We start from the raw sequence: 381,555 nt of genomic DNA, 5'->3' as shown, positions 1-381,555 counted from the left end.
TATCATCCCCATCGACCCGCGGCAGACGGACTACGAGAATACCCTGAACTACGCCTACGACGACCACCACATGCGTACCCTGCGTGTGCAGCGGCTGGTCGGTGGCGAATCGATTTCCACCAGCCCGCAGCCGCGCACCGTGCGCAGCCTCTCGCGCATCCGCGTGCTGAGCGACGACGGCGTCACCGTGACCGTGCGGGCCGCACAGAACCTGCGCGAGTTTCGCAAGGAAAGCCTCAAGCACTACACCGCCGACCTGACCTACACCCTGGTACGCCGCGAGGGGGGCTTCCAGCTCCAGCGCAAGGTCATCAGCCTGATCAACAGCGACGATACCCTTGCCGGTATCGGCTACATCCTGTGAGGAGCCTGTCATGAACCAAGTTGCATTGGTAACCGGGGCCGGCCAGGGGCTGGGCCAGCGCTTCTGCGCCAGGCTGCTGGCCGCAGGCTTTGACGTGGTGGTCTCGGACCGTGACCTGGCCCAGGCCCAGGCCTGCGCCGAGCGCCTGCAAGGCGCATCGCAGGGAGGGGGTGGGCGGGTGCTGGCGTTGAGGTTGGACGTTGGCAGCAAGGCCGATTTCGAGCAGGCGCTGGCTCAGGTGCTGGAGCACTTCGGCGCCCTGCACGTAGTGGTCAACAACGCCGCCGTGACCAAGACCACGCCACTGATGCAGATCAGCCCCGAGGAATTCGATGCCGTGGTGGGTCTCAACCTGCGCAGCGTGTTCCTCGGCTGCCAGGTGCTCGGCGCCCACCTGGCCGAGGCCGGTTACGGGCGGATCATCAACATGGCTTCGCTGGCCGGGCAGAACGGCGGCACCGCGACCGGTGCGCATTACGCCGCGAGCAAGGGCGCCATCGTTACCCTGACCAAGATCTTTGCCAAGGAATTCGCGACCCGCGGCGTCACCGTCAATGCCATTGCCCCAGGGCCGATCGACTCGCCGGCGGTGCATGCCGCGGTGCCCGCACAGCGGATGCAGGGCCTGTTGGCCAACATCCCGGTGCAGCGCCTGGGCGATGCCGATTTTCTTGGCGATCTGATCGTGCAACTGGCGCGGCCTGAGGCCTACTTCACGACCGGGGCGACCTGGGACGTGAATGGCGGCCTGTTCATGCGTTGAATTTATCCAGGACACCGGTCATGAATGAAGAACTGTTGAATGTAGTGGTGCGCAAGCGCGAGATCCAGGGCGCCGACGTGGTCGTGCTCGATCTGGGACGCGCCGATGGGGCGGCGCTGCCAGCCTTCGAGGCGGGGGCGCACGTGGATATCCATGTCGCCCCCGGCCTGGTGCGGCAGTATTCGCTGTGCAGCGACCCGGCCGATGCCTCGGTGTATCGCCTGGGAATACTGAAAGACCCGGCCTCGCGTGGTGGCTCGGTGGGGGTGCACGAGGCTCTGGTGGAAGGGCGCCAGGTACAGATCAGCGCGCCGCGCAACCTGTTCCCGTTGGCGGCCGATGCCCGCCGTTCGCTGCTGCTCGGCGGTGGCATCGGCATCACCCCGATGATCGCCATGGCCCATGCCTTGTACCAGCAGGGTGCCGATTTCGAGTTGCATTACTGCGGGCGTTCGCGCAGCCGCAGCGCCTTCCTCCAGGCGTTGGCCAGCGCGCCGTTCGCCGCCCGGGTGTTCACCCATTTTGACGACGAAGACACCGCCCAGCGCCTGAACCTGACGGATGTGCTGGGGGCCGGTACGCCGGGCACGCACCTGTACACCTGCGGGCCTTCGGGGTTCATGGACTGGGTGATTGCAGGCGCCCGGCAGCAGGGGTACGCCGAGGACCACATCCACAAGGAGTACTTCCAGGTCGAGGTCGACGCCAGTGGCGCAGGCTTCGAGGTGGTCGCCGCGCGCAGCAACAAGACCGTCCAGGTCGCTGAGGGGCAGAGCATCCTGGAGGCCTTGGCGCAGGTGGGCATCAAGATCGACATCTCGTGCGAGCAGGGGGTGTGCGGGACGTGCATGTGCGAGGTGCTCGAAGGTGAACCGGACCACCGCGACGTGTACCTGACCGATGAAGAAAAAGCCGCGAACGACCAGATCCTGGTGTGCTGCTCGCGGGCCAAGAGCAACAAGCTGGTGCTGGATATCTGAGGAGCACGACCATGGTAGACGTAACCCAATTCCGCAACGCAATGGCGATGCTCGGTGGCGCCGTATCGGTCATCACCACCGATGGCCCCGCCGGTCGCTTCGGCTTTACCGCATCAGCGGTATGCAGCGTGACCGACGCACCGCCGACCTTGCTGGTGTGCATGAATCGCTCGTCGTATTCCAACGAGCAGTTCAAGGCCAACGGCGCCTTGTGCGTGAACGTGCTGGCCGGTACCCACCAGGACCTGTCCGGGGCCTTTGCCAATCGCAACCTGAGCATGGAAGAGCGTTTTGCAACCACCCCCTGGACGGTGCTGGAAAGCGGTGCGCCGGTGATGCAGGAGGCGTTGGTGAACTTCGATTGCCGGATTGCCCAGGTGCATGAGGTGGGTTCGCACAGCATCTTCTATTGCGAGATCCAGCAGATCCGCCATGGGGGGGCCGACGATGGGCTGGTGTATTTCAACCGCGCCTATCATCGGGTGTGCGAGGCCTCCAAGGCCTGCTGAGGGTCAGCGCCCACGGCGTCGTGACACGCGCGCCTCGATGTTCTTGCGGCCGATCAGCAGCGGCGGTTTTTCCACCACCGGCGCGTCCGCCAGCCACTTGTACATCACCAGGCAGTCCACCAGCCCGAGGCGGGCGTGGCGGTAAGCCTTGGGCAAGCGGCCGACTGTGTCGAAGCCGAGCTTGTGCCAGAGCGCCACGGCCACGTCGTTGCTCGCCACTACCGAATTGAACTGCAGCGCCAGGAAACCTTCCTGGCGTGCCAGTTTCTGCGAGTGTTCGCACATCACCCGGGCCACGCCACGCCCACGGGCGGCCTCGCTGACCATGTACCCGCAGTTGCCCACATGGGCGCCTGGACCGGCGGCATTGGCCTTGAGGTAGTAGGCGCCGAGCAGTTCGCCGTTCTCTTCGGCCACCCAGGTGTGCGCGGGGAGCTCCAGCCACAGCTGGCGTGCCTGTTCGAAGGTGATGGCCGGGTCGTAGGCGTAGGTTTCGCGGGCCTGGACGATGGCCTGAAAGGTGGGCCAGAAGCGCTCGAAATCGGCGGGCGTCATGGGGCGGATGTGGATCATGGCGGTTCCTGCTAGGGCTAGGCCGCCAAGTCTGGGTGGCGCAGCGCCGTCGCGCAAGGGCGGCGACGCTGCCTTGGCTCAGCCGTTGGCCTTGCCGACTGCATCCAGGGCACGGGCCGAGTAGACCAGCGCGGCACCGGCATTCATCGCCACAGCCACACCCAGGGCCTCGGCGATCTCTTCACGGGTGGCACCTTGTTTGACCGCCTGCTGCGAATGCACGGCAATGCAGCCGTCGCAGCGAGTGGTCACCGCCACGGCCAGAGAGATCAGTTCGCGGGTCTTGGCGTCCAGGTGGTGGGTCTTGGCGCCGGCACCGCTGGCGGTCATGTAACCGGCAACGGTGTCGGGAGACAACTGCTTGAGATCGCCGATGCCGGCCATCAACTGCTTACGGTAGGCGTCCCAGTCCATCATGCTCATCGTCTTCACCTTGGGGAGGTTGCGAGTGGAGCTTAGAGGCTAGTCGATGTTGTGGGCGCCTGTGCGCGGCGCCTCAGATATAGATGAACAGCAGGATCACAGCCGCCACTACCAGCCATTTCTCCAGGTAGTAACGCATGCGGTTGCGCTTTTTCAGTGCCTTGCCACGTTCGCGGATCTTGTAGATGCGGGTGAACAGGCGGTTGATGCCGCCGGTCTTGTCGTTGGCATTGTTCGGCGCCGCGGCGGCCGCCATGACATTGCGGCTGAACCAGCGGTTGAATGCGGTGGCCCAGCGGTACTTGAGCGGGCGTTCGATGTCGCAGAACAGAATGATGCGGTTGTGCTCGGTGGTGTTGGCCGCATAGTGGATATAGGTTTCGTCGAACACCACCGCTTCCCCGTCACGCCAGGCGTACTTCTCGCCATCCACATCGATGTAGCAGCCATCGTCGTTGGGCGTATCCAGGCCCAGGTGGTAGCGGTAGGAGCCGGCGTACGGGTCCCGGTGGCGCACCAGCTTGGCCCCTGGCGGCAAGGTGGCGAACATGGCCGCCTTGACCGAGCCGATGCCCTGCAGCAGCTCGGTGGTGCGCGGGCACAGGTTCATCGCCGACGGGTGGCTTTCGCCGTACCACTTCAGGTAGAAGCGCTTCCAGCCGGTCTTGAAGAACGAGTTGAAGCCCACATCGTCATAATTGTCGGACTTCTTGATCTCGCCCACATGCAGCAACTGCTGGGCCTCCTCGCGGATCTCCTGCCAGTGATCCTTCAAGGGCTGCAATTCAGGGAAGGCCTCGACGGGCAGGTACGGCTTGGCCGGATGCTTGGAGAACAGGTACAGGAAACTGTTCACCGGGGCCAGGAAGCTGGAATGGTCACCCAGCTGACGGGTCAGCTTGTGACGTACGCGACCGCGCAGGTGAACATAGGCGATCGAGAGGGCGAATATCAGTACGAGTGCAATTTTCATGGACGATTACTTGTCGAAAAAATGGCCATGCGCCATGGCATAAGCCCGCCAGCATAAACAATCATGGGGGTAGTTTGTACATATTGTTACGTGAATGCATGGCGACTTAGGTGCAATGCCCTACAGTCTGCGCAAACGTTTTAGGTCAAGGAGTACTCATGGCTCAGGACATACGCCCCAGTGGCGCACCTTTCAAGCGGCTGTTCTTCGCCTTGCCAATCGCCGAGGGGCAGCGTCGCGACATCGCCCAGTGGCGGCGCAGCCTGGCGCTGCGCAGCGGCAAACCGGTCCCCCGCGAAAACTTTCACCTGACGCTGCTGTTTCTCGGGGATGTGGACGCGGCACAGATTGCAGCGGTCTGCGCCACGGTAGACAACCTCGTTCTCCCTGAAGCGCCGCTGCGTCTGCTGCTCGATCAGCTGAAGGTGTGGCAACGCGCCAATGTGCTGGTGCTCGAGCCGCAGGAAACGCCAGTGGCACTGCGTCAGTTGGTCTACGGGCTGCAGCAGGCGCTACTGCCCTTGGGCGTCGCCGAGCAGGCGCGGGAGTACCGCCCGCACCTAACCCTGTCACGGGACTACCGCGGCCAGCCGCCTGAGGCCACGGTGGCGCCAGACTTCTTCATGGTCGCCCGGCACTTTACCTTGTACGAGTCGCGCAAAGGCCGCTACTGGCCACTGGCGCAATGGCCGTTGACGGCGTGACGGCGCTCAAAACTGTGGCGTGTACTTGACCGTGAACAAGACGTTGCGTGGTTCGCCGTAGTTGTTGCTGCCATTGAGCTGGTTGAAGCCCGCTACCCAGTACTTCTTGTCGAACAGGTTGTTGCCATTGACCGCCAGGTTTACCTCAGGCGTCAGCTGATAGGCCAGGCGCGCGCTCCACACGGTATAGCCGGGGACGGTATAGGTACGCTCGTAGCCCAGCGTGTGGCTCTGGGTGGTAAAACCAAGGCCGGTGCTCCAGCGCTGGCCGTCCAGCGGCAAGGTGTAATCGGCCCAGGCCCGCAGCATGTGCTTGGGTGTCCACTGGCTGAACACGCGGCCTTCTTCCTCCGGGTCGTCGAGGAATTTGGTGGTGTTGTAGGTGTAGCCGGCAAACAGCTGCAGGCCGCTGAGCACCTCGCCGCTGATCTCAGCCTCGATACCCTGGCTACGCACCTTGCCGGCTGCGGTAGAGCAGTACCAGTCATCACAGGCGAAGCCCGAGGCCACGTCAGTGACCGCGCGGTTTTCCTGGTCGTAGCGGAACACCGCCAGCGAGGCGTTGACCCGGCCGTCGAACAGTTCTCCCTTCACGCCCGTTTCGTAGTTGCTGCCGATCACGGGCTTGAGCGGCACGTTGTTGACGGCCCGTTCGGTCTGCGGCACGAACACATCGGTGTAGCTGGCGTACCAGGCCCACTCGCGGGTCAGGTCATAGACGAAACCGGCGTAGGGGGTGACTTCGCCCGACTCGGTCATGCGGCTGGTGGGGTAGCGGGTACCAGGGTCGGTGCGGCTGTTGAAGTCGATCGAGTCCCAGCTGTAGTCGAACCAGCTGACCCGTGAGCCGACGATCAGGGTCAGGTCGGCGGTCGGTTTGACCCGCCAGACGCCATACAGGCCTTTCTGGCGTATGTCATAGCCGGCCTTGTTGGACCGCGCGCGCGCACCGTCGAACAGGCTGTCACGGCTGGGCTCCGGGCGGTTGTGGTCGATGTCGAAAATGTTGTCGGCGGAAACGTCGAAGTTGCGCCAGTAGGCGTCGTCCGAGGTCAGTTTGGAATAGTTGCCGCCCAGGGTGATTTCATGGGCCAGCGGCCCGGTGTCGAAGTGGCCCACCAGGTTCATGTCCAGGCCCAGCTTGGTGTTGTGAAAATCGGTGATCCAGTCGGCGTAGGTAATCCCGCTGCCGTCAGGTGCCACGCCGTTGCCGGTGGATTGCACGCGCTGGTGCGTGGAGGTGTTGGTTTCGTCCATGCGCACGGCGGCGGCCTTGAACGCCCAGCCATCGTTGAAGCGGTGCTCGAGGTCCAGGTAGTACGTGGTCACGTCAGTCTCGGCGCGGCTCCAGCGAGCGCCGGTGAAGGTCGAACGGGGCAGGTCGATGGGTTTGCCGTCAGCGTAGCGGGGTATGCCACGCAGCATCGGCCGCGACTGCTGGCGGTTGTAGCTGATGCCGGCACCGACAGTGGTGGCGTCGTTCAGGTCGATGTCCAGCGCACCATACAGGGAGTGGGACTTGGCCCATTGGTAATCGATGAAACTGTCGCTTTGGTCCTCATCCGCGACTAGCCGGCCGCGCACGCGACCGTCAGCGGTCAGTGGGCCACCGGCGTCCAATTGCAGGCCATAGTGATCCCAGCTGCCGGCCTTGCCGGTGACGGTGACCGTGGGTGCGGCCTGGCCGCGCTTGCGCACCAGGTTGATCGCACCCCCCGGGCTGCCGGTGCCTTGCAGCAGGCCGGAGGCGCCGCGCAGCACCTCGACGCGGTCGAAGAACACCAGGTCCTGGGTCGCCCAGTTGCCCAGCGAGTAGTTGTTGCGGGGTATGGGGACACCGTCGTACTGCCAGTCATCGATCTGGAAGCCGCGCGAGGTCACCACCATCCCTGGGCCAATGCCCTGAGCGCCAACGATGCCGGTGGTGTGGTTGAGCGCGTCCTGCAGGTCGGTGATGCCTTGATCGTCCAGCTGTTTGCGGGTGATCACGGTGATCGACTGGGGAATTTCCTTGAGGCTGTGTGTGCCTTTGCCCAAGGTCACTGCCCGGGCTGCATACGCGCCGCTGCCTTCGCTGGTGGGGTCCAGGTAATTGTCGATGATGGTGGTGCTGCTCAGCTCCAGTGCATCGCCCACCTGGTTGGCCGGAGTCACACTGAAATGCCCGCTGCTGGTGATTCGCAACTGCAGGCCGCTGCCGACCAACGCCGTTTGCATGGCTTGCTCGGCGCTCATCTGGCCGACCACGGCCGGTGCCTGCTTGTCGCGTACCAGGGCCGGCTCCAGGGCGATGATGGTGCCGCTCTGACTGGCAATGCGGTTGAGCGTGGTGGCAAGGCTCGCAGCCGGCAGGTCGAACGACAGGGTGTACGCATGAGCGCTGAAGCTGGTCAGGGCAGCGACCAGGGGCAGGGCGCGGGGCCAGAGGTTGTGCACGGAAATCTCCCGATTTGTAGTGGCTTGTCAGGAGATAGGTGCAACGAGAAATGAAAACCGGACACGGCTGAGAATGATTTTCATGATTTTTTTTGCCCTGCCTGTGCAGGCCCGATCAAGGTCAGCCACCGGCCATACTGCCGGATGTTGATCGGCAGGCTCTCGGCCAGGGCTATCAGTGCTTCCTGCGGCTGATCGAGAGGGAACACCCCTTGTACCCGCAGGTTGCGTACGGCGGGGGCCAAACGTACATAGCCGCGCTGGTAGGGGCGCAAGGCATCGACCACTACGTGCAGGGGCTCGTCCAGCACTTCCAGGCGGCCGTGCAGCCAGGCGGCGCGTTGTTCTTGCGCTTCGGACAGCGGCTCGATGATGTGGCTGTGCAGCAACGCCGCCTGGCCTTGCTGCAGGTCTAGCCAGCGGCCATCGGGCAGGCTGGCGCGGACACTGTGCTCCAGCACCACCACGCGGGTGGCATCACCCTCCTGGCTCACCAGAAAGCGCGTGCCCAAGGCCTGGACCTGCCCCTGCGCCGTGCGCACGCGCAACGGGCGCTGCGGGTCGGCAGCGACCTGGATCAGCAACTCGCCCTGGCGCAACACCAGCAGACGTTGCGTGGTATCGAAGCGCAGGTTCACGGCACTGGCGCTGTTGAGGCTCAGGCGGCTGCCGTCGGCCAGGGTGAAGCTGCGCCGTTCACCGCTATCGGTGTGCAGGTCGGCCAGCCAATTCTGGGTGGTGTCGCTGCGCCAGCCAGCCCACAAGGCACCTCCGAGCAAACCGACACTGGCCAGGGAGGCCAGCACTTCCCGGCGTGAAAGGGTGGGCTGGAGCAGCACCTGGCGCGCTTCGGCCGCCTGCCCAGGGGCGCGTTGTTCCAGCGCACGCAAAGGGGCGAACGGCTGACCTATGCGACGTTGCAGGCGCTCCCAGGCCTGCTGGTGGGTGGGGTCCTGTTGCAACCACTGGGCCAGGCGCTGCAACAACGCGTCATCGGGTGTGCCTGCCTGGAGTGCCACCATCCAGTCGAGGGCCTGTTCGCTGACCGGGTCGAGGCTGGCGTTGCTCATGGCTGCAACTCGCTCAGGTAGCACTGGCGCAATGCCTGCTTCATGTAGCGGCTGACGGTGCGTTCGCTGATCTGCAGCTTGCTGGCGATATCGACATAGCTCAGGCCATCGAGCTGGCTATACAGGAAGGTGGCCTTGACGATGGCAGGCAGGCCGTCCAGCACCTGGTCGATGGTTACCAGGGCTTCAATCAGCAGCAGTTGCTCCTCGGCCGAGGGGGCTACGGGTTCTGGCAACTGCGCCAGGCGCTCCAGGTAGGCCTGCTCCAGTTGGCGGCGGCGATGGCGATCGAAGATCAGCCGGCGCGCAATGGTCGAGAGATAGGCGCGCGGTTGCTGGATGCTGTCGGGGTCGACGCGCGCGCCGAGCATCTGGCAGAACGCTTCGGCGGCCGTGTCTTCGGCGTCAGCGCGGTTGCGCAGGCGCTTGTGGATGTGTTGGAGCAGCCAGCGATGATGGTCGCTGAAGAAAAAGCCCAGCTTGCGGGTCGATGTGCTGTCCAACGCCTGGCATCCAGTTGTGAGTGTGAATCGTTCTCAATGGTAGCTGGGTCGATGGACGCCCCGCAACGGCGGCGTTGAAGCAGTGGCCTCACAGCTCAGGCCGGCAGGCTCTGATAGGGCAGCTCCTCCCCAGGGCTTCGGGCGAACTCGCGCTTGTACTCGCGGCTGAATTGCGAGGTGCTCTGGTAACCCACCCGATGCGCGACCTGCGCCACGCCAAAGCCTTCGCTGATCAGCATCTGTTGCGCCTTGAGCAGGCGCAGGCGCTTGAGGTACTGCATCGGCGCCATGTCGGTGCAGCGTTTGAAATGCTCGTGGAAGGTCGACACACTCATGTTCGCCCGTGCGGCCAGGGCTTCGACACTCAGCGGCTCGGTGTAGTGCTCACGCAGATGGGCGAGGGCGGCGGCAATACGGGCGAAGTGCCCTTGCTGTTCCACCAACGCCCGCAACACGCCCGCCTGCGGCCCGCGCAGCGCGGTATACAGCACTTCCCGCACCCGCGCCGGCCCCAGTACTTTGGCATCCAACGGGTCCTGCAGGCACTGCAGCAAGCGTTCGACACTGGCACGCATGGGGGCATCGAGTACAGCGGAGGTCATCGATTGGGGCGTTTGCGCCTGCACCGCCGGGTCGGGAGCCAGGTCCATGCTCTGTACCAGCTCACTGAGCACGGCACGGTCGATGTCGACTGCCACGCCCAACAGCGGCGCCTCGGGGGTGGCGAAGGTTTCGCACATGAACGGCACCGAGAGCGCCTGCACCAGGTAATGCCCCGCACCGTATTCCAGGGTACGAGGGCCCATGCGTGCAAGTTTGCTGCCTTGGGCAAGGATCATCAGGCTCGGCTCGTAGATCTGCGGGCTGCTGGCCACATACTGGGCCCAGCTCAATACATGCACCTGGGGCAGGTGGGTGGGCACGAAGCCCGGGCGTGTGGCCAGGCTGCGAATCAGTGCGCAGAGCGGGGCGTTGGCGTCGACGTGGCGGGTCAGGTGCATGATGAACCAAGGCAGAGAATCAGACAGTTGCATCATCGCAGATTGACGGTCTAGCGCCAGATGGGACACGGAAGGTTCGGAGAATCAGGCATGCATGCCGGAGAATTTGCCGTGGGCAGGGACGGCACAGGCGCGCAAAATGCGCCGCCTGAATCGTTTCACTTGCCCATGAGGTCCTGCATGTATACCGCTATCGGTTACGCCGCCCAAACCCCGACCAGCCCCCTGGCCCCCATGACGTTCGAGCGCCGCAGCCCGCGCCCGGACGATGTCGCTATCGAAATCCTCTACTGTGGCGTGTGCCACTCCGACATCCACCAGGCCCGCAATGAATGGGGCATTGCGGTGTACCCGCTGATGCCAGGCCACGAGATCATTGGCCGGGTCACGGCGGTGGGTGCCCAGGTCACTGCGCACAAGGTCGGCGATTTGGTGGGTGTTGGCTGCATGGTCGATTCCTGCCGCCATTGCGAGGCCTGCGCCAAGGACCTGGAGCAGTACTGCCTGGAAGGCCCAACCATGACCTATGCGACCCCAGACCGGGTCGACGGCAGCAATACCATGGGTGGCTACTCCAGCAGCATCGTCGTCAACGATCACTTCGTGGTACGCATCCCGGCTGGCATGGACCTGCCTAGCGCGGCGCCGATTCTCTGTGCCGGCATCACCACCTATTCGCCGCTCAAGCACCATGGCGTTGGCCCCGGCCACAAGATAGGCATCCTCGGCATGGGTGGCCTGGGCCACATGGGGATCAAGCTGGCCAAGGCCCTTGGCGCCGAAGTAACGCTGTTCACCCGGTCCCAGGCCAAGGCCGAGGAGGCCCGCCGCCAGGGTGCCGACCATGTCATCGTGTCCACCGACGCTGAGCAGATGCGCGCCGCCGCTGGCCGTTTCGACTTCCTGCTCGACACCATCCCGGTGCAGCACGACCTGAACCCTTACCTGGAAACGCTCAAGTTCGATGGCGTGCATATCCTGGTGGGCCTGATCGAGCCGATCGACCCGGCGGTACATGCAGCCCACCTGGTGACCAAACGCCGGGTGCTGGCCGGCTCGCTGATCGGTGGCATCGCCGAAACCCAGGAAGTGCTGGACTTCTGCGCCGAGCACAACATCCGTTGCGACATCGAGATGCTGGATATCCGCAATATCAACCAGGCTTATGAGCGCATGATCGCCGGTGACGTGAAGTACCGGTTCGTGATCGACATGGCTACCTTGCAGGGTTGACCCCTGCCGGCACCGGCTCCCAGGTTTGTGGGAGCCGGCTTGCCGACCACAGGGCCGGTGCCGTCAATCACCAGAGCAATGGTTTTTCCCACCCCTTCCAGAACAACCAGCGGCGGACCTCGCCATGCTCCCCGGTACCGATCTGCCATTCAGGCCGCCCACTGCCCAGGGCAATGACCGAAATGAAGCCGGCGTGGCTGGCCGCAACCAGTGTGCGGCCGTCCTCGCTGATGTCCATGGCGCTGATGGTCGAGCCCAGGTAGTGCTGCCAATGCGCCTTTCCATCCTCGCCAAACGCACGCAAGTAGCCATAGGCATCGCCTACGATGTACTCGCCATGGCCGGCCACCCCCGCATAGACCCGTGCGCCATCCTGCAGCAGCGGTGTGCGCGGGTCTTCGCTGTAGTAATCGGTGTCCAGCCCCGGCAGGTCGGCAACGCGCACCCCAACAGTGCCGCCGTTGTAGAAGTGGCAGGCGTTGACGATCAACTGGTCGCCGCTGCGGTTGAACAGGGCGAAATGCGGATATTCACCGCCCGGGCCGATCTCGGCCACCTGCTCCAGTTGCGCGTCCAGCACCAGGTGTCGGCTGCTTTGCTCGCCGAGTACGATCAGTTGCCCATCCGGCGACACCGCCCCATGCTCCATGGCCAGCCCCAGCGCGATATCGTCCGGGTCGGTGCCGTCGGCCAGTGCTTCAAGGACTTGCGCCTGGCGTGGCAGCAGGCGGGTAGCTCCCTCTGCTGCCAGCAGGAAAATCCCCTCGGCGCTGACCAGCAGTACCCGCTGGCCGTCTGGCAGCGGCACCAGCGCCGTGGGCGTCGGCGGCAGGTCGAACGGCTCGAACGGGTAACCCGCAGGCAAACCCTCCAGCCCGGTTGGCCAGGGCAGGCGGGCGACGTGCGGCCCGCCCCAGCCATCGGTGACACGCACACCCTCGGCATTGGCCAGGGCGAAATAACGCCGCTGCGGGCAGCGTCCGAAATGATCGGTGCCGATCACCGGCGTTACCCCGTGCTCGCCAATACGCACCACCTGGCCTTTTTCATGGGGCATGCCGATGCGCGCCAACAGGCTGCCGTCGTCGAGCAACAGGAGGCTGCAGATGCCTTGCCCATGCTCATCGAGCAAGGGCACCAGTGGCAGGTGCGCAGGTGGCCAGGCCTGGCGAAAGGCCTGGCGCTGCTGTTCATCGACACCGGGTTGGTTGATCGCCTGCAGGGCAGCCTGCCAGGCATCGAGCAGGTGGTCGGTGGCAATGGGCTGTGGTTCTTCGCGTTCGTCCCAGCCGTTTACGGCGCCTTGCGCGACGTAGCGGTTGATGGCCTGGGCGTAGGCGGTGACCGCCTGCTGCCATTGCTGCTGGGCATGTTGCTTGTCCATGGGCGGATCGGGCTCCTTGTTCCGCTTGCAGTTCACACAGAGCGCGCATGGTACCCCCAATGCGCCCCCGGTTGTGAGGCCCGGTATTGACGCGTACCATGCCGGCATTCCTTCCAATAACAAACCCGTGCCTCAGCGCGGCCGATACTTGGCCCCTGACGCGCGTGTTTTCGCCTTGCCTGCGGAGAATAGACTTCCACCCATGAACGGACCCATTCCCACCAACCTGCCACCGGCCACCGGTGGTGGCAGCTGGCTGAGCGTGATCGCACTGGCCCTGGCGGCCTTCATCTTCAACACCACCGAGTTTGTGCCGGTGGCGTTGCTCAGCGACATCGGCCGCAGTTTCGACATGACCACCGCGCAGGTCGGCCTGATGCTGACCATCTACGCCTGGGTCGTGGCGCTGGCCTCGCTGCCGATGATGCTGCTCACACGCAACATCGAGCGGCGGCGCCTGCTGCTGTTCGTGTTCCTGGTGTTCATCGTCAGCCACGTATTGTCGTGGTTGTCGCAGAGCTTTGCCATGTTGCTGGTGAGCCGTATCGGCATCGCCCTGGCGCACGCCGTGTTCTGGGCTATCACCGCTTCCCTGGCGGTGCGCGTGGCGCCGCAGGGCCAACAGGCCAAGGCGCTGGGCCTGCTGGCGACCGGTACTACCCTGGCGATGGTGCTGGGCATCCCCCTGGGCCGCGTGGTGGGCGAGGCGCTGGGGTGGCGCATCACCTTCCTGAGCATTGCCGGGGTGGCGCTGGCCACCATGCTCTGCCTGATAAAGTCGCTGCCGCTGCTGCCGAGCCAGAACTCCGGCTCCCTGCGCAGCCTGCCGATCCTGTTCAAGCGTCCGGCGCTGGTAATCACCTATGTGCTGGTGACGTTGGTGATCACGGCGCAGTTCACCGCCTACAGCTACATCGAGCCGTTTGCCCTGCATGTGGCGCAGATCGGCGGCGAGCGCACCACGCTGCTGTTGTTGCTGTTCGGTGGCGCCGGGGTGTTCGGCTCGCTGCTGTTCAGCCGCTACAGCGACCGTTTCCCGCATGGCTTCCTGGTCGGTGCGATTGGTCTGCTGGCGGCGTGCCTGTTGCTGCTGTTGCCGTCGTCGGGCAACTTCTATCTATTAGCCGGGCTGAGCATGTGCTGGGGGATCGCGATCCTGAGCTTCAGCCTCTCGCTGCAGTCCAAGACCTTGAAGCTGGCATCCGATGCCACGGACGTGGCCATGGCACTGTTCTCGGGGATCTACAACATCGGCATTGGTGGCGGGGCGTTGCTGGGCAGTATCGTCAGCAGCCAGATGGGCGTGGCCGACATCGGCCTGGTGGGCGGCAGTGTGGCAGTGGTCGGGCTGCTGCTGGCGGTCGCCAGTACCCGGCGCTTTCGTGAGGCCCTGAGTAACTGATTGACCTACCGGCAGCCAGCACCGCTTTCAACCCAGCAACGCTGCCCAGGCCGAGACCAGCAACAGCGCCGCCAACCCCCGGTTGAACCACAGCAACCGGCCCGGCGCCTGCAACCAGCGGGCACTGCCTACGCCCAGCAGTGCCCAGGCGGTCATGCTGGGCAGGGCAACCAGCAGAAACACCAGCGCCAACTGCCAAATCGGCAGCGTCGGCGCGGCGAATACGCCGACCACTGCAACCGCCATCAGCCAGACCTTCGGGTTGACCACCTGCAATGAGGCAGCGCTCCAGGCCCCAAAGGCCTTGCCCGATTGCGCCGCTAATGGCTCGCCTGCACTGCGTAACATGCGCCACCCCAGCCAGCTCAACCACAGCACCCCGGCCCAGCTCATCAGTTGCTGGGCCAGTGGGTGACGCAGCAGCAGCTCGCCCAGCCCCAACCCCACCAGCAGCACGATCGCAGCCGCCGCCCCGCAGCCCGCCAGGATCGGCGCCACGCTCGCCCGTAGCCCCTGACGTGCGCCATGGGCGAGGATCAGCAGGTTGGTCGGCCCGGGGCTGATGCTGGCGACCAGGGAGAAAAGCATGAAGGGCAATAACGCGTGGGACATGATGAACGACTCCGATTGATCAGAGCGTCATGCTCGGCCATTGCGGCGCCTCAGTCTGGAAGGTTTGAGCAGCGTCGGCGGTAATCGGCTGGGGTCAGTTGGTAGGCACGGCGGAACCAGCGCCCGAGGTGGCTCTGGTCGGCAAAGCCCAGGGCCATGGCCACCTCGGTGGGTGTCTGGCCGTTGGCGAGCAGGCGCCGCGCACGGGCCAGGCGCAACTGGATGAGGTAGGCATGCGGCGCCAGGCCAAAGGCGGCCTTGAAGGCGCGGGTCAGGCGGAAGCGGTCGACGCCGCAGGTCCGCGCAAGGTCGTCCAGGCCAATGTCCTGGTCCAGGTGCGCATGCAGGTAGTCCCGTGCCCGCTGCGCCGTCAGCGGCAGGCGCGGGTCAGGGTTGAGGCGCTTGCGCCAGTGCAGGTGGCGGGTGAGGCTGGCGAGCAACGCGTCCAGGGCGGTCTGACGGACAATACGCAGTTCCAGGCCATGCACCGCCTGGAAGGCGAGGGTGGTAGCGCGGGCCAGGTGGGCATCGTGACACAGGGTGTCGGCGAAACTCGGCAGGCTGCCGCTGGGGGCGTGTTCGAACAGCACCCGCAGTTCGGCCTCCAGCCAGTGAGGTTCCAGGTACAGGGTCGAATAGGTAAACCCCTCGTCCGTTGGCGCATGGCCGTCGTGAATATCGCCAGGCTCAAGCAGGAACACCTGCCCTGGCGTGCTGCAGTGGCGCGTGCGCCGGCAATTGAATTGCTGCACACCTTGTTCGGTGACGCCGACCAGGAAGCTGTCGTGCCAATGGGGGTCGTAGGCATGCCCGACGAAATGCGCGCGGACCGACTCGATGCCGGTGTCGGCGTCTTGCTTGAGGTCGATCCAGTTGCTCATGGCGGCGGCGCTGTCGAGGGGAGGCCGTTCACCTTAACCCACAACCGAGTACGGGTTTAGAACAATTGTGCGCCGGCGGTCATTGCGGTTGCAGCGCTGCGAAGCGGTCGCGCAACCACAGGTGCAGCTGTGAAACGGCAGGCGACAGCTGCTTGCGATGGGGGCACACCAGGGTCACCGGGGTGTGCTCGCCAGGTTGCTCGGGCAGCAGCACTTCCAGTTCGCCGGCGGCGATGTTGGCGCTTACATCCAGCCACGACTTGTAGGCGATGCCATCGCCCAGTAACGCCCAACGCCGAACCACGTCGGCATCGTCGCTGAACAGCGGCCCACTGACCTGCACGGTACGGTTGCCCAGCCGCCACTTGTCGTAGATGCGCCCCAGTTGCAGGTACAGCAGGCAACTGTGCTGCTGCAGGTCTTCAACGCTCGTGGGCCGGCCATGTTTGGCCAGGTAGGCGGGCGAAGCCACCAGCACCCGGCGATTCCACGGTGCCAGTGGCAGGGCGATGTAGTTGGCCTCTTCGTTGCGGCCGTAGCGTATGGCTACGTCCACCGGGTCGCGGAACAGGTCGGCCACCTGGTCGGAAAGCAGCAGGCGCAGGGTCAGGTCCGGGTGCTCACGGCGAAAATCGCTCAGCCACGGCAACAGGATGTTGCGGCCCAAGTCCGAAGGCGCCGACACCTGCAGCATGCCGCGCAGGGTGCTGTGCGCACCGTGCAGGTTATCGCGGCCTTGGCGCAGGCTTTCGAGCACGTTGAGCGCAGTGGGCAGGTACAGCTCGCCCTCGGCGGTCAGGCGCAGGCTGCGTGTGGTGCGGGCGAACAGGCGCACATCGAGGTCGCGCTCCAGGCGCTTGATTGCGGCAGCGACCTGGCCCGGCAGTAGGTCGGCTTCGTGGGCCGCGGCGGTAAAGCTACCCAATGCGCTGCTGCGCACGAACAGTTCGAGGTCGGTAATGCGGAGCATTTTCACTCCAGGGGTGAAAGTGTTGCTGCATTCTGCCGGTTTTTCCGAGTTACCGGAAAGATAATATGCGCGGTAAATCCCGTTCCGCTTATTGGAGTTGCTACATGGATACCGTCTCCCTGGCCAAGCGCCGCTACACCACCAAAGCCTACGACGGCGCGCGCAAGATCCCGCAGGCCACTGTCGACGCCTTGCTCGAACAGCTGCGCCACAGCCCGTCCTCGGTCAACTCGCAGCCGTGGCACTTCGTCGTTGCCGACACCGCCGAGGGCAAGGCGCGCCTGGCCAAGAGCACGACCGAAGGTTATGCCTACAACTCGCCGAAGATCCTCGACGCTTCCCATGTCATCGTGTTCTGCACCCGCACGGATATGACCGAGGCGCACCTGGACACCCTGCTGGACCAGGAGGCCGCCGACGGTCGGTTCCGTGATGATCAGGCCCGGGCCGCGCAGAACCAGAGCCGCCGGCACTACGCGAACCTGCACCGCTTCGACCACAAAGACCTGCAGCACTGGATGGAAAAGCAGACCTACCTGGCCCTGGGGACCGCCTTGCTCGGCGCCGCCGCCCATGGTCTGGATGCCACGCCGATCGAAGGCTTCGACAGCAAGATCATGGACGCCGAACTGGGCTTGCGCGAACAGGGGTACACCAGCGTGGTAGTGCTGAGCCTGGGTTACCGCAGCGAGGCAGACTTCAATGCCGGGCTGAGCAAGTCACGGCTGCCGGCGTCCAAGGTATTCACCTTCCTCTGAGAGCCGCCTGGCCATTACCGGCACGAGGCCAACGCGCAAGGCTGAACGTGACTGCTGTGGCAGCGGGCGTGTGCCGCGATCAGGCTGTGCGATGGGCCGCGTTCAAGTGCGCAGGCGTTGTGCGATAAGCGCCTCCAGCTTGCCCTGGTCTACCGCAAAGCCGCGAATACCCTCGGCCAGTTTCTCGGTTGCCATGGCGTCCTGATTCATCTGCCAGCGGAAATCACGTTCACTCAGTGGCGGTGGCGGCGCCTGGTGTTCGGCTGGCGTGGTGAGGGCAGCCTTCAGGCTGCCCTCGGTCACAGCCAGCGCCTCCAGTAACGCTGGGCTGATCGTCAGCCGATCGCAACCGGCCAACGCAATGATTTCACCCACGTTGCGAAAGCTTGCCCCCATCACTGAGGTCCTATAGCGATGCCGCCGCATAAAACCATAACTGGCTGCAACCAATTGAACCCCAGGCTCCGCCGCTGGCGTGTACTCGGTATCCGGGCAAGCGCGGCGATGCCAGTCCAGTACCCGGCCAACAAAGGGTGAGATCAGGTACACGGCCGCCTCCGCGCAAGCGCGTGCCTGGGCCAGGCTGAAAATCAGGGTCAGGTTGCACTGGATGCCCTCACGCTCCAACGTACTGGCCGCACGAATGCCCTCCCAGGTAGCAGCGAGCTTCATGAGGACGCGTTCACGTGGGACACCCGCGGCCTCATACAACCCGACCAGGCGCCTGGCCTTGCCCAGGCTCGCCTGTTTATCGAAGGACAGGCGGGCATCGACTTCGCTCGATACCCTGCCGGGTATGTGCTGTAGCAGGTTGCAGCCCAAGGCGACGATCAGGCGGTCGGATATGTCTGCTACCGCTTCCACCAGTGGCACGCCGGCGGCTTTCGTCAGGGCGCATAGGTCATCGAGCAAGGCGTCGTATTGCCCCGACGCAATGGCCTGGAACACCAGGGTGGGGTTGGTGGTTGCATCGTGGGGGGCGAAGCGGCGAATGGCGCGAAAATCGCCGGTGTCGGCGACGACTGTACTGTACTGCCCCAACTGGCTGAGCAACGTCGGCATGGTGGTATTCCTTGGTCGTTATCGGCGGGCCAGGGGCTGGGCAGGGCGTGCTGTCGCGCAACGTTGCCTGGTCTGGTCTGCCAGGCCGTGCATAGTGGGGCTCAAGGCGGGATAGGCCGCGCAGTAATGCGCAAACATCTGGTCATAAACGGCTTTGTTAGCGGGGTTGGGGTCGGCCCGTCGACGCAGGGTGCGCCAGTTGCAGATTGCTTCGATATCCTCGATGGCACCGATTGCCAGTGCCGCGAGCATGGCGCCACCCAGCGGTGCTTCGACCTGTTGTTCGATGGTGAGCACGGCGTAGCCCGTGACATCTGCGATGATCTGCATCCACAAGTCCGACGCCGTGCCGCCCCCGACCACGATCAGTTGCGGGTCAAGCTGCAGGCCTGCGCCACTGGCCATTTGCATGTTGTGGCGCAAGGCAAACGCCAGCCCCTCGAGCAGCGCGCGATACAGGTGAGCCTTGTGATGGAACAGCGACAGACCTATATAGGCTCCCGACGCTTTGGCATCCCAGATTGGGCTGCGCTCGCCCATCAGGTAGGGCAGGAACAACAGTCCGTCTGCACCGGCGGGCGTCTTTGCCGCCTCCCGTTCCATCAACTGATGCACCTCCACGCCAGTCGACAGGGCAGCTGCTTGCTTTTCCTGCTTACAGAACTGCTCACGGAACCAACTGACGGCTGCACCGGCAGTAATGGCACCGCCAAAACTGTAAGTGTTCGCGCCAGCGTCGTAGACGTAAGGCATGTTGATCAGCCCTGGGCTGGCGTCCTTGCACGCTTTGATAAACCCCCAGCACATGCTGGTGCCCAGCATTGCTACGTGGTTGCCCGGAGCAATGACGCCAGCGGACAGCGTTGCCATCGCCGCATCGACCCCACCTGCCACCACCGCCGTGCCAGGCAGCAGCCCTAGCCGCTGCGCTGCAGCCGGCAGCAGGCTGCCAATGACTTCTCCGGGCGTGACCAGGCGTTGCGGCATCATGTTGGGGTCGATGCCCAGTGCATCGAGCAATGCCGGCGACCAGGCGCGCCTGGCCAGGTCATAGATGCCGCCGATATTGCCCGCTGAGCTGTGGTCCACCGCCAATTCACCGGTCAGGTGGTATTGCACGTAGCTATTTGGCGGCAACAGATAGCGTGCCCTGGCCCAGACCTCAGGTGCGTTGCGCTTGATCCAGAGCATCTTGGTATAGCCGTAGTAGCTATCGATGCCGTTGCCGGTGACGCGCTGCAACTGTTCGACATCCAGATGCTCACGCACCCATTCGGCCTCGGCGATGGCGCGGCGGTCCATCCAGATCAGGCAGGGGTGCAGCGGCTTGATATCAGCGTCTACCGGGATTCCCGATCCACCGTAGAGGCTGCTGATGCAGATGGCCTTGATGCTGGCTGCCGGCACCTGGCTGCGGCGCACGCTGCTGGCGACTGTTTCATAGACTGCTTCCAGCCATACATCCGGCCATTGCTGCGCCCACAGTGGCCGGGGTTGTTCGACCTGATAGCTGGCAGAGGCCTGAGCGACCATGTCTGCGTCGGTAGACACCAGGAGCGCTTTGGTGCTTTGCGTGCCGATGTCGACTCCAATCACGTAATCCATTTTCACCCCTTCTTATTATTGGCTTGGCGTGTAATGCAGACGTCGACATAGGTATGCCGCCCGCTCCATGACGCCGCCATATGGTGGTTGCCCGTCCTTGGCAGATGAATGTTAACGTCAACATTTAAAAACGCTAGCACAGCGTTGTTGGCTTCACAATACGCAGGCGAGTTTGTGGCCTGGCGCAGAATCAGTGAGAATCGACGGGCAGCCGCTGACGACAGTACCCGCAGACCAGCCAGCATCGAGCGTCCATGAACAGACTAGGCAAAGCCACCATTACCGACATCGCGAAACGCGTGAACATGACGACCGTCACCGTCTCGCGGGCGCTCAACCAGCCGGAGAAGGTCAAGAAAGAGACGCTGGAACAAATCCTCAAGGTGGCCAAGGAGCTCAACTATGTGCCCAATGCCTTTGCCCGTAATCTGAAGAATCGTGAAAGCCGGCTGGTGGGCCTGGTGACGGCAAGCCTGGAAAACCCGTTCTACGGAGAAATCATCAAGGCGATTACGCGCCAGGCCAAGACACGCGGCTATACCTTGATGCTGTTCGATACCGATGGCTCGCCGGAGCTGGAGGCGCGTGCAATCGATACGCTGCTCAGCTATCAGGTAGCCGGCCTGATGCTGTCGGTCATCAGCGACGATGACCAGTACCAGCCGAGCTACCTGGCCAAGCTGGAAATGGCGGCTATCCCGGTGGTGCAGATCGACCGCCAGCTGTCTGGGGCACCGTTCGCCGGGGTGTACCTGGACAACGAGCACAGTGGCTATCAGGGGGCGCGCGCCTTGCTTGCACAAGGCCTGCGCCGGGTCTTGGTGGTGGCAGGGCCACAGCGCTCGAGTATTTCCCTGGCGCGGCTGGCAGGCATCCGGCGGGCACTGGAGCAGTGGCCTGAGCCGACGGTGGTGGAAGTCGTGCATGGGGACTACACCCAGGCACCGGCACGGGATGCGGTGCGTAACTACCTGCAAAGCGGCAAGTGGCCCGAGGTGATCTTTGGCCTGAACGCCCTCATGACCCTCGGTGCTTTGCAGGCCATGCGCGAGCTTGGCCTGAGCCGCAATGACATCGCGCTGTTCAGCATCGACCAGGTGCGCTACGCCGAGCTTTTTGGCGAGCCTATCCCATGCATCAGCCACAGCGGCACCCAATTGGGCATAGGGGCGATCAACCTGCTGCTCGGGCAGATAGACGACCCTTCGCAGCCTGTTGAAGACAAAGTCATAGAAGGGCGGCTCCTGCTCTGATCCCCCGGCAGGTTATACATACTTGGTTAAAAATGTAGACGTTGACATTTTGGTCGGTGAGGTTTCAGATGGGCCGGCAGAGCGATGTGAACGTCTACATAATAATAATCAAGCGCCCCTGATCGTTCAGGGGTGGGAGGTGGCGAATGGCAATGCAACTCGAAGGTAAAGTGGCAGCAGTCACCGGCGCTGCGTCGGGGATAGGCCTGGCATCGGCCACGGCAATGGTGGCGGCAGGCGCCAGGGTGGTCATGGTTGATCGGGATGAAGCCGCCTTGGTCAGCGCCTGTGAGCGCCTGGGGCCAGCGGCCATGCCGCTGGTGATCGATCTGCTGGTCCCCGAATCCTGTGCGATGCTGCTGCCAAGCGTGCTGGCCAAGGCCGGCCAACTCGACATTCTGTATGCCAATGCCGGTTGCTATGTGGGTGGCGATCTGGTTGACGGGGATGTGGCCGCCATCGACCGAATGCTGAACCTCAATGTCAATGCCGTGATCAAGAACGTGCATGACGTGCTGCCGTACATGATCGACCGGGGTGAGGGCGATATTCTGGTAACGGGCTCGGTGGCGGGGCACTTCCCGGTGCCTTGGGAGCCGGTTTACTCGGCCTCCAAGTGGGCGATCAACTGTTTTGTGCAGACGGTGCGGCGGCAGGTCAAGGTACACGGTATCCGTGTCGGTGCAGTGTCGCCTGGCCCTGTGAGCAGTGCGCTGCTGGCCGATTGGCCGGAAGAGAACCTGAAGAAGGCAAAGGCGAGCGGCAGCTTGATCGAGCCATCCGACATAGCCGATGCGGTCATGTACATGCTCACACGCCCGCGCAATGTGACGATCCGGGACATGATCGTGTTGCCTTCGGCATTTGATATGTAGCAACAGGTAACCGCTGCACGCGTTGGCTCGCCCGGACACTGCTGCAGCGGACGCTGCGCCGCTAAGTGCAGCCCATCATTCACACATGGGCTGCATGGACGATAGTCAGAAGCCCACGCCCGCTCTTGGTTCGGTCCGCCGTGCTGCTAACCACGAGCCAGGGGTTACCACAAGGCGGCTGAGGCCGCTGCGACCGAGCGCCTGAATACCTCGATCGCCTTGTCCACCTCCGCCTCGCTGGTAAACCGCCCGATACTGACGCGCACGCTTTTGCGTGCCCGCTGTTCATCCAGCCCCAGCGCTAGCAACACATGTGAGGCTGCGTTGCTGGCCGAGTTGCATGCCGAGGTGGTCGACAATGCCAGCTCACCGGCCAATGCCATGCTGTTGAACCCCGCGGCCTCGATGCACAGGTTCAAGGTATGCGGGACACGCTGGCGGGCACAGCCATTGAGCGTGACCCCAGGCAGTGCCAGCAACCCTTCGCGCAACCGCTTGGCAAGCTGTTCGATCCGTTGGTCCTCGCTGTCGCCAGGCTGGCCTGCCAGGGCGAAGGCAGTGCCCATGCCAACGATCTGGTGAGTGGGCAAGGTGCCCGAGCGCAGCCCGCGTTCATGGCCGCCACCGTGAATCTGCGCACGCATCCGATCACGGGCGCGGGGGCCGACGTACAACGCGCCGATACCCTTGGGCCCATAGACCTTGTGCGCCGAGAACGACATCAGGTCGACCGCCTGGGCCTGCAGGTCGATGTCCACTTTGCCTACGGCCTGCGCGGCATCGACATGCAACAGGGCGCCATGGGCACGCAGGCGCTCGCCTATGGCGGCGAAATCAGTGAGGGTGCCCAGTTCGTTGTTGACTGCCATCAGCGACACCAGGCGGGTATCGGCACGCAATGCTGCCTGCACATCGTAGGGCTGGATCAGGCCCGCGGCGTCCGGCGCCAGGCGCGTGACCGCCCAGCCTTGGCGCTCCAGTTCGCCGACGGTATCGAGCACGGCCTTGTGCTCCAACTGGCTGGTGATCAGGTGCCCCGGTTGCTCAAAACCCTGGGCGATGCCCTTGAGTGCAAGGTTGTTGGACTCAGTGGCCCCGGAGGTCCAAACCAGCTCATCGGCGCTGGCTCCGACCCGCGCGGCCACCTGCTCGCGGGCTTGCTCGACGGCTTCGCGGGCGGCCTGGCCGTAGGCATGGCCACTGGACGCGGGGTTACCAAAGTTCACTTGGCGGCCGAGGCAGGTGAGCATGGTTTCGATGACCCGGTCGTCGACCGGAGTGGTGGCGGCGTAGTCGAAGTAGAGTGGGGCACTAGGCATAGCGGCGGGTCCGTTGCTGTCACCGTGGAGTCGGCGATCGTTGCAGCAAGCGTAATCGCCGGGGGAAAAAAACGTTTGCCTTTTTATTCATGTTACGGCCCCGCTGTCAGAAAAATATTCTCCATAAGCAGGTTGCCGTAGAATTTTTAACGCGCCTGCGTGCTCAGGCCGGTGCCGCGGTTCGCTCTTCCTCCGCCACCACCCGCTCGCACAGCTCGATGATCTGCTCGCGCATCCAGCGGTTGGCCGGGTCCTGATCGGTGCTTTCATGCCAGTACAGGTGCGTTTCCAGCGGCGCAATGTCCACCGGCAGCGGCTGGTAGCGCAACTGATGACGGCGGGCAAAGCGTTCCGGCACGGTCATCGCCATGTCGGTCTGCTGCAGTACCTGCGACGCCATCAGGTAATGCTGCGAGCGCAGGGCGACCTTGCGTTGCACGCCCATCTTGCCCAGCGCCAGGTCGACATAGCCCAGGCCATTACGGCGGCTGGAGATATGGATGTGGGTCATGCCCAGGTAACTGTCGAGGGTCAATTTGCTGTCCGCCAGCGGATGGCCCTGGCGCAGGGCGCAGACGTAACGGTCCTGCATCAGCTTGACGTGGCGCACCTGCGGGTCGGTGTTCAGCGGCGCATCGACGGCAAAGTCCAGGCGCCCGGCGGCCAGTTCCTTGGTGGTTTCCCGGCGTTTGCACAGGAAGCTCTCGATCAGTACCGCCGGGGCCAGACGGCGCAGGCGCTGGAACAGCGGCGGCAGGATCACCGCCTCGGTGAGGTCGGTCATGCTGATGCGAAAGGTCTTGTTGGCCTGCTGCGGGTTGAAGATGCGGCTTTCCTGTACCGAGGTACGCAGCAGCGCCAGGGCGTTGCGTACCGGGCCAATGATGTTCTGCGCCATGGGTGTGGGCACCATGCCCTGCGCGGTGCGCACGAACAACGGGTCGTTGAAGGTTTCGCGCAACCGTGACAGCGCGTTGGACACCGCCGGCTGGGTAATGCCGACGATCTGCCCGGCGCGGGTCAGGTTGGCTTCGGTGTAGATCGCATCAAAGACGATGAACAGGTTGAGGTCGACCTTACTGAGGTTCATGGACGCCGCTCTTTGTTGGAATTATGGCCCGATCATATATCGGTTATGAATGTTTATACACGCAGAAAATAGACTAGGTAGATTGAGGGTGGCTGCTCTAGGCTCTGCCCATGTACTTCGAACCGTGAAGGTAGCCCTGATGGATTTCGCCTATTCGCCCAAGGTCCAGGCACTGCGTGAACGTGTTGCAGCGTTCATGGACGCCCATGTTTACCCCGCCGAGCCGGTATTCGAGCGCCAGGTCGCGGAGGGTGACCGCTGGCAGCCCACTGCAATCATGGAGGAACTCAAGGCCAAGGCCCGCGCCGAAGGGTTATGGAACCTGTTTTTGCCCGAGTCGGAGTACGGTGCCGGCCTGAGCAACCTGGAATACGCGCCGCTGGCCGAGATCATGGGGCGTTCGCTGCTGGGCCCGGAGCCATTCAACTGTTCGGCACCGGACACCGGCAACATGGAAGTGCTGGTGCGCTATGGCAGCGAGGCGCAGAAGCGCCAGTGGCTCGAGCCGCTGCTGCGGGGCGAGATCCGCTCGGCATTCGCCATGACCGAACCGGACGTAGCCTCTTCGGACGCCACCAACATGGCCGCCACGGCTATCCGTGACGGTGACGAATGGGTAATCAACGGCCGCAAGTGGTGGACTTCCGGTGCCTGCGACCCGCGTTGCAAGGTGATGATCTTCATGGGCCTGTCCAACCCAGAAGGCCCGCGCCACCAGCAGCACTCGATGGTGCTGGTGCCGACCGATGCCCCCGGGGTGAAGATTGTCCGGCCGTTGCCGGTATTCGGCTACGACGATGCTCCCCATGGCCACGCTGAAGTGCTGTTTGAAAACGTGCGGGTGCCCTACGACAACGTGGTCCTGGGCGAGGGCCGCGGCTTCGAGATCGCCCAGGGGCGCCTGGGCCCTGGCCGTATCCACCACTGCATGCGGTCGGTAGGCATGGCCGAACGTGCCCTGGAGCTGATGTGCAAACGCTCGGTCGAGCGTACCGCGTTCGGTCGTCCGCTGGCGCGGCTGGGCGGCAACGTCGACAAGATCGCTGACTCGCGCATGGAAATCGACATGGCCCGTCTGCTCACCCTGAAGGCGGCGTACATGATGGACACCGTTGGCAACAAGGTGGCGCGCAGTGAGATTGCGCAGATCAAGGTGGTGGCGCCGAACGTGGCCTTGAAGGTTATCGACCGTGCGATCCAGATTCATGGCGGTGCAGGGGTGAGCGCAGACTTCCCCCTGGCGTACATGTATGCCATGCAGCGCACCCTGCGCCTGGCCGATGGGCCGGATGAGGTGCACCGCGCGGCAATTGGCAAGTATGAGATCGGCAAGTATGTGCCAGCGCAGCTGTTGCGCGGCGAGCGGTGAGGCGTGGCTCGCCACGTCTGGGCAGCACCGGTTCACTTGAGCACGAGGGGCCGCAAAGCGGCCCCCCCTGTCGGGCCTCAGCGTGATGCAGTACTGGCGGTATCGGTGATAACCCCTACGTCGTCACCCGCAACGAAGTTCGGCGGCAGTGCCTGATTCAACAGGTAGTCGCCGATGACCCTGGCCTTGTAGAGGTGAGGGTTGTGCGAGGACAGGGCGCGCGCGTTCCGCCAATGGCGGTCCAGGCCGCCTTTGGCATCGATGGCGGAAGCGCCAAGGGTATCGAACAGTTCTGTGGCCGCATTGAGCACCAGTGGGATCAAGGTGACTTGTGCAGACGAAATGGCCAGGTCTGCCTTGACATAGGCTTCGTCAGTAGCCGGGGAATGCTCCCCTTGCGTATTCCAGACCTGCCAAGCGTCCTGAAGTACCTGGGCGGCGCCCAGCACGATCGAGCGCGCCGAGGCAGCGGCGGCGCCAATCTTGCCCACTTGCATTTGGATAATCGGATCGTGCCGGGGCAGGCCGCCGGGCCCTGTGTAGTACACCCTTTTTCGCGTCGCGACCTGCTGCGTGACATCGTGGGTGATCGCGCTGGCGACGCCCGCGAGGGTTGCTAGGTGCACCAACTGTGCGAAACCGCTGCCAGCCCTCGTGGTCTTTTTGATGGGGGCGGAAATTTCCTCGGCATGCACCACGACGTCCTCGAACATCGACGATCCGGTCGCGGTCAGGCGCTGCCCGAAGCCATCCCAGTCATCCACCAGCGTGACGCCTTTTCTGTCTGCAGGAACGGTCACGATCACACGATTGTCGTGTTCGTCGGCGGCGACCACTGGGATCCACTGTGAGTAAAGGCTACCGGTGCCGTAGGCCTTCTTGCCATTGAGCCGGAAGGTGCCGTCCGCATGCGGTAATACCCGGGTGCGAACTTCCCCGATCGGCGTGCCTGGTGGCTCGGTTGTCGCGTTTCCAAACAGCTCGCCACGTGCAACCCGGTCAATCCACACTTTCTGTTTGTGCCGCTCATCACCGATCACGATACGCTCGACACGCGAAAAATGAAGCCTGAGTGATTGAGGGATATTCGAGTCGGCCGATGCCAACGCAATCAACAGGTCAAACAGTTGGACCATGGACGCACCGTATCCGCCGAGCTCGACGGGCACCCGCAGGGCACCGAAACGTGCCTCCCTCAGCCAGCCAATCTGTTCGAACAGCAATGTCCGGTTGCGTTCTCGCGACGAGGCGTCGGTTCGTATCCTGTCAAAGATGGGCGTGAATATCGTTAGCAGCTCGTTGGTGTCGTATGCAGGTCTAGTAGCGGTCATTGAAGGCATCCTTGAATGGCGTTGTTGAATGTGACGGTGCTTCTGCAAGCAATGCGGGGCCGTCGTGGGCACCTTGAAGTGCCCACGCCAAGCCAAGTGGGGCGAATCAGTTACGGTGATTGAGTGCGTTGGACAGCCGGTTGCCGATGCCTTGGATAATGCTCACCATGACAATCAGAATGAGGATGACGCTGACCATGACAGTCGTGTCGAATCGTTGATAGCCGTAACGTATGGCCAGGTCTCCAAGCCCGCCACCCCCGACCACACCGGCCATGGCCGACATGCCCGTTACCGACACCAGGGTCACGGTGAATCCACCGATGATTGCGGGTAGGCCCTCGGGCAAGAGCACATGCCATACGATCTGCCAGCTTCGTGCGCCCATGGCCTGTGCTGCTTCGATCAGGCCGGGGTCTATCTCCCGCAGGCCCACTTCGGCAATGCGGGCAAAATACGGCGTGGCCGCCACGGTAATGGGTACCACGGCGGCCCACAGGCCTAGCGATGTGCCGACCAGCAGGCGCGTCACTGGAATGAGCGCGACGAGCAGAATGATGAACGGTGTGGAGCGCAACGCGTTGACGGTCCAGCCGACGATCCGGTGCAGGCCCGGTGCCTCGCACAGGCCGCCACGTCCGGTGACGATCAGCAACAAGGCGATCGGCAGCCCGAACAGCAGTGTCAGCAGCCCGGCCACAGCGACCATCTGGAAGGTTTCCCAGGCGGCGCTGAGCAACAGCTCGACGAGCGCATCAAACGTCAGTTGTAACATGGCCAAGGACCTCGACATCAACGGTGTAGGGGAGCGCGCTTAGCCGCTGCTCAATGTCTGCGAGGGTGTTGCCTCGCGAGGGGGCGCAGACCAGTAGCCGCCCAAAGGTGTGGGCGTTGATCCGATCCACCGCACTGTCCAGCAACTTGACCGGCCCGTTGATCACCTGCAGCACCGCCTGCAGGTCCGGCGCGCTGATATGGCAGGGGCGCAGCGTTGCGCGTATCACCAAGGTACCTTCACCTGCCGGGTAGCCGGGCTGGAGGTGCGCGACCAAGTCGTCAGGAATGGCGTGGTCAAGTTGCCCGAGCAGCGATTTCGTCACCCCGTGCTGGGGGCTGCCAAAGACCCTCCAGACTTCGCCAGACTCGACGATTTCGCCACGATCGAGCACGGCAACGCGATCACAGACCTCGCGGATAACGGCCATCTCATGGGTGATAAGCACCACGGTGATGCCGTTGCGCCGGTTGATCTCGCGCAGCAGTTGAAGAATTGAACGGGTGTTTTCCGGGTCCAGCGCCGACGTTGCTTCGTCGCAAAGAAGGATCTGTGGGTCATGGACCAGTGCGCGGGCAATGCCCACTCTCTGCTTTTGTCCACCCGACAGTTGCGCCGGATACGCGTCGCGCTTTTCCGACAACCCAACCAGCGCCAGCAGTTCAGTTACCTTGGCGTCGATGCGAGCTTTGGGTACGCCCGCCATGATCAGCGGCAACGCGACGTTGTGCGCAACGGTTTTTGCCGACATCAAGTTGAAATGCTGAAAGATCATTCCAATGCCGCGCCGCAGTTGCACCAGGCCTTCGCCTGCGAGGTCGTGGGTGGGCGCGCCATTGACGGTGATGTTGCCGTGTGTGGGCTTTTCCAGCAGATTGATCAGCCGGATAAGCGTGGACTTGCCGGCGCCGCTGCGCCCGATAAAGCCGAAAACCTCACCCTGTTTGATCGAGAGGTTGATGTTCACCAGGGCATCCACTTCACCCGCCGGGGTCGCGTAGCGTTTGCTGATGTCAACGAACGTCATGCTGTCTGCTGACAGCGCGTCGGTGTGAGTGGCGCGCGCGCTGTCGGCGTACTGCGGCAGTGAGCGGGTCGATGACACGTCGGCCGCGGCTGTCAGGCTTTGTGCAGGGTTGCTCGCCATCACACATCACCTTCAGGTGCATGACGGAACTGCCTTCCGTAATGGCGGGGCGAAAGATGCGCGGCATTGGGGCCGAACAATTTCTCGCGTAGCGTGCCTTGGGCATAATCGGTTTTGAAGGCGCCGCGTTGCTGCAACTCTGGCACTACCAGGTCGACGAAATCCTCATAGCTTTCCGGCGTCACGACACGCATGAGGTTGAACCCGTCAATGCCGGTTTGTTGGGCAAACGCGATCAGTTGTTCGGCTACCTGGCTGCCTGAGCCGACGATGGGCGTATTGCGCGAACCCAACTTCATCTGCGCCAGCAGTCGCCGCACGGTCCACGGGGCGCCGGGGTTGTAGCGGGTGATGGCGTCCAGTGAGGCGACCATCGCCTGGGTGTTCTGCAGTGTGATTGGCTCATCCAGCGCATAGCGTGAAAGGTCCGCGCCAATCGACGCACTGAAATGCGTCAGGCCGCCTGCCGCGCTGGCGTAGTGTTCGTACTCGCGCAGTTTTTCCTGGGCAGCCGCCTCGGTTTTGTCCACGACCACCACCACGCCCACGAAGACCTTGATATCGTCGGCGGCTCGTCCGTTGGCCACCGCTCGCTTGCGTAGATCGTCAACGATGCTCTTGGTCACTTCGACGTTCTGGTTGTTCGACGACATGAAGATGCACTCTGCATGGCGCGCGGCGAAGTCGCGGCCACGCGCTGAGGTGCCTGCCTGGAACAGCACCGGCGTGCGCTGGGGCGATGGTTCGCACAGATGGATGGCATCGAGCTGGTAGAACGGGCCGTCATGTTTGACGCGGTGAACCTTGCTGGGGTCGGTAAAGCGCCCGGTGTGGCGGTTGCGCTCCACAGCATCGTCTTGCCAACTGCCTTCCCAAAGCTTGTAGACAAGGTCCAGGTAGTCATCGGCCATGTCGTAGCGGTTGTCATGGCGGATCTGTTCGGTCAGGCCCATCGCGCGCGCGGCGCTGTCCAGGTAGCCCGTGACGATGTTCCAGCCGACGCGACCGTTGGTTAAATGGTCCAGCGTGGAAAAGCGCCTGGCCAGCAAGTAGGGCTTTTCATACGTCAGGTTTGCCGTAACGTTAAAGCTCAGGTGCCGGGTGGCGTAGGCCATTGCCGAAAGGGGAATGATCGGGTCGTTGATCGGCACCTGTACCGCCTCGCGCAGCGCAGCCTCCGGCGACCCGCCCCAGACATCGTTGGTGCCTATGACATCGGCCAGGAACAGCCCGTCGAACTTGCCGCGCTCAAGCGTTTTTGCCAGGTTGACCCAATAATCCAGGTTCGCATAGTTTGGCGATTGGTCACGCGGGTGCGTCCACATGCCATGGGAAATGTGGCCAACGCTGTTCATGTTGAACGCGTTGAGCAGTAATTTTTTATCTGATTGCATTACCTACTCCAGCGGTTGTAAGCCCGTGGCTGCGAACCCTGATGGGTTTGATCCGGTAGTTGCCGCGCAGCCACTGAACTTCGCAATGGCACTTACCAGGCAAAACCCACTTGCCCGTTGTACAGGTCGGTCAATATCTTTTTCACTTCGGGCGCGGTGTCGTAGATATTGATGAACTCGGCGATACGTGGGTCGCGGGCGTGGTCAGCACGCGCAACCCAATGGATGGCGTAGAGGTTGTCAGGCTTCTCGAACACCAGCGCATCGGCCGGGTCCTTGCCCGCCAGTTTGATGAACGAGGCGAAGGTCAGGCCGACATCGACATCCGGCAGCGAGCGGACCACCTGCTGGGCCTCGACTTGAATGAATTGAAGCTGCTTGGGGTTTTCCACCACGTCCTGCAAGGTGGCGCCATAGCTGGCGCCAGGCTTGAGTTTGACCAGGCCCAGGGACTGCAAGAACAGCAGGGCGCGGCCGGTGTTGACAGGGTCGTTGGCGAACGAGATTTTCGCGCCGTCTTTCAGGTCATCGAGTGATTTAAGTTTTTCTGTGTAGACGCCCAGCCAACTGATATAGCCCGGTGCAACGGCGGAGAACTTCCAGCCATTGGCTTTTTGCGCATTCTCAAGAAACGGAACGTGTTGGAAGTAGTTGACATCGACGTCACCGTTGTTCAGGGCGCTGTTGGGCGTTACCCAATCAGTGAATTCATACAGTTTGACGTGCAGGCCCTTCGTTTCTGCAACTTGCGCAGCGTATCGAACCGCTTCGTTTGCCGGGCTCGCGGCCAGGCCAATTTTCAACGTTTGTTCTTCAGCGACGGTGAATCCGCTTATTGTCAGAGCGCCAATACTGGTAGCCAAGGCAAGCCTGCCCAGGGTGCGACGAGTCATCATGTTGAAAGTCCTTGGGTAATAAAGGGTCGGTTGTAAGCTCACAGGAAGTGGCTCAGTCGCAAACGTGCGGTGGACGATGGGGTACTTAATGAGTGGCCAAGGCCGGCCAATGGAATTGAACCGTTTCATCCTGGGAAATGGCATGGCCCAGGTTCCGCTCCCAAGTCAGGTAATCGCGGAAAATCCGCTCACGGTCTACCTTGGCGCGCATCGTCGAGCCCCAGTCGTCGTCGAAGGGCGTTATCAACTGTTGCGGCTGGATATCCGTCTCCAGGGCAAGGCCTGCCTGGCGCCAGGCCTCGGTACCGCCCTTGAGTGCGTAGGCGTCGATCCCAAAGGCTTGGGTCAATTGCGCTGCGGCATAGGCCGCATTGACTCCGTCGGGGGAGGTGAACAGGATCGGCCCCGGCGGCTGGGTTTGCAGCCAGGCCGGCAGCGAAGGTCGCAACGCGAATTTCGCACCGGGAAGATGCCCCTGTTCGTAGTTCAGGCTGGGCCCGACATCCACCACGCACAAGCGGTCGAAGCGCGCGTGTACCTCCTGCGCAGTCAACCACCGGACCTGCTCCGGCACGGCCACGGTGTTTGCCCCGCTGACCTGTTCGAAATTGCCCTGATCCATTGCCAGTACATGAATCTCGGCGTCGTTGAAATGGGAGAGCCAGTAGGCGCTGACCGCTGCGCGCTTCAGGTGGGGGTCATCAACAAGCACGATCCTGGCATTGCGCACTGGAACCTGGGTGTCATAGGTCATCAGCAATTGGCCACCCGGTGCAGACACGGCCTGTGCAAGGTGCCCAGCGAGGTAGGATGCCTCGGGGCGGACGTCGAAAACATAGAGTGTTCTGACGTCTTGCTCCTGCAGCAGCTGACGGTAGTGGTTGTGATCAATCACACTCAGGGCGTGGCGTTGCAGGATGCTTTCAGCGTGGCGCCGCAACACCAGGTCCGATGCGACATCCCCCGGGGCTGGCAAATGGGGGTCTCCAGGCCCGGTGGGCACACCCTGAAGGAATGAAGCCATGATTCCGTCTTCCAGGAAGGCAACGTTTGGCTGGTTGCCAAGGTGGGCGAGGGTGGTGGTGGCGACGATCCCACGGGTGCGACTGAAGCAACTGATGACATAAAGATGCGCCGCATCAACCCGGTTCAGGTCGTAAAGTGCCAGTTCCACACCGGGCACATTACAGGCGCCGGTAACGGTGAGTTTTCGATATTCCTGTTCGGGCCGGCAATCAATGAGGGTTGTTGGCTGGCCATTGTTCAGGCGAGCTTGAAGTTGTTGCACCGTTATCGTCGGTGTTGCGTAATGGGCGTGCGCCAGGTCGGCAAAGGTCTTGACCCATGTGTTGTAACCCGTACCCAGCGCATATCCATGGGCTTTCCAGGCGTTAATGCCACCTTCCAGAATGCGCAAGTCTGTGTAGGACAGTGCATTCAATACTTCCCACGCCCGCTCGGCTTCACCCGCTGAAGTGCCAGCTTGATCAATGATGACAATCGGCACTGTTTTGCGCGGCAGGGTATGAAAAAGTTGAAGCTCCAGGCTGCTCAACGCAACATGAGACGATACGTTGATGTGGCCTTCGGCGTAGAACTTGGCTTCGCGGACATCAAGGGCTGCGATTTCGCTGTTCTGTACTAATGCATGATGAAGGTCGTTTGCCGAAAGTGTTTTGATTGCCTGTGCCCGCGCCATTGTCTATCGCCCAGAAGTTGTACTGATCGGCGAACATTTTTATCGGCAATGCTGCGGGTCTAGCAACTCGAATAATCTGTTCTCAGGGATCGGATTTTCTGTTGGGCACGCCCCTGCTGCTTATTCTTTTCAGGAATAAAAATATTACATAACAGCATTTCTATAGCATATGCCCGGTACTTATAATCACGGCTGATTGGTGTGCCTGCACCCCTGCCAGAGGGCCTCTGCGTGGGGTTGCCCACTCGAACGAACGGCAAGACAACTGGCGGCAAGAGGGATTGTTCCTGTGCCCATGACATGAGGGGACCGCCATGGCGTTTAACTACTCACTCAAACAACTTCGATACCTTGTCACGACCGTGGAGTGCGGAAGCATTTCTGAGGCATCTCGCCGGCTTAATATTTCAAATCCCGCCATCTCATCGGCAATCAAGGACCTCGAAAGTCGGTTCGACCTGCAGATTTTTGTCCGTCATAAATCAAACGGGTTGATGCTCACGCCCGCCGGCTCACATTTTTTTGAGCGGGCCGTTAGCTTGCTTCGGGATGCGCGCGCGTTTGAACAACAGGTGAATGGCGACAGTGAAAGAATCAGCGGCGAAATTGTACTGGCGTGTTACGAGCCTATTGCTTCTTCCTATATGCCAGAACTGTTGAGCTCGTTTGAAAACCGCTTTCCCTCGGTGCGAGTCTCTCTTCATATCGTTAACCAGAACAAGATAGTGGAAGGGCTGAGGTCTGGTGCTTTCGACCTGGCCTTGACCTACTCGGCGGGTTTAAGGGACACACATAAATCTATAGCGCTTCTGCCGGACCTGTACCCGCGTGCGGTGTTGCCCGCGGATCATGCGCTGGCTAACCGCGAAATGCTGTCGTTGTCGATGATCGCAAAAGAACCGCTGGTGTTGTTGGATATCTGGCCGAGCAACCAATATTTTATCGGGCAGTTCGAGGTGGCCGGCTTGCGGCCCAATATCGCTTACAAAGTGCCATCGATGGAGCTGGTGACCGCCTTTGTCGGGCAGGGGCTGGGGGTGTCGATCCTGGTGACCTTGCCCGAACAGATACAGACACCCAACGGCAAGAGGGTCGTCACGCTGCCGCTGGATGGCGCATTGCTTCCGTCGAGCACGGTGGTGGCGTGGAACCGGGATAAAGACCTTACCCGCCTGACCAGTGAGTTTGTGAACCACTGCAAGCAAGAGATCAAACTACCGAAGCACATACGGCCGTTTACCCCCGAACAGGTTTTACACTGAACCGACCGTAGTGTTTACCGGCTGTGCATCGGCCTCAATCACCAAGGGGGGCCTTGGGCCTGTCATCCGTCACTTGCTCGCCGCGCGTCTTGAGCAGCGAGATCACCACCCCACCCAGCAACAGCCCGAACGTCACCCCCAGCGAGAGCAGTGCCGGCACCTTGCCCACCATGCCGTGGTAGAAGATCTTGCAACCGATGAAGATCAACACCAGCGCCAGTGCGTACTTGAGGTAGACAAACCGGTGCATCAGCGCTGACAGGGCGAAGTACAGCGAACGCAGGCCCAGAATGGCGAAGATGTTCGAGGTGTAGACGATGAACGGGTCCTGGGTGATGGCGAATATCGCCGGCACGCTGTCGACGGCAAATACCAAGTCGGCCAGCTCGATCAACACCAGCGCCAGAAATAGCGGCGTGGCATAGCGCAGTGCCTTGGTCTGCCCGGGCGGAGTAAGGCGCACGAAAAAGTGTGAGCCATGGATTTGCTCGGTCACGCGCATGTGCCGCCTGACGAACTTCAGCACCGGGTTATTGGCCAGGTCAGGGTGGCTGTCTTCTTTCGACAAGGCCATCTTCACCCCGGTGAACAGCAGAAAAGCGCCGAAGAGGTACAGGACCCATTCGAAGTTCTGCACCAACGTCGCACCCACGCCGATCATGATCGCCCGCAGGAACACCACTCCCAGGATGCCCCAGAACAGCACCCGATGCTGGTAGCGGCGGGGGATGGCGAAGAAGCCGAAGATCATCGCCATGACGAATACGTTGTCCATCGACAACGATTGTTCCACCAGGAACCCGGTGTAGAACTCCAGCGCCGACTGCGCGCCCAGTTCGTACCAGACCCACACGCCAAAGAGCACGCCCACGCTGAAGTAGCCTGAATACAACAGCAGGCTCTCGCGCATTTCGATTTCACGGTCCTGGCGGTGCAGGACACCCAGGTCGAGCACCAGCAAACCAATGACGATGGCCATGAACACCAGCCACAACCAGGTGCTGGTGCCCAGGAATGGGGTAACGAGGAACGTGTGCAGAGCTGTCATGAGCCCCTCCTTGATTGTCGACGTTGCATGGCAACAGTGATCCGACATGGCGGCGCAAGCCGTCAGAGGGGCCCGGTATCACATGGGCTTGAGCCTAGACCCATTTCCCGGTGGTGCCGAATGGCGTGCTGTTACAAATGTTTGCCTGTTGCAGGCTGGCCTCACTGCACCCATTGCGCCCAGTCCGCCAGCGCCCGGGCCCGTTGTAGCAGCTCGGCAGTGGGCGCTTCGCTGGCCACCGCCAGGCGCAGGCGGCCCAGTGCTCTTCCTTGTATGCGCTCGATCGAACCCTGCACCAGTTGCACCTGCGAGCCCAGTGCGCCGGCGAGCTTTCCAAGCTCGGGTTCCAGGCCTTTCACCCCGGTGAAATGCAGTTCCAGGTACGCTTGGGCAGCGGCGGGCGCTCTGGTTTGCAGGGGCCGTTCATGGCTGGCCAGGAGCAACTGGCTGACAGCGTGCTGCGGGGCACCGAACACTTGCCACACTTCGCCCTGTTCGACGACGCTGCCGCGCTCCAGCACAGCGACGCGGTCACACAGATCACGGATCACTTCCATTTCGTGGGTGATGAGCACGATGGTCAGCCCCAGCCGCTGATTGATATCGCGCAGCAGGGCAAGGATGGCGCGGGTACTTTCCGGGTCGAGCGCCGAGGTAGCCTCGTCGCACAGCAGGATCTGCGGCTGCAGCACCAGCGCGCGGGCGATCCCAACCCGTTGCTTCTGGCCGCCGGACAGCTGCGCCGGGTAGGCATTGGCGCGGTCTGCCAGCCCGACCAATTGCAGCAGCTCCTTCGTCTGGCGTGCGCGCGCGGGTGCGGGCACGCCAGCCATCAGCATCGGCAGTTCGATATTTTCCGCAACGGTGCGGCTGGCCAGCAGGTTGAAATGCTGGAAAATCATTGCGACCTTGCGCCTGAGCTGGCGAAGCCCGGCGGTGCCGAGCGCGGCGATGTCCTGGCCATCGATCAGCACTTGGCCGGCACTTGGGGTTTCCAGCCGGTTGATCAGCCGCAGCAGCGAAGACTTGCCTGCACCACTGCGGCCGATGATGCCGAAAACCTCGCCTTGACGGATGTGCAGGTCGATCCCCTCCAGCGCCGTTATATCGCCGTAACGCTTGTGGATGCCGCGCAAGTGCAATTGCGCGGCGGCGGCCTGGACTTCGTGCGGGAAACGGGTCATGGGTAGGGTTCTCGCTGGTCAGAAGCCAGGGGCAATCTGCCCTTTGTATCGGGTCAGGATGAAGTTGCGGACCTCTGGCGAGTTCAGTGCCTTGGCCAGTTTCTGGATGCCTGGGTCCTGCAGGTTGTCCGGGCGCGCCACCAGGTACTCGACGTACAGGTCTTTGCCTTTTTCCACGATCAGCGCACTGCTGGTGTCGATGCCAGCCTCAAGGGCGTAGTTGGCGAAGACGAAGGCCAGGTCTACCTGTTTCACCGAACGTGCCAGCATGGCGCCTTCGAGCTCGCGAATCTTCAGGTGGTGAGGATTGGCAGTAATGTCGCGCTGGGTCGACTGCGGGTTGCCCGGTTCCTTGAGCGTGATCAGCCCGTTTTCGGCCAACAGCACCAGGGCTCGGCCGGTGTTGACCGGGTCGTTGGGAATGGCCACGCTGGCGCCGTCGGGCAGCTCGGCGAGGGTCTTGTACTTGGCCGAGTAGGCACCGAAGGGCTCGATGTGCACGCCGACCACCGGTACCAGGTCGGTGTGGCGCGTCTTGTTGAAGTCATCGAGGAACGGGCGGTACTGGTAGTAGTTGGCGTCCAGGTTCTTCTGCGCCAATTGCAGGTTGGGCTGGATGAAGTCGTTGAACACCTTGATGTCGAGGTCGACACCTTCCTTGGCCAGGGTGGGTTTTACGAACGCGAGGATCTCGGCGTGCGGTACCGGGGTGGCGCCGACCACCAGGTGTTCGGCCGCCTGCGCGGTGAAGCTGTTGGCGGCAAGCAGGGTCGCAAGGGCTGCAAGGGTTTTTTTCATGGGTTTGTTCCTGATGAAGCAGTCGTAGGTGGAGTCAGCGTCGGGTGAAGTGCCGTACCAGGCGGTCGCCACCCATCTGCAGCGCCTGTACCAGCACGATCAGCAGCAGCACGGTGACGACCATCACGTCGGTCTGGAAGCGTTGATAGCCAAAGCGAATCGCCAGGTCGCCCAGGCCGCCACCGCCGATCACGCCCGCCATGGCGGTGTAATCCACCAGCACGATGGCGGTGACGGTGATCGCTGCGAGCAGCCCGGTGCGGGCTTCGGGCAGCAGGGTGTACCAGATGATCTGGCGGATACTGCCGCCCATCGCCTGGCTGGCCTCGATCAGGCCACGGTCGACCTCCCGCAGGGCGGTTTCCACCAGGCGTGCGAAGAACGGTGTGCAGCCCACCACCAGCGGTGGAATGGTGCCTCGCACGCCCAGCGAGGTGCCGGCAATGACCGTCGTGAGCGGGATCAGCACGATCAGCAGGATGATGAACGGCAGCGAGCGCAGCACGTTCACCAGCACCGAGAGCAGGCGGTACAGCGGGGCATTGGCCAGCAGTTGGCGTTGCCCGGTAAGGTACAGCAGCACCCCCAGGGGCAGGCCGAACAGCACCGTGAAGCCCAGTGCGGCACCGAGCATGCTCAACGTGTCGATGCACGCCTGGAGAATCTCCGGCCAGTCCAGGTTCGCCAGCAGCCCGTTCATCGCCGTGCCTCCTGGCGCAACGCTGCCACCGGGTGTGGCGCGCCCAGGCGGTCGCCCTGGCCGAACAGTTTGTTGCGCAGGGTGCCCTCGGCATAGTTACGCTTGAACAGGCCACGGGCCTGCAGCTCCGGCACCAGCAGGTCGACAACCGCGGTGAAGGTTTCAGGCGCGACCACGCTGGCCAGGTTGAAGCCATCGACGTCGGTTTCCTCGACCCATTGCTGCAACTGGTCTGCCACGGTCCTGGCCGAACCGACCAACACCGGCCCGTCACCACCGATGGCGCAGTAGTCAGCGATTTCGGCGGCGGTCCAGGTGCGCGTGGGGTCGGCTTTGGTGAAGGCCTCGACGGCCGACTGGATCGCCTCGCTGGGCACCTCGCGAAGGACCTGGTCCGGCGCCAAGGTGGCGAAATCGATGCCGGTCCAGCCCGACATCAGGGCCAATGCGCCCGTGGCGCTGGCGTACTCGCGATACTCGCGCAGCAAGGCCAGAGCCGCGGCGTCGGTGTCGGCGACGATCACTGTCAGTTGTTCGAACACCAGGACGCTGTCGGCGGCGCGGCCTGCCGCTACCACCGCAGCGCGCAGGTCGGCCACCTGTTTTTTCAGCACGGCTTTGCTCGGCGCTGCGACGAAAACGCATTCGGCGTTGGCAGCAGCGAAGGCGCGGCCACGGCTCGAGGCGCCGGCCTGGTAAATCACCGGCGTGCGCTGCGGTGACGGCTCGCTGAGGTGGAACCCGGGAACCTTGAAGTAGGTGCCTTCGTGTTCGATGCCATGCACCTTGCGCGGGTCGGCATAGACGCCGCTTGCCCGGTCGGCGCGCACCGCGTCGTCTTCCCAGCTGGTTTCCCAGAGCTTGTAGCAGACCTGCAGGTATTCCTCGGCCAGGGCATAGCGCTGGTCGTGGGTCAATTGGTCATGCTGGCCCAGGTTGCGTGCGCCGCTGGCCAGGTAGGAGGTAACGATGTTCCAGCCCGCGCGGCCTTGGGTCAGGTGATCGAGCGTGCTCATGCGCCGGGCAAACGGAAACGGGTGCTCGAACGACACCGAGGCGGTTACCCCGAAACCCAGGTGCCGGGTGGCGGCCGCCATGGCCGGCACCAATTGCAGCGGGTCGTTGACCGGCACCTGGGCTGCGTTGCTCAAGGCCGCGTCGGGGCTGGCGCCATACACGTCGTATACACCCAGCACATCGGCGATGAACAGCCCGTCGATGCAGCCGCGCTCCAGCGTGCGCGCCAGGTCGGTCCAGTAGTGGATATCGGTGTAGCGCGTAGCCTGGTCGCGCGGGTGGCGCCACAGGCCGGGCGCCAGGTGGCCGACGGTATTCATGGCAAAGGCGTTCAGGCGAATCTGCTTGGTCATGGCGGGGGCCTCAGTTCCAGTCATGACGCGCCGGCTTGATGCCGTTCAGCGCCCAGTTGCCGACCAGGTGGTACTTCCAGCGCACAGGGTCGTGCAGGGTATGCACGCGGGCATTGCGCCAGTGGCGGTCAAAATTGTGCCGAGTCAGCGACGAGCGCGTGCCGCCCAGCTCGAACAGGCGGTTGCTGGCTTCGATGGCCGCCTCGGTGGTCAGCACCTTGGCCTTGGCCACGGCCAGCGAGGCGGCGGCGACGTTGTCTTCGTCCGGTGCCGAGCGGGCGGCGTCCAGTACCCAGCCGGCCCGTTCCAGCAAAGCCTCGGCGGCCTCCTGGCGAATGTCCAGGGAGCCGACCTGGATGATGGTCAGCGGGTCATCGCTGGCCCGCTCGACCTTGGCGTCGATCCATGGCCGGGCATGCTCGCGCACGAAGGCGATGGTGTCGTCCAGCGCCGCCCGGCCGATGCCGGCATCGATCGCCGCGGTGGTCAGCTGGGCGAAAGGTCCGGCCAGGGTCGGTTGCTCGTAGGATCGGTAGCTGGGGAACAGGTTGAACGCTGGCACCCGCAAGCCATCCAGCAGCACGGTGCCACTGGAGGTGGTGCGCTGGCCCATGCTGCTCCAATCGTCCACGACCACCAGGCCCGGAGTACCGCGTTGGACGAACGCCAGGTGGGCACGGTCCTGTTCATCCAGGGCCAGTACGCCGATCCAGTGGGCGTACAACGACCCTGTGCAATAGCCTTTACGGCCATCGATGCGATACCCCTCACCCTCGGCGACCAACCGGGTACTGATGTGTTGCACGGTCTTGCCGCCGGTTTCGGACAGGGCGTTGGCGAAGCGGTTGCCCTTCAAGGCCAGGTCGAAGAAAAACTGCTTCTGCGCGTCGCTGCCCTGCAGGCGAATGTCTTCGAGCAGGCAGTAATGGTTCTGCGGGATCTGGCCCAGCGACGGGTCGGCAGCGGAGACGATGGCGATCACTTGCGCCAAGGTGGCATAGGACACTTCGGCGCCGCCGTGGGCGCGTGGCACGGTGATGCCCCACAGGCCACTGTTGGAGTAGGCATCGACGACATCGGCGGGGACTTCACGGCGGCGGTCACGTTCGGCGGCCCCTTCGCGCAGCAGGGCGGCGACCTGGTGCGCGACCTCGAGGGCTTCCTGGTCATTGGCGATGACGTGAGCGTCGGGTTGGCGGATGTCGTAAGCGGCAGAGAGGGTTTCAGTCGGCATGTTGACCTCGGAGACTGGATGGTTGAATCCATGTCTGCAGGGGCCATGCCAGAATCAAACGCCTTTGAAATCAGGCGATTGGCGCACAAAGCCGGGGTTTACCTGTTGCGCCGGGTGCCTAACTGTTGGGTGGCTGTGGCCAGGGCAACAGTTGCCCCTGCAACAGCCTGAAGCGTGTACCGCATCAATACACCCACACCTCCACCCGGCGGTTGCGCAGGCGACCTTGTTCCAGGTCATTCCCGGCCACTGGCAACTCATCGCCCAGGCCGGTCACCTCCAGCACCTCGACGCCATCGCGTGCCAACTCACGGCGTACCGCCTGGGCCCGCAGGCGCGAGAGCAGGGCGGCGCGGCCGGGTGTTTCCTTGGGGTCGCCAAAGCCGACCAGTACCGCCTTGCTGCGCAGCTTGCCGGCCTGGCGCAAGTACTCGGCCACACGCCGGACGTCGCGCAGGGCCTTAGTGTCGAGCTTGGCACTGCCTTCCTGGAAGCGGAAGTTGACGCTCAGGCGTTGCGCCTGCTGGGCCAGGCTGCGATAGCGCGGCGGCATGTCGGCCTGCGCCGCCACTGCCTGGGCGTTGACTTGTTGTGAGACGAAGCCCTGCGCGGCGACGATCGCCTGGCCAGCCGAGCTCTGGGCGAATTCCGCCAGGGCCTTGGCCTGGGGTTTGGCGTTGGCGGGCAAATAGAGGTACAGGCGCCGGGAGAGCGGGTAATCCTCACTGGCGACCAGCGGGCGGTCCGGTAGCATGGCGGGGGCGTCGCCTTCGGCCACCGCCAGCACCTTGGCCCCATGCACCGCTGCCAGGCTGCTGAAGCCGATGGCCTGGCGATCGTTGCAGACCCGCTCGGCCAGTTCGTCGCTGGATTCGAAACGCTGCGCCTGGGGTGTCAGTTGGCTTTGATGGGGCTCCAGCACCAGCGCCTTGAAGGTCTCGAACGTTCCAGAGCGGTCATCGCGGGCATACAGGTGGATCGCCCCACCAGGCACCCCGAGCTCTTCCCAGCGCTGGACCTGCCCGGCGAAGACCTGGGCCAGCTGCTGGGTGGTCAGTTGCGGTAGCGGGTTGTCGGGGTGGACGATCACCGCCACGCCATCCAGGCCGATGACCTGCTCGGCACTGGCCGCACGCAGGTCGCCAAGCGCCTTGAGCTGTTGAGCCTCGGCGTCGCTGATAGGGCGCGAGGCAGCGGCCAGGTCGGCCTCGCCATGGGCCAGGGCGGTGAAACCCGTGCTCGAGCCATGGGCCGCAATGTTGACACGCAACGGTTGGCCTTGGGCGCTGCGGGCGATGATCACGGTTTCGTTGGCTTGCGCACCTGGCAACTGCTCGATGTGCGTTGCCTGTAGCGCCCGCAACTGCCCCTGGACCAATGCTGGCAGCAGTGCCGAGCCGATGGTGTTGGAGCCTTGCACACGCAGGTGCCAGGGCTCGGCCAGGGCCGTCAGCGGTAGCAGGGGAAGCAGCATTAGCAGCAGGCGAAGCATGCCGGGCAACCTTTGGCATAGAGTTGCCCGGCAGATTACGACGGTCGCGTGACCAACATGTGACAGCCTGCGGGGCTTGGCCCGGTCGAGCGCACGGCCGGGCAGGGCACACCTCGATCAGCGCTCGGGAACTGGCAGCGGCGCCTCGCTGTGCCAGGTGCCTACCGGCCGGCTGAACAGGTTTTCCGTCTGGAAGTGCGCCATGCGCCAGCGTTGTCCTTCCCGCGCGAAGCCAACCGTCAGCCGCGCAGCGTTGAGGTGCGAGGCGCCATCGGCAAAGGTGCTGGTCTGCAGCATCACCCAGCGTCCCTGCGCCTGGTCACCCGCTACCTCGATGACCTCACTGGTCAGGAAGTGCACGTTCAAGGCGAAGTGTGCCGGGGTCTTCATGTAAGTGCTGAACATCCCCCGGATCGCCTCGCGCCCACGGTAGCCGCCGAAACTGGCAGCGTACTTGGCGCCTTTGCCTTCCCACAGGGCATCTTGGGTGAACAGCTCAGCCAGTTCCTCAAGGGGTGTACTGGCATCAAGTTGGTCGCACAGTTCCATGTAGCGGTTGATGCAAACGCGAATGGCTTGCTGGCTCTCGAAATAATCCAGGCGTTTGTGCAGTGCGCGAAGGTCGCTCATGGCCAGCCTCAGTGGGTCGAATACAGGTTGAGCAACAACCGCTCGGCCACCGCCAGCAGCTTCTCGTCGGCACCTTTGGCCGCCACCAGTTGCAAGCCAACCGGCAACCCGGCCTCGCTGCCCAGCGGAATGCTCAGTGCCGGGTGGCCCGAGAGGTTGAATGGCCGCACCAGTGAGGTCATGCCCAGCACCGCGCGGGTGTCGGCAGCCTCTTCCAGGCGCAGCGGGAAGTCGGGCATGGTGGGCAACGCCAGCACATCGAAGCTGGCAAGTGCCTGGTCGACTTCCTCGGTAAAGCGCTGGCGTACCGCTTCGGCCTGCGCCAGTGCGCTGTCACTCGTCTGGCCCGCCGCAGCCAGGCGCCCGGCAATATCGGCACCGACCTTGCCGGTTTCCAGCAGGTGGCCGCAGCCCTCGAAGGTCTCACGGTTGATGACCACCATACCGGCGTCGTAAGCCGCGCCAAAGTGCTTGAGCTCGACATTGCCCAGCGACAGGCCACTTGCCGTCAGTGCGCCGTGCACCGCTTTGTGAATCGCCGCTTCGGCGGTCACCCGCAATACGCCGATGCGCGCCTTGGCCGGTACCTGGGCGGGGACGAAGGTGGGGTCGATCATGGTCATCGCCCGTACCAGCATCGGCAGGCTCGCGGCGAATGGGCCAACGCAGTCGAGGCTGGTGCGCGCCGGCATCACGCCTTTACGGCTGACGCGGCCAAAGGTGGGCTTGAAGCCGAACACGCCGCAGCAGCACGCCGGGATCCGCACCGAGCCGCCGGTGTCGGTACCCAGGCTGAAATCGGCCAGGCCCGCAGCCACTGCCGCCGCCGAGCCGCTGGACGAGCCGCCGGGGATGCGCCCCGCAAAGCGCGGGTTGGCCGCGGTGCCGGTGTAGTGGTTGATGCCGGTGGTGCCAAACGCCAGCTCATGCAGGCTGACCTTGCCGGTCAGCCGTGCGCCGTTGGCCAGCAACTGGTTGACCACATCGGCATGGCGTTCGGCCAAGGGCGCCTGTTCCAACGCATGGCTGGAGGCGCGGGTTGCGGTACCGGCGACATCGATGGTGTCCTTGACCACGACTCGGGGGCCGTCGCCGCCCAGGTCGAGGGTTTCAACTATGATTGTCATTGTTATGCAGCCTTTTTCAGGGAGGGATGCCAGGCCGTGGCCCAGGCGTTAACATGCGTAACTATTACGTGAAATGTCAACTGAATATTCCAGCAGTTATGCGCTGCTTTTGCCCCCCTTCAACCTATCGCCCTGGTAGCCAAATTCGTGCAAACGTCTATGATGGCGCGACTATTTCCGCACAAGTAGTGAATCGATGAGCAACTCGAAGAACAAAGGCCACAGCCACCACGACCCCGCCAGCGATGAATTTCGCAAGGAAGATTTCCCTTTCTACTGGCTGGCCCGTGTGCATGGCCGCTACACCCAGAACATGGAACGTTTGCTCAAGAAGGTCGACCTCGATGTGCCGCGCTGGCGCGTGTTGTGGATCCTCAACGAGAACGGTGAATCGAGCATTTCCGAGATTTCCACCCACGCCATCGCCAAGCTGTCGACCATCACCAAGATCGTCTACCGCATGAAGGACGACGGCCTGGTCGAGACGTCGCCTAGCCCGGAAGACGGACGCGTGACCCAGGTACGTATCACCGAGGTAGGCCTGCAGAACATCGAGCGCATGCAGGACGTGACCCGTGACCTGTTCCAGCGCAGCTTCAAGGGCTTGACCGAGGCCCAGGTGCAGCGGCTCAACCGCATGCTGGAGGTGGTGTTCCACAACCTGGAAACACCCTGACGGCCAGGAGGCGCCGTGCGCCCCTGCGCACGGCGCCTCAGAAGGTGCTGACGAACACCACTTGGCTGTACAGGTTGTTGTTGTCATTGCCCAATTGGGTGCCGCCTTGCTCGGCACTGCGGTGCGGCTGGTACAGCCCCACCAGGGGCACGATCATCAGGTGTTCGTTGATCGTCCATTCGGCATACAGGTCCAGTTCCCGCCCATCCACGTTGCCCAGGCCACGGTCAAGGGTGTCGAACTTGAACAACAGAGCCCCCACGGTGAGCGACGCTGCCGGGCTGACACTCAGGCCGACCTTCTGCACCCGCGCATTGCTGTTGAACGGGCCGGCATAGTTGCCCGCCACCTCACCCTGGAACCAGGTGCCCAGGCCTCGACCCAGCCCGTAGAACAGGGTGTCGTACTGCTCGGAGAAGCGGCTGTAGCGGTAGCTGACGTTCGGCTGCCAGGGTAGGTCGGCAAAGGTCCAGCCGGCTTCCAGGTACCAGGCGTTCTCGTCGGCGCTGTGGGGCTTGTTCTGCTTGGCGTACTCACCGGACAGGAACAGGTTGTCCACTCCTGCATTGCCTTGGGCGCGCACGCTGTAGGTCTTCATGCCGTCGCGCTCCAACTGTTGGGGCGAGGCGTACTGCGCGTCGACGTGGGTCGTGCCGATGTAGGTCAGGCCCACCGTGCCGGCATCGGCGACGTGCTCGAGGGTCGCTACGTGCATTTCGGTGTTGGCCTGGGCGCGGTTGTCCGACTGCAGCCACATCAGGTCGCCGCGCCAACCCTGTTTGCCGCCCAGGCGCAGTACGGCGGTCTTGTCGAAGCTTTTGCGCGCTGCCAGGTAGTAGGCGCCACCGCGGTTGAACTGGCCATCGGCCAAGCCATGGCCGACGTTCAGCGAGTCACCCTGGATCAGGAAGCCGTCACCGACCGCGACCATCTGTTTGCCGAACGACAGGTCGATGCCGTCCTCTCCCAGCAGCGGCACCTGGTTGCCGGACTTCCAGCCCAGGTAGGCATCTTCGATCTTGCTGGTGCGTTCGCTGCCATCGCTGAACCCTGCTGCGTCGCCATCGCCCCAGGTCGCCGAGCTGAGCAGGGCAAAAGCACCATACACAGTACCGTTGTTCCCCAGGCGCTGGTCGGCGCTCAGGCCGTATTTCACATAGCCCTCGCGCCATGACGCAGCGCCTGGACGGTCGCGGGCCACGGCGTAGCGTTCTTCACTGTGGAACGCCCCGAACACCGCCTCGACAGTGGCGTTGAGATGGCGTTCGGTATCGCTGTACAGCTCCAGGGCGGGCGCCTGCAACGAGACCCCGGCGAGGATCGCGGCCAGGCTGAGGCGAAACGGGCGGTGCGGCATGGTCTGGCTTCCTTTTTTATGGGTTTGGCAGAGGTTCTGAAGACCTGCCAACGATCATGCAGCAAGCCCGAGCGCCAGTTTTTGCCCTGGCTGCCAGTTGCCTTTGGCGTTGTGCCAAAACACAAATGGCCCCGTTGCGGGGCCTGGGCAGAGGAGGGCGGGTTTACTTCAGGCCGGCCAGGAAGCAGGTCACTGCCTGGCGCTCGGCGGCATCCGGCAGTCCGGCATAGGGCATGTAGGTGCCCGGCACGGCGGCTTGCGGCTGTGCGATGAAGGCGTTGATGCTTTGCGCGGTCCAGGCTGCCTGGTGCGCTTTCATCGCTTGCGAGTAATTGGCGCCCGGCACCGTCCCGGGGGTACGGCCCAGTACGTCATGAAGGTTGGGGCCCATCATCTGTGGGCCGTTCTTTTGCGCCGAGTGGCACGCCGCGCAGTCGCGGGCGAATACCTGTTCGCCTTGGTGGGCTTGCGGGGCTGCGCATTCCTCGGCCAGTGCCAGAGGGCTGGCCAGAGCGGCGAGCAGGAAGGGAATTGCGAACTTGCTGGGGACGACGGTTGGCATCACGCACGGTTCCTGAAGGCTTGTGGGCGTTTCCTCGGATTGTGCGCCAACCCGCGCCGGCACGTTTTGTTGTGCCTGACAGGCTATTTACTGGGCTTGTCAGTGGCTGCCTGGACGGGCTTCATCGCCGACCCGTGCAGCCTGCCGATCAGTTGGCGTGGCGCTTGCGATACTCGCCCGGGGTCATGCCAAAGCGGGCCTTGAAGGCGGTGCTGAAGTAGCTCGAATCGGAAAAGCCCCAGGCATAACCGAGCGACGACACCTTCTGGTCCATGGCGGGATTGCGCAGGCTTTCGGCGCAGAAGTCGAGGCGGCGGTTGCGAATGTACTGGGCGATGACCAGGTCGTGCTTGGCGAAGATGCGGTACAGGCTGCGCATCGAGATACCGACTTCACGGGCGATGAGTTCGGGGCTCAGGCCCTCACAGGCAATGTTCCGGTCGATCAGCGCCAGGGCCTTGCGGAACATGCGTTCGTGGCTGCCGGGCACTGCGTCCTGGCTGATGGCCGGGCGCAGCAGGGCGATCAGCGCATCGAGCACCGCCTGGCTCTCACTGTTGGCCATGCGCTGGTTGCGACCGGCTTCGAGCATCAACTGGCGGGCCATGCTGGCCAATGGCGTACCCGCCTCGATGCGCCTGGCGCAGGCCACGCCTACCCCGCGGGTGCCACTTTGCACCTGGGCGCGCGGCAGGATCAGCGACAACTGGCGAGAGCGCTGGTGAAAGTGCATGTCCAGCGGGGCGCTGGCATCGATCAAGGTCAGATCGCCGGCCTGCAACTCGATGCGCGCCTCCTGGTGCTCGATGCGCGAAGTGCCCGCCAGCTGCAGCACGGCATAGTAGTTGTCGGCTCCGCTGGCGCGGATTTCCCGCGGGCCCCGAAACAGGTTGACCTGGGTCATGTCGACGATGCTCATGGAGATCTGGCCCGCCTGGCACTTTTCCAGTTGGCCGACGAAGCCTGGGTCGAGTTTGCGGCCGTTGAACTGGCCGCAGGCTTCGTTGACCTGGCTGAGCCAAGCCTGGAAGTGGTCGTCGCAAATACGGCTTGCAGGGGTCATGGGTGCCTCGCACGGTGGGCGTTGATTGGATCGCTTGGGCGAACTCTCGGTCTACAGGCTATGCATTACTATTCACTTGAATATTCAAGCAAAAAGTGGGCCTGGAGATCGCCGTGGTACCCGTGCGTGTGGGGTAATACCTTGATATTCATGGGTTTAAACAGATGGCATGGGCCAGGCTGCGTGGGCGAGGGCACACCGAGGGTCAGGCAGCGCTGCTTCGAAATGTAGCGTTTTGCAACGCAAGTGTTCCCGGTCGGGGCAGGCTGCCAGGGGGCTCAGGTGCGCGGAACCTGCCTGGGTACGGCGCCCCCGGCATACTGTGGCTTCAGATGCCCTTGCTCGTCCAGCAGGTAGGCATCCATCACTTCGCGCACCACTGGCCCGGCCACCCGGCCACCGGCTTCGCCGTTCTCGATCATCACCGCCACCACCACGCTGGGGTGGTCAGCCGGGGCGAAGCCGACGAACAGGGCATTGTCCCGATGGCGCTCGAGGGTTTTGTTGCGGTTGTAGCGCTCGCCCTGCTTGATCGCCACCACCTGCGCCGTGCCGCTCTTGCCGGCGATGCGGTACTGGGCACCCGCGGCGGCGGCGCGGGCAATGCCGCGCGGGTCGTGCATGACCATCTGCATGCCCTGGCTGACCTGGTCCCAGGCGTGCTTGTCATGCAGCACGATGTCTGGCATCGGGTTCGGGTCCACCGGCGTTTCGTCGCCCACGGTCATGGCCAGGTGCGGGCGGTGCCAGGCGCCCTTGCTGGCCAGCAGGCTGGTGGCCTGGGCCAGTTGCAGCGGTGTGACCTGCATGTAGCCCTGGCCGATGCCGAGGATCAGCGTTTCGCCGGGGAACCAGGCTTGGCGGCGGGTGGCGCGTTTCCACTGGGCTGACGGCATCAGCCCGGCAGCCTCTTCGTTCATGTCCAGCGATACCTTCTGGCCCAGGCCGAACTCGGCCATGTAGTCGTGCAGGCGATCGATGCCCAGCTTGTGCGCCAGGTCGTAGAAGTAGGTGTCGTTGGAACGCATGATGGCGGTGTACATGTCCACCCAGCCATCGCCACTGCGGTTCCAGTTGCGGTATTTGTGGTCGTAGTTGGGCAGCTCGTAGTAACCGGGGTCGAAGACCCTGCTGCCCGGGGTGATGACGCCACTGTCCAGGCCGGCGATGGCCACTTCCGGCTTCACCGTCGAGCCTGGCGCATACAGCCCGCGCAATACGCGGTTGAACAGTGGCCGGTCGATCGAGTCGCGCAGGGCAGCGTACTGCTTGAAGCTGATGCCCTTGACGAACAGGTTGGGGTCGAAGCTGGGGTTGCTGACCATCGCCAGCACATCGCCGTTGGCCGGGTCCAGTACCACCACCGCACCCCGGCGGTCACCCAGCGCCTTCTCGGCGGCCAGTTGCAGGTGCGCGTCAAGGCTCAGAACGATGTCCTTGCCGGGGACCGGGGCCTGGTGGTTGAGCACGCGCATCACTCGGCCCTGGGCGTTGGTCTCGACCTCCTCGTAGCCCACATGGCCGTGCAGCTGGCTTTCGTAGAAGTGTTCGATACCGGTCTTGCCGATCGATTGGGTGCCGCGGTACTCGGTACTGTCGAGGGCCTTGGCTTCTTTTTCGTTGATGCGCCCGACATAACCGACCGAATGGGCGAAGTGCTCGGCCAGGGGGTATTCGCGGATGAACTGCGGCTCGACGTCCAGGCCGGGCAGGCGGAACTGGTTGACCGCGACCAGCGCGATCTGCTCTTCGGTCAGGCCCACCATCAGGGTCACGGGCTCGAACGGTTTGCGGCCCCGGCGCAAGTCCTTGTCGAACTGCCTACGGTCGTCTTCGCCCAGGCTCAGGATCTGCGCCAGGGTATCGAGTACCTTGGCCGAGTCGCCGGCGCGTTCGCGGGTCATGGTCAGGTCGAAGCTGGGCTTGTTGTCGGCCAGCACCACGCCATTGCGGTCGTAGATCAGCCCGCGCTCGGGGGCGATGGGCAGCACGTGTACGCGGTTGTTTTCCGATACTGCACTCTGCTGGTCGTGCTGCAGGACCTGCAACACATACAGCCGACCGACCAGGACTGTCACCAGGCAGAAGACCAGGGCTGCGCAGGCCAGGAGCCGGCGGTTGACCAGGTGCTTTTCCTTTTCGTGGTCCTTCAGAGGGATCGGTTGGGGCATGGGCAGTGGTGTATCGGCTGAACGCGAAACCTGTGGGAGCTGACTTGCCAGCGATTGCGCCAGGCCAGCCAACATGGATGCAGACGAGTGCTACGCACTCGAATCGCTGGCAAGCCAGCTCCCACAAGTATGCGGGGCGGCGATGCTACGCGTGCGGGCGCCTGCCCTCAAGGCATGCAGCACTGCGCGAGGGTGGGTGCTCGGCGCTTGCCCCCGCGATCAGGGCGCTCACAGCCAAGATGAAGATTTGTTCATGCGCTTTCAAATCGCCGTCCGTCGCCGGGCGCCCGCCCGCTTCAATGCCCGACCAGTTCGTTCAACAGGCGCTGCTTGTAATCATGCAGCAAGGTGCTGTCACGCTCGCGCGGGTGCGGCAGCTCGATGCGCAGGTCTTCGCGAATCCGCCCTGGGTGGGCATCCATCACAATCACCCGGTCGCCCAGGTACAGCGCTTCCTCGATGTCGTGGGTGACCATGATCACGGTGCAGCGCTCCTGCAGCCAGATACGCTGCAACTCCTGCTGTAGCCGCACCCGCGTGAGCGCGTCGAGCGCGCCAAGCGGCTCATCGAGCAGCAGCACCTTGGGTTTGTTGACCAACGCCCGGGCGATGGCCGCGCGCTGGGCCATGCCGCCGGAGAGCTGGTGCGGGTAGGCGGTTTCGAACCCGCCCAGGCCCACCAACGCGATATGGTCTGCCACCAGGCGAGCCTTGTGCGCAGCCGGCATGTCGTGGTTCTTCAACGCCAGGGCAATGTTCTGCTGCAGGGTCATCCACGGGAACAGGCGGTGGTCCTGGAACACGATGCCGCGCTCCAGGCCTGGGCCGCGCACCGGCTGGCGGTCGAGCAGAATCTGCCCTTGGTAGTCCTGATCGAGGCCGACGATCAGCCGCAGCAGGGTCGACTTACCGCAGCCGCTGGCGCCAAGAATGCTGACAAATTCACCTGGGCGTATGTCCAGGTCGATGTTTTCCAGTACCGGCACCGGCTTGCCCTTGAGCGGGTACTGCTTGCGCAGTCCGCGGACAGTCAATGCGCCGGTTTCGGCGCTGGTGTGAAGCGAGTGGGCGAGGGCGTTCATGGTCGAGGCTCTTGAGAATTCGGACATCAGTGAGTCGGGCGCCAGCGCAGCAAGCGCCGGGCGAGGCGGGTGCAGAGCCAGGACATCAGGTAACCGCACAGGCCGATGCAAAGCACGCAGACCACGATCACCTCCATGCGTGCAGCGGCCTCGGCGTTCATCATCAGGCTGCCCAGGCCGGCACCGGAGGACAGGAACAGCTCGCTGCCCACCGAGGTCACCCAGGCGAAGGCCAAGGCTTGCAGTACGCCCGCGGCGATGCCGGGCAACGCGGCAGGCAACAGGATCAGGCGTAGCTGCTGCCAGCGGCCCAGCATCAGCACCCGCGCAGTTTCACGGTGGCGGCCCTCGACCTGGCGCAGGCTTTCGAAGGTGTTGAGCACCATCGGGTACAGCGCTGCCAGGCTGACGATCAGCAACTTGGCGCTTTCGCCGTTGCCCAACCACAGCGCGATCAAGGGTATCCAGCCCAGCATCGGCACTTGCCGCAAGGCATGGAACAACGGAGCGATCAGGCGGTTGGCAGTCGGCGACAGGGCCATGAAGGCGCCCAGGCCGACGCCTGCGACCATGCCAATGGCCAGGCCCGTGCAGGTGCGTACCAGGCTTGCCCAGAGGTTGACCAGCAGTTCGCCGCTGGCCAACAGTTCAGCCAACGCCGAACCCACCTGGGTCAAGGGTACGAACGCGTAGGCGCCGGCGGCGTCCTGGCGCGAGGCATACTCCCAGGCGCCGAGCAGCAACAGGGGCAGCAACAGTCCACGCAGGTGATTGAGTTTCATCAGCAGCTCCTCAGCGGCTTTGCCAGGCGGTAAAACGTCGCTCGACACGACGCAGGCCGTAATCCAGGGTGAACCCGATCACGCCGGTGACCACCACGCCGACCATCACCACGTCGATACGCAGCATCTGCCGGCCCATTTCGATCATCTGCCCCAGGCCGCTGTCGGCGGCGAGCAGCTCACAGGCCACCAGCACCACCCAGGCGCGGGTCAGGGCGATTCGTACCCCGGTGACGATGGCGGGCAACGCTGCGGGCAGGGCAATGCGGCTCACCAGCGTGGGCCAGCGCAGGCGGTACACGGCGGCTACCTCGAAATGGCTGCGCGGTATGGCGCGCACCCCCTCGCAGGTGGCCAGTGCCACCGGGAAGAACGCTGTCTTGGCGACGATCACGACCTTGAACGCCTCATCCACACCGAACAGCAGGACGAACATAGGGATCAGCGCAATGCTGGGGATCTGCCGCAGGGTGTGGAACAGCGGTGCGCAGTAAGCCTCCACGGTTTTCGACAAGGCCAGCGCGGCGCCGAAGGCCAGGCCGCCCAGCGCTCCAAGGCTAAAGCCCAAGGCCAGCCGCGACAGGCTACCGGCCAAGTGTTCCTGTAACTCGCCGCTGGCCAGCAGTTCGGTGAAGCTGAGCCAGACTTCTTGCGGGGGCACCAGCACATTGCTCGGGAACAGGCCGGCGCTGGCCACCAGCGCCCAGACGGCGAGCAGGACCACGGGCGAAATCAGCCAGGTGAGGAAGCAGAGCAAGCGCATGATGGGCCTTGGGATAACGGAAGTTGCCCAAGGCGTCGCAAGAGCTGTGCCAGGCCGTGACAGCCTTGAAACACGGGGTGCGGGAAACCAGTGCTGCTGGAGCAGCATGCAACTGTTGCTCCAGCAGCAGGCGGTCAGCAACGCCGCGCTGCAGTAATGCAGGGCCTTGGGTCAGAAGTCGTAACTCACGCTGGTGTAGTAGAACGCCCCCTGCGCGCCCTCGGGGCTGGTGATGGAGTACTTCGGCACGCCATAGAGCTGCGCGCCCTTGAGCTTGTCCGGGTGGCTGTCGAACAGATTGATCGCACCGGCCGACAAGGTCAGGCCCAGGTCGAAGCGGTACGACAGGTCCAGGTCGGTCACCCACTGCGGGCTGAAGGTCTGGTCCAGCGTCGGGTTGGCGGCGTTGCGGTTCTTCCATTCGCCATAACGCCGCTGGGCCACGGTGAGGCTCCAGCCGTCATACAGCCAATTGGCGCTGAGGGTCAGTTTGTCTTTGGGCGTGCCGTCTTCGATCAGCCCTTGGGTATTGCGGCCGATGATCTGGTTGCCTGGGATACCCCCCACGTCGTCCAGGCCGGTGATACGGGTGTTGTTGCGCGCATAGCCGCCGTTGAGGTCCAGGCGGCCCCAGCGGCCCAGCTCGAGCTGATAGTGGCCTGCCAGCTCGACGCCATCGGTACGGGTGTCGGCGATGTTGGTGTAGAACGCCGCACTCTGGATGTTGGCGTATGGGGTGCCGGCGAAAATGGGCGTGACCACCGACGAGGGCAGTTGATCGGACAGGGTGATGCGGTTGTCGATGTCGATGCGGTAGGCATCGAGAGTCAGCGAGGCATTGGGCAGCGGACGCCAGACCAGGCCCACAGAGAAGTTGGTCGACTCTTCGGGCTTGAGCGACTTGCCGCCTAACAGCGCCGCTTCTGGGCTGTCGGCACGCAGGGTGCGCTGCTGCACCTCGACCCAGTTGCCGCTGCCTGGCGGCTGTTCGACCACCTGCACACTGAACGACGACAGCCCGCTCTGCACCAGCGAGGGCGCGCGGTAGCCGGTGCTGGCGCTGGCCCGGGCGGCAATTTCGGGGGTGAAGTCGTAGCGCAGCGACAGCTTGCCGTTGGTGGTGTCGCCAAAGTCCGAATAGTGCTCGCTGCGCACCGCTACACCGGCCTGGAATTTTTCGGTGATCTGCGCTTCGACATCGAGGTACGCCCCGATCACGCGGCGGTCGAGCGACACGGCATCGACTTGGGTGATGCCTGAGTAGTAACCCGGTAAGCGCCGGCCAGTCACCGGGTCGAGGGTGTTGAACAGCGGCCCGTTGGACCAGCCCGCTGCATCCCCAGCGCTCAGGTCGTAGTTCTCCTGGCGCCAGGCGAGCCCTGCAGAGACGGTCAGCGGTTTGAACAGCCAGTCATTGGCGAAGTCGCGGGTCCAGTCCAGGGTCAGGTTGGTCTGGTCGGCTTCGCGGCGGCCGGTGTAGATGGTCGACGGGCTGGCGTTGCCCCAGCTGGGGTTGATGGCATCGCGATCAGTGGAGTCGAGCCGGTCGTTGCCGTAGTTCAGTGCCAGGTCGAAGTTGCCCAGGGCCTCGTTCTCCCAGCGCAGGCCACCGGTGACGGCAAAATCCTCCAGGCCATAGCGGGTCACCGGCAGGCGGCCATCGGGGTAGCGCGCCAGGGCCACGCTGCCGTAGTTGTTGCGCAGGGTGGTGGGTGGGTCGAAGAAGTTCTCGGCATCGGTGTTCTTGTGGGCGTAGGTGGCAAAGCCATAGGCACTCAGGCCGTCGGTCAGGCCCATCTCGGCATTGGCGGTGAAGTTGTACTGGTCCGAGACATTGCCTGAGCCCCAACGCCAGTTGCGGTAGCGGTTGTTCTGCTCGCGTGGGGTATTGATGCTGGTGGAGCCTGGGTAGAAGAGGCGGTTGTCATCACGGGTATCGCTGGCCGGGTCCTGGCTGCCGGCATCGAAGGCCAGGGTGAGGAAACCGTCGTTGGGCAGGGCAAAGCCCTTCCAGCCGCTGAGCTTGCGCTGCAGGCCGTCGCCTTTGTCGTAGCCGCCGAAGCGGTAGCCGGCGTTGCCCCCTTCGTCGCGCTCCTTGAGAACGATGTTGATCACCCCGGCGATGGCGTCCGAGCCGTACTGGGCAGCGGCGCCATCGCGCAGGATCTCCACCCGTTCGATGGCCGACAACGGGATCAGGCTGAGGTCCACTGCGGCTGCGCCGCGGGCGTTGACCAGGCCTTGGCGGGTGACGTTGGCGCTGGTGTGGCGACGCTTGCCGTTGACCAGCACCAGCACCTGGTCGGAGGCCAGGCCACGCAGGGAGGCGCCCTGGGCAATGGAGCCAGCGAAGGCGCCCTGGGGCGATTGCGGGAAGCTGAACGATGGGGACAGCGCCGTGAGGGCGCCCGACAGATCGCTGGCACCGGTTTCCTGCAGTTTCTCGCCGCTCAGCACGTCGACCGGCGCGGCGCTTTGCAAGGCGGTGACGTCACTGCGGTGGGTACCGACCACGACCACGGTATCGAGGCGGTCGTTGGCCGGGGCGGCGAAGGCGGGCATGGCAAGGCTGCCGATAGCCAGGGCGATGGCGCTGGCCAAGGGGGTGTGGTGGGGCATAGAGGTTCCTGCTGAAGGTGGGGTGGCGGTGCGGGTCCATCGGCAAGCCGGCTCCCACAGAGCCGGTGCCAGGGCCCGAAATGGACCTAGAAGCGGCTGGTGACACTCAGGCCGACCGTGCGGGGGTCGCCATAGGTGATCACGTACTGCCCGGCGGTGCCGTTGGGCCGGCCGTGCACCTGGTAGCGACGGTCGGTGAGGTTGTTGACGAAGCCGGTCACGCTGAGCTTGTCGTTGGCGCTGAACCAGGTCAGGCGTGTGTTGGCCAGGGTGTAGTGGGGCTGGGTGAGGGTGGCGTCAGCGCTGCTCTGGCGGTCGGCGAGGAAGTACTCCTTGTCGCGGAAGCTCACGTCGCCCCCTGCCACCAGCTTGCCGCCGATATCCAGCGGGATGGTGTAGTCGGCGCCCAGCGATACCACGTTGCGCGGCGAGCGCACGAAGCTGTTGCCGCTGTAATCACCCGTGACTGCCCCCGTGGTGGGGTTGGTGTTCTTGAAGTCGGTGTACTCGGTATCCAGGAACGACACCGCCGCACGCAGGTGCAGGCGTTCGGTCGGCTGGCCCTCGATTTCCAGCTCGGCACCTTTGACCTTGCCTTTGGCGCCGTTGGTCAGCGCCGTGGTCAGCACGCCGTTGTTGACCGTCAGCAGGTTCACCTGGATATCGGAGTAGTCGTAGTAGAAGACGTTGGCATTGACCGTCAGGCGGCGGTCGAACCACTCCGACTTAAGGCCCAGTTCGTAAGCGTCCAGTTCTTCCGGATCGACCGTGGTCAACTGCGCCAGGCTGGTCGAAAGGCCAGTGTTGAAACCGCCGGAGCGGAAACCGTGGGCGTAGCGGAAGAACACCCGCAGGTTGTCGTTGATGCGGTACTCAGGTGTCAGGTCGTAGGTCCAGGCTTCCCAGGTCTTGTCTTCCTGGCGATTGCCGTTGGTGCCAACCCCTGCCAGCGGGATCAGCGGGCCGTTGGCAGTGGCGCGGGTCAGTTGCGTCAGGTCCAGGTCAATGTCCTTTTTCTCCTGGGTCCAGCGCAGGCCGCCGGTGACGCTGAAGGCATCGGTGAAGTCGTAGGTCAGGTTGCCGAACAGCGCATAGCTGTCGGTGCGGTGGTCATAACCCATGTCGCGAAATGCGGTGGTGCCCACCTGGTTCGAACCCGTGCCGTTGGGTGTAGGGCCTGGGGTCACGATGCGCTGGGCGGCGCTGTCGAGGTCTTCATGGAAGTAGTGAGCACCCACCAACCAATGCAGTGGGCGGTCCTGCGCAGAGGCCAGGCGCAGCTCCTGGGACCACTGGCGGTAGCTGTTGTCGGTGATCGCCGCGCCGTTGACCTCGTAGGGGGTGTAGTCGGCGTCGGTGGTGGAGCGGTTGCGGATGTAGTCGTAGGCGCTGATGGAGGTCAGGGTGTAGTCGCCCAGGTACCAGTTGAAGGTCAGCGAAGCACCGTCGTGGTCGAGGCGGTAGTCTTCGTTGACGTTCAGCGCGATGTCGCGGCCGTGGGGGCGTTCGTAGCCGACGTTGTAGTAGCGCCCGACCGGCAGCGAGCCATTGCTGCCATCGCCTTTGAACTGGCGGCTGTGCAGCTTCAGCAGGGCGTCCAGGTCGGGGTTGAGCTGGGCGAGGAACTGCAGGCGGATGGCCTTCTTGTTCACGTCACCATAGGTGTGGCCGTCGTAGTCGTTGTGCTGGAAGCCGTCGCGTTCCTCGGAGTACAACGACACGCGCCCGGCCAGCTTGTCATCGACCAGGGCGCCACCGACGGCGCCGGTGACGATGCGCTCGTTCTTGCTGCCCAAACCGATGGTGCCGTAGCCGTCGGTGTCGAAGGTCGGTTTCTTGGAAATCACATTCACCGCACCGGCCGTGGTGTTCTTGCCGTAAAGGGTGCCCTGTGGCCCGCGCAGGATCTCGATGCGCTCCAGGTCGAACAGCGGCCCGCCACCGGCGATCGGTGCGTTGAGGTAGACGTCATCGGCGTAGATGCCCACCGGGTACACCGTCGCCGCGCCGGTGTCACCGGTGCCCAGGCCGCGGATGTACCAGCGTGGGCGGCCATCACCGTCGGGGTTCTTGGCAGCGGCGTTGGGGACGAAGGTGGTGATGTCACCCATCGAGCGCACGCCGTCGGCGGTGATGCTGGTGCCTTTGATTGCCGACACCGCGACCGGCACTTCCTGCAAGGTCTGCTCGCGATGCTGGGCAGTGACCGTGACGGTTTCCAGGGCCGGTTCGCTCTTGTTGTCTGCGCTGGCGGCGATGGCCTGGCTACCGGTGCCGGCCAGCAGCAGCGCGAGGCTGACGTGACGGGCCAGTGGATGGAGCTGGTGCATGGTGGATCTCCCCGTGTGTAAAGCGTTGTTGGGGAGGGCTAGAGCAGGGACTGTGCCATGTTGGTAACTAATTGATTTATAAGGATTAGTCAGGTGGTGGCGAGGCCGATTGCAGGCAGGGCAGCAGCGGGGTGCTTGGCGGGTGCTGCTGGGGCAGCAGGTGCTGGCCAGGCAGCAGTCTGTGGTCCAGAGGGTGGGGGGCGCCCAGCGCCCCCTCGGTTACACGGCCAACCGTGAAGTCGAACCGATCACACTCTCCAGCACCCTGAAATCGATCCATTCCCGCACATCGAAGCGACGCGGTATGAACGCCCAGCGGAACAGGAACTCGGTAAAGTCCTGCAGCGCCTCGATCGAGCGGCTGTCCAGCGTGGTACGCAGGCGCCTGTGCGCGTCGTCGCCGTAGGCCGCTGCCACCCAGTATTCACTGGTGTTCAGTTCACGGGCGAGAAAGCGCCGGGTTTCCTCAGGGTTGGCCCACGCCCACTGTTCGGTGCGCAGCACGGTGTCGACCAACGTGCGGCTGGCATCGAAGTGCTCCTCCAGCAGGTGACTGTCGACGGTCAAGGTCCTCGGGGTGCCATTGTTGCTGCGGATCAGCGGGTCCGGGTGGCTGCCGGTGTCGACCACGACGCGCAGGCCGAACTCGTGGGCCAGGTGAACGGCGTGGGCGCCCTTGAGGAAGATCGCGTCGATATCGCCGCGCAGCAGGCCGATCAACTCGTTGTTGCGGCGGCTGAAACGGCTGGTGCCCAGGCTCACTTCGGCGCCATACAGGTGTTGCTTGGCGTCGTCGCTGTAGGTACCGCCGTAGGGGTAGTCGACCAGCTCCACATCGGCCACGGCCAGGCCTTCGAGTTTCAGCGCGTTCTCAAGCCCTCGCAGGGCCTGGGCACGGGTGAAATCGATCTGGACGTTGGCCCATTTCGGCAGGCCGAAGCGGCGGTTCTTGAGGTCCTTGATGCTGCGCACACCGCTTTCTTCGGTGGTCAGGATCAACTGCACCTCGTCGCTCCACGACAGCCCCAGCACACGGGTGTCGACGCCGCTGGCATAGGCCCAGATCGCCGGGATGTTGCCGCCATGGCGCACGGAGTTCTGCAGGTGATGATCGTAATGGGCTTCGCGCACCTCCCGTTCGCTGGACTCGCGCAGCGACTGGATGTTGGTGCCGAACGGCGCAAACGCCTCGGCCAGCCGCCCCGACTGCACGGCTATACCAAGGCCGGTGGGCACGGGGCTGTGGGTGTACCAGAGAGTTTCCAAAGGCTTGCTCATGGGGTAACGGGCTTCCTGTCCATGGGGGTGGGGGCCTGCAGGTGTTGCAGTGGCCGGCGATCGATCCACTCGCGCACATCGAACCGGGCCGGGATGAAGCGCCAGCGCTTGAGAAACTCGACAAAGTCCTGCAACGCGTCGATGGCCTGGTCGTCCAGCCCGGTGCTCAGGCGCAGGTGCGCATCGTTGCCATAGGCGACGCTGACCCAATACTCGCTGCTATTGGTTTCGCGGGCCAGGTAACGGCGGGTTTCGTCAGGGTGCTGGTGAGCCCAGCGCTCGGCGCGTAAGACCGCGCCAAGCAGGGTGCGGGCCACCTGCGGATGGGCTTGCAGCAAATGCTCATCGACCGCCAGGGTGCGCGGCGTGCCGTTGTTGCTGCGGATCAGCGGGTCGGGGTGGCTGCCCGTGTCGATCACCGTGTGCAGGGCGAAGGCGTGGGCCAGTTGTACGGCGCTGGCCCCCTTGAGGAAGATCGCGTCGACTTCGCCACGCAGCAAGGCCGCCAGCTCCAGGTTGCGGCCTTCGCTCTGGCTGGCGGAGACCGGCGTGCCGGCCACGTTGCGCACGGGACGATCGCTGAAGGTGCCCGTGTAGCGGTAATTGACCAGCTCGACATCGCCGACCTGCAGCCCGGCGAGTTTCAGTGCGTTTTCCAGGCCGCGCAGGGCCTGGGCGCGGGTGAAGTCAATTTGCGCCGATGCCCAGTCAGGCAGGCCGAAGCGGCGGCCCTTGAGGTCTTTGACAGTGTGGATGCCGCTGTCCGGGCGGGTCAGGATCAGTTGCGCTTCGTCGGCCCACGACAGGCCGATCACCCGGGTTTCACGGCCCTGGGCGCGGGCCCAGATCGCCGGGATGCTGCCGCCGTGGCGCACCGAGTTGCGCAGGCTGTGGTCGAAGTGCGATTCGCGCACGGCCTGTTGGTCGGCTTCGCGCACCGATTGCACCTGGGTGCCCAGGTGGGCCAGGTCTTCCTGCAGCCAGCCTTGTTGTACCGCGATGCCCAGGCCTGTCGGCACTGGGCAGCGGGTATACCAGAGGGTATCCAGAGGTTCGCTCATGTTCATGCTCCGAAACGTTGTCAGGCGCTGGCCTGCAGAGGGTGGCTTGCGCTGCGTGGGTGAACCAGCGGCAGCACCTCCTGGCCGATGCGCAGGGCTTCTTCCAGGTGTGGGTTGCCGGCCAGGATGAAGGTGCTGAAGCCGGCGTCGCGGTATTCGGCCAGGCGCTCGGCGATGTTCTGGTGGCTGCCTACCAGGCCTACGGTGGGGCCGGGCTTGGCCTTGGCGAAACCGGCCCAGAGGTTGCGTGCCAGGACCAGTTCGTCAAACCCCTGCAAATGCTGGTGGTAGGCTGCCTGGCGTGCGCCACCCACCGAATCGGAGCCGCTCACGAAGCCTTTGGCCGCGGTGCTGGCCTTGCCTTCCAGGCGTTCGAACTGCTGGCGCAGCTCGCGCCAGGCCTGCTCTTCGGTCTCGCGGGCGAACAGGTCGACGCGTAGCCCGAAGCGCACGCTGCGGCCCTGCTTGTCGGCCAGTTCCCGAACCCGCTCGATGTGGGGCTTGAGCTTGTCGATCGGCTCGGCCCAGTTCAGGTAGACGTCCGCGTGGCGCGCGGCCACTTCCAGCGCGGCATCGGAGAAACCGGAGAAGTACACACCCGGTTTGCGTTCCTGTTGCAGGCCAGCTGGCAGGCTGCCGTTTTCCAGGCGGTAGACGTCACCTTCGTAGGAGAATCTGTCGTGCTCCCACAGGCCCTGGATAACGTCGAGAAACTCGCCGGTGCGCTGGTAGCGCAGGTCATGCTCGAGAAAATCGCCATGGGCGCGCTGGCTGGCCGGGTTGCCGCCGGTGATGATGTTCCAGTCCAGCCTGCCGCCGCTGAGGTTCTGCAGGATGGCAGCCTGTTGCGCGGCATAGGCGGGCAAGGTCCAAGTGGCCTGGAAGGCGATCAGAAAGCGTAGGCGCCGGGTCTCCCGCGCCAGGGCGGCGGCGGCGATCCAGGGCTCGGGGCCGGTGGGCAGCAGGGCGCCCTCGAAACCGGCGAGTTCCGCGGCCTTGGCCACCTGGGCGATGTAGTCGATGTAGGTGAAGCCGTCGCGCTCACCGTTGGGCAGGCGGCCGGGGGCGATATTGCCGGGGCGGTGCTGTGGGTTGCCCCGGTTGTGGCGGTCGGTGGACAACTGCGGGCCATCGGTGCCCAGCGGCAGTCGCCAGAAAAATTCGGTGGTCATGGAGGCTCCTGAAGGGGAGGTTGAGCGGATGGGGAGCGTGGTGCAACGGCTGTGCCATGCCCGGCCGAGGGCCTGTGCAGCGGGGGTTGGCGGGGCAGGGGGAGGGCCAGGTGCTGCTGTGGCAGCAATCGAGAAGCAATGGATGCTGGGAGAGCAGCATGAACAGGGCCTCTTCGCGGCACAGGCCGGCGAAGAGGCCGGTGAGGTCAGGCTTCGGTCAAATCGGGCAAGCGCTCGCCCGCACTGCGCAGGTAAGCTGCATACAGCGCGGCATACGCCCCGCCCCTGTCCATCAACTGCGCATGTGGCCCTTGTTCCACCACCCGCCCATGCCGGACCACGGCTATCCGGTCGGCATCGCGGATAGTCGCCAGGCGATGGGCGATGATGATCGCTGTACGGCCCTGGCACAGCCGGCGCAGGGCGCGCTGGATACGCCGCTCCGTGTGCACGTCCACCGCCGAGGTGGCTTCGTCCAGCACCAGGACCGCAGGGTCTGCCAGGTAGGCGCGTACCAGGCACACCAGTTGCCGCTGGCCGTGGCTCAGGTGAGTGCCCAGCGGGCCGACTTCGCTGTGGTAACCCTGGGGCAGGCGTTCGAGCACCTCGTCGGCGCCCAGCTCGCGCGCTGCGGCCACCAGCCGGGCATCGTCGGCCCCCGGGGCGGCCAGGCGCAGGTTGTCGAGAATGCTGCCACTGAACAGCACATTGTCTTGCAACACCACCCCCACATTGCGCCGCAGGTCGTGCTGGGCCAGCTCGCGCAGGTCGATGCCGTCCAGCTTCACGGCGCCGCTTTGCACCTCATAAAAACGCGTTAGCAGCTGCACCAGGGTGCTTTTACCATGGCCCGACGGCCCAACGATGGCGACCACCTCGCCTGCGTGAAGGTGCAGGTCGAGGCCGTCGATCACTGGCCGCGCAGCGTTGGCGGTGTAGGCAAAGCCGACGTGTTCGAAGTCCACCTTGCCTTGTGCCCGGGCAAGCGGCTGCGGGGTGTGCGGGTCGAGTACCTGCGGGCGGGTATCGAGCAGCAGGAAGATCCGCTGCGCCGAGGCGCTGCCGGTGGCATACCGTTCGAACAGGTCGGACAGCTCTTGCAACGGCCCTAGGAACAGGAACACGTAGAACAGGCTCTCGGCGACCTGGCCGACACTGACCTTGCCTTGCGCCAAGCCGTAGCCCCCCACCAGCAACAGCACGGCCATGCCAGCAGTGCTCAGTAATGCCGTGAACGGTGCAAACCAGCCCGCGCGCAGGCTGCCGCGTACCAGTGCCTGGTTGAAGTCTTCCAGCAGGCCGCGGTAGCGCGCCTGGTTCTTCTGCTCGTGGCCGCACTGCTGGATCAGCCGCACGCCGCTGACGCTCTCGACCAGGTGTGCGGTAAAGCGGCTGCGGTGTTCGGCGACCTTGGCCCAGTTGCGTTGTGACACCCGTTTGAAGCGCCAGGTGGCCACCGCCAGCAACGGCACGGTGGCGGCCAGGCTGTAGAAAAAGCTTGGCTCGATGCGCCACAGCATCAGCGCCGCCAGGCCACAGCGCAGCAGGGCACCGAGCAGTTCCGGCGGGCCTTGGACCAGCAGTGGCTCAAGGCTGTCCACATCGCGGTCGGCACGGGAGATGATGCGCCCGGCGCGGGTCTGGTCGAAATAGCTCACTGACAGCGCCTGGACGTGGGCGAACACTGTGATCCGCAATTCGTTGAGCACACGAATCGCGGCCCCCCCGGCGATCCACTGCGACACCCCGGCAAGTAAAAAGCGCCCCAGCCAGCTGGCCGCCAGGCCCACGCCGAGCCACAGCACCAGACGCTCATCCAGCAGCCAGTGGCCAGCACTGGCCACCAGGCCATTGTCCAGCAACTCGCGGACGAACCAGGGCCGCAAGAATACGGTGAAGACCAGCAGCAGCTCGATACCGATCACCGCCAGGATCTGCCCGCGAATCGGTCGCAGCAGCGGCAGCAGGCGATGGAACATGCTCCGGTCCAGGGTCAGGCGCGCCAGGCGCTGCTCTACGTCGATATCGCTGGGGGCCGTGTGGCGTGCTTCACTCATGGTCGATCCCCAGCAGGTCACGGTAAGTGGGGTTGTTCGCGCTCAACTCGGCATGGCTGCCGCTGGCGCTGATGCGGCCGTTTTCCAGGACCAGTACACGGTCAGCCAGCAGCAGGGTGGACAGGCGGCTGGTAATCAGCAGCAGGGTCGGGCCCTGCCCCGGTTTGCCACGCAGGCGCCGCATGTTGTCCAGCACCCGTTGCTCAGCCAGGGCGTCCAGGGCGCTGGTGGCGTCGTCCAGGCAGAGAATGTCCGGTGCCCCGAGCAGCGCTCGCGCCAGACACAGGCGCTGGCGTTGGCCACCTGACAGGGTCACGCCGCGGTCACCCAACGGCGTGTCCAGGCCATGGGGCAGGCGTTCGAGCACATCTTCGGCGGCGGCCAGGCGCAGGCCTTCGTGCAACTGCGCAGCGCTGGCGTCCGGCGCGGCGAGGCGCAGGTTGGCGGCCAGGCTGTCGGAGAACAGAAAACTTTCCTGCGGCACAACCTGCACCCGCCGGCGCAGCTCGGCCAGGTCGAGGTCGCGTACATCGTGCCAACCGCTGTGGTCGCTGCCCACCAGTACGGCGCCGTGCTGTACGTCGGCCAGGCGCGGCAGCAAGCTGGCCAGCAGGCTCTTGCCGGTGCCAGTGGCACCGACCAGCGCCACCACCTCGCCAGGCTGCAAGGTCAGCGAGCAGTCACTCAGGATGGCGCGGCCGCCGTCAGGTGCGCTGACACCCACCTGGTGCAGCTTAAGCCCCAGAGGCCCTGCCGGCAGCGTGGCCAGGCCGCCGACGATCGCCGGGCGCTCGTCCAGCAGTTGCCAGATGCGCTCGGCACTGGCGCGGGCGTCGGCGAAGGTCTGCATGACCCGGCCGATGCCTTCTATGCGAAACACCAGGGTGGTGGCCACCAGCAACGAAGTGACCAGTTCGCCGACCCCCAGCCCCCCGGCAGCCACGCGATGGGCGCCGTAGACGAGGATCCACACGTGCCCCAGCGCGACGACCGCCTGCGGCAGTGGAATCCGCGAGCTCGCGTAGGCCAGGGCGGCGCGGGCATGGCCAGTGAATACACCGACCTGCTGGGCGAACCGGGCGATGCGCTGGCGTTCCAGGCCGAACGCCTTGATCACCCGCACGCCGCCGATGCCTTCGGCCAGGTCCTGGCTGACCTGGTCGTAGGCGGCGCCGACCGCGCGGTCGAGGGCCACCAGGCGGTCGGTCTGCACGACGAACAGCCACACCCCGGCGCCTGTCAGCAGCAGCGGCACCAGGCCCAGCAGCGGGTCGTACCAGCACAGCAGGCCCACGGCGGCCATGACCACAAGGGGTGTTTCAATGATCTGCCGCCAGAAGGTGATCAGCGCGTCGCGGACCTTGTCGGCGTCCCGGGTGGTGCGGGTCACCAGCTCGCCCATGCCGTGACGCCAGTGGTAGCCCAGGTGCAGGCGCTGGACCTGGGTCAGGATGCGCTCGCGCAGGCGCGTGAGCAGGGCCTGGCTGAGCACCAGCGACAGCACGGCGGCGGCGTATTGCAACGCCCCCCTGGCAAAGGCGATGGCCAGCAACAGCCACAGCCAGTGCCAGGCCACGGACGCGTCCAGGCCACCTTCGGGCAGTCGCACCACGGCGCGGCCGGCGCTGACATCGTTGACGGCGTGACCGATCAGCCATTGTTGCCAGACCAGGCCCAGGTTGCCGGCAATGTACAAGGTGGTGACGAGGGCGAAGCGCCAGGGCATTTCCCGGTAGATGGCCAGGGCGCGTAGAAGCGGATGGTTCATGTAGAGACTCGAAACCGGGACCGCGACGCGGCCCCACATGGGCGTTAACGGCGCGTGGCGCCCTGGGTTTCCTTGGCATTGAGTACTGCGGTGTACTCGCCTGGGTCGGCGCCATTGAGGTAGTAGTTGCCGACGTTGTGCAGGCGCCAGCGGATCGGGTCGTGGGTCGTGTGCACGCGGGCATTGCGCCAGAAGCGGTCCAGGTTCCACTTGCTCAACGACGCACTGGCCCCCAGCAGCGAGAACAGGTCGCTGGAAATTTTCAGCGATGCCGCGTCGGAGTGCGCACGGGCGGTGGCCACCGAGAGGATCAGTTCATCCTGCAGGGCTTTGTTCTCGGGGTCGCGTTCATGGTCGTCGAACACCCGTGCGGCCTCGCGCAGCACCGACTCGGCGCCGCGCAGAGCCACGGCGTATTCGCCGACCTGGCGAATGACGTGGGGCTCGTCGCTCGCCCGCTCCACGCCGCTTTCTACCCAGGCCCGCGCATGCTCGCGCAGGTAGTCGACGCCTGCCTGCAACGCACCGGCGGCGATGCCGGTGTCGATGGCGGCGTGGAGGATCTGCGGGAAAGTCAGGCCGGTGCGTTTCATCGGGCCGCTGCGGCGCGACAGGTAGCGTTCATCGAGGACGATGTCGTCGAAGTTGACCGTGCCGCTCACCGAGTTCTGTTGGCCAAAGGCCTGCCAGTCGTCCACCAGGGTCAGCCCCGGGGTATCGCGGTGCAGCAGCACGCCGACGCCGCCGTCCTCGCTGGCCGCGGTCAGCGAGATCCAGTCCGCCAGGTAGGCACCTGTGGAGTAGAACTTGCTGCCGTTGAGCACCAGCGAGCCATCGGCGCGGCGCTCGACTCGGGTCTTGAGGGCGAACTTGTTCTTGCCGCCGACTTCGGCCAGGGCATTGCCCAAGCGTTTGCCGGCCAGCACGTCGGCGACCAGGCGGTCGCGAACATCATCGGCGTAGCCGGTGAAAATGCCCCGCAGCATGACGTTGTGAATCTGCAACAACTGGCCCACCCCGCCGTCGGCGGTGGAGATCAGCCGCACGGTTTCAACGAGGGTCTGCACCGAGGCGCCCAGGCCGCCGAACTGGGCCGGCACGCCGATGGCGGTCAGGCCGCTGCGCGACAACAGCTCAGCCTGACGGCGTGGAAGCTGGCCATTGTTGCCTGGGTCGGCGGCGAGCTCGGCGATCTGCGCTGCAACTTCGCGGGCGGCCGCGATGGCTTCGGCTTCGCTGGTCAGGCGGTGGATGGGGTTGGGTTCGATGGCGCTCATGGGGCTGTCTCGCAATTGTCTTCAAGGGCCAGTGCGCCGGTTTGGCGGACAAACCCGCTGACAGGTGCGTCAGCCGTCTGAGGGACGGCAGCACTCCTGAGGCAGCGGGCTTGCCCGCCAATGGCGACACCGCGGTCAGTCACCCTTGAGCAAGTTCTTTGCCATTCCCCGCAATGCCCCATTCCCACAGGGCTTGGCCCGAGAGCCTGCTGCCCCAGCAACACCTGTCGTCACGCGCCTTGCTGCTGTGGCAGCAGTGGGCCCGCAATCTTGCTCCCAGCCCAGCAACCGCCTTTGGGCAGCATCTGCAGACCCCAGGTAAATCAAGCCTTCCAGCGGTTGGCACGCACACTGCAACAGGGCCTACACGACGCCCAAGGAGCCACCCCATGACCCTCGCTACCCCCGTGCCCAACGCCAACGACACACCCACCCTGGACCGCATCTGGTTCACCCGCTGCCCAGTCCCGACCGCCTCGGGCATTGCCTACAAGCTTGGCTGGCTGGACGAAGAATTTGCTGGCGATGGTCTGCCGGTCTCGACCCTCCAGGAAGCCCGCCAACTGGGCCATCACCATTACGATCACCAACTGCCAGGGCTGTTTCGCGAAGGGGGCAACGTTCCCGCCCTGGCCGCACGGGCGGCAGGTTCGCCGAGCCGGCTGATCGGCCTGACCTGGATCGAAGAATGGCAAACCATCCTGGTTCGCCCCGATTCGAACATTCGCAGCGCCGCCGACCTGCGCGGCAAGCGCCTTGCCCTGCCGGCCTGGGGTGACAGCCGCCCAGGCAGCATCGCCAGGGCCATGAGCCTGCACGGCTACAAAGGCGCGCTGGCCTCGGCCGACCTGCACCTGGACGATGTGCAACTGGTGGAGGTGGCGCTGCTCGACCAGGCCGGGGCCACCACCCCGCAATTGGGGCTGCAACGCCTGTGGTCAGGCCTTGAGTACCTGGCCCGCGGCGAGGTGGATGCCGTCTACGTCAAAGGCGCGGCCGCTGCCGATGCGGCACGGCGCCTGGGCCTGGTGGTCGGGGTCGACCTTGACCTGCTGGCGGACCCACGGCATCGCATCAACAACGGCACGCCCCGGCCAATCACCGTGCACCAGAGCCTGCTCGACAACCATTTCGACCTGGTGGTGCGCTTCCTCGCGCAAACCTTGCGTGCCGCCGAGTGGGCGGCCGGTAACCGCGCTGGGCTCAACAGCTTCCTCGAAGACGAAACCCGTGCCGGCAGCCAGGGCGTGGCCGAAGCCTACCGGGGGGACTTCCATACCACCCTGGCGCCTGACCTGTCCGCTCAGCGCCTGGCGTTTTTGAGCACGCAAAAGGACTTCCTCTACCTGCACGGCTTCCTCGAAGGCGATTTCGACATTGCCGACTGGGTCGACCCACGCCCCCTGCAAGCTGCCCATCAACTGCTGGCCCAGCGCCGCGCCTGACTTCGCATCGTCACCAGGAGAACCGACATGACCGTATTGATCAACGAACGCCCCATCACCGCCGAGCTGCAAACCTTCATCGACCAAGTGCTGGCCGAGGCCGAGGCGGCGTTCACCGTCTTTCGTGAAACCAACACCATCACCGCCAATGGCACGGTGGGCTTCATCGAGCGTGTGCCTGGCGAGGAACTGCTGGTGTCGGTGAACTACGGCGGCCCCTGGAACCACCGCAAGCCGTTGCAGGCCACCGTCACCGACTTTGCCGGCAACGTGCTGGTGGGCAAGGGCAAAGGCGGCTTGGGCCGTTACACCAAGTTGTTCCAGACCCACGCCGACATCACCACCGTGTCCCACGTGCACAGCCCGTACCTGGGCGCCTGGGCGCAGACGCATCGCACCTTGCCGTTCCACTACGTGCCGGTGCAGCGCTACCAGCTGGCGCGCGAACTGCCGGTGTACATCGACCGGCGTCAGGCGGAGGTGGACTTCATTCTGGACAAGATTGCCGAAAACCCGTTCAACCTGGCGATTCTCGAAGCCAATGGCGGTTCTACCGTGTGGGGCAAGCAGGGCCTGCGCGCCACGGCCGAATTCATCCTGTTGCTGGAGGAGGGGGCTCAGATCCAGTTGCTCGCCGATGCCCTTGGCGGTTCGCGGCCCTATGGCCCAGGTGTACTCACCCAGCAATGGAAGATGAGCGGGCTGTACGAACGTGCGTCCGAACTGGGCCTGGTGCCCGGTATCGACCGGCGTAGCTGATTCGCATGCTGGGGCTGCGTAGCAGCCCCACAGGCCAACCTCTCATCGAAGCAAGGACCACGCACATGGCGGTAAAGATCCTCTGGTACCTCACCACCCCCGACGGCCCCTATCCCTGGGAACCCGAAGGGCGCTGGAAAACCGATTTCCAGCACCTCAAGCAACTGGCCGTGGCTGCGGATCGCCTGGGTTACTACGGTTCGCTGCTTGGCTCCAGCCCCAACGAAAGCCTGGCAGTCTCTGCCGCGCTGATTGACGCCACCACGCGCCTGCGCTTGCTGGTGGCCCAGCACCCCGGCGAGGTGTCGCCAGCGGTACTGGCCAAGTGGGCTTTGACCTTCGACCAGTTTTCCAACGGGCGCCTGCTGTTCAATGTGGTCAACGGCAATGATGCCGGTCTGGCGACCCTCGGCGTGCACTACCCGCACGATGAACGGTATGACTTCAGCCTCGAGTACTGGCGCGCCTTCCAGGGCTTCTACGCAGGTGAAACCGGCGGCTACGACGGCCGCTACGTCAAACTCTCACCGCGCGTACCGGCGGCGGCCAGCCATCCGCTGGGCGGCTGGCACCCACCGCGGCAGAAGCCTGGCATCCCGCTGTGGGGGGCAGGCACCTCGGCGCCGGGCGTGGCCCATTCGGTGCAGTTGCTCGACGTGTACCTGAGCTTTGCCGATACCCCACAAAAGCTCGGTGACAAGTTCCGCCGGGTGGCCGCCGAGGCGGCGAAGATCGGCCGCGAGCTGACCTACGGCACGCGCCTGCAGGTGATCGTGCGCGAAACTGAAGAGGAGGCCTGGGCCCACGCCGAGCGCCTGCTGCAGCGCACCTCGCTGGCCACTGCACGGGCCGCCATCGAGCGACAGCTACCGGCGGGTCAGACCCTGGACAGCTACGTCAGTGAGGACCCTCGCATCCAGCGCAACCTTGACAGCATCCGCGCCGGGCGCCTGCCCACCGCCCGTGAGCTGGAGATTTACCCCAACGTCTGGCTTGGCCCGAGCCTGTTCGGTTTCAACATCCTCGGCCCGGCCGCCGGTACCTATCTGGTGGGCAGCGCTCAACAGGTCGCCGAGCGCCTGCGTGAGTACGAAGCCCAGGGTACGTCGGCGTTCATCCTCTCGGGTTTTCCGCTGATCGACGAAGCGCACCGGGTGGCCGATCTGCTGTTCCCGTTGCTGGAGCTCGATCACGGTTTCGACGTGCCGCAACTCGGTGCTGCAGTCAAGCCGGCCGTGGCCGAGCCGGTGTAAGGAGAGGGTGATGAGCGAGCTGTTTTCGCGCCGGGTGTTTCTCGGCAACAGCCTGGCGGTCGGGGGCGGCTTGCTGCTCGGTGGCGGGCTGCTCAGCGGCTGTGACGCCGGTGCGCCTGCGACGGCGTCACAGCCGCTGTCCAACACGCCGGTGCGCGGTGGCCGCCTGCGGGTGGGCATCATCGACGGTGACCAGGCCGGCAACCTTGATGCGCACAAGCCTGTGGGCGGCGGCATCATCCGGGGCTGGGCGTTGTACGCCAAGTTCTGGGAGTGGAACCCCGACGTCAGCACGCGCCTGGCGCTGGCCGAGTTCGCCGAGCCGAACGCCGATGCCAGTGCCTGGACCATCCGCATCAAGCCGGGCCTGGAGTTTCACCATGGCAAGTCCATCACCGCCGACGACATGCTGTTCTCCATCCTGCGCCTGACCGACCCGCAGTTGGCATCGCCCTTCGCCGGGCTGGTCGGGGCAATCGACCGCCAGGCCTTGCGCAAGCTGGACGCGCGTACCATCGAGGTCCGTTTCAGGCAGGGGCAGAGCTTCTATCCGCTGGATGAAACGCTGATCAGCTTCGGCGGTATCGTGCCTACCGATTACCACCCGTTGACCAACCCGGTCGGCGCGGGCCCTTACCGACTGAAAAGCTTCCTGCCCGGCCAGCGTTCGCTCTACACCCGCTTTGAAAACTACTACAAAGCCAACCAGCCCTACGCCGACGAGCTGGAAATCATCGAATTCAAGGATCAGGTTTCGCGCGCCGCCGCCCTGCGCGCCGGGCAGATCGACGTGGCCAGCGGTGTGCAGGCCGAACACAGTGCCTTGCTCAAGGCCGACCCGCGCCTGCGCCTGTATGCCTCGCCGACCACCTCGTTCACGGGGTTCAACCTGAACCTGGCCAAGGCTCCGTTCCAAGACCCACGCGTGCGCCAGGCGTTTCGCCTGCTGGCCGACCGCCAGGAGCTGGTAACCCGGGGGCTCAATGGCTTTGGCCGGGTCGCCAACGACCTCTATGCGCCCCACGACCCAACCTTCAACCACGCCATCGCCCAGCGTCCCTATGACCTCGATCAGGCCCGCTCGCTGTTGCGCCAGGCGGGGCAGGACGATTTGCGCGTGGTGTTGACCACCACGCCTGGCCCAGGGGTGAACGCGGCACTGGTGTTCGCCCAGCAGGCGCAAAAGGCAGGGGTGCAGGTCAAGGTCAACCAGGTCGATGGCTCCGTGTTCAACGGCCCGCAGCGCGAGCAATGGCAATTGTCCCCCGGCTCGACCCCAGCCCGTGGTTTTCTCGCCTCGGGGCTGCACAACGACGCCCCCCAGGCCATCTACAACCGCAGCAATTTCCATGACCCGCGCTTCACCGAGCTGTTCCGCCAGGCCCTCGCTCAGCCCGACCTGGAGCGGCGCAAGGCCTTGGTGCATGAAGCGCAGGTCATTCAGCACGCGCGCGGTGGGTTGTTGATCTGGGGTTTTTCGGACGTGCTGGATGCTGCGTCTGCCAAGGTCGGCGGGCTCGCCCCGGAACAGACCACTTTCGCCTCCTGGCGCTTTGACGAGCTGTGGTTGAACCATGCCTGACCGTAATGACCGCTCCCCCCGTACCCCCGCCTGGCTGGCCTGGTTCATCGGCCGTCTGGGCTATGGCCTGTTGACGGCCTGGGTGATCAGCCTGGTGGTGTTCATCGCCACCCAGGCGCTGCCCTCGGACCCGGCGCGGGTCATTCTCGGCCCGGACGCGCCCCTGGAAAGCATCCTGACCCTGCAACGGCAACTGGGGCTCGACCAGCCGATCCTGGTGCAGTACCTGCGCTGGCTCGGCGCCTTGCTCAAGGGTGATCTGGGCATTTCGCTGGACTCGCAAGTGCCGGTGGCGCAGCTGTTGTTCGGCAGGCTGGGCCATACGCTGGCCTTGCTCGCCGGGGTGCTGGCGCTGGTGGTGCCGTTGGCCCTGGTGCTGGGGGTGAGCCTGGCGTTGCGGCGTGACCGGCCGCTGGACCGCTGGGGGCTCTCGGTGTTGATCCTGTTCAAGGCGACCCCGGGTTTTCTGTTGGCCATTGGCCTGGTGCTGCTGTTTTCCATGCCCGGCATGGGCTGGTTGCCGGCGGTGTCGATCCTCGATCCGCAACAGCCCTTGTGGCGGCAACTGCCGTTTCTGGTGCTGCCAGTGATTGCTCTGAGCTTGTCAGCATTGCCGTACCTGACGCGGATGGTGCGCGCTTCGATGATCGAGGCGCTGGAATCCGACTATGTCATCGCCGCCCGCCTGCGCGGCATCCCCGAGCGGCGTATCGTCTGGCGCCATACCTTGCCCAATGCGCTGACCCCGGCGATCCAGGGCGTGGCCCTGACCCTGCGCACGCTGGTCGGTGGCGCGCTGCTGGCCGAAGTGATCTTCAGCTACCCGGGCATCGGCACGGCCCTGAACGCGGCGATCCAGATGCGCGACTTGCCGATGATCCAGGGTGTGGTGCTGGTCATTACCCTGGCCGTAGTGCTGATCAACCTGCTGGCCGATCTGCTGACCGTTCTGCTCACGCCCAAACTGCGCACCGCCCGCCGGGTGCGGATGATCCGACGCAACCGGCGCGGTATCCGCCCCTGGTGGCGGCGCGTGCGCAGCACACCTGCCCAGGAGGCCAACCATGATTGACGCACGCTGGTGGGCCGACCCGCAGGTGCGGCGGGGCACTGTGATCACCGTCCTGGTGGCTTTGCTGGCCTTACTCGGCCCTGCGCTGGCGCCACACGCACCCACTGCCATGGTCGGCCCGGTGTATGGCGGGCCCAGTGCCGACGCACCGCTTGGGCATGACTTCCTGGGGCACGACTTGCTCTCGCGGCTGCTCAGCGGTGGCCTGTCGGTGTTGTGGATGTCGCTGGCGGCGGCTTCCATCGCCTTGCTGGTGGGCAGCGGCCTCGGTTTGCTGGCGGGCTTCTCGCGCCGACGCCTGGACCAGGCGATCAGCTGGGCGGCGGATGTTTCGCTGGCCTTTCCGGACCTTATCCTGGTGCTGCTGATCGTGTCGATGCTTGGCCGCGCGCCATGGCTGATCGTGCTGACCGTGGCCATTGCCTTTACCCCGGGCGTGGTGCGCCTGGCACGGGGCGCCGCGGTGGCGGTGGCCGGGCAGGAGTTCGTCGAGGCGGCGCAGATGATGGGCTACCCGCGCTGGCGGATTCTGCTCAACGAGATCCTGCCGAATATCCTCACGCCGCTGCTGGTGCACTTTGGCAACATGCTGACCTGGGCGGTGGGCATGCTCTCGGGCTTGAGCTTCCTGGGCTATGGCGTGGCGCCACCGGCGGCCGACTGGGGCCTGATGATCAACGAGAACCAGGCCGGGCTGTTGGTACAACCCTGGGCAGTGCTGGCACCGGCGCTGCTGATCGCGGTATTTGCCTATGGCACCAATATCCTGGCCGAAGGTATCGGCCGGGTCAGTGCCAGGATTGGGGAGAAACAGCCGTGACGACCGCGTTGAGAATAGATACCGAGGTGCTGAGGGTCAGCGACCTGCGTGTGGAGCTGGCGTCGCAGGTGGATGTGCTGGCCAACGTTTCGTTCAGCCTGGCAGCAGGGGAGATCGTCGGGCTGGTGGGGGAGTCCGGTTCGGGCAAGACCACCTTGGCCACCGCCTTGCTGCGTCATGCCCGGCAGGGCGCAAGGATCGTCGGCGGGCACATCGCGGTGGCCGGGCAAGCTGTGCTCGACCTGCAGGGTGAGGCCCTGCGCCAGGCCCGTGGCGGGTTGATCGGCTACGTCGCCCAGGACCCGGCCACCGCCTTGAACCCCGCGTTGCGCATCGGTGCGCTGCTGCGCGAGACCGTGTTGGCGCATCATCCGGGTCTTGCCCGCAGCGTGGTGCGCCAGCGCGTAGGGGCAACCTTGCTCGACGTTGGCTTGCCCGATGACGAGGCGTTTGTGCAGCGTTTCCCGCACCAGTTGTCTGGTGGGCAGCAGCAACGGGTGATGCTGGCGCTGGCGTTTGTGCTGCGGCCCAGGTTGATCGTGCTGGATGAGCCCACCACGGCGCTTGACGTCACCACCCAGGCGCATGTGCTGGACACCTTGAAGCGTCTGTGCCGCAGCCATGGCGTGGCGGCCCTGTACGTGACCCATGACCTGGCTGTGGTCCGCGACTTGGTGGACCGAGTGATGGTCATGTACGCCGGGCGGCTGGTGGAAATCGCCGGGCGCGACGCTCTCTTCCAGGCACCGGCCCACCCCTATACCCGCGCGCTGCTCTCGGCCATTCCCGATGTCGGCCGGCGCCAGCCGCTGCAGGCGATTGCCGGGCATGCACCGGCGCCGGGCCAGCGCCCGCCAGGGTGTGCGTTCGCGCCCCGGTGTAGCAGGCGCCGTGCCGAGTGTGTGGTCATCGAGCCAGCCTTGCTTGACCATGCCCATCACCAACAGGTTGCCTGCCTGCTGCCGTATCGCGAGGCGATGACCGTGGGCGAAAACCCTGGGGCGGCCCCGGCGCTGCACAGCCAGGCGCGTTTGCTGGAGGTGCAGGGCCTGGACGTCGCCTATGACCGGCAGGTGCTTTTCGATGTTTCATTCGCCCTGAGGCAGGGTGAATGCCTGGCGCTGGTAGGCGAGTCCGGCTCGGGCAAGACCAGCCTGGCCCGGGCGATTGCCGGGCTTGGCGAGAACCTTCAGGGGCAGTTGCGCTACGCGGGCGAGCCGTTGCCCTTTGCTGCGCGGCAGCGCGATGCAAGGCTGCGCCACCAGATACAGTATGTGTTTCAGAACCCGTACCGGGCGCTGAACCCACGCCAGACCATCGCGCAAACCTTGAGCGCACCCCTGGCGCATTTCTTTGGCATACGCGGCGCCGAGGCACGTGGCCGGGTCGAGGCGGTGCTGCAGCGTGTGTCGCTGCCGGCGCGGGTTGCCGACCTGTATCCCAATAGCCTGTCGGGCGGCGAGCGGCAGCGGGTGGCGATTGCTCGAGCGTTGATTTGCGAACCGCGCCTGCTGGTGTGCGATGAGATCACGTCGGCGCTGGATGTCTCGGTGCAGGCGTCGATCCTGGCGTTGTTGCGACGCTTGCAGGAACAGGGCCTGACGCTGCTGTTCGTGACCCATGACTTGGGTGTGGTACGGGCTATTGCTGACCGCGTGCTGGTGTTGCGCCAGGGCAAGGTGGTGGAGCAGGGGACCGCTGAGCAGGTACTGGGCCAGCCGGTCGATCCCTATACCCGGACCTTGGTAGAGCATTCGCCCAGGCTGAACCTGTAGTGCGCTTGGCGTCCTCATCGCCAGCGAACCGGTGATGAGGACGGTGCAGGCGCAACGGCGAGGTCACCCAGCAATTCGGGCCTGACGGCGCCGGATTTCCTCACGTACGGCCGGTATCACCCAGCGCCCATAGTCCACCGTGTCATACAGTGGGTCATAGCCTCGGTTGAGGAAAGTGGTCACCCCCAGGTCGACATAATCGAGCAACGCCTGGGCCACCGTTTCCGGGGTGCCTACCAGTGCCGTGGTGTCACCGTAGGCGCCTACCGCCGTTGCCGTGGGCATCCACAGCGCACGGTCATGCCGATCGGCGCGGGCGGCTGCGGCGAGCAGGCGTTCAGAACCGGTGCCCTTGATGCGCTTGTGCCAGGGGCTGTCCACCGCGTACTGGGGGTTGGCCTTGATTTGCGCAAGAATCTGTTCGGCACGCTGCCAGGCCAGCTCTTCGGTGGCCCCCAGGATCAGCCGCACCGACAGGCTGACCCGCGGTGGCGCCACGCCAGCGGCGCTGGCGGCGGCCTTGAGCTTGGCTATCTGTTCGGCCACCCCCTTCAGCGGCTCACCCCACAAGGCATACAGGTCGGCGTGCTTGACGGCGATCTGGTAGGCGATGTCGGAAGAGCCACCGAAGGAGATCGGGATGTGTGGCTGTTGCAAGGGTTTTACCGGTGAGAATGCACCTTTGACGTTGAAGTAGCGGCCCTGGAAGTCGAACGGCTCCTCGGCTGTCCAGGTGCGCCGGACGATCTCCAGGTACTCGTCGGTGCGGCGGTAGCGCTCGGTCTTGTCCAGCAGGGTATCGCCCTCCTGTGGCTCGGCGCTGATCCCGGTGATCGCGTGCAGGCGGATACGCCCGCCGCCGGTGGTGTGGTCGAGGGTAGCGAAGGCCCGCGCCGCCACCGTGGGCGCGGTCAGGGCGGGGCGGTGGGCAATCATGAAGCCCAGGCGCTCGGTGTGCGCGGCGGCATACGCGGCAATCTGCAGGCTGTCGGCGCTGCCGGGACCACTGGCGATCAGTACCCGGTCGAACCCGGCGTGCTCATGGGCGCGGGCATGGTGGCGGATGAACGGCAGGTCGAAGTCGGGCGTGCGCACGCCGCGGGTCTCGGACCATTGACGGGGGAAGATCATACCGACGAATTCAATGGGCATTGGCGGAGCCTTTCAGGTGAGGGTCAGGGTCAGAACTGATAATCGACCTGTGCCAGCAGGGTGCGGCCAGGCATCGGTTGCAGGAAGGTATTGGTCGAACCGGCCAGGCCACTGACGAAGTTCAGCTCGTCGGTGACGTTGAGCATGCGCAGGGTGGCCCCCCACTGGGGCTGGCGGTAATACACGGCGAGGTCGAGGTTGTATTCGTCCGGCACCTTCACCGTCTTGCTCAGGTTCAGGTACCAGCTGCTGGTCCACCAACCGGACAGCGCCACACCGAAGCCTGAGTCGAAGCGGTAGTCGACATAGCCGCCGGCGTTGTATTCGGGAATCTGCACGGCATCGAACTTGCCAGAAGGGCGCTGATTGAGGCTGTTGTTGTCGCCAAACACGGTGCCGTTGTCGGGGATGAAGCCGGCCGAGGCGAATCCGGCCTGGCTGGTGAACTCGTTGTAGGCGCTGATACGGCTGAGGTTGAGGCCGCCGCGCAGGTGGTCATCCTGATAGCGCAACGTTGCCTCCCAGCCTTTGACGATCAGCCGGGCGATAGAGTTGTTGCTGTCTGGGGCCTGGTCGCGGGCTTGTCGGTAGGCGGCCAAGGTGAGGAACAGCTGGTCGGGCACCGCCTCGACTTTCAGGCCCACTTCATGCAGCACGCTCAGGCTCTCGAAGGCCAGGGGGTTGAGCTGGTTGGCGCCGGCGCCGCTGCCCCAGCCCAGGCCGTTGGTGAAGAATCCGGTGTTGACCGCCAACGAGCGGTCGAAGGTGTAGTACAGGGTGCTGTTTTCGGTGGGTTTGACGTAGGGGCTGACCTGCACCGAAAAAAGCCGGTAGTTGTTGGCATCCTTGCGCGGGTTGCCGCCGGCAAGGACGAAGGGGTTCTCGATGCGGGCGTCGATCCAGCTGCGGCTGGCGCCGACGTTCAGGCCAAACCGTTCACCCAGGCGCAGGTTGTGCTGGCTGAACAGGGTCTTGGTGGTCCAGGTGCTGTCGGCGGTGTAGGGGGCCACCGATTCGGCATACAGGCCGTGGCCTGCCGGGTACATGGCCGGCAGGTTGAGCCAGCCGTAATAGCTGGAAAACTGCGGCACGCCCGGCTGCCCGATCCAGGCCGCATTGCCGCCGGCCGGGTTGCGCCCGGCCAGGCCCAGCAGGTCGCCGGGGTTCTTCAGGCTGGGGTCGAGCGTGAGGTCGTAGGCGTTGATGGTGGAGCCGAAGTTGTTGTTGGCGGCGATCGACTCGTTGGACTCGCGGCGGTAGATGAGGCCGGTATTGCTGTCATCGACCAACGTCAGGTTGCCCAATTGCCATTGGCCGCGGGCGCGGAACTCGAAGCGGTTGTCGAAGATGTCGTCCTTGCCCTGCACCTGGAAGGCGCCCACCGCGTCGGTGGTGTCGGTGGAATGCTGGTAGAAGGTGCTGTTGGCCAGGGTGATCGACGGGGTCAGCTCGCCTTCGACCCGCAGTTGCGTGGTAAAGCGCCGGGAGCGGTTCTGGTCCTCGGCACGCTGCCCGGTCTGCGACGACAGTGAGGTCAGGCCATTGCCTGCCAGCGAAGGGTCATAGACCCAGCCACGCAGGCTGCCGGGGCTGGCCTGGGTGTTGGGTGAAGAGCCCTGGAAGCTGCCGTTGACCACCGGGTACTGGCCCTGGGCATTGCGCTGGCGCTGTACCCAGCCCAGTACCTGGGCGTCGGCGGCGCCGGAGGACAGTACCGGCGACCATAACGTGTTGCCGTTCTGGATGATCGGTGTGGCACGCCCGGCGTAGTACTTGCCATGGTCGACCAGGTCCTGGCTGGCACGGTTCCAGCCGTGGGTGATGTTGTAGTCGTAGTAGTTGTCGTAGGCGGCGTTCCAGTCCACCCGCAGGTTGTCGTTGCGCCAGGCCAGGGCGCCGTAGAACGCGTCGAAGTTGTTTTCGACGTTGTCGTAGAAGTCTTGCTGGCGCTGGCGGGTGATGCTGACCCGGTAGGCCAGGCTGTCGCTGAGCGGGCCGGTGTTGTCGACGCTGAACTTGGTGGCATCGCGCGACTGGCCATCGGGGATCCAACTGCCGATTTCACCGCTGAGCTGGGTACGAAAGCGGTTGAAGTCGGGCTTCTTGCTCAGGTAGTTGACGTAGCCGCCGCTGCCGCTGACCGAGCCATAGCTGACCGAGGAGGGGCCGGCGACGATGTCGGCGCCTTCGTAGGCGTTGAAGTTGGCCGGGTGACGGACCCCATAAGCGCGCTGGCCGTCCTGGAACACCTCGGTGTTCTGCCCACGCATCTGCGGGGCGATGCCGGCGTTCTGGCCACCGCCACGGGTAATGCCAGGCGCGTACTTGACCAGGTCGTCGGCGCTGCGGATTGGGTCGCGGGCCAGCTGCTCGGCGTTGATCTGGGTGACCGAGCGTGGGGTGTCGAGCACCTTCGCTTCGAGGCCGCCATAGATCGAGGCGGGTGGCCGCGTGGGCAGGGCGTCGTCATCGACCTGCTTGGCCTGCACGGTCACTGTCTGCAGTTGAGTGTCCTGGGCGTGAGCCAGGGGTGTGCTGGCCGCCAGGATGGCCAGTGCCAGTGCGCTAGGCTTGAATTTCGGGTGCAGCAAGGCAACGGGGAGCATGGGGGCTGGGCCTCGTTCGATTCAGGGAAATGGGAACAGCGAGGGCGCAGCCGCGCCTGCGGTTGGTGTCGATTTAGGGGGTTGTCTGTACCGGCCCTGGCGCCCGCCCGGCTTTAGGGCGGGAACAGCCAGTAGACCGTCTGTAGATCAACTCCTGAGCCACAGGCGCTCGAACCTCCAGGTACTGAACAGCGACTGCTCCGCCTGCGCCCCGCCGACCCGGGTGCTGACGCTGTCGAGCAAATCGGCGTAACCCCAGATCAGCATGCCGCCGCGGTCGTACTGGATACGCTGCGCGCGGTGGACCAGCGCCGTGCGCTTGGCCAGGTCCGGCTGGGCCATGGCAGCGAGGAATGCTTCGCTGAACTCGGGGTCGTGGAAGTGGGTCTTGTTGGCCACGGCGAACGGCGCATCGGTATGGATGGCGCTGGCCAGAAAAGGCGCGCCGATGCTGCCGCCGGTGCTCAGTGTCCAGTCGTCGCGCTGCGGACCCTGGAAGGTCGCCAGGTCCACCTGACGCACTGTGATCGTGACGCCAATGCGCCGCGCCTGTTCGGCCAGCACCAATGCGGAGGCAAGCCCCGGCCCAGGCGTGGTCACCAGTTCCACCTGCAGGCCTTCCTGGCCTGCCTCCTTGAGCAACTGCGCAGCCCGTTGCGGGTCGTGCGGGCGTGGGCCCAGGCTGTGATCGAAGGTTGGATCGAACGGCGCATACAGGTCGTTGGCGACCCGGCCCTGGCCATTGAGCGCCCGGCGCACCAGCTCCTCGCGATCGGCCAGCAGGCGAAACGCCTGGCGAACCCGCGGGTCGTCGAACGGCGCCTTGGCGGTGTTCATGTCGAACGACAGCCAGTTGCCGCTCACCGATTTGAGCAACTGCAGGCGCGGGTCGGCCTGGAGCACCTGCAGATGTTCGGTGGACATCACGTTGGCCATGTCGATCTGCCCGGCGCGCAAGGCTGCCAGGCGCCCGGTCTGGTCCTTGAAGTCGATGATCTCCAGTTCATCGGCATACGGCTTGCCGGCTTTGTAGTAGTTGTCGAAACGGGTGAACAGCGAGCGCTGGCCGGGGGTAAAACTCTTGAGCTTGTAGGGCCCGGCGCCGACTGGGTTGGTCACCGGGTGGTAGTCCACTGGCACGATGCCGCCGAAGTTGACCCAGGTTTCGGGCAGCGGCAAGTAGCTGCGGCCATCGCGAAAGCCCAGCCGTACAGTGCGTTCATCGAGCTTGACCAGGTTGTCGCGGTCCACCCAGTGCAGCAGCGCGGCATACGGCGAGGCCAGCTGCGGGTCGGTGAGGCGCCGGATGGAGAAGATCAGGTCGTCGGCATCGATGGTCTTGCCGTGGTGGAATTCCAACCCCGGCTTGAGCCGCAGGGTCCAGCCGCTGGCATCGGCGTTGGGTTCGGCGAACTCGGCCAGCGCCAGGCGCGGTTGCATCTGCTCGTCCCACTCCCACAGCTTGCTGTACAGCGCAAAGCCTCGCACGATGCCGCTGCCGACCGGTTTGTGGGCGTCCAGGTTACCGCTCTGGTTGCCATCGATGATGCCCAGGCGCAGCCGCCCGCCCTGGCGCGGCTGGTCGGCAACTGCGCTGCCAGGGCTGTCGCTGGGGCCGCAGCCGGCCAGCAGCCCGCCGGCCAGCACCCCGGCGTGGCCGAGGAAGCTGCGCCGGCTCAATGGGTAACCGTCCCTGGCCATGGGCTCAGCCTCCGTTGCTGGCGTGCAGTTGCACGGGGGAAACGGCCGCCCGGGCGAGGGCGGCGCGTTCGCTGCGAAAGTGCGGCAGAATGTGCTCGCCGATGCGGTAGGCTTCCTCCAGGTGCGGGTAACCGGCGAGGAAGAACAGGTCGATGCCGATGGCGTGGTATTCACGGATGCGCGCCACCACGTTGCTGTAACTGCCGACCAGCGCGCAGCCTGGCGGGATGCCGATATAGCCGAAACCGGTCCACACATTGGGATGGATGAAGAAGTCGTCGAACGATTGCGCGTCGTCCTGGTCGCTGTAGCCATGCTCGTAGCTCAGTTTGCGCGCCGTGCGCAGGCCGGCATGCGCGACGCGCGCCTTGACCGTGCCTTTGGCCACGCCTTCGTCGAAGAAGCGTTTAGCCTCGGCCCGTGCGGCGTCTTCGCTCTCGCGGGCAATCACATCGATGGACAGGCCGAAGCGGATATCGGTGCGCCCCCATTTCAGCGCACGGGCGCGGATGTCGGCGATCAATGCGGCGATCTCATCCGGGTGTTCGGCGCGCATCAGGTAGAAGTCGGCATGCTTGGCGGCGAACTCGCGTGCCGCCACCGATGAGCCGGCAGTGCAGATCAGCGGCAGCTCGGCCTTTTTCAGCGGGCCCCGTAGGCCGCCGCCCTCGGCACTGTAGTAAGTGCCCTGGTAATGGAACTGCTCGTTGTGCCAGTAGCCGCGCACCACGTCCATGAACTCTGTGGCGCGGGCATAGCGCTGGTCATGGTCTTCGAAATCACCGACCTGGCGCTGGATGGCGTCGGAGCCGCCGTTGATGATGTTCCACACCAGGCGGTTGCCGGTGGCGCGCTGGTACGTCGCGGCCTGTTGCACCGCCACCCAGGGCGTGTAGTGATAGGGCTGGAACGCGGTGACGAACTTCAGCGTGCGGGTTTCCCGGGCAAGCAGCGAGCAGACCGTCCAGGGCTCCTCGCCGCTGGGCGCGTTGACCATCAATGCACCGCCGAAACCGTTGATTTCCGCCGCCCGGGCGATCTGCCCGAGGTAGTCGATATAAGTGAAGTGATCGCCGACAGCGAAGCCTGACACCGCACCGGTGCTTGGGCCGCCGGCGTGCCAGTCGCCGCGGTTGCGCGGGTCGCCGGGCAGGAACTGGGTTTCGCCATGCAGCGGCAGACGGGTGAAGAATTCGATACTCATGGCCTGGGTTCCTTACTGGACGGTTGGGCTGCAGTTGGGCGTGACCGGCAGGCCGTTTATTACCTGGCGGGCGAAGGGGATCGAGTCCTTCAGCGAGGCATTGACCGTTTCGCTGTGGCCAAGGCCCTTGTAGAGGTGGCCCTGGACCACCGAGCCGGCCTTGCAGGCGTCCTGCATCAGCGCGACCTGGGTGGCGGCGGCAGGCGTCTTGTCCTCAGCCCCGGTGCCAATGAAGATCGGTTGTGCCAGCTTGAGCGTGGGGTACGAGACCTGGGCCAGCCAGGGCTTGAGCTTGTCGCCCTGGTAGTCCTTCTTGGCGTTGGCCGGGGTGAGGCCAGTACCGACCACGTCGCTGACCAGCGACGACAGGCAGGTCGTGCGGGCCTGCTCGAACAGCGGCAGGGCCTTGTCGGTATAGAAGTCGCGGGGGTCGATGCTGGGGTCGTACTGTTGTGCGGCGAGCAGGGTGTAGAAGCCGTAGGCCAGCGCCGGGTCGACCTTGTTCGGGTCCTGCTCACCGACGTTCTTCGACCCCACGGTATAGATCACGCCGGTGCCGATGCTGCCCTTGACGCCGAGGTCGGGGGCATAGGTGGCAGCATAGGCACCGGCGGCGAAGGCGCCGGCACCGCCCTGGGACTGACCGATGATCAGCACTTTGTCGGCCAGCCCCGGCACACCTGCAACCACAGCCTTGGCGGCGTCGAGGATGCCGTAGGCCGCCATGCGGTTGTTCAGCAGCGGGTGGCCACCGGGCACGCCCAGGCCCTGGTAGTCCGTGGCGACGATGGCATAGCCCTCCTCAAGCCAGCGGTTGAGGTACTGCACATCGCGGTAGGAGCGGCCGGCCCAGGACGGTGCGCAGATGTCTGCCACGCCCACGGTGCCGTGGCCCCAGCTGGCGACCGGCCAGCCACCGGCAGGCGCCTTGCCCTTGGGTATGAACAGTGCCCCGGACACCACGATTGGCGTCTTGCCGTCGATACCGTCCAGGGAGGTGTAGAGGATGCGCTGGGCACTGGCTGCGTTCGGCAGGCTCAGCGCCTGCTCCAGCGGTTCGCTGCGCAGCAGCTTGCCAGGCGTTGCAGGGATGGCCTTGGACCAGGTGTAGAAGCTCGACACACGGCCGTCGCCTTGTTGCGGGTCCGGCTTGGGGCAAAGGTGTCGGCGGCCATCGCGCCGATGGAAAAGGCCAGGGCGCTAAGGCTGAAGGCGAGAGAAGCAGGCAGTTTCATGGGGAATACTCTTAAGGTTGTTGGCTGAGTTGGGCGTCCAGCGACGGCCAGTAATGAGTGAGTTGCAAGTCGACCAGCGCCTGGCGGGTGAAGCCGGTGGCCAGGTCGTTGCTGATGTCGTAGGGCGCGCGAATCAGGCGGTTGTCCAGGGCGTACTGGCCCAGGGCGTCGTAGTGGGCCTTGAGCTGGGCGTCGCTCTTGGGAGCCCAGCGGGTCTTCCAGGCGATCGGGTCGTCCTGGTCGTCACGGCGCAGGACGCTTTCGCTGACACCGGCACGGGAGGACAGCGCGTAATAGCCATCGCGGTTCTGCTCCTGGGAGATCCACCAGGCGGCACGAACCCAGGCCGTGGCCACCAGTTGCGTGAGCTGCGGGTACTGTTCGACGAACGTGTCGGTGCCCCACAGGTCCGAAACCAGTCGCCAGTCGTTGGCGCCCTGCTTGGTGGACCAGAGAATGCGTGCCACGCCTTTGTCTTGCAGGGCGTAGGCCTCGTTGAGCAGCACTGCCGCATCGACCTTGCCGGCCGCTACGGCCGCTGCGCCCACTTGCGGGTTGAGGTTGGCGATCTTGAAGTCGGCGAGCTTCAGCCCTTGGCTTGCAAGGTAATTGCTGAAGGCAAATTCCCATGGGCGACCGCGGTGCAGCGCCAGGCGCTTGCCTTTGAGGTCCTGGATGCTGTGCACGGAGGCGCCGGCGGGTACCACCAAGTAGATGTTGTTGCCGCTGCCACCGGGCACGATCAGCTTGCCCGGCACGTGGCCGGCCCCGGCGATGACCGAGGGCAAATCGCCGCGTACGGCGAAGTCGAGGCTGTTGTTGCTGAAGCCTTCGTTGATCTGCGGCCCGGCGCCGGCATGGGGCAGGGCGGTCCATTGCAGTTTCACACCGCGGGCCGCCAGTTGTTGCTCCAGCCAGCCGTCCTCAATCACGCGGCCGGGAATGCCGCCGAACACCGGCGCCCCGCCCTGGGTAAAGGCGACGATGGCAATGCGTACTGCGGCCGGTGAATCGGCGGCCAGTGCGCTCAGGCTCAGGAACAGGCCGCCCAGCAGGGCAAGGCCGTGACGCCAGGGTTTGATCATGTGCAGCTCCAGGCAGGGGTTCAACAGGCCCAGGCCGCATGTTTGAGCGCCCCAGGCATTTGCAGGGCCTGGAGCGAAATACATGCCATGTCGCGCAAATAAGGCTGTAGCCCTTGTGTGGCGAGGCTTGCAGTAGGGCGGGCGGTGCGATGGCGGGACGCTGGGTTGCTGATCGGCAGGCAAGGCACTGCTGCTCGATTGCTGCTCTGGCAGCAACCCGGTGTTGAAAATTCGAATAGTTCTGAATGGAATATTCAAATACTAATTAATACGTTTTTGATCTAATTTGTTTCATGCACTATGAGGGCGCGCTTCAACTGCCAGGAAAGCCCCCATGTCGCTGATCACCCATCCCAATGCCCGCGAGCTGACCAAGTCGGTGCGTGCCACCGTGCTTGTGTTCAAGGACCCACGCTCCCAGGAACTGCTCAGCCGCATCGAGCGCCTGGCGCCAAGCGAAGCCAACACCCTGATCATCGGTGAGACCGGTACCGGCAAGGAGCTGGTGGCCCGTCATATCCACCACCTGAGCCGCCGGGGGCGCGAGCCGTTCGTTGCGGTCAACTGCGGCGCGTTCGCCGAAACCCTGGTCGAGAGCGAGCTGTTCGGCCATGAGAAAGGCGCGTTCACCGGTGCCACCTCGAACAAGGCTGGCTGGTTCGAAGCGGCCAACGGCGGCACCTTGTTCCTCGATGAGATCGGCGACCTGCCACTGAACATGCAGGTCAAGCTGCTGCGGGTGTTGCAGGAGCGCGAAGTGGTGCGGCTAGGCTCGCGCACGCCGATCCCGATCAATGTGCGCCTGGTGGCGGCGACCAACGTGAACCTGGCCGATGCGGTGGTGGCCGGGCATTTTCGCGAAGACCTGTTCTACCGCCTGCACGTCGCGACCATTCGCCTGCCGCCGCTGCGCGAGCGGCCTGGCGACATTCTGCCGCTGGCGGAGTTCTTCATCGAGGAGCACTGCCGTCGCCTGGGCTATGACCGCGCATCACTGAGCCTTGAGGCGGAACGCAAGCTGCTGGCGCACAGCTGGCCGGGCAACATCCGCGGGCTGGAAAACGCCATCCACCATGCCCTGCTGGTGTGCCGGCAGCAGGTGGTGGCACCGGGCGATCTGCACCTGGTGGACATGCGCCCGCAAGCGCTACCCCAGGCGGCGGCCGTGCCCGCCGGGCTGCCTGCGGCGAGCGCCGTGCCGCCCAGCCTGCAAAGCGCGCTGCACGCCCTGTTCGAGCAGAACATCGCCAACCTCTACGAGCACATCGAGGAAACGGTGTTTCGTGAGGCCTACCGCTATTGCCACGGGAACCAGCTGCAGACCGGGCGCCTGTTGAACATCAGCCGCAACATCGTGCGGGCGCGGCTGGAGAAGATTGGCGAGCTCAGCAAAGCCTGATGGGGCCAATACAGGCATGAAGCCTGGAAATTGACTAGTCTTGCCTGCCATGTAGCTGTCTTCTTGATGGACTCATTGGTGAATGCAGGCATTTGCGCTGCCATGTGCTGCTCGCATGGGCCGGGGTGCCTGCCAGGACTGGATATGGCCCAGGCGGATGACTTGATCATTTGCGAATACTGCGACGCGGTGTACCAGCGTGCGCCTTTGCAACGGCACCAAAGCGCGCTGTGCCTGCGCTGTGGCGGCGTGCTGTACCGGCACAACCCGCTGAATGTGCAGCAGCGCCTGGCGCTGTGCTTGACTGGGGGCGTGCTGCTGGTGTTCGCCAATGCCTACCCAGTGATGACCATCAGCATGGGGGGCTTGAGCAATTCGGCCACCTTGTGGGATTCGGTGATGATCCTCAGCCACGGCAGCATCACCTTCATCGCCCTGGTGCTGGCGCTGGCAATCATTTTCGCGCCGGTGCTGCAGATAACCCTGTTGTGCTGGGTGCTCTGTTTTGCGCTCAAGGGGCGCCGCGCACCGGGCTTTGCCAGCTGCATGCGCGCGCTGGAAGGCCTGCGCCCGTGGAGCATGCTTGAGGTGTGCCTGCTGGGTGCGATGGTGGCGGTGATCAAGTTGGCGGGGTTGCTCGATGTGATTCCCGGCATAGGGCTGGTTGCCCTGGCGGCCCTGAGCCTGCTGCTGATCTTCATCGCCGGTCGTGATATCCGTGACCTGTGGGTGCAGGTATGAGCGCGCCGGCGCTGGCCGAGGCGCTGCACCTGTGCCTGTGTCATGGGTGTGGCCAGGCCTGCAAGCTGCATGCGGGCATTCAGCAGTGCGGGCGTTGCGGCGCACCGTTGCACCGGCGCAAGGCCAACCCCATTGCCCGGGGCTGGGCCTTCCTGATCGCGGCATTGATTTTCTACGTGCCAGCCAATGCGTTGCCGGTGATGCGCACCGAGATGCTCGGGCAGGGCAGTGACAGCACCATCGTGGGCGGGGTACTGGAGTTCTGGGAAGCCGGTGCCTGGGACATTGCCCTGATCATCTTCATCGCCAGCATCGGCGTACCGGCAATCAAGTTCGTTTCCCTGGGGCTGTTGCTGTTCACCGCCCAGCGGCGCAGTCAATGGGCGCGTCGCCAGCGCTCGAAGCTGTTTCGTTTCGTCGAGCTGATTGGCTACTGGTCGATGCTCGACGTCATGGTGGTGGCGCTGGTAGCTGCATTGGTGCAATTGCGTGGCCTGGGCACCATCGAACCGCGGCCGGGTATTCTGTTCTTCGGCCTGGTGGTGGTGCTGACCATGCTGGCTGCCATGAGCTTCGACCCACGCCTGATCTGGGACGACCACCCACACGACAGGGAGCACGGTGATGGCGCTGGAAACTGAGAGGGACGCCGAGCCCGGCCAGGCGCAAGTGCGCACGCGGCGCTTGAACGTGTCACTGGTGTGGATCGTGCCGGTCCTGGCGCTGCTGGTAGGGGCCTCGCTGGTGGTGCGCAACTGGATGGAACAGGGGCCGGTGATCTCGATCTCGTTTCGCACCGGTGAGGGCCTGGTGGCACACAAGACCCAAGTGCGCTACCGCAGCGTAGTGATTGGCGAGGTCAGCTCGGTGGAGCTGGCCCCCGATCGCAAGGGCGTAGTGGCCAAGGTCGAGCTGTCGAAGGAGGCGGAATCGTTCGCCACCGAAGGTGCGCGCTTCTGGGTGGTGCGCCCGCGAATTGGCGCGGGGGGCGTATCGGGGATCGATACCCTGCTGTCAGGGAGCTTTATTGGCGCCGATGCTGGCGAGTCGAAAGCCCCCGAGAAACACTTCACCGGCCTCGAATCGCCGCCGCCCATCACCTACGGCGAGAAGGGCAAGCGCTTCGTGCTCCGCGCCAGCGACCTGGGGTCGCTGGATATCGGCTCGTCGCTCTATTACCGCAGGATCCCGGTGGGCGAAGTGGTGTCCTATGCCCTGCAAGAGGACGGCCGTGGGGTGGACATCGATGTCTTCGTGCAGTCGCCCTACGACGCGTTCGTCACGCTCGATACGCGGTTCTGGAATGCCAGTGGCATCGACATGCAGATCGGCGCCAACGGCTTGAAGGTCGAGACTCAGTCGTTTTCCTCGATCCTGATGGGGGGCCTGGCCTTCGGTACGCCCGACTACGCCGCCACCGCCGCGCCTGCGGCCGACCAGCAGGCGTTCGAACTGTTCGCCGACCGCGACACGGCCCTCGCACCGCCCTCTGGCAAGGCCCAGTACCTGCGCCTGCGTTTCGACCAGTCGATGCGCGGGCTGTCGGTGGGCGCGCCGGTGGAGTTCAAGGGGGTGGAGTTCGGCCGGGTGACGTCGATCACGCTGGACTACGACCCGAAAAAGCAAATATTCCCGGTGGTGGTCGATGCGGCCGTTTACCCCCAGCGGTTGGGCCCGGTGCACCAGAAAATGCTCAAGGTGTTCAACCATACCGAGGGTGACACCGCCGGGGCCCGGCGATTGATCGGTACCTTCGTCGAGCATGGCCTGCGTGCCCAGGCCCGCAGTGGCAACCTGATCACCGGGCAGATGTTCATCTCCCTGGACTTTTATCCGGACGTGCCGAAGGTCGCCTTCGACAGGGGCGCCGACCCCATCGTCATCCCTACCGTGCCCGGCAGCCTGGAAAAACTGCAAGAGCAACTGCAGGGTGTGCTCGATCGCATCGCCAAGCTGCCGCTGGAGAGCATTGCCAGTAACCTGGACGGCACCTTGCGCGAGCTGCGCCGTACCGTCAAGCGCGTCGATGGGCAGACCCTGCCGGGGGTCACCCGCACCTTGGACGAGCTGCAGAAAACCCTGCGCACAGCCAATTCGGCGATCGCCGACGACTCGCCGCAACGCGAAAAACTGGGCGACACGCTGCAGGAACTGGAGCGCATGTCACGTTCGCTGCGCGACTTGGCGGATTACCTCGGCCGCCACCCCGAATCGATCATCCGTGGCCGGCCGAAGGCGGCAGGCGCGGACGATGTGAAACCCTGACCACGCCCAAGGAGAGAGCCGATGCGCACGCTGCCAACCCTGTTGCTGGCCCTGCTGGTGGTGCTGACCGCGGGCTGCAGCAGTGCGCCCAACAACTACCACACCTTGGTCGCAGCGCAGCCGAGCCGTGCAACGGGGGAAAGGTTCCAGGTCGAGCGCGTCAGCCTGCCGCCCCAGGTGGACCGCCCGCAACTGGTGATACGCCAGGGCGCAAGCAGCCTGGTAATCCTTGAAACCGAATGGTGGGGCGCCAACCTGGTGGATGAGTTTCGCAGCGCCCTGCAAGACCAGCTGGGCGGGCCGGTAGGCGGCTTGCCGCGGGCTGTGTTGCGCGTGGATGTGCAGCGTTTCGACACCGTGCCTGGCCAGTACGCGCTGCTGGATGCGGTATGGCGGCTCAAGCGCCAGGGCCAGGACGAACTGACCTGCCGGACCTCGGTGCAGACCCCGGCGCAGAACAGCATCGCCAGCCTCGTCGACGCCCAGCAGGTCAACCTGCAGAAGCTGGCCAGCGCCGTGCGGGCCAGCGCAGCGGGGTGCCCGGGGCCGTGAGCCGAGCGGGCGTCTGTTGGAGAAAGGGCAGGTTATCCGCTAGAATGCCCGCGGGTGCTAGCTGCATGATGCAGTGATGCAGGTTAAATAACTACGCAGGTCGGGCCGCCATGCGGGAGTGCTTGCGCCCATGCAAAAACATGTAATGCCCCGTGCCCAGCGAATCGCCCAACGCGCGTTGGCCAACTTTCAGCGTTTTCTGCACATCGAGGCCGTCAGTGGCATCGTGCTGCTGATCGCTGCCGTGGCCGCGCTGATCTGGGCCAACTCGCCAGCCGCCCACAGCTACGACGCCCTCTGGCATACACCGGTGACCCTGGGTGTCGGTTCCCTGGTGTTCTCCCAGTCCCTGCATTTTTGGATCAACGATGGCCTGATGACCATCTTCTTCCTGGTGGTGGGGATGGAAATCCGTCGCGAGATTCATGAAGGTGCGCTGTCCAGCCTGCGTCAGGCCACGCTGCCCATGGCGGCGGCCGTTGGCGGTGTGGCTGTACCGGCGCTGATCTACCTGGCGTTCAGCCATGCACCTGCCGAGCAGCAAGGCTGGGCAGTGCCCACGGCCACCGACATCGCCTTTGCGGTGGGTGTGCTGGCCTTGCTGGGCAAGTCGATCCCTTCGAATGTGCGGGTATTCCTGCTGGCCCTGGCGATCATCGATGACATCATCGCCGTGCTGATCATCGCCTTCTTCTACTCAGGTGGCCTTGATTACAGCGGCTTTGGCGTGGCCGCCATCGGCCTGCTGCTGGTGGTCGGCATGCAGAAGGTCGGCATTGGTTCGGCCTATGCCTATGTCATTCCAGGCGCCATCACCTGGGTGGGGATGTTGATGACCGGCGCCCACCCGACCTTGGCCGGTGTGATTCTCGGCCTCATGACACCGGTCAGGGCCATGCCGTTGGGCGAGCGCCCACTGGATGCCGTCAACCGATTCACCAACGAGCTGCTTGGCCACGCGAAAGCCCCACAGGCCGATGCCGGCGACCTGTTGAGCCCGTTGAAGCACCTGCGCCTGGCGCAGCGTGAAATGGTACCGCCGGTCATTCGCGTGCAGGGCAGCCTGCACCCGTGGGTGGCCTACGTGATCATGCCGGTGTTTGCCCTGGCCAACGCCGGCGTGGGGCTCTCGGGTGTCGACCTGAGTGCCGACGGCTCGTTCTGGGTAATGGTTGCTGTGGCCGTGGCGCTGATCGCCGGCAAGCCGCTGGGCATCATCACGGTCAGCTGGCTGATGGTGCGCCTGGGCTGGTGCGCATTGCCGGCAGGGGTGACCTGGCGCGGTATCACCCTGATCGGCCTGTTGGCGGGTATCGGCTTCACCATGTCGATCTTCATCGCCAACCTGGCCTTCGCTGACCCAGGCGCCTTGGGCGCCGCCAAGCTTGGCGTGTTGTCGGGGTCTGTGACCGCAGCGGTGCTTGGCCTGGCATGGGGCACCTGGAGCCTGCGCAAGGCCGCCAGCGCCGCGCGGGTGGAAGCGGGCTGATCCCCTGGAGGTTGCAGCGGTGGTAGAAAAGCGACGCTTGTGCGTCGCTTTTTTCGTTCAGTGCACCTGCTCGGGGCGCTTCCTGCGCGGCGTCGCGGTCTCTGGATGGTCATCATCGGCCTCCAGGATCGGCACCTCGTTACCGTCGCAGTCGAACAATTTGCCATCGCGGAAGAAATCACCTTCGTTGAGCCCGGCGATGTCGCGGTAGCGCAGGGTGCGTTCACTGGCGGCGACGAACACCGACTGCTGGTCGGAATTGCCGGCCCGCAGGTGGTTGAACAGCAGGTTGAGCAAGATGGCCATGATCGCTGCCGAGCTGATACCCGAGTGGAAAATGGTCTCGACCCAGGTCGGGAAGTGGTGATAGAAGCCCGGTGCCGCGATCGGGATCATGCCGAAGCCGATCGAGGTGGCGACGATGATCAGGTTCATGTTGTTGCGGTAGTCCACCTGCGCCAGGGTGCGGATGCCGCTGGCCGCGACGGTGCCGAACAGCACCACGCCGGCACCCCCGAGCACGGCGGTAGGCACTGCGGCAATCAGCCGGCCCATCACCGGCAGCAGCCCGAGCGTTACCAGGATCAACCCTGTGCTGGCGACCACATAACGGCTTTTCACGCCGGTTACGGCGACCAGCCCTACGTTCTGCGCAAAGGCGCTCTGGGTAAAGGAGCCGAACAACGGCGCCAGGACGCTGGAGATCATGTCCGCCCGCAGGCCGTTGCCCAGGCGTTTGGCGTCCACCTTGGTGCCGATGATCTCGCCTACGGCAAGGATGTCGGCGGAGGTTTCGACCATGGTCACGATGATCACGATCAGCATCGAGATGATCGCCGCGACCTGGAACTGCGGTGCGCCCAGCGGCAGGACTTGCGGCAGCGCAACCAGTGGGCCATCGAGCACGCGGGAGAAATCAGTCATGCCGAACGCCGTCGCCACCAAGGTGCCGATGACCATCGCCAGGAGGATCGACAACCGCGAAATGCTGGCGCTGCCCAACTTGCTGAGCAACAGCACGGTGGCCAGGGTGAACGCCGCCAGGGCGATGTTCGACGTGCTGCCGAAGTCGGCGGCCTGGCTGTTGCCGCCCATGGCCCAGCGCGCGGTAACCGGCATCAGCGTCAAGCCGATGGTGGTGATGACGATGCCCGTTACCAGCGGTGGGAAAAACTGGATGATGCGCGAGAATAACGGCGTGATCAGCAGCCCGATCAACGACGCTGTGATTACCGCACCGAACACCACAGACAGGCCGACCGAGCCGTTACTGCCGATGATCGCGAGCATGGTCGCCAAGCCGGCGAAGGACACCCCTTGAACCAACGGCAGCTGGCAGCCGAAGAAGGGGATGCCCAGCGTCTGCAGCAAGGTCGCCAGGCCGCCGGCGAACAGTGAGGCGGCGATCAGCAGGCCGATGTCTGCCGCAGCGATGCCGGCTGCCTGGCCGAGGATCAGCGGTACGGCGACGATGCCGCCATACATGGTCAGCACATGCTGCAGCCCATAGGCCAGGTTGGCGCTGGCGCCGAGGTTCTCGTCTTCCGGACGAGGTGTAGCGGGAGAAGTCATGGTGGATAGCTCGCTTTTGTTTTTGTAATGCGTCTAGCAGCACGGTTTCAGTCGCGGTTGTGGAACGGTATGTACACAATTGGCTGCGGGCCGTTGCGCCCGTGGTGGCGCGCACCGGCCCGCACCGGTCACTCGCCGGTAACCAGTTGCCGAGCCAGGCGGTTGTGGCGCTCCAGCACCACGGGCAGGTCAACCGTGGTGATGCGGCCACCTCTGACCACCACGCGGCCGTTGATCACGCTGGTGTCGACGTGGGTCGGGGTACAGAACACCAGGGCAGCGAGTGGGTCGTGCAGGGCGCCGGCATAGGCCACATGGCCGAGGTCGAAGGCCACCAGGTCGGCGACCATGCCCGGGGCCAGGGCACCGATGTCATTGCGGTTGAGTACCTTGGCACCGCCGAGGGTGGCGATTTCCAGCGCCTCGCGCGCGGTCATCGCATCAGGGCCGAAGCCGACCCGCTGCAGCAGCAGGGCCTGGCGCACTTCACCGATCATGCTGGCGCCATCGTTGGACGCCGAACCGTCGACCCCCAGGCCCACCGGTACACCGTGGTCGCGCATCTTGCGCACCGGCGCGATGCCCGAGGCCAGGCGCATGTTCGAGCAGGGGCAGTGGGCCACACCGGTCCCGGTCCGGGCGAACAGCTCGATGCCGTGCTGGTCAAGTTGCACGCAGTGGGCGTGCCAGACGTCGTGGCCGACCCAGCCCAGGTCCTCGGCGTACTCGGCCGGGGTCATGCCGAATTTTTCGCGGCTGTAGGCGATGTCATTGACGTTTTCGGCCAGGTGGGTGTGCAACGACACCCCGTAGCTGCGAGCCAGGACTGCGGCCTCGCGCATCAGGTCACGGCTGACCGAGAAGGGCGAGCAGGGCGCGACGACCACACGCAGCATCGAGCCATGGCTGGCGTCGTGGTAATCCTCGATCAGGCGCTGCGACTCCTTGAGGATCGCGCTTTCCGTTTCCACCACCGAGTCCGGCGGCAAGCCACCCTGGCTGCGCCCCACGCTCATGCTGCCGCGGGCGGCATGGAAGCGCATCCCGATTTGCGCGGCGGCATGGATGCTGTCGTCGAGCTTGCAGCCGTTGGGGTAGATGTACAGGTGGTCACTGGAGGTGGTACAGCCCGACAGCATCAGCTCGGCCATTGCCGTCTGGGTCGACACGGCGATCATGTCAGGGGTCAGCCGGGCCCAGATCGGGTACAGGTTGGTGAGCCAGTTGAACAGCTCGCCGTCCTGCGCGGCCGGCACCACGCGGGTGAGGCTCTGGTACATGTGGTGGTGGGTGTTGACCAGGCCTGGAATGACCACTTTCCCGGTCATGTCCAGTACCTCGTCGGCCTGTTGTGGCAGTTCGTCGCTGGGGCCGACCTGCTTGATCAGGTTGTCCTCGATGTACACGCCACCGCGTTTGATCTCGCGGCGTTCGCCGTCCATCGTCACCAGCAGTTCGGCGTTTTTTATCAGCAAAGTCTTGGGCATTGGTGTTCCTTTCCCGTGATGGGACGGGTTGCAATTCGTCTGTGCAGACGCCCGGTTTTCGATTTGGAGCCAAACCCTGGAAACCAGGCGCTGTGTGTAAACACGGCGTGGGCAGCCGGGCCGGTCAGAGCCGCCGAGCGCGCGGCGGCGCCGAAGCACACAAGCTCGGTGCAAGGCGGCGGTGGGTGAGGCAGGAGAATGGGGCAACGGCGAATGCGGCGATTGGCGCACGGTGCTCAAAGGGGGCGAGCAGGTTGGGGAAGTGCATGGCTTGTGCCTGTCGCTATACGCAACGGCGATTACCGTTGTCGTAGGCGCGGCATAATGTAAACAGAATTACCTTGTTTTGTATACGATGAATCTGAAGCAAGCTCAGCGGCGCGCCGAACCTCTCAAAGGGCACGCCGCTGGGGGTCAGAAACCTTCCAGCACGATCTTGCCCTTGGCTTTCCCGCTTTCGATCACGGCGTGGGCGCGCTTGAGGTTTGCGGCATTGATGGTGCCGAAGTGCTCACCCAGGGTGGTCTTGAGCACGCCGTCGTCCACCAGCGCGGCGACCCGTTCCAGCAGGCGGTGCTGTTCGATCATGTCCTCGGTCTTGTACAGCGAACGGGTGAACATCAGCTCCCAGTGCAGCGACAACGATTTGCGCTTGAGCGGCATCACATCCAGCTGCGCCGGGTCATCGATCAGGGCCAGTTGCCCTTGGGGGCGAAGCACCTCGACGATCTGCGGCAGGTAGGTGTCGGTGTGGGTCAGGCTGATGACATGGTCGACTGTGTCCAGCTGCAGCGCCTGCAACTGCGGTGCCAGCAAGGCGCTGTGATCGATCACATGATGGGCGCCGAGTTCGCGCACCCAGGCTTGGGTTTCTGACCGCGACGCTGTGCCGATCACCGTCAGCTGGGTAAGCTGGCGAGCCAACTGGACCAGAATGGAACCCACGCCACCGCCCGCGCCAATGACCAGCAGGCGCTGCCCTTTCCCACCGCCTTCCTCCACACCCAGCCGGTCGAACAGCAGTTCCCAGGCGGTGATCGAGGTCAGGGGCAGGGCAGCAGCGCTGGCGTTGTCCAGCGTGCGCGGCTTGTGCCCAACGATGCGCTCATCGACCAGGTGGAACTCGCTGTAGCTGCCCGGGCGATCGATAGCCCCGGCGTAGAACACTTCATCACCCGGCTGGAACAACGCCACTTCACTGCCGACCTGGCGCACGACACCGACCGTGTCCCAGCCCAGCACCTGGGGCTGGCCAGCGCTGCTGCGTGCGCGCACCTTGGTATCGACCGGGTTGACGGCGATGGCGTGCACTTCGACCAACAGGTCGCGGGCACCGGGCTTCGGTTGCGGCACGTCCACTTCGTACAGGGCCTTCGGGTCGTCGATTGGCAAGCCGGGTTGCTCGAATACAATGGCTTTCATGGGGCTAGATCCTTTACACAGCAGGGATGTTGTCAGCCTAATCGCCTTGGTCTATCGCAAAAACAGGGGAATCAGAGAAAGACTTTCAGTATTGGAGTGAAAATTGGCCGGCGGCCTTCCCTGGCAACGGTGGCTGTTCACTTACCGTTGTAGCGCGGTGCCAACTGGTTGTTGGAAAGCTGGCCGATCAAGGCCTGGCGGCTCGCTTCGTAGGTATTGAACGCTTGCAGGTCATGCAAGGAGGGGATGGAAATCAGCACACGCTCATCGAAGTCTTGGAGCGCTCCGTCAACCAAGTCCGTGGCCGACATCACGATCGCCGGGTCGAGGTTTTCCACCGGCAGGCCACCGATCTGCCAGAAGTCCGTGGCGGTCGCACCGGGCAGAACCGCCTGCACCTGGATGCCCAACCCGGCCAACTCCTTGTGCAGCGACTGGCTGAACGCAGTGACGTAGGCCTTGCTGGCGCCATACACGCCATTGAGCAGCTCGGGCGCCAGGCTGACAACGGAAGAAATGTTGATCACCGCGCCCTGTTGCCGGGCGACAAACCCAGGTACCGCCGCGTAGGTCAGGCGGGTGAGGGCAGTGATGTTGAGGCCGATCATCTGGGCCATGCGCTCGACATCGCTGTCCAACAGCGGGGTGTGGGTGCCGATACCGGCATTGTTCACCAACAAGGTGATGCTGGCATCTTCGCGCAGTTTGCGCTCCACGCGGGCCAGGTCCTGGGCATGGCTCAGGTCGGCAGGGAACACTTCGACGTGTTGCTGGGTGTCGTTGGTGATGCGAGTGGCAAGTGCGTTGAGGCGGTCGCGGTTGCGAGCGACTAACACCAGATCATAACCGCGGCGTGCCAGGGCTTGGGCATAGACCGAACCGATGCCGGTGGATGCGCCGGTGATCAGCGCGGTGCCTGTGTGAGTCTGTGTCATGGTCAAGCTCCGTTGTTGGGGTTGAAGCCATGATGCCGGGCATTGCGAATGTCTTGAATGACGCATAAGGTAGTGTTTCAGGACATTTGAAATGGGAGCCCAGGCATGCACCGAGTCGGTTATCTGATCCCCGAGGGTTTCCAGATCATGTCGCTGGCGACCCAGACCGTTTTCGAGCTCGCCAACATTGCCGCTGGCGCAGGGGTATACCGGGTCGAGAACTATTCCTTGCACGGTGGGCCGGTGCGTTCCTCCCTAGGGATGCACATCGAGACGTTGCCGCTCACCGCTGCTGGCCTTGCCGATACCTGGATGGTGGCCGGCACGCTCACGCCGCTGACGCCACCCAGCGATGAGGTGCTGCACCAGGTGCGCGGCTTCGTCGACAGTGCCCGGCGTACCGCCGGGCTTTGCACCGGCACCTTCGTGCTGGCCCAGGCCGGGGTCCTGGACAACCGCCGCGCAACCACGCACTGGGCGTATGCCAAGGCGATGCAGCAGGCGCACCCCAGGGTGGTGGTGGAAGAAGACCGCATCTTCATCGTCGACGGACCGGTATGGACCTCGGCAGGCATGACCGCAGCGTTGGACATGGCCCTGGGCATGCTCGAAACGGACTTGGGTGTGGAGCTTGCCCGTTCGGTCGCGCACAAGATGGTCATGCATCAGCGGCGCTCCGGTGGGCAGTCGCAGCATTCGGAGTTGTTGGCCCTGGCGCCGAAGTCCGACCGGATCCAACGCGCCTTGGATTACGCCCGCAGGCACCTGAACCGGCCGCTGAGCGTCGAAGAACTGGCCCAGGTCGTGCACCTGAGCCCACGACAGTTCGCTCGGGTGTTCACCGCCGAAACCGGGCAGTCGCCTGCCAGGGCCGTGGAAAGCCTGCGCCTGGAAGCGGCCCGCCTGATGATCGAGCAGAGCCGTCACAGCCTGGATACCGTGGCCAGAGAAACCGGCTTCAGAGACCGTCGGCATATGCGCGAGGTGTTCATGCGGGGCTTTGGCGTGCCGCCGCAAGCGGTGCGCCGGGATGCCCGCCGCGTGGTATAGCCCGGGCCGGGGCAGGTCAGTTGGTCCGATATAAAACCTACCGCGGTGGACAAGGCGCACACTCTAGGAGCTCAGGACTTCTGGGCATTGAGAGGTGCGTATGACCACTGGCAAGAGCTTCACAGAGATCGAGCCCCCAGTCGCCAAACCGGGTGAGGACGAAGACTGGCCAACCGGGGAAGACGATAGCGAGGAAGACCAACGCCCCCAGGCAGAAGACCGCGACGATCATGTAGACGACACACTGAGCAGAGAGAGCGAACGTGGCTCTGGCCACCCCGACCCGTCGCGGGCGTCTGAGGCGGAGCGGTACAGCTATCAGCCCTGGCAGAAAATGCGGCCATAAGGCGTTGGCGTCAACGTTTCGGGGCTGCCCCGGCAGCCCCCTCGCAGGGTTCAGGAACGGGCAGGGCGCGCCGGCGGCAAGTAGGGCAGCAGGCGCTCGGTTTCTTTCTTGACCACCGCATAGCATTCGCAACTGAGCTGTTCCAGGTGGGCCCTGTCCAATACCTTGATGTGGCCGCGGCTGTACTCGATCACCCCCAATCGCTGCAGTTTGCCGGCGGCATCGGTCACACCCTCACGGCGCACGCCGAGCATGTTGGCGATCAGTTCCTGGGTCATGCGCAGCTGGTCGCCAGGCAGGCGATCCAGTGACAGCAGCAGCCAGCGACACAGTTGCTGGTCGATGGAATGGTGCCGGTTGCACACTGCGGTCTGCGCCATCTGGGTGATCAGCGCCTGGGTGTAGCGCAGCATCAGCATCATCAGCTCGCCATGGCGGTTGAACTCATCCTTCAGGGCTTGGGTGGGCAGGCGATAGGCGTGCCCGGCGCTTTGCACGATCGCACGGCTGGGTGTGCTTTCGCCGCCCATGAACACCGCAATGCCCACCAGCCCTTCATTGCCCACCACCGAGATTTCCGCCGAGGCGCCATTCTCCATCACATACAGCAATGAGACGATCGCATCGGTCGGGAAATAGACATGGCGCAGGGTGTCACCCGACTCGTAGATCGCCTCGCCCAAGGCCAGGCTCACCCGTTCCAGGTCCGCCTCCAGGCGGCTGAGCGTTTGCGCCGACAAGGCCGCCAGCAAGTGATTCTGTTGGAGTTTGCTGGCAGGTTGCATGCTCGGGACCCGGAAGGCAGCGGTTGTCGCAACAAGCGTAGACCAGCAGGCGGTTCAGTCCATGGGCAAGGGGGAGGGCTGGCATTGGGCAATTACCCGGTGCAGTGTGCCGTCATCCGTCAATGGCAGTGTGGGCTGGGTAAGCAGATGGCCGTCCAGTGTCAGGGTCAGCGCGGTGTCGGCGCTGTTATGCACTTCGATGCGGTACGGGGTGTTACCAAAACGGTAATGCACGGTATAGCCCGACCAGCCCCTGGGCAGCAGCGGCTGGATACGCAGGGTGTCACCACTGCGGTGCAGGCCCAGCAGGCTTTCGATGATCAACCGGTACATCCAGCCTGCCGAACCGGTGTACCAGCTCCAGCCACCCCGGCCTGCATGGGGTGCCACCGCATAGACGTCGGCGGCCATGACGTATGGCTCGACCTTGTAGGTGTCGATCAGCGCGCTGCACCCTTGGCGCACCGGGTTGATCATGCGCAGCAGCGCCCAGGCCTTTTCGGCGTCCCCCAGCTGGGCGTAGGCTATGCCAGCCCAGATTGCCGCGTGGGTATATTGCCCGCCGTTCTCGCGTACGCCGGGCAGGTACCCCTTGATGTAGCCGGGGTCGAGGCTGCCCTGGTCGAATGGCGGCTCGAGCAGCTTGACGATGCCGATATCGCGGCGCACCAGGTACTGGTCCAGCGCGGCCATCGCAGTACGCGCACGTTCCGGCGAAGCAACCCCGGACAGCACCGCCCAGCTCTGCGCCAGGGAGTCGATGCGGCACTCCTGGTTGCTCGCCGATCCCAGCAGTTGCCCATCATCGAACCAGGCGCGACGGTACCAGCCGCCGTCCCAGGCATGCTGCTCAAGGTGTTCGGCCAGGGCGCCAGCCTGGCGCGTGCACTGTACGGCGAAAGCGCCGTCGCCGTGGCGCAGGGCAACGCTGGCAAATGCGCGTAACACCTCGTGGCCGAAGAAGCCCAGCCATACGCTTTCGCCGCGGCCCTGTTCACCGACCCGGTTCATGCCGTTGTTCCAGTCACCGCTGCCCATCAAGGGCAGGCCGTGCTCGCCGCATTGCAGGGCATGGCCCAGCGCGCGCCGGCAATGCTGGTACAAGGTCTCGACCAACGGGGAATGGGCGGGCAAGTCGTAATAGGACTCTTCACCGGCATTGAGCGCACGGCCCTCGAGGTAGCCTGCGGGTTCGTCCAGCACGCTGTAGTCACCAGTGATCGCCACATAACGGCTGGTGGCCAGCGGCAGCCATAGCAGGTCGTCCGAGCAGCGGGTGCGTACGCCGCGCAGCAGAGGGGGGTGCCACCAGTGCTGCACGTCACCCTCGGGATACTGGTGGGCGGCACAGGTCAGCAGGTGCTGGCGTACCAGCGCCGGCGCGGCGTGGACCATCGCCATGCTGTCCTGCAATTGGTCCCGATAGCCGATGGCCCCCCCGGACTGGTAGAAGCCGCTGCGCGCGAGGAATCGGCAGGCCATCACCTGGTACAGCAACCAGCCGTTGGCCAGCACATCCAGCGCCGGTTCAGGGGTTTCGATCTGCACCGTGTCCAGGGTCTTGCGCCAGTAGGCGCGCACTTTGTCGAACTCTTCCATGGCCACGCGCAGCCCGCGGTAGTGCTGCACGCAGCGGCTGGCGGCCTTGGCGCCCTGTTCGGCGCCGAGGCGGAACACCACCTCGCCCCGTTCGCCAGGCTGCAGCAGCAGGCTGACCTGCAGCGCTGCGCAGGGGTCGAGCCCCGCGCCGGTACGCCCGGACAGGCGCGCCTGGCGCAACCCGGCCGGCGCCTGGCAGGTGCCGTTGCGGCCGAGGAACTCGCTGCGGTCACAGGTGATGCCCTGCACCGGCAAGTCGCAGTCGACAAAGGCCACATACCCGGAAAACTCCAGGCTGTAGCTGTTGCGGGCAAACAGCGCGCCGCTGACCGGGTCAGTCTCGCTGACCACGTGCATGGCCGCCTTGCTGCGCAGGTCGCCCAGCACCCACTCGACGAAGCAGGTCACACTCAACCGGCGCGCACGGGCCGAACGGTTGTGCAGCTTGAGCCGGTTGAACTTGACCGGTGCATCCAACGCCACATGTACCCACAATTCGCTGCACAGCTCGTCCTCGGCATACTCGAACACGCTGTAGCCGAACCCATGACGTGTGCGGTAGCGGCCGGGGCCGGGGCATGGCTGCGGGGTCGGCGACCAGTACTGCCCGCTGTCCTCGTCACGCAGGTAAAAGGCCTCGCCGCTGGGGTCGATGACCGGGTCGTTATGCCAGGGCGTCAAACGGTACTCGTGGGCGTTTTCGTGCCAGGTATAGGCACTGCCGGTTTCGGACACCACGCTGCCGAACCGTGCATTGGCCAGGATGTTGACCCAGGGCGCCGGTGGTGGTTTGCCAGGGGTATGGCCAATGATGTACTCGCGGCCATCGGCGCTGAACCCGCCATACGGGTTGGCAAGCCTCAGGGCAGGTGGTGCCGTCACCGCTGGGTTGTCGGCTTGCACCCGCGCCATCGCTGGCGTGGGCTCGAAGGCCGCCGGCGAGGCTGGCGGGCGGCGATGATGCAACTGCTCGGCCAGGGTACCGCGGCTGTCGCTGAGCACAAGGCGGGCCACGGAAAGGGTCAGGCAACGGTCTTCTTCGCACAGCTGCTGCGCAGGGCGCACGAAGATGCCGCCGGGGCGATCGAGCAGGGCGGCTTCGCTGCCGGAGGTGACGATACCCATGATCAGCTCCTGCAACTGCTGGCGGTAACCGGCCTGGTCTTCGTTCCAGATCACCAGGTCGAGCACCAGGCCTTTCTGCCGCCAGTAGGCATGGGCCAGCACCAGTTGCTTGACCAGCTGGATGTTGGCCGGGTCACCGATCTGCACCAGCACGATGGGCAAGTCCCCAGACAGGCCCTGGCCCCACAGGCCGGACTGGCTGCGGCGGTTGCTGGCCAGCAGGTTGGCGCTGGCACGCAGGGCGGCGTTGGGGTAGATGACCGAGGCGGCCATCTGCTCGAACAGCCGGGCATCACTGAGCGAGCCGTTGAGCTGGCGCAACAGCACCTGGCTGTGCGGCCAGGCCAGGTCGAACACACGGTCGGCCAAGTGCCGGTCGCGGTATTTGGCGATCAGTTGCAGGCACGCTTCGCGGCTGTCGGCCACGCCGCTGACCAGGTCAACCGTGGCGGTCTGGCCCGGCGCCAGGACGATGCGGCAGCGGATCGCCACGATCGGGTCGAGTACCGCCCCGGCGGTGCCGGACAGCGCTTCGGTTTCCCGGTCCAGCGCTGCCGGGGCCGCCAGGGTGCGGTTGCGCCCGATGAAGCGGGCCCGGTCGGTTTCATAGGAGATGGCCTCGATATCGGCGCCATGCACCGCCAGTACATGGCACATCCAAGGCACGGCATCCTGCAGCGAGCGGGGTCGGCGGGTGCAGAGGATGGCTTGCAGCGGGCGGATCAGCTCGGTCTGCACGAACAGCTTGCTGAATGCCGGGTGCAGCGCATCGCTCAGGGCCGGTGCCAGGACCACTTCGGCGTAGCTGGTCAGCTCCAGAGTGCGCTGCTCCTCGCCATGGTGGGTGAGGTGCAGGCGCCGCAGTTCGATGTCGTCCTCGGGGGACACGGCTATTTCGCTATGGCAGTCAAAGCCACGCTCGCGCACGCGAAACTCGGCTCGGCCATCGCTGAAGATCGCTTCCTGGTGTTGGCTGCGGTGCCGGGTGGGTTGATAGGTCGTGGACCAGTACGCACCGCTGGCGACGTCGCGCAGGTAGCAGAAGTTGCCCAGCTCGTCGTGCGTGGGGTCTTCGCGCCAGCGGGTGACGGCCAAGTCGTTGCGCTGGCTGTAGCCGCTGCCAACGTGGTTGAGCATGACGTGGTAGCGGCCATTGGAGAGCAGTTGCACGGCGGGGTGGCGGCGGTTGGGTTCGCTGAACACGCGCAGCCGTGTTTCCCCTGCGCGACCGGTGCCCTCCAGGGCCGGCGCCTGCAGGGTGTGCAGATACGGTGCAGCGGTTTTCGGCACACGTTCCTGGAGCAGCAGCATGCTGGCCTGGAACTGCGGGTCCGAGGCGAAGCGCCGTTGCATGGGCTTGTCCAGCAGCAAGGCGGTGAGGGCCAGAAAGCTCATGCCCTGGTGGTGCGCCATGAACGAGCGGATTACCACCTTGTGCTGCCCAGGTGGGAGCCGAGCTTCGCTGTAATCCACGGCCTCATACAGCCCATAGCGCCCAGCCAGCCCGAGGCGGGCGAGGCGCTGCAAGTTGTGGCAGGCTGCGTTCGGCGCCACCAGCAAGGCGAGTGTGCTGGCGTAAGGGGCTACCACGCGCTCCTCGCCCAGACCGCGCTTGAGGCCCAGGCCGGGCACGCCAAAGGCGCGGTACTGGTAGTTGAAGTGGGTGTCCAGCGCGTTGTATGCCGATTCGGAGACGCCCCAGGGGATACCCAGCAGGTTGCCGTGCTCGATCTGCCGGTTGACCGCGGCCTGGCAGGTCTGGTCAAGCAAGGTGCCTTCGTAGCTGGGCATGACCAGCAGGGGCATCAGGTACTCGAACATCGATCCGGACCAGGACAGCAGCACCGGCACACCGGCATTGCTGGTCAGCAGCCGGCCCAGGGCGAACCAGCTGGCCTGGGGCACCTGGCCTTGGGCGATGACCACGAAATTGGTCAGGCGCATCTCTGAGGCCAGCAAGTCGTAGAACGACGTGTCCAGGCGGTGTTCATCGACGTTGTAGCCGATGGCGAACAGGTCGCGTTGGCTGTCGTAGAGGAAGGTGAAGTCCATGCTGGCCAAGGCTGCAAGGCGCAATGCCAGGCTCTGCGCCTGGGCGATGCGCTGGCAGGCCAGGGCGCGTACGGCAGTGACTGCTGCGCGTTCGGCCGGTGGCCACTGGCCGGGCTGCAGCTGTGCCAGTTGTCGCCAGCTTGACGCTGCCGGTACTGCCACCTCACTGTCCGGCGGCAGTTGCAACCCTTGCAGCTCGCTGCCCAGGTCCTCGCACTGGCCTCGCAGCGCATGCAGCCAGAACAGGCAATCGTCGCCCTGTAAGGCGTCGGCGGGTTCAGGTGCGCACTGGTCGATCAAGTCCTGCAACCGTTCGGCAAGCACTGTGAGCAACCGGGGCAGCGGCTGGTCGGGGTGCTCATGGGCTTGCAGCACCTGTTGCTGCAGGGCTTGGACATCGCGACTATCGCGCCCTGCGTTGGTAAACGCTTCGCGCAGGATATCAAAGGTGTCCAGCAGACCCTGGGTCAGCCGGTGGGCCGGCACAGGCACATCGGCCAACGCCAGCAGCCCTGGCCTGAGTGTGAGTAGCAGGGCGGCCAGGTTGCCGCTGTCCACCGCAGACACGTACAGCGGTGGCAGCGGTTTGAGTGCCTGGGTGTCGTACCAGTTGTAGAAGTGGCCCTTGTAGCGCTCCAGGTGATCCAGGGTGTCGAACATCCGCGCCAGGCGCTCAAGCAGTCGACCGCTCGACAGGTAGCCGAAATCATAGGCCGCCAGGTGTGCGAGCACGGCCATACCGATATTGGTTGGCGAGGTGCGGTGCGCGATATTGGCGAACGGCGGCTCCTGCAGGTTGTCCGGGGGCAGCCAGTTGTCGGCGGGCCCGACATGGTGGTCGAAAAACGCCCAGTTGCGCCGGGCCAGCCTGTGCAGAAAGCGCAAATCCTCCGGTAGCGGTGTGAACCCACTGCCAGCGCGCGGGCTGCTGAGCCACCACGCCAGCGCCGGGCCGAGCAGCCAGAGGATGAGGATCGGCGCGGCCACCAGCAGCGCAGCCGGGCGCATCAGCAGCAGGGCCGCCAGGCTGAGGGCCAGGGCCGGTTGTATCCATTGCTCGGTATACACTGCCTGAAGAGTATCGGCGCTGGTCCGTTCCTCGGCTTGTGAGGGGTTCCACTGCAACAGCCGGCGTTTGCTTACGGCCAGGCGCCACAGGGTCCTGGCGATGGCATCCAGGCTGTAGCGGGTCTCGAACGGCAACCAGGCCAGTGACAGCCCGGCCCGCAAGAAGTAGATGCCCGAGGTGCGCAGTGAAGCCCTCAGGTGTTCGCCCAGGGCGACCTCGGCCGTCTTGTGCAGCAATTGCAGCAGCGTGTCGAGCAGCGGTCGGGCCAACAACAGCCCCAGCAAAGCGAGGGTCCAGTAAGGCGCCGAGGCGCTGGCCAGCCAGCCCCACAACAGGGTGCACAGCAGCGCTGCCGGCTCCAGGCTGCGGCGCAGGTTGTCGAAGATTTTCCAGCGCGACAGCGCGCTCAGCGGGCTATGGGTATCGCCCTGCGGAGGCCTCCCAAGGCGCGGCACAAGCCACGGCAGCAGTTGCCAGTCACCGCGTATCCAGCGGTGACGGCGCTTGGCGTCGGCGCTGTAGCGTGCCGGGTACCCTTCGAACAGTTGCACGTCGCTGAGCAGGCCGGAGTGGGCGTAGCAGCCTTCGATCAGGTCATGGCTGAGCACCCGGTTATCGGCAAAGCGGCCATCCAGTGCGCGCTCGAACGCGTCCACTGCGTAGATGCCTTTGCCAATGAACGACCCGCTGAGGAACAGGTCCTGATAGACGTCGGAAACGGCCTGTGTGTAGGGATCGATACCCGCATCGCTGGTGAACAGGCGGGCGTAGGCCGAGCGTGTGCCCGTGGGTAGGCTGATGCCAACCCGCGGCTGCAGGATCGCGTAGCCTGAGCGGATCCGGCCGGTATGTGCGTCGAAGCGTGCCCGGTTCAGCGGATGCTGCAAGGTGCCGACGAATTTTTGCGCCACATCGCGTGGCAACTGGGTATCGGTGTCCAAGGTAATCACATAGCGCACGCGGCCCAGCTTGCGCAGGTCGCCGACGATCCGCAGGAAACACTCGGCACCGCGCCCGCGCAGCAAGGCATTGAGCTCGGCAAGCTTGCCGCGCTTGCGTTCGCGGCCCATCCAGCATCGCTCGGTGGCGTTCCACACGCGGGGGCGATGCAACATAAAGAAGCGTTCGCAGTCGGCGCTTGGATACTTGGCGTTCAAGGCGCGGATGCCATCGCTGGCGAGGTCGAGCAGGGGGATGTCTTCGGCGCAGGTTTGTTGCGCCGCATCGACGAAGTCACTCAGCAGGGCGAAGTGCAGGTGCGCATCCTGATTGGCCAGAAAGCGCACCTCAAGCCCTTCGACCAGCGCCTCCACATCGCTGCGGGTGCTCAGCATGCAGGGCACCACGACCAAGGTTCTGGCGCTGGCAGGTATCCCGGCGGCGTAGTCCAGGCGTGGCAGGAACGACGGTTGCACGGTCAGGGTTACCAGCCAGTTCACCAGGCCAATGGCCAGGCGGCTGGTGGTCAGTACCACCGGCAGGGCCATCAGGGCCAGGACCCACATCGCCCAGCCTTCGGCGGCCATGCCGGCGATGAAGCCCCAGGCCAGCACGCACGACAGCAGCGCAGAAGGCACCAGGTAGAACGCCAGTGGGGCATGGTGCAACAGACGCTGCCAGCGCTCGGCAAGGCTGACCCGTGCCGCCAGTTGCTTTTCGAGCAGGTGCAGGCCGCTACCTGTCAGGTAAAAGCCGACGTGCCGGGCTTGCTCGTCGGTCCCGGCACCTGCGGCTTGGGCAAGCTGAACTGCCTGGCGTGCCACCTGTTCTTCGCTGAATGCGCTGTGCCTCGCCAGGCGTTCGACGATGTGGCGGTAATGGTCGCGGCTGGCGAAGTCCATGGCCGGGTACACCGCTGCCGGGTCCTGGGCCAGTTCGTGCTCGACATGGCTCAGGTGCTCGACGAACAGCCGCCAGTCAATGCTCGACAGCAGGCGCAGACTGCCGATGCTGTTGCTGATGGACACCTGGTCGATCGCCTGTTGCTGCGCATCGAGCTGCACATTGCGCTCGATGCTCAGTGCCGACTCGCTGAGCATCTGCTCGATCCAGGCCAGCGGCTGAGTCAGGGTGGTGCTGTGGCCTTGCAGGCGCCTGGCCAGCTCAGCCACGAACGCTGCGTTCATGGGCGGTTCGGAGCGGGCCATGTCGGCCACCACCAGTACCACGCTCTTGGCATCGTGCTCGGCGGTTTCGATGAGGGTATCGGCCCAGCCATTGGCCAGGTCGCGGTCTGCCCAGTTGGCCATCACCCGGGCCGCCACCCGGCGCAGGTTCTCGATCAGCGCCAGGCGTAGCATGATCGGTATCGCCCAGAGCTCGCCGAGGGTGAGCGTGGCGGTTTGCTGATAGGCTTCGACCAGCTGGCTCAGGCTTTTGGCGTCGACCCGGCCATCACCGTGGCAGATAGTTTCCAGCGCGATATCGTAAACCCGTGGCAGGCCACTGGACGCACCGGTGTCCAGCCGTGGCAGTTGCAGGCTGTAGCCTGTGGGCAAATGGCGCTTGGCGATGCGGATATGCGACTCGACCAAATAGAAGTTGTCGAGCAGCCATTGCGCGGCAGGCAGCGCCGGGCGCGAGCCGGGCAGGGCACCGGCGAGGGCGGCGCAACTGGTGCTGAGCATGCGTTCGTTATCGGCCAGCCGCTCAAGCAGCGAATCGTCGGCCGGCAGCTGGCTCAGACGGTGCTGGCTGGCCAACCAACTGCCGTGATCGGCCAGTTGTTCGGCGCTGTAGAGCTCTGAGCGCAGCAGGCTTTCGTAGGTGAACGCGTGCCGCGGTGCAGGCCAACGCTGAGCCAGGCGCTGAACGAAGGCAAGGGTGCGATGCCAGGGATTGTCCATGGTGTGCTGGGGTACCGTGAGCGGGCCGGTCAGACCCTCAGTCTGGGCGGCTGGCCCAGGATGGGTCTGTGCGCTAGCGAACAAAGGCGTGATTCGCTACCGCGCCTTTCACGTCAGCCTCAGCCGCTTACAGCAGGATGTAGTCGCTGTATTGCCGGATACCGCGGTGGCTGCCCTCGACCAGGTGTACGTAGCGGCCCGCGATCAGGTCGACCGGCAGGCAGTCGTCGATATCCAGTACCGCATCGGTGTGGGGCTTGAGCCAATCGGCCAACAGGTGCTGCTTGCCCAGGCGCTTGGCCTCGGCTTTGTCCTTGGCGACCACCAGGCGGTAATGGTGCGCTTCGCCGAAGCGCTGTGGCTCGTAACCCCCCAGGTTGATGAAAAACAGGCGTTGGGCAGTGGGGCCTGGGGCCAGGTGGCTGAGTTCGACGCGGTAGTGGTCGACGCCGTCTACAGCCAGCCAGGAATCGATATGCAACCCGGCGCGGCTGCCGAACCAGGCTTCGCGCAGTTGCGGGTAAGCCTGCTCCAGCGAAGGGGCCTCGACGAACACGACATCGTGCACTTCGATACTCGCCCTGGGGTGCCGACCACCCAGCATTACAACGTACAGCATCTTCGCTCCTTGGTTCGATGTGCGGGCCTGCTCAGGCTACCCGCTGCACCTAGGGTATCAAGCCCGCCGCTAGCGCTGCAGGTTTTGGCCCTGTGCGGGGTCGCTCGCTGGCGCGGGCGGGCAATCGGCTTGACGCTCGCACTGGCTACCCATGGCCCGGTATTCCTTCCTGAGTTCACGTATCTGGCGGTTGTCCAACGCTTCTAGGTCAAGCACGGACTGCTCTGCGGATTGGGTCGCACGGATCAGCTCATCGAGTTTTACATGGATGATGTCGTTGTCCCGGTTCTGCGTGTTCTGAATCAGAAAAACCATCAGGAACGTAATGATCGTCGTCGTGGTGTTGATGATCAGCTGCCAGGTGTCGTTGTAGTGAAACCATGGCCCGGATATCGCCCACAAACCGATCAGCACCACTGCGACGAGGAACGTGCTGGGTTTGCCGGCCTGATTGGCCAGCCATTGGCAGAATTTTGCGAATTTCACGGTGTGCCTCCCTATGGACCTGAAAGGTCAGACCACAGCGAAGGCCGGACATCTTTTTTACATTCACCTGCTTAGCCACCCAAAGCCAGCCGGGGCTGGCTTCGGGTGGGGTGGCAGTTCAAAGGATGGGCTTGCCACCGGTAACGGCATAGCGCGAACCGGAGATGTAACTGGCTTCATCGGAGCCGAGCAAGACGTAGATCGGCGCGACCTCGACCGGTTGCCCCGGTCGCCCGAGCGGGTAGTTGGAACCGAAGTGCTTCACCGCTTCATCGGGCATGGTGGCCGGGATCAACGGTGTCCAGATGGGGCCGGGTGCCACGCTGTTGACCCGTATGCCGGTTTTGCCCAGCAATTGGGCCAGACCGGCCGTGAAATTGGCAATGGCGCCTTTGGTCGTCGCATAGGCCAACAGCTTGGGCGATGGGTCATCGGAGTTGACCGAACTGGTGTTGATGATCGAACTGCCTTTGGGCATCGAAGGCAGCGCCCGCTGGCAGATGCGGAACATGGCGGTGATGTTGACATTGAAGGTCATTACCCACTCGTCATCGTCGATTTCATCAAATGTCTCGTGGGACATCTTAAACGCCGCGTTGTTGACCAGGATGTCGATGCGCCCGAACTGCGCCACCGTCTTGTCGACGATGTCGTAGCAGTGCTGCTTGTGCGCCAGGTCACCGGGCAGCAACAGGCACTGGCGGCCAGCGGCCTCGACCCAGCGTGCGGTTTCCTGGGCGTCGTCGTGCTCATCCAGGTAGGCAATGGCAACGTCTGCACCTTCGCGTGCATAGGCGATGGCCACAGCCCGCCCGATGCCGCTGTCGGCGCCGGTGATCAAGGCGATCTTGCCTTCAAGGCGACCGTGGCCGGTGTAGCTTTGTTCACCGCAATCCGGGTACGGCTCCATCTTGCGTTGCGAACCTGGAACGCTTTGCGGCTGAGTGGGGAATGGCGGGGTAGGGTAGTCACGCATGGTTGAATGCTCCTGCAGTGGGGAAGGTCATGGCTGTTCGGGTGCAAGGTCTAATTGCGCCGGCGTCGCGTGCTGGCGAAGGCGAAGCCTGCAAGGATGCCTACCAGGGCGGCGCCCACCAGGAGCGGCGTCCTGTCTTTGGGGGGCTGCCAATCCCCGGTCACGCTGCGCTGACCGCTGGGCGGTTCGAACAGGTTGCCGGAGGAGATCGCGGCGCTGGGGCTTCGGCGCAGGCCCAGGCGGGTCAGCCAGCCCGACAGGTGAGGCAGCCCAGGAATGAGGTAACTGGCCAGATGGGCAATGCGTGCGGTGGCGCCCACGGTGGTATGAGCACGGGGTGAAATCGCGCAGGCCACCATCGCTTTGGCGACCCGCTCTGGGTCGTAGATCGGCCCCGGCGGCGTCAGGGCATGGCCAGTGTAGTTACCGCCATCCCTGAACCCAGGCGTGTCCATCACGGCGGGGTAGATGTCGCAGACGTGGATGTCGGGGAATTCGGTCAGCTCCCCCCTGAGAGCCTCGGTAAGGCCGCGCAAGCCGAACTTGCTCGCCGAGTAGGCCGCTGCATAGGGTTGCGCCACCCAGCTGCCCAGGGACAGGGTGTTGATCAGCACGCCGCTGCCTTGTGCCTTGAAGTAGGGCATGGCGACGTATGCGCCGCGCAGGTAACCGACCAAGTCCGTCTGGATAACCTGCTCATGCGCCTGCAGGGGCGTTTCCTCGAACGCGCCCACCGCGCCTACGCCTGCGTTGTTGATCCAGATATCAATACGGCCGTGGCCGAACGCTGCCGCACGCGCTGCCAACGCTTCGACCTGATCGCTACTGGAGACATCGGTTTTAACGGCGACAGCGTCTGTACCGCAGTCGGTGCACTCATCCAGCACCTCGAACAACGCCTCTTCGTCCCGTGAAGCCAGCACCAGACGTGCACCTTTGCAGGCAAAGGCATGGGCTGCGGCGCGGCCTATGCCACTGGAAGCGCCGGTGATCACCACCACTTTGCCGCGTAATGGGCCTTTGATGGGCGTTGCCGGGCCGACGACGGGGAGCGGGCCCTCTTCGCTGTGCGTGGGGAGTGTGTCCAAGGGGGGCAGCGCAGCGCTGGCCTCCAGGCGGGCGAGCTCAAGCACCGTGCCATCCACCAGGGTCAGGGTCAGCCCCTCGATGGTACCGGCCAGCCGGTCGGCAAACACCGGTTCGCCCTCGGCATCGAGGCTGTCATAGATGAACCGGGTGCCTTCCAGCCAGCCCACGGCGGTCAACAGCTCCGGGCCAAGGAAATACTTGCCGTCCAGGAAGAATCCTGGGAACTGATGGGCCCGCTCGACGTTTTCCACGCGGTAACGCTCGCCGGGTTTCATGCCTGTTGCTTGATCGATCATGGTTCAAGCCTCTGTGTGCTGATGTCTTTGGCCCTGGCCTTTGCCATGGGCCATGGCCTGTCTGCCGGGTTTCACACGTGGTCCGTGCCCAGGGTGCCGGGGGCAGCGCCTGGCACAAGAATGACCTTGCGGCAGTTGTCCTCTTTTTGATCGAACAGCTTGTAGCCCAGGGCGGCCTCTTCCAGTGCCAGGCGATGGGTAACGATCAGTTCGGGCTGAAGGCGGCCTGCCTCGATATGCTCCAGCAGTTCGGGCAGGTACTTCTGGACATGGGTCTGGCCCATCTTGAAGGTCAGGCCCTTGTCGAAGGCATCACCGAACATGAACCCATGAATGAAACCGGCATACACCCCAGGCACGCTAACCACGCCCCCGCGGCGTACTGCGGCAATGCTCTGGCGCAAGGCCTTGCCACTGCTGCCTTCGATTTTCAGCGCGGTCATGACCGTTTCGGCGGCGCTGCCTTTGGCTTCGAAGCCGACGGCGTCGATTACCGCGTCCACCCCACGCATGCCGGGTGTCTGGCGAATGATGCTGTCGGCAGGGTCGTCATCGCGCTCGAAATTGATAGGGATAACGCCGTAGGCGTCGCGTGCGTAGGCCAGGCGGTAGTCGTTGTCGTCGACCATGAAAACGGTCTGGGCGCCAAGCATCCGTGCACAGGCGGCACTGAGCAGGCCCACGGGCCCTGCGCCATAGATGGCCACCGACGAGCCTTGGCCAACCTCGGCATTGATCACGGCTTGCCAGGCGGTGGGCAGGATGTCGGACAGAAACAGCACCTTGTCGTCAGCCAGGGTGGTCGGCACCTTGAAGGGGCCGACATTGGCTTTGGGTACCCTCACATAATCGGCCTGGCCACCGGGGATGCCGCCGTACAGATGGCTGTAGCCGAACAACGCGGCGCCAGGCGGGATTCCTTTCTTGTTGATGATCGAGCCGCGCCCGGTGTTGGTGGTTTCGCAGGCAGCGAACAGCGCGTGCTGGCAGAAGAAACAGCTGCCGCAGGCAATCACGAAGGGGATCACGACCCGGTCACCGACCTGCAGGTCGGTGACCGCGCTGCCGGTTTCTTCCACGATGCCCATGAATTCATGACCGAAGATATCGCCCGCTTCCGTTTGCGGGATCTTGCCCCGGTACAAATGCAGGTCCGAACCGCAAATGGCGGTGGCAGTTACCTTGAGGATGATGTCATCCGCTTGTTCGATGCGGGGATCGGCGACGGTATCTACCCTGACGTCGTTTGCTCCGTGGTAAGTCAATGCGCGCATGGGACCAACTCCTGCAGGCTGGGTTTTTTGGTGGTCTATGCAGGGGAAGCCGGCAGACGGGCCAAAGTTCATTGCAACTGGCCAAGTGGGCTCAATCACGGCTGCGGGCGTGGGGAAAATATTCACCAGGTTGCCCACACCCGGCGCTCGCGTGGCCTAGAGTTAGCGGGACGTGATATGGCGCAATGCAATTATTTGCCAACGGTCACAACTATTCACACCGGCAGCTGTCAGTTTTGCGAGCCGGTACATTCATTGGGGTACCGGCCACGTATTTTCAGGAGCGAATGTCACATGGCAGCACTGCAGAACAGCACGTTGGAAGCGATTGTCGGCAATCAGGCCCAGTTGCTGGGAGACTGGCTTGCTGCACTTGAAGCCAATGGCGCGACACGCAACATCCGGGAACAGGAGCTGCGCCAGGAAACACGGGAGTTTCTGCAATTGGTGGTTGATGGCCTGCGCAGTGAAAGTGGCGGCGACATTGCCACCGAAGGCTGGGAGCAGACCCGTCGCTTCCTGGAAAAGCTCTCTGCCAGCCGTGCCCAAATCGGCCAGGAGTCGCACCAGACCGCCTATTTCATCTTTGCCCTCAAAGGCCCGTTGTTCACGCTGTTGCAGGCTCATTACCGTGAACAACCGGCGCTGCTTGCCGAGCAGCTCTGGGAAATTTCTTCACTGTTCGATGCCTTCGGCCTGCATACCATCCGCACCTACCAGAAAAACCGCGAGGCGGTGATCAAGCGTCAGCAGGAAGAGCTGCTGGAGCTGTCCACGCCGGTGGTCAAGCTGTGGGAGGGGGTGCTGGCGTTGCCCCTGATCGGCACCCTCGACTCCCAGCGCAGCCAGACGGTGATGGAGTCGCTGTTGCAGCGCATCGTCGACACCGGGTCGGAAATCGCCATCATCGACATCACGGGTGTGCCTACGGTCGACACCCTGGTGGCCCAACACCTGCTCAAGACAGTCACCGCCATCCGCCTGATGGGCGCCGACTGCATCATCAGTGGCGTGCGCCCGCAGATCGCGCAGACCATCGTGCACCTGGGCCTGGACCTGGGCACATTGACAACCAAGTCCAACCTGGCCGATGCCCTGAAGCTGGCGCTGTCGCGCCTGGGCACTGCCCTTGGCGAGCGGGTGTGAAGCATGGAGCGTATTCCCATCCTGCAAATGGGCGAGTTCCTGCTGGTGACTATCCAGGTGGACATGCATGACCAGTTGGCCCTGCGCCTGCAGGACGACCTGACCGACCGTATCGACCAGACCTCCGCCCGTGGCGTGCTGATCGATATCTCGGCGCTGGACATGGTCGATTCGTTCATCGGCCGCATGATTGCCAGTATCTCGGGCTTGTCGCGGATCATGGACGCCGAAACGGTACTGGTTGGCATGCAGCCGGCGGTGGCGATCACCTTGGTCGAGCTCGGCCTGACCCTGCCTGGGGTCAGTACCGCATTGAACGTCGATCGCGGCATGAACCTGCTGCGTCAGCGGGTAGGGCGCACATGAGCATTCGCCAGAGCGGCAGCCAACCGGTGCGTATCGAACAGGACGTGGTACTGGCTCGCCAGTTGACCCGCAAACTTGCCACCGAGTGCGGCATGCGCTTGGTCGACCTGACCAAACTGGTGACGGCCGTGAGCGAACTGGCGCGCAACACGGTGGTGTATGGCGGGGGCGGCGACATGGACTGGCAGGTCCTCGAAGAGACCGGGCGGGTTGGCCTGCGCCTGGTGTTTCGCGACGAAGGGCCGGGTATTGCCGACGTCAAGCTGGCCCTCACCGACGGCTGGACCTCAGGCGGTGGTTTGGGCCTGGGGCTGACGGGTGCCAGGCGCCTGGTCGATGAGTTCGAACTGGACACCGCTCCCGGGCAAGGTACCCGGGTAACGATCACCCGATGGACATGAACCTTGTCGCTAGCCTGACCCAGGTTCTGCGCATTGATGATTCCAGCCAGGTGGGCCATGCCCGGCGGGTGGTACAGAAACTGGCCGAACAGCACGGTTTCGACGCTGCCGATGCCGGACGGGCGGCCATTGTTGCCACTGAGCTGGCCACTAATGTGCTCAAGCATGCCGAGCACGGTGAACTGCACCTGCGGGCGCTCGTCCATGGCGCCCAGCAGGGCATCGAGTTGCTGGCGGTGGATCGTGCACAAGGCTTCGATGTGCACAGTTGCCTGGTCGACGGCTATTCCACCGGTGGCACCCAGGGCATTGGCCTGGGGGCGGTCAGCCGCTTGGCGCAGGTGTTCGACGTGCATGCCGACGCACGCGGCGCCGTGGTGCTGGCGCGCCTGTACAAACATGGCGACAGCGCTCGGGATGTGCGGGTCGGGGTGAGCCAGCATTCGCTGCACGACGACCCCGCCTGTGGCGACACCTGGCACGTAACCCTCGGCGACCAGCGCCTCAGTGCCCTGGTGATCGATGGCCTGGGCCATGGGGTGGAAGCCGTGCGGGCCGCCAAAGCCGGGGCGCAGGCGTTCGCCGAAAGCCCTTTCAGTGCGCCCGAGCACCTGCTGGTTGCCCTGCACCACGCCATGGGCGGCACCCGGGGCGGCGCCGCCGCCATCGCTCAGTACGAGGGCGCCGGCGACCGCCTGGCGTTCATCGGCATCGGCAATATCGGCGCGGCCCTGGTCGGTGGCGATCGGTCACGAGGCCTGGCCTCGCATCCGGGCATCGTTGGCGGCCAATACCGCAAAGGCCAGGTGTTCGACTACGCTCACGTGAAGGGAAATCTGTTGATCATGTTCAGCGACGGCCTGCAGTCCCGTTGGAACCTTCAAGCTTATCCTGGCCTTGCGCGCCGCCACCCGGCAGTCGTTGCCGCCGTGTTGCACCGCGACTTCTGCCGCGGGCGGGACGATGTGACGGTGCTGGTCATCGACCTGGAGACTGTGCATGGCTGAGCCATCGCTCGACAATGGCGCCGAACAGGCCGCCTGCGTGGCACGCCTGCAGGCCGAGAACCAGGCCCTGCGTGCCGAACTGGAAGAAACCAACCAGGGTGTGCTGGCGCTTTATGCGGAGCTGGACATCCAGGCCGAACAATTACGCCAGGCGTCGGACCTCAAAAGCCGCTTCCTTTCCTATATGAGCCACGAGTTCCGTACGCCGCTGGGCTCGATCCTGAGCATCACCAGCCTGCTCGCCGACGAGGTGGATGGGCCGTTGAGCAAGGAGCAGCAGTTGCAGGTGGCGTTCGTCAGCAGCGCCACCCGCGAGCTCAGCGACATGGTCGACGACCTGCTCGACCTGGCCAAGATCGAAGCGGGACGGATCACCATCTCGCCCGCCTGGTTCGACATGCTCGACCTGTTCGCTGCCCTGCGCGGGATGTTCCGGCCGATCGTCGACACGGGGGCGGTGGACCTTATTTTCGAAGAACCCCAGGGCTTGCCGCAGCTGTATACCGATGACAAGAAGCTGGCGCAGATCCTGCGCAACTTCATCTCCAATGCGCTGAAGTTCACCACCCGGGGCGAGGTGCGGGTGTCGGCAAAATTGCATGGCAGCGACCAGATACGGTTTGCCGTGAGTGACACGGGCATCGGCATTGCCCCAGAGCTGCTGGAGGGGTTGTTCGAAGACTTTACCCAAGTGGATTCGCCGCTGCAGAAACGCCTGCGTGGCACGGGGCTGGGGCTGTCGCTGTGCAAGCGCTTTGCGGCGCTGCTGGGAGGGGAAGTGGGTGTAGACAGCGCGCCTGGGGTGGGCTCGTCGTTCTTCGTGATCATCCCCCTGGCGCTGGCCCAGGAGAGCGCAGATGAACCCTGACATCCGCCTGCTGATCGTCGACGACAACGCCGCGACGCGCTATGCGCTGCGTCGGCGCCTGGCGCTGCACGATTACCAGGTGCTGGAGGCAGGCACCGGTGGCGAGGGCCTGGCGCTGATTGGCAGCGAGCAGATCGATGCGTTGATACTGGATGTCAACCTGCCCGACATGAGCGGGTTCGACATCGTCCGGTTGCTGCGCGCCGACCCGGCCACGGCGCTGTTGCCAGTGATCCATGTCTCGGCGGCCTCGATCCAGACCGGCGATATCATCACCGGCCTGGATGCTGGGGCCGATGCCTACCTGGTACACCCCGTAGACCCGGATGTGCTGGTGGCGACGTTGCGCACGCTGCTGCGGGTGCGCGACACCGAACGCGCGCTGCGCGACAGCGAGGCGAGTTTCCGCGAGATTTTCACCAACGTTTCTGCCCCCATCGCGGTGCTGGATGCCGGGCTCAAGGTGCATGAGTGCAACCAGGCGTTCTATGCGCTGATTCAGGACAACCGCAACCCGCACGCGCTGCAGGAATGCTTTGCCGAGGGGCAACACAGTGCCCTGGCCACCTTGCGCGAGCACTTGGCTGGCGGCCAGCGCTGGCGCGGCAACCTGGCGATGACGGTAGAAGGCTTGCCCAGAGACACCGAATGGCAACTGTCGCCCCATCGCGTGCCGGGGCTGTGCCTGGTGTTTGTCGAGGATGTCACTGAGCACCGCCATCGCGAGCGCTCGCATCTGGCGCGCCTGGACGACGCCAACACTCAGCTGGCCCAGGAAATGGCGCAGCGGGCGCAGACTGAGGCGCAATTGCTGCAACTGCAGAAGATGGATGCCCTCGGCAGCCTCACCGGGGGCATTGCCCACGACTTCAACAACCTGTTGACCGGCATCATCACCAGCCTGGAGCTGATCCGCAAACGGGTGGCGCAAAACCGCCTGGAAAAGGTGCCGTGCTATGCCGACGCGGCGCTCAGCTCGGCGATGAGCGCCGCGTCGTTGACCCATCGACTGTTGGCCTTTGCTCGCCAGCAGCCGCTGGATACCCGCCCGGTGGACATCAACGAGCGGGTGCGGTCCCTGGAAGAGCTGATCACCCGCACCATCGGCGAGCGCATTGCCTTGAAGCTGGAGCTTTCCAGCCAGCCCGCGGTGGCGTTGGTCGACCCGATCCAGCTGGAGAGCGCGGTGCTCAACCTGGTGATCAATGCCCGCGATGCGTTGCCTAAGGGTGGGCACATCTGGGTGAACACCGGGGCGACGTGGTCCCATGCCGACCCGAACCTGCAGGACGGCCCTTATGTGGCAGTGACGGTGCGCGACGATGGCAGTGGTATCGAGCCGGCGTTGCTGGAAAAGGTGTTCGACCCGTTCTTTACCACCAAACCGGTGGGGCAGGGCACGGGGCTCGGTTTGTCGACCATCTACGGCTTTGCCCGCCAGTCCGGCGGGCACGTGGCGATTCGCAGCGCACTGGGGCTGGGCACCGAGGTAACGTTGATGCTGCCGGCCAGCAATCACCAAGTGCCCCGCGAGGAACGCCGACCAAAGCCCGAAGAGCAGGGTAGCGGCGAGCATGTGCTGGTGGTCGAGGACATGGCCTCGGTGCGCCTGTCGGTGGCCGAAGTGCTGGCCGATGCGGGCTATCGTTGCACCCTGGCCGAAACCATTGAGCAGGCGTTGGATCATTTACGCGAAGACACCGGCATTGCGCTGTTGCTGACCGATGTCGGGCTGCCCGGCATCAGTGGCCGGGAGCTGGCCGACATGGCGCGTATCTATCGGCCAGGCCTGCCCGTGCTGTTCATGACCGGTTACGCCGAGCCAGCGCTGGACCGCCAGGCGTTTCTGGGCACGGGAATGGACATTCTGATCAAGCCGTTCCAGATCGGCGAGTTGCTGGAAAAGGTACGGCGGACCCTGGGTTTGCTGGCTGCAGGCTGAGCCTGTGGGTCCGACGCAGCCGGGTCCATAGCAATATCTCCTACGCCAGGCGGCTAACTGTCCAGTGTCCCTTCCTTGCGGGGCGCTGGGTGGGTGAGAAGCTTCTTTGCGCTGGCCAGGTGGTTGGGAAGCTGGTCACTGAGCGCCCAAATCTCGAGTATCTTGGCGTACTCGAAGGCATGTAGCGGGTCGGCCTGAAGCCAGTGCTCGAACGCGGCATGGTCTTGTGCGGTGCATTCGTCGTCGTGCAGACGCAGGCACCACGTCGCGGCTTCGGTGATGACGGTGTCGCTTGGCTGTGCGGGCGGGGGTGGTTTCATTTTCAGCTACCTGTGTGACTCGCAAGCCACACTAAGGAAGCGTTTGGCAAAAAAACGTTAAAAAAACATCATCAATTTCAACATCCTGCCATTACCACGCTGCCGGTGTCGGGGTGCTGGCGCCGGTCGTGGCCTGCACCCCGGCGATATGCCGCCCGGCCACATAGCCAAAGGTCAGCGCGGGACCAAGGTTGATGCCGCCGGAGGGGTACCAGCCGCCGAACACGCTGGCCATGTCGGTCCCTGCCGCATACAGGCCCCTGATGGGCTGCCCATCGGCGTCCAGCACCCGTGCGTGGCCATCGGTGCGCAGGCCGGCGAACGTGCCGAAGCACCCCGCCTGAACCTTCACCGCATAGAACGGCCCATGCTCGATTGGCGCGACGCAGGGGTTGGGCCCCTGGTGCAGCGGATCACCCTGTTTGCGCGCGAACGGTGTGGATCCGCGGCCGAATGCCGGGTCCTGGCCATGACGGGCATGGCTGTTGAACTCGGCCACCGTGGCGCGCAAGCCGGCCGGGTCGATACCGCAGGCCTGGGCAAGTTGTTCGATGCTGGCGCCGCGCTTGAGGTATCCGCTGCGCAGGTGCGGCCATACCGGCAGCGGGGCCGGGCGGGCATAGCCAAGGCCATAGCGGCGCAGAAAACGGTGGTCGCAGACCAGCCACGAACAGGCGTGTTCGCCCGCCGGTACGGCCTCGAGCATCGCCGCCACGTAGTCGTAGTAACCCTGGGCTTCGTTGACGAAGCGCTTACCGGTGGGCAGGACGCCGATGATGCCCGGCTTGCCGCGTTCGATGATGTGCGGGAAATGGCCGATGCTGCCGTCACGGTGTCGCACCTTGGACACCGGCGCCCACGCCACCGCTGACTTCAGGTCGGTTGCGACGACACCGCCAGCGGCCTCGCCAAGGCGCAAGCCATCGCCGGAGCACGATGTCGGGGGCAGGGCGAGAAGGTCCTCGGCGGCGGTGCCGCCGGCAAGCAGTTGCTGGCGCCGCACAGCGTCGTGGGGGAAGCCGCCTGCAGCGAGCACTACGGCGTTGGCACGAACCGTCAATTCACCCTGCGCGGTGCCGACCACCGCCCCGCGCACTTCACCGCCTTCGAGCAGCAGGCGCTTGGCCGGGGCTGATTCGATCAGGCGTACACCAAGGTCTTCGGCTGATTTGGCCAGGCGTGCCACCAGCGCCACGCCGTTGACCAGGTGCATGGCCCGGCCATGGCGGGCCAGGTGATACAAATGGCGACCGAGGCGCTTGCACACCTGCCCGAACGCGCGCGGCGAACGGGTCATGTTGAGAAAGGCAGCCAGGTCGGCTCCGGCCATGATTGGCATGCCCATGAACGAAGTTTCGCGCAGCGTCCTGCGCAGGCGCGGCAACAGTGCGCCCACTTCGCGGGCATCATAGGGGGCGGCGATCACCTGATGCCCACCCGTGGCAGCGCCGGGGGTGTCGCCGTGCATGTCGGGGATGGCATTGCCATCGACGAACTTCAATGCCGTGTGGTTCTCGAAAAACGCGACCATGTGCGGGCAGGCTTCGAGGAAGGCATTCACCCGTTCAGCGTTGTAGTGTTCACCCAGTTCATGACGCAGGTAGGTGCGCGGTTGCTCGATGCTTTCCTCGAAGCCGGCGCGGCGCGCCAGCGGGTTGCGCCGCCAGACCCAGGCGCGCCTGCGCGACACTGGGGTCAAGGTGCTCGACCTGGAAATCCTGCGCCTCACGCCGGGCACCCGGGTAGCGGATTTCGAGCCCATTTTGTCTGTCGGTGCCGAGTTGGGCGGGACTGAACTGCTGGTTGCCGGCAATGACCCAGACGAAGCGCGTGTCACGGCCCGCTTCGCCGAACTGTGCGACCTGGCGGCGGGTTATGGCATCTACCCGCACCTGGAGCTCATGCCCTGGACCGACGTGCGCGACCTGCGCCAGGCCATGCGCATCGTCGCTAATGCTGACCGGGCGAACGGCTGCGTGTTGGTGGATGCATTCCATTTCAACCGGTCGGCGTCATCGCTCGAAGACCTGGCGCGGCTGGCGCCGCAGCGCATGCGTTACGCCCAGCTCTGCGACGTGGCCGGGCCAGTGCCGGCCGACCTGGACGAAATCCTGCGCCAGGCCCGCAACGAGCGGCGTTTCCCGGGGGAGGGCGATGCGGACCTGGTCGGGCTGTTGCGTGCGCTGCCAAAGGCTGTGCCGTTGAGCCCGACTCGACAATTACTGGAGCAGGGGGTGAGTGGCGAAGCGCGAGCGCGCATGGCGCCGCACAAAGCCCGAGCCGTGCTGGCACGCACATCGCTGCTCGATTAGGACGTTCCAGCCGTTTCGATCTGGCGCGGCGCCATGAAATACAGCCAGATCAACCCCAGGAAATACATCAGCGGGATCAGGGTAAATAACACGGCATAGTTGTTGTGGGTGAGGGTCAGCACGCTGCCGACGATCTGTGTCATGAACATCCCGCCGACGGCTGCGCACAAGCTGCCAAAGCCGAACACTGTGCTCACCAGGTGCTTGGGCGTGTAGTCCATGACCAAGCTCCAGATGTTGGCTGTCCAGGCCTGGTGCGCGCCCACTGCCACGGCGATGGCCAGCACGGCCATCCACAAGCCACTGGCGTGGGCGGCAAAGACCACGCTCAGGATGGTGCAGGCGAAGATCAGCATCGAAATCAGCCGGGCGCGAGTCGCCCGCACGCCCCGGCCGATCAGCCAGGACGACAGGATGCCGCCGCCGATGCTGCCGAAGTCTGCGGTGAGCCAGATCAGGATCAGCGGTATGCCCATCTGCGTGACGCTGATACCGAGATTGTACTGCTGGTTGAGAAACGGCGGCAGCCAATACAGGTAGAACCAGAACACCGGCGCTGTGATCGCGTACGCCACGGCGAACGCCCAGGTGCCACGCTGACGCAGGATGCGCCTGAACGGCAGCGGCGAGGCGTGTGGTTCTACCTCCTGCTGGATGTAGTCAAGCTCACGCGGGGCCACGCGCGGATGGTCCTCTGGATTAAAGTAGTAAAGGCCCCACAGCACCACCCAGACCAGCCCCAGGCTACCCATGGCGATGAATGCCGCCTGCCAGCCCCAGGCTGCCAGGATCAGCGGCAGCAGGGCCGGGGTGACCATCGCGCCGACATTGGTGCCGGCGTTGAACAGGCCAGTGGCGATGGCTCGTTCGCCAGCCGGGAACCACAGGCGCGTAGTCTTCACGCATGCCGGATAGTTGGCTGCCTCGGTCAGGCCGAGGATGAAGCGGCAGACCATGAGCCCTGCCGCCGAGGTGGCCAGGCCATGGGCACCGGTGGCAAGGCTCCACAGCAGCACCGCAACGAAGAACGCGTGTTTCACGCCGACCTTGTCGATCAGCCTGCCCTGCAACAGGAAACCTATCGCATAGCCCACCTGGAACCAGAAGTTGATGTCGGCATAGTCCATGGCCGTCCAGCCCATGTCCTTGGCGAGCACCGGCTGCATGATGCCGAGGGCGGCGCGGTCGATGTAGTTCAGGGTAGTGGCGAAGAACACCAGGGCGAGCATGCCCCAACGGGTCTTGCCGACGGCCAAGGCGTGGCGAACCTTGTCACCGACGCAGCCGTGGGCTGTAAGGGGGGTGGCAGTATCAAACTTGGAAGGGGTCATGGGGACATCATTTTTTGAATGTGTTGTGAGCGGCAGCACTGCGTCGCGGTTTTGCCTGGGGCAGGGCATGCTCGCCGACCCGTCAATGGTGCGCAGTCTGGGAGTGACCGTCAATTCGCGTACCGGGCAACTGTTCGATAACCGCACGGAGTCATGCCGGTCATCGTTTTTCCGCTGGGTTGCCCTGGCGTGGAGCCGATCAGCGTGGGGCGACGGGCCACCTGTCTTTCGCCCGTACAGTTGTGTAGATTGGTTGAAGTGCCTGACTCCTATCACCTGGTGAGCAGCAAATACCCATGCAACAGTCCCCTCCAGACGAAACCATTCGTGCAGCGCTGCAGAAGTCCCATGCGCGCCTGCGCAAGCAACATGAACTGGTAGTCGAGTTTGGTGTGATGTCGCTCAAGGCATCCGACCTCGATGAGTTGCTCGACCAGGCGTGTGCAACCGTCGCAACGGGCATGCGAACCCGCTTTGCCAAGGTGCTCATGCCCATTGCCCAGAGTGACGAATTGTTGCTTTCCCACGGTGTGGGGTGGGACGCGGCCGACATCGGCAGCGCACGGATAGGGGGCGATGAAGCCAGCCCGGCGGGCTATGCCATGGCCACCTACCGGCCCGTGCTGTCCAACCATTTAGGCCTGGAACAACGTTTTCGTACCCCTTCGCTGCTCAAGAAGTACGGCATCGAGCGGGCGATAAACGTGCCTATTCGTGGTATTTCGGCGCCGTTCGGCGTGCTTGAGGCCGATAGCGGCAACGGCGACGATTTCATCGAAAGCGACCTGGTGTTCATGGAGGGCATCTCCAACGTCATTTCCATGGCGGTGGAGCGGTTGGCTGCGGGGGCGCAAACCCTGCGCCCAGACCCCTATTCGGAAAGCGTGCTCAATGCGAGCCCCGACTGCGTGAAGATCCTGTCAGCAGGCGGCGCAATCGAGTTCATGAACGAAGCTGGCCTAGGCCTGATGCAAATCGGTGACCTGGCTCAGGTCAAAGGCCGGGTGTGGTCACAGTTGTGGCCCGAGGCGTCCCAGGGCGTGGTGGATGCCGCCCTGGCCAAGGTGGGCAGCGGTGAAGCGACGCGTTTCGAGGCACTATGCCCCACCCTGCAGGGCGAACCGAAATGGTGGGATGTCACGGTCGCGCCCATCCTTGGCGGCCAGGGTACAGTGGACAAGATCATCGCTGTGTCCAGGGACATCACCGAGCGGCATCACTACGAAGCCCAGTTGTTGTCGTTGATCGATGCCCAGCACACCCGGCTCACCGAAAGCGACTTTCACCTGGAAGAGATCCATCACCGCGTCAAGAACAGCCTGCACCTGGTCAACACCCTGCTTTTGCTCCAGGCAAACCTTGCCGCCGATGAAGCGGTCAAGCTGCAGCTACAGACCGCCGCCGGGCGCGTGGTGACCATTGCCAGCGTCCATGAGCGGCTTTACCAGAATGCGGAAACACAGGCGGTCCGCGCCGGCGACTACCTGGCTGCGCTGTTGGGCGACCTTGGCAAATCGATTGCCGACCGGCAGATTCTGCTGCAGGCCGACACGTTCGTGCTGCCGCCCGAGCGGATGGCACCGCTTGGCCTGGTGATCTCCGAACTGATCACCAATGCGCTCAAGTATGGCAAAGGCACCATCGGCGTGAGCGTGAAGGACGCTGGCGACCATGCCTTGATCACCGTTACCGACGAGGGTGACGGCTTCCCCGCGTCGTACCCCAAACCCACCGGCACAGGCTTGGGCATGCGCCTGGTGAAGAGCTATTCGGGTTACGGTACTGCGGCGATCAGCGTTGATCGCCGTGAAAAGAGCACGATCAACGTGCGCTTCAGGTTGTGAGGCCACCCGTCACTTCGCACCTGCCAACCTCGCCCCGGTAACCCTTGCACAAGCCATTGGTGCCCAGGGCAGGGGTTACCGATCATTCTGACTGAACTCCACGCGCGCGCCCTGCGTCCCCCGAATGAAGGCACACAACCCGGCACTTGCCGGCTCTTCATCAGCGAGGGACACGACCATGGAACGCGATCAAGGCTCGGCATCGCCGCCGGGCAGCACCCAGGACCACTTGCACGCCATAACCGACGAAGCAGGTGCCCTGCTAAACGAAGCAAAAGTTCAAGGCGCCGAGCAGTACGAGCATTACCGCGACACGGCAGCCGATCAGCTCGACTCCTTGCAGGAAGGCGCCCGCTCGGCAGCGTCGGCGTTGGAGGGCAAGGACACGCTGGGGCTTTCCCAATACCTGACCCAGGCGGCCGAATGTGTGGGCAGCTTTGCCGAGCAGATCCGCCACGAAAGCGCAGAAGACCTGCTGCATCGCGGTTCGCGCCTGGCGCGGGACAACCCTGGGTTGTTCCTGGCGGGCAGCGTGGCGATCGGCTTCGCCTTGTCGCGCTTTCTGCGTGCCAGCGCCAGTTCCACGGCAGGGGCATCCACTGCACCGCCTGCTTATGGTGCCAGTGAGCCCTACCACAGCAGCGCGCCCCAGCCAGACCGTGCCAGCGATGTCTCCACCCACAAGCCCTATACCCCGGTCGACCCGGTCGGCATGGGCGCTGGCGCGCCGGTAAGCGGCGGCCCACTGGAGCGTGACCCGCTCAAAGGAGGTGAATGATGAACAAGGACCCTTTGCAGGTGAGCCCTGGGTTGCACACGCCAGCGGATGACCCGGTCGGTGTAGGTGGCCTGCTGCGCCAGTTGATGCGCGAAGTGCCCGAGCTGTTCAGCAAGGAACTGGCCTTGGCCAAGGCCGAGCTGCAACACAACCTCAACACCTTGAAGGCAGGTACCGCGGCGGTAGCCGCCGGCGCCATCGTGCTGCTGGCGGGCTTGATCATCCTGTTGATGGCGGGGGTGTATGCCCTGGCGTTGGTCGTTGCGCCGTGGCTGGCGGCGCTGATCGTGGGCGTGGTCACGATGATTATCGGTTTCATCATGCTGCAGTCGGGCAAAAAGCAGTTCGAGCCTTCGCAGCTGACCCCTGATCGCACGCTGCATGCCATGCAGCAGGACAAGGATGCGTTGAAGAGGAAACTGCCATGAGTACCTCCTTTGAACACGATACGCACAAAGACCCCGACCTGCTCGAGCAGGAGATCAACGCCAAGCGCGAGCACATCAGCGACCTGGTCGATGCCTTGGAGCAGCGCCTGAGCCCGGGCCAGTTGATGGACCAGTTGCTGGCCTACGGCAAAGGCAATGGCGGGGAGTTCTTCCACAATCTGGGCACCACCTTGAAGAACAACCCGGTGCCCACGGCGCTGACAGTGCTCGGCCTGGCGTGGTTGGGTGTCAACCAGAATCGGCCGTTCAACCCAGGCCCCGCCCATACCGGGCCAGGGCTGGGTGAAAAGCTCGGTGAAGCGGTCGACAGCGTGAAAGGCGCTTTTGCCCACGCCGGCGAAGCACTGCACGGCGCCGGCGACAGCATGCGCGGCAAGGCCCATGACTTACGTGACCGTGCCAGTGACCTGGGCCAGGGCGCGCGGGCGTCGGTGCAAGGTTCTGCCGACAGCCTGCGCGACGCTGCCCATCAGGTCGGTGATCAGGCCACGGCGCTCAAAGGGCAGTTTGATCATTTGCTCAAGGAGCAACCCTTGGTGCTGGCGGCGCTGGGTATCGCCTTGGGCGCAGCGTTGGGCGCCGCCTTGCCCGGTACACGTAAGGAGGACGCGTTGATGGGGGCCAGCAGTGACCGGTTGACCGATACCTTGAAGGCCAAGGGCGAGCAAGCCAAGGAGGCGGTCAAGGAAAAGGTCCGGGAATCGACTGCCAAAGAGGTGCCGGCCGGGGCCCACAGGGCAGGGGATACCGACCTGTCTTCGGGCTTGGGCTTCCCTTCCTGAGCTTTGCGGCCTCCACAGGCTCTGGCCGACCTGTGGAGGCTGTTGGGCAGGCATCAACGGGTAGGACGCGCTCGGCCGGTTTCGTAACGGGCCAGCAACGGTTGCACACTCAACCCGTGTACCAGCACGCTCAGCGCCACCACCGACAGGGTGAGGTTGGTGCAGGTCAAGGCAACGGCAGGCAGCAGGTCGTGGTTGAGGGCGTAGAGCAGGTAGTACAGGCTGCCGATCCCGCGGATCCCGAACCAACCCAGCAAACCGCGCTGTGGGAGGTCCAACAGGCTACCCCACGGTATCAGCAACGTGCCCAAGGGACGAATCAGCATGAACAGCACCCCGGCCACGATCAGCGCTCGCCAGTCCCAGTGTTCGATCAATACCACACCGAGCAAGGTCACCAGGAACACCTCCATCGCCCGCTCCACCAGGCCGCCGAACGCCAGCATGTCGCCCAGCATGATGCCCGCCGCGACCTGGCTGTCTTCCAAAGCATCCAGGTCGCCCTTTACCGCATGTTCAGGCGCGACATGCTGGTGGCCGACCACTGGCTGCACCAGGTGCTCGGCCGGTTCATGCGGGTCGGGGCTGGTGTGCACTTCGGCCTGGCGCAAGCCAAGGCCTGCTGCGAACACGGCGAGAAAACCGTAGCCTTGGATCAGCTCGGCGACCACATACGCCAGGGCAATCAGGGCCAGTGTCAGGTAATCGTTAGGTGACACGGTGCTGTCGTCGTTCTGAATGCGCAGGTACAGGGTCAGGTGGCCCAACCCGCGCCCCATCCAGTAGCCACACAGCAGCCCCGCAGGCACGGCCCACAGCACATCCTGCAGCAGCCAGGGGCCGAGCCACTGGCCGCCTGCCTCCCCCTGTACAAGCAGCAGGCCGAGAATGACGAAGGGGAAGGCCACGCCATCGTTGAGCCCAGCCTCACCGGAAAGGCCAAAGCGGACCCGGTCATAGTCCTGTGCGTCGTTGACCTGCACCAAGGTGGCCAGCACGGGGTCGGTTGGGGCAAGAATGGCGCCGATCAATACCGAAACGCCCCAGCCCAGGTGCAAGCCGAAATGCAGCAGCAGGCTGACACCCGCAATGCACAGCAGCATCAGCGGCCCGGCCAGGCAAAAGGCGACGCGCCAACTGCGGCTGCTCAGCGGCAGCCGTAGCTTCAGGCCGCTGACGAACAGCGAGAACAATACGGCGACTTCGGTGAGGTGTTCCATCCAGCGGCTGGACTGGCCAAGGTCCAGCTGCAGCAGACCCAACCCAGCAGGGCCAAGGGCAATGCCCAAGCCCAGGCACATCACGGAGGTGGTGACCGGTATCCAGCGCAGGTAAGAGGAGGTGAGCGCCAGCAGCAGCAACACGGCCCCTAGCATGGCGACCCAGACAATGAAGCTCATGTGCGCAATGCCTCCACAGAATCTGGGCCAGGGCCATGATGCTGTGACTGCAGGCACGCGGTGCGCGTTCGGCGTGTAAGGCCAAGCACCGCAAATAAACTGCCGGGCCATCAGCCCGGCAGCCGTATGGCTCAGCTCGGCCAGCAGGACTGGCGGATGATGCTGCAGAAATTGCCCGGGCGGAACGCCGGTTCCTTGTCGGCAATCACATCCGCCTTGACGTTGCCAAAGGTGGTTTGAGGCTTGTGACGAATACCCTCGTAAAACGCCTGGATGATCGCCTCCTTGAAGTGATCGCCGCGTGGGTGCGCCTGGACGACCGCATCGCGGTCGGCAATGCTCAGGCCTTCGTGGTGCAGGCCCAGTACGTCCGTTTCAACGCCGGCGGTGACCAGCGCGATCAACGGGTGCATGTGCTCGGGAATGCCAGGGGTGGTGTGCAGGGCGATGGCTGTCCATACGCGTTCGATATCGCGCTCGTCGATACCGTGACCCTGCAAAAAGTCGCGGGCGACATTGGCGCCATCGACCTCGAAGCGGCAGCAGGCGCTGCTGTGCTGATGGGTCAGGCCCATGTCGTGGAACATGCAGCCGGCGTATAGCAGTTCGCTGTCGAAGTTGAGCCCGCGGCGCCGGCCGGCCAGCGCCGCAAAATAAAAGACCCTGCTCGAATGATGGAACAGCAACGGCGTGGCGGTATCGCGAACCCGCTCGGTGATTTCCCGCGCCATGCGGCTGTCGGGTACTTGAATACCAGCAAGGGTAGCCATGATTGAGACCTCAGTGGGGAATGACGTGGTCAGTCTGCGGCCCTGAGGCTGTGTCCTCAATTGACTTGTTGCGTCAAATACTGCCATTGTCAGCGTGATCCGGCCTTGCGCCGGACCCCTCTGCTTGCCTGCACCCCGGAGCTTTCATGCCGCCTGCACCACGTACCCTCGCCATCCTCGCCCTGCCGGGTGTCCAACTGCTCGATGCCTGCGGGCCGCTGGATGTGTTCGCCGAAGCCAATCGGCAAGCAGGTCATGAAGCCTACCGCTTGCGTCTGCTGGCTTGTGAGCCTGGCCCGCTGGTCAGCTCTTCCGGCACTCGCCTGGTGCCCGATGGCTGGATAGGGGAAGCGCTAGAGGCTTTCGACACCTTGCTGGTGGCCGGTACGCCACAAGCGGCCGACCTCTACCTGCGCCCCGGCATCCTGGAGTGGCTGCGGATACGGGCGGGGGCGTGCCGCCGTTACGGCTCGGTGTGCACTGGCGCCTTTGCCCTGGCGGCCGCCGGCTTGCTCGATGGCCGCCGCGTGACTACCCACTGGGCCGTTGCCGCGCCGCTGGCGGCACGCTATCCCCACGTGCAGGTAGAGGCCGACGCTATCCAAGTGCATGACGGTAACCTGCGCACCGCCGCAGGCGTCACTGCCGGCCTGGACTTGGCCCTGGCGCTGGTAGAGGAGGACCTGGGGCCTGCCATTGCCCAGCAGGTGGCCAGCCAGTTGGTGATGTACTTCAAACGCCCAGGTGGCCAGTTGCAATTCAGCCGGCAGGGCGCGACGTCGCCTGTCGGGCGTTCGGCGCTGCAGTCATTGCAGCGCTACATTGCCGCCAACCCGGCACTGGACCACACCATTGCGCAGCTGGCATCGCGCATGGGGTTGAGCCCGCGCCATTTTGCCCGGGTGTTTCAACAGGATGTAGGCATGACCCCGGCTGCCTGGGTGGAACTGGCGCGGGTCAATGCGGCGCGTGCGCTGCTCGAGGGCGGGCGGGACGCCCCCAAGCAGGTGGCGGCGCTGTGCGGGTTCGCCAATGCCGATACGTTGCGCCGCACATTCGTTCGCCATGTCGGCGTGACCCCGGCGGAGTACCGCAGGCGCCATGCGCCTTCACGCTGAAGGCACCGTCACTTTCGCCCAGGCAGCACAGCGCCGAGCACCTGTTTTGCAGCTTGTACGATGATCCCAGCCTCGTCGGGATCGCCCTTGAGCAACGTGCCGGCAAACGCCTTCGCCTGCTCCAGGGTGATGTGCGGCGGCAGTGGCGGCACGTTGGGGTCGGTCTTGAATTCGATCAGCACCGGGCAGTCGGCGGCCAGCGCCTGTTCCCATGCACTGGCGACGTTCTCCTCGCGGTCGACGAAGATACCCTTGAGCCCGATGGAGATGGCGAACAGGTGGTAGGGCACGTCAGGGATCGACTGTGAGGCCTCGAACTTGGGGTCACCTTCCATGACCCGCTGTTCCCAGGTGACCTGGTTTAGGTCCTCGTTGTTGAACACCGCGCAGATCCATTTCGGGTTTTCCCACTGCTGCCAGTACTTGGCCACGGTAATCAGCTCGGCCAGGTTGTTCATCTGCATCGCACCATCGCCCACCAGGGCGACCACTGTGCGCTGTGGGTGGGCGAACTTAGCCGCAATGGCGTAGGGCACCGCGGCGCCCATGCAGGCCAGGCCGCCAGACAGCGAGCATTGCATGCCTTGGCGGATCTGCAGGTCGCGTGCATACCAGTTGGCGCAGGAGCCGGAATCACTGGTGACGATGGCGGCGTCAGGCAGACGCGGGGACAGCTCGTACACCACACGCTGCGGGTTGATCGGGTCGGCCTTGGCCATGGCGCGTTTTGCCACGGTCTTGTCCCAGCGCGCGCGCCAACCCTCGACCTTCTTGCGCCAGCGCCGTTCGGTCTTGTGTTCGAGCAGGGGGAGCAACTCACGCAGGGTTTCAGCGGCGTCGCCGACCAGGTTGACCTCCATCGGGTAGCGTAGGCTGAGCATGTCTGCCTGCAGGTCGATCTGCACGCCACGGGCCTGGCCTTCCTTGGGCAGGAATTCGGCATAGGGGAAGCCGGAGCCGATCATCAGCAAAGTGTCGCATTCAGTCATCAACTGGTAGCTGGGCTCGGTGCCCAGCAGGCCGATCGAGCCCGTGACCCAGGGCAGCTCATCGGGCAGGACTGCCTTGCCCAGCAGGGCCTTGGCCACCCCTGCGCCGAGTTTTTCGGCAATGGCGAACACTTCCTCTGACGCTTGCAAGGCGCCGGCACCGACGAGAATGGCGACCTTGCGCCCGGCGTTGAGCACCTCGGCGGCGCGCTGCAAATCGCCGTCATACGGCACCACTTTTGGCTTGCTGTAGCCAATGCCCGAATGCAGGGTGCCGTGGGCCCGTGGCGGTTCGTTGTAGGGCAGGTCCTGCAGGTCGTTGGGAAGAATGACCGCCGTCACTCGGCGCTCGCCGACGGCCGTGCGCACGGCGCGGTCGAGCAGGTGACGCACCTGCGAGGGGGTGGAAGCCTGTTGGACGAAGGCACCGGCCACGTCCTTGAACATCGAAACCAGGTCCAGTTCCTGCTGATAGTGCCCGCCGAGCGCACCGCGTGCCTGCTGGCCAACGATGGCCAGCACTGGCATGTGGTCCATGCGCGCATCGTAGAGGCCGGTGAGCAGGTGGGAAGCACCGGGCCCGGAGGTGGCGATGCACACGCCCAGTTCGCCGGTGAACTTGGCATGGGCGCTGGCCATGAACGCGGCCATTTCTTCGTGCCGGGCCTGGATGAACTCAATCTTGCCGTTGGCCCGGCTCAGTGCGCCGAACACACCATTGATGCCATCGCCTGGGTAGCCATAGATGCGGCGCACGCCCCATTGGTACAAGCGCTCAACCAGAAAGTCGCCTACCGTGCCTGTCATTGTCGTCTCCCTGTCAGTCGTAGTTAGGGTCTGGACTGAGTGCCGGCGCGGAAAGTTTCAACCGTGTGCGCCCTGGTCGGCTGGCTGGAACCTGGCAACCGTCCATGCCTGAAAGCTGAACCCTGGTCGCCGTGCCGACTCCATGGTTAAACGCTGGCACCGAAGGGGGTGCGACATGAGGGTTTTCGACGCGTCCTTGACGTTGCCGGAACAGGAACGGCTGCAGGGGCTGGCGGCGTGGTATCGCCTGCTCGAAGACAGGCTGCTGCGCATGGAGTGCCCGGATGACTACCACGCCGAGCTGGCGCGCAGGGCCGATGAGATGGATCGGCTGGGCCTGATCAGTTTCCGCGAGTGGCGCCACTTGCGCGTCGAAGCCCATCGCGCCTACCTGGACGCGGTTGCCGGGCGGGATTACCCGTGCAGTGTGCCGAGTCAGGCCAGCTGGATGTAGACCGCGTAGATGCCCAGCAACATCCAGAACACCAGGAAGATCCATGGCGTGCGCAGGGAGAACAGCAGCGATTTGCGGTGCCCGGCGCGGGAGGTTTCAGCTTCACAGAACAGTGGCGACTCATCATACGCCAGGCCCATTAGCGGCTCGCTACGCAGCAGGTGGCTCTGCTTCAACTGCCAATGGTCAATGACCGTGTAGGCGGCGTGGATGCCCGGCCAGGCATTCAGCGAACTCAGCACCCCGAGCAAGGCCAGGAACGCTGGCACTATCAGCGTGAACATTTCGCCCCAACCCTGGTTGGTGTTGTTCATCGAGGACACGAAGGCGATGACCAGGAACGACTGCGCCGCCAAGTACGCGTCGGTACGGTTGGCAAGGATACTGGTTTCGTACTGGATCTCCCGACGATAGAAGTCCAGCCGCTCCTTCGGCGAGCCGAACATCCTGACATTGTGCTCGTCGATTTCGTGTTCGGGTGTGCTCGGTGTGATGATTCGGGGCATTCGACAGCTCCTGCAAATTCGCAACAACCAGGCCCGCGTGTCGAGCCTCATGGTTAGGGAAGCCTGAACCCCGTGCAAAGTTCAGCGCCGGTTTCCAAGACGGGATGTACGGCATTAAGGCCCTGCCGCCGCGATGGAACGCCGTACCCCGCCGGCACTCATAGCAACAAATGGGCTAACGGCAGGAGCGCTGCAATGATCCATCTCGGCTGTGCCGGCTGGAGCTTGTCCAGCCACGAGGTGCACGCATTTCCCGGTAGCGGCAGTCACCTGCAGCGCTACGCCGCGCAGTTGAACGCGGTTGAGATCAACAGCTCGTTCTACCGCCCGCACCGGCCGCAAACCTATGCCCGCTGGGCTGCATCGGTGCCCGAAGGCTTCCGCTTTAGCGTCAAGCTACCCAAGGCCATTACCCACGAGCTGCGCCTGCAAGGTTGCGAAGCATTGCTGGATACCTTTCTCGGCCAGTGCGGCCAACTGCAAGGCCACCTCGGGTGCCTGTTGGTGCAGTTGCCGCCGTCATTGGCGTTCGACCGTGAGGTGGCGCAACGCTTTTTTGCCAGCGTACGGCAACGCTATACCGGCGCGTTGGCGGTGGAGCCCCGGCATGCATCGTGGCAGGCGGCGCAGCCGATGCTGGTGCAAATGCAGGTGGCCCAGGTTGCCGCCAGCCCACCACGCTTGGCCATCGATGCTCAGCCAGGAGGTTGGCCGGGATTGGTGTATTGGCGCCTGCATGGGGTGCCGCGGACCTATGCCAGTGCCTATTCAGCGGCGTTTGTGCAGCAAATGGCAGTGCTGCTCACCGCCAGCGCCGCGCAGGGTGTGCCAACCTGGTGCATCTTTGACAACACGGCGTCCGGTGCCGCCTTGGGCAATGCCTTGGCGACACTGGCGTGCCTGAACGCAGCGGGGTGACATTGTGAGCACCGTGGGAGGCGTTGCGCGCCACCCAGGGCGCGCACGTGTTGGTCAAGCGGCGCGCTGGTCGCCCTTGTGCATCTTCTTGTGCGCCAGCATGGCTTGCCCCATCTGTTCGAGCTCTTCTTTGCCCAGCAGTCTCTTCGCGGTCGGGAACAGTTCGCCTTCCTCTTCTTCGATATGGTGCTCGAGCAACTCTTTCATGACCTTGACGCGCCCGGCGAACTCAAGCGTACCGGCCTCTGTGTGCAGCAGGTCAGGCAATACCAGCGAATCGACGGTGCGGTGCTCTTCCTTGGCCTCGTAATACATCTTCGCTTCTTCCTTGCCTCCCGCCTGTTTGATGGCCGGGTAGAGGATTTCTTCCTCCAACGCGGTGTGCACCTGCAACTCCTGTTCGATGCGCTGCAGCAGCTCGGTGCGTCGTTTCACTGCGCGCTCGGTGGTGGCGGACAGTTCTTCCAGCAGTTTCTTCACCAGCTTGTGGTCTTGAATTAGCAGATCGATAGCATTCATGGAACACCTCATCGCGGTGGTTGGAACTGGGCTTGCCTGGGGTTGAGTCGACGGCCTGGGCAAGGGTTCAACACGGGTGATGGCTGGTACGGGCTACAGCACCTTGTCGAGCGTTATTGGAAACTCCCTGACCCGCTTGCCCGTCGCATGGTAGATGGCATTGGCCACGGCGGCTGCCACCCCGACGATGCCGATTTCGCCAACGCCCTTGGAGCCCAGGTCGTTGACGATATCGTCGGGTTCGTCGACGAAGATCACCTCGATATCGGCAATGTCCGCCTGCACCGGTATGTGGTACTCCGCCAGGTTATGGTTGAGGAAACGGCCCAGCCGATGATCGGTCTGCGTCTGTTCGTGCAGTGCCATGCCAAGGCCCCAGACCACGCCTCCAAGGATCTGACTGCGGGCGGTTTTCGGGTTGACCACACGTCCCGCCGCCACCGCGCTGACCACCCGGGTAACCTTGATCGTGCCCAGGTCTTCATCGACCTGCACTTCGACGAACACCGCCGAATGGGTCGCGGTGGAGAAGGGCGCACGCCTGGCACCCGGTTCTGCATCGATCTGCACGTCGAACGCCCCTTCACTGGCCTGGGCGACGATGTCGGCGATGGCGAAGCGGTGCTCGCCAGCGTGCAGGTAACCGTCGCCGAACGCGATGTCCTGTGCCGCTGTTGCGCCGATCTCGGGGTAGCGCTGACGGGCAAACGCCAGTACTTTCGTGCGCAGCACCAGGCAGGCCTGACGGACCGCAGAGCCTACCGAGGACACAGTGAACGAACCACCCTGCAGGGGCGCGGTCGGCAGGGACGAGTCGCCCAGCACGAAGGTCACGTCCTGCGGCGTCACCCCGGCAGCGTCGGCGGCAATCTGGGTCATGACGGTGTAGGTCCCGGTCCCTATGTCGGTCGTGGCGCTGCTGACGGTCACATGACCCTGCTGATCGATGCTGGCCTTGGCGCTGGCCTTCATCTGCATCGCTTCCCAGACGCCGCCCGCCATGCCCCAGCCAACCAGTTGCCTGCCTTTGCGCAGGCTGCGTGGCGCAGGGTCACGGCTGTTCCAGCCGAAACGCGCGGCACCCTGGTCGTAACAAGCCAACAGTTCCTTGCTGGAGTAGGGTTTGCCTTCGTTGCCATTGCTGGCGGCGAAATTGCGCCGGCGCAATTGCAGGGGGTCGATGTTCGCCGCGATGGCCAATTCGTCCATGGCGCACTCAAGGGCAATCACGCCGGAGGCGGCCCCCGGTGCGCGCATGTCCAACGGGGTATACACGTCCAGCGCTGCCAGCCGATAGCTCAATGCAACGTTGTCGCACTGGTACAGCATGCCGCTCCACTCCACCAGGTGCTCGGTGAAATCCTCGAAACGTGAGGTCTGGCCGATGGCGTCGTGTGCAATGGCCAGCAGCCGGCCATCTGCAGCTGCGCCCAGGCGCAGCCGTTGCTGGGTGCGGGGCCGGTAGCCAAAGGTGAACATCTGCTGGCGGGTCAGGGTGAGGCGCACCGAGCGTTGCAGGTGCAATGCCGCCATGACCGCCAGCGGCAACTGGTACTGCGGGCGCAAGCCCGAGCCGAAGGCGCCGCCGACAAAGGCTGCCAGTACCCGGATTTTGTCCTTGGGCAAGCCAAATACCTTGTGCAGGTAGTCCTGACAGTTCTGCGTACCCTGAGTTTTGTCATGAATCTCCAGGGTACCGTCCACCTTGTAGAACACCGTCGAGGCATGGGGCTCCATCGGGTTGTGATGCTCATTGGGCGTTGTATACGTCGCATCGACCGTGACTGGCGCATTGGCGAACTGCCCCGCGAAGTCGCCACGCGGTTCAGGCGTCTGCGCAGGCGCCGGATAGGCCTGTTCCAGCACGGCAAGCAGGTCGGTCTGGTGGGGCTGCGTGTGGTATTCGATGTGGATCAGCGAGCCGGCGTACCGTGCCAGCTCCAGGCTTTCGGCGACCACCAGCGCCAAGGGCTGGCCGCTGTACAGGACACGGTCATTGAACAAGGGGCGAAAGGGCGCGCCTTCTGCGGAGTCGGCGTCGCTGTAGTCGTCGTCATAACTGGAAATCCGCGGGCGATGGTTGTGGTCCAGCACACAGACCACACCGGGCACCTGCAGCGCCCGGGTGCTGTCGATGCGCAGCACACGACCGCACGCAACGGTGCTCGATACGACGCTGGCGTAAAGCAAACCGTCCTGTGGGTACTCGCCGGCGTATCGCGCTGTACCGGTAACCTTCGCTACACCGTCCACACGGTCGAGCGGTGTGCCGACAACGGGGTTGATCTGGCTCATGGTGTCGTCCTTGCGGGGCGGGTGCCGAACGCGGCGTCACTCAGGGCGCGCACGATGGCTCGACGGCCGAGGGTTACCTTGAAAGCGTTTTGGCTCAGGGGCTGCGCCCCTTTCAGCATGTGTTCAGCCACCCGCGCGAACAGCTCATGGGCTACCTTCTGGCCTTTCAAGGTCAATTCCACGGCCGGGTCACGCCAGGGTTTGTGCGCGACACCGCCCAGTGCCAGACGAGCGTCGACGATCAGGTCGCCCTCTAGCTTCAAGGCCGCCGCCACCGAGACCAAGGCGAAGGCGTAGGAAGCACGGTCGCGAATCTTCAGGTAGCAGTAATGCTGGGCGAATTCAGGCGGCGGCAATTCGATGGCGGTGATCAGTTCATCAGTTGCCAGCTGGTTGTCGCGCTCCGGTGTGTCGTAGGGAAGGCGATGGAAGTCGGCGAAGGGGATACACCGTTTACCCGCCCGACCCTGCACGTGGACCACCGCCTCCAACGCCGCCAAGGCAATGCACATGTCCGAAGGGTGGGTTGCAACGCAGCTGTCGCTGGCGCCGAGAATGGCGTGAATGCGATTCAGGCCTGCGCGGGCAGGGCACCCGCTGCCTGGTTCGCGCTTGTTGCAGGGCACCCCGGTGTCATAGAAGTAGTAGCAGCGAGTGCGCTGCAGCAGGTTGCCGCCGGTGCTGGCCATGTTCCTCAACTGCGGTGACGCCCCCGCCAGGATCGCCTGGGACAGCAGCGGGTAACCCTGTTCGATCAGCGGGTGCCAGGCCAGGTCGGCATTGCTCACCAGTGCGCCAATCAGTAGCCCGCCGTTGGGCGTTTGCTCCACAGTGTTCAACCCAAGCCCGGTGATATCGATCAGGCGCTCGGGCCGTACGATGTTCTCTTTCATCAAATCGACCAAGTTGGTGCCCCCGGCGATGAAACGCGAAGCCGGATCTGCCAGGTTTACCGCGTCAGTGATTGATGCAGGTTTGTGATAGCTGAAGGGGGTCATGTGCGCGGTCCTCGTTCGGCATCGATCTGGGCGCGCGTCAGGGGCAGGGCTTCTTCCACTGCGGCAAGAATGTTGCTGTACGCACCGCAGCGGCACAGGTTACCGCTCATCAGCTCGCGAATGGCTTGTGGGCAGTCGGCGCGGCCTTCACGCGCCAGTCCGACTGCCGAACAGAGCTGCCCGGGGGTGCAGTAGCCACACTGGAACGCGTCGTGGGTAATGAAGGCGCGCTGCATGGGATGCAGTTCGTCGCCGTTGGCCAGCCCTTCGACCGTGACCAGCGCGGCACCGTCGCACATCACGGCCAGTGTCAGGCAGGCGTTGATGCGCTTGCCGTCGCGCAGCACCGTGCAGGCACCGCATTGGCCATGATCGCAGCCTTTCTTGGTGCCGATCAGGTCCAGTTGGTCACGCAACAGGTCGAGCAAGGTGGTCCAGGGGTGGACCTGAACCGACCTGTTCTGGCCGTTGAGTGTCAGGCGTATGGCATGCGCTTCGTGGCCCTTGAGGGAATGTGCGCTCATGGGAGGTCCTCACGGTTAGGGTACGCGCAGTGGGCTGCGTCTTTGTTCTCCGACGTGAGCCTTGCTTGAAACGTTCAGCGTTTCTGCTGACGCCGGGGACAAGTGGCTGCCAAGGCTCAGCATGCGGGGTATTGGCCCAATCGGATCAAACTTTCCGGCGCCGCCAGGTTCTTCTGAAAGACAGGCAATCACGCAAGGAGAACACCATGAAGCACCCTGACCCTAAGCCCGCAGACAAGGTCCCGCGGCCGATTTCGTCGGAGCAGGCCCAGCAAGGCGAAGCTTCGCCAGACCCGGTACTGGAGCGGCCAGACCCGGACACCGAGGCCGTGGACAAGGTAATCACTCCCACCTCGATCAAGGAGCAGGAAGCACAAGCGCGCAAGATCGAACGCACGCTTGCCGATGTAGAACAGAAAGCCCGCCGCTGAAGCAAGCCCGGGCTTCGCTGCGGCTACCGCCCGGGCTCCATCGAAGTGTTCTTCTTCCAACCGCGCAGGTTCATGGCGCACAGGCAGATCTGCAGGATGATCAAGGCCCAGGCCTGGGCCTGCCAGCCCCAGACCGACCACAGCAGGTTGCTGGCGATGAAGCAGCAGAAACCTACTTTGCGCCGGCCGGGGCGGCTTGAGCCGATGCACCATGCCGCCAGGACGGTCAAGGCCATGGCGGGCCATTCAAGCAACTTGATCCAGTACTCCATCAAACATGCCCCGTGGGTTGGTGTTCAGACGTGGGACTTGGAGGGGGCGGTGAGGGTTCAGTCTGCACGGGCTGCCCGCAGCGGCCAGGCATGCCTCGCGTGCCCAGGCCGTCGCGGTTTAAACCCTCATGCAGGATGGGCGGTAACCTCCTACCGCACGTAGGTGGAACGGCGTGATTGTTCCTTCTTGGCATACGTAGAGCGCAGGGCAGGTGCCCCCTACAGTACCGGCACTGCGCCGCTGTCTGTCTGCGGACGACAACACAAGACGCGACCGTGCCGATGATCGAGAAGGTTTCGCTCCATGACCCAGAACACTCCTATCCCCTTTGACTTGAACGTCTTGCTCAGTCTGCGCGAGAAGCTGGCAGCGCAGACCAGCGCCGAGATCAGGTTCGACGCAGCGTCGCGCGCGCTTTACGCTTGCGAGGCTTCGAACTATCGGCAATTGCCGATCGGCGTGGTGATACCCAGGACGCTCGAGGACATCGTCACCACCGTCAACCTGTGCCAGGCGGCGGGCCTGCCGATCCTGCCCCGCGGGGCCGGGACATCCATGTGCGGGCAGGCGGTGAACGCTGCCGTGGTGATCGATGCCTCCAAATACCTGCATGCGATCGGCCACATCGATGTCGAACGCCGTATTGCGCGGGTAGAGCCCGGGGTCATCTGCGACCAGCTCAAGGATGAAGCGGCCAAGGTTGGCCTGACCTTCGGCCCGGACCCGGCCACCCATAGCCGCTGCACCCTGGGTGGAATGATCGGCAACAACTCATGTGGCGCCCACTCGGTCATGGCCGGCAAAACTGTGGAGAACGTCGAGCGGCTTGAGGTGCTGACCTACGATGGCGAGCGCTTCTGGGTTGGCCCCACGGATGACGCGGCGCTGCAGGAGCACCTGCAGGCCGGTGGCCGGCGGGCGGAGATCGTCCAGGCCTTGAAGGACCTGGTCGACCGCCATGAAGACGAGATCCGCCGGGGTTTCCCCAAGCTCAAACGTCGCGTATCAGGGTACAACCTCGACCAGTTGCTGCCGGAAAACGGCTTTAACATCGCTCGGGCGCTGGTGGGGGTGGAGGGAACCTGTGTCACTATCCTGCAGGCCGAGACGCTGTTGGTGAAGAACCCCACGCACCGGGTACTGGTTGTGCTGGGCTATGAGGAAATCTACTACGCCGCCGACTCGGTGCCACAGTTGCTGCCGCTGGGCCCGATTGCCATGGAGGGGTTGGACGATGGCATCATCGGCGGGCTCAAGGCACGCGGCATGAAGCTTGCCGATATCGCGCAGCTGCCGGCAGGCAACGCCTGGCTGATGATCGAATTCGGTGCGCTGTCCACCGAGGAGGCCACCGCACTGGCGCAGCGGGCCGTGGCCATCGCGCCGCAATTGCCGGGGCGGCCGAGTGCACGGCTGGTGACAGACAAAGGCCTGATGAACCGCATCTGGACCATTCGTGAAACCGGCGCTTCGGCGACCTCGCTGGGCCTGGACCCCAACGAACCGGACCCGGTGGTGGGCTGGGAAGACGCGGCGGTCGAGCCGGAACACCTGGGCAAGTACCTTCGCGAGTTCAAGCAACTGGTCGCGCGTTACGGCTACAAGACCAACCTCTACGGGCATTTCGGAGATGGTTGCATTCACTCACGGATCACCTTCGACCTGAAGTCCGACAGCGGTGTACGCAATTGGCGCGCCTTTCTCGAGGAGGCTGCGCACCTGGTGGTGCGCTATGGCGGCTCGCTGTCGGGCGAGCATGGCGACGGCCAGGCCAAGGGGGAGTACCTGCCCATCATGTATTCCCAGGCGATCATGCAGGCCTTTGCCGAGTTCAAGGCCATCTGGGACCCGCTTAACCGCATGAACCCAGGCAAGTTGATCCACGCGATGCCTGTCGATGCCAACCTGCGCATGGGGCCTGGCTACAGTCGTCCAGCGGTGCAGAGCGCCTTCACCTACGATGCCCGCCTGGGCAGCCAGGGGCTGGCACGCGAGGCGGAGCGCTGCATCGGCATGGGCAAGTGCCGTTCGTTGGACGGAGGCACCATGTGCCCAAGCTTTCGCGCCACCCGCGAAGAAAAGTACTCGACCCGTGGTCGCGCCCGGCTGTTCTTCGAGCTGCTCAAGGGGGAGGTCATCGAGGACGGTTGGCAGAACGAGCAGGTCAAGGATTCGCTGGACCTGTGCCTGAGTTGCAAAGGGTGCAAGACCGACTGCCCGACCAACGTGAACATCGCGCGCTACAAGACCGAGTTTCTCAGCCGCTATTACGCCGATAAACGCCGCCCGGTGATGGATGCCATGATCGGCCGCATCGGCGAGTGGCTGCCCCATGCCACCAAGCTGTCGCCAGTGCTCAACTACGCCATGGGCAACCCGTTGGTCCGCACCGCGGGCGCCTGGTTCGGCCTGGCCAGGCACGCCCGGTTCCCGAAGATTGCCTCGCAGAGTTTCCGCGCCGGCACCACCGCCAAACGCTTGCTCAAGGAAAGCGACCGCCACAGTGGGCGTGAGGTGCTGTTGTGGGTGGACAGCTTCAACAACGGGTTCACGCCCAAGGTGCTCGAAGCCGGTGTGCAGGTGCTGGAGCTGTTAGGCTTGCGCGTGAAACTGATGAAGCGCCACGTTTGCTGCGGCCGCCCGTATTACGATGTGGGGATGGTCGACCAAGCCAAGGCCAACCTGACGCAAATCCTCGAGCAGCTTGCGCCGGTGTTGGAAGAGGGTATGCCGGTGCTGGTGCTCGAGCCCAGTTGCCTCTCGGTGTTCCGCGATGAGATGCCAGGGCTGTTCCCGCACGACCCGCGGGCCAAGCAGCTGGAAAAATCCATCATGACCCTCAGCGAGTTCATCCGCAGCCGCGGCCTGCAACTGCCGGCGATCAACGAGGATGTGCGCATCCACGGCCATTGCCACCAGAAAGCCTGTGGCGGGATGGCGGCAGAACAGGGCGTGCTGGAGAAGCTTGGCGGCAAAGGGCAGGTGATTCAGGCCGGTTGCTGCGGGGTGGCAGGCGCCTATGCCTATCACAGCAAGACCGCGCCCATTGCCAAGGTCATTGGCGAGCAGGCGTTCAAGCCGTGCATCGACCAGATTCCGCAGGAGGCTGCGGTGGTGGCGGACGGGTTCAGCTGCCGTGGGCAGATCCGCAACGTCAGCGGGCGTGAACCCCTGCACCTGGCTGAGTACCTGGCAAAAATACTCGGGTAGGCTGCAGCAGGCGGCATACACGCATCGGCCACGGGCTGCTAATGTCGCGCGTGGCCTGGCCGTTCGCTGCCGGTGGTTCGCCAACACAGCAAGGAAACTCGACAATGAAACTCGACGCCGCGATCCAACACACGGTGCTGCGCGAAGCCACCGTGGTGGCCGGAGCAGACGCCATGGCGCGCGAAATCACCTGGGTGCATATCGTCGACCACCCCGAGATCACCAACTGGCTCAAACCCGGTGAGCTGCTGCTGACCACCGGCTACAACTGGCCGGTTGCGGATGACGAGTGCCGTGAGATGGTACGCCGGCTGAGCGACATCGGGTTGGCAGGGGTGGTGTTGGCGGTGCCGCATTTTCGTGAGCACTTCACCCAGGCGGCCATCGATGAAGCCAACCGCTGCAATTTGCCGTTGCTCGAGCTGCCCTGGGAGATCCAGTTCAGCGAGATCATGCACGACGTGCTGGCGCGGATCATCAACATCCAGGCTGAAATCATCCGCCGTTCGGACCTCATCCATCGCACGCTCACCGAAGCCGCGCTGGAAGTGAACAACCTCCAGGGGCTGGCCAAGGCGCTGCATGCAGCCCTGGACAAGCCTGCCACGGTGGTGTCCAGTGACGGCACCGTGCTGGGCAGCTCGCTGGCCGCCGCCAGTGAGGACCAGGAGCGGGCGCTGATCCGCCGCATCATTGCCCAGCAGAGCCTGGCGGCGTTCTTCGGCGCCAACACGGCTGTTACCCTGGACGCCGGGCATGGCTGGGGCTGCGCCCGCCTGGGAGGGGCGATCAGATTGCGCGGTGAAGTGGCTGCGGTGATCTGGCTGGACAGCGACAGCGACCCCTTCGAGGAACTCGACGCGCGTGCGCTGGAGCATGCGCTGGTGATCGCGGCGCTGCACCTGAGCTATCAGCGCCAACTTTCTGACCAGGAGACACGTCTGGGCTACGCCTTTGTGGCCGGCCTGCTGGAGGGCAAGTTTTCGGCGACGCCCAGCGCCATCGAGCGCGCCCAGGCATCGGGTTGGAGTGAAAACCGGGCGTACCGGGTCTGCCTGGTGCTGCTCAACGAACCCATTCCCTTGTCCATCGAGGGCTTCAATCGCCGCTCGAAAATGACGGACCGCCTGGCGGTGACCATGCAGGGGCTGGATGTCGCACCGCTGATCTCGGTATCGCTCAACCAGATCAGCTTCCTGTTGCCGGCCGAAGTAGCGCCGGAGGCCGTCTGGAAGGTGATCCGTACCGAAGGGGGGGCGCTTGCCGTGAGCCGGGTCCATCGGGGCGTGACCGGTATGGCCCAAGGCGCCGAAGATGTCTCGGCGCTGCTTGGCCTGCTGCGCCCTGGCAAGTTGCATGACTTCGACGAGGTGCTGTTCCCCAGGGCATTGATGGGTGATGCAGATGCCCGCCGCTTGCTATTGGAGCGCATGATCGAGCCGCTTGAGCATCCCAAACGGGGTAACGCGTTGACCGAAACCGCCCTGTGCCTGGCGGGTGAAGGCTTTCAACTGCTCAATACCGCCAAGGCACTGGACATTCACATCAGCACCTTGCGCTACCGCGTCGAGCGTATCGAGCACTTGCTCGGGATCTCCCTGGATAACCCACAGGACCGCTTCAAGCTACAAGTGGCGGCGCAGTTGTACCGGTTGGTCTCGGAGGCGTTCTGACCGTGTGAGCGCCGCAGCATGGCCGCTGCCCCTGAGCCCGCCTGGCAATGATGCCACGCGGGCTTTTCTGTGTGCGGTCCGGTGGTGTGCGGTTCCTACTTTTCGTGGGAAACACCTGCAATTTCATCCTGTGCCGGGTGCGTATCTGCACAGGGAGGCGCTGGCTAGCATTCGCCCACTGACACAAAAAGGTGAATGCCATGTCCTCTCAACAAAAACTGCCCGTCTCAGCCCGCACGCAGCATGTCTCCAACGGCATCGCGGTCGCCCATCCGATCACAGTGAGCCGCGCTGCCGGCGCTTATCTCTGGGACGATCAAGGCAAGAAGTACTTGGATTTCGTGGGCGGGATCGGTGTGCTGAACGTCGGCCACAACCATCCGCGGGTGGTCGAGGCGGTGCGCAAGCAATTGGATACCTTCTCGCACATCTGCTTCCAGGTGGCGGCCTATGACCAGTACATCGACCTGGCCGCCAAGCTCAACCACCTGGTTGGCGGCCAAGAGCACTACAAGTCGGTGTTCCTGACCACGGGGGCCGAAGCAGTGGAGAACGCGATCAAGATCGCGCGCGCCCACACCAACCGCCCGGCTGTGATTGCCTTTCGCGGTGGCTTCCATGGTCGCACCCTGATGGGCATGAGCCTGACCGGCATGAGCCAGCCCTATCGCCAGAACTTCGGCCCACTGGCGCCGGATGTCTACCACGCGCCGTACCCCAACGAATACCGCGGCGTTACCACTGAAAAGGCCCTGGCGGCCTTGCAGGAAGTGTTCGACACCCAGGTCGCTGCCGACCGCGTGGCGGCGATCATCATCGAACCTGTGCAGGGCGACGGCGGCTTCATCGCGGCGCCGGTGGACTTCATGCGCGCGCTGCGCAAGAAGACCGAAGAGCTTGGCATCGTGCTGATCTGCGATGAAATCCAGACCGGTTTCGGCCGCACCGGCAAGCTGTTCGGCTTCCAGCACGCGGGCATTCAGCCCGATCTGGTGACCGTTGCCAAGAGCCTGGCCGGCGGGTTGCCGATCTCCGGTGTGGTAGGGCGTGCGGCGATCATGGATGCGCCGTTGCCCGGCGGCCTGGGCGGCACCTACGGCGGTAACCCGCTGGGCTGCGCCGCAGCGCTGGAGGTGATCAAGATCTTCGAGTCGGAAAACCTCACCGAGCGCAGCCAGGCGATTGGTGAACAACTGCTCAAGGGCTTCAAGGCACTGGAAGGACGTTTCAACAGCATTGGCCATGTGCGCGCCATCGGCGCCATGGCGGCGGTTGAGTTCGTGACCGACAGGGCCAGCAAGGCGCCGGATGCCGCCCTGGCTCAGCGTGTCATCGATGCAGCCCGTGAAGAAGGCCTGCTGGTGATCAAGTGCGGTGTGTACCGCAACGTCGTGCGCTTCATTTGCCCGCTGGTGATCTCCGAGCACGACGTGGCAGAGGCGCTGGGCATGTTCGAGCGCGCCCTGGCGGCCGCCAAGGCCTGACCTGTGTTACGCGCTGTTCCTTTGAAGCCTGTTGATGGAGCAAGATCCGTGAATACCCCTGCAGAACACGTCAAAGCCTGGCAGTTGGCATCACTGCCAGCCGGCACCGCCGACCGCAAGACCTATGAAGTCATCAACCCCGCCAGCCAGCAGCCCTGCGCCACCGTGCCCGACTGCACCGCAGCCGATGCCAGGCAACTGGCCGATGCCTCGGTCGAGGCGTTCGACGCCTGGAAGCAGACCACGGCGTTCCACCGTAGCCAATTGCTGCGCAAGTGGTTCGAGCGCATGGTCGCGGGCGCCGAGGAAATCGCTCAGGCGATTTCCACCGAGATGGGTAAACCCGTCAAGGAGGCCGTAGGGGAGGTGATGTATGCCGCCGGTTTTGCCGAATGGTATGCCGAGGAAGCCAAGCGTCTGTATGGCGAGACCTTCGCCAGTCAGTTCGAAAACAAGCGTCTGTACGCCACCCGTCAGCCTGTGGGGCCGGTATACGCCGTCACGCCGTGGAACTTCCCAGCGGCGATGATCACCCGCAAAGTCGCCCCGGCACTGGCGGCCGGTTGCACGGTAATCGTCAAACCGGCCGAGCAATCGCCGCTGACGGCGTTGTTGCTGGAGCAATACTGGCGCGAAGTCGGCGGCCCTGCGGGCACCTTCCAGGTGATTACCTCCAGCAACCCGTCTGCGATTTCTGGGGTGTTCTTCCAGGATCGGCGCATTCGCAAGCTGACCTTCACTGGCAGTACCGAGGTCGGCGTGCTGCTGTATCGCCAGTCGGCTGAAACCATGAAACGGGTATCGCTGGAGCTGGGCGGCCACGCGCCGTTCATCGTTTTTGCCGACGCCGATATTGCCCGGGCGGCCGACGAAATCATGGCCTGCAAGTTCCGCAACGCCGGGCAGACCTGCGTGTGCACCAACCGGATCTACGTGCACACATCGGTCAGCGCGCAGCTGCTCGATGCCTTGGCCACCCGTATCGCGGCGCTGCGAGTCGGTGACCCTGCGGCCGCCGATACGCAGATCGGGCCGCTGGTGGACGCCCAGGGCCTGCAGAAGGTGCGCGAGCATGTCGAGGACGCCGTGGGCCGCGGGGCGAAAGTGGTCGTGGGAGGACAGCCGCTCGGCGGCCTGTACTACCAGCCCACCCTGCTGTGCGACGTGGCGCCGGGCATGCGGATTCTGGAAGAGGAAACGTTCGGTCCAGTGGCGCCTGTCCTGACGTTCGACACCCTCGATGAGGTAGTGGCTGCAGCCAACGATACGCCGTTCGGCCTGGCCGCTTACCTGTGGACCCGTGACCTGGACACTGCTCACCGCGTTTCCGAGCGCCTGGACTACGGCATTGTCGGCATCAACGACGGCGCGCCGTCCACCCCCCAGGCGCCGTTCGGTGGCGTGAAGATGAGCGGCCTGGGCCGCGAAGGGGGCGTGTGGGGCATTCAGGAGTACCTGGATACCAAATTCGTCTCGGTCGCCCTGGCACCTCGCTGACAGGGTTGGCCAAGGGCCGGTCGCCGTCTGGCGACCGGCCCTTGGCCTGAGCCTCAGTAAAATCCCAACCACTATAAAAACAAAGGTACTGAAGATGGACGCGCGTGTAGTTGCCGAGAAATCGCAGCCTGAAAGCCATCTCAAAGCCGGGTTGAAATCCCGGCATCTGACCATGATGTCGATCGCCGGGGTGATCGGCGGCTCGTTGTTCGTCGGCTCCGGAAGCGTGATTCACAGTGCAGGCCCCGCAGCGGTGCTGGCATTTCTCACCGGCGGCATCCTCATGATGCTGATCATGCGGATGCTTGGCGAGATGGCCACCGCGTCACCGGACACCGGCTCCTTTTCCACCTATGCCGATCGCGCCATTGGCCGCTGGGCAGGGTTTACCATCGGATGGCTGTATTGGGGATACTGGGTCGCACTGATGGCCTGGGAAGCCTATGTAGCGGGCAAGATCCTCAACGGCTGGTTCCCCGCCGTCAGCGTCAATGCGTTCGTGCTCGGGACCACGTTGCTGCTGATCAGCATCAACTTTTTCAATGTGAAGAACTACGGTGAGTTCGAGTTCTGGTTCGCCCTGATCAAGGTCATCGCCATCGTCTGCTTCCTCACCGTGAGTTGTCTGGCTGTGCTGAACATCTGGCAGGTAGGGGAGGTCAGTGGCATCAGCAACCTCACGGCCCACGGTTTCGTACCCAATGGCATTGAGCCGGTGGTGGGCGCCATGCTCGGGGTGATGTTCGCCTTCCTTGGCGCAGAAATCGCGACCATTGCCGCCTCCGAATCGAAGAACCCCTCCCAGCAGATCATCAAGACCACTAAATCGGTGGTGTGGCGGGTGGGCCTGTTCTACGTCGGCTCGATCTTCCTGATCGTCTGCCTGGTGCCCTGGAACGACCCGATGCTGGGCCAGTCCGGTTACGGCTCGTACCGCCGTACCCTGGAGCTGCTGGGCGTGCCGGGGGCCGAGTGGCTGATGAATTTCGTCGTGCTCACCTCGGTCAGCAGTTGCCTGATTTCCGCCCACTACACCGCGTCGCGCATGTTGTTCTCACTGGCCAGCCGCGGTGATGCCCCGGCGTGCTTCAAGCTGACCAAGGCCGACAGCGGCGTACCGGTGTACGCGATCATCGGTTCCTGCGTGGTGGCAGTGGTCATGGCGCTGATCAACTTCAGCGACACCCTGCGGCCTCGGGACGTGCTGGATACCTTGATGAACATGACCGGCACCATTGCACTGCTGGTGTACCTGGTCATTGCCTGCTCACAGCTCAAGATGCGCCGCAAGCTGGAAGCCAGTGGACGCGATATCCCGTTGAAGATGTGGCTGTACCCCTGGCTGACCTGGGCCGTGATCGTGTTCATCGTGGTTTGCCTGGGGGCGATGTCGTTCATGCCGGACTATCAGGTGCTGGTGATTTCCACCGGTGGCGCAGGGGTGTGCCTGGCGCTGCTCGGGGTGTTCCACCAGATGCGTTGCAGCCGGCGCGCCCAGCGAATGTCCGGCACGGTGGGTGTGGGTACACGCGGTTGATGAGCCAAGACACTGGAGAATTAAAATGAAAGCGTTTCACTCCCCCGATAGCCTGTTACATGCTCCGGCTACCTACTTTCGGCGTGGCAAGGCCATTGCCCACCTGGAGCAACCGGCGCGTTATGACCTGTTGCTGGCCGCTGCCCGCCATGCCGGTCATGACATCGATCTGGCCTCAGCCTTCGGCGTCGAGCCGATCCTGCGGGTTCATTCGGGCCGCTACCTGAACTTTCTCAAGGCAGCCTGGGACCGGCGAGCGGAGATCGAGCCTGGGCTAGAGCACATCCTGCCGTCGCATTTCAAACGCCCGGAAATGCAGCACTACCCGACGCACATCATCGGCCAGGTCGGCTTCCACATGGCCGATCTGTCGACGCCCATCCACGCCCAGACCTACCAGGCGGTGATGGCCAGCGCCGATGTGGCGTTGAGCGCCGCCCGGCATGCCGCCAGCCATGGCCATGCTTATGGCCTGTGCCGGCCGCCGGGGCACCACGCTTCGGTGGAAAGTGCCGGGGGCTTCTGCTTCGTCAACAATACCGCGGTCGCCGCGGCCTACCTGGGTGACACGCTCAAGTGCCGGGTGGGGGTCATCGATATCGATGTACACCACGGTAACGGCACCCAGCACGTGTTCTACGACCGCGATGACGTGGTGACGGTCTCCATCCATGCCGACCCGTCGAATTTCATGCCGTACTACGCCGGCTACGGCGATGAAACCGGGCAGCACCGCGGCCTGGGTTACAACCTCAACCTGCCTTTGCCCCATGGCTCCGGTGATGAGGTTTACCTGGCCGCCATCGAACATGCGCTGGAATTCTGCCAACGGCTGGGGGTGGAAGCTCTGGTCGTCGCCCTCGGCCTGGATGCGTCCGAAGAAGACCCCAACGGTGCCTTGGCCGTTACCACCCAGGGCTTCCGTGAAGCTGGCAAGCGGCTAGGCGGCACCTGCTGGCCAACGGCATTGGTGCAGGAGGGCGGTTACCTGAGCGAGATCCTCGGCGAAAACCTCAGGGCCGTCCTGGATGGCTTCGATTCGGCACGCGGCCTATAAGCGGGAGCACAGTGATTTGAACAGGATTGATATCGTCGTTGCACCCGGCCCCTGGGCCGCCGAACCCTGGCGTCACGCTTTTGAAGCCCGCAGCGCAGGGCGCAAGGTCCACCTCTGGCCCCAGGATGGCGAGGTTGTGGCTTCGGACAACTATGTCATTTGCGCCTGGAAGGCCGACACGCAGGTTTTTCAGCAACCCAACCGGCCCAGGGCGGTGTTCTCGATGGGCGCGGGTGTGGATCACCTTGCTTGCCTGGCGGGCCAGGCAGCCATTCCGATCGGACGCATCCGCGACCCCGACCTGACCATGCGCATGGTCGAGTACGTCACCTTCGCCGTGCTCTACCTGCATCGCCAGATTGCCCACTATCGCCGCGAGCAGGCAGCGGCCCGCTGGACACCGGTCGTGCAGGCGGCTGCCAGCGACGTGCGTGTTGGCATCCTGGGTGCCGGTGTGCTGGGCAAGGCGTGCGGGCTGCACTTGCAGCAGCTGGGCTTTCAGGTGGCGGGCTGGGCGCGAACCTCCACGGATGTCGGCTTCAACGTGTTCAACGCCAGGGCAGGGCTTATCGAGTTGCTCCAGCAGACCGACATACTGGTCAACCTGCTGCCCAATACCCGGGAAACCCACGGCGTCATCGACCGGCAGGTGTTCGAAAGCCTGAGCCGTTGCGGCAAGCCCGGTGCGCCTGCGTTCATCAACGCCGGGCGCGGGGAAGCGGTGGTGCACAGTGACCTGCTGGCTGCCCTGGGGGACGGCACCTTGTCCGGCGCGGTGCTCGATGTGTTCGGGGTAGAACCGTTGCCGGCGGATGACCCGCTGTGGTCGATGCCCAATGTCCTGCTCACCCCCCATGTCGCCGCAGATTCCGAACCCGATGTGGTGGTCGGGCAGATCCTGCAGGACGTGGCCCGGCTCGAGGCCGGGCAGGCGCTCGAACACCCGGTCGATCTGGGCCGGGGCTACTGAGCGCGAACGCTGAACACGCACAACAAAAACAACAGGTGTTGCAGCTGCGGGCGGGTGCGCCGATGACCCTGTCGCGATGCCCGCCCATTTCCTCCGAGCTGCCGCGACGTGTCATACATCGAGCTGGAGAATACCGAACATGAACAAGCCATTCGAACCTGTACTGCAGGGCGCCGTACTGAGGAAAATCTTCTGGCGGCTGGTGCCGCTGATGGTATTGATGTACTTCGTAAGCTCCCTGGATAGGGCCAACATCGGCTATGCCGCACTGACCATGAACGCCGACCTGGGCCTGACCGTTGCCCAGTTCGGCTTTGCCACCAGCATCTTCTACCTGGGCTACATTCTCTTTGAAACCCCCGCCAACATTATCCTGCACAGAATCGGCGCCAGGCTGTGGATCTCGATCATCCTGCTGGCTTGGGGTGCCATGTCTTCCCTCACCTCGCTGGTGCCTGACAAGGACTGGCTGTACGTCACCCGGTTTTTTCTCGGCGTGGCCGAGTCTGGCCTGTTTCCTGGCATGGTGCTGTACCTGACGCTGTGGTTGCCCAGCCGTAACCGGGTCTGGGTCATGTCTCTGTTCATCACGGCCATGCCGCTGGCGGCGGTGATTGGGGCGCCGATCTCCACTGCATTGATGACCCACACCTCGGTTTTCGGGCTCGAAGGCTGGCGCTCGATGCTGTTTCTGGAGGGCTTGCCTGCGATCGCCCTGGCGTTCATCGTGTTCCGCTTTCTGCCCGATTCACCTGCCACAGCCCAATGGATGAGCGCCCAGGACGTGGCGGCGGTCGAGAAGGTGCTGCAGGTCGAAGCGCAGGGGCGGGACCAGAGTATTGCGCACGGCAGTATTCGCGCTGCGTTGCAGAGCTGGCGGGTGTGGGCCCTGGGGTTCGTCTACTTCGCCATCAACACCGCCATCGTCATCCTGCTGTATTTCCTTCCGCTGGTGATCAAGTCCTTCGAGCAGGCCTTCCAGACCCAGTACACGGTGTTCGAGATAGGCAAGATTACCGCCGTGCCCTTCGGCTTCGCCACGGTGAGCATGCTGCTATGGGCGCGGTTCACCGGCAGGACGGGTGTGGCCGCCTGGCATATCGCGCTGCCGCTGGTGGTGTGCGCGGTGGCTATCGGCGTGGCGATGTCGCTGCCGTCACCCGTACAGATCATGGTGGCGTTCGCGGTCGGATGCGCGGCCTGCTTTTCGTCGATGGCACCGTTCTGGCAGCTTCCCAGTCGTCTGCTGTCGGGCAAGGCGGCCGCGGCAGGCATCGGCCTGATCGCAGCCCTGGGTGCCTCGGCAGGCTTTGTGCTGCCGTACTTGATCGGCTGGGTGAAGGACCGCAGCGGTTCATTCGAACCGGCTTTCCTCTGCATCGGCATAATAATGCTCATCGGCGCTGGCGTGGTGATGCTGCTTGAAAAGCGTCCGCCCAGCAAACCGGTTGTACCGGTGGGGGTGAAACTGTGATATCGCGCAAACAAGTTCGCTCACTCCGATTGAGGGTGGCTCTCTAATGAATTGACACTCGATGGTGGGGAGTTTTATATATTCTCTCTTTATTAAGAAACCGCACGGCGCCCTGTAGGTCTTGCAGTTTTACTGCATAAATAAAGCAATAGTGAAGGAGTCCTGCGTGGCTGAACTCGATCGGATAGATGTGCGGATTTTGAACGCCGTGCAGGTCAACAACCGACTGACGTCGGAGGAAATCGGTGAGCTAGCAGGGCTCTCCCCGACAGCCTGTCAGCGGCGGCTCAAGCGGCTTCGCGCTGAAGGCGTGATCGAAGGGGATGTGTCGATCGTGGCGCCCAAGGAGGTAGGCAGGCACGTGACCATGCTGGTCTCGGTGACGCTGGAGCGAGAGCGTGCGGATATCATCGATCGGTTCAAGCAGTCGATTCGTAATACGCCTGAAGTGATGAGCGGTTTTTATATTACCGGTGATGCGGATTTCGTCCTGGTGGTGACGTCCAGGAACATGGAGGATTATGAGAACTTCACACGCCGCTTCTTCTATGAAAACTGTGATATTAAAAGTTTCAAGACGATGGTGGTAATGGATCGCGTCAAAGCGGGCTTCACCCTTCCGATCGAAGAAGTGTGAATGCGGCGGGGTGCAGTGCCCTGGTCGGCCCCATGGCCACCTGGGCACTGCACCTTTGACGAACGGCGCTCAGAACAGGTTGATCGGGTATTCAGTAATTACCCGCACCTCGTCAATCTGGCCGCCCCGCGCCGAGCTTCGGTAGCTGGCCTGGCGAATTCTGAACGACAGGTCCTTGGCCACGCCGGCCTGCACGACATAGCGCGCTTCGACGTCGCGTTCCCACGCCTTGCCATTCAGATCGCCGCCGGTACCATTTTTGAAGTCGGTACCTTTTACATAGCGGGTCATGAAGCTCAGGCCCGGCACGCCGTAACCTGCCATGTTCAGGTCATAGCGAGCTTGCCAGGACTTTTCGTTCTCATAGTCGAAGTCCGAATACTGCACCGAGTTGGCAAAGTTGTAGACCGCATTGCCATCGGGGCCATACACATAGTCGCCGCGCCCGGATACCTTCTGGTAGGCCAGGGTGATGGCATGGGTACCCACGCTCCAGGTTCCGCCCAGGCTCCAGATGCGGTTGTCCAGGTCGCCACTGCGGGCCTGGCCGATGCTCTGGGTGTCGTAGGCATTGAAGTCGAGCTTCAGTGACTGGCCAGGGCTCAGCGGTAGCAGGTAGCGCGTGTTCACGTAGTACTTGCGAAAGTGTTCTGCGGTCTTGGCGTAGTACAGGCTGCTGGAGAGCCGGTCGCTGAAGCTGTACACGCCGCCCAGGTAGTCCACGGTTGTCATGCGCCCGCTGTCACGGGAAGACTGGTTGCGGTTGGTCAGCCCGGTAAAGTGGCCCGCGTCGAGTTGCAGGCGCCCGAACGCTTTGCTGGTGAGCGAAAACCCGTCGACGGTTTCCGCCAGCAGGCGGCTGTCGGAGGTGGCCAGTACCGGTAGCGACATCACCTGTGTGCCGTACTTGAGCACACTGTTGGACGCCCGAACCTTCAGCGCTGCACCGGCCTTGGCCATGTCCTGCTTGGCGCCATGGCTGTTCTGTTCAAGCAGGCCGGTGCCGCCGCCCGTGCGGCCATTGCCGGTGTCGAGCCTGAATGCGTATTGGCCGATCACGTCGATGCCGATGCCGACGGTGCCTTGGGTGAACCCCGACTGCAGGGTGCCGATGAACCCCTGCGCCCATTCCTCGCCGTAATTCTGCTTCGCGCCGCTGGCGCGGTTGTCACGCTGCATGTACATGTTGCGGGCCTTGACCGACAACGTGCTGCCTTCGAGGAAACCTGTCGCTTCGGACTGCTCGCTGGCGTGCAGCAGTGGGCTTGCGGATGACGCCAGTAACAGTGCGCTCACACCCAGTTTACGCGTGCTCATTTCATACTCCGTTTGGTTGTTTTAATTGCGCGGCAGAGTGATGTAAATCGTTGGCCAGGCCTTTTTCTTGGCGTGCACGCACCCTGTCCGCGCCGGTGCAGGGCAGAGTGGGTACGTAGGTTGGCCTTTGCCTTGAGGGGTTGTTGCAGGTTTGCGATAACGCGCCAGCAACTGCCGGAACACGCGTTCCGGCAGCGGGATTGCCTGGCTTGGCCTAGCGCTCGATCTGGCGGTTCCAGCGTGCGTTCCATTCCGGGCGCACGGCATTGACCTGATCCCAGTCAATGGTCACGGCCGTCTGCAGGTAAGTCTGCATGGCTTCGACCTGGCCGCGGGTTTTGTCGCTGGTCGGTGTGTTGGGGTTGGATGGGATCTGGTCGCCCAGCTCCAGGGCAGGTGACTGGGCTTCAGGGCTGAGCAGAAACTCGGCGAGCTTCTGTGCCAGTTCCGGCTGGTCGTTGTTGGCAACCACGCACTCGGCCTGGTTGAGCACCACAGCGCCTTCCTTGGGCGCAGCGTACTCCACTGGAATGCCTTTGAGTTTCAGCGCCGTTACCTGGGTCGGCGTGAGCGGGAACAGCGCGGCTTCGTCGGTCTGCACCATTTCCGACAGCTTGGCCGAATTGGGAATGTACTCCAGCACGTTGGGGCCAACGCTTTTCGGCCAGGCGCTGAAGCCTGGGTTGACGTTGGCTTCGGTGCCGCCATGCAGGCGGTTGAACATTAGAAAACCATGCAGGCCGAAGGTCGAGGACGACATCGACTGGAACACCACCTTGTCCTTGAAGCGCGGGTCGCTGAGGTCGCCCCAGGAGGTCGGGGCCGCCCAGCCTTTTTCCTTGAACATCCGGCTGTTGTACGCAAGCCCGGTGACGCCCAGGCTGACCGCAGCGGCTTTGTCCTTGATCAGGGCTTTTTCCGGCAACTGGGCGAGCATTGGATTGGGCTTGAGGGTGCTGCACAGGCCCATGCCGATGGCGCGGTACATGATGCCATCATCGAGCACCATCACATGAATCGATGGCTTTTTCGGCGTGGCTTGCACCTTGGCGAGAATGTCGGCGGAGGTCCCCGGAACGATCACCACTTTTACCCCGTTGGGCTTCTCGAACTTGGGCAGGATGTTGTCGGTGAACAGCCGCTCCATGGTGCCGCCATTCATGCCCAGGTACAGCGTGGGCTCGGCCGCAGCAGGCAAGCTGGCGAACAGGCCGGGCAGGGTGCAGAACAAGGCGAGCAAACGTTGCTTGTGGGTCATGACAGGTTTTCCTTATGGGGGTGGGAACACTGGAAACGCTTGATGGAAAAAGCCGCCAGGCAGATGCTGGGCGCGCCTGACAGAATGCATTGGGCCAGCGCTTCGCCTGCGGCGGGGCCAATCTGGAAGCCGGCACCGGCGAAGCCGAAGCCATGCAGCAGGCCGGGTTGGCTTAGGCTGGGGCCGAGCACCGGTTCGTCGTCGGGCAGGTAGCCTTCGGTGCCGCTCCAGGTGCGGATGGCCTGGGCGCCGGCCAAGGCCGGGTACAGCTCGGTGGCATTGCGCAGAATTTCGAGCACCGCGGCCTGGCCCGGGCGCGCTGTAGTGGGGGTCAGGGCAAAACCGCGGCCACCGCCCAGCACACAATTGCCGCGCGCAACCTGGCGGGCATAGATGCCGCCGCCTTCGACCCCGGTACTGGCGGTCATGAACAGCGGCAATGGCTCGGTCACCAGCATGGCCGGGTGGGCCGCGGTGAGGGGCACCGGCTCACCAAAGCGCTCGGCCAGTTGCGCCGACCAGGCGCCGGCGCAGTTGAGCAGCCAGGGTGCCTTGAAGCTCAGGCCGTTGCTGCAATGAACGCTGAAGCGTTGGCCGTCGTGGCTGACCTCGACCACGTTGCATTGCTCATGCACCTGAGCGCCGCTGGCCCGGGCCGCCTGGGCAAAGGCGGGTGACACCAGGCGCGGGTTGGCGTGGCCGTCTTCGGGGCAGTACGAAGCGCCCACGGCAATATCGCCCACCCACGGGAAGCGCTGGCGCAGCTCAGGGCGCTCAAGCAGTTGCAACTTCAGGTCAAAACCCTGGGTGCGCTGGGCGTAGGCCCTCAGTGCCGCAAAGTCGGCTTCGCTGCGCGCAAGCTTCAGGTGGCCGCTGCGCACATACTCGCCGTCGATGCCAATCCACTCGCGCAATTGCCCCCAGAGGGTGTGGGCACGCGCCGACAGCGGCAGTTGGGCCAGCGATCGGCCCTGGCGGCGAACCCCACCATAATTCACGCCGCTGGAATGCGAGCCGCAGAAGTCGCGCTCGATCAGCGCCACCTGCTGCCCGCCCCGGGCCAGGGTCAATGCGGCGCTGCTGCCAACGATGCCACCGCCGACGACAATGGCGTCCACTTCAATGGGCTTCATGGCTTGATCTCCAGGCCAAAGGGCAGGGGCTTGACCGGGGCCTGGCCACGCAAACGGCCGACCTGATCCAGCGGGCGGCCACTTTCGCAGGCAATCAGTTCGGCCGCGGCGGCGCCGCACACGCGGCCCTGGCAACGGCCCATGCCGACCCGGCACATGGCCTTGACCCGATTGATTTCCCAGTGACCGGCGCGCACCGTGTCACGGATTTCGCCGGCGGTGATTTGCTCGCAGCGGCACACGGTGAGGGAGTCCGGAGTCTGCCTGGCCCACTGCTGGGGGAAGGGAAACGCTTGCTCCAGACCCCGGCGAAAGTGCTGCAGGGTGGCCAGGCGACGTTGCAGGTGGCGCTGACGCCGCAGGTCGATGGGCTTGCCCAGGTCGGCCAGCAGCGTCAGCGCGGCAAGCTCCCCGGCCATCTCGGCGCCATCGGCACCGAGAATGCCGGCGCCGTCACCGGCCAGGTACACGCCGTCGCTGCTGGCCCGCCCCTGGGCGTCACGGACCGGTAGCCACGCACGGTTGAGGGCGTTCCAGGCGAATTGGCAACCGAGCAGGTCGGCCAGTTGCGTTTCACTGCGCAGGGCGTGGGCGAACGCCACGGCGTCGCACGCCAGTTGCTGCGCGCGGCCACCCTGGGACCAGCGCACGGCGCTGGCCCGCTGCGTGCCCTCAATGCCCAGCAGGGTCACACCTTGATGCACCGGTATGCCCTTGAGGGCCAGCCAGGCACGGTAGTACAGGCCCTTGGCGAAGGTTGCCGGTTGCAGCAGCAGGTATGGCAAGGCGCGGGCCTGGGCACTGAACGGCGAGGTGTCGAGCACTGCGGCAACGGTGGCACCGGCCTTGGCGTACTGGTAAGCCACCAAGTAGAGCAGCGGACCACTGCCGGCCAGCACCACCCGTTCGCCGATGGCGCAGCCCTGGAACTTCAGGGCGATCTGCGCAGCGCCTAGGGTATAGACCCCCGGCAGCGTCCAGCCGGGAATCGGCAACACGCGGTCGGTGGCACCGGTGGCGATGATTACCCGGTCAAACGCCAGGCGGTCGGCCACCTGGCCCTGGTGCAGGGTGTCGAGCACGGGGTGCTCGGCGTTCCACACGAGGGTCTCGGGGCGGTAGTCGAGCTTCCCGTGCAACTGTTCAAGGGCCGTGTGCAGCGCCTGGGCCTTGGCGGCCTCGAAGCCATAAAGGGTCTTGGCGCTGCGGCGAAAGTGAGCCGGTTGCTGGCGGTAGATCTGGCCACCGCCGCGACTGGCTTCGTCGAGCAGCACCGGGCGTACGCCATGGGCGACCAAGGTCTGTGCGGCGCGGATGCCGGCAGGGCCGGCGCCGATGATGACGATTTCACTCATGCTTGGCGCCCCGGATCACGGGTCACGCACTGGCCCGGCTCGAGAAAGGTCGAGCAGGCCCGCACCCGGCGGCCATCCTCCAGGCGTACCCAGCAGTCCTGGCAGGCGCCCATCAGGCAAAAACCCGCGCGCGGTTCGGCGTTGAAGTCGCTGCCCCGCAAGTGGTCGGCATTGGTCAGGATGGCGGTCAGCAAGGTATCGCCGTTCATGCCCTGGGCGGGTTGGCCGTCGAGCATGAACGGCAACGGCTCGCGGTCGTGTTCGGCCACGCGTTTGAACAAAGGCATGCAGGAACTCCGTGTCATTGCTTGCCCACCAGTACCCGGTCCAAGCCATACACGCGGTCCAGCGCGATCATGGTCAGGGCGGTGATGGCGATCACCAGTGCCGAAACGGCTGCCATCATCGGGTCGATGGATTCGGTGGCGTAGACGTACATGCGCACCGGTAGGGTCTGGGTGGCTGGCGAGGTGATGAAGATCGACAGGGTCACTTCGTCAAAGCTGTTGATGAACGCCAGCAGCCAGCCGCCTGCCACTCCCGGCAGAATCATTGGCAGGGTGACCTTGCAGAACAGTGTGACGCGCCCGGCGCCCAGGCTCTGGGCGGCATGCTCGGCGCTGCGATCGATGCCAATGGCGGCGGCGAGCACCAGGCGCAGGACATAGGGGGTGATCACCACCGTGTGGGCGAACACCAGCCAGGCGAAGCTGCCGTTGACCCCCAGCAGGGCAAACAGCCGCAGCATGGCCACGCCCAGCACCAGGTGGGGAATGATGATCGGTGACAGCAGCAGGCCATTGAGAAAGCCCTGACCCGGGAAGCTGTAGCGGGTCATGGCCAGGCCCGCCGGCACGGCGATCAGGGTCGCCAGCGTGGCCGCCAGGGCCGCGAGCTGCAGGCTGTTGTAGAACGCTTTGATGAAGTCGGCACGCTCGAACACTGCCGTGAACCAGCGCAGCGAGAAGCCGCTGGTCGGCAGGCTCAGGGTGTTTTCCGGGGTGAAGGCCACCAGACACACCACCACCAGCGGGGCGAGCATGAACAGGACCACCAAAGCATGAAAGGACAGGGCCAAAGGGCCGTTGCGGGTCATGGGCTCAGACTCCAAGTGTGCGTTTGTAGCGGCGTTCGACCAGCCGGTTCCAGCTGAGCATCACCAGCAGGTTGATCAACAGCAGGGCAATGGCGATGGCAGCGCCCATCGGCCAGTTCAGTTCGGCCAGGTATTGGTCGTAGATCATGGTGGCGACCATCTTCAGGCGACGCCCGCCCAGCAGGCCGGGAATGGCGAAGGAACTGGCCGCCAGGCCGAACACGATCAGGGTGCCCGACAACACGCCGGGCATGATCTGTGGCAGCACGATGCGGCGGAACACCGTCCACTGGCTGGCGCCAAGCGACAAGGCTGCCTGTTCGGCCGCCGGGTCGAGCTTTTGCAGGGAGGTCCAGACCGGAATGATCATGAACGGCAGCATCACGTGGACCAAGCCGATGACGACCGCAAACGGTGTGTACAGCAGCTTGACGGGTTGCCCGCCCAAGGCCGTGATGGCCTGGTTGATCAGCCCGTCGGCCCCCAGCAGCAGGCTCCAGCCGAATGCGCGGACCACCACGGAAATCAGCAGCGGGGTGAGTACCACGATCAGGAAGATCGACCGCCAGGGCGCGGCCATGCGGCACAGCACCATGGCCTCCGGGATGCCGATCAGTACGCACAGCAGGGTGACCAGGGCGCTGATCCAGAAGGTGCGCAAGAAGATCTCGTAGTAATAGGTGTCGGTCACCAGGCTCAGGTAATGGCTGAGGGTGTACTCGCCGGCCTGGATGCCGGTGGTGTAGTCGAACACGTTGAACGACAGCAGCAAGGTCAGCCCAAGCGGCATCACCAGCAAGGCCAGGAACAGTAGCAGGGCAGGGCTGCTCAGGCCGTAGCCCCAGGCGCTGCTGCGCAGTTTTGCATCACTCATGCTGCAACCTCGCCAGCATCCAGCACGCGGACCAGCGCATCGTTCCAGTCAAGGCTGACCTGTGTGCCTTCTGCCAGCGGTGAGCTGCCGTCGTTTGCCCGCACCACGGCCAGGTTGCCCAAGGCGGTATCGACCCGATACAGCCACTGGCTGCCGAGGAAGTAACGGCAGCTGATGCGGCCGTCGAGCTTGCCGCTGCCAGCCGCGCCGAAGGTGATCTTCTCGGGGCGCAGGCTCAAGCTCAGCGGGCCTTGAGCGGCCACCTGGGGTTGCCCGCCAGGGCCTGGCACGCCGCGCAGGCGGTTGGCCTTGCCGACGAAATCGGAAATGAACGGCGTGCCGGGGTGTTCGTAGAGGTTGTACGGGTTATCGACCTGGGTGATGCGTCCTGCCTCCATCACCACCACGCGGTCGCTGATCGACAAGGCCTCGGCCTGATCGTGGGTGACCATCAGCGTGGTGATGCCGACTTCGTTCTGGATACGGCAGATCTCGAACTGCATTTCTTCACGCAGGTGCGCATCGAGGTTGGACAGCGGTTCGTCGAGCAGCAGCACGGGCGGCTCGATCACCAGGGCGCGGGCCAGGGCGACGCGCTGGCGTTGGCCGCCGGACAGCTCACGGGGGTAACGCTCGGCGTGCTTGTCCAGACGCACCAGCGCCAGTGTCTGATCGACGCGCCGGGCGATCTCGGCATTGGCGACCTTGCGCATGCGCAGGCCAAAGGCAACGTTGTCGCGCACGGTCATGTGGGGGAACAGCGCGTAGCTCTGGAACACCACACCCAACCCGCGGCTGGCCGGCTTGGCATGGGTGATGTCGCGGCCGTCGAGCACGATGCGCCCGCTGGTGACCTCGACGAAGCCAGCAATCATTTGCAGGGTGGTGGTCTTGCCACAGCCGGAGGGGCCGAGCAGAGAGACGAACTCGCCTTTTTCGATGGCCAGTGACGAACTGGCCACTGCCTCCATCGCGCCATAGCGCTTGCAAAGCTTGTCGATCAACAGAAAGGTCATGGCTGTGCTCCATCGCAAACGGAACCGGGGTGAACCGGAAGTTTCAGGGTGGGCAGAGCGCCAGCGGCGAAAAGCAATGCTAATCGGACGGTGGCGCTCGCTTCTGTGGCGGCGGCCGATGTTGTGATATCGCCCTATGGACCGGAGAGTAGGGCAAAGCTTAGGATGGCGACAAAGGGTAATTTCACTGAGTGACTGATATTTTAAAATTATTCCACTGAATGAAATTTGAGCGGGTATTGCGAAAAATGGATTCCGATAATCGAAATGACGCTGTGAAGGAAGTCGGTGTCAGTGCAGTGTCCCGGTTGTTCGCCGTGCTCCGGGCGCTGGGCGAGTGTGGTGGCGAGGGCGAAAAAGTCAGCCAGCTGGCGCAACGGGTCGGCCTGGCCCAACCAACCACTCACCGGCTGCTGCGCAGCCTGATTGACGAGGGCATGGTCGACCAGTGTGCGACCAGCAAGCGTTATCGCCTGAGCCTGGATTTCTTTGCCCTGGCCGCCAAGGCCGGGCAGGCCGGCAATTTGCGAGATGTGGTGCGCCCCAGCCTGCTGCGCCTGTCGGCGTCGCTGGGGGACTCGCTGTTCCTCCTGGCCCGTTCGGGCTTCGACGCTGTGTGCCTGGACCGCAGTGAGGGGCCTTATCCGATCCGCACCTTCACCGGAGACATCGGGGGCCGTGTGGCTTTGGGGGTGGGGCAGGGCAGCCTGGCCATCCTGGCGTTCCTGCCGGAAGAAGAGCGTGACGAGGTGATCCGTTACAACCTGCCACGGCTCAAGGATTTTCATCACTACGATGAAGTGATGCTGCGCGCCGAAATCGACAACGTGCGCAGCCTTGGCTACGCCGGGCGCAATACCGGCGTGCTGGACGGCATGGCAGGCCTGGCGGTGCCGATCCTCGACCGCAACGGCCACGCAGTGGCCGCGCTGAGCGTGGCAACCATCAGCGATCGCCTAGGCCCCAACCGGATGCCGACCGTGGTGGCGCTGCTCAAGCGTGAAGCGGCGGCCATTGGTGAGCGGGTCAACCCGTTCGACCCGGTTTTGCGCCGGCCGTCGCACGTGTTTGGCTAAGCGGCGTGACCGCTGGACGCAAGGTGGTGTGCCGGGCCCCTCGGGGTTGAAGTGGGGCCGATCAGAATATCTTCGAAGAACGCCCCGACCGGCTCGGTGGGATGACACAGCTGAATCTCCAGCACCCAGACCATCTCGCTCGGCACGATTTCAAGTTCGGCCAGCTTGTCCTGCCCGAACAGGGCATGGGGGAAGTCGGCGATGCGATGCCCGGCCAGGTTGCGCTCAAGGCACCAGCCTTTGGCCAGGGCGCTGCGCTCGGCGACGTCATACAGCTCACGGCCCGTCAGCCCCGTGTACCAGGCTTGACGCGTCTCGTCGAACACCTCGTGCAGCGCCTTGACGCAGGCGTGATACAGCGGGTGCTCGCCGAACACGAAGGTGTCGCCATAATCGCCTTCGTAGCCATCCCACACCGGCCCCAGGTCGACCACGGCAATGTCGGTGGCGCGCAGTCTGCGCTGCAGGTCGATGCCTTGGCGGGGGGTACGCACCGTGTCGTCACCGAAGCGAATGTAGGTCGGATGCCAGGTGTGCGATGCGCCCATCGCCTGCAACGTCTGGTCGGCGAGCTGCAAGGCTTGGGCAGTGCTCATGCCGACCTTGAGTTGGCTCGCGATGGCGGCCAGGGCCCGGACGGACTGTTCGCGGGCTGCGAGCATGCCGTCGAGCGAATAGCGCGGGCCGACTTTTTCCAGCAGCGGGTCCAGCGTTTGGCAGGGCGAAGCAACGGGCTGCCGAGTACCGCTGGAAACGAACGCCTCGGCGACAAAGCGGTGGGGCTGCACGCCGGCTGCCAGGCACAGGTCGCGGGCCTGGCTGATCATGGCGCTGTTGCCGCAGGCGTAGACGTGGGCCTCTGCCCAAGGGTGGGCGTGCGCCAGTGCCACCTGCTGCACGCGTGCGTGCGCCGACAGCACCCGGTGCCAGCGAAACCGTGGAGTGGCATGGCTGGTCTGGTCGAGAAACGCTGCGTCGTAGAAGTCGCCAAGGGTCGCGCCGCCCCAATACAGGGTGATCTCGGCATCGCGCGCCAGCGCCGTCAACAGTAACGGCTTGATGCCGGCATAGCCGGTGCCGGTGGCGAGCAGCACAACGGGCTGTTGGTCCTCGTGCTGCCAGGTGCAGGCACCCACCGGCCCTTCGAGGTCGACCGGGTCGCCCACTTGCAGCGTCGGCAGGATGCCCTCGGAAAACAGGCCGCCGACGACTTTGCGAATATGAAACACCAGCCGCCCCTGGTCCTGGGTCGGCAGGTTGGCGATGGAGAAACAGCGGCTGTCGCCGTCGCCGAGGCGGAACCTGACGTACTGGCCAGGGCGCACCACGAGGGGCTGCGGTGCCTGCACCACCAGTTCGATGATATCGACGCTCAGGGCGCGCTTGCTTAGCACATGGGCGGTGATGCCCAGCGTCGGCGTGTCCAGCGACCAGCCTGGGATTTCCAGGCGCATGTCGCTGCAGGCGTGGTTCTGGCACAGCAGCAGTTCGTTGGCCGCGAGGGGGTAGGAGGGCGCCGGGGTGTCTGCAGTGCGCTGCTTTGCCCGATACTGCCCCGACAGGACCTTGACCTTGCAGGAGCCGCAGGCGCCGCGGCGGCACGAGAACGGCACCGGCAGGTCACTGGCGAGCATTGCATCGAGCAGCAGTTCATCCGTGGCCTCGAAGGCCTTGCCGGCGGGCGATAACTCAATGACATGGCGTTTTTGCATACACACCTCAGGGAGCTGGATTCAGGCTCGGGAGGTGTGATTGTTGCGGTAGACTAGGACCACAAGAACCTCCAGTTCTGGATAATTCACATGGTCCAGCTTCGCAAATGGCGGCCGTTGCTCAAGCTCGACGAAGCCCAGCCGCAGGCTTCGTACAGAAAGATCGTCGAAGGCTTGGTCACCGCGATCACCGAGGGCCGTCTGCGCCCTGGGACGCTGTTGCCCGGCACGCGGGAAATGGCGCAGCTGCTCGATGTCAATCGCAAGACGGTGATCCTCGCCTACGAGGAGGCTGTGACCAAAGGCTGGCTGGAAAGCGTGCAACGCCGCGGCACGTTCGTCAGCACCCAGCTGGCCACCGGCGCGGTCGCAGCCCGCAGTGCACTGCCGTCATTTGCCCTGGCGTTGTCACAGGCACCTGCCGTCGCGTATTTCACGGCGAGCGAGCAAGCTGTTGAACTGCAACATCAGCCAGGCGCGCTGTTTTTCGATAACGGTGCCTGCGACCATCGCCTGCTGCCCCAGGCCGTGCTGCATCGCTACTACCGCAATGCCCTGCGCAACAGCTTCACCACCAACACCGTGCGCCATGGCTGCGACGGCAGCAGCCAGTACCTGCGCAGCGCACTGGCAGACATGTTGCGCCATAACCGCAGCCTCAATGTGGGCGCAGAGCATATCTGCCTGACCCAAGGCGTGCAGATGTCGCTGTACCTGACGGCCAGCGTCTTGCTCAAGCCCGGTGATGTGGTGCTGGTCGAACGCTTGAGCTACCCCCCGGCGTGGGAGATTTTCCGTCAACTGGGCGCTCGGTTGGTGACTGTGGACCTGGATGAGGAAGGTTGCCGGGTCGATCAGATTGCCCCGTTGTGCCGACAGCACAACGTTCGCATGATGTACCTCACCCCCCATCACCAGTTCCCCACCACGGTGAGCCTGCATGCCGGGCGCAGGCAGCAGTTGCTGGAGTTGGCGAGGGTGCATGATTTCTGCGTGATCGAGGAAGATTACGACCACGAGTATCACTTTTCCGGGCGCCCCTACCTGCCCTTGGCCAGTGACCGGTCGCAACGGCATGTGATCTATATCGGCTCGCTGTCCAAGTCCTTGGGCAGTACCTTCCGGTGCAGCTTCATCGTGGCGCCGCCGAACGTGATCGAAGTGCTGGAGCGGACGGCGGTCCTGACGCTTGGGCAAGGCGATGCGGTGATGCAGCGCATGCTGGCCGACCTGATCAACGATGGCGAGTTGAAGAAGCACTTGCGTCGGGTTTCCACGGAGTACCGCCGGCGCCGGCAAACCTTGCTGGACTGCCTGCACGAGGCTTTTGGCACCCTTGTATCCGTGCAGGAGCCCGAAGGAGGGCTGGCGTTGTGGGTGAAATTTGCCGACTCGATCGACGTCGACCAGTTGGCGGCCAAAGCGCTGGAACTGGACTTGGTGGTGCGCGGTGGGCGCCTGTTTTCGCCGGACGGGCACCCTGAGAACGCCTTGCGGCTGGGCTTCGCGTCGCTGGATACGGACGAAATACGCCGCGCCACCCAGCGCCTGGCCCAAGCGGCCCGTGCCATCGCCCGGCAGGGTTGAGGCGGTGCCGGCGTTATCCCGTGGAGGGAGGCGCCACCGGTTCTACTCCATGGTCTCAACCACTCCCTGGTCTTCACCCAGGAACCCACCACTTTGATGCTGCCACAGCCGCGCATAGGTGCCGTTTTTCGCCAGCAGTTCGGCGTGGGTACCTTGTTCGATGATGCGTCCGTCATCCATGACGATCAGCCGATCCATCGCCGCGATGGTGGACAGCCGGTGAGCAATGGCGATGACGGTCTTGCCCTGCATCATCTCATTGAGGCTTTCCTGGATGGCCACCTCAACTTCCGAATCCAGCGCGCTGGTGGCCTCGTCCAACAACAGGATTGGTGCGTTCTTGAGCATGACCCGGGCGATGGCAATGCGCTGGCGTTGGCCGCCGGAAAGCTTGATACCGCGTTCACCGACCAAGGTGTCATAGCCGCTGTGGCCTTGCCGGTCGCTGAGCTGGCTGATGAAACCATCGGCCTGGGCGTTGGCCGCAGCGCGGTGGATTTGCGCCTCGGTTGCCTCAGGGCGGCCGTATGCGATGTTGTCGCGAATGGAACGGTGCAGCAGGGAGGTGTCCTGGGTGACCATGCCGATGGCGCTGCGCAGGCTGTCTTGCGTCACGTGGGCAATGTTCTGGCCGTCGATGCGTATTTCACCGCTGTCGACATCGTAGAACCGCAACAGCAAGTTGATCAGCGTGGACTTGCCGGCACCGGAACGGCCTACCAGCCCCACTTTTTCGCCGGCGCGGATGGTCAGGCTCAGGCCATCGAGCACCTGGCGTTCACCGTTGTAGTTAAAGCTCACGTTGTCGAAAGCCACCGCGCCGCCGGCGGTCTTCAGCACGCCCGCGTTCGGCACGTCCTGCACCTTGGGGCCACGGGTGAGCGTGGCCATGCCGTCCTGGACGGTGCCGATGTTCTCGAACAGCGACGTCATCTGCCACATGATCCAGTGCGACATGCCGTTGATGCGCAAGGCCATGGCGGTAATCGCCGCCACGGCACCGGTGCCGACTTCGCCCTGGTGCCACAGCCACAGGGCGTAGCCACCGGCGCCAAGGATCAGACCGACCACCAGCGCCTGGTTGACGATCTCGAACTGGCTGACCAGGCGCATCTGGCGCAAGCCGGTGAGTTTGAAGTCCTCCATTGCCGCCCGTGCAAAGTGCGCTTCGCGTTTGGAGTGCGAGAACAGCTTTACGGTGGTGATGTTGGTGTAGGCGTCGGAAATGCGCCCGGTCATCGATGAGCGCGCGTGTGCCTGTTCCTGCCCTACCTGGCCCAGGCGCGGCACAAAGTACAGCATGGCCAGCCCGAACAACGCGACCCAGGCAATGAAGGGCAGCATCAGCTTGAGGTCGAAGCCACCGGCCAGCGCGATGATGGCGATGAAGTAGACCCCGATGCCGGGGGCAATTTCGATGACAGTGAACAGCACTTCGCGTACCGCAAGCGCCGTTTGCATCACCTTGGTGGTGACCCTGCCGGAAAACTCGTCGGAGAAGAACGACAAGCTTTGCCGCAGCATCAGGCGATGAAAGTCCCAGCGCAGCCGCAGCGGCAGATTGATCGCCAGTACCTGGTGCTGGACCATCGTGCGCAGGGCGACCAGCCCGATGCTGGTGAGCAGTACGATACCGATGCCCCACAGCACGCGGCTTTCCTGCCCCGTGGCGTCGCCGCCGGCCTGCCAGGTGGAGAGCAGGTCCACCACCTGCCCCAGGAAGGAGAACAACCAGGCTTCATAAACCGACACACCGGCACTGAGCAGCGCAAGGGCCAGGATGTAACCACGGGCACCGCGTGTGCAGGCCCACAGGAAACGCAGCAGGCCAACGGGTGGCGGTGGTGCCTCGTCGGGCGGGAACGGGTCGAGGCGTTGTTCAAAGGCACGAAGCATTGTGGTCTCCGAAAGGGGGCAACTTTCGTTTGCGGGCAATTGGGGGGGCGATGGTCAGGTTTAGGCCGCGGCTGCACGATAGCCGTTCAATCAGATTCAGGGCGGCCACAGCGCATGGCGGGGCAATCCTGTTGTTGTGCGAATAGCGTAGAACCCTGCGTGGCGGCACCAGGAGGCGCTGGTAGGTGCATTTCGCTGAGCGCCATACCGCCAACGATACAGCGATTGGCTCGTGAAAGCCCTTGATGCTGGAATTGCAGACGCAACTTGGCCAGGCGCCTGCGGTTGATGCGCTACAAGTAATGCTGGCGCCTGGTGAGGCGTGGCGTCTTCAACTTCGACGAGTGCGCATATCGCGGTGCAAAGGCATCGATGATATCGGTGTCCTGGTCGATCAGCGTGTTGAGGTCGAACACGAAGGTTTGGTAGCGGTGGGTGTTCATCGTGCAGGGGCCCGGAGACGGCAATCAATGCCTGCGCGCCTATCGAGGGGCGCAGGCGCACAAGGGGCGTCAGGTCAGCTCTACGGTGCCTGGGCCACGATAGCGTTGCACCTTGGCCTTCAGGGTCTTCTTGTAACTCAGCGCATAGACGGCTGTCAGCCATAGGAACCACAGCGGCATGACTGACAGTGCCAGCAAGGTGTCTGGTTGCAAGGTCATGACCCAGACCGTGAAGCCGAAGAACACCAGGCAGCACACGGACGCGACGATGCCGAAGGGCATCTTGTATCTGGACGCTGCATGCAGGTCAGGACGGCGCTTGCGGTAGATCAGGTAGGCAACCAACATCAGCGACCAGATGAAAATCAGCAGTACTGCAGCGACGGTCGATACCAGCGTGAAGACTTTCATCACCTGGGGAATGACGATCAGCAGGCTGATGCCGGCACCAATGCAACCGCAGGAGAACCACAGGCTGACCCCCGGCACCCTGGATTTCGTGGTTACGCCGAAACGGCCGGGTGCCTGCTTCTGGCCGGCCAGGCCAAAGAGTGTGCGGCTGGTGCAGAACACCGCGCTGTTTGAGGCAGAGATGGCAGAACTGGTAAGCACCAGGTTCATCAGCGCTGCAGCGATCGGCAAACCGGAGACGATGAACAGCTGAACGAACGGGCTGTTGTCTGGCGAAATTTCCTTCCAGGAACACACGCCGATAATGCAGGCAATCGACAGCACGTAGAACACCATTACCCGCAGGGGCACTGAGTTGATTGCTTTGGGCAAGGTCTTTTCGGGGTTTTCGGCTTCGCCTGCGGTAGTGCCGATCATCTCGATGCCGGCAAATGAAAAGAGTGCGATCTGGAAGCCGGCATAGAAGCCCACCAGGCCGTTTGGCAAGAAGGCATCGGGGTCGAAGAGATGACCGAGAGAGGCGGTAACACCGTTGGGCATGACGTGATGGGTTGCGATCAGGGTGATGCCGCCGACGATGATGAAGATGATCGCCACAACCTTGATCAGGGTGAACCAGAATTCCATTTCACCGAATACCTTGACGGTGATCAGGTTGAGGGCCAGCAGGGAGAACAGTAGCGCGAGGGCTGGAATCCAGGCCGGGAGGTGCGGATACCAGTACTGAAGATAGGCACCGATGACCAGAAAGTCGATCACCCCTGCGACGATGTAAGTCAGCCAATACGACCAGCCGATAAAAAAACCAGCCCAGGGGCCGATGTAGTCGGAGCAGAAGTCCGCGAAGGTCTTGTAGTTCAGGTTGGAAAGCAACAATTCGCCCATGGCACGCATGACGAAAAACAGCACGATACCGATGAGTAGATAGGTCAGGATGATCGAGGTACCGGACATGCTGATCGTCTTGCCGGCACCCATGAACAGGCCTGACCCGATAGCGCCACCAAAGCCAAGGAACTGAATATGTCTGCTCGAGAGCCCGCGATCGAGGTTGGAGGACGAGGTTGCTGGGGGAAGATGAGGCTGGGCATTGCTAATCTTTTTAGTGTTATTCATTAGCGTTTCCATCGTTTTTTTGAAGTGTTGCCTGCCAGCGGTTGGGCATGCTGGCGCCTGGCGCCCAATTGGGAACGTGTACGGCGCAAGTCAGGGGAAGGAGGGGCTCTGTACACCTGCTAGATCGTGAACGCGAGGGCAAGTGCAGGGCCCTTGCCAGGCGAGGGCCTTGCGCTGCGTGATGAAAAGGCCGGTGGTTCAGCACAGGCCTTTCATTGGCATGCTTCAGTGGACGCGGATCAGAGCTTCAGCTCATCGAGCACGCTGAGTACAGCCTTGTGCGCGATGTCGATGATCTGGTCGACTTCAGCACGGGTGGTGACCAGTGGTGGGGCGAAGCCCAGGATCTCGCCGTGTGGCATCGCACGTGCGATCAGGCCCCGATCGCGTGCAGCTTTTGAAACGCGCGCGCCGACTTTCAGCCCAGGGTCCAAGCGTTTTTTGGTGGCAGGGTCTGCGACGAATTCGATGGCTGCCATCAGGCCAACCCCGCGTACTTCGCCCACGATAGGCAGCGAGCCGAAGGTTTCCTGCATGGACTTCTGGAAGTATTCGCCAACGTTGCTCACATGGCCTGGGATATCCTCTCGCTCGACGATATCCAGCACAGCATTGGCCGCTGCCACGCCGATCGGGTGCCCCGAGTAGGTGTAGCCGTGGGAGAAGGCCCCCACCTTGTCTGCACCTTCTTCCATGACTTTGTAGACCTTCTCGCCAACGATAGAGGCGGAAAGCGGTGCATACGCCGAGGTCAGGCCCTTGGCGACCGTGATCAAATCGGGCTCGATACCGTACTTGTCGCAACCGAACATTGCACCGGTACGGCCGAAGCCGGTGATGACCTCGTCGGCGATCAGCAGGATGTCGTACTTTTTCAGAATCGGCTGAATCGCTGCCCAGTAACCGGCAGGGGGAGGGGTGATACCGCCAGTGCCCAATACCGGCTCAGCAATGAACGCACCGATGGTGTCCGGGCCTTCGCGCAGGATCAGCGCCTCCAGTTCAAGAGCGCGGCGTTCGGAGAACTGCTGCTGCGACTCGCCTGGTTCAGCACCCCAGTAGTGATGCGGCGCACCGGTGCGCAGAATGCCGGAAACGGGCAGGTCCATGTAGTCGTGATAGAACGACATGCCAGTCATCGAGCCTGCCACCACTGAGCAGCCGTGGTAGCCGCGATCACGGGAAATGATCTTCTTCTTTTTCGGCAACCCGCGCAGGTTGTTGTAGTACCAGACCAGCTTGGCCTGGGTTTCATTGGCATCGGAGCCCGACAGGCCGTAGAAGACCTTGCTCATCCTGCCCGGCGCCATCTTCACCAGGCGGTCAGACAGGCGCGCCAGTTCGTCGGTCGTGTGCGCCGCGTAGGTGTGGTAATAAGCCAGCTTGTGCGCCTGGCGGGCGATGGCCTCAGCCACTTCAGTACGGCCGTAGCCGATGTTGGTGCAGTACAGGCCGGCAAAACCGTCGATGTACTCGCGGCCGGTGGCATCCGTGATGCGGATGCCCTTGCCCGTTTCAATGATGGTCGGATCACCGATCTTGCCGGTGGCAAAATCCTTCAGGTGGGTGAACGGATGCAGCACGGCGCCCCGGTCCTGGGCAGCGATGAGGGCAATATCTTGTGTGTTCATTGTTGTTCTCCAGTGATTAAAGGCCGCCAACGCAGACGTACTTGAGCTCCATGTACTCTGCCAGGCCATGTTTCGAACCTTCCCGGCCCAGGCCGGATTGTTTCCAGCCACCGAAGGGAATCGGCGCGCCGGTAAATTTCGGGGTGTTGAGCGCGACCATGCCGTATTCCAGCCGGTCGCACACACGCACGGCGCGCTTCAGATCATTTGTGTAAACATAAGCAGCCAGACCGTACTCAGTTTTATTAGCTCGCTGGATAACGTCCTCTTCATCGTCGAAAGGCAGGATCGCTGCCACCGGGCCAAAGGTTTCTTCGAACGCGATATCCATTTCATCGGTGACGTCAGCCAGCACGGTTGGCAGGACAAAGTTGCTGCCCAGGTTGTTGTCGAGGCCGCCACACATCAGGCGCGCGCCCAGCGAAACAGCATTGCCGATGTGATCACGGCATTTGTTGGCTACCGTGACACGCGTCATCGGGCCGATATCCACGCCATCGTCCAGGCCGTGGCCCACGCGCAGTTGTTGGGTCAAGCGCGTGAATTGGGCGACGAAGCTGTCGTACAGGCTGCGGTGCACATAGATACGGTTGGCTGCCAGGCAGTCCTGGCCGGAGGTGGCGAACTTGGCACCGATGCAGCCTTGTGCGGCCTCTTTGACATGGGCGTCGGCAAAGACGATGAAGGGGGCGTGGCCACCGAGCTCCAGCGAGACTTTTTTCACGGTGTCCGCTGACTGGCGCAGCAGGATGCGGCCGACTTCGGTGGACCCGGTAAAGCTGAATGCCCTGACCTCTGTGCGCTCCAGCAAACGCTTGGAGAGCTTCGCAGCATCGCCGGTAACAACCTGGAATACACCTGCTGGGAAGCCTGCCTCTTCGGCCAGTTTGGCCAGTGCCAACGCTGAGAGCGGCGTTTCAGGGGCTGGCTTGATGATCATCGGGCAGCCGGCAGCCAACGCGGCTCCGGCTTTGCGGGTGATCATCGCGCTTGGAAAGTTCCAGGGGGTGACTGCAGCGGTTACCCCGATGGGCTGCAATTTGCTGGTGAGCTGGCTGCCTGGGAGGTGGCTGGGAATCGACTCTCCATAGCAGCGCTCGGCCTCGGCAGCAAACCATTCCAGGAAGTTGGCGCCATAGTCGATTTCACCCAGGGACTGCGCGTAAGGCTTGCCTTGTTCAGCGGTCATGAGCGTTGCTAGGTCCTCACGATGTTCCCGGGTCAGCGCTGCCCACTTGCGCAGGAGGGCGCCACGCTGCGCAGGGAGCAGGGCACGCCAGCTGATGAAGGCTGCGTTGGCCGACTCCACGGCGCGGTCGATCCATTGCTCGTCACAATGAGCGACCTGAGCGATGACTTCGTCGGTAGCGGGGTCTGTAACGGCCAAACGTCCTTCGCCATTTACCCATTGCCCATCGATGTAGGCCCGGGTTTCGAGTAGATCAGGGCGGCGCAGCTTCTTCAGAGCTGCCGTGGCGCGGTTGTTCATGTTGTTTGCCTCAGCGAAGGATTGCGGTGTTTGCTTGCAGGACAATTCTATGAAGCGCACGTGGGCGGGATACGGCGTTAAACACCAGGTCAGCGCATTCAAGCTGCAATGATCCTCGCGCCGTGCCGGATTGCTGCGTGAACGGGAACGATGACGCAGGAGGCCTGTTTTCGGTGCGGTGGCAGGCTTTTGGAGGGGGGACGTGACGCGGGGCCACAATGTGGCCCCGCACGGTGATCAGCCGGCGACAGAGGGTTGTAATACCTTGCCGAGGAACGACTTCACCTTGGGGTTGCTGCAGGTGCCGAAGAAGTCTTTTGGAGGCAGGTCTTCTTCGATCTTGCCTTGGCTGAAGAAGATGATCCGGTCGGCAACCTCACTGGCAAACCCCATCTCGTGAGTGACGATCAGCATGGTCATACCGCTGGCCGCCAGGGTCTTCATGACATCCAGCACTTCGCTGACCATTTCCGGGTCCAGTGCCGAAGTCGGCTCATCGAACAGCAGGATGCGTGGCTCCATAGCCAGCGCGCGGGCGATCGCCACCCGTTGCTGTTGGCCGCCGGAAAGCATGGATGGGTGCTTGTGGGCATGGTCGCCCATGCCCACCCGCTTGAGCAGTTTCTCGGCGTTCTGTTGCGCCTGGGCCTTGCTCAGGCCTTTGACCTTGCGCGGTGCCAGGCAGATGTTTTCCAGCACGGTCATGTGCGGGAACAGGTTGAAGCTTTGGAAGACCATGCCGACTTCGCGGCGCAGCGTTGCAAGGTTCGCAGGTTTGTCGATCACTTCGATGCCGTCGATCACGATCGTGCCCTGCTCATGGCGCTCCAGCCTGTTCAGCAACCGCAGGAACGTCGACTTGCCAGACCCGGACGCACCCAGAATCGCCACCACTTCTCCGGGTTTGAATTCAACGCTCACACCTTTGAGAACGTTGGCTGCACCATAACTTTTGCAGACCCTGTCTACCCTGATCAGTGCCTGTTGTGTGCTGTTGGTCGACATGGTCATTTCCTCTCGAAGCTCAGGTGCTGTTCAAGGGCGTTGGTGACTTGCGTCATGCTGGTGGTGAGGATCAGGTAGATGGCGGCGGACGTCAGCAAAACCGGCACTGGCTCGAACGTTGCCGACTGGATTCGGCTGGCGGCATTGGAGAGTTCGACCACACCGATGGCATAGGCCAGGGAGGAGTCCTTGAGCAGGGAGACGCCGTTATTCACCAGCGGCGGCAGGCTGATGCGCAGCGCCTGGGGGAACACCACCGAAAAGAACAGGGTGGTTTTCGACAGGCCCAGGGCGTCGGCCGCCTCGATCTGGCCTTTGGGCACCGAGAGCAGGCCCGAGCGAATGGCTTCGGCGTTGTAGGCGCCAACGTTGAACGCCAGGGCAATGGTCGCGGAGGTGAAATCACTGAACTCCAATGAGGGCAGCAGTACAGGCAGGGCGAAGAAGGTGAACAGAATCTGCAGCAGCAGAGGCGTGCCGCGAGCGACCCAGATGTAGGCTGAGCACAACCATCTGAGGGGCGCAATCGACGAGGCCTTTCCCAGCGCGGCCAAGGTGCCGATCACCACGCCCAGTATGCCGGCAAGGAGCGTCAGCTGCACCGTCACCAATGCGGCCTGCGCGATCTGCGACGCATTGGAACCGATGGGTTCAGGCGCGTGTTCGAGGATGAGCCCCATGCCAAACACAAAAGCCACGGTCAGGCAGATGGCAACGGCGGTTTTGATTAGGGGGGCGTTCAGTGTGGGGCGGGGAGTACTGCGGGGTATCGGCTTGACACTGGAAGTCATGATGCACCTCTGACAAGCGCTTGAAGGAGCGCTTTGAACGAATTGAGCGGTCAAACATGAAGACTGCCAGCCCTCAGGAGGCAGGCGATGTGCAACTGATGTCTTCGCCAAACCATTTTTTCGAGATGGCATCGTAGGTGCCATCACTTCGCATCTCAGCGAGGACGCTGTTGTATTTGGCCAGCAATAGGCTGTTGTTCTTGTTCACTGCAGTCGCGCTTTTCTCCTCAAAAAGCATGTCGCCAATGTAGAGCTGCTTGCCGCTCTCGCCGAGTTTGTGCTGCGCGGTCCTGGCCACGAACTTGTCGCTCACCCACGCGTCCGATCGCCCGGACAGCATCGCGTTGCGGGCGTCATTGTCAGAGGAGATGTTGCGGATCTGCTTGATGCCCGGGACCTTCTGCACCGCCGCGAAATAGGTCGAGCCGGTCTGCACTGAAACAGTCTTGCCGGCCAGGTCGTCCTTGTGTCTGATTTTGGGGGTGGTCGCCACGATGACCGCGCCGGTGCAGAAATTGGGCTGGGTGAAATTCACGACCTTGGCGCGTTCGCTGGTCGCGGCCAGCGCCGCGATCACAATGTCCCAGCGGTCCTGGGTCAGCCCTGCGAGGAGCGTGTCGAAAGCGATGGGTTTCCATTCGGGAACAAGCTTGAGGCGCTTGGCGACTTCGTTCCCGAGGTCTACTTCAAAGCCGACCAACTGACCGTCTTCAAAGTACTGGAAGGGTGGAAAGGTACCGTCGGTACCGATAATGATCTTGCCACTTCTCTCGATTTCATCGAGGGGGCGAGCGTGTACCAGGGTAGTCGCCGTCGCTGCGAACACTGCGAGCATGCCGAACATTGCCATTCGCATCATGTATCTCCAGGTAAAATTATTGTTAGGCAGAGATAGAAGAGGTGCTGCATTTTCGTGTGGTGCGCCCCACGGTCGTTCTTGCGACGAATCCGTGTCAAAAGTGGCGGGGCGTGAAGCTAGTATCCGTATATTGCCGAGCGTTAGCGTGCGTTGATCGCGTGGCAAATGCGGGATAACTGCAATTGGAAGGTGGGAGGCGCAGGATCGCGACGGGGGAGGGTTGTACTGTGCCAGGGGGGCTGTGGCGGCCTCGACACGCAGAGGTCGAAGGCCGGCACAGCATCAGCCGGGGTTAAACGACGACGCCGAGCACTGCGAGGGTGTCGCCGCATTGAACCAGGCCGGGGAAATGGCGGCAGGCCAGCAGCCCGTCACGTTTGGCCAGGTACTCGACGGGAGGGGCTCCTGTGCGGGTAGCGTCATAGACCCGCGCCACCACGTCACCTGCACGGACCGAATCGCCCAGGTTGAAGCAGAGCTCGATCAGGCCAGCATGTTCGCTGGTGATGAAGCAGTCGCCATCGGGCATGTCCAGCATGATGCACGCCTCACCAGGCCCCAGTTCACCAGCAGTCACACCTGCGTGAATAAGGAAGTTCCTGACACCGCGCTCGGCGATCTCGATGGTGGTCGCAGTGCTTGAGCCGCCTCCGCCCAGCTCAGTGGTCACAAAGACCTTGCCGGCCTCTTCGGCTGCCGTATCGAACATGCCCACGCTGTCGATCTCCAGCATCATCATGCTGAAGGGGGCGGCAAAGGCCCGCATGGCCTGTTCGGCACGGTGTTGTTGAGCTTTGTCGGCAAGGATGTGCACCGCAGAAAACGGGACGAAGTCCAGGGTCTTGCCACCCGAGTGGATGTCCAGGACATAATCGGCCATTGGCAGGATGAAGCGCTGAATGTAATCGGCGATCTTCTGCGTCACGGTGCCGTCGGGCTTGCCCGGGAACGTGCGGTTGAGGTTGCCGTGGTCAATGGGTGAAGTACGCGTGCCGGCCTTGAACGCAGGGTAATTCATGAACGGGATGATGATGACCCGCCCCTGAACGTCTTCGGCGTTTAGCGTGGAAGCGAGTTTGGTGAGCGCAACCGGGCCTTCGTATTCATCACCATGATTGCCGCCGGTCAGCAGCACGGTGGGCCCTGAACCCTGTTTGACCACGGTCACCGGGATCATGATCGACCCCCAGGCAGAATCGTCCCGCGAGTAGGGCAACTTCAAGAAGCCGTGTTGAACGCCGTCGCGCTCGAAGTCGACGGTAGGCTTGATCGGGCTTGGTTTCATGGCGTTTCCTGGATAGCAATGTCGGGGCAGTGCCAAGCGGCCTGCACAGGCGAATTTGCGCAGGCCGGTTGGGGCGGGTCAGGCTTTCACGTGGATCTGCCGTGGCAAGGTCGAGAGGGTGTCGCAGCCCTTGTCGGTGATCACGATCGTTTCGCTGAGTTCGATGCCCCAGCCATCCATCCACATGCTGATCATGGTATGCACCACGTGCCCAGGTGTGAGCACGGTCTGGTCGCCTTGGCGGAACGAGATCGTGTGCTCACCCCAATCCGGCGAGAAGCCCAGACCGACGGAATAGCCAATACGGGACGTCTTGGTGATGCCGTAACGGCCGATCACATCCTGCCATGCAGCCGCCACGTCGTGCCCCAATGCGCCAGGGCGGGCGGCATCCAGTACGGCGTCCATGCCTTCGAGCAGGGCCTGTTCAACGTCGGCAACGTTCTGTGGCTTGTTGCCCAGTTGCAGGGTGCGCGCCAGGCAGGCGGTGTAATGGCGGCAAGCACCGGCGAGCTCGATCGCCACTGTCTCGCCGGGTTGGTATTTGCGGTCGCTCCACATGATGTGCGGCGCTGCGGCTTTTTCCCCGGCCAGGATGATCGGCGGAATCCCCGGGAAGTCACCGGCGAAATCGGGAGAACCACCCACTTGCACTGCCTGGATTTTCCCTACGGCATCACACTCACGTACACCCGGCGCGATGACCTCGAATGCGCATTCGACTGCCGCCTGGGCGAGCTTGGCGCCATTGCGCAGGTAGCTCAGCTCAGTGGGTGATTTGATGGCGCGAATCCATGAGACCAGCAGGCTGGCGTCGGTAAAGCGCGCCCCCGGCAGACCTGCAATAAGGCGTTGATGGGTTTTTGCGGTGTAATAGTAGGCGTCCAGCTCAACGCCGATGTGCGCCTTGCCCCACCCCTTTTCCTTGAGGTAACCCGCAATCCAGTCGATGGGGTGGCGGTCTGGCATCTGGATATAGGTTTCCGGATACCCCACGACTTGCTCCGGCGACATCCACACAGTCAGGCGCCCACCGGCGACATCGATGGAACGGCCTACCCAGATCGGTTCACCTTCCATTGGCACGATGACCACCTGAGGGGCGTAGAACGACCAGCCATCGTAGGCAGTCAGGTAGTGCTGGTTGGCTACATCGCTGATGAGCAGAAGATCCAGGCCCTGGCGTTGCATCTGTTGCCTGACCTGAAACAAACGCGTGGCGTACTCGTCTTTGCTGAAGGGAAGGGTGATCATCCCGTACTCCTGCTTGCAGTAATGCCCGACACAGTATTGTGGTTATGCAACCTGCACGGGAAGTTGAGTAAATATGATTTTTCATAACGCCCGGAGGGGCGCTAGTTATTCAAGAAAGCTGGCGAGTGAGCGATACGGTTGTCACCCCAGCCCAGGAAGTTTAAACATCCCACGTGCCGTTAAATTGCATTACTACCGGGTAGAGGCGCAGGTTTCCTGCAAAAAAAGCACACTGTTCGAAGGCGACCTGCGCGGTAGTGTTTTGCAGGCTCTGCGCGCAGGAGAGCCCAGGTGACAAGGGTTACTTGCAGCGAACATCCTCATTGAACCATTTTCTGGAAATGGCCTCGTAGGTGCCGTCCTTGAGCATGTCGTCCAGTACCTGGTTGTAGCGGGCGGCGAGGGCTGTGTTGTCTTTCTTCATCGCTGTTGCCACGCGTTCGCTGAACAGCAGGTCACCGATATAAACGGGGCGAATCGCGCCCGCCGATGCTGCGGCTTTTTGCTGCATCATCAATGCAACGAATTTGTCTGTCACCCAGGCGTCGACTTTTCCTGAGAGCAGTGCATTACGTGCATTGTCGGAAGACATGTTGCGCACTTGCACCCCGGGTACGTTCTGCAGTGCCATGAAGTAAGTCGATCCGGTCTGGACTGAAACTTTCTTGCCATTCAGATCCTGGGCTGTCTTGACCTCGGGCCTGGTCGAAACGATCGCGCCGCCGGTGCAGTAATGAGGGGCGGTGAACAGCACAGCCTTGGCGCGCTCGTCGGTAATCCCGAACGAGGCCGTTACCATGTCCCAGCGGTCTTGTGCGAGGCCGGTAAGCAGAGAGTCGAACTCCATAGGTTTCCACTCAGGTTTCAACTTCAGGCGTGTAGCGATCTCGTTGCCGATATCCACTTCAAAACCAACAAAGTGCCCATCTTCAAAATAGGTGAACGGTTTGAAGTTGCCATAGGTGCCAATGATCAGTTGCCCGCTCTTTTCGATCTCTGCCAGGGGGCGGGCCTGGGTGTTGGAAAATAGGGTCATTGCCATCAGTGCAATGCAGCCAGCCAGAAGGCGTCTGGTCATGCTTGTATCTCCAGATAATTGTTATTGGCAGAAAAGGACATGCAGGGCCGACGACACGCCGGTTTGATGGCGTGCGTGGCCCAGCCCATCGTACTGCCGCGGTCAGTGGGATAACGCGCACATTGCTGCACTGCCTTGCTCGTTTTCAGCGGTTTTTCCGCGTTTGTGCAGGAAAACGCTCTGCCTGATGCCTGGCAATCGTGGACGCTCACACTGACGTGCTGGCCCCAGTGCTGCCGCGTTGTTGAACGAAGCGCTCGATCAACCATTGCGCGGCAGGGCCGGGCGGGAGATCCGTGCGGTAGATCACGTCGAAGGCGTACGCTGCGCTTTGGTATTCAGGAATGTTCAATTGAACGAGGCGGCCGCTTTGCAGGTCTTCCTGGACCATCGGAGCCGGCATGTTTCCCCAGCCGATGCCTTCTCGCAGCAACATATGTTTGGCGCCCAGGTCCGCCAGCCGCCAGGTGCGATTACTGAGCACAGCGAAATCCTTGTCTTGGGTCAGGCGCGAGCGATCAGACAGCACCAGTTGAATGTGTTCACGCCCGGCACCTGGAACATTGGCGTCGCTTGACGCCAGCGGATGATTGGGCGCCGCTACCGGAATCAACTCGACGCTGCCGATGGCAATTCTTTCGATCCCGTTGATGCCCTCATGCAATGGGCCGCTTACGCCGATGATCGCGCCGCGGTTGATCACGCGATCGGTGACAGCCCCGAGCGCTTCCATGTGCAGGTGAAGGGAAACCGTGGGGAATGCCTCGCGAAAGGATTTGAGTGCGTCCACAACCCGCTCGGCCGGAAGCATGACATCCAGTACAACATGCACTTCAGCCTCGAGCCCCTGCAGCAACCCTTTGACCTTGGCTCGCAGGCCGTCAATACCGTTGGCGATGGTTCTGGCTTCGGCCAGTACGGTACGCCCCGCATCCGTAAGCTGCGGTTTACGCGTTGTGTGGCGGTCGAATAACGACACGCCGAGCTGCATTTCCAGGTTGGTGATGGAATAGCTGATGACAGAGGTGGCGCGATGAAGTTTTCTGGCGGCGGCTGCAAAACTACCGACTTCCACGACCGTCAGAAACACGCGCAGTTGGTCGAGTGTCGGTGTTCCAGGATCTGAAAGCATTGTACGTCCTCAAGCGTCGGGGGGAGCCAGGATAGCTTGCCGATTTAATCGAACATAATGTTCTAAATTAACCCGCTATTCAGATTAGCTGACGAGGCGCACCATTTCGTCACCACAGCGGTTCAGGTCGAACCGCTTACCTGTGAAGGAAAAGCCGCATGTCAGCCTCTCAAAGCATCACTCATTCGGATCACATCGAGCACCATCGTGGCGACGTGACTCAAGCCACGGCCGCGTTGGCCGGCCGTCTGTTGCTCAGCGCCATCTTCATTCTCTCGGGCGTTTCGAAACTGGCCGCGCCCGCCATGATGGTCGGTTACATCAGCGCTGTCGGGCTTCCGCTTCCCCAGGTGGCGCTGGTGGTGGCGATCATTGTTGAAGTGGGGGGTGGCCTGGCGCTGATCGCGGGTTATCGCGCCCGAATCGTCGCTGCAGGGCTGGCGCTGTTCAGCGTGGTCACCGCACTGGCGTTCCACCATGCGCTGGGTGATCAGAACCAGTTCATCCACTTCTTCAAGAACCTTGCGATGGCCGGTGGCCTCTTGCAGGTTGTGGCCTTCGGTGCCGGTCGGTTCAGCCTCGACGCTCGCCGTCGTTGATACGCTCAGGAGCATCATCATGACTGTCCAACAACCTATGCGTGCTACACACGAACCTGTGACCCACCGCGCAATCAGCTACCGCACTACCGGCAGCGGGCACGGCCCGATCGTCCGGCTGATGAGCCCTTCGGACCTGGGGCATCTGGTCAAGCCATTTGTGTTCCTTGACCTGTTCGAAGGTGAGAGTTCCTTCATTCACGGTATGCCTATGCATCCGCATTCAGGGATCGCCACCATCACTGTGATTACCGAAGGTAACTTGCGCTTCGAGGTGCCTGAAGCAGGCACGGGGACGCTTGATTATGGCGGTGTTGAGTGGATGCGGGCGGGCGGCGGGGTCTGGCACGGGAAAGAGATGTCCGTAGGCACTTCGAAGCGTATCCAAGGCTTTCAGCTTTGGATTGCGCTCCCACCGGCACTGGAAAACGCGAGTGTCGATAGTCAGTACCTCGAGGCGGACAGGGTGCCTGAAGTGGGACCGGCGCGGGTGATTCTTGGGTCTTACCAAGGTGTGCAAAGCCCGGTACGCGCACCGGCGGGAGTGAATTACCTGTTGGTTACACTGCAGGGCGGTGAGTCCTGGACCTATGTCCCGCCCGAGGGGCAGGAGACTTTGTGGCTCAGTGTCAGCCGGGGCCAGCTCGCCACACCTGGCCTGGTCATGGCGGGCGAAATGGCCGTCTTCGAACAGGGCAGTGGGGCTGTGACGCTGACGGCGATGCATGGCGACACGGTATTCGTGATGGGTTCAGCAGCGCCCCATCCCCATGACTTGGTACTGGGAAACTACTCGGTGCACACCACTGCGCAGGCCTTGCGGGCCGGAGAAGCAAAAATTGCTGAAATCGGTGCTCGGTTGCGTGACCACCTGGAACACGCAAGCGCGCCCGTCACCGTGCCCGTCTTTCGGTAACCCAAGCTGTTGTCGGGCCTTCCCCTAGACGGCGATTAGCTGTGTAGCGGACCCAATAACGCTAACCGGCCTTCTCCGTCAGGCGCGCTCACCGCGTAGCCAGCGCTGGTGATAGTGCGCCAGGCGCGACAGCCCATAGAGCGCTCCTTGGCGCATGATGTCTGCACGGCCACCGAAGAACCGTTGGCTGCGGGTAAACACCGCCAAGGGTTCGCCGGCAAATGCCCAGGCGAAGCACAGCGTGCCGGGTGCGATACCCTCCTGCGGTTCGGGCCCCGTGATGCCCGTACTGGCAATAGCGACGCTGGCGTCGCTGTCCTTCAATGCACCCAATGCCATCTCCCAGGCGACCGCCTCGCTGGTCAGCCCGTAGCGTTCGATGGTTTGCGGACTGACCCCTAGCAGCCGTTTCTTGGCGCTGGGGGAATACACCACATAGCCGCTCTCCAGTACTTCACCGGTGCCCGGCAATGCCGCCAGCAGGGCGACCATCGCGCCGGCTGTGCAGGATTCGGCGGTGGTGAGTACCAACTTGTGCGACTTGAGGTAATCAAGTGTCTCGAGCACGGGATCCGTAGCCATTGCGCAATCCTCGCAGACGGTGTTGCGGTGGACGTGCTGACTGCGGCGTTGGTTCATTGCCAACGGCGTCCGCTCATCATGGCCGAGTAAACCTGCCTGAACTTTGCCAGGTGCGATGGCTTCACTCTAGTAGGGGCTGTGATGTTCGCCAAGGCGGCGCGGCCTGTTCACGGCAAAGAGGAGAGGCGCTCATGACCGAGCCTGTGACGTATTTCTGGATCGCCGTAGCGGTGGTCATTCTTCTGGTCGACCTGTGGGCCATCGTCAGCGTATCCCGCAGCGACAAGGCTGAGGCAACGAAGGTGATGTGGGCGCTGTTGCTGTTGGCGCTGCCCATCGTCGGCCTGGCGATCTGGGGTGTCTTTGGGCCGCGTGGCATCAAACGCGGCACGGGGCCATCATCACCTGAACACAGCAAGGGATAGGAGCGGGCATGTCTACATCAGAGAAGGACAAGGCAGTGGAACAGGCCAAGACTACGGGTGAGCAGGAACGGGACAACGATGCCCGGCGCCCGGATGGCTCAACCGGTACCACGCAGGATTCGACGGCGCAGAAAACCGCGCGTGGAGAGGGCAAGCGCAAGCATTGAGTCGGATTGGGCCGCATATTGCCGGGCTCGGTGATACGTGATCACTAGCAGTCAAGATGTTCCGACAGCGCTCGCTATTTATTAGAGGCTATCCGGGTCGCCGAAGGACATTTTGCTATGGCTCAACGGCGGTATTTCCAGTTGGGCCGAAATGTACCCTCAGAAATACCCCTCAGTACCCCCCAGTACGATTCGTGAGTCGAGAGTGGTGATTTCTGACACCTCTCGCCGGGGCACCCGTCGGACCTCAGAGTATCTCCGTGGCGAGATGGTTGGAAGAAGGGCAATGCTGCGTGTTTATGGAGTCGATCGAGATAACGCTCGGCTATCGACCGAGGCTGTGTGCACCCGTGCTTGCTATCCGTTTGGCCAGGTACGCAGCGCCGGAAAGCCGGACCAGCTCTGCAAACGCTTTTGCTGGTTGCCGGCTGTAAGGGGGGCGACGCCGAGTAACCTAAGTCAGCGATTTACAGTGGACACGTGGTCCCCGTCAGAACTTCTTCACCGTCACTCCGATGTTGCGTATGGTTTAGATCTTTTCTCCCTTGCATCAAACAATTCGCCATCTGACGCCACGCGGTGTGCCCAGCATGATGTTCCGTGGTCTTGCCCAGCAACAATTTTGGCGGTAACCGCTTCACTTGACTACTACGCGTGAAGATGCAAAGTGGAGTGAAAGCCGGTAGCTCATGCAGCTTTGTGGTCATCAATGACGTTGGGCAAAGCAGCAATAGATCCCCGAATGCAAACATCTGGAACGCCCAGACCTGCACCTTGCCATCGGAGCGAAGATGACTTTGCCATTGGATCGGATCCACATCAGCCAGTGTCACTGCGTCGTCAAGGACGAAACGGGTTGAGTAGTGTTGGCGCATGTCCAAGCTTTCCGCAACCGCGTAAGTGATGCTCGACACCGCCCCCGGTGCCGTGACTAAAAAAACGAGAAAAACAATAAATGTAGCTATGGTAACTGTTACGGATTTTTTGTAAATGTTGCCCCTGACGATGAAATATAAAAATGCCGGTATCAAAGTTATTAATAGTGTGAATAGCGAAAAGCTAGCCATGAAGTGAGCCGCTTGCTTAGTGTTGCTGCCCACATATGTATTAAGTATTAGAAGAATTGAAAGCAGGCTAACCCAAACCGACAACACCAAAACGAATCCGGTGAATACAATTAGTCCGTAATGCGCGCTCCGGCGTCGACTCGGAGCGGCATGCGCAACAAGGCGTCGAAACGGCTTGGAGAGATACAGCGCTCCGTAGGCCAGTAGGGTTGCAACCGATATGCTACCAAAAGCGAGTAACGGCCCGACATGCTCATGTTGGTAGAAACCTAACCAAATCAATACTGCGTAGCCTACAGTTTGAGGAATCAACAGTCGCAGTGCGACGCTCCGAATATGCCAGCGCACTTTGGTGAACAGCGACACGGCCGTTCCATAGAACCATGAAGATCCCATGAGTACGAGCATTTGAGTGAACATCAGTGCGGTGACCATGATCACCCAAACAGCCAAGGACGCCTTGGCATCCAGTGAAGCCATGAACAGGTCGGGCCTCCCAATGGCACGGCCATAAATGTACAGACTGAGGCTTCCGATGAAAGTGCCCAAGAATACCAGGGTGACGGTAAAAGGCGTCCAATGTATGAGGACGCGTTTTACATTTCGTTTGAAGACCTTGTCGAAGGTTGGATTGGTATTTGCTCCCGTGGCCATCTGTTCTCCATATATGGGATTTGGTGAATTTAGAATAGCGATTCGCATCGATATGTTCGGATTTGTGCGTCCAGCCATTGGCGTTCAGGGTGCACTGATATTGAATTTAGCTGCCTGAACAACGACGTGGTGAGCTATGGATTCTTGTTGTTGGTGATTCTCCGGCTGTGCAATAACCTAATTGCTATCGATGAGTACGGCAGGGAGTAGACGTCCGGCTACGAAAGGGAGTCGTAGGGCCTTTAACTACCCAGGCCAGGCCAAGCGCTTGCTAAGTTCCCGTGATGGGAAACAAATACCTATAGAACTAGCTAAGCAGCTTCTGAATGCCAGACAATACTGCGCGATTGATTTTATTTAGCTTGAAAGCCGAGGGCGGCTAAGCGAGTCATATGTTGCCAGGCTGCTTCAAATGGCAGGCTGATCATAGCAATGAATGTGATCAGCATTGCTGCCAGACCAAGGAGTATTGCCACTACAAGCAGCCACGATGGGATATAGAAGTGCAATGTGAGAAAGCCGGCTGTCATCATGGGATAATCAGTTCGTTGCTGGACGGACACTAGCTTTAACCTGAAGCGACTTATGGAATCTTGATACCTAACGCATTCAGCGATGGTGTATCCATCCGGCCATTCACTGTCAGCCCACTGTCCATCTGAAAGGCCATCAACGCACCACGTGTCGCCTTGCCCATAACCCCATCAATCCTGCCTTGGTAATACTGGCGCACCATCAGCGCGGTCTGCACACGGGTGACCAGGTTGCTTTTCTGCTCATTGGTCGCGCGGCTCTTTGAAGTGCTCGAACTTGTCCCGCTGGTAGTGCCAGACGACTGATAAAGGCTGTTGCTGCTTGATGTGCTACTCGAAGCACTCGGCGCGCTGTAGCTTCGGGTACTGGTAGCGGGTGGGCTGTAGTAGCGAGGTGCGCTATAGCCACCCGAGCCGCTGTAGTGAGAACTGTGCGAGCTGTGGGACCGGTGTGAACTGTGCGAGCGATGTGCCGCATAGATGTTGACGGTGTCTGGCGCATTGAGCGTATCGGCAAATACTGGGGGCTGTAACTTGTCGTTGGGTTGCCAGTTCGCATCGGCGAGCGACAGATGGCCCGCCTGTGCCAGGGTGGTACCTGCCATTGGCAGCAAGCTGATCCCACTGATCAGGACTTTCCAGCGGTCGAGCAATTTCACTGTGCACTCCTTGCATAGGCGCTATAGGCCTCGGTCGATAGTAGTTTTACGCCGCGGCTCTGCCAGCGGTCGGTGTGGGATTTGAAGAAGCCAGAGCAATGTTTGACGGCAGCGCATTGCTGGCAGGTATCGATGAACAGGTTCTTCCAGTCCGAGATGCTCTGGCGGGTGAAACGCGAGAGGTGGGCGGGGATCAGGCACAGGGGCAAGTTGTAGATCGAAACCGGCACTCCGCGGTTGAACAGGAAATACACGGCCTGGCTCAACGACTCCTGATAGTCCAGCGGGTCAATCCACAGTTCTTCGTAGTTCTTCCTGGCCAGGCCGGTACTTTCGATACCCATCAGCGCAACATGCCGCACGAAGGGCAGGTTTCTGAATACATAGTGGGCGAGCTCTGGCAAGCGTGGTGTGGTCAGACGATTGAGCACAACGCGAATTTCGATGATCTGGTTAGCGCGCGCCAGGTTGTAAAGACCTTGCAGGGTTTCGCTGAACGCGCCTGGAGCCTGCACCACATGGTCATGGTCTTCGGCATTGTCGGCATACAGCGGGATGCCCCAGCTCAACTGAGGGTGGGCGATGGCAGAGAGCGCTGCGATCCAGCTCGGGTTCTGGAACAGACGCCCGTTGCTGAGCACATGAATTGATTTCTGCGGCAAAACGGCTTTGCACTTGGCCAGGATTTCGAGCAGGCCGTCGCGATAAAGCGTTGGTTCTCCGCCGCTGATTCCCAGATTTTCCTCGCCCGGGTCCATTAGGTCGATCAGCCGTAGGTTCTCCTCGATGTGCCAACGATCATCGAGATCTTTGGGCGGCTGCGAGCACATCAGACAGAGGCTGTTGCAACGATCGGTCATGAACAGCAGGTTGCTGTCTGAGCCTCGTCGATAAAGCACACGCACCAAAGCGTTGCCTGGTGTAATGGCAATGACATCGCCGGGCTGCACGACACCCGCATCTTTGGGGGAGTGCAGGTGTGGCCGCGCGCTGTCGAAGTCGCCGATCAATGGCTCCGGGATCAGGAAGCCACCGACTGGTAATGAGAGCAGATGCGGGCTCTGTAGCCGTTCTTCGTTTGGCAGCCAAAGCAGCAGGTCATCGAACTCAGCGCTTCCGGCACAAACAGCCAGGCCTTGTTCGATGAACTCATCCAGAGTGATGACCTTTAGCAGTTTCGGCTCATTCAGGTGATAGATTTCGAAGTGAGTATCTTTGCGCAGCATCGCCATCAGCCCCGTAACCCGGGAACCGGACATCGTTGTAAGAGCGCCTGTTCAACCAAGACAGCAGCACCCTCTGCACGTTGTCGTCGCCATCGCAAAGCAGGCCGAAAAGATGCTTCAGCAGCCCCATGTTCTTCTTGCAGAAGCTGCTGAACACTCGGTGTCCGATTGGGTCAGCTTGGCGGGCATAGTGTTCGATGGGGTCAGCGCCACAGTACGGGACAAGTGCGCAGTCGGAGCAGCCCGGCAGCGCTTCTGCTACACCACTGGCGAGCAACGCATTCATGACGGGCGATGCGAGTAATTCAGACAAGGGTTGCTGCACGGTGCCGAGCTTCAAGCCGTCTTCACCCATCTCCAGCAACATTCGGGCTTCGTCCGAGGGATAGACGTAACCGTCATAGTTGTAAACCAGCGCCGCAGTGCCTGCGCCAGCAGGGGAGCGCAGGTCTACATAGCCAGAGGAGAAGGGTGTCAGGATATTCTTCAGCAACAGGCTTGTATAACTCTCTGAGAGGTATACGCCCTGTTGGTTGATATGCAGTAAATAGGCCAGTGCCTTCTTGTAGAAGGCCAGGTATCGCTCAATAGGATAATCAAGTCGATGGGCACTCTTGGTGGCAAACCCATAAGGGCTCAGAGGCCGAAGCGAAATGCTGGAGAAGCCCTGGCTAACATACTCATCGATGATCGCTTCAGGTTGTCCGAGGCTTCTTGAAGTCAGCGTGGTCAACGCGGAAACTGCATCATGACCAAGGCGCTCACGGACCCACTGGATGCCTTTTACAGTGCGTTCGTAGGAGTCTCGTGACGGGGTAGGGCGGTTGGCATTGTGCAAGGACGCCGGCCCATCGAGCGAGGTCGAAAACTGGATGCGATTTTGTTCTGCGAAGTCGAGTATTTCCTCCGTCAGGTGGTGCAGCGTGGTGGTGATGACGAACTGGATATCCCGTTGTTCGACCACGTTCCGTTCAACGACCCATTCGACAATCTGGCGGACGCGCTCGAAGGCTAGAAGCGGCTCGCCACCCTGAAACTCCACCGTCAGGGCGGGAGCGTTCGATTCGAACAGGCGATCGACCGCCGCCTGTGCATCCGTTTCCGACAGATCGTGGTCGGATCCTCCCAGAGGGGCCCGCGACACCTGGCAGTACTGACAGGTGTGGTTGCAGCGCAATGTAACCACGAACAAGTGCAGTGCAGGGCCCTGGAAGAGGAAGTCCTTGCGGCTGCGATATTGCGCGGCCATTTCCGGGAATGGGTCGTGGCGGCCTGGTTCATAGATGAAGTGGCGGGCCAGCAGGTCCTTGTAAAAAGGCGTACTTGCTTGAACGTCGAAGTAACTGAGGGCTCGTAATTGCGCGTCGTTCACGTGCATGTACTCACCTGTATCGGAGGTGAGCAGGATGTCACGGTCATGTCCCGTGTTCATGCGCATGAATCGAAAAGGCAGCAAGCGGTAGTGCTTGGCGTCTGTCGCAATCAGTGTCACTGGGAAATCCCACATCTAGCGAGCGCGGCTCGGGCCAGGATTTCACGTAACCCTGCTGTTTCGCGGTTGATATGGTCGCGTAGGGCGAAGTCGTTCAGGTGCTGGAGGATCAGTGAGTGAGCCTGCTCCGGGGAAAGCGTTAACCTTGCTTCAGCGGGGTGGGCCGTGAGGCTAATTTGATTGGCTTCAATACCGATATGGATTGCCACGGTGTCGGCCAGTGAATAAGCGGCGCGTTGCACCACGCTGAGCGGGTAGGCTGCGCTGTCGAGTTTCAGCGTGACAGGCCATGTCATCGGAACCGGTCCTTCAAGTCCGTTGGGAGCGTGTGGATTTTGCCGGTTATCGAGGCATTATGCCATCATATTTTTTGCACACATTTGTCCAGCGTGGTGGGTGGTGTGCTCACTACGGCTCGGCCATTGATACGGGGCAGGGCCGAGTGTTCATATCTCCCTCAATCCACGCATCTTCATCAATAGCCAGCTTGGCCTCAGGCTGGGGGCATCCTTTTCAAACCATCCAAAACATGCCCTCAGATGTGCCCCCACTGTAGCAATCCACTGGAAGTGAATGGAGCTCGATAGTTTGTGGAAAGGCAGTAGGAATAAGATAAACAGCCTGCCCGGCGTCGCCTAAAGACTCTCAGGGTCGCCGAAGAACATCTGTATCCGCGACCGTAACCACCGCTCCGCCGGATCGTTGTCCTGGGCGCCGCGCCAGGCCATGTGCAGTTCGAAACTGCGCACCGGTATCGGCAGGTCTTCGGCGCGCAACCCGCCGGCGGCCGTCAGCGAATCGGCGGTGTAGTCCGGGACCGTGGCGACGATGTCGGTGCCCGCCAGCAAGCTGCCCAGCCCGTTGAACTGCGGCACGGCCAGCACCACATGCCGCTTGCGGCCGATTTCTTCCAGGGCTTCGTCGATGAACCCTGAAAGGTCGCCGGCGAACGACACCAGTGCATGTGGCCGTGCACAGAAGTCGTCGAGGGTAATGCTACCGGGCACACTGTCGGCGCGCAGCAATTTGGGCATGCTGCGGCGCAGCACCTTGCGTTTGGCGTTGGCGGGCAGTTCGCTGGTATAGCTCACCCCCACCGAGATCTCGCCCGAAGCCAGCAGGGTCGGCATCAGCAGGTAATTGACGCGGCGTACCACCAGCACGATGCCGGGCGCTTCGGCACGGATGCGCTTGAGCAGTTGCGGCAGCAGGGCGAACTCGGCGTCGTCCGACAGGCCGATGCGGAACACCGCGTTGCTGGTGGCCGGGTCGAACTCAGCGGCGCGGCTGACCGCAGTGGAGATCGAGTCCAGCGCCGGGGAGAGCAGGGCGAAGATCTCATGCGCGCGCGCGGAGGGTTCCATGCTGCGGCCAGTGCGCACGAACAATGGGTCATCAAAGAGGTTGCGCAGGCGTGACAGGGCGGCGCTGATCGCCGGCTGGCCGAGAAACAGCTTCTCGGCGGCACGGGTCACGCTACGCTCGTGCATCAGGGTTTCGAACACGATCAGTAGGTTGAGGTCTACACGACGCAGGTCGTTTCGATTCATCGGTGCGCTTCGCCTAAAGTGGGGCAGGGGTGAATCTTAAGGCCAAAGGCTGTTACCCTGCACCGATTTCCGGGGGCCAATGCATAGGAATGTGAGGTGCCCAATCGATGACAAGCATGTCGACTATTAATAGCCACTGATGGTCTAACGGCAAAAGCCCGGATAAAGTCCGTGGTAATACGAGATTCACAAAGGCGAGGTATGCGATGTCCCGCATGATCCGTTTCCACAAGTTCGGCGCTGCCGACGTGCTCCGTTGCGAGGAGCAGGCCGAACCGTCACCTGCTGTCGGCGAAGTGCAGATTCGCGTCGAAGCGATCGGCGTGAGCTGGTACGACGTGCTTTGGCGGCAGAACCTGGCTCCATCCCAGGCCCGCCTGCCGGCAGGGATCGGCCATGAAATGGCCGGTGTGGTGACTGCAGTCGGCGACGGTGTCGACGACATCGCGGTGGGCGACCGGGTGGCGAGCTTCCCGGCCACCAGCGCCAATGATCACCCGGTGTACGGTGACGTGATCGTTTTGCCACGCACCGCGATTACCCGCTACCCAGCTGTCCTTACGCCGATCGAAGCCAGCGTGCACTACACGCCGTTGCTCATCGCCTATTTCGCCTACGTCGACCTGGCCCGGGCCAAGGCGGGGCAGACCGCACTGGTTACCGACGCCAGCCACTGTGCCGGGCCTGCGTTCGTGCAATTGGGCAAGGCCCTTGGGCTGAAAGTGTTCGCCGCCACCAAGGCGCCGGAGCAGCGCGAGTACCTGCTGGGCCTGGGGGCCGACAAGGTGATCGTCACCGAAGAGCAGGACTTGCTCATGCAGATCGGCAAGTACACGGACGGGCGCGGCGTGGACATGGTGCTCGACGGCCTGGGTGGGCCGCAGATGTCGCTGCTTGGCGATGTGCTCGCCCCACGTGGCAGCCTGGTGCTCTATGGCCTGCAAGGTGGCAACCAAACGCCTTTCCCGGCCTGTGCGGCGTTCCAGAAGAACATCCAGTTCTATGTGCACTGTATCGGCAACTTCACCGGTAAACCGGAGCTGGGCATCAGCCAGGACCAGGTTGCCCTGCAACGTGCCCTGCGCGATATCAACCAGTTTACCGCCGACCAGTTGCTGACACCGCAGATCATCAAGGTCTATCCGTTCGACCAAGTGGTGCAAGCCCACCGTTACATGGATGAATGCCCGTGCGGCGGCCGGGTGGTGCTGGATATGGCGCAAGGCTGAAAACGTTTGAACGACGAATGACCCGGGCAGAAGCCCGGGTTTTTTTGTGCGTCGATTAAGAATATTCCTACGTCGTTTTAATACATTTCCCGCGCGGTTAACACTTGTCAGACGGGTTTGGTTTAACTTTCTGAAACTATTTCCGCTTTGAGTTGAAGCGATGGGGGCGCATTTTAAGTTGCAGCGCTGCTGAATGGTTTTTTTACCTGAATCTGTATCTTTTAATCGTTCGGTAACGCTTGATAATGGCGTAATGATAGTTGGCGCAGGGAGCGTGCGATGGAGAGGCTTGAGCCTAGTGGTATGCGATTAAGGGCACCGGGCGGTACCCGACAGAAACGTTTTTTTTCAATGAACCGGCGGCAGTGATCAACCACTTCAGTGTTTCCCGTAATTTCTGGGAAGTTTCTTAATATTACTTTTCTGCATTTCTGATCGGACTGACGCATGGGTGCAGTGAATGACTGAAGTTGTGAGGTGACGCGTGAGTATTGTTCACGATCAGGCGATGCACTACATCTACCAACAGGTGCTAGAGCGCTTGTTGAGCCATATGTCCCAGGCGCAGCGTGCGTCCTTGCAGTTGCTGATCCAGCGCTTGTTGGTGGCCGCCGGAGGGCCTGAGTACATCGGGACCTTCCGGCTGCTGGTGATGCAGGGTGGCGATCGTCGCAGCGCCCGCTTGCTGGCGATTCTGCGTGCTGCCCAGTTGAGCATTGCGTTGCGCGCGCCGGTCACGTTTCAGCTACGTGTCGTGGTGATCTGCGTGCCGGGCGTCAGCAGTGCACTGATCGAGCATCACGAACAGAGTTTCAACGCCTTGTTCATGCATGATGATGTGCGGGTGCAGTTGCAGACGCTCGAAGCAGGGGTGATAACGCCTTTCAGCCGGCCGGCCGCCGTGGCAGCCGAACACTGGAACCTGTCGCGGGATGCGATGCTGCTGTTCGGCCATCTGGTTGATGCGCGACCGGAGGCCGTGCTGGGTAGCCGCGTGCAGTTGGAGCTGGCTGCGGCCTTGCGCCTGGCGCTGGAGGGCCAGCCGTGGGCCGATGCGCTGGTCACAGCCATGCCTTTGCGCCAGCGGCGGCGCTACCTGGCCTGGGCGCGACGGGGCCTGCGTCTTGCAGGAGACGCGGGCTCGGCCACTTTGCATCATTGCATGGCGACCCTGGCCGACCGATTGGGGCAGTTGCATGCTGTCGCCGGCTCCCCCCTTGATGAGCCGGGCACGTTAGGGTGCGAGCCGCTTGCGCAGGTCCCGTTGAGAGTCATAGCCCTGGACGACCTGCTGCCGCAGCTGTTGGGCGACGGTGAGCTGGACCAGATGATGGGCTGCTTCGAACCCTCCCGGGAAACCCTACCCTTGGCAGCATTGCTCGACCCCTTGGCCCTGGCCCAGTTGCATGAGCTGCGCGCGCAGTGCAGCAAGCAGGCAACGCCCAGGCAAACCTTGCACTTGGTTTGCCACAAAGGCGTCAGCATGCAGCACAGCCCGCAGCAGGTCCGATTCGCCAACGCCTATGGCATCAACCCGATTCAACTGACCTGCATGCTGCACAGCCCATTTGCCGACCAGGGCAAAGGCCTGGAGCTTTTCCTGCAGTGTTGCCATCGGGACATGCTGGTGGCATTGCCGTATCTTCATCGCGCTTTGCAAGGCAAACCATGCCCCGAAGCTGTCAAGGACTGGCTGGTCAGTACCAGTGGCCTGACACTTGTGCAGTTGCGCGCGATCTATGCCGGGCGGCTACACCGGAGCGCCCGGCGCCTGCTGGCCAACCTGGCCAGGCGCGATGTGCACCTGGCATGGCTGGCGCCTGCGCCTGAGACGGGAGCGCTCGCTTGCAAGGGGCACGCGGATGGGGCGTGAGTTCGCCTATCAGACGGTGTATCACTATCTGCAAGCATTGATCGACGAAGCAGAACGGGGAGGGCAGACGCGTTTGCCTTCATTGCGGGCCTTGTCCCGGCGCCTGCGTGTGTCACTGGCCACCGTGCAGGCTGCCTATGGCCTGCTGGAGCATGAAGGCCGTGTATTGTCGGTACCCAAGTCGGGCTATTTCGTGCAGGCCCGTGGGGCTGCACCACCCCTGGGTGATCGAATGATGTCGGCACAGCTCTTGATTGAACGCACGCTATTTGCCCATGAGCGGCGCCTTGCGCGTCAGCGTAAAAACCTGGCGCCTGCGCCGCAGAGCATGGTGGGTACGCGCCTGCGTAATGCCCTGGCAGAGCGTTATACGCGCTCGTCGCGCCAAACGTGGCGGGCCGAGGACGTGCACCTGGGGCACGACGTGCAGGCGTTGCTGGAAACGCTATTCGCGGCATTGGCGCTGCAAGGCTGCACAGTGCTGGTGGCCTCGCCGTGCTGTTGGCGGTTGCTGGGGGTATTGCAGCGTCTGGGCATGCAGGTACAGGAGCTACCGTTGAACACTCAAGGGGTCCCGGACCTTGGCAGCCTGGCGAGGATGCTCCGGCAAACGTCGGTGCGCATGATGATCATGCCGTCTTGCCTCGGCCTGCCCCTGGGGCGGCTGATGACGGCAGAGGACCAACAGCAGATTGCCGAAGTGTTGGCCGGCTACCCCGTGTGGCTGCTGGAAAACGACCTGGACAGCGAACGCTGTTTCAGCACGCCCCCCGCTTCGCGTTTGCGTGACTGGGTTGACCCGGGCAGGCTGCTCGTGCTCGGTTCGCTGGAGGCGGCGGTGGGTGCCGAAGCGCCCTACGCTTATGTGCTGAGCAGGCACACTGCATTGGCCGAAGCGTTCGCCTTGCGTGCCTTTCACCTCCCACCCTTGCGCCAGCAAGCATTGGCACAGATGTTCGCCAAGGGAGAAATCGACGCACAATTGTGCCGGCTGCGCGTGCTGCTGCAGCGGCGCATGGAGCTGTTTTGTCAGCAGCTTGCAACGCGCCTGGGCAGGCAGGTGGACTTTGCCATGCCCGACGGCGGCCAGGTTGTATGGGTGCGCCTGCAACAGCCCGTCCAGGTGGATCGCCTGCTCGCGGTGGAGGGCGAAACAGCCCTGCAGGTTCTGACGGGCGCCCGCTTCAGCTTGCAAGGACATTTCCAACAGTATCTGGCCCTCACCTGGGCGGGAGGCCAGGCAGACGAAATGGATAAGGCGTTGTCCAAGTTGGCGAATGCACTGAGTTCCGGTATTTGATGGCGCGGTGCAAAGATGCGCTTGCAAGGTGAAGCAATGCTTCAGACCCAACGTGGAGTGCTAGCCGTTTCACTGTACTGCTCGAACCTTTCGCTCAGCTTTCGAAAGCGGCACTTTGGTTAGAATTTCATGTTGATTGTCGACATTCTTTTTTTGGTGCATGAGCGCCTGGATTGCGCTGAACTCGATCAGAAAATATATGTAATTTGTAATTTCCTGATTTAAAAAAGATTTTTAGACTTTCATCGCCCGCCATGATGCCGCTTCACCGTCGTGCTCTTGCACAACGGCAAAGTCCCTGCCCAGAATGTGTCGACAATCATAATGCTGGAAAGCGTGAGGGAACGGGTATGAGGTTTCTAATGCACGGCTTCTGCCTGGTCGCTTGTTCGTTGTTGGCGCCCTATGAGTACGCGCATTCCGCGACACCGGAGTGCATTGTGCCTGGCTCACCGGGGGGCGGAGGCGACTTGACATGCCAGCTGATAAAAAGCGCCTTGGCCGAGGCAAAGGTATTCAACGAGCCGATGCAGGTCAGCTACATGCCGGGTGGGGTTGGGGCGGTGACCTACAACACGATCGTCGTTCAACGGCCGGCAGAGCCTGACACACTGATTGCGTGGTCGAGCGGGTCACTACTCAACATCGCCCAGGGGAAATTTGGTCGCTTCGATGAAAGTGCGGTGCGCTGGGTTGCCGCCGTGGGTAAAAGTTACGGTGCTATTGCCGTAAGAAGCGATTCCCCTTACCAGAACCTAGATGACCTGGTCAAAGCACTGAAAAAACAACCTCGGCGTGTGCTGTTCGGCTCTGGCGGAACTGCAGGGGGACAGGATTGGGTACAGGCAGCCCTTATCGCCAAAGCCGCGGGCATTGATATTGCTGAATTACGCTACATTGCTCTGGAGAGCGGGGGTGAAAGTGCTACGGCCTTACTGGGTGGTTACACCGAAGTGAGCAGCACCGATGTATTTGAGTCCATGCCCTATGTACGCCGAGGTCAGATGAGGCTGCTTGCCGTTCTTGCCGAACAGCGGCTTGACGGTGAACTCAAGGACATTCCTACCGCGAAGGAGCAGGGCTACGATATCGTCTGCCCAGTTGTCAGAGGCTATTACCTGGGCCCCAACGTCAGTGATGAGGACTATGCACGGTGGAAAACGCTGTTTGACCAGCAACTGGCCTCGGATCAATTTGCCCGGCTGCGTGCCGAGCGTAGGCTGCTGCCCTTTGCGCTGACGGGTGACGAACTGCAGGCCTATGTGCAACAGCAAGTCAAGCACTACAAGGCGTTGATCAAGGACCTGAGAAAGGAGTGACCGGGCAGGTAGCCAGTGATTGGCTTATCATGGCCGCTTTGTTCATCTCCAGGAGCCCAGGCATGAGCACCGCGCATTTGCGTCAACCCGTCTCCCAGGACGCCCAACGTTGCTACCAGATCGAAATCGGTGCCTACGAGGGGGATGAGGCTGCAACCCTTGAAAAGATCGCCACGCGCATCGCCCAGTACCCCGAGGGTTTTCTGATTCTGGAGGTCGACGGCGAGGTGATCGGGTTCATCAACAGCGGTTGTGCCCATGAGGTGGTGATGGCCGATGAAGCGTTCAAGGAACTGGTAGGCCATGACCCGGCCGCCGAGAACGTTGTGATCATGTCGGTAGTGGTAGACCCGGCCCATCAGGGCAAGGGCTACTCAACGCTGTTGATGAATGCCTTTGTCGAGCGCATGAAGGCGCTGGGCAAGAAAACCATCCACCTGATGTGCAAGGAACAGCATGTCGCGCTGTACCGAAAAATGGGCTACCAGTATGTGAAGCCTTCGCCCTCGGACCACGGCGGTATGGCCTGGCATGAAATGATTCTGACGCTCTGAGCGGTTTACGACGCGTGGCGCTTGCCAGTGGTCGTTGGCTGTATGTATAAACAGTGTCTAATTTCTACGCCCGACTTGTCTTGTGATCGCCCATTCCGTCGATGACCCGCTGTACTACCTGCATAACTTTCGGCAGGTCCTGCTGTGGGTCGAACAACGCTACGCCGACCTGCTGGATACGCAGGAGCTTGCCTTCATCCATGCGTTTGCAGCGCTTGCCCAACCGGCCCAGGCGTTGATGGTGCGCATGGTGATGCGTAAGGGTGAGCTGTTTCGCAGCGACCGCCTCGACTATGCCGAAATCGGCGATACCTACCGCGCATTGCAGCCTCTGCAAGCGCTGGGCTGGGTGCGTGAGCCCGCTCAGTTGAGCCTGGAGCAGTTGTTTGCCTTGCTGCGCAAGGACGAGCTGGCCGGGTGTTTCGCCGAGCAACTGAGCTGCCCTCGTTTAGCCAAGGGCGAGCTGTTCAAGCAACTTCAGGCGCTGGCGCCGGCCCCCAGGCCGTTATCCGAGTGGTTTGCCGAGGCCCCAGTGCAAATCGTAGAGTGGTGCCTGCAGCCGTTATGCGACCGTATCCGCTTGTTGTTCTTTGGCAACCTGTACCAGGACTGGTCGGAGTTCGTCCTTGCCGACCTTGGCCTGCTGCGCTTCGAGCAGGTGCCGTTCAGCCCTGGCTCACGGGCCCTGCAGCAGCGCATCGAGGTCGACCTGGCCATGGCGTTGCATCAGTGTACCGAGCGTCTGGAACGGGGTGAGCCACCGGTGTCGATCCTGGACGCGCTGGCGGGGTGGCGCAGCGACAACCCCTGGCTGGCCCGCCGTCATGCGCGCCTGCTGTTCGCCCTGGGGCAGCAATGCGAGCGCTCGGGCGAATGGGAACTGGCGCTTGAGGTGTATGCCCAGAGCAGCCATGCGCAAGCCCGTATTCGCCGGGTGCGTGTGCTTGAGCGCAGCGAACGCTGGGCAGAGGCCCATACCCTGGCCCTGCACCTGGCTGAAACCCCTGCCAATGCCTTGGAAGTGCAGGCCTTGCAGCGCATGTTACCGCGCCTGGCCCGCAAGCTGGGCGGGCCGGTACAGCGGCGGCGGCGTGCCGCTGTGCCTGAACTGATCGAGCTGCAACTGCCACGTGAGCAGGCTGCGCTGGGTGTGGAAGAGGCGGTTCGGCAACACCTGGCGCAGGCGGGAGGGCAGGTCCACTACGTGGAGAATACGCTGTTCAACAGCCTGTTCGGCCTGTTGTGCTGGGACGCGATTTTCGCCCCGGTTCCCGGCGCATTCTTCAACCCCTTCCAGGCGGCGCCCCAGGACCTGCACGACAGCGATTTCCAGTTGCGCCGCGCTGCGCAGTTCGATGCCTGCCTGGGTCGGCTCGACGACGGCAGCCATCGCCAGGCAATACTCGACTGCTATGCGGCCAAGCATGGCCTGCAATCGCCCTTCGTGTTTTGGCCGATGCTCAGCGAGGCCCTGCTTGCCCAAGCTCTGGCGTGCCTGCCGCCTGCACACCTCAAGCAGTGCTTCCTGCGCCTGTTGCAGGACATTCGCAACAACCGCGCAGGCATGCCGGACCTGGTTCAGTTCTGGCCGGAGCAGGGCCAGTACCGCATGGTCGAGGTCAAGGGGCCGGGTGATCGGTTGCAAGACAACCAGTTGCGTTGGCTGGCCATCTGCGCCGAGCATGGCTTGCCCGTAGCGGTGTGCCATGTGCGCTGGGACGAAACCGCGTGAGCTACCGGGTGGCGGTGCGCGCGCTCTGCGAGTTCAGCGCCAAGGCCGGTGACCTGGACCTGCGCTTTACGCCGTCGCCCACAGCGCAGGAGGGCATAGCAGGCCATCGCCGCGTCGTGGCGCGGCGTGCCGCTGGGTACGAGGCCGAGGTCGCCCTCGAAGGCCACTATCCGGGCCTGCTGGTGCGTGGGCGCGCCGATGGTTATGACCCTGCCGCCAATCGGCTGGAAGAGATCAAGACCCACCGTGGCGACCTCGCGCGCCAGCCGGCCAACCACCGCCAGTTGCATTGGGCCCAGGCCAAGGTCTACGCCTGGCTGATGTGCCAGGCGCGACAGTTGCCGGCCATCGAGGTGGCGCTGGTGTACCTGGATGTGGACAACGACAGCCAGACGCTGATCAGCCAACACTACGACGCCAGCGAGCTGCACGCTTTCTTCGAAACCCAGTGCCAACGCTTTGTGGCCTGGGCCCAGGCCCAGGAACGGCGCCTGGCCGAGCGAAACCGTGGGCTGCAGACACTGGGCTTTCCCTACCCGCAGTTTCGTCAAGGCCAGCGGCAACTGGCAGAAACCTTGTACAAAGCCGTGAGCACCGGGCGCTGCCTGATGGCCCAGGCCAGCACGGGAATTGGCAAGACCCTGGGCACGTTGTTCCCGCTGCTTAAAGCCATGGTGCCGCAACAACTCGACAAGTTGTTCTTCCTCACGGCCAAAACCCCAGGCCGGGCACTGGCCCTGGATGCGCTGCGCCAGATCACCGAGGCCGAGCCACAGCCGGCCTTGCGCACCTTGGAACTGATTGCGCGGGACAAGGCCTGTGAACACCCGGACAAGGCCTGCCATGGCGAAGCCTGCCCCTTGGCACAGGGCTTCTACGACCGCTTGCCCGCTGCGCGCGAAGCGGCTGCGCAATTGCCACTGCTGGACCGCGCCACGCTGCGCGACGTGGCCTTGGCGCATCAGGTCTGCCCGTACTACCTCGGCCAGGAAATGGCCCGCTGGGTGGATGTACTGGTGGCCGACTACAACTATTACTTCGACGCCCACGCCCTGCTGTTCGGCCTGACCCAGGCGAACCAGTGGCGGGTTGCAGTGCTGGTGGACGAAGCGCACAACCTGGTGGAGCGTGGCCGTGGCATGTACAGCGCCAGCCTCGATCAGGGCCAACTGCTGGCGCTGCGCCAGAGCAAGCCGACAGGGTTGGTCAGCGCGCTGGATCGGTTGAACCGCCAGTGGAATGCCCTGTACAAGGAGCAGCGAGGGCCTTACCAGGCCAGTGAACTGTTGCCGGGTACCTTTTTGCGGACGTTGCAGCACTGCATCGGGCTCATCCAGGAGCGCCTGAACGAAGCGCCTGCACAGGTGGATGGGCAGGTGTTGCAGTTCTTCTACCAGGCGTTGCAGTTCAGCCGGGTGGCCGAGCTGTTCGACGACCATTTCCTGTTCGATGTGAGCGTGCGCGAGGGGCCCCGCAAACGGCGCCTGGCCAACCTGTGCCTGCGCAACGTCACCCCGGCGCGCTTGCTTGGCCCGCGCATGCAGGCCGCACGCAGCGTAACGCTGTTTTCCGCTACGCTGAGCCCGCGGCATTTCTATACCGACCTGCTTGGTATGCCGGCAGATACAGCCTGGCTCGACGTGGCGGCGCCGTTTCGCGCCGAGCAGCTCGAGGTGCGCATCGCCAGCGACGTCTCGACCCGCTATCGCGAGCGCCAGGCGTCGCTGACACCTATCGTTGCGCTGATCGCCGAACAGTACCAGCGCCAGCCTGGCAACTACCTGGCGTTCTTCAGTAGCTTCGAGTACCTGCAGCAGGTGGCAGGTCTTTTGGCCGAGCGCCATCCTGATGTGCCGCTGTGGGCCCAGGCACCGGGGATGGACGAAGAGGCCCGCCAGGCATTTCTTGCGCGCTTCGTGGCGCACGGGCAGGGCGTAGGGTTTGCCGTGCTCGGCGGCGCCTTTGGCGAGGGGGTCGATTTGCCAGGCTCGCGTCTGATCGGCGCGTTCGTCGCCACCCTCGGGCTGCCCCAGGTCAACCCGGTCAACGAACAGTTCAAGCAGCGCCTGGGGCGACAGTTTGGCGCTGGTTTCGACTACGCCTACCTGTACCCCGGCGTACGCAAAGTGATCCAGGCGGCGGGGCGGGTCATTCGTGGCGACCATGACCGGGGTGTGCTGGTACTGATCGACGAACGCTTCGCCGATCCACGGGTGCAGCAGATGTTTCCCACCTGGTGGCGGACGGCTGGCGGATAATCCTTGGCAGGGTCATCGCGTCGCTTTGCAACTCCCAGTACACTGCGTGTTCCAACACCCACATTCGTTGAACTCGAGGTTTTTGCATGACGCTCAGTCCTTTGGCAGGCAAGCCGGCTCCGGCCAGCGTGCTGGTCGATATTCCCCGCCTGCTCACCGCTTACTATACCGGCCGCCCAGACGCCGCCGTGGCGGCCCAGCGCGTGGCCTTCGGCACTTCGGGGCACCGGGGCAGCTCGTTCGACCTGAGCTTCAACGAAGACCATGTGCTGGCGATTACCCAAGCCATTTGCCTGTACCGCCAGGAGAAGGGCATCGACGGCCCGCTGTTCGTGGGGGCCGACACCCACGCGCTGTCCACGCCGGCTGCGGCCAGCGCACTGGAAGTACTGGCTGCCAACGGCGTGCAGGTAATGCTGTCCAAGGACGATGAGTACACGCCGACTCCGGCAGTGTCCCACGCCATCCTGTGCTACAACCGCGGCCGTGAAAACGGCCTGGCTGACGGCATCGTCATCACCCCGTCGCACAACCCGCCGCAGAGCGGTGGTTTCAAGTACAACCCACCCAATGGCGGCCCGGCAGACAGCGACGTGACCAAGTGGGTCGAGGCCAAGGCCAACGAGCTGCTGGCTGCAGACCTTGCTGGCGTCAAGCGCATGCCCCACGCGCAAGCGTTGCAGGCGCCCACCACGCACCGCCACGACTACATCCGCCACTACGTCGCTGACTTGGAAAATGTCATCGACTTCGACGTCATCCGCAGCGCCAACCTGCGCCTGGGTGTCGATCCGCTGGGCGGTGCCGGTGTGCGCTATTGGTCGGCAATCGCCGAGCACTACAAACTCAACCTGGAGGTGGTCAACACCGAGGTCGACCCGACCTTCCGGTTCATGACCGTCGACTGGGATGGCCAGATCCGCATGGACCCTTCCTCGCCCTATGCCATGCAGGGCCTGATTGGCCTGCGGGAGCGTTTCGACGTGGCCTTTGCCTGCGACCCGGACCATGACCGCCACGGCATCGTCACCGCCGATGGCTTGCTGCAACCGAACAACTACCTGGCGGTGGCCATCGACTACCTGTACCGCCACCGCCCGCACTGGCGCAGTGATGCTGCCGTGGGCAAGACCGTGGTGTCCAGCGGCCTGATCGACCGTGTCACCGAGCGTCTGGGCCGCACATTGTATGAAGTGCCGGTGGGCTTCAAGTACTTTGCCCAGGGCCTGTTCGACGGCTCGCTGGGCTTTGGCGGTGAAGAGAGCGCGGGGGCTTCTTTCTTGCGCAAGGACGGCTCGGTCTGGGCCACCGACAAGGACGGCCTGATCCCGGCGTTGCTGGCTGCCGAAATGACCGCCCGTACCGGCCGCAACCCGAGCCAGGCCTATGCCGACCTCACCGCGGCACTGGGCAAGCCATTCGCGACGCGGGTCGAAGCCAAGGCTGATCCACGGCAGAAGGCGTTGTTGAGCAAGCTGGCGCCGGAGCAAGTCAAGTCGACCGAACTGGCCGGCGAGCCCATCGTCCAGATCCTGAGCCACGCGCCGGGTAATGGCCAGGCCATCGGCGGGCTGAAGGTAATGACCGCCAATGGCTGGTTTGCCGCGCGGCCCTCGGGCACCGAGGACATCTACAAGATCTATGCCGAGAGCTTCATCGATGAAGCGCACCTGCAGCGCCTGGTGGCGGAAGCGCAAGTGTTGGTGGATGCCGCAATTGCCTGATTGATCAGTGGACCGGGGCTGCACGGCAGCCCCAGGACACTCATGCCACATCGACCAGCACGATCTCGCTGTCTTCGATGGCGGTTACCCGCAGTACCTCTTCCTGCTCGATCGCTACACCGTCCCGGCCTTTGGCCCGCAAACCGTTGACCTCCACCAGCCCCTTGGCCGGCACCAGATAACCCCGGCGCCCGGCATCGAAGCGGTACTCAGCCGTTTCACCCGCCTTCAAGGTAGCTGCCACCAGGCGCGCATCGGTGCGGATCTGCAAGCTCTGCTCATCACCCGCCCGGCCACTGGCCAGGGTCACGAAGCCTTCGCCGCGTTCACCGTTGGGGAAAGGGCGCGAGCCCCACGACGGTGCATCGCCAACCCGCTCCGGCACGATCCAGATCTGGAAAATGCGCGTGTCGATTGCCTCCAGGTTGTATTCGCTGTGCACGATGCCGCTGCCGGCACTCATCACCTGCACATCACCTGCTTCGGTACGGCCCTTGTTGCCCAGGCTGTCCTGGTGGGTGATGGCGCCTTCACGCACATAGGTGATGATTTCCATGTCGCGGTGCGGGTGCGGCGCAAAACCGCTGCCGGCGGCGATCAGGTCATCGTTCCATACCCGCAGGTTGCCCCAATGCATACGCGCAGGGTCGTGGTACTCGGCAAAGGAGAAATGGTGGTGGGCGTCGAGCCAGCCGTGATTGGCATGGCCAAGGCTTTCGAAGGGTCGCAGTTGCAGCATGGTCGTGCTCCTTGAATCAGTGGAATGGCACCATGATGCGGCAAAGAAACATCGAAAATAAGCGTAAATATCGGCTTATTATGATCGGTTAAATCGATTTAATAATGGGAAGTGAATTATGCGATTCATCGCCTAATCTGCTGATCTGCAAGCATTCGCTGGCCATTTTTTGTCGATGCGGCGAACATGGCCGCTGATTCGATTTTCAACGGAGTAACCGTGGCCCACGAGCAACCCCAGGCCCCCGCCGACCTGACCCCGCCTGCCCAGTTACCCTGGTTTCGCCGCCTGGCGGCGCGCCTGCTGGGCAGAGGCTTGACTCATCTGCAGGCGCAGCACCGCGACTCCTGGTTCCTTGGCCATGCCACGGGCCAGCGTAGCGGCCATGCCGATGGCCTGCGCGAAGGCTTTGAACGGGGGCGGGTTGAAGGTTATGAAGCGGGGCGCCAAGTGCTGGTGATTCGCGACGCACGCCCCGACAGTACCGCCGTGCCTGGCCAGGACGACAGGCTGTTCGATGATTGGCGTCTGCCGCTCAGCGCCGAGCTGAAAAAGCGCTTCAAGGCGGACGTCGCCCAGCGCCTTCCTGCCCAGGCCCAACCCAGCCCGGCACAGTGGAAGCTGATTTTCAGCGACACGCCTTCGACCTGCGTGGTGGCGGGCGCAGGGGCGGGCAAGTCCACCTCGCTGGTGCTGCGTATCCTGCTGCTGCGTCATTATCTGGGCTACGAGCTGGATGCGATGACCGTGGTCACCTTCACCCGGGAGTCACGCAAGGACTTCATCAAGCGCCTGGTGCAGGTCTTCGCGCTGTGGCAACTCGACCTGCAACCGGCTCGCGCCCGCGAGCTGGTGCGTACCTTCCATTCGCGCATCCTACCGCTGGTGCGCAGCTTGCCGGGCTTTGCCCAGGTACGTGCGTTCGAGAACCTGGGTAACGAGATGCCGGCTGGCCGCGAAGCGGACACTGAAAGCAACCCGTTCGACCTGCGCCTGAACGACGCCCAGCGCCAGCACCTCAATCTCTGCTACAGCGGGTTGCTGGCCGACAACCCTCGCTTTGCCGAAATCGTCGCGCTTCTGCGCCGCGAAGCCCTGCAGCTCAAACCTCTGGATCCGGACCATCCTGACGTGCAGAAGCGTGTGCAGGTGACGCAACTGGCGGCTCAGCGTGACGAAGAACTGTGCGATGTGATCGAAGACTTGTGGTTCGCGGCTGGCGCGTGGCCAATCAAGGGGATCGAGCCCTGCCGTGAAACGCTGGAGATCCGTGGCAGCCGCTTCCATGTGCATGGTCGGCTGGAAGGTCTGGGTGCGTGGGTGGTGCTCGGCTTTGACCCTTCGGAAAGTGCGCAGTACCAACGCCCAGGCGCCAAACTGGCGGTACGCGCCGAATGGGCCGTCAAGCGCACGTTGTTGCAGGCGTTCTGCGACAAGCCGGTGATCTGGCTCGATAACTACGGCATGGCGCGGCGCCTGGCGGCGTCGCTGGCAGGGGATGCGGTGGCCGGCCCCGGCTTCGAATACAAGGTCAAAGGGGAGCTTGCCCCGGCACCGCTGCTCGACGCCTTCGTCGGCGCCGCCAACTTCATCGAGAACCTTGGCCTGGACGTGAACCGCGCCGTGGCGGCGATGAGCTTCCCGTCGGGTGACAGCGACGCCCTGTTCTTCGAGGCGCTGGCCTTGTACTGGAAAGCGCTGGAGGCGCACCTGTTGGCCCAGTCGCCGCCGGTGATGAGCTACAACCGCATGTTCGCCCTGTTCGGCGAGAACAACCCAGAAAACCTGCAACTGCTGCCTGATCCGTTGCTGCGACCGCTGGCCCACCTGATGATCGATGAGTTCCAGGACGTCTCGCCGCAGATCGTCAGTTGGCTGCGCGCCAGCCTGGCCGAGATTCGCCGGCGTGGGCCGACCATGCACACCGGGCGCAACGCCCAGCATTCGTCGCTGCTGTGCGTGGGCGACGATTGGCAATCGATCTATGGTTGGCGGGGCAGTTCGCCAACGTATTTCATGGAGTTCACCAAGGCGTTCCCGTCACCGGCCAATACCCGAGTCATGCTGGTCGACAACTACCGCTGCCAGCAACAGGTGATCGATGCCGCCGAGCACCTGGTCAAGGGTGCACCGGCGATTGCCGGCAAGAAGGCCCGCGCGGCAGGCCCCGCGGCCGAGTTGCCCGGCGTGCCGGTCAAGGTGTTCGACCGCGATGAAGCGGCCCTGGGCCAGACCCTGGTCGAGCATTACCAGCGTGGTGAGTCGGTGATGATGCTGTACCGCAAGAGCAGCGACAAGGCGCTGATGGATGAGCACCTGCGGCCTGTGTTGCTGGCCGAGGCGCAGTTGCCTGCAGAGCAGCGGCGCCTGCGCCAGCTGACCTACCACAGCGCCAAAGGCCTGCAGGCCGATGCCGTGTTCATGTTGGGTGATTGCCATTACGTGACCAGTTCCCCGTACAAGAACCAGGTCTATCGCCTGGCCGGCCTGGGTCGTGCCGGCGATGCGCAGCCGTTCGACACGGCACAGAAAGAAGAGGTGCAACGCCTGGCCTACGTGGCCGTGACTCGGGCCGTGAGCCACTGCTACTGGCATGTGGAGGCCGCCAACGGCGAGGCGGCAGCCGCGCCACGGGCTTCCAGCCAGGTGGATGGCCGGCAGGCCTTCTTCGAGGACCAGCGAGGGCAGTGACCGCAGGGCGATGGTGGCAGAAGGCCGTTGCCCGGGTCGGTCTCGTGCATGCGTGGGTCGGTGCGAGGCCAGCAGGGCACGGCCTGCTGGGCGATGGTGTACTGCAGGCATGGCGCCAGGCTTCAGCCAGGGAGAACTTCGATGCGCTCGCAGTGCAGTCCCAAGGATCATCTGCTTGACCTAGACGGTGTTGAAATAGCGATACGTACCTGGGGGCCGGAAGACGGCATCCCGGTGTTGGCGTTGCACGGTTGGCTCGACAATGCAGCGTCGTTCGACCGCTTGGGGCCGCTGCTCGACGGCTGCTTCGTGGTCGCCCCGGACCTGGTAGGCCACGGGAGCTCCGAGCACCGTCGCCAGGACAGCGGCTACTACCTCTGGGAGCATGCCGAAGACATGCTCGCGGTAGCCGAAAGCCTGGGGCTGGCGCGGTTTCACGTGCTGGCCCATGGCATGGGCAGCGGCATTGCCTCGCTGCTGGCTGCCATGACCAGTGGTATCGCCAGCATGATTTTTCTCGACGGCATGGGGGCACCGTTCACCGTGGCCGAAGATGACCGGGTGCAGCACCTGGCCCGCGCCTATCGGCTCAAGCGCATGGTCCGGCGCAGCCAACTGCAAGGGTTTGCCGAGCCCGAAAGCAGCCGCTTCGACAACCTCGAAACCGCGCTGGAACAGCGCCGCAAGCGCCTGGATGGCGAGCTTTCGGGTGCCGCTGCGCGGCTGTTGGCCCTGCGCGACCTGCTGCCCCTGGAGGAAGGCTACTGCTGGCGGCATGACCCGCGCCTGGTATTGCCCGAGCCCATGCCCTTGACCGAACGCGAGGCATGCGAGCTGCTGAGCGAAATCCACTGCCCGCTGTACCTGATGTTCGGCAGGCAGGGGGCCTATGCAGCCGGGGGCTTCGGGCTGCGCGAGGCGGCTTTGCCCAGCCACGCGCGGGTGTCCTGGCACCCCGGGGGGCATCACTTTCACCTGGAGGCACCGGATCGGGCACTGGTCGATCAAGTGCTGCGCATTCTCGCCCGCCACGAGAACGGCCTGCAGCTGCGTTCGGTAAACGAATAGCGGGGGTGGTCAGCCTGTCGGCGGGTGGGCTATGGTGGTGAACGCCCTCAGGGTAACGGCCTCAAGGAGCACAGGCATGCGACCGTTCGCCATCAAGCACATCGACCACCTGGTCCTGCGGGTCAGCGACCTGCAGCGCAGCGTGGCGTTCTACCGCGACCTGTTGGGCTGCACGGTCAGTAGAACGCGCGAGGACCTGGGCATGGTCCATCTGGCGACGGGCACGGCAATGATCGACCTGGTGACCCTTGAGGGGCCACTGGGGCGCCCGGGTGGCGCTGCGCCTGGGGCTGAAGGGCGTAACCTGCATCACTTCTGCCTGCGCATCGAGCCCTTCGATGAGCAGGTGCTGACGGCCTACCTGCAAGGGGCAGGCGTGAGCGTGGAGCCTGCCGAAAAACGGTATGGCGCCGAGGGCGAGGGGCTTTCGCTGTATTGCTACGACCCTGATGGCAACCAGGTCGAACTCAAGGGGCCGGTGGCTGCTGCGCCGGTGCCGTGAGGGTTTTTGCGGGGCACCGTGCTGGCAGGTGGATATCTGCGCAAAGCCGATTATGCTTCAAATACCTTGCTGCGATCCGAGGCGGCCCGTCTCGTCGTGCTTCGCGCAACCAATGCAAGCCCTAGGGCCTGGGGTGCGACGGTGAAGTGGGTGTGAGGTACTCCGGCCTGCGAAAACGACAAGACGGAGGCAACCCATGGCGGTTCTCGACAGCGCATCCACGGGCAGTAGCGCGCCCCAACGGGGCATCACCAAGGAGGAGCGCAAGGTCATCTTTGCTTCCTCCCTGGGCACCGTGTTCGAATGGTATGACTTTTACCTCTACGGGTCGCTGGCGGCGATCATCGCCAAGCATTTCTTTGCCGGCGTCAATGACACCACCGCGTTCATCTTTGCCCTGCTGGCCTTTGCGGCGGGCTTTGCCGTAAGGCCATTCGGTGCCATCGTGTTCGGCCGCCTGGGCGACATGATCGGGCGCAAGCACACCTTTCTGATCACGATCGTCATCATGGGCCTGTCCACGGCGCTGGTGGGGCTGCTGCCCAGCTACACAACGATTGGCGTGGCGGCGCCGGTCATTCTGATCACCCTGCGCCTGCTGCAGGGGCTGGCCCTGGGTGGTGAATACGGCGGCGCGGCGACCTACGTGGCCGAGCACGCGCCGAAAGGGCGGCGAGGCTTTTTCACCGCCTGGATCCAGACCACCGCGACACTGGGGCTGTTCCTGTCGCTGCTGGTGATCCTGGCCTGCCGGACGGCAATGGGTACCGAGGCGTTCGAGGCCTGGGGCTGGCGCATTCCATTCCTGCTGTCGATCCTGTTGCTGGCAATCTCGGTGTACATCCGCATGCAACTCAACGAATCGCCGGTGTTCATGAGGATGAAGGCGGAGGGCAAGTCTTCCAAAGCGCCATTGACCGAGTCGTTCGCCCGCTGGGAAAACCTCAAGGTGGTGATCATGTCGTTGCTTGGCGGCACCGCCGGCCAGGCGGTGGTGTGGTACACCGGGCAGTTCTATGCGCTGTTCTTCCTGTTGCAGACACTGAAGATCGACCCGCAGACGGCCAACCTGCTGATTGCCGGCTCGCTGCTGATCGGCACGCCGTTCTTCATCATCTTCGGCAGCCTGTCCGACCGCATCGGGCGCAAGAAGATCATCATGGCCGGCTGCATCATTGCCGCGCTGACCTACTTCCCGATCTTCAAGGCGCTGACCGAGTACGGCAACCCTGACGTGTTCGTCGCCCAGGAGCAGAACCCGGTCGTGGTGGTGGCCGACCCTGGCCAGTGCGCCTTCCAGTTCGACCCGGTGGGCAAGGCCAAATTCACCAGCTCCTGTGATATCGCCAAGAGCCTGCTGGCCAAGCGGGCGATCCCGTACGAGAACGAAAAGGCCGCACCTGGCACGTTGACCCAGATCCGTATCGGCGAGCGGGTGCTGCCAAGCTTTGACGGCAGCAGCCTGCCGGCAGCGGACTTCAAGGTCCAGAACGATGCCTTTACCGCGACCTTAGGCGGCGCCTTGAAGGAGGCCGGCTACCCCGAGAAGGCCGACCCGGCGAAAATCCACTACCCGATGGTGCTGTTGCTACTGACCATCCTGGTGATCTACGTGACCATGGTCTACGGGCCGATCGCCGCCTGGCTGGTTGAGCTGTTCCCCGCCCGCATCCGTTACACCTCGATGTCGTTGCCGTATCACATCGGCAATGGGTGGTTCGGCGGCTTCCTGCCGACCGTGGCGTTTGCCATGGTGGCGGCGACCGGGGATATCTACTATGGGTTGTGGTACCCGATCGTGATTGCACTGATGACGGCAGTGTTGGGCATCTGCTTCCTGCCCGAGACCAAGGACCGGGATATCACCTGAGCCCGAGGCCGGCAGTACCGGCATGAGCGCCGGTACTGCCAGGACGATCAGTCGAAGTACCCACGCAGGGTGAACGGGTAGCTGATATCCACTTCGCTGGCCTCACCTCGGCTCCAGCGCCTGGTCAGTACGAACTCGAACGCTGGCTCGTACAACCCGTCGCGCACCAATGCGCCGGCCAATACCTCGACGTCATACCAGCCGTTGTCCAGCTCGATGATGGGCCGCCCTGGCACCTGGTAGCGGGCCAGCAGGTCGCCCAGCGTCTTGTTGGTGAAGTGCTGCAGGATGCGCCAGGTATAGAGCATGACTGCACCATGCTCGACCTGCAGCACATAGCCGCTGCGCCGGTGCTTGAGGCGGCTGCCTGGCTCGAGCAAGGCCGGCGGATGGCCATCGAGGGTGAAGAGGATGTGATAGGGCAGGTTGTCGACCCCGGCCAAGGGAATAACGATGCCCTCACGCACTGCCTGGTCGCCGATGTCGGTGCGGGTAAATGCGCTAGCCAAGTCGTCAGGCAACTGGTGGTCATGCTTGAAGCGATCAAGCAACTGGATGTCGCCGACCAGGAAATAGTCGATCAGGTCGTTGAGCACTTCGCTGAATTCGTGGCGCATTGGTTTTCCTTGTTGTAGCGCACGGGGAACAGCAGCCAATGTAGCGAATGCATACCTGGCCTGCCACAGGTCTTGCTCAATGCTTCTGGGCGAGCTGGATCAGGTTGCCGCAGGTATCGTCGAACACCGCGATGGTGGCTGGCCCGATGTCGGTGGGCGGCTTGGTGAAGGTTACCCCGGCCTTGCACAGCCGCGTGTATTCAGCGTGAATGTCGCGCACGCCGAAAGACGTCACCGCAATGCCGTCCTGCTTAAGGGCTGCCTTGTAGGTCTTGGCCGCGGGGTGCGCATCGGGTTCCAGTATCAGTTGCACACCGTTGGGGTCGTTGGGCGAGGTGAGGGTGAGCCAGCGATGCTGGCCCAAGGGGATATCGTCCTTGGGCTCGAAGCCGAGCACGTAATGGTAGAAAGCCAGGGCCTTGGCCTGGTCGTCGACGAGGATGCTGGTGACAACGATCTTCATAGGCGCACACCGTTCCTGCGGGTCGTTAGTGTTCAGTAAAGACGCTCTGGCCCTGATTCACCAGCTGGCTACGCCTGTGGCCCAGGCATTGCGGGGGCGCGAGGGGTGAACTTCATCGGCGCCTGAGCGGGCCGCGCAAAAATATGCTCAAGCCTTAGGCAAATCCTTTATCACCCGGCAGCCTGCATGTGCGGCGCCAAGGTAAAGTGGCAGGATAATTCCAAAGGCGTCTGACTGGCGCCAGAGAGGTGCCTGTGGCTTCCTATACCTTGCGACAACTCAAGTACTTCGTCACCACCGTCGAGGCCGGCAGCGTTGCCGAGGCCTCGCGGCAGCTGTACATCGCCCAGCCGTCGATCTCCACGGCGATCAAGAGCCTGGAGGAGAGCTTCGGTGTGCAGCTGTTCATTCGCCACCATGCCCAGGGCGTGTCGCTGACCCCCAGCGGCAAGCGTTTCTACGCCAAGACCAAGTCGCTGTTGCAGATGGCCCACGAGTTCGAGCAGAACGCACTGGCCGACAACGACACCGTCGCCGGGCAGATCGACATCGGGTGCTTCGAGACAGTGGCACCGCTGTACCTGCCACGCCTGATCGCCGGTTTTCGCGAGCGCTACCCAGGGGTGGACATTCGCCTGCGCGACGGGGAACAGCAGGACCTGATCCAGGGCTTGACGGCCGGTACGTTCGACCTGGCGTTTCTGTACGACCACGACCTTGACGGTACCATCGAAGCCGAACCCTTGATGCCGCCGCAGAAGCCCTATGTATTGCTCCCGGAAAAGCATCGCTTCGCTGGCCAGGCGCAGGTGTCGCTGCGTGATCTGTGCCCGGAGCCGATGATCCTGCTGGACGTCGCGCCCAGCCGCACGTACTTCGTCAGCCTGTTCAACGAGATGGGGCTGACGCCGAACATTGTCTTCAGTTCGCCGTCGATCGAGATGGTGCGCGGGATGGTGGGCCAGGGCTTTGGCTTTTCGCTGCTGGTGACCCGGCCGCATTCGGAGTGCACGTATGACGGGCAGCGGCTGGTGACGGTGGACATCGCCGAACCGGTGGCATTGTCGGGGCTGGCGGCGGCGCGGCTCAAGCGGGTGCAACTGACCAAGCCGGCGCAGTTGTTCGTGGACTTTTGCCGGGAAGAGTTGGCCAGGCTATGAATCGATTGGGGCCGCATGTGCGGCCCCAGTTCGTTTCACTGAATCACTGCTGATCCGGGACTACTGCAATCACGTCGATTTCCATCAGCCACTCGGGCTGAGCCAGGCCTGCCACCACCAGGCCGGTGGAGATCGGGTAGACACCCTTGAGCCACTTGCCCACTTCCTTGTACACCGGTTCACGGAAGCGAGGGTCAGTGATGTAGGTGGTGGTCTTGACGATGTGCGACAGGTCGGAGCCGGCCTCTTCAAGCAGTTGCTTGACGTTCTTCATCGCTTGCTCGGCCTGCGCCCTTGGGTCGCCCAGGCCAACCAGGCGGCCCTCGAAGTCAGTCCCGACCTGGCCGCGCACGTAAATGGTGTTGCCGGCACGCACCGCCTGGCACAGGTCGTTGTCCAGGGTCTGGTTAGGGTAGGTTTCCTTGGTGTTGAACATGCGGATGCGGGTATGAGTAGGCATCAGTGGGCTCCGAGGGTGCTGACGTTGCTGATCGAGTGGGCTTGCTGCTCATCCGCTTCGCGCTGTTCGCGATCGCGGTAAGCCAGGTAGGTGCGCTGGGTGGCGATGTGGCCGGCGACGTGTTTGGCGTCGTGCCATACCCCCCAGATGAACGACGAACCACGGCGCGACAACCAGGGCAGGCCGAGGAAGTAAACGCCCGGTTCACGGGATACGCCGCGCTGGTGCTGGGGTTTGCCGTTGGCGTCGAAGGTGTCGACCTGCAGCCAGCTGAAGTCCACGCCGTAGCCAGTGGCCCAGATGATGCTGGTCACGCCTGCCTGGGCCAAGTCCAGTTGGCGCAGCGGGTTGCTGACACACGCCGGGTCCGGCAGGCGCTTGCGTGCCTCGGGCTCTTGCGGCAGGTCCAGGCCGTTGCGTTCGATGTAGGCATCGGCCGCATCGAGCAGGGCCAGGTAGTTTTCATCGCCACGCTGGATGTTTTCGGCCAGGTTGTCCTGGAAGCGTGCCACGCCGTTTTCGAATGACTGGGTCAGGCCGACCAGGGTCATGCCCTGGTGGGCGAGGGCGCGGAAGTCCACGGTGTGGCCACCACGGGCACCACTGACGGCGATGGTCACGTGTTCCCGCCCGGGCTTGGCAATTTCCGCGTCCCATTCGCCCAGCACGCCCAGCCACCAGCAGAAGTCACGGTTGCGATAGACACGTGGCGGGCGGTCATGGGCGCCGACCGAGAGGTAAACCTGACGGCCGGCGCGCATCAGTTCTTCGGCGATCTGCACGCCCGACGAGCCGGCACCGACCACCAGCACGGCGCCTTCGGGCAACTGCTCGGGGTTGTAGTAGGCCGCCGAGTGGATCTGGTGCAGGTGGGCGTCTTTGGGCGCGATGGCCGGGATCACCGGGCGCTGGAACGGGCCGGTGGCGGCGACCACACGGTTGGCGCGGATCACGCCTTCGTTGGTTTCGATGGTGAAGCCTGGGCGGTCGGCGTTGCGCACCACGCGCTTCACTTCGATGCCCGTGCGCACCGGCAAGTTGTACTTGCGTACGTACTGCTCGAAGTAGTCGGCAACCTGGTCCTTGCCGGCGAAGGCGTCGGCGTCGAGGTTGAATTCCAGGCCTGGGAAGCGGTCATGCCAGACCGGGCCGTTGGCAACCAGCGAGTCCCAGCGGCCCGTGCGCCAGGCTTCAGCGATACGTTTGCGTTCCAGTACCAGGTGCGGTACCCCGAGCTTGCTCAGGTGTTCGCTCATGGCCACGCCGGCCTGGCCGGCGCCGACGACGAGGGTGTCGATTTCGATGTTGTTCAGTGTCATGTCCGAGCCCTTGTTCAGGCGGTTTTTGTCAGGTCGGTTTGGAGGACCGCCGTTACCTGGGGCCAGACTAGGGATGCACCGGAAATCGCGAAATTAGTATTTAACTAGTACTTGCCGATAAAACGGCGAAGGCCCTGTGATCAAAGGCTTGCGGCGTAATGTGGGGGCGGTTCGGGAGGATTTTCAGGGGCGCGTCGCGGCCTTAGTTTTTTCCTGCTCAAGGCACAGGAAAAAGGTGGTTTCGCGCACTAAAGGGTTCTGTCCAGAATGCCAGCAACCGTACAGAACAACAGGAACCTCCCCATGACCTTCTCCATCATCGGTCGCTGCCAGGAAACCGGCCAGGTCGGTATCGCCATCAGCTCCTCGAGCATCGCTGTGGGCGCTCGCTGTCCGTGGGTACGTGCAGGCGTCGGCGCCGTGTCCACCCAGAACATCACCTTGCCCGCCCTCGGGCCACAGATCCTCGATGCCCTGGAGCAGGGCCAGATGCCACCTGCCGCGGCGCTGGACCGGGTGCTCAGTGCCAATGGCTGGAGCGAGTACCGCCAGGTCACGGTGATCGACAGCAACGGCCAGGTGGCGCTGTTTACCGGCAAGGAGGCACTGGGCGTGCATAACGCGGTGGCCGGCGAACAGTGCGCGGCAGCGGGCAACCTGCTGTCCTCGGTGCAGGTAATCGAGGCCATGGTGCACGCCTTCGAGCAGTCGGGTGGGCACCTGGCCGACCGCTTGCTGGCCGCCATGCACGCGGCGATGGCAGCAGGCGGTGAGGCGGGGCCGGTGCACTCGGCGGCGCTGAAGATCGCTGGCGAGCTGACCTGGCCACTGGTGGACCTGCGCGTGGACTGGGCCGACGAAGACCCGATCGGCGTACTCGATGGCTTGTGGCAGGCATATCGCCCGCAGATGCAGGATTACGTCACCCGCGCCCTGGACCCCACCACGGCGCCCAGCTATGGGGTGCCGGGGGATGAGTGAGTTCAGCAGCCGCGACGTGCTGGCGCAACTGATCGGGTTTGCCACGGTCAGCCGCGACTCCAACCTGCAACTGATCGGCTTCATTCGTGATTACCTGGCCGGGCTGGGCGTGGACTGCGAGCTGTTCCATAACCCAGAAGGCACCAAGGCGAATCTGTTCGCCACCATCGGGCCGTCAGGTATGGGCGGCGTGGTGCTCTCCGGGCACACCGACGTGGTGCCGGTGGACGGCCAGGCCTGGACGGTCCCACCCTTTGCCCTGAGTGAGCGTGACGGGCGTCTGTATGGCCGTGGCACGGCGGACATGAAGGGGTTCATCGCCTCCGTGCTGGCGGCCGTACCGGCGTTTCTAGCGCAGCCGTTGCGGATCCCGGTGCACTTGGCGTTTTCCTATGACGAAGAGGTCGGCTGCCTGGGCGTGCGCTCGATGCTGGCGGCGCTCGAGCAGCGCCCGCACAAGCCACGTTTGTGCCTGATTGGCGAGCCCACAGAGCTCAAGCCGGTACTGGGCCACAAGGGTAAGTTGGCGATGCGCTGCGAGGTGCACGGCGCGGCTTGCCACTCGGCGTATGCGCCGTATGGGGTCAATGCCATTGAGTATGCCGCCCGGCTGATCGGCAAGTTGGGCGAGATCGGTGATGCCCTGGCCTTGCCTGAACGCCATGACGAGCGCTTCGACCCGCCGTTCTCCACCGTGCAGACGGGGGTGATCAAGGGCGGCAGGGCGTTGAACATTGTGCCCGAGGAGTGTGCGTTCGACTTCGAGGTGCGGGCGTTACCAGGCTTCGAGGCGCAGTCGGTGGCCGATCAGTTGCAGGCCTATGCCGAAGCCGAGTTGCTGCCCCGCATGCGCAAGGTCAACGCCGCCAGTGCGATTCGCCTGCAGCCCCTGAGCGCCTACCCTGGGTTGGCCACGCCGGCCGACAGCGAGGCTGCACGTCTGGTGGCCTTGCTCAGTGGTTCGAATGCGTTCGGCACCGTAGCGTTTGGTACCGAAGGCGGGTTGTTCGATCAGGCGGGTATTCCCACCGTGGTCTGTGGGCCTGGGAGCATGGAGCAGGGCCATAAGCCGGATGAATTCGTCAGTGTCGAGCAGTTGCAGGGGTGTGACGCGATGCTATTGCGGCTGGTGGATTACCTGCGGCAAGGTTGATTGCGTTGGCTGCGTCGCGGGGCAAACCGCCCCCGCGAACGGGCCGCCAGGCGGCCCTCAAGCTTAGAAGGTCGCCTTGACCTGCAGCCCCACCACCAGCGCGTTGTCGATGGCCTTCCCGGAGAATGCGCCCGGCTCGATGATGTACTGCACATCTGGGCGCAGGTTCAGCCAGGGCGTGGCCTGGTAGCCATAGCTCAGCTCGATCAACTGCTCGGCGCTGTCGATATCCGGGAACGGCTGCCCGGCATCGAAGGCTGCGTCTTCCAGCACGTCGCGGCTGCGCGGGTTCGCCACGGCGCGGCCATAGCCCAGCGCCACGGTATCGCGAGGGCGGCCTTCGAACGGTTTGTACAGCACCACGCCGGCACCGTACCACTTGGTGAAAGGCGAGGCTGCCTTGCTCGACGCTGAGTACTGACCGAACGCATGCAGGCTGCGCCCCGGCGAGCGTTCATCGGCCCATACCGCCTGGTCGATCAGCAGGTAATGGCCGCCACGGCCAGACACCTCCTTGTCGCTGCCGATGCGTTTCACGTCGGAGCTGTCGTAGTAGTAGCCCAGCTTGTATTCGCCCGGCAGTTCACCTTGCAGCTTGTACACCAGCTCCACGGGCACAACGGTCCCGGTGGTGTGCTTGGGCCCCAGGTGCCAGGCGCGGCTTGAATTGCCGTTGCTCGACGGGTCGACGTTGAACGCTGCCACGCGTAGCTGCCAGGACGGTGACAGGTCGTACTTCACGCGGGCACCCAGGTGAGCGTTGGGGTAATTGGTCCAGCCACTGCCCCCGGACATGTTCAGTGGGTGGCCACAGAAGCCGGCGTTCATGAAGTTGCACAGGATGCCGCTGTCCAGGCCGCCGAGGTCGTTGCCCATGGCCATGTAGCCGATCTTGACGTTGAGCGCTGGGGTAAACAGTGTGCGCTCGTAGCTCAGCTCGGTCAGGCGGGTGTACAGGCCGCCGTAGTTTTCCTGGATGGGCAGGCGGTTGCCCACCAGGTCTTCCGAGGCGCTGTTGCCGCGGCGGTCGTTGAGGGTGAGCTGGACTTTGCCACCGTTGTTTAGGCCGTACAGCTTCGACAGATCGAACTGCACACCCAGCTTGAGGTTCTGCGAGTAGCGGGCCGAGCGGTGCAGGCCACCGTGGGCGTTGTAGGCGGTTTCACCGCTGTAGTCGCCGGTGAACTTGATGCCGTCGTCTTCGAGCTGGTGGCGCAGGCCACCCCAGTCGCCGGTCAGGGTGCTGCGGGACATGAGGTCGCCATCGGCCAGGGCAGTGGTACTGGCCAGGACGAGGAACAGGGCAGTGGGTGTGTAGCGCATTGCGAGGGCTTTCCTGGTAAATCTGGGTGTTTGGGGGCGGTGCAATCACCGGCCAGGCCCGCGCCCACAGCGGGTGCAGCCTGTCCAAGCGCTGCATGACCTGTGAGTGCGGGCCAGCCCGCGTAAAGAACGGCTCGGTTCAGGGCAGGGCGTAGGAAATCACGTAGTCGCCACGGTCTGTCGACTGGCGGGCACCGCCCGCGGTGATTACCACGTACTGCTTGCCGGTCTTGGGTGAAACGTAGGTCATTGGGCCGCCCTGGCTACCCACCGGCAGGCGGGCCTTCCAGACCTCGTTGCCGTTGCTGCTGTCGTAGGCGCGCAGATAGAAGTCCTGGGTGCCGGCGATGAAGACCAGGCCGCCCTGGGTCGACAAGGTACCGCCAAGGGTCGGCAGGCCGATCTTGATTGGCAGGTGCATGCGGATGCCAAGGGGGCCGGTGTCTTCGACGGTGCCGACCGGTACCTGCCAGGCCACCTGACGGGTCTTCATGTCGATGGCGGTCAGGGTGCCGAACGGTGGCGCCTGGCACGGGATGCCGGCGACCGACAGGAAGCGGTTCTTGTTCACCGCGTATGGCGTGCCCTTGAGCGGGACGGCGCCCATACCGGTGTTCAGCGCTTCACCACCGGAGGCTGCCTGGCCCTGGTTCTGCGAAGGGATCATTTGAATCCACAGGCCCAGGCGCATGTCGTTGACGAAGATGAAACCGTGTACCGGGTCGGTAGACAGGCTGCCCCAGTTCATGCCGCCCAGCGAGCCCGGGAAGCTCAGCGACAGGTCGGTGCCCGGCGCGGTGTACAGGCCGTCGTAGCGCATCTTCTTGAAGTCGATACGGCACAGCAGTTGGTCGTATGGGGTTGCGCCCCACATGTCCGACTCGGTCAGGGTCTGCGCGCCAATCTGTGGCATACCGACCGATTTCGGCTGGGTTGGGGCATACGGCTCGTTGGGGATGTTGCTTGGCTTGACCGGTACTTCGTCGACCTGGGTCAGCGGTTTGCCGGTAGCACGGTCGAGGACGTAGATCTGCCCGGCCTTGGTGCCGATCACTACCGCAGGTACTGTCTTGCCGTCATCCTTGGTGAAGTCGATCAGGCTTGGTTGCATCGGCAGGTCGAAGTCCCAGAGGTCGTTGTGCACGGTCTGAAACACCCACTTCTCGTTACCGGTAGTGGCGTCCAGGGCCAGGACGGAAGCGCCGTAAGTGTGGTCGAGCGTGTTGCGTTCAACGCCATAGATGTCCGTGGACGACGAGCCCATCGGCAGGAATACGGTGTTCATCGCCGGGTCGTAGGACATGGGTGCCCAGCTGTTCGGGGTACTGCGCACATAGGTACTGCCGTCGGCTGGCGCATTTCGGTCTTGTGGGTTGCCTGGGTCGAAGGCCCAGCGCATGGCCCCGGTGATCACGTCGAAACCACGGATCACACCCCCTGGCATGTCGGTCTGGACGTTGTCGGCGACACGGCCGCCGACCACCACGGTGGTACCGGCCATCAGCGGCGCGGAGGACAACTGGTAGTAGGAGTCCGGTACATCACCCAGGCCGGCCATGAGGTCGACCTGGCCATTGTTGCCGAAGCCCTGGCAAAACTCGCCCGTGTCGGCATCAACTGCGATCAGGCGGCCATCGATGGTGTTGGTCAGCAGGCGACGCTGGCAATTGGCGCCGGCCGGTACGCTGCCGACGGTGATCGGGGAGCTGTTGGGCTGGGTGGGCTGGGCGATCGGCGCGGTTGCGTCGAAGTAAGCCATGCCACGGCAACGCTGCCAGACTTTGGACTGGGCGTTGATCGGGTTTTTCCACAGTTCCTTGCCGGTGTCGGCATCGAGGGCGATCAGGTTGTTATGCGGGGTGCAGATGAACACCTTGTTGCCGACCTGCAGGGGTGTCAGCTGGTCTTCGGCGCCATTGCCATCGCTGAGCGCCACGTCACCGGTGTGGTAGGTCCAGGCGACCTTGAGCTTGTCGACGTTGGTGCGGTTGATCTGGTCCAGGGCCGCAAAGCGGCTGCCACCTTCAGTGTTGCCGTAGTGAGCCCAGTCCTTCTGCTCCTTGCCGGGTTCCACCGGGGTCATGCCTGGGCCTTTACCGGTCGGCGCGACACTGGGGTGGGCGACGAACATGTTGCCGGCGGCGATGGCCAGTACCACGGCCAGTACGCCGGCGATGCCATAGGCGCCGCGGCCTGTGCTGGCGCCATTGGCACGCGTCAGCAGCGGGTACACCAGCGCTACCACCATGCCGATTGCACCGAACATGAACAAGCGCGAGAACAGCGGCCAGAACACCAGCCCCGCATCGATCAGTGCCCAGATGGCGGTGCCGACCAGGAAGGCTGCATACAACCACGCGCCGGCCCGCTTGCGACGAGCAATCAAGACGCCGGCGATGGCCATGGCCAGTCCGCCGATCAGGAAGTACCAGGAACCGCCCAGGCCAGCCAGCTTGACGCCGCCAGCAGCCAGGAGGAGGCCGAGCAGGGCGACGATCACGCCCAAGCCGACCAGGATGAAGTGTGTGGCACGCGAGGTGCGTGGTATTTCGTTCATGCCAGGGATCTCAGCAGGTGGAATGCGTGCAGTTTAAGCCCTTAGCAAGCTAATTAACAAGTTAGTACATAATTTTGTGGGGCCGATTGTCGCAGGGTTGAACTTGCCAGAATGTCGCTAAAAGCCTAGAACATGCAGGCAAAGGCGCGGGTATTAAAAGCATTTTCCCGGTTGGCACCTAGCGCGTTAGACATTTGTCTTATAGCTGCCGTGAGCTGCTGTCCCCTGGGTTCGCTGCGTGGCTGAGCGCGCTAGCGCCCCAGCGGCAACGCTATGCCAATAACAGCGAACAGGCTCCCGCAGCACCGGTTGAAACCTTTGCCGCCCTTGGCGAGCCACGGCCGTATACGAAATGCCAGGCGCGCCAGCAGGTATTCCACCACGAACTCGACACTGGCAAAGGTGGCCGCCATGATCACGAACTGGATGAACAGCCCGCGCTGCGGATCGATGAATTGCGGCAGGAATGCGCCATAGAACAGCAGCACCTTGGGGTTGGCCATGGCCGACAGCAGGCCCTGGCGAAACAGGCCGGCATTGCTCAGGCGCGCAGCCCCTGCGGGGACGTCCAGGTGCAGCGCCGGGCTGCGCCACAGCTGCACCCCCAGCCAGACCAGGTAAGCCCCGCCTACCCATTTGAGTATGCTGAGCAGCGATGCCGAGGCCTGTAGCAAGGCCGTGAGGCCAAACATGGCCAGCGCGATCAGTGCGCTGAAGCCGAATACTCCGCCGACGATCGTGAACAGCGTGCGGCGTGCGCCATACACTGCGCCATGGGTCAGGGCCAGCAGGCTGTTCGGGCCTGGCGTGAGGGACAGGCCAATGCTCGCCAGCAGATAGATGAGCCAGGTATTCAGCGCCATGGTGCAAACCTTGGTTTTTCGAAGTGGCCAGTCTAAGGGACAGCAGCCATAGTGCAGGGTATGTTATGGACATCCAATGGTGCTTTTTGGACATTTCCATGCCTCCCGATATCCGCCTGCTGATCATGCCTTTGCCCGATTTCGCTTTACTGCCCTTTGGCGCTTTCCTCGACAAGCTGCGTTTCAGTGCTGACGACGAAGATTACAGCCGCCAGCGCTACTGCAGTTGGACCCTGGGCGGCCTGGCCGGCGAGCCCGTTGTGTCCAGCAGCGGTGCCGTGATCCAGGTCCAGGCCATCGGCGAACCGTCATTGGCCGATTACGACTACCTGGTGTTGTTCGGCGGCCGTAATGCCGAAGCCACCGCAGCCTTGGCGCCCCGTTACCAGCGGCTGCTCAGGCGCGCGGCCAGGGCAGGGGTGAAACTGGTGGGCATCGACAACGCCGCCTTTCTGCTGGCGGCGTGCGGTCTGCTCGACGGCCACCCGGTGGTGGTGCACTGGCGTCACGAGGCCGAGTTTCGCGCGTCCTTTCCACACCTGCAGGTGCTCCGCGAGCAGTTGTATTGCATCGATGGTGCCCGTATCACCTGCGCCGGCGGCACGGCTGCCATCGACCTTGCGGTAGAGCTGCTGTCACACGCTTGCGGGCGGGCCCGCGCGCTCAAGGGCCTGGCCGACATGCTGGTGGACGAGTCGCGCGACAGCCGCCATGCCTTGCGTTCGCTGGAGGCCGGGCCAGGGCAGGGGCGCCAGGTGCAGCGTGCCTTGGCGCTGATGCGTCACCATTTGGGCACAGCGCTCACCCTCGAGCAGTTGGCAGCACAACTGGGCATCAGCCGGCGTCAACTGGACCGCCAGTTCCAGGGCAGCCATGGCATGAGCGCCAAAGCCTGGTGGTTGGAAATGCGCCTGCAGCAGGCGCGCTGGCGCTTGCGCAACTCCAGCCACAGCCTGGCGCAGATTGCCGACGAGGTGGGGTTGGTGGACGCGAGTCATCTGGGTAAGTGCGTGCGCCGGCGTTATGGGTGCACGGCGCTGCAGTTGCGGGCGGGGTTCAGCGACAGCTGACCCTGCCTGCCAGGAGGCGACCCCACTTCAAGGGACCTGTTTACTGTGGCGTCCCGAACAACCCCGTCCAGTAGATACCTGCATCGCTCTTGGGGTCCACGGCATAGGCCGCGCCCATCTCACGAAAGTCCGGGTTCATCAGCGTGGCGCAATGCCCTGGGCTGGCCAGCCAGCCGTCCACCACCTTCTGTGCCGTGTCGCGCCCGGCTGCAATGTTTTCGCCAATCTGCTGGTACAGGTAGCCGGCCAGCTCGGCCCGGTCCCCCGGGGTACGTCCGTCGCGGTCGATATGGTCAAAGAAGTTCTGGTTGGCCATGGCCCGCGTATGGTTGGCTGCCACGCCCGCCAGGGCAGTGCTCCAGCTCAGTGCAGGGGCCGCAGCGAAGGGCTGGCCGCCGCATTGGCGCGGCGCCTTGCGCGCGGTGTTGATTGCCTGCAGGACTTTTTGCCCCTCGGCCTGCCAATCGCCCAAGCGCCCACTGAGCAATGGCCGGGCAAGCACGATACGCCAGTCGCGGCCCTCCTGGCTGACACCGATGTCGACGAATTGCGGGTCGAGCACCACCTGGCAGAAGCTCTCTTCTATGGCATGCATGGCGGCGCTGGCATCGCGCGGGCCCGACAGGCTGATGGCCTGGACATTGACCATGGGGTAGGCGGCGCGGGTCATGGCTTGCTGCAGGTCGCGGGTACCTTCCGGCGACAGCGCCAGCCGGGTGTCGCTGTTGAGCGGTGGCAGTTCCAGCGATGCCTCGCCGCCGCAGGGCTGGGCCTTGCTGCGGTAGGCATTGATCGACTCGATCAGCTGCGCCTCTTCGCCGGTGGCAGCCAGGCTCCCGGTCGAGATGACCAGACCCAGCGACAAGGCGGCAACGGATGACAGGACGCGCATGTGGATCTCCCTGTGACTGGCAGCGTCTTGGTATGCGCTGCTCATCCTACACAAGCCCAAGGCTTTTGGCCCGGTATCGTGCAAAGCAAAATAAACGCCGGCAATGGGTTGCAAGCGGCAAAAGAGGGAGTAGACCACGGGTCAACGGGAAAGTGCGATGGCGTGCCCGGGACAGCCAGCCAGCGGCGGCTCGGCCGCAGCCCGTCGCGGATCGCACAAGGCTTCAGCGGGCCAGGGCCGGGTTTGGCTTGTAGAACAGAAAGTGCCGGGTCTCGGCCGTCTTGCGGTAGGCCTTGGCCCACTGTGGGTGAACGTTGCGGTCATGGAAGTAGAGCGCACCACCGGTGGTGTCCTTGAGCTGCTGGTTGAGTGCCCGGCGCGCGATCTCCTTGGCGATATCGTAACGCTGCGCTTCCTCGACCTGGTCCGGACGCCCGTCACACCACCAGGAAAACTGGCAGGATTTGCTTTCCACACCCTGCTTCACCACCCCGCAGATGGTATCGGGGAAACCGTCGTGGCCCAGCCGGTTGATCACCACACTGGCCACCGCGCTCATGTCCTTGTCATCGGCGCCCTTGGCCTCCCAATAGATGGTACGGGCCAGGCAGGTGATACTGTCGTCCATCGGAGCCTGGCCGGCCGGATCCACAGCCTTCACCTCGCCGGGGGTCAATGTTTCGGTTTTCTTGGGCGGTGGCGCGTCATCGACCACCTTTTCCTCCAGCGCTTGCGCCTTGTCTTCGGCAACTGCGGCCTTGGCGCTGTCGGCAGCATTCAAAGGGCCTGCAAGCAGGGCCGAGGTCAGGCCGATCACCATCCACGTCAGGCGCATGGTCAGGGTTCCGAAGGGTGGGCTGCTTCACAGTCTAGCCAAGCGCCATCAATTCAGCGAAAGCATTAACACCAAGGGTAAGGTGACCGCTGCGGCCACTGTCTGCAGGGCGATGATGGTGGCCATCAGCGGTGCGTTGCCGCCCATCTGCCGAGCCATGACGTAGGATGAAGACGCCGTCGGCAACGCCTGGAACAGCACGGCCACCACCGCAGCCTGGCCCCCCAGGCCGAGCAGGCGGCACAGGCCCCAGGTGGTCAGGGGCATGACCACGAACTTGAACGCAGAAGCCGCCAGCAGCGGCTTGACCTGTTGGCCGAGGCGGGCGCCACCCAGGGCCGCGCCTACGCACAGCAGGCCCAGGGGTAGCGCGGCCTGGCCCAGCGCTTTCACCGTCGGTTCCAGGCCAGCGGGCAGGCCCAGCCCGGTCAGCCGCAGCAGCAGCCCGCCTGCGCAACCGACGATCAACGGGTTGGCGAAAATGGCCCGTAACACGGTGGCTGGGGAGCTGTGACGCGCACTGAAGCGGGCGAACACCAGCACGCAGAGCAGGTTCACCAGCGGCACGATGGCAGCGTTGGCCACCGCCGCCAGGGCGATGCCGGCACTGCCGTAGATACCTGCCGCCAGGGTGGCGCCGATGTAGTTGTTGAACCGCACCCCGCCCTGGAAGACTGAGGTGAAGTCGGCACCATCATGGTTCACGGCCCCTTGGTAGAGCACCAGCAGCAGGGCGCCAAGCACCGTCGAGAGCATCAACACGCCGACCATGCCCAGCACCGGTACGCCGTCGAGGTTGGCGGTGGCCAGCCCGTGAAGGAATAGCGAAGGCAGCAGCACGTAGTAGCTCAGGCGTTCGGCGCCTGGCCAGAAACTGTCAGCGAGAAAGCCGCGCACGCGCAGCAAGGTGCCCAGGGCGATCAGCAGGATGATGGGCACCAGGGTCGTCAGCAGGAGGTGGAGCATGGGGGCGGTCCGTCGGCGGGTACGGGCACAGGTTAGCGTGGCGGACTGATGGCTAAAAACGTTGTTTTCTTCAGTGACTGTTGAGAAAAAATGCACGCTCATCTCGCCCTACGCGGGGCGTCACGCCTCCATCGCCGTTTTCAGTACCGCACTCAAATGCCGGCGCTGGCTTTTTTCATGCTCCAGCAGCACCACCCGGCGTTTGAGCTGCGGTTCACCGAACGGCAAGCACGTGGCCGCTGGCAGCCGCTGCAGGTCTTCGTCGGACATCGGGATGATCGCCACCCCCAGGCCCATGACCGCCATGCGTGCCAGGGCTTCCTGGCTGTCCAGTTCCATCTGCTCGCTCACTTGCAAATGCTGGCGACGCAGCTCCTGTTCGATTTGCCGCCCCGCCCATGCCCGTTTGTCAAAGCGCAGGAACGGTTGGCTGGCCAGCAGCTGTGGCAGGCTCTGGCCCGCTAGCTCGGGGCTGGCGATGGCCCAGAAGCGGTCCTCGAACAGGGGGGTGTAGTCCAGGCTCTGCGGATAAGGGCTCACCGGTTCGGTGGTGATCGCCGCATCCAGGTCGCCGTCTTCGATGCGCCGCGCCAACTCTGCTGACATGCCCGAAGCCACGCTGATGTGCAACTCAGGATGGTGGGCCTTGATCCACACCAGGGCCCTGGGCAGGCGGCGGGCCAGTACCGTATGGATGGCCCCCAGGCGCAAGCGGCCGCGCAGCCTTGGGCCGCTGGCCAAAGCATCGGCCAGTTCGTCGTAGGCGGCCAGGATGGTTTCGGCGCGTGCCACCGCCAGTTGGCCGGCTTCGGTCAGCACCACCTGGCGGCGGCTGCGGTCGAACAACGCTACCTGCAGCTCGTCCTCCAGCGTCTTTATGTGCAGGCTTACCGCCGAGGGGGTGAGGCTGAGCAAGTCGGCGGCACGGGCGAAGGTGCCGTGGCGGGCGATGGTCACGAGGGTGCGCAGGGCTTTGAGGGACACGCGAACGGGCTCCAGAGGCAAGTGTTTCATTCTGTGGCCGGATGGAATGCCTGGCAACCTGTGCAGTCCCACCTGTTAGCGGGTACGACACTCACTCAACCCAAGCCATGGAGTCACACTATGAAAGCAGTGGTTTTCAGCGCATTGCTGGCCTCAGCGGGCCTTGCACAAGCCGCGCAGACGGTAGAGCTCAAGCTGGCCGGGCCGGACGGCCCCGGCAAGTCGATCGGTACCATCAGCATCGAGCAGAACACCTACGGCACGCTGCTCACCCCGGACCTCAAGGACCTGCCGCCCGGCGTGCATGGCTTCCACCTGCACCAGAACCCATCCTGCGGGCCAGCCGAGGAAAACGGTAAGCCGGTACCGGCAGGTGCCGCCGGTGGCCACTGGGACCCTGGCTCGAGCAACGCGCACAAAGGCCCCTATGACGACAGCGGCCATCGGGGTGACCTGCCGGCGCTGTATGTCGGCGCTGACGGCAAGGCCACCTATCCGGTGCTGGCGCCGCGGTTGAAGGCTGCGGACTTCACCGGGCATGCGCTGATGGTGCATGCCGGTGGTGACAACCACAGCGACCACCCTGAGAAGCTCGGTGGCGGTGGCGCACGTGTGGCCTGCGGGGTGGTGCAGTAGCCCAGCGCCGTGGTGAGCACATGCTCAGCCAAGCTGTAGCGTCACGGCTGTCGCTCTGCTACGGCCCTCAGCGTTCGCAGCGTCACCAAAGGGGCATCCACCACAAAGCGGTTGGCCAACCACCCAGGCACATCGCCGGCCGGGTCGGCCTCCAGTTGGTAGGTCACTTCGGTCATACGAGCACCCAGTGGTTTCATGATCCATTCGCCACTGAGGTGCTGCACGCGGATCAACCCTGGCGTTTCGGGCAGTTTTTTTGGTTCAGCGCTCAGGTGCCGTACCAGGGTGCCATCGTCCAACCGTTCGGTAGTGACCTTGAGGATGATGTCCCGCGGCAGGGTTGGCCACGGCAGATTAGTGGTCAAGTACACCCAGGTGCTGTCACCGTCGACCTCCAGCAGGCGCATCTGGTCGCAGGCATACAGCCATTTACAGGCCACGCGCAGATTCTCCTGCATATCGATGAGGGTGTTCACACTGGCCTTGATGGTGCTGACACCCCGGAACTGTTGATAAGGAGAGTCGGCGACCCCGCGCAGGTACACCCGGATGCCTTCACGGTCGTAGGCCAGGTTCCAGTCATCGGCGGCCTGTGCGCAGGTGCACAGCAGCAGGGCGGCAAGCAGGAAGCTACGGTTCATGGCGCGCACTGCGTGGTGGGTAGGGCCTTGAGTATGTGCGCCAAACACAAAGCCCGCCAGTTGGCGGGCTTTGGTGCATCAACCAGAACTCAACGCTGTGGGTTGAGCGTCAGGTGCACGTGGCGGTTCACATCCTTGTACAAAAGGTAGCTGAACTTGCCTGGGCCGCCGGCATAGCAGGCTTGCGGGCAGAAGGCGCGCAGCCACATGAAGTCGCCGGCTTCCACTTCGACCCAGTCCTGGTTCAGGCGGTAGACCGCCTTGCCTTCCAGTACGTACAGGCCGTGTTCCATGACGTGGGTTTCGGCAAACGGAATCACGCCGCCAGGCTGGAAGGTCACGATGTTGACGTGCATGTCGTGACGCATGTCGGCCATGTCGACGAAGCGCGTGGTGACCCAGCGGCCTTCGGTGCCCGGCATCTCGATGACGGTGGCATTGTCCCGATGGGTGACGAAGGACTCCGGAGCATCCAGGCCATCAACCTTCTGGTAGTGCTTGCGCAACCAGTGGAAGGTGGTATTGGCCTTGCTGTGGTTGCGCAGGCTCCATTCAGCGCCTGGGGCAATGAACGCGTAGCCACCCTGGCTCAGGGTGTGGTGCTTGCCTTCCAGGGTGATGTCGAGTTCGCCTTCGACGACGAACACTACCGCTTCAGCGTTGGGGTCCAGTTCTGGGCGCTCGCTGCCGCCTTCCGGGGCCACTTCAACGATGTACTGGGAGAAGGTTTCGGCAAAGCCGGTCAGCGGGCGGGCGATGACCCACATGCGCATCTTGTCCCAGAACGGCAGGTGGCTGGTGACGATGTCACGCATCACGCCTTTGGGGATTACGGCATAGGCTTCGGTGAACATGGCACGGTCAGTCAGCAGCTCGGTTTGAGCCGGGTGCCCACCGTGGGGGGCGAAGTAGGAGTGATTCGACATGAACGGTCTCGACTTGTTGTTCTCTCCCCATGCCTTGGACCACACCGGCCGGTGCGTGCAGGGGATGCACGGACAGCATAGGGGCCAGTCCGCGGCATCCACAAATTAAATGTTGAAATACCCGGTATTTGCTTACTGAATGCTAACCTGGCGCCCGGCGTGGTCGTCGGGCAAGCGATCGCCCTGGCCAAACAGCTTGTGGCGCAGGGTGCCCTCGGTGTAGCCCAGCGGGTAGCGGCCGCGGCGTTGCAACTCCGGTACCAGCAGCTCAACCACATTGGCCAGGTCATCCGGTTGCACCGCATAGGTGAGGTTGAAACCGTCGATCCCGGTCTGATCGAGCCAGTGCTCCAACTGATCTGCGATTTCACTGGGGTTACCCACCAGCACCGGGCCACGCCCGCCAAGGCCGATGAACTCGGCGGCTTCGCGCACTGTCCAGCGCCGGTTGGGGTCGGCGGCGGTGAAGGCGGCCAACGCGGCGCGGCCAGCATCGTTTTCCACGTACTCGATGTGGGTGTCCGGGTCGAGGCCAGCGAAGTCGATCCCCGTCCAGCCCGAGAGCAGGGCGAGGGCGGCATCCAGGTCCACATGGCGACGGTAATCGGCAAAACGCGCCTGGGCCTCTTCGGTGGTGGACGCGACGATCAGCAGGGCCTGGGCGTAGATCAGCACGTCATCACTGCCGCGCCCGGCCACCTCGCTGGCCTGACGAATGCCGTCGGCGTAGCGGCGCAGCACCGTCGGTGTTGGCCCGCTGATGAACACACATTCGGCATGCCGGGCGGCAAACTGCTGGCCGCGCGCCGAGGCGCCGGCCTGGAACAGTACCGGGGTGCGCTGCGGTGAGGGTTGGCACAGGTGCATGCCGGGTACCTGGAAGTGCTCGCCGGCGTGGCCAATGGCATGCACTTTCGAGGGTTCGATGTAGCGGCCGGTGTCCCGTTCGAGCAGCACGGCATCGTCGTCCCAGCTTTTTTCCCACAGTTTGTACAGCACCTGCAGGTATTCCTCAGCCAGGTCGTAGCGCTGGTCGTGCCCCAGTTGACGGGCCAGGCCCAGGTTGCGCGCGGCGCTGTCCAGGTAGCCGGTAACGATGTTCCAGCCTACCCGGCCGTTGCTCAGGTGGTCGAGCGTGGACATGCGCCGGGCGAAGGGGTAGGGGTGTTCGTAGGTCAGCGAGAAGGTCACGCCAAAGCCTAGATGCTCGGTGACGCCGGCCATGGCCGGCACCAGCAGCAGCGGGTCATTGACCGGCACCTGCACGCCGCCGCGCAGGGCGGCATCGGGCCCACCCTGGTAGACGTCATAGATGCCCAGCACATCGGCGATGAACAGCGCGTCGAACAGGCCGCGCTCGAGCAGACGCGCAAGGTCGGTCCAGTAATCCAGGCGGTTGAAGGCCACGCTGGTGTTGCGCGGGTGACGCCACAGCCCAGGCGACTGGTGGCTCGCGGCGTTCATGCTGAAGGCGTTGAAACGGATGTGGCGGGGCATCACGTCATCTCCGTTCAAGGCAGCACGGAAGCCGGGTAAACCGCATCGGCCACCTGCAGCTTATGCGGGATCAAGCCCAGGCCCTGGAAGGTGTCAGCCAGTTTCTGCTGCTCCGCGACGATCTGCGGGGTGATGGCCACGGCGTTGTAGTTGCGCCGTTCGCTGGCCACTTCCAGCACATTGGCGTTGATGCCCAGTTGCGGTGCCAGCAGTGCTGCCACTTCAGCGGGCTTGGCGTTGGCCCACTGGCTGACCTTGCCCAGCTCGGCGAAGAAGGTCTTGAGCACGTCTCTGTGCTGGTCGGCGAAGCTGGCGGTAGACAGGTAGAAGGTGCGGTTGTTGGACAGGCCGCTGCCATCGCGCAGGTTCTTCAGGCCAGGTTGGCTTTCTGCGGCGGCAAGGAACGGGTCCCACAGGGTCGCGGCCTGCACGCTGCCCGACTGCAGGGCGGCCACCGCATCGGCGGCGTTGTTCACGTAGGCGGGGGTGATGTCCTGGTAGGTCAGGCCGGCTTGTTCGAGGGCTACGGCCAACAGGTACTGGGCGTTCCAGCCACGGCCCGTCGCCACGCGCTTGCCTTTGAGGTCCTGTACGCCGGCGAGGTGATCCTGTTCACGGACCACCAGGCCGATGCCACGCGGGTAGGGCTGTTCGGCGGCAAGGTACACCACCGGTTTGCCGGCTGCCTGGGCGAAGACCGACGGCGCGTCGGCGGCATGGCCCAAGTCGATGGCGCCGGTACTCAGTGCTTCGAGCAGTTGTGGGCCGGCGGCGAATTCATACCAGCTGACTTTCACCCCTTGGGGGGCCAGGGCCTTTTCCAGAGCACCGCTGCTCTTGAGGATATTGATGCTGTTGAATTTCTGGTAACCGATCCGCAGGGTATTTGCCTCATCGGCAATGGCGTTGGACCAGGGCAGCAGGGCGCTGGCGACGGTTGCCAGCAGGCCGCCGACCAGCAGGCGGCGCAAGGGAGAGAAGGCACGGGCGGGCATGGGAGCGATCCTTGAACAGGGGGATAAACGGTGCCCCCAGCGTAAGGAGACTGCGTTTGGCTTTCAATTTTTTAATTCCATTTGGTTAGATTGTTTTGTTCTTTTTATATCATTTTGTGATTTTTACGGGGCAATCCAATGCAGTGGATTTACCTGTGCTGGCCGGCTTTTACGCGAGGAACAACGCCGATTGACATTTTTTTCACATTGCCTTGCTAGGATCGCTCGCATTCTCGAGGAGCCAGTCTTTCATGCCCATTTTGCGCCAGCGCGGCACCCGTATCGCCCTGACCACCACTGCCGCACTACTCAGCGCTACCTTGGGCTTTTTCGCCTGGCAGAGTTTTTATCCCGTCCAGGCCAGCGATGGCTGGGCGGTCGAGGTGCTGCACCGGGATGTGGCCAAGGCCGCGTCGCTGCTACCCCAGGCTGATGGCAGCCTGTTGGTCAGCCGCGAACTGGATGATGGCCGTGGCAGCATCCTCAAGATCACTGCCTCGGGGGACCGTGTGGTACTGATCGACAAGCTGTCCAAGCCCGACGGTATGGTCGCGGCCCAGGGCGGCTGGGTGTTCAGCCAGGAGGGCGGGCTGGCACCGGTCAGCCTGTCCCGCGATGGCCAGGTGTCGCACCTGTTCGACGGCGATAGCGTGCAGGGGCTCTGGAACGATGGTGATTACCTGTACGCCATCGAAGACCGCAAGGGCAATGGCCGGCTGATGCGTTACCAGTGGACCAGCGGCCGGCTTGAAGTGCTGCGCTCGGGCCTGACCGAAACCGAGGGGCTGGCGCGTTGCACGGATGGTCGCCTGCTGTACACCGAGAAGCGCACCGGCAAGGTGCGTGCGCTGGCTGACGACGGTAATGACCCGGTGGTAGTGGAAGGCCTGCGCAACCCGACGTTCCTGATGTGTGATCAGCGTGGCCTGTGGATCAGCGAAGACAATACCCACCGCGCCCGCCTGCTGCGCGTCGATGCCGATGGCTCGCAGCACACTGTGCTGACCTTCCTCAAGGCGCCGCAGTCGATCGTGCCCGACGGCAAGGGCGGTTACCTGTTGGCCGAAGGTGGCCGCAACCGTGTGCTGCAACTGACCCCGCCGCCAGAGCAGCACACAGCGCAGCGCTAGCCGGGCAGGCGGCGCTTGCGCCCCGATTACCGACGCTGATTGCCCGGGTCGCGCCTATGCGGGCTGCCAGGCCAGAAGGTTGGCGCAAGTAAACGGTTTATTCCGCCACCAGCAGCAACGACTGCGGCACCGCCTGCTGCGGATGTTGTGGCTCTTGCAGGCTCACCAGCCTGAAGCCGGCCATGTCCAGCGCATTGAACCAACTGGCCAAGGTGCGGAAGTACCACGGCATCGGCTGCCACTGCCCGGTAAACCCGGCGAACGACTCCTCGCGCCAGCCATCCTGGTAGTCCCCATCGGCCACGCTCCAGGGGTGCAGGGTCTGGATCACCAGTGCGCCGCCGGGCACCAGCAGAGCCTTCATGGCCGCCAGCAGCGCAATGATGTCCTGCTGCAGCAAGGCAAAGTTGGCGCAGATCAGGTCATAGCCCGTACCGATGTCCACTACGCCCGTGGCCAATTGCTCATAGCTGGCCTGGTACACGTGCGCCGAGCCTGCGGCCCGCGCGGCTTCGACCAACGCGGCATCGCCATCCACGCCGTGGGCGTCGATGCCCCGGTCAGCCAGCATCCGCAGCAGCCAACCCTCGCCACACCCCAGGTCCAGCACCCGATCAGGCTGGCGGCCAAGCACGGCCAACAGGATTGCCTGGTTGGTGACCTGCTGACGGCTTTCGATGGCTCCGCCGCGAACAGCATCGATCCAGGCCTGCGCGTTGTATTGCCAGCTTTGCAGCAAGGCAGCTTCGCGGCTTGCCATCGCACCCTCCAGCGCAGTGGGAAAGCTCAAGCATAGGCATCCACGGGCAGGTTGTCTCTGGCCTGGTGCAATGTCGGTTGCAGGGCTGGCCGGCCATAGAACAGCAGGGCGGTGGTCCAGGTCGTCAACCAGACGAAAATCCCGGCCCAGAAGGTATGAGACATGTAGTGCCAGCCCTGGAGCACTCGGGTAGTGCCGAAGACAAAACCGATCAGCAGGATGGCCACCAGCAGCTTGCGAGCGTGCGGCCAGCGGTGGCGCAAGGCTACGAAGTACAGGGCGAGCAAGGTGAAGCCGCTGGAAGCGTGACCGCCTGGCCAGCAGCGGCCGTCACCGGCCTTGCTCAGCCAGGTGAAGTTTTCATACCACTCCATGCGCAACTGGTTGCCACCGTACAGTGTGGTTTCAACCGGGCAGTACACGCTGGTGTGGCTTTTCAGGTAGTGGATCACGGTGGTGCTCAGGGCGAAGGCGACCACGATGAACAGCAAGTCGCGGCGGTGCCGATGCGTCAAGCGCAACAACGGGCTGAGCCTGGCTTTGTGCAGTAGCCGGGTAATCCCTGCCTCGGGACGGGCGGCCAGGCGTGGCCACACAAACGACAGTAACGTGCCGATCACCGCCAGCTCACCGGTCCAGTCCGGCAGGATGCGCGGCCACTTGTGGGTCAGTGTCTCGAACCACTGCACATGCAACAGCGGGAATCGGCCGGTGGCCGGGTCGAGCAGCAGGTTGCTGATCCAGCGATCCAGCTCGGTGAGGTCGAACAGCAGGAACACCATGACCGCCAGCAGCAGGGGCAGCAGCAGGTTGTTGACGTAAAACGTGGTCCGTGAAGGGCCTGGCATGGTTATTCCCCAGTACGGCTGACAAGTTTGCGCCATTGATTGGCATTCAGTTGCCCGAGTATTCGGGGATGCCCCGTTGGGCCTTTGGCGACGAACAGCGCACTGGCATAGCCGCTGTCGCGCTCGCCACCCGGTACGTCCAGTTGCCGCTCGAACTGGTCGATGCAACCACTGTGGGTCACCAGCACCAGGTTGTGGCCAGCGCGCTTGTGCGCCAATGCGGCATCGGCGAAAGTGCCGTCGCACCTCATCAGCCAGTCTTGCGTCTCGACAGCCCTGCCGAAGACGTACGACGCGGTCTGCCGGGTGCGAACTTCCGGGCTGCTGAGGATATCGGCCGCGTCCAACCCCAGGTCACGGATGCCATCGCCCACGCCCGCGGCTGCCTGGCTGCCTTCCAGGGTGATGCCGGCGGGGTCGTTCAGGCAGGGGTGACTGGAGCGGTCGCAGCGCTCGGCATGGCGCACCAGCACTATTACTTCGCCTTTGGCCCAGGCGGAATAGACACCGCTGGCCTGCATGCGCTGCACCGTGCCCAGGTTTGCCACCTGGGTGCCAGAGGCATGCCAGAGGCCGAATGCCAGCAGCGCCAGCAGCACGCCCAGCAGCAAGGGCCTGGGTAGGCGCCGGCGCCAGGCACGCACAGGGCGCGGGTGAACGTGAATGACATGTTCCAGCATGCGGCCACTCCAAGGCTGAGCGGGTAAGGCCGAAAAGGTCGGCCCCCCGAAACTGGCGGCACCTTAGCGTTGTGGTTGTGGCGCTGGAGTGAAGCGGATGTGAAAAAAGTCTGGGCGGGCACAGCCGCAGGGCCGGGCGAGATCACGCCCGGCCAGGGCTGTATTAGCGGTGATCGCCTTGCAGCGCATCGCGCAATTGGCCGAGGCTGTCGATTTCGAGCGCCTGGGCGCTGTAGCACAGGCCAATGCGCCGGCGCAGGTCCAGTTGCGGCAAGGCTTGCATGCGCACCCCAGGGTGTTCTGCGGCCAGTGACTGAGGCACGATCGCGGTGCCCATCTGTGCGGCGACCATGGCCAGCGCCAGGGCAAAGGTTTCGGCCTCGCCCGCTGGCGCATCGCCTGCACTGCCGTAGAGCGGCAGCAGGCGCTGGTGGCTGCCATGGCTGGGGCAGGTGATCCAGCGTGTTTCCTCAACCCGCGGGTCACCTGCAGCAAAGGGCAGGGCGAGGACGAACGGGTCGCTGTGCAGCGGCAGGAACAGCTCGTCCTCGCACCGTTGGTCTTCGCTGGCCAGCCTGGCCACCCCCAGGCACCCGGTGGCCAGGTGCAGACGGATCGCCGGCTGGATCGCCGCCGCCGCCAGCACGACCTTTCTGATCACCGACGCCCCGACGTCATGCTCGACGCCAATCTGCAGGGGCTCGCGTACGCGGTCGTGTTTGAAGCGAGTCACCAAACGCGCCGCGTCCGCGACCATGCGCTGGGCTTCGGGGTACAGCGTGCGGGCATCGTCGGTCACCTCGACGCCCCGGGCCTTGCGCACGAACAAGGTGGTGCCGAGCGCTTCTTCAAGCGCCTTGATACTGCCTGAAAGCGCAGGTTGGCTCAGGTGGATCGAGCGGGCGGCAGCGGTGATGTTGCGCTCCTCGAATACCGCGATGAAGGCCCTGAGTTGACGATGATCCATTGACTTACCCATAAGTTGTACCGATGGCAGCCAAAAGAATATCCCATTTTTCGCCGTGACAGCGGGCTTCTATAATCGCTTTGCTGCTTAACCATAGGCCTTTTGAATCACAGGACCCTCGCAATGACAAGCACTCATAAACCGCTGGTAGTCATCACCGGAGCCAGCTCTGGCATTGGCCTGGCGACCGCCAAACTGCTGTCCCAGCGCGGGCATGCTCTGCTTCTGCTGTCCCGCCGCCTGGAGAAGATGGTGCAACTCGGCCTGCCGAACACCCTGGCGCTGGCCGTCGATATCACCGACCGTGAGGCACTGGTTGCGGCGGTGGCCCAGGCCGAAGAACGCTTCGGCCCGGTGGATGCGATCATCAACAACGCTGGCGTGATGCTGCTGGGCAGTATCGCCACCCAGGACCCAAGCCAGTGGGACCGCATGCTCGACGTCAACGTCCGTGGCCTGCTCAATGGGATTTTTGCCGTGACCAGCGGCATGGTCGAGCGCAAGCACGGCACCATCATCAACGTAGGCTCGGTGGCCGGGCGCAAGACCTTCCCCAACCACGTCGTGTACGTCGGCACCAAGTTCGCTGTCACCGGGCTTTCCGAAAACCTGCGCCAGGAGCTGTCGCCGAGCAATGTGCGGGTGATCACCATCGAGCCGGGCGCTGTCGACACCGAACTGCTGAGCCACACCACCGACTATGCCATCAAGGAGGGTTACAACGACTGGAAGCAGGAGATGGGCGGAGTGCTTGCTGCCGAGACCATTGCTGAAGTGATTGGCTTCGCCTATGCCCAGCCACAATCGGTTTGCGTCCGTGAAATCGTGGTGTGCGCGACCCGCCAGGAGCAATGAGGGGCAGGGTAGCGCGCAGGGCCAGGCTTGCCTGATACCTGGCTCGACGCTTCGCGCATGAACACTCCGGTCGGGTGTTCATGCGCGCCGTGAAACGTGATATGCAGCGATTCTGTCCGGCGTGCGCTATCATCCGCGCCCGCAACCGGAGCAGCCCATGGCCAAAGACATCGACAACCCCTGCGTTTCGCTGTGCCAGCTCAACAGCGAGCTGTGCGTGAGCTGTGGCCGCACCCGGGAAGAAATCCGCAAGTGGCGCGGTATGAAGCGCCCGGAAAAGATGGCTACCGTGCAACGCGCGGCCACCCGGATGAAGGCAATCGTCAAGAAGAACGCCAAGCGCCAGGGCGGCGATTGAGCCATGGCACCCTCCCTAATCCTGCCCACCAGGTGAACCAATGAATCGTCGCAAGAAAATCAAGCAGTTGCTGCAGGCACACGCCAAAAAGGCCAGCGCCAAGCTGGCACCTAAAAGCAAGCCCAAGTACATCTGCAAAGCCGACCGGTTGAAGCTGGCTGCCGAGGCTGCTGCTGAGCCAAGCGCTTCTTGCGAGCACTAAAGGAAGGCCCACCCGCTGCCACGGTGTAAGATGCCGGCTCCGTATTGCTCACGAGCCTGTCACATGGATCCGCACTCGCTGCTTGCCTGATGGATGGCGCACAGGCCGGTGGCGGCAAGCCCACTGCGCTGAAGCTGTACAAGTCGGCATTTCTCACGGCTGTCACCAACCCCAAGGCCACAATGTTCTTCACTGCGCTATTTCCGCAGTTCATCGACCAGAGTGCCGCGCTGCTACCGCAGTTCCTGACCCTTACCGGGATCTTCGTGGCCTTGTCGCTGACGTCCCTGAGCCTTTACGCGGCCGCCGCCGCTCGGGCCAAAGGTGTGTTGACCCGGCCTGCGCTGGCGCGCTGGGTGAGCCGGTTGGTGGGCACCACCTTCATCGGCTTTGGCGCAGCGATTCTGGCCATGCGCCGTCAGACGAGTTGAGCCGTGTGGGCGCCCCTGCCTAGGCTGGCAGGGGCGCCCACATCAACGTTTTACGGTTTGCCGATATTCACGATCCGCGCCGTGCTCCCGTCCATGCGGAAGTCGAAACTGACGTGGTCGCCTGGTTGCAAGCCTTGCAGCTGTGCCGGGGTCGCTTGAAAGCCCATGGTCATCGCCGGCCACTGCAGCGCGGCGACCGGCCCATGGGCCAAGGTCACCTTGCCGCTCTGTTCATCCAGTGCCTTGATCGTTCCTTCGGCGTGCGCGCTGGGGGCGGCCTGGTGGGTGGGCATGTTCATGCCCTCCATGGCCATGTCAGCCATGCTGTCCTGGGCTTGCGCGCCTGTGGCAAGGGTGAGAAGCATGGCTGCGCTGAGGTAGAGGTGTCTCATTGGGTTTCTCCAGTCTTGGGGTCATGGGGTGCTGCAAGATCGCGGCGCCGGGTTAGCCAGTACGCTGCGGGAATCACGAACAGAGAGAGCAGGGGCGCGGTGAGCATGCCGCCCACCATCGGCACGGCGATGCGGCTCATCACCTCGCTGCCGGTACCGCTGCTCCAAAGAATCGGCAATAGCCCCGCGACGATGACCGTCACGGTCATCGCCTTGGGCCGGATACGTTGCACTGCACCCTCGCGAATCGCCGCCAGCAAGGCTGCTGGCGTGCGTTCGCCGCTGCGCTGGCGGTCGTCCCAGGCGTTATTGAGGTAGAGCAGCATGATCACACCGAACTCCGCTGCCACCCCGGCCAGGGCGATGAAGCCGACGCCGGTGGCGACCGACAGGTTGAAACCCGCCAGGTACAGCAGCCACACCGCGCCAGTGAGGGCGAACGGTAACGTGGCCATGATCAGCAGCGCCTCGCCCAGGCGGCCGAACGCCAGGTACAGCAGCACGAAGATGATTGCCAGGGTTGCCGGGACCACCCACGCCAACCGTGCGTTGGCCCGCTCCAGGTACTCGAATTGCCCGGAGTAGCTCAGGCTCATGCCTGGGGCAAGTTTCACCTGGTGCTCCACTGCCTGGCGCAAATCGGCCACCACTGACGACAGGTCGCGCCCGCGCACGTCAATGTAAACCCAGCCGGAAGGGCGGGCGTTCTCGCTCTTGAGCATCGGTGGGCCTTGGGTGATGCGTACCTGGGCCACGGTGCCAAGGGTGATCTGGCTGCCTTGCGCGGTATAGATCGGCAGTTGGCGCAGGGCCTCGGCCGAATCGCGCCATTCGCGCGGGTAGCGCACGTTGATCGGGTAGCGCGCCAGGCCTTCCACCGTTTCGCCGACGGTTTCGCCGCCAATGGCGCCGGCGACGATGGCCTGCACGTCGGCGATGTTGAGGCCATAGCGCGCCGCTGCCTGGCGGTCGATGTCGAGGTCGACATAACGGCCCCCGGTCAAGCGCTCGGCCAGCGCCGAAGTTACACCGGGCACACCCTTGGCCGCCTGCTCGATCGCCAGCGTGACACGGTCGATCTGTGCCAGGTCACTGCCGGCAACCTTGACCCCGATCGGGCTCTTGATGCCGGTGGCGAGCATGTCGATACGGTTGCGGATGGGCGGGATCCAGATATTGGTCAGGCCCGGCACGCGCACGGTACGGTCGAGCAGCTCGATCAGTTTTTCGCTGGTCATGCCCGGGCGCCACTGCGCCTTCGGTTTGAGCCGCACCGTGGTCTCGAACATCTCCAGCGGCGCGGGGTCGGTAGCCGAGTCGGCGCGGCCGGCCTTGCCGAACACGCTGGCGACCTCGGGTACGGTACGGATCAGCCGGTCGGTGCGCTGCAACAGCTCCGAAGCCTTTTGCACCGACAGCCCAGGCAGCGCCGAGGGCATGTACAGCAGGTCACCTTCGTCCAGCGGTGGCAGGAATTCCCCGCCTAGCTGGCTCAGTGGCCACAGGCTACTGAGCAAGATCGCCAGCGCACCCAGCAGCGTCACCCACGGGTGGCGCAACACGGCGTCCAGGGCCGGCCGATACAGCCGAATCAGTCCACGGTTGAGCGGGTTGCGTTGCTCAGACGGTAGCGGCCCGCGAATCCAGTAGCCCATCAGTACCGGCACTAGCGTGACGGCAAGCCCTGCCGCACCGGCCATGGCGTAGGTCTTGGTGAACGCCAGCGGGGCGAACAGCCGCCCTTCCTGGGCCTGCAGGGTGAACACCGGGACGAACGACAGGGTAATGATCATCAGGCTGAAGAACAGTGCAGGCCCCACCTCGACCGCCGCTTCGGTCATGACCTGCCAGTGTTGTTCACCCTTCAGCACCTTGCCCGGGTTGCGCGCGTGCCAGGCCTCCACGCGCTTGTGGGCGTTCTCGATCATCACCACGGCGGCATCGACCATGGCCCCAATGGCGATGGCGATGCCGCCCAGCGACATGATATTGGCGTTGATGCCCTGGTGGCGCATGACAATCAGCGCAACCAATACCCCCACCGGCAGCGAGACGATCGCCACCAGCGACGAGCGCAGGTGCCAGAGAAACGCCAGGCACACCAGCGCGACCACGATGAACTCCTCGATCAGCTTGTGGCTGAGGTTGGTCACGGCGCGGTCGATCAATTGGCTGCGGTCATAGGTGGTCACCAGGTCGACCCCGGCAGGCAGGCTTTTTTTCAGGGTGTCGAGCTTGTCCTTGACGCGGGCGATGGCCTCTCGTGCGTTTTTGCCGTTGCGCAGGATCACCACGCCGCCCACGGCTTCACCTTCGCCATCCAGCTCACCGATACCCTGGCGCGCCGCTGGCCCGAGCTGCACAGTGGCCACATCGCCCAGCGTTACCGGTGCGCCATTGCTGGCCATGCGCAGGGGGATGGCGCGGAAATCGTCCAAGGTCTTCAGGTAGCCCGACGCCCGTACCATGAACTGTGCCTCGGCCTGCTCCAGCACACCGCCGCCGGTTTCCTGATTGGCCTGGCCGATGGCCTGCGACACGTCGCGCTGGGTGATCCCGAAGCTGGCCATGCGCAGGGGGTCGAGTACCACCTGATACGCCTTGACCATGCCACCGATGCTCGCTACCTCGGCCACATCCGGCAGTGTCTTGAGCTCGAAGCGCAGGAACCAGTCCTGCAGGCTGCGCAACTGTGCCAGGTCATGCCCGCCAGTGCGGTCGACCAGGGCGTACTGGTAGACCCAGCCCACCCCGGTGGCATCCGGGCCGAGCACCGGTCGGGCCGACGCCGGCAAGCGTGACTGCGCCTGGCTCAGGTACTCCAATACCCGTGAACGTGCCCAATAGGGGTCGGTGCCGTCTTCGAACAACACATAGACGAAGCTGTCACCATAGGCGGAGAAACCGCGTACGGTCTTGGCGCCCGGTACCGAGAGCATGGTGGTGGTCAGCGGGTAGGTGACCTGGTTTTCGACGATCTGGGGTGCCTGCCCCGGGTAGGCGGTGCGAATGATCACCTGCACATCCGACAGGTCGGGTAGTGCGTCGATGGGCAGGCTGCGCAGAGCGAACACGCCCCACGCTACCAGGAACAGGGTGGCAAGCAGCACCAGGATGCGGTTGCCCACCGACCAGCGAATCAGTTTGGCAATCATGGCTGGCCCTCTGCGGCGGTGGTCGCCTCTATGCCCCTGAGGCTGGCTTCGGAGTCGATCAGGAACTGCGCCGACGCCACGACGCGCTGGCCTGCCTGCAGCCCTTGCACAATGGCGACCTTGCCGCCGCTCTCCTGGCCCACAACGACCTCCACCGGGCGGAAGCGACCTTGCGCTTCGGCCAGCATCACCAGGTCACGCTTGCCGGTGCGGATAACGGCTTCGGCGGGTAGCAGCAGGCTGGCGTCGGCGTTGTCCGCCGGGTGCAAGGTGACCTGTGCGCTCATCCCTGGGCGCAGTCGGCCCTCACGGTTGGGCAGCTCGATGCGCAGGCGCAGGGTGCGGCTTTGCAGGTCGGCATCGGCGAGCAGGGCGGTCAGCGTTCCCGACACCGTCTCACCGGCAAACGCCGGGAGTCGTGCTTGCACCTGTTGCCCCTCGCGCAGCCCTTGGGCTTGGGCTTCCGGCACGGCAGCTTCGAGCCAGACAGCCGCCACGCCGTTGATCCGTGCCAGCGTCATGCCTGGCGTCACGGTCATGCCCGGGCGTACCTCGAGCGCCTGGATCACGCCGGCGCTCGGTGCCACCAGCGTAATCAGATTCTGCACCCTGCCGCTGCGGCCTACCTGGTCTATCAAGCTGGCAGGCATGCCCGCCAACACCAGGCGCTGGCGCGCTGCCGCTAGCAGTTGTGCATCGCCCGTATGCCGTAGCGCCAGATACTCTTCCTGCAGCCCTGCCCATTCCGGCGCCAGCACATCGGCCAGCGGGGCGCCCTTGGCCACCCGGTCCCCTGTGGCGCGCCCGTAGGTGCGCTCGACAAAACCTCCGGTACGCGCCTGCAGCACGCTGAAATCGCGCTCGTCAAAGGTCAACGCGCCGCTCACCTGTAATGAACGCTCGAGTTTGCCCTGGGTCACGGTCGCCAAGCGTACGCCCAGGTTCTGCTGCACGCCGGGTGCGATTTGTACCGCAGGCTGTGCTTGTTCAGTACTGCCATCGGCGTATTTGGGCACCAGTTGCATGTCCATGAACGGTGACTTGCCTGGGGCCGGGAAGTGTTGCTGCGGGAACATCGGGTCATACCAGTACAGCGCTTTCTGGGCACCTGTGTCCGGCGTTGGCTCGGTGTGGGGCTGCGGCGCCAGCCAGTAGCCAGCGCCAGCGCCCACGGCCAGTGCCAGCGCCGTGATCAGCCCGATCGTGGTCTGTTTCATGCCCGCACCTCGCCGTAAACGAAGTGCAAGCGGGCTGCCGTTGCTGCCAATTGCCCTTGTAGGTCGATATCCTTCAGCCGGGCTTGCACCCGCTGTTGCCGCATGGCGATTAAGTCACTGAGCGTCGACTTACCGGCACGGTAGTCGGCGAGCGCCAGGCGCACGCGGTCTTCTGCCAACGGCAGCAGGGTCTGGTGGCTGCGAGAAACGGCGCGCTGCAGACGCTGGTACTCCGCCAGGTCCGTTGCCAGCTGTGCGCCATGCTCACGCAGCGCCGCTTCCTGCTCGTCTTCGAGCTGCCGCACTTGGGCACGCCGCGCGGCGATCATGGGGTCTTGTCGTGAGCCGGTGAACAGGGGCAACTGGAAACTGAACTGCACACTGACCATGTTGCTGAACGCCGGCCCACGACGCTGGTAGTCCACCTGCCAGCCCCAGTCCGACTTCTTCTCGGCCAGCGCCTGTTCGACCTGCGCCTGCGCTTCTCTGGTCATGGCCCCGTACGCCACCAACTGCGGATGCTCATGCAGCGTATGCACATACTTCCCTGCATCCACCGACCATTGCGGAAAGGCGGAGGCCTGTGCATCGGCTGCCTGCCCGGTCCAGCGCTGCAGCGCTGCCCGGGCTTGGGCCTGCTGGCTCAGCAGTTGGTCCTTCTGTTCATCCAGTTGCGCAGCTTCCTGGCGGGGGGCAAGGGCATCGGCTGACGTTCCGCCACCGCCGGCGAGCCGGGCCTTTATTGCGGACGCTAACAACCGGTTTTCGCCATAGAGCGCGTCGAATGCCTGAAGTTTTCGTTGCACGGTGTAGGCCGCGATCCAGGCTTGTGCCGTGGCTGCCCGTACGTTGAGGCCCTCCAGAACGGCTTCGGCGTCTGCGCGTTCTGCTGCTGCTTGTGCGGTGTGCACGCGAGCCTCGCGCTTGTCATGGTTGGGCACCTCCTGGGCGAGCCCGACCACCTGCATGGTCATGAAATCGCGGTTGCTGCTCCAGCGATCGCTGCCCTCCACGGGCAGGTTCTGTACGCCGAGGTTAAGCCGTGGATCGGGCAGTTCGCCTGCGGGCACAACCGCGCTGCGCGCCGCCGACAGTTGCTCCTGGCGAGCCTGAAGGGAAGGGGCGTTGCGCTCGGCCAGTTGCAGCGCCTCGTCCAGGGAAAGCGAAGCTGCCTGCGCCGGCAATAGCGGCAGCAGGGTCAGCAGGGCGGCCACAAGCGGCCGCCCGGGTTTGAAACCCTGAGGGGTCATGAAGAGGATTCCTCGAAAAAACCAGCGCACAGGCGCATGCCATCGCCTGGCCGCAGGGGCAGGGCGATGAAGTGAGGTTCAGGCGGGAATCAGGTGCGGGGAGGGCGCCAACGGTCCGGCGGTGCCCGAGACAGCAGGCTGTGGGCGTAGGTGTCCGAGGGACGGGGCGTGACGAAAGCCAATACCGGGTTGCCGGGGCTGACTTGCAAGGTGCTGGCGGTCTTGCATTCCTGGCCCGGTTTGCAGGCCTTGGTGTGGTGATGGGAGGAGGACTTGCCCGAGTCCTCGTCCTGGCAGCAGTCGTGTTGCATGCCTGCCATCATGGCCATGCCCTGGGCCTGCATCGGGCACGGTTCGATGGGTGAGTCGACCCCCGCCATCCCGCTCAGGGGAAGCGCAATAGCCAGCAGCAATACCGTGAACAGGCGCAAGAGGCGGATCATGCGGGCAAGTCTAAGGGAATTTGGTTAGCTCAGCATTAACAAAACCGGCCTGCCTGGCGCTGCGCGAGCTGTAGGGCGGCCTCAGATGGCGCCTTGATTGACCCGGTCGGACAATTGCTCGGCGCTTTCCTTGCGTTCTGAATAGCGGTCCACCAGGACGTCCTTGCGATCGCGCAACAGCAGCGTGAACTTCACCAGCTCTTCCATGACATCGACCACCCGGTCATAGTAGGCCGAGGGTTTCATGCGGCCGGCCTCATCGAATTCCAGGTAGGCCTTGGGCACGGAAGACTGGTTGGGGATAGTGAACATCCGCATCCAGCGGCCGAGCACGCGCAACTGGTTGACCACATTGAACGATTGCGAGCCACCGCACACCTGCATCACCGCCAAGGTTTTGCCTTGGGTAGGGCGAACGGCGCCGAGGGCCAGCGGTATCCAGTCGAGTTGCGCCTTGAACACCGCAGACATTGCGCCGTGGCGCTCGGGTGAACACCAGACCTGTCCTTCCGACCACTCGACCAGGTCGCGTAGCGCCTGGACTTTGGGGTGCTCCACAGGCACATCGTCGGGCAGGGGCAGGCCGGAGGGGTCGAATACGCGGGTTTCGGCACCGAAGTGTTCAAGCAGACGGGCGGCTTCCTCCACCAGCAGGCGGCTGAACGAACGCTCGCGCGTCGAGCCATACAGCAGCAGGATGCGTGGCTTATGGCTGCTGCCGCCGGTAAGGGGGGAGGCCTGCGTGAACAGGGACAGGTCGAGGTTGGGCAATTGCTCGTGCATGGGAATATTCCTGTTCAGAGTGAGCCGATGCGGTCCACCTCGTGCTTGAGGTGCGCGCGGTCGAGTTTGTCGAACGCCAGCGCGAAGAATGCGGTGCAGCGTGCTTCGATGCGTTGCAGCGTGGCGACGAACGCTTCGTTGATCCGCACCTCGTCACCGACGACCTCGGACGGGTCGGCAAGGCCCCAGTGCGCTTTCAGCGCCGGGCCGAAATACACCGGGCAGGCTTCACCGGCTGCTTTGTCGCAGACAGTGATGACCAGGTCTGGCGGGTTGTGGGCGAAGGCTTCGTTCCCTTTGCTGCTCAAGCCCTCGATGGCAATTCCCGCCTGCTGCAAGGTGGTGAGGCTGCGCGGCAACACCTGGCCCTTGGGAAAGCTGCCAGCACTGACCGCTTCGAAGCCTGCCGGTGCCAGGTGGTTGAACATGGCCTCCGACAGGATGCTGCGGCAACTGTTGGCCGTGCACATGAACAGGACTCGCATCGATAACTCCTGCCGCCATTGAGCGGCTTCAAAGGCTCAGGCGCAGTGCCAGAGCACAAAGGGTGATCAGCAGAACGGGCAGGGTCAGCAGGCTGCCAACCTTGAAGTAGTAACCCCAGGTGATGCGCAGGCCCTTGCGCGTCAGTACGTGTAACCACAACAACGTCGCCAGGCTGCCGATGGGCGTGAGTTTCGGGCCCAGGTCGCAGCCAATGACGTTTGCATAGATCATGGCCTCCCGCACCAGGCCCTCGGCTGCGCTTGCCTGGATCGACAACGCACCGAGCAGTACGCTGGGCATGTTGTTCATTACCGACGACAGAAAGGCCGAGAGCAGGCCGGTGCCGATGGCGGCGCCCCACACGCCCTGCGCAGCCAACGGGTCGAGCACACGGGTGAGCAGGTCTGTCAGGCCGGCATTTTTCAGGCCGTAAACCACCAGGTACATGCCCAGGGAAAAGACCACCACGTGCCAGGGCGCCTCGCGCAGCACACGGCGCGTGGAAATCCGATGGCCTCGGGCAGCCACGGTAAACAGCAGCACTGCGCAGGCTGCTGCCACCGCGCTGATCGGAACACCCAGTGGCTCCAGCGCGAACAGGCCCAGCAGCAGCGCCAACAGTGTCCATCCTCCAGCCCTGAACGTTGCGTGGTCGCGGATGACCGTCTGCGGTTGGGGCAACGCTTCGAGCGCATAGTGCCTAGGCAGGTCGCGTCGGAAGAACAGGAACAGCACCAGCAAGGTGGCGGCAACGCTGGCAAGGTTTACCGGCACCATCACCGATGCATACTCGGCAAAGCCAATTTTGAAGTAATCGGTGGAAACGATGTTGACCAAGTTCGACACAACCAGTGGCAAGCTGGCCGTGTCGGCGATGAACCCTGCGCCCATCACGAACGCCAAGGTGGCCGCTGGCGAAAAACGCAGTGCGATCAGCATCGACATGACGATGGGCGTGAGGATCAATGCGGCGCCATCGTTGGCGAACAGGGCGCAAACCGCCGCACCCAGAAGCACGCAGAACGCGTAGAGGCGATAACCGCAGCCATTGGCCCAGCGGGCGACGTGCAGCGCAGCCCATTCGAAGAAGCCGGCCTCATCGAGCAGCAAGCTGATGACGATGATTGCGATGAAGGTAGCCGTGGCGTTCCAGACGATCGCCCAGACTGTCGCAATATCGGAGAAGGAGACCACGCCTATGGCCAGTGCGATGATCGCCCCCAGCGCCGCGCTCCAGCCGACGCCAAGACCTTTCGGTTGCCAGATGACCAGCGTGAGCGTGAAAACAAAGACAGCAAGGGCAGGCAGCATACGGGGCTCGCTCGATCAGTTCAGCAGCAGGTGGTTTCTCGGACCGGGCGCCCGTCCATGTTGCGCAAGCGTGCGCAGTCCTGCTGCAGCCATTGGGCATTGGCCTTCAACGTCACCTGGAGGATTTCGCCCACCCAGGCCGGCAGTGCCGGGTTGAGGCGGTAATAGACCCACTGGCCCTGGCGCCGATCCAGCAGCAACCCGCTGGTGCGCAGTTGGGCCAGGTGTCGGCTGATTTTTGGCTGGCTGTCATCCAGCGCGCACATCAGTTCACAGACACACAGCTCGCCTTGGCTGGCGATCAGCAACGCGGCACGGGTGCGTGTTTCGTCTGCCAGGCTCTTGAACACTTCAGGAGGGGTGATCATGGGGGTGCCTCTACATATGAATATGCATATATACGCATATCCATATTTATAACGCAACCCATGCTGTGTGCGCCTAGCGCTATGCTAACCTCCAGCCACACCCCTGCAGGCCAGCTGCCATGCCCTTTGCCGACAATCTGCTCGCGTTCACCCTTGCCGCCACGTTATTGACCATTACCCCTGGCCTCGATACCGCCCTGATCCTCAGAACCTGCACTGTGGAAGGGCGTCGGCAAGGGTTGCGCGCCGCATTGGGGATCAACGCCGGTTGCCTGCTCTGGGGCGCTGCAGTGGCCTTCGGGCTTGGGGCGTTGATTGCGGTGTCGGCGCTGGCCTACGACGTGCTCAAGTACTGTGGCGCTGTCTATCTGGCATGGCTTGGCGCGAACATGCTGGTGCGGCCCCGGCAGGCGCTGGGGCCGGCGGCGAACGTTAGCCGGGCAGAGGCCAACTGGTTTTTCAAAGGCATGATGGGCAACCTGCTGAACCCCAAGGTGGGGATTTTCTACGTCTCTTTCCTGCCGCAGTTCATTCCGCCGGGCCAACCTCTGGTGGCCTGGACATTTGCCCTGGTGGGCATCCACGTGGTGTTGGGCCTGGCCTGGGCCATGCTGCTGATCGGCGCCACGCAGTCGCTGGCAGGTGTGCTGCGCCGTGGGCCGGTCATCCAGTGGATGGACCGCGCGACAGGGTTGGTCTTCGTGTTGTTCGCTGCGCGCCTGGCATTGAGCAGGCGCTGAAAGACCCGGCCAGTGGCCAAGGCAAAGGCGTAAAAAACCTGCTTGAACGGCGGCGGGTTCAACTAACATGGGCCGCGCCATGCAGGGCGTGCCAGACGCGCCAGGCCCCCCTAAAACCTGTGATGCGCCTTATATTCCCATGACTGCCTTCTACCTCAAGTTTCTTATCACCCCCACGCTGATGCTGGTCATCTCGCTGGCTTCCAAACGCTGGGGCAGCAAAATCGGTGGCTTGCTTTCCGGGCTGCCAGTCACCTCGGCGCTGGTCATGCTCTTCCTCAGCCTCGAGCAAGGCCCAGGCTTTGCCTTGCAGGCAGTGCCTGGCGCGTTGGCGGGGTTGGCCGCCGTGCAGGCCACCTACCTGTTCTACTTTCTGGTGACCCGACGCGTTGGTGCATTTGCCGGCTGCCTCATGGCCCTGGCGGTTTACGCGGCAACAGCGTTCGTGATCAGCCGGCTGGCCTGGGTGGCACTGTCGGTCGCTGTGACCCTGCTATTGCTCACCGTGATCATCGTGGTGACTTCGCCCAAGGCGCAGGGCAGCGCCGCGAACATTGTGCCCTTGCCGCGTTGGGTGATCCCGATGCGCATGCTGACGGCAACGCTTCTGCTCCTGGCGATTACAGCCAGTGCCCAGTGGCTGGGGCCAGTGGCCAGTGGCTTGCTGGCTCCGATCCCGGTGATTGCCTGGCCACTGGCGGTGTTCGCCCATGTTCAGGGTGGGCATCAGGAACTGGGGGCGATCGTGCGCGGCAATGCGATCGGGGCGGTGGGGGTGCTCGGTTTCTACCTGGCGGTGAAAGCTTCGATCGTGGCATTGGGCACCGTACCGGCGATCGCGGCCGCCGTGGTGCTGGCCGTGGTGGCAACCTTTGCATTGGCGCGGGTGCTGGACAGGCGCTGAGTTACGCTAGGCCGTACACACACCCTCCTGCGTGGCGGCTTCCTGCCGCCTCGTCACCGCGCGAAAGCTTGCGCCCCTTCTTCGCACGCCTCAGTGCCACCCAGGGTTCCCGCACATTTTCCTTTGTTTCCCCCACCAAGCGGATTGCTTTGTGTTGGAAAATTCGCGATGATTTGTTAACTGATGGTTTTCGGTAAACCAGCAGTTAACAAATAACAATCAACAAGAGGATGTGCCGTGGACGCCATCGTGAAGCTGCCTGCCGATTTCTGTCAGAACCTGGACGAGGCCTACACACTGCCTGCGTCGTATTACACCCGCAGCGCGGTGTTCGACGTGGAAAGGGAAGCGATTTTCGCCAAGGCCTGGATCTGCGTTGCCCACCGAAGCGAAGTGGCCCAGAGCAATGCGTACATCACCCGGGAAATCACGGGTGAGAGCATCATCGTGGTGCGAGGGCGCGATGACGTGTTGCGGGCGTTCTACAACGTCTGCCCCCACCGCGGCCATCAACTGTTGAGTGGCAGCGGCAAAGCCAAGAATGTGATCACCTGCCCCTACCACGCCTGGGCGTTCAAGCTCGACGGGGAACTGGCGCACGCGCGCAATTGCGAAAACGTGGTGAATTTCGATAAGGAAAACGCCAGTTTGGTGCAACTGCGTGTGGAGGAATACGCAGGCTTCATCTTCATCAACATGGACCCGCAAGCGGACTGCGTCGAGGCGCAGTTGCCAGGCCTTGAAGCCAGCATGCGTGAAGCGTGCCCGGTGATTGACGACCTGCACCTGGCGGCGCGCTTCGTCAGCCACACCAGCGCCAACTGGAAATCCATCGTCGACAATTATCAGGAGTGCTACCACTGCGCACCTGCACACCCCGGCTTCTCCGACTCGGTCGATGTGAGCCAGTATGGCCACACGCTGCATGGCAACTGGACCTTGCAGTTCGGCAAGGCCAAGTCGTCCGAGCGCTCGTTCAAGTTCGACGAGGCCAGCGGCGGGGCCAAGTACGCGGGCTACTGGGTATGGCCTTGCAGCATGTTCAACATGCCGCCAGGCGGCAACTTCATGACCGTGATCTACGAGTTTCCGGTGGACGCCAACACTACGCTCCAGCACTACGACATCTATTTCCTGAACAAGGACATCACCCCCGAGCAACACGCCCTGATCGAGTGGTACCGGGATGTGTTCCGCCCCGAAGACCTGCGCCTTGTGTAAAGCGTGCAACTGGGGCTGAAGTCCCGTGGCTATCGCGGGCAAGGCCGGATCATGACCGACCGCGGCCGTACCGGCTTGAGCGAGCACGGCATTGCCCATTTCCACCAACTGATTGCCCGCAGCCTGCAGGATGAGGTGAGTGATGGCCAATAAATACGAGTTTCTGCCTGTCACCGTCGTCGGTGTCGAGCAGGCTACCCCGCTGATCAAACGGTTCACCCTGGCCCGCGAGGACGGTGAACCGTTGCCGGCATTTACCGGGGGCAGCCACATTCTGGTGCAGATGCAGGGCGAGGACGGCCGTCAGTACAGCAACGCGTATTCGTTGATGAGCGACCCGTTCGACACACGCCACTACCAGATTGGCGTGCGCCTGGAGGAGCAGTCCAAGGGCGGCTCGGCATTCATGCATCAGCAGGTGCAGGTCGGGTCCCGGCTGATGATTTCCCACCCCAACAATTTGTTCGCACTGGATGCCGCGGCGCAGCGGCATGTGTTGATTGCCGGCGGGATCGGTATCACACCGTTCCTGTCGCAACTCTACGAGTTGCAGGCCCAGGGCGCGGCGTATGAGCTGCATTATGCCTTTAGGGCCCCCGAGCACGGCGCCTTCCAGGACACACTGCGCCAGGAGGCCTTCGCTGCCCACACCCGGTTTTACATCGACAGCGCGGGCACTTCGCTGGACCTCAATGCACTGCTCGGTGGCCTGCAGGATGGCGCTCACGCTTATGTGTGCGGCCCACGGCCCCTGATCGATGCGGTTATCGCCAGTGCCCAGGCGCTGGGGATTGCGCCGGAACGGGTACATTGGGAGCAGTTTTCCAGTGCCGCGCCCGAGGGCGGAGCCTTCACCGTGACCCTGGCAAAATCCGGTCGTCAGCTGGTGGTGGAGGAGGGTATGAGCATCCTCCAGGCGATTGAAAATGCCCAGGCGGCCACGGTCGAATGCCTGTGCCGGGAAGGGGTGTGTGGTACCTGTGAAACGTTCATTCTTGAGGGTGAAGCCGACCACCGGGACCAGTATTACAGCGAAGAGGAAAAAGCGGCGCAAAAGAGCCTGCTGATCTGCGTTTCCCGCGCCAAAGGGAGCGCCCTGGTATTGGACCTCTGACACGCGAATTGGCACACAAGCCATCTGGTGGGGCGTTTCGGTTGACGCTCTGCTGCCGTGAAAAGCCAGCATTTGCTGGCTTTTTTATTGAATAAAAATTCAGTAAGAGCAATATTTCTATTGAATGAATTTTCATTAGTGGCTAGCATCACCTCAGCCTGAAAAACAATAAACGAGGTGATGCAGTGCTCCACTCCCAAGGCCAGGCCTATTGGCTTGATAAACGTGAAACCTTACAGATCGAGGGGCGAGCGTTTATCGACGGCGCTTACGTCGACGCCGCCAACGGTGCTACGTTCGGTTCATACAGCCCAATTGATGGCCGGCCACTGGCCGCCGTTGCGCAGTGTGCAAGTGCCGATGTAGACCGGGCGGTGCAGGCTGCTCGAGAGGCTTTTGCAGCGGGTGTCTGGTCGGGCCTCTCCGCCCAGGCGCGCAAGGCCATACTGCTGCGGTGGGCTGAGCTGCTTGAAGCCCATTCCCAGGAACTGGCGTTGCTTGAGTCGCTGGACAGTGGCAAGCCGATCGGCGACACCACGGCAGGTGACCTGCCAGGTACCGTCTACTGTCTGCGCTGGTTTGCTGAACTGATCGACAAGGTGCACGGTGAAGTGCCGGCCACCGACCCTGCCTTTTTTGGCACCGTTACCCATCAGGCCCTGGGCGTTGTCGCCGCCGTCGTGCCGTGGAACTACCCCTTGTTGATGGCTGCCTGGAAGTTTGCCCCCGCCTTGGCGACTGGCAACAGCGTGGTGCTCAAACCGTCCGAAAAGTCGCCACTGACCGCCTTGCGTATCGCGGGCCTGGCCTTGCAGGCGGGCATCCCTGCCGGCGTGTTCAATGTGATCCCGGGTGATGGCGAGACTGGCCGTGCGCTGAGCCTGCACCCTGAGGTCGACTGCATCGCCTTTACCGGGTCCGGCAAAGTAGGGCGCGAGATCGCCAAGAACGCCGCCGCTTCCAACCTCAAGCGCGTCTGGCTGGAGCTGGGCGGCAAGTCGGCCAACATCGTCATGGCAGACTGCCCGGACATCGCGCAGGCCGCCCGCTCGGCTGCCGCGGCCATCTTTCTCAACATGGGCCAGGTGTGCAGCGCGGGTTCACGCCTGCTGGTACAGCGCCCGATTGCCGACGCCCTGATCGAGCAGTTGCTGGAGGTAACCCGAGGTTATCGACCCGGCCACCCGCTGGACCCTGCCACGGTGAACGGCGCCATTATCGATGCCGCGCAATTCGAGCGCGTCTGCAGTTATATCGACCTGGGCAAGCAGCAGGCGCAACTGCTGTGCGGCGGCCAACCCGCCACGGTGGTCCCGGGCGGGTTCTACCTGGAGCCCACCATCTTCCTGGCCGAGGATGCGAATGTGCGTATCGCCAATGAAGAGATCTTCGGCCCGGTGCTGGTGATCGTGCCGTTCGACACCCTGGACGAAGCCATCGCGATCGCCAACCAGACCGAATACGGCCTGGCCGCCGCTGTGTGGTCCAGCGACATCGGCACCGTTCACCGTGCCACCCGCCAACTGCGTGCCGGGACGGTCTGGGTCAATTGCTACGACGAGCTGGTGGACATGAACTTCCCCTTCGGTGGCTACAAGGAGTCCGGCAACGGTCGGGACAACTCCGCCCATGCACTGAGCAAGTACACCGAGTTGAAATCAACCATTATTCGTTGCAATTGAGGTGGCCCCTGTGGAAAACACGCTTTCAGCCTTGAACCCCCAACAGTGGACTGTGCCACTGCCCATTGAATACGGCCCGGGCGCGCGCGCCAAGTTGGTCGAACTGTGCCGGCGTTTCAACATCCAGCGGCCATTCATCGTTACCGACCAAGGCTCGCTCAACCTGCCATTCGTGGCAGAACTGCAGCAAAACCTGAACGCCGCCGGTTTGGCCTGTGGGTTGTTCGGTGGCATCGAACCCAACCCCACCGACACCTCGGTGCTCGAAGGGGCCCAAGCGTATCGCGCCTGGGAAGCCGATGGCGTGATCGCCCTGGGCGGCGGCAGCGGGCTGGACGGCGCCAAGGCGATTGCCCTGATCGCTCGCCAGCAACGCTGCAACGTGTGGGCATTCGACTTCGACAAACCTGTGCCTGCAGGTTTCGTGGCGGCCGACTTCCCGCCGGTGATCAGCATCCCGACCACTGCGGGCACAGGTGCCGAAACCGAAAGCACCGCCATGGTGACCGACACCCGCCGTGGCATCAAAGGTTGCGTCTGGCACCCTCACGCCCGTCCCGCAGCGGTCATTCTCGACCCTGAACTGACCCAGAGCCTGCCGGCCAACCTGACTGCCTGGACCGGCTTCGATGCGATCATCCATGCCCTGGAAGCGTACTTCGTGCCCAGCTTCAACCCGCTGAGCGATGGCGCGGCGCTACAAGCGCTGGACCTGCTGTGGAACGCCATCGACACCGCCGTGCATGACGGCCGCAACCTCGAGGCCCGTGGCAAGATGCTGATCGGCTCGTGCCTGGCTGGCGTAGCCTTCCTCAAGGGGCTGGGGTTGGTGCATGCGCTGAGCCACATGGTCGGCGCCACCTACAACACCCACCATGGCCTGACCAACGCGATCATCCTGCCGGTGGTCTTGCGCTTCAATCAGCAGGCCATCAGCGCGCGCCTGAAGCCTGTGTCGCAAGCGCTGGACCTGCCTGACAGCGGTTTCGAAACCTTCTATGCCGCCATATGCCAGAAGCTCGATAGCCTCGACATTCCCAAATCCCTTTCGGCCCTGGGCGTACAGCACGTGGACGTGCCAGTCATCGCGCGCAAAGCCTTGGCAGACCCGGCGCGCGCCACTAACCCCTGCGACAGCTCGCTTGAACAACTGGAGGCCTTGCTCACTCAAGCCATCGACCGTGCCCGTGATTGACCGTTGATCCCTCTGCCTTTGCAACGTGCTACCTAAACCAATAAAAAAAGGTGCAATGACCATGTCATCTCCCCGTGACTCCGCGTCCAAAGGGCGCATCAATCTTGAAACCCGCTCCATCGACTACGTGCCGCTGGCTGAGCGGCATGGCAAGGCTTGGCACCTGTGGCCAATCTGGTTCTGTGGTGAGGCGCACCTGACCACCCTGGCGGTCGGTATCATCGGTGTCGGCATGGGCGCCAACCTGTTCTGGTCCGCCGTCGCGATCTTTCTGGGCTGTGCATTCGGCACGTTGTTCATGGCCGGGCATTCCACCCAGGGGCCGCAAATGGGGCTGCCGCAGCTGATCCAGTCCAGGCCCCAGTTCGGCTACCTCGGCGCCTTGCTGGTGTACGTCGTTGCCATCGCCACCTACGTCGGTTACAACGCGTTCAACCAGGTATTGGTGGGGCAGACCCTGCATGAACTGTTCAACGCGCCTGAAAGCGGCTCGGCGATCGCATTCTCCCTGCTTGCGATCATCATGGCCATCGCTGGCTACAATACCTTCCACAAGGTTCAGCGGGTGCTGGCGTTCGTGTTGATCGGGGTGATGCTGGTGTTCACCGTCGGGCTGTTCATGTTCGTCAAGCTGCCGGCTGACCAGTTGACGGTGTCCGGGTTCAAGGCCACGCCGTTCCTTGCGCAGTTCTTCGTGGCAGCGGCCTATCAGCTGAGCTGGGCGATCTATGTCTCCGACTACTCGCGCTACCTGCCGCCCAATGTCAGCGTGCGCTCCTCGTTCTGGTGGACCTACCTGGGCGCCATGATCGGCGGTGTGTGGATGATGCTGATCGGCGCGTTGGCGGCCGCCATGAGCCCAGGGCAAAATCTCGCCAAGGGGCTGGTGATGCTGGGTAATCTGCTGTTCAGTGGCTTTGGTGAGGTGCTGTTGATCCTGGCGGTGCTCAGCTTGCTGACCAGCGCGGCGCAGAACTTCTATGGTGCGTCGATTACCCTGCTGAGTATTGCCGACACGATCAAGAGCCAGACCTCTACCTTGCTCAAGCGGGTAGTGGCCATGCTGATCGTCGGCGGTACCGCCATCTTGATCGCCATGACCGCCTCGGACAACTTCGTCAAGGACTTCGGCGACTTCCTGGCGATCCTCCTGTACCTGTTCACACCGTGGACGGCCATCAACCTGGTCGACTTCTACAAGGTCCGCCACGGTCAGTTTTCCATCAAGGAGATCTTCAAACCCAACGGCATCTATGGCAAATGGAACCTGCGCGGCATAGGGGCATACTTCGCAGGCTTCGTGGCCATGCTGCCGTTCTCCAACACCGGGCTTTATACCGGCTACGTCGCCCAGCAACTGGACGGCGCCGATATCAGCATGGTCGTCGGCCTGATTGTTTCGGCGCTGGTCTATGGCTGGCTGTGCCGCTCGCAGGATATCCAGGCGGAACTGACCCAAGTGCCGCTGCTGGACCGCGGCCTGGAGAACGGGGTGTGAAGAGAGTAGTGCGCTGTATGTCGATAAGTTGCTAAATTGGCCGCTCTTCATGGATTGTTCGAGCGGTTAGATGAGTGATGACAGTTTTGCGTTTCGCCTCAAGGAGCTTCTGGAGCTTCGCAAGCTGACACTGCAAAGCGTTGCCGACACCCTTGGGGTGTCGCGCACCGCCGTGCACAAGTGGACGCGCGGAGGCGAAATCGATTTCGAGCTGCTGCGCAAACTGGCCACGCTGTTGGGGGTCAACTGGATCTGGTTGCGTTATGGCGAACAGGCCCAGCAGGAAGCGCAGGGCCAGGCGCCGCAAGCACTGCCCATGACCGATGTGCGGCGCAAACACACCGCGCAGATCATGGAGAGCGAGGCCCGCATGAAGCTGGCCCAGGAAAATGCTCGCATCGTGACCTGGGAGTGGAACCTGCTCACCGACGAGGTGACCTACTCCAGCAACGTCGAGAGCGTCTACGGCTGGCCCGTCAAGCACAATGAAGACTTCTGGAGCCACATCCCGCCGCAGGACGTGACGCCGCTGCAAGCGGTGTTCGATGAGTCGATCCGCACCGGCCAACCCTGTGACACCGATTTCCGCATGCAGACCCGCACCGGTGAAATCCGCTGGATCTCGTCGCGGGCGACGCCGTTGCTCGATGACCAGGGCAGGGCGCTGAAAATGATCGGCATCAGTATGGACACCACCGCTCGCAAAATCGCCGAACAAACACTGCGCGAGAGCGAAGAGCGGTTGCGGGCGGTCTTCGAACTGGCCAATGACGCCATGGCCTTCGTCGACCTGGAAGGCCGTTGGTTGATGGTTAACGACGCCTTCACCCGGCTTACCGGCCAGGGTATCGAGCAATTGGCGAGCACCCCTCTGCACACCCTGTTCGACGACGGCCCTCAGCTGTTGAGCGCTATCCTCCAGGCGCCGCAGGGCATCGTCGAGCACCGGGTCAGCCTGCCTCGCCCAGAGGCGCCGCCACTCGCTGCGGTGCTCAAGGCCAAGCTGTACCGCGAACAGGGCGCTGGCAAACCGTCCCAGCTGGTGCTGGTGTTGACCGCCCTCTGAATGCCCCTTCACCTGCTTTCGAGAATGGATGTATGAATAGCGACGCTCACCCGCCTGAAACCAAGAAACGTCGGACGCGTATCGACCCCGAGGCGCGGCGCAAGGCGATCGTCGAGGCGACCATGCGCTGCATCACGCGCTATGGCCATGCCGGCAGCACGGTAGAGCGGATTTGCGCAGAAGCCGGCATTTCGGTTGGCCTGATCGGGCATCACTTCTCCGGCAAGGATGAACTGATGCTCTCGACGTATCAGGAGCTCACCAACCAACTGCGCGAAGAAACCCGCAAGTTCATCGAGACCAAGGGCGGCTCGGCCGAAGACCGGCTGTTGGCGATCATCCGTTCCTCCTTTCGCGGCAAGATCTTCAACGAATTCATCCTCACCACCTGGCTGGGCTTCTGGGGCGCGGCGGTGTCGTCCGACGAGCTGCGGGCGCTGAACAAAAAGCTCTACAGCGATTACCGCAAGGAAGTGGAGGGGGTGTTCAAGGAAATCGCCGCCGAGCGCGCCGTGGTGATCGATGCCAAGGCGGCGGCCTTGACCATCACTGCCCTGATCGACGGCTTCTGGCTGGAGTGGGCCTTGGACCATAAGGCCTTCAGCGCGAAAAAGGCAGAAAAGTGCTGCATCATGACCGCGCAGATGTTCCTGCAAACCGCCACGGCGTGACCCGCGACCGGCGCACGCATTCGCCATCGCTGAGCTGCCCCCCGAAAAGGCGCCGATCAGGGTATAGCGCGACGGTTTGGCAATCAGCCTATGCCAGGCGCTGTGCCAGCGACTTGAACAGCGCCGCGTACAGCCGCTCGACCTCGGGCAAGGCTCGCGCCCGCAGGCACCCATGGACCAGCCCCTGGCCCGGGAAGTAATCCACCGGCACGCCAGCGTGGCGCAGCCGTTGGGCGTAGTGCAGGCCGTCATCGCGCAGCGGGTCGAACTCGGCGACGCCGATGAACGCCGGAGCCAGGCCGGCAAGCGGGTCGGCATACAGCGGCAGGGCCAGTGGATCGCGCTGCTGGGCGGGTTGAGGCAGATAGGCGTCCAGGCACGCCAGCAGGTCCTGAGTGGACAGCAGCGGGGCATCGGCGCAGTCGCGCCGTGAAGCGGTGGTGTCGTTGCCCAGGGCCGGGTAGATCAACGCCTGTACCCGTGGCTGTGCCTCGCCAGCATCGCGCAATGCCAGGCACAGCGCTGCAGCCAGGTTACCACCGGCGCTGTCGCCCACCACCGCCAGGCGTGTGCGGTCGATGGGTGTGCCTAACGCCCCGTCGCGCACTGCACGCCAGGCGGCCAGGCTGTCCTGCAGCGCCGCGGGGAAGGGGTGTTCCGGCGCGAGGCGATAATCCACCGCCACCACCAGCAGGCCCAAGTGCGCGGCCAGCTCGGCGCAGAAGAAACGGTGCGAATCCAACCCTCCGAGCATCCAGCCGCCGCCGTGCAGGAACAGCACCGCGGGCCAGCCGCTGGCCGGTGCTGAGCGGGCAGGATAGAACAGGCGCAGTGGCGTGAGCCCGGCCAGGGCCAGATCCCGGACCTCAAGCGCTGGTGGGCATGCCGGGGTGAACGCTGCCGCCATGCGCGCGTAGGCCGCACGCTGCGCATCCAGGGACGGGTCGGCCGTACTGAACGCGCGGGTGTGTTCGATGAAGGCTGCCATGCCGGCAGACAGTGGATAGGTGACCATGGCTTCGGGGTTCACGTTGGTTTCCTGGCTGCTGGCATCTGAATGCCCTGCGCGGCGGGCCACGCAGGAAGGGGGGCAGTGCGTCACTTTAGGGCCAGCTGCGCGGCATCGGCCGGCTGGCCGTCGAAGCGGGTCACCCCGGCGAGCCAGGCGCTGACCTGCTCGGGGTGGGCCTTGAGCCACGCTCGTGCGGCGTCCAGCGGCGGCTTGCGCTCGAGGATCGGCGCCATCACCTGGCTCACTTGCAGGCTGTTGAACCGCAGATTGTGCAACAGCGTGGCGACATTTGTGCACTGCTGCTGGTAGCCGGCAGCGGTCATGATGGAAACCGTGGCGGCACCTTCGTCCGGGCCGAACACGCCGTCGCTGCCAGAGAGGTACTTCATGTCGATCTGCAGGTTCATCGGGTGAGGCTTCCAGCCAGCGAATACCACCCACTGCTCGCGCTTGATGGCGCGCTTCACCGCGGTGAGCATGCCTGCCTCGCTGGACTCCACCGCCTGGAAGCCCTGCAGGCCGAACGTGTTGTCGGCAATCATCTGCGCGGTGATGCGATTGGCGCCGCTGCCCGGCTCGATCAGGTAGATCCGGTTGTTGAGCTTGTCGCGAAAGCGGGCAATGTCGGCGAAGGTTTTCAAGCCGCCCTCATAGGCGTAGGCGGGCACCGCGTAGGTAGACTGCGCATCCCCCAAGGTCGCGGGGCTGATGACCTCGATCTGCTGTTTGTCCAGGTAGGGCTGGGCCACGGCCTGCATGGTCGGTTGCCAGTAGCCAAGGAACACATCGAGGCGCTTCTCGGCCATGCCGGCGAGGATGATCTGCTGTGAGGCGCTGGTCTGCTTGACCTTGTAGCCCAACCCGTCCAGCAGGGCTTGTGCCACCGCGCTGCTGGCGACCACGTCGGTCCAGTTCACCGCGCCCATGCGTACTGTCTGACAGGCTGCCGGCTCTGCGGCCCAGGTGCCGCTGGCGAAGGTGAGCAGCGCGGCACACGCGGCCGTTGTGATCGATAGCTTCATGACTTATTCCCTCGAGGCCTTCATGGCAATGGTTATCGTTGTTGTGTCATGGCCGCCGTGGCGGTGGCTGGTGCTCACGTTACGCAAAGCCTGCAAGCAAAATCCGCACCCTGGCGACCTGCACTAGCACGCTGTCGACATGGTTGTGATCGGGAGGTGCTGCGCGGTGCTCGCGGGCATCCCACGCATACCGAGCGGTTGACGCCGCGGCATTTTGATGGTCATCTGCGCCCCTGTTTCAGGTGTCCCTTGCCGCCGAGCAAGGGGTGAAACGGGAAGCCGGTTCGTCATCGATCGATGATCAGTCCGGCGCTGCCCCCGCAACGGTATGCGAGCGAAGCATCCGAAAGACCACTGTGCCACGGCATGGGAAGGTGGATGCCTCATGACCCTCGCGAGCCCGGAGACCGGCCTGACGCATTGTTTGTCACACCCGCGGTGGGCGGGCGCAGGCTGGTTTTCGTCGGTGAATGCGCCTGCGATGAGCCTATGCGTTGTTCCCTCCGGGATTCTTTCATTCCTGTTCAAGTGGAACGACATGTCCCGTTACTCGCTGTTCAATACGCTGCTGCGTGCCCCCTGGCGCCCTGGAAATGAGCCGCATGGCCAGCCTTAGCATCGAGGGCCTGGATTGGGTGCTCCATGAGCGGGGTCGTGAGCCGCGGCGGCTCCTGCAAGGCGTTGACCTGCAGGTGAGCAGAGGCGAGTTCGTCGGCCTGATAGGCCCGAACGGCAGTGGCAAGACCAGCCTGCTGCGCTGCGCCTACCGCGCCAATGCCCCGGCTGCAGGGCGGGTCAGCCTGGGCCCTGATGATCTCTGGCAACGCAACGCGCGCTGGTGCGCACAACGTATCGCGGTGGTCCTTCAGGAGTTTCCCGACGAGTTCGGCTTGAGTGTTGGCGACGTGGTTGCCATGGGGCGCACGCCCCACAAGGGCCTGTTCGATGGCGACAGCGCCGAAGATGCCCGGCAGGTGGTGCAGGCGCTTGCGCAAGTCGGCTTGGGCGAACACCACGAGCGCACCTTTGCCACGCTGTCCGGGGGTGAGAAGCAGCGTGTTCTATTGGCCCGCGCGCTGGTGCAGGCGCCTGAGCTGCTGATCCTCGATGAGCCCACCAATCACCTTGACCCACGCTACCAGCTGGCGTTGCTCCAGCACCTGAGGAGCCTGGGCCTGAGTATTCTGGCCAGCTTTCATGACCTGAACCTGGCGGCAGCCTTTTGTGACCGGCTGTACGTCATCGAGGCGGGGCGCATCGTCGCCAGTGGTACGCCACAGCAGGTACTAACCAGCAGCCTGCTCAAGCAGGTATTTGGCGTCGAGGCGCTGGTCGATCCACATCCGCTGCATCCCTATCCACGCATTACCTGGATCACCCGGCCATGAGTTTTCGTACCCTGATCGGTCTGTTGGCAGTCGTGTGGGCGTTGCCCGCGATGCCCAGTGACTACCCCTTGAGCGTGCGCAGCTGCGAGCGCGACGTGTCGTTCAGCAAGCCCCCGCAGCGGGTAGTGGTGCACGACGTCAACATGACGGCCATGTTGCTGCACCTGGGTCTGCGCGATCGCATCGCCGGTTATACCGGCTTCACCCGCAACAAGCACCGTGACCTGTGGATCGACCAGGCACTGGACGGTGTACCGCAACTGGCGCGTCGGTCTGCCTCTGTCGAAACGTTGCTGGCGGCCGATGCCGACTTGTTCTTCGCCGGCTGGAACTACGGCATGCACGTTGGCGGCCCGGTCACGCCCGCTGCGCTGGCGCCGTTCGGCATCCCGGTGTATGAACTGAGCGAGTCCTGTTCATGGGTCATGGCTCAGCAACGTGCCAGCCTCGATGATGTTTACCGCGACCTGGGCAACCTTGGGCGGATCTTTTCCGTGACGTCCCGCGCCGACACGCTGATTGCCCGGATGCGTAGCCGTATCGCTGAGGTCCAGCGAAGGGTGGCGCAGGTGCAGGCCCGGCCCCGGGTGTTTCTCTATGACAGTGGCGAAGACCGGCCAACCACGTCTGGGCGGCTGGGCATGCCCCAGGCCCTGATCGACGCCGCGGGTGGCCGTAACGTGATGGATGATGTCGGCGCCAGCTGGACCCAGGTGAACTGGGAAAGCGTGGTGGAACGCGACCCAGAAGTGATTCTGATCGTCGACTATGGCCCGCGCAGTTGGCAGGAAAAACGTGATTTCCTGCTGCATCAGCCCGCGCTGCAAGACGTGCCAGCGATTCGCGACCAGCGCTTCATAGTGCTGAGCTACCTGCAGGTCACACCTTCCGTCGAAAATGCCCAGGCGATCGAAAAACTCGCCGGGGCGCTGCACCCCCCGCTGTTCCAGGGCGCGGCGCGGTGATCGGCGTGCGCACTGCCACCGGGTATCGGTGGCTCATCGTTCTGCTGGCTTTCGGGTTGCTGGCGTCCTGCATCATCGCCCTGGCTTTCGGCCCGGCATCGGTGCCGCTGGCCAGCGTGGCAGGGATCGTTGGCCAGCAATTGGGCTTTGCCGTACCGGGTGAGTGGACCACCAGCCAGGCACACATTGTCTGGCTGATACGCGCACCGCGCGTGGTGCTCGGTGCATTGGTGGGCGCCGGGCTTGCCTTGGTGGGCACCGCGTTGCAGGCCGTCACGCGCAATCCACTGGCCGACCCGCATCTGCTGGGTGTCAGCTCCGGAGCGGCGTTGGGCGCGGTGCTGGTGATGCTGTACCTGGGCGAGTTCATCGGTGTGTTCAGCCTGCCGCTGGCGGCATTTGTGGGGGCGGCGGGCAGCATGGTGCTGGTGATCCTGGTGGCTCGACGCAATGGCCGCCTGGAAAGCGACCGCTTGCTGCTGGCAGGGGTCGCGGTTTCGTTCGTGCTGATGGCCCTGGTGAACCTGCTGCTGTACACCGGCGATCAGCATGCCAGCGCGTCGGTGCTGTTCTGGATGTTGGGCGGGCTGGGTTCGGCACGTTGGCCGGTAATCTGGCTGCCGGCGCTGTGCGTGCTGCTGGGGCTGATCGCCCTGCAGATGATGGGGCGTGGGCTCAATGCACTGATGAGCGGTGAACAGACAGCTGTAAGCCTGGGCTTCAGTGGCCGGCGCTTGCGCCTGCAGGTGTTCATCTGTACCTCGCTGCTGACCGGTGTGCTGGTGTCGCTCTCAGGTGCCATTGGTTTCGTCGGCCTGATGGTGCCGCACATGGCACGTGCCCTGGTCGGTGCGCAGAACCGGCGGCTGCTCCCTGTGAGCGCGTTGTTGGGTGCGGTCTTCCTGGTCTGGGTGGATGTGGCAGCCCGCACCTTGATCGCACCCGAAGACCTGCCGATCGGTATCGCAACGGCAGCGTTGGGTGGGGTGTTCTTCATCTTGCTGCTCAAACGCTAACCGCCAGGGCGGCTGACCGCTCGCTGCGCGCGCGCCGATGAACAACGATGCCTCGTTGTCGCTGATGTATCACTCTGTATCGAGACGCATGCCTGGCTGATTTGCTTACAAATGCCTCTGCCGCTTGATACGCCCCGGATACATGCCTAAGGCCAAATGAGCCAGCCCGAACGAACAGCCCATCAGCCTGTTGTTCGGGCACTTTCGCCCTTGAGGCATGACCGTGCGGCCCGGCCGCACACCTGATCTGGAGAAGCACCATGACCCGTATCGCGACCCCCAACAAGACCCGCCTTGGCCTGCTGAGCATTGCCCTGATCGGTGGTATCAACCTGGCCTCCTCGGCGTTTGCGGTCGAAGCAATGCCTCAGGGCTACCAGCTCGCGGCGGCCGAAAAGGCCGGTGAAGGTAAATGTGGCGAGGGCAAGTGCGGTGGTAGTGGCGCCAAGGCCAAAGCCACCCAGGCCGAAGGCAAGTGCGGGGAAGGCAAGTGTGGCGACGCCTCGTTCGCCCGCACCGACACCGATCACGATGGCCGCGTCTCCCGTGCCGAGCTGTTGGCCGTGGCGCCGGGGGCCAATGCCGAGTTCGATGCCATCGATACCAACCACGATGGCTACCTGTCCGAAGCTGAGGTGTACCAGTACCGCAAGCACCAGTTCGAGGCCAACGGCAATCCGTTCCCGGCCGACCTGTACAGCAAGCTGAGCCAGGCCAAGAACTGATCCGCGCACGCATCCTCCCCGCGCCGCAGGCCGGGGAGGGCACTTGGCTTCCTGGAGCACACCCATGAGCACGCCCCAACTCCTCCAAGGTGCCGGCCTCGGCCTGCGCCGCGCCTTGCTGCCTGCGTTACTGACCCTGGACGCGGGTGCTGTGGACTTTCTTGAATGCGCACCTGACAACTGGATCGGTGTCGGCGGCAGCTACGGCCAGGGCCTGGCACGCCTGGCCGAACGTTTTCCGCTGGCGTGCCACGGCCTCTCGCTGTCGCTTGGCGGTCCGGCACCGCTGGACCACGCCTTCCTGCGGCAAATCCGCGGTTTCCTTGACCGTTACCACGTGCCGCTGTTCAGCGAACACCTGAGCTACTGCGCCGATGACGGCCATCTTTATGACCTGATTCCCATGCCCTTCACCGACGAAGCCGTGCGCCACATCGCAGGGCGTATTGGCGAGGTACAGGACGCCCTGGGGCGGCGCATCGCCGTGGAAAACATTTCCTACTACGCCTCGCCCTACCAGGCGATGAGCGAAATCGATTTCCTGCGGGCAGTCCTTGACGAGGCCGACTGCGACCTGTTGCTGGACATCAACAACGTGATCGTCAATGCCTGCAATCACCGGTACGACCCTGTCGATTTTCTCGCCCAGGTGCCAGCCCAGCGGGTGGTGTGCCTGCACGTGGCTGGGCATTACGACGAAGCGCCGGACCTTAAGATCGATACCCACGGCGCCAGCGTGCAGGCCGATGTCTGGCACCTGCTGGCCGCCGCCTACGCGCAGCTGGGCGCGTTACCGACCGTGCTCGAACGCGACTTCAATCTGCCGCCGCTGCCAGAGTTGCTCACCGAAGTGAGCTACATCCGTGACCTGCAACGTGGCCCACAGGCACGGGAGGCGCGCCATGGCTGATACCTTGCGCAAGCAGCAGTTGTGCATGGCTCGCTACATTCGCGACCCCCTGGCCAATCCGCCGCCACCCGGCATCGAAGCGCGGCGCCTGGCGGTGTACCGGCAGTTGTTCTTCGGCAACGTACAGTCGCTGTTGGCCGGCAACTTCCCGGTGCTGCAGGCTACCCTGCCGACCGCGCAGTGGCAGGCGCTCATCGAAGGGTTCTACGCCAACCATCGTTGCCATACGCCGCTGTTCACCGAGGTGGCCGGCGAGCTGGTCGAGTACCTGCAAAACCTTGCCGAGCTGCCTGGGTGGGTCGCTGAACTTGCCCATTATGAATGGATCGAGACGGCATTATTGCTCAGCGACGCCACCGAGCCAGGGCATGACCCCGAGGGCGATCTGCTCGAGGGCGTGCCGTTGCTGTCCAACCTTGCCGCGCCACTGGCCTACGCCTGGCCGGTCGATCAAATTGGCCCAGGGTTCCCGGCACTGCAGGAACCGGATGCACCGACACTGCTGTTGGCCCACCGCGACGCCGACCACACGGTGCAGTTTTCGCGCCTGGCGCCTTTGGCCCATGCATTGCTGCAATCGCTGCACGCGCAGCGACTGACGGGGCGCCAACACCTGGCGTTGCTGGCGGAGATGACCGGTGGCCAAGAGGCTGCGGTCCAGTCCCATGGCCTGGCGTTGCTGCGCAGGCTCAAAGGCCAAGGTCTCGTGCTAGGTACCTTGGCAACGACTCAGTGAGCCGCAGTACAGCCCCTGCATCAGGCCTCAGCACAAAGCTGCGCGGTTGAACAGGAAACCTTGTGACGGGGCCGGCCGCTCGTCGGCAACCTTGGCCCTCGACCAGCAACATTGGCGCGGGCCGGCGGCGTGCACTAGCGTTGATTTAATTCAGCCCGTGGCGTTGTCGCGCTGGATTAGCGGGATTCAAACGTTAGTCACACACCGACGCTGCGAGTTGACCACTACTATGGCGGATCTGCGACCGGACCCCACCCAGGGCTTGGAATACCGCGCCGAACGCGCGATTTTCAGTGCCTTTGTGCAACAGGCGGAGCGCACGCCTGAGGCGCCCGCCATCATTGGCGAAGCGCTAACCTGCAGTTATTGGCAACTGGAGCAGATCAGCCAAGGCATTGCCACGCTGCTGCTGGCCAGCGGGTGTTGCGGCTCGGATCGCGTAGTGATTGTCGCAAGCCGCTGCCCGAGCCTGGTCTATGCCATGCTCGGTGCCTTGCGTGCCGGGTTGGCGTTCACCGTGGCCGACGCTGCCTACCCCGCAGCACGGGTTGCACAGATTGTTCAGACCATGACGCCTGCCTTTGTCCTGCTGTGCGGCGACAGTCAGCACCTGCCTGAGCGGGACCTTTTGCGCCCGACAACAGGGGTAACGGATGAGTCGCCACAGGTAGTACGAGTGCCGCCAGCACCCGACCAGGCGCTGCGGCAATTCCCCTGCAGGCCTGCAGCCCTACCTGCCGTTGACCCCGGCCAGCCGGCCTATATCACCTTCACCTCCGGCAGCACCGGGGTGCCCAAGGGCGTCGTCACTCATCACGCGCCGCTGGTGCATTTCATCGAGTGGCACGTGCAGCGTCACGGGTTTACCCGGGACGATTGTTTTTCGTTACTGTCCGGCTTGGGACACGACCCCGTTTACCGGGATGTGTTCACGCCGCTGTCGATTGGCGCCAAGGTTGTCTGCCCGCCGCAATCGACCCTGCTCGACCCGGCGCGCCTGGCGGCTTGGATACACGGCCATGGCATCACCGCGATGCACCTCACGCCGCCTCTGGGCAAGCTGGTGGCAGCCGGCGCGGCCAGCAAGGCGCGTGTGTTCGAGCGGCTGCGTTATCTGTTCTGGGGGGGCGATGCGCTCAGCCCTGTGCTGTTCGAGCAGATACGTAGGGCAGCCCCCAATGCGACCCAGGTGAATTTCTACGGCACCACGGAAACCCCTCAGGCAATGGCCTTCCACCAGTTGGACGGGCCGCTGGAGCAAGGCAGAGCTCCGCTGGGCAAGGGCATCGACGGCGCCCAATTGCTGGTGGTCAATGGCGCCCAGCAGTTGGCGGGCGAGGGCGAGGCCGGGGAAATCCTGATTCGCAGCCCCTACCTGTCAATGGGTTACTGGGGGGATACCGCGCTCACGGCTGAAAAGTTCGTGATCAACCCGTTTACCGGCGCTCTGGGCGATCTCTGCTACCGCAGCGGCGACCTTGGCGTTTATCTGGCGGATGGCAGTGTGGCCTTCCTGGGGCGCGCTGATGCACAGGTAAAGATCCGCGGGCATCGCATCGAGCTGGCTGAGGTTGAGGGGGCGGTCGCTGGCCAGCCGCAGGTAGAGCAATGCGTGGTGGTGGCCAACCATGACAACGCAGTGCCACGGCTGGTGGCGTATTGCGTGACGGCATCGCCCGTGTCCCCCGCGCTGCTGCGTGAGGCAATTGCAGCGCAGTTACCGGAGTACATGGTGCCGGCGCTGTTTGTCTTCCTCGACGCGCTCCCGCTCACGCCCAATGGCAAGATCGACAAGCGAGCGTTGCCGCCCCCCTTCGACCACGGGATGCTGTCGGCCGACGATACCGACCTGGCCCTGACACCTCAGGCTCAGCAACTGGTTGAGGCGTGGGCGCAGATTCTGCAAGTGCCGCACATCGATACCCGCCTGACCTTCGTAGAGCTGGGTGGGGACTCACTGACGTTCGTCCAGGCCTCGATGGTACTGCAAGCGCTGCTTGGCCAATTGCCGCAGCGTTGGGAAGCCACGCCGGTGAGGGAGCTGGCCGAACTGGCCAGCCGACCCAAGGAGGCAAGGCAAACGCTGCGCGCCATGGAGGTGCCGGTGTTCCTGCGCATGGTCGCTATCCTGGTGATCGTGATGGGGCATCTTGGCCTGTATCCGCAAGGCATGATCGTGGGTGAAACGACGGCGCTGTTCCTGGTGTCCGGCATGGGCCTGGCCAGGTTTCAGGTCAATGCCATCGTTGAGCGCGGTGATGCGCGCTCGCTGTTCAAGTCCATCGCCGGTATCGCCGTGCCGACGCTGTTGTATACCTTGCTGGTGCAATCGCTGTTCGACAGGGTCCACTGGCAATCGCTGCTGCTGGTTTCCAACTGGTTTCCTGCCAGCGTCGTCGGCCACTTCAATTACTGGTATATCGAAGTGCTGCTGCAGATGGTCCTGATCATCGGCCTTGTGTTGTCGATCAAACGCATCCGCCTGATGATCATGGCCGAGCCGTTCCGGTGCCTGCTGCTGGCGGCCTGCGCACTGTTGGTGGCGGATGTGCTGCTGGGCCTGTGGGTGTTCGATGCCACGGCTCTGTTCAACCGGGTGCCACAGCATTACCTGGCGACCATGGTGCTTGGCATGGCGATGCACTACGCCGATACGACCGGTCGCAAATGGGCTGCCACCGGGGTGGCGGTGCTGGTGGTTGGGGAGATCGAAGCGGTAACCATTGCCGGTTACGGCTGGCACGCATGGTTCAGCGCGGTGCATATCGACATGGCGCTGCCGGCTGTGTGGGCACTGATCTGGCTCAGGTCGGTGCCTATGCCTGGCCTGGTGGCCAAGGGCGGCGCGGTCATCGCGTCCTCGACCCTGTACATCTACCTGACCCACTTCCAGTTTCAGTCACTGGCCCGGCGGGTCAGTGACCAACCGGTGGTTGCAGTCGCCTTTGCCATCATTGGCGGGGTGGCGGTGGCCTACGGTTGGAACACGCTGGTGCGGTGGGCCCTGGCACGCAGGAAGCGCCCGCTGCAAACCCTCGAGCGGGTTGCCTGAACGACGTGGCTGGCTAGCGGCTTGTCGGTGCCAGGCCATTGAGCAGCAAGCGTACCGAGGTTGCCGTTGCAGCCTGGTAGTCGATGCCCTGCTCAGCGCCGCTGGTGGCATAGCAACCCCTGTTGATGCAGGACTGGGCGATTGCCCACACCGACGGCAACACATGGTCTGGATTGACCGGTGCCAATTGCCCATTACTGATCCATTGGCGGATGCAGGCGGTGTTCTCCCGTGCCTGGCTGGCCCAGCGTTCCAGAAAGTCCCCGGGGATGCGACGGCCACCTTCCTTGAGTTCTTGCAGCAGCACTTTCGACGCGAAGGGGCGGCCCTCGAACAGGCCGATCATCGAGGTGACAGTGCGGCTGAGCGCCTCCAGCGGTTGGTCGTCACCCTGAAAGGGCGCGCAGGCTTGTAGGTAGCGGGGGGCAATGTCCTCCAGCACCTTGATGTAGATATTGGCCTTGGATTTGAAATAGTAGAGGACGTTGGACCTGGGCAGGCTTGCCAGGGCTGCGATGACCGACAGTTTGGTCGCAGCGTACCCTTGCTGGGCAAATGCCTCGCTGGCGGCGTTGAGGATGATCGTGCGGACGGGGTCGGCCAGCGGCTGGGTGGGTGCCTTTGGCGTTTCTCGTGGTAGGTCGAACGGCATGATGTACACGGCAGAACCCCTGAGACGGGTGGCGCGAAATATACAAAACTATACAACGATACGGTGCCGTGGTTGTACAAAAGCGTTCAGTGGGTCAAGCGAGCACTGGGGTAGCGGCGGCGGGCGTATTGATGGCGGTGCGTCACCTGAGCGAGATGCGCTTCAGCCCCCTTGGCGGTCGCCTGGCCGACCGCTTTGGCGCGCTGTGCATGTTGGTGGTGCTGCCGCGCTCACCTTGGCGCTCACTGCCCTGGGCTGCGGTTGGGCAAGGCGCGGCGCAGATCAGCGCCGGTAGTCGTGGTGATTGGCCTCATAGCGGTGGTGCAGGGCGCGGTCATGGTGGCGTTGCCAATCGCGGCGGCGCTCGGCTTCTCGCCACGCCTGCTCTCTGCGCCACTGCTCACGGCGCCAGTTTTCCCGGCGCCAGTCGTCTCGCCGGTCATGCCAGCGGCCGTCGTGCCGGTAACGATCGTCATGGGCGAGTAGCGTGCCAGGTTGCTGCGCCGCCCCGCGAGCCAGGTTTGGCCAAGGGGTGGCTGCGACTTTGTCTGGGGCCTGCAGCGCGCTCAGTTCACTGGCGTGAACAGGCGGTGAAGCCTTCATCTGTGTTGCCGATGCCGAGCCCATTGCCGCAAACGCGAACAGGCCAAGGAGCACTATCCGGGGGACAGGGATGTTCATGAGCGAAGACAACCTCTGATAGACAATTGGACGTTGGGCCACGGGCAGCGGGTAATGCGTGGGTGGCGATTGCCACGCGCCAGGGGCCTGTTCACATAGACCCGTAATCAGGAAAAAGTTCTAGAAAACCGTAACTTGTGGCGCCAGTGGTACAGCGCTGGCTGTTGGCCCGATGCAGCCATTGACCGCCAGGAGCGATATACTCCGTGCCTTTGCGCACGCCTGGAGACCTTCATGCGGCAGGTTCTGCTTATCGTCGATGTTCAGTCCACCTTCAGCCCGCCCGAGTGGCTTGTCGATGGTATACGCGCATTGTCCGCGACGATCCCTACCATTGCCTCGGTCGAACTGCACGATGAGCAGGTAACCCCGTTTGCGCGTCAGCTCGGCTGGCACCCCGCGGCGGAGGACGAAAGCCTGGTGGAAGCCGACAAGGTCTTCATCAAGCATGGCTACGGGCAGACCGGTGAAACCCTCGACTACATCCGTCAGTTGGGCGTGGAACGGGTACTGGTCTGCGGGCTGCAGACCGAAACCTGTGTGCTTGCCGCTGGGTTCGCCTTGTTCGATGCAGGCCTTTCACCGACGTTGATTACCGACTTGACGGTGGGCTCGTCGCTGGATAGGTCGGGGAAGCTGGGCATTGCGCTATGGCAGCATCACTTTGGCAGCGTCACCACCAAGGCCGAAGTGCTGGACGGGCTCAACCACTGAATCTGAAAGGGGGCGTGCCTTGCGCTCGTCCCCCTGTTGTGGCTTTTAGCGCCCCAGCATCACCGACTTCAACCGTGCCTGTGCCTGCTGCACGGTCTGGGCCTGGGTGTTGAGGTCGGCCAGCAAGGCATTCAGTTCAGCCTGGACCTTCGGGTCCGTCACCTTCACGATCGGCCCATTGATCTGGATCTGCGCCTTGTGCTGGTTCACGTAGTCGGCCACCTTCAGGCTGCTGTCGAGCGTGCCGTTGATCTGCGGCAGCACTTGCAGGAAGGTATCGGCCGGCACACTGACGGTGCGATCGTAGGCCTTGTCGTAGACGACCTTGAGGTCCTGCGGCTGTTTGAGCTGGGCATGGGCGCTGTCGGCCTTGGCCTTCTGGTCCTGGAGCTGGGTACCCATGTCGTTCAGGCCTGCCTGGACCGCCTTGAGGTCATCACGGCGCGCCGTCACATCCCCCAAAGAACGCACTGCGCCTTTCTGCAGCAGGCTGCCCAGGGGTTGCACTGCGGCATCCATGGCACCGTTGAAGTCGGTGATGACCGCATAATGCTCGCTGTAGGGGCCGAATTGCTTCGTTTCGTCCGCGCTGAGCTTGGGCACGTGAACCCCAGGCTTGTCGACGATGCGGGTTTGCAGGAACTCGCTGAAGGCGGCGCGTTGTTTAGGTTCGTTGTCACCGCAGGCGGCCAGGGCGAGGGGCAGGGCGAGGGCAAGCAGCCAGCGGGGCTGGAACGAGACGTTCATGTCGATTTATCTCCTGAGGGTAAGCGTGCAGACCACCAGGCCGTGACCGCCGGATGGCGGCCAAAGCATAGGGTTTTCCAGCGGGGTATCCAACCCTTGGCTAGCCGAACTGTGATGGTTGCACGGCTGCCTGCCGCGTTTGCCCCAGAAAATCAGATGACCCGCGCACTGTGCAACGCTTGCAGTGCTTCTGCGCGCAGGCGCGCCAGCCGATCATCGCGCCGTTCGCGTGGGTAACCCAGGCCCACCTGCAACTCACGGCAAACCGTACCAGGGCGGTTGCCGATCACCAGTACCCGGTCACTCAGGTACAGCGCCTCGTCCACATCGTGAGTCACCACGAGCAGGGCAATGCCATGCCGTCGCGCCAGCTCCAGCAGCAGGTCCTGCAACTTGAACCGGGTAAAGGCATCCACCGCACTGAACGGCTCATCCAGCAACAGCAACTGCGGTTGGCCAAACAACCCACGCGCGATGGCAACCCGCTGGGCCATGCCGCCCGACAAGGCCTTGGGCAGTGCATCGGCGAACCCGGTCAGGCCCACTTCTTCGATCAGCGCGGCCACCCGCGCGCGGTCGTAGCCCTTGTCCTCGCTGAAGCCGATGTTGTCGGCCACGCTCAACCAGGGCATCAGCCTGGGCTCCTGGAACACAAAACCGACCTGCTCCGGGCGCCGGTGCAAGCGGCCGGTAAAGCCCTGGTCCAGTTGCGCCACCAGGCGCAGCAAGGTGCTCTTGCCGCATCCGCTGGGGCCGAGCAGGCTGACGATTTCTCCGGGTTGCAACTGCAGCGCGATGTTGCCGAGCACCGGCGTATCGCCGAACGACTTGCTTTCAACCTGCAGGTCGAGCAGCGGGTCAACCAGCGGGGCAGGAGGGTGAATATGCAGCGGTTGGTTCATGGTTCAGCCCCTCGGGTCCGTGCCGTCGAATGTATCGCGCCACGCCAGCCAGCGTTTCTCCAGCCCGGCCAGCAGCCCGTCGCTGAGCTTGCCAAGCAGTGCCAGCACGATGATTGCTGCCAGCACCAAGTCTGGCCTGGATGTTTCGCGTCCGTCGCTGAGCAAGTAGCCAAGCCCGCGCGTGGCCGCGATCAGCTCGGCGGCGACCAGGAACATCCAGCTCAGGCTCAATGCGCTGCGCAGCCCGGTGAACACCCCGGGGATGGCCGCCGGCAGCAGCACGCGTCGGGCCAGGCGCAGCGGGCCAAAGCCGTACATGCGCGCGACCTCGACCAGCTTGCGGTCGATGTTGCGGATTGCTGCCACCCCATTGAGGTACACCGGGAAGAACGCACCGATGGCGATCAGCGTGACCTTGGAGGTTTCGCCTATACCCAGCCACAGCAGCAGCAACGGCACCCAGGCCAGGCTGGGGATCGCCCGCAGGCTCGCGAACGTCGGTTCGAGCCAGGCTTCGGCTTCGCGGCTCAAACCCACCCAGGCAGCGAAAAGCAAGCCGAGCACCGCGCCGATGGCAAACCCTGCAAGCACCCGCGAGAGGCTGGCGCCGATGTGTTTCCACAAGGCGCCGTCAGCCAGTTGCAACAAGGTTTGCGCCACTTCGCTAGGGGCGGGCATCTGGTAGGAGGGGATCCAGCCCAGGCGTACCACGGCTTCGAGCAGCAGGATGAGGCCCAGTGGCAGCGCCAGGCCCTTGAGCCGTCGCGGCCATTGCCGCTGCTGGCCAGGGCTTGCGGCCAGCAGGTTACTGTGGGTGTTCATCACTCGATGCTGGCCTTGCCGAAGGATGGATCGATCAACTGGTCGATCACTTGGTTGACGTCGACCCCGCGCTTGACCAGTTCCTCCGAGACCAGGATAGGGGCCGCAGCCTTGGAAGCAGTGACATCCTGGGCATTCAGTTGTGGCGCGGAAAGGTCGGTGCGCGACAGCTGCAGCTCGGCCACATCCAGCGGCAGCTTGGATTCGTCAGCCAGCAACTTGGCAAACGCCTCGGGGTGGGCGACGGCCCAGTGGCGTGCCTGCTCGTAGGCCTTGATCACTGTGGCGATGGTCTCTGGGTGCTGTTTGGCAAAGGCCTCGGTCACGCTGACGACACCGAAGCTGTTGAAGTCCTTGTTGCGATACAGCAGCCGCGAGCCGGCCTGCAGTTCGCTGGCGGCCATGTGCGGGTCCAGGCCGGCCCAGGCGTCGACGTCGCCTTTCTCCAGTGCGGTCCGGCCGTCCGGGTGTTGCAGGTGCAGCAATTCCACGTCGTCTTTTTTCAGGCCGGCCTTTTCCAGGGCACGCAAGGTGAACAGATAAGGGTCGGTGCCTTTGGTGGCGGCGATCTTCTTGCCCTTGAGGTCCTCGAGGGTTTTGAGCGGCGAGTCCTTGGCCACTACCAGTGCGGTCCATTCGGCGCGGCTATAGACGTACACCGACTTGATCGGGCTGCCGTTGGCGCGGGCTAGCACCGCCGAGAGGCTGGCAGAGGAGCCGAAGTCGACGCCGCCGCTGTTGAGGTACTCGAGCGAACGGTTGCTGCCCTGGCTGAATACCCAGCTGACCTTGGAGTCGGGCAGGGCTTTTTCTAGCCAGCCAAAGTGCTTGAGCACCAGGCTAACGGGTGAGTAGTAGGCGTAGTCCAGGCGCACTTCCTTGGGCGCGGTTTCGGCCTGGGCGGCCGGGTTCAGGCAAAGGGCAACCAGGCCGGCGGCGGCCAAGGTCTTGAGGCTACGGGGAAAGGCGAGGGCCAGGTCGGTCAGGCGCATTGCAGGTTCCAGTCGAATGAAGGTATGCACATTCGATTGCAGGGGGCATGCCAGATGGCCATACCCCCCGTGCTTGGGGGCTTCGCGGCTCAGGGCCGATGCGCAGGATGTGTGGCTGGCCACAGTCTGTTGATTCGCTGTTGCCCTGCCAACAGTCACCATCAGGCATGGGCTGACCGCAGCGGCACCTCCCGCAACAACCAGGACAACCCGAAGGCTACGCAGGTTACCCCCGCAGCCAGCAGAAACACCCCATGCATTGCCCCGGAGAACGCTGCAAGGTAGGCCTGCTGCATGGGCGCTGCCAACGCATGCACGGCGGTTGGCGACAGGCTGGCAGCACCACCGGCATGGGCGGCGAAATCGCCTGGTAGCCCCTTCAGTAACGCGTGGGAAAACACGGCGCCGAACACCGATACGCCAACCGAGCCACCAATGGAGCGGAACAATGTGGCCCCAGAGGTGGCTACGCCCATATGGCGCCGTTCGACGCTGTTCTGCACGGCCAGGATCAGGACCTGCATCACCATGCCCAACCCCGCGCCGAGCAATCCCATGTACAGGTTCATCTGCCACATCGGCGTGTCCAGGTCGAGCCGGCTCAGCAGGCCCAGGGCAATGACCTGCAACAGCGTGCCGGCGATCGGGAACACGCGGTAACGCCCCCAGCGGCTGATCAGCCGCCCGGTGATGGCCGACACCACCAGCAGGCCGCCCATCAACGGCAGCATCTGCAGGCCGGCGCTGGTGGGCGATGCGTTCTTGACCACCTGCATGTACAACGGCAGGAAGGTGACCGAACCGAACAGCGAAACCCCAACGATCAGGCCGATCAGCCCGGCAAGCACGAAGGTGCGGTGGCGGAACAGGTGCAGGGGCATGATCGGCTCGGGCGCACGGCGTTGTTCGAACACGAAGCCCGCCAGGCCGATCACTGTGAACAGCAGCAAACACAGGATGTCGAGCGAGGCCCACGGCAGCAAGCTACCGCCCAAACTGGTGACCAGCACCAGTGAGCCCAGGGTCACGGTGAGGTAGAAGGCGCCGATGTAGTCGACCACGTGTTTTACCGGGGCTACGTGCGGGCGGAACACACTGCCGATCACCACCACCGCCAGCAGGCCCAGCGGCAGGTTGATGAAGAAGATCCAGTGCCAGGACAGGTGTTCGACCAGAAACCCACCGATCAGCGGCCCAACCACCGTGGCCAGGCCGAACACACCGCCGAACAGGCCCTGGTAGCGACCGCGCTCGGCGGGGGGGATGACGTCGCCGATAGCAGCCATGGCCACCACCATCAGCCCGCCACCGCCCAGGCCTTGCAAGGTGCGGAAGAGGATCAGCTGGGTCATGTCCTGGGCCACCCCGCACAGTGCAGAGCCCAGCAGGAACAAGGCAATGGCGATCTGCAACACCCGTTTTCGGCCATACAGGTCACCGAACTTGCCGTACAGCGGTACCACCACGGTCGAAGCCAGCAAATAGGCCGTGACTACCCAGGACAACCAGCGCAGGCCACCGAGGTCGCTGACGATGGTCGGCAACGCCGTAGAGACGATGGTCTGGTCGAGCGCAGCGAGGAACATGACCAGCATCAAAGCGCCCAACAGCAGGGGGATGGAGGTTTGCGGTGGTGCTTCGGCGGCTGCGCCGGGGGTGTCGATGGACGTTTGCAGGGCGCTGCCTTGCACTGGAGAGTGGCGTTTGAGCACGGTCATTGGCCATTGCCCTGGGCAAAATGGCGCCCGGTTTCTTGCAGACCGGCCAGCGCAAAGCGGTACAGGTGGCCCGCTACTTCCTCCGCCGGCATACCAAGAATCTCGTGCAGCGCACCAGATGAGCCGCGTGGGCCAATCAGCAGCATGGCCCACGGTGCCGTGACGCACAGGATGCAGCGAGTCAGCGCCGGTTGCTCCGGCGCAATTGCCGTGATCTCGCTGAACAGGTTTTTTAGCAATGCCAACTTCAGCGGTGCCCCGGCCTGCAAGTGCGCTTGGCCGTGCGGGCTGGGGGCGAGGAGCTCGGCTGCCAGCACCCGGAGGTGCCAGTTGTCACGCACCTGCGATGCCTTGCACACCACCAGTTCGACCAAAGCACGAAGCTTCTCGGTTGCAGGTTGATCGCCGAGGGCGATCCGCTGCAGGTCGGAAATGTCCAGAAAACGCCGCCGTGCTTCGTCGAGCACCGCCAGATACAGGCCGTTGCGGCTGCCGAAGTGGTAGTTGATCGAGGCCAGGTCCACCTCTGCTTTGGCAGCGACGGCCTTGTTGCTGGCTTCGGCATAACCCAGCGCGGCGAACAGCTCGCCGGCAGCCTGGAGGATGCGAATGCGGGTGGCTGCGCCATCCTTGCGTGGCTCGCGTGGGGCCGTGGCCATGGTTGCACTCCTGAAGGTATTGGATGGGCAGAGCGTGATCGGCTTTTATCCTAAATTCAATTTAAATTTAATTTAGGTGACAGACGCGTTGAACCATACCGTCAGGTCGGCTGTTGTACCCGGATGGCGCAGGCCACTAGGGGGAGAGGCCATACCTATGTTATACAAGTCTATTACCGACACCGCCGCCGCCCATTGTGAAACGGAGATTCGAAGATGACCGCCACCGACCGTCTGAGCCTGCTTCAGTATGAGCACCTGGGCCTGGACGATGTTGCCGCTGCTGAATTCAAGGTGGCCCTGGACGAGCTGCGCAAGCTGAGCCTGGAAGACCGCTACGAGCATCCCGCAGCCTTGCATCTGGGCGATATCGCTGATGCTGTGAACCGCCAGGAAATGGCTGAGGTCAAGAGCTGGGGCATTGGCTTCCTGCAGGGGCTGATCTGTGCCAAGGCGTTGCCCAAAGAGCAGGTGGAGGCGATGCGCAGTGTATTCCAGGCGGCGGCTGAGCGGGCCTTGGGGCGTATGCCCAAGTGATCCGCGTGCCCCAGGCACCGAGGGTTCCAGATGGTCGAGCGCTGTTCAGGCCGGGCCTTGCTCCTGTCGTTTTGTCTGTTTCTGCTGCCCCAGGCCGCGCTGGCGCAGGAGGTGTGTCGTCAATTGACGGCCACTGGTAATCCGGAATATCCCCCGTACCTGTGGCGCGATCCGCAGAACCCCCAACAACTGATCGGCGCCAATGCCGACTTGCTCAAGCACCTTGGCCAGGCCCTGGGGCTGCAGGTGAATGTGGTGTACGGCGGGCCATGGTCGCGGGCTCAGGAGCAGGTGCGTACTGGCCGTATCGACATACTGGCCGGCTACTTCCTGACCGAGGCCCGTGCGCAACGGATGGATTTCGTCAGTCCGCCATTCCTGATGACCCCAAGCGTTGTCTGGGTGCGCCAGGACGCAGCCTTCACCTATCGCACCTGGGCTGACCTGCAGGGGCATAACGGCGGAACGCTGGTCAACAACAGCTACGGCCAGCAGTTCGACGACTACGCCAGGGGCAACCTCAAACTCGAAGCCGTGCCAAGCGCCAGGCAGGCCTTCGAAAAGCTGCTGCACAAGCGTAACGATTACGTGATTTACGAGCAGTACCCCGGCATGGCACTGGCGCGCACATTGGGCGTGGACACGCAATTGAGAAGCCTGGAGCCGCCGGTCTCCAGCGAGGGGCTGTACCTGGCGTTGTCCCACGCCTCGCCGTGCAACCAACCCAAGCTGCGTGAGCAGTTGGCGCAAAAAATGAAGGAAATCGTCGCCGGCCCGCTTCCAGCGCGGTTGCTGGCGCAGAACCTGGAGCGTTGGCATCGGCAGCAGGCCGGCGTGCAACCCTGAGACCATGGGTGGATTGGCCTAGCGCATATGCAGGATGATCGGGCTGCTGCTGGCCGGGTCGGTGTGCTCGCGCAGCTTGCCCACCGCCCGCGCATCCACGGCACCGCCCTGATTGCCCCAGGTGCTGCGCACGAAGCTCAGCACGTCGGCAATGTCCTGGTCAGACAGCTGCTCGCGAAACGCCGGCATGCGGTAGGCATCCGGTAGTCCGGCGGCAACGATCCGCTGCGAACCATTGAGGGTGATGTTGATCGCCGACGCGTCTTCCTTTGCCAGCGCTGAGGTGGCGCCGGCCAGGGGCGGCATCCATTCAGCCTGGCCCTTGCCGTCCAGGCCATGGCACGTGGCACAGCGGGTCACATAGGTATGGCCGCCGGAACTGCCCAGGTGTTCGTCGGCAGATACCGCTTGGTACTGCCACGGTGCGCCGTCGCGCTGTGGTTCACCAGGCAGTGTTTTCAGGTAGCGGGCAATCGCGGCCAGGTCGTCATCGTTCATGAACTGCGTGGAGTTGTTGAACGCTTCGGTCATCGAGCCATAGACCACCGCGTGTGGGTTACGCCCGTGTTTGAGAAATTGCACGATCTCGCCCTCGCTCCAGCGTCCCAGGCCGGTGTTGGGGTCGTCACGCAGGCTGGGGGCGTACCAGCCATCGAGCAGTGCGCCGGCGAGGAAGGGTTTGCCGCTTTCGTCCAGCGCCTTTTCATTGAACGCCAGGCCGCGTGGGGTGTGGCAGCTGCCGCAGTGGCCCGGGCCTTGGACAATGTAGGCCCCGCGGTTCCAGAGTGCGTCCTGCCCGGCCTTGGCGAGATAGGGCGTGGGAACGGTGAACAGGCCATTCCACAACGCGATAGGCCAGCGCAGGTTCAATGGCCAGGGGATGTCGCTGGGAATGTTGGCCTGTTGCGCAGGCTGGACGCCTTTCATGAAGAAGGCATACAGCGCCCGCACATCGTCATCGCTGAGTTTGGCATACGAAGGGTAGGGCATGGCCGGGTACAACCGCCTGCCTCCCGGCGCAACGCCATGCCGTACGGCACGGTCGAAATCCGCCAGGCTGTAGGCGCCGATACCGGTTGCCGGGTCGGGCGTCACGTTGGTGGCGTGGATCGCACCCAGCGGTGTGGCCATTTCCAACCCACCGGCGAAGGGCTTGCCATCGGGCAGGCTGTGGCAGGCGATGCAGTCGCCGAGGCGGGCGACATACTCGCCGCGGCTGACCAGCGCCGGGTCGAAGCTGGCCTGCTCAGCCTCGAAAGGCGAAGCGGGTTGGCGAGTGACGTACCAGGCCAGCAGGCCTGCGGTGATCAGGCACGCCAGCGCCAGCCAGCCTGCGGTTCTTGCCAAGCGTCGGTGGGTCATGGGGCGGTCCTTGTCCGGTCAGCTGAAGGTATGACGGCTCATCGGCAGGCTGCGGATGCGCTGGCCTGTAAGCTGCGCCACGGCGTTGGCCACTGCGGGCGCTACCGCAGGCAAAGGGGGTTCGCCGATGCCGCCCATCTTCGCCCCGCTTTCGACAATGCGCACATGCACCCGGGCCATGCGCGACGCCGGTAGGATCGGGTACAGGTCGTAATTGCGCGCACGTGGCTTACCCTCGAGGTACACGGCTTCCTCAACCAGCGTCTGGGACAGGCCGAGGGCCACGGCGCCATTGACCTGGGCTTCGATGATCGCCGGGTTGACGATGCTGCCGGGGTCGATCGCCTCCCAGATGTCGTGCACCTTCACTTGGCCTTGTTCAATCGACACCTCGGCGATCACTGCCGCTTCCGAGCCAAAGGGCGAGGCCATGGCCACGCCGCGTGCCCGTGTGCTGCCATCTTCGGCGGTGAACGGCCCGCGTTTCCAACCGCCGGACAGTTCGCCCACCGCCTGCAGCAGGGTGGTCAGGCGCGGGTTGTCGCGCAACAGGTGCAGGCGCAGTTCGAAGGGGTCCTTGCCGCCCTTGTCGGCCAGTTCGTCGAGAAACGCTTCGTAGAAAAAGTCGTTCAGTGAATTGCCCACCGAGCGCCAGTAACCCAGCATGGCCGGGCCTTTGACATAAATCTGCGCGATGCGCTTGTTGGCGATGGCGTAGGCCTTGCCCGATAGCCCTTCGAGCGCCGTCGGGTCATTTTTTTCGCCCTGCTTGCCCGCCAGGGCTTCCGTTGGGCCTTCGGTGGCGCTCACCGCCTCGATGGCCACGGGCAGCCCCTCGGCATCGAGCCCGGCGCGAAACTTGACCACGGCGACGGGCCGCAATACGTCACGCAGAAACTCTTCTTCGCGGCTCCAGATCAGCTTCACCGGGCGGCCGACGGCCTTGGCCAGCAAGATGGCCTGCGGGTAGGGGTTGGCCGAGTCATAAAGGAAGTGGCGGCCAAAGAAACCGCCCAATAGCGGCGAGTGCAAGGTGATTTGAGCAGGTGCAAGGCCGGTGCGTTTGGCGATGTCGTCGCGGAACATGTCGGGGGCCTGGTTGGGCAGCCACACTTCCAGCGAACCATCGGGGTTGAAACGTGCCAGCGCGGACGGCGGCTCCAGTTGGGCATGGTTGAGGTATTGGTTGTGGTACGTGGCCTGGACCGTGGTGGTGGCACTGGCCAGCGCGTTGGCGACATCTCCTTCGTTCTCCTCGTCACGGGCCGGTCCCTGTTGCGCGGCCAAGTGTTCGCGCCACGCGTCACTGGAGAAGTCCGCAGGCATGGGCCGGACCTTGCTGTCGGCGGCAGGCTCCCGCCAGTCTACCTGGATAGCCTCGACTGCACGCTTGGCGTGCCACCAGCGTTCGGCTACCACTGCTACCGCGCCCGGTAGCTGATGCACTGAGTGCACACCGTTCATGGCCTGGACCTGCGCCTCGTTGCGCAGGCTGCCCACCGTCATGCCCAGGCGGGGCGCGTGCTGGACGGCGGCATGGAGCATGCCGTCAACCTTGATGTCGATGGTGTACAGCGCCTTGCCGGTGGACTTGTCGTAGGCATCGAGGCGCCGTACCGGTTTGCCGATCCAGCGGAACTGGCTGGGGTCACGCAGTTTCACGCGGGTCGGGTCTGGCACGGGCAGGTCCATGGCGCGTTCGGCCAGTGCTCCATAGGGCAACGCGCGGCCTGAGGCAGCATGCACGACTTTGCCTGGTTCGCTGCTCAGCTCGCTGAGGGGTACGCCGAGCTGCTCGGCCGCCGCTTGCAGCAACATGGCCCGGGCCAGAGCGCCGAGACGCCGCATGGTCGGGTAGCTCATGCGTACCGACATGCTGCCCCCGGTGATGCGCAGGCCGTTTTCCATCACCACGTAGGCTTCGCCAGGTGGTGCGCTATCGACCAGAAATGTCGCTGGGTCCGCATCGAGCTCCTCGCCGACGATCTGCGCCATGGCGGTGTAGGTGCCTTGACCCCCTTCCATGAACGGGCACAGCAGGCGCACCGTGCCGTCCGGGCGTATTTCCAGGAAGGCGGGCACCTGGGTGCCGCGCTCCGCTGTGGTTGCCGTAGCCGCGTGCACGCGGCTGGCGCCCAGCGGCAGCCCGAAGCCGAGCACCAGCGCGCCGGCTGTGGCACCGACGAGAAAGCGCCGCCGCGACAGGTTGACCATTTCACCCGGCGGCAGGCTGAGCACCTGCGTGGGCACCTCGACAGGCGTATTCATCAGGCGTTCTCCCCTTGAGCCAGCGCGTGAACGGCCGCATGAATGGCGTTGTAGGTGCCACAGCGGCACAGGTTGACCATCGCCGCATCGATCTGCGCATCGCTGGGGGAGGGGGTGTGTTTGAGTAACGCGGTGGCGGCCATCACCTGACCAGACTGGCAGTAGCCACACTGCGCCACCTGGTGCTCGACCCAGGCGGCGACCACGCGCTTGCCCACCGTATCGGCCTCGATGGCTTCGATGGTGGTCACTTCACGGCCAACCACGCCCGCCACCGGCGTGACGCAGGCGCGCACCACACTGCCGTCCACCAGCACCGAACAGGCGCCGCACTGGGCCAGGCCGCAGCCGTACTTGGTACCGGTAAGGCCCAGGTCATCGCGGATTACCCACAGCAATGGCGTGTCGGCGTCCGCCTCGACCTGGTACGTCGTTTGGTTGATGCGAAGTTCCATGGCTCACCTGCTGATCGTCGGTTGTGGTCGTTTTGTCGTCATGCAGGGAATGCGTCGTTCCCAATTCAGAAAAGCTAGCACAGGGCGATGACCGTCGGTCCGTCAGGCCCTGTGGCCTCGGAGGATCAGGCAAGCAATCCGCTGGAATGCGCAACTCACCGTGGTTCGCGCCAGTCCACGAAGGCAAACAGGACTTCCAGGGCAAAAAACCGGATAATGCCGGCCAATTTCGTTTTGCACGCTTAAATCACGGTGTTCCCGCATGGAAATCAAGGTCAACTTTCTCGACAACCTTCGTCTTGAAGCCAAATTCGACGACTTCACGGTGATCGCCGACCAGCCGATCCGCTACAAGGGCGATGGCTCGGCCCCGGGGCCGTTCGACTATTTCCTTGCCTCGTCGGCACTGTGCGCCGCCTATTTCGTCAAGCTGTACTGCCAGACGCGGGATATCCCCACCGAGAACATCCGCCTGTCGCAGAACAACATTGTCGACCCCGAGAACCGTTACAACCAGATCTTCAAGATCCAGGTCGAGCTGCCTGAAGACATCTCCGAGAAAGACCGCCAGGGCATTCTGCGTTCCATCGACCGTTGCACGGTCAAGAAGGTGGTGCAGACCGGGCCCGAGTTCATCATCGAAGAGGTCGACAACCTCGATGCCGATGCCCAGGGCCTGTTGATGCCGGTGGCCGACACCACCACCTATATCCCGGGCAAGGACCTGCCGCTGGAGCAGACCATCGCCAACATGTCCGGCATCCTCGCTGGCCTGGGCATGAAGATCGAGATCGCCTCGTGGCGCAACATCGTGCCTAACGTGTGGTCGCTGCACGTGCGCGATGCGCAGTCGCCGATGTGCTTCACCAATGGCAAGGGCTCGACCAAGGAGGCCGCGCTGGCCTCCGCGCTGGGGGAGTTCATCGAGCGCCTGAACTGCAACTTCTTCTACAACGACCAGTTCTGGGGCGAGGACATCGCCAACGCGCCGTTCGTGCATTACCCGAACGAGCAATGGTTCAAGCCAGGCCCGCAGGATGCGCTGCCCGCCGAAATCCTCGACCAATACTGCCTGCAGATCTACAACCCCGATGGTGAGCTGCGTGGCTCGCACCTGTATGACACCAACTCGGGCAATACCGCACGGGGCATCTGTTCGTTGCCATTTGTGCGCCAGTCGGACCAGCAGGTGGTGTATTTCCCGTCAAACCTGATCGAAAACCTGTTCCTCAGCAACGGCATGAGCGCCGGTAACACCCTGGCTGAGGCGCAAGTACAGTGCCTGTCGGAAATCTTCGAGCGGGCGGTCAAACGTGAAATTCTCGAAGGTGAACTGTGCCTGCCGGATGTGCCACAGCAGGTGCTGGCCAAGTACCCGGGCATCGTCGCCGGTATTCAGGGCCTGGAAGAGCAGGGCTTTCCGGTGCTGGTCAAGGATGCTTCGCTGGGTGGCGAGTTCCCGGTGATGTGTGTGACCTTGATGAACCCGCGCACCGGCGGCGTGTTCGCCTCGTTCGGCGCGCACCCAAGTTTTGAGGTCGCGTTGGAGCGCAGCCTCACCGAACTGCTGCAGGGCCGCAGCTTCGAGGGCCTCAACGACCTTCCGCAGCCTACCTTCGAGAGCCATGCGCTGACCGAACCGAACAACTTCGTCGAGCACTTCATCGACTCCAGCGGTGTGGTGTCGTGGCGCTTCTTCAGCGCCAAGGCCGATTTCGAGTTCGTCGAATGGGACTTCTCCGGCCATGGCGATGACTCCAACAGTCAGGAAGCCGCAACGCTGTTCGGCATTCTTGAGGGCCTGGGTAAAGAGGCGTACATGGCCGTGTACGACAATCTCGGTGCCACCGCTTGCCGCATCCTGGTGCCGGGGTACTCGGAGATCTACCCTGTCGAGGACCTGATCTGGGACAACACCAACCGCGCGCTGATGTTCCGCGCCGACATCCTCAACCTGCACAGCCTCGACAACCGGGCATTGCGGGCGCTGCTCAAGCGCCTGGACAACTGCGAGGTGGACGACTACACCACCATCACCACGCTGATCGGTGTGGAGTTCGACGACAATACGGTGTGGGGACAGTTGACCATCCTTGAGCTGAAGCTGCTGATCTGCCTCGCGCTGCGCCGTTTCGAGGATGCCAAGGAGTGGGTCGAAGCGTTCCTGCAGTTCAATGACAACACCGTCGAACGCGGTTTGTTCTATCAGGCGCTGAATGTGGTGCTGGAAGTGGTGCTGGACGATGAGCTGGAGATGCAAGACTACGAGGCCAACTTCCGGCGCATGTTCGGCAACCCGCGCATGGATGCGGTGCTCGGTTCGGTAGACGGTACGGTGCGCTTCCACGGCCTGACGCCAACCAGCATGAAGCTCGAAGGCTTGGACCGCCACCTGCGCCTGGTCGAGAGCTACAAGAAACTGCACGCTGCACGCGCCAAGGCGGTGTGACGGTTGCCAAGGGGCGCCTGGCGCCCCTTGGAGGGCGCACGATGTGGGGCGCTGTAGCCGCTAGTTCTTGCACTTGGCCATGACCACCTGGCAGGTGTTGGGTGTGCCTCCCGACCTGCCCGCATAACGGATGCAATTGTTCATCGATTTCTGCCGGGCGATGCTCAGCGTATTGCCCCAGGCCAGTCCACCTTCCCCCAGGCTGGGCACCGCTTTGGCGAAGCAGTTCGAGCCGGCTGCCGCCGCGTAGTAGCGCGTCTGGCTGTGCCTGTTCGAACACCCGGCAGTCAGCGCGAGGGTAACGGCCAGCAGGGCATGCGCGGCCCACAGCGTGTACGGTCGTGCGGTATGAGCACTCATGCCCTGGGTTCCTTGCCTGGTTGAAGCGTTCGATGGTTAATGCTTTCAGGATATGTCAAACAAGCCAAACGGTGAACTTATCGGACACCGAAGCGATCCTTTGCTAGGCGCACACCGCGCAAGCCTGACGGACCGGGCCTTCGTGCCAATCCCTCAGCCATGGGTCACTGAATGATAAGGGAGGCACCGTGACCGCTACCGACCCCATCCTCTACCGACGCACGCCCAGCCCGCTGCATGCGATCCTGCTGGCCGGCACGGTACCGCTGTTTCTCGGCGCCTTGCTGAGTGACATTGCCTACTTCAAGAGTTACCAGATCCAGTGGAGCAACTTCGCCGCCTGGCTGATCGCCGGTGGCTTGTTGTTCTGCGGGCTTGCATTACTGTTTGCACTGGTGAACCTGATCCGCGCCGAGCGCAAGGGCGGGCGGCCGACGTTGTACTTTCTGCTGTTGCTGGTGACGTGGGTGCTGGGGCTGGTCAACGCCTTCGAGCACGCCAAGGACGCCTGGGCCGTGATGCCCGCAGGCCTGGTGCTGTCTGTGATCGTGACGATACTGGCCTGTGTGGCGGCATGGCTCGGCATGAGCAATCTGCGTTCGGGAGGTGCAGCATGAAGCCTTTGCATGCCTTGTCAGCATTGAGCGTGGCGCTGCTGTTGAGTGCCTGTGGCGGTGACGGTGAAGCCACCCAGTCGCTGGGGCCTGACCCGAAACTGCCGACCCCCGAGCGTGGTCTGCTACCCAGCATGAAGATCGCCCAGCCTGCCCAGTGGGGCCAGCAGACCCCGAACGTGCCCGAAGGCTATCGGGTTACCGCGATTGCCACTGACCTGAAGATCCCCCGTCAGAGCCTGGTATTGCCCAACGGTGACATCCTTGTGGCCGAAGGCCGTGGTGGCAGCGCTGCCCAGCTCAAGCCCAAGGACGTCATCGCCAGCCAGATCAAGGCCAAGGGCAACACCCAGGTCAAGGGCGGGAACCGTTTGACCCTGCTGCGCGATGCCGATGGCGACGGCACCTATGAGCTGCAGACGGTGTTCGCCGAAAACCTCAACGCCCCCTACGGCCTGGCCTTTGCCGATGGCAAGCTGTACGTGGCCAACCAGGATGCCCTGGTGCGTTTCGACTATCAGGACGGCCAGACCAAGGCGGACGGCCCGCCGACCAAGGTCACCGACCTGCCAGGCGAAATCAACCACCACTGGACCAAGGCGCTGACCATCAGCCCCGATGGTCGCTACCTGTACGTTGGCATCGGCTCCAACAGCAACATCACCGAGCGCGGCATGGAGGCGGAACTCGATCGCGCCAGGGTGTGGCAGGTGGACGCGGCCACCGGTGCGCACAAACCCTACGCCACCGGCCTGCGCAACCCGACTGCGCTTGCCATCCAGCCGGACACCGGGCAATTGTGGGCCGTGGTCAACGAACGTGACGAGCTGGGCCCGGACCTGGTGCCGGACTACCTCACGTCGGTTCGTGAAGGGGCCTTCTACGGCTGGCCCTTCAGTTACTGGGGACAGAACGTCGATGAGCGGGTGAAACCGCAAAACCCCGACAAGGTAGCGGCTGCCATCAAGCCTGATTACAGCCTCGGTTCCCATGTCGCCGCGCTGGGCGTCGCTTTTTCCCTGCCGGCCATGGGCGAGCGCTTCGCCGAGGGCGTGTTCGTAGGCGAACACGGCAGTTGGAACCGGCCGAACCCTGTGGGTTACAAGGTTATCTTCGTCCCGTTCAGCAACGGCAAGCCGGCAGGCGAGCCCATCGACTTCGCCACCGGCTTTCGCGGCGACGATGGCAAGACCCGCGGCCGGCCAGTGGGTGTCACGGTAGACCCCCGCGGCGCCTTGATCATTGCCGATGACCTGGCCAATACCGTGTGGCGGGTCACGCGCAATCAGTAAGTCCAGCTATGGTGTAGGAGCGGCGCGCGAACCGTTCGCGCGCCAATCCGGTCTTGATAACAGGGAAGCAGGCCTATATGAATGTTCTTAGCACACTCGCTCGTGCCGTAGCTCTTGCCACGCTGGTGGGTACCGCCAGCTTCACGGTACAGGCTGCCGACATACCCATCGCCAGCGAAGCGCTGGAAAGCCATGTGACGACAGAGGTCACCGCCATTGATCTGGCGAGTCGCCAGGTAACGGTGAAAGGGCCGCATGACAAGGACGTGACCTTCCAGTTCACGGAAAAGGCCAAGGCGCTGCCCAACCTCAAGGTGGGTGACCAAGTCGATATCTATGTGACCCGTGCGGTGGCCTATGTGCTTAACACCGACGTAGGTGGCGCCCCTAAGGCCACCGAGGAGTCGGGCACTATTCGCGCTACCCAGAACAACCCCAACCCTGGGGGCGAGGCCTTCCGCCAGGTCAAGGTCACGTCGCAGATCAAGAAGATCGACCTCAATACCCACGAGGTAAGCCTGCTGCCGCCAGAAGGCAAGCTGCAGGTGGTCAAGGTCGAGGACCCTGAACTGCAGGCACGCATGAAGAACCTCAAGGTCGACCAGACGGTCGATGCGATCTTCACTGAAGTGCTGCGGGTAGAAACGTCGCGCTAATCGTGCGGGCTTTCGCGGTGGCCACCCTCGGTTTGAACCCATTAGGGCGGACTGCACCGCGAAAGGCCGATCGCACGCATCATCCATGCCACGAATAAGTAGGGTGCACCGGTTCGATTTCCATCAAGCGTGTCGATTGTCGATCATGTGCCCATCCTGTCCTTCGATGAGTGCATTCATGGTCAACAAAGCCCTGCTTATTGCCTTCCTTCCTCTTCTGCTCGCCCTATTCGCGGGTATCGTGCTGCCCTATCAGGCCGCCAGCAACGCAGCCGTAGGCCGCGCCCTGGGGCACTGGCTATGGGGGGCGTTCACCTCGCTTACCGTTAGCTCAGTGGTGGTCATTGCCGCACTGCTGATCCTGCGGGTGCCGATGCCAGACCTGGGCAAGGCCCTGCAAGGGCCCTGGTGGCTGTGGATCGGCGGTGTGTTGGGCGCACTCTATGTGGCCGCAGCGGCGGCGCTGACGCCCAAGCTGGGGGCGGCGGGCTTTCTGGTGCTGGTGGTGGCAGGGCAGATCCTGACCTCGGTGGTCGTTGACCATTTCGGCTTGCTAGGCGTTACCAGCAAACCGGTGAGCCTGCCTCGGGTCGCAGGGGTGATCCTGATTCTGGTCGGGGTGTTCCTGGTCCAGGGCTCCTGGGCGGCCGACACGTCCAGCACTGCGTCGAGTATCGTCAAGCCGCCCGAAGGCTGATCAATTGCCCGGCTGGCTGCACGCCCACACGGCTTCACGGAGCCAACGGTGGCCGGGGTCACTGTTCTTTCTGGCGTGCCACGCCTGGTGATAGGCCAGGGCAGGGATCGCCAAGGGAGGGGCGAACTGACGCAATGCCTTGTGTGGCTGCATCGGGCCTACGGCGCGCCTGGCCACGGTGAGGATCAGGTCAGTGCCCTCCAGTACGTCAACGGCAGCGCTCCAGTGCGGCAGTGCCAGGGCTATGCGCCGGCGCAACCCCTGCGCGGCCAGCGCGCGCTCGATCTCGTCATGGGCATCCGGGCGCATGGCCATGAGCACGTGAGGGCGTGCCAGCCAGTCGTCCAGGGCAAGGCCGCCGGTGGCGGGCAGCACACGGCGGTCGGCAACACTGATGAAACTGTCCTCGAAGAGGGTTTGCGCGCAGATGTCGTGGGGCAGCTCAGGGAAGATACCCAACGCCAGGTCCAGTTCTCCGTCCAGCAACTGCGCCAGCATGGTCTCGCGGCTGGCCTGGCTGATGGCCAGGTCGATGCCAGGGGCCACCTGACGCAGGTGGCGCACCAGGGGCGGCAGGATGATGCGCGAAGCGTAGTCGGATAACGAGAGCCGGAAACGGCGCTGGGTCTGGGTCGGCTCAAACCGCGGAGCGGCCAGCAGGCCGTTGAGGCTGCCCAATGCATCGTGCAGCGGCTTGACCAGGGCCTGGGCGCGGGCCGTGAGGGCCATCTGGCCGTTGTGGCGAACCAGCAGCGGGTCATCGAAATGCCTGCGCAGCTGCGCCAGGGCGTGGCTGACCGCTGGCTGGCTGCGGTGCAAACGGACGGCGGCACGGGTCACGTGCTGCTCGCTCAATAGCGCGTGCAGGGCAAGCAGCAGGTTGAGGTCAATCTTGCGCAATTCATCCATGGGGCGAATGGTCGGGTGGGCTGACGAAGGGTTGTATCAGCCTAACAGATGCGCCGGGCTTTTCGCGGGCAGCATTGATCAACCTCCGGCGCTATAATCGCCGCCCGTTTTAACTGTAATCCGAGCATTCCAATGGGTCTCTCCACCATCGCCACACCCGAACCGCGCCGCCTCGGCGCGCCCCTCATTGCCTTGGCCCTGTTGCTGGCCGGCGCCTGGTTCCTCAACCTGAACGCCGGCTTCAAGCAGGTGCTGCTGCTGATCGTCGGTGCCGCCATGGGCTTGACGCTTTATCACGCTGCCTTTGGCTTCACCTCCGCGTGGCGCGTGTTCATCAACGAACGGCGCGGCGCAGGCCTGCGTGCCCAGATGGTCATGCTGACATTGGCCGTGCTGCTGTTCTTCCCGGCCTTGTCGGCCGGAACCCTGTTCGGCAACCCGGTCACCGGGCTGGTGGCGCCGGCCGGTGTGTCCGTGGTCTTCGGAGCCTTCATCTTCGGCATCGGCATGCAGTTGGGCGGTGGTTGCGCTTCGGGCACTTTGTTCACGGTGGGCGGCGGCAACGCCCGGATGCTGGTGACCCTGCTGTTCTTCATCATCGGTTCGGTCACCGCCACGCACCATGCCGACTGGTGGTTCGCATTGCCGTCCTTCCCGGCTACCTCGATCGTCCAGGCGTGGGGTGTCGGTCCGGCGCTGCTGGCAAGCGTGGCGCTGTTCGGGCTGATCGCCTGGGTGACTGTGCTGCTGGAAAAGCGCCGCCATGGTGCCCTGCAAGCCCCGGCAAGCAGTGACCACCACGGCCTGCGCCGTTTCCTGCGTGGCCCATGGCCGCTGTTGTGGGGCGCCATTGCCCTGGCCCTGCTGAACTACGCTACGCTGGCCCTGGCTGGGCGCCCTTGGGGCATCACTTCTGCCTTTGCCTTGTGGGGGGCCAAGACCCTTTCCAGCGTTGGCGTGGACGTGGGCAGCTGGGTGTTCTGGCAGGCACCGGCCAACGCCAAGGCCCTGGCCGCGCCACTGTGGCAGGACATCACCACGGTGATGGACCTTGGCATCGTGCTTGGCGCGCTGCTGGCAGCAGGCCTGGCCGGTCGCTTTGCACCAAGCCTGAAGATTCCGCTGCCGTCGCTGATTGCCGCCATCATCGGCGGGCTGCTGCTGGGCTACGGCTCGCGTCTGGCTTATGGCTGCAACATCGGCGCCTACTTCAGCGGCATTGCCTCGGGTAGCGTGCATGGCTGGCTGTGGCTCGTTGCGGCCTATGCCGGCAATGTGATCGGCGTGCGCCTACGCCCCCTGTTCTTTGCTGGCGAGCGCCAGCCTGTGGCGCTTACCGGTTGCTGACAGAGGGTTCAGCTGGGTGCAGAAATTATCTGCACCCGTTCGATGCCGCCCGCAGTGCACGAAAGCACGCTTTCGTAAAACTAAAATGTAAAAACCATGAAAATCAGTGGTTTAAGATCAGAATCTAAATATTTTCTGAAGTATTAAGTCCAGAAGGTGAGCACGAGGCGACCTATTGAAGGTGGCCCCGCTGCTGAGCTCAAATTTGCTGAATCCACATTAGATCTAGTTGCTAACCTACTGATAAACAACAGTTAACGCTTTGCAATTGCGTGTTGTACACACTGCTCATAATAGGTCTGCTTAATCGCAGCCGGTTGCAGCCGCGAGCGGCTGTTGTAAGTCTGTTCGGTGATGCCGAAGGCGGTCATGCGCATCCACGGCTTGGCGAACCTGCGTACCTGCAACTTCTTGCGGGTGGCGTACAGCGTCACCCCGGACAGCTTTGCCTGCTGAGCTTCGGCGGCAATTTGCGAACCCCATCCACACACCGTGCGATCGTTCTGGCTCAACGCTCTGGCCTGAGCGCCGAAGGCTGTCGTGGCCAGCAGGCAGCCGGCCACCGTTGCTAGAAATACTCGCATGTTGCTGTCCTAAGCATTTGACGGAAAAAGAAGTTTGCCTTCGCTTCAAATGCTTGGGGGCCAGCATTTTGAATTCAGGTGGTGGCGATGCGCAGGCTATTTGCCAGTGCCGGGGGCAGGCTAATACCGCTGCCCTATCGCTTGGGTGAAGGGGAAAACGATCGCGGAGACAGGCACAAGCCCGCCGCCCGCGTCCACGGGAAATGTTCTGGGACCAGCAGAGGGTGACCGAGGAAGCGGGGGCGACCTTGCGCCGCCCCGCGATCAAAACTGACGAAGCTGGGGTCAGGCGGCCTGTTGGCGCTTGATCTGGGACTTGCGCACCTGGGCGCGGCAGGCATCGCCGAAGGCCTGGAAGATCTTGATCGAATCAGGGTTCTTCGCCGCCTGCCATTCTGGGTGCCACTGCACCGCAAACAGGAAAGGCGAGATGCTTGGGGCGTGAATCGCTTCGACCAGGCCATCTTCGGCGTGGGCGATCGGTTCGATGCCGGCACCGAGGTTGCGCAGGCCCTGGCCATGCAGCGAGTTGACGCGGATCTGATCAGTGCCGAGGGTTTCGCGCAGCCAGCTGCCCGGCTTGATCTTGACGCTATGCACCTGGGCGTATTGCACCTCGACCGGATCTTCCGGGTTTTCCCGGTGGTCGTTGAAGCCAGGCTCGGCGTAGACCTTCTGGTAGATGTCGCCGCCCAGGGCCACGTTGATTTCCTGCATCCCGCGGCAGATGCCGAAGATCGGCAGGCCACGCTTGAGCGCTGCCTTCACCAGCGGGATGTCGAACAGGTCGCGGTTGACGTCCTGGCCTTTGCCGGGGGTCTGGTTTTCCTGGCCATACAGGCTTGGCTCGATGTTGCTGCCGGCACCGGTCAGGTACACGCCGTCGGCCATGTCCAGATAGGTCTCGAGGTCTTCGGTGCCGCAGCACGTGGGTACCAGAACCGGGACGCAATCGGCGAAGTCGACCAGCGGGGTGATGTATTTGTGGGTCATGACCTGATAGTCATGGCCTTTGCGCTCTTGGCTGCCCATGGTCATCAGGACGACGGGTTTGCGCAGGGAAGGTTGCTTGTTGCCAATGTTGCTGTTGGACATATGTCACCTTATGACAGGTTCGACCTGTCGTTGTTGTGCAGGTGCACGGCCCGGGGCCTGATGTGCTACCTGAAGTCCCGAGCACTGCCGGCTCGTCAGAGGCGACGATTCCGGTCGGGACTTGTAGATAGCTTGCCAGAGCCGTTCGATATGTCAAACGGCCGAAGGGGGCGTCGGAAGGGGATTTGCGCCAGAATTTGGGGTGTCAAACCCTTGCGAGCCTGAGGCGGCAAGGGTTTGGCGGGCGGGCAGGTCAATTATATTTAACGATGCAGTTGGATCATTGCAGCGCTGCAATGAAGGGACCTTGCGCCTGCGGCCTTCAATGAAGGATCTGAGCCAGGAAGCCCTTGGCCCGCGCGGTACGCGGCTGATTGAAGAACACCCCTGGCGGGCTGTCCTCGATGATCTGCCCAGCTTCCAGGAACAGCACCCGCTCTGCCACCTGCCGTGCGAAGCCCATCTCGTGGGTGACGCAGAGCATGGTCATGCCTGTGCCTGCCAGTTGCACCAGCACATCCAGCACTTCAGCGACCATTTCCGGGTCGAGCGCCGAGGTCGGCTCATCGAACAGCATGATCCGCGGCTTCATGCACAGCGCCCGGGCGATCGCCACGCGTTGCTGCTGGCCACCGGAGAGCTGGCTGGGGTACTTGTGCGCCTGGCTTTCGATGCCGACCTTGTTCAGGTACATCCGCGCCCGCTCCTCGGCATCCTTGCGCGTCAGGCCGCGCACGCTGGTGGGTGCGAGCAGGCAGTTGTCGAGCACGCTCATGTGCGGGAACAGGTTGAAATGCTGGAACACCATGCCGATTTCGCTGCGCACCTGGGTGGCCTGTCGGCTGTTGGCCGCCAGGTCGATGCCGGCTACCTGGATGCTGCCCTGTTGCGCGATTTCCAGGCGGTTGATGCACCGAATCAGAGTGGATTTGCCGGAACCGGACGGGCCGCACAGGACAATGCGCTCGCCTTCGCGCACCTGCAGGTCGATGTCGCGCAGCACATGGAAGGCGCCATAGTGCTTGTTCAGGCCCTCGATGCGGATCAGCACCGGGCGCGGGTCGGTCTCAGGGGCAAGGCTGGCAACGCTCAGGGGGGCGGTCATGTTGTTGTTCTCCCGCGTGGTTTCAGTCGAAACGTGCCGCGCTGTAGGGCGCAGGGTCAGTGAAGGGGGGCTCGCCAGTGAGCAGTTCCGCCAGCAGGCGACCGCTGACCGGGCCGAGGGTCAGGCCGTGGTGCGCGTGGCCGAAGTTGAACCACAGGCCCTTGTGCCGAGGCGCCGGGCCAATTACCGGGCGCATGTCTGGCAGGCAGGGGCGTTGGCCCAGCCAGGGGCTGTCATCCAGGCGTTGGCCCAACGCGGGGAACAGCTTGCGTGCCAGTGCTTCACAGCGCTTGAGCTGGATTTCGTTGCCCGGCGCGTGGCTGTCGGCAAACTCGATGCCCGTCGTCAGGCGCACGCCCCGGGCCATGGGCGCCAGCACGTAGCCGCCCTGGGTGTCGCAGATCGCGTGCTGTAACTGCGCGCCCTCACGGGTGCTGTAATGCATGTGGTAGCCACGCTTGATGCCCAGCGGAATGCGGTAGCCCAGGCGCTCATAAAGGTCAGCCGATTGCGGGCCAAGGCACGCCACCACTTCATCGGCCGTAACAGGACCACGCTGGCTGTCGACCTGCCATTGGCCGCCGGCCTGGCGCAGGCTGCGCGCATCGCCATGCAGGAACTGCCCACCGCGCTGGACGAACAGCGCTGCGTAGCCGCGGGTGAGGGCACCGGGGTTGTTCACGGTTTTCGGGTCAAGCCAGTGAATGCCGCCGACCACGGCGCTGTCGAGCTGATGCTCACGGGCCTGCAACTGGCCACGCTTGAGGATTTCGTACTGCAGGCCATAGCGGGCCAGGTGCTTGAGTTCAGCCTTGGCCTGTTCGAACAGCGCCGGGTCCCGGTAGACCTCGATCCAGCCTTTGGCCTGTACCAACCCTTCAAGGCCGGCCGCCGCGACGAAGGCATCATGCTCTTCAACGCAGCGCTGCACCAGTGGCAGCATGTCGGCGGCAGCGCCGGCCAGGCGCCCGGGCGCCGATTGGCGCCAGTAACGCAGCAGCCAAGGCGCCGCTCTAGGTAGATGCAGCAGGCTGTAGCGCACATCCGGTTGGCGATTCAGGCCATAACGCAGCAGTGCACCGAACCGGCGAGGGAAGGCGTAGGGAATCACGCTGGAGCGCTCGATCAGCCCGGCATTGCCATGGCTGGTGCCGCTGCCGGGGTCGTCGCGGTCAAGCAGGATGACCTGCCGCCCGCGCGCCTGCAGGTGCAGCGCGGTGCTGACGCCGACGATGCCGGCACCAAGAACAAGGGTCTGGCAATGCATGACAATATCCTTCGGTCAGTTCAAATGGCGGCCCAGGCGGGCCTCCAGGCGTTTGAGCAGGCGCCGTACCAGTTCGACGATCAGCAGGTAGAGCACTGCAGCCCACAGGTAGATCTGGAAGTCGAAGCTGCGCGAAAAGGCCAGCTTGGTCACACCCATCAGGTCGTAGAGGGTTACCAGCGAGGCGATGGCGCTGGCCTTGATCATCAGGATCAGTTCATTGCCCAACGGGCCGATAGCCACCAACAAGGACTGGGGCAGGATCACCTTGAAGAAGGTGGTCGAGCGCTTCAGGTTCAGCGCCTGTGCCGCTTCGTGCTGCCCTGGCGCGACGGCCATCAGGCTGCCGCGGAAAATCTCGGCCTGGTAGGCAGCAGTGTTCAAGGTGAAGGCCAGCAAGGTGCAGAACCAGGCTTCGCGGAAGAACCACCACAGGCCCACGTCCTGCCAGAAACCCTTGAGCGAGCCCAGGCCGTAATAAAGCAGGAACAGCTGCGCCAGCAAGGGCGACCCGCGAAAGAAGTAGATATAGCCGGCGGCCAGGCGCTGCAGCAGCAGGTTGCGGGACATGCGCGCCAGCGCCAGCAAAAGGCCTAACACGGCGCCCAGGCTGAAGGAAATCACCACCAGCTTGGCCGTCACCAGCAGGCCATCGATGAAGCGCGGACCGTAGCGTTCCAGCAGGTCCAGGTCCAGTACCATGCCCAACAGCTGTTCGGCGCTCATGCGCGTGCTCCTTGCAGGTGACGGTTGCTACGCCGTTCGATATAGGCAAACACCCGCCCCGACACCGCGGAGAACAGCAGGTAACCCACGCAGGCGACGCCATAGAAGAACATCGGCTCCTTGGTCACGCTGACGGCCAGGTTGGTCTGGCGCATCAGGTCGACCAGCGAAATGGTCGACACCAGGGAGGTGTCCTTGAGCAACGACAACCAGTTGTTCGAAAGCCCCGGCAAGGCAATGCGCGTCAGTTGAGGCAGCACCACCTTGAAGAACGCCGTGCGTTGGCTCAGGCCCAGGGCCGAGCAGGCTTCCAATTGCCCTTTGGGCAAGGTCTTGAAGGCCGCCAGCCAGATCTCGCTGGAGAACGCGGCGAACACCAGGCTGAAGGCGATCATGGCGGCGAGGAAGGTGTTGATCAGAAACTCGCCTTGATAGCCCAATGCGGCGAGCAGCTTCTGCGCGGCGATCTGGCAGCCGTAGTAGATGATCAACAGAGTCAGCAGTTCGGGCAGGCCGCGGAACACGGTGGAGAAGGTGGTTGCCCAGGCCCGCGGCAGACGCTTGCGCGAACGCGCTGCCAGGGCGACCAGCAGGCCAAGCGGCAGGCCGATGGGCAGGCAGGCGAGTGCCAGGGAGAGGGTCACCAGGGCGCCGGCCAGCAGGGCCTGGCCCCAGCCGCCGCTGGCAAAGGACAGCAAGGACAATTGATCGAGCATGACGTACCCCTTGTGCAGACGGGTCTGGCCCGGTCGCCCGCAAGCCGGCTCACACAGGTTGCTCACTGAACCTGAGCAGTGGCTGTACCTGTGAGGCCGGCGTGCCGGCGATTGAGCCGCAAGTCAGTTGTAGATGTCGAAGGCGAAGTACTTGCTGGCGATCTTCTGGTAGGTGCCGTTGGCGACGATCTCGGCCAGGGCAGTGTTCAGCCGCTGACGCAGTGCGTCGTCGTCCTTGCGTACGGCAATGGCGGCATCGGCCTTGGTCCCGGCCACATCACCCAGTACCTTGCAGCAGTCCTGGCCGTTCTTGTCCATCCACTCGTGCAGCGGGAACTTGTCGGCGATCACCCCGTCCAGGCGACCGGCGGCAAGGTCGGCGTTGGCTTCGTCCATGGTCGGGTACAGCTTCACGTCGGCACCTGCCTTGGCGTAGACGTCCTCGGCGTAGATGGCCTGAGTCGAGGACGACTGGGCGCCCACGGTGTAGCCCTTGAAGGTGCTCTGGGCATCGCTGATCTTGCTGTCCTTGGCCACGGCGACGGTCAGCGGCGTGCGGTAATAGTGGTCGGTGAAGGCGATCTTCTTGCGCCGTTCCTCGGTGTCGATCATCGAGGCGACCACCGCATCGTACTTGCGCGCCATCAGCGCCGGGATGATGCCTTCCCAGTCCTGGGCGACCAGGGTGCACTCGACCTTCATCTGCTCGCACAGGGCGTGGGTGATGTCGATGTCAAACCCGTGCAACTGGTTCTTGGCGTCGACGTAGTTGAAGGGCGGATAGGCCCCCTCGGTGGCGAAGCGCAGGGTTTCGCCGTTGGCCGCACCGGCCAGCAGCAGCGCACATGCACCCACCATAGCCATGGTCTTGTTCATCTTGCACCTCTTGCACTCTTGCTATTGTTGTTTGCCCGCCGTGTAGCCGACGAACTCGTTATGTAGAGCGGCAGTCGCTTCCAAGCGTTTTTCAACATCAGGCCCGAGTTTCTTGCAGACCTCGTTGACCATCAGGTGCACCCACGACAGCATTGCCGAGGTGGATTCCCAGAACAGATTGAATTCGGTGGGGATGCGGAACACCTCGTCGGCATTGGCATCGGCCCAGTCACAGAAGGTGTCGGTCACCAGCGTGACCGGGATGCCCGCCTGGCGCGCCTTATGGCACAGCAGCAGGGCATGACGGGAATAGCGGCGCGCCTCGAAGACCACCAGGGCACTGTGTTCCGGGCGGCCGAGCAGCACTTCGCCGAAGTGCCCGGCGCTGCCGTCCACCGCCTGCACGCCATCGCGCAGGTAGTGCAGCAGGTGGGCCATGCACTGGGCGATGCCGCGCTCGGTCTGAAAGCCGGCGATGAACACCCGTGGCCGCTCTGCCAAGCGCTGTGCCGTGCGGTGCCAGGCCTCGCTGTGGCTGTACTCATGCACCCGCACCAGCGCGGCGATCTCCAGCTCCAGGCTGCCAGCGCGGGTGCGGTCGTCGTGCTGCTGGCGGTATTCCTGCAGGCGATCCCCCACCAGCCATGGGCCATCGCCGAGGTCGTTCTGCAGGTCTTGCTTGAGTGCCTTGAGATGGGCATAACCCAGGGAGCGGCAGAAACGCCCGACACTGGATTCGCTGACGCCCAGTTTGGCGGCGATACTGGCCGAGGTCTGGAACGGCAGTTCGTGCAGGTTGGCGAGCATGTAGCTGGCGATCTTGCGGCCCGAAGCAGCGGCCCCTTGCAGGCTGTTTTCCAGGCGTTGCTTGATCGGCTGGCTCATGGTGCTGTTCCAAGTGAGGCGTGTTCTAGAAAATGGCTGTTTTCTGTCATCAAGTCAATATTTGACAGATAGCTGTCATTTGCAGGACAGTTTTTGTCATTGCCAACGCTGTTGCCATTCCAATTCCAAGAAAGGAGCTTCAGATGTCTGCACCTTCCAACCGTCCGGCCATGCGCATGCCTTTTGCCGAGCTGCAGGGTCTTTTGCAAACGGTTTTCCAGCGTCATGGCTGCAGCGAGGCGGTGGCCCGCGTGCTGGCTCACAACTGCGCCAGCGCCCAGCGCGATGGTGCCCACAGCCACGGCGTGTTCCGCGTTCCGGGTTATGTCTCGACCCTGGCCAGTGGCTGGGTAAATGGCCGCGCCATACCCCAGGTCACCGATGTGGCGCCCGCGTTTGTGCGCGTAGACGCCGGCGGTGGCTTTGCCCAGCCGGCCTTGGCGGCGGCGCGTGCATTGCTGGTCGAAAAGGCGCGCAGTGCCGGCATCGCGGTGCTGGCGATCCACAACTCGCACCATTTCGCCGCGTTGTGGCCTGATGTCGAGCCATTTGCCGATGAAGGCCTGGTGGCACTGAGCGTGGTCAACAGCATGACCTGTGTGGTGCCCCATGGTGCGCGCAAGCCGTTGTTCGGCACCAACCCGATCGCCTTCGCCGCGCCGTGTGCCGGACATGCCCCGATCGTGTTCGACATGGCCACCAGCGCCATGGCCCATGGTGACGTGCAGATCGCCGCCCGCGCCAGCCAGCGGTTGCCTGACGGCATGGGGGTAGGGGCCGATGGCCAGCCAACCAATGACCCTCAGGCGATCCTCGACGGCGGGGCGTTGTTGCCGTTCGGCGGGCACAAGGGCTCTGCGCTGTCGATGATGGTGGAGTTGCTGGCAGCGGCGTTGACAGGGGGGCACTTCTCCTGGGAGTTCGACTGGTCGAACCACCCAGGCGCCAAGACCCCGTGGACCGGGCAGTTGATCATCGTGATCGACCCGAGCAAGGCCGAAGGCGAGCGTTTTGCCTTGCGCAGCCGCGCGCTGGTCGAGCAGATGCAGGCCGTGGGCCTGTCACGGATGCCGGGTGAGCGACGTTATCGCGAGCGGGCAGTGGCCGAGCGGGACGGGGTGGCACTGACCGATCAGGAGTTGCAGGAGCTCGAGGCGCTGGCTGTCTGAACGGCGAGCCCTATAGTGCGCCACCGCGCAGGGCGTCATGCAGGCGTGCATAGACACCCTTGCACATTTGGTGATGTGCTTCGGTGCGACTCCGGGTATCCTCAGGGCAGCCTTTCCGAACTGTCCTGATCCAAGGAGCTGCACGCTGTGTTCAAACATGTCGATGCCTATGCCGGCGACCCGATCCTCTCGTTGATGGAAACCTTCAAGGCCGATCCGCGCGCTGACAAGGTCAACCTGAGTATCGGCCTGTACTACGATGAGGCCGGCGTGGTGCCACAGCTGGCGGCGGTGGATGCGGTGGAGAATCGCATCGCCGGCCAGGCCCACGAGGCCTCGCTGTACCTGCCGATGGAAGGCCTGGCCAGTTACCGCCAGGCGATCCAGGCACTGCTGTTCGGTGCCGACCACCCGGCCGTGACCGGCAAGCGCGTGGCAACCGTGCAGACCGTCGGCGGCTCCGGCGCGCTCAAGGTAGGTGCTGACTTCCTCAAGCGCTACTTCCCGCAGTCCGAAGTCTGGGTAAGCAACCCGACCTGGGACAACCACCGCGCCATCTTCGAGGGTGCCGGGTTCAAGGTGCACAGCTACCCGTACTTCGACCAGGCCAGCCGTGGCGTGGACTTCGACGGCATGCTCGCCGCCCTGCAGGTACTCCCGGCCCACAGTGTGGTGCTGCTGCACCCGTGCTGCCACAACCCTACCGGTGCCGACCTGACTCAGGATCAGTGGCAACACGTGGTGGAGGTGGTCAAGGCGCGCCAGCTGATCCCGTTCCTCGACATCGCCTATCAAGGTTTTGGCGAAGGGTTGGTGGAAGATGCCTACGCCATCCGCGAAATGGCCCGTGCCGGCGTGCCGTGCCTGGTCAGCAACTCCTTCTCGAAGATCTTCTCGCTGTATGGCGAGCGGGTAGGGGGCCTGTCGGTGGTCTGTGACGACGAAACCACCACCCAGAGCGTACTGGGCCAGCTCAAGGCGACCGTGCGCCGCAACTATTCAAGCCCGCCCAACTTCGGCGCACAACTGGTGGCCGGCGTGCTTGGCGATGAGGCCCTGAGCGCGCAGTGGGCGGCTGAAGTGGAGGTGATGCGCAAGCGTATCCTCGACATGCGCCAGGCGTTGGTCGATGCGCTGGCGGTTCTGCTGCCAGGCCAGGACTTCCAGTTCTTCCTGCGCCAGCGTGGGATGTTCAGCTACACCGGTTTCAGCGTCGAGCAGGTCCGTCGCCTGCGTGACGAGTTTGGTGTGTACCTGATCGACAGCGGCCGGGTGTGCATGTCCGGCCTGCGTCCGGCCAACCTGCAACGGGTTGCCGAGGCATTCGCGGCCGTTCAGAAGTAATCCCGCACGGGGCCGCCTTGCGGCCCTTTCGCCGGCCAGCCGGCTTCTACAGTTACAGCGCAGGGCTTGAATTGTGCGCGGTCGCTGTAGGCGCTGGCGTGCCCGCGATGGGTTGCACAGCAGCCCCAAGGTGCAACCCTCCTAGTAAAGGCCAGTGCAACCGTCCCTCGGACGGGGCTTCGCAACCGCCCACTTTCAGTGCACAATCGCGCCCCTCTTTTTGGTTGGGTTGCGCGAAGCGTCTGTTTCGCCATTCCCAGCCCTGTTGCAGTCTTGCGAGTGGAGCTACACCCGGAATGAATGAGCAGGCCCCAAGCGTCGAACGGCGCTATGAAGAATCGAGCCCGGCAGCCCTGGGCCGCTGGTCGCGTCAAGACACCACCTGGATGCTGGGTCTGTTTGGCACCGCCATCGGCGCAGGGACCTTGTTCCTGCCAATCAACGCTGGCCTGGGCGGTTTCTGGCCGCTGTTGATCCTCGCCGCGCTGGCGTTTCCGATGACCTACTACGCCCACCGCGGCCTGACCCGATTTGTCCTCTCCGGGCGCAATGGCGGCGACATCACCGAAGTGGTCGAAGAGCACTTCGGTATCAAGGCCGGCGCACTGATCACGGTGCTGTACTTCTTCGCCATCTTCCCGATCCTGCTTATCTACAGTGTGGCCCTGACCAACACCGTCAGCAGCTTCATGGAACACCAGCTGCACATGGCCCCGCCACCACGGGTCATCCTGTCGTTCGTGCTCATCCTCGGCCTGCTGGCGATCGTGCGCTGCGGCGAACAGGCCACGGTGAAGGTCATGAGCCTGCTGGTCTACCCGTTCATCGTCGCCCTGGCGCTGCTGGGCCTGTACCTGGTACCGCACTGGACCGGCGGTATCCTCGACAGCGCCAACCAGCTGCCGTCGGGTTCGGCGTTCCTGCACACGGTATGGCTGGCGATCCCGGTGATGGTGTTCTCGTTCAACCATTCGCCGATCATTTCGGCCTTTGCCGTTGACCAGAAGCGCCGTTACGGCGAACACGCCGACGAGCGCAGCGGGCAGATCCTGGCCCGTGCCCACCTGCTGATGGTGGCCATGGTGCTGTTCTTCGTGTTCAGCTGCGTGCTGACCCTCGACAGCACACAGCTGGCCGAAGCCAAGGCACAGAACCTGTCGATCCTGTCGTACCTGGCCAACCACTTCAGCAACCCAACGATCGCCTTCGCCGCGCCGTTGATTGCCTTCATCGCCATCGCCAAGTCGTTCCTGGGCCACTACATCGGTGCCAGCGAAGGCCTCAAGGGCATCATCGCCAAGACGGGTGCGCGCCCGGGTGCCAAGGCGCTGGACCGTATGGTTGCCGCGCTGATGCTGGTGGTGTGCTGGATCGTCGCCACCCTCAACCCAAGCATCCTCGGCATGATCGAATCGCTCGGCGGGCCGATCATCGCCGTGCTGCTGTTCCTCATGCCGATGTATGCCATCCGCCGCGTGCCGTCGATGCGCAAGTACAGCGGCGCGCTGTCCAACGTGTTCGTCGTGGTGGTCGGCCTGGTCGCGCTGGCGTCTGTGGTGTACGGCCTGGTGGGCTGATGTTGCGCTGGCGGTAAGACGTGTCCGGGTCGGCTGTCGCCACCCGGGCATTTTTTTGTCCACAAGAAGTGTCCGGCAATCGAACAATTTCACGTTACCCCATAGGCACCCGCCCGCCTTCATGCTTAACTCAGGGTCCTTTTCAAACCCCATACAAGGATTTCGTCCATGGCTCAAGTGACTCTCAAAGGCAACCCGGTTCAGGTCAAAGGCGAACTGCCAAAAGCCGGTGCCCAGGCACCTGCCTTTTCCCTGGTCGGCGAAGGCCTGGCCGACAAGTCGCTGAAGGACTTCGCCGGCAAGCGCAAGGTGCTGAACATCTTCCCGAGCGTCGACACCCCGACCTGCGCCACCTCCGTGCGCAAGTTCAACGCCCAGGCCAACGATGTGGCCAACACCGTGGTGCTGTGCATCTCCGCTGACCTGCCATTCGCCCAAGCGCGCTTCTGCGGTGCCGAAGGCCTGGAAAACGTGAAGAACCTCTCGACCCTGCGCGGCCGTGAATTCCTCGAGAACTATGGCGTCGCCATCGCCGACGGCCCTCTGGCCGGCCTGGCCGCCCGCGCCGTAGTGGTACTGGACGAAAACGACAACGTGCTGCACAGCGAGCTAGTGGGCGAAATCGCTGAAGAGCCGAACTATGAGGCAGCGCTGGCTGTCCTGAAGTAAGGTTGCCGTGAGGGCAGGGCGGTTCAGTGCCGGCCGCGCGGCCTCCCGCCTATCACGCAATACCCTGTAACGGCCCGGAACCCTTTCCGGGCCGTTTTCATTTAAAGTTCAACCTGTTGACAACGTCAGGCAAAGGTAAACCTCTGGTAAAGGGCCTTTGCTAAAACGGTGCCAGTGCTTATCGTTCACCCTCCCCAAGTCGTCACTCCGAACAAGGTTCGTTCAACCCATGCAAGCTTCTGTCTCCCGATCCCCCCGTCGCTGGCTCGTCGGCCTGCTGATCCTGCTGCTGGTGGCCCTGCTGGCCTGGTGGCTGTGGCCCGCCGCAACGCCTGCCCATAAAGAGGCAGGCGGGGGGCGCCCGGGTAAAGGGATGGGCATGGGCGGGCGCCCGGGCTTCGGTGGGTCTACCGACCCGGTGCCGGTGCGGGTCGAGCCGGTGCGGGTGGGCGACTTCCCGCTTTATTACAAGGCCCTGGGCACTGTGACTGCGACCAACACGGTCAATGTGCGCAGCCGGGTGGCCGGTGAGCTGGTGAAGATCCACTTCAAGGAAGGCCAGCAGGTCAAAGCCGGCGACTTGTTGGCCGAAATCGACCCGCGCACCTATCGCATTGCCTTGCAGCAGGCCGAAGGCACCCTGGCGCAGAACCAGGCGCAATTGAAAAACGCCCAGGTCGACCTGGCTCGCTATAAAGGCTTGTACGCCGAAGACAGTATCGCCAAGCAGACCCTCGATACGGCCGAAGCCCAGGTGGCTCAGTTCCAGGGGCTGGTGAAGACCAATCAGGCCCAGGTCAACGATGCGCGCCTGAACCTCGATTTCACCCAGATCCGCTCGCCGATCAGCGGGCGTGTGGGCCTGCGCCAGCTCGACCTGGGCAACCTGGTGGCGGCCAATGACACCACTGCGCTGGTGGTCATCACCCAGACCGAGCCGATCAACGTCGCCTTCACCCTGCCGGAAACTGAGCTCAGCACCGTGCTCGAACGCTACCGCAGCGGCGCCATTCTGCCGGTTGAGGCCTGGGACCGCAGCGATAGCAAGCTGCAGTCGACTGGCGTGCTCGGCAGCATCGACAACCAGATCGACACCACCACCGGCACCCTGAAGTTCAAGGGCCGCTTCGAGAACAAGGACCTGGCCCTGTTCCCCAACCAGTTCGTCAACGTGCGCCTGTTGGCCGACACCCTCAAGCAGGTGGTCATGGCCCCGGCGGCAGCGATCCAGTTCGGCAACGATGGCACCTTTGCCTATGTGGTCAACGCCGAGAACACCGTCAACATCCGCACGCTCAAGGTGGGTGCCAGCGACGGTGAGAACAGTGTGATTCTGGAAGGCCTCAAGGCAGGCGACCGCCTGGTGCTCGAAGGCACCGACCGCCTGCGCGAGGGCACCAAGGTGGAGGTCGTTGAAGACAGCTCGCAAGTGCCGACCACGCCCGGCCAGCACCTGCAGGGCCAGGAGGCCAAGGGCTCGGCCCAGGCCGGTGAAGCGGCAGGTAAGGCGGGCGCATGAACCTGTCACGCCTGTTCATTCTTCGCCCGGTCGCCACCACGCTGAGCATGCTGGCCATCGTCCTGGCCGGCCTGATCGCCTATAAGTTGCTGCCGGTCTCGGCACTACCACAGGTCGACTACCCGACCATCCGGGTCATGACCTTGTACCCGGGCGCCAGCCCTCAGGTCATGACCAGCGCGGTCACCGCGCCGCTGGAGCGCCAGTTCGGGCAAATGCCTGGCCTCACCCAGATGGCCTCGACCAGTTCCGGGGGGGCCTCGGTACTGACCTTGCGCTTTAGCCTGGACATGAACATGGATGTGGCCGAGCAACAGGTGCAGGCTGCGATCAATGCGGCCAGTAATCTGCTGCCCAGCGACCTTCCGGCACCCCCGGTGTACAACAAGGTCAACCCGGCAGACACACCGGTGCTGACCCTGGCCATCTCGTCCAAGACCATGCCGTTGCCCAAACTCAACGACCTGGTGGACACCCGCGTGGCGCAGAAGCTTGCCCAGATCAGCGGTGTAGGTATGGTCAGCATTGCCGGCGGCCAGCGCCAGGCCGTGCGGATCAAGGTCAACGTCGATGCACTGGCCGCCAACGGCCTCAACCTTGACGATGTGCGCACCCTTATCGGCGCCTCCAACGTCAACCAGCCCAAGGGCAACTTCGATGGCCCGACCCGTGTGTCGATGCTCGACGCCAACGACCAGCTGCGTTCCCCCGAGGAGTACGCCAACCTTATCCTGGCCTACAACAACGGTGCACCGCTGCGCCTGAAGGACGTCGCCGAAATCGTCGATGGAGCAGAGAATGAACGCCTGGCAGCCTGGGCCAACCAGAACCAGGCGGTGCTGCTGAACATCCAGCGCCAGCCGGGAGCCAACGTCATCGAGGTGGTCGACCGTATCAAGGAGTTGCTGCCGTCGATCACCGACAACCTGCCGGCTGGGCTCGACGTGTCGGTGCTCACCGACCGTACCCAGACCATCCGCGCTGCAGTCAAGGACGTGCAGCACGAGTTGCTGATCGCCATCGCCCTGGTAGTGATGGTCACGTTCGTCTTCCTGCGCCGCTTCAGCGCCACCATCATTCCCTCGATTGCCGTACCGCTGTCCTTGGTCGGTACCTTCGGTGTGATGTACCTGGCCGGTTTTTCGATCAACAACCTGACCCTCATGGCGCTGACCATCGCCACCGGTTTCGTGGTCGATGATGCCATCGTCATGCTGGAGAACATCTCGCGGCATATCGAGGAAGGCGAGACACCCCTGCAAGCCGCGCTCAAGGGTGCGCGGCAGATCGGCTTCACCCTGATATCGCTGACGTTCTCGCTGATTGCCGTGTTGATTCCGCTGCTGTTCATGGCCGATGTGGTCGGCCGGCTGTTCCGTGAGTTTGCCATCACCCTGGCGGTGGCTATCCTGATTTCGCTGGTGGTTTCGCTGACCCTGACGCCGATGATGTGCGCGCGCCTGCTTAAGCGCGAACCCAAGGAAGAAGAACAGGGCCGGTTCTACCGGGCCAGTGGCGCCTGGATCGACTGGTTGATCGAACACTACGGCCGTGGCCTGCAGTGGGTGCTCAAGCATCAGCTGTTGACGCTGCTGGTGGCGGTGGCCAGCCTGGCACTGACCGTGATCCTGTACATGATGGTGCCCAAAGGCTTCTTCCCGGTGCAGGACACCGGGGTGATCCAGGGGATTTCCGAGGCGCCGCAATCGACCTCGTTCGCCGCCATGAGCGAACGTCAGCAGGCCCTGAGCAAGGTGATTCTGCAGGACCCGGCGGTGCAGAGCCTGTCTTCCTACATCGGCGTGGACGGTGACAACGCCACGCTGAACAGTGGCCGCCTGCTGATCAACCTCAAACCCCACGGCGAGCGCGACGTCACCGCCGGTGAAGTGATCAGCCGGTTGCAACCGCAGCTGGACAAGCTGGTCGGTATCCGGCTGTTCATGCAGCCGGTACAGGACCTGAGCATCGAGGACCGGGTCAGCCGCACTCAGTACCAGTTCAGCCTGTCGTCGCCCGACGCCGACATGCTCGCGCAGTGGAGCGGCAAGCTGGTGCACGCGCTGCAGCAGCGCCCCGAGTTGCAAGATGTGGCCAGCGACCTGCAGGACAAAGGCCTGCAGGTGTACCTGGTGATCGACCGGGACATGGCCAGCCGCCTGGGCATCAACGTCGCGCAGATCACCAACGCCCTGTACGACGCCTTCGGCCAACGGCAGATCTCGACTATCTATACCCAGGCCAGCCAATACCGCGTGGTGCTGCAGTCGCGCGATGCGTCGAGCATCGGCCCGCAGGCGCTGGAGTCGATCCATGTCAAGGCCAGCGACGGCGGCCAGGTACGCCTGTCGGCACTGGCACGGATCGAGCAGCGCCAGGCGCAGCTGGCGATTTCGCACATTGGCCAGTTCCCGGCGGTGATGATGTCGTTCAACCTGGCCCATGGCGCCTCACTGGGCGAGGCGGTCCAGGTGATCGAGCAGGTGCAGCAGCAGATCGGCATGCCGATCGGTGTGCAGACCAAGTTCCAGGGTGCCGCCGAAGCCTTCCAGGCATCGCTGTCGAGCACCTTGCTGCTGATTCTGGCCGCTGTGGTGACCATGTACATCGTGCTGGGCGTGCTGTACGAAAGCTACATTCACCCGGTGACCATCCTCTCGACCTTGCCGTCGGCTGCGGTCGGCGCCTTGCTGGCGCTGATACTCAGTGGCAACGACCTGGGCATGATCGCCATCATCGGCATCATCCTGTTGATCGGTATCGTCAAAAAGAACGCGATCATGATGATCGACTTCGCCCTCGAGGCTGAGCGTCACCAGGGCATGACCCCGCAGGATGCCATCTACCAGGCGGCGCTGTTGCGCTTCAGGCCGATTCTGATGACCACCCTGGCGGCCTTGTTCGGTGCCGTGCCGCTGATGCTGGCCACCGGTTCGGGCGCCGAGCTGCGCCAGCCGCTGGGCCTGGTGATGGTCGGCGGACTGCTGGTCAGCCAGGTGCTGACCTTGTTCACCACCCCCGTCATCTACTTGTACTTCGACCGCCTGGCACGCCGCTGGCGCCCGGCCCCCGATACCCAGAAGGCCCAGGCATGAACCTGTCCGGCCCGTTCATTCGCCGGCCGGTGGCGACCATGCTGCTGAGCCTTGCGATCATATTGCTCGGCGGCGTCAGCTTCGGCCTGTTGCCGGTGGCACCCCTGCCGCAGATGGACTTCCCGGTGATCGTGGTGCAGGCCAACCTTGCGGGGGCCAGCCCCGAGGTCATGGCCTCCACGGTGGCTACACCCCTGGAGCGCAAGCTCGGCACCATCGCCGGTGTCACCACGCTGACCAGCAGTTCCAACCAGGGTTCGACCCGGGTAATCATCGGGTTCGAGCAGGGGCGCGACATCGATGGCGCGGCGCGTGAGGTGCAGGCAGCCATTAATGCCACCCGCAACCTGCTGCCCAGTGGCATGCGCAGTATGCCCACCTACAAGAAGATCAACCCGGCGCAGGCGCCGATCATGGTGCTGTCGCTGACCTCTGACGTGCTGCAGAAGGGCCAGCTGTACGATCTGGCCGACACCATTCTGTCGCAGAGCCTGGCCCAGGTGAGTGGCGTAGGCGAGGTGCAGATCGGCGGCAGCTCGCTGCCGGCCGTGCGTATTGCCGTCGAGCCACAACTGTTGAACCAGTACAGCCTGTCGCTGGACGACGTGCGCACGGCGGTAGCCAACGCCAACCAGCGTCGGCCCATGGGCTTCGTCGAGGACAGCGAACGCAGCTGGCAGGTACGCGCCAACGACCAGCTGGAAAAGGCCAAGGACTACGAGCCGATCGTTATCCGCCAGCAAGACGGCACCATTCTGCGCCTGGGAGACGTGGCGACCATCACCGACGGCGTCGAGAACCGCTACAACAGCGGCTTTTTCAACGACCAGAGTGCCGTGCTGCTGGTGGTCAATCGCCAGACCGGCGCCAACATCATCGAGACGGTCGACCAGATCCACGCGCAGTTGCCGGCGTTGCAGTCGCTGCTGCCAGCCAGCGTCCAGCTGAACGTCGCCATGGACCGCTCACCGGTGATCAAGGCCACCCTCAAGGAGGCCGAGCACACCCTGCTGATCGCCGTGGTGCTGGTGATCCTGGTGGTCTACCTGTTCCTGGGCAGCTTGCGCGCCTCGTTGATCCCGAGCCTGGCAGTGCCCGTGTCCCTGGTGGGCACCTTCGCGGTGATGTACCTGTGCGGGTTTTCCCTGAACAATCTGTCGCTGATGGCGCTGATCCTCGCCACCGGCCTGGTGGTGGACGATGCCATCGTGGTGCTGGAGAACATCTCCCGGCACATCGAGGACGGCCAGCCACCGATGCGCGCAGCGTTTCTCGGCGCCAAGGAAGTCGGCTTCACCTTGCTGTCGATGAACGTTTCGCTGGTGGCCGTGTTCGTTTCGATCCTGTTCATGGGCGGCATCGTGCGCAACCTGTTCCAGGAGTTCTCGATCACCCTGGCGGCGGCGATCATCGTTTCGCTGGTGGTATCGCTGACCCTCACGCCGATGCTCTGCGCCCGCTGGCTCAAGCCGCACCGCGCCGAGCCTACCCGGCTGCAGCGCTGGAGCGACAGGGTGCACAAACGCATGGTGGATGGCTATGACCGCAGCCTGGGCTGGGTCTTGCGCCACAGGCGGTTGACCTTGATCAGCCTGCTGGCAACCATCGGCATCAACATCGCCCTATACGTGGTGGTACCCAAAACGCTGATCCCCCAGCAGGACACGGGCCAGCTGATGGGCTTTATCCGCGGTGACGACGGCCTGTCGTTCAGCGTGATGCAGCCGAAAATGGAGATCTACCGCCGCGCCTTGCTGGCCGACCCGGCCGTGCAGAGCGTTGCTGGCTTCATCGGCGGTAACAGCGGCACCAACAATGCCATGGTCCTGGTGCGCCTGAAGCCGATCAGCGAGCGCAAGCTCGACGCACAGAAGGTCATCGAGCGGCTGCGCAAAGAAATGCCCAAAGTGCCTGGCGGGCGGCTGTACCTGATGGCCGACCAGGACCTGCAACTGGGCGGTGGCGGCCGTGACCAGACCTCCTCGCAATACCTGTACACCTTGCAGAGCGGCGACCTCGCAGCCCTGCGAGAATGGTTCCCCAAGGTGGTGGCCGCAGTGCGTGCGCTGCCTGAGCTCACGGCCATCGACGCCCGCGACGGCTCCGGCACCCAGCAGGTGACCCTGGTGGTCGACCGTGACCAGGCCAAGCGCCTGGGCATCGACATGGACATGGTCACCACGGTGCTCAACAACGCCTACAGCCAACGGCAGATCTCGACGATCTACGACAGCCTCAACCAATACCAGGTGGTACTGGAGATCAACCCCAAATACGCCTGGGACCCGAGTACCCTGGAGCAGGTGCAAGTGATCACCAGCGACGGTGCGCGCGTGCCGCTGTCGACCATCGCCCACTACGAGAACAGCCTGGCCAACGACCGCGTCAGCCACGAGGGCCAGTTCGCCTCCGAAGACATCGCCTTCGATGTTGCCGAAGGCTACAGCCCTGACCAGGCCATGGCCGCAGTGGAGCGGGCAGTGGCCAAGCTCGGCCTGCCTGAGGAAGTGATCGCCAAGCTCGGCGGTACCGCCGACGCCTTTGCCAAGACCCAGCAAGGCCAGCCATTCATGATCCTCGGCGCGCTGGTGCTGGTTTACCTGGTGCTGGGCATTCTGTACGAAAGCTACATCCACCCGCTGACCATCCTTTCGACCTTGCCCTCGGCGGGGGTCGGTGCCTTGCTGGCGCTGTACGTCACCGGCGGCGAGTTCAGCCTGACCTCGCTGCTGGGGCTGTTCCTGTTGATCGGCGTGGTGAAGAAAAACGCCATCCTGATGATCGACCTGGCCCTGCAACTGGAGCGCCACCAGGGCATGACGCCGGAAGAGTCGATCCGCCGGGCTTGCCTGCTGAGGCTGCGGCCGATCCTGATGACCACCCTGGCGGCCATCCTCGGTGCCTTGCCGTTGCTGCTCAGTCGCGCCGAGGGTGCAGAAATGCGCCAGCCGCTGGGTTTGACCATCATCGGCGGGCTGGTCTTCAGCCAAGTCCTGACCCTTTATACGACGCCGGTGGTGTACCTGTACCTGGACCGCTTGCGTCACCGATTCAACCATTGGCGCGGCGTGCGCACCGATGCCGCTCTGGAAACTCCGCTATGAACTTTGCCCAGACTCCACTCCACCGTGCCCTGCAACTGCTGACCCGTGGCCGCGGTTCGCGCCTGGTTGGCGCCGGGCTGTGTGTGGCGCTGCTCAGTGCCTGTACCCTGAGCCCGGACTACCATCGTCCTGAACTGAGCACACCTGCGCAGTACAAGCAGGCCGAAGGCTGGACCCAGGCCAACCCGTCCGATGCCATCACTCGGGGTGCCTGGTGGGAAGTCTATGGTGATGCCGGGCTTAACGCGCTGGTTGAGGAACTCAACCGCAGCAACCAGACTGTGGCGCAGTCCGAAGCCCAGTACCGCCAGGCCCAGGCGCTGGTGCGCAGCAGCCGTGCTTCGCTGTTCCCCAGCCTCGATTTGAGCGCCAGCAAGAACCGTTCGGCGCAAGGCACCGGCAGCTCCAGCTCGAGCCTGTCCAACAACAGCAGCGGTATCCGCAACACCTACAACGCGCAGCTCGGCGTGAGTTGGGAAATCGACCTGTGGGGCAAGCTGCGCGAGGCCATGAATGCCAATGAGGCCAGTGCCCAGGCCAGTTTTGCCGACCTGGCCGCGATCCGCCTCAGCCAGCAGTCCGAATTGGTGCAGAACTACCTGCAGTTGCGCGTGATCGATGAGCAGAAGCGCCTGCTGGAAGCCACCGTCGCGGCCTATGAGCGCTCGTTGCGGATGAACCAGAACCAGTACCGCGCTGGTGTGGCCGGTCCCGATGCCGTGGCCCAGGCCCGTACCCAGCTCAAAAGCACCCAGGCCGATCTGATCGACCTGATCTGGCAGCGTGCCCAGTTCGAGAACGCCATTGCTGTGCTGCTGGGCAAGGCGCCTGCGCAATTTTCGCTGGCAGACAGCAAGACCATTCCCGCCTTGCCGCAGGTACCGGTCACGCTGCCGTCGCAATTGCTGGAACGGCGCCCGGACATCGCTTCGGCAGAACGTAATGTCATGGCTGCCAACGCGAACATCGGTGTGGCACGTGCCGCCTACTTCCCGGACTTGAGCCTGAGCATGAATGGCGGCTATTCCAGCAGCAGTTTCAGCAACTGGATCGAGCTGCCCAACCGCTACTGGTCGGTCGGCCCCCAATTGGCCCTGACCCTGTTCGATGCCGGCAAGCGCAGCGCCGAGGTGGACCGCACTGTCGCGGTCTATGACCAGACGGTGGCGCAGTACCGCCAGACTGTGCTCGATGGCTTCAAGGAGGTAGAGAACTACCTCGTTCAGCTCAAGGTGTATGCCGATGAGGCGGTGGTGCGCCAGGAAGCCCTGGATGCCGCCCGCGAATCGTTGCGCCTGACCGAGAACCAGTACCGTGCAGGGCTGATCGGCTATCTGGATGTGGTCAATGTGCAGACCACGGCGCTGAGCAACGAGCGCAGTGCGCTGAACCTGCTGCAGGGGCGGTTGGTGGCGAGCGTGCAACTGATCGCCGCGCTGGGCGGCGGTTGGGATGCAGAGCAGGCATTTTCCCAAGAAGGTCGTTGACCAAAGGTGAGGGCATGGGCGGTCTCCTCTGGGGGCTGTCTGTTCGCAAAATCCCGTGCGTTTCGCCAACGCTTGAGTACAATCGTCAGCTTTTCGCGGGCCCCCTGTCCCGACGCTGGAACTTCCAATGCTGACCGGTAGTTACTCCTCTTCGCTGGTGTTGATTTCACTGTGCGTGGCCATTCTTGCCTCCTATACCGCCCTTGACCTGTCCGGCCGCATTGCCACGGCCAAGGGCCGGGCCGTCTACCTCTGGATGGGCGGGGGGGCATTGGCGATGGGGATAGGGGTGTGGTCGATGCACTTCATCGGCATGCTCGCCTTCAGCCTGCCGGTGGATCTGGGCTACGACATTGGCCTCACCGCATTTTCATTACTTATCGCCATACTGTCGTCAGGGTTCGCCCTATGGTTGGTGAGTCAGCCACGCCTGCCGCTGTTGCAGCTGGCCTTTGGCGCGCTGGTCATGGGCGCCGGTATCGCCTGCATGCACTACACCGGCATGGCGGCGCTGCGCATGCTCCCGGGGATCGATTACGACCCGGGACTGTTCGGGGCGTCGCTGGCCATCGCCGTGGGTGCATCGGCGGCCGCCTTGTGGATCGCCTTCCGCCTGCGCCAGCACACGCCCTATGTCCGGCAGATCCGTGGCATGGCGGCGGTGCTGATGGGGCTTGCCATCGTCGGCATGCACTATACCGGCATGGCCGCGGCGAACTTCCCTGAGGGCAGCTTCTGCGGTGCCCTGGCGGGTGGCTTGCGAGGCGAGGGCCTGGTCTATCTGGTGCTCATCACCACCTTGGCGGTACTCGCGGTGGCGTTGCTGACGTCGGTGCTGGACGCTCGCCTGGAGGCCCGCACTGCGGAACTGGCCCGTTCGCTTACCCTGGCCAACCAAGAGCTGACCCAGCTGGCTTTGCATGACACCTTGACAGGGTTGCCGAACCGCACGCTGCTGTCCGACCGCATCGAGCAGGCGATTGGCAAGGTGGCAGAGCAGGGCGGTTGTTTTGCGCTGATGTTCATCGATCTGGATGGTTTCAAACCGGTCAATGACGCGTTTGGTCACCATGTCGGCGATCTGCTGCTCAAGGCGGTAGCTGCACGTTTGCGTGGCCACCTGCACAGTCAGGACACCCTGGCACGCATTGGCGGCGACGAGTTCGTATTGCTGGTGGAACTGCAGGAGCCGGACGACGCCATGGATGTGGCCGTCAAGCAGGTCAACCTGGTGTCGCGGGCGTTCCGCGTGGCCGAGCATGACCTGCAATTGACTGCGAGCCTGGGTATTGTCCTGTACCCCGGTAACGGCCAGGACCAGCAGGAGTTGCTACGCAACGCCGATGCCGCCATGTACCACGCCAAAAGCGGCGGCAAGAACGGCTACAGTTTCTTCGATGTCTCGATGAACAGTAACGCCCGCCAGCAGCTGCAACTGCTGCAAGACCTGCGCATGGCCCTTGAACAGCGCCAGTTCCGCTTGCACTACCAACCCAAGTTCGACGCCCAGGCGTGCCAGCCGATCGGCGCCGAGGCGTTGCTGCGCTGGGAGCACCCACAGCATGGCCTGCTGTTGCCGGATCGTTTCATAGGCTTGGCGGAGAAGACCGGCCTGATCATCCCGATTGGTGAGTGGGTACTGGACGAAGCCTGCCGGCAGATGCGTCAGTGGCTGGACCAAGGGCACCTGCAATGGCGTATGGCGGTCAACCTGTCTGCCATTCAGTTCTGTCACGCCGGCCTCGTCGACAGTGTTGCCCGCGCATTGCACGATAGCGGCTTGCCGGCGAACCACCTGACCTTGGAAATCACCGAAACCACGGCGATGCATGATGCCGATGCCAGCCTGACGGTATTGCAGCGTTTGTCCGACATGGGGGTGGACCTGTCGATCGACGATTTCGGGACTGGTTATTCCAGCTTGATGTACCTCAAGCGCTTGCCCGCCAATGAACTGAAGATCGACCGCGGCTTCGTGCGTGACCTTGAGCATGACAGCGACGATGCCGCAATCGTCTCGGCGATTGTCGCGCTGGGTCAGGCCTTGGGGCTGCGTATCGTGGCCGAAGGGGTGGAAACCGACCGCCAGCAGGATTTTCTGACCCGCTTGGGCTGCGATTCGCTGCAAGGCTATTTACTCGGCCAGCCGGTGCCAGCCGAGCAGTTCATGGGGACATTGCAGGCGTTGCACGCCGGTGCCGACGCGTTGGCTTAACCGGCGTCACGCAGGACGAAGGCGGGCAGAAAGGCATCCATCTCAGCCTCGACAGCCTCGATGATGCGTTCGACATCCGCCGCCGCCATGATGGAGGTGCACGGGATACCGGCAATGGCCAGCAAGGTCTCGCCCGTGGCCCTGTCGAACAGGCGGGCAATCATGCTGCGCGGCGCATCCATGCTGGCTTCGAAGCCCAGCGGGTGGAAGTGCCAGCGCATCACCTGGCAGGCGTTGGGGAACGTCATCTTGTTCATGCCAGCCTCCTTGTCCATGCCTGGACGCGGTGATTGGTTGGCCGCGAGCACGGCCGCCGGGAAACTAACCATAGCACCTGGCTGGGCAGCGCTGCGGTGAAAACCAGACCGATGTACTGATGCATGACGCCGTTCACACATCGCTCTTGGACGCCGTTTGGCAGCAAATGGCGTGGCAAACGTTTTCTCTGCACAGCGGCAGTAATCCTGATGCTCGGCTCTGCTATTTTTAACCCCGGTTTGACGCACGACATTTTCGGACGAGCGGCGCGTGCTAGCCGAGCAGGCCGGCGGCGATATTGATGGTGAACCCGATAATCGCTGTATTGAAGATGAACCCGATCAGTGAATGGGCCAGCACCACCCGGCGCATGCCTCGGCCTGCGACGCCAACGTCGGATGTTTGCACGGCAACGCTGATGGTGAACGAGAAGTAATGGAAGTCCCAGTAATCGGGGTTGCGTTCGCCGTCGGCGAAGCGCAGCACAGGTTCGCGCCCGTTGCTGGTATAGAACAGCCGAGCGTAGTGCAGGCTGAAGATGCAGCCGATCAGCAACCAGGAGCCCGCCACTGTCAAACCGGTGTAAAGGTAGTGCAGCGCCAGGGCGTTGCCCTGCAGGCCAAGGCTGGACACCAGTTGCAGCGTCACCGCCGCAAGGCTGGCAACAGCGGCAATGCTGACGGTGAACAGCACCAGGCCGGCGTTTTCGTCCTCCACCTGGGCAACGTTACGAACCCGGTCGGGCGTCGCCCGGCACGTCAGCCATAGCACCAGCACCAGGTACAGCCACACCCCCAGGTTCCAGCCGGCCAGGATATGCTGGATGATGTCGGCAGCCGGGATCAGCCAGGCGCCGCTGATGCCGACCAGCGCGGCGATGCTCAGGCGGGGATGGGTACGCGTCAGACAGTGAAGGGCCATGGAGTCTCATCGACAGGGAGTCATGGCTACCACGATAGCCTATGGGATAACATTTCGGCTCATGCCCGTGTCAAATCCCTTGAAAAATCAAGGTAATGGCATTGTTCGCTTCACGCCTGGAGGCTATCGCTCGCGCCAGGCTTCGCTACAGGATTCACGTTTTGTCCGACCTTTCACAAAATCCGCTGTTGCAGTACCTGGCACGGCTGGCCCCCTCCAGCCAGCAGACCATGCGCTATATCCTTCAGGACGCCGCCGACCGGCTTGGTTTCGTCGATTGCAACCTGGTCGACGTGCCATGGCATCGGCTGGAGCCGGGTCAGGTGATTGCCCTGGTAGCGGCCCTGCGCGCCGACGGCTACGCCCCCAACAGTTCATCACTTTATGTGAACGCTGTACGCGGGGTAATGAACGAAGCCTGGCGCCAAGGCCTCATCGGCCACGAGCAGTTGCTGCGTATCCGGGAAGTCAAACCGGCAACGGGCAGCCGCCTGCCGCCTGGGCGCAACCTGCGCCGCAGCCTGATCCGTGAATTGATGGACGTGTGCGCTGCTGACCCACGTCCCCAGGGCGTACGTGATGCGGCGATCATCGCCTTGCTGTACGGCACGGGCATGCGCAAGTCAGAGTCAGTGGACATAGACCTTGACCAGGTAGACTTCGAAGCACGCTGCCTTCAAGTGCTGGGCAAGGGCAACCGGCAGTTGATCAAGTACGCCCCGGCCTGGGCTTTTGAAAAGCTTCAGGCCTGGTTGGACCTGCGTCGCGAGGCCTTGCCTGAGGGCGCATCGGACGATCCGTTCCTGTTCAACCGCATCCGCCGGGGCAACCACATCACCCGCGCGCGCATCACCAAGCATGCGATTTACTACATCGCACGCCAACGGGGGGCACAAGTCGGGGTGAAGATCATGCCCCATGATTTCCGCCGGGCATTCATCACCCGGGTAATCGAGGAGCATGACCTGTCGATTGCGCAGAAGCTGGCCCACCATGCCAATATCCAGACCACTGCCAGTTATGACCGGCGGGATGACAACGAACGGCGGCGCGCGGTGGACCGGTTCGATTACTAGCCAGTGCCGCTGGCCCCTGGCGTGTCGAGTTTGGGGCGCTAGGGCGCCTTGATGCCTATTGGCTGCGGCCGCCCTCGGCAGCCCCCGACCCTGCGCTGCCTTCCGAGCCACTGCCATCCATCCCGGGCAGGTCGCGGTTGTCATTCTGCCGGGCGGGTGGACTCTCCGGGTCGTTACCCTGGATCCGTGGGTCAGTATCCCGAGGCATAGGCTTTTCGATTGGGTTGAGCGTGCTGTCGACCCCCGGCTGAGGAGCCGGATTGTGTGGGTCGTCGGGGTAGGTCGGGCCGGTGCCGACCGCCAGGGCCAGCGGCGAAGCAAGCAGGGCGGCGAGCAGCAGGGTTGATCGAATCATGGGGCAGTCTCCTTTGCGAGGTAGGGCGGTATTACTGTTCGGCCCTACCCGCAACGACAAGGTGCCATTACCCCGATCAGCGGTCACACCACCATCGACAGCAACATGATGAAGAGGATGCCGACCACTGAAAGAATGGTCTCCATCATGCTCCAGGTCTTGAAGGTTTCAGCCACGGTCATGTTGAAGTACTGCTTCACCAGCCAGAAGCCAGCATCGTTCACGTGGGACAGAATCAGTGACCCGGCGCCGGTGGCCAGCACCAGCAATTCGCGGTTGACCCCGGGTACCAAGTCGATTACCGGGGCGACAATGCCAGCGCCGGTAATGGTCGCCACTGTCGCCGAGCCCGTGGCGATGCGGATCACCGCCGCCACCAGCCAGGCGAGCATGATGGGCGAGATCTCCGCCTGCACTGCCATCTGCCCGATCACGTTGCCGACCCCGGTATCTACCAGCATCTGCTTGAAGCCGCCCCCCGCGCCGACAATCAGCACGATGGCTGCCGTCGGTGCCAGGCTCTGATCAAGCATTTTCATGATCTGCTGGCGGTTGAAGCCCCGCGCCGAGCCGAAGGTATAGAACGCCAGCAGCAAGGCGGCGAGCAGGGCCGTGATGGGGTGCCCGATCAGGTCCATCCACTGACGAATGATGTGCTCGGCCGGCAGCACTACGTCAGCAAAGGTCTTGAGCAGCATCAACGCCACCGGTAGCAGCACGGTGACCAGCGTGATGGTGAAGCTGGGCAGGTTGCTTTGGTCGGATTCCTTGGCAATCTGGTCCATCAGCGCCTGCGAGGGGTTGCCGGGGATGTAGCGGGCAATGAAGTTGCCGTACAGCGGCCCGGCGATGATTGCCGTAGGCAGCGCAATTAGCAGGCCGTAAAAGATGGTTTTGCCGATGTCGGCGTGGAAAATGCCAATCGCCAGCAAAGGCCCAGGATGCGGTGGCACCAGCCCATGCACCACAGACAGCCCGGCCAGCAGCGGGATGCCGATCTTGATCAGGGAAACGCCCGAACGTCGAGCGACAATGAATACCAGCGGTATCAGCAGCACAAAGCCAATTTCGAAGAACAGCGGGATGCCAACCAGGAAGGCGGCGAACATCATGGCCCAGTGCACGTTCTTCTTGCCAAAGGCGCGGATCAAGGTTTGCGCGATCTGATCGGCGCCGCCGGAGTCGGCCATCAGCTTGCCGAGCATGGTACCCAGCGCGAGGACGATGCCGACAAAGCCCAGCACGCCACCGAACCCGTCCTGGAACGACTTCATGACCTTGGCCACCGGCATGCCGGAGGTCAGGCCGAGGAAGCCCGCCGCCAGGGTTAGGGCGACGAAGGGGTGAACTTTGAAATGGGTGATCAGCAGGATCAGCCCGACGATGGTTACCAGAGCGTCGAGCAGCAGGTAGGTATCTGTAGCCAGTCCGAACATGGTGTGTATGCCTCGGTCTTATCGTTGTTTTTGGCGTTGCTTAAATTGAACTTTTGCCGCCATCAGGCGTCGAGGTAGCGCTATCTTTGGTGAGCCGGAAGGACCGCCAGGTTCAGGCAGTCCGCGCCAGGGTCCGCTCACCGCGTGGCTTTAGCCAGGCATCGACCTTCTCGGCCAAGGCGGTTATCGGCAGGGTGGCGTCAAGAGGGAGCGTCAAGGGCTCACCGTGGGGTGGCTCCAGGGCCGCGAACTGGCTGTCGATCAAGCTGGCCGGCATGAAATGGCCTGGGCGGGCGAGCACGCGTTTTTCCGCTTCGGCGGGGGTCAGCTCCAGAAACACGAAGGCCAGCCCCGGCATCGCTTCGCGCAGCGTGTCGCGGTAGCGGCGTTTGAGCGCAGAACAGGTGAGGATCGGGCGCTCGCCGGCATTGACGGTGGCTTGCAGTTCCTCGCCCAGACGCACCAGCCAGCCCGCACGGTCGGTGTCGTCCAGTGGGATGCCGGCGCTCATCTTGCGGATGTTTTCGGCAGGGTGGAACGCGTCGCCTTCAATCAGACGACCACCGCTGCGGGCGGCAATGGCGGAGCCGACGCAGCTTTTGCCGCAACCAGCCACGCCCATCACCACGATGGCGGACAGCGAAGAATTCATCAGTACCTCCTGCGGGGTGAGATAGCGCTGTCTCGTGCTGAACGAAACGCCATCTGCCCGGTGTTATTGATCTTATCGTTAAGCAGTATGGACGCATGGCAGGGAGCATGGGGTAGCCGCTACCAAAGATTACATTGCCTGCGTCCTGAGACAGCGCTACCTTAGTGGCCGTTCACATCCCTTGGCAAGTAGTAAAATTACAACATTCATGTCCCGCTCAGGCTCTCGTACTACCGGTCGTCCCACTCTGGCGGAAGTCGCCAGGTTATCCGGGGTTTCCCCGATTACTGCTTCGCGCGCCCTGCGTGGTGTCAGCACTGTTGCCCCGGCGCTGGTGGAAAAGGTCATTGCCGCAGCGGCGAGCCTGGGTTACGTCGCCAACCCGGCGGCGCGGGCGCTGGCGTCTGCACGCAGCCAGTCGGTCGTGGTGCTGATCCCGTCGTTGTCCAACCAGCTGTTCATCGACACCCTGGAGGCTATCCACGAAGTGATGCGCCCACGCGGGCTCGAGGTGTTGATCGGCAACTATCACTATGACAACGACGAAGAAGAAAACCTGATTCGCAACTATCTGGCCTACCAGCCGTGCGGCATGCTGCTGACCGGCTTCGATCGCAGCGACGCCGCACGGCAGATGCTGGTGGCCAGCGGTGTTCCTTGTGTGCACATGATGGAGCTGGGCGGCGAGGCGGGGGCGCTGTCGGTTGGCTTTTCCCAGCAGCAGGCCGGACGTGCTGCTGCCAGGCATCTGATCGAGCGGGGCCGGCGACGCCTGGCGTTCATCGCGGCGCAACTCGACCCACGGGTCATGCAGCGAGCAGAGGGTTTCCGCCAGACGCTGGCCGAGGCCGGCCTGGCTGCCAACGAGCTGGAGGTATTGGCACCGCAACCATCGTCAATCGCGCTGGGCAGTGAACTGTTCACCCGCTTGCTGGCGCAGGCGCCGGATGTGGACGGTATCTTCTTCTGTAACGACGACCTTGCCCAAGGGGCTGTGTTACAAGCCCTGCGTCAAGGCATTGAAGTGCCTCGCCGGGTGGCCATGGTCGGTTTCAATGATTTGCCCGCCTCGGCGCACATGGTCCCGCGGCTTACCTCGATTCGCACGCCCAGGGCTGCCGTTGGGCGAGGCGCGGCACTGGCCTTGCTGGCGTTGCTCGACGGCAAGCGTGTAGCCACCGAGCAGCAGGACCTGGGCTTTGAACTGGTGGTGCGAGAGAGTTCCTGATCGCCGAGCAATAGCAATGTGCTTGCATGCCGAGAACGCCGATCTATGCTCAGGAAACCCCGCGCATAAAGGACCCAGGCGCCATGTTCGACTTCCACCGCAAGTCAGATTTGATCGAGATTCAACGCACTCGCCAAGCCTTGGCCGACGCGCAAGCCAAGCTGGCCGCGATCAGCCGTTCCATGGCAATGATCGAGTTCTCACCTGACGGTACCATTCTCGACGCCAACGCCCATTTCTGTCAGGCGATGGGCTACAGCGTCGAAGAATTGCGCGGAAAGCACCATCGGCTGTTTTGCGACCCGGCCTACAGCAAAAGCGCCGAGTACCATGAGCTATGGCTCGAATTGGGGCAGGGCAAGGCCATCAGCGGCACGTTCGAACGGGTCGACAAGGCAGGCCGCGAAGTGTGGCTGGAGGCCAGCTACATGCCAGTGCTCGATGAGCACCTGCAGGTCACCAGTGTGATCAAGGTGGCTGCCGATATCAGCCAGCGCGTAAAGGATGAGCATGAAAGCAAGAGCTTGCTCACCGCCATCGGCCGCTCCATGGCAGTCGTCGAATTCAGCCCAGAGGGGCGGGTGATCAAAGCCAACCAGAACTTTCTGACCACCATGGGCTGTTTTGCCATGCACACGAGCGAGAATCGGCTGGCTACCGTGAGTTCTGGGCTTCGCTGAACCGGGGCGAGTATCACGCTCACCGTTTCGAACGGGTCAACAAGCACGGCCAGACGGTGTACCTCGAGGCCTCCTACAACCCGATCTTCGATAACAAAGGCCGGTTGTACAAGGTGGTCAAGTTCGCCAGTGATATCACTGCCCAGGTCAGTACTCAGCAAAGCGCTGCCGAAGCGGCTCATGCCAGCTCGGTACAGACCGATGCCTGTGCGCGCAAAGGTACCGAAGTGGTGCAGCAGACCGTTCAGGTGATCGAGCAGATTTCCCAGGAACTCAACGACGCGGCGCGTAGCATCGACGCGGTCAGCAAACAGTCGGACGTGATCGGGCAGATTGTGCTGACCATTCGCGGCATCGCTGACCAGACCAACCTGCTAGCCCTCAATGCCGCCATCGAGGCAGCCCGCGCGGGTGAGCATGGTCGCGGCTTTGCCGTGGTCGCCGACGAGGTGCGCAACCTGGCTGCGCGCACCAGCAAGGCAACGCTGGAGATCGTTGATGTGGTGCGGCAGAACCACGACCTTTCGCTTACCGCGGTGGCCAGCATGCAGTCGAGCCTGTCGCGGACCGGGCGAGGGGTTGCCTTGGCCAACGAAGCCGGTACGGTGATCATGGAGATCCAGCAGGGGTCACGGCACGTGGTCGATGCCATCAGCCAGATCAACTCGACGCTTCAATTGCACTGAGGGCTTCGGCCAGCTCGCGCAGCAAGGTTCGTAGGCTGGTTTCGAGCTGCTGGCGTAGGGCGTCGGTGGGTATCCCCTGGGCGTGGGCCTGTTCAATGGCTTCGCAATCGCGCACCACGCCGCGCACCCTGAGCATCTTGGCGCCACCTTTGATACGGTGCACGATGGGGCGCAGGTCGTTGCCTTCCGGGGTGGCGCCGAGCGCGCACAGAGCAGCAAGGTCTTCACTGGCACTTTGCGCAAGTTGCTCAAGCAGGCGTCGAGCCAATTGCTCGTCGTCCTGGGTCAGGTGACGGAGTTCGTTCAGGTTGAAACCGCTGGCCCTGGCGGCCGGTGCGCTGGGGTCAGCGCCTGCTTGTGGCAGGTGTGCTTTGAGGGCGTTCAGGCCGATCGGCTTGAACAGGCAATCATCCATACCGCTGGCCAGGCAACGCTCGCGTTCCTCGGCCTGGGCGTTGGCGGTGACACCGAGGATTCGGCAGCCGGGCAACCCGCGTTCGCGCTCCAGTTGGCGAATTCTGCGGGTCAGTTCGTGACCGTCCATGACCGGCATGCTGCAATCGGTAATCACCAGGTCGAACGCCGCATTCTGCCAGCAGGCCAGTGCAACTTCGCCATTTTTCGCCAGGGTGGTGCGATGGCCCAGGGTCGTGAGCTGTTTTTCCAGCAGCAGCAGGTTGGCGGGGTAGTCATCGACCACCAGAATGTCCAGCGGGCCGCGTTCGCCTACTTGGGCAGGTGCGTGGTGTTCATCGGGCGCGGGTGCTTCGCAGACCGATAGCAGCAATTGCACCTGCACCTTGGTGCCGATGCCCTGAACGCTTTGCAGGGTCACGGTGCCGCCCATCAGTTCGGCCAGCGTACGGCTGATCACCAGGCCCAGGCCGGCGCCCTGGCGCGCCCGCGGGCCTTCGGCTTGAACGAAGGCGTTGAACAACCGAGCCTGGTCGGCCGCGGCAATGCCAACGCCTGTATCCCGGACGCACAGCGCGACCTGCACCTGGTTGCCAGCGTTGGCTGGGGTAAGCATCAGGCTCGTATGTACCTCCCCTCGCTCGGTGAACTTGATGGCATTACTCAGCAGGTTGGAGAGGATTTGCTTGATGCGCAGCGGGTCGGCCAGCACCCAGGCTGAGCCGTTGGGCAGCTCGCTTTGCAGGTGCAGGCCCTTGGTCCTCGCGTTGCCCTCGAACACTCGCACCGTGCCGCGCACCAGCTCGACCAGGTCGGTGGCGACAGGTTGCAGGGTCATGTGCCCGGATTCGACCCGTGAAATATCGAGAATGTCGCCAATCAGGCCAAGCAGGCCAATGGCCGAATCGTAGGCGGTATGCAGGGTGAGGGGGTCACAGCGGCCGGCACGGCTGTCTTCCAGGGCCAATTCGAGCAGACCGATCACCGCATTCATGGGCGTGCGGATCTCGTGGCTCATGGTGGCCAGGAACGTACTCTTGGTCTGGCTGGCGAGCTCGGCGTCGTCTTTGGCCTGGCGCAGCTGTTCGAGCAGGCCACGGCTGAGGGCCAACTGCACCTGCAGCGCGCGCTGTGCCTCGGTACGTTGATGGATGAGCTTGCGCAGGTAACTGTTCCAGAACACCACACCCGCCAACAGCAGGGCAGACAACAGCAGCACCTGCAACACCAGCGTGCGGTAGTTTCGCCAGGGGCTGTCGCTGACCAATGAGCTGGTGCGCCAGCGATTGATCAACTGATCCAGCTCTTCCGGGGGGATGCTCAGCAGCGCCTTGTCCAGGATGGCCTGCAACTGCGGCTCGCCGGGGGTAACGGCGAAAGCCGCGATGGCTTGTTCATCGCCGAGCACACGGGCGATGCGCAATCGATCCTTGAATACGTGGCTGATGTAGTACGACGCGTTGATGTGGCTGCTGTACGCGACTTCTGCGTCGCCATTGGCCACCGCTTCCATCAAGCCCAGCGGATTGTTCACCTCGACGATCTGTGCATCCGGGTATCGCCCCTGCACATCTTCGCGCAGGTGCGAGCCATGCAGCAGGGCGATGCGCTGGCCAGGTAGGCTGCGGGTCAGCAGCGGCCAGGCAGGCTGGTTGCGGGTTACCAATACTCTGGGGCTGACCAGGTAGGGCCGGGTGTAGCGCAGATGTGTGGCGCGCTCGCTGCCGTAGCCCAAGGCACCGATCATCTGCGCCTCGCCACGTGCCACCTGTTCGACCATGGTTTGCACGCTGTCGCGCTCGATGAACCGGAACTGTAACCCGGTACGCAAACTGATCTGCTTGAGCAGGTCGACGGTAATACCACTTATGCGGTGCTGGGCGTCATTGAAGGTGAGCGGGGCCAGCGCCGTGTCCACCAGCACCGTGACGTTCGGATGGCGAGCTATCCACGCCTGCTCCTCATCGGTAAGGGCCGACAGCCGGCGCTCGAGCAACAAGCTGGTGTTGCCGCTGGTCCAGCGGCGCAGAATAGTCAGCCGCTCGCTTTCGGTGATCCTGCCCAGCGCGGCATTCACCAGACGGTGCAAGCGTACATTGTCATTGGCCATGGCGAAGGAGAAGCTGCCTGCAGGCCCTTGGCAGAAATGGTCGATCTTCAACGTACCCTGGAAGCTCTTACCGATCAGAAAGTCGGTACTGATGGCATCGCCCAGGTAGGCATCGGCCTCACCCATTTCGACTGCGGCCAGGCCGGTCAGGGTGGAGCGGTAGAGGCTCAGTTGTGCCTTGGGGTAAAGCGAGCGCGCGGACTCACCCGGCAGGTAGTGATCGACCATCGCCAGGCGCAGGCCGGCAAGGTCGGCGTCGTTTTTCAGTGTCCGTCCTTCGCGGGTGACAATGACGGGCAGATCATCAGCATAGGGAAGGCTGAGGCTGATGTGGGCATCGGCCGCCTCGAAGCCGTTGGAGCTACCCAGCAAGTCGATCTTGCCTTCACGCAGGGCTGTAATCGCTTCCTGGCGGCTGGAAAAGCGCCTGACCTCAATCGGTATGCCCAGCTGCTCGGCAATCAGCCCCGCATAATCGGCGCTGAGGCCTTCGTAGTCGGCCAGGCTGACATTGATCTCGAAGGGCGGGTAATCGGGACGCGAGCTGCCCAGTAGCAACACGTTGCGCTGCTGTAGCCATTGCCGGTCTTCAGGGGCCAGTTGCATGGGTTGCGCCGCGCTGGCGGCGCGGGCCAGCAGGTGCCGTGGCTCGCTGTCGGCAAGCGCGGCGAGCGAGCTGCAGGCCAGGGCCATGACCAGGAGCACGGCTACCGGCACGCGTGTGATCATGGCTAAACGTTCAATTGACGTTGTTGCGCTTGGCCAGATCAACCATTTCCACCAATGACTCAGTCTTGAGTTTATCCATGATGCGGCCACGGTATGTGCTGATGGTTTTGGCGCTAAGGTTCATGCACGCGCCGATGTTCTTGTTGTTTTCGCCGCGGGCCAGACGCCTCAGCACTTCCATCTCTCGATTGGACAGGCTTTCCAGGCGCTTGGGTTCGCTGTCGAGGGTATTGCTGTTGACCGACATCTGGGGAAAGGTGGAATACCCCTTGACCAGCGCCTTCAACGCAAAGATCAGGGCTTCATGATCTTCGTCCTTGGTCACGAAGGCACCGATGCCAGCATCCAGGCAGCGACGCACGTACAAGTCTGTAGCCTGCCCGGTGAGCACCATGATTTTCGGTGCCGGCTCCAGCAACTGCAGGCGCTTGATGACCTCCATGCCATCCAGGCCTGGCAGGCCGATATCCAGTACGACCACATCAGGCCGCAGTTTGGAGGCGACTTGCGTCACTTCGCTGCCATCACCGAGTTCGCCAACGACCTGAAAGCGCTCACGCTCGAGAAGCAGGCGCAGGGAAAGCCGAACGATGGGGTGATCGTCGACGATCAGCACAGTTGTCATGAAGCTAGCTCCTGTCGGAATGGGGTCAGTTTCCTGCGGTTAAACAGGAAATGGCTGTAAGGGCGTCTGCAGGGCAGCACGATACGTCCATTCCGGTCACTTGATAATGGCGAGTATAGATCTGTAGAACAAGTACGGCGGATTTGTTGAAAAGTCCTACAAAATTCCCGAAATCAGGCATAGGTCGGCCATTTTCGACGCGGCTTAGGTAGCGCCAGGCCCACCCCGGCAGGGCGGGCCAGTCGGCCTGCGGCTTCTGCCGGTCTGGCAGTGTTCAGTCCGCTGGCCGATAAAGGTGAGCATGGCCAGCGCGGTACAGGGCCGAGTTTGCGAATGGGGCGTCGCCCAGTACATGGCCCACGAGGATCAGCGCGGTGCGCCGGAAATCCTTGGTGGCGACGCGCTCGACGATATCGCCCAAGGTGCCGCGCACCCAGTCCTGGTCTGGCCAGGTGGCGCGATGAACCACGGCGATCGGGCAGTCACGACCGTAATGGACAAGCAACTCATCGACAATGCGCGCCAGGTGCTTGACCCCGAGGTGAATGGCCAATGTGGCGCCATGCCGGGCCAGGTCGCCCAGTTGCTCGCCCGCCGGCATGGGCGAGCTGTCGCCGTAACGGGTGAGGATGACCGTTTGTGCCACCTGCGGAAGTGTCAGCTCACAGCCGAGCAGCGCGGCGCTGGCGGCAGTGGCGGTAACCCCAGGGATGATCTGATAATCGATGGCCAGTTCGCGCAGGTGGCGGATCTGTTCGCCGATAGCGCCATACAGGCTAGGGTCACCACTGTGGACGCGGGCAACATCCTGGCCTTTTTCATGAGCCGCACGCATGGCGGCGATGATCTGTTCCAGGTGCAGTTCGGCACTGTTGATGACCGTCTCGGCCTGATGGCCTTCAAGCACCGCGGCAGGCACGAGGGACCCGGCATAGATGATCACCGGGCATTGGCGGATCAGGCGCTGGCCCTTGACCGTGATCAGTTCGGGGTCGCCGGGGCCGGCCCCGATGAAGTAGACCGTCATGGGAAATCCTTGCAGGTAAATAGAGGTAGCGATTATCCGCCGCAGGCGAGGGCGAGGGTAGCGGCGCCGAGCGATTGGCGCGGTACCAGCAGCATGGCGGTGCCGTGCGCGTGGTAGGCCATGGCCAATGCGGCGCTTTCGGCAACGCCCCAGCAACCTGTGTGGGCGTAGGCCACGGCAGAACGGTGACTGAGCATAGGCTCGAAGGTTTGCAACCGGCTGGGCTCGAATGCCACAAGCGGCAGATCGTGGAGCTTGGCCAGTTGCTGCAGGCCAGGCTCATCGGCTTTCAAGGCAATGCTGGCAATGCCACGCAAGGCACTGAGCGGTAAACCCTGCTGATTCAAAACCTGGCGCAGCACTGTGTCGAGGACCTCCAGCGGGCAGCCGCGTCGGCATCCGAAGCCGGCGTATAGCGCCGGCTGGGTGCATTCGCTGGCCATCAGGCCTGGCTGGAGCGGCGATACAGCCAGGCGCTGAGCAAGCCCAGGGCCAGCCAGAAAGCCGCGTTGGTGACCCATGAAGCGATCTTGAACTGGGTTTCCAGTGCCTCGGGAGCCAGGCTTTGGTGAACGTCTGGCTGTGGCGCGCCGATCACATGGGGCACGACCAGCAGAACCGCACCGAGTACCTTGAACAACCAATGCCGGGCGAACACCAACAGTGCCAGGCCGAGCGCAGTCGCGGCAGCGGTACCGATCCACCAGCTCTGTCGCTGGCCGAGGTCAGCGGCGGCGGTGCCTGGCAACTCCGGCGGCAGGCCAAGGGTGGGCGCGAGGCAAAACACGGCAAAACCGGCCAGGCCCCAGAGAGCGCCGGTGGTGACGCGGTTGGGTTCGCGCAGGCTGTACAAGGCTGCCAGGATCAGGGCAAAGCCGACCGCGACGACCAGATTACCGCCGGTGGTCGAAAGGATGCGCTGCCAGCCGTCTTCCGGCGACCAGGCTTCGTCGTTGTGCTCGTGGCCACCGGCCTCTTCGCCATGGCTGTGATGCTCGGCGGCCGGGGCTGCCGACTCATAGGTTTCCGCCTGGAGGATCAACGGTGCGACCCAGAAGCTTTGCAGCAGAGTCAACAACAGGGCTGCAAGCAGGCCGCTGAACCCGGCGGTGCGGGCAATGCGCTTGATCATGGGGCGGTCTCAGTGGCAGGGGAAGGCGGCGCTGTGACGGGTGTCGTGCGCGGCGTTATGCACCGCTTCGATGTGCGAGAAGCCGGCGAAATAGATCAGGCACAGGCCCAGCAGGCTGGCGCCGAAGGCAATAACCACGCGCTGGCTGAGGGTGACGGGGGTGGCGATGCTGTGTTTGGCGCTGGTGACGGGCATGTCGCGTTCCTCTACTTGCTTCTATTAAGGGGCAACGGGCAAGCGCGGCAGCCCCGGATGCGGATGGCCCAGGGGAATGCGACAGCGCCCGCCCACCGCGGGGTGTTCATAAGCGCCAGGCCGGTCTCCGGGCTTGCGAGGAAGAGCAGGGCTCTTGGAAAGCATCACCCTTCCCATGCCGGACGACGTGGCACAGTGGTCTGGACGCTTCGCTCGCTTACCGTTGCGGGGGCAGCACCGGCTCTGTCCGGCCCTGATCGAGGGCCTGCGACGCACCGGTTTCCCGTTTCACCCCCGTGGGGGCACCTGAACGCAAGGTGTAAGGAGAGCACGGGGGAGGGGTTGCGTCAATCGCAGCGCGCGCCAACAGTTGACCACCCGCCACCCCCCGCGTAGCCTTGCCGCTTCGAGGTTCTTCGGCCACGCCGAAGCTAAGACGGGAACGCGGTCCAAGCCGCGGCTGCCCCCGCAACTGTAAGCACCGACAACGGATCGACACTGCCACTGCGCCCTGGCGCGGGAAGGCGTCATCCGACCAGGCCTTGTTCGACCAGGCCGGGACGGTGCAAGCCAGGAGACCTGCCTCGAGACGATTTCGACTCTCAACCGGGCGGGGTGATCCGGTGGCGAACGAGCCCGGCCAGCCTGGCCTGCGGCTTTCGTCCCGCATGCCCGCGCCATCCTGCCAAGGGCAACGCGACATGAAAACACTGGCCAAGCTCCCCGTCACCATCGTTACCGGCTTCCTCGGCTCGGGCAAGACCACCTTGCTTCGGCACATGCTCGATAATGCCCAGGGCCGCCGTATTGCAGTGATCGTCAACGAGTTCGGTGAGCTCGGTATCGACGGTGAGATCCTCAAGCAGTGCAGCATCGGCTGTACTGAAGAAGAGGCCACTGGCCGAGTGTATGAGTTGGCCAACGGCTGCCTGTGCTGCACCGTGCAGGAAGAGTTCTTTCCGGTCATGCGGGAACTGGTTGCCCGGCGTGGCGACCTTGACCACATCCTGATCGAAACCAGCGGCCTGGCCCTGCCCAAGCCCCTGGTGCAAGCTTTCCAATGGCCAGAAATTCGCAATGCCTGCACCGTCGACGCCGTGATCACCGTTGTCGACAGCCCGGCCGTGGCCGCCGGTACCTTCGCCGCCTTCCCGGATCAGGTCGACGCGCAGCGCAAGCTTGACCCCAACCTGGACCATGAATCACCGCTGCACGAACTGTTCGCCGACCAGTTGGCCAGTGCCGACCTGGTGGTGCTCAACAAGGCCGACCTGATCGACGCCGAAGGCCTGGCCAAGGTGCGCGCCGAGGTTGCCGAAGAACTGCCGTCGGCGGTGAAGGTGATCGAGGCCAGCAGCGGCCGCCTGCCACTGGATGTGCTGTTGGGGGTCGGCGCGCAGTCCGAGGTACACATCGACGGCCGCCGTACCCACCATGATTCGCACCACGACGGCGACGATCATGACGACCATGACCATGATGCCTTCGATTCCATTTCCATCGACCTGCCCGAGGCCGACGAGGCCCTGCTGCTCGACGCCCTCACTCAGTTGGTCGTGGAGTTCGGCATTCTGCGCGCCAAGGGGTTTGCAGCGATCCCTGGCAAGCCGATGCGTCTGCTGATCCAAGGAGTAGGCACTCGGTTCGACAAGCACTTCGACCGCGCCTGGCGTGCCGACGAGCCGCGCATCACGCGCCTGGTGCTCATTGGTCAGGACCTGGACGCCGTGCAACTGGAAGCTCGCCTGCGCCACGCGCTGGGCGCCTGACCCATGCACCTGCTGCGGACCCAGCCCGGCGGCTTCGTGCCGGACGACAGCATCGCCGACCTCGGCCAGACACCCGCCGAGCTGGTGATTCTCTGCAGCGGCGACTCACACCTGGCGTTGCTTGCCGAAACCGCCGAGCAGTTGCCGGGTGATTTCCCCAGCCTGCGCCTGGCCAACCCGATGCAGGTGCAGAACCATGCCTCGGTCGACCTGTATGTCGACCAGGTGCTGCGCCATGCCAAGGTCATCCTGGTGTCGTTGCACGGCGGCGTCGGCTACTGGCGTTACGGTGTCGAACAACTGGTGGCGCTGGCATCGCGGGGTGTGCAACTGATTCTGGTGCCCGGTGACGACCGCCCAGACCCGGAGCTGACCGGGTTGGGCAGCGTCACCGGTGCGCCAGCCGAACGCCTCTGGCACTACCTGCGCCAAGGCGGCAAGGCCAATGCCGTGAACCTGTTCCACTGCCTGGCCAACCAATGGCTGGGCCGCGACTACCCGTGGGACGAGCCCCAGCCGCTGCCACGCACCGCCCTGTACCACCCGGCCAAGGCCAGTGCGGTGCTCGACGATTGGTATGGCCAGTGGCACCCGGACTTTCCCGTGGCGCCGCTGCTGTTCTACCGCTCTCACCTGCAGGCGGCCAATACGGCCTTCATCGACGTATTTTGCGAACGCCTGCAGGCGGCCGGGCTCAACCCGCTGCCCATTGCCGTCGCCAGCCTCAAGGAGCACGCCTGCCTGGAGCAGGTGGAGAGCTGGCTGGATGAGGTTGGTGCCGAGGTGCTGATCAACACCACCGGTTTTGCCCTGTCCAGCCCGGAGCGCCCCAATCTGCGGCCGTTCCGCCGTGACATCCCGGTGCTGCAGGCCATCTGTGCGCAGGACAATCAGCCCGGTTGGGAGGCCAGCGAGCAGGGGCTGGGTGCCCGCGACCTGGCCATGCACATCGTCCTGCCCGAGCTGGATGGGCGTATCATCACCCGCCCGGTGAGTTTCAAGGACATGGCGTGGCGTAGTGAGCGCAGCCAGTCCGATGTGGTCTGCTACCGTGCCCACCCCGAGCGCATGGACTTCGTCGCCGAACTGGCCAGGCGCTGGGTGGAACTGGCGCGCCTGCCCCATGGGCAAAAGCGCGTGGCGCTGGTGCTGGCCAACTACCCGACCCGTGACGGGCGTATTGGCAATGGCGTTGGGCTGGATACCCCCGCGGCCGCGTTGAATATCCTCAAGGCGCTGCAGGCCGAAGGCTATCCCGTGGACGGACTGCCGAGCAGCGGCACGCAGTTGATCCAACAACTGCTGGGCGGGGTGACCAACGACCTCGATCACCTCGACCAGCGCCCCTGCGCCCAGAGCCTGAGCCTGGTTGACTACCAGGCGGCGTTCGAGCGCCTGCCCGAGGCCAACCGCCGGGCCGTCCTGGAGCGCTGGGGAGCGCCCGAGCAAGACCCAATGCACCGCAGCGGCCGCATGATGGTGGCCGGCCTGCGTTTTGGCCTGACGTTCGTGGGTATTCAGCCGGCCCGTGGTTATCAGGTCGACCCTAGTGCCGTGTACCACGACCCGGATCTGGTGCCGCCGCATGGTTACCTGGCCTTCCACTTCTGGTTGCGCCATACCTTTGCCGCCGATGCGGTGATCCACGTAGGCAAGCATGGCAACCTGGAGTGGCTGCCTGGCAAGGGTGTCGGTCTGTCTGCCGAGTGTTGGCCCGATGCATTGCTTGGCCCGCTGCCCAACATTTACCCGTTCATCGTCAACGACCCCGGCGAGGGTGCCCAGGCCAAGCGGCGCACCCAGGCGGTGATCATCGACCACCTGATGCCGCCATTGACCCGTGCCGAAACCTACGGCCCGTTGCGCCATCTGGAGCAACTGGCCGATGAGTTCTATGAAGCGCAGATGCTCGATCAACGGCGCGCCCGTGAACTGCAGCGCGATATTCTTGAATTGGTCAAGGCCAACCACATCGACCGCGAACTGCAGCTTGAAGGGCCGCTCGACGATGCCACGGTGTGGTTGCCGCGTCTGGACACCTATTTGTGCGACCTCAAGGAGTCGCAGATCCGCGACGGCCTGCATGTGTTCGGTCAATCCCCGCAGGCACGGCTGCGCATCGACACGTTGCTGGCTTTGCTGCGGGTGGAGCGGGCTGATGGGCGCGGGGGCAATGCCAGCCTGCTGCGCATGCTCGCCAAGGCGCTGGAACTGGGCTTCGACCCGCTGGACTGCGACCTTGGGCAACCTTGGCCAGGCCCGCGCCCCGCGCGGTTGCAGGCCTTGAGTGACGCGCCATGGCGCACCTGCGGTGACACCCGCGAGCGCCTTGAGCTGTTGGCACTGCAGGTGATTGAACAGGCGCTGGGCGATCACCTGCAACTGCCTGGGGATGCGCAATGGCAGCCTGTGCACGAGGTAGTCCGAGCATTGCGCGAGCAGGTAGCGCCTGACCTGGATGCCTGCGGCCCCGCGGAGCTCAACGGCCTGCTTGCGGCCCTGGCGGGGCGCTTCGTGCCGGCAGGCCCAAGCGGCGCACCCAGCCGGGGGCGCCTGGATGTGCTGCCCACAGGGCGCAATTTCTATAGCGTGGATGTGCGCAACTTGCCGACCACCACGGCCTGGCGGCTGGGGTTCGCGTCGGCGAACCTCATCCTCGAGCGCCATTTGCAGGACCATGGCGACCACCTGCGCCAGCTCGGCTTGTCAGTATGGGGCACCGCGACCATGCGCACCGGGGGTGACGACATTGCCCAGGCCATGGCGCTGATGGGCGTGCGCCCGGTATGGGCCAACGGCAGCCAGCGTGTCGACGATTTCGAAATCCTGCCCTTGAGCGTGCTCGACCGCCCTCGGGTGGACGTCACCTTGCGTGTCTCGGGCTTTTTCCGCGATGCCTTCGGCAACCTGATCCGCCTGTTCGATGCAGCGGTGCAGGCGGTGGCAGCGCTGGACGAACCGGAGGCGTTCAACCCCTTGGCAGCGCGGGTGCGTAGCGAACGCGAGACGTTGCAAGCACAGGGAGTGGCCGCCGAGCAGGCTGCTCGTCAGGCCGGTTGGCGGGTATTCGGAGCCAAGCCTGGCGCCTATGGTGCCGGAGTGCAGAATGCCATCGATGGCCGCTTGTGGCACAGCCGAGACGACCTGGCCGAGGTGTATCTGAACCATGGCGGTTACGCGTATGGCGCCAGCGACGACGGCACACCGGCGCGGGCGCAGTTTGCCCGACGCCTGGGCCAGGTCCAGGCCGTACTGCAGAACCAGGACAACCATGAGCATGACCTGCTCGATTCCAATGACTACTACCAGTTCCAAGGGGGCATGCTGGCGGCGTCCGAGACGTTGTCCGGCGCGGCGGTGGCCAGCTATCACGGTGATCACAGCCAGGTCGACAGGCCGCGCATCCGTACCCTGAAAGAGGAACTTAACCGCGTCATTCGGGCCCGCGCCTTGAACCCCAAGTGGATCGATGGGGTGAAACGCCACGGCTACAAGGGTGCGTTCGAGCTGGCGGCAACGGTCGACAATCTGTTTGCCTTCGATGCCACCACGCACCTGATCGACGACCACCACTACCAGGCGTTGGCCGAGGCCTATGTGCTTGACCCAGCGACCCGCGACTTCATGCGTGAGCATAACCCCGAGGCGCTGCGCGACCTCACTGAGCGCCTGCTGGAAGCCCAGCAGCGTGGGCTATGGGAAGCCCCCGGTGACTATCGCGAAGCCCTTGAGGAGCAACTGCTCGATGGCGAGGAACAGGCTTGAAATGAGTGAACCCGTGCAATTTCCACTGGCCGCCGTCGTCGGTGCCGACGACCTCAAACTGGCTCTGTGCCTGACCGCCATTGACCCGAAGATTGGTGGTGTGCTGATCGAGGGACCGCGTGGCATGGCGAAAAGCACCTTGGCCCGTGGTTTGGCTGACCTGCTCGGCGAGGGGCCGTTCGTCACCTTGCCGCTGGGCGCCAGTGAGGAGCGCCTGATAGGCACGCTCGACCTCGGTGCCGCGCTGGGCCAGGGCAAGGCCCAGTTTTCGCCCGGCGTGCTGGCCCAGGCGGACGGTGGCGTGCTGTATGTCGATGAGGTCAACCTGCTGCCCGATACCTTGGTGGATCTGCTGCTCGACGTGGCCGCAAGTGGCACCAATCGGATCGAGCGTGATGGTATTTCCCATCGCCACAGTGCCCGTTTCGTTCTGATTGGTACCATGAACCCCGAGGAAGGCGAGCTGCGTCCGCAGTTGCTGGACCGCTTTGGCCTGAACGTGGTGCTCGAAGGTTTGCCAGCGCCAGAGGCACGCCAGCAGATCATTCGCCGGCGTTTGGCCTTCGACACTGACCCACAAGGTTTCTGCGAACAGTGGGCTGCGGCTCAGGCACAACTGCGCGAGCGCTGTCGGGCCGCGCGACAACAACTGGCGGCCATTGCCCTGGATGACCAGGCGCTGGCCTGGATCACCGAGCGTTGCTACGCCGCTGGGGTTGATGGCCTGCGTGCAGACTTGGTCTGGTTGCGTGCTGCCCGGGCACATTGTGCCTGGCGAGGGGGTGAAACGATTGAGGAGGGCGATGTGGACGCTGTGGCGGAGTTCGCATTGCGCCATCGGCGCCGCGTGTCCCCCGACGCCGTGCAGCCGTCTACCCCGCCTCCGGCCGGCCGCCAGGATACGCAAAGCCAGGGCGGCCAGGGCGATTGGGGGGCGCTGCCGGCGCAACCGGTGGCCAGCGGTGCCCGGCGCGAGGTGCCAGACTGGGCAAAAAAGCCCTGAGCATCCGCCCATCTGGCTTGAAGGTGACGGATGCCATGCCCCGGCTTGGTAAGCAGCCTGGTGCCACCCGTGGCCGGGCAGTGGCGGCCGGTATAGGTGCCGTGGCTTGGCTTCCCACGTTGCTCAAGGGCCGCCCGCGACTGCGCCAGGACCTCTGCTGGCAGCAGCGCAAGGCCCGCACTGCCGAGTTATGGCTGGTGATAGTCGATGCCTCGGCGTCGACCCGACGTCACCAGGCGCTGGCCCAAAGCAAAGGGCTGTTGGCCACTCTGTTCGACCAGGCGTATCGCCAGCGCGCCCGTTTGGCATTGCTCACGGCCAGCGGCGGTACACCGCAGTGGCAACGCCATGGCCTGAAGGCTTCGGCAGCTTTGCAGCCATGGCTGCAAGCACTGGGGGCTGGAGGGGGGACGCCGCTGATCGCCGCGTTGGAACAGGCCCAGCGTTGGTTACAAGCGCGGCACAAGGCCCACCCTCACGAGACGCAGCGCTGCCTGATCTTTACCGATGGTCGCCTGCAGCGTTGGCAGGCCGTGCAACCGCTGCCTTGTGCCACACTGCTGGTGGACATGGAGTTGGCGCCGGTTCGCCTGGGGCGTGCACGTCTTTTGGCCGAACAATTACAGGCCCAATACCAGCACCTTGAGCAGTTCAAGGTAAAGAACTGAGTAATAACCAACACAGCTGGCGCGACACTATGTCGCAATAGAAATATTACCGCACTGGGTAATTAGCGCGTGATGCAAGTGCGCGCTGGGTACGCACTTGCAAGCCACCGCGGCTATTACTTGGGCATCGACCAAGGCTGCAGGTCATAACCTTTCTGGCTCAGTTCGGCGCGCACTTCTTCGATCAGGCTGGCCCACTGGGCCGGGTCGGAATAGATGCGCGAGGAGACTTGTTTGCTGCCAATGCGGGTGCTGGTCCGGTCGATCACTGCCAGGCTCAGTTCACCAGTGCCATTGGGTGCATCCCAGGCTACGCACTGGAAGGGTTCGAATGCGTGGTCAGCAATCAGCAGTGCTTCGTTGACACGGAGCGGGGCATTCATGGTTCGGTCTCTCTGTTGGTCCCAAACATTCATATGAAGTCCGCGGTACTGCAATGTCGCTTCAGTCGATGGCGATCTGCAGCGCGGGGTTACTTGTACTGATGCTCCAAGTTAGGGGTGGAGTCACACCCGCGTTGTATTTTTTTTCATGCAATAAAGATTTTTTTCCTGCGCCGCCTGTGACGCTGATAACGTTGAAAAATTCCCGGCGTTGCGCAAAAAAGAAGAGAACTTGGCAGACAAACGGTACTGGGCGCCGTCAAGTTCGTTGCTACTGTTAAACAGGCGCCGCAACTTACTGTTTTGCCAAAAAAAACCACAAATTGGCGCCAAGGATCGGTCATGCCGGAAACCGCCTCCCTTCGCCGCTTGCTCATCGTCGACCCGTGCGACGATTGTCACCGCCTGCTTCCAGGCCTGGAAAGCGCCGGCTGGGACGTCCACAGCTGCAGCCTGGATCTGGCGTTGGAGCACCGTTGCGATATCGGCCTGTTGCGTCTGCACGCGTCGCACCTGCGCCACCCGGATGCCGTCAAGGACATGATCAAACGCAGCAACACCGAATGGATCGCGGTGCTCAACGCCGAGCAGTTGCGGATGCAGAACGTTGGTGACTTCGTCTGCGAATGGTTTTTCGATTTCCATACCCTACCGTTCGACGTTTCACGGGTATTGGTAACGCTGGGGCGCGCCTTTGGCATGGCGCGCTTGCGTGGCAAGGGTGCAGTACCGGTCGACGGGCTGGCGCACGAGCTGTTGGGTGACAGCCAACCGATTATCGAACTGCGCAAATTGCTGGGCAAACTGGCGCCCACCGAATCGCCGGTGCTCATACGCGGCGAAAGTGGCACGGGCAAGGAATTGGTGGCGCGTACACTGCACCGCCAATCACAGCGTTGCGAGATGCCGTTCATTGCCATCAATTGCGGGGCCATACCGGAGCATCTGATCCAGTCCGAGCTGTTCGGACATGAGAAAGGAGCCTTCACCGGTGCGCATCAGCGCAAGGTGGGCCGCATCGAAGCGGCGCATGGTGGCACGTTGTTCCTCGACGAGATCGGCGACCTGCCGCTGGAGCTGCAGGCCAATCTGCTGCGGTTCCTGCAGGAGAAGCATATCGAGCGGGTCGGGGGTAGCCAGCCGATACCGGTTGATGTACGGGTGTTGGCAGCGACCCATGTCGACTTGGAAAAAGCCATCGAGCAGGGGCGTTTTCGTGAGGACTTGTACTACCGGCTGAATGTGCTGCAGGTGGTGACTGCACCCTTGCGCGACCGGCATGGTGACCTTTCGATGCTGGCCAACCATTTTTCGCATTTCTACAGCCTGGAGACAGGCCGCCGGCCGCGCTCGTTCAGCGATCACGCCCTGGCAGCCATGGGGCGCCACACCTGGCCGGGCAATGTTCGAGAGCTGGCCAACCGTGTGCGGCGGGGGCTGGTGTTGGCCGAAGGCCGGCAGATCGAAGCCCAGGACCTTGGCCTGCAAGAGCTGGAGCGCGAGGAGCAGCCGCTGGGCACCCTGGAAGACTACAAGCATCGGGCCGAGCGCCAAGCACTGTGTGACGTACTGGACAGGCACAGCAACAACCTGAGCATTGCTGCCAAAGTGCTGGGGGTATCGCGCCCGACCTTTTACCGCCTGCTGCACAAGCATCAGATCCGCTAACCCCCGGCAATTACAGCAGCACAGGCGGCGGATCAGCTCGATTGGGCAATATGCCCGTCAGACAGATCCTCAAGCGGTTCTTCCTCGCCCGGCAGCGCCGTGATCACACTGAACTCACTGACCTCGACCTCGCCACCGCCATAGCCCAGCAAGTGGAAGGAGAATGCTTTGCGCAGCGTCGGGTTGTCGAAGCCGAACTCCATCTCCAACGGCTCGTCGGCGGTTACCCGGATCTCCTCGGGCAAACCCAGTGCTACATCCTGTTCCCGCTCCTTGGCTTTAAGCTGTATATAGGCAGCGTGCTGCGGGTCGAGAGCACGCACCTTGACCCGTACCCGGGTGTGCGAACCTTCTGGCATTTCCAGGTACTGCGCGCCAATCAGGTTATCTGCCCAGTCATCACGAATGCGTGCCTGTAGCTGGATCGGCGACGGCCCCCCGAACTGGTAACGCAGGTTGAGCGGGGTTTGCAGCAGGGACTGGTCGAGCACACCAGCAAGGCCGGCGATCTGCTGCCCCAGGACATTGTCGCCAAGGCCGAGGTATTGAGCCTGGTCGGCGATGAACCCCTCACTGGCATAGCGACGGCAGCGCTGCTGGAAGTCGCACTCGGTGAGGACGCCCTGGCCGTCGTGGTACCGCAGCATGCCGTTGGTGTACGAGATCATCTCCCGGCCACTGTCGTAGTCGCGATACAGGGAGCGGCCCGCCAAAGCGACTGGAATCGGCAGGGCAAAGTAGTCGAGCAGCGACGTGGACAGGTCAATGTGGCCATAGGTGCCTTGCTTGATGCGTGGCAATTGCGCCTGTTCGGGGGCCAGGGTCAGGTTGAAACCCCAGGAAGAAGCCAGGCGTACGCCGTCGATGCCGTGTGATTCGTCCGAGGTCACGACGACCAGGGTGTCCTTGAGCACACCCTGGCGCTCGAGGCTGTCGAGGAACCCACCGATCGCATCGTCCAGGTAAGCTACCGCCGCTTGTTTGGGGGTGTCATAACGCTCCAGGTAGTCGGCGGGCGCCGAGTAGGGCTGGTGGGTGCCCACGGTCAGCAGGGTGAGCATCCAAGGGCGCTGCTGTTGCCGCAGTTGGCCCACGTAGTCAAGGGCACCCTCGAAGAACGCCCGATCATCCTTGCCCCAGGGGAACTCCAGGTAATTGTCATTGCTGAACCATTCCAGGCCATGAACCGCGTCGAAGCCGATGTGCGGCATGATGCGGTCCTTGGCCATGAAACGCAGGCCCGCGCCCTGCAGGTAATGGGTGGTAAAGCCGGCCTCGCGCAGTTGCGCCGGCAAGCAGGCCTGGTTGCGCTGGTGCTGGGTGAGCAGTTCCACACCTTTGGGCGTGCCATTGGCCAGCTTGTCGTAGTCGCCGCACAGCATGGCATACAGGCCGCGAATGGTCTGATGGGTATGCACGACATAGTCGGGCGTGTTCATACCGCGCTCCGCCCAGTGGCTGAGCTTGGGCATCAGATCTTCTTCGAATCGGCTGTGCAGCGCCTGGCGATTGGGCCGTACATAGGCGCCCGGGATGCCTTCGAGGGTGATGACCAGCAGGTTGCGGGCACTACCGGGGGCGCTCAGCAGTTTCTGGCCATGCAGGTCGGACTGGGTCAGGCCACTGCTGGGCAGTGGGGTGACTGGTTGTTGCTGTCCGGCCCATCCAAGGGCGCGGTACTGCAGGTTGGCAACGCCAGCGGAGAGTAGCTGGTGGGAGAGGTTGTACTGACGCCACTGGTCGGCATCGGAGGGGACCAGGCGCTGGCTGCCCCAATGCAGGCCGAACAGTACCAAAGGCACGGCCAAGGTGCTCAGTGGCAACCGTGCAGCCAGTCGTGCACGACTGCGCCACACGCTGACCGACCAGCTCAGCAGACCTGCAGCCAGCAAACCGGGTAGCCAAGGGTGGGCCAGCCCGCCACCGGTGGAGTTCTCCATGAATTGGGGGTCGAACAGATAGCCCAGGTCGGCGCTGGTCGGTAGCCGGCCAACGGCACTGACCAGTTCGGCTGACGCCACCCACAGCACGGCCCATGCCAGCAGCACAGGCGCGGCGAGCCACCAGGGCCGGCCGTGCAAAAGCACCAACAGCAGGATACCGAGCGCCAGGTCTGAGATAAAGCCGAGCGGGTTGGACCACCCCAGAAGCGCGCGCGCAGCAAGGGGAATCACCAGCACCAGGGACGCCAGGGCGACGAGCCGGGTATGCGGGTGGCCGAGCAGGTTTTTCACGAAAACTTTCCTTAATTGCCGTTAAAACGTCACATAACTGTGAGTGATGATAACAGGCTGGGGTCAGGAAAGCCGGGGGCTACAAGGTTGGTTACCAAAAGCCGAGCCCGCACCGCGGGCCCGGCCTGGCAAGGTCAGAAGTAATACGGGAATTTCAGGCTGAAGGAGAAGTCCGGTGCGTCGTCGGTCAGGCCGATCGACAAGTTGGGCACGATGGTCAGGTTGTTGCTGGCGGCGAAGGTCAAGCCGATGTTGAAGTTGGCGGCGTTGTAGTCGCTGTTGCTGATCGACTGCCAGTCACCGCCATCGGGTTTGATCTTGCTCTTGCGGGCGAACTGGTCGGTGACCGAGAACGACATGCTCATCTTCTCGTTCAAGGCGAATGCAATACCGCCGCCGATCTGCCAGGAGTCGCCGAGTTTCACGTCGCCCGGCACCTTGGTGTTGACCGTGGGGCTGATGTCGCTGAACGAATCCTGCATGTTGTAGGTGTAGGACAGGCTACCGAACAGCACGGCCGGGTCGAATGTCTTGACCAGCGAGATGCCGGGCGTGATCGCCCACACACCGTTGCCGGTCGGCAAGTCTTCTGGAATGGCCAGGTTGTCGTTGCCAGGATCCTGGATGAGCTTGATGCCGTAAGGGTCCTTGCCGGTCGGCGCTTTGACACGCAGCGTGGCCACCGCATCAGGCCAGCTTTCCGATTCGTCGATGAACTTGTAGGCCACGCCGACGTTGATGTCGCCGATGGTCGGGTCACGGGTGACGGTGCCGTCCGAACTCACCCCGGCAGCCCCCCCGGCACCGCCGGAAGAGTAGGTGGACTCACGATAGACGACCGGAACGTTGATATCGAACTGCCAACGCTGGTCGACGTTGTAACGGGCAGTCAGGTCCAGGGTCCAGTTGTCCGCCTTGATGCGGTCGATATTGATATTGCCGAGGAAAATCGAGTCGAGCGCCAGAAAGCCGTTGAGCGTCAGGGCACGGGTGTCGTAGTGGGTGTAGGTCAGGCCGGTCTCTACGCTGAACTTGCCGCCCCCAAAGAAACCGCTGGCCTCGTCATAGAGGTTGGAAACGCTTTGCGCCGGTTCCGAGTCGTCCTTGAGCGATTGCCCATAAGAGCTGGACGAGCTGCCTGGCGCACCGGACGCCACCGTCTGGCCGCCCTTGACCCCTTCGCTTGGCGACTTGGTCAGGCGCCTCGGCGCCGGAGCGGGCGGTGCTTCTTCGACCTGGCGCAGGCGTTGTTCCAGTACCATCAATGCATTCTGTTGGGCTTCGTAACGTTGTTTCAGCGCGATAAGTTCTTGTTTTAGTGCTTCAACCTGTGGGTCGGATGCCGCTTCAAGCAGGCCAGCCGGAGCCAAGGTAGTCAAACAAACGATAGCTCTCAACGTAAACATACGATGCATGGATTAGCCGTCCCTTCTGACTACTTGTTCGATGAGACTGAGCGTAGATCAGTATCCGGAATTGCGAAGGCCTTTGAGCTGATCAAGATTGGCGTTCATCGGGCCGGCAGCGGCGGGGCCGTCGCGCAGCACCACATTGAGCGAGGTCAGGTTGCGCACCTGGTTGCCGGCGCCCAGCAGGGTAGCGTTCTGCATCAACCCACCTTGGGCCAGTCGTTGCATGGTGCTGCCCTGGTTGTTGTTGGCAACGATGTCGAGCTGCACGCCGGAACCTGCAGCCGAAACGCTCAGTGAACCGGCACCGTTGGCGCCTACCAGGGTCGAGCCTGCGGCCAGAGCCTGGCCCTGCGGCTGCACGGCGGGTGCTTCGTTGCCCTTGCTGACATTGATGTCGACGTTGTTGTAAGCCGTGTTGTAGTCGCCGGCAGCGCGTACCGCCTGGGTCACGCCTTGGGTGGTATTGAGGCCGCCGCCACCGGTGACGGTGCCAGTGCCGGGGTTTTGCGGCTGTGAGGAGCCATTGCCTTTCTCGTTGATCATCGATACATAGAACTGCGGCTTGATGGTGTTTTGCTGGATCTGCATCGAGGACGTTGCGCCAATCACTTCGCCGTTGGCGTTTTGCCAAGTGCTGGTCATGACGATGCCAAAGCTGACGATCCGCCCTGGTAACACATAACGCCCGCGCAAGTTCGCCAGCTCCTGATCCTTCAGTTCAATGGGTTTGAACGTCTGTGCCTGGGTCGGCAAACTGGCGGCCAGGCAAATGGCAGCCAGCCACAGTGCAGTCTTCATGGGATGCTCCTGGACGTCTTGGGCGTCATGCCCCTTGTCATTAGAAGAAGTCGCTTTGGATAAAGCCAAAATCCATCAATTCCGCGTCCTTAACCGGGCTGAAGTTATTGATGCGGTTCTTGGCGCTGAGCGGCAGCGGTGGGTCGAGCAGGGCGTTGGTCTTGTCGTAGCCCTGGCCGATGATGGCGAAGATGATGCCGTTCCAGCCTTTGACGAAATCGTCGATCTTGAAGCGTTTGTGGCCCAGAACCGGATCACCGATGTACACCCAGCCACGGTCGACCTTCTGCATCACGACGAAGTGCTTGTAGCCGCGGATGTCCATCAGCACTACCACCGGAATGCGAATGTCGTGCAAGGTCTCGGGAGCCACTCGGTAACCCCGTGCACGCATGCCCAGGCTTTCCACGTAGCGTTTCATGTCGAGCATCGAGAAGCCTTGGGTGCGCACCAGGTCCTCGTCGGCGTTGGCCAGCATGCCTTCGATGACGTGTTGCTCGTCCACGTCCAGCCAATAGGCCTGGCGCAGGATGGTCGCCAGCGACGCGGCGCCGCAACTGAAGTCGGTCTTCTGTTGCACCAGGTCGGCGAACTTGCGTTCGCGTATGCTCTGGATAGGCTTGTAGATCACCGCGCCGCCCGGCAGGACGGATAGCGGCATTTGGGCTGCCTCGCTCACACTGGCCATGCACAGCAGCAATGCCAAGGCGATAATGCGCATGTTCGATGCCCCCGATGAATACGGTTGAAAGAAGGCCCCCCGAAGGGGGCCTCCAGGCCACAGCGGTTACATCGAGGTGTTGGAGATGGCCAGCGAGTTGCTTTGCTGGTTGCCCACACCGGCTGCCACGTTGACGCCCAGGTTGCCGCTGCCACCATTGACCGAACCACTCAGGGTTGCGGTGTTGGTCACAGGGTTGGCCCAGCCGGTCGGGGTCAGCACTTGGAAGGAAACAGTGTTGCTCAGGTCAAACGAGTTGGCCTCGCTGTAGCTCTTCGAGATGCTGTCCGAAGATTGCGATGCTTTCTCACCGGATTTTTCGTACGCCGATTCGCGGGACTTGTCGTACGAGGATTGGCGGGTCTTGTCGTACGAAGAGTCATACGATTTTTCGAACGAACTATCGTGGGACTTGGTGTACGAGTTGTCGTAGGCGCTTTCATTCGACTTGTCGATCGACGCGTTGAGCGAGGCGTCGAGCGAGCCATCGAAGGTAGCGCTGCGGGTGCGCTCGCGGCGGCCATCATCCGTGGTCACAGTGGCGGCAGCGGTGGCGGCGGCGGTCAGCGAGGCGTTCACAGAAGCACTCGAAGAGGAGCTTGCGCTGCCACTGTTGGCACCGCTGGCATTCCAGCTGCTGGAGCCGCTGGCATTGGCGCTGTTGGACCCACTGGCACTGCTGCTGTGGGAGCCGCTGGCACTGCTGCTGTTGGAACCGGCTACGTTGAAGCTGGAACTGGAGCTCTTGTCGACGCTGGCGTCGAACGTGCCATTGCGTGAGGACGAACCGCTGGACGAGGTGGTGAAGGTCAGCGTATCCACGCGGTATTCACGGTCTGCGTAGTTGTTGACGGTCAGGCCCGGGCCGTTCTGATTAGCAGAAGCGGTAGCGGTGGAGGTACCAATTGGCGCACTGTTGTTGGCAATGGCCATGGTATTTTTCTGCTGGTTCAGGTCGCCGCCAGCAATGTTGATGCCCACGTTGCCGCTGCTGCCGTCAGCCGAGCCGCTCATGACGGCGGAGCTTTGGGTCGACCAGTTGCTAACCGTGTTGTTGTTACTGTATTGATCGACTTTGGCAGTGGCAGTAGCGCTGCCGAAGACGAAGCTGTTGTCGATCGCAGCATTGTCGGACGCGGTGTTGGCGATGGCCGCCGCGTTGTCTTGTTGGTTGCCGTTACCGGCAGCTACGTTGACGCCCACGTTGCCACTTGCGCCGGCGGCAGAACTGCTCATCTCGGCTTCGTTGACGGTGCCTTCGTTGTGGATGCGGTTACCGGTGCTGCTTTGTGCGTCTGTGGCCTTGGCCGTGGCACTGGTGTAGACCGTTTTTGCCGGGGGTGTGTGATTGTTGTTATTGCCGTGACCACGCCGGTCGTTCTGATCCGCTTGTGCGGCAACAGCCATGACCGCAGCAATTGCGAAAACCAGAGGCTTGATTGCCATCGAGGGTTTCATGGTGTTTCTCCGTCTTCTTTAGGTTAAGTGTTGTTCTTACCTGTTTGGGTCAGTCCGCGACCCGGACGCTGAGGGTGTTGGCCATGCGGTTTCCCACCCCTGCGCTCTGATTCAACTGGATCACCCCACGGCTACCGGTGAAGGCCTGGTCACTCGTGGTGACCTGGCGATGGCCAGGTGCAGAGCCAGTTGCATCGGAGTTGTAGACCAGCGCCACGTTCTGTTGCAGGAGGACGCTGTCGTCGAGACTTTGCGGCTGTGCACCGATGCTGATACGCAGCGCGTTGGCTTGTTGGGTGTTGGCACCGGCGCTCTGGTTCACACCCAGGGCGCCACTGCCACGGCTGAAGGCGTCACCCTGGATGCTGGAACGGGCGTCCATGTTGGGGTCTACGGGGGCATTCTGGCGTTGGCGGATCTGCGTGGTCGCGCTGGCCCCCTGGCCGATCGCGAACGCTCGGGCGTTGGCTTGCTGCTGCAGGTCGCCGGCCGCCTGGTTGACGCTGAAATTGCCCTGGTACTGCGCACCGGACGTGTCGATGGTGGCCTCATTGATCACAGGGACCGGGGATTGGGCCAGTGCCGGGGCACAGCAGAGCGAGGCCAGGATGAACAGCACATGCCTCATCTCATTGGCCTCCGGTCAGGATCTGCAGGGGCGCCAGGCCACGCTGCACGCTTGAATTGACCATGTTGGCGATGCCGCTGCCCGAGCCCGTGCCACGGCCTGCGGCAAGGTTGGGCAGTTGCGTCTGGGTATTGATGTTGCCACCCAGGTTGTTGGTCTGCTGGGTGATAAGCGAACTGATGCCTGCACCGCTGCTGATGCCGGCAAAGTCACCATCGCTCAACTCGTTGGTCTGTTTGAGCACGTACGCGGACGGGTTGGCGTTAGCGGTGGTCGGGTAGGGGTCGGGCGCCAGGGGCGCGCGGGTGGCGATGCGCGGCTGCACATCACGGGTGATGACGATGATCCCGTTCTCGGCCTGCACGGGCACGCTGAAGCTCGCGGCCAATGCACAACCGACCAACAGGAGGCGGCACGTGCCTTTATCCAGTTTCCCCATGACGGCAATTCCTTCTTCGAGCGCTGGCCAAATACAGCGTTGCGAGGAAGGAGAGCAGAACGCGTGCCGCTTTTTGGTAATGCTTTGCAATCAGCGGCTTACACCGACTGCTTGGGCGCGGCGGTAAGTTGCTGTATCAGCGCTGAGACAGTATTTCCGCAAAATGGCGTTTTGCCCGCAATGGGCGTTGCTCGAAGGGCTTTTTCCGGCGATGTATCACCCGTGTGACACTGTTCCCTCAAAGGGGGGCAGGAGCGCGCAACGACGGGGCTTACGCCGCCTCCAAGTGTGTCACCGGTTTAACACTCGGTGGCGCAGGCGGGTGTTTGCCCGTGTAGCAAGCGGTGTACCGCATGCAGCGCAGCTGCACTGCGTTGGGGCCAGTCACCTTCGATGATCTGCAGTGCTTGCCGATGGTGTTGCAGCCATTGCAGGCTGTCATCAAAGAAGGTCTGACGGTCTGCTAGGTCCGGCTGGCTGCGTTGGCCGTCGGCCACCCAACCCACCCCCTGCGGGCTGAGCAAAAGGTGCAGGTCGTAGTGGCGCGCAAGCAAGGCTTGCTCCAGCCAGGGCGGGCAGTCGTGAAACAGTGTGCGGCTCCAGAGCATGTTGCTGAGCAGGTGGGTATCGAGAATGAGCAGCTCCGGGGCCTGCCCCCGGGCCTGGTCTTCCCAGCGCAACTGGCCCTGGGCGATGGGGGTGATGTCGGCATAACAGGTGTCGCGGCATTGCTGGTCGATGAAGTGGCGCACGTATTCGCCTACCACCACACCGCCGAAATGTGCCTGGATCTCGCCACTGAGCCAGCTCTTGCCGCTGGACTCGGGGCCGCACAGTACCAGCACCTTCATGGCAGCACCTTGGCCGCTTGCAGCGCCGGGTCACGGCGCCACTCCAGCCAGCCACGCACGGCAATTACAGTGAGCACGGCGAAGAAACCGGCGGTGAAGTACAGCTGCTGGTGCAGGTACTGGCCCACATAGGCCACGTCGACCACGATCCACAGCAGCCAGCACTGCACGCGCTTTTGTGCCATCCACAGTTGTGCGACTAGGCTGAACCCGGTCAGCGTAGCGTCGAGCCAAGGCAGCGCCGCATCGGTCCAGTGCGCCATGGCCGCGCCCAATGCCCCACTGAGCACCAGGCCTGCCGTGAGTCCGCTAAGCAGGGCGCCGGTCCGCAGGCGCGACACCTGGCGGGCGTGCTCGACCTGCCCTGGGCGCTTCCATTGCCACCAGCCATACAGCTGCAGCCCGGCGTAGGCCAGTTGCAGGAGCATGCCCGAATACAACTTCACCTCGAAAAACAGCCAGCCATATATAAGCACCATCACCAGGCCGATCGGCCAACACCAGGCGTTCTGTTTCACGGTGAGCCACACCGCAGTGACGCCAAGCACGGCGGCGATGAGTTCGAGGCCGGACATCGGCGAATCCTTGGTGGCTGGAAAGGGGGCGCGATTGTAGCGTGTGTGGCAGGGTAGGAGTAGAAGGCCCGAGGTTTCGGGCCAAGCCGGCGCCCCTCGATGAGCGCCGCGCTGGCGGCGGTTGGGCCGATCAGCGCGGTAAGCTCACACCCGGAACTGGCGCAGCAGTTGCTCCAGCTCTTCACTCAAGCGGCCCAGTGCCATGCCCGCATCGCTCGACTGGCGCGCAGCATTGGCGGTTTGCTGCGACAGCCCGGCGGTGTCGAGCACACTGCGGTTGATGTCTTCGACCACATGGGACTGCTGCAATGTGGCGCTGGCGATCGTGGCATTGAGCACGGTGAGGTTGTGCAGCGCCTGGCTGATGGCGTCCAGGCTCGAGCCTGCCTCGCGGGCCTGCTCGACGGTCTGGCGCGAGGCTTGGCTGCTGGTGTCGATGGCCCGGACTGCAGCGTCCGACTGGCTTTGCAGGTGCTCGATCATGGTGTGGATCTCCGCGGTCGACTGCGCACTGCGTTGGGCCAGCAGGCGCACCTCATCGGCCACCACGGCAAAGCCGCGGCCCTGCTCGCCAGCGCGGGCCGCCTCGATGGCTGCGTTGAGCGCCAGCAGGTTGGTCTGCTCGGCGATGGAACGGATCACGTCCAGCACCCCACCGATCTTCGAGCTGTGCCCGGCCAGGTCGCGAATCACCTGCACGGCCTGGTCGATGGTGGCCGAAAGGCAGTCGATCTGCTGCAGGCTGCCGTGGATGGCCTGCTGGCCATGCTCCACCTGCTGTTGCGCTGCGCGCATTTCAACGGCGGCCTGCTCGGCGGTCTTGGCCACGTCCTGTACCGCATAGGTCACTTCGTTGACAGCGGTGGCTACCTGGTCCATTTGCATTGACTGCTGGGCGCTGTGCTGTTGCGCGGCACCCGCGTTACTACCCACGTGCCCGGCTGATTGCGCCAGTGCATGCGCGGCCCCCTGCAATTGGCCGACCACGCCCTGCAGCTTGCCGTTGAAGCGGTTGAAATGCTCGCCCAGATGAGTGATCTCGTCACGTCCATGCACGTCCAGGCGCCGGGTCAGATCGCTTTCGCCACTGGCAATGTTGCCCATGGCTTGCACCGCCTCCTGCAATGGCCGGGCGATGCTGCGGGCGATGAGCCTGACTACCAGGGCCATCAGCAGGGCAATGCCCAGACCTAGCAGTGACGCATCGCGCAACTGGCGGGCGAACTCGGCCTGCACGTCGTCGATGTAGACACCAGAGCCGATGATCCAGCCCCAGGGCTTGAACAGTTGTATGTATGACGTCTTGGCAACCGGCTCGCTGGCACCGGGCTTGGGCCACCGGTAGTTAACCGGACCTTCGCCCTGGCTGCGGGCGAGTGCGGCCATCTCGTTGAACACGGCAAAGCCGTCAGGGTCGCGAACGGCCGAGAGATCCTGGCCATCGAGCTTGGGGTTGGCCGGATGCATGATCATCGTCGGCCCCAGGTCATTGATCCAGAAATAGTCATCGTGGTCGTAGCGCAGCGTGCGCACTACCTGCAGGGCTTGCTGCTGGGCCGCTTCGCGGCTCAACGTACCGGCGGCCTCAAGGCCCTGGTAGTAGGCCAGTACACCCGCGGCCGTCTGTACTACGTGACGGGTTTTCTCGGCCTTGGCCTGGTACAGATCACCCTGGATCTGACGTAGCATGAGCAGGCCAAGAATGACCAGCATCGCCACTGCAACCAACAGGATCAGCCACAGGCGGCGGCTGATCGACATCGACCTCAAGCTCTTCATTGACGGCACTCCAGCCTTGTTCTTGTTATTCAAGTGCATCCAAGCATGCTTTGTGTCTGACCCCCACACGACTAATGGCTAAGTGCCATTTTTCGCCTAGTCTGCAGGTTGCCGTGCAAGCCATTGCAAAGCCGCTCTGATAGGATTTCGGCCGCGAAAGATGAAACCTTTAGGCAGACTGAACTTTTCTGCTGGCGCTGGTCCCAGCATCGCTGTAAAAAGCCGCGCCGCATTCGGCAAACACAAGCAAACCAAGAACAAGGGGCCTGCAACGTGCAGCGCTCCAACGGGGGAATGATGGATTTTTGGACTGCCTTCCAGGCAATCATCTTAGGCGTGGTCGAAGGGCTGACAGAGTTTCTGCCGATCTCCAGCACCGGGCACCAGATCATCGTTGCCGACCTGATCGGCTTCGATGGCGAACGGGCCATGGCCTTCAACATCATCATTCAGCTGGCGGCCATCCTTGCGGTGGTGTGGGAGTTTCGGCGCAAGATTTTCGAGGTGGTCTTCGGCCTGCGCAGCCAGCCGACGGCGCGGCGCTTCAGCGCCAACCTGCTGTTGGGGTTCCTTCCGGCCCTGGTGTTGGGTGTGTTGTTTGCCGACCTGATCCATGAATACCTGTTCAACCCGATCACCGTGGCGACGGCGCTGGTGATCGGCGGTGTGATCATGCTCTGGGCCGAGCGCCGCACGCACCGTGTGCAGGTCGAGCATGTCGATGAAATGCGCTGGTCGCACGCCCTCAAGATCGGCTTCGTCCAGTGCCTGGCGATGATCCCCGGTACCTCGCGTTCAGGTTCGACCATCATCGGCGGCCTGCTGTTTGGCCTGTCGCGCAAGGCAGCCACCGAGTTCTCGTTCTTCCTGGCGATGCCGACCATGGTCGGCGCGGCGGTGTACTCGGGTTACAAGTACCGCCACCTGTTCCAGCCCGATGACCTGCCGGTGTTTGCCCTGGGGTTCGTCACCTCGTTCATCTTCGCCATGATCGCGGTGCGTGCATTGCTCAAGTTCATCGCCAACCACAGCTATGCGGCGTTTGCCTGGTACCGTATCGTCTTTGGCCTGCTGATTCTGGCGACCTGGCAGTTTGGTTGGGTCGACTGGTCGACGGCGCACCCCTGACATGGCGCGCACACAAACGGCCAAGGAGGGCGCCGCTCGCAAAGTGGAGGGTGTACGCAACGTACGCCTGAAACTGCTGATGCTGGCTGCGCTGTGCCTGCTCCCGGCAGTGGGTGCGGCGCAAATGGCGTGGCGCGGGGGCTCATGGTGGCCGTTGGCGGTATATCCGGCGGCGAGCCTGATCACCCTGTTGCTGTACTGGCAAGACAAGCACCAGGCCCGCACCCAGGCGTGGCGCACGCCCGAAAAGGTGCTGCACGCCAGTGAGTTGTTGGGAGGCTGGCCGGGCGCACTGGTGGCCCAGCAGTTGTTTCGCCACAAGACCCGCAAGGTGTCGTATCAGGTCGTGTTCTGGGGGATTGTGCTGGTACATCAAGCGTTCTGGGCCGACCACCTGTTTCTGGGGCAGCTTGCGTCGTTGATATAACGGCTGCCTGGCGCCCCAGGCGATTCACATCAGCAAACCCACCTGCAATCGCTTCGCCAGTCGTCGCACCACCAGTTGATGCGAGCGCTGCAGCAGGTCGCATAGCTCATCCCTGCCCATGGGGTAGGGCGCTGCCATGCTGATCCACCGCGCCCGCGCCAGATAGGGGGCCGGGCGCACGCCGGGCCGGTCGCAGTAGCCCAGAAACAGCTCATCGGCCACCTTGAACGACAACCCCGCACCCGCAAGATCGAGTACCGCGAACATCTTGTTGCCGGCGACCGAAAACACCCGGATACCGCCCCATTTGTAGTCTTCCTGCGCCCCAGGCAGGCTCAGACAGAAGGCGGCAACCTGCGCTTCGTTCATTGTGTGTTTAGACATAACGCTCTCCACATGCCTCGAACGACGCCGCCAGGTGGTCGATCCATACCCGTACTGCCGGCAACAAACCACGCCGGTGGGGGTACACCGCCTGCAGGTAGCCGCCAGGCAACGACCAGTCGGGCAACAGGCGCACCAGTTCGCCGCGTGCCAGTTCTTCTTCGCAAAACATGCTGGGCAGGGCGGTAAAGCCTAGCCCGGCGCGCACGGCAGCGTTGCGCACCACAAAATCATCAATTGCCAGGCGCGGCTCCAGGGCAATGTCCTGTTGGCGGCCCTGGGGCCCGAGCAGGCGAAAATGCACCAGCCGGTCTGCCTCTGCTGCGCCAAGCACCGGCAACGAGGCCAGTTCGGCCGGCTCGCGGATATGGTCGGCGAAGCCCGGCGCGGCGACCAGTTGCATCTGTGCCTGACGCAGCCGGCGGGTGACCAGTGCCGGGTCTTCGTCACCCAGGTCACGCACCCGCAGGGCAACGTCGATGCCCTCCGAAATAAGGTCGACGCGGCGGTTGAGCAAGACCATGTCCAATTGCACTTGTGGGTATTGTTCCAGGAAGCGGCTGATCACCTGCGGCAGGAACGCATGGGCCAAAGCCACCGGGCAAGACACTCGCAAGCGCCCACGGGGTTCGCTGCTCATGCTTGCCACCACCTCGTCGGCGGCCTCGGCCTCCAATAGCATGGACTGGCAATGGTGCAGGTAGCGTTCGCCCACGGCGGTCAGCTTGAGCTGGCGCGTGGTGCGTTGCAGCAAGCGGGTGCCCAGGCGCTCTTCAAGCTCGGCGATGCGTCGCGACAGGCGCGACTTGGGGATGCCCAGCTGGCGCCCGGCAGCCGCAAAACCGCCGGCTTCGACCACGCGGGCGAAATAAAAGAGGTCGTTGAGGTCTTGCATCGCAGGGGCTCACTGTTCTATCTGTGGGACAAACTAACGCATTTTTACTGACTTATCACTCATTAGGCGCCTCGGTAGGATTCTCCCCATTGTGATCGCCCAACGCCGCGGTCTTCATTCGCAGGAGAGTCCCATGAAACTGTTGCACATCGATTCGAGCATCCTGGGCGACAATTCCGCCTCGCGCCAACTGAGCCGTGAAGTGGTCCAAGCCTGGAAAGCCGCCGACCCGAGTATCGAAGTGGTGTACCGCGACCTGGCCGCCGATGCCATCGCTCACTTCTCCGCAGCTACCCTGGTGGCTGCAGGTACGCCAGAAGGCGTGCGTGACGCCGCGCAGGCGTTCGAGGCCAAGCTCAGCGCCGAAACCCTGGACGAATTCCTGGCCGCCGACGCCGTGGTCATCGGTGCGCCGATGTACAACTTCGGCGTGCCGACCCAGCTCAAGGCCTGGATCGACCGTGTCGCCGTTGCCGGCAAGACCTTCAGCTACACCGAAGCTGGCCCGCAGGGCCTGTGCGGTGACAAGAAAGTGGTGCTGGTATCGACTGCCGGCGGTGTGCACGCAGGCCAGCCGACCGGGGTTGGCCATGAGGACTACCTCAATGTGTTCCTGGGTTTCATCGGCATCACCGACCTGGAGATCGTTCGCGCCCAAGGCCTGGCCTACGGCCCGGAACACCGCAGCAAGGCCATCGACGCCGCCCAGGCGCAGATTGCCAACGCGCTGTTCGCGGCGGCCTGATCGGCCCTTGTGACAAACCGGCTGTCGCAGACGCGCCAGCCGGTTTTTTCATCCATTTTTCATCTGCCATCACACTGGGCAGTTCTATCCTCACGCTATCCCCTCGCTGCGCGTGGAATAGCGGCTGATGAACATTGCCCCTTGCTTGCTGGCACTGCTCCTGCTTGGCGGCCTGTTGCCCACTGCCGAGGCGGCATCCTGGGTGGCCGGCCTGCACCACATGATCTTGGATGACCCGGTCGATGCCCGCCCCATGCAGGCACTCGCCTTTTATCCGGCCCAAGGTACTCCCCACAGCCTGCACATCGACGGTTACCCGGTCGAGGTCGCTGAAGAGGCTCCGGTCGCCCTTGGCCAGTTCCCGCTGCTGGTGCTCTCCCACGGCAACACTGGCAGCCCGCTGGCCTTGCACTACCTGGCCACCTCGCTGGCACGTCAGGGCTTTGTCGTGGTGGCCGTGGTGCATCCAGGCGACAACGCCCGCGACCATAGCCGCCTGGGTACCTTGAGTAATCTCTATGGCCGACCGCTGCAGGTGAGTGCCGCCATCACAGCGGCCCGTGACGACGCATTGCTCGGGCCTTATCTGAACGACGGCAAGGTGGGCGTGATCGGCTATTCGGCCGGCGGGGAGACTGCGCTGATCCTGTCGGGTGCGCAGCCCGATCTCGACCGTCTTCGCCAATATTGCCTGGAGCGCCCGACCGACGCCGACGCCTGCAAGACCCACGGTGTGCTGATTGCCGACCGCAGTGAGCTGACACCCACGGCTGACGCCCGCGTGGGAGCCGTGATGCTGATGGCACCCTTGAGCCTGATGTTCGGTCGCCACGCCTTGGCCGGGGTCAAGGTGCCGGCCTTGATTTACACCGGGGACAACGACCAACTGCTGGCAGTGGACCGCAATGCCGAAGCGCTGGCCCGCAAGCTGCCGGTCACCCCGGATTATCGCCTGCTGGCCGGTGCCGGGCACTTTGTGTTCATGGCCCGTTGCGATGACGAGCAGCGGGTGCGCATGGCGGCCTTGTGCAAAGATGCCGACGGCGTCGATCGCCGCCATATCCACCATTCACTGCAACAGGACACCGCGGCGTTTTTCAGCCAGGCGCTGGGTGCCCCGGAGCAGGCTGAGCGCTCAGCCGCGCTGGCTGCGCCTGGCCAGCAGCAACGTTAAACCAACCCCGGCCAGCGCCAGCAGGGCCGCAACGCAGAATATCGAGGCATAGCCCAAGTGCACCGCCACGGCACCCATTAGCGGGCCGGCGATGGCCAATGCCAAGTCGAAGAACACCGCATAAGCACCCAGCCCGGCTCCGCGGCTGCTGCTGGGCACCTGCCTGATCGCTTCCACGCCCAGGGCCGGGTATACCAATGACAGCCCGAAGCCAGTCAAGCCGGCGCCGATCAATGCCCAGGCAGGCGAGGGCGCGAGCCAGAGCAGGCTCAGGCCAGCCACCTCGGTGGCCATGCAAACGACGGCGACGTTGTAGCCGCCAAAGCGGTTTATCGCGTTGACGAACAGCAACCGCGAAATGATGAAGCACAGCCCAAAAGCGCTCAGGCACCAGGCCGCACCAACCCAGCCCCGCTCCAGGTAATACAGCGTGACGAAGGTCGTCAGGGTGCCGTAACCGATCGATGCCAGGGTAAGCCCCAGGCCGCAAGGGGCCACGCGGCCGAATGCCGACCAGAACGGCAGGCGCTCACCGCGCACCACCACCACGTCCGGGCGCTTGCGCAGTACCACCAGGGCGAGCGCGGCAAGCCCTAGCAACGCTAGGCCCAGCACGCTGAAGTTCAGGCCATCGACTGCCAGCACGCCCAGCGGCGCGCCAATGGCAATGGCCCCATACGAGGCGATGCCGTTCCAGGAAATGACCCTCGCTGTGTGCTCAGGCCCCACCTGGTTGATGCCCCAGCTCAGGGTGGCGACACCGATCAACCCTTGGGCGAGCCCCAGCGCCAGGCGCCCGACGAGCAAAAGCGCCAAGCTCAAAAGCGGCAAGCTCACGGTCCAGGCCGAAAGCAAGGTCAGCACCCCGCAGCCGGCGATGCCCAGCAGGCCATAGCGCACAGCGCGCTTGCCACCGAGGGTGTCAGCCACCCGCCCGGCGAACGGGCGGCTGAGGAGGGTGGCCAGGTACTGCAAGCCAATGGTCAACCCCGCGATCACCGCACCAAAGCCCAACTGGTCATGCACATGGCTGGGCAACACCGCGATCGGCAGGCCGATGCAGAGAAACGCTATGAAGGTGTAGAAGACAATCGTCAGGATCTGCAGGGTGATAGTGAAGGTATGGCTGGCGGGGGCGGGTTGTTGCGCGGTCATGGGCTCGTTCGCGGGCGGGCGGTTGGGCGTGGCGTCATCATGGCCGTTGCGCGAAGAAAATGAAAGCAGGCTAACGGAAATGCCGTGCTTCGGGGGGAGTGCCTCTTCGCGGGTGCACCCGCGAAGAGGCTAGCCCAGTCCCCTCAAGGAAACCAAGCGTGCTCAGCGACCTTAGACCACCACACCCTGGCTGCGCAGGTAGTCGTCATAGGTCCCGCTGAAGTCCACCACACCATCCGCTGTCAGCTCGATGATGCGGGTCGCCAGGGACGACACGAACTCCCGGTCATGGCTGACGAACAGCAGGGTACCCGGGTAGTTTTCCAGTGCCAGGTTCAGCGCCTCGATCGATTCCATGTCCAGGTGGTTGGTCGGTTCATCCATCACCAGCACGTTCGGTTTTTGCAGGATCAGCTTGCCGAACAGCATGCGGCCTTGTTCACCACCCGAAATCACTTTGACCGATTTCAGAATCTCGTCGTTGGAGAACAGCATGCGGCCGAGCGTGCCACGGATCACCTGTTCACCGGTGGTCCATTGGCCCATCCAGTCGAACAGGCTCACGTCGTCCTCGAAGTCGTGGGCGTGGTCCTGGGCGTAATAGCCCACTTCGGCGCTGTCGGTCCATTTCACTTCACCCTTGTCCGGCGTCATTTCACCCACCAGGGTGCGCAGCAGGGTGGTCTTGCCGATACCGTTCGGGCCGATGATCGCCACACGCTCGCCGGCTTCAATGGTGAAGCTGAAGTCCTTGAACAGCACCTTGTCGTCGAAGGCCTTGGCCATTTTCTCGACGGTTACCGCCTGGCGGTGCAGCTTCTTGGTTTGCTCGAAGCGGATGAACGGGCTCACCCGGCTCGACGGCTTGACCTCGGCCAGCTGGATCTTGTCGATCTGCTTGGCGCGCGAAGTGGCCTGCTTGGCTTTGGAGGCGTTGGCCGAGAAGCGGCTGACGAATGTCTGCAGTTCAGCGATCTGGGCTTTCTTCTTGGCGTTGTCCGACAGCAACTGCTCGCGTGCCTGGGTAGCGGCAGTCATGTATTCGTCATAGTTGCCCGGGAACACGCGCAGCTCACCGTAGTCCAGGTCGGCCATGTGGGTGCAGACGCTGTTGAGGAAGTGCCGGTCGTGGGAAATGATCACCATGGTGCTGTTGCGCGCGGTGAGGATGGTCTCCAGCCAGCGGATAGTGTTGATGTCCAGGTGGTTGGTCGGTTCGTCGAGCAGCAGCACGTCCGGGTCCGAGAACAGGGCCTGGGCCAGCAACACGCGCAGCTTCCAGCCCGGTGCCACTTCACTCATCGGGCCGAAGTGCTGTTCCAGCGGGATACCCAGGCCGAGCAGCAGCTCGCCGGCGCGGGATTCGGCCGTGTAGCCGTCCATTTCGGCGAATTCGGTTTCCAGTTCGGCGACGGCCATGCCGTCTTCTTCGGTCATTTCCGGCAGCGAGTAGATGCGGTCACGCTCGGCCTTGACCTTCCACAGTTGGGCGTGGCCCATGATCACCGTGTCGATGACGGTGAAGTCTTCGTAGGCGAACTGGTCCTGGCGCAGTTTACCCAGGCGCGTGTTGGGCTCGAGCATGACCTGGCCACCGGACGGCTCCAAGTCGCCACCGAGGATTTTCATGAACGTCGACTTGCCGCAGCCGTTGGCGCCGATCAGGCCGTAGCGGTTGCCGTTGTTGAATTTGACCGAAACGTTTTCGAACAGCGGCTTGGAGCCGAACTGCATGGTGATATTAGCGGTGGAGATCAAGGAGCTTACCTATCAATAACTTACGTGGCTTCTTCGCAGCTACGGACCAATTTCTGACCAATCTGGAGCTTTTCCAGCCCTTGCCAGTCGTGGGACGAGTTAATCCAGCGCGCATAAGTCGATAAGAGCATCTGCACGCTATGCCCGAGCTGTTGGGCGATAAATGCGGGGTTGAGACCAGACATTGAGCATATTGTCGCATAGGTGTGGCGGCAGTTATACGGGGGGCGGTATCTGATCCCCAATCCTTTGAGGATCAGGCGCCATTAAGGGTGCAGGTCCGGCGTCGGTGAATTGCCCTTTGCCTTGCCTACGGATGAGTGGGTCTGTCAAATCAGTTTGCGGCAATAGCAATAGATGAACTTTTGCACCGTACCAAAGGGGGTGCGGTGATCCTCTTTCGCCTGGCCCAACAGCTCATACTGCGCACCGAAGGTGCCGTGCAAATCCTGTGCAGTATAGCGCTGCACTGGAAGGCCACTGCAGAGGTCTGGGCCATCCTCGGCGAATGTGCCGACGATGACGAATCCGCCGGGTTTAACCGCACGCTCTACTGCTTGAAGGTAACGTTCTCGATCTGCTGAATCAGTGAGAAAATGAAAAACGGCCCGGTCATGCCAAAGATCGAAGCGGTGCATAGGGAGCTCTACACGCGTGATGTCTGCCTCCAACCATTTGATGGCGTTGGCCCGTGCCCCTAATCTGGATTGGGCTACTTGGAGGGCAGCGACGCTCAAGTCGAGCACTGTGATATCGGAGAACCCCCCTTGCAGCAGGTCGTCGACCAGTGTCGATGCACCACCACCAACATCGATGATGGCTGCTGAGGGCTTAGCCCCAGTGCGATGAATAAGGTCCAGGGAACTCGCAGCATGCTCTTGATACCAGCTGACGCTGTCAGCATTTTTTTCGGTATAGACACGTTCCCAGTGGGCTTTGTCTCGCATTACAAATTCCTCGGTGTACTCAACATTACTCGGGATCCATCAGTCGACGTGAGCTTATTGAACTCACCGTCGGGGGGATTGGAACCCTCATCGTTACTATCTGCCGGTGGCGACGTCAGCTGTACTGAACACTACCCTGCAGCACCCACGTCGCTCGATTAGTCGATAGGTTCTATGTCCGTCAGCGTAGCGGCACTGGTTTCTTTGATCAGCTCGATGAACTCCACGATATAGGGCTTACTGCTATCAGTCGTGAGGGTCGCGGCCCAAATCTCAGCGAACAGACCACCGCGCGTAATCGGCTTGGCGGTGATGTACTGGCGTTGCAGGTAGGTCTGCACTGCCCAGCGAGGCAGCACCGCGATTCCACGTCGGGTGGCCACTAGCATGAGGATGGCTACGGTCAGTTCAGTCGTGCGCCGTGACGGACTTATTCCTGCCGGCTTGAGCAACAACTGGAGGATGTCCAGCGCAGACTCTTCGACCGGGTAGGTGATCAGCGTCTCATCGCGAAAGTCGTCGGCATCTAAGTAATCCTTGGTGGCCAGAGCATGATCGTTGGCCACCAGGGCAACCAGGCGCGAGCGGAACAGGTGGTGAAAATCGACTCCCGCTTCTGGCTCGCGACACGACACCATGGCCAGATCCGCCTCACCTTGATGCAGCAAGCCGACAGGGTCGGCGTGGTACCCGGACACCAGATCCACTTCAACCTCCGGCCAGCGTGCCCGAAAGGCATCGACGGCAGGCATAAGCCAGTCGAAGCATGTGTGACATTCGATGGCGATCCTCAAGGTGCCGGTGGTCCCATGGGCAATCTTCAGAACATCACGCGTTGTCTCGTGCAAAACAGGAATGACCTTGTCGGCAGTCTCTAGCAGACGCTTTCCGGCGGGCGTGAAGATGACAGGTGATGATTTGCGGATGAATAAAGGCACGCCGTAGAAATCTTCCAGCGCCTTGATGTGATGGGAAAGCGCCCCCTGTGTCAGCCGCATCCAAGTGGCCGCCTTTGAAACGCTGCCGCTGTCACGCAGGGCCGTCAGGGTCTGCAAGTGCCTGACGTCTATCGGTATCCTGTTCATTAATTTTTTTGAGTCAGTTGGCGAATATTATTCGATTGAATAATGTTAAGTCGATTCCAATAATTTGCCAATCCTCTACACCAACCGGTCGGACGGTTCCGACCACCAGAAAGGACACCCCATGATTGGCACAAGAATGCACCGACAGGTTTTCCTGTTGGCCTGCGCCCAAGCACTCTTCCAGACGGTCTCGGTAGCGGTGATGACAGTGGGGGGATTGGCTGGCACGCTGATCGCCGACCGCGCGGACCTGGGGACGGTGCCAATCGCGAGTATGTTTATGGGCACCGCCGTGGCGATGTTTCCTGCATCCAGCTGGATGGCTCGCCGAGGTCGCCGGGCAGGCTTCCTGCTAGGCGCACTGCTCGGCGTGCTGGGATCGCTGATAGCGGCCTATGGTGTTTGGAAAGCATCGCTAGCGGTAATGGCAGTCGGCACCTTTCTCATCGGTAGCTATCAATCATTCGCCCAATTCTATCGCTTCGCGGCGAGCGAGGTCGCAGACGATGCCTTCCGACCTAAAGCGATATCACTGGTCCTCGCGGGGGGAGTAATCGCGGCCCTATTGGGGCCTACCGTAGGACGTATCGGAGGCCCTCTGCTGCCAACGCTGTATGTCGGCTCCTTCCTCATCCTGGCGGTGGTTTCTGCAACTGCGGCAGTCGTTCTACTGTCACTGCGCATGCCGAATGTCCAGGCAGACCACGCCGATCCCAGATTGGGCAGACACTGGTGGAAGGTCGTGTCTCAGCCCGTGTACCTGGTTGCCTTGTTTGGCGCCGCCACCGGCTACGGGGTCATGATCCTGGCCATGACAGCCACTCCCCTTGCCATGTTGCATCACCATCACGACCTCAGTACGGCCTCGACAGTGATCCAGTTGCATGTTCTTGGAATGTTCCTGCCGTCGTTCTTCACCGGCACGCTGATTGCCCGCCTTGGCGTGCTCAAGGTCATGCTGGCGGGCGTCGTCACGCTCATGGCGCACGTCCTGATGACCTGGACAGGCACGAGTTTCCGATCTTTCGCCACCTCTCTGGTCCTGCTAGGCGTGGGCTGGAACTTTCTATACATCGGTGGGACCACCTTGCTCACCTCCAGCTATACATCTGCGGAAAAAAGCCGGGCGCAGGCCATCAACGACATGGTGATCTTTGCAGTAGGGCTGAGCTGTTCATTCGGCGCGGCATCCCTGCTGCAGAAACTGGATTGGCAGATGCTCAATACATTGCTATTGCCATGGCTGGCATCCGCAGCGTTGGCCATTCTCTGGTTTGGCTGGAACAAAGGTCGCAGTTCATTTAGCGCATCAGGCTCCATTCAGCGATAAAGAATTGGAAAACACCCTAGTGCTATGCAGCTGTCGCCGGTGGAGTATGAGAAACGGTATTTTCTGAGCTTGGAGGGTGTCTAGGAAACCAGGGGCGATTCACAGATCCCTACGGCCTGACTCCCCAAGCCTGCTTCTGTCATTCTATTCGTAATTTTTTATTGACACCCCGAAGACCTCTCAGTACTTTTCTTTCCTCCCTCCTTTCCGGCCACCTCTGCCGTGAACCGCCCAGGCGTTAACTCGCGAAGCGGTCATACACGTTGCCGACACTTATACGGTCGCGATCGACTAGCGCCCCTCATTTCCGATATAAAGTGTTAAGGATGATTCTATGATCATTCGTCAGGCTACTAACGCCGACCATCCGCACCTGCTCAACATTTGGCTGCGCTCCGTTCGCGCCACCCATCACTTCCTGCAAGAATCCGATATTGGGGCATTGCTTCCTCAGCTCCGCGATATTTACCTACCCGCTGTTGAAGTATGGGTTGCGGTAGATGCCGAGGACTGCCCGCTAGGGTTCATCGGGCTCAATGAAACCCATGTAGAAATGCTCTTCATCGAACCCGATCTGCGAGGGAAAGGGATTGGCCGCGCGTTGCTGGATCATGCCCGCACTTCGCGCAGTCAGATGAGTGTTGATGTGAATGAACAGAACCCCGAAGCGGTAGGGTTTTATTTACATTACGGGTTTGTTCAAACAGGTCGTTCTCCGCTGGATGGCGAGGGCCGTCCCTTCCCCTTGCTGCACCTGAGCCTGCCCGGATAGGGCTGTAATGGTGAATCGCTCCTAAGCTTCTGCTTTGGGGCGATTCATTATTCATCAGGCAAGCATTCATTGACTGGGTAGCAATTGTCCAATCTCACTGGCTCATGATTGCAGCCGCCCGTTCGAACGGCACTGGTCATCCTCAAAACTGGATCGGAGCAGGCGCCTGGTCGGCTAGTCTTGCCGCCAGGCTACCCGGCTGACGCATTAGAGTTTGTACTGAATCGTGTAGGACTCATCGGTTCGAGGTTCAATGGTAATCGGCATGCCGAATAGCTTCCCGTTGCATTCACTGACGACGCAGCGGTACACGGACCCCTGCCTGAGCAGGGCCCACAAGCCTTCGTCATGTATCACGATACGCACGACACGGGTTTCCGGATCTTCTCTTACTTGTGCCACATGGTGATCCAGGTCGCAGCCGAATTCAGGCGTGGTAAACTCAGGATCGTAGCCGATCAGCACCCCGTGCCTTTTCAATTCGTCCCGGATACGCTCAATCACGTCGTCTGCTTCTTGTTTAAGCATGATCGTTATCTCACGGTCTTGAACCCATAAAAAACTCTAGCTGACCCTGACGATTTTCGCTGTGGTTGGTGCAACCAGCGATCCACCCTCATTCCTGACGTTAGCCAGCGCCTTCATTCCAGATGACCCCAGGCGACGTTCTCAAATAACGAACGCTTTCAAAGGGAACGCTCGTTAGAAAGCATTAGTCATATCTCCATCAGCGGCGCAATCCAGGCGCCCAGTTGGAGACATCCTAGAGCCGTTTTTCCATGACGATGGTGCGCTCAGCCCCATGGAACTCGTCGCGGATTTTCTGATAACCCAACGCGGCATAAAACTGTTCAGCTGTAATCGACGATGGCACACGCACAGCGTCAACACCGGCGCGGACAGCGATGGCATGAATGGCACCCATCAGCTGCCGACCGATACCGCCTTTTTGATGCGCAGGATCAACGAAAACGCTCCTGACTACCTCACCGTCGAGACTGGCAGTGCCGATGATGGTATCGCCCAGCAAGGCTACCAGAACCTTGCGCTGGACGAGTTGTACCGTGACGGCTTCAGGAGCAAAGTTGCGCTCAACCTGAGCGATGATATCGGGCGCGTAGTCCTGTGAATTTGACTGACGCAGAGCGGCAATTACCACGTGGCTAATCGCTGCTGCATCTTTGCTCGTGGCGCGACGAACGTGACATTCCATGCTCAGACCTCGATCCTAAACGATCACAACGTCACTCATCATAATGTGCCTGGCTCTGTGCGACAGTCCTGCCGCTTATCGCTGGCCAGGCCATGCAGGCTCCGTCCTTGCCTTCGCGCTACTTCGGCATGTAGGCCCGTTGCCAGCGATGCGGAATGACAATCGAAGCGGTGGCAAGCAGTGCCGCCAGTAGGCCGTTGATTGCCAGCGCCGTCATACCAAACGTGCTTTGCAACAGCGCGCCCGCTACCGCCCCCAGCAACATACCAAGCCAAGGTACCAGTTGCACCCGCCACCCAGGCTTGCGCTCACCCATTAGCCAGCGACCCAGGCCGCGCCCGAAGCGAGAAAGGGCGCCCGTCACATACGTCAGCCCGATGGGCAGCCCATTCACTTCCTCCACGACCGCATTGATCATGCCCATGGAAAGCACGGCACAGACCAGTGCCACGAGCGGTGTCGGCAGCACCCCAGCCAGGCACAGCAGGCCCCCCACACACAGGAGCAAGGGCCAAGAGCGCCGATTTACCCAGCGCGCCACGATCACGCCCATGGCGTTGCCGACGACGAACGCCACAATCAGCGTTGCGATGGTGAGGATGGCGCAAGAGTCGCCCTCGCCAATCGAAACGGCCAGTCGCGTGGTATTGCCACTCATGAAGGAGACGAAATCGCCCGTGGCGGTAAAGCCCACCGCATCCGTCATGCCAGCCAGGAAGGAAAGTGCTGCCACAAAACACAGCCCGACCTTGCCACGTATCTGTGCAATGCGCTTGCCGCGCGCGGTGTAATGACTTGATTGAGGAAGCATTAGGCATCGAACGCCGTGTTTTACCTGAGAGTGCTTTTAACATGAATAGTGGGAGGCCTCTAGTCGATAACCCGTCGGCTAGTTAGCACCCCCAGCGGCAACCGCGGGTATCGAGGTGTTTGCCTGGTCAGGCGTACAAATGTGCTCTTGTCGCATCAAGGCAGAAGTTGCGTGCGTGCCAGTGCTAATCTGCCCTGGTTAGGTGAGCGTATTGAATCAGGAGGTGTGAATGAAGCGGCATTTGCTAGGGTTGGCCTTGCTAGGTGTTTCGGGGATTGCCAGTGCAGAAATACCGCTCGTGAACGCCACATGCCCGGGCAACATCGAAGTGCATGCGGATGAGGGCGGCCCCGTTTACATAAATGGTAAGCAAGCCAAGCTGAAGAAGTTCAGCGATACGTATTTCGAGGCCAAGGGCAGTGGGGTAACCCTGTCGCTGATGGTCAACCCGGATGGCACGGTGAGCGTTTCCTACACCGGTAAGGGCCGTGCGAATGGCGTCTGCGAACTGACAGAGCAGGACTGACACACCTAGCGCAACGTTTCAACATCATCAAGGAGCAAGACCGGTCATGATCGGTATAGGCGTATCAATGTTGGCACTGGGGTTGGCCACCGCAAATCCTGCCTTCTGGATCCCCGGGCTGGTTTTTACAGTTATCGGCAGTAGCGGGCGCATGGGTCGACGGCGGCGAATGTAGCAGGCCTATTTCTGCTGGAGGGCGCTTCAGTCAGCACACGTTCGATATAACGAACAAGCATATTACCTTGAAACTAACGAGGGGTAGTATGTAGGCCACAGAACGAAAAAAAGGGTATTGCTGTTTCGATGGCCTTGGTTCACCACCGCGGGGGCAGCAGGAGTGTGTCGCGTGAAGAGTTTCAGGTCAGCCGCAGGCGCAATACTGGTATCCGCTGTTTTCACAATCTTGATGGGAGGGTGTGCACACAACCCGGATGTTCGTGAAGGACACGATTATACCTTTGGCACTACCGATAAAAGCCCGCCCGATTATCTGGGGTGCGTCAAAGGTGAACTTCAGCGTAATGCGACCACCTATGAAGTGGGTAGCGGCGACTCGGTGCAACTGTTCGTGGACAGCACAGACCCCACTACAGCCAACGGCCTTGTCGAAGTGCACGGCGCCGGTACGCATCATCAGTTCACCGCCTATCAACGCGACGCCTGGTATGACCATGGGCGGTTGCTCGATGCTGCGCTCATGTGTTCAAAAGCCTAGCCAAGCCCATAAACCGGTGGCAACAAGACAAAAAGCCCGCACCGTAGAGCGCGGGCTTTTTGCGATGGGTGCTGATCCATCAGCGGGTCGAAGTCTACGGCTGCCTGGGAGCCGGTGAAATGCGACAGAAGTCTTGCGCGCTCATGCGTCCGGGCAGAGCACGACCTTGGTTGATTAGTGTTGGCGCGCCAGTGAGGGTAATATGCCCCAGGTCCATATCGGTCAATTGCAAATGCCTCTACTTCGTATTCTGTTCTGCTCTGTTCTGGTTGCGGGCCTGGCCGGCTGTGCCAACCCGGGCAAGCCTACTGCCAGTAAACTTACCAAGAAGTCGCCCAGTGATTACGCCGCCTGTGTGCTGCCCAAATGGCAAGCACTCTCGCCGCAGACCACGCAAAAATCCATCAGCCACGGTTATCGCCTGACTGCACCCAGTGCCGTGACTTCAGACGTGGTCCTGGAAGTGGTCGAGTACCACGATGGCAGCCGTGCAACGTTTTACAAGGGCAGCTTCCTGACCGGCGATAAACTGCGCCAGGTGGCTCGGGATTGCCTCGAGTGATCACCCGTCAATAGCCCGATCCGCCAAAGCCGCCCATGCTCGGTGAAGGCCGCCTGGCTTTCTGCTGAGCAGCGCTCCATTCGGCGCAGGTCATGAAAGTGGTCCTGTCCACCTTGCCATTCCCGTCGAAGCTGACGCTGTAGGGTTGAGTCTGGCCCGACCTGACCAGTAGGTAGTCAAAGCACGAACCGGGTACCACGGTGCGCTCGGACTCAGCCGTCGGCTTGCCGCCTATCTGCAGCACTTGCTCCTTGCTCATGCCGTTATCGACTTTCGATACCAGCGGCTGGTCATGGTAGAGGGATGCGGTGCTCGAACAGCCGGGCAACGCGCCCAGTGCCAACATCAGTGGGAAGATCGATGTATTCATGGCAGTGCTCCCGTCAGAGAACGCCGGCATGGCACAGCATCAACCCAGTCGGCTATTCATCATACGCCTGTACTGCCTCACCCGGCGCAGGGTGCACCATTGCTCCAGCAGCACGGCGCGCAGTGGCCAAGCCTGTCCCTTGGCTCGGCTTCCGGCCGCCAGCCGGCGCATTTGCATTTTCACCAGCGCCATATAGGCGAGCGCGGCGAACGCCTTGCGCTTCCAGCGGATGGGCTGCAGTTGGGCCGTCGCGCTGGCTTGGCCGCCTTGCCAGCGTTTGGGCAGCGTGGGGTCTATGGCCAAGGCGGTGGCGATTCCGGCCATGGCCACGCCACTGTCGAGCACCTGTTCGACCACCGGCAGACGGCGGATGCCGCCCGTAACCATCACGGGCATTCTGGCAATGCTGGCAATTTCGCTGGCGAATGTCAGGAAGTAGGCTTCGCGGGCCAGGGTACGGCCGTCACGGGTATCGCCCTGCATCGCAGGTGCCTCGTAACTGCCGCCTGACAGCTCTACCAGGTCTACCGGCAGTTCATTCAGCCATAACACTACCTGGCGCGCGTCGGCGGGTTCGAAACCGCCGCGCTGGAAGTCTGCCGAGTTGAGCTTCACGGCCACGGCAAAACCTGGGGACACTGCTGCACGTACGGCCTTGACCACCTCCAGCAGCAAGCGCGCGCGATTCTCCAGGCTGCCGCCCCAGCGGTCCTGGCGCTGATTGCTCAGGGGCGACAGAAACTGGCTCAGCAGATAACCATGCGCAGCATGGATCTGCACACCGTTGAAGCCGGCCTCTTCGGCAAGGGCGGCGGTGCGGGCGAAACGGTGGATCAGCGCGGCGATTTCCTCTTCATCCAAGGCCCGGGGCAGGGGAACAGCCTGGACAGGCTTCCCATGTCCAAGGCAATGGCCGAAGGTGCCACGGTAGGTTGGCCCAGGTGCGCGCGCATTTGCCGCCCCGGGTGGTTGATCTGCATCCAGAACTGCGCACCCTTGGCCCGGCCAGCCTGAGCCCATTGGCGAAAACGCTGCAATGGCTGGCTGTCATCGAGCATGACGCCGCCGGGACCGGTCATGGCGGCGGGGTCGATCATGACATTGCCGGTCAGCAGTAGCCCAGCGCCGCCCTCGGCCCACGCTTGGTACAAGCGCAGCAATTGATCGGATGGGGTCTGGTCCGGGTTGGCCAGGTTTTCCTCCATGGCCGCCTTGGCAATGCGGTTGGGAATGACACTGCCATTGGGCAGACGCAGGGGTTGGAAGGGGCGCATGGTGATCTCTCCAAAAAATGCCGTGCATCGGACCGGGCCGCGGCAGGGTTGGGTTTTGGAGAAGGCTAAGGTTAAAGTAAACCTTAAGGTCAAGAGGGCATTTTACCTAACATGAAAATTGGCGAACTGGCCCGGCGCACCGGGCTGAGTGCTTCACGCATTCGTTTTTATGAAGCCAGTGGGCTGATCGAAGCCCGGCGCCTGGGCAACGGCTATCGGGATTACCCCGAACAGGTGGTGCGGTCGCTGGAAATCATTACCTGTGGCCAGCAGGCAGGGTTCAGCTTGGAGGAAATGCGCACGCTCACCCAGGCATCGGGTGCCGGTGCCGCACGTCATGACCTGTTGCTGGCCAGCCTCAAGCGCAAAGTGGCGGAAATCGAAGCCATGCAGCAGCGACTGGCGCAGAACCGGGCGCAGTTGCTGGCGGTTATCGCGGGTATCGAGCGCAAGCCGCAGGGGATGGATTGCGAAGCGAACGCCGAGCGGCTCATTGCCGGATGGCAGGCGGGCGAGGACGAAGATGTACCCCACAGCACCCTCTGACACGCCAGTTCGGTAGCCTGCGCGGGGGTAGGGCAACCCACCCCCAACACAAGCGTCAATGCACCTCGCCGGCCAGGTTCATGCGCCGGCACTGCACTTCTGCCGCGGTCCTGCTCGGGTAGCTGGGCTTGAGCCGCTCCTTCGCATAGTTGTCGTAGATGTCGAAGCCTGCGCATACGGTAGCCGCACAGTACCTGCTACCGATGCGCAAGGACTCCTTTTCGAGGGGTACAGCCGGTACGATAACGAATCTCGGTTGCATACTTGGTGCCTCCCCAGGCAGAGCCCTAAGTATTAGTCTGGTAGCAGATAACCATCAAGGCGACTCATGAATAAAAGCGCGGCCTGCTGCCGACTGGCCAAGACGTTTTGAGACCCGCTGGTCGATTCGTGTAAGGTTTTTGTAAAAAAGGTCGCGGGTTGTTCAGGGGTGGTTATTCTGTTTTGTATAAACAAAACAGAAGATGTACCTGATGAACCCACTTCCGTCGCAGCTCAATGCTGAACGCGGGGCGTTCTCCAGTTTTGAGGCGTGTCGCAATACCCAGCAGGGTACCGTGGTGATTCTTGCGTCCGGCGCCTCCGCCCGGCATTTTCCGCTGGGTGAGTTCGCTCACCTGCCGATCATCGCCATGAACGGCTCTGTCGCGCTCACTGCCGCCTGTGCCGTGAAACCTTTTTTCTACGTGTGCACCGACAAGAGCTTTCGCGATCAACAGCCTGCGCTGTTTGCCCTCGCGTTGCGTGACAGTGAACGCCTTGCCTTATGGCCTGAGCAGTTCGCGGGGGCCGATATCCCGCCGGGTACCGAGTGCTACCCGCTGCACAAGGCCGCCAATCCTGGGGTATTCGACTGCCTGCGCGGAGGCGGAGCCAGCCATGTCTGCAGCCGGGCGTTATGGAGCAAGCGAGGCAGTTCGATCGCGTTCAGCAAGGACCTTTCCATTGGCTACTACGATGCTCGCACGGTGGTGTATGTGGCCTTGCAACTGGCCTATCACCTAGGTTTCGAGCAGGTGCTGCTGGTCGGGGTGGACCTTGACCAATCGGTGGGCCGCTTCTATGAAACCGATGACGGCGAACATTCACCCTGTGGCCTCGATCAGCATTGGCACAGCCGTATCCTGCCAGCGCTGACCCTGATGGCCGAGCAGGTGATGGATGAACATTTTCGTGTGTACAACGTATCGGCCAGTTCCCGCATCCCCCCGGCGTTGGTCCCGCGGATCAACCTGGCAGAGGCTCGCCGTATTGCCGCATAGCAATTGCTTGCGCAAGAAAGCGGGTGCGCAGGCCCAGGGGGCGGCGTTACAGTGCGCTGACTTTGCCACACAACGAGAACGTCGCATGTCCAGCGCCTACACCTTCATGCCATCCCCAGTCGGCTGCCTGACGCTGGTGGCTCGCAACGAACGGCTCGCTGCCGTGCTATGGGAAGAGGAACGGGAAAACCGCGTGCGCCTGGGCGAGTTGCACCGCGATGACCAGCACCCGGTGCTGCGCGAAACCGCGCACCAGCTGGGTGAGTATTTCGCAGGCTCGCGCCGGTGTTTCGAACTGCCCCTGGACTTTGCCGGCACCGAGTTCCAGCGCCAGGTATGGGCGGCGTTGCTGACCATTCCCTTTGGCCAGACGCGCAGCTACAGCGACATTGCCCGCCAGATTGGCAACCCCAGCGCGGTACGGGCCGTGGGCGCTGCCAACGGACGCAACCCCATTTCCATCATCGCTCCGTGCCACCGGGTGATTGGCGCGTCCGGGGGGCTGACCGGGTTTGCCGGCGGCTTGCCGGCCAAGCAGTACCTGTTGGCGCTGGAAGGCCGCCAAAGCTTGGCGCTGGACGTGTAGCCGGGTGTGCCGCCCTCAGCTCAACCCGTACACAATCAGGCAAACGACCAAGGCCACTACTGACCCCGCCATCAGCGTGTACTGCCGGTGCGCCCGACGAGCCTGCGGCCTGACTTCGCGCAGGTATTGCCCGGGAGTCGGCGCATCGGGCCGGTGCCGCAACCCTTCGGCGATCTCAGCCAACTGGCCCTGGATCAACAGGCCAACCAGGTAGTAAGTAGCGGCAAAACTGGCCAACGTAAAAAGCAGGTACTTCATACAATAGAGGCATCCAGCGGCACGCCGAGGGCGCTGTTGTTCGCGATGTCGAGCAGGACCAAGCCTTCCTGTCGGTCGTCCAGAACGGCCAGCAGGTTGCCGTGGTTATCCCAGGCCGCCGAGCCGCCGGCACCTGTGAAGTTGTCGGTGGGGCCCACGCAGTTGGCCATGAGCACCGGGATACCCAGGCTGCAGGCGACCTGCCGATAGTGCTCATGGCCTTCACGAATGCCCTTGGCAGTCTTCGCCACGCTGACAAGGTAAAGCTCGGCGCCCAGCGCCTGTGCTGCTTCGGCATGGGTCATGAACATGGATTCATAACAGATGGCAGGCGCCAGCTGCCGCTGCCCGACCGCAAACACCATGGGCTGGTCACCCGCCGTGAAGAACGGCAGTTCGTCAGCATGCAGGCGTTGTTTGGCATACGTCAGGCGCGGTAGGCCAGGGCGCAGGATCGGCATGCCGATGCGGATGCCTTCGGCGGTCGACAGCGGCAGGCCTACGGCTGCCGTGATTCCCAGCCGGTCACAGAGCGCCTGCAGTGGCGTGAGTAGATCGGTGCTGGCGGGCAATGCCAGCGTTCGGGCCAGCGCAGGTTCATAGCCGGTCAGGGACAGTTCGGGGAACACCACCACGTCGGCACCTAGCGTCGCAGCCTGCTCGATACAGCGCAAATGGCGGCTGAGATTAGCGGCCAGATCGCCCTTTTGCGATGCCCATTGCACGGCACAGAGTTTCATCAATGCGTCCCTTCCCTGGTACAGGTCGAAGGGCCGAGCATACTACCGGCACGTTAGCCTGTACCAGTGAAGGGTAATTCACGAAGCCGGGTGGGCAGCGAAACGCTGGCGGAACCAGTCATCGAGCATGGCTTTCTCGGCGTACAGGCGGTCACTGTTGCTGGCACTGCGGCCAGGGCGGCTCAGGTACATCTTGTCGCTCACCCGCTCCTTGGCCTGCTGGTCGGGTTTGCCGGGCTGGCTCAGGGTGTAGCTCAGGTCGATGCTCGGCCAGGTGATATCGCGCATGAAGCGCACGTCGTAGGCGCGGCTGTGCCAGGGCTCGAAGCGGCCGGCCAGGTCGATGTCACTGATGTCGATGACCAGTTGCTGGCCGGGTTGCAGATAGCGCAGGCCAAGTTTCTGCAGGTACTGGGTGAGCGTCGTCATGACGTAGCTGTCGGCGCCGCGCTCGTAGCCTGCGCTGTCCAGGCTCGCGTCGCGAAATTTTTCCGGATGGTTGAAACGCACCTCGACCTGCGCAGCAGGGGTGCCTTGTGCCATGCTGTTGACTGATAGCGCCATGAGCACGGCACCGACGAGAGCGATACGCATGATGCACCTCCGGGGCGGGCTGCGGTCGCTCCATTTTACGCCTGCCAAGGGGCTGCGACAGAGGAAGATTGTAATGAGCCGGTTTCGGCGGGTAGCCGCCAACAGCAAGGGGCGTGACCTGGCCGTGGGTGATATCCACGGGCATTTTCGGCGCCTGGAGCAGTGCCTGGCCGATGTGGCGTTCAACCCGGAAGTGGACCGGCTGTTCAGCGTCGGAGACCTGGTCGACCGCGGGCCGCACAGTGAAGACGCGCTTGCATGGCTCGCCAAGCCCTGGTTTCACGCCGTGCAGGGCAACCATGAGGCGCTGGCGATCACTTACCTGCGTGGCGGGCGCCTGGACCTGGACATGTACCGTGCTGCGGGCGGTGGCTGGTTTCTCGACAAACCCCGATCGGAGCAGGAAGTGTTCGTCGAGCAGTTTTTGCAGTTGCCGATTGCCATGGAGGTGCAGACAGCGGCGGGTGCGGTGGGCCTGCTGCATGCCGACAGCCCGTTCACTGACTGGCCCACGTTGCGCGATAGCCTCCTGTTCGATGACGACCCCCACGTGCGCGAGGTGTGCCAGTGGTCACGGCAGCGCCTCAAGGACGCTGACACAACCCCCGTCGATGGGCTCAGGGCCTTGCTGGTTGGGCACACGCCCGTGTTGCAGGCCAGGCAGTTGGGTAATGTCTGGCACCTGGACACCGGCGGCTGGGCCAGCGGCTGTTTCAGCCTGATGGACCTGGCCAGCCTGACGCTGGTCAGCCCCGCAGCAGATGCACCAGCAGCGCAACGGCCAGGGCAACAAGCATGATCCCTGAAGCCCGTTCCAGCCAGGGCAGGGCGCGCGCGAAGCGCCGCAGCACGCGCTGGTTGCCGATGGCCACAGCGACCAGCAAGTCCCACAGCAGCACGACCGCGAACATCCACGCGCTATACAGCCACTTCCAGCCGGCGCTGCTGCTGGCGACCATGCTGGCGAGGCTGGCATAGAACAGCGCGTTTTTCGGGTTGAGGATACCCGACACCAACCCCATGCCCAGGCCACGCCACCAACTGGTGGTTGCCCGGTGCGTATGCACTGTGGCCAGCTCGGTCTGGCCGGCATGGCGCACGAACAGCGTGCCGATGTACAGCAGGTAGGCTGCACCGGCCAGTTGCAAGCTGATGAACAAGGTGCTGCCTTCACGCAGGATGGCCAGGCCCGCGAAGGCCACCGCGATGAACACGCCATTGGCCAGGGCAATGCCCAGGCAGGCACCGCTGGCGATCCGCCACCCGGCACTGACCGAGGTGCGGGCGACCAGAAAGAAGTCCGGACCCGGCGAGAGCAAGGCAAGGAAGTGGGCGAGGGCGACGATCAGGAACTGCTCCATGGGTAGGCTTTCTCAACGGGGAAAGCGGCAGTGTGGTGGCGGCCCGACGCGACGTATTGAAGAAAATTGCAGTGGTGTCAGCCCAGCCGGTATTGCCCTGGCGTCACGCCCACATGCGCCTTGAACACCCGCTGGAAATGGCTCTGGTCGGCAAAGCCCAGCTGGTAGGCCACCTCAGCCAGTGCCAACCCTTCACGCAGCAGTATGCGCCCTCGATTGACCCGGGCGTTGACCAGATAGGCATGGGGTGTAAGCCCGGTGGCGGCGCGAAACGCCCGGATCAACTGATAACGGCCCAGACCCGCCTGTTCGGCCAGGGTTTCCAGGCCCAGCGGCTCGGGCTGCTCGGTCTCGATGCGCTCAATCAGGCCCCGCAGCGTCGGCATTGCCAGCGTCGGGGCAGGGGCCGCGGCCAGTGCAGGATGTACCGAAAAGTCATGATCACCCATGAACGCCACGACCGCAGCTTCCTTTTCGGTGTTGTCAGCCGCGGAAAACAGCAGTGCATTGAGCGCACAAAACGCCCGATAAAGCGCCGGCGCGCCGCTGATACGTGCGGGGGCGCCGGGCTCGGCCGCCTTCAGCCCCGACTCCAGCCGCAAGCGCGCCAGCCAGTCGGCCCCTACATGCAGCATCTGGTAACTCCACGCCTGGCCGGGTTCGGGGTTGCAGGCGTGGACGCGACGCGCCGGCACCAGCACCAAGGTGCCGGGCGTCAGGCGCTGCGGCCCGCCGCTTGCACCGCTAAAGCGGCTGTGCCCGGCATCCACTGCCCCGATGGAAAAGGTCGGGTGGCTGTGCGCTTTATAGCAGGCACGGCTCTGGCAGGCACGCCGGCTCTCGACCCAGGGCAATGCGGGGTCACGCCAGAGTTGGGAGCGGGTACTGGGCATGCAGAAGTCCTCGGCAAGGCCGCAAGCTTAGCAGTGCAGGGCGCCTGACCGTACAGTTTTTACCCGCGGCTGTACCTTGACCGCACCGTGCTCAGGCATCGACAGTAGCGGCAGATTTCCTGGAGAACAAAATGGACCTGTCGAGCCTGTTGCTATTCATCCCCGCCTGTTTTGCCCTGAACATGGCGCCGGGGCCCAACAACCTGCTGTCGCTGCATAACGCCAGCCGTTATGGCTTGCGTACCGCGTGCGTGGCTGGCGGGGGGCGCATCATCGCCTTCAGCGGCATGATCGCCCTGGCGGCGATGGGCCTGGCGGTGGTGCTGCACACCAGCGAATACCTGTTCCTGGTGATCAAGGTGGTCGGCGCGGCGTACCTGTTCTACATCGCCTGGCAACTGTGGCGCGCCCCGGTGGGCGAGGCCGTGGTGGCGAGCGATCACCCGCGTGGCACCTGGCGCTTGGCCCGGCAGGAGTTCTGGGTGGCGGCGGGCAACCCGAAGGCCATCCTGATTTTCACGGCCTTCCTGCCGCAGTTCGTGTCGGTGGGCAGCGCCACCCCGGTGAGCGAGCAGTTCCTCTGGCTGGGGGTGCTGTTCCTGTTGCTGGAATGGGCGGCGATCGCCCTCTACGCCGGCCTTGGCACCTATCTGCAGCGCTGGTTCAACCAGCCCGCGCCGCGCCGGCTGTTCAACCGCGTCAGCGCCGGGTTGCTCGGTTGTGCAGGCCTGGGCTTGCTGGCGGCACGTCGCTAGAACTGCCAGCGTACGCCCAGGTTCACGCCACTGGCTTCCTGCTGGCGGCTGTCCAAGTTGCTTGAGTACTGCACGCCGCCGTGCAGGCTCAAGGCCTGGTTCACTTGGGCAACCACACCTGTTTCGAGCTGTACCGAGGTGTAGCGGTAGTCGGTCTTGACCTTGTCCACGTCATCGAACACCAGGGTGTCCCTGCCGCCGTCGCCATGCCACAGGTTGAGCTGGGCGTAGGGTTGCAGCAGGCGGCCGCCGCTGCCGCTGAAGGCGCCCTCCAGGCGCACGCCCAGCCGCCCGGTCAGTTCGACCTGGGCGTCGTATGAAATACGCGAGACACTGTCGCTGGCACTGTCCAGCGAGACCTTCTGAGCGACCAGTTGCGCCTGCGGTTCCACGCTCCAGCGCTCGGCCACCTGGATCGGATAGCCGGCTTCCAGCGACGCGGTCCAGGCGTGGCCGTCGATGTTCAGCTTGTCACCGCGATCGGAGCGTGCACGGCCATCGAGCGCGGTGTATTGCACCACGGCATCAAGGTATGCCTGTTGCGGACCGACCAGCGTCCAGTAGGCCCCCGCGCTGTCGCCGTCGAGCTTGAGGTCACCCACGCTGCGGTCTTCGACCGCCAGGGCAAAGCCTTTGACATCAGCGTCCAGGCGGCTATGGCTGACGTACAGCCCCATCTGCTGTCGGTAGCCGTTGTCGCCGACGTGCGCATACAGGTCTTGGCCAACCTTGAAACCATACACATCGCCCTCCAGACGCGGGCTGACCGTACCGCTCCATTGCTGGCGCAGCCCACCGCCGTACGCTTGCCCCCAGGCGGCAGGAACGCCGCCCTGGCCGCTGAGCAACTGCTGATCCCCTTGGCGCTGGTGGAAGGTGCCCAGCGCCTGGCGGGCGATGATCGCCGCGCCGCGCGGCGCTGCGGCGTACACTGGCACTTCGGGGCGATACAGGGGCGCGCTTTCTCCGGCCACCGGCGCAGGCAGTTCGGCCTGGCCAGGCGCAGGGGCTGCCACCGGGGGCGTGATGGCCGGTGCCACCCCCGGTGTACCTTCTTCAACCGGTGGCGTTTGCGCTGCAGGGAGCGGGGCTGCGACCAGGGTGGAGCGCAGGAACCAGCTGTTCTCCGAGCCTGCGGTCACGCCCCCCTTGAACAGCCGGTAATCGAAGGCACCCGCAGACAGTGTCTGGGTCTGGACGAACGCGGTGGCAGTGCTGGTAGCGCCGTCGCGGGCCTCGACGACCTGGATGCCGTTTTGCGGCGTGGCAGCGCCGGCACCGCCCAGGTTGTTGACCAGCAGTTGGGTGCGGCCGCTGAGCGTGCCTTGGCTGACCACCAGACGGTCCGAAGGGGCGTTGTCCCCGGCCAGCACGCTGTTCACCCGTAGCACGCCGTCGTTGCCTTGGTAGTTGCCGTTGATGACCAGGCGGCCCTGGGCATCGTTACCACCACTCAGGTCGAGCATACCGGCGTTGATGACCATCGTAGGCTGCGACGGGTTGAACGCCGTTACCGTACCCTGGCGGGACAACAGCACGCTGCTGGCATCCAGGTTCAACGTGCCGGTGCCACTGTTGCTGTCGCCCAGGGTAAGCTTGTCATCGAGCGTGAGGCGGCTGTTGTCGGCCAGGCTGATCGCCTCCCAGTTGCGGTAAAGGGTACCGCCGAGCACCTGGCTGTTGGCAAAGCGCAAGCTGTCATTGCCGTCGCCACCGTCCAGGACAATGGTGAGGGTGTCGGTATCCAGGTTGCTGATGTTCGCCTGATCGTTGCCCAGCCCCATGTCGACCCGGCCGCCGAGGGTGCCGCCAGACCAGTTGAATACATCATCGCCTGCGCTGGCCAGGACATTGCCGCGCAGGCTGCCGCCACTGATGGTGATGTTATCCACGCCACCGCTGGTGCTGATGTTGCCCCCAATGGTGCCGCCACGAAGGATGAGGGTGTCATTGCCGAAACCACTCACCAGGTTGCCATCGATGCGTGTTTCGACTGCGGTGTCCTGGGACATTTCAAAGTAGTTGTCGGCCAGCTTGAGGTCCACCCTGCCAATTCGGCCGCCGCTGAAAATGGCCCGGTCGCCATCCTCGAAGGCGCCGATGATGTGCCCGCCCGACATGTTGAAGGTGTCGTAGCCCTCACCCTGGTTCAGCGACTGGACCGTACCCCCGGTCATGGTGAAGTCGTCGACGGCCGGGGTTTGCGAAACAGCGCCCAAGGTGTCGCCGGCGGACACTGTCAGGTTCTGCCCATGGCTGGGCAATGGAAGGGTGAGCAAGGGCAGGGCGGCGATAGCAATCAGAGGGGTGTAACGCATTGGCAGGTCTCCGTGTCCGTTTGAACCCGGCCACTACCTGGATACGCCGATGGGCGCCGCTCCGGCCCTGTATGCGTTGTAGTTAAATACGCGCAGTACGGCAACTGGCAAAAATGCCAGGTGGCGCGCCGCTGTCAATCAATCGCGATAGAACGTCTGCACCAGGTGATACCCGAACTTGCTCTTGATCGGCCCGTGCACCACACGCAGGGCCTTTTTGAAGATCACCTGATCGATCGCACCCACCAGTTGCCCCGGGCGCACCTCGCCCAAGTCGCCGCCACGCTTGCCTGATGGGCAAGTGGAGAACTTCTTGGCCAGCACGTCGAAGGCTTCACCGTTGGCGATGCGCTGCTTGAGCTTTTCAGCTTCGTCGGCGGTCTTGACCAGAATGTGGCGGGCTTGCGCTTTCATGGGGGCACCTGTGTTTCGGGGCAAAAAAGGGCGCATTATGCCTGATCGCGCGGCGCCCGTGCGGGCCTGCAACGGCTCAGGCACCCTGCGCCCGGTTACGGCAGGTCGCCGGAGCCTTACTCCACGTTGGCCTTTTGCACATCCTGCGATGCCGACCACACGCGATAACGCACCTCGATATCTTCTGGCACGTACACCACCACCGGCAGCTTGCTGTTATAACGCAGCATGAAGCCTTCACCGACCACCGGCACAAAGGCGGGGGTCTTCTTGTCGTCCAGGCAACCCATCAGGGTGCTGGCCGGGCCACCGACCTTGTCCAGTCGGTAGTAGCTGTAGCCCCAGCCTTCGAGCGTACGCTCCTCCAGGCTGCCGCCCAGACGCTGGAGGTTGCAGTCGACCAGCAGTGTCTTGCCCGCCAGAATTTCGAGCTTGTAGGCAGACTCATCGGCTTGCGCTGGGAGGTGGATGACCTGGCGGGTAAAGCCTTTTTCCGCCTCGGGGTAGGGGGCGACGTCCTTCAGGCTGGCAGCCATGGCTGGCGCAGTGACCGCCAGGGCCAAGGCAAAGATCGCGGACATTGGGGTTGGGCGCATAGGGCCTCCTTGCAGTTGAACGAATGCAAGACCAGCGCCAGGCCCTGGCGACCCGTTACCGGGCCAGCCAGCCGCCATCGACGTTCCAGGCGGCGCCACGGACCTGGCTTGCGGCCTCGCTGCACAAGAATAGTACCAGCTCGCCCAGGTGCTCAGGCGTGACAAAGGCCAACGAAGGTTGCTTCTCGGCCAGCAAGTCCGCCTGCGCTTGCGCCAGGTCGCCGCCCTGGGCAGCACGTTCGTCGATCTGCTTCTGCACCAGTGGGGTGAGTACCCACCCGGGGCAGATGGCGTTACAGGTGACGGGCGTCGTGGCGGTTTCCAGGCCCACCACCTTGGTCAGGCCAATGACGCCGTGCTTGGCGGCCACATATGCCGCCTTGCCGGTCGACCCCACCAAGCCGTGCACCGAGGCAATGTTGATGATCCGCCCCCAGTTGCGCGCCCGCATGCCAGGCAAGGCCAGGCGGGTACCATGGAACACTGCGGAGAGGTTGAGGGCGATGATCTTGTCCCAGCTCTCGACGGGAAACTGCTCGACGGGCGCCACGTGCTGGATGCCTGCGTTGTTGACCAGAATGTCGACGCCGCCGAACTCGCGCTCGGCCATGGCGAACAGGGCTTCGATCTGCGCCACATCGGACAGGTCGGCCGGGTGGTGCGCAGCCTTGACGCCATGGCCGGCAATCTCGGCCAGGGCGGGTGCCGGGTCGCCGAAACCGTTGAGCAGAATATCGGCCCCTGCCCGGGCCAGTACCTGGGCGATGCCCAGGCCGATGCCGCTGGTGGAGCCGGTGATGAGTGCAGTCTTGCCTTTAAGGGTCATGCGAGAGCTCCTTGGACATGCCGGGGACCGGAGAGGGGGAACCGCATCAGGTGCGTGCGCAAGCTGTGGCCTGGAGCCCACTTAACGCCGTGGGTCGAATGCCTCGCGCAAGGCGTCGCCGATAAACACTAGCAAAGACAGCACCACCGCCAAGGTGAAAAACGCAGTGAATCCAAGCCAAGGGGCTTCAAGGTGTTGCTTGCCCTGAGTCACCAGTTCCCCTAGCGAAGCACTTCCGGCGGGCATGCCAAAGCCCAGAAAGTCGAGCGCTGTCAGCGTGGTAATGGCTCCGGTGAGCATGAACGGCACGTAGGTCAGCGTGGCATTCATCGCGTTGGGCAGGATGTGCCGCAGCATTACCTGAGTGTCCGGCAGGCCCAGCGCGCGGGCGGCCTTGACGTACTCCAGGTTGCGCCCACGCAGGAACTCGGCGCGCACCACATCGACCAGGGCCAACCAGGAGAACAGCGCCATGATGCCCAGCAGCCACCAGAAGTCCGGTTCGATGAAGCCGCTGAGGATGATCAGCAGGTACAACACCGGCAAACCGGACCACACCTCCAGCACCCGTTGCCCTAGCAGATCGACCCAGCCGCCGTGGTAGCCCTGCAGGGCCCCGGCGACCACACCGATGAAGACGCTGACCACGGTCAGGGCAAAGGCGAACAGCAGTGAAACCCGGGTGCCATACAGCACCCGTGCCAGCACGTCGCGGCCTTGGTCGTCGGTGCCCAGCCAGTTGCTGCTGCTCGGTGGGCTGGGGGTGGGTACCAGCAGGTCATAGTTGGGCGTGTCGGCGCTGAACGGGATGGGCGCGAACAGCATCCAGCCCCCCTGGCGCTGGATCAATTGCCGCACATAGGCGCTGCGGTAATCCGGCTGGAACGGCAACTGGCCGCCGAACTGCTGCTCGCTGTAGCGCTTGAGCGCAGGCACATACAGTTCGCCCTTGTAGCCCAGCAGCAAGGGCTTGTCGTTGGCCACCAGCTCAGCCCCGAGGCTGAGCAGCAACAGGCCGGCGAACAGCCAGAGCGAAACCCAGCCACGGCGGTTGCGGCGAAAACGTTGCAGGCGGCGACGTGAAACAGGCGAGAGCATCAGTGCGTCCTTGCGTCGAAGTCGATGCGTGGGTCGAGCAAGGTGTAGGACAAATCGCCGATCAGGCGTATCAGCAGGCCGGCCAGGGTAAAGATGAACAGCGTCCCGAACACCACCGGGTAATCACGCGACACCGCCGCCTCGTAGCTCATGCGGCCAAGGCCATCGAGGGAGAAGATCACCTCGATCAGCAGCGAACCGGCAAAGAACACCGTGATCAATGCCTGGGGCAGGCCGGCCAGCACCAGCAGCATGGCGTTGCGCAGTACATGGCCATATAGCACTCGGCGCTCGCTCAGGCCCTTGGCCCGGGCCGTGACCACGTACTGGCGGGATATCTCGTCAAGAAAGGCATTCTTGGTCAGCAGCGTCAGGGTCGCAAAGCCCCCGATCACCAGCGAGCCTACCGGCAGCACCAGGTGCCAGAAGTAGTCGGCGATCTTGCCTAGCAGGCTGAGCTGGTCGAAGTCGTCTGACACCAGGCCGCGCACCGGGAACCAGTTCAGTGACGTTCCACCGGCAAACAGTACGATCAGCAGCAAGGCGAACAAGAATGAGGGCAGGGCATAGCCGATCACGATCAGTGCGCTGCTCCAGGTGTCAAAGCGGCTGCCGTGGCGTACTGCCTTACGGATACCCAGGGGGATCGACACTAAATAGGTGATGAGCGTGGCCCAGAAGCCCAGCGACAAGGTCACCGGCAACTTGTCGAGGATCAGGTCGGTGACCTTGGCACCGCGAAAGAAGCTCTGGCCGAAGTCCAGCCGCGCATACTGGCCAAGCATTAGCCATAGCCGCTCAGGCGCGGATTTGTCGAAGCCGTACTGGCGCTTGATCTCTTCGATCAGCTTTGGGTCCAGGCCACGGGTGGCGCGTGATTGGCCGTGCACCACCTCCGCCCGGGCGCCCGGCGCAGCAGCGCCGATACCTTGCAGCCGCGCCACGGCCTGTTCGACCGGGCCGCCGGGGGCGGCCTGGACAATGGCGAAGTTGACCAACAGGATGGCCAGCAGCGTTGGGATGATCAGCAGTAGGCGCCGCAGAATGTAAGACGTCATGGTGCGGCCTTCTGGCGTTCGGCCATCTGCACGTTGGTCAGCGCCTCGGGGCTGACTTCCCACCAGGTGTCGAGGCCTTCGTCATAGGCCGGCTGGATTTTCGGCCGGCCGAAGCGGTTCCACCACACGGTCGAGGTTCCCGGGGGGTAGTAGTTGGGGATCCAGTAGTAGTTCCACTGCAGCACCCGGTCCAGGGCATGGGCGTGCCGTAGCATGTCCGCTTCGCTGTTGGCGCGCACCAGGCCGTCGATCAGGCTGTCTACCGCAGGGTCCTTGAGCACCATGAGGTTGTTCGAGCCAGGATCGTTTGCCGCTGCAGAGCCGAAGTAGTTGTACAGCTCGGCGCCCGGCGACAAGGTCACCGGGTAGCCGGTGACGATCATGTCGTAATCCCGCGCCATTACCCGGTTGACGTACTGCGACGCGTCCACGTTGCGAATGTTCAGGGTGATGCCGATCTGTGCCAGGTTGCGCTTCCACGGCAGCAGCAGGCGCTCGATCCCGGACTGGCCATTGAGGAAGGTAAACGCCAGCGGCTGGCCCTGGGCATTGACCAGGCGGTCGCCGTCAGGGTGCCAACCTGCCTGCTGCAGCAGGGTCAGCGCTTGCAGCTGCTGCGCGCGGATGATCCCTGAACCGTCGGTCACCGGGGCGGTGAAGACCTGGCTGAAGACTTCGTCAGGGACCTGGCCCCGCAGCGGCTCGAGCAGTTGCAACTCGCCGGCATCCGGTGGGTTGCGGGCAGCCAGCGGGGTATTGGAGAACACGCTCTGCTGGCGGATGTACAGGTTGCGCATCATCTGCCGGTTGCTCCATTCAAAATCCCACAGCATGCCCAGGGCCTGGCGCACGCGGCGGTCCTTGAACGGCGCCTGGTCGAGGTTGAACACGAAGCCTTGTGCGATCTGTGGTTTGGCCGGCCCCAGGTGGGCGCGCTGCAGGCGGCCATCGTCCAGTTGGGCACCGTTGTAGCCCAAGGTGTAGGCGGTGGCGGAGAATTCACGGTTGTAATCGTAGCCACCGCCCTTGAGCACCTGGCGCGCCACTTCGGTGTCGCCGAAATACTCGATGCGGATCCGCTCGAAATTGAAGCGCCCGCGGCTGGCCGGCAGGTCCCTGGCCCACCAGTTCGGGTCCCGCTCGAAGGTGATGCTGCGGCCATTGTCGAGCCGGCCGATCCGGTAGGGGCCGCTGCCCACCGGCTTGTCGAAGCCGGCGCCGTTGGCAAAGTCGCGGCCCTGCCAGTCGTGCTCGGGCAATACTGGCAGGCTGGCGAGGTCCAGGGGCAGGGTACGGCCGTGGGGCTGCTTGAAGTCGAAACGTACCCAGCGCGGGCCTTCCACCGTGACCCCGGCAACATCGGCGAACTGCGTGCGGTACTTGAGGCTGCCCTTGTTGATGAGGGTGTCGAAGGTGAAGCGCACATCCTCGGCGCGCACTGGCGTGCCGTCGGCAAAGGTCGCCCGCGGGTCGATCTCGAAGCGCAGCCAGGCATCATCAGGGCCACGTTCCATGCGCCGGGCAATCAGGCCGTAGACGGTGTAGGGTTCATCGAACGAGCGTACGGCCAGCGGGGCGTACAGCCAGCCATCGACTTGGCTGACGCCGGTGCCTTTGTCGATGTACGGCAGGATGTGGTCGAACTGGCCAATCTCGATGGCCGAGCGGCGCAGGATGCCGCCCTTGGGCGCGTTGGCGTTGACGTAATCGAAGTGGCGGAAGCTTTCAGCGTAGCGGGGCGCTTCGCCGTAGACGGTGAGTGCGTGGGTAGGGGCGGCATGCGCTGCACCACCCAGGCATAGGAGGACAAGCCCCCACAGTAGCTGTGGAAGCAGGAATGCCCGCGAAGCGGCCCGTCTGGACAAAGGGATTGTCTGCAAAGGCGTATTCGCGGGTAAACCCGCTCCCACAAGGATGGTCATCGCCGGTGAGGACTTAATCCTGGCGGCTGGTCACTTCCAGCAGGTGGTAGCCGAACTGGGTCTTGACCGGGCCCTGCACGGTGTTCACCGGGGCGCTGAACACCACGGTATCGAATTCCTTGACCATCTGGCCTGGGCCGAACGAACCCAGGTCACCGCCTTGGCGGCTGGATGGGCAGGTGGAGTTGGCTTTGGCGATTTCAGCGAAGTCGGCCCCGGCTTCGATCTGGGCTTTGAGCTCGTTGCATTTTTCTTCGCTGTTGACGAGGATGTGACGGGCAGTGGCGCGTGCCATGGGGTACTACTCCTTGGGTGAAAAGGGCAAGCCTAGCGCACTTGCTTGGGGGTTGTCTCGCAAGGCTTGCCGTACGCGTCCTACATACGTGCCGCGGCCTCGCGCAGCAGGGTTTGCGTCGCCGTCCAGCCGAGGCAGCCATCGGTGATCGATACACCGTACTTCAGCGGGCCCTTGCCCAGGGCCTGGCAGCCATCGAACAGGTGGCCTTCGAGCATCACCCCGACGATCGACGTATCACCGCCCAGGCGTTGGGCCAGCACGTCTTCGAACACCGCTGGCTGACGGGCCGGGTCCTTACCACTGTTGGCATGGCTGCAATCGACCATGATCCGCGCCTGCAGCCCGGCCTTGGCCAACCCCTGGCGGGCCAGGGCAATGCTGTTGGCATCGTAGTTCGGGCCTTTGTGCCCGCCGCGCAGGACCAGGTGAGTGTCCGGGTTGCCCAGGGTCTCGATGATCGCCGGGAAGCCCTGCGCGTCCATGCCGAAGTGGCGATGCGGGGCTGCAGCGCTGCGCATCGCGTCGCAGGCAATGGCAACACCGCCGTCGGTGCCGTTCTTGAAACCGACCGGCAACGCCAGGCCGCTGACCATCTCACGGTGAATCTGCGACTCGGTGGTGCGCGCGCCGATGGCGGCCCAGCCGAGCAAGTCGTCGAAGTAGCCCGCAGCCATTGGTTGCAGCAGCTCGGTGGCGATCGGCAAGCCACGCTCGATCATGTTCAGCATCAGCCCACGGGACAGGGCGATGCCGGCATGCATGTCGTCGCTGCCGTCGAGGTGCGGGTCGTACGCCAGGCCTTTCCAGCCCACCGTGGTGCGTGGTTTTTCCACGTAGGCGCGCATCACCAGCAGCATCTTGTCGTCAACTTCGCGGCTCAGGGCGGCGAGGCGGTCGGCGTATTCCAGGGCAGAGCGCGGGTCGTGGATCGAACACGGGCCGACGATGACCAGCAGGCGTGGGTCGCGGCCTTCGAGGATGGCGCGAATGGCCTGGCGGTGGGCCTGTACGTTCTGGGCATGTTCAACGCAAAGTGGCATCTGCTGCTTGAGCAGGTGCGGGCTGGGCAGGCGGCGGCTGACGGTGGTGTTGGCAGCGTGTGGCTGGGTCAGGGGCAGAGCGAGGTTCGAGGCTTGCATGGCGTAGGTTCCCTGGGCGGACGGCGGGTTCTGACCCGCTCGATCGGCCCCTATCGAGGTGTTCGACTGATCGTTGAATTCAAGTTGGCTGCAGCATTGCCACCGTGGACGGACCGATCGGAGGCGGCAGGCTGGCCCGAACGGGATTGGCTAAATCGCCAGGCGTAGGTGCTTGCGTAGTAATCAGTGGCGTAGTTCATGACAGTGTCCTCAATGTGAATCGGTAATGTTCAAAGGCCTGAAAAGCAAAACCCCCGGTCGGGGAGCCGACCGGGGGTTTGAGTATTCTCATGTTCGGCGGCCCCTCGAAGGTGGGCGCCGTGTGGGTATCAGCGGCGCCTAGTGGCTAAACCAATACCCAAAATAAAAGCTGGCAGCAGCCTTGCAGCCGGCAACGGCCAGCACTGGGCGCAGGTGGCGACCGGTGTGGTTGGCGTGGTTGCAGGTATGTTTCGGCATGTTGCTCTCCAGTGAATGAGCCCGAGCTTACTTCAGGTCGGGCGAGGCATTCAATTGATAATTGCTATGGACGTGATCATTTGCCCTGCCTTGCAGAAAACGGATAGCGCTTTGCACGAAGCGGATATTGCCTCCCACGGGCAGCCCCTAACCTGAGCCGGTCTGAACAATAACAATGGAGACCCTGGCCATGTCCCTGGGATTCGACTACCTCAATGCCATGCTCGAGGACGACCGTGAAAAAGGCATCTACCGCTGCAAGCGCGAGATGTTCACCGACCCACGGCTGTTCGACCTGGAGATGAAGCACATCTTCGAGGGCAACTGGATCTACCTGGCGCACGAAAGCCAGATTCCCGAGAACAACGACTTCCTCACCCTGACCATGGGGCGCCAGCCGGTCTTCATCGCGCGCAACAAGGACGGGGTGCTCAATGCCTTCCTCAACGCCTGCAGCCACCGCGGCGCCATGCTGTGTCGGCACAAGCGCGGCAACCGTACCAGCTATACCTGCCCATTCCACGGCTGGACGTTCAACAACAGCGGCAAACTGCTCAAGGTCAAAGACCCCAGCAATGCCGGATACCCCGCCAGTTTCAACTGCGAGGGCTCCCACGACCTGACCAAGGTCGCCCGCTTCGAGTCGTACCGGGGCTTTTTGTTCGGCAGCCTCAACGCCGACGTCAAACCGCTGATCGAGCACCTGGGCGAGTCGGCCAAGATCATCGACATGATCGTCGACCAATCCCCCGAGGGGTTGGAAGTGCTGCGCGGTGCCAGCTCCTATGTCTACGAAGGCAACTGGAAGCTGACCGCCGAGAACGGCGCCGACGGTTACCACGTAAGCGCTGTGCACTGGAACTACGCCGCCACCCAGAATCAGCGCAAGCAGCGCGAGGCGGGTGAAGAGATCAAAACCATGAGCGCCGGCGCCTGGGCCAAGCAGGGGGGCGGCTTCTATTCCTTCGACCACGGCCACCTGCTGCTCTGGACCCGTTGGGCCAACCCCCAGGACCGCCCGGCCTACGAGCGCCGCGAGCAACTGGCGGCCGATTTCGGCCAGGCCCGCGCCGACTGGATGATCGAGAACTCGCGCAACCTGTGCCTGTACCCCAACGTCTACCTGATGGATCAGTTCAGCTCGCAAATCCGCATTGCCCGGCCGATTTCGGTGAACAAGACCGAAATCACCATCTACTGCATCGCCCCCAAGGGCGAGAGCGCCGATGCCCGGGCCAAGCGTATCCGCCAGTACGAAGACTTCTTCAACGTCAGTGGCATGGCCACCCCCGACGACCTCGAGGAATTTCGCTCCTGCCAGACCGGCTACGGCGGCGGCAGTGGCTGGAACGACATGTCCCGGGGTGCGGCCCATTGGGTCGAAGGTGCCGACGAAGCGGCGCAGGAGATCGCGCTCAAGCCGCTGCTGTCGGGTGTGCGCACCGAGGATGAGGGCCTGTTCGTGCTCCAGCACAAGTACTGGCAGGACACCATGATCCGGGCGCTCAAGCAGGAGCAGCAATTGATCCCCGTGGAGGCGGTGCAATGAGCCTTCATGACACCGTGCGCGACTTCCTCTACCGCGAGGCGCGCTACCTGGACGATGCCCGGTGGGACCAGTGGCTGGAACTGTACGCCAGCGATGCGAGCTTCTGGATGCCCGCCTGGGATGACAACGATCGCCTTACCCAAGACCCGCAAAGCGAAATTTCACTGATCTGGTATGGCAACCGTGGCGGCCTCGAGGACCGGGTGTTCCGTATCAAGACCGAGCGCTCCAGTGCCACCGTGCCGGATACCCGCACCTCGCACAACATCAGCAACATCGAGATCGTCGAGCAGGACGAGGGCAGCTGCCAGGTGCGTTTCAACTGGCACACCCTGAGCTTTCGCTACAAGACCACCGACAGCTACTTCGGCAGCAGTTTCTACACCCTCGACCTGCGCGGCGAACAACCGCTGATCAAGGCCAAGAAGGTGGTGCTCAAGAACGACTACGTGCGCCAGGTCATCGACATCTACCACATCTGAATCGCAGCAACGCGAGCCGCCCGGGGTGCCCCTTGGCACCCACGGCCCGGCTCGCCCGCGAGGTGCAACATGAGCTTCCAGATCGCGCTTAATTTCGAAGACGGGGTCACCCGCTTCATCGAGGCCAGCGGCCATGAAACCGTGGCCGACGCTGCCTACCGCCAGGGCATCAACATACCGCTGGACTGCCGCGATGGCGCCTGCGGTACCTGCAAGTGCAAGGCCGAATCCGGGTGCTACGACCTGGGTGACAACTTCATCGAGGATGCCCTGAGCGGGGACGAGATCGCCCAGGGCTACGTGCTGACCTGCCAGATGCGCGCCGAAAGCGACTGCGTGGTGCGCATCCCGGCGTCTTCGCAACTGTGCAAGACCGAGCAGGCCAGCTTCGAGGCCGCCATCAGCGACGTGCGCCAACTTTCCGCCAGCACCATCGCCTTGTCGATCAAGGGCGAGGCGCTGAGCCGCCTGGCGTTCCTGCCGGGGCAGTACGTCAACCTCAAGGTGCCGGGCAGCGACCAGAGCCGCGCGTACTCCTTCAGCTCGTTGCCCAGGGATGGTGAAGTCAGCTTCCTGATCCGTAACGTGCCGGGCGGCCTGATGAGCCGCTTTCTCACGGGCCTGGCCAAGGCAGGTGACCCGATGAGCCTGGCCGGGCCGCTGGGCAGCTTCTATTTGCGGCCGATCCAACGCCCGCTGTTACTGCTGGCCGGCGGCACAGGCCTGGCGCCGTTCACGGCCATGCTGGAGAAGATTGCCGAACAGGGCAGCGCGCATCCGCTGCATTTGATCTACGGCGTTACCAACGATTTCGACCTGGTCGAGCTGGATCGCCTGCAGGCCCTGGCTGCGCGCATTGCCAACTTCACCTTCAGTGCCTGCGTGGCCAACCCCGACAGCCAGTACCCGCACAAGGGCTACGTGACCCAGCACATCGAGCCGCGCCACCTCAATGATGGGGATGTGGATGTGTACCTGTGCGGGCCGCCACCGATGGTCGAGGCAGTCAGCCAGTACCTGCGCGAGCAGGCCATCACCCCGGCCAACTTTTACTACGAGAAGTTCGCCGCAGCGGCAGCCTGAATTTCCTTGGCTCCCCCAGCGTTTGCGCCAGCATGGAGAAAGACTGATGAATTCAAGATTCCAAGGCAAAGTCGCCCTGGTCACCGGTGCCGCGCAAGGCATTGGTCGTGGCGTGTGCTGGCGGCTCAAGGCCGAAGGCGCGCAGGTGGTGGCGGTGGATCGCTCCGAGCTGGTCCACGAACTGGCCGGGGAGGGCATGCTGACCCTCACCGCCGACCTCGAACACCATGGCGACTGCGCACGGGTCATGGCCACGGCGGTAGAAACCTTCGGCCGCCTCGACATCCTGATCAACAACGTTGGCGGTACCCTCTGGGCCAAGCCTTTCGAACACTACGAAGTCGCCCAGATCGAGGCCGAAGTGCGCCGCTCGCTGTTCCCCACCTTGTGGTGCTGCCACGCGGCGTTGCCGCACATGCTCGAACGTGGCAGCGGCGCCATCGTCAACGTCTCGTCGATTGCCACGCGCGGCGTCAACCGCGTGCCCTACGGCGCCGCCAAAGGGGGGGTCAACGCGCTTACCGCTTGCCTGGCCTTCGAGACCGCCAGCCGTGGTATCCGGGTCAACGCCACGGCTCCCGGCGGTACCGAAGCGCCGCCCCGGCGCGTGCCTCGCAACGACGCCGAACAAAGCGAGCAGGACAAGCGCTGGTACCAGCAGATCGTCGACCAGACCATCGCCAGTAGCCTGATGCACCGCTACGGCAGCATCGACGAGCAGGTCGGCGCCATCTTGTTCCTGGCCTCTGACGACGCCTCGTACATCACCGGTGTAACCCTGCCGGTAGGGGGCGGCGACCTCGGCTGACCGCCACCCCCGGCACGCTTTTCCTCCACAAAAACAACAAGAGAGACAGATGCCATGCGCACAATCGACGTGCACCCGATCATCGACAATGCCCGCTTCTCAGCCTTTCACTGGATGATCATGGCCTGGTGTGGGCTGCTGCTGATCTTCGACGGCTATGACCTGTTCATCTACGGCGTGGTATTGCCGGTGATCATGAAGGAGTGGGGCCTGAGCCCTTTGCAGGCCGGCGCGCTGGGCAGCTACGCGTTGTTCGGCATGATGTTCGGAGCCCTGGCCTTCGGCAGCCTGGCCGACCGCATCGGGCGCAAGAAAGGCATCGCCATCTGTTTCGCCTTGTTCTCGGGGGCGACCATCCTCAACGGCTTCGCCAGCAGCCCCAGCGAGTTTGGTATCTACCGTTTCATCGCCGGCCTGGGTTGCGGCGGCCTGATGCCCAACGCGGTGGCGCTGATGAACGAATACGCGCCCAAGCGCCTGCGCAGTACGCTGGTGGCGCTTATGTTCAGTGGCTATTCGCTGGGCGGCATGCTCTCGGCCGGGGTGGGTATTGTCATGCTGCCGCGTTTCGGTTGGGAATCGATGTTCTTCGCCGCCGCCATACCACTGCTGCTGTTGCCGGTGATTCTTTACTACCTGCCTGAGTCGATTGGCTTTCTGGTTCGCCAAGGGCGTACCGAGCAGGCGCGCACGCTGCTCAAGCGCCTGGCCCCAGGTTGCGATGTAATGCCCGGCGACCAGTTGCAAGCGGCCGAGCGCAAAGGTGAAGGCGGCTCGGTGCTGGATTTGTTCCGTAACGGCCTAGCTACCCGCACCTTGGCCCTGTGGCTGGCGTTTTTCTGCTGCCTGCTGATGGTCTATGCGCTCAGCGCGTGGTTGCCAAAGCTGATGGCCAACGCCGGCTACAGCCTGGGTTCGAGCCTGTCGTTCCTGCTGGCCCTGAACTTTGGCGGCATGGCCGGGGCGATTCTTGGGGGCTGGCTGGGCGACCGTTACAACCTGGTCAAGGTCAAGGTGGCGTTTTTCCTGGCGGCAGCGTTGTCGATCAGCCTGCTGGGTGTAAACAGCCCGATGCCGGTGTTGTACTTGCTGATCTTCATTGCCGGCGCCACCACCATCGGTACGCAAATCCTGCTGTATGCCGGTGCCGCCCAGCTGTACGGCCTGTCGGTGCGCTCCACCGGCCTGGGCTGGGCCTCGGGCATCGGCCGCAACGGCGCCATCGTCGGCCCGTTGCTCGGCGGTGCACTGATGGGCATCAACCTGCCGCTGCAACTCAACTTCATCGCCTTCGCCATCCCCGGCGCGATTGCCGCGCTGGCCATGGCCGTGCACCTGGCCAGCGGCCGGCGGCACGCCCAGGTGGCGGCAGCCTGACCCTTCGTTGTCTGAACTGGAGCATTTTGCATGAAAAGCCCGACCATCGAACGGCTGGACGCAATCATCGTCGACCTGCCCACCATCCGCCCGCACAAGCTGGCCATGCACACCCTGCAGCAACAGACCCTGGTGGTGCTGCGCCTGCGCTGCAGCGATGGCGTGGAAGGCATT

At 63.3% G+C, this 381,555-nt stretch carries 339 protein-coding genes, 9 pseudogenes and 3 riboswitches; of the genes and pseudogenes, 144 read left to right on the top strand and 204 right to left on the bottom strand.

Going from position 1 to position 381,555, the window contains the following annotated elements; all coding sequences use genetic code 11:
• The 4 genes from APH34_RS03775 to APH34_RS03760 all read left to right on the top strand — a co-directional run.
• A partial coding sequence (locus tag APH34_RS03775; RefSeq protein ID WP_054899833.1) for an aromatic-ring-hydroxylating dioxygenase subunit beta occupies positions 1 to 364 on the top strand: 364 nt, incomplete at its 5' end.
• Positions 365 to 374: 10 nt separating this feature from the next.
• Positions 375 to 1,127 (top strand): SDR family NAD(P)-dependent oxidoreductase, encoded by a 753-nt coding sequence (locus APH34_RS03770; protein WP_054899832.1) that lies wholly within the window; start codon positions 375 to 377, stop codon positions 1,125 to 1,127.
• Positions 1,128 to 1,147: 20 nt separating this feature from the next.
• On the top strand, positions 1,148 to 2,107 hold the full coding sequence (locus tag APH34_RS03765) for a PDR/VanB family oxidoreductase (protein ID WP_054899831.1): 960 nt from the start codon (positions 1,148 to 1,150) through the stop codon (positions 2,105 to 2,107).
• Between the two features lie 11 nt (positions 2,108 to 2,118).
• Positions 2,119 to 2,616, top strand: a complete 498-nt coding sequence (locus APH34_RS03760; protein WP_054899830.1) for a flavin reductase — start codon at positions 2,119 to 2,121, stop codon at positions 2,614 to 2,616.
• Between the two features lie 3 nt (positions 2,617 to 2,619).
• Here the strand turns inward: APH34_RS03760 and APH34_RS03755 are convergent, their stop codons facing one another.
• The 3 genes from APH34_RS03755 to lpxO all read right to left on the bottom strand — a co-directional run bounded on the left by APH34_RS03755 (position 2,620) and on the right by lpxO (position 4,585).
• On the bottom strand, positions 2,620 to 3,189 hold the full coding sequence (locus APH34_RS03755) for a GNAT family N-acetyltransferase (RefSeq protein WP_054899829.1): 570 nt from the start codon (positions 3,187 to 3,189) through the stop codon (positions 2,620 to 2,622).
• A 78-nt stretch (positions 3,190 to 3,267) separates the two neighbouring features.
• Positions 3,268 to 3,612 carry a carboxymuconolactone decarboxylase family protein gene (locus tag APH34_RS03750; protein WP_054899828.1) on the bottom strand — a complete coding sequence of 115 codons (345 nt, stop codon included), beginning with the start codon at positions 3,610 to 3,612 and terminating at the stop codon, positions 3,268 to 3,270.
• A 73-nt stretch (positions 3,613 to 3,685) separates the two neighbouring features.
• Positions 3,686 to 4,585, bottom strand: a complete 900-nt coding sequence (lpxO, locus tag APH34_RS03745; RefSeq protein WP_054899827.1) for a lipid A hydroxylase LpxO — start codon at positions 4,583 to 4,585, stop codon at positions 3,686 to 3,688.
• A gap of 158 nt (positions 4,586 to 4,743) precedes the next feature.
• Here lpxO and thpR point away from each other — a divergent pair, with 158 nt between their 5' ends.
• Entirely contained in the window at positions 4,744 to 5,289 is a 546-nt protein-coding gene (gene thpR / locus APH34_RS03740) for an RNA 2',3'-cyclic phosphodiesterase (RefSeq protein WP_054899826.1), read from the top strand.
• A 6-nt stretch (positions 5,290 to 5,295) separates the two neighbouring features.
• Here the strand turns inward: thpR and APH34_RS03735 are convergent, their stop codons facing one another.
• The 4 genes from APH34_RS03735 to APH34_RS03720 form a co-directional block, all read right to left on the bottom strand.
• Positions 5,296 to 7,725 carry a TonB-dependent receptor gene (locus APH34_RS03735; RefSeq protein WP_054899825.1) on the bottom strand — a complete coding sequence of 810 codons (2,430 nt, stop codon included), beginning with the start codon at positions 7,723 to 7,725 and terminating at the stop codon, positions 5,296 to 5,298.
• A gap of 80 nt (positions 7,726 to 7,805) precedes the next feature.
• Complete coding sequence (locus APH34_RS03730; protein ID WP_054899824.1) at positions 7,806 to 8,795, bottom strand: FecR domain-containing protein; 990 nt, start codon at positions 8,793 to 8,795, stop codon at positions 7,806 to 7,808.
• On the bottom strand, positions 8,792 to 9,298 hold the full coding sequence (locus APH34_RS03725) for a sigma-70 family RNA polymerase sigma factor (protein WP_054899823.1): 507 nt from the start codon (positions 9,296 to 9,298) through the stop codon (positions 8,792 to 8,794). The genes APH34_RS03730 and APH34_RS03725 overlap by 4 nt, the downstream gene beginning before the upstream one ends.
• 95 nt (positions 9,299 to 9,393) lie before the next feature.
• Positions 9,394 to 10,299, bottom strand: a complete 906-nt coding sequence (locus tag APH34_RS03720; RefSeq protein ID WP_054899850.1) for an AraC family transcriptional regulator — start codon at positions 10,297 to 10,299, stop codon at positions 9,394 to 9,396.
• A 180-nt stretch (positions 10,300 to 10,479) separates the two neighbouring features.
• Between APH34_RS03720 and calA the strand changes: the two genes are divergently transcribed.
• Positions 10,480 to 11,532, top strand: a complete 1,053-nt coding sequence (calA, locus tag APH34_RS03715) for a vanillin reductase (RefSeq protein WP_054899822.1) — start codon at positions 10,480 to 10,482, stop codon at positions 11,530 to 11,532.
• A 67-nt stretch (positions 11,533 to 11,599) separates the two neighbouring features.
• Here calA and APH34_RS03710 read toward each other — a convergent pair whose 3' ends face one another.
• Entirely contained in the window at positions 11,600 to 12,916 is a 1,317-nt protein-coding gene (locus APH34_RS03710) for a hypothetical protein (protein WP_054899821.1), read from the bottom strand.
• Between the two features lie 202 nt (positions 12,917 to 13,118).
• Between APH34_RS03710 and APH34_RS03705 the strand changes: the two genes are divergently transcribed.
• On the top strand, positions 13,119 to 14,318 hold the full coding sequence (locus tag APH34_RS03705) for a sugar transporter (RefSeq protein WP_054899820.1): 1,200 nt from the start codon (positions 13,119 to 13,121) through the stop codon (positions 14,316 to 14,318).
• Between the two features lie 27 nt (positions 14,319 to 14,345).
• On the opposite strand, the gene APH34_RS03700 is transcribed toward APH34_RS03705, so the two are convergent.
• The 3 genes from APH34_RS03700 to APH34_RS03690 form a co-directional block, all read right to left on the bottom strand.
• On the bottom strand, positions 14,346 to 14,930 hold the full coding sequence (locus tag APH34_RS03700; RefSeq protein WP_054899819.1) for a LysE family translocator: 585 nt from the start codon (positions 14,928 to 14,930) through the stop codon (positions 14,346 to 14,348).
• A gap of 50 nt (positions 14,931 to 14,980) precedes the next feature.
• Positions 14,981 to 15,811, bottom strand: a complete 831-nt coding sequence (locus APH34_RS03695) for an AraC family transcriptional regulator (RefSeq protein ID WP_054899818.1) — start codon at positions 15,809 to 15,811, stop codon at positions 14,981 to 14,983.
• A gap of 79 nt (positions 15,812 to 15,890) precedes the next feature.
• On the bottom strand, positions 15,891 to 16,781 hold the full coding sequence (locus APH34_RS03690; RefSeq protein WP_054899817.1) for a LysR family transcriptional regulator: 891 nt from the start codon (positions 16,779 to 16,781) through the stop codon (positions 15,891 to 15,893).
• Positions 16,782 to 16,885: 104 nt separating this feature from the next.
• Between APH34_RS03690 and APH34_RS03685 the strand changes: the two genes are divergently transcribed.
• Positions 16,886 to 17,539 carry an oxygen-insensitive NAD(P)H-dependent nitroreductase NfsB gene (locus APH34_RS03685; protein WP_054899816.1) on the top strand — a complete coding sequence of 218 codons (654 nt, stop codon included), beginning with the start codon at positions 16,886 to 16,888 and terminating at the stop codon, positions 17,537 to 17,539.
• 102 nt (positions 17,540 to 17,641) lie between these two features.
• Here APH34_RS03685 and tal read toward each other — a convergent pair whose 3' ends face one another.
• Both tal and APH34_RS03675 read right to left on the bottom strand, forming a co-directional pair.
• On the bottom strand, positions 17,642 to 18,601 hold the full coding sequence (gene tal / locus APH34_RS03680) for a transaldolase (protein WP_054899815.1): 960 nt from the start codon (positions 18,599 to 18,601) through the stop codon (positions 17,642 to 17,644).
• An 18-nt stretch (positions 18,602 to 18,619) separates the two neighbouring features.
• Positions 18,620 to 20,206, bottom strand: a complete 1,587-nt coding sequence (locus APH34_RS03675; protein WP_054899814.1) for an FGGY-family carbohydrate kinase — start codon at positions 20,204 to 20,206, stop codon at positions 18,620 to 18,622.
• Between the two features lie 254 nt (positions 20,207 to 20,460).
• On the opposite strand from APH34_RS03675, the gene APH34_RS03670 reads away from it, so the two are divergent.
• Together APH34_RS03670 and APH34_RS03665 are read left to right on the top strand one after the other, a co-directional pair.
• Positions 20,461 to 21,459, top strand: coding sequence for a LacI family DNA-binding transcriptional regulator (locus APH34_RS03670; protein WP_054899813.1), 999 nt, complete (start codon positions 20,461 to 20,463; stop codon positions 21,457 to 21,459).
• A 146-nt stretch (positions 21,460 to 21,605) separates the two neighbouring features.
• Positions 21,606 to 22,334 carry an SDR family oxidoreductase gene (locus APH34_RS03665; RefSeq protein WP_054899812.1) on the top strand — a complete coding sequence of 243 codons (729 nt, stop codon included), beginning with the start codon at positions 21,606 to 21,608 and terminating at the stop codon, positions 22,332 to 22,334.
• Positions 22,335 to 22,498: 164 nt separating this feature from the next.
• On the opposite strand, the gene APH34_RS03660 is transcribed toward APH34_RS03665, so the two are convergent.
• Positions 22,499 to 23,653 (bottom strand): cysteine desulfurase family protein, encoded by a 1,155-nt coding sequence (locus tag APH34_RS03660; protein WP_054899811.1) that lies wholly within the window; start codon positions 23,651 to 23,653, stop codon positions 22,499 to 22,501.
• 163 nt (positions 23,654 to 23,816) lie between these two features.
• Positions 23,817 to 24,743 carry a LysR family transcriptional regulator gene (locus tag APH34_RS03655; RefSeq protein ID WP_054899810.1) on the bottom strand — a complete coding sequence of 309 codons (927 nt, stop codon included), beginning with the start codon at positions 24,741 to 24,743 and terminating at the stop codon, positions 23,817 to 23,819.
• A gap of 139 nt (positions 24,744 to 24,882) precedes the next feature.
• Here APH34_RS03655 and APH34_RS03650 point away from each other — a divergent pair, with 139 nt between their 5' ends.
• Positions 24,883 to 26,112 carry an acyl-CoA dehydrogenase gene (locus APH34_RS03650; protein WP_054899809.1) on the top strand — a complete coding sequence of 410 codons (1,230 nt, stop codon included), beginning with the start codon at positions 24,883 to 24,885 and terminating at the stop codon, positions 26,110 to 26,112.
• Positions 26,113 to 26,189: 77 nt separating this feature from the next.
• On the opposite strand, the gene APH34_RS03645 is transcribed toward APH34_RS03650, so the two are convergent.
• The 6 genes from APH34_RS03645 to APH34_RS03620 all read right to left on the bottom strand — a co-directional run bounded on the left by APH34_RS03645 (position 26,190) and on the right by APH34_RS03620 (position 33,354).
• Positions 26,190 to 27,443, bottom strand: coding sequence for an acyl-CoA dehydrogenase family protein (locus APH34_RS03645; RefSeq protein WP_082422718.1), 1,254 nt, complete (start codon positions 27,441 to 27,443; stop codon positions 26,190 to 26,192).
• A 106-nt stretch (positions 27,444 to 27,549) separates the two neighbouring features.
• Positions 27,550 to 28,218 (bottom strand): methionine ABC transporter permease, encoded by a 669-nt coding sequence (locus APH34_RS03640; RefSeq protein ID WP_054899807.1) that lies wholly within the window; start codon positions 28,216 to 28,218, stop codon positions 27,550 to 27,552.
• Positions 28,199 to 29,341: an ATP-binding cassette domain-containing protein gene (locus APH34_RS03635; protein ID WP_054899849.1), complete on the bottom strand. Its 1,143-nt coding sequence runs from the start codon at positions 29,339 to 29,341 to the stop codon at positions 28,199 to 28,201. The genes APH34_RS03640 and APH34_RS03635 overlap by 20 nt, the downstream gene beginning before the upstream one ends.
• A gap of 23 nt (positions 29,342 to 29,364) precedes the next feature.
• Entirely contained in the window at positions 29,365 to 30,759 is a 1,395-nt protein-coding gene (locus tag APH34_RS03630; protein WP_054899806.1) for an LLM class flavin-dependent oxidoreductase, read from the bottom strand.
• Between the two features lie 92 nt (positions 30,760 to 30,851).
• On the bottom strand, positions 30,852 to 31,655 hold the full coding sequence (locus APH34_RS03625) for a MetQ/NlpA family ABC transporter substrate-binding protein (RefSeq protein WP_054899805.1): 804 nt from the start codon (positions 31,653 to 31,655) through the stop codon (positions 30,852 to 30,854).
• 85 nt (positions 31,656 to 31,740) lie between these two features.
• Complete coding sequence (locus tag APH34_RS03620) at positions 31,741 to 33,354, bottom strand: rhodanese-like domain-containing protein (protein ID WP_054899804.1); 1,614 nt, start codon at positions 33,352 to 33,354, stop codon at positions 31,741 to 31,743.
• Between the two features lie 314 nt (positions 33,355 to 33,668).
• Here APH34_RS03620 and APH34_RS03615 point away from each other — a divergent pair, with 314 nt between their 5' ends.
• A complete protein-coding gene (locus APH34_RS03615; protein ID WP_054899803.1) occupies positions 33,669 to 34,616 on the top strand; it encodes a LysR family transcriptional regulator in 948 nt (315 codons plus the stop codon).
• Positions 34,617 to 34,650: 34 nt separating this feature from the next.
• On the opposite strand, the gene APH34_RS03610 is transcribed toward APH34_RS03615, so the two are convergent.
• The 9 genes from APH34_RS03610 to APH34_RS03570 all read right to left on the bottom strand — a co-directional run bounded on the left by APH34_RS03610 (position 34,651) and on the right by APH34_RS03570 (position 44,199).
• Positions 34,651 to 35,664: a TerC family protein gene (locus tag APH34_RS03610; RefSeq protein ID WP_054899802.1), complete on the bottom strand. Its 1,014-nt coding sequence runs from the start codon at positions 35,662 to 35,664 to the stop codon at positions 34,651 to 34,653.
• A gap of 161 nt (positions 35,665 to 35,825) precedes the next feature.
• Entirely contained in the window at positions 35,826 to 36,848 is a 1,023-nt protein-coding gene (locus tag APH34_RS03605; RefSeq protein WP_054899801.1) for a methionine ABC transporter ATP-binding protein, read from the bottom strand.
• A gap of 18 nt (positions 36,849 to 36,866) precedes the next feature.
• A complete protein-coding gene (locus APH34_RS03600; RefSeq protein WP_054899800.1) occupies positions 36,867 to 37,646 on the bottom strand; it encodes a MetQ/NlpA family ABC transporter substrate-binding protein in 780 nt (259 codons plus the stop codon).
• Between the two features lie 34 nt (positions 37,647 to 37,680).
• Positions 37,681 to 38,346 (bottom strand): methionine ABC transporter permease, encoded by a 666-nt coding sequence (locus tag APH34_RS03595; protein WP_054899799.1) that lies wholly within the window; start codon positions 38,344 to 38,346, stop codon positions 37,681 to 37,683.
• Positions 38,343 to 39,716, bottom strand: a complete 1,374-nt coding sequence (locus APH34_RS03590) for an LLM class flavin-dependent oxidoreductase (RefSeq protein ID WP_054899798.1) — start codon at positions 39,714 to 39,716, stop codon at positions 38,343 to 38,345. The genes APH34_RS03595 and APH34_RS03590 overlap by 4 nt, the downstream gene beginning before the upstream one ends.
• Before the next feature lie 10 nt (positions 39,717 to 39,726).
• The gene (locus APH34_RS03585) at positions 39,727 to 40,950 is read right to left on the bottom strand and encodes an SfnB family sulfur acquisition oxidoreductase (RefSeq protein WP_054899797.1); all 1,224 of its coding nucleotides are present in this window, start codon (positions 40,948 to 40,950) and stop codon (positions 39,727 to 39,729) included.
• A 184-nt stretch (positions 40,951 to 41,134) separates the two neighbouring features.
• Positions 41,135 to 42,442, bottom strand: coding sequence for a substrate-binding domain-containing protein (locus tag APH34_RS03580; RefSeq protein ID WP_054899796.1), 1,308 nt, complete (start codon positions 42,440 to 42,442; stop codon positions 41,135 to 41,137).
• A gap of 117 nt (positions 42,443 to 42,559) precedes the next feature.
• Entirely contained in the window at positions 42,560 to 43,072 is a 513-nt protein-coding gene (locus APH34_RS03575; protein ID WP_054899795.1) for a nuclear transport factor 2 family protein, read from the bottom strand.
• A gap of 8 nt (positions 43,073 to 43,080) precedes the next feature.
• A complete protein-coding gene (locus APH34_RS03570; RefSeq protein ID WP_054899794.1) occupies positions 43,081 to 44,199 on the bottom strand; it encodes an amidase in 1,119 nt (372 codons plus the stop codon).
• Positions 44,200 to 44,395: 196 nt separating this feature from the next.
• Between APH34_RS03570 and APH34_RS03565 the strand changes: the two genes are divergently transcribed.
• A complete protein-coding gene (locus tag APH34_RS03565) occupies positions 44,396 to 44,875 on the top strand; it encodes a MarR family winged helix-turn-helix transcriptional regulator (RefSeq protein ID WP_054899793.1) in 480 nt (159 codons plus the stop codon).
• Positions 44,876 to 44,912: 37 nt separating this feature from the next.
• Here APH34_RS03565 and APH34_RS03560 read toward each other — a convergent pair whose 3' ends face one another.
• The 15 genes from APH34_RS03560 to APH34_RS03490 all read right to left on the bottom strand — a co-directional run bounded on the left by APH34_RS03560 (position 44,913) and on the right by APH34_RS03490 (position 66,217).
• Entirely contained in the window at positions 44,913 to 46,232 is a 1,320-nt protein-coding gene (locus APH34_RS03560; RefSeq protein WP_054899792.1) for an alginate export family protein, read from the bottom strand.
• A gap of 163 nt (positions 46,233 to 46,395) precedes the next feature.
• Positions 46,396 to 46,794 (bottom strand): cytochrome c family protein, encoded by a 399-nt coding sequence (locus tag APH34_RS03555; protein ID WP_054899791.1) that lies wholly within the window; start codon positions 46,792 to 46,794, stop codon positions 46,396 to 46,398.
• A gap of 148 nt (positions 46,795 to 46,942) precedes the next feature.
• Positions 46,943 to 47,857, bottom strand: a complete 915-nt coding sequence (feaR, locus tag APH34_RS03550) for a transcriptional regulator FeaR (protein ID WP_054899790.1) — start codon at positions 47,855 to 47,857, stop codon at positions 46,943 to 46,945.
• A 278-nt stretch (positions 47,858 to 48,135) separates the two neighbouring features.
• A complete protein-coding gene (gene mrdA / locus APH34_RS03545) occupies positions 48,136 to 50,028 on the bottom strand; it encodes a penicillin-binding protein 2 (protein WP_054899848.1) in 1,893 nt (630 codons plus the stop codon).
• A 296-nt stretch (positions 50,029 to 50,324) separates the two neighbouring features.
• On the bottom strand, positions 50,325 to 51,110 hold the full coding sequence (locus APH34_RS03540; protein ID WP_054899789.1) for an ABC transporter ATP-binding protein: 786 nt from the start codon (positions 51,108 to 51,110) through the stop codon (positions 50,325 to 50,327).
• Positions 51,111 to 51,136: 26 nt separating this feature from the next.
• Positions 51,137 to 51,892 carry an ABC transporter permease gene (locus APH34_RS03535; RefSeq protein WP_054899788.1) on the bottom strand — a complete coding sequence of 252 codons (756 nt, stop codon included), beginning with the start codon at positions 51,890 to 51,892 and terminating at the stop codon, positions 51,137 to 51,139.
• A 10-nt stretch (positions 51,893 to 51,902) separates the two neighbouring features.
• Positions 51,903 to 52,655, bottom strand: coding sequence for an ABC transporter permease (locus tag APH34_RS03530; RefSeq protein WP_054899787.1), 753 nt, complete (start codon positions 52,653 to 52,655; stop codon positions 51,903 to 51,905).
• A 171-nt stretch (positions 52,656 to 52,826) separates the two neighbouring features.
• Positions 52,827 to 55,274, bottom strand: a complete 2,448-nt coding sequence (locus tag APH34_RS03525; RefSeq protein ID WP_054899786.1) for a TonB-dependent siderophore receptor — start codon at positions 55,272 to 55,274, stop codon at positions 52,827 to 52,829.
• 86 nt (positions 55,275 to 55,360) lie between these two features.
• Entirely contained in the window at positions 55,361 to 57,604 is a 2,244-nt protein-coding gene (locus APH34_RS03520) for a TonB-dependent receptor (protein WP_054899785.1), read from the bottom strand.
• Positions 57,605 to 57,823: 219 nt separating this feature from the next.
• On the bottom strand, positions 57,824 to 58,882 hold the full coding sequence (locus APH34_RS03515) for an ABC transporter substrate-binding protein (protein ID WP_054899784.1): 1,059 nt from the start codon (positions 58,880 to 58,882) through the stop codon (positions 57,824 to 57,826).
• Positions 58,879 to 59,943 carry an ABC transporter substrate-binding protein gene (locus tag APH34_RS03510; protein ID WP_054899783.1) on the bottom strand — a complete coding sequence of 355 codons (1,065 nt, stop codon included), beginning with the start codon at positions 59,941 to 59,943 and terminating at the stop codon, positions 58,879 to 58,881. Before APH34_RS03510 ends, APH34_RS03515 begins: the two co-directional genes overlap by 4 nt.
• A 20-nt stretch (positions 59,944 to 59,963) precedes the next feature.
• Positions 59,964 to 61,115, bottom strand: coding sequence for an LLM class flavin-dependent oxidoreductase (locus tag APH34_RS03505; protein ID WP_054899782.1), 1,152 nt, complete (start codon positions 61,113 to 61,115; stop codon positions 59,964 to 59,966).
• Positions 61,116 to 61,321: 206 nt separating this feature from the next.
• Positions 61,322 to 63,172 carry an ABC transporter ATP-binding protein gene (locus tag APH34_RS03500; RefSeq protein ID WP_054899781.1) on the bottom strand — a complete coding sequence of 617 codons (1,851 nt, stop codon included), beginning with the start codon at positions 63,170 to 63,172 and terminating at the stop codon, positions 61,322 to 61,324.
• Positions 63,165 to 64,940, bottom strand: coding sequence for an ABC transporter ATP-binding protein (locus APH34_RS03495; protein ID WP_054899847.1), 1,776 nt, complete (start codon positions 64,938 to 64,940; stop codon positions 63,165 to 63,167). Before APH34_RS03495 ends, APH34_RS03500 begins: the two co-directional genes overlap by 8 nt.
• Before the next feature lie 44 nt (positions 64,941 to 64,984).
• Complete coding sequence (locus APH34_RS03490) at positions 64,985 to 66,217, bottom strand: acyl-CoA dehydrogenase family protein (RefSeq protein WP_054899780.1); 1,233 nt, start codon at positions 66,215 to 66,217, stop codon at positions 64,985 to 64,987.
• Positions 66,218 to 66,606: 389 nt separating this feature from the next.
• On the opposite strand from APH34_RS03490, the gene APH34_RS03485 reads away from it, so the two are divergent.
• The 7 genes from APH34_RS03485 to APH34_RS03455 all read left to right on the top strand — a co-directional run bounded on the left by APH34_RS03485 (position 66,607) and on the right by APH34_RS03455 (position 74,923).
• Complete coding sequence (locus APH34_RS03485; RefSeq protein ID WP_054899779.1) at positions 66,607 to 67,662, top strand: ABC transporter substrate-binding protein; 1,056 nt, start codon at positions 66,607 to 66,609, stop codon at positions 67,660 to 67,662.
• A gap of 27 nt (positions 67,663 to 67,689) precedes the next feature.
• Positions 67,690 to 68,421: a class II aldolase/adducin family protein gene (locus APH34_RS03480; RefSeq protein ID WP_054899778.1), complete on the top strand. Its 732-nt coding sequence runs from the start codon at positions 67,690 to 67,692 to the stop codon at positions 68,419 to 68,421.
• A gap of 65 nt (positions 68,422 to 68,486) precedes the next feature.
• Complete coding sequence (locus tag APH34_RS03475) at positions 68,487 to 69,674, top strand: LLM class flavin-dependent oxidoreductase (RefSeq protein ID WP_054899777.1); 1,188 nt, start codon at positions 68,487 to 68,489, stop codon at positions 69,672 to 69,674.
• A 10-nt stretch (positions 69,675 to 69,684) separates the two neighbouring features.
• Entirely contained in the window at positions 69,685 to 71,256 is a 1,572-nt protein-coding gene (locus APH34_RS03470) for an ABC transporter substrate-binding protein (protein ID WP_054899776.1), read from the top strand.
• Complete coding sequence (locus APH34_RS03465; protein ID WP_054899775.1) at positions 71,249 to 72,328, top strand: ABC transporter permease; 1,080 nt, start codon at positions 71,249 to 71,251, stop codon at positions 72,326 to 72,328. Before APH34_RS03470 ends, APH34_RS03465 begins: the two co-directional genes overlap by 8 nt.
• Positions 72,321 to 73,148 (top strand): ABC transporter permease, encoded by an 828-nt coding sequence (locus APH34_RS03460; protein ID WP_054899774.1) that lies wholly within the window; start codon positions 72,321 to 72,323, stop codon positions 73,146 to 73,148. The genes APH34_RS03465 and APH34_RS03460 overlap by 8 nt, the downstream gene beginning before the upstream one ends.
• Positions 73,145 to 74,923 (top strand): ABC transporter ATP-binding protein, encoded by a 1,779-nt coding sequence (locus APH34_RS03455; protein WP_054899773.1) that lies wholly within the window; start codon positions 73,145 to 73,147, stop codon positions 74,921 to 74,923. The genes APH34_RS03460 and APH34_RS03455 overlap by 4 nt, the downstream gene beginning before the upstream one ends.
• Positions 74,924 to 74,986: 63 nt before the next feature.
• Here the strand turns inward: APH34_RS03455 and APH34_RS03450 are convergent, their stop codons facing one another.
• The 6 genes and pseudogenes from APH34_RS03450 to APH34_RS03425 all read right to left on the bottom strand — a co-directional run bounded on the left by APH34_RS03450 (position 74,987) and on the right by APH34_RS03425 (position 83,906).
• Positions 74,987 to 76,075 (bottom strand): LLM class flavin-dependent oxidoreductase, encoded by a 1,089-nt coding sequence (locus tag APH34_RS03450; RefSeq protein WP_054899772.1) that lies wholly within the window; start codon positions 76,073 to 76,075, stop codon positions 74,987 to 74,989.
• A gap of 29 nt (positions 76,076 to 76,104) precedes the next feature.
• Positions 76,105 to 78,681 (bottom strand): TonB-dependent receptor plug domain-containing protein, encoded by a 2,577-nt coding sequence (locus APH34_RS03445; RefSeq protein ID WP_054899771.1) that lies wholly within the window; start codon positions 78,679 to 78,681, stop codon positions 76,105 to 76,107.
• A 147-nt stretch (positions 78,682 to 78,828) separates the two neighbouring features.
• On the bottom strand, positions 78,829 to 80,382 hold the full coding sequence (locus APH34_RS03440) for an ABC transporter substrate-binding protein (protein WP_054899770.1): 1,554 nt from the start codon (positions 80,380 to 80,382) through the stop codon (positions 78,829 to 78,831).
• Between the two features lie 4 nt (positions 80,383 to 80,386).
• A complete protein-coding gene (locus tag APH34_RS03435; protein ID WP_054899769.1) occupies positions 80,387 to 81,586 on the bottom strand; it encodes an LLM class flavin-dependent oxidoreductase in 1,200 nt (399 codons plus the stop codon).
• Positions 81,587 to 81,598: 12 nt separating this feature from the next.
• Positions 81,599 to 82,821 (bottom strand): annotated as a pseudogene (locus tag APH34_RS03430) (lipase family protein).
• An 11-nt stretch (positions 82,822 to 82,832) separates the two neighbouring features.
• Positions 82,833 to 83,906 (bottom strand): PhnD/SsuA/transferrin family substrate-binding protein, encoded by a 1,074-nt coding sequence (locus APH34_RS03425; RefSeq protein WP_054899768.1) that lies wholly within the window; start codon positions 83,904 to 83,906, stop codon positions 82,833 to 82,835.
• 334 nt (positions 83,907 to 84,240) lie between these two features.
• Here APH34_RS03425 and APH34_RS03420 point away from each other — a divergent pair, with 334 nt between their 5' ends.
• From APH34_RS03420 to nhaA, 6 genes are all read left to right on the top strand, one after another.
• Entirely contained in the window at positions 84,241 to 85,305 is a 1,065-nt protein-coding gene (locus APH34_RS03420; RefSeq protein WP_054899767.1) for a sigma-54-dependent Fis family transcriptional regulator, read from the top strand.
• 144 nt (positions 85,306 to 85,449) lie between these two features.
• On the top strand, positions 85,450 to 86,046 hold the full coding sequence (locus APH34_RS03415; RefSeq protein WP_054899766.1) for a paraquat-inducible protein A: 597 nt from the start codon (positions 85,450 to 85,452) through the stop codon (positions 86,044 to 86,046).
• Entirely contained in the window at positions 86,043 to 86,687 is a 645-nt protein-coding gene (locus APH34_RS03410; protein WP_054899765.1) for a paraquat-inducible protein A, read from the top strand. The genes APH34_RS03415 and APH34_RS03410 overlap by 4 nt, the downstream gene beginning before the upstream one ends.
• Positions 86,671 to 88,311 carry an intermembrane transport protein PqiB gene (locus APH34_RS03405; RefSeq protein ID WP_054899764.1) on the top strand — a complete coding sequence of 547 codons (1,641 nt, stop codon included), beginning with the start codon at positions 86,671 to 86,673 and terminating at the stop codon, positions 88,309 to 88,311. The genes APH34_RS03410 and APH34_RS03405 overlap by 17 nt, the downstream gene beginning before the upstream one ends.
• A 21-nt stretch (positions 88,312 to 88,332) precedes the next feature.
• Complete coding sequence (locus tag APH34_RS03400) at positions 88,333 to 88,863, top strand: membrane integrity-associated transporter subunit PqiC (protein WP_054899763.1); 531 nt, start codon at positions 88,333 to 88,335, stop codon at positions 88,861 to 88,863.
• Between the two features lie 130 nt (positions 88,864 to 88,993).
• A complete protein-coding gene (gene nhaA / locus APH34_RS03395) occupies positions 88,994 to 90,352 on the top strand; it encodes a Na+/H+ antiporter NhaA (protein ID WP_054899762.1) in 1,359 nt (452 codons plus the stop codon).
• A 57-nt stretch (positions 90,353 to 90,409) separates the two neighbouring features.
• Here nhaA and APH34_RS03390 read toward each other — a convergent pair whose 3' ends face one another.
• From APH34_RS03390 to APH34_RS03375, 4 genes are all read right to left on the bottom strand, one after another.
• The gene (locus APH34_RS03390; RefSeq protein ID WP_054899761.1) at positions 90,410 to 91,924 is read right to left on the bottom strand and encodes a nucleobase:cation symporter-2 family protein; all 1,515 of its coding nucleotides are present in this window, start codon (positions 91,922 to 91,924) and stop codon (positions 90,410 to 90,412) included.
• Between the two features lie 128 nt (positions 91,925 to 92,052).
• Positions 92,053 to 93,411 carry an 8-oxoguanine deaminase gene (locus APH34_RS03385; protein ID WP_054899760.1) on the bottom strand — a complete coding sequence of 453 codons (1,359 nt, stop codon included), beginning with the start codon at positions 93,409 to 93,411 and terminating at the stop codon, positions 92,053 to 92,055.
• A 414-nt stretch (positions 93,412 to 93,825) separates the two neighbouring features.
• On the bottom strand, positions 93,826 to 94,833 hold the full coding sequence (locus APH34_RS03380; protein WP_054899759.1) for a zinc-binding alcohol dehydrogenase family protein: 1,008 nt from the start codon (positions 94,831 to 94,833) through the stop codon (positions 93,826 to 93,828).
• Positions 94,834 to 94,970: 137 nt separating this feature from the next.
• Complete coding sequence (locus tag APH34_RS03375; protein WP_054899758.1) at positions 94,971 to 95,768, bottom strand: SDR family oxidoreductase; 798 nt, start codon at positions 95,766 to 95,768, stop codon at positions 94,971 to 94,973.
• Positions 95,769 to 95,873: 105 nt separating this feature from the next.
• Here APH34_RS03375 and APH34_RS03370 point away from each other — a divergent pair, with 105 nt between their 5' ends.
• Both APH34_RS03370 and APH34_RS03365 read left to right on the top strand, forming a co-directional pair.
• Positions 95,874 to 96,818: a GlxA family transcriptional regulator gene (locus APH34_RS03370; protein ID WP_054899757.1), complete on the top strand. Its 945-nt coding sequence runs from the start codon at positions 95,874 to 95,876 to the stop codon at positions 96,816 to 96,818.
• 100 nt (positions 96,819 to 96,918) lie between these two features.
• Complete coding sequence (locus APH34_RS03365; RefSeq protein ID WP_054899756.1) at positions 96,919 to 97,164, top strand: hypothetical protein; 246 nt, start codon at positions 96,919 to 96,921, stop codon at positions 97,162 to 97,164.
• A gap of 50 nt (positions 97,165 to 97,214) precedes the next feature.
• Here APH34_RS03365 and APH34_RS03360 read toward each other — a convergent pair whose 3' ends face one another.
• The 7 genes from APH34_RS03360 to APH34_RS03330 all read right to left on the bottom strand — a co-directional run bounded on the left by APH34_RS03360 (position 97,215) and on the right by APH34_RS03330 (position 111,380).
• Complete coding sequence (locus tag APH34_RS03360; RefSeq protein WP_054899755.1) at positions 97,215 to 97,949, bottom strand: Crp/Fnr family transcriptional regulator; 735 nt, start codon at positions 97,947 to 97,949, stop codon at positions 97,215 to 97,217.
• Positions 97,950 to 98,003: 54 nt separating this feature from the next.
• Entirely contained in the window at positions 98,004 to 106,640 is an 8,637-nt protein-coding gene (locus APH34_RS03355; protein ID WP_054899754.1) for a GH36-type glycosyl hydrolase domain-containing protein, read from the bottom strand.
• A gap of 127 nt (positions 106,641 to 106,767) precedes the next feature.
• Positions 106,768 to 107,259: a DUF1543 domain-containing protein gene (locus APH34_RS03350; RefSeq protein WP_054899753.1), complete on the bottom strand. Its 492-nt coding sequence runs from the start codon at positions 107,257 to 107,259 to the stop codon at positions 106,768 to 106,770.
• A 69-nt stretch (positions 107,260 to 107,328) separates the two neighbouring features.
• The gene (locus tag APH34_RS03345; RefSeq protein ID WP_054899752.1) at positions 107,329 to 107,745 is read right to left on the bottom strand and encodes a low affinity iron permease family protein; all 417 of its coding nucleotides are present in this window, start codon (positions 107,743 to 107,745) and stop codon (positions 107,329 to 107,331) included.
• Positions 107,746 to 107,863: 118 nt separating this feature from the next.
• On the bottom strand, positions 107,864 to 108,721 hold the full coding sequence (locus APH34_RS03340) for an SDR family oxidoreductase (protein ID WP_054899751.1): 858 nt from the start codon (positions 108,719 to 108,721) through the stop codon (positions 107,864 to 107,866).
• 50 nt (positions 108,722 to 108,771) lie between these two features.
• Positions 108,772 to 110,106, bottom strand: coding sequence for an SDR family oxidoreductase (locus tag APH34_RS03335; RefSeq protein WP_054899750.1), 1,335 nt, complete (start codon positions 110,104 to 110,106; stop codon positions 108,772 to 108,774).
• A 71-nt stretch (positions 110,107 to 110,177) separates the two neighbouring features.
• Positions 110,178 to 111,380, bottom strand: a complete 1,203-nt coding sequence (locus tag APH34_RS03330) for a zinc-dependent alcohol dehydrogenase (protein ID WP_054899749.1) — start codon at positions 111,378 to 111,380, stop codon at positions 110,178 to 110,180.
• Between the two features lie 294 nt (positions 111,381 to 111,674).
• Here APH34_RS03330 and APH34_RS03325 point away from each other — a divergent pair, with 294 nt between their 5' ends.
• Genes APH34_RS03325 through APH34_RS03300 form a run of 6 tightly spaced genes read left to right on the top strand, consistent with a single transcriptional unit; the run spans position 111,675 to position 117,110 of the window.
• Complete coding sequence (locus tag APH34_RS03325) at positions 111,675 to 112,526, top strand: STAS domain-containing protein (RefSeq protein WP_054899748.1); 852 nt, start codon at positions 111,675 to 111,677, stop codon at positions 112,524 to 112,526.
• Positions 112,527 to 112,529: 3 nt separating this feature from the next.
• Positions 112,530 to 112,892, top strand: coding sequence for an STAS domain-containing protein (locus APH34_RS03320; RefSeq protein WP_054899747.1), 363 nt, complete (start codon positions 112,530 to 112,532; stop codon positions 112,890 to 112,892).
• Entirely contained in the window at positions 112,889 to 113,293 is a 405-nt protein-coding gene (locus tag APH34_RS03315; RefSeq protein WP_054899746.1) for an anti-sigma regulatory factor, read from the top strand. Before APH34_RS03320 ends, APH34_RS03315 begins: the two co-directional genes overlap by 4 nt.
• Positions 113,284 to 114,300 carry an ATP-binding protein gene (locus APH34_RS03310; RefSeq protein WP_177337010.1) on the top strand — a complete coding sequence of 339 codons (1,017 nt, stop codon included), beginning with the start codon at positions 113,284 to 113,286 and terminating at the stop codon, positions 114,298 to 114,300. Before APH34_RS03315 ends, APH34_RS03310 begins: the two co-directional genes overlap by 10 nt.
• Positions 114,293 to 115,168 (top strand): sensor histidine kinase KdpD, encoded by an 876-nt coding sequence (locus APH34_RS03305; RefSeq protein ID WP_054899745.1) that lies wholly within the window; start codon positions 114,293 to 114,295, stop codon positions 115,166 to 115,168. Before APH34_RS03310 ends, APH34_RS03305 begins: the two co-directional genes overlap by 8 nt.
• Positions 115,158 to 117,110, top strand: coding sequence for a response regulator (locus tag APH34_RS03300; protein ID WP_054899744.1), 1,953 nt, complete (start codon positions 115,158 to 115,160; stop codon positions 117,108 to 117,110). Before APH34_RS03305 ends, APH34_RS03300 begins: the two co-directional genes overlap by 11 nt.
• Positions 117,111 to 117,163: 53 nt before the next feature.
• Here the strand turns inward: APH34_RS03300 and APH34_RS03295 are convergent, their stop codons facing one another.
• Together APH34_RS03295 and APH34_RS03290 are read right to left on the bottom strand one after the other, a co-directional pair.
• Positions 117,164 to 117,430 (bottom strand): DUF4880 domain-containing protein, encoded by a 267-nt coding sequence (locus APH34_RS03295; RefSeq protein ID WP_054899743.1) that lies wholly within the window; start codon positions 117,428 to 117,430, stop codon positions 117,164 to 117,166.
• 91 nt (positions 117,431 to 117,521) lie between these two features.
• A pseudogene (locus APH34_RS03290) lies at positions 117,522 to 119,102 on the bottom strand (FAD-dependent oxidoreductase); the annotation flags it as partial.
• Between APH34_RS03290 and APH34_RS28525 the strand changes: the two are divergent.
• A pseudogene (locus tag APH34_RS28525) lies at positions 119,086 to 119,742 on the top strand (sugar phosphate isomerase/epimerase family protein); the annotation flags it as partial. The pseudogenes APH34_RS03290 and APH34_RS28525 overlap by 17 nt on opposite strands.
• On the opposite strand, the gene APH34_RS03285 reads toward APH34_RS28525, so the two are convergent.
• Positions 119,739 to 121,073 (bottom strand): MFS transporter, encoded by a 1,335-nt coding sequence (locus APH34_RS03285; RefSeq protein ID WP_054899741.1) that lies wholly within the window; start codon positions 121,071 to 121,073, stop codon positions 119,739 to 119,741. The pseudogene APH34_RS28525 and the gene APH34_RS03285 sit on opposite strands and share 4 nt — an antisense overlap.
• A 296-nt stretch (positions 121,074 to 121,369) precedes the next feature.
• Here APH34_RS03285 and APH34_RS03280 point away from each other — a divergent pair, with 296 nt between their 5' ends.
• The 4 genes from APH34_RS03280 (at position 121,370) to APH34_RS03265 (ending at position 124,926) form a co-directional block, all read left to right on the top strand.
• The gene (locus tag APH34_RS03280; RefSeq protein ID WP_054899740.1) at positions 121,370 to 122,917 is read left to right on the top strand and encodes a sensor histidine kinase; all 1,548 of its coding nucleotides are present in this window, start codon (positions 121,370 to 121,372) and stop codon (positions 122,915 to 122,917) included.
• A gap of 178 nt (positions 122,918 to 123,095) precedes the next feature.
• Positions 123,096 to 123,695 (top strand): hypothetical protein, encoded by a 600-nt coding sequence (locus APH34_RS03275; RefSeq protein ID WP_054899739.1) that lies wholly within the window; start codon positions 123,096 to 123,098, stop codon positions 123,693 to 123,695.
• Positions 123,695 to 124,123, top strand: a complete 429-nt coding sequence (locus tag APH34_RS03270; protein WP_054899738.1) for a phage holin family protein — start codon at positions 123,695 to 123,697, stop codon at positions 124,121 to 124,123. The genes APH34_RS03275 and APH34_RS03270 overlap by 1 nt, the downstream gene beginning before the upstream one ends.
• Entirely contained in the window at positions 124,120 to 124,926 is an 807-nt protein-coding gene (locus APH34_RS03265; protein WP_054899737.1) for a DUF3618 domain-containing protein, read from the top strand. The genes APH34_RS03270 and APH34_RS03265 overlap by 4 nt, the downstream gene beginning before the upstream one ends.
• Before the next feature lie 53 nt (positions 124,927 to 124,979).
• Here APH34_RS03265 and APH34_RS03260 read toward each other — a convergent pair whose 3' ends face one another.
• Both APH34_RS03260 and APH34_RS03255 read right to left on the bottom strand, forming a co-directional pair.
• Positions 124,980 to 126,326 carry a sodium:proton antiporter gene (locus APH34_RS03260; RefSeq protein ID WP_054899736.1) on the bottom strand — a complete coding sequence of 449 codons (1,347 nt, stop codon included), beginning with the start codon at positions 126,324 to 126,326 and terminating at the stop codon, positions 124,980 to 124,982.
• 131 nt (positions 126,327 to 126,457) lie between these two features.
• Positions 126,458 to 127,099: an HD domain-containing protein gene (locus tag APH34_RS03255; RefSeq protein ID WP_156358059.1), complete on the bottom strand. Its 642-nt coding sequence runs from the start codon at positions 127,097 to 127,099 to the stop codon at positions 126,458 to 126,460.
• A gap of 143 nt (positions 127,100 to 127,242) precedes the next feature.
• Between APH34_RS03255 and APH34_RS03250 the strand changes: the two genes are divergently transcribed.
• The gene (locus APH34_RS03250) at positions 127,243 to 128,214 is read left to right on the top strand and encodes a GlxA family transcriptional regulator (RefSeq protein WP_054899734.1); all 972 of its coding nucleotides are present in this window, start codon (positions 127,243 to 127,245) and stop codon (positions 128,212 to 128,214) included.
• An 8-nt stretch (positions 128,215 to 128,222) separates the two neighbouring features.
• Here the strand turns inward: APH34_RS03250 and APH34_RS03245 are convergent, their stop codons facing one another.
• Positions 128,223 to 130,010 carry a thiamine pyrophosphate-requiring protein gene (locus APH34_RS03245; RefSeq protein WP_054899733.1) on the bottom strand — a complete coding sequence of 596 codons (1,788 nt, stop codon included), beginning with the start codon at positions 130,008 to 130,010 and terminating at the stop codon, positions 128,223 to 128,225.
• A 175-nt stretch (positions 130,011 to 130,185) separates the two neighbouring features.
• Here APH34_RS03245 and APH34_RS03240 point away from each other — a divergent pair, with 175 nt between their 5' ends.
• A complete protein-coding gene (locus tag APH34_RS03240; RefSeq protein WP_054899732.1) occupies positions 130,186 to 130,464 on the top strand; it encodes a hypothetical protein in 279 nt (92 codons plus the stop codon).
• On the opposite strand, the gene APH34_RS03235 is transcribed toward APH34_RS03240, so the two are convergent.
• Positions 130,446 to 130,970, bottom strand: coding sequence for a hypothetical protein (locus APH34_RS03235; RefSeq protein ID WP_054899731.1), 525 nt, complete (start codon positions 130,968 to 130,970; stop codon positions 130,446 to 130,448). The two genes, APH34_RS03240 and APH34_RS03235, sit on opposite strands and share 19 nt — an antisense overlap.
• Before the next feature lie 195 nt (positions 130,971 to 131,165).
• Here APH34_RS03235 and APH34_RS03230 point away from each other — a divergent pair, with 195 nt between their 5' ends.
• Positions 131,166 to 131,888 carry a DUF72 domain-containing protein gene (locus tag APH34_RS03230; protein WP_054899730.1) on the top strand — a complete coding sequence of 241 codons (723 nt, stop codon included), beginning with the start codon at positions 131,166 to 131,168 and terminating at the stop codon, positions 131,886 to 131,888.
• A 54-nt stretch (positions 131,889 to 131,942) separates the two neighbouring features.
• On the opposite strand, the gene APH34_RS03225 is transcribed toward APH34_RS03230, so the two are convergent.
• From APH34_RS03225 to APH34_RS03210, 4 genes are all read right to left on the bottom strand, one after another.
• Entirely contained in the window at positions 131,943 to 132,407 is a 465-nt protein-coding gene (locus APH34_RS03225; protein ID WP_054899729.1) for a hemerythrin domain-containing protein, read from the bottom strand.
• A gap of 93 nt (positions 132,408 to 132,500) precedes the next feature.
• On the bottom strand, positions 132,501 to 134,702 hold the full coding sequence (locus tag APH34_RS03220) for a xanthine dehydrogenase family protein molybdopterin-binding subunit (protein ID WP_054899728.1): 2,202 nt from the start codon (positions 134,700 to 134,702) through the stop codon (positions 132,501 to 132,503).
• Positions 134,699 to 135,700 carry a xanthine dehydrogenase family protein subunit M gene (locus APH34_RS03215; protein ID WP_054899727.1) on the bottom strand — a complete coding sequence of 334 codons (1,002 nt, stop codon included), beginning with the start codon at positions 135,698 to 135,700 and terminating at the stop codon, positions 134,699 to 134,701. Before APH34_RS03215 ends, APH34_RS03220 begins: the two co-directional genes overlap by 4 nt.
• On the bottom strand, positions 135,697 to 136,224 hold the full coding sequence (locus tag APH34_RS03210; protein ID WP_054899726.1) for a (2Fe-2S)-binding protein: 528 nt from the start codon (positions 136,222 to 136,224) through the stop codon (positions 135,697 to 135,699). The genes APH34_RS03215 and APH34_RS03210 overlap by 4 nt, the downstream gene beginning before the upstream one ends.
• 206 nt (positions 136,225 to 136,430) lie before the next feature.
• Here APH34_RS03210 and APH34_RS03205 point away from each other — a divergent pair, with 206 nt between their 5' ends.
• On the top strand, positions 136,431 to 136,655 hold the full coding sequence (locus APH34_RS03205) for a hypothetical protein (protein WP_054899725.1): 225 nt from the start codon (positions 136,431 to 136,433) through the stop codon (positions 136,653 to 136,655).
• 23 nt (positions 136,656 to 136,678) lie between these two features.
• On the opposite strand, the gene APH34_RS03200 is transcribed toward APH34_RS03205, so the two are convergent.
• A complete protein-coding gene (locus APH34_RS03200) occupies positions 136,679 to 136,927 on the bottom strand; it encodes a hypothetical protein (RefSeq protein ID WP_054899724.1) in 249 nt (82 codons plus the stop codon).
• Between the two features lie 304 nt (positions 136,928 to 137,231).
• Here APH34_RS03200 and APH34_RS03195 point away from each other — a divergent pair, with 304 nt between their 5' ends.
• The 9 genes from APH34_RS03195 to APH34_RS03155 all read left to right on the top strand — a co-directional run bounded on the left by APH34_RS03195 (position 137,232) and on the right by APH34_RS03155 (position 150,467).
• Positions 137,232 to 140,138 (top strand): FAD-binding and (Fe-S)-binding domain-containing protein, encoded by a 2,907-nt coding sequence (locus APH34_RS03195; protein WP_054899723.1) that lies wholly within the window; start codon positions 137,232 to 137,234, stop codon positions 140,136 to 140,138.
• 104 nt (positions 140,139 to 140,242) lie between these two features.
• Positions 140,243 to 141,811 (top strand): PucR family transcriptional regulator, encoded by a 1,569-nt coding sequence (locus APH34_RS03190; protein WP_054899722.1) that lies wholly within the window; start codon positions 140,243 to 140,245, stop codon positions 141,809 to 141,811.
• 200 nt (positions 141,812 to 142,011) lie between these two features.
• On the top strand, positions 142,012 to 143,295 hold the full coding sequence (gene gabT / locus APH34_RS03185; protein WP_054899721.1) for a 4-aminobutyrate--2-oxoglutarate transaminase: 1,284 nt from the start codon (positions 142,012 to 142,014) through the stop codon (positions 143,293 to 143,295).
• 48 nt (positions 143,296 to 143,343) lie between these two features.
• Positions 143,344 to 144,792: an NAD-dependent succinate-semialdehyde dehydrogenase gene (locus APH34_RS03180; protein ID WP_156358053.1), complete on the top strand. Its 1,449-nt coding sequence runs from the start codon at positions 143,344 to 143,346 to the stop codon at positions 144,790 to 144,792.
• 94 nt (positions 144,793 to 144,886) lie between these two features.
• A complete protein-coding gene (locus tag APH34_RS03175) occupies positions 144,887 to 146,329 on the top strand; it encodes an amino acid permease (RefSeq protein WP_054899720.1) in 1,443 nt (480 codons plus the stop codon).
• 25 nt (positions 146,330 to 146,354) lie between these two features.
• Positions 146,355 to 147,386 (top strand): histone deacetylase family protein, encoded by a 1,032-nt coding sequence (locus APH34_RS03170; RefSeq protein ID WP_054899719.1) that lies wholly within the window; start codon positions 146,355 to 146,357, stop codon positions 147,384 to 147,386.
• 16 nt (positions 147,387 to 147,402) lie between these two features.
• The gene (locus APH34_RS03165; RefSeq protein WP_054899718.1) at positions 147,403 to 148,356 is read left to right on the top strand and encodes a glyoxylate/hydroxypyruvate reductase A; all 954 of its coding nucleotides are present in this window, start codon (positions 147,403 to 147,405) and stop codon (positions 148,354 to 148,356) included.
• Between the two features lie 139 nt (positions 148,357 to 148,495).
• Positions 148,496 to 149,830, top strand: coding sequence for an MFS transporter (locus APH34_RS03160; protein WP_054899717.1), 1,335 nt, complete (start codon positions 148,496 to 148,498; stop codon positions 149,828 to 149,830).
• Between the two features lie 166 nt (positions 149,831 to 149,996).
• Positions 149,997 to 150,467: an Lrp/AsnC family transcriptional regulator gene (locus tag APH34_RS03155; protein ID WP_054899716.1), complete on the top strand. Its 471-nt coding sequence runs from the start codon at positions 149,997 to 149,999 to the stop codon at positions 150,465 to 150,467.
• Positions 150,468 to 150,536: 69 nt separating this feature from the next.
• Here APH34_RS03155 and APH34_RS03150 read toward each other — a convergent pair whose 3' ends face one another.
• The 8 genes from APH34_RS03150 to APH34_RS03115 form a co-directional block, all read right to left on the bottom strand.
• Positions 150,537 to 151,784: an OprD family porin gene (locus tag APH34_RS03150; RefSeq protein WP_054899715.1), complete on the bottom strand. Its 1,248-nt coding sequence runs from the start codon at positions 151,782 to 151,784 to the stop codon at positions 150,537 to 150,539.
• A 214-nt stretch (positions 151,785 to 151,998) separates the two neighbouring features.
• The gene (locus tag APH34_RS03145) at positions 151,999 to 153,042 is read right to left on the bottom strand and encodes an ABC transporter substrate-binding protein (RefSeq protein ID WP_054899714.1); all 1,044 of its coding nucleotides are present in this window, start codon (positions 153,040 to 153,042) and stop codon (positions 151,999 to 152,001) included.
• On the bottom strand, positions 153,039 to 154,175 hold the full coding sequence (locus APH34_RS03140) for an FAD-binding oxidoreductase (protein ID WP_054899713.1): 1,137 nt from the start codon (positions 154,173 to 154,175) through the stop codon (positions 153,039 to 153,041). Before APH34_RS03140 ends, APH34_RS03145 begins: the two co-directional genes overlap by 4 nt.
• Positions 154,172 to 155,530 carry an NAD(P)/FAD-dependent oxidoreductase gene (locus APH34_RS03135; RefSeq protein WP_054899712.1) on the bottom strand — a complete coding sequence of 453 codons (1,359 nt, stop codon included), beginning with the start codon at positions 155,528 to 155,530 and terminating at the stop codon, positions 154,172 to 154,174. Before APH34_RS03135 ends, APH34_RS03140 begins: the two co-directional genes overlap by 4 nt.
• A complete protein-coding gene (locus APH34_RS03130) occupies positions 155,527 to 155,817 on the bottom strand; it encodes a (2Fe-2S)-binding protein (RefSeq protein WP_054899711.1) in 291 nt (96 codons plus the stop codon). The genes APH34_RS03135 and APH34_RS03130 overlap by 4 nt, the downstream gene beginning before the upstream one ends.
• Before the next feature lie 14 nt (positions 155,818 to 155,831).
• Complete coding sequence (locus APH34_RS03125; RefSeq protein ID WP_054899710.1) at positions 155,832 to 156,626, bottom strand: ABC transporter permease; 795 nt, start codon at positions 156,624 to 156,626, stop codon at positions 155,832 to 155,834.
• A gap of 4 nt (positions 156,627 to 156,630) precedes the next feature.
• Entirely contained in the window at positions 156,631 to 157,500 is an 870-nt protein-coding gene (locus APH34_RS03120; RefSeq protein WP_054899709.1) for an ABC transporter permease, read from the bottom strand.
• Positions 157,497 to 158,516 carry an ABC transporter ATP-binding protein gene (locus tag APH34_RS03115; RefSeq protein ID WP_054899708.1) on the bottom strand — a complete coding sequence of 340 codons (1,020 nt, stop codon included), beginning with the start codon at positions 158,514 to 158,516 and terminating at the stop codon, positions 157,497 to 157,499. The genes APH34_RS03120 and APH34_RS03115 overlap by 4 nt, the downstream gene beginning before the upstream one ends.
• A gap of 248 nt (positions 158,517 to 158,764) precedes the next feature.
• Between APH34_RS03115 and APH34_RS03110 the strand changes: the two genes are divergently transcribed.
• Positions 158,765 to 159,592, top strand: coding sequence for an IclR family transcriptional regulator (locus tag APH34_RS03110; RefSeq protein WP_054899707.1), 828 nt, complete (start codon positions 158,765 to 158,767; stop codon positions 159,590 to 159,592).
• On the opposite strand, the gene APH34_RS03105 is transcribed toward APH34_RS03110, so the two are convergent.
• Positions 159,589 to 161,304, bottom strand: a complete 1,716-nt coding sequence (locus APH34_RS03105; protein WP_054899706.1) for an NAD(P)H dependent flavin oxidoreductase family protein — start codon at positions 161,302 to 161,304, stop codon at positions 159,589 to 159,591. The two genes, APH34_RS03110 and APH34_RS03105, sit on opposite strands and share 4 nt — an antisense overlap.
• Before the next feature lie 90 nt (positions 161,305 to 161,394).
• Between APH34_RS03105 and APH34_RS03100 the strand changes: the two genes are divergently transcribed.
• Entirely contained in the window at positions 161,395 to 162,891 is a 1,497-nt protein-coding gene (locus APH34_RS03100) for a PLP-dependent aminotransferase family protein (RefSeq protein ID WP_054899705.1), read from the top strand.
• Positions 162,892 to 162,933: 42 nt separating this feature from the next.
• Here APH34_RS03100 and APH34_RS03095 read toward each other — a convergent pair whose 3' ends face one another.
• The 12 genes from APH34_RS03095 to APH34_RS03045 form a co-directional block, all read right to left on the bottom strand.
• Positions 162,934 to 164,787 carry an ABC transporter ATP-binding protein gene (locus APH34_RS03095; RefSeq protein WP_054899704.1) on the bottom strand — a complete coding sequence of 618 codons (1,854 nt, stop codon included), beginning with the start codon at positions 164,785 to 164,787 and terminating at the stop codon, positions 162,934 to 162,936.
• Between the two features lie 293 nt (positions 164,788 to 165,080).
• Entirely contained in the window at positions 165,081 to 165,230 is a 150-nt protein-coding gene (locus APH34_RS29185; protein ID WP_156358052.1) for a hypothetical protein, read from the bottom strand.
• A gap of 69 nt (positions 165,231 to 165,299) precedes the next feature.
• Complete coding sequence (locus APH34_RS03090) at positions 165,300 to 166,757, bottom strand: amino acid permease (protein WP_054899703.1); 1,458 nt, start codon at positions 166,755 to 166,757, stop codon at positions 165,300 to 165,302.
• A gap of 239 nt (positions 166,758 to 166,996) precedes the next feature.
• Positions 166,997 to 168,388: an aspartate aminotransferase family protein gene (locus APH34_RS03085; protein WP_054899702.1), complete on the bottom strand. Its 1,392-nt coding sequence runs from the start codon at positions 168,386 to 168,388 to the stop codon at positions 166,997 to 166,999.
• A 16-nt stretch (positions 168,389 to 168,404) separates the two neighbouring features.
• Entirely contained in the window at positions 168,405 to 169,877 is a 1,473-nt protein-coding gene (locus APH34_RS03080) for an NAD-dependent succinate-semialdehyde dehydrogenase (protein ID WP_054899701.1), read from the bottom strand.
• Positions 169,878 to 170,114: 237 nt separating this feature from the next.
• On the bottom strand, positions 170,115 to 170,882 hold the full coding sequence (locus APH34_RS03075) for an amino acid ABC transporter ATP-binding protein (RefSeq protein ID WP_054899700.1): 768 nt from the start codon (positions 170,880 to 170,882) through the stop codon (positions 170,115 to 170,117).
• A gap of 2 nt (positions 170,883 to 170,884) precedes the next feature.
• Entirely contained in the window at positions 170,885 to 171,673 is a 789-nt protein-coding gene (locus APH34_RS03070; RefSeq protein WP_054899699.1) for an amino acid ABC transporter permease, read from the bottom strand.
• A 73-nt stretch (positions 171,674 to 171,746) separates the two neighbouring features.
• Positions 171,747 to 172,532 (bottom strand): ABC transporter substrate-binding protein, encoded by a 786-nt coding sequence (locus APH34_RS03065; protein WP_054899698.1) that lies wholly within the window; start codon positions 172,530 to 172,532, stop codon positions 171,747 to 171,749.
• Between the two features lie 292 nt (positions 172,533 to 172,824).
• Positions 172,825 to 173,817, bottom strand: coding sequence for a N(2)-acetyl-L-2,4-diaminobutanoate deacetylase DoeB (doeB, locus tag APH34_RS03060; protein WP_054899697.1), 993 nt, complete (start codon positions 173,815 to 173,817; stop codon positions 172,825 to 172,827).
• A 78-nt stretch (positions 173,818 to 173,895) separates the two neighbouring features.
• Entirely contained in the window at positions 173,896 to 175,071 is a 1,176-nt protein-coding gene (locus APH34_RS03055; RefSeq protein ID WP_054899696.1) for a Xaa-Pro peptidase family protein, read from the bottom strand.
• Positions 175,072 to 175,372: 301 nt separating this feature from the next.
• Positions 175,373 to 176,149 carry an ABC transporter substrate-binding protein gene (locus APH34_RS03050; RefSeq protein WP_054899695.1) on the bottom strand — a complete coding sequence of 259 codons (777 nt, stop codon included), beginning with the start codon at positions 176,147 to 176,149 and terminating at the stop codon, positions 175,373 to 175,375.
• 208 nt (positions 176,150 to 176,357) lie between these two features.
• On the bottom strand, positions 176,358 to 177,281 hold the full coding sequence (locus tag APH34_RS03045; RefSeq protein ID WP_054899694.1) for a LysR family transcriptional regulator: 924 nt from the start codon (positions 177,279 to 177,281) through the stop codon (positions 176,358 to 176,360).
• A gap of 158 nt (positions 177,282 to 177,439) precedes the next feature.
• Here APH34_RS03045 and APH34_RS03040 point away from each other — a divergent pair, with 158 nt between their 5' ends.
• Together APH34_RS03040 and APH34_RS03035 are read left to right on the top strand one after the other, a co-directional pair.
• Positions 177,440 to 177,880, top strand: coding sequence for a DoxX family protein (locus APH34_RS03040; RefSeq protein ID WP_054899693.1), 441 nt, complete (start codon positions 177,440 to 177,442; stop codon positions 177,878 to 177,880).
• Between the two features lie 19 nt (positions 177,881 to 177,899).
• Positions 177,900 to 178,796 carry a pirin family protein gene (locus APH34_RS03035; protein WP_054899692.1) on the top strand — a complete coding sequence of 299 codons (897 nt, stop codon included), beginning with the start codon at positions 177,900 to 177,902 and terminating at the stop codon, positions 178,794 to 178,796.
• A 78-nt stretch (positions 178,797 to 178,874) separates the two neighbouring features.
• On the opposite strand, the gene APH34_RS03030 is transcribed toward APH34_RS03035, so the two are convergent.
• Positions 178,875 to 179,378, bottom strand: a complete 504-nt coding sequence (locus tag APH34_RS03030) for a CinA family protein (protein WP_054899691.1) — start codon at positions 179,376 to 179,378, stop codon at positions 178,875 to 178,877.
• Positions 179,379 to 179,569: 191 nt separating this feature from the next.
• Here APH34_RS03030 and APH34_RS03025 point away from each other — a divergent pair, with 191 nt between their 5' ends.
• Together APH34_RS03025 and APH34_RS29505 are read left to right on the top strand one after the other, a co-directional pair.
• Positions 179,570 to 179,803, top strand: a complete 234-nt coding sequence (locus tag APH34_RS03025; protein ID WP_054899690.1) for a PLD nuclease N-terminal domain-containing protein — start codon at positions 179,570 to 179,572, stop codon at positions 179,801 to 179,803.
• An 8-nt stretch (positions 179,804 to 179,811) separates the two neighbouring features.
• Positions 179,812 to 179,970: a hypothetical protein gene (locus tag APH34_RS29505; RefSeq protein WP_176514192.1), complete on the top strand. Its 159-nt coding sequence runs from the start codon at positions 179,812 to 179,814 to the stop codon at positions 179,968 to 179,970.
• A 467-nt stretch (positions 179,971 to 180,437) separates the two neighbouring features.
• On the opposite strand, the gene APH34_RS03020 is transcribed toward APH34_RS29505, so the two are convergent.
• The 6 genes from APH34_RS03020 to APH34_RS02990 all read right to left on the bottom strand — a co-directional run bounded on the left by APH34_RS03020 (position 180,438) and on the right by APH34_RS02990 (position 187,151).
• Positions 180,438 to 181,691, bottom strand: coding sequence for a hypothetical protein (locus APH34_RS03020; protein WP_054899689.1), 1,254 nt, complete (start codon positions 181,689 to 181,691; stop codon positions 180,438 to 180,440).
• 583 nt (positions 181,692 to 182,274) lie between these two features.
• Positions 182,275 to 182,883, bottom strand: a complete 609-nt coding sequence (hxsA, locus tag APH34_RS03010; RefSeq protein ID WP_054899687.1) for a His-Xaa-Ser repeat protein HxsA — start codon at positions 182,881 to 182,883, stop codon at positions 182,275 to 182,277.
• Entirely contained in the window at positions 182,880 to 184,115 is a 1,236-nt protein-coding gene (gene hxsC, locus APH34_RS03005; protein ID WP_054899686.1) for a His-Xaa-Ser system radical SAM maturase HxsC, read from the bottom strand. The genes hxsA and hxsC overlap by 4 nt, the downstream gene beginning before the upstream one ends.
• The gene (gene hxsB, locus APH34_RS03000; RefSeq protein WP_054899685.1) at positions 184,066 to 185,601 is read right to left on the bottom strand and encodes a His-Xaa-Ser system radical SAM maturase HxsB; all 1,536 of its coding nucleotides are present in this window, start codon (positions 185,599 to 185,601) and stop codon (positions 184,066 to 184,068) included. The genes hxsC and hxsB overlap by 50 nt, the downstream gene beginning before the upstream one ends.
• Entirely contained in the window at positions 185,598 to 185,897 is a 300-nt protein-coding gene (gene hxsD, locus APH34_RS02995; RefSeq protein WP_054899684.1) for a His-Xaa-Ser system protein HxsD, read from the bottom strand. The genes hxsB and hxsD overlap by 4 nt, the downstream gene beginning before the upstream one ends.
• Positions 185,898 to 186,236: 339 nt before the next feature.
• On the bottom strand, positions 186,237 to 187,151 hold the full coding sequence (locus tag APH34_RS02990; protein WP_054899683.1) for a LysR family transcriptional regulator: 915 nt from the start codon (positions 187,149 to 187,151) through the stop codon (positions 186,237 to 186,239).
• Positions 187,152 to 187,357: 206 nt separating this feature from the next.
• Between APH34_RS02990 and APH34_RS02985 the strand changes: the two genes are divergently transcribed.
• From APH34_RS02985 to pgm, 8 genes are all read left to right on the top strand, one after another.
• A complete protein-coding gene (locus APH34_RS02985; RefSeq protein WP_054899682.1) occupies positions 187,358 to 188,380 on the top strand; it encodes a zinc-dependent alcohol dehydrogenase family protein in 1,023 nt (340 codons plus the stop codon).
• Between the two features lie 484 nt (positions 188,381 to 188,864).
• Entirely contained in the window at positions 188,865 to 190,253 is a 1,389-nt protein-coding gene (locus APH34_RS02980) for a hypothetical protein (protein WP_054899681.1), read from the top strand.
• Entirely contained in the window at positions 190,243 to 191,553 is a 1,311-nt protein-coding gene (locus APH34_RS02975) for an aminotransferase class I/II-fold pyridoxal phosphate-dependent enzyme (protein ID WP_054899680.1), read from the top strand. Before APH34_RS02980 ends, APH34_RS02975 begins: the two co-directional genes overlap by 11 nt.
• A 350-nt stretch (positions 191,554 to 191,903) precedes the next feature.
• Positions 191,904 to 192,872, top strand: a complete 969-nt coding sequence (locus tag APH34_RS02970) for a tripartite tricarboxylate transporter substrate binding protein (RefSeq protein ID WP_054899679.1) — start codon at positions 191,904 to 191,906, stop codon at positions 192,870 to 192,872.
• Between the two features lie 62 nt (positions 192,873 to 192,934).
• Positions 192,935 to 193,426: a GNAT family N-acetyltransferase gene (locus APH34_RS02965; RefSeq protein ID WP_054899678.1), complete on the top strand. Its 492-nt coding sequence runs from the start codon at positions 192,935 to 192,937 to the stop codon at positions 193,424 to 193,426.
• A gap of 82 nt (positions 193,427 to 193,508) precedes the next feature.
• Complete coding sequence (locus APH34_RS02960; protein WP_054899677.1) at positions 193,509 to 195,158, top strand: VRR-NUC domain-containing protein; 1,650 nt, start codon at positions 193,509 to 193,511, stop codon at positions 195,156 to 195,158.
• Positions 195,155 to 197,416 carry an ATP-dependent DNA helicase gene (locus APH34_RS02955; RefSeq protein ID WP_054899676.1) on the top strand — a complete coding sequence of 754 codons (2,262 nt, stop codon included), beginning with the start codon at positions 195,155 to 195,157 and terminating at the stop codon, positions 197,414 to 197,416. The genes APH34_RS02960 and APH34_RS02955 overlap by 4 nt, the downstream gene beginning before the upstream one ends.
• An 86-nt stretch (positions 197,417 to 197,502) precedes the next feature.
• Positions 197,503 to 199,140: a phosphoglucomutase (alpha-D-glucose-1,6-bisphosphate-dependent) gene (pgm, locus tag APH34_RS02950; RefSeq protein WP_054899675.1), complete on the top strand. Its 1,638-nt coding sequence runs from the start codon at positions 197,503 to 197,505 to the stop codon at positions 199,138 to 199,140.
• Between the two features lie 40 nt (positions 199,141 to 199,180).
• Here pgm and APH34_RS02945 read toward each other — a convergent pair whose 3' ends face one another.
• A complete protein-coding gene (locus APH34_RS02945) occupies positions 199,181 to 199,879 on the bottom strand; it encodes a pirin family protein (protein WP_054899674.1) in 699 nt (232 codons plus the stop codon).
• 186 nt (positions 199,880 to 200,065) lie between these two features.
• Here APH34_RS02945 and APH34_RS02940 point away from each other — a divergent pair, with 186 nt between their 5' ends.
• From APH34_RS02940 to APH34_RS02925, 4 genes are all read left to right on the top strand, one after another.
• Entirely contained in the window at positions 200,066 to 202,570 is a 2,505-nt protein-coding gene (locus tag APH34_RS02940; protein ID WP_054899673.1) for a UvrD-helicase domain-containing protein, read from the top strand.
• A 141-nt stretch (positions 202,571 to 202,711) separates the two neighbouring features.
• Positions 202,712 to 203,638 carry an alpha/beta fold hydrolase gene (locus tag APH34_RS02935; RefSeq protein WP_054899672.1) on the top strand — a complete coding sequence of 309 codons (927 nt, stop codon included), beginning with the start codon at positions 202,712 to 202,714 and terminating at the stop codon, positions 203,636 to 203,638.
• A gap of 76 nt (positions 203,639 to 203,714) precedes the next feature.
• Positions 203,715 to 204,140 (top strand): VOC family protein, encoded by a 426-nt coding sequence (locus APH34_RS02930; RefSeq protein ID WP_054899671.1) that lies wholly within the window; start codon positions 203,715 to 203,717, stop codon positions 204,138 to 204,140.
• A 196-nt stretch (positions 204,141 to 204,336) separates the two neighbouring features.
• Complete coding sequence (locus tag APH34_RS02925) at positions 204,337 to 206,010, top strand: MFS transporter (protein WP_054899670.1); 1,674 nt, start codon at positions 204,337 to 204,339, stop codon at positions 206,008 to 206,010.
• Positions 206,011 to 206,057: 47 nt separating this feature from the next.
• Here the strand turns inward: APH34_RS02925 and APH34_RS02920 are convergent, their stop codons facing one another.
• Entirely contained in the window at positions 206,058 to 206,627 is a 570-nt protein-coding gene (locus APH34_RS02920; RefSeq protein WP_054899669.1) for a hypothetical protein, read from the bottom strand.
• Positions 206,628 to 206,703: 76 nt separating this feature from the next.
• Positions 206,704 to 207,090: a VOC family protein gene (locus APH34_RS02915; RefSeq protein WP_054899668.1), complete on the bottom strand. Its 387-nt coding sequence runs from the start codon at positions 207,088 to 207,090 to the stop codon at positions 206,704 to 206,706.
• 254 nt (positions 207,091 to 207,344) lie between these two features.
• Here APH34_RS02915 and APH34_RS02910 point away from each other — a divergent pair, with 254 nt between their 5' ends.
• Positions 207,345 to 208,250 carry a LysR family transcriptional regulator gene (locus tag APH34_RS02910; RefSeq protein ID WP_054899844.1) on the top strand — a complete coding sequence of 302 codons (906 nt, stop codon included), beginning with the start codon at positions 207,345 to 207,347 and terminating at the stop codon, positions 208,248 to 208,250.
• 43 nt (positions 208,251 to 208,293) lie between these two features.
• Here the strand turns inward: APH34_RS02910 and APH34_RS02905 are convergent, their stop codons facing one another.
• Positions 208,294 to 208,710: a RidA family protein gene (locus tag APH34_RS02905; RefSeq protein WP_054899667.1), complete on the bottom strand. Its 417-nt coding sequence runs from the start codon at positions 208,708 to 208,710 to the stop codon at positions 208,294 to 208,296.
• Positions 208,710 to 210,029, bottom strand: a complete 1,320-nt coding sequence (locus APH34_RS02900) for an NAD(P)/FAD-dependent oxidoreductase (RefSeq protein WP_054899666.1) — start codon at positions 210,027 to 210,029, stop codon at positions 208,710 to 208,712. Before APH34_RS02900 ends, APH34_RS02905 begins: the two co-directional genes overlap by 1 nt.
• Positions 210,030 to 210,332: 303 nt before the next feature.
• Between APH34_RS02900 and APH34_RS02895 the strand changes: the two genes are divergently transcribed.
• Together APH34_RS02895 and argE are read left to right on the top strand one after the other, a co-directional pair.
• Positions 210,333 to 211,010 carry a DUF1028 domain-containing protein gene (locus APH34_RS02895; RefSeq protein ID WP_054899665.1) on the top strand — a complete coding sequence of 226 codons (678 nt, stop codon included), beginning with the start codon at positions 210,333 to 210,335 and terminating at the stop codon, positions 211,008 to 211,010.
• The gene (gene argE / locus APH34_RS02890) at positions 211,003 to 212,163 is read left to right on the top strand and encodes an acetylornithine deacetylase (protein WP_054899664.1); all 1,161 of its coding nucleotides are present in this window, start codon (positions 211,003 to 211,005) and stop codon (positions 212,161 to 212,163) included. Before APH34_RS02895 ends, argE begins: the two co-directional genes overlap by 8 nt.
• Positions 212,164 to 212,226: 63 nt before the next feature.
• On the opposite strand, the gene APH34_RS02885 is transcribed toward argE, so the two are convergent.
• The 3 genes from APH34_RS02885 to APH34_RS02875 all read right to left on the bottom strand — a co-directional run bounded on the left by APH34_RS02885 (position 212,227) and on the right by APH34_RS02875 (position 216,906).
• Positions 212,227 to 213,486 (bottom strand): carbohydrate porin, encoded by a 1,260-nt coding sequence (locus APH34_RS02885; protein ID WP_054899663.1) that lies wholly within the window; start codon positions 213,484 to 213,486, stop codon positions 212,227 to 212,229.
• Between the two features lie 139 nt (positions 213,487 to 213,625).
• Entirely contained in the window at positions 213,626 to 216,043 is a 2,418-nt protein-coding gene (locus tag APH34_RS02880; protein ID WP_054899662.1) for a glucose/quinate/shikimate family membrane-bound PQQ-dependent dehydrogenase, read from the bottom strand.
• Between the two features lie 251 nt (positions 216,044 to 216,294).
• Positions 216,295 to 216,906 (bottom strand): LysE family translocator, encoded by a 612-nt coding sequence (locus APH34_RS02875; protein WP_054899661.1) that lies wholly within the window; start codon positions 216,904 to 216,906, stop codon positions 216,295 to 216,297.
• A 98-nt stretch (positions 216,907 to 217,004) separates the two neighbouring features.
• On the opposite strand from APH34_RS02875, the gene APH34_RS02870 reads away from it, so the two are divergent.
• A complete protein-coding gene (locus APH34_RS02870; RefSeq protein WP_054899843.1) occupies positions 217,005 to 217,976 on the top strand; it encodes a GlxA family transcriptional regulator in 972 nt (323 codons plus the stop codon).
• 40 nt (positions 217,977 to 218,016) lie between these two features.
• Here the strand turns inward: APH34_RS02870 and APH34_RS02865 are convergent, their stop codons facing one another.
• The 4 genes from APH34_RS02865 to APH34_RS02850 all read right to left on the bottom strand — a co-directional run bounded on the left by APH34_RS02865 (position 218,017) and on the right by APH34_RS02850 (position 221,653).
• Complete coding sequence (locus tag APH34_RS02865) at positions 218,017 to 218,868, bottom strand: CAP domain-containing protein (RefSeq protein WP_054899660.1); 852 nt, start codon at positions 218,866 to 218,868, stop codon at positions 218,017 to 218,019.
• A 223-nt stretch (positions 218,869 to 219,091) separates the two neighbouring features.
• Positions 219,092 to 219,703, bottom strand: coding sequence for a cell wall hydrolase (locus tag APH34_RS02860; protein ID WP_054899659.1), 612 nt, complete (start codon positions 219,701 to 219,703; stop codon positions 219,092 to 219,094).
• A gap of 48 nt (positions 219,704 to 219,751) precedes the next feature.
• Positions 219,752 to 220,669 (bottom strand): AEC family transporter, encoded by a 918-nt coding sequence (locus tag APH34_RS02855; RefSeq protein WP_054899658.1) that lies wholly within the window; start codon positions 220,667 to 220,669, stop codon positions 219,752 to 219,754.
• A gap of 120 nt (positions 220,670 to 220,789) precedes the next feature.
• A complete protein-coding gene (locus APH34_RS02850) occupies positions 220,790 to 221,653 on the bottom strand; it encodes a LysR family transcriptional regulator (protein WP_054899657.1) in 864 nt (287 codons plus the stop codon).
• 120 nt (positions 221,654 to 221,773) lie between these two features.
• On the opposite strand from APH34_RS02850, the gene sodC reads away from it, so the two are divergent.
• On the top strand, positions 221,774 to 222,289 hold the full coding sequence (gene sodC / locus APH34_RS02845; RefSeq protein ID WP_054899656.1) for a superoxide dismutase family protein: 516 nt from the start codon (positions 221,774 to 221,776) through the stop codon (positions 222,287 to 222,289).
• A gap of 41 nt (positions 222,290 to 222,330) precedes the next feature.
• Here the strand turns inward: sodC and APH34_RS02840 are convergent, their stop codons facing one another.
• The 4 genes from APH34_RS02840 to APH34_RS02825 form a co-directional block, all read right to left on the bottom strand.
• Positions 222,331 to 222,930: an START domain-containing protein gene (locus tag APH34_RS02840; protein WP_054899655.1), complete on the bottom strand. Its 600-nt coding sequence runs from the start codon at positions 222,928 to 222,930 to the stop codon at positions 222,331 to 222,333.
• 89 nt (positions 222,931 to 223,019) lie between these two features.
• Complete coding sequence (locus APH34_RS02835) at positions 223,020 to 223,856, bottom strand: bifunctional allantoicase/(S)-ureidoglycine aminohydrolase (RefSeq protein WP_054899654.1); 837 nt, start codon at positions 223,854 to 223,856, stop codon at positions 223,020 to 223,022.
• A gap of 132 nt (positions 223,857 to 223,988) precedes the next feature.
• The gene (locus APH34_RS02830; protein WP_054899653.1) at positions 223,989 to 225,353 is read right to left on the bottom strand and encodes an LLM class flavin-dependent oxidoreductase; all 1,365 of its coding nucleotides are present in this window, start codon (positions 225,351 to 225,353) and stop codon (positions 223,989 to 223,991) included.
• 14 nt (positions 225,354 to 225,367) lie between these two features.
• A complete protein-coding gene (locus APH34_RS02825; RefSeq protein WP_054899652.1) occupies positions 225,368 to 226,348 on the bottom strand; it encodes an aliphatic sulfonate ABC transporter substrate-binding protein in 981 nt (326 codons plus the stop codon).
• Between the two features lie 251 nt (positions 226,349 to 226,599).
• Between APH34_RS02825 and APH34_RS02820 the strand changes: the two genes are divergently transcribed.
• A complete protein-coding gene (locus APH34_RS02820) occupies positions 226,600 to 227,478 on the top strand; it encodes a hypothetical protein (RefSeq protein WP_054899651.1) in 879 nt (292 codons plus the stop codon).
• 97 nt (positions 227,479 to 227,575) lie between these two features.
• Here the strand turns inward: APH34_RS02820 and APH34_RS02815 are convergent, their stop codons facing one another.
• From APH34_RS02815 to APH34_RS02800, 4 genes are all read right to left on the bottom strand, one after another.
• Positions 227,576 to 228,238, bottom strand: coding sequence for a bifunctional 2-polyprenyl-6-hydroxyphenol methylase/3-demethylubiquinol 3-O-methyltransferase UbiG (locus APH34_RS02815; RefSeq protein ID WP_054899650.1), 663 nt, complete (start codon positions 228,236 to 228,238; stop codon positions 227,576 to 227,578).
• A 26-nt stretch (positions 228,239 to 228,264) separates the two neighbouring features.
• Positions 228,265 to 229,086, bottom strand: a complete 822-nt coding sequence (locus APH34_RS02810) for a phosphatase PAP2 family protein (protein ID WP_054899649.1) — start codon at positions 229,084 to 229,086, stop codon at positions 228,265 to 228,267.
• A 2-nt stretch (positions 229,087 to 229,088) separates the two neighbouring features.
• Positions 229,089 to 229,766 (bottom strand): histidine phosphatase family protein, encoded by a 678-nt coding sequence (locus APH34_RS02805; protein WP_054899648.1) that lies wholly within the window; start codon positions 229,764 to 229,766, stop codon positions 229,089 to 229,091.
• A gap of 163 nt (positions 229,767 to 229,929) precedes the next feature.
• Positions 229,930 to 230,733 carry a LysR family transcriptional regulator gene (locus APH34_RS02800; protein WP_054899647.1) on the bottom strand — a complete coding sequence of 268 codons (804 nt, stop codon included), beginning with the start codon at positions 230,731 to 230,733 and terminating at the stop codon, positions 229,930 to 229,932.
• A gap of 123 nt (positions 230,734 to 230,856) precedes the next feature.
• Between APH34_RS02800 and APH34_RS02795 the strand changes: the two genes are divergently transcribed.
• The 4 genes from APH34_RS02795 (at position 230,857) to APH34_RS02785 (ending at position 232,579) form a co-directional block, all read left to right on the top strand.
• The gene (locus APH34_RS02795; protein WP_054899646.1) at positions 230,857 to 231,588 is read left to right on the top strand and encodes an SDR family oxidoreductase; all 732 of its coding nucleotides are present in this window, start codon (positions 230,857 to 230,859) and stop codon (positions 231,586 to 231,588) included.
• A gap of 157 nt (positions 231,589 to 231,745) precedes the next feature.
• Positions 231,746 to 231,946: a DUF1289 domain-containing protein gene (locus tag APH34_RS02790; RefSeq protein ID WP_054899645.1), complete on the top strand. Its 201-nt coding sequence runs from the start codon at positions 231,746 to 231,748 to the stop codon at positions 231,944 to 231,946.
• Positions 231,947 to 231,986: 40 nt separating this feature from the next.
• On the top strand, positions 231,987 to 232,148 hold the full coding sequence (locus APH34_RS28520; RefSeq protein WP_082422711.1) for a DUF2986 domain-containing protein: 162 nt from the start codon (positions 231,987 to 231,989) through the stop codon (positions 232,146 to 232,148).
• Between the two features lie 44 nt (positions 232,149 to 232,192).
• Positions 232,193 to 232,579: a LysE family translocator gene (locus tag APH34_RS02785; protein ID WP_371263289.1), complete on the top strand. Its 387-nt coding sequence runs from the start codon at positions 232,193 to 232,195 to the stop codon at positions 232,577 to 232,579.
• A gap of 50 nt (positions 232,580 to 232,629) precedes the next feature.
• Here the strand turns inward: APH34_RS02785 and APH34_RS02780 are convergent, their stop codons facing one another.
• From APH34_RS02780 to APH34_RS02740, 9 genes and pseudogenes are all read right to left on the bottom strand, one after another.
• Entirely contained in the window at positions 232,630 to 232,971 is a 342-nt protein-coding gene (locus tag APH34_RS02780) for a copper-binding protein (RefSeq protein ID WP_054899644.1), read from the bottom strand.
• Entirely contained in the window at positions 232,968 to 236,126 is a 3,159-nt protein-coding gene (locus APH34_RS02775) for an efflux RND transporter permease subunit (RefSeq protein WP_054899842.1), read from the bottom strand. Before APH34_RS02775 ends, APH34_RS02780 begins: the two co-directional genes overlap by 4 nt.
• Positions 236,127 to 236,134: 8 nt before the next feature.
• A pseudogene (locus tag APH34_RS02770) lies at positions 236,135 to 237,343 on the bottom strand (efflux RND transporter periplasmic adaptor subunit); the annotation flags it as partial.
• Complete coding sequence (locus APH34_RS02765; protein ID WP_054899643.1) at positions 237,340 to 238,593, bottom strand: TolC family protein; 1,254 nt, start codon at positions 238,591 to 238,593, stop codon at positions 237,340 to 237,342. The gene APH34_RS02765 and the pseudogene APH34_RS02770, both read right to left, overlap by 4 nt.
• Positions 238,594 to 238,682: 89 nt before the next feature.
• Positions 238,683 to 239,036, bottom strand: a complete 354-nt coding sequence (locus APH34_RS02760) for a hypothetical protein (RefSeq protein ID WP_054899642.1) — start codon at positions 239,034 to 239,036, stop codon at positions 238,683 to 238,685.
• 81 nt (positions 239,037 to 239,117) lie between these two features.
• Positions 239,118 to 239,819, bottom strand: coding sequence for an arsenical resistance protein ArsH (gene arsH, locus APH34_RS02755; RefSeq protein ID WP_054899641.1), 702 nt, complete (start codon positions 239,817 to 239,819; stop codon positions 239,118 to 239,120).
• A gap of 14 nt (positions 239,820 to 239,833) precedes the next feature.
• A complete protein-coding gene (locus APH34_RS02750) occupies positions 239,834 to 240,304 on the bottom strand; it encodes an arsenate reductase ArsC (RefSeq protein WP_054899640.1) in 471 nt (156 codons plus the stop codon).
• Between the two features lie 28 nt (positions 240,305 to 240,332).
• Positions 240,333 to 241,616 carry an arsenic transporter gene (locus APH34_RS02745; protein ID WP_054899639.1) on the bottom strand — a complete coding sequence of 428 codons (1,284 nt, stop codon included), beginning with the start codon at positions 241,614 to 241,616 and terminating at the stop codon, positions 240,333 to 240,335.
• A gap of 20 nt (positions 241,617 to 241,636) precedes the next feature.
• Positions 241,637 to 241,984: a metalloregulator ArsR/SmtB family transcription factor gene (locus APH34_RS02740; RefSeq protein ID WP_054899638.1), complete on the bottom strand. Its 348-nt coding sequence runs from the start codon at positions 241,982 to 241,984 to the stop codon at positions 241,637 to 241,639.
• Positions 241,985 to 242,103: 119 nt separating this feature from the next.
• Between APH34_RS02740 and APH34_RS02735 the strand changes: the two genes are divergently transcribed.
• The 9 genes from APH34_RS02735 to betI all read left to right on the top strand — a co-directional run bounded on the left by APH34_RS02735 (position 242,104) and on the right by betI (position 252,075).
• A complete protein-coding gene (locus APH34_RS02735; RefSeq protein ID WP_054899637.1) occupies positions 242,104 to 242,724 on the top strand; it encodes a LysE family translocator in 621 nt (206 codons plus the stop codon).
• A 139-nt stretch (positions 242,725 to 242,863) separates the two neighbouring features.
• A complete protein-coding gene (locus tag APH34_RS02730; RefSeq protein ID WP_054899636.1) occupies positions 242,864 to 243,628 on the top strand; it encodes a hypothetical protein in 765 nt (254 codons plus the stop codon).
• A gap of 237 nt (positions 243,629 to 243,865) precedes the next feature.
• On the top strand, positions 243,866 to 244,849 hold the full coding sequence (locus tag APH34_RS02725; RefSeq protein WP_305728913.1) for an aromatic ring-hydroxylating dioxygenase subunit alpha: 984 nt from the start codon (positions 243,866 to 243,868) through the stop codon (positions 244,847 to 244,849).
• A gap of 142 nt (positions 244,850 to 244,991) precedes the next feature.
• Complete coding sequence (locus APH34_RS02720; RefSeq protein WP_054899635.1) at positions 244,992 to 245,963, top strand: PDR/VanB family oxidoreductase; 972 nt, start codon at positions 244,992 to 244,994, stop codon at positions 245,961 to 245,963.
• A 185-nt stretch (positions 245,964 to 246,148) separates the two neighbouring features.
• Positions 246,149 to 247,645 (top strand): aldehyde dehydrogenase, encoded by a 1,497-nt coding sequence (locus tag APH34_RS02715; protein WP_054899634.1) that lies wholly within the window; start codon positions 246,149 to 246,151, stop codon positions 247,643 to 247,645.
• Positions 247,646 to 247,655: 10 nt separating this feature from the next.
• Complete coding sequence (locus APH34_RS02710) at positions 247,656 to 248,840, top strand: iron-containing alcohol dehydrogenase (protein ID WP_054899633.1); 1,185 nt, start codon at positions 247,656 to 247,658, stop codon at positions 248,838 to 248,840.
• A gap of 61 nt (positions 248,841 to 248,901) precedes the next feature.
• On the top strand, positions 248,902 to 250,338 hold the full coding sequence (locus tag APH34_RS02705; protein WP_082422708.1) for a cytosine permease: 1,437 nt from the start codon (positions 248,902 to 248,904) through the stop codon (positions 250,336 to 250,338).
• A gap of 70 nt (positions 250,339 to 250,408) precedes the next feature.
• A complete protein-coding gene (locus APH34_RS02700) occupies positions 250,409 to 251,404 on the top strand; it encodes a PAS domain S-box protein (protein WP_054899631.1) in 996 nt (331 codons plus the stop codon).
• 32 nt (positions 251,405 to 251,436) lie between these two features.
• Positions 251,437 to 252,075: a transcriptional regulator BetI gene (gene betI, locus APH34_RS02695; protein WP_054899630.1), complete on the top strand. Its 639-nt coding sequence runs from the start codon at positions 251,437 to 251,439 to the stop codon at positions 252,073 to 252,075.
• A gap of 88 nt (positions 252,076 to 252,163) precedes the next feature.
• Here the strand turns inward: betI and APH34_RS02690 are convergent, their stop codons facing one another.
• The gene (locus APH34_RS02690; protein ID WP_082422721.1) at positions 252,164 to 253,063 is read right to left on the bottom strand and encodes an alpha/beta hydrolase; all 900 of its coding nucleotides are present in this window, start codon (positions 253,061 to 253,063) and stop codon (positions 252,164 to 252,166) included.
• Between the two features lie 110 nt (positions 253,064 to 253,173).
• Positions 253,174 to 254,109 (bottom strand): choline ABC transporter substrate-binding protein, encoded by a 936-nt coding sequence (gene choX / locus APH34_RS02685; protein WP_054899629.1) that lies wholly within the window; start codon positions 254,107 to 254,109, stop codon positions 253,174 to 253,176.
• Positions 254,110 to 254,332: 223 nt separating this feature from the next.
• A riboswitch (cobalamin riboswitch) is annotated at positions 254,333 to 254,540 on the top strand.
• A 171-nt stretch (positions 254,541 to 254,711) separates the two neighbouring features.
• Here choX and APH34_RS02680 point away from each other — a divergent pair.
• The 7 genes from APH34_RS02680 (at position 254,712) to APH34_RS02650 (ending at position 262,901) form a co-directional block, all read left to right on the top strand.
• Positions 254,712 to 255,497 (top strand): ABC transporter ATP-binding protein, encoded by a 786-nt coding sequence (locus tag APH34_RS02680; RefSeq protein WP_054899628.1) that lies wholly within the window; start codon positions 254,712 to 254,714, stop codon positions 255,495 to 255,497.
• Positions 255,494 to 256,462: an ABC transporter substrate-binding protein gene (locus tag APH34_RS02675; RefSeq protein WP_054899627.1), complete on the top strand. Its 969-nt coding sequence runs from the start codon at positions 255,494 to 255,496 to the stop codon at positions 256,460 to 256,462. The genes APH34_RS02680 and APH34_RS02675 overlap by 4 nt, the downstream gene beginning before the upstream one ends.
• On the top strand, positions 256,462 to 257,478 hold the full coding sequence (locus APH34_RS02670) for an iron ABC transporter permease (RefSeq protein ID WP_082422719.1): 1,017 nt from the start codon (positions 256,462 to 256,464) through the stop codon (positions 257,476 to 257,478). The genes APH34_RS02675 and APH34_RS02670 overlap by 1 nt, the downstream gene beginning before the upstream one ends.
• A gap of 260 nt (positions 257,479 to 257,738) precedes the next feature.
• Positions 257,739 to 258,203: an EF-hand domain-containing protein gene (locus APH34_RS02665; protein ID WP_054899626.1), complete on the top strand. Its 465-nt coding sequence runs from the start codon at positions 257,739 to 257,741 to the stop codon at positions 258,201 to 258,203.
• A gap of 64 nt (positions 258,204 to 258,267) precedes the next feature.
• Entirely contained in the window at positions 258,268 to 259,113 is an 846-nt protein-coding gene (locus APH34_RS02660) for a DUF692 domain-containing protein (RefSeq protein WP_054899625.1), read from the top strand.
• Positions 259,106 to 259,849 carry a DUF2063 domain-containing protein gene (locus tag APH34_RS02655; RefSeq protein WP_054899624.1) on the top strand — a complete coding sequence of 248 codons (744 nt, stop codon included), beginning with the start codon at positions 259,106 to 259,108 and terminating at the stop codon, positions 259,847 to 259,849. The genes APH34_RS02660 and APH34_RS02655 overlap by 8 nt, the downstream gene beginning before the upstream one ends.
• A 229-nt stretch (positions 259,850 to 260,078) precedes the next feature.
• Positions 260,079 to 262,901, top strand: a complete 2,823-nt coding sequence (locus APH34_RS02650) for an amino acid adenylation domain-containing protein (RefSeq protein WP_054899623.1) — start codon at positions 260,079 to 260,081, stop codon at positions 262,899 to 262,901.
• A 13-nt stretch (positions 262,902 to 262,914) separates the two neighbouring features.
• On the opposite strand, the gene APH34_RS02645 is transcribed toward APH34_RS02650, so the two are convergent.
• Both APH34_RS02645 and APH34_RS02640 read right to left on the bottom strand, forming a co-directional pair.
• A complete protein-coding gene (locus APH34_RS02645) occupies positions 262,915 to 263,553 on the bottom strand; it encodes a TetR/AcrR family transcriptional regulator (RefSeq protein WP_054899839.1) in 639 nt (212 codons plus the stop codon).
• 282 nt (positions 263,554 to 263,835) lie between these two features.
• A complete protein-coding gene (locus tag APH34_RS02640; protein ID WP_054899622.1) occupies positions 263,836 to 264,234 on the bottom strand; it encodes a hypothetical protein in 399 nt (132 codons plus the stop codon).
• Positions 264,235 to 264,468: 234 nt separating this feature from the next.
• Here APH34_RS02640 and APH34_RS02635 point away from each other — a divergent pair, with 234 nt between their 5' ends.
• Complete coding sequence (locus APH34_RS02635) at positions 264,469 to 264,948, top strand: isochorismatase family protein (protein WP_054899621.1); 480 nt, start codon at positions 264,469 to 264,471, stop codon at positions 264,946 to 264,948.
• Positions 264,949 to 264,993: 45 nt separating this feature from the next.
• On the opposite strand, the gene APH34_RS02630 is transcribed toward APH34_RS02635, so the two are convergent.
• The 6 genes from APH34_RS02630 to APH34_RS02605 all read right to left on the bottom strand — a co-directional run bounded on the left by APH34_RS02630 (position 264,994) and on the right by APH34_RS02605 (position 270,788).
• Positions 264,994 to 265,695, bottom strand: coding sequence for a DUF3053 domain-containing protein (locus APH34_RS02630; RefSeq protein WP_054899620.1), 702 nt, complete (start codon positions 265,693 to 265,695; stop codon positions 264,994 to 264,996).
• A 152-nt stretch (positions 265,696 to 265,847) separates the two neighbouring features.
• Positions 265,848 to 266,561, bottom strand: a complete 714-nt coding sequence (locus tag APH34_RS02625) for an ABC transporter ATP-binding protein (protein WP_156358056.1) — start codon at positions 266,559 to 266,561, stop codon at positions 265,848 to 265,850.
• A gap of 39 nt (positions 266,562 to 266,600) precedes the next feature.
• A complete protein-coding gene (locus APH34_RS02620) occupies positions 266,601 to 267,419 on the bottom strand; it encodes an ABC transporter permease (protein WP_054899618.1) in 819 nt (272 codons plus the stop codon).
• Positions 267,419 to 268,396, bottom strand: a complete 978-nt coding sequence (locus APH34_RS02615; RefSeq protein ID WP_371263293.1) for an aliphatic sulfonate ABC transporter substrate-binding protein — start codon at positions 268,394 to 268,396, stop codon at positions 267,419 to 267,421. The genes APH34_RS02620 and APH34_RS02615 overlap by 1 nt, the downstream gene beginning before the upstream one ends.
• A gap of 176 nt (positions 268,397 to 268,572) precedes the next feature.
• On the bottom strand, positions 268,573 to 270,129 hold the full coding sequence (locus APH34_RS02610; RefSeq protein WP_054899616.1) for an MDR family MFS transporter: 1,557 nt from the start codon (positions 270,127 to 270,129) through the stop codon (positions 268,573 to 268,575).
• Positions 270,126 to 270,788, bottom strand: coding sequence for a TetR/AcrR family transcriptional regulator (locus tag APH34_RS02605; protein WP_054899615.1), 663 nt, complete (start codon positions 270,786 to 270,788; stop codon positions 270,126 to 270,128). The genes APH34_RS02610 and APH34_RS02605 overlap by 4 nt, the downstream gene beginning before the upstream one ends.
• Before the next feature lie 216 nt (positions 270,789 to 271,004).
• Between APH34_RS02605 and APH34_RS02600 the strand changes: the two genes are divergently transcribed.
• Both APH34_RS02600 and APH34_RS02595 read left to right on the top strand, forming a co-directional pair.
• Positions 271,005 to 271,325, top strand: a complete 321-nt coding sequence (locus APH34_RS02600) for a hypothetical protein (RefSeq protein ID WP_054899614.1) — start codon at positions 271,005 to 271,007, stop codon at positions 271,323 to 271,325.
• Between the two features lie 30 nt (positions 271,326 to 271,355).
• Positions 271,356 to 272,171, top strand: coding sequence for an ABC transporter substrate-binding protein (locus APH34_RS02595; RefSeq protein ID WP_054899613.1), 816 nt, complete (start codon positions 271,356 to 271,358; stop codon positions 272,169 to 272,171).
• An 18-nt stretch (positions 272,172 to 272,189) separates the two neighbouring features.
• Here APH34_RS02595 and APH34_RS02590 read toward each other — a convergent pair whose 3' ends face one another.
• The 3 genes from APH34_RS02590 to APH34_RS02580 are packed head-to-tail and all read right to left on the bottom strand — an operon-like array spanning position 272,190 to position 276,256.
• Positions 272,190 to 273,533: a cytochrome c gene (locus APH34_RS02590; RefSeq protein ID WP_054899612.1), complete on the bottom strand. Its 1,344-nt coding sequence runs from the start codon at positions 273,531 to 273,533 to the stop codon at positions 272,190 to 272,192.
• A gap of 18 nt (positions 273,534 to 273,551) precedes the next feature.
• Entirely contained in the window at positions 273,552 to 275,801 is a 2,250-nt protein-coding gene (locus APH34_RS02585; RefSeq protein ID WP_054899611.1) for a molybdopterin cofactor-binding domain-containing protein, read from the bottom strand.
• On the bottom strand, positions 275,801 to 276,256 hold the full coding sequence (locus APH34_RS02580) for a (2Fe-2S)-binding protein (protein WP_054899610.1): 456 nt from the start codon (positions 276,254 to 276,256) through the stop codon (positions 275,801 to 275,803). Before APH34_RS02580 ends, APH34_RS02585 begins: the two co-directional genes overlap by 1 nt.
• Before the next feature lie 262 nt (positions 276,257 to 276,518).
• Between APH34_RS02580 and APH34_RS02575 the strand changes: the two genes are divergently transcribed.
• Positions 276,519 to 278,705, top strand: a complete 2,187-nt coding sequence (locus tag APH34_RS02575) for an OsmC domain/YcaO domain-containing protein (RefSeq protein ID WP_054899609.1) — start codon at positions 276,519 to 276,521, stop codon at positions 278,703 to 278,705.
• Positions 278,706 to 278,765: 60 nt separating this feature from the next.
• On the opposite strand, the gene APH34_RS02570 is transcribed toward APH34_RS02575, so the two are convergent.
• Positions 278,766 to 279,065: a hypothetical protein gene (locus APH34_RS02570; RefSeq protein ID WP_054899608.1), complete on the bottom strand. Its 300-nt coding sequence runs from the start codon at positions 279,063 to 279,065 to the stop codon at positions 278,766 to 278,768.
• Between the two features lie 188 nt (positions 279,066 to 279,253).
• Here APH34_RS02570 and APH34_RS02565 point away from each other — a divergent pair, with 188 nt between their 5' ends.
• The 4 genes from APH34_RS02565 (at position 279,254) to APH34_RS02550 (ending at position 282,324) form a co-directional block, all read left to right on the top strand.
• Complete coding sequence (locus tag APH34_RS02565; protein WP_054899607.1) at positions 279,254 to 279,682, top strand: DUF2231 domain-containing protein; 429 nt, start codon at positions 279,254 to 279,256, stop codon at positions 279,680 to 279,682.
• Entirely contained in the window at positions 279,679 to 280,971 is a 1,293-nt protein-coding gene (locus APH34_RS02560; protein WP_054899606.1) for a sorbosone dehydrogenase family protein, read from the top strand. Before APH34_RS02565 ends, APH34_RS02560 begins: the two co-directional genes overlap by 4 nt.
• Before the next feature lie 77 nt (positions 280,972 to 281,048).
• Positions 281,049 to 281,627 (top strand): hypothetical protein, encoded by a 579-nt coding sequence (locus tag APH34_RS02555; protein WP_054899605.1) that lies wholly within the window; start codon positions 281,049 to 281,051, stop codon positions 281,625 to 281,627.
• A 178-nt stretch (positions 281,628 to 281,805) separates the two neighbouring features.
• Positions 281,806 to 282,324 (top strand): DMT family transporter, encoded by a 519-nt coding sequence (locus tag APH34_RS02550; RefSeq protein ID WP_054899604.1) that lies wholly within the window; start codon positions 281,806 to 281,808, stop codon positions 282,322 to 282,324.
• Here the strand turns inward: APH34_RS02550 and APH34_RS02545 are convergent, their stop codons facing one another.
• Positions 282,325 to 283,233: a LysR family transcriptional regulator gene (locus APH34_RS02545; protein WP_054899603.1), complete on the bottom strand. Its 909-nt coding sequence runs from the start codon at positions 283,231 to 283,233 to the stop codon at positions 282,325 to 282,327.
• Positions 283,234 to 283,365: 132 nt separating this feature from the next.
• Here APH34_RS02545 and APH34_RS02540 point away from each other — a divergent pair, with 132 nt between their 5' ends.
• Positions 283,366 to 284,580 (top strand): YeeE/YedE family protein, encoded by a 1,215-nt coding sequence (locus tag APH34_RS02540; RefSeq protein WP_054899602.1) that lies wholly within the window; start codon positions 283,366 to 283,368, stop codon positions 284,578 to 284,580.
• A 254-nt stretch (positions 284,581 to 284,834) separates the two neighbouring features.
• On the opposite strand, the gene APH34_RS02535 is transcribed toward APH34_RS02540, so the two are convergent.
• The 8 genes from APH34_RS02535 to APH34_RS02500 all read right to left on the bottom strand — a co-directional run bounded on the left by APH34_RS02535 (position 284,835) and on the right by APH34_RS02500 (position 291,834).
• Complete coding sequence (locus tag APH34_RS02535) at positions 284,835 to 285,164, bottom strand: hypothetical protein (RefSeq protein ID WP_054899601.1); 330 nt, start codon at positions 285,162 to 285,164, stop codon at positions 284,835 to 284,837.
• A gap of 285 nt (positions 285,165 to 285,449) precedes the next feature.
• Positions 285,450 to 286,259, bottom strand: coding sequence for a gamma-glutamyl-gamma-aminobutyrate hydrolase family protein (locus APH34_RS02530; RefSeq protein WP_054899600.1), 810 nt, complete (start codon positions 286,257 to 286,259; stop codon positions 285,450 to 285,452).
• 322 nt (positions 286,260 to 286,581) lie between these two features.
• A complete protein-coding gene (locus APH34_RS02525) occupies positions 286,582 to 287,364 on the bottom strand; it encodes an amino acid ABC transporter ATP-binding protein (RefSeq protein ID WP_054899599.1) in 783 nt (260 codons plus the stop codon).
• 22 nt (positions 287,365 to 287,386) lie between these two features.
• The gene (locus APH34_RS02520; protein WP_054899598.1) at positions 287,387 to 288,631 is read right to left on the bottom strand and encodes an FAD-binding oxidoreductase; all 1,245 of its coding nucleotides are present in this window, start codon (positions 288,629 to 288,631) and stop codon (positions 287,387 to 287,389) included.
• Between the two features lie 15 nt (positions 288,632 to 288,646).
• Positions 288,647 to 289,357, bottom strand: a complete 711-nt coding sequence (locus APH34_RS02515; RefSeq protein ID WP_054899597.1) for an ABC transporter permease — start codon at positions 289,355 to 289,357, stop codon at positions 288,647 to 288,649.
• A complete protein-coding gene (locus tag APH34_RS02510) occupies positions 289,354 to 290,073 on the bottom strand; it encodes an ABC transporter permease (protein WP_054899596.1) in 720 nt (239 codons plus the stop codon). The genes APH34_RS02515 and APH34_RS02510 overlap by 4 nt, the downstream gene beginning before the upstream one ends.
• A 123-nt stretch (positions 290,074 to 290,196) precedes the next feature.
• Entirely contained in the window at positions 290,197 to 290,949 is a 753-nt protein-coding gene (locus APH34_RS02505) for a transporter substrate-binding domain-containing protein (RefSeq protein WP_054899595.1), read from the bottom strand.
• Between the two features lie 21 nt (positions 290,950 to 290,970).
• Entirely contained in the window at positions 290,971 to 291,834 is an 864-nt protein-coding gene (locus tag APH34_RS02500) for a MurR/RpiR family transcriptional regulator (RefSeq protein WP_054899594.1), read from the bottom strand.
• Between the two features lie 143 nt (positions 291,835 to 291,977).
• Here APH34_RS02500 and APH34_RS02495 point away from each other — a divergent pair, with 143 nt between their 5' ends.
• The 9 genes from APH34_RS02495 to APH34_RS02455 all read left to right on the top strand — a co-directional run bounded on the left by APH34_RS02495 (position 291,978) and on the right by APH34_RS02455 (position 308,013).
• Positions 291,978 to 293,003: an Ldh family oxidoreductase gene (locus APH34_RS02495; protein ID WP_054899593.1), complete on the top strand. Its 1,026-nt coding sequence runs from the start codon at positions 291,978 to 291,980 to the stop codon at positions 293,001 to 293,003.
• Between the two features lie 147 nt (positions 293,004 to 293,150).
• Positions 293,151 to 294,347 (top strand): amino acid aminotransferase, encoded by a 1,197-nt coding sequence (locus APH34_RS02490; protein WP_054899592.1) that lies wholly within the window; start codon positions 293,151 to 293,153, stop codon positions 294,345 to 294,347.
• Between the two features lie 296 nt (positions 294,348 to 294,643).
• A complete protein-coding gene (locus APH34_RS02485; RefSeq protein WP_054899591.1) occupies positions 294,644 to 295,924 on the top strand; it encodes a serine/threonine transporter in 1,281 nt (426 codons plus the stop codon).
• 168 nt (positions 295,925 to 296,092) lie between these two features.
• Positions 296,093 to 296,593 (top strand): thiol peroxidase, encoded by a 501-nt coding sequence (tpx, locus tag APH34_RS02480; RefSeq protein ID WP_054899590.1) that lies wholly within the window; start codon positions 296,093 to 296,095, stop codon positions 296,591 to 296,593.
• 229 nt (positions 296,594 to 296,822) lie between these two features.
• Positions 296,823 to 298,112, top strand: a complete 1,290-nt coding sequence (locus tag APH34_RS02475) for an MdtA/MuxA family multidrug efflux RND transporter periplasmic adaptor subunit (RefSeq protein ID WP_054899589.1) — start codon at positions 296,823 to 296,825, stop codon at positions 298,110 to 298,112.
• Complete coding sequence (locus APH34_RS02470; RefSeq protein WP_054899588.1) at positions 298,109 to 301,207, top strand: MdtB/MuxB family multidrug efflux RND transporter permease subunit; 3,099 nt, start codon at positions 298,109 to 298,111, stop codon at positions 301,205 to 301,207. The genes APH34_RS02475 and APH34_RS02470 overlap by 4 nt, the downstream gene beginning before the upstream one ends.
• Positions 301,204 to 304,311, top strand: a complete 3,108-nt coding sequence (locus APH34_RS02465) for an efflux RND transporter permease subunit (protein ID WP_054899587.1) — start codon at positions 301,204 to 301,206, stop codon at positions 304,309 to 304,311. Before APH34_RS02470 ends, APH34_RS02465 begins: the two co-directional genes overlap by 4 nt.
• Complete coding sequence (locus APH34_RS02460; protein WP_054899586.1) at positions 304,308 to 305,798, top strand: efflux transporter outer membrane subunit; 1,491 nt, start codon at positions 304,308 to 304,310, stop codon at positions 305,796 to 305,798. The genes APH34_RS02465 and APH34_RS02460 overlap by 4 nt, the downstream gene beginning before the upstream one ends.
• A gap of 127 nt (positions 305,799 to 305,925) precedes the next feature.
• Positions 305,926 to 308,013 carry a bifunctional diguanylate cyclase/phosphodiesterase gene (locus tag APH34_RS02455; RefSeq protein ID WP_054899585.1) on the top strand — a complete coding sequence of 696 codons (2,088 nt, stop codon included), beginning with the start codon at positions 305,926 to 305,928 and terminating at the stop codon, positions 308,011 to 308,013.
• Here APH34_RS02455 and APH34_RS02450 read toward each other — a convergent pair.
• Positions 308,010 to 308,270 carry a DUF1652 domain-containing protein gene (locus tag APH34_RS02450; RefSeq protein ID WP_054899584.1) on the bottom strand — a complete coding sequence of 87 codons (261 nt, stop codon included), beginning with the start codon at positions 308,268 to 308,270 and terminating at the stop codon, positions 308,010 to 308,012. The two genes, APH34_RS02455 and APH34_RS02450, sit on opposite strands and share 4 nt — an antisense overlap.
• A gap of 274 nt (positions 308,271 to 308,544) precedes the next feature.
• Positions 308,545 to 309,192, bottom strand: coding sequence for a DUF1345 domain-containing protein (locus APH34_RS02445; RefSeq protein WP_054899583.1), 648 nt, complete (start codon positions 309,190 to 309,192; stop codon positions 308,545 to 308,547).
• A gap of 161 nt (positions 309,193 to 309,353) precedes the next feature.
• Here APH34_RS02445 and xerC point away from each other — a divergent pair, with 161 nt between their 5' ends.
• On the top strand, positions 309,354 to 310,268 hold the full coding sequence (gene xerC / locus APH34_RS02440; RefSeq protein WP_054899582.1) for a tyrosine recombinase XerC: 915 nt from the start codon (positions 309,354 to 309,356) through the stop codon (positions 310,266 to 310,268).
• A 55-nt stretch (positions 310,269 to 310,323) separates the two neighbouring features.
• Here the strand turns inward: xerC and APH34_RS02435 are convergent, their stop codons facing one another.
• The 3 genes from APH34_RS02435 to APH34_RS02425 form a co-directional block, all read right to left on the bottom strand.
• Positions 310,324 to 310,623, bottom strand: coding sequence for a hypothetical protein (locus tag APH34_RS02435; RefSeq protein ID WP_054899581.1), 300 nt, complete (start codon positions 310,621 to 310,623; stop codon positions 310,324 to 310,326).
• 83 nt (positions 310,624 to 310,706) lie between these two features.
• Positions 310,707 to 312,059 (bottom strand): GntP family permease, encoded by a 1,353-nt coding sequence (locus APH34_RS02430; protein WP_054899580.1) that lies wholly within the window; start codon positions 312,057 to 312,059, stop codon positions 310,707 to 310,709.
• Positions 312,060 to 312,171: 112 nt separating this feature from the next.
• Positions 312,172 to 312,711 carry a gluconokinase gene (locus APH34_RS02425; RefSeq protein WP_054899579.1) on the bottom strand — a complete coding sequence of 180 codons (540 nt, stop codon included), beginning with the start codon at positions 312,709 to 312,711 and terminating at the stop codon, positions 312,172 to 312,174.
• Positions 312,712 to 312,919: 208 nt separating this feature from the next.
• On the opposite strand from APH34_RS02425, the gene APH34_RS02420 reads away from it, so the two are divergent.
• From APH34_RS02420 to APH34_RS29865, 4 genes and pseudogenes are all read left to right on the top strand, one after another.
• Positions 312,920 to 313,939, top strand: coding sequence for a LacI family DNA-binding transcriptional regulator (locus APH34_RS02420; RefSeq protein WP_054899578.1), 1,020 nt, complete (start codon positions 312,920 to 312,922; stop codon positions 313,937 to 313,939).
• A gap of 83 nt (positions 313,940 to 314,022) precedes the next feature.
• Entirely contained in the window at positions 314,023 to 314,619 is a 597-nt protein-coding gene (locus APH34_RS29870) for a PAS domain S-box protein (protein ID WP_256215513.1), read from the top strand.
• A pseudogene (locus APH34_RS30250) lies at positions 314,559 to 314,720 on the top strand (PAS domain-containing protein); the annotation flags it as partial. The gene APH34_RS29870 and the pseudogene APH34_RS30250, both read left to right, overlap by 61 nt.
• A gap of 12 nt (positions 314,721 to 314,732) precedes the next feature.
• Positions 314,733 to 315,305 (top strand): methyl-accepting chemotaxis protein, encoded by a 573-nt coding sequence (locus tag APH34_RS29865; protein ID WP_371263292.1) that lies wholly within the window; start codon positions 314,733 to 314,735, stop codon positions 315,303 to 315,305.
• Here APH34_RS29865 and APH34_RS02410 read toward each other — a convergent pair.
• The 6 genes from APH34_RS02410 to APH34_RS02385 form a co-directional block, all read right to left on the bottom strand.
• Positions 315,280 to 318,558 (bottom strand): transporter substrate-binding domain-containing protein, encoded by a 3,279-nt coding sequence (locus tag APH34_RS02410; protein WP_371263288.1) that lies wholly within the window; start codon positions 318,556 to 318,558, stop codon positions 315,280 to 315,282. The two genes, APH34_RS29865 and APH34_RS02410, sit on opposite strands and share 26 nt — an antisense overlap.
• 10 nt (positions 318,559 to 318,568) lie before the next feature.
• Complete coding sequence (locus APH34_RS02405) at positions 318,569 to 319,183, bottom strand: response regulator transcription factor (protein ID WP_054899577.1); 615 nt, start codon at positions 319,181 to 319,183, stop codon at positions 318,569 to 318,571.
• A 274-nt stretch (positions 319,184 to 319,457) separates the two neighbouring features.
• Positions 319,458 to 320,210, bottom strand: coding sequence for a precorrin-4 C(11)-methyltransferase (gene cobM, locus APH34_RS02400; RefSeq protein WP_054899576.1), 753 nt, complete (start codon positions 320,208 to 320,210; stop codon positions 319,458 to 319,460).
• A 32-nt stretch (positions 320,211 to 320,242) separates the two neighbouring features.
• On the bottom strand, positions 320,243 to 320,653 hold the full coding sequence (locus APH34_RS02395) for a cobalamin biosynthesis protein (protein WP_054899575.1): 411 nt from the start codon (positions 320,651 to 320,653) through the stop codon (positions 320,243 to 320,245).
• The gene (locus APH34_RS02390; protein ID WP_054899574.1) at positions 320,653 to 321,342 is read right to left on the bottom strand and encodes a CbtA family protein; all 690 of its coding nucleotides are present in this window, start codon (positions 321,340 to 321,342) and stop codon (positions 320,653 to 320,655) included. The genes APH34_RS02395 and APH34_RS02390 overlap by 1 nt, the downstream gene beginning before the upstream one ends.
• Before the next feature lie 9 nt (positions 321,343 to 321,351).
• Positions 321,352 to 321,537 (bottom strand): CbtB-domain containing protein, encoded by a 186-nt coding sequence (locus APH34_RS02385; RefSeq protein ID WP_054899573.1) that lies wholly within the window; start codon positions 321,535 to 321,537, stop codon positions 321,352 to 321,354.
• A gap of 100 nt (positions 321,538 to 321,637) precedes the next feature.
• A riboswitch (cobalamin riboswitch) is annotated at positions 321,638 to 321,862 on the bottom strand.
• A gap of 67 nt (positions 321,863 to 321,929) precedes the next feature.
• A riboswitch (cobalamin riboswitch) is annotated at positions 321,930 to 322,139 on the top strand.
• A gap of 99 nt (positions 322,140 to 322,238) precedes the next feature.
• Between APH34_RS02385 and cobW the strand changes: the two genes are divergently transcribed.
• The 4 genes from cobW to APH34_RS02365 are packed head-to-tail and all read left to right on the top strand — an operon-like array spanning position 322,239 to position 328,742.
• Positions 322,239 to 323,306 (top strand): cobalamin biosynthesis protein CobW, encoded by a 1,068-nt coding sequence (gene cobW, locus APH34_RS02380; RefSeq protein WP_054899572.1) that lies wholly within the window; start codon positions 322,239 to 322,241, stop codon positions 323,304 to 323,306.
• Positions 323,307 to 323,309: 3 nt separating this feature from the next.
• Entirely contained in the window at positions 323,310 to 327,071 is a 3,762-nt protein-coding gene (cobN, locus tag APH34_RS02375) for a cobaltochelatase subunit CobN (protein ID WP_054899571.1), read from the top strand.
• A 1-nt stretch (position 327,072) separates the two neighbouring features.
• Positions 327,073 to 328,074, top strand: a complete 1,002-nt coding sequence (locus APH34_RS02370) for an ATP-binding protein (RefSeq protein WP_054899570.1) — start codon at positions 327,073 to 327,075, stop codon at positions 328,072 to 328,074.
• 35 nt (positions 328,075 to 328,109) lie between these two features.
• A complete protein-coding gene (locus APH34_RS02365; protein WP_054899569.1) occupies positions 328,110 to 328,742 on the top strand; it encodes a VWA domain-containing protein in 633 nt (210 codons plus the stop codon).
• A 116-nt stretch (positions 328,743 to 328,858) separates the two neighbouring features.
• On the opposite strand, the gene APH34_RS02360 is transcribed toward APH34_RS02365, so the two are convergent.
• Positions 328,859 to 329,125 carry a hypothetical protein gene (locus APH34_RS02360; protein ID WP_054886513.1) on the bottom strand — a complete coding sequence of 89 codons (267 nt, stop codon included), beginning with the start codon at positions 329,123 to 329,125 and terminating at the stop codon, positions 328,859 to 328,861.
• A 342-nt stretch (positions 329,126 to 329,467) separates the two neighbouring features.
• Here APH34_RS02360 and APH34_RS02355 point away from each other — a divergent pair, with 342 nt between their 5' ends.
• The gene (locus APH34_RS02355) at positions 329,468 to 330,793 is read left to right on the top strand and encodes a sigma-54 dependent transcriptional regulator (RefSeq protein WP_054899568.1); all 1,326 of its coding nucleotides are present in this window, start codon (positions 329,468 to 329,470) and stop codon (positions 330,791 to 330,793) included.
• A 32-nt stretch (positions 330,794 to 330,825) separates the two neighbouring features.
• Here the strand turns inward: APH34_RS02355 and APH34_RS02350 are convergent, their stop codons facing one another.
• The 11 genes and pseudogenes from APH34_RS02350 to APH34_RS30240 all read right to left on the bottom strand — a co-directional run.
• On the bottom strand, positions 330,826 to 333,027 hold the full coding sequence (locus APH34_RS02350; protein WP_054899567.1) for an LTA synthase family protein: 2,202 nt from the start codon (positions 333,025 to 333,027) through the stop codon (positions 330,826 to 330,828).
• Between the two features lie 134 nt (positions 333,028 to 333,161).
• Positions 333,162 to 334,442: a hypothetical protein gene (locus APH34_RS02345; protein WP_054899566.1), complete on the bottom strand. Its 1,281-nt coding sequence runs from the start codon at positions 334,440 to 334,442 to the stop codon at positions 333,162 to 333,164.
• 48 nt (positions 334,443 to 334,490) lie between these two features.
• Positions 334,491 to 335,237 carry a hypothetical protein gene (locus tag APH34_RS02340; RefSeq protein ID WP_054899565.1) on the bottom strand — a complete coding sequence of 249 codons (747 nt, stop codon included), beginning with the start codon at positions 335,235 to 335,237 and terminating at the stop codon, positions 334,491 to 334,493.
• 40 nt (positions 335,238 to 335,277) lie between these two features.
• On the bottom strand, positions 335,278 to 335,958 hold the full coding sequence (locus APH34_RS02335; protein ID WP_054899564.1) for a C39 family peptidase: 681 nt from the start codon (positions 335,956 to 335,958) through the stop codon (positions 335,278 to 335,280).
• A gap of 66 nt (positions 335,959 to 336,024) precedes the next feature.
• Entirely contained in the window at positions 336,025 to 337,416 is a 1,392-nt protein-coding gene (locus APH34_RS02330) for a hypothetical protein (RefSeq protein ID WP_054899563.1), read from the bottom strand.
• Between the two features lie 49 nt (positions 337,417 to 337,465).
• The gene (locus APH34_RS02325; protein WP_054899562.1) at positions 337,466 to 338,044 is read right to left on the bottom strand and encodes a hypothetical protein; all 579 of its coding nucleotides are present in this window, start codon (positions 338,042 to 338,044) and stop codon (positions 337,466 to 337,468) included.
• A gap of 1 nt (position 338,045) precedes the next feature.
• The gene (locus APH34_RS02320) at positions 338,046 to 338,483 is read right to left on the bottom strand and encodes a hypothetical protein (RefSeq protein ID WP_054899561.1); all 438 of its coding nucleotides are present in this window, start codon (positions 338,481 to 338,483) and stop codon (positions 338,046 to 338,048) included.
• Positions 338,484 to 338,782: 299 nt separating this feature from the next.
• Positions 338,783 to 339,334: an AAA family ATPase gene (locus APH34_RS02315; RefSeq protein WP_054899560.1), complete on the bottom strand. Its 552-nt coding sequence runs from the start codon at positions 339,332 to 339,334 to the stop codon at positions 338,783 to 338,785.
• Positions 339,331 to 339,909 carry a nicotinamide riboside transporter PnuC gene (gene pnuC / locus APH34_RS02310; RefSeq protein WP_054899559.1) on the bottom strand — a complete coding sequence of 193 codons (579 nt, stop codon included), beginning with the start codon at positions 339,907 to 339,909 and terminating at the stop codon, positions 339,331 to 339,333. Before pnuC ends, APH34_RS02315 begins: the two co-directional genes overlap by 4 nt.
• Before the next feature lie 144 nt (positions 339,910 to 340,053).
• A complete protein-coding gene (locus tag APH34_RS30245; protein WP_371263291.1) occupies positions 340,054 to 340,788 on the bottom strand; it encodes a methyl-accepting chemotaxis protein in 735 nt (244 codons plus the stop codon).
• 138 nt (positions 340,789 to 340,926) lie between these two features.
• A pseudogene (locus tag APH34_RS30240) lies at positions 340,927 to 341,598 on the bottom strand (cache domain-containing protein); the annotation flags it as partial.
• Positions 341,599 to 341,985: 387 nt separating this feature from the next.
• Between APH34_RS30240 and APH34_RS02300 the strand changes: the two are divergent.
• Complete coding sequence (locus APH34_RS02300; RefSeq protein ID WP_054899837.1) at positions 341,986 to 342,816, top strand: undecaprenyl-diphosphate phosphatase; 831 nt, start codon at positions 341,986 to 341,988, stop codon at positions 342,814 to 342,816.
• 1 nt (position 342,817) lies between these two features.
• The gene (locus APH34_RS02295) at positions 342,818 to 343,243 is read left to right on the top strand and encodes a DUF1294 domain-containing protein (RefSeq protein WP_054899557.1); all 426 of its coding nucleotides are present in this window, start codon (positions 342,818 to 342,820) and stop codon (positions 343,241 to 343,243) included.
• Positions 343,244 to 343,267: 24 nt separating this feature from the next.
• Here APH34_RS02295 and APH34_RS02290 read toward each other — a convergent pair whose 3' ends face one another.
• Both APH34_RS02290 and APH34_RS02285 read right to left on the bottom strand, forming a co-directional pair.
• The gene (locus APH34_RS02290; RefSeq protein WP_371263290.1) at positions 343,268 to 343,612 is read right to left on the bottom strand and encodes an MmcQ/YjbR family DNA-binding protein; all 345 of its coding nucleotides are present in this window, start codon (positions 343,610 to 343,612) and stop codon (positions 343,268 to 343,270) included.
• Between the two features lie 7 nt (positions 343,613 to 343,619).
• Complete coding sequence (locus tag APH34_RS02285; RefSeq protein ID WP_054899555.1) at positions 343,620 to 344,522, bottom strand: LysR substrate-binding domain-containing protein; 903 nt, start codon at positions 344,520 to 344,522, stop codon at positions 343,620 to 343,622.
• 133 nt (positions 344,523 to 344,655) lie between these two features.
• Between APH34_RS02285 and APH34_RS02280 the strand changes: the two genes are divergently transcribed.
• Both APH34_RS02280 and APH34_RS02275 read left to right on the top strand, forming a co-directional pair.
• Entirely contained in the window at positions 344,656 to 345,267 is a 612-nt protein-coding gene (locus APH34_RS02280) for an FMN-dependent NADH-azoreductase (RefSeq protein WP_054899554.1), read from the top strand.
• Positions 345,268 to 345,394: 127 nt separating this feature from the next.
• Positions 345,395 to 346,441 carry a dienelactone hydrolase gene (locus tag APH34_RS02275; RefSeq protein ID WP_054899553.1) on the top strand — a complete coding sequence of 349 codons (1,047 nt, stop codon included), beginning with the start codon at positions 345,395 to 345,397 and terminating at the stop codon, positions 346,439 to 346,441.
• Here APH34_RS02275 and APH34_RS02270 read toward each other — a convergent pair.
• The 5 genes and pseudogenes from APH34_RS02270 to APH34_RS02255 form a co-directional block, all read right to left on the bottom strand.
• Positions 346,403 to 347,596 carry an MFS transporter gene (locus APH34_RS02270; RefSeq protein ID WP_054899552.1) on the bottom strand — a complete coding sequence of 398 codons (1,194 nt, stop codon included), beginning with the start codon at positions 347,594 to 347,596 and terminating at the stop codon, positions 346,403 to 346,405. The two genes, APH34_RS02275 and APH34_RS02270, sit on opposite strands and share 39 nt — an antisense overlap.
• Positions 347,597 to 347,767: 171 nt before the next feature.
• The gene (locus APH34_RS02265; protein WP_054899551.1) at positions 347,768 to 349,354 is read right to left on the bottom strand and encodes an ABC-F family ATPase; all 1,587 of its coding nucleotides are present in this window, start codon (positions 349,352 to 349,354) and stop codon (positions 347,768 to 347,770) included.
• Positions 349,355 to 349,374: 20 nt separating this feature from the next.
• A pseudogene (locus tag APH34_RS29860) lies at positions 349,375 to 349,620 on the bottom strand (site-specific integrase); the annotation flags it as partial.
• A gap of 63 nt (positions 349,621 to 349,683) precedes the next feature.
• Positions 349,684 to 350,301 carry a class I SAM-dependent methyltransferase gene (locus APH34_RS02260; protein ID WP_054899550.1) on the bottom strand — a complete coding sequence of 206 codons (618 nt, stop codon included), beginning with the start codon at positions 350,299 to 350,301 and terminating at the stop codon, positions 349,684 to 349,686.
• A gap of 158 nt (positions 350,302 to 350,459) precedes the next feature.
• A complete protein-coding gene (locus APH34_RS02255; protein ID WP_256215512.1) occupies positions 350,460 to 351,356 on the bottom strand; it encodes a LysR family transcriptional regulator in 897 nt (298 codons plus the stop codon).
• 151 nt (positions 351,357 to 351,507) lie between these two features.
• Between APH34_RS02255 and APH34_RS02250 the strand changes: the two genes are divergently transcribed.
• Together APH34_RS02250 and APH34_RS02245 are read left to right on the top strand one after the other, a co-directional pair.
• A complete protein-coding gene (locus APH34_RS02250) occupies positions 351,508 to 352,716 on the top strand; it encodes an MFS transporter (protein ID WP_054899548.1) in 1,209 nt (402 codons plus the stop codon).
• 334 nt (positions 352,717 to 353,050) lie between these two features.
• Entirely contained in the window at positions 353,051 to 353,488 is a 438-nt protein-coding gene (locus APH34_RS02245; protein WP_054899547.1) for an acetyltransferase, read from the top strand.
• A 207-nt stretch (positions 353,489 to 353,695) separates the two neighbouring features.
• Here APH34_RS02245 and APH34_RS02240 read toward each other — a convergent pair whose 3' ends face one another.
• The 3 genes from APH34_RS02240 to APH34_RS02230 form a co-directional block, all read right to left on the bottom strand.
• Positions 353,696 to 354,016 carry a hypothetical protein gene (locus APH34_RS02240; protein ID WP_054899546.1) on the bottom strand — a complete coding sequence of 107 codons (321 nt, stop codon included), beginning with the start codon at positions 354,014 to 354,016 and terminating at the stop codon, positions 353,696 to 353,698.
• Between the two features lie 235 nt (positions 354,017 to 354,251).
• Positions 354,252 to 354,701 carry a GNAT family N-acetyltransferase gene (locus tag APH34_RS02235; protein WP_054899545.1) on the bottom strand — a complete coding sequence of 150 codons (450 nt, stop codon included), beginning with the start codon at positions 354,699 to 354,701 and terminating at the stop codon, positions 354,252 to 354,254.
• Between the two features lie 118 nt (positions 354,702 to 354,819).
• A complete protein-coding gene (locus APH34_RS02230) occupies positions 354,820 to 355,512 on the bottom strand; it encodes a YoaK family protein (RefSeq protein ID WP_054899544.1) in 693 nt (230 codons plus the stop codon).
• A 229-nt stretch (positions 355,513 to 355,741) separates the two neighbouring features.
• Between APH34_RS02230 and APH34_RS02225 the strand changes: the two genes are divergently transcribed.
• From APH34_RS02225 to APH34_RS02215, 3 genes are all read left to right on the top strand, one after another.
• Complete coding sequence (locus tag APH34_RS02225) at positions 355,742 to 356,038, top strand: hypothetical protein (protein ID WP_054899543.1); 297 nt, start codon at positions 355,742 to 355,744, stop codon at positions 356,036 to 356,038.
• A 346-nt stretch (positions 356,039 to 356,384) separates the two neighbouring features.
• Positions 356,385 to 356,753, top strand: coding sequence for a hypothetical protein (locus APH34_RS28510; RefSeq protein ID WP_082422707.1), 369 nt, complete (start codon positions 356,385 to 356,387; stop codon positions 356,751 to 356,753).
• A gap of 232 nt (positions 356,754 to 356,985) precedes the next feature.
• Positions 356,986 to 357,315, top strand: a complete 330-nt coding sequence (locus tag APH34_RS02215) for a hypothetical protein (protein ID WP_371263287.1) — start codon at positions 356,986 to 356,988, stop codon at positions 357,313 to 357,315.
• 7 nt (positions 357,316 to 357,322) lie between these two features.
• Here the strand turns inward: APH34_RS02215 and osmE are convergent, their stop codons facing one another.
• Positions 357,323 to 357,685, bottom strand: coding sequence for an osmotically-inducible lipoprotein OsmE (osmE, locus tag APH34_RS02210; protein ID WP_054899836.1), 363 nt, complete (start codon positions 357,683 to 357,685; stop codon positions 357,323 to 357,325).
• A gap of 39 nt (positions 357,686 to 357,724) precedes the next feature.
• Positions 357,725 to 358,959 (bottom strand): annotated as a pseudogene (locus APH34_RS02205) (NADH:flavin oxidoreductase/NADH oxidase family protein).
• Positions 358,960 to 359,070: 111 nt separating this feature from the next.
• Here APH34_RS02205 and APH34_RS02200 point away from each other — a divergent pair.
• Positions 359,071 to 359,505 carry a MerR family transcriptional regulator gene (locus APH34_RS02200; RefSeq protein WP_054899540.1) on the top strand — a complete coding sequence of 145 codons (435 nt, stop codon included), beginning with the start codon at positions 359,071 to 359,073 and terminating at the stop codon, positions 359,503 to 359,505.
• A 55-nt stretch (positions 359,506 to 359,560) separates the two neighbouring features.
• Here APH34_RS02200 and APH34_RS02195 read toward each other — a convergent pair whose 3' ends face one another.
• Entirely contained in the window at positions 359,561 to 359,767 is a 207-nt protein-coding gene (locus tag APH34_RS02195) for a hypothetical protein (protein WP_054899539.1), read from the bottom strand.
• 211 nt (positions 359,768 to 359,978) lie between these two features.
• Between APH34_RS02195 and APH34_RS02190 the strand changes: the two genes are divergently transcribed.
• Positions 359,979 to 360,767, top strand: coding sequence for a hypothetical protein (locus APH34_RS02190; protein WP_054899835.1), 789 nt, complete (start codon positions 359,979 to 359,981; stop codon positions 360,765 to 360,767).
• A gap of 85 nt (positions 360,768 to 360,852) precedes the next feature.
• Positions 360,853 to 361,353 (top strand): methylated-DNA--[protein]-cysteine S-methyltransferase, encoded by a 501-nt coding sequence (locus tag APH34_RS02185; protein WP_054899538.1) that lies wholly within the window; start codon positions 360,853 to 360,855, stop codon positions 361,351 to 361,353.
• Between the two features lie 15 nt (positions 361,354 to 361,368).
• Here APH34_RS02185 and APH34_RS02180 read toward each other — a convergent pair whose 3' ends face one another.
• The 3 genes from APH34_RS02180 to APH34_RS02170 form a co-directional block, all read right to left on the bottom strand.
• Complete coding sequence (locus APH34_RS02180) at positions 361,369 to 361,611, bottom strand: hypothetical protein (protein ID WP_054899537.1); 243 nt, start codon at positions 361,609 to 361,611, stop codon at positions 361,369 to 361,371.
• Positions 361,608 to 362,351: a carbon-nitrogen hydrolase family protein gene (locus APH34_RS02175; protein WP_054899536.1), complete on the bottom strand. Its 744-nt coding sequence runs from the start codon at positions 362,349 to 362,351 to the stop codon at positions 361,608 to 361,610. Before APH34_RS02175 ends, APH34_RS02180 begins: the two co-directional genes overlap by 4 nt.
• A 78-nt stretch (positions 362,352 to 362,429) precedes the next feature.
• A complete protein-coding gene (locus APH34_RS02170; RefSeq protein WP_054899535.1) occupies positions 362,430 to 362,945 on the bottom strand; it encodes a DUF3016 domain-containing protein in 516 nt (171 codons plus the stop codon).
• A gap of 73 nt (positions 362,946 to 363,018) precedes the next feature.
• Between APH34_RS02170 and APH34_RS02165 the strand changes: the two genes are divergently transcribed.
• Positions 363,019 to 363,744, top strand: a complete 726-nt coding sequence (locus APH34_RS02165) for a metallophosphoesterase (RefSeq protein ID WP_054899534.1) — start codon at positions 363,019 to 363,021, stop codon at positions 363,742 to 363,744.
• On the opposite strand, the gene APH34_RS02160 is transcribed toward APH34_RS02165, so the two are convergent.
• Together APH34_RS02160 and APH34_RS02155 are read right to left on the bottom strand one after the other, a co-directional pair.
• Positions 363,692 to 364,306 (bottom strand): LysE family translocator, encoded by a 615-nt coding sequence (locus APH34_RS02160; protein ID WP_054899533.1) that lies wholly within the window; start codon positions 364,304 to 364,306, stop codon positions 363,692 to 363,694. The two genes, APH34_RS02165 and APH34_RS02160, sit on opposite strands and share 53 nt — an antisense overlap.
• A gap of 77 nt (positions 364,307 to 364,383) precedes the next feature.
• Entirely contained in the window at positions 364,384 to 365,199 is an 816-nt protein-coding gene (locus APH34_RS02155; protein ID WP_054899532.1) for an AraC family transcriptional regulator, read from the bottom strand.
• A 131-nt stretch (positions 365,200 to 365,330) separates the two neighbouring features.
• Here APH34_RS02155 and APH34_RS02150 point away from each other — a divergent pair, with 131 nt between their 5' ends.
• The gene (locus APH34_RS02150; RefSeq protein WP_054899531.1) at positions 365,331 to 365,954 is read left to right on the top strand and encodes a LysE family translocator; all 624 of its coding nucleotides are present in this window, start codon (positions 365,331 to 365,333) and stop codon (positions 365,952 to 365,954) included.
• Here the strand turns inward: APH34_RS02150 and APH34_RS02145 are convergent.
• From APH34_RS02145 to APH34_RS02105, 9 genes are all read right to left on the bottom strand, one after another.
• On the bottom strand, positions 365,951 to 368,272 hold the full coding sequence (locus APH34_RS02145; protein WP_054899530.1) for an autotransporter outer membrane beta-barrel domain-containing protein: 2,322 nt from the start codon (positions 368,270 to 368,272) through the stop codon (positions 365,951 to 365,953). The two genes, APH34_RS02150 and APH34_RS02145, sit on opposite strands and share 4 nt — an antisense overlap.
• A gap of 138 nt (positions 368,273 to 368,410) precedes the next feature.
• Positions 368,411 to 368,686 (bottom strand): peptidylprolyl isomerase, encoded by a 276-nt coding sequence (locus APH34_RS02140; protein WP_054899529.1) that lies wholly within the window; start codon positions 368,684 to 368,686, stop codon positions 368,411 to 368,413.
• Between the two features lie 116 nt (positions 368,687 to 368,802).
• Positions 368,803 to 369,282, bottom strand: a complete 480-nt coding sequence (eco, locus tag APH34_RS02135) for a serine protease inhibitor ecotin (RefSeq protein WP_054899528.1) — start codon at positions 369,280 to 369,282, stop codon at positions 368,803 to 368,805.
• A 55-nt stretch (positions 369,283 to 369,337) separates the two neighbouring features.
• A complete protein-coding gene (gene hbdH / locus APH34_RS02130) occupies positions 369,338 to 370,108 on the bottom strand; it encodes a 3-hydroxybutyrate dehydrogenase (protein ID WP_054899527.1) in 771 nt (256 codons plus the stop codon).
• Positions 370,109 to 370,189: 81 nt separating this feature from the next.
• The gene (locus tag APH34_RS02125; protein ID WP_054899526.1) at positions 370,190 to 371,206 is read right to left on the bottom strand and encodes an ABC transporter permease; all 1,017 of its coding nucleotides are present in this window, start codon (positions 371,204 to 371,206) and stop codon (positions 370,190 to 370,192) included.
• Positions 371,206 to 372,264 carry a microcin C ABC transporter permease YejB gene (locus tag APH34_RS02120; protein ID WP_054899525.1) on the bottom strand — a complete coding sequence of 353 codons (1,059 nt, stop codon included), beginning with the start codon at positions 372,262 to 372,264 and terminating at the stop codon, positions 371,206 to 371,208. The genes APH34_RS02125 and APH34_RS02120 overlap by 1 nt, the downstream gene beginning before the upstream one ends.
• Positions 372,261 to 374,186, bottom strand: a complete 1,926-nt coding sequence (locus tag APH34_RS02115; RefSeq protein WP_054899524.1) for an extracellular solute-binding protein — start codon at positions 374,184 to 374,186, stop codon at positions 372,261 to 372,263. The genes APH34_RS02120 and APH34_RS02115 overlap by 4 nt, the downstream gene beginning before the upstream one ends.
• Positions 374,187 to 374,199: 13 nt before the next feature.
• Positions 374,200 to 374,481 carry a peptidylprolyl isomerase gene (locus APH34_RS02110; protein ID WP_054899523.1) on the bottom strand — a complete coding sequence of 94 codons (282 nt, stop codon included), beginning with the start codon at positions 374,479 to 374,481 and terminating at the stop codon, positions 374,200 to 374,202.
• 80 nt (positions 374,482 to 374,561) lie between these two features.
• On the bottom strand, positions 374,562 to 375,623 hold the full coding sequence (locus APH34_RS02105) for a 3-deoxy-7-phosphoheptulonate synthase (RefSeq protein WP_054899522.1): 1,062 nt from the start codon (positions 375,621 to 375,623) through the stop codon (positions 374,562 to 374,564).
• A 649-nt stretch (positions 375,624 to 376,272) separates the two neighbouring features.
• Here APH34_RS02105 and benA point away from each other — a divergent pair.
• The 6 genes and pseudogenes from benA to APH34_RS28505 form a co-directional block, all read left to right on the top strand.
• A complete protein-coding gene (benA, locus tag APH34_RS02100) occupies positions 376,273 to 377,631 on the top strand; it encodes a benzoate 1,2-dioxygenase large subunit (protein WP_054899834.1) in 1,359 nt (452 codons plus the stop codon).
• Positions 377,628 to 378,113 carry a benzoate 1,2-dioxygenase small subunit gene (benB, locus tag APH34_RS02095; RefSeq protein ID WP_054899521.1) on the top strand — a complete coding sequence of 162 codons (486 nt, stop codon included), beginning with the start codon at positions 377,628 to 377,630 and terminating at the stop codon, positions 378,111 to 378,113. Before benA ends, benB begins: the two co-directional genes overlap by 4 nt.
• A gap of 69 nt (positions 378,114 to 378,182) precedes the next feature.
• Positions 378,183 to 379,196 (top strand): benzoate 1,2-dioxygenase electron transfer component BenC, encoded by a 1,014-nt coding sequence (gene benC / locus APH34_RS02090; protein WP_054899520.1) that lies wholly within the window; start codon positions 378,183 to 378,185, stop codon positions 379,194 to 379,196.
• Between the two features lie 46 nt (positions 379,197 to 379,242).
• Complete coding sequence (locus APH34_RS02085; protein ID WP_054899519.1) at positions 379,243 to 380,004, top strand: 1,6-dihydroxycyclohexa-2,4-diene-1-carboxylate dehydrogenase; 762 nt, start codon at positions 379,243 to 379,245, stop codon at positions 380,002 to 380,004.
• Positions 380,005 to 380,058: 54 nt separating this feature from the next.
• On the top strand, positions 380,059 to 381,381 hold the full coding sequence (locus tag APH34_RS02080) for an aromatic acid/H+ symport family MFS transporter (protein ID WP_054899518.1): 1,323 nt from the start codon (positions 380,059 to 380,061) through the stop codon (positions 381,379 to 381,381).
• Between the two features lie 30 nt (positions 381,382 to 381,411).
• A pseudogene (locus APH34_RS28505) lies at positions 381,412 to 381,555 on the top strand (muconate cycloisomerase); the annotation flags it as partial.

The sequence above is a fragment of the Pseudomonas sp. NBRC 111131 genome, assembly GCF_001320525.1.
Classification (GTDB): Bacteria; Pseudomonadota; Gammaproteobacteria; order Pseudomonadales; family Pseudomonadaceae; genus Aquipseudomonas; species Aquipseudomonas ceruminis.
The sequence above is the reverse complement of the archived record's forward strand: the minus strand, read 5'-3'. Positions and strand labels throughout refer to the sequence as shown.

Excerpts from the sequence above, each read along its gene's own strand:
- APH34_RS02225 (WP_054899543.1), top strand. The coding sequence starts at position 355,742 with ATGAAGCGGCATTTGCTAGGGTTGGCCTTGCTAGGTGTTTCGGGGATT.
- APH34_RS03640 (WP_054899807.1), bottom strand. The coding sequence starts at position 28,218 with ATGTTACAACTGACGTTTGATGCGCTCGTCGAGCTGTTGCTCAGCGCC.
- APH34_RS03675 (WP_054899814.1), bottom strand. The coding sequence starts at position 20,206 with ATGGATTACGTGATTGGAGTCGACATCGGCACGCAAAGCACCAAAGCG.
- APH34_RS02235 (WP_054899545.1), bottom strand. The coding sequence starts at position 354,701 with ATGGAATGTCACGTTCGTCGCGCCACGAGCAAAGATGCAGCAGCGATT.
- hxsD (WP_054899684.1), bottom strand. The coding sequence starts at position 185,897 with ATGACATGGCCTGTCACGCTGAAACTCGACAGCGCAGCCTACCCGCTC.
- APH34_RS03090 (WP_054899703.1), bottom strand. The coding sequence starts at position 166,757 with ATGAATAACACTAAAAAGATTAGCAATGCCCAGCCTCATCTTCCCCCA.
- APH34_RS02660 (WP_054899625.1), top strand. The coding sequence starts at position 258,268 with ATGAGCACGCCCCAACTCCTCCAAGGTGCCGGCCTCGGCCTGCGCCGC.
- pgm (WP_054899675.1), top strand. The coding sequence starts at position 197,503 with ATGACGCTCAGTCCTTTGGCAGGCAAGCCGGCTCCGGCCAGCGTGCTG.
- APH34_RS02515 (WP_054899597.1), bottom strand. The coding sequence starts at position 289,357 with ATGAGCGCCGAACAGCTGTTGGGCATGGTACTGGACCTGGACCTGCTG.
- APH34_RS02260 (WP_054899550.1), bottom strand. The coding sequence starts at position 350,301 with ATGCGAGACAAAGCCCACTGGGAACGTGTCTATACCGAAAAAAATGCT.
- APH34_RS03605 (WP_054899801.1), bottom strand. The coding sequence starts at position 36,848 with ATGACCCGTTTCCCGCACGAAGTCCAGGCCGCCGCCGCGCAATTGCAC.
- APH34_RS02360 (WP_054886513.1), bottom strand. The coding sequence starts at position 329,125 with ATGAATGCCCCGCTCCGTGTCAACGAAGCACTGCTGATTGCTGACCAC.
- APH34_RS02970 (WP_054899679.1), top strand. The coding sequence starts at position 191,904 with ATGAGGTTTCTAATGCACGGCTTCTGCCTGGTCGCTTGTTCGTTGTTG.
- betI (WP_054899630.1), top strand. The coding sequence starts at position 251,437 with ATGAATAGCGACGCTCACCCGCCTGAAACCAAGAAACGTCGGACGCGT.
- feaR (WP_054899790.1), bottom strand. The coding sequence starts at position 47,857 with ATGACCCCTGCAAGCCGTATTTGCGACGACCACTTCCAGGCTTGGCTC.
- APH34_RS03045 (WP_054899694.1), bottom strand. The coding sequence starts at position 177,281 with ATGCTTTCAGATCCTGGAACACCGACACTCGACCAACTGCGCGTGTTT.
- APH34_RS02335 (WP_054899564.1), bottom strand. The coding sequence starts at position 335,958 with ATGCGCATTATCGCCTTGGCATTGCTGCTGTGCATGGCCAGTGTGAGC.
- APH34_RS03720 (WP_054899850.1), bottom strand. The coding sequence starts at position 10,299 with ATGCACCTGACCCGCCACGTCGACGCCAACGCCCCGCTCTGCGCACTG.
- APH34_RS03580 (WP_054899796.1), bottom strand. The coding sequence starts at position 42,442 with ATGCTTCGCCTGCTGCTAATGCTGCTTCCCCTGCTACCGCTGACGGCC.
- APH34_RS03495 (WP_054899847.1), bottom strand. The coding sequence starts at position 64,940 with ATGAACCATCCGCTTCTACGCGCCCTGGCCATCTACCGGGAAATGCCC.
- APH34_RS03655 (WP_054899810.1), bottom strand. The coding sequence starts at position 24,743 with ATGAACCTCAGTAAGGTCGACCTCAACCTGTTCATCGTCTTTGATGCG.
- APH34_RS02915 (WP_054899668.1), bottom strand. The coding sequence starts at position 207,090 with ATGAAGATCGTTGTCACCAGCATCCTCGTCGACGACCAGGCCAAGGCC.
- APH34_RS02080 (WP_054899518.1), top strand. The coding sequence starts at position 380,059 with ATGCGCACAATCGACGTGCACCCGATCATCGACAATGCCCGCTTCTCA.
- APH34_RS02160 (WP_054899533.1), bottom strand. The coding sequence starts at position 364,306 with ATGGAGCAGTTCCTGATCGTCGCCCTCGCCCACTTCCTTGCCTTGCTC.
- tal (WP_054899815.1), bottom strand. The coding sequence starts at position 18,601 with ATGCCGACGTTGCTCAGCCAGTTGGGGCAGTACAGTACAGTCGTCGCC.
- APH34_RS03760 (WP_054899830.1), top strand. The coding sequence starts at position 2,119 with ATGGTAGACGTAACCCAATTCCGCAACGCAATGGCGATGCTCGGTGGC.
- APH34_RS03560 (WP_054899792.1), bottom strand. The coding sequence starts at position 46,232 with ATGCCGCACCGCCCGTTTCGCCTCAGCCTGGCCGCGATCCTCGCCGGG.
- APH34_RS03570 (WP_054899794.1), bottom strand. The coding sequence starts at position 44,199 with ATGACAATCATAGTTGAAACCCTCGACCTGGGCGGCGACGGCCCCCGA.
- APH34_RS02805 (WP_054899648.1), bottom strand. The coding sequence starts at position 229,766 with ATGCTGGAACATGTCATTCACGTTCACCCGCGCCCTGTGCGTGCCTGG.
- calA (WP_054899822.1), top strand. The coding sequence starts at position 10,480 with ATGTATACCGCTATCGGTTACGCCGCCCAAACCCCGACCAGCCCCCTG.
- APH34_RS02180 (WP_054899537.1), bottom strand. The coding sequence starts at position 361,611 with ATGAAGTACCTGCTTTTTACGTTGGCCAGTTTTGCCGCTACTTACTAC.
- APH34_RS03750 (WP_054899828.1), bottom strand. The coding sequence starts at position 3,612 with ATGAGCATGATGGACTGGGACGCCTACCGTAAGCAGTTGATGGCCGGC.
- APH34_RS02430 (WP_054899580.1), bottom strand. The coding sequence starts at position 312,059 with ATGTTCGGACTGGCTACAGATACCTACCTGCTGCTCGACGCTCTGGTA.
- APH34_RS02620 (WP_054899618.1), bottom strand. The coding sequence starts at position 267,419 with ATGAACACCCACAGTAACCTGCTGGCCGCAAGCCCTGGCCAGCAGCGG.
- APH34_RS02470 (WP_054899588.1), top strand. The coding sequence starts at position 298,109 with ATGAACCTGTCACGCCTGTTCATTCTTCGCCCGGTCGCCACCACGCTG.
- APH34_RS03480 (WP_054899778.1), top strand. The coding sequence starts at position 67,690 with ATGACCGTATTGATCAACGAACGCCCCATCACCGCCGAGCTGCAAACC.
- APH34_RS03225 (WP_054899729.1), bottom strand. The coding sequence starts at position 132,407 with ATGAATGCTATCGATCTGCTAATTCAAGACCACAAGCTGGTGAAGAAA.
- APH34_RS02525 (WP_054899599.1), bottom strand. The coding sequence starts at position 287,364 with ATGACCGCCCCCCTGAGCGTTGCCAGCCTTGCCCCTGAGACCGACCCG.
- APH34_RS02705 (WP_082422708.1), top strand. The coding sequence starts at position 248,902 with ATGTCATCTCCCCGTGACTCCGCGTCCAAAGGGCGCATCAATCTTGAA.
- APH34_RS03200 (WP_054899724.1), bottom strand. The coding sequence starts at position 136,927 with ATGGAGTACTGGATCAAGTTGCTTGAATGGCCCGCCATGGCCTTGACC.
- APH34_RS03535 (WP_054899788.1), bottom strand. The coding sequence starts at position 51,892 with ATGAAACTCAATCACCTGCGTGGACTGTTGCTGCCCCTGTTGCTGCTC.
- APH34_RS03250 (WP_054899734.1), top strand. The coding sequence starts at position 127,243 with ATGCCGCCTGCACCACGTACCCTCGCCATCCTCGCCCTGCCGGGTGTC.
- APH34_RS02395 (WP_054899575.1), bottom strand. The coding sequence starts at position 320,653 with ATGGCCAGCGAATGCACCCAGCCGGCGCTATACGCCGGCTTCGGATGC.
- APH34_RS03320 (WP_054899747.1), top strand. The coding sequence starts at position 112,530 with ATGGAGCGTATTCCCATCCTGCAAATGGGCGAGTTCCTGCTGGTGACT.
- APH34_RS03325 (WP_054899748.1), top strand. The coding sequence starts at position 111,675 with ATGGCAGCACTGCAGAACAGCACGTTGGAAGCGATTGTCGGCAATCAG.
- APH34_RS02245 (WP_054899547.1), top strand. The coding sequence starts at position 353,051 with ATGATCATTCGTCAGGCTACTAACGCCGACCATCCGCACCTGCTCAAC.
- APH34_RS03660 (WP_054899811.1), bottom strand. The coding sequence starts at position 23,653 with ATGCCTAGTGCCCCACTCTACTTCGACTACGCCGCCACCACTCCGGTC.
- APH34_RS03190 (WP_054899722.1), top strand. The coding sequence starts at position 140,243 with ATGAAACTCGACGCCGCGATCCAACACACGGTGCTGCGCGAAGCCACC.
- APH34_RS02740 (WP_054899638.1), bottom strand. The coding sequence starts at position 241,984 with ATGATCACCCCTCCTGAAGTGTTCAAGAGCCTGGCAGACGAAACACGC.
- APH34_RS03025 (WP_054899690.1), top strand. The coding sequence starts at position 179,570 with ATGACCGAGCCTGTGACGTATTTCTGGATCGCCGTAGCGGTGGTCATT.
- APH34_RS03335 (WP_054899750.1), bottom strand. The coding sequence starts at position 110,106 with ATGATCGATCAAGCAACAGGCATGAAACCCGGCGAGCGTTACCGCGTG.
- APH34_RS02120 (WP_054899525.1), bottom strand. The coding sequence starts at position 372,264 with ATGACGTCTTACATTCTGCGGCGCCTACTGCTGATCATCCCAACGCTG.
- APH34_RS02630 (WP_054899620.1), bottom strand. The coding sequence starts at position 265,695 with ATGAACGTCTCGTTCCAGCCCCGCTGGCTGCTTGCCCTCGCCCTGCCC.
- mrdA (WP_054899848.1), bottom strand. The coding sequence starts at position 50,028 with ATGCCCCAACCGATCCCTCTGAAGGACCACGAAAAGGAAAAGCACCTG.
- APH34_RS02795 (WP_054899646.1), top strand. The coding sequence starts at position 230,857 with ATGACAAGCACTCATAAACCGCTGGTAGTCATCACCGGAGCCAGCTCT.
- APH34_RS03205 (WP_054899725.1), top strand. The coding sequence starts at position 136,431 with ATGAAGCACCCTGACCCTAAGCCCGCAGACAAGGTCCCGCGGCCGATT.
- APH34_RS03645 (WP_082422718.1), bottom strand. The coding sequence starts at position 27,443 with ATGACCGCTACTAGACCTGCATACGACACCAACGAGCTGCTAACGATA.
- APH34_RS02105 (WP_054899522.1), bottom strand. The coding sequence starts at position 375,623 with ATGCAAGCCTCGAACCTCGCTCTGCCCCTGACCCAGCCACACGCTGCC.
- APH34_RS02165 (WP_054899534.1), top strand. The coding sequence starts at position 363,019 with ATGAGCCGGTTTCGGCGGGTAGCCGCCAACAGCAAGGGGCGTGACCTG.
- APH34_RS02270 (WP_054899552.1), bottom strand. The coding sequence starts at position 347,596 with ATGACCGCGCAACAACCCGCCCCCGCCAGCCATACCTTCACTATCACC.
- APH34_RS02530 (WP_054899600.1), bottom strand. The coding sequence starts at position 286,259 with ATGTCCAACAGCAACATTGGCAACAAGCAACCTTCCCTGCGCAAACCC.
- APH34_RS02190 (WP_054899835.1), top strand. The coding sequence starts at position 359,979 with ATGAACCCACTTCCGTCGCAGCTCAATGCTGAACGCGGGGCGTTCTCC.
- APH34_RS03230 (WP_054899730.1), top strand. The coding sequence starts at position 131,166 with ATGATCCATCTCGGCTGTGCCGGCTGGAGCTTGTCCAGCCACGAGGTG.
- APH34_RS02650 (WP_054899623.1), top strand. The coding sequence starts at position 260,079 with ATGGCGGATCTGCGACCGGACCCCACCCAGGGCTTGGAATACCGCGCC.
- APH34_RS02600 (WP_054899614.1), top strand. The coding sequence starts at position 271,005 with ATGACCGCCACCGACCGTCTGAGCCTGCTTCAGTATGAGCACCTGGGC.
- APH34_RS02475 (WP_054899589.1), top strand. The coding sequence starts at position 296,823 with ATGCAAGCTTCTGTCTCCCGATCCCCCCGTCGCTGGCTCGTCGGCCTG.
- APH34_RS02610 (WP_054899616.1), bottom strand. The coding sequence starts at position 270,129 with ATGACCGTGCTCAAACGCCACTCTCCAGTGCAAGGCAGCGCCCTGCAA.
- APH34_RS03695 (WP_054899818.1), bottom strand. The coding sequence starts at position 15,811 with ATGAGCAACTGGATCGACCTCAAGCAAGACGCCGACACCGGCATCGAG.
- APH34_RS02275 (WP_054899553.1), top strand. The coding sequence starts at position 345,395 with ATGAACATTGCCCCTTGCTTGCTGGCACTGCTCCTGCTTGGCGGCCTG.
- APH34_RS03170 (WP_054899719.1), top strand. The coding sequence starts at position 146,355 with ATGAAAGCGTTTCACTCCCCCGATAGCCTGTTACATGCTCCGGCTACC.
- APH34_RS02790 (WP_054899645.1), top strand. The coding sequence starts at position 231,746 with ATGGCCAAAGACATCGACAACCCCTGCGTTTCGCTGTGCCAGCTCAAC.
- APH34_RS29505 (WP_176514192.1), top strand. The coding sequence starts at position 179,812 with ATGTCTACATCAGAGAAGGACAAGGCAGTGGAACAGGCCAAGACTACG.
- APH34_RS02115 (WP_054899524.1), bottom strand. The coding sequence starts at position 374,186 with ATGACCATCCTTGTGGGAGCGGGTTTACCCGCGAATACGCCTTTGCAG.
- APH34_RS03435 (WP_054899769.1), bottom strand. The coding sequence starts at position 81,586 with ATGAGTATCGAATTCTTCACCCGTCTGCCGCTGCATGGCGAAACCCAG.
- APH34_RS03105 (WP_054899706.1), bottom strand. The coding sequence starts at position 161,304 with ATGCAAAAACGCCATGTCATTGAGTTATCGCCCGCCGGCAAGGCCTTC.
- eco (WP_054899528.1), bottom strand. The coding sequence starts at position 369,282 with ATGCGCCCAACCCCAATGTCCGCGATCTTTGCCTTGGCCCTGGCGGTC.
- APH34_RS03445 (WP_054899771.1), bottom strand. The coding sequence starts at position 78,681 with ATGCTCCCCGTTGCCTTGCTGCACCCGAAATTCAAGCCTAGCGCACTG.
- APH34_RS03460 (WP_054899774.1), top strand. The coding sequence starts at position 72,321 with ATGATTGACGCACGCTGGTGGGCCGACCCGCAGGTGCGGCGGGGCACT.
- APH34_RS03160 (WP_054899717.1), top strand. The coding sequence starts at position 148,496 with ATGAACAAGCCATTCGAACCTGTACTGCAGGGCGCCGTACTGAGGAAA.
- APH34_RS29185 (WP_156358052.1), bottom strand. The coding sequence starts at position 165,230 with ATGAACACCCACCGCTACCAAACCTTCGTGTTCGACCTCAACACGCTG.
- APH34_RS03625 (WP_054899805.1), bottom strand. The coding sequence starts at position 31,655 with ATGATGACTCGTCGCACCCTGGGCAGGCTTGCCTTGGCTACCAGTATT.
- APH34_RS03755 (WP_054899829.1), bottom strand. The coding sequence starts at position 3,189 with ATGATCCACATCCGCCCCATGACGCCCGCCGATTTCGAGCGCTTCTGG.
- APH34_RS03615 (WP_054899803.1), top strand. The coding sequence starts at position 33,669 with ATGGCGTTTAACTACTCACTCAAACAACTTCGATACCTTGTCACGACC.
- APH34_RS03525 (WP_054899786.1), bottom strand. The coding sequence starts at position 55,274 with ATGCCCCACCACACCCCCTTGGCCAGCGCCATCGCCCTGGCTATCGGC.
- APH34_RS02140 (WP_054899529.1), bottom strand. The coding sequence starts at position 368,686 with ATGAAAGCGCAAGCCCGCCACATTCTGGTCAAGACCGCCGACGAAGCT.
- APH34_RS03385 (WP_054899760.1), bottom strand. The coding sequence starts at position 93,411 with ATGCCCAAGACTTTGCTGATAAAAAACGCCGAACTGCTGGTGACGATG.
- APH34_RS03175 (WP_054899720.1), top strand. The coding sequence starts at position 144,887 with ATGGACGCGCGTGTAGTTGCCGAGAAATCGCAGCCTGAAAGCCATCTC.
- APH34_RS02325 (WP_054899562.1), bottom strand. The coding sequence starts at position 338,044 with ATGAGGCATGTGCTGTTCATCCTGGCCTCGCTCTGCTGTGCCCCGGCA.
- lpxO (WP_054899827.1), bottom strand. The coding sequence starts at position 4,585 with ATGAAAATTGCACTCGTACTGATATTCGCCCTCTCGATCGCCTATGTT.
- APH34_RS03285 (WP_054899741.1), bottom strand. The coding sequence starts at position 121,073 with ATGACCCCTTCCAAGTTTGATACTGCCACCCCCCTTACAGCCCACGGC.
- APH34_RS02340 (WP_054899565.1), bottom strand. The coding sequence starts at position 335,237 with ATGAAGACTGCACTGTGGCTGGCTGCCATTTGCCTGGCCGCCAGTTTG.
- APH34_RS03705 (WP_054899820.1), top strand. The coding sequence starts at position 13,119 with ATGAACGGACCCATTCCCACCAACCTGCCACCGGCCACCGGTGGTGGC.
- APH34_RS28520 (WP_082422711.1), top strand. The coding sequence starts at position 231,987 with ATGAATCGTCGCAAGAAAATCAAGCAGTTGCTGCAGGCACACGCCAAA.
- APH34_RS02545 (WP_054899603.1), bottom strand. The coding sequence starts at position 283,233 with ATGGATGAATTGCGCAAGATTGACCTCAACCTGCTGCTTGCCCTGCAC.
- APH34_RS02730 (WP_054899636.1), top strand. The coding sequence starts at position 242,864 with ATGACTGCCTTCTACCTCAAGTTTCTTATCACCCCCACGCTGATGCTG.
- osmE (WP_054899836.1), bottom strand. The coding sequence starts at position 357,685 with ATGAATACATCGATCTTCCCACTGATGTTGGCACTGGGCGCGTTGCCC.
- APH34_RS02760 (WP_054899642.1), bottom strand. The coding sequence starts at position 239,036 with ATGATCCGCCTCTTGCGCCTGTTCACGGTATTGCTGCTGGCTATTGCG.
- APH34_RS03040 (WP_054899693.1), top strand. The coding sequence starts at position 177,440 with ATGTCAGCCTCTCAAAGCATCACTCATTCGGATCACATCGAGCACCAT.
- APH34_RS03050 (WP_054899695.1), bottom strand. The coding sequence starts at position 176,149 with ATGACCAGACGCCTTCTGGCTGGCTGCATTGCACTGATGGCAATGACC.
- APH34_RS02665 (WP_054899626.1), top strand. The coding sequence starts at position 257,739 with ATGACCCGTATCGCGACCCCCAACAAGACCCGCCTTGGCCTGCTGAGC.
- APH34_RS03465 (WP_054899775.1), top strand. The coding sequence starts at position 71,249 with ATGCCTGACCGTAATGACCGCTCCCCCCGTACCCCCGCCTGGCTGGCC.
- APH34_RS02875 (WP_054899661.1), bottom strand. The coding sequence starts at position 216,906 with ATGGCGCTGAATACCTGGCTCATCTATCTGCTGGCGAGCATTGGCCTG.
- benB (WP_054899521.1), top strand. The coding sequence starts at position 377,628 with ATGAGCCTTCATGACACCGTGCGCGACTTCCTCTACCGCGAGGCGCGC.
- APH34_RS02590 (WP_054899612.1), bottom strand. The coding sequence starts at position 273,533 with ATGACCCACCGACGCTTGGCAAGAACCGCAGGCTGGCTGGCGCTGGCG.
- APH34_RS02450 (WP_054899584.1), bottom strand. The coding sequence starts at position 308,270 with ATGAACAAGATGACGTTCCCCAACGCCTGCCAGGTGATGCGCTGGCAC.
- APH34_RS02230 (WP_054899544.1), bottom strand. The coding sequence starts at position 355,512 with ATGCTTCCTCAATCAAGTCATTACACCGCGCGCGGCAAGCGCATTGCA.
- APH34_RS02595 (WP_054899613.1), top strand. The coding sequence starts at position 271,356 with ATGGTCGAGCGCTGTTCAGGCCGGGCCTTGCTCCTGTCGTTTTGTCTG.
- APH34_RS03350 (WP_054899753.1), bottom strand. The coding sequence starts at position 107,259 with ATGCTGTACGTTGTAATGCTGGGTGGTCGGCACCCCAGGGCGAGTATC.
- APH34_RS02580 (WP_054899610.1), bottom strand. The coding sequence starts at position 276,256 with ATGGAACTTCGCATCAACCAAACGACGTACCAGGTCGAGGCGGACGCC.
- APH34_RS03575 (WP_054899795.1), bottom strand. The coding sequence starts at position 43,072 with ATGAGCGACCTTCGCGCACTGCACAAACGCCTGGATTATTTCGAGAGC.
- APH34_RS03610 (WP_054899802.1), bottom strand. The coding sequence starts at position 35,664 with ATGACAGCTCTGCACACGTTCCTCGTTACCCCATTCCTGGGCACCAGC.
- APH34_RS03470 (WP_054899776.1), top strand. The coding sequence starts at position 69,685 with ATGAGCGAGCTGTTTTCGCGCCGGGTGTTTCTCGGCAACAGCCTGGCG.
- APH34_RS02315 (WP_054899560.1), bottom strand. The coding sequence starts at position 339,334 with ATGAAGGTGCTGGTACTGTGCGGCCCCGAGTCCAGCGGCAAGAGCTGG.
- APH34_RS02365 (WP_054899569.1), top strand. The coding sequence starts at position 328,110 with ATGCCCCGGCTTGGTAAGCAGCCTGGTGCCACCCGTGGCCGGGCAGTG.
- APH34_RS02495 (WP_054899593.1), top strand. The coding sequence starts at position 291,978 with ATGTCTGCACCTTCCAACCGTCCGGCCATGCGCATGCCTTTTGCCGAG.
- APH34_RS03085 (WP_054899702.1), bottom strand. The coding sequence starts at position 168,388 with ATGAACACACAAGATATTGCCCTCATCGCTGCCCAGGACCGGGGCGCC.
- APH34_RS03370 (WP_054899757.1), top strand. The coding sequence starts at position 95,874 with ATGCACCGAGTCGGTTATCTGATCCCCGAGGGTTTCCAGATCATGTCG.
- APH34_RS02535 (WP_054899601.1), bottom strand. The coding sequence starts at position 285,164 with ATGCGAGTATTTCTAGCAACGGTGGCCGGCTGCCTGCTGGCCACGACA.
- APH34_RS02880 (WP_054899662.1), bottom strand. The coding sequence starts at position 216,043 with ATGAACGAAATACCACGCACCTCGCGTGCCACACACTTCATCCTGGTC.
- APH34_RS03440 (WP_054899770.1), bottom strand. The coding sequence starts at position 80,382 with ATGGCCAGGGACGGTTACCCATTGAGCCGGCGCAGCTTCCTCGGCCAC.
- APH34_RS02285 (WP_054899555.1), bottom strand. The coding sequence starts at position 344,522 with ATGCAAGACCTCAACGACCTCTTTTATTTCGCCCGCGTGGTCGAAGCC.
- choX (WP_054899629.1), bottom strand. The coding sequence starts at position 254,109 with ATGAAGCTATCGATCACAACGGCCGCGTGTGCCGCGCTGCTCACCTTC.
- APH34_RS03340 (WP_054899751.1), bottom strand. The coding sequence starts at position 108,721 with ATGCGTGACTACCCTACCCCGCCATTCCCCACTCAGCCGCAAAGCGTT.
- APH34_RS02550 (WP_054899604.1), top strand. The coding sequence starts at position 281,806 with ATGGTCAACAAAGCCCTGCTTATTGCCTTCCTTCCTCTTCTGCTCGCC.
- APH34_RS02405 (WP_054899577.1), bottom strand. The coding sequence starts at position 319,183 with ATGACAACTGTGCTGATCGTCGACGATCACCCCATCGTTCGGCTTTCC.
- APH34_RS02425 (WP_054899579.1), bottom strand. The coding sequence starts at position 312,711 with ATGAATTCTTCGCTGTCCGCCATCGTGGTGATGGGCGTGGCTGGTTGC.
- APH34_RS03220 (WP_054899728.1), bottom strand. The coding sequence starts at position 134,702 with ATGAGCCAGATCAACCCCGTTGTCGGCACACCGCTCGACCGTGTGGAC.
- APH34_RS03685 (WP_054899816.1), top strand. The coding sequence starts at position 16,886 with ATGGATACCGTCTCCCTGGCCAAGCGCCGCTACACCACCAAAGCCTAC.
- APH34_RS03595 (WP_054899799.1), bottom strand. The coding sequence starts at position 38,346 with ATGAACGGGCTGCTGGCGAACCTGGACTGGCCGGAGATTCTCCAGGCG.
- argE (WP_054899664.1), top strand. The coding sequence starts at position 211,003 with ATGAGTGAGTTCAGCAGCCGCGACGTGCTGGCGCAACTGATCGGGTTT.
- APH34_RS03240 (WP_054899732.1), top strand. The coding sequence starts at position 130,186 with ATGAGGGTTTTCGACGCGTCCTTGACGTTGCCGGAACAGGAACGGCTG.
- APH34_RS02935 (WP_054899672.1), top strand. The coding sequence starts at position 202,712 with ATGCGCTCGCAGTGCAGTCCCAAGGATCATCTGCTTGACCTAGACGGT.
- APH34_RS03145 (WP_054899714.1), bottom strand. The coding sequence starts at position 153,042 with ATGACCCACAAGCAACGTTTGCTCGCCTTGTTCTGCACCCTGCCCGGC.
- APH34_RS02575 (WP_054899609.1), top strand. The coding sequence starts at position 276,519 with ATGGAAATCAAGGTCAACTTTCTCGACAACCTTCGTCTTGAAGCCAAA.
- APH34_RS03295 (WP_054899743.1), bottom strand. The coding sequence starts at position 117,430 with ATGAAACCACCCCCGCCCGCACAGCCAAGCGACACCGTCATCACCGAA.
- APH34_RS02465 (WP_054899587.1), top strand. The coding sequence starts at position 301,204 with ATGAACCTGTCCGGCCCGTTCATTCGCCGGCCGGTGGCGACCATGCTG.
- hbdH (WP_054899527.1), bottom strand. The coding sequence starts at position 370,108 with ATGACCCTTAAAGGCAAGACTGCACTCATCACCGGCTCCACCAGCGGC.
- APH34_RS02815 (WP_054899650.1), bottom strand. The coding sequence starts at position 228,238 with ATGGCAAGCCGCGAAGCTGCCTTGCTGCAAAGCTGGCAATACAACGCG.
- APH34_RS03140 (WP_054899713.1), bottom strand. The coding sequence starts at position 154,175 with ATGAAGCCCATTGAAGTGGACGCCATTGTCGTCGGCGGTGGCATCGTT.
- APH34_RS02345 (WP_054899566.1), bottom strand. The coding sequence starts at position 334,442 with ATGCATCGTATGTTTACGTTGAGAGCTATCGTTTGTTTGACTACCTTG.
- APH34_RS03555 (WP_054899791.1), bottom strand. The coding sequence starts at position 46,794 with ATGCCAACCGTCGTCCCCAGCAAGTTCGCAATTCCCTTCCTGCTCGCC.
- APH34_RS03245 (WP_054899733.1), bottom strand. The coding sequence starts at position 130,010 with ATGACAGGCACGGTAGGCGACTTTCTGGTTGAGCGCTTGTACCAATGG.
- APH34_RS02540 (WP_054899602.1), top strand. The coding sequence starts at position 283,366 with ATGGGTCTCTCCACCATCGCCACACCCGAACCGCGCCGCCTCGGCGCG.
- APH34_RS02170 (WP_054899535.1), bottom strand. The coding sequence starts at position 362,945 with ATGCGTATCGCTCTCGTCGGTGCCGTGCTCATGGCGCTATCAGTCAAC.
- APH34_RS03665 (WP_054899812.1), top strand. The coding sequence starts at position 21,606 with ATGGCAATGCAACTCGAAGGTAAAGTGGCAGCAGTCACCGGCGCTGCG.
- cobM (WP_054899576.1), bottom strand. The coding sequence starts at position 320,210 with ATGACGGTCTACTTCATCGGGGCCGGCCCCGGCGACCCCGAACTGATC.
- APH34_RS02155 (WP_054899532.1), bottom strand. The coding sequence starts at position 365,199 with ATGCCCAGTACCCGCTCCCAACTCTGGCGTGACCCCGCATTGCCCTGG.
- APH34_RS03135 (WP_054899712.1), bottom strand. The coding sequence starts at position 155,530 with ATGAGTGAAATCGTCATCATCGGCGCCGGCCCTGCCGGCATCCGCGCC.
- pnuC (WP_054899559.1), bottom strand. The coding sequence starts at position 339,909 with ATGTCCGGCCTCGAACTCATCGCCGCCGTGCTTGGCGTCACTGCGGTG.
- APH34_RS02810 (WP_054899649.1), bottom strand. The coding sequence starts at position 229,086 with ATGCCAGGCCCTTCACGGACCACGTTTTACGTCAACAACCTGCTGCTG.
- hxsC (WP_054899686.1), bottom strand. The coding sequence starts at position 184,115 with ATGGCGATGCTGCGCAAAGATACTCACTTCGAAATCTATCACCTGAAT.
- APH34_RS03360 (WP_054899755.1), bottom strand. The coding sequence starts at position 97,949 with ATGCAACCTGCCAGCAAACTCCAACAGAATCACTTGCTGGCGGCCTTG.
- APH34_RS03375 (WP_054899758.1), bottom strand. The coding sequence starts at position 95,768 with ATGACACAGACTCACACAGGCACCGCGCTGATCACCGGCGCATCCACC.
- APH34_RS03420 (WP_054899767.1), top strand. The coding sequence starts at position 84,241 with ATGTCGCTGATCACCCATCCCAATGCCCGCGAGCTGACCAAGTCGGTG.
- APH34_RS02750 (WP_054899640.1), bottom strand. The coding sequence starts at position 240,304 with ATGCGAGTCCTGTTCATGTGCACGGCCAACAGTTGCCGCAGCATCCTG.
- APH34_RS03410 (WP_054899765.1), top strand. The coding sequence starts at position 86,043 with ATGAGCGCGCCGGCGCTGGCCGAGGCGCTGCACCTGTGCCTGTGTCAT.
- APH34_RS03505 (WP_054899782.1), bottom strand. The coding sequence starts at position 61,115 with ATGACCACCGAATTTTTCTGGCGACTGCCGCTGGGCACCGATGGCCCG.
- APH34_RS03650 (WP_054899809.1), top strand. The coding sequence starts at position 24,883 with ATGGATTTCGCCTATTCGCCCAAGGTCCAGGCACTGCGTGAACGTGTT.
- APH34_RS02555 (WP_054899605.1), top strand. The coding sequence starts at position 281,049 with ATGAATGTTCTTAGCACACTCGCTCGTGCCGTAGCTCTTGCCACGCTG.
- APH34_RS02765 (WP_054899643.1), bottom strand. The coding sequence starts at position 238,593 with ATGACCCCTCAGGGTTTCAAACCCGGGCGGCCGCTTGTGGCCGCCCTG.
- arsH (WP_054899641.1), bottom strand. The coding sequence starts at position 239,819 with ATGCACGAGCAATTGCCCAACCTCGACCTGTCCCTGTTCACGCAGGCC.
- APH34_RS02150 (WP_054899531.1), top strand. The coding sequence starts at position 365,331 with ATGGACCTGTCGAGCCTGTTGCTATTCATCCCCGCCTGTTTTGCCCTG.
- APH34_RS02280 (WP_054899554.1), top strand. The coding sequence starts at position 344,656 with ATGAAACTGTTGCACATCGATTCGAGCATCCTGGGCGACAATTCCGCC.
- APH34_RS02905 (WP_054899667.1), bottom strand. The coding sequence starts at position 208,710 with ATGCCTACTCATACCCGCATCCGCATGTTCAACACCAAGGAAACCTAC.
- APH34_RS03600 (WP_054899800.1), bottom strand. The coding sequence starts at position 37,646 with ATGAAAAAAACCCTTGCAGCCCTTGCGACCCTGCTTGCCGCCAACAGC.
- APH34_RS02420 (WP_054899578.1), top strand. The coding sequence starts at position 312,920 with ATGTCCCGCTCAGGCTCTCGTACTACCGGTCGTCCCACTCTGGCGGAA.
- APH34_RS03115 (WP_054899708.1), bottom strand. The coding sequence starts at position 158,516 with ATGACCTTTCTGTTGATCGACAAGCTTTGCAAGCGCTATGGCGCGATG.
- APH34_RS02330 (WP_054899563.1), bottom strand. The coding sequence starts at position 337,416 with ATGAAACCCTCGATGGCAATCAAGCCTCTGGTTTTCGCAATTGCTGCG.
- APH34_RS02500 (WP_054899594.1), bottom strand. The coding sequence starts at position 291,834 with ATGAGCCAGCCGATCAAGCAACGCCTGGAAAACAGCCTGCAAGGGGCC.
- APH34_RS03620 (WP_054899804.1), bottom strand. The coding sequence starts at position 33,354 with ATGGCGCGGGCACAGGCAATCAAAACACTTTCGGCAAACGACCTTCAT.
- APH34_RS03425 (WP_054899768.1), bottom strand. The coding sequence starts at position 83,906 with ATGATCAAACCCTGGCGTCACGGCCTTGCCCTGCTGGGCGGCCTGTTC.
- APH34_RS03095 (WP_054899704.1), bottom strand. The coding sequence starts at position 164,787 with ATGCTTCGTGCCTTTGAACAACGCCTCGACCCGTTCCCGCCCGACGAG.
- APH34_RS02560 (WP_054899606.1), top strand. The coding sequence starts at position 279,679 with ATGAAGCCTTTGCATGCCTTGTCAGCATTGAGCGTGGCGCTGCTGTTG.
- APH34_RS03120 (WP_054899709.1), bottom strand. The coding sequence starts at position 157,500 with ATGAGTGATGCAAAACTGCGCAGCAGCGCCTGGGGCTACGGCCTGAGC.
- APH34_RS03565 (WP_054899793.1), top strand. The coding sequence starts at position 44,396 with ATGAGCAACTCGAAGAACAAAGGCCACAGCCACCACGACCCCGCCAGC.
- APH34_RS03310 (WP_177337010.1), top strand. The coding sequence starts at position 113,284 with ATGGACATGAACCTTGTCGCTAGCCTGACCCAGGTTCTGCGCATTGAT.
- tpx (WP_054899590.1), top strand. The coding sequence starts at position 296,093 with ATGGCTCAAGTGACTCTCAAAGGCAACCCGGTTCAGGTCAAAGGCGAA.
- APH34_RS03065 (WP_054899698.1), bottom strand. The coding sequence starts at position 172,532 with ATGATGCGAATGGCAATGTTCGGCATGCTCGCAGTGTTCGCAGCGACG.
- APH34_RS03125 (WP_054899710.1), bottom strand. The coding sequence starts at position 156,626 with ATGACCCGCAACGGCCCTTTGGCCCTGTCCTTTCATGCTTTGGTGGTC.
- APH34_RS02655 (WP_054899624.1), top strand. The coding sequence starts at position 259,106 with ATGGCTGATACCTTGCGCAAGCAGCAGTTGTGCATGGCTCGCTACATT.
- APH34_RS02640 (WP_054899622.1), bottom strand. The coding sequence starts at position 264,234 with ATGAACATCCCTGTCCCCCGGATAGTGCTCCTTGGCCTGTTCGCGTTT.
- APH34_RS03030 (WP_054899691.1), bottom strand. The coding sequence starts at position 179,378 with ATGGCTACGGATCCCGTGCTCGAGACACTTGATTACCTCAAGTCGCAC.
- APH34_RS02990 (WP_054899683.1), bottom strand. The coding sequence starts at position 187,151 with ATGAATCGAAACGACCTGCGTCGTGTAGACCTCAACCTACTGATCGTG.
- APH34_RS03490 (WP_054899780.1), bottom strand. The coding sequence starts at position 66,217 with ATGAGCGCCATCGAACCCAACCCCATCCACCGCCTGACCAGCGAAGCC.
- APH34_RS02820 (WP_054899651.1), top strand. The coding sequence starts at position 226,600 with ATGCCCATTTTGCGCCAGCGCGGCACCCGTATCGCCCTGACCACCACT.
- APH34_RS02390 (WP_054899574.1), bottom strand. The coding sequence starts at position 321,342 with ATGATCAAGCGCATTGCCCGCACCGCCGGGTTCAGCGGCCTGCTTGCA.
- APH34_RS03215 (WP_054899727.1), bottom strand. The coding sequence starts at position 135,700 with ATGACCCCCTTCAGCTATCACAAACCTGCATCAATCACTGACGCGGTA.
- APH34_RS03585 (WP_054899797.1), bottom strand. The coding sequence starts at position 40,950 with ATGCCGACTGAAACCCTCTCTGCCGCTTACGACATCCGCCAACCCGAC.
- APH34_RS03110 (WP_054899707.1), top strand. The coding sequence starts at position 158,765 with ATGGATTCCGATAATCGAAATGACGCTGTGAAGGAAGTCGGTGTCAGT.
- APH34_RS02700 (WP_054899631.1), top strand. The coding sequence starts at position 250,409 with ATGAGTGATGACAGTTTTGCGTTTCGCCTCAAGGAGCTTCTGGAGCTT.
- APH34_RS03700 (WP_054899819.1), bottom strand. The coding sequence starts at position 14,930 with ATGTCCCACGCGTTATTGCCCTTCATGCTTTTCTCCCTGGTCGCCAGC.
- APH34_RS02675 (WP_054899627.1), top strand. The coding sequence starts at position 255,494 with ATGAGTTTTCGTACCCTGATCGGTCTGTTGGCAGTCGTGTGGGCGTTG.
- APH34_RS02250 (WP_054899548.1), top strand. The coding sequence starts at position 351,508 with ATGATTGGCACAAGAATGCACCGACAGGTTTTCCTGTTGGCCTGCGCC.
- nhaA (WP_054899762.1), top strand. The coding sequence starts at position 88,994 with ATGCAAAAACATGTAATGCCCCGTGCCCAGCGAATCGCCCAACGCGCG.
- APH34_RS02870 (WP_054899843.1), top strand. The coding sequence starts at position 217,005 with ATGCCTCCCGATATCCGCCTGCTGATCATGCCTTTGCCCGATTTCGCT.
- APH34_RS02290 (WP_371263290.1), bottom strand. The coding sequence starts at position 343,612 with ATGAACGAAGCGCAGGTTGCCGCCTTCTGTCTGAGCCTGCCTGGGGCG.
- APH34_RS03485 (WP_054899779.1), top strand. The coding sequence starts at position 66,607 with ATGACCCTCGCTACCCCCGTGCCCAACGCCAACGACACACCCACCCTG.
- APH34_RS03710 (WP_054899821.1), bottom strand. The coding sequence starts at position 12,916 with ATGGACAAGCAACATGCCCAGCAGCAATGGCAGCAGGCGGTCACCGCC.
- APH34_RS03520 (WP_054899785.1), bottom strand. The coding sequence starts at position 57,604 with ATGCACCAGCTCCATCCACTGGCCCGTCACGTCAGCCTCGCGCTGCTG.
- gabT (WP_054899721.1), top strand. The coding sequence starts at position 142,012 with ATGTCCTCTCAACAAAAACTGCCCGTCTCAGCCCGCACGCAGCATGTC.
- APH34_RS03450 (WP_054899772.1), bottom strand. The coding sequence starts at position 76,075 with ATGCCCATTGAATTCGTCGGTATGATCTTCCCCCGTCAATGGTCCGAG.
- APH34_RS02745 (WP_054899639.1), bottom strand. The coding sequence starts at position 241,616 with ATGCTGCCTGCCCTTGCTGTCTTTGTTTTCACGCTCACGCTGGTCATC.
- APH34_RS02145 (WP_054899530.1), bottom strand. The coding sequence starts at position 368,272 with ATGCGTTACACCCCTCTGATTGCTATCGCCGCCCTGCCCTTGCTCACC.
- APH34_RS03770 (WP_054899832.1), top strand. The coding sequence starts at position 375 with ATGAACCAAGTTGCATTGGTAACCGGGGCCGGCCAGGGGCTGGGCCAG.
- APH34_RS02385 (WP_054899573.1), bottom strand. The coding sequence starts at position 321,537 with ATGCCCGTCACCAGCGCCAAACACAGCATCGCCACCCCCGTCACCCTC.
- benA (WP_054899834.1), top strand. The coding sequence starts at position 376,273 with ATGTCCCTGGGATTCGACTACCTCAATGCCATGCTCGAGGACGACCGT.
- APH34_RS02985 (WP_054899682.1), top strand. The coding sequence starts at position 187,358 with ATGTCCCGCATGATCCGTTTCCACAAGTTCGGCGCTGCCGACGTGCTC.
- APH34_RS02200 (WP_054899540.1), top strand. The coding sequence starts at position 359,071 with ATGAAAATTGGCGAACTGGCCCGGCGCACCGGGCTGAGTGCTTCACGC.
- APH34_RS03130 (WP_054899711.1), bottom strand. The coding sequence starts at position 155,817 with ATGCCTTTGTTCAAACGCGTGGCCGAACACGACCGCGAGCCGTTGCCG.
- APH34_RS03515 (WP_054899784.1), bottom strand. The coding sequence starts at position 58,882 with ATGAGCAAGCCTTTGGAAACTCTCTGGTACACCCACAGCCCCGTGCCC.
- APH34_RS02510 (WP_054899596.1), bottom strand. The coding sequence starts at position 290,073 with ATGCTCGATCAATTGTCCTTGCTGTCCTTTGCCAGCGGCGGCTGGGGC.
- APH34_RS03690 (WP_054899817.1), bottom strand. The coding sequence starts at position 16,781 with ATGCTCCGCATTACCGACCTCGAACTGTTCGTGCGCAGCAGCGCATTG.
- APH34_RS02645 (WP_054899839.1), bottom strand. The coding sequence starts at position 263,553 with ATGCCGTTCGACCTACCACGAGAAACGCCAAAGGCACCCACCCAGCCG.
- APH34_RS02175 (WP_054899536.1), bottom strand. The coding sequence starts at position 362,351 with ATGAAACTCTGTGCCGTGCAATGGGCATCGCAAAAGGGCGATCTGGCC.
- APH34_RS02355 (WP_054899568.1), top strand. The coding sequence starts at position 329,468 with ATGCCGGAAACCGCCTCCCTTCGCCGCTTGCTCATCGTCGACCCGTGC.
- APH34_RS02735 (WP_054899637.1), top strand. The coding sequence starts at position 242,104 with ATGCCCTTTGCCGACAATCTGCTCGCGTTCACCCTTGCCGCCACGTTA.
- APH34_RS02370 (WP_054899570.1), top strand. The coding sequence starts at position 327,073 with ATGAGTGAACCCGTGCAATTTCCACTGGCCGCCGTCGTCGGTGCCGAC.
- APH34_RS03300 (WP_054899744.1), top strand. The coding sequence starts at position 115,158 with ATGAACCCTGACATCCGCCTGCTGATCGTCGACGACAACGCCGCGACG.
- APH34_RS03670 (WP_054899813.1), top strand. The coding sequence starts at position 20,461 with ATGAACAGACTAGGCAAAGCCACCATTACCGACATCGCGAAACGCGTG.
- APH34_RS03260 (WP_054899736.1), bottom strand. The coding sequence starts at position 126,326 with ATGAGCTTCATTGTCTGGGTCGCCATGCTAGGGGCCGTGTTGCTGCTG.
- APH34_RS02215 (WP_371263287.1), top strand. The coding sequence starts at position 356,986 with ATGCCTCTACTTCGTATTCTGTTCTGCTCTGTTCTGGTTGCGGGCCTG.
- APH34_RS03075 (WP_054899700.1), bottom strand. The coding sequence starts at position 170,882 with ATGTCGACCAACAGCACACAACAGGCACTGATCAGGGTAGACAGGGTC.
- APH34_RS03315 (WP_054899746.1), top strand. The coding sequence starts at position 112,889 with ATGAGCATTCGCCAGAGCGGCAGCCAACCGGTGCGTATCGAACAGGAC.
- APH34_RS02570 (WP_054899608.1), bottom strand. The coding sequence starts at position 279,065 with ATGAGTGCTCATACCGCACGACCGTACACGCTGTGGGCCGCGCATGCC.
- APH34_RS03210 (WP_054899726.1), bottom strand. The coding sequence starts at position 136,224 with ATGAGCGCACATTCCCTCAAGGGCCACGAAGCGCATGCCATACGCCTG.
- APH34_RS03730 (WP_054899824.1), bottom strand. The coding sequence starts at position 8,795 with ATGAGCAACGCCAGCCTCGACCCGGTCAGCGAACAGGCCCTCGACTGG.
- APH34_RS02410 (WP_371263288.1), bottom strand. The coding sequence starts at position 318,558 with ATGATCACACGCGTGCCGGTAGCCGTGCTCCTGGTCATGGCCCTGGCC.
- APH34_RS03280 (WP_054899740.1), top strand. The coding sequence starts at position 121,370 with ATGCAACAGTCCCCTCCAGACGAAACCATTCGTGCAGCGCTGCAGAAG.
- APH34_RS02830 (WP_054899653.1), bottom strand. The coding sequence starts at position 225,353 with ATGCCCCGCCACATCCGTTTCAACGCCTTCAGCATGAACGCCGCGAGC.
- APH34_RS03380 (WP_054899759.1), bottom strand. The coding sequence starts at position 94,833 with ATGAAAGCCATTGTATTCGAGCAACCCGGCTTGCCAATCGACGACCCG.
- APH34_RS03235 (WP_054899731.1), bottom strand. The coding sequence starts at position 130,970 with ATGCCCCGAATCATCACACCGAGCACACCCGAACACGAAATCGACGAG.
- APH34_RS02835 (WP_054899654.1), bottom strand. The coding sequence starts at position 223,856 with ATGTCGAATCACTCCTACTTCGCCCCCCACGGTGGGCACCCGGCTCAA.
- sodC (WP_054899656.1), top strand. The coding sequence starts at position 221,774 with ATGAAAGCAGTGGTTTTCAGCGCATTGCTGGCCTCAGCGGGCCTTGCA.
- APH34_RS02860 (WP_054899659.1), bottom strand. The coding sequence starts at position 219,703 with ATGCGCCTGACGTGGATGGTGATCGGCCTGACCTCGGCCCTGCTTGCA.
- APH34_RS02945 (WP_054899674.1), bottom strand. The coding sequence starts at position 199,879 with ATGCTGCAACTGCGACCCTTCGAAAGCCTTGGCCATGCCAATCACGGC.
- APH34_RS03530 (WP_054899787.1), bottom strand. The coding sequence starts at position 52,655 with ATGCGCTTGCTCTGCTTCCTCACCTGGCTGATTTCGCCCGTGGTCCTG.
- APH34_RS02320 (WP_054899561.1), bottom strand. The coding sequence starts at position 338,483 with ATGGGGAAACTGGATAAAGGCACGTGCCGCCTCCTGTTGGTCGGTTGT.
- APH34_RS03055 (WP_054899696.1), bottom strand. The coding sequence starts at position 175,071 with ATGATCACCCTTCCCTTCAGCAAAGACGAGTACGCCACGCGTTTGTTT.
- APH34_RS02900 (WP_054899666.1), bottom strand. The coding sequence starts at position 210,029 with ATGACACTGAACAACATCGAAATCGACACCCTCGTCGTCGGCGCCGGC.
- APH34_RS03265 (WP_054899737.1), top strand. The coding sequence starts at position 124,120 with ATGAGTACCTCCTTTGAACACGATACGCACAAAGACCCCGACCTGCTC.
- APH34_RS02585 (WP_054899611.1), bottom strand. The coding sequence starts at position 275,801 with ATGAATACGCCTGTCGAGGTGCCCACGCAGGTGCTCAGCCTGCCGCCG.
- APH34_RS03500 (WP_054899781.1), bottom strand. The coding sequence starts at position 63,172 with ATGAGTGAAGCACGCCACACGGCCCCCAGCGATATCGACGTAGAGCAG.
- APH34_RS02855 (WP_054899658.1), bottom strand. The coding sequence starts at position 220,669 with ATGCTCCACCTCCTGCTGACGACCCTGGTGCCCATCATCCTGCTGATC.
- APH34_RS03415 (WP_054899766.1), top strand. The coding sequence starts at position 85,450 with ATGGCCCAGGCGGATGACTTGATCATTTGCGAATACTGCGACGCGGTG.
- cobN (WP_054899571.1), top strand. The coding sequence starts at position 323,310 with ATGCACCTGCTGCGGACCCAGCCCGGCGGCTTCGTGCCGGACGACAGC.
- APH34_RS03540 (WP_054899789.1), bottom strand. The coding sequence starts at position 51,110 with ATGAACGCCCTCGCCCACTCGCTTCACACCAGCGCCGAAACCGGCGCA.
- thpR (WP_054899826.1), top strand. The coding sequence starts at position 4,744 with ATGGCTCAGGACATACGCCCCAGTGGCGCACCTTTCAAGCGGCTGTTC.
- APH34_RS02520 (WP_054899598.1), bottom strand. The coding sequence starts at position 288,631 with ATGCATTGCCAGACCCTTGTTCTTGGTGCCGGCATCGTCGGCGTCAGC.
- APH34_RS03270 (WP_054899738.1), top strand. The coding sequence starts at position 123,695 with ATGAACAAGGACCCTTTGCAGGTGAGCCCTGGGTTGCACACGCCAGCG.
- APH34_RS03035 (WP_054899692.1), top strand. The coding sequence starts at position 177,900 with ATGACTGTCCAACAACCTATGCGTGCTACACACGAACCTGTGACCCAC.
- APH34_RS03400 (WP_054899763.1), top strand. The coding sequence starts at position 88,333 with ATGCGCACGCTGCCAACCCTGTTGCTGGCCCTGCTGGTGGTGCTGACC.
- APH34_RS03195 (WP_054899723.1), top strand. The coding sequence starts at position 137,232 with ATGACCCAGAACACTCCTATCCCCTTTGACTTGAACGTCTTGCTCAGT.
- APH34_RS02635 (WP_054899621.1), top strand. The coding sequence starts at position 264,469 with ATGCGGCAGGTTCTGCTTATCGTCGATGTTCAGTCCACCTTCAGCCCG.
- APH34_RS02110 (WP_054899523.1), bottom strand. The coding sequence starts at position 374,481 with ATGGCACGCGCCACTGCCCGTCACATCCTCGTCAACAGCGAAGAAAAA.
- APH34_RS02920 (WP_054899669.1), bottom strand. The coding sequence starts at position 206,627 with ATGCGCCACGAATTCAGCGAAGTGCTCAACGACCTGATCGACTATTTC.
- APH34_RS02240 (WP_054899546.1), bottom strand. The coding sequence starts at position 354,016 with ATGCTTAAACAAGAAGCAGACGACGTGATTGAGCGTATCCGGGACGAA.
- APH34_RS02865 (WP_054899660.1), bottom strand. The coding sequence starts at position 218,868 with ATGCGCGTCCTGTCATCCGTTGCCGCCTTGTCGCTGGGTCTGGTCATC.
- APH34_RS02455 (WP_054899585.1), top strand. The coding sequence starts at position 305,926 with ATGCTGACCGGTAGTTACTCCTCTTCGCTGGTGTTGATTTCACTGTGC.
- APH34_RS02125 (WP_054899526.1), bottom strand. The coding sequence starts at position 371,206 with ATGCTCTCGCCTGTTTCACGTCGCCGCCTGCAACGTTTTCGCCGCAAC.
- APH34_RS29870 (WP_256215513.1), top strand. The coding sequence starts at position 314,023 with ATGTTCGACTTCCACCGCAAGTCAGATTTGATCGAGATTCAACGCACT.
- cobW (WP_054899572.1), top strand. The coding sequence starts at position 322,239 with ATGAAAACACTGGCCAAGCTCCCCGTCACCATCGTTACCGGCTTCCTC.
- APH34_RS02445 (WP_054899583.1), bottom strand. The coding sequence starts at position 309,192 with ATGGCCCTTCACTGTCTGACGCGTACCCATCCCCGCCTGAGCATCGCC.
- APH34_RS02895 (WP_054899665.1), top strand. The coding sequence starts at position 210,333 with ATGACCTTCTCCATCATCGGTCGCTGCCAGGAAACCGGCCAGGTCGGT.
- APH34_RS02605 (WP_054899615.1), bottom strand. The coding sequence starts at position 270,788 with ATGGCCACGGCCCCACGCGAGCCACGCAAGGATGGCGCAGCCACCCGC.
- APH34_RS03630 (WP_054899806.1), bottom strand. The coding sequence starts at position 30,759 with ATGCAATCAGATAAAAAATTACTGCTCAACGCGTTCAACATGAACAGC.
- APH34_RS03330 (WP_054899749.1), bottom strand. The coding sequence starts at position 111,380 with ATGCGCGCATTGACTTACCACGGAGCAAACGACGTCAGGGTAGATACC.
- APH34_RS02195 (WP_054899539.1), bottom strand. The coding sequence starts at position 359,767 with ATGCAACCGAGATTCGTTATCGTACCGGCTGTACCCCTCGAAAAGGAG.
- APH34_RS02965 (WP_054899678.1), top strand. The coding sequence starts at position 192,935 with ATGAGCACCGCGCATTTGCGTCAACCCGTCTCCCAGGACGCCCAACGT.
- APH34_RS02300 (WP_054899837.1), top strand. The coding sequence starts at position 341,986 with ATGGATTTTTGGACTGCCTTCCAGGCAATCATCTTAGGCGTGGTCGAA.
- APH34_RS02840 (WP_054899655.1), bottom strand. The coding sequence starts at position 222,930 with ATGAACCGTAGCTTCCTGCTTGCCGCCCTGCTGCTGTGCACCTGCGCA.
- APH34_RS03305 (WP_054899745.1), top strand. The coding sequence starts at position 114,293 with ATGGCTGAGCCATCGCTCGACAATGGCGCCGAACAGGCCGCCTGCGTG.
- APH34_RS03590 (WP_054899798.1), bottom strand. The coding sequence starts at position 39,716 with ATGACCAAGCAGATTCGCCTGAACGCCTTTGCCATGAATACCGTCGGC.
- APH34_RS02930 (WP_054899671.1), top strand. The coding sequence starts at position 203,715 with ATGCGACCGTTCGCCATCAAGCACATCGACCACCTGGTCCTGCGGGTC.
- doeB (WP_054899697.1), bottom strand. The coding sequence starts at position 173,817 with ATGAAACCAAGCCCGATCAAGCCTACCGTCGACTTCGAGCGCGACGGC.
- APH34_RS02185 (WP_054899538.1), top strand. The coding sequence starts at position 360,853 with ATGTCCAGCGCCTACACCTTCATGCCATCCCCAGTCGGCTGCCTGACG.
- APH34_RS03275 (WP_054899739.1), top strand. The coding sequence starts at position 123,096 with ATGGAACGCGATCAAGGCTCGGCATCGCCGCCGGGCAGCACCCAGGAC.
- APH34_RS02690 (WP_082422721.1), bottom strand. The coding sequence starts at position 253,063 with ATGGCAGCCTTCATCGAACACACCCGCGCGTTCAGTACGGCCGACCCG.
- benC (WP_054899520.1), top strand. The coding sequence starts at position 378,183 with ATGAGCTTCCAGATCGCGCTTAATTTCGAAGACGGGGTCACCCGCTTC.
- APH34_RS03355 (WP_054899754.1), bottom strand. The coding sequence starts at position 106,640 with ATGGACAATCCCTGGCATCGCACCCTTGCCTTCGTTCAGCGCCTGGCT.
- APH34_RS02775 (WP_054899842.1), bottom strand. The coding sequence starts at position 236,126 with ATGATTGCCAAACTGATTCGCTGGTCGGTGGGCAACCGCATCCTGGTG.
- APH34_RS03510 (WP_054899783.1), bottom strand. The coding sequence starts at position 59,943 with ATGAGCGAACCTCTGGATACCCTCTGGTATACCCGCTGCCCAGTGCCG.
- APH34_RS02940 (WP_054899673.1), top strand. The coding sequence starts at position 200,066 with ATGGCCGCTGATTCGATTTTCAACGGAGTAACCGTGGCCCACGAGCAA.
- APH34_RS03080 (WP_054899701.1), bottom strand. The coding sequence starts at position 169,877 with ATGAACAACCGCGCCACGGCAGCTCTGAAGAAGCTGCGCCGCCCTGAT.
- APH34_RS03765 (WP_054899831.1), top strand. The coding sequence starts at position 1,148 with ATGAATGAAGAACTGTTGAATGTAGTGGTGCGCAAGCGCGAGATCCAG.
- APH34_RS03405 (WP_054899764.1), top strand. The coding sequence starts at position 86,671 with ATGGCGCTGGAAACTGAGAGGGACGCCGAGCCCGGCCAGGCGCAAGTG.
- APH34_RS02885 (WP_054899663.1), bottom strand. The coding sequence starts at position 213,486 with ATGCGCTACACACCCACTGCCCTGTTCCTCGTCCTGGCCAGTACCACT.
- APH34_RS02680 (WP_054899628.1), top strand. The coding sequence starts at position 254,712 with ATGGCCAGCCTTAGCATCGAGGGCCTGGATTGGGTGCTCCATGAGCGG.
- APH34_RS03150 (WP_054899715.1), bottom strand. The coding sequence starts at position 151,784 with ATGAGCACGCGTAAACTGGGTGTGAGCGCACTGTTACTGGCGTCATCC.
- APH34_RS03020 (WP_054899689.1), bottom strand. The coding sequence starts at position 181,691 with ATGGCCACGGGAGCAAATACCAATCCAACCTTCGACAAGGTCTTCAAA.
- APH34_RS03365 (WP_054899756.1), top strand. The coding sequence starts at position 96,919 with ATGACCACTGGCAAGAGCTTCACAGAGATCGAGCCCCCAGTCGCCAAA.
- APH34_RS02460 (WP_054899586.1), top strand. The coding sequence starts at position 304,308 with ATGAACTTTGCCCAGACTCCACTCCACCGTGCCCTGCAACTGCTGACC.
- APH34_RS02435 (WP_054899581.1), bottom strand. The coding sequence starts at position 310,623 with ATGATTCGATCAACCCTGCTGCTCGCCGCCCTGCTTGCTTCGCCGCTG.
- APH34_RS02295 (WP_054899557.1), top strand. The coding sequence starts at position 342,818 with ATGGCGCGCACACAAACGGCCAAGGAGGGCGCCGCTCGCAAAGTGGAG.
- APH34_RS02800 (WP_054899647.1), bottom strand. The coding sequence starts at position 230,733 with ATGGATCATCGTCAACTCAGGGCCTTCATCGCGGTATTCGAGGAGCGC.
- APH34_RS02720 (WP_054899635.1), top strand. The coding sequence starts at position 244,992 with ATGGCCAATAAATACGAGTTTCTGCCTGTCACCGTCGTCGGTGTCGAG.
- APH34_RS03100 (WP_054899705.1), top strand. The coding sequence starts at position 161,395 with ATGGTCCAGCTTCGCAAATGGCGGCCGTTGCTCAAGCTCGACGAAGCC.
- APH34_RS03390 (WP_054899761.1), bottom strand. The coding sequence starts at position 91,924 with ATGACTTCTCCCGCTACACCTCGTCCGGAAGACGAGAACCTCGGCGCC.
- APH34_RS02085 (WP_054899519.1), top strand. The coding sequence starts at position 379,243 with ATGAATTCAAGATTCCAAGGCAAAGTCGCCCTGGTCACCGGTGCCGCG.
- APH34_RS30245 (WP_371263291.1), bottom strand. The coding sequence starts at position 340,788 with ATGGACCAGGTAGCCACCGCTGTCAACGAAGTGACCTATGCGGTACAG.
- APH34_RS02975 (WP_054899680.1), top strand. The coding sequence starts at position 190,243 with ATGGGGCGTGAGTTCGCCTATCAGACGGTGTATCACTATCTGCAAGCA.
- APH34_RS03475 (WP_054899777.1), top strand. The coding sequence starts at position 68,487 with ATGGCGGTAAAGATCCTCTGGTACCTCACCACCCCCGACGGCCCCTAT.
- APH34_RS03070 (WP_054899699.1), bottom strand. The coding sequence starts at position 171,673 with ATGACTTCCAGTGTCAAGCCGATACCCCGCAGTACTCCCCGCCCCACA.
- APH34_RS02780 (WP_054899644.1), bottom strand. The coding sequence starts at position 232,971 with ATGAGACACCTCTACCTCAGCGCAGCCATGCTTCTCACCCTTGCCACA.
- APH34_RS02485 (WP_054899591.1), top strand. The coding sequence starts at position 294,644 with ATGAATGAGCAGGCCCCAAGCGTCGAACGGCGCTATGAAGAATCGAGC.
- APH34_RS02825 (WP_054899652.1), bottom strand. The coding sequence starts at position 226,348 with ATGCCCGCCCGTGCCTTCTCTCCCTTGCGCCGCCTGCTGGTCGGCGGC.
- APH34_RS02925 (WP_054899670.1), top strand. The coding sequence starts at position 204,337 with ATGGCGGTTCTCGACAGCGCATCCACGGGCAGTAGCGCGCCCCAACGG.
- APH34_RS02505 (WP_054899595.1), bottom strand. The coding sequence starts at position 290,949 with ATGAACAAGACCATGGCTATGGTGGGTGCATGTGCGCTGCTGCTGGCC.